This window comes from Pseudoalteromonas sp. J2K-J599 (assembly GCF_059295115.2).
In genome coordinates this window covers 1,499,459-1,960,831 of sequence record NZ_CM200271.1, presented here as the reverse complement: position 1 = coordinate 1,960,831, position 461,373 = coordinate 1,499,459, and the positions used below count along the sequence as shown (strand labels likewise).

Annotated in this window: 409 protein-coding genes, 1 tRNA gene, 6 pseudogenes and 1 riboswitch (1 of these 417 running past the window's edge); of the genes and pseudogenes, 195 read left to right on the top strand and 221 right to left on the bottom strand. The window is 38.7% G+C overall.

Annotated elements, in window-relative coordinates:
• The 9 genes from AC5NT5_RS08900 to AC5NT5_RS08860 form a co-directional block, all read left to right on the top strand.
• Window positions 1-614: the 3' portion of a WD40/YVTN/BNR-like repeat-containing protein gene (locus tag AC5NT5_RS08900; protein WP_494513008.1), read on the top strand. 382 nt of this gene lie to the left of the window's left edge; only the last 614 of its 996 coding nucleotides appear in the window; its start codon lies off the left edge, out of view; the stop codon is at window positions 612-614.
• Window positions 614-2,935 carry an efflux RND transporter permease subunit gene (locus tag AC5NT5_RS08895; protein WP_494513009.1) on the top strand — a complete coding sequence of 774 codons (2,322 nt, stop codon included), beginning with the start codon at window positions 614-616 and terminating at the stop codon, window positions 2,933-2,935. Before AC5NT5_RS08900 ends, AC5NT5_RS08895 begins: the two co-directional genes overlap by 1 nt.
• Window positions 2,936-3,143: 208 nt before the next feature.
• Complete coding sequence (locus tag AC5NT5_RS08890) at window positions 3,144-7,985, top strand: NAD-glutamate dehydrogenase (RefSeq protein ID WP_279167454.1); 4,842 nt, start codon at window positions 3,144-3,146, stop codon at window positions 7,983-7,985.
• 120 nt (window positions 7,986-8,105) lie between these two features.
• Entirely contained in the window at window positions 8,106-9,116 is a 1,011-nt protein-coding gene (gene pyrD, locus AC5NT5_RS08885) for a quinone-dependent dihydroorotate dehydrogenase (RefSeq protein WP_002961897.1), read from the top strand.
• Window positions 9,117-9,233: 117 nt separating this feature from the next.
• Window positions 9,234-9,764, top strand: coding sequence for a cell division protein ZapC (locus AC5NT5_RS08880; RefSeq protein ID WP_182681248.1), 531 nt, complete (start codon window positions 9,234-9,236; stop codon window positions 9,762-9,764).
• A gap of 91 nt (window positions 9,765-9,855) precedes the next feature.
• Entirely contained in the window at window positions 9,856-11,973 is a 2,118-nt protein-coding gene (gene rlmKL, locus AC5NT5_RS08875; RefSeq protein ID WP_182681249.1) for a bifunctional 23S rRNA (guanine(2069)-N(7))-methyltransferase RlmK/23S rRNA (guanine(2445)-N(2))-methyltransferase RlmL, read from the top strand.
• Window positions 11,966-12,205, top strand: a complete 240-nt coding sequence (locus tag AC5NT5_RS08870) for a glutaredoxin family protein (RefSeq protein ID WP_002961779.1) — start codon at window positions 11,966-11,968, stop codon at window positions 12,203-12,205. Before rlmKL ends, AC5NT5_RS08870 begins: the two co-directional genes overlap by 8 nt.
• 15 nt (window positions 12,206-12,220) lie before the next feature.
• A complete protein-coding gene (uup, locus tag AC5NT5_RS08865) occupies window positions 12,221-14,134 on the top strand; it encodes an ATP-binding cassette ATPase Uup (protein WP_002961781.1) in 1,914 nt (637 codons plus the stop codon).
• Between the two features lie 11 nt (window positions 14,135-14,145).
• Window positions 14,146-15,903 carry a DUF3466 family protein gene (locus AC5NT5_RS08860; RefSeq protein ID WP_182681250.1) on the top strand — a complete coding sequence of 586 codons (1,758 nt, stop codon included), beginning with the start codon at window positions 14,146-14,148 and terminating at the stop codon, window positions 15,901-15,903.
• Between the two features lie 102 nt (window positions 15,904-16,005).
• Here AC5NT5_RS08860 and AC5NT5_RS08855 read toward each other — a convergent pair whose 3' ends face one another.
• Window positions 16,006-16,512, bottom strand: a complete 507-nt coding sequence (locus AC5NT5_RS08855) for a DUF2062 domain-containing protein (RefSeq protein WP_024595571.1) — start codon at window positions 16,510-16,512, stop codon at window positions 16,006-16,008.
• Here AC5NT5_RS08855 and AC5NT5_RS08850 point away from each other — a divergent pair.
• Genes AC5NT5_RS08850 through tcdA form a run of 7 tightly spaced genes read left to right on the top strand, consistent with a single transcriptional unit; the run spans window position 16,492 to window position 23,953 of the window.
• Complete coding sequence (locus tag AC5NT5_RS08850; protein WP_494513010.1) at window positions 16,492-18,759, top strand: DNA internalization-related competence protein ComEC/Rec2; 2,268 nt, start codon at window positions 16,492-16,494, stop codon at window positions 18,757-18,759. The genes AC5NT5_RS08855 and AC5NT5_RS08850 overlap by 21 nt on opposite strands.
• A 60-nt stretch (window positions 18,760-18,819) precedes the next feature.
• A complete protein-coding gene (msbA, locus tag AC5NT5_RS08845; RefSeq protein WP_494513011.1) occupies window positions 18,820-20,565 on the top strand; it encodes a lipid A export permease/ATP-binding protein MsbA in 1,746 nt (581 codons plus the stop codon).
• On the top strand, window positions 20,562-21,542 hold the full coding sequence (gene lpxK / locus AC5NT5_RS08840) for a tetraacyldisaccharide 4'-kinase (RefSeq protein WP_494513012.1): 981 nt from the start codon (window positions 20,562-20,564) through the stop codon (window positions 21,540-21,542). Before msbA ends, lpxK begins: the two co-directional genes overlap by 4 nt.
• Window positions 21,532-21,729 (top strand): Trm112 family protein, encoded by a 198-nt coding sequence (locus tag AC5NT5_RS08835; protein ID WP_002961789.1) that lies wholly within the window; start codon window positions 21,532-21,534, stop codon window positions 21,727-21,729. The genes lpxK and AC5NT5_RS08835 overlap by 11 nt, the downstream gene beginning before the upstream one ends.
• Complete coding sequence (kdsB, locus tag AC5NT5_RS08830; protein WP_494513013.1) at window positions 21,717-22,478, top strand: 3-deoxy-manno-octulosonate cytidylyltransferase; 762 nt, start codon at window positions 21,717-21,719, stop codon at window positions 22,476-22,478. The genes AC5NT5_RS08835 and kdsB overlap by 13 nt, the downstream gene beginning before the upstream one ends.
• Window positions 22,475-23,155 carry a TIGR01621 family pseudouridine synthase gene (locus AC5NT5_RS08825; RefSeq protein ID WP_494513014.1) on the top strand — a complete coding sequence of 227 codons (681 nt, stop codon included), beginning with the start codon at window positions 22,475-22,477 and terminating at the stop codon, window positions 23,153-23,155. Before kdsB ends, AC5NT5_RS08825 begins: the two co-directional genes overlap by 4 nt.
• The gene (gene tcdA / locus AC5NT5_RS08820; RefSeq protein WP_002961793.1) at window positions 23,156-23,953 is read left to right on the top strand and encodes a tRNA cyclic N6-threonylcarbamoyladenosine(37) synthase TcdA; all 798 of its coding nucleotides are present in this window, start codon (window positions 23,156-23,158) and stop codon (window positions 23,951-23,953) included.
• 6 nt (window positions 23,954-23,959) lie between these two features.
• Here the strand turns inward: tcdA and AC5NT5_RS08815 are convergent, their stop codons facing one another.
• The 3 genes from AC5NT5_RS08815 to AC5NT5_RS08805 all read right to left on the bottom strand — a co-directional run bounded on the left by AC5NT5_RS08815 (window position 23,960) and on the right by AC5NT5_RS08805 (window position 27,037).
• Window positions 23,960-24,376 (bottom strand): SufE family protein, encoded by a 417-nt coding sequence (locus AC5NT5_RS08815; protein ID WP_165723481.1) that lies wholly within the window; start codon window positions 24,374-24,376, stop codon window positions 23,960-23,962.
• A 33-nt stretch (window positions 24,377-24,409) separates the two neighbouring features.
• Entirely contained in the window at window positions 24,410-25,636 is a 1,227-nt protein-coding gene (locus tag AC5NT5_RS08810) for a SufS family cysteine desulfurase (protein ID WP_491250919.1), read from the bottom strand.
• A 114-nt stretch (window positions 25,637-25,750) separates the two neighbouring features.
• On the bottom strand, window positions 25,751-27,037 hold the full coding sequence (locus tag AC5NT5_RS08805; protein WP_002961796.1) for a citrate synthase: 1,287 nt from the start codon (window positions 27,035-27,037) through the stop codon (window positions 25,751-25,753).
• Between the two features lie 420 nt (window positions 27,038-27,457).
• Here AC5NT5_RS08805 and sdhC point away from each other — a divergent pair, with 420 nt between their 5' ends.
• From sdhC to sucD, 8 genes are all read left to right on the top strand, one after another.
• Window positions 27,458-27,835, top strand: a complete 378-nt coding sequence (sdhC, locus tag AC5NT5_RS08800) for a succinate dehydrogenase, cytochrome b556 subunit (protein ID WP_122975019.1) — start codon at window positions 27,458-27,460, stop codon at window positions 27,833-27,835.
• A complete protein-coding gene (sdhD, locus tag AC5NT5_RS08795) occupies window positions 27,826-28,173 on the top strand; it encodes a succinate dehydrogenase, hydrophobic membrane anchor protein (protein WP_002961798.1) in 348 nt (115 codons plus the stop codon). Before sdhC ends, sdhD begins: the two co-directional genes overlap by 10 nt.
• Entirely contained in the window at window positions 28,174-29,946 is a 1,773-nt protein-coding gene (gene sdhA / locus AC5NT5_RS08790; RefSeq protein ID WP_494513015.1) for a succinate dehydrogenase flavoprotein subunit, read from the top strand.
• 10 nt (window positions 29,947-29,956) lie between these two features.
• Window positions 29,957-30,673, top strand: a complete 717-nt coding sequence (locus AC5NT5_RS08785; RefSeq protein ID WP_002961804.1) for a succinate dehydrogenase iron-sulfur subunit — start codon at window positions 29,957-29,959, stop codon at window positions 30,671-30,673.
• A gap of 91 nt (window positions 30,674-30,764) precedes the next feature.
• Window positions 30,765-33,584, top strand: coding sequence for a 2-oxoglutarate dehydrogenase E1 component (gene sucA, locus AC5NT5_RS08780; protein WP_033021680.1), 2,820 nt, complete (start codon window positions 30,765-30,767; stop codon window positions 33,582-33,584).
• A 3-nt stretch (window positions 33,585-33,587) separates the two neighbouring features.
• Window positions 33,588-35,105 (top strand): 2-oxoglutarate dehydrogenase complex dihydrolipoyllysine-residue succinyltransferase, encoded by a 1,518-nt coding sequence (gene odhB / locus AC5NT5_RS08775; protein WP_039487977.1) that lies wholly within the window; start codon window positions 33,588-33,590, stop codon window positions 35,103-35,105.
• 177 nt (window positions 35,106-35,282) lie between these two features.
• Window positions 35,283-36,449, top strand: coding sequence for an ADP-forming succinate--CoA ligase subunit beta (sucC, locus tag AC5NT5_RS08770; RefSeq protein ID WP_002961809.1), 1,167 nt, complete (start codon window positions 35,283-35,285; stop codon window positions 36,447-36,449).
• Window positions 36,449-37,321: a succinate--CoA ligase subunit alpha gene (gene sucD, locus AC5NT5_RS08765; protein WP_002961811.1), complete on the top strand. Its 873-nt coding sequence runs from the start codon at window positions 36,449-36,451 to the stop codon at window positions 37,319-37,321. The genes sucC and sucD overlap by 1 nt, the downstream gene beginning before the upstream one ends.
• A gap of 58 nt (window positions 37,322-37,379) precedes the next feature.
• Here sucD and AC5NT5_RS08760 read toward each other — a convergent pair whose 3' ends face one another.
• The gene (locus AC5NT5_RS08760) at window positions 37,380-38,450 is read right to left on the bottom strand and encodes a DUF3083 family protein (RefSeq protein WP_188160740.1); all 1,071 of its coding nucleotides are present in this window, start codon (window positions 38,448-38,450) and stop codon (window positions 37,380-37,382) included.
• A 218-nt stretch (window positions 38,451-38,668) separates the two neighbouring features.
• On the opposite strand from AC5NT5_RS08760, the gene glnS reads away from it, so the two are divergent.
• Window positions 38,669-40,327 carry a glutamine--tRNA ligase gene (glnS, locus tag AC5NT5_RS08755; RefSeq protein ID WP_024596870.1) on the top strand — a complete coding sequence of 553 codons (1,659 nt, stop codon included), beginning with the start codon at window positions 38,669-38,671 and terminating at the stop codon, window positions 40,325-40,327.
• Between the two features lie 273 nt (window positions 40,328-40,600).
• Here the strand turns inward: glnS and fur are convergent, their stop codons facing one another.
• The 5 genes from fur to AC5NT5_RS08730 form a co-directional block, all read right to left on the bottom strand.
• The gene (gene fur / locus AC5NT5_RS08750; RefSeq protein WP_002962922.1) at window positions 40,601-41,044 is read right to left on the bottom strand and encodes a ferric iron uptake transcriptional regulator; all 444 of its coding nucleotides are present in this window, start codon (window positions 41,042-41,044) and stop codon (window positions 40,601-40,603) included.
• A gap of 186 nt (window positions 41,045-41,230) precedes the next feature.
• The gene (gene fldA / locus AC5NT5_RS08745) at window positions 41,231-41,758 is read right to left on the bottom strand and encodes a flavodoxin FldA (protein ID WP_007586856.1); all 528 of its coding nucleotides are present in this window, start codon (window positions 41,756-41,758) and stop codon (window positions 41,231-41,233) included.
• A 14-nt stretch (window positions 41,759-41,772) separates the two neighbouring features.
• Entirely contained in the window at window positions 41,773-42,051 is a 279-nt protein-coding gene (gene ybfE / locus AC5NT5_RS08740; RefSeq protein ID WP_002962928.1) for a LexA regulated protein, read from the bottom strand.
• Between the two features lie 2 nt (window positions 42,052-42,053).
• Window positions 42,054-42,275 (bottom strand): DUF2788 domain-containing protein, encoded by a 222-nt coding sequence (locus AC5NT5_RS08735; RefSeq protein ID WP_002962930.1) that lies wholly within the window; start codon window positions 42,273-42,275, stop codon window positions 42,054-42,056.
• A gap of 95 nt (window positions 42,276-42,370) precedes the next feature.
• On the bottom strand, window positions 42,371-43,138 hold the full coding sequence (locus AC5NT5_RS08730) for an alpha/beta fold hydrolase (RefSeq protein WP_494513016.1): 768 nt from the start codon (window positions 43,136-43,138) through the stop codon (window positions 42,371-42,373).
• 219 nt (window positions 43,139-43,357) lie between these two features.
• Here AC5NT5_RS08730 and seqA point away from each other — a divergent pair, with 219 nt between their 5' ends.
• The 7 genes from seqA (at window position 43,358) to AC5NT5_RS08695 (ending at window position 51,341) form a co-directional block, all read left to right on the top strand.
• Window positions 43,358-43,954 (top strand): replication initiation negative regulator SeqA, encoded by a 597-nt coding sequence (gene seqA, locus AC5NT5_RS08725; protein WP_002962932.1) that lies wholly within the window; start codon window positions 43,358-43,360, stop codon window positions 43,952-43,954.
• A 9-nt stretch (window positions 43,955-43,963) separates the two neighbouring features.
• Window positions 43,964-45,601 (top strand): phosphoglucomutase (alpha-D-glucose-1,6-bisphosphate-dependent), encoded by a 1,638-nt coding sequence (pgm, locus tag AC5NT5_RS08720; protein ID WP_494513017.1) that lies wholly within the window; start codon window positions 43,964-43,966, stop codon window positions 45,599-45,601.
• Between the two features lie 120 nt (window positions 45,602-45,721).
• Window positions 45,722-46,774, top strand: a complete 1,053-nt coding sequence (gene astE / locus AC5NT5_RS08715) for a succinylglutamate desuccinylase (RefSeq protein WP_494513018.1) — start codon at window positions 45,722-45,724, stop codon at window positions 46,772-46,774.
• Between the two features lie 265 nt (window positions 46,775-47,039).
• On the top strand, window positions 47,040-48,254 hold the full coding sequence (locus AC5NT5_RS08710; RefSeq protein ID WP_494513019.1) for a thiamine pyrophosphate-dependent dehydrogenase E1 component subunit alpha: 1,215 nt from the start codon (window positions 47,040-47,042) through the stop codon (window positions 48,252-48,254).
• Entirely contained in the window at window positions 48,254-49,231 is a 978-nt protein-coding gene (locus tag AC5NT5_RS08705; RefSeq protein WP_165723475.1) for an alpha-ketoacid dehydrogenase subunit beta, read from the top strand. Before AC5NT5_RS08710 ends, AC5NT5_RS08705 begins: the two co-directional genes overlap by 1 nt.
• Before the next feature lie 8 nt (window positions 49,232-49,239).
• A complete protein-coding gene (locus AC5NT5_RS08700; RefSeq protein ID WP_182671605.1) occupies window positions 49,240-50,826 on the top strand; it encodes a dihydrolipoyllysine-residue acetyltransferase in 1,587 nt (528 codons plus the stop codon).
• 149 nt (window positions 50,827-50,975) lie between these two features.
• On the top strand, window positions 50,976-51,341 hold the full coding sequence (locus tag AC5NT5_RS08695; protein ID WP_290173357.1) for a DUF805 domain-containing protein: 366 nt from the start codon (window positions 50,976-50,978) through the stop codon (window positions 51,339-51,341).
• A 61-nt stretch (window positions 51,342-51,402) separates the two neighbouring features.
• Here the strand turns inward: AC5NT5_RS08695 and AC5NT5_RS08690 are convergent, their stop codons facing one another.
• Together AC5NT5_RS08690 and AC5NT5_RS08685 are read right to left on the bottom strand one after the other, a co-directional pair.
• Window positions 51,403-52,572, bottom strand: a complete 1,170-nt coding sequence (locus AC5NT5_RS08690) for a putative manganese transporter (protein WP_494513020.1) — start codon at window positions 52,570-52,572, stop codon at window positions 51,403-51,405.
• A 115-nt stretch (window positions 52,573-52,687) separates the two neighbouring features.
• Window positions 52,688-54,313, bottom strand: coding sequence for a M28 family metallopeptidase (locus AC5NT5_RS08685; RefSeq protein WP_494513021.1), 1,626 nt, complete (start codon window positions 54,311-54,313; stop codon window positions 52,688-52,690).
• A gap of 113 nt (window positions 54,314-54,426) precedes the next feature.
• On the opposite strand from AC5NT5_RS08685, the gene AC5NT5_RS08680 reads away from it, so the two are divergent.
• The 4 genes from AC5NT5_RS08680 to AC5NT5_RS08665 all read left to right on the top strand — a co-directional run bounded on the left by AC5NT5_RS08680 (window position 54,427) and on the right by AC5NT5_RS08665 (window position 60,563).
• Entirely contained in the window at window positions 54,427-55,239 is an 813-nt protein-coding gene (locus AC5NT5_RS08680; protein WP_154903068.1) for a DUF3025 domain-containing protein, read from the top strand.
• Window positions 55,236-56,024 (top strand): ABC transporter ATP-binding protein, encoded by a 789-nt coding sequence (locus AC5NT5_RS08675; RefSeq protein ID WP_494513022.1) that lies wholly within the window; start codon window positions 55,236-55,238, stop codon window positions 56,022-56,024. The genes AC5NT5_RS08680 and AC5NT5_RS08675 overlap by 4 nt, the downstream gene beginning before the upstream one ends.
• Entirely contained in the window at window positions 56,017-57,225 is a 1,209-nt protein-coding gene (locus AC5NT5_RS08670) for an ABC transporter permease (RefSeq protein ID WP_182671654.1), read from the top strand. The genes AC5NT5_RS08675 and AC5NT5_RS08670 overlap by 8 nt, the downstream gene beginning before the upstream one ends.
• A 326-nt stretch (window positions 57,226-57,551) precedes the next feature.
• A complete protein-coding gene (locus AC5NT5_RS08665) occupies window positions 57,552-60,563 on the top strand; it encodes an ATP-binding protein (RefSeq protein ID WP_370659489.1) in 3,012 nt (1,003 codons plus the stop codon).
• A 19-nt stretch (window positions 60,564-60,582) separates the two neighbouring features.
• On the opposite strand, the gene AC5NT5_RS08660 is transcribed toward AC5NT5_RS08665, so the two are convergent.
• From AC5NT5_RS08660 to AC5NT5_RS08635, 6 genes are all read right to left on the bottom strand, one after another.
• Window positions 60,583-61,428, bottom strand: coding sequence for a UDP-2,3-diacylglucosamine diphosphatase (locus tag AC5NT5_RS08660; protein ID WP_024596856.1), 846 nt, complete (start codon window positions 61,426-61,428; stop codon window positions 60,583-60,585).
• A gap of 217 nt (window positions 61,429-61,645) precedes the next feature.
• The gene (locus AC5NT5_RS08655) at window positions 61,646-63,370 is read right to left on the bottom strand and encodes a proline--tRNA ligase (protein WP_494513023.1); all 1,725 of its coding nucleotides are present in this window, start codon (window positions 63,368-63,370) and stop codon (window positions 61,646-61,648) included.
• An 89-nt stretch (window positions 63,371-63,459) separates the two neighbouring features.
• Window positions 63,460-64,164: a tRNA (N6-threonylcarbamoyladenosine(37)-N6)-methyltransferase TrmO gene (tsaA, locus tag AC5NT5_RS08650; RefSeq protein WP_494513024.1), complete on the bottom strand. Its 705-nt coding sequence runs from the start codon at window positions 64,162-64,164 to the stop codon at window positions 63,460-63,462.
• Between the two features lie 212 nt (window positions 64,165-64,376).
• Window positions 64,377-64,946 (bottom strand): outer membrane beta-barrel protein, encoded by a 570-nt coding sequence (locus AC5NT5_RS08645; RefSeq protein WP_002961225.1) that lies wholly within the window; start codon window positions 64,944-64,946, stop codon window positions 64,377-64,379.
• A 259-nt stretch (window positions 64,947-65,205) separates the two neighbouring features.
• Entirely contained in the window at window positions 65,206-65,670 is a 465-nt protein-coding gene (locus tag AC5NT5_RS08640; RefSeq protein WP_024596822.1) for an acyl-CoA thioesterase, read from the bottom strand.
• Window positions 65,671-65,802: 132 nt separating this feature from the next.
• Window positions 65,803-67,449: an electron transfer flavoprotein-ubiquinone oxidoreductase gene (locus tag AC5NT5_RS08635; protein WP_494513025.1), complete on the bottom strand. Its 1,647-nt coding sequence runs from the start codon at window positions 67,447-67,449 to the stop codon at window positions 65,803-65,805.
• 221 nt (window positions 67,450-67,670) lie between these two features.
• Between AC5NT5_RS08635 and AC5NT5_RS08630 the strand changes: the two genes are divergently transcribed.
• Complete coding sequence (locus AC5NT5_RS08630) at window positions 67,671-68,420, top strand: electron transfer flavoprotein subunit beta/FixA family protein (RefSeq protein ID WP_182711215.1); 750 nt, start codon at window positions 67,671-67,673, stop codon at window positions 68,418-68,420.
• Window positions 68,421-69,347 (top strand): electron transfer flavoprotein subunit alpha/FixB family protein, encoded by a 927-nt coding sequence (locus tag AC5NT5_RS08625; RefSeq protein WP_182752023.1) that lies wholly within the window; start codon window positions 68,421-68,423, stop codon window positions 69,345-69,347.
• A 139-nt stretch (window positions 69,348-69,486) separates the two neighbouring features.
• On the opposite strand, the gene asnS is transcribed toward AC5NT5_RS08625, so the two are convergent.
• On the bottom strand, window positions 69,487-70,884 hold the full coding sequence (asnS, locus tag AC5NT5_RS08620; protein ID WP_024596826.1) for an asparagine--tRNA ligase: 1,398 nt from the start codon (window positions 70,882-70,884) through the stop codon (window positions 69,487-69,489).
• Window positions 70,885-71,181: 297 nt separating this feature from the next.
• Here asnS and AC5NT5_RS08615 point away from each other — a divergent pair, with 297 nt between their 5' ends.
• Window positions 71,182-71,616 (top strand): ATP-binding protein, encoded by a 435-nt coding sequence (locus AC5NT5_RS08615; RefSeq protein WP_002961231.1) that lies wholly within the window; start codon window positions 71,182-71,184, stop codon window positions 71,614-71,616.
• A 4-nt stretch (window positions 71,617-71,620) separates the two neighbouring features.
• On the opposite strand, the gene AC5NT5_RS08610 is transcribed toward AC5NT5_RS08615, so the two are convergent.
• From AC5NT5_RS08610 to bioA, 6 genes are all read right to left on the bottom strand, one after another.
• A complete protein-coding gene (locus AC5NT5_RS08610; protein WP_024604311.1) occupies window positions 71,621-72,250 on the bottom strand; it encodes a Vat family streptogramin A O-acetyltransferase in 630 nt (209 codons plus the stop codon).
• Between the two features lie 35 nt (window positions 72,251-72,285).
• A complete protein-coding gene (locus AC5NT5_RS08605; protein ID WP_024604310.1) occupies window positions 72,286-73,302 on the bottom strand; it encodes an ABC transporter ATP-binding protein in 1,017 nt (338 codons plus the stop codon).
• A gap of 14 nt (window positions 73,303-73,316) precedes the next feature.
• A complete protein-coding gene (locus tag AC5NT5_RS08600; protein ID WP_024597048.1) occupies window positions 73,317-74,816 on the bottom strand; it encodes an ABC transporter permease in 1,500 nt (499 codons plus the stop codon).
• On the bottom strand, window positions 74,816-75,856 hold the full coding sequence (locus AC5NT5_RS08595) for an extracellular solute-binding protein (protein WP_096793161.1): 1,041 nt from the start codon (window positions 75,854-75,856) through the stop codon (window positions 74,816-74,818). Before AC5NT5_RS08595 ends, AC5NT5_RS08600 begins: the two co-directional genes overlap by 1 nt.
• The gene (locus AC5NT5_RS08590; RefSeq protein ID WP_154903076.1) at window positions 75,857-76,669 is read right to left on the bottom strand and encodes a hypothetical protein; all 813 of its coding nucleotides are present in this window, start codon (window positions 76,667-76,669) and stop codon (window positions 75,857-75,859) included. It abuts the gene before it with no gap.
• Between the two features lie 170 nt (window positions 76,670-76,839).
• On the bottom strand, window positions 76,840-78,141 hold the full coding sequence (bioA, locus tag AC5NT5_RS08585; RefSeq protein ID WP_494513026.1) for an adenosylmethionine--8-amino-7-oxononanoate transaminase: 1,302 nt from the start codon (window positions 78,139-78,141) through the stop codon (window positions 76,840-76,842).
• Window positions 78,142-78,235: 94 nt separating this feature from the next.
• On the opposite strand from bioA, the gene bioB reads away from it, so the two are divergent.
• The 8 genes from bioB (at window position 78,236) to AC5NT5_RS08545 (ending at window position 86,373) form a co-directional block, all read left to right on the top strand.
• Window positions 78,236-79,276, top strand: a complete 1,041-nt coding sequence (bioB, locus tag AC5NT5_RS08580; RefSeq protein ID WP_002961242.1) for a biotin synthase BioB — start codon at window positions 78,236-78,238, stop codon at window positions 79,274-79,276.
• Window positions 79,277-79,288: 12 nt separating this feature from the next.
• A complete protein-coding gene (locus tag AC5NT5_RS08575) occupies window positions 79,289-80,446 on the top strand; it encodes an aminotransferase class I/II-fold pyridoxal phosphate-dependent enzyme (protein ID WP_494513027.1) in 1,158 nt (385 codons plus the stop codon).
• A complete protein-coding gene (locus AC5NT5_RS08570) occupies window positions 80,443-81,321 on the top strand; it encodes a methyltransferase domain-containing protein (protein WP_494513028.1) in 879 nt (292 codons plus the stop codon). Before AC5NT5_RS08575 ends, AC5NT5_RS08570 begins: the two co-directional genes overlap by 4 nt.
• 66 nt (window positions 81,322-81,387) lie before the next feature.
• Complete coding sequence (bioD, locus tag AC5NT5_RS08565) at window positions 81,388-82,071, top strand: dethiobiotin synthase (protein WP_494513029.1); 684 nt, start codon at window positions 81,388-81,390, stop codon at window positions 82,069-82,071.
• Window positions 82,072-82,192: 121 nt separating this feature from the next.
• The gene (locus AC5NT5_RS08560; RefSeq protein ID WP_494513030.1) at window positions 82,193-83,776 is read left to right on the top strand and encodes an FAD-dependent oxidoreductase; all 1,584 of its coding nucleotides are present in this window, start codon (window positions 82,193-82,195) and stop codon (window positions 83,774-83,776) included.
• A gap of 212 nt (window positions 83,777-83,988) precedes the next feature.
• Window positions 83,989-84,852, top strand: a complete 864-nt coding sequence (htpX, locus tag AC5NT5_RS08555) for a protease HtpX (RefSeq protein WP_494513031.1) — start codon at window positions 83,989-83,991, stop codon at window positions 84,850-84,852.
• Window positions 84,853-85,179: 327 nt separating this feature from the next.
• The gene (locus tag AC5NT5_RS08550) at window positions 85,180-85,629 is read left to right on the top strand and encodes a hypothetical protein (RefSeq protein WP_494513032.1); all 450 of its coding nucleotides are present in this window, start codon (window positions 85,180-85,182) and stop codon (window positions 85,627-85,629) included.
• Window positions 85,630-85,830: 201 nt separating this feature from the next.
• Window positions 85,831-86,373, top strand: coding sequence for a hypothetical protein (locus AC5NT5_RS08545; RefSeq protein ID WP_494513033.1), 543 nt, complete (start codon window positions 85,831-85,833; stop codon window positions 86,371-86,373).
• Here AC5NT5_RS08545 and AC5NT5_RS08540 read toward each other — a convergent pair.
• The 3 genes from AC5NT5_RS08540 to gloA all read right to left on the bottom strand — a co-directional run bounded on the left by AC5NT5_RS08540 (window position 86,370) and on the right by gloA (window position 89,280).
• Window positions 86,370-87,968 (bottom strand): MASE1 domain-containing protein, encoded by a 1,599-nt coding sequence (locus AC5NT5_RS08540; protein WP_494513034.1) that lies wholly within the window; start codon window positions 87,966-87,968, stop codon window positions 86,370-86,372. The genes AC5NT5_RS08545 and AC5NT5_RS08540 overlap by 4 nt on opposite strands.
• A complete protein-coding gene (locus tag AC5NT5_RS08535) occupies window positions 87,955-88,584 on the bottom strand; it encodes a response regulator (protein WP_342879833.1) in 630 nt (209 codons plus the stop codon). Before AC5NT5_RS08535 ends, AC5NT5_RS08540 begins: the two co-directional genes overlap by 14 nt.
• 168 nt (window positions 88,585-88,752) lie before the next feature.
• A complete protein-coding gene (gene gloA / locus AC5NT5_RS08530) occupies window positions 88,753-89,280 on the bottom strand; it encodes a lactoylglutathione lyase (RefSeq protein WP_182671627.1) in 528 nt (175 codons plus the stop codon).
• A gap of 121 nt (window positions 89,281-89,401) precedes the next feature.
• Here gloA and AC5NT5_RS08525 point away from each other — a divergent pair, with 121 nt between their 5' ends.
• Together AC5NT5_RS08525 and AC5NT5_RS08520 are read left to right on the top strand one after the other, a co-directional pair.
• Window positions 89,402-89,842 (top strand): GNAT family N-acetyltransferase, encoded by a 441-nt coding sequence (locus AC5NT5_RS08525; RefSeq protein ID WP_494513035.1) that lies wholly within the window; start codon window positions 89,402-89,404, stop codon window positions 89,840-89,842.
• 91 nt (window positions 89,843-89,933) lie between these two features.
• On the top strand, window positions 89,934-90,443 hold the full coding sequence (locus tag AC5NT5_RS08520) for a DUF421 domain-containing protein (RefSeq protein ID WP_494513036.1): 510 nt from the start codon (window positions 89,934-89,936) through the stop codon (window positions 90,441-90,443).
• A gap of 71 nt (window positions 90,444-90,514) precedes the next feature.
• Here the strand turns inward: AC5NT5_RS08520 and AC5NT5_RS08515 are convergent, their stop codons facing one another.
• Window positions 90,515-91,135: a trimeric intracellular cation channel family protein gene (locus AC5NT5_RS08515; protein ID WP_002961255.1), complete on the bottom strand. Its 621-nt coding sequence runs from the start codon at window positions 91,133-91,135 to the stop codon at window positions 90,515-90,517.
• Window positions 91,136-91,527: 392 nt separating this feature from the next.
• Between AC5NT5_RS08515 and AC5NT5_RS08510 the strand changes: the two genes are divergently transcribed.
• The 3 genes from AC5NT5_RS08510 (at window position 91,528) to AC5NT5_RS08500 (ending at window position 93,219) form a co-directional block, all read left to right on the top strand.
• Window positions 91,528-92,235, top strand: coding sequence for a cold shock domain-containing protein (locus AC5NT5_RS08510; protein ID WP_494513037.1), 708 nt, complete (start codon window positions 91,528-91,530; stop codon window positions 92,233-92,235).
• A gap of 146 nt (window positions 92,236-92,381) precedes the next feature.
• Window positions 92,382-92,621 carry a hypothetical protein gene (locus AC5NT5_RS08505; protein WP_494513038.1) on the top strand — a complete coding sequence of 80 codons (240 nt, stop codon included), beginning with the start codon at window positions 92,382-92,384 and terminating at the stop codon, window positions 92,619-92,621.
• Window positions 92,622-92,775: 154 nt separating this feature from the next.
• The gene (locus AC5NT5_RS08500) at window positions 92,776-93,219 is read left to right on the top strand and encodes a hypothetical protein (protein ID WP_024598369.1); all 444 of its coding nucleotides are present in this window, start codon (window positions 92,776-92,778) and stop codon (window positions 93,217-93,219) included.
• A gap of 255 nt (window positions 93,220-93,474) precedes the next feature.
• Here AC5NT5_RS08500 and AC5NT5_RS08495 read toward each other — a convergent pair whose 3' ends face one another.
• Together AC5NT5_RS08495 and AC5NT5_RS08490 are read right to left on the bottom strand one after the other, a co-directional pair.
• Window positions 93,475-94,077: a thiamine biosynthesis protein ThiC gene (locus tag AC5NT5_RS08495; protein WP_494513039.1), complete on the bottom strand. Its 603-nt coding sequence runs from the start codon at window positions 94,075-94,077 to the stop codon at window positions 93,475-93,477.
• Window positions 94,078-94,416: 339 nt separating this feature from the next.
• The gene (locus AC5NT5_RS08490) at window positions 94,417-95,118 is read right to left on the bottom strand and encodes a metal-dependent hydrolase (protein ID WP_494513040.1); all 702 of its coding nucleotides are present in this window, start codon (window positions 95,116-95,118) and stop codon (window positions 94,417-94,419) included.
• 291 nt (window positions 95,119-95,409) lie between these two features.
• Here AC5NT5_RS08490 and AC5NT5_RS08485 point away from each other — a divergent pair, with 291 nt between their 5' ends.
• Together AC5NT5_RS08485 and AC5NT5_RS08480 are read left to right on the top strand one after the other, a co-directional pair.
• The gene (locus tag AC5NT5_RS08485) at window positions 95,410-95,784 is read left to right on the top strand and encodes a hypothetical protein (protein ID WP_494513041.1); all 375 of its coding nucleotides are present in this window, start codon (window positions 95,410-95,412) and stop codon (window positions 95,782-95,784) included.
• A 140-nt stretch (window positions 95,785-95,924) separates the two neighbouring features.
• On the top strand, window positions 95,925-96,293 hold the full coding sequence (locus tag AC5NT5_RS08480; RefSeq protein WP_494513042.1) for a hypothetical protein: 369 nt from the start codon (window positions 95,925-95,927) through the stop codon (window positions 96,291-96,293).
• Between the two features lie 282 nt (window positions 96,294-96,575).
• On the opposite strand, the gene AC5NT5_RS08475 is transcribed toward AC5NT5_RS08480, so the two are convergent.
• From AC5NT5_RS08475 to msrA (AC5NT5_RS08455), 5 genes and pseudogenes are all read right to left on the bottom strand, one after another.
• Complete coding sequence (locus tag AC5NT5_RS08475; RefSeq protein ID WP_494513043.1) at window positions 96,576-98,207, bottom strand: diguanylate cyclase domain-containing protein; 1,632 nt, start codon at window positions 98,205-98,207, stop codon at window positions 96,576-96,578.
• Window positions 98,200-98,640: a type 2 periplasmic-binding domain-containing protein gene (locus AC5NT5_RS08470; RefSeq protein ID WP_494513044.1), complete on the bottom strand. Its 441-nt coding sequence runs from the start codon at window positions 98,638-98,640 to the stop codon at window positions 98,200-98,202. Before AC5NT5_RS08470 ends, AC5NT5_RS08475 begins: the two co-directional genes overlap by 8 nt.
• Window positions 98,640-99,902 carry a hypothetical protein gene (locus tag AC5NT5_RS08465; RefSeq protein ID WP_494513045.1) on the bottom strand — a complete coding sequence of 421 codons (1,263 nt, stop codon included), beginning with the start codon at window positions 99,900-99,902 and terminating at the stop codon, window positions 98,640-98,642. Before AC5NT5_RS08465 ends, AC5NT5_RS08470 begins: the two co-directional genes overlap by 1 nt.
• Before the next feature lie 335 nt (window positions 99,903-100,237).
• A pseudogene (locus tag AC5NT5_RS08460) lies at window positions 100,238-100,771 on the bottom strand (2OG-Fe(II) oxygenase family protein); the annotation flags it as partial.
• A 29-nt stretch (window positions 100,772-100,800) separates the two neighbouring features.
• Entirely contained in the window at window positions 100,801-101,400 is a 600-nt protein-coding gene (gene msrA / locus AC5NT5_RS08455; protein WP_039487894.1) for a peptide-methionine (S)-S-oxide reductase MsrA, read from the bottom strand.
• Window positions 101,401-101,681: 281 nt separating this feature from the next.
• Between msrA (AC5NT5_RS08455) and AC5NT5_RS08450 the strand changes: the two genes are divergently transcribed.
• The gene (locus tag AC5NT5_RS08450; protein WP_494513046.1) at window positions 101,682-101,876 is read left to right on the top strand and encodes a CPXCG motif-containing cysteine-rich protein; all 195 of its coding nucleotides are present in this window, start codon (window positions 101,682-101,684) and stop codon (window positions 101,874-101,876) included.
• A gap of 58 nt (window positions 101,877-101,934) precedes the next feature.
• Here the strand turns inward: AC5NT5_RS08450 and AC5NT5_RS08445 are convergent, their stop codons facing one another.
• The gene (locus tag AC5NT5_RS08445; protein WP_002962626.1) at window positions 101,935-102,135 is read right to left on the bottom strand and encodes a hypothetical protein; all 201 of its coding nucleotides are present in this window, start codon (window positions 102,133-102,135) and stop codon (window positions 101,935-101,937) included.
• Window positions 102,136-102,242: 107 nt separating this feature from the next.
• Here AC5NT5_RS08445 and AC5NT5_RS08440 point away from each other — a divergent pair, with 107 nt between their 5' ends.
• The 3 genes from AC5NT5_RS08440 to AC5NT5_RS08430 all read left to right on the top strand — a co-directional run bounded on the left by AC5NT5_RS08440 (window position 102,243) and on the right by AC5NT5_RS08430 (window position 104,411).
• Complete coding sequence (locus AC5NT5_RS08440; protein ID WP_494513047.1) at window positions 102,243-102,725, top strand: GNAT family N-acetyltransferase; 483 nt, start codon at window positions 102,243-102,245, stop codon at window positions 102,723-102,725.
• A 162-nt stretch (window positions 102,726-102,887) separates the two neighbouring features.
• Window positions 102,888-103,499 (top strand): MarC family protein, encoded by a 612-nt coding sequence (locus AC5NT5_RS08435; RefSeq protein WP_039487889.1) that lies wholly within the window; start codon window positions 102,888-102,890, stop codon window positions 103,497-103,499.
• Window positions 103,500-103,529: 30 nt separating this feature from the next.
• Window positions 103,530-104,411: an alpha/beta hydrolase gene (locus tag AC5NT5_RS08430; RefSeq protein ID WP_494513048.1), complete on the top strand. Its 882-nt coding sequence runs from the start codon at window positions 103,530-103,532 to the stop codon at window positions 104,409-104,411.
• Between the two features lie 688 nt (window positions 104,412-105,099).
• Here AC5NT5_RS08430 and AC5NT5_RS08425 read toward each other — a convergent pair.
• Complete coding sequence (locus AC5NT5_RS08425; RefSeq protein WP_039487884.1) at window positions 105,100-106,308, bottom strand: porin; 1,209 nt, start codon at window positions 106,306-106,308, stop codon at window positions 105,100-105,102.
• Between the two features lie 637 nt (window positions 106,309-106,945).
• Here AC5NT5_RS08425 and AC5NT5_RS08420 point away from each other — a divergent pair.
• The 5 genes from AC5NT5_RS08420 to AC5NT5_RS08400 all read left to right on the top strand — a co-directional run bounded on the left by AC5NT5_RS08420 (window position 106,946) and on the right by AC5NT5_RS08400 (window position 114,226).
• Window positions 106,946-108,535, top strand: a complete 1,590-nt coding sequence (locus AC5NT5_RS08420; protein ID WP_076914937.1) for an ABC-F family ATPase — start codon at window positions 106,946-106,948, stop codon at window positions 108,533-108,535.
• Between the two features lie 151 nt (window positions 108,536-108,686).
• On the top strand, window positions 108,687-109,169 hold the full coding sequence (gene purE, locus AC5NT5_RS08415; RefSeq protein WP_002962540.1) for a 5-(carboxyamino)imidazole ribonucleotide mutase: 483 nt from the start codon (window positions 108,687-108,689) through the stop codon (window positions 109,167-109,169).
• Between the two features lie 2 nt (window positions 109,170-109,171).
• A complete protein-coding gene (locus tag AC5NT5_RS08410; RefSeq protein ID WP_494513049.1) occupies window positions 109,172-110,323 on the top strand; it encodes a 5-(carboxyamino)imidazole ribonucleotide synthase in 1,152 nt (383 codons plus the stop codon).
• A 112-nt stretch (window positions 110,324-110,435) separates the two neighbouring features.
• Window positions 110,436-111,599, top strand: a complete 1,164-nt coding sequence (locus AC5NT5_RS08405; protein WP_494513050.1) for an endonuclease/exonuclease/phosphatase family protein — start codon at window positions 110,436-110,438, stop codon at window positions 111,597-111,599.
• A gap of 122 nt (window positions 111,600-111,721) precedes the next feature.
• Complete coding sequence (locus AC5NT5_RS08400) at window positions 111,722-114,226, top strand: S9 family peptidase (protein ID WP_494513051.1); 2,505 nt, start codon at window positions 111,722-111,724, stop codon at window positions 114,224-114,226.
• Window positions 114,227-114,307: 81 nt separating this feature from the next.
• On the opposite strand, the gene rrtA is transcribed toward AC5NT5_RS08400, so the two are convergent.
• The gene (gene rrtA, locus AC5NT5_RS08395) at window positions 114,308-114,892 is read right to left on the bottom strand and encodes a rhombosortase (protein ID WP_182681292.1); all 585 of its coding nucleotides are present in this window, start codon (window positions 114,890-114,892) and stop codon (window positions 114,308-114,310) included.
• A 97-nt stretch (window positions 114,893-114,989) separates the two neighbouring features.
• On the opposite strand from rrtA, the gene ggt reads away from it, so the two are divergent.
• From ggt to AC5NT5_RS08380, 3 genes are all read left to right on the top strand, one after another.
• Complete coding sequence (gene ggt / locus AC5NT5_RS08390; protein ID WP_494513052.1) at window positions 114,990-116,768, top strand: gamma-glutamyltransferase; 1,779 nt, start codon at window positions 114,990-114,992, stop codon at window positions 116,766-116,768.
• Window positions 116,769-116,910: 142 nt separating this feature from the next.
• Window positions 116,911-118,605, top strand: a complete 1,695-nt coding sequence (locus tag AC5NT5_RS08385; protein ID WP_188160776.1) for an NAD-dependent malic enzyme — start codon at window positions 116,911-116,913, stop codon at window positions 118,603-118,605.
• 154 nt (window positions 118,606-118,759) lie between these two features.
• Window positions 118,760-119,485, top strand: a complete 726-nt coding sequence (locus AC5NT5_RS08380) for an SIMPL domain-containing protein (protein WP_494513053.1) — start codon at window positions 118,760-118,762, stop codon at window positions 119,483-119,485.
• Window positions 119,486-119,488: 3 nt separating this feature from the next.
• Here the strand turns inward: AC5NT5_RS08380 and AC5NT5_RS08375 are convergent, their stop codons facing one another.
• A complete protein-coding gene (locus AC5NT5_RS08375; protein ID WP_494513054.1) occupies window positions 119,489-120,841 on the bottom strand; it encodes a DUF2254 domain-containing protein in 1,353 nt (450 codons plus the stop codon).
• A 152-nt stretch (window positions 120,842-120,993) separates the two neighbouring features.
• Here AC5NT5_RS08375 and AC5NT5_RS08370 point away from each other — a divergent pair, with 152 nt between their 5' ends.
• The 6 genes and pseudogenes from AC5NT5_RS08370 (at window position 120,994) to AC5NT5_RS08345 (ending at window position 124,835) form a co-directional block, all read left to right on the top strand.
• On the top strand, window positions 120,994-121,365 hold the full coding sequence (locus AC5NT5_RS08370; RefSeq protein ID WP_002962524.1) for an MAPEG family protein: 372 nt from the start codon (window positions 120,994-120,996) through the stop codon (window positions 121,363-121,365).
• Between the two features lie 14 nt (window positions 121,366-121,379).
• A complete protein-coding gene (locus AC5NT5_RS08365) occupies window positions 121,380-122,012 on the top strand; it encodes a sulfotransferase (RefSeq protein WP_494513055.1) in 633 nt (210 codons plus the stop codon).
• Between the two features lie 47 nt (window positions 122,013-122,059).
• A complete protein-coding gene (locus tag AC5NT5_RS08360) occupies window positions 122,060-122,632 on the top strand; it encodes a MiaE family protein (RefSeq protein WP_002962521.1) in 573 nt (190 codons plus the stop codon).
• A 212-nt stretch (window positions 122,633-122,844) separates the two neighbouring features.
• Window positions 122,845-123,384, top strand: a complete 540-nt coding sequence (locus AC5NT5_RS08355) for a pilus assembly protein N-terminal domain-containing protein (RefSeq protein ID WP_494513056.1) — start codon at window positions 122,845-122,847, stop codon at window positions 123,382-123,384.
• 3 nt (window positions 123,385-123,387) lie between these two features.
• Window positions 123,388-123,813, top strand: coding sequence for a response regulator (locus AC5NT5_RS08350; RefSeq protein WP_010552799.1), 426 nt, complete (start codon window positions 123,388-123,390; stop codon window positions 123,811-123,813).
• Window positions 123,814-124,011: 198 nt separating this feature from the next.
• Window positions 124,012-124,835: pseudogene (locus AC5NT5_RS08345) on the top strand (alpha/beta fold hydrolase).
• Between the two features lie 489 nt (window positions 124,836-125,324).
• Here the strand turns inward: AC5NT5_RS08345 and AC5NT5_RS08340 are convergent.
• The 6 genes from AC5NT5_RS08340 to AC5NT5_RS08315 form a co-directional block, all read right to left on the bottom strand.
• Complete coding sequence (locus tag AC5NT5_RS08340; protein WP_002960874.1) at window positions 125,325-126,284, bottom strand: sugar-binding transcriptional regulator; 960 nt, start codon at window positions 126,282-126,284, stop codon at window positions 125,325-125,327.
• 248 nt (window positions 126,285-126,532) lie between these two features.
• Window positions 126,533-127,534 (bottom strand): ABC transporter ATP-binding protein, encoded by a 1,002-nt coding sequence (locus AC5NT5_RS08335; RefSeq protein WP_494513057.1) that lies wholly within the window; start codon window positions 127,532-127,534, stop codon window positions 126,533-126,535.
• 10 nt (window positions 127,535-127,544) lie between these two features.
• Window positions 127,545-128,375, bottom strand: a complete 831-nt coding sequence (locus tag AC5NT5_RS08330) for a carbohydrate ABC transporter permease (protein ID WP_024589367.1) — start codon at window positions 128,373-128,375, stop codon at window positions 127,545-127,547.
• Window positions 128,376-128,377: 2 nt separating this feature from the next.
• Complete coding sequence (locus AC5NT5_RS08325) at window positions 128,378-129,250, bottom strand: carbohydrate ABC transporter permease (RefSeq protein ID WP_002960879.1); 873 nt, start codon at window positions 129,248-129,250, stop codon at window positions 128,378-128,380.
• Window positions 129,251-129,396: 146 nt separating this feature from the next.
• Window positions 129,397-130,701 carry an ABC transporter substrate-binding protein gene (locus AC5NT5_RS08320; RefSeq protein WP_007377152.1) on the bottom strand — a complete coding sequence of 435 codons (1,305 nt, stop codon included), beginning with the start codon at window positions 130,699-130,701 and terminating at the stop codon, window positions 129,397-129,399.
• A gap of 152 nt (window positions 130,702-130,853) precedes the next feature.
• Entirely contained in the window at window positions 130,854-132,182 is a 1,329-nt protein-coding gene (locus tag AC5NT5_RS08315; protein WP_494513058.1) for a hypothetical protein, read from the bottom strand.
• A 529-nt stretch (window positions 132,183-132,711) separates the two neighbouring features.
• On the opposite strand from AC5NT5_RS08315, the gene AC5NT5_RS08310 reads away from it, so the two are divergent.
• Genes AC5NT5_RS08310 through AC5NT5_RS08290 form a run of 5 tightly spaced genes read left to right on the top strand, consistent with a single transcriptional unit; the run spans window position 132,712 to window position 138,308 of the window.
• Window positions 132,712-133,095 carry a response regulator gene (locus AC5NT5_RS08310; protein WP_002960883.1) on the top strand — a complete coding sequence of 128 codons (384 nt, stop codon included), beginning with the start codon at window positions 132,712-132,714 and terminating at the stop codon, window positions 133,093-133,095.
• Between the two features lie 13 nt (window positions 133,096-133,108).
• Window positions 133,109-134,014 (top strand): AAA family ATPase, encoded by a 906-nt coding sequence (locus AC5NT5_RS08305; protein WP_494513059.1) that lies wholly within the window; start codon window positions 133,109-133,111, stop codon window positions 134,012-134,014.
• Window positions 134,015-134,020: 6 nt separating this feature from the next.
• A complete protein-coding gene (locus tag AC5NT5_RS08300) occupies window positions 134,021-135,007 on the top strand; it encodes a DUF58 domain-containing protein (RefSeq protein WP_494513060.1) in 987 nt (328 codons plus the stop codon).
• A complete protein-coding gene (locus AC5NT5_RS08295; protein ID WP_494513061.1) occupies window positions 135,007-136,977 on the top strand; it encodes a transglutaminase TgpA family protein in 1,971 nt (656 codons plus the stop codon). Before AC5NT5_RS08300 ends, AC5NT5_RS08295 begins: the two co-directional genes overlap by 1 nt.
• Before the next feature lie 8 nt (window positions 136,978-136,985).
• Window positions 136,986-138,308, top strand: a complete 1,323-nt coding sequence (locus AC5NT5_RS08290) for a Na+/H+ antiporter family protein (RefSeq protein ID WP_182694104.1) — start codon at window positions 136,986-136,988, stop codon at window positions 138,306-138,308.
• Between the two features lie 271 nt (window positions 138,309-138,579).
• On the opposite strand, the gene AC5NT5_RS08285 is transcribed toward AC5NT5_RS08290, so the two are convergent.
• The 3 genes from AC5NT5_RS08285 to AC5NT5_RS08275 are packed head-to-tail and all read right to left on the bottom strand — an operon-like array spanning window position 138,580 to window position 140,685.
• Window positions 138,580-139,011 (bottom strand): acyl-CoA thioesterase, encoded by a 432-nt coding sequence (locus AC5NT5_RS08285; protein ID WP_002960891.1) that lies wholly within the window; start codon window positions 139,009-139,011, stop codon window positions 138,580-138,582.
• A 5-nt stretch (window positions 139,012-139,016) separates the two neighbouring features.
• Window positions 139,017-139,835, bottom strand: a complete 819-nt coding sequence (locus AC5NT5_RS08280; RefSeq protein WP_494513062.1) for a M23 family metallopeptidase — start codon at window positions 139,833-139,835, stop codon at window positions 139,017-139,019.
• A complete protein-coding gene (locus AC5NT5_RS08275) occupies window positions 139,828-140,685 on the bottom strand; it encodes a 6-carboxytetrahydropterin synthase (RefSeq protein ID WP_024595367.1) in 858 nt (285 codons plus the stop codon). The genes AC5NT5_RS08280 and AC5NT5_RS08275 overlap by 8 nt, the downstream gene beginning before the upstream one ends.
• 203 nt (window positions 140,686-140,888) lie before the next feature.
• Here AC5NT5_RS08275 and fabA point away from each other — a divergent pair, with 203 nt between their 5' ends.
• Window positions 140,889-141,404, top strand: coding sequence for a bifunctional 3-hydroxydecanoyl-ACP dehydratase/trans-2-decenoyl-ACP isomerase (gene fabA / locus AC5NT5_RS08270; RefSeq protein ID WP_002960896.1), 516 nt, complete (start codon window positions 140,889-140,891; stop codon window positions 141,402-141,404).
• A gap of 65 nt (window positions 141,405-141,469) precedes the next feature.
• Here fabA and rmf read toward each other — a convergent pair whose 3' ends face one another.
• Window positions 141,470-141,640 (bottom strand): ribosome modulation factor, encoded by a 171-nt coding sequence (gene rmf, locus AC5NT5_RS08265; RefSeq protein WP_002960897.1) that lies wholly within the window; start codon window positions 141,638-141,640, stop codon window positions 141,470-141,472.
• Window positions 141,641-142,049: 409 nt separating this feature from the next.
• Between rmf and acuR the strand changes: the two genes are divergently transcribed.
• From acuR to AC5NT5_RS08250, 3 genes are all read left to right on the top strand, one after another.
• Window positions 142,050-142,685 carry an acrylate utilization transcriptional regulator AcuR gene (gene acuR, locus AC5NT5_RS08260; RefSeq protein WP_007582758.1) on the top strand — a complete coding sequence of 212 codons (636 nt, stop codon included), beginning with the start codon at window positions 142,050-142,052 and terminating at the stop codon, window positions 142,683-142,685.
• Window positions 142,686-142,734: 49 nt separating this feature from the next.
• Complete coding sequence (acuI, locus tag AC5NT5_RS08255) at window positions 142,735-143,727, top strand: acrylyl-CoA reductase (NADPH) (protein WP_494513063.1); 993 nt, start codon at window positions 142,735-142,737, stop codon at window positions 143,725-143,727.
• A 72-nt stretch (window positions 143,728-143,799) separates the two neighbouring features.
• Window positions 143,800-144,216 (top strand): VF530 family protein, encoded by a 417-nt coding sequence (locus AC5NT5_RS08250; RefSeq protein ID WP_002960902.1) that lies wholly within the window; start codon window positions 143,800-143,802, stop codon window positions 144,214-144,216.
• Between the two features lie 97 nt (window positions 144,217-144,313).
• Here AC5NT5_RS08250 and AC5NT5_RS08245 read toward each other — a convergent pair whose 3' ends face one another.
• Window positions 144,314-144,745 (bottom strand): DUF3859 domain-containing protein, encoded by a 432-nt coding sequence (locus AC5NT5_RS08245; protein ID WP_335676383.1) that lies wholly within the window; start codon window positions 144,743-144,745, stop codon window positions 144,314-144,316.
• 206 nt (window positions 144,746-144,951) lie between these two features.
• On the opposite strand from AC5NT5_RS08245, the gene AC5NT5_RS08240 reads away from it, so the two are divergent.
• Together AC5NT5_RS08240 and AC5NT5_RS08235 are read left to right on the top strand one after the other, a co-directional pair.
• Window positions 144,952-145,956 carry a YHYH protein gene (locus AC5NT5_RS08240; protein WP_494513064.1) on the top strand — a complete coding sequence of 335 codons (1,005 nt, stop codon included), beginning with the start codon at window positions 144,952-144,954 and terminating at the stop codon, window positions 145,954-145,956.
• 13 nt (window positions 145,957-145,969) lie between these two features.
• Window positions 145,970-146,500 (top strand): hypothetical protein, encoded by a 531-nt coding sequence (locus AC5NT5_RS08235; RefSeq protein ID WP_154903142.1) that lies wholly within the window; start codon window positions 145,970-145,972, stop codon window positions 146,498-146,500.
• Window positions 146,501-146,606: 106 nt separating this feature from the next.
• Here the strand turns inward: AC5NT5_RS08235 and AC5NT5_RS08230 are convergent, their stop codons facing one another.
• Window positions 146,607-148,424, bottom strand: a complete 1,818-nt coding sequence (locus AC5NT5_RS08230; RefSeq protein ID WP_494513065.1) for a protein kinase domain-containing protein — start codon at window positions 148,422-148,424, stop codon at window positions 146,607-146,609.
• Window positions 148,425-148,649: 225 nt separating this feature from the next.
• Between AC5NT5_RS08230 and AC5NT5_RS08225 the strand changes: the two genes are divergently transcribed.
• Window positions 148,650-150,665 (top strand): TonB-dependent receptor, encoded by a 2,016-nt coding sequence (locus AC5NT5_RS08225; RefSeq protein ID WP_494513066.1) that lies wholly within the window; start codon window positions 148,650-148,652, stop codon window positions 150,663-150,665.
• Window positions 150,666-150,779: 114 nt separating this feature from the next.
• Here AC5NT5_RS08225 and AC5NT5_RS08220 read toward each other — a convergent pair whose 3' ends face one another.
• Window positions 150,780-151,133, bottom strand: a complete 354-nt coding sequence (locus AC5NT5_RS08220) for a hypothetical protein (RefSeq protein ID WP_494513067.1) — start codon at window positions 151,131-151,133, stop codon at window positions 150,780-150,782.
• 214 nt (window positions 151,134-151,347) lie between these two features.
• Window positions 151,348-152,007: an NADPH-dependent FMN reductase gene (locus tag AC5NT5_RS08215; protein WP_494513068.1), complete on the bottom strand. Its 660-nt coding sequence runs from the start codon at window positions 152,005-152,007 to the stop codon at window positions 151,348-151,350.
• 250 nt (window positions 152,008-152,257) lie between these two features.
• Here AC5NT5_RS08215 and AC5NT5_RS08210 point away from each other — a divergent pair, with 250 nt between their 5' ends.
• A complete protein-coding gene (locus tag AC5NT5_RS08210) occupies window positions 152,258-153,304 on the top strand; it encodes a YHYH protein (protein WP_494513069.1) in 1,047 nt (348 codons plus the stop codon).
• A gap of 12 nt (window positions 153,305-153,316) precedes the next feature.
• Window positions 153,317-153,637 (top strand): hypothetical protein, encoded by a 321-nt coding sequence (locus tag AC5NT5_RS08205; protein ID WP_182715461.1) that lies wholly within the window; start codon window positions 153,317-153,319, stop codon window positions 153,635-153,637.
• Between the two features lie 68 nt (window positions 153,638-153,705).
• On the opposite strand, the gene AC5NT5_RS08200 is transcribed toward AC5NT5_RS08205, so the two are convergent.
• The 5 genes from AC5NT5_RS08200 to AC5NT5_RS08180 all read right to left on the bottom strand — a co-directional run bounded on the left by AC5NT5_RS08200 (window position 153,706) and on the right by AC5NT5_RS08180 (window position 157,293).
• A complete protein-coding gene (locus AC5NT5_RS08200) occupies window positions 153,706-154,509 on the bottom strand; it encodes a hypothetical protein (protein WP_494513070.1) in 804 nt (267 codons plus the stop codon).
• 122 nt (window positions 154,510-154,631) lie between these two features.
• Window positions 154,632-155,075, bottom strand: a complete 444-nt coding sequence (locus AC5NT5_RS08195) for a hypothetical protein (protein WP_494513071.1) — start codon at window positions 155,073-155,075, stop codon at window positions 154,632-154,634.
• A gap of 11 nt (window positions 155,076-155,086) precedes the next feature.
• Complete coding sequence (locus AC5NT5_RS08190) at window positions 155,087-155,323, bottom strand: hypothetical protein (RefSeq protein WP_494513072.1); 237 nt, start codon at window positions 155,321-155,323, stop codon at window positions 155,087-155,089.
• Window positions 155,324-155,394: 71 nt separating this feature from the next.
• Window positions 155,395-156,408 carry a DUF5924 family protein gene (locus AC5NT5_RS08185; protein ID WP_494513073.1) on the bottom strand — a complete coding sequence of 338 codons (1,014 nt, stop codon included), beginning with the start codon at window positions 156,406-156,408 and terminating at the stop codon, window positions 155,395-155,397.
• 135 nt (window positions 156,409-156,543) lie between these two features.
• On the bottom strand, window positions 156,544-157,293 hold the full coding sequence (locus AC5NT5_RS08180) for a spermidine synthase (RefSeq protein ID WP_182715457.1): 750 nt from the start codon (window positions 157,291-157,293) through the stop codon (window positions 156,544-156,546).
• A gap of 621 nt (window positions 157,294-157,914) precedes the next feature.
• Here AC5NT5_RS08180 and AC5NT5_RS08175 point away from each other — a divergent pair.
• Complete coding sequence (locus tag AC5NT5_RS08175; RefSeq protein ID WP_182715456.1) at window positions 157,915-158,892, top strand: DUF1852 domain-containing protein; 978 nt, start codon at window positions 157,915-157,917, stop codon at window positions 158,890-158,892.
• Between the two features lie 78 nt (window positions 158,893-158,970).
• Entirely contained in the window at window positions 158,971-160,005 is a 1,035-nt protein-coding gene (locus tag AC5NT5_RS08170) for a methionine synthase (protein WP_494513074.1), read from the top strand.
• 113 nt (window positions 160,006-160,118) lie between these two features.
• On the opposite strand, the gene AC5NT5_RS08165 is transcribed toward AC5NT5_RS08170, so the two are convergent.
• The 6 genes and pseudogenes from AC5NT5_RS08165 to AC5NT5_RS08140 form a co-directional block, all read right to left on the bottom strand.
• Complete coding sequence (locus AC5NT5_RS08165; protein ID WP_494513075.1) at window positions 160,119-160,544, bottom strand: aspartyl protease family protein; 426 nt, start codon at window positions 160,542-160,544, stop codon at window positions 160,119-160,121.
• 109 nt (window positions 160,545-160,653) lie between these two features.
• Window positions 160,654-161,226, bottom strand: coding sequence for a hypothetical protein (locus tag AC5NT5_RS08160; RefSeq protein ID WP_494513076.1), 573 nt, complete (start codon window positions 161,224-161,226; stop codon window positions 160,654-160,656).
• A gap of 43 nt (window positions 161,227-161,269) precedes the next feature.
• Window positions 161,270-161,668, bottom strand: a complete 399-nt coding sequence (locus tag AC5NT5_RS08155; protein WP_494513077.1) for a hypothetical protein — start codon at window positions 161,666-161,668, stop codon at window positions 161,270-161,272.
• A 192-nt stretch (window positions 161,669-161,860) separates the two neighbouring features.
• Window positions 161,861-163,018, bottom strand: a complete 1,158-nt coding sequence (locus AC5NT5_RS08150; RefSeq protein ID WP_494513078.1) for a DUF547 domain-containing protein — start codon at window positions 163,016-163,018, stop codon at window positions 161,861-161,863.
• A 249-nt stretch (window positions 163,019-163,267) separates the two neighbouring features.
• Window positions 163,268-163,545 (bottom strand): annotated as a pseudogene (locus AC5NT5_RS08145) (hypothetical protein); the annotation flags it as partial.
• A gap of 148 nt (window positions 163,546-163,693) precedes the next feature.
• The gene (locus tag AC5NT5_RS08140) at window positions 163,694-163,915 is read right to left on the bottom strand and encodes a hypothetical protein (RefSeq protein ID WP_494513079.1); all 222 of its coding nucleotides are present in this window, start codon (window positions 163,913-163,915) and stop codon (window positions 163,694-163,696) included.
• Window positions 163,916-164,307: 392 nt separating this feature from the next.
• Between AC5NT5_RS08140 and AC5NT5_RS08135 the strand changes: the two are divergent.
• A pseudogene (locus tag AC5NT5_RS08135) lies at window positions 164,308-164,529 on the top strand (IS982 family transposase); the annotation flags it as partial.
• A 39-nt stretch (window positions 164,530-164,568) separates the two neighbouring features.
• Window positions 164,569-165,189: pseudogene (locus tag AC5NT5_RS08130) on the top strand (transposase); the annotation flags it as partial.
• A 32-nt stretch (window positions 165,190-165,221) separates the two neighbouring features.
• Here AC5NT5_RS08130 and AC5NT5_RS08125 read toward each other — a convergent pair.
• Window positions 165,222-165,695, bottom strand: coding sequence for a hypothetical protein (locus AC5NT5_RS08125; RefSeq protein WP_494513080.1), 474 nt, complete (start codon window positions 165,693-165,695; stop codon window positions 165,222-165,224).
• A 233-nt stretch (window positions 165,696-165,928) separates the two neighbouring features.
• Here AC5NT5_RS08125 and AC5NT5_RS08120 point away from each other — a divergent pair, with 233 nt between their 5' ends.
• Window positions 165,929-166,855 carry an integron integrase gene (locus tag AC5NT5_RS08120; protein WP_494513081.1) on the top strand — a complete coding sequence of 309 codons (927 nt, stop codon included), beginning with the start codon at window positions 165,929-165,931 and terminating at the stop codon, window positions 166,853-166,855.
• 289 nt (window positions 166,856-167,144) lie between these two features.
• Here AC5NT5_RS08120 and AC5NT5_RS08115 read toward each other — a convergent pair whose 3' ends face one another.
• The 7 genes from AC5NT5_RS08115 to AC5NT5_RS08085 form a co-directional block, all read right to left on the bottom strand.
• Window positions 167,145-167,915: an SDR family oxidoreductase gene (locus AC5NT5_RS08115; RefSeq protein WP_494513082.1), complete on the bottom strand. Its 771-nt coding sequence runs from the start codon at window positions 167,913-167,915 to the stop codon at window positions 167,145-167,147.
• A gap of 9 nt (window positions 167,916-167,924) precedes the next feature.
• Window positions 167,925-168,824: a 3-hydroxyisobutyrate dehydrogenase gene (gene mmsB / locus AC5NT5_RS08110; RefSeq protein ID WP_494513083.1), complete on the bottom strand. Its 900-nt coding sequence runs from the start codon at window positions 168,822-168,824 to the stop codon at window positions 167,925-167,927.
• 10 nt (window positions 168,825-168,834) lie between these two features.
• Window positions 168,835-169,986, bottom strand: a complete 1,152-nt coding sequence (locus tag AC5NT5_RS08105; protein ID WP_494513084.1) for an enoyl-CoA hydratase/isomerase family protein — start codon at window positions 169,984-169,986, stop codon at window positions 168,835-168,837.
• Window positions 169,986-170,777 carry an enoyl-CoA hydratase gene (locus AC5NT5_RS08100; protein ID WP_494513085.1) on the bottom strand — a complete coding sequence of 264 codons (792 nt, stop codon included), beginning with the start codon at window positions 170,775-170,777 and terminating at the stop codon, window positions 169,986-169,988. The genes AC5NT5_RS08105 and AC5NT5_RS08100 overlap by 1 nt, the downstream gene beginning before the upstream one ends.
• 10 nt (window positions 170,778-170,787) lie before the next feature.
• Window positions 170,788-171,945 carry an acyl-CoA dehydrogenase family protein gene (locus AC5NT5_RS08095; RefSeq protein ID WP_002961869.1) on the bottom strand — a complete coding sequence of 386 codons (1,158 nt, stop codon included), beginning with the start codon at window positions 171,943-171,945 and terminating at the stop codon, window positions 170,788-170,790.
• Between the two features lie 175 nt (window positions 171,946-172,120).
• On the bottom strand, window positions 172,121-173,611 hold the full coding sequence (locus AC5NT5_RS08090; protein ID WP_494513086.1) for a CoA-acylating methylmalonate-semialdehyde dehydrogenase: 1,491 nt from the start codon (window positions 173,609-173,611) through the stop codon (window positions 172,121-172,123).
• Window positions 173,612-173,736: 125 nt separating this feature from the next.
• The gene (locus AC5NT5_RS08085; RefSeq protein WP_494513087.1) at window positions 173,737-174,918 is read right to left on the bottom strand and encodes a thiolase family protein; all 1,182 of its coding nucleotides are present in this window, start codon (window positions 174,916-174,918) and stop codon (window positions 173,737-173,739) included.
• 330 nt (window positions 174,919-175,248) lie between these two features.
• Here AC5NT5_RS08085 and AC5NT5_RS08080 point away from each other — a divergent pair, with 330 nt between their 5' ends.
• The 9 genes from AC5NT5_RS08080 (at window position 175,249) to AC5NT5_RS08040 (ending at window position 185,055) form a co-directional block, all read left to right on the top strand.
• Window positions 175,249-175,683, top strand: coding sequence for a MerR family transcriptional regulator (locus tag AC5NT5_RS08080; protein WP_165723432.1), 435 nt, complete (start codon window positions 175,249-175,251; stop codon window positions 175,681-175,683).
• A 56-nt stretch (window positions 175,684-175,739) separates the two neighbouring features.
• Window positions 175,740-176,915, top strand: coding sequence for an isovaleryl-CoA dehydrogenase (locus tag AC5NT5_RS08075; protein WP_494513088.1), 1,176 nt, complete (start codon window positions 175,740-175,742; stop codon window positions 176,913-176,915).
• Between the two features lie 10 nt (window positions 176,916-176,925).
• Window positions 176,926-178,533: a carboxyl transferase domain-containing protein gene (locus tag AC5NT5_RS08070; protein WP_494513089.1), complete on the top strand. Its 1,608-nt coding sequence runs from the start codon at window positions 176,926-176,928 to the stop codon at window positions 178,531-178,533.
• 12 nt (window positions 178,534-178,545) lie between these two features.
• Entirely contained in the window at window positions 178,546-179,316 is a 771-nt protein-coding gene (locus AC5NT5_RS08065) for an enoyl-CoA hydratase/isomerase family protein (RefSeq protein ID WP_182695017.1), read from the top strand.
• An 8-nt stretch (window positions 179,317-179,324) separates the two neighbouring features.
• Window positions 179,325-181,313 (top strand): acetyl/propionyl/methylcrotonyl-CoA carboxylase subunit alpha, encoded by a 1,989-nt coding sequence (locus AC5NT5_RS08060; protein ID WP_494513090.1) that lies wholly within the window; start codon window positions 179,325-179,327, stop codon window positions 181,311-181,313.
• Window positions 181,313-182,209: a hydroxymethylglutaryl-CoA lyase gene (locus tag AC5NT5_RS08055; protein ID WP_182711287.1), complete on the top strand. Its 897-nt coding sequence runs from the start codon at window positions 181,313-181,315 to the stop codon at window positions 182,207-182,209. Before AC5NT5_RS08060 ends, AC5NT5_RS08055 begins: the two co-directional genes overlap by 1 nt.
• Before the next feature lie 261 nt (window positions 182,210-182,470).
• Window positions 182,471-183,169 carry a CoA transferase subunit A gene (locus AC5NT5_RS08050; protein WP_008135270.1) on the top strand — a complete coding sequence of 233 codons (699 nt, stop codon included), beginning with the start codon at window positions 182,471-182,473 and terminating at the stop codon, window positions 183,167-183,169.
• A 14-nt stretch (window positions 183,170-183,183) separates the two neighbouring features.
• Complete coding sequence (locus AC5NT5_RS08045) at window positions 183,184-183,840, top strand: CoA transferase subunit B (protein WP_002961879.1); 657 nt, start codon at window positions 183,184-183,186, stop codon at window positions 183,838-183,840.
• A 333-nt stretch (window positions 183,841-184,173) separates the two neighbouring features.
• Entirely contained in the window at window positions 184,174-185,055 is an 882-nt protein-coding gene (locus tag AC5NT5_RS08040; RefSeq protein WP_494513091.1) for a LysR family transcriptional regulator, read from the top strand.
• Between the two features lie 875 nt (window positions 185,056-185,930).
• On the opposite strand, the gene AC5NT5_RS08035 is transcribed toward AC5NT5_RS08040, so the two are convergent.
• Together AC5NT5_RS08035 and msrA (AC5NT5_RS08030) are read right to left on the bottom strand one after the other, a co-directional pair.
• The gene (locus AC5NT5_RS08035) at window positions 185,931-186,707 is read right to left on the bottom strand and encodes a transporter substrate-binding domain-containing protein (RefSeq protein ID WP_494513092.1); all 777 of its coding nucleotides are present in this window, start codon (window positions 186,705-186,707) and stop codon (window positions 185,931-185,933) included.
• A 132-nt stretch (window positions 186,708-186,839) separates the two neighbouring features.
• The gene (gene msrA / locus AC5NT5_RS08030; protein ID WP_182720861.1) at window positions 186,840-188,129 is read right to left on the bottom strand and encodes a peptide-methionine (S)-S-oxide reductase MsrA; all 1,290 of its coding nucleotides are present in this window, start codon (window positions 188,127-188,129) and stop codon (window positions 186,840-186,842) included.
• Window positions 188,130-188,377: 248 nt separating this feature from the next.
• Here msrA (AC5NT5_RS08030) and pxpB point away from each other — a divergent pair, with 248 nt between their 5' ends.
• The 6 genes and pseudogenes from pxpB (at window position 188,378) to AC5NT5_RS08000 (ending at window position 193,640) form a co-directional block, all read left to right on the top strand.
• Window positions 188,378-189,043, top strand: a complete 666-nt coding sequence (gene pxpB, locus AC5NT5_RS08025) for a 5-oxoprolinase subunit PxpB (protein ID WP_494513093.1) — start codon at window positions 188,378-188,380, stop codon at window positions 189,041-189,043.
• Window positions 189,036-189,965, top strand: coding sequence for a 5-oxoprolinase subunit C family protein (locus AC5NT5_RS08020; protein WP_494513094.1), 930 nt, complete (start codon window positions 189,036-189,038; stop codon window positions 189,963-189,965). Before pxpB ends, AC5NT5_RS08020 begins: the two co-directional genes overlap by 8 nt.
• Before the next feature lie 49 nt (window positions 189,966-190,014).
• Window positions 190,015-190,293, top strand: a pseudogene (locus AC5NT5_RS08015) (5-oxoproline transporter, DUF979 family subunit); the annotation flags it as partial.
• Window positions 190,286-190,954 carry a pyroglutamyl-peptidase I gene (gene pcp / locus AC5NT5_RS08010; protein ID WP_182769646.1) on the top strand — a complete coding sequence of 223 codons (669 nt, stop codon included), beginning with the start codon at window positions 190,286-190,288 and terminating at the stop codon, window positions 190,952-190,954. The pseudogene AC5NT5_RS08015 and the gene pcp, both read left to right, overlap by 8 nt.
• A gap of 153 nt (window positions 190,955-191,107) precedes the next feature.
• Complete coding sequence (gene asnB / locus AC5NT5_RS08005) at window positions 191,108-192,781, top strand: asparagine synthase B (protein WP_494513095.1); 1,674 nt, start codon at window positions 191,108-191,110, stop codon at window positions 192,779-192,781.
• Complete coding sequence (locus AC5NT5_RS08000) at window positions 192,765-193,640, top strand: PhzF family phenazine biosynthesis protein (protein WP_494513096.1); 876 nt, start codon at window positions 192,765-192,767, stop codon at window positions 193,638-193,640. Before asnB ends, AC5NT5_RS08000 begins: the two co-directional genes overlap by 17 nt.
• A gap of 282 nt (window positions 193,641-193,922) precedes the next feature.
• Here the strand turns inward: AC5NT5_RS08000 and egtD are convergent, their stop codons facing one another.
• Entirely contained in the window at window positions 193,923-194,897 is a 975-nt protein-coding gene (gene egtD, locus AC5NT5_RS07995) for an L-histidine N(alpha)-methyltransferase (protein ID WP_494513097.1), read from the bottom strand.
• Window positions 194,894-196,165: an ergothioneine biosynthesis protein EgtB gene (egtB, locus tag AC5NT5_RS07990; protein WP_494513098.1), complete on the bottom strand. Its 1,272-nt coding sequence runs from the start codon at window positions 196,163-196,165 to the stop codon at window positions 194,894-194,896. The genes egtD and egtB overlap by 4 nt, the downstream gene beginning before the upstream one ends.
• A gap of 892 nt (window positions 196,166-197,057) precedes the next feature.
• Here egtB and AC5NT5_RS07985 point away from each other — a divergent pair.
• Window positions 197,058-198,638 (top strand): BCCT family transporter, encoded by a 1,581-nt coding sequence (locus AC5NT5_RS07985; RefSeq protein WP_002961195.1) that lies wholly within the window; start codon window positions 197,058-197,060, stop codon window positions 198,636-198,638.
• Between the two features lie 80 nt (window positions 198,639-198,718).
• Here AC5NT5_RS07985 and AC5NT5_RS07980 read toward each other — a convergent pair whose 3' ends face one another.
• From AC5NT5_RS07980 to trhO, 3 genes are all read right to left on the bottom strand, one after another.
• Window positions 198,719-199,429 (bottom strand): 3'-5' exonuclease, encoded by a 711-nt coding sequence (locus AC5NT5_RS07980; protein ID WP_182693286.1) that lies wholly within the window; start codon window positions 199,427-199,429, stop codon window positions 198,719-198,721.
• Between the two features lie 3 nt (window positions 199,430-199,432).
• Window positions 199,433-201,328 (bottom strand): DUF294 nucleotidyltransferase-like domain-containing protein, encoded by a 1,896-nt coding sequence (locus tag AC5NT5_RS07975; RefSeq protein ID WP_494513099.1) that lies wholly within the window; start codon window positions 201,326-201,328, stop codon window positions 199,433-199,435.
• 148 nt (window positions 201,329-201,476) lie between these two features.
• Window positions 201,477-202,484 carry an oxygen-dependent tRNA uridine(34) hydroxylase TrhO gene (gene trhO / locus AC5NT5_RS07970; RefSeq protein ID WP_002961191.1) on the bottom strand — a complete coding sequence of 336 codons (1,008 nt, stop codon included), beginning with the start codon at window positions 202,482-202,484 and terminating at the stop codon, window positions 201,477-201,479.
• Window positions 202,485-202,692: 208 nt separating this feature from the next.
• On the opposite strand from trhO, the gene AC5NT5_RS07965 reads away from it, so the two are divergent.
• On the top strand, window positions 202,693-204,021 hold the full coding sequence (locus tag AC5NT5_RS07965) for a DEAD/DEAH box helicase (RefSeq protein ID WP_494513100.1): 1,329 nt from the start codon (window positions 202,693-202,695) through the stop codon (window positions 204,019-204,021).
• Window positions 204,022-204,023: 2 nt separating this feature from the next.
• Window positions 204,024-204,857: a CvfB family protein gene (locus AC5NT5_RS07960; RefSeq protein WP_494513101.1), complete on the top strand. Its 834-nt coding sequence runs from the start codon at window positions 204,024-204,026 to the stop codon at window positions 204,855-204,857.
• 39 nt (window positions 204,858-204,896) lie between these two features.
• On the opposite strand, the gene AC5NT5_RS07955 is transcribed toward AC5NT5_RS07960, so the two are convergent.
• From AC5NT5_RS07955 to gyrA, 10 genes are all read right to left on the bottom strand, one after another.
• Window positions 204,897-205,271, bottom strand: coding sequence for a hypothetical protein (locus AC5NT5_RS07955; RefSeq protein WP_039489775.1), 375 nt, complete (start codon window positions 205,269-205,271; stop codon window positions 204,897-204,899).
• Window positions 205,272-205,364: 93 nt separating this feature from the next.
• The gene (pyrF, locus tag AC5NT5_RS07950) at window positions 205,365-206,069 is read right to left on the bottom strand and encodes an orotidine-5'-phosphate decarboxylase (protein WP_002961184.1); all 705 of its coding nucleotides are present in this window, start codon (window positions 206,067-206,069) and stop codon (window positions 205,365-205,367) included.
• A 44-nt stretch (window positions 206,070-206,113) separates the two neighbouring features.
• A complete protein-coding gene (lapB, locus tag AC5NT5_RS07945) occupies window positions 206,114-207,250 on the bottom strand; it encodes a lipopolysaccharide assembly protein LapB (protein ID WP_494513102.1) in 1,137 nt (378 codons plus the stop codon).
• A 2-nt stretch (window positions 207,251-207,252) separates the two neighbouring features.
• The gene (locus AC5NT5_RS07940) at window positions 207,253-207,534 is read right to left on the bottom strand and encodes a lipopolysaccharide assembly protein LapA domain-containing protein (protein WP_039489780.1); all 282 of its coding nucleotides are present in this window, start codon (window positions 207,532-207,534) and stop codon (window positions 207,253-207,255) included.
• A 21-nt stretch (window positions 207,535-207,555) separates the two neighbouring features.
• The gene (gene ihfB, locus AC5NT5_RS07935) at window positions 207,556-207,843 is read right to left on the bottom strand and encodes an integration host factor subunit beta (protein WP_002961178.1); all 288 of its coding nucleotides are present in this window, start codon (window positions 207,841-207,843) and stop codon (window positions 207,556-207,558) included.
• A gap of 67 nt (window positions 207,844-207,910) precedes the next feature.
• A complete protein-coding gene (gene rpsA, locus AC5NT5_RS07930; protein WP_002961176.1) occupies window positions 207,911-209,578 on the bottom strand; it encodes a 30S ribosomal protein S1 in 1,668 nt (555 codons plus the stop codon).
• A gap of 95 nt (window positions 209,579-209,673) precedes the next feature.
• Window positions 209,674-210,384, bottom strand: a complete 711-nt coding sequence (cmk, locus tag AC5NT5_RS07925; protein ID WP_494513103.1) for a (d)CMP kinase — start codon at window positions 210,382-210,384, stop codon at window positions 209,674-209,676.
• Window positions 210,385-210,490: 106 nt separating this feature from the next.
• Entirely contained in the window at window positions 210,491-211,768 is a 1,278-nt protein-coding gene (gene aroA / locus AC5NT5_RS07920; RefSeq protein WP_182672604.1) for a 3-phosphoshikimate 1-carboxyvinyltransferase, read from the bottom strand.
• Window positions 211,768-212,850, bottom strand: coding sequence for a 3-phosphoserine/phosphohydroxythreonine transaminase (serC, locus tag AC5NT5_RS07915; RefSeq protein ID WP_494513104.1), 1,083 nt, complete (start codon window positions 212,848-212,850; stop codon window positions 211,768-211,770). The genes aroA and serC overlap by 1 nt, the downstream gene beginning before the upstream one ends.
• A gap of 158 nt (window positions 212,851-213,008) precedes the next feature.
• On the bottom strand, window positions 213,009-215,708 hold the full coding sequence (gene gyrA / locus AC5NT5_RS07910; protein ID WP_002961163.1) for a DNA topoisomerase (ATP-hydrolyzing) subunit A: 2,700 nt from the start codon (window positions 215,706-215,708) through the stop codon (window positions 213,009-213,011).
• A gap of 176 nt (window positions 215,709-215,884) precedes the next feature.
• On the opposite strand from gyrA, the gene ubiG reads away from it, so the two are divergent.
• From ubiG to yfaE, 5 genes are all read left to right on the top strand, one after another.
• On the top strand, window positions 215,885-216,595 hold the full coding sequence (gene ubiG / locus AC5NT5_RS07905; protein ID WP_024597262.1) for a bifunctional 2-polyprenyl-6-hydroxyphenol methylase/3-demethylubiquinol 3-O-methyltransferase UbiG: 711 nt from the start codon (window positions 215,885-215,887) through the stop codon (window positions 216,593-216,595).
• A complete protein-coding gene (locus AC5NT5_RS07900; RefSeq protein WP_182715356.1) occupies window positions 216,595-217,275 on the top strand; it encodes an HAD family hydrolase in 681 nt (226 codons plus the stop codon). The genes ubiG and AC5NT5_RS07900 overlap by 1 nt, the downstream gene beginning before the upstream one ends.
• A 408-nt stretch (window positions 217,276-217,683) precedes the next feature.
• Entirely contained in the window at window positions 217,684-219,966 is a 2,283-nt protein-coding gene (gene nrdA, locus AC5NT5_RS07895; protein ID WP_494513105.1) for a class 1a ribonucleoside-diphosphate reductase subunit alpha, read from the top strand.
• 65 nt (window positions 219,967-220,031) lie between these two features.
• Entirely contained in the window at window positions 220,032-221,162 is a 1,131-nt protein-coding gene (gene nrdB / locus AC5NT5_RS07890; protein WP_002961159.1) for a class Ia ribonucleoside-diphosphate reductase subunit beta, read from the top strand.
• Window positions 221,162-221,434 carry a class I ribonucleotide reductase maintenance protein YfaE gene (gene yfaE, locus AC5NT5_RS07885; RefSeq protein ID WP_039489790.1) on the top strand — a complete coding sequence of 91 codons (273 nt, stop codon included), beginning with the start codon at window positions 221,162-221,164 and terminating at the stop codon, window positions 221,432-221,434. The genes nrdB and yfaE overlap by 1 nt, the downstream gene beginning before the upstream one ends.
• 35 nt (window positions 221,435-221,469) lie before the next feature.
• Here the strand turns inward: yfaE and AC5NT5_RS07880 are convergent, their stop codons facing one another.
• Together AC5NT5_RS07880 and AC5NT5_RS07875 are read right to left on the bottom strand one after the other, a co-directional pair.
• Entirely contained in the window at window positions 221,470-222,057 is a 588-nt protein-coding gene (locus AC5NT5_RS07880) for a DUF1287 domain-containing protein (RefSeq protein WP_182748935.1), read from the bottom strand.
• 27 nt (window positions 222,058-222,084) lie between these two features.
• Window positions 222,085-222,558, bottom strand: a complete 474-nt coding sequence (locus tag AC5NT5_RS07875) for a hypothetical protein (RefSeq protein ID WP_335675870.1) — start codon at window positions 222,556-222,558, stop codon at window positions 222,085-222,087.
• Between the two features lie 293 nt (window positions 222,559-222,851).
• Here AC5NT5_RS07875 and AC5NT5_RS07870 point away from each other — a divergent pair, with 293 nt between their 5' ends.
• From AC5NT5_RS07870 to AC5NT5_RS07850, 5 genes are all read left to right on the top strand, one after another.
• On the top strand, window positions 222,852-223,076 hold the full coding sequence (locus AC5NT5_RS07870; protein ID WP_259395033.1) for a hypothetical protein: 225 nt from the start codon (window positions 222,852-222,854) through the stop codon (window positions 223,074-223,076).
• Between the two features lie 241 nt (window positions 223,077-223,317).
• Window positions 223,318-223,665 (top strand): hypothetical protein, encoded by a 348-nt coding sequence (locus tag AC5NT5_RS07865; RefSeq protein ID WP_494513106.1) that lies wholly within the window; start codon window positions 223,318-223,320, stop codon window positions 223,663-223,665.
• A 164-nt stretch (window positions 223,666-223,829) separates the two neighbouring features.
• The gene (locus tag AC5NT5_RS07860; protein WP_259395032.1) at window positions 223,830-224,189 is read left to right on the top strand and encodes an alpha/beta fold hydrolase; all 360 of its coding nucleotides are present in this window, start codon (window positions 223,830-223,832) and stop codon (window positions 224,187-224,189) included.
• A 96-nt stretch (window positions 224,190-224,285) separates the two neighbouring features.
• A complete protein-coding gene (locus AC5NT5_RS07855) occupies window positions 224,286-224,684 on the top strand; it encodes a hypothetical protein (protein ID WP_494513107.1) in 399 nt (132 codons plus the stop codon).
• A complete protein-coding gene (locus AC5NT5_RS07850) occupies window positions 224,657-224,818 on the top strand; it encodes an alpha/beta fold hydrolase (protein ID WP_494513108.1) in 162 nt (53 codons plus the stop codon). The genes AC5NT5_RS07855 and AC5NT5_RS07850 overlap by 28 nt, the downstream gene beginning before the upstream one ends.
• Before the next feature lie 137 nt (window positions 224,819-224,955).
• On the opposite strand, the gene AC5NT5_RS07845 is transcribed toward AC5NT5_RS07850, so the two are convergent.
• Both AC5NT5_RS07845 and AC5NT5_RS07840 read right to left on the bottom strand, forming a co-directional pair.
• On the bottom strand, window positions 224,956-225,384 hold the full coding sequence (locus tag AC5NT5_RS07845; RefSeq protein WP_002961147.1) for a hypothetical protein: 429 nt from the start codon (window positions 225,382-225,384) through the stop codon (window positions 224,956-224,958).
• 199 nt (window positions 225,385-225,583) lie between these two features.
• Entirely contained in the window at window positions 225,584-225,763 is a 180-nt protein-coding gene (locus AC5NT5_RS07840; RefSeq protein ID WP_002961145.1) for a hypothetical protein, read from the bottom strand.
• Between the two features lie 280 nt (window positions 225,764-226,043).
• Between AC5NT5_RS07840 and AC5NT5_RS07835 the strand changes: the two genes are divergently transcribed.
• A complete protein-coding gene (locus AC5NT5_RS07835; RefSeq protein WP_494513109.1) occupies window positions 226,044-226,433 on the top strand; it encodes a YkgJ family cysteine cluster protein in 390 nt (129 codons plus the stop codon).
• A 215-nt stretch (window positions 226,434-226,648) separates the two neighbouring features.
• Window positions 226,649-229,018, top strand: coding sequence for a TonB-dependent receptor (locus tag AC5NT5_RS07830; protein WP_494513110.1), 2,370 nt, complete (start codon window positions 226,649-226,651; stop codon window positions 229,016-229,018).
• Window positions 229,019-229,363: 345 nt separating this feature from the next.
• On the opposite strand, the gene bamJ is transcribed toward AC5NT5_RS07830, so the two are convergent.
• From bamJ to AC5NT5_RS07795, 7 genes are all read right to left on the bottom strand, one after another.
• Window positions 229,364-229,984, bottom strand: coding sequence for a BamJ family beta-barrel-assembly machinery protein (gene bamJ, locus AC5NT5_RS07825; protein WP_002962890.1), 621 nt, complete (start codon window positions 229,982-229,984; stop codon window positions 229,364-229,366).
• Window positions 229,985-230,053: 69 nt separating this feature from the next.
• A complete protein-coding gene (locus AC5NT5_RS07820; RefSeq protein WP_024597253.1) occupies window positions 230,054-230,440 on the bottom strand; it encodes a hypothetical protein in 387 nt (128 codons plus the stop codon).
• A gap of 53 nt (window positions 230,441-230,493) precedes the next feature.
• A tRNA-Ser gene (locus AC5NT5_RS07815) sits at window positions 230,494-230,584 on the bottom strand.
• A 144-nt stretch (window positions 230,585-230,728) separates the two neighbouring features.
• Entirely contained in the window at window positions 230,729-231,106 is a 378-nt protein-coding gene (locus AC5NT5_RS07810) for a hypothetical protein (RefSeq protein ID WP_002962892.1), read from the bottom strand.
• 203 nt (window positions 231,107-231,309) lie between these two features.
• Window positions 231,310-231,858 (bottom strand): NAD(P)H nitroreductase, encoded by a 549-nt coding sequence (locus AC5NT5_RS07805; protein ID WP_138489000.1) that lies wholly within the window; start codon window positions 231,856-231,858, stop codon window positions 231,310-231,312.
• A 129-nt stretch (window positions 231,859-231,987) separates the two neighbouring features.
• A complete protein-coding gene (locus AC5NT5_RS07800) occupies window positions 231,988-232,671 on the bottom strand; it encodes an HvfX family Cu-binding RiPP maturation protein (protein ID WP_494513111.1) in 684 nt (227 codons plus the stop codon).
• A 93-nt stretch (window positions 232,672-232,764) separates the two neighbouring features.
• Window positions 232,765-234,726: an oxidoreductase gene (locus AC5NT5_RS07795; RefSeq protein ID WP_494513112.1), complete on the bottom strand. Its 1,962-nt coding sequence runs from the start codon at window positions 234,724-234,726 to the stop codon at window positions 232,765-232,767.
• 219 nt (window positions 234,727-234,945) lie between these two features.
• Between AC5NT5_RS07795 and sppA the strand changes: the two genes are divergently transcribed.
• Window positions 234,946-236,811, top strand: coding sequence for a signal peptide peptidase SppA (gene sppA / locus AC5NT5_RS07790; RefSeq protein WP_182694995.1), 1,866 nt, complete (start codon window positions 234,946-234,948; stop codon window positions 236,809-236,811).
• Between the two features lie 82 nt (window positions 236,812-236,893).
• The gene (ansA, locus tag AC5NT5_RS07785; RefSeq protein ID WP_494513113.1) at window positions 236,894-237,904 is read left to right on the top strand and encodes an asparaginase; all 1,011 of its coding nucleotides are present in this window, start codon (window positions 236,894-236,896) and stop codon (window positions 237,902-237,904) included.
• Between the two features lie 68 nt (window positions 237,905-237,972).
• Here ansA and gnd read toward each other — a convergent pair whose 3' ends face one another.
• Window positions 237,973-239,346, bottom strand: coding sequence for an NADP-dependent phosphogluconate dehydrogenase (gene gnd / locus AC5NT5_RS07780; protein WP_494513114.1), 1,374 nt, complete (start codon window positions 239,344-239,346; stop codon window positions 237,973-237,975).
• A gap of 377 nt (window positions 239,347-239,723) precedes the next feature.
• Between gnd and pyk the strand changes: the two genes are divergently transcribed.
• Complete coding sequence (pyk, locus tag AC5NT5_RS07775) at window positions 239,724-241,160, top strand: pyruvate kinase (protein WP_494513115.1); 1,437 nt, start codon at window positions 239,724-239,726, stop codon at window positions 241,158-241,160.
• 276 nt (window positions 241,161-241,436) lie between these two features.
• Here the strand turns inward: pyk and AC5NT5_RS07770 are convergent, their stop codons facing one another.
• The 10 genes from AC5NT5_RS07770 to thrS form a co-directional block, all read right to left on the bottom strand.
• Entirely contained in the window at window positions 241,437-242,261 is an 825-nt protein-coding gene (locus AC5NT5_RS07770; RefSeq protein WP_024596642.1) for a LytR/AlgR family response regulator transcription factor, read from the bottom strand.
• Window positions 242,254-243,330 carry a sensor histidine kinase gene (locus tag AC5NT5_RS07765; RefSeq protein WP_024596641.1) on the bottom strand — a complete coding sequence of 359 codons (1,077 nt, stop codon included), beginning with the start codon at window positions 243,328-243,330 and terminating at the stop codon, window positions 242,254-242,256. Before AC5NT5_RS07765 ends, AC5NT5_RS07770 begins: the two co-directional genes overlap by 8 nt.
• 249 nt (window positions 243,331-243,579) lie before the next feature.
• The gene (locus AC5NT5_RS07760) at window positions 243,580-245,136 is read right to left on the bottom strand and encodes a SulP family inorganic anion transporter (protein ID WP_494513116.1); all 1,557 of its coding nucleotides are present in this window, start codon (window positions 245,134-245,136) and stop codon (window positions 243,580-243,582) included.
• A 129-nt stretch (window positions 245,137-245,265) separates the two neighbouring features.
• Window positions 245,266-245,724, bottom strand: a complete 459-nt coding sequence (locus AC5NT5_RS07755; protein WP_494513117.1) for an Lrp/AsnC family transcriptional regulator — start codon at window positions 245,722-245,724, stop codon at window positions 245,266-245,268.
• Between the two features lie 106 nt (window positions 245,725-245,830).
• Window positions 245,831-246,472 carry an MBL fold metallo-hydrolase gene (locus AC5NT5_RS07750; RefSeq protein WP_494513118.1) on the bottom strand — a complete coding sequence of 214 codons (642 nt, stop codon included), beginning with the start codon at window positions 246,470-246,472 and terminating at the stop codon, window positions 245,831-245,833.
• A gap of 1 nt (window position 246,473) precedes the next feature.
• A complete protein-coding gene (locus tag AC5NT5_RS07745; protein WP_371543372.1) occupies window positions 246,474-248,291 on the bottom strand; it encodes a M14 family metallopeptidase in 1,818 nt (605 codons plus the stop codon).
• Window positions 248,292-248,732: 441 nt separating this feature from the next.
• Entirely contained in the window at window positions 248,733-249,092 is a 360-nt protein-coding gene (gene rplT / locus AC5NT5_RS07740) for a 50S ribosomal protein L20 (protein ID WP_002960711.1), read from the bottom strand.
• Between the two features lie 15 nt (window positions 249,093-249,107).
• Window positions 249,108-249,308: a 50S ribosomal protein L35 gene (gene rpmI, locus AC5NT5_RS07735; protein WP_002960713.1), complete on the bottom strand. Its 201-nt coding sequence runs from the start codon at window positions 249,306-249,308 to the stop codon at window positions 249,108-249,110.
• 211 nt (window positions 249,309-249,519) lie between these two features.
• Window positions 249,520-250,080 carry a translation initiation factor IF-3 gene (infC, locus tag AC5NT5_RS07730; RefSeq protein WP_002960714.1) on the bottom strand — a complete coding sequence of 187 codons (561 nt, stop codon included), beginning with the start codon at window positions 250,078-250,080 and terminating at the stop codon, window positions 249,520-249,522.
• A gap of 59 nt (window positions 250,081-250,139) precedes the next feature.
• Window positions 250,140-252,050, bottom strand: coding sequence for a threonine--tRNA ligase (thrS, locus tag AC5NT5_RS07725; RefSeq protein ID WP_024595638.1), 1,911 nt, complete (start codon window positions 252,048-252,050; stop codon window positions 250,140-250,142).
• Window positions 252,051-252,404: 354 nt separating this feature from the next.
• Here thrS and AC5NT5_RS07720 point away from each other — a divergent pair, with 354 nt between their 5' ends.
• Both AC5NT5_RS07720 and AC5NT5_RS07715 read left to right on the top strand, forming a co-directional pair.
• On the top strand, window positions 252,405-252,851 hold the full coding sequence (locus tag AC5NT5_RS07720; RefSeq protein WP_024595637.1) for a DUF3010 family protein: 447 nt from the start codon (window positions 252,405-252,407) through the stop codon (window positions 252,849-252,851).
• Between the two features lie 185 nt (window positions 252,852-253,036).
• The gene (locus AC5NT5_RS07715) at window positions 253,037-254,770 is read left to right on the top strand and encodes an AMP-binding protein (protein ID WP_494513119.1); all 1,734 of its coding nucleotides are present in this window, start codon (window positions 253,037-253,039) and stop codon (window positions 254,768-254,770) included.
• Window positions 254,771-254,912: 142 nt separating this feature from the next.
• Here the strand turns inward: AC5NT5_RS07715 and hflX are convergent, their stop codons facing one another.
• The 6 genes from hflX to AC5NT5_RS07685 all read right to left on the bottom strand — a co-directional run bounded on the left by hflX (window position 254,913) and on the right by AC5NT5_RS07685 (window position 261,340).
• Window positions 254,913-256,262: a GTPase HflX gene (hflX, locus tag AC5NT5_RS07710; RefSeq protein ID WP_494513120.1), complete on the bottom strand. Its 1,350-nt coding sequence runs from the start codon at window positions 256,260-256,262 to the stop codon at window positions 254,913-254,915.
• A 327-nt stretch (window positions 256,263-256,589) separates the two neighbouring features.
• Window positions 256,590-257,060, bottom strand: a complete 471-nt coding sequence (locus AC5NT5_RS07705; RefSeq protein ID WP_182694991.1) for a YehS family protein — start codon at window positions 257,058-257,060, stop codon at window positions 256,590-256,592.
• A gap of 117 nt (window positions 257,061-257,177) precedes the next feature.
• A complete protein-coding gene (locus AC5NT5_RS07700; protein WP_494513121.1) occupies window positions 257,178-258,422 on the bottom strand; it encodes a lipoprotein-releasing ABC transporter permease subunit in 1,245 nt (414 codons plus the stop codon).
• Window positions 258,412-259,110 carry a lipoprotein-releasing ABC transporter ATP-binding protein LolD gene (lolD, locus tag AC5NT5_RS07695; RefSeq protein WP_182195546.1) on the bottom strand — a complete coding sequence of 233 codons (699 nt, stop codon included), beginning with the start codon at window positions 259,108-259,110 and terminating at the stop codon, window positions 258,412-258,414. Before lolD ends, AC5NT5_RS07700 begins: the two co-directional genes overlap by 11 nt.
• A complete protein-coding gene (locus tag AC5NT5_RS07690) occupies window positions 259,103-260,320 on the bottom strand; it encodes a lipoprotein-releasing ABC transporter permease subunit (protein ID WP_494513122.1) in 1,218 nt (405 codons plus the stop codon). The genes lolD and AC5NT5_RS07690 overlap by 8 nt, the downstream gene beginning before the upstream one ends.
• A 147-nt stretch (window positions 260,321-260,467) precedes the next feature.
• A complete protein-coding gene (locus AC5NT5_RS07685) occupies window positions 260,468-261,340 on the bottom strand; it encodes a LysR family transcriptional regulator (protein WP_182694990.1) in 873 nt (290 codons plus the stop codon).
• A gap of 134 nt (window positions 261,341-261,474) precedes the next feature.
• Here AC5NT5_RS07685 and AC5NT5_RS07680 point away from each other — a divergent pair, with 134 nt between their 5' ends.
• On the top strand, window positions 261,475-262,596 hold the full coding sequence (locus tag AC5NT5_RS07680) for an S-(hydroxymethyl)glutathione dehydrogenase/class III alcohol dehydrogenase (protein WP_494513123.1): 1,122 nt from the start codon (window positions 261,475-261,477) through the stop codon (window positions 262,594-262,596).
• A gap of 72 nt (window positions 262,597-262,668) precedes the next feature.
• Complete coding sequence (fghA, locus tag AC5NT5_RS07675; protein WP_096792995.1) at window positions 262,669-263,511, top strand: S-formylglutathione hydrolase; 843 nt, start codon at window positions 262,669-262,671, stop codon at window positions 263,509-263,511.
• Here fghA and AC5NT5_RS07670 read toward each other — a convergent pair.
• The gene (locus AC5NT5_RS07670) at window positions 263,465-263,839 is read right to left on the bottom strand and encodes a hypothetical protein (protein WP_494513124.1); all 375 of its coding nucleotides are present in this window, start codon (window positions 263,837-263,839) and stop codon (window positions 263,465-263,467) included. The genes fghA and AC5NT5_RS07670 overlap by 47 nt on opposite strands.
• Before the next feature lie 513 nt (window positions 263,840-264,352).
• Here AC5NT5_RS07670 and AC5NT5_RS07665 point away from each other — a divergent pair.
• Both AC5NT5_RS07665 and AC5NT5_RS07660 read left to right on the top strand, forming a co-directional pair.
• A complete protein-coding gene (locus tag AC5NT5_RS07665; protein ID WP_002960738.1) occupies window positions 264,353-264,769 on the top strand; it encodes an MgtC/SapB family protein in 417 nt (138 codons plus the stop codon).
• Between the two features lie 149 nt (window positions 264,770-264,918).
• A complete protein-coding gene (locus AC5NT5_RS07660; protein ID WP_494513125.1) occupies window positions 264,919-266,103 on the top strand; it encodes an acetyltransferase domain-containing protein in 1,185 nt (394 codons plus the stop codon).
• 77 nt (window positions 266,104-266,180) lie between these two features.
• Here the strand turns inward: AC5NT5_RS07660 and AC5NT5_RS07655 are convergent, their stop codons facing one another.
• Window positions 266,181-268,088, bottom strand: a complete 1,908-nt coding sequence (locus AC5NT5_RS07655; protein ID WP_494513126.1) for a beta-ketoacyl synthase — start codon at window positions 268,086-268,088, stop codon at window positions 266,181-266,183.
• Window positions 268,089-268,214: 126 nt separating this feature from the next.
• Between AC5NT5_RS07655 and AC5NT5_RS07650 the strand changes: the two genes are divergently transcribed.
• Window positions 268,215-269,225 carry a GlxA family transcriptional regulator gene (locus AC5NT5_RS07650; protein WP_138488986.1) on the top strand — a complete coding sequence of 337 codons (1,011 nt, stop codon included), beginning with the start codon at window positions 268,215-268,217 and terminating at the stop codon, window positions 269,223-269,225.
• Window positions 269,226-269,313: 88 nt separating this feature from the next.
• On the top strand, window positions 269,314-270,540 hold the full coding sequence (locus AC5NT5_RS07645; RefSeq protein ID WP_182715340.1) for a sensor domain-containing phosphodiesterase: 1,227 nt from the start codon (window positions 269,314-269,316) through the stop codon (window positions 270,538-270,540).
• 16 nt (window positions 270,541-270,556) lie between these two features.
• Here AC5NT5_RS07645 and AC5NT5_RS07640 read toward each other — a convergent pair whose 3' ends face one another.
• Genes AC5NT5_RS07640 through AC5NT5_RS07630 form a run of 3 tightly spaced genes read right to left on the bottom strand, consistent with a single transcriptional unit; the run spans window position 270,557 to window position 273,589 of the window.
• Window positions 270,557-271,069, bottom strand: coding sequence for an MgtC/SapB family protein (locus AC5NT5_RS07640; protein WP_002960746.1), 513 nt, complete (start codon window positions 271,067-271,069; stop codon window positions 270,557-270,559).
• An 8-nt stretch (window positions 271,070-271,077) separates the two neighbouring features.
• On the bottom strand, window positions 271,078-272,190 hold the full coding sequence (locus AC5NT5_RS07635) for a GNAT family N-acetyltransferase/peptidase C39 family protein (protein ID WP_182694986.1): 1,113 nt from the start codon (window positions 272,188-272,190) through the stop codon (window positions 271,078-271,080).
• A 4-nt stretch (window positions 272,191-272,194) separates the two neighbouring features.
• Entirely contained in the window at window positions 272,195-273,589 is a 1,395-nt protein-coding gene (locus AC5NT5_RS07630) for a RimK family ATP-grasp domain-containing protein (RefSeq protein WP_182694985.1), read from the bottom strand.
• A 293-nt stretch (window positions 273,590-273,882) separates the two neighbouring features.
• Here AC5NT5_RS07630 and AC5NT5_RS07625 point away from each other — a divergent pair, with 293 nt between their 5' ends.
• Window positions 273,883-274,221, top strand: a complete 339-nt coding sequence (locus AC5NT5_RS07625) for a zinc ribbon domain-containing protein YjdM (protein WP_494513127.1) — start codon at window positions 273,883-273,885, stop codon at window positions 274,219-274,221.
• A gap of 272 nt (window positions 274,222-274,493) precedes the next feature.
• Here the strand turns inward: AC5NT5_RS07625 and AC5NT5_RS07620 are convergent, their stop codons facing one another.
• From AC5NT5_RS07620 to AC5NT5_RS07590, 7 genes are all read right to left on the bottom strand, one after another.
• The gene (locus AC5NT5_RS07620; RefSeq protein WP_007582647.1) at window positions 274,494-274,703 is read right to left on the bottom strand and encodes a zinc ribbon domain-containing protein; all 210 of its coding nucleotides are present in this window, start codon (window positions 274,701-274,703) and stop codon (window positions 274,494-274,496) included.
• A 198-nt stretch (window positions 274,704-274,901) separates the two neighbouring features.
• Window positions 274,902-275,219 (bottom strand): type II toxin-antitoxin system RelE/ParE family toxin, encoded by a 318-nt coding sequence (locus tag AC5NT5_RS07615; protein WP_494513128.1) that lies wholly within the window; start codon window positions 275,217-275,219, stop codon window positions 274,902-274,904.
• Window positions 275,207-275,464, bottom strand: coding sequence for a type II toxin-antitoxin system Phd/YefM family antitoxin (locus AC5NT5_RS07610; RefSeq protein WP_494513129.1), 258 nt, complete (start codon window positions 275,462-275,464; stop codon window positions 275,207-275,209). The genes AC5NT5_RS07615 and AC5NT5_RS07610 overlap by 13 nt, the downstream gene beginning before the upstream one ends.
• Window positions 275,465-275,780: 316 nt before the next feature.
• On the bottom strand, window positions 275,781-276,257 hold the full coding sequence (locus AC5NT5_RS07605) for a GreA/GreB family elongation factor (protein ID WP_007582643.1): 477 nt from the start codon (window positions 276,255-276,257) through the stop codon (window positions 275,781-275,783).
• A 181-nt stretch (window positions 276,258-276,438) separates the two neighbouring features.
• On the bottom strand, window positions 276,439-277,383 hold the full coding sequence (gene secF / locus AC5NT5_RS07600; protein WP_494513130.1) for a protein translocase subunit SecF: 945 nt from the start codon (window positions 277,381-277,383) through the stop codon (window positions 276,439-276,441).
• A complete protein-coding gene (gene secD / locus AC5NT5_RS07595; protein ID WP_494513131.1) occupies window positions 277,376-279,214 on the bottom strand; it encodes a protein translocase subunit SecD in 1,839 nt (612 codons plus the stop codon). The genes secF and secD overlap by 8 nt, the downstream gene beginning before the upstream one ends.
• Before the next feature lie 108 nt (window positions 279,215-279,322).
• A complete protein-coding gene (locus AC5NT5_RS07590) occupies window positions 279,323-279,778 on the bottom strand; it encodes a hypothetical protein (protein WP_494513132.1) in 456 nt (151 codons plus the stop codon).
• 101 nt (window positions 279,779-279,879) lie between these two features.
• Between AC5NT5_RS07590 and AC5NT5_RS07585 the strand changes: the two genes are divergently transcribed.
• From AC5NT5_RS07585 to AC5NT5_RS07570, 4 genes are all read left to right on the top strand, one after another.
• Entirely contained in the window at window positions 279,880-281,658 is a 1,779-nt protein-coding gene (locus AC5NT5_RS07585; RefSeq protein ID WP_494513133.1) for an ABCB family ABC transporter ATP-binding protein/permease, read from the top strand.
• Window positions 281,659-281,898: 240 nt separating this feature from the next.
• Entirely contained in the window at window positions 281,899-283,977 is a 2,079-nt protein-coding gene (locus tag AC5NT5_RS07580; protein WP_494513134.1) for a M13 family metallopeptidase, read from the top strand.
• 258 nt (window positions 283,978-284,235) lie between these two features.
• Window positions 284,236-284,949, top strand: coding sequence for a YebC/PmpR family DNA-binding transcriptional regulator (locus tag AC5NT5_RS07575; protein ID WP_002959761.1), 714 nt, complete (start codon window positions 284,236-284,238; stop codon window positions 284,947-284,949).
• A gap of 41 nt (window positions 284,950-284,990) precedes the next feature.
• The gene (locus tag AC5NT5_RS07570; protein ID WP_494513135.1) at window positions 284,991-286,313 is read left to right on the top strand and encodes a leucine-rich repeat domain-containing protein; all 1,323 of its coding nucleotides are present in this window, start codon (window positions 284,991-284,993) and stop codon (window positions 286,311-286,313) included.
• Window positions 286,314-286,392: 79 nt separating this feature from the next.
• Here the strand turns inward: AC5NT5_RS07570 and AC5NT5_RS07565 are convergent, their stop codons facing one another.
• The 6 genes from AC5NT5_RS07565 to glk form a co-directional block, all read right to left on the bottom strand.
• A complete protein-coding gene (locus AC5NT5_RS07565) occupies window positions 286,393-287,517 on the bottom strand; it encodes a sterol desaturase family protein (protein WP_494513136.1) in 1,125 nt (374 codons plus the stop codon).
• Between the two features lie 205 nt (window positions 287,518-287,722).
• On the bottom strand, window positions 287,723-288,727 hold the full coding sequence (gene gap / locus AC5NT5_RS07560; RefSeq protein WP_494513137.1) for a type I glyceraldehyde-3-phosphate dehydrogenase: 1,005 nt from the start codon (window positions 288,725-288,727) through the stop codon (window positions 287,723-287,725).
• 9 nt (window positions 288,728-288,736) lie between these two features.
• On the bottom strand, window positions 288,737-289,357 hold the full coding sequence (gene eda, locus AC5NT5_RS07555) for a bifunctional 4-hydroxy-2-oxoglutarate aldolase/2-dehydro-3-deoxy-phosphogluconate aldolase (protein WP_002959756.1): 621 nt from the start codon (window positions 289,355-289,357) through the stop codon (window positions 288,737-288,739).
• 33 nt (window positions 289,358-289,390) lie between these two features.
• The gene (gene edd, locus AC5NT5_RS07550) at window positions 289,391-291,241 is read right to left on the bottom strand and encodes a phosphogluconate dehydratase (protein WP_182751924.1); all 1,851 of its coding nucleotides are present in this window, start codon (window positions 291,239-291,241) and stop codon (window positions 289,391-289,393) included.
• Window positions 291,242-291,575: 334 nt separating this feature from the next.
• On the bottom strand, window positions 291,576-292,589 hold the full coding sequence (locus AC5NT5_RS07545; protein ID WP_002959752.1) for a LacI family DNA-binding transcriptional regulator: 1,014 nt from the start codon (window positions 292,587-292,589) through the stop codon (window positions 291,576-291,578).
• Window positions 292,590-292,627: 38 nt separating this feature from the next.
• Window positions 292,628-293,620, bottom strand: coding sequence for a glucokinase (gene glk / locus AC5NT5_RS07540; RefSeq protein ID WP_182681373.1), 993 nt, complete (start codon window positions 293,618-293,620; stop codon window positions 292,628-292,630).
• Between the two features lie 290 nt (window positions 293,621-293,910).
• Here glk and AC5NT5_RS07535 point away from each other — a divergent pair, with 290 nt between their 5' ends.
• From AC5NT5_RS07535 to AC5NT5_RS07525, 3 genes are all read left to right on the top strand, one after another.
• Window positions 293,911-294,927: a LacI family DNA-binding transcriptional regulator gene (locus tag AC5NT5_RS07535; protein ID WP_024596123.1), complete on the top strand. Its 1,017-nt coding sequence runs from the start codon at window positions 293,911-293,913 to the stop codon at window positions 294,925-294,927.
• A 274-nt stretch (window positions 294,928-295,201) separates the two neighbouring features.
• Window positions 295,202-298,387, top strand: a complete 3,186-nt coding sequence (locus tag AC5NT5_RS07530) for a TonB-dependent receptor (protein WP_182681374.1) — start codon at window positions 295,202-295,204, stop codon at window positions 298,385-298,387.
• A gap of 72 nt (window positions 298,388-298,459) precedes the next feature.
• Window positions 298,460-300,367 (top strand): alpha/beta hydrolase family protein, encoded by a 1,908-nt coding sequence (locus AC5NT5_RS07525; protein WP_182672685.1) that lies wholly within the window; start codon window positions 298,460-298,462, stop codon window positions 300,365-300,367.
• Window positions 300,368-300,617: 250 nt separating this feature from the next.
• Here the strand turns inward: AC5NT5_RS07525 and AC5NT5_RS07520 are convergent, their stop codons facing one another.
• The 6 genes from AC5NT5_RS07520 to AC5NT5_RS07495 form a co-directional block, all read right to left on the bottom strand.
• On the bottom strand, window positions 300,618-303,032 hold the full coding sequence (locus AC5NT5_RS07520) for a glycoside hydrolase family 15 protein (RefSeq protein WP_494513138.1): 2,415 nt from the start codon (window positions 303,030-303,032) through the stop codon (window positions 300,618-300,620).
• A 9-nt stretch (window positions 303,033-303,041) separates the two neighbouring features.
• A complete protein-coding gene (locus AC5NT5_RS07515) occupies window positions 303,042-304,541 on the bottom strand; it encodes an MFS transporter (RefSeq protein WP_182755425.1) in 1,500 nt (499 codons plus the stop codon).
• The gene (locus tag AC5NT5_RS07510; RefSeq protein ID WP_494513139.1) at window positions 304,534-306,393 is read right to left on the bottom strand and encodes an alpha-amylase family protein; all 1,860 of its coding nucleotides are present in this window, start codon (window positions 306,391-306,393) and stop codon (window positions 304,534-304,536) included. The genes AC5NT5_RS07515 and AC5NT5_RS07510 overlap by 8 nt, the downstream gene beginning before the upstream one ends.
• A gap of 89 nt (window positions 306,394-306,482) precedes the next feature.
• On the bottom strand, window positions 306,483-308,339 hold the full coding sequence (locus AC5NT5_RS07505; protein ID WP_494513140.1) for a glycoside hydrolase family 13 protein: 1,857 nt from the start codon (window positions 308,337-308,339) through the stop codon (window positions 306,483-306,485).
• A complete protein-coding gene (locus AC5NT5_RS07500) occupies window positions 308,339-309,832 on the bottom strand; it encodes a tryptophan halogenase family protein (protein ID WP_494513141.1) in 1,494 nt (497 codons plus the stop codon). The genes AC5NT5_RS07505 and AC5NT5_RS07500 overlap by 1 nt, the downstream gene beginning before the upstream one ends.
• Window positions 309,833-309,935: 103 nt before the next feature.
• Complete coding sequence (locus tag AC5NT5_RS07495) at window positions 309,936-312,728, bottom strand: TonB-dependent receptor (protein WP_182672690.1); 2,793 nt, start codon at window positions 312,726-312,728, stop codon at window positions 309,936-309,938.
• Window positions 312,729-313,390: 662 nt separating this feature from the next.
• Between AC5NT5_RS07495 and AC5NT5_RS07490 the strand changes: the two genes are divergently transcribed.
• Both AC5NT5_RS07490 and AC5NT5_RS07485 read left to right on the top strand, forming a co-directional pair.
• A complete protein-coding gene (locus tag AC5NT5_RS07490; protein ID WP_494513142.1) occupies window positions 313,391-315,013 on the top strand; it encodes an alpha-glucosidase family protein in 1,623 nt (540 codons plus the stop codon).
• Window positions 315,014-315,524: 511 nt separating this feature from the next.
• Window positions 315,525-315,767, top strand: coding sequence for a hypothetical protein (locus AC5NT5_RS07485; protein ID WP_002959734.1), 243 nt, complete (start codon window positions 315,525-315,527; stop codon window positions 315,765-315,767).
• A gap of 358 nt (window positions 315,768-316,125) precedes the next feature.
• Here AC5NT5_RS07485 and topA read toward each other — a convergent pair whose 3' ends face one another.
• Entirely contained in the window at window positions 316,126-318,834 is a 2,709-nt protein-coding gene (gene topA / locus AC5NT5_RS07480) for a type I DNA topoisomerase (RefSeq protein WP_494513143.1), read from the bottom strand.
• A gap of 247 nt (window positions 318,835-319,081) precedes the next feature.
• Complete coding sequence (locus AC5NT5_RS07475) at window positions 319,082-322,405, bottom strand: hypothetical protein (RefSeq protein ID WP_494513144.1); 3,324 nt, start codon at window positions 322,403-322,405, stop codon at window positions 319,082-319,084.
• Between the two features lie 193 nt (window positions 322,406-322,598).
• Between AC5NT5_RS07475 and AC5NT5_RS07470 the strand changes: the two genes are divergently transcribed.
• Window positions 322,599-323,933 carry a dicarboxylate/amino acid:cation symporter gene (locus AC5NT5_RS07470; protein WP_024606768.1) on the top strand — a complete coding sequence of 445 codons (1,335 nt, stop codon included), beginning with the start codon at window positions 322,599-322,601 and terminating at the stop codon, window positions 323,931-323,933.
• 97 nt (window positions 323,934-324,030) lie between these two features.
• Here the strand turns inward: AC5NT5_RS07470 and sohB are convergent, their stop codons facing one another.
• Together sohB and AC5NT5_RS07460 are read right to left on the bottom strand one after the other, a co-directional pair.
• Window positions 324,031-325,047 (bottom strand): protease SohB, encoded by a 1,017-nt coding sequence (gene sohB, locus AC5NT5_RS07465; protein WP_494513145.1) that lies wholly within the window; start codon window positions 325,045-325,047, stop codon window positions 324,031-324,033.
• Between the two features lie 100 nt (window positions 325,048-325,147).
• A complete protein-coding gene (locus AC5NT5_RS07460; protein ID WP_494513146.1) occupies window positions 325,148-327,577 on the bottom strand; it encodes a VolA/Pla-1 family phospholipase in 2,430 nt (809 codons plus the stop codon).
• 206 nt (window positions 327,578-327,783) lie between these two features.
• Here AC5NT5_RS07460 and AC5NT5_RS07455 point away from each other — a divergent pair, with 206 nt between their 5' ends.
• On the top strand, window positions 327,784-328,530 hold the full coding sequence (locus AC5NT5_RS07455; protein WP_002959717.1) for a YciK family oxidoreductase: 747 nt from the start codon (window positions 327,784-327,786) through the stop codon (window positions 328,528-328,530).
• Between the two features lie 54 nt (window positions 328,531-328,584).
• Here the strand turns inward: AC5NT5_RS07455 and AC5NT5_RS07450 are convergent.
• From AC5NT5_RS07450 to AC5NT5_RS07430, 5 genes are all read right to left on the bottom strand, one after another.
• Window positions 328,585-329,825, bottom strand: a protein-coding gene (locus AC5NT5_RS07450) for an IS3 family transposase (RefSeq protein WP_494513147.1) whose coding sequence is annotated in 2 segments (ribosomal slippage) — window positions 328,585-329,468 and window positions 329,468-329,825 — 1,242 coding nt in all. Because the reading frame shifts where the segments join, the coding sequence is not laid out codon by codon here.
• A gap of 98 nt (window positions 329,826-329,923) precedes the next feature.
• Window positions 329,924-330,796 (bottom strand): 23S rRNA pseudouridine(2605) synthase RluB, encoded by an 873-nt coding sequence (rluB, locus tag AC5NT5_RS07445; RefSeq protein ID WP_024595359.1) that lies wholly within the window; start codon window positions 330,794-330,796, stop codon window positions 329,924-329,926.
• Window positions 330,793-331,383, bottom strand: a complete 591-nt coding sequence (gene scpB / locus AC5NT5_RS07440; protein WP_002959713.1) for an SMC-Scp complex subunit ScpB — start codon at window positions 331,381-331,383, stop codon at window positions 330,793-330,795. The genes rluB and scpB overlap by 4 nt, the downstream gene beginning before the upstream one ends.
• A 151-nt stretch (window positions 331,384-331,534) precedes the next feature.
• A complete protein-coding gene (locus AC5NT5_RS07435; protein ID WP_002959711.1) occupies window positions 331,535-332,056 on the bottom strand; it encodes an EF-hand domain-containing protein in 522 nt (173 codons plus the stop codon).
• Window positions 332,057-332,283: 227 nt separating this feature from the next.
• Window positions 332,284-332,715: a hypothetical protein gene (locus tag AC5NT5_RS07430; protein ID WP_007582577.1), complete on the bottom strand. Its 432-nt coding sequence runs from the start codon at window positions 332,713-332,715 to the stop codon at window positions 332,284-332,286.
• Between the two features lie 240 nt (window positions 332,716-332,955).
• Between AC5NT5_RS07430 and xthA the strand changes: the two genes are divergently transcribed.
• The 3 genes from xthA to AC5NT5_RS07415 are packed head-to-tail and all read left to right on the top strand — an operon-like array spanning window position 332,956 to window position 335,227.
• Complete coding sequence (xthA, locus tag AC5NT5_RS07425) at window positions 332,956-333,762, top strand: exodeoxyribonuclease III (RefSeq protein ID WP_494513148.1); 807 nt, start codon at window positions 332,956-332,958, stop codon at window positions 333,760-333,762.
• A gap of 5 nt (window positions 333,763-333,767) precedes the next feature.
• Window positions 333,768-334,415 (top strand): energy-coupling factor ABC transporter permease, encoded by a 648-nt coding sequence (locus AC5NT5_RS07420; protein ID WP_494513149.1) that lies wholly within the window; start codon window positions 333,768-333,770, stop codon window positions 334,413-334,415.
• Window positions 334,412-335,227: a putative RNA methyltransferase gene (locus tag AC5NT5_RS07415; protein WP_494513150.1), complete on the top strand. Its 816-nt coding sequence runs from the start codon at window positions 334,412-334,414 to the stop codon at window positions 335,225-335,227. The genes AC5NT5_RS07420 and AC5NT5_RS07415 overlap by 4 nt, the downstream gene beginning before the upstream one ends.
• Here the strand turns inward: AC5NT5_RS07415 and yfbV are convergent.
• Entirely contained in the window at window positions 335,224-335,670 is a 447-nt protein-coding gene (gene yfbV, locus AC5NT5_RS07410; protein ID WP_024596543.1) for a terminus macrodomain insulation protein YfbV, read from the bottom strand. The genes AC5NT5_RS07415 and yfbV overlap by 4 nt on opposite strands.
• A gap of 283 nt (window positions 335,671-335,953) precedes the next feature.
• Here yfbV and AC5NT5_RS07405 point away from each other — a divergent pair, with 283 nt between their 5' ends.
• The 7 genes from AC5NT5_RS07405 to AC5NT5_RS07375 all read left to right on the top strand — a co-directional run bounded on the left by AC5NT5_RS07405 (window position 335,954) and on the right by AC5NT5_RS07375 (window position 342,621).
• Complete coding sequence (locus tag AC5NT5_RS07405; RefSeq protein WP_188160855.1) at window positions 335,954-337,168, top strand: acetate kinase; 1,215 nt, start codon at window positions 335,954-335,956, stop codon at window positions 337,166-337,168.
• Window position 337,169: 1 nt separating this feature from the next.
• Window positions 337,170-339,329 (top strand): phosphate acetyltransferase, encoded by a 2,160-nt coding sequence (gene pta / locus AC5NT5_RS07400; RefSeq protein ID WP_002959697.1) that lies wholly within the window; start codon window positions 337,170-337,172, stop codon window positions 339,327-339,329.
• Between the two features lie 227 nt (window positions 339,330-339,556).
• Window positions 339,557-339,943 (top strand): ACT domain-containing protein, encoded by a 387-nt coding sequence (locus AC5NT5_RS07395; protein ID WP_002959696.1) that lies wholly within the window; start codon window positions 339,557-339,559, stop codon window positions 339,941-339,943.
• Window positions 339,944-339,946: 3 nt separating this feature from the next.
• Window positions 339,947-340,444 (top strand): PTS glucose transporter subunit IIA, encoded by a 498-nt coding sequence (locus AC5NT5_RS07390; RefSeq protein ID WP_002959694.1) that lies wholly within the window; start codon window positions 339,947-339,949, stop codon window positions 340,442-340,444.
• Window positions 340,445-340,448: 4 nt separating this feature from the next.
• Complete coding sequence (locus tag AC5NT5_RS07385) at window positions 340,449-340,796, top strand: ArsC family reductase (protein WP_002959693.1); 348 nt, start codon at window positions 340,449-340,451, stop codon at window positions 340,794-340,796.
• Window positions 340,793-341,923 (top strand): succinyl-diaminopimelate desuccinylase, encoded by a 1,131-nt coding sequence (gene dapE / locus AC5NT5_RS07380; RefSeq protein ID WP_188160857.1) that lies wholly within the window; start codon window positions 340,793-340,795, stop codon window positions 341,921-341,923. Before AC5NT5_RS07385 ends, dapE begins: the two co-directional genes overlap by 4 nt.
• The gene (locus AC5NT5_RS07375; RefSeq protein ID WP_024595106.1) at window positions 341,923-342,621 is read left to right on the top strand and encodes a M15 family metallopeptidase; all 699 of its coding nucleotides are present in this window, start codon (window positions 341,923-341,925) and stop codon (window positions 342,619-342,621) included. The genes dapE and AC5NT5_RS07375 overlap by 1 nt, the downstream gene beginning before the upstream one ends.
• Before the next feature lie 6 nt (window positions 342,622-342,627).
• Here AC5NT5_RS07375 and AC5NT5_RS07370 read toward each other — a convergent pair whose 3' ends face one another.
• From AC5NT5_RS07370 to bufA2, 4 genes are all read right to left on the bottom strand, one after another.
• Complete coding sequence (locus tag AC5NT5_RS07370) at window positions 342,628-343,497, bottom strand: DMT family transporter (protein ID WP_494513151.1); 870 nt, start codon at window positions 343,495-343,497, stop codon at window positions 342,628-342,630.
• A gap of 41 nt (window positions 343,498-343,538) precedes the next feature.
• A complete protein-coding gene (locus tag AC5NT5_RS07365) occupies window positions 343,539-344,312 on the bottom strand; it encodes an HvfC/BufC N-terminal domain-containing protein (protein ID WP_182681392.1) in 774 nt (257 codons plus the stop codon).
• Window positions 344,309-345,139, bottom strand: a complete 831-nt coding sequence (gene bufB / locus AC5NT5_RS07360; RefSeq protein WP_494513152.1) for an MNIO family bufferin maturase — start codon at window positions 345,137-345,139, stop codon at window positions 344,309-344,311. Before bufB ends, AC5NT5_RS07365 begins: the two co-directional genes overlap by 4 nt.
• Before the next feature lie 71 nt (window positions 345,140-345,210).
• A complete protein-coding gene (bufA2, locus tag AC5NT5_RS07355; protein WP_182724280.1) occupies window positions 345,211-345,669 on the bottom strand; it encodes a BufA2 family periplasmic bufferin-type metallophore in 459 nt (152 codons plus the stop codon).
• Window positions 345,670-345,893: 224 nt separating this feature from the next.
• On the opposite strand from bufA2, the gene AC5NT5_RS07350 reads away from it, so the two are divergent.
• The 4 genes from AC5NT5_RS07350 to AC5NT5_RS07335 are packed head-to-tail and all read left to right on the top strand — an operon-like array spanning window position 345,894 to window position 348,847.
• The gene (locus AC5NT5_RS07350) at window positions 345,894-347,258 is read left to right on the top strand and encodes a COG3014 family protein (protein ID WP_494513153.1); all 1,365 of its coding nucleotides are present in this window, start codon (window positions 345,894-345,896) and stop codon (window positions 347,256-347,258) included.
• Between the two features lie 8 nt (window positions 347,259-347,266).
• Window positions 347,267-347,692, top strand: coding sequence for a YcfL family putative periplasmic lipoprotein (locus tag AC5NT5_RS07345; RefSeq protein WP_494513154.1), 426 nt, complete (start codon window positions 347,267-347,269; stop codon window positions 347,690-347,692).
• A gap of 11 nt (window positions 347,693-347,703) precedes the next feature.
• Window positions 347,704-348,324 carry a penicillin-binding protein activator LpoB gene (gene lpoB, locus AC5NT5_RS07340; protein ID WP_002959677.1) on the top strand — a complete coding sequence of 207 codons (621 nt, stop codon included), beginning with the start codon at window positions 347,704-347,706 and terminating at the stop codon, window positions 348,322-348,324.
• A gap of 55 nt (window positions 348,325-348,379) precedes the next feature.
• The gene (locus AC5NT5_RS07335) at window positions 348,380-348,847 is read left to right on the top strand and encodes an outer membrane lipoprotein (protein WP_182674225.1); all 468 of its coding nucleotides are present in this window, start codon (window positions 348,380-348,382) and stop codon (window positions 348,845-348,847) included.
• 66 nt (window positions 348,848-348,913) lie between these two features.
• On the opposite strand, the gene AC5NT5_RS07330 is transcribed toward AC5NT5_RS07335, so the two are convergent.
• Together AC5NT5_RS07330 and AC5NT5_RS07325 are read right to left on the bottom strand one after the other, a co-directional pair.
• Window positions 348,914-350,131, bottom strand: coding sequence for a pyridoxal phosphate-dependent aminotransferase (locus AC5NT5_RS07330; protein WP_024597609.1), 1,218 nt, complete (start codon window positions 350,129-350,131; stop codon window positions 348,914-348,916).
• Window positions 350,132-350,236: 105 nt separating this feature from the next.
• Window positions 350,237-350,581, bottom strand: a complete 345-nt coding sequence (locus AC5NT5_RS07325; protein ID WP_002959674.1) for an Hpt domain-containing protein — start codon at window positions 350,579-350,581, stop codon at window positions 350,237-350,239.
• A 137-nt stretch (window positions 350,582-350,718) separates the two neighbouring features.
• On the opposite strand from AC5NT5_RS07325, the gene AC5NT5_RS07320 reads away from it, so the two are divergent.
• Window positions 350,719-351,315 carry a tRNA-uridine aminocarboxypropyltransferase gene (locus AC5NT5_RS07320; RefSeq protein WP_182674227.1) on the top strand — a complete coding sequence of 199 codons (597 nt, stop codon included), beginning with the start codon at window positions 350,719-350,721 and terminating at the stop codon, window positions 351,313-351,315.
• A gap of 24 nt (window positions 351,316-351,339) precedes the next feature.
• Window positions 351,340-352,125, top strand: coding sequence for a CLCA_X family protein (locus tag AC5NT5_RS07315; RefSeq protein WP_494513230.1), 786 nt, complete (start codon window positions 351,340-351,342; stop codon window positions 352,123-352,125).
• A gap of 16 nt (window positions 352,126-352,141) precedes the next feature.
• Here AC5NT5_RS07315 and dcd read toward each other — a convergent pair whose 3' ends face one another.
• Together dcd and apbC are read right to left on the bottom strand one after the other, a co-directional pair.
• The gene (gene dcd / locus AC5NT5_RS07310) at window positions 352,142-352,726 is read right to left on the bottom strand and encodes a dCTP deaminase (RefSeq protein WP_002959670.1); all 585 of its coding nucleotides are present in this window, start codon (window positions 352,724-352,726) and stop codon (window positions 352,142-352,144) included.
• A gap of 6 nt (window positions 352,727-352,732) precedes the next feature.
• Complete coding sequence (gene apbC, locus AC5NT5_RS07305; RefSeq protein ID WP_494513155.1) at window positions 352,733-353,809, bottom strand: iron-sulfur cluster carrier protein ApbC; 1,077 nt, start codon at window positions 353,807-353,809, stop codon at window positions 352,733-352,735.
• A gap of 187 nt (window positions 353,810-353,996) precedes the next feature.
• Here apbC and metG point away from each other — a divergent pair, with 187 nt between their 5' ends.
• Window positions 353,997-356,018 (top strand): methionine--tRNA ligase, encoded by a 2,022-nt coding sequence (gene metG / locus AC5NT5_RS07300; RefSeq protein WP_494513156.1) that lies wholly within the window; start codon window positions 353,997-353,999, stop codon window positions 356,016-356,018.
• Between the two features lie 130 nt (window positions 356,019-356,148).
• The gene (locus tag AC5NT5_RS07295; RefSeq protein WP_494513157.1) at window positions 356,149-356,796 is read left to right on the top strand and encodes a bifunctional 4-hydroxy-2-oxoglutarate aldolase/2-dehydro-3-deoxy-phosphogluconate aldolase; all 648 of its coding nucleotides are present in this window, start codon (window positions 356,149-356,151) and stop codon (window positions 356,794-356,796) included.
• Between the two features lie 36 nt (window positions 356,797-356,832).
• On the opposite strand, the gene lepB is transcribed toward AC5NT5_RS07295, so the two are convergent.
• Window positions 356,833-357,483, bottom strand: coding sequence for a signal peptidase I (lepB, locus tag AC5NT5_RS07290; RefSeq protein ID WP_024597614.1), 651 nt, complete (start codon window positions 357,481-357,483; stop codon window positions 356,833-356,835).
• A gap of 184 nt (window positions 357,484-357,667) precedes the next feature.
• On the opposite strand from lepB, the gene AC5NT5_RS07285 reads away from it, so the two are divergent.
• Entirely contained in the window at window positions 357,668-358,168 is a 501-nt protein-coding gene (locus AC5NT5_RS07285; RefSeq protein WP_494513158.1) for a fasciclin domain-containing protein, read from the top strand.
• A gap of 81 nt (window positions 358,169-358,249) precedes the next feature.
• On the opposite strand, the gene AC5NT5_RS07280 is transcribed toward AC5NT5_RS07285, so the two are convergent.
• The 3 genes from AC5NT5_RS07280 to aceK (AC5NT5_RS07270) form a co-directional block, all read right to left on the bottom strand.
• Complete coding sequence (locus AC5NT5_RS07280; protein ID WP_007582532.1) at window positions 358,250-358,501, bottom strand: DUF2999 family protein; 252 nt, start codon at window positions 358,499-358,501, stop codon at window positions 358,250-358,252.
• Window positions 358,502-358,563: 62 nt separating this feature from the next.
• On the bottom strand, window positions 358,564-359,526 hold the full coding sequence (locus AC5NT5_RS07275) for a zinc-binding dehydrogenase (protein ID WP_024595341.1): 963 nt from the start codon (window positions 359,524-359,526) through the stop codon (window positions 358,564-358,566).
• A 64-nt stretch (window positions 359,527-359,590) separates the two neighbouring features.
• Window positions 359,591-361,363, bottom strand: coding sequence for a bifunctional isocitrate dehydrogenase kinase/phosphatase (gene aceK / locus AC5NT5_RS07270; protein ID WP_494513159.1), 1,773 nt, complete (start codon window positions 361,361-361,363; stop codon window positions 359,591-359,593).
• 117 nt (window positions 361,364-361,480) lie between these two features.
• Here aceK (AC5NT5_RS07270) and AC5NT5_RS07265 point away from each other — a divergent pair, with 117 nt between their 5' ends.
• The 6 genes from AC5NT5_RS07265 to AC5NT5_RS07240 all read left to right on the top strand — a co-directional run bounded on the left by AC5NT5_RS07265 (window position 361,481) and on the right by AC5NT5_RS07240 (window position 365,126).
• Window positions 361,481-362,428: a LysR family transcriptional regulator gene (locus tag AC5NT5_RS07265; protein ID WP_024595339.1), complete on the top strand. Its 948-nt coding sequence runs from the start codon at window positions 361,481-361,483 to the stop codon at window positions 362,426-362,428.
• Window positions 362,429-362,733: 305 nt separating this feature from the next.
• The gene (locus tag AC5NT5_RS07260; RefSeq protein WP_188160873.1) at window positions 362,734-363,066 is read left to right on the top strand and encodes a hypothetical protein; all 333 of its coding nucleotides are present in this window, start codon (window positions 362,734-362,736) and stop codon (window positions 363,064-363,066) included.
• 86 nt (window positions 363,067-363,152) lie between these two features.
• The gene (locus tag AC5NT5_RS07255) at window positions 363,153-363,602 is read left to right on the top strand and encodes a hypothetical protein (RefSeq protein WP_494513160.1); all 450 of its coding nucleotides are present in this window, start codon (window positions 363,153-363,155) and stop codon (window positions 363,600-363,602) included.
• Window positions 363,586-364,035 carry a GNAT family N-acetyltransferase gene (locus AC5NT5_RS07250; protein ID WP_494513161.1) on the top strand — a complete coding sequence of 150 codons (450 nt, stop codon included), beginning with the start codon at window positions 363,586-363,588 and terminating at the stop codon, window positions 364,033-364,035. Before AC5NT5_RS07255 ends, AC5NT5_RS07250 begins: the two co-directional genes overlap by 17 nt.
• A gap of 29 nt (window positions 364,036-364,064) precedes the next feature.
• Window positions 364,065-364,271 (top strand): hypothetical protein, encoded by a 207-nt coding sequence (locus AC5NT5_RS07245; RefSeq protein WP_007375422.1) that lies wholly within the window; start codon window positions 364,065-364,067, stop codon window positions 364,269-364,271.
• Window positions 364,272-364,694: 423 nt separating this feature from the next.
• On the top strand, window positions 364,695-365,126 hold the full coding sequence (locus AC5NT5_RS07240; RefSeq protein WP_494513162.1) for a hypothetical protein: 432 nt from the start codon (window positions 364,695-364,697) through the stop codon (window positions 365,124-365,126).
• A 12-nt stretch (window positions 365,127-365,138) separates the two neighbouring features.
• On the opposite strand, the gene icd is transcribed toward AC5NT5_RS07240, so the two are convergent.
• Complete coding sequence (icd, locus tag AC5NT5_RS07235; RefSeq protein ID WP_138488944.1) at window positions 365,139-366,407, bottom strand: NADP-dependent isocitrate dehydrogenase; 1,269 nt, start codon at window positions 366,405-366,407, stop codon at window positions 365,139-365,141.
• Between the two features lie 188 nt (window positions 366,408-366,595).
• Between icd and AC5NT5_RS07230 the strand changes: the two genes are divergently transcribed.
• Window positions 366,596-367,399 (top strand): M61 family metallopeptidase, encoded by an 804-nt coding sequence (locus AC5NT5_RS07230; protein WP_494513163.1) that lies wholly within the window; start codon window positions 366,596-366,598, stop codon window positions 367,397-367,399.
• Here the strand turns inward: AC5NT5_RS07230 and AC5NT5_RS07225 are convergent.
• Window positions 367,396-367,947, bottom strand: a complete 552-nt coding sequence (locus AC5NT5_RS07225) for a hypothetical protein (protein ID WP_494513164.1) — start codon at window positions 367,945-367,947, stop codon at window positions 367,396-367,398. The two genes, AC5NT5_RS07230 and AC5NT5_RS07225, sit on opposite strands and share 4 nt — an antisense overlap.
• Window positions 367,948-368,318: 371 nt before the next feature.
• Here AC5NT5_RS07225 and AC5NT5_RS07220 point away from each other — a divergent pair, with 371 nt between their 5' ends.
• Together AC5NT5_RS07220 and AC5NT5_RS07215 are read left to right on the top strand one after the other, a co-directional pair.
• Entirely contained in the window at window positions 368,319-368,486 is a 168-nt protein-coding gene (locus tag AC5NT5_RS07220; protein WP_002961566.1) for a hypothetical protein, read from the top strand.
• Between the two features lie 139 nt (window positions 368,487-368,625).
• Window positions 368,626-369,468 (top strand): hypothetical protein, encoded by an 843-nt coding sequence (locus tag AC5NT5_RS07215; RefSeq protein ID WP_494513165.1) that lies wholly within the window; start codon window positions 368,626-368,628, stop codon window positions 369,466-369,468.
• A gap of 84 nt (window positions 369,469-369,552) precedes the next feature.
• On the opposite strand, the gene AC5NT5_RS07210 is transcribed toward AC5NT5_RS07215, so the two are convergent.
• The 5 genes from AC5NT5_RS07210 to rnm form a co-directional block, all read right to left on the bottom strand.
• Window positions 369,553-370,134 carry a YceI family protein gene (locus AC5NT5_RS07210; protein ID WP_039489966.1) on the bottom strand — a complete coding sequence of 194 codons (582 nt, stop codon included), beginning with the start codon at window positions 370,132-370,134 and terminating at the stop codon, window positions 369,553-369,555.
• Between the two features lies 1 nt (window position 370,135).
• Window positions 370,136-370,687, bottom strand: a complete 552-nt coding sequence (locus AC5NT5_RS07205) for a cytochrome b (RefSeq protein ID WP_494513166.1) — start codon at window positions 370,685-370,687, stop codon at window positions 370,136-370,138.
• Window positions 370,688-370,833: 146 nt separating this feature from the next.
• Window positions 370,834-371,670: a segregation and condensation protein A gene (locus tag AC5NT5_RS07200; RefSeq protein ID WP_039489969.1), complete on the bottom strand. Its 837-nt coding sequence runs from the start codon at window positions 371,668-371,670 to the stop codon at window positions 370,834-370,836.
• 6 nt (window positions 371,671-371,676) lie between these two features.
• Window positions 371,677-372,297 carry an L-threonylcarbamoyladenylate synthase gene (locus AC5NT5_RS07195; protein ID WP_002961576.1) on the bottom strand — a complete coding sequence of 207 codons (621 nt, stop codon included), beginning with the start codon at window positions 372,295-372,297 and terminating at the stop codon, window positions 371,677-371,679.
• Entirely contained in the window at window positions 372,294-373,148 is an 855-nt protein-coding gene (rnm, locus tag AC5NT5_RS07190; RefSeq protein WP_138488940.1) for an RNase RNM, read from the bottom strand. The genes AC5NT5_RS07195 and rnm overlap by 4 nt, the downstream gene beginning before the upstream one ends.
• A 464-nt stretch (window positions 373,149-373,612) precedes the next feature.
• Between rnm and AC5NT5_RS07185 the strand changes: the two genes are divergently transcribed.
• The 6 genes from AC5NT5_RS07185 to trpA are packed head-to-tail and all read left to right on the top strand — an operon-like array spanning window position 373,613 to window position 380,201.
• Window positions 373,613-375,181 carry an anthranilate synthase component 1 gene (locus AC5NT5_RS07185; protein WP_182736529.1) on the top strand — a complete coding sequence of 523 codons (1,569 nt, stop codon included), beginning with the start codon at window positions 373,613-373,615 and terminating at the stop codon, window positions 375,179-375,181.
• Between the two features lies 1 nt (window position 375,182).
• On the top strand, window positions 375,183-375,785 hold the full coding sequence (locus AC5NT5_RS07180) for an aminodeoxychorismate/anthranilate synthase component II (protein ID WP_182194407.1): 603 nt from the start codon (window positions 375,183-375,185) through the stop codon (window positions 375,783-375,785).
• Window positions 375,786-375,796: 11 nt separating this feature from the next.
• A complete protein-coding gene (gene trpD / locus AC5NT5_RS07175; protein ID WP_002961580.1) occupies window positions 375,797-376,834 on the top strand; it encodes an anthranilate phosphoribosyltransferase in 1,038 nt (345 codons plus the stop codon).
• Complete coding sequence (trpCF, locus tag AC5NT5_RS07170) at window positions 376,827-378,191, top strand: bifunctional indole-3-glycerol-phosphate synthase TrpC/phosphoribosylanthranilate isomerase TrpF (protein ID WP_494513167.1); 1,365 nt, start codon at window positions 376,827-376,829, stop codon at window positions 378,189-378,191. The genes trpD and trpCF overlap by 8 nt, the downstream gene beginning before the upstream one ends.
• A gap of 7 nt (window positions 378,192-378,198) precedes the next feature.
• Window positions 378,199-379,383, top strand: a complete 1,185-nt coding sequence (trpB, locus tag AC5NT5_RS07165) for a tryptophan synthase subunit beta (protein WP_002961582.1) — start codon at window positions 378,199-378,201, stop codon at window positions 379,381-379,383.
• The gene (gene trpA / locus AC5NT5_RS07160) at window positions 379,380-380,201 is read left to right on the top strand and encodes a tryptophan synthase subunit alpha (protein ID WP_024595006.1); all 822 of its coding nucleotides are present in this window, start codon (window positions 379,380-379,382) and stop codon (window positions 380,199-380,201) included. The genes trpB and trpA overlap by 4 nt, the downstream gene beginning before the upstream one ends.
• A 64-nt stretch (window positions 380,202-380,265) precedes the next feature.
• Here the strand turns inward: trpA and AC5NT5_RS07155 are convergent, their stop codons facing one another.
• Both AC5NT5_RS07155 and AC5NT5_RS07150 read right to left on the bottom strand, forming a co-directional pair.
• Complete coding sequence (locus AC5NT5_RS07155) at window positions 380,266-380,844, bottom strand: type 1 glutamine amidotransferase domain-containing protein (protein WP_024595007.1); 579 nt, start codon at window positions 380,842-380,844, stop codon at window positions 380,266-380,268.
• A gap of 358 nt (window positions 380,845-381,202) precedes the next feature.
• Window positions 381,203-381,472, bottom strand: coding sequence for an HU family DNA-binding protein (locus tag AC5NT5_RS07150; RefSeq protein WP_007375441.1), 270 nt, complete (start codon window positions 381,470-381,472; stop codon window positions 381,203-381,205).
• Between the two features lie 191 nt (window positions 381,473-381,663).
• On the opposite strand from AC5NT5_RS07150, the gene AC5NT5_RS07145 reads away from it, so the two are divergent.
• A complete protein-coding gene (locus AC5NT5_RS07145) occupies window positions 381,664-382,239 on the top strand; it encodes an inner membrane-spanning protein YciB (protein ID WP_494513168.1) in 576 nt (191 codons plus the stop codon).
• Window positions 382,240-382,316: 77 nt separating this feature from the next.
• Window positions 382,317-382,958, top strand: a complete 642-nt coding sequence (locus AC5NT5_RS07140) for a CPBP family intramembrane glutamic endopeptidase (protein WP_002961594.1) — start codon at window positions 382,317-382,319, stop codon at window positions 382,956-382,958.
• A 134-nt stretch (window positions 382,959-383,092) separates the two neighbouring features.
• Here the strand turns inward: AC5NT5_RS07140 and AC5NT5_RS07135 are convergent, their stop codons facing one another.
• The 8 genes from AC5NT5_RS07135 to AC5NT5_RS07100 all read right to left on the bottom strand — a co-directional run bounded on the left by AC5NT5_RS07135 (window position 383,093) and on the right by AC5NT5_RS07100 (window position 396,828).
• Entirely contained in the window at window positions 383,093-384,973 is a 1,881-nt protein-coding gene (locus tag AC5NT5_RS07135; RefSeq protein ID WP_494513169.1) for a hypothetical protein, read from the bottom strand.
• A gap of 9 nt (window positions 384,974-384,982) precedes the next feature.
• Window positions 384,983-386,074, bottom strand: a complete 1,092-nt coding sequence (locus tag AC5NT5_RS07130) for a hypothetical protein (protein ID WP_165721479.1) — start codon at window positions 386,072-386,074, stop codon at window positions 384,983-384,985.
• A 62-nt stretch (window positions 386,075-386,136) separates the two neighbouring features.
• Entirely contained in the window at window positions 386,137-389,169 is a 3,033-nt protein-coding gene (locus tag AC5NT5_RS07125) for a hypothetical protein (protein ID WP_494513170.1), read from the bottom strand.
• A 501-nt stretch (window positions 389,170-389,670) separates the two neighbouring features.
• Complete coding sequence (prpF, locus tag AC5NT5_RS07120) at window positions 389,671-390,837, bottom strand: 2-methylaconitate cis-trans isomerase PrpF (RefSeq protein WP_494513171.1); 1,167 nt, start codon at window positions 390,835-390,837, stop codon at window positions 389,671-389,673.
• A gap of 11 nt (window positions 390,838-390,848) precedes the next feature.
• Window positions 390,849-393,458, bottom strand: coding sequence for a Fe/S-dependent 2-methylisocitrate dehydratase AcnD (gene acnD, locus AC5NT5_RS07115; RefSeq protein WP_494513172.1), 2,610 nt, complete (start codon window positions 393,456-393,458; stop codon window positions 390,849-390,851).
• A gap of 130 nt (window positions 393,459-393,588) precedes the next feature.
• On the bottom strand, window positions 393,589-394,713 hold the full coding sequence (prpC, locus tag AC5NT5_RS07110) for a bifunctional 2-methylcitrate synthase/citrate synthase (protein ID WP_494513173.1): 1,125 nt from the start codon (window positions 394,711-394,713) through the stop codon (window positions 393,589-393,591).
• Between the two features lie 305 nt (window positions 394,714-395,018).
• Window positions 395,019-395,897: a methylisocitrate lyase gene (gene prpB, locus AC5NT5_RS07105; RefSeq protein ID WP_494513174.1), complete on the bottom strand. Its 879-nt coding sequence runs from the start codon at window positions 395,895-395,897 to the stop codon at window positions 395,019-395,021.
• Between the two features lie 244 nt (window positions 395,898-396,141).
• On the bottom strand, window positions 396,142-396,828 hold the full coding sequence (locus tag AC5NT5_RS07100) for a GntR family transcriptional regulator (protein ID WP_007582477.1): 687 nt from the start codon (window positions 396,826-396,828) through the stop codon (window positions 396,142-396,144).
• Window positions 396,829-397,093: 265 nt separating this feature from the next.
• On the opposite strand from AC5NT5_RS07100, the gene rsmF reads away from it, so the two are divergent.
• Complete coding sequence (gene rsmF, locus AC5NT5_RS07095) at window positions 397,094-398,545, top strand: 16S rRNA (cytosine(1407)-C(5))-methyltransferase RsmF (RefSeq protein ID WP_494513175.1); 1,452 nt, start codon at window positions 397,094-397,096, stop codon at window positions 398,543-398,545.
• 1,132 nt (window positions 398,546-399,677) lie between these two features.
• On the opposite strand, the gene AC5NT5_RS07090 is transcribed toward rsmF, so the two are convergent.
• From AC5NT5_RS07090 to galU, 18 genes are all read right to left on the bottom strand, one after another.
• Window positions 399,678-400,379, bottom strand: a complete 702-nt coding sequence (locus AC5NT5_RS07090; protein WP_494513176.1) for a VpsP family polysaccharide biosynthesis protein — start codon at window positions 400,377-400,379, stop codon at window positions 399,678-399,680.
• The gene (locus tag AC5NT5_RS07085; RefSeq protein WP_494513177.1) at window positions 400,372-401,100 is read right to left on the bottom strand and encodes a tyrosine-protein phosphatase; all 729 of its coding nucleotides are present in this window, start codon (window positions 401,098-401,100) and stop codon (window positions 400,372-400,374) included. The genes AC5NT5_RS07090 and AC5NT5_RS07085 overlap by 8 nt, the downstream gene beginning before the upstream one ends.
• 14 nt (window positions 401,101-401,114) lie before the next feature.
• A complete protein-coding gene (locus tag AC5NT5_RS07080) occupies window positions 401,115-403,322 on the bottom strand; it encodes a GumC family protein (protein ID WP_494513178.1) in 2,208 nt (735 codons plus the stop codon).
• 23 nt (window positions 403,323-403,345) lie between these two features.
• Entirely contained in the window at window positions 403,346-403,864 is a 519-nt protein-coding gene (locus AC5NT5_RS07075) for a polysaccharide biosynthesis/export family protein (protein ID WP_494513179.1), read from the bottom strand.
• Complete coding sequence (locus AC5NT5_RS07070; protein WP_494513180.1) at window positions 403,864-405,078, bottom strand: outer membrane beta-barrel protein; 1,215 nt, start codon at window positions 405,076-405,078, stop codon at window positions 403,864-403,866. The genes AC5NT5_RS07075 and AC5NT5_RS07070 overlap by 1 nt, the downstream gene beginning before the upstream one ends.
• Window positions 405,062-406,465: an undecaprenyl-phosphate glucose phosphotransferase gene (locus tag AC5NT5_RS07065; protein WP_494513181.1), complete on the bottom strand. Its 1,404-nt coding sequence runs from the start codon at window positions 406,463-406,465 to the stop codon at window positions 405,062-405,064. The genes AC5NT5_RS07070 and AC5NT5_RS07065 overlap by 17 nt, the downstream gene beginning before the upstream one ends.
• 223 nt (window positions 406,466-406,688) lie before the next feature.
• Window positions 406,689-407,090: a 3-phosphoshikimate 1-carboxyvinyltransferase gene (locus tag AC5NT5_RS07060; RefSeq protein ID WP_182672264.1), complete on the bottom strand. Its 402-nt coding sequence runs from the start codon at window positions 407,088-407,090 to the stop codon at window positions 406,689-406,691.
• A 16-nt stretch (window positions 407,091-407,106) separates the two neighbouring features.
• Window positions 407,107-408,528, bottom strand: a complete 1,422-nt coding sequence (locus AC5NT5_RS07055) for a phosphomannomutase (RefSeq protein ID WP_494513182.1) — start codon at window positions 408,526-408,528, stop codon at window positions 407,107-407,109.
• 33 nt (window positions 408,529-408,561) lie between these two features.
• The gene (locus tag AC5NT5_RS07050) at window positions 408,562-409,968 is read right to left on the bottom strand and encodes a mannose-1-phosphate guanylyltransferase/mannose-6-phosphate isomerase (protein ID WP_494513183.1); all 1,407 of its coding nucleotides are present in this window, start codon (window positions 409,966-409,968) and stop codon (window positions 408,562-408,564) included.
• A gap of 1 nt (window position 409,969) precedes the next feature.
• Entirely contained in the window at window positions 409,970-411,427 is a 1,458-nt protein-coding gene (locus tag AC5NT5_RS07045; RefSeq protein ID WP_494513184.1) for an oligosaccharide flippase family protein, read from the bottom strand.
• Window positions 411,428-411,430: 3 nt separating this feature from the next.
• Window positions 411,431-412,435, bottom strand: coding sequence for a glycosyltransferase (locus tag AC5NT5_RS07040; RefSeq protein ID WP_494513185.1), 1,005 nt, complete (start codon window positions 412,433-412,435; stop codon window positions 411,431-411,433).
• 6 nt (window positions 412,436-412,441) lie between these two features.
• Window positions 412,442-413,485, bottom strand: coding sequence for a glycosyltransferase family 4 protein (locus tag AC5NT5_RS07035; protein WP_494513186.1), 1,044 nt, complete (start codon window positions 413,483-413,485; stop codon window positions 412,442-412,444).
• An 18-nt stretch (window positions 413,486-413,503) separates the two neighbouring features.
• Complete coding sequence (locus AC5NT5_RS07030; protein ID WP_494513187.1) at window positions 413,504-414,640, bottom strand: glycosyltransferase; 1,137 nt, start codon at window positions 414,638-414,640, stop codon at window positions 413,504-413,506.
• A gap of 48 nt (window positions 414,641-414,688) precedes the next feature.
• A complete protein-coding gene (locus AC5NT5_RS07025; RefSeq protein WP_494513188.1) occupies window positions 414,689-415,741 on the bottom strand; it encodes an acyltransferase family protein in 1,053 nt (350 codons plus the stop codon).
• A complete protein-coding gene (locus AC5NT5_RS07020) occupies window positions 415,738-416,994 on the bottom strand; it encodes an O-antigen ligase family protein (RefSeq protein ID WP_494513189.1) in 1,257 nt (418 codons plus the stop codon). The genes AC5NT5_RS07025 and AC5NT5_RS07020 overlap by 4 nt, the downstream gene beginning before the upstream one ends.
• Window positions 416,991-417,950, bottom strand: coding sequence for an acyltransferase family protein (locus tag AC5NT5_RS07015; protein ID WP_494513190.1), 960 nt, complete (start codon window positions 417,948-417,950; stop codon window positions 416,991-416,993). The genes AC5NT5_RS07020 and AC5NT5_RS07015 overlap by 4 nt, the downstream gene beginning before the upstream one ends.
• Before the next feature lie 54 nt (window positions 417,951-418,004).
• On the bottom strand, window positions 418,005-419,033 hold the full coding sequence (locus tag AC5NT5_RS07010; RefSeq protein ID WP_494513191.1) for a glycosyltransferase: 1,029 nt from the start codon (window positions 419,031-419,033) through the stop codon (window positions 418,005-418,007).
• 48 nt (window positions 419,034-419,081) lie between these two features.
• Entirely contained in the window at window positions 419,082-419,972 is an 891-nt protein-coding gene (gene galU, locus AC5NT5_RS07005) for a UTP--glucose-1-phosphate uridylyltransferase GalU (protein WP_494513192.1), read from the bottom strand.
• A gap of 295 nt (window positions 419,973-420,267) precedes the next feature.
• Between galU and AC5NT5_RS07000 the strand changes: the two genes are divergently transcribed.
• The 5 genes from AC5NT5_RS07000 (at window position 420,268) to AC5NT5_RS06980 (ending at window position 425,885) form a co-directional block, all read left to right on the top strand.
• On the top strand, window positions 420,268-420,963 hold the full coding sequence (locus tag AC5NT5_RS07000) for a transglutaminase-like cysteine peptidase (RefSeq protein ID WP_494513193.1): 696 nt from the start codon (window positions 420,268-420,270) through the stop codon (window positions 420,961-420,963).
• The gene (locus AC5NT5_RS06995) at window positions 420,947-422,950 is read left to right on the top strand and encodes a bifunctional diguanylate cyclase/phosphodiesterase (RefSeq protein ID WP_494513194.1); all 2,004 of its coding nucleotides are present in this window, start codon (window positions 420,947-420,949) and stop codon (window positions 422,948-422,950) included. Before AC5NT5_RS07000 ends, AC5NT5_RS06995 begins: the two co-directional genes overlap by 17 nt.
• A 21-nt stretch (window positions 422,951-422,971) precedes the next feature.
• Entirely contained in the window at window positions 422,972-423,481 is a 510-nt protein-coding gene (locus AC5NT5_RS06990) for a hypothetical protein (RefSeq protein WP_182779866.1), read from the top strand.
• Window positions 423,482-423,581: 100 nt separating this feature from the next.
• The gene (locus AC5NT5_RS06985) at window positions 423,582-424,898 is read left to right on the top strand and encodes an O-antigen ligase family protein (RefSeq protein ID WP_494513195.1); all 1,317 of its coding nucleotides are present in this window, start codon (window positions 423,582-423,584) and stop codon (window positions 424,896-424,898) included.
• Window positions 424,899-425,513: 615 nt separating this feature from the next.
• Entirely contained in the window at window positions 425,514-425,885 is a 372-nt protein-coding gene (locus tag AC5NT5_RS06980) for a GxxExxY protein (protein WP_494513196.1), read from the top strand.
• Window positions 425,886-426,837: 952 nt separating this feature from the next.
• Here AC5NT5_RS06980 and AC5NT5_RS06975 read toward each other — a convergent pair.
• The 14 genes from AC5NT5_RS06975 to yceD all read right to left on the bottom strand — a co-directional run bounded on the left by AC5NT5_RS06975 (window position 426,838) and on the right by yceD (window position 438,773).
• The gene (locus AC5NT5_RS06975) at window positions 426,838-428,697 is read right to left on the bottom strand and encodes an alkaline phosphatase D family protein (RefSeq protein ID WP_494513197.1); all 1,860 of its coding nucleotides are present in this window, start codon (window positions 428,695-428,697) and stop codon (window positions 426,838-426,840) included.
• 4 nt (window positions 428,698-428,701) lie between these two features.
• A complete protein-coding gene (locus AC5NT5_RS06970) occupies window positions 428,702-429,481 on the bottom strand; it encodes a TatD family hydrolase (protein WP_007585741.1) in 780 nt (259 codons plus the stop codon).
• A 114-nt stretch (window positions 429,482-429,595) separates the two neighbouring features.
• The gene (locus tag AC5NT5_RS06965; RefSeq protein WP_002962367.1) at window positions 429,596-429,922 is read right to left on the bottom strand and encodes a PilZ domain-containing protein; all 327 of its coding nucleotides are present in this window, start codon (window positions 429,920-429,922) and stop codon (window positions 429,596-429,598) included.
• An 11-nt stretch (window positions 429,923-429,933) separates the two neighbouring features.
• Complete coding sequence (locus AC5NT5_RS06960) at window positions 429,934-430,848, bottom strand: DNA polymerase III subunit delta' (protein ID WP_182711382.1); 915 nt, start codon at window positions 430,846-430,848, stop codon at window positions 429,934-429,936.
• Window position 430,849: 1 nt separating this feature from the next.
• Window positions 430,850-431,476 (bottom strand): dTMP kinase, encoded by a 627-nt coding sequence (gene tmk, locus AC5NT5_RS06955; RefSeq protein ID WP_007585737.1) that lies wholly within the window; start codon window positions 431,474-431,476, stop codon window positions 430,850-430,852.
• A 6-nt stretch (window positions 431,477-431,482) separates the two neighbouring features.
• Window positions 431,483-432,469, bottom strand: coding sequence for an endolytic transglycosylase MltG (mltG, locus tag AC5NT5_RS06950; RefSeq protein ID WP_182672283.1), 987 nt, complete (start codon window positions 432,467-432,469; stop codon window positions 431,483-431,485).
• Complete coding sequence (gene pabC / locus AC5NT5_RS06945) at window positions 432,463-433,278, bottom strand: aminodeoxychorismate lyase (protein WP_182672284.1); 816 nt, start codon at window positions 433,276-433,278, stop codon at window positions 432,463-432,465. Before pabC ends, mltG begins: the two co-directional genes overlap by 7 nt.
• Before the next feature lie 59 nt (window positions 433,279-433,337).
• Window positions 433,338-434,576 carry a beta-ketoacyl-ACP synthase II gene (gene fabF, locus AC5NT5_RS06940; RefSeq protein ID WP_002962376.1) on the bottom strand — a complete coding sequence of 413 codons (1,239 nt, stop codon included), beginning with the start codon at window positions 434,574-434,576 and terminating at the stop codon, window positions 433,338-433,340.
• Between the two features lie 215 nt (window positions 434,577-434,791).
• The gene (gene acpP / locus AC5NT5_RS06935; RefSeq protein ID WP_002962377.1) at window positions 434,792-435,028 is read right to left on the bottom strand and encodes an acyl carrier protein; all 237 of its coding nucleotides are present in this window, start codon (window positions 435,026-435,028) and stop codon (window positions 434,792-434,794) included.
• Between the two features lie 250 nt (window positions 435,029-435,278).
• Window positions 435,279-436,025 (bottom strand): 3-oxoacyl-ACP reductase FabG, encoded by a 747-nt coding sequence (gene fabG, locus AC5NT5_RS06930; RefSeq protein WP_002962378.1) that lies wholly within the window; start codon window positions 436,023-436,025, stop codon window positions 435,279-435,281.
• An 11-nt stretch (window positions 436,026-436,036) separates the two neighbouring features.
• A complete protein-coding gene (fabD, locus tag AC5NT5_RS06925) occupies window positions 436,037-436,963 on the bottom strand; it encodes an ACP S-malonyltransferase (protein ID WP_002962379.1) in 927 nt (308 codons plus the stop codon).
• Window positions 436,964-437,015: 52 nt separating this feature from the next.
• The gene (gene plsX, locus AC5NT5_RS06920) at window positions 437,016-438,056 is read right to left on the bottom strand and encodes a phosphate acyltransferase PlsX (RefSeq protein WP_182711385.1); all 1,041 of its coding nucleotides are present in this window, start codon (window positions 438,054-438,056) and stop codon (window positions 437,016-437,018) included.
• Window positions 438,057-438,068: 12 nt separating this feature from the next.
• The gene (gene rpmF, locus AC5NT5_RS06915; protein ID WP_002962381.1) at window positions 438,069-438,239 is read right to left on the bottom strand and encodes a 50S ribosomal protein L32; all 171 of its coding nucleotides are present in this window, start codon (window positions 438,237-438,239) and stop codon (window positions 438,069-438,071) included.
• A 9-nt stretch (window positions 438,240-438,248) separates the two neighbouring features.
• Window positions 438,249-438,773: a 23S rRNA accumulation protein YceD gene (gene yceD, locus AC5NT5_RS06910; RefSeq protein WP_007375269.1), complete on the bottom strand. Its 525-nt coding sequence runs from the start codon at window positions 438,771-438,773 to the stop codon at window positions 438,249-438,251.
• A 131-nt stretch (window positions 438,774-438,904) separates the two neighbouring features.
• Between yceD and AC5NT5_RS06905 the strand changes: the two genes are divergently transcribed.
• Window positions 438,905-439,504 carry a Maf family protein gene (locus tag AC5NT5_RS06905; RefSeq protein ID WP_154903353.1) on the top strand — a complete coding sequence of 200 codons (600 nt, stop codon included), beginning with the start codon at window positions 438,905-438,907 and terminating at the stop codon, window positions 439,502-439,504.
• Window positions 439,505-439,513: 9 nt separating this feature from the next.
• Here the strand turns inward: AC5NT5_RS06905 and AC5NT5_RS06900 are convergent, their stop codons facing one another.
• Both AC5NT5_RS06900 and rluC read right to left on the bottom strand, forming a co-directional pair.
• Window positions 439,514-440,176, bottom strand: coding sequence for an HAD-IA family hydrolase (locus AC5NT5_RS06900; protein ID WP_494513198.1), 663 nt, complete (start codon window positions 440,174-440,176; stop codon window positions 439,514-439,516).
• Window positions 440,173-441,132 carry a 23S rRNA pseudouridine(955/2504/2580) synthase RluC gene (rluC, locus tag AC5NT5_RS06895; protein WP_024596136.1) on the bottom strand — a complete coding sequence of 320 codons (960 nt, stop codon included), beginning with the start codon at window positions 441,130-441,132 and terminating at the stop codon, window positions 440,173-440,175. The genes AC5NT5_RS06900 and rluC overlap by 4 nt, the downstream gene beginning before the upstream one ends.
• Before the next feature lie 772 nt (window positions 441,133-441,904).
• On the opposite strand from rluC, the gene rne reads away from it, so the two are divergent.
• A complete protein-coding gene (gene rne / locus AC5NT5_RS06890) occupies window positions 441,905-445,234 on the top strand; it encodes a ribonuclease E (RefSeq protein ID WP_494513199.1) in 3,330 nt (1,109 codons plus the stop codon).
• Between the two features lie 897 nt (window positions 445,235-446,131).
• On the opposite strand, the gene yejK is transcribed toward rne, so the two are convergent.
• The gene (gene yejK, locus AC5NT5_RS06885) at window positions 446,132-447,148 is read right to left on the bottom strand and encodes a nucleoid-associated protein YejK (protein ID WP_182692863.1); all 1,017 of its coding nucleotides are present in this window, start codon (window positions 447,146-447,148) and stop codon (window positions 446,132-446,134) included.
• A 62-nt stretch (window positions 447,149-447,210) separates the two neighbouring features.
• Between yejK and AC5NT5_RS06880 the strand changes: the two genes are divergently transcribed.
• From AC5NT5_RS06880 to AC5NT5_RS06855, 6 genes are all read left to right on the top strand, one after another.
• Window positions 447,211-447,423: a YejL family protein gene (locus AC5NT5_RS06880; protein ID WP_002961475.1), complete on the top strand. Its 213-nt coding sequence runs from the start codon at window positions 447,211-447,213 to the stop codon at window positions 447,421-447,423.
• 5 nt (window positions 447,424-447,428) lie between these two features.
• A complete protein-coding gene (locus AC5NT5_RS06875; RefSeq protein ID WP_494513200.1) occupies window positions 447,429-448,925 on the top strand; it encodes a DUF3413 domain-containing protein in 1,497 nt (498 codons plus the stop codon).
• Between the two features lie 86 nt (window positions 448,926-449,011).
• Window positions 449,012-449,491, top strand: a complete 480-nt coding sequence (locus AC5NT5_RS06870) for a DUF4124 domain-containing protein (protein WP_494513201.1) — start codon at window positions 449,012-449,014, stop codon at window positions 449,489-449,491.
• Between the two features lie 103 nt (window positions 449,492-449,594).
• Window positions 449,595-451,313: a bifunctional isocitrate dehydrogenase kinase/phosphatase gene (gene aceK, locus AC5NT5_RS06865; RefSeq protein ID WP_165745011.1), complete on the top strand. Its 1,719-nt coding sequence runs from the start codon at window positions 449,595-449,597 to the stop codon at window positions 451,311-451,313.
• A gap of 19 nt (window positions 451,314-451,332) precedes the next feature.
• Window positions 451,333-452,271 (top strand): LysR family transcriptional regulator, encoded by a 939-nt coding sequence (locus AC5NT5_RS06860; protein ID WP_002961484.1) that lies wholly within the window; start codon window positions 451,333-451,335, stop codon window positions 452,269-452,271.
• 177 nt (window positions 452,272-452,448) lie between these two features.
• The gene (locus AC5NT5_RS06855) at window positions 452,449-452,892 is read left to right on the top strand and encodes a ferritin-like domain-containing protein (RefSeq protein ID WP_182671745.1); all 444 of its coding nucleotides are present in this window, start codon (window positions 452,449-452,451) and stop codon (window positions 452,890-452,892) included.
• 46 nt (window positions 452,893-452,938) lie between these two features.
• Here the strand turns inward: AC5NT5_RS06855 and AC5NT5_RS06850 are convergent, their stop codons facing one another.
• The 4 genes from AC5NT5_RS06850 to AC5NT5_RS06835 form a co-directional block, all read right to left on the bottom strand.
• Window positions 452,939-454,669, bottom strand: a complete 1,731-nt coding sequence (locus tag AC5NT5_RS06850; RefSeq protein ID WP_518528058.1) for a hypothetical protein — start codon at window positions 454,667-454,669, stop codon at window positions 452,939-452,941.
• Window positions 454,670-454,727: 58 nt separating this feature from the next.
• Window positions 454,728-454,811: riboswitch (cyclic di-GMP riboswitch) on the bottom strand.
• Window positions 454,812-455,003: 192 nt separating this feature from the next.
• On the bottom strand, window positions 455,004-458,039 hold the full coding sequence (locus tag AC5NT5_RS06845) for a TonB-dependent receptor plug domain-containing protein (RefSeq protein WP_494513203.1): 3,036 nt from the start codon (window positions 458,037-458,039) through the stop codon (window positions 455,004-455,006).
• Window positions 458,040-458,048: 9 nt separating this feature from the next.
• On the bottom strand, window positions 458,049-459,128 hold the full coding sequence (locus AC5NT5_RS06840; protein WP_024603563.1) for a FecR family protein: 1,080 nt from the start codon (window positions 459,126-459,128) through the stop codon (window positions 458,049-458,051).
• Window positions 459,125-459,691, bottom strand: a complete 567-nt coding sequence (locus tag AC5NT5_RS06835; RefSeq protein ID WP_024597233.1) for an RNA polymerase sigma factor — start codon at window positions 459,689-459,691, stop codon at window positions 459,125-459,127. The genes AC5NT5_RS06840 and AC5NT5_RS06835 overlap by 4 nt, the downstream gene beginning before the upstream one ends.
• 273 nt (window positions 459,692-459,964) lie before the next feature.
• Here AC5NT5_RS06835 and AC5NT5_RS06830 point away from each other — a divergent pair, with 273 nt between their 5' ends.
• Window positions 459,965-460,480, top strand: coding sequence for a DUF2937 family protein (locus tag AC5NT5_RS06830; protein ID WP_371544971.1), 516 nt, complete (start codon window positions 459,965-459,967; stop codon window positions 460,478-460,480).
• Here AC5NT5_RS06830 and AC5NT5_RS06825 read toward each other — a convergent pair.
• Window positions 460,460-461,347, bottom strand: a complete 888-nt coding sequence (locus AC5NT5_RS06825; RefSeq protein ID WP_165723944.1) for a LysR family transcriptional regulator — start codon at window positions 461,345-461,347, stop codon at window positions 460,460-460,462. The genes AC5NT5_RS06830 and AC5NT5_RS06825 overlap by 21 nt on opposite strands.
• Between the last annotated feature and the right edge of the window lie 26 nt (window positions 461,348-461,373).

The following is a 461,373-nucleotide window of genomic DNA, read 5'->3' as shown; positions in this document are numbered from 1 at the left end:
AAGGTTTTGCAGTGGGCGCATATGGCATGTTTTATCAAACTACAGACGGTGGTCAACATTGGCAAAAACGCTTTTTAGATTCGCTACTTTTTAGTGATGATCGTGATTACTTAAACGATTTAAAAGAAAATGACCCACAAGGATACGAAGCGGAAACTGCTTCTATTTTACCGCACTTTAATCGCATAGAAAAAACAGACAATGGATTAATGCTCGTTGGTGAAATGGGTTTAATGGCCAGAAGCATTGACGATGGTCAAACTTGGCAAAGAATAGAAGAAGTTTATCCCGGTTCATTCTTTGCAGTTGCCTCTGATAGCACACAAGAAATTGTGGCGGGGCTACGAGGTAATGTTTTTGCAAAGCAAAGTGGCGAAAAGCAGTGGCAGCATTTTGAAAATGTTAAAACAGCGACGATTAACAACATCATTAATTATAATAACAAACAATGGCTCATGCTCGCTAATAGTGGCGTTATTTTTCATCTTCAAGATGGGTTACTCACCCATGAGCAGCTTGCTGACGGTAAAGCGATTCTTGATGGTGTAATTTTAGATAACAGATTGATCATGGCTACAGAAGATGGCATTAAAGTGAAGGAGTTAACCCCTTAATGCATAAGTTACTCGATTTTATTGAAAAGGCGATTTTTAGACATCGCTTAATTATGCTTATAAGTTTTGCACTTATAACCTGTTTACTTGTATTTAAAGCGACTCAAATTCAACTTGATGCATCGTTTAATAAAAATATCCCGTTAAATCACGATTACATGAAGGTATACACTAAACATGAAAAACAGTTTGGTGGTGCAAACAGTATTTTAATTTCAGTATGTGACGAGAGCGGAGATATATTTAATCCAGAATTTTTTACTCAATTAAAAGCGGTTCACGATCAGCTTTATTTTATTCCTGGTGTAAATCGTCCTTTAGTGAATTCTATATTTTCACCTAGTGCTCGCTTTGTAGAAGTAGTAGAGGATGGTTTTGCCGGTGGTCCAATTATTCCTGCAAACTTTAAAGCAGATACGCGTGGATTAGGTGTAGTAAAGGAAAACATTGAAAAAGCAAAAGTTGTAGGGCGTATGATTGCCAGCGATTACTCGTGTGCAATGGTAACGGCTCAACTTTTAGAAACAGATCCTCAAACACAACAAAAATTAGACACATTAGCTTTTGCACAAAAGCTAGAAAGTGATTTAAGAGAGCCTTTAAGTACAGACAAAGTAAGTATTCATATTATTGGCTTTGCAAAAATGGCTGGTGATATAGCTGAAGGCGCAAAAGGGGTAGTCGTATTTTTTGCCATTGCTATCGCCTTTACCTTTATTATGGTTTGGCTATTTTGTGGCAGCTTAAAGCTAACTATTTTGCCTATCGCGTGTTCTATTATTGCCGTTATTTGGCAATTAGGCCTGCTTTCAAGTTTAGGGTTTGGACTAGACCCTATGTCTATTTTGGTGCCGTTTTTAGTCTTTGCTATTGGTGTAAGCCATGGTGTGCAGATGATTAATGCGATTGGCAAAAAAGTAGGTGAAGGAAAAAGTACGCGAATTTGTTGTCAGTCAAGTTTCAGGGCTTTATTAATACCAGGTGGTATTGCACTGCTTTCAGACACCGTAGGCTTTTTAACGTTACTTACTATTGATATTGGTATTATCCGCGAACTTGCTATTACAGCGAGTTTAGGTGTGGCAGTAATTATATTTACAAATTTAATTTTGCTGCCAGTTTGGGCGTCGTACATGAACTTTGAAAACAGTGTACATATTCAATCTGGTGATGCTGAGAAGCCTAATATACTTGATAAGATCAGAGACATTTTAGTAAAAGCAACCGATCCTAAAATCGCTAAAATGATTATCGGTTTTACTCTTGTTTTATTTGCTCTAGGCTACTGGCAAGCAGATAAAATGCGTATAGGTGACTTACACGCAGGCGCACCATCTCTGCATCAAGATGCCCGTTACAACCAAGACACGTTTTTAATATCAGATAAGTACACTATCTCATCTGATATTTTAAAAGTAATTGTAGAGGCGTATCCTGCAGCATGTACTGAGCATGATGTGATGGAGCGTATAAGCCGTTTTCAATACAAAGTTGAGAATGTGGCCGGTGTGCAGTCTGCTGTAAGTTTGAGCTCTGTAGCTCAATCGGTTAACGCGGGCTACAACGAAGGCAATTTAAAATGGCAGAGTTTGCCAAGAAATTCAGCAAGCTTAGTACAGTCAACGTCTCGAGTTGAAACTAGTACAGGTTTACTTAACGGTGATTGTTCTGTTATGCCAGTGATTATATTCTTAGATGATCATAAAGCACAAACTATCGATACCGTAATTAAGAGTGTTAAGCAATTTGCACAAGAAGAGGGCACTGATAAATTAGCATTTAAATTAGCGTCAGGACCTGTGGGCGTAATGGCAGCGACTAATGAGTCTGTATCAGAAGCACAAATACCAATGATGCTTTACGTTTATGGTGCCGTTATTATTTTATGTTTAATGAGCTTTAGAAGCGTAAAAGCAACAGTAGCCGTGGTATTACCGCTTTATATTGTATCAACCCTTGCCCAAGCACTTATGGTACAGCTGAAAATAGGCTTAACTGTTTCTACTTTACCTGTAATTGCATTAGGTGTAGGTATTGGTGTTGATTACGGTATTTATATACTGTCGTCGATGATGGGGCAGCTTAAGCAAAACGTACCGCTTAGTGTTGCTTATCGAAATGCGCTTGTTGAGCGTGGCAGTGCGGTTCTATTTACTGGTATTACATTAGCTATTGGTGTGAGCACTTGGATATTCTCAGATCTTAAATTCCAAGTTGATATGGGTATACTATTAACCTTCATGTTTTTAGTGAATATGTTAGGTGCAGTGTTGTTATTACCTGCAATTGGTAGCCTTCTCTGGACTGACCAGAAAAAATAATGTGAATACTTTTGCTCCTAAATGGCCAGTAATGGCCATTTATATCTATATTTTGTGAATAGATGACCAAATAGCTGAAATGCTTAAAATGTTTTCATCGAAAAGGCTGTTTATTAGCTGTAAAAGGGTTAGAATTTAACTGACTCCACGCTAATAATACGCTGTACAAATATTCTGCTTTTAGCAGTAATAGATTAAGGAACATACAATGACACGAAATGAAGGCCAAGCCTCGGTTATCCTAGATAATGTCTGTAAGCTGATCCAGAAAAAAGTTCGCGCTGATAATGTGTTACTCGTTGAGAAATTCGCCAAAGCCTTGTACAGCAATATGTCTAAAGAGGATTTGGCAAACCGCAACGATAGTGACCTATATGGCGCAGCATTAAGCCTTTGGAACTCGCTAGAAAAAAATACTACTGACGATGCAGTTATCCGCGTTTTCAATCCAGAAGTGGCAAAAGATGGCTGGCAGTCATCACATACAATCGTTGAAATTATCACTAAAGATATGCCGTTCTTAGTTGATTCTGTTCGTATGGCCATGACTCGTGAAAATATCGCCTCTCACTTATTACTTCACTGCCCATTAAAAATTAAGCGTGATGAAAACGCTAAAATTTCTGGATTATCAAATTTAAAAGCAGAGCAAGAATCTTCATCTACTAAAACAGTATTTTTTATTGAAATTGACCGTCAAACAGATTCTTCTGTGATTGAGTCTTTCAAAAAAGAATTAGAGTCTGTGCTTGTTGATGTATCAGTTGCTGTTGATGATTGGCAACCAATTCGTAAAAAATTGATTGCAGTGACTAAAGAATTACCTAAACGTCATCATAATAAAAGTAAAGATGAAGTTTCAGAAACAACTGAGTTTTTAGATTGGTTAGCTAAAGATAATTTTACCCTAATGGGTTACCGTGAATATGAGTTAAGCCCAGTTCAAGGTGATTACCAACTAAAAGGTAAAATGGATACAAGCCTAGGCTTGATGAAAAACTCGACTGAAGAACACACTCGCTTATTATCAGAATTACCTGAAGTTGCACGTCAAGAAGCTCGTAGCAGCAACCTACTGATTTTAACAAAAACTAACTCTGTTTCTCGTGTCCATCGTCCAGCTTACATTGATTATGTTGGCATTAAGCGTTTTGACGATGAAGGCAATGTAATTGGTGAAGACCGCTTTATCGGTTTATTCTCATCAAGCTTTTACAATAACAGTGCTACTGATGTGCCTGTGTTAAAAAGTAAAATTAATCGCATTATGGAAATGTGTGATTTTGCTAAAGGTACTCACGCTTACAAAGCTGTTTTAAATATTTTAGAAACCTACCCACGTGATGAGCTAGTTCAAGCGCGCGAAGGTGAGCTACTTGAAGTTGCTATGGGTGTGTTACAAGTACAAGAGCGCGATATGTGTCGCTTGTTTGTACGTAAAGATGCGTATGGTCGTTTTTTATCTTGTATGGTTTATGTACCTCGCGAGCGTTATAACACGGCTCTTCGTCGTGAAACGCAAGATATATTAGCTAATGCATTTAATTCTGACGATAAAGTCGAATTTACTACTTATTTCTCTGAGTCAACACTGGCGCGTACTCATTACACCGTCCGTGTGACCGACAACAAGATCGAATATAACGTGAAAGACATCGAAAACAATTTAGTAGAAGCAGCACGTACGTGGGAAGATAAACTTCAATCTGCTCTTTTAGAGTCTGCGGGTGAAGCGCGTGGTAACGATTTAAATCGTAAATACTGTAACGCGTTTGCACGCTCATACAAAGATGAAGTGCTTCCAAGTGCTGCGGTTGTTGATATTGAAAAGTTAGAACTACTTAGCGATGAAAACAAACTAGAAATGCTGTTTTACCGTCCTCAAGAAGAAGCAAACAGCAATATTGTACGATTAAGCTTATTCCACAAAGATGAGCCGATTCACTTATCTGATGTTATGCCAATGCTTGAAAACTTTGGCCTTCGTGTTGTTGGTGAAACACCATACTCAGTTAAAACTAGCGATGGTCGTATCAACTGGATCATGGACTTCTCGATGCTTATTGACAGCAAAGGGATGGCGGATTTTGATAAAATTTCAGCACGTTTTCGCGCTGCATTAACAAATGTTTGGGGCAACCGCCTTGAAAACGATGGTTTTAACCGTTTAGTGTTAATGGGTGGCCTAACAGGCCGCGAAGCATCTATTTTACGTGCATACGCTAAATATATGCGTCAAATTGGTGTAACGTTCTCACAAAGTTACATAGAAAGTACATTTGCAAATTATCCAAATATCGCAGCGCAAATTGTTAACTTGTTTGCTAAAAAATTCTCAGTTAAAAGCCCTGCAAGTGCCAAAACACTTGAAAAGCTAAGCACGCAAATTTATTTAGAGCTTGAAAATGTAGCAAACCTTGATGATGACCGTATTATACGTTTATACGTAGATATGATTGCTGCGACGCTGCGTACTAACTATTTCCAAAAAGACGATGCCGGACAGTTTAAGTCTTATGTGTCGTTTAAAATACAACCTAGCTTAATTCCTGATGTACCACTTCCTTTACCTGCGTTTGAAATTTTTGTTTATTCTCCGCGTGTAGAAGGAGTGCATTTACGTTACGGTAAAGTAGCGCGTGGTGGTCTGCGTTGGTCTGACCGTCGTGAAGATTTTCGTACTGAAGTACTTGGCTTAGTTAAAGCACAACAAGTTAAAAATACAGTAATCGTACCTGTTGGTTCTAAAGGTGGCTTTGTATGTAAACAACTACCGACTGAGCGCGAAGCGTTTATTAAAGAAGGCCAAGAGTGTTACAAAATCTTTATCCGTGGTCTTTTAGATATTACTGATAATATTGAGCGTGGTGAAATAGTACCAGCGCGCGATGTTGTTCGTCACGATGAAGATGATGCTTACCTAGTAGTTGCAGCGGATAAAGGAACAGCTACTTTTTCTGATATCGCAAATGGCATTGCTAACGAATACAATTTCTGGCTAGGTGATGCATTCGCATCTGGTGGCTCGGTTGGTTATGACCATAAGAAAATGGGTATTACAGCGAAGGGTGCATGGGAGTCAGTTAAACGACATTTCCGTGAAATGGATATTGATTGTCAAACTACCGACTTTACAGTAGTAGCAATTGGCGATATGGCAGGTGATGTATTTGGTAATGGTATGCTGTTATCTAAGCATATTCGTCTACAAGTTGCCTTTAACCATATGCACATTTTTGTTGATCCTAACCCAGATGCTGCAACTTCTTATCCAGAGCGCGAACGTTTATTTAATATGCCGCGTTCATCTTGGGAAGATTACAATAAAGAGTTAATTTCTGCCGGTGGCGGTGTGTTCTCTCGTGCAGCAAAATCAATTACGCTTAGCCCAGAAATGAAAAAAATGTTGGGCACTAAAAAAGCTAGTATGACACCAAATGAGTTAATGAAAGCCTCATTAATGATGGAGTTTGATTTACTGTGGAATGGCGGTATTGGTACATACATTAAACACTCTAAAGAAACTGATGCCGATGTAGGGGATCGTGCAAACGATGCACTACGTATCAACGGTCGAGATTTAGGCGCTAAAATAATAGGTGAGGGCGGTAATTTAGGTGCAACGCAATTAGGTCGTGTTGAATTTGCAGCTAAGGGTGGTCGTGTTAATACTGACTTTATTGATAACGTAGGGGGTGTTGCCTGTTCAGATAACGAAGTTAACATTAAGATATTACTTAATGGCTTAGTTGCTGAAGGTGATTTAACACGTAAACAACGTGATGAGCTACTTTATTCAATGACAGATGAAGTATCTGAATTAGTATTAAAAGACTGTTACCGTCAAACACATACTATTTCAATTACGCAGTCTAAAGGTACTTCAACACTCAAAGAAAAGATTCGCTTTATTCATGCGCTTGAAAAAGAAGGCAAGTTAAACCGTGCTATCGAATTTATTCCAAGTGATGAAGAATTGGCAGAACGCGCTGCTGCAGGTAAAGACTTAACTCGTCCTGAACTTTCAGTGCTAGTGTCTTACGCAAAAATGGTATTAAAAGAGTCTTTAGTAAGTGATGAAATTACTGAAAACCCTTACTATCGTCAATTGCTTGTTAAGTCATTCCCACGACCATTGCGTGAGAAGTTTAACGATGCGATGAACAACCACCCACTTCGTAAAGAAATTATTGCAACTAAACTTGCAAACAGTATCGTTAACGATATGGGTTTAAACTTTATGGTCCGTATGCATGAAGAAACCGGTGCTAATGAAGCTGAAATAGCAATGTGTTATTCAATTGCTAGCGAAATCTTTGAAATGCGTGAAACATGGTCTTCTATTAGTGCACTTGATAATAAAATACCAGCAGCTGTTCAAACTGAAATGCTTTACCAACTTCGTCGTACTGTGCGCCGTGCAACGCGTTGGTTCTTACGTCACCGTAATAAGTCACAAACGATTGAACAAGGAATTGAATTCTTTGCGCCAACATTCAAAGATTTAAGCGATAACTTAAATACATATATGATTGAAAAAGAAAATGATCGTATTGTAATTGAGGCCAATAAGTTAATTGACGCGGGCGTTCCAACAGATATAGCTAATCGTATTGTTTCTTTATCAAGCTTATTCTCTGTGATGGATTTAGCAGAAGTTGCGAATAGTTCAGGTAAGAGTATTTCGATGGTGTCCAATACTTACTTTAAACTAGGTGCAAGAATGGGTCTGCATTGGTTCTTAGAGCAAATAACTAAGCAACCAGTAGCAAATCATTGGCAAGCACTTGCTCGCTCGTCTTATCGAGAAGAGCTTGATTGGCAGCAACGTACGTTATCTGAAGTTGTATTAAATAGCTTTGAAGGTGATGAGAGCGATGTTGATAGTCAAATAGACGAGTGGATGGATAGCCAAGATTTATTACTTCAACGCTGGAAACAAATGCTGGCTGAGTTTAAAACATCACAAAGCCACGACTTTGCTAAGTTCTCGGTAGCACTTCGTGAACTTATGTTGTTAAGCCACAATTGTGATACATCAGGAAAATAATTTAGCTTTAATCAGTTAATTGTTTAGTAAATAAATAACTGATTGTTAAAATTGTTATACAATACCTCAGCCTTGTCTGAGGTATTTTTTTGTCTAAAATTTAAAAAGAGGATTATATTGATGTTTTATGATTTAGCTCGCCGTTTTATGTTTACCCGTGATGCGGAGTGGGCGCATGAGTTTGCACTTAATAATCTTCGTCGTTTTACCAATACACCTTTAAATTTAGCTTGGTCGCAAAATATTTCTGATAAGCCAGTCGATTTTTTGGGTCTGAAATTTAAAAACCCTGTAGGGCTAGCAGCTGGCCTTGATAAAAATGCGGAATGTATTGATGCATTTAGCCAAATGGGCTTTGGTTTTATTGAAGTTGGCACTATTACGCCGCGTGCTCAAGCGGGTAATGATAAACCTCGTATTTTTAGGTTGCCAGAATCAAACGCTATTATTAACCGCATGGGTTTTAATAATAAAGGCGTTGATAACTTAGTCGCAAATGTAAAAGCAGCAAAATACAGTGGCATACTCGGTATTAATATTGGTAAAAATAAAGATACGCCAAATGAACAAGGTAAAGATGACTATATTCATTGTATGCGTAAAGTATTTGAACATGCCTCATATATTACGGTAAATATTTCATCACCAAATACACCTGGCTTGCGTGATTTGCAATATGGCGCTGCACTTGATGATTTACTGCAAAGTCTTAAAAACGAACAGTTAGATTTAGTTGCAAAGCACAATAAACAAGTGCCTATGCTTGTAAAAATTGCACCGGATCTAGATCAAATACAAATAGAGCAAGTAAGTGAATCACTTTTAAATAATAAAATCGATGGTGTAATTGCCACCAATACCACGCTTGAGCGAGCTGCAGTTATGGGCCAGCAATATGCAGAAGAAGCCGGCGGTTTATCAGGTCACCCTGTTAGAATGCGTTCTACAGAGGTAGTGAGTGAATTGAAACGCTTAACACAAGGTAAATTACCAATCATCGGAGTAGGCGGAATAGATGATGCGCAATCTGCAAAAGAAAAGTTCGATGCAGGCGCAAATTTAGTCCAGGTTTATACTGGGTTCATCTACAAAGGTCCACAATTGGTAAAGTCGATCGTTAACGGCTTATAAGGATCAGTTATCTAAGCTTTTGATCGTTCGATAAATGTTCTAAGCAAGCATTTTAAAAGTGGTCAAAAGCAGTTATACTGTGAGCAATAATTATTCAACATACCCAAGGAGGAGTAAATGTTACAAGCATCAAAGCAATGGCAGTGGATTACTTGTCCTAATAAAAATCGTTTGTTACTTGATTTAAATGACGACATGCAATTATGTACGCCCTATAAGTTAAGACAACTCACCGATTCTGTTTTTAAAAATCCACGTTTTAGTTTAGAAGATGCTGCATTTTATGAACAAGTTTATAACTATTTAGATGGGTTTGAATTGTGGTCTGCTGCTCAAATTTGTCAAATATCGTTAAATGCAACTGCTGTTAAGTATCACTTAAAACCCGTTTTATCAAAAAGCTGGTTTTTTGAAGAGTACACTGGAACAGAGCCTAGTGTCGAAGCAATAGTTAAATTAGTATCTAAAGCGCAGACTGGCGATTTTTTAATTGTAGAGCATTGCCCTGATGCATCTATTTGCTTAAATTTAAGCGAAACCTTTAAATTAGACGAAAATTTATCTTTAGCGCAATTTGAAGTAATCCGTATTTTGAATAATCGAGTACACCCCATCCTAAATCAGCAATATCAAAGTCAAACCGCCTAACCAAATTTAAGCCTTAAGCGTGTCTTTATGGCGTGTTTGTCGCCCAACCTATGTTATAATCCTGCGCAATTAGCTATTAAGGGTTATTACTTTGCAATTTATCGCACTTACTTCTATCGGAATCGAAAATTTATTGGTTGATGAACTAACAGAACTTGGCGCAACTGTGTCTAAGCAAACTGTTGGTTCTGTTCGTTTTGAGGCTGACTCATTACTGGCGCAAAAGGTTTGTTTATCAAGTCGTTTTGCAACGCGTGTGCTTATGCTTATTGAAGAAAAAGAAGGCGTAGATGACAAGAATAGCCTGTATAATTTTGCTCGCTCGCAACCTTGGCAAGAGTGGTTTGGACCAACTCAAACATTCGCTGTCGACTTCAACGGTACCAATGACTCATTAAAAAACACACAATTTTCGGGTCTTGTAATAAAAGATGCGATTGTTGACTACTTTAATGATTTATACGAGCAGCGTCCTAACGTTGATAAGCAAGATGCAAATGTGCGTGTTGTTGCACGATTAAATCGTTACGGCGTTTCTATGTATATTGATTATTCGGGCCCTCGTTTGTCTGAACGTGGTTACCGTCAAGGTCAAGGTAAAGCACCAATTAAAGAACATTTAGCTGCTGCATTAATTAAACGAAGTGGTTGGCTTGATAATGTAAAACAACCTTTGTTCGATCCATGTTGTGGTGCAGGTACTATTTTAATCGAAGCGGCTGGCATGGCACGAAACGAAGCACCGGGATTATTTCGTGAAGGCTTTGCTTTTGAGCGTTTACCCAGTTTTAGAGCCGCTAAGTATAAAGAACTTAAAGAAGAGTTACTTGCTAACATTACCGATCCTAAATTGTGGTTAATTGGCCACGATTACGATGAACAAGTTTTAAATAAAGCGATTGATAATGCCAAACGTGCTGAGCTTGATGATGTTATTAAGTTTAAGCAAAGTGATGCAACTAAACTTACTGCTGTTGCAAAGTTACCGGGTGTTGTAATTTCAAACTTACCTTACGGTGAGCGTATTGGCTCTATGGCTGAGCTTGTTGATTTACACCGTAATTTAGGTGTTGGCTTTAAAAAGCACTTTAATCATTGGAAACTTGCCTTACTAGGTATGGACGAGAGCTTATTTAAACTTTTAAAACTCGTGCGCCTTAAGCGTTATAAGTTTAAAAATGGCCCACTTGATGTTGAACTTAACTTATATCAATTAGATGATAAGCAAGTAAGTTTGACCACCGATGATAAAAAAGCACTTAATTTTGAGGGCTCTACGTCATTCGCAAATAGATTGAAAAAGAATAAGCAAGGCTTAAAAAACTGGCTTAAACAAAATAAAGTAGACGCTTATCGTGTTTATGAAGCGGATATCCCTGAGTACAATGTTGCTGTAGATATTTACGGTGATTCTGCGGTTATTTTTGAATATGCAGCGCCTAAAGAAATTGATGAAAAAACATCAGAAAAACGCCTGCAAGACGTAATAACGTTGACTTCGCAACAACTTGATATCTCACCTGAAAATATTGCTGTAAAAGTGCGTAAAAAGCAAAAGGGCGAAGAGCAGTATACGGCCATGTCTAAACAAAACCGAACTATGGTAGTTGAAGAGTTTGGTGCTAAGTTTAAAGTTAATTTATTTGACTACTTAGACACAGGTTTGTTTTTAGATCACCGTTTAATGCGTCGTTATATTCAAGAAAATGCGAAAGATAAGCGCTTTTTAAACTTGTTTGCATACACAGGTACTGCCTCTGTGCATGCCGCACTTGGTGGCGCTAAAGCAATTACAACAGTTGATTTATCTAAAACCTATTTAAAATGGGGCCAAGATAACTTCGATTTAAACAATATCAGTAATACACGTTACCGTTTTGAACAAGCAGATTGTTTAAAATGGTTAGAGCATGCGACAGCACAATATGATTTGATATTTTTAGACCCTCCAACGTTCTCAAACTCAAAACGTATGAAAGACGCATTTGATGTGCAAAGTGATCACATTAAATTATTAACGTGGGTAAAAAAGATCTTAAGTCCATCAGGTACTTTGATTTTCTCTAATAACAAACGTGGTTTTGTAATGGATGAAGTTGGCCTGATTGGTTTAGGTTTAAAAGCCGTTAATATCTCAGATAAAACGCTATCACCAGACTTCAAACGTAATAAAAAAATCCATAATAGCTGGCTAATTACGCATGGCTAAATGGATTTTATATCATACTGATGGTTGCCACTTGTGCGAACAGGCTGAGCAACTTATCACTGATGTACTAAATGACAACAGTGAGTTATTACTAATCGATATTATGACTGATGAGCAGCTTATTGCTGAGTATCAAATTACTATTCCTGTATTAAAAAGTGAAAAAGGCGAGAAATTATATTGGCCTTTTACTTTACACTCTGTGCGCGAATTTTTAGCACAAGCAGAATAAGAGCAAATAAGAACTATGGACTTAATAAGAATTTTAAAAGCACAACTTGCTTTTGGTACACATGCTTTGCTTAACAAAGCAGACGCTGTTATAGAAAGTGGCGAAAGAGTGTGTGTAGTTGGTCGAAATGGCGCGGGCAAGTCAACGTTATTAAAAGTACTCGATGGACAAGTTGTTTTAGATGATGGTGAAATAAATCAGCTTGGTGGTATTCGAATTTCTCGTTTAGAGCAAGATCCACCAAAAGGTGCAAGCGGAACTGTATTTGATTACGTGGCACAGGGTATGCCAGAAATCGCTAACCTACTCATTGATTTTCATCATGTTAGCAACGAACTGCAAACACAATGTACTGATAAGTTATTAAATAAACTTGAACGTTTATCAAACCAACTTGAAGCCGCTGATGGTTGGCGTTTTGATAGCCGAATTCAATTAGTTTTGACACAATTAGAATTAACACCAGAGGCTAAGCTTGAGTCTCTTTCTGGTGGCTGGTTACGTAAAGTAGCACTTGCGCGTGCACTTGTAAGTGAGCCTGACTTATTATTACTAGATGAGCCAACAAACCATTTAGATATGGCAAGTGTAATGTGGCTTGAACAGTTTTTAAAAGAATTTAAAGGCGGCATTGTATTTATATCGCATGACCGTGCGTTTATTCGCGCTGTCGCTACGCGTATTTTAGATTTAGATCGCGGTAAACTTATTTCGTACCCAGGTGATTACGCGACTTATCTAGAGCAAAAAGCGCATGATTTAAAAGTAGAAGAAGCGCAAAATGCATTGTTTGATAAGCGTTTAGCTGAAGAAGAAACGTGGATTCGCCAAGGTGTTAAAGCGCGAAGAACGCGTAACGAAGGGCGTGTTCGAGAGCTAAAACAGCTACGTAATGAGCGCAAGCAACGTGTTGATCAAGTTGGAAAAACTGACTTTAATATTGAAACAGCTGATCGCTCAGGTAAGTTGGTATTTGAAGCTAAGAACCTTTGCCATGCATTTAAAGACAAAGTTATTGCTGATGATTTTTCGACACTTGTAATGCGTGGCGACAGAATTGGCTTAGTAGGCCCAAATGGTATTGGTAAAACAACACTATTAAAACTAATGTTTGGTGATTTAGAACCAGATAGTGGTATTACTAAGCAAGGTGTTAATTTAGAGTTTGCTTACTTTGACCAATACCGTGAAAAACTTGACGAAGAAGCAACTGTTCAAGATAACGTTGCCGAAGGTAAACAAGAAGTGATGATGGGCGGTCGTTCACGCCATGTTTTAGGCTACCTGCAAGATTTTTTATTCCCACCAGCTCGCGCTCGAACCCCGGTTAAAGCACTCTCTGGTGGTGAAAAAAATAGACTGCTATTAGCTAAACTGTTTTTAAAACCATCTAATATACTTGTTCTCGATGAGCCAACGAATGACTTGGACATTGAAACGTTAGAGTTACTAGAGGACATTATTAATCAATATCAAGGTACAGTCCTGATTGTAAGCCATGACCGAGAATTTATTGATAATACATGTTCTAGTGTATGGGCATTTGAAGGCAATGGTAAAGTAACAGATATCGTCGGTGGTTATAGCGACTATGAAGCTTATGTAGGTTACTTAGCTGAACAAGAAAAAAAAATTCAGCAACAACCAGTAAAAAAAGTTGAAAAAGTAGCCGCTCCAGCTGCAAAACCAGCAGCTAAGACAAATAAACTCTCTTACAAATTAAAACTTGAATTAGAGCAACTACCGAATAAAATGGAAAAACTAGAAGCTGAAATTGAAGCTCAACAAGCTGTAGTAAGTGACGCAAACTTTTTTAAACAAGAGAGTGATGTAACAACTAAAGCATTGAACCATTTAGCACAACTTGAGTCTGACCTTGAAGCTGCCCTTGAGCGCTGGGAAGAACTTGAAGAATTACAGAATCAGTAGTAAGGACTAAAATGAAATATAAATTACTCGCTGCCAGTATTTTAGCGACATTAAGCACTTCAGCAACAAGTGCGACGTACCAGTTAAGTGAATTAGGGACTCTTGAAGACGCTAAATATTCTTATGTAACAGATGTAAGCGAAAGCGGGCATATTATTGGTTTCGCAAATGGTTTATACAATTTACCTATTGATACCAGCTATATAGATTTTACTGAAAATGTTATTGAAAGTGCTTACGACAGCACAGAAGCAGCATATGAATTAAGTGATAAAGAAATTACTTTCACACTTGATGACATTGAAAATAATGATGCCGTAAGCACTAATCCTGATGCTCATGCTTTTATGGTAAGTTTTTTGGCAAATTCGAATTTAGGAATTCCGTCTAACTTTGAATATCAAAAAATGAGTTCTTTAGTTGGGATTAAATTTAACGAATCAGAGATTACTGAACAACCGATTTTTGATATAGCTTCTGTTGATTATGATGGATTAACTCGTTCTACTGTCAATCTTTTAAATGCAGTAAGTGAAGATGGCGTTACAGTCGGTTGGGGAAGCGCTCCATACGATAAAGTATCTTTTACACCTGATGGTGAAGATGATGCAGAAACGTGGTTTACTCATGAATTTATAGAACGTGGAATTGTAATAAGCGCTGATGGCAGTGTAAGTGTTGAGTTAGAGCCTGAGTTTAATGAATACGGTGGCACAAGCCGCGCTAACGATATTGTTAAAACTAACAGTGGTTATACCGTTGTAGGTAATATGTCTACAAGCATTCCAGATGACAGACAAGATAATATTGACGATAACTGTGATAATGAAGACGAACCTACGTCAGTATGTATCAACTTGTTAAATTCAAATATTTCACGAGGCTTATTTAATAAGCGCGCTGTTAAATGGGAACTTGATGAATCACTTAATATCACATCTGTTGAAGAGCTTGGTATGGCACTGACACCTGACGAAGGTGAAGCGGAAGATGATGCATTTACAAGTACTGCTTTAGCAGTGAACAGCAACGGGACAATTGTAGGTTCATCGAATACACGTTATTACAAAAATGACGATACAATTCTTACAATGCCAGTTTATTTTAAAGACGGTTCGGTTGTTGATTTTATTAATCAAGAAGATGACTGGCAGTCTGGTAAATCAATTGCTATTAATGATAACGATGTAATTACAGGTTATGCAACTAAACGTATTGAAGGTACTCTTCGTAATAAATTCTTTTACCATGATATAGCAACGGGTAGTACGGTTTTCCCTAATGATTACTTTTCAAGCTCAAGTTCTTACGGTAACGATATAAACAACCAAGGTTATATTGTAGGTGAAGGGGAAGTGGGTGTTTCTGATAGCTCGCGACTCAAAGAGGCATTTATTTACAAAATTGGTGAAGACAAAATCACTAATCTAAACGATTTACTGCCTTGTTATGACACCGACGGTGAAACTGATTACGCTTATACTATGGTTGAAGCGACTGCTATCAACGAAAATAATGAAATATTTGGTACTGCGACTAAAACAGTTGAAAAGCTAGATTCATTAGGCGGTGTAGTAACTGATATTAATGGTGAAATTGAATATGAGAGTATTGCAATAGCAGTTAAACTAACGCCAATTGCAAATGGTGAAGTAGAAAGCTGTGCTCCAGTAGAAGCTGAAGTTTATGAGCGTAACTCTGCTAGCTTCCCTTGGTATACATTATTGTTATTACCACTGGTTGGCTTAAGGCGTGTATTTCGCTTTTAAAGTTTATTGATTATAAAAAAACCAACTTGATAAAGTTGGTTTTTTTTCGTCTATAATATTTTATTAGATTAGGATTGCAGCGATTATTTAGCTTTAACGCCACTAATTATTTCGTGATAACCATGCTTTTTTCACAGAGCGGCGCCAAATAATATCGATACCAAAATATCCTATAATTGATGCAATAGAAGCACATACTAATGAACCTAATAAAAATGCAGGACCAATTGTTTCTATACTTTCTAAAAACCAAGACCAACTTGCTTCAAATACAAAGTGTTGTTCTGGCTGATTAAGTATTAACGTACCCACTAAGTATGAGCCATAAAAGATAGGTGGCATGGTTAATGGATTCGTAAGCCATACTAAAGCAACTGATATGGGTAAATTAACCCTAAATAATATAGCACCTGCTGCGGCTAAAACCATTTGAAAAGGAACAGGGATGAAAGCAAAAAATAACCCGACCGCGAAGGCCCCTCGAGCTGAACGTCTATTTAAATGCCAAAGATTTGCGTCTTGCAAAAGTCGTCCAAATATTTTTAGTGATTTATGATGTCTAATTTTATTTGGATCAGGTAAAAATCTTTGGATCGTTTTTTTAGCCATTTAAAGCAACCATTTACATCAGTGTGGATAAGTCTTGGGTTTGTAATTGGCTGTGTAGCAACCGTGTTTTATTATCAAACTCTCGAATTTACAGTCTTCACAATTTTCATTGTAATAGTGAGCGCTTATTTTAAGCCGTTTTTAAACGTATTGTTAGGCTTTATTTGTGCAATTTGCTTTGTTGGTATGCATTTCTACCTTTTTTATAGTTTTGAAATACCAAAATCGAACGAAAAGTATGCACTTGATTCTACATTAGTTGTTGAAGAGGTTATTTCTGATAAAAAACCTCAGTATATCAAAGCCAAAATAGTGGCATTAGACGGGAGTAGTTTTTCGAGTTTTAGAGCACCCAAAGCAATGCTCAGTGTTAATTCTGCACAGCCTTTTACAGTCGGCGATGAATTCTCTGCATTAATCCATTTAAAATATTTTCGCAGTAATAAAAATTTTAATGTGTTTGATAATGAACGTTATGCATTTATAAATAGAATATTATTTAAAGGCAAAGTGCTCAATAAAGAGCTTAATATAATACACAGCGATAAACAAAGCATCGTACTAGATTATCAAAACTTCATTAAAAATACCTATACAAATACAAGATTGCAGTGGCTCTATTATGCATTACTCAGTGGTGATAAATCGTTGATGAGCTATACAGATAAACAATTAATGCAATCACTTGGGTTAAGTCACTTACTGGCTATATCAGGCTTACATATTGGTTTGATTTTTAGCTTTGGTTACTTATTCATTCGATTTATCTGTACGAAAATAAACTTTTCAATTGGTCAATCATTTAACCTTACACTTTACTACAGTTCGTTCGGTTTTATAGCTGCATTAGTTTACGTATATTTAAGTGACTTTTTAGTATCAGCAACGCGAGCGCTAATTATGCTGGGTTGTTATTTGTTACTTTATTTTCTTGCTAAACAGCCGCTGCGTTGGCGTAGTATTTTATTTGCCTTGGTTATAGTGCTTGCTGTTAACCCATTTAATTTACTTAATCCAGGTCTGTATTTTTCATTTTTAGCGGTCGCTATAATTTTTACTGTTATTAATAAATTACCAATATTAAATACACGAATAAAAAACAAAATTATTGCGTTATTTGTTATTCAAGTAGCATTGTTTATCGGTTTATTACCACTTTCACTTTATTTTTTTAATGGCGTAAGTATTGCGGGACTAGTGATTAACTTAATTGCGATACCGTTTCTTTCCATCATTATTTTGCCATTTTTGATTGTTTTTACATTACTGAGTACTTTTATAGATATAGGTAATTTAATACATTTGTTTGATACAGGGTTATATGCGTTATTTAAATTACTTTATGAAATACCCGAGCCGTTAAGATGGCTGACAACAGGACGAATCGAGTTAATATTCGTCATTTTTACCTATATTACTATGTTGATGATTTACTTCCTCCCCTATAAGTTGCTTTCTTTCATTCCTTTAACAGTACTTTTATTGAATAACCTTCTAAAAGAAAAGCCCAACTGGCAGCTTCATGTGTTTGATGTTGGGCATGGTCTCATGGCATTAATTGAAAAAGATAACCAAGTGCTTATCTATGATTTTGGTCCAAGTTATTTTAATCGTTTTAGTCGTACGCGAAGTATCTTATTGCCTTATATAAAAGCAAATAATTTCACAGTAAAAACAGCGATTCTAAGTCATGAAGACAGCGATCACGCTGGAGGAATACAGCATTTTATTGAAGCTGGATTTGGGGAAACATTAAAGCAATTTCATCCTGAAAATACACTTAATGTGTGTGAAGTTCAAAATGTTGATTTTGTTGGTTTAAGAGTAGAAAGCTTTAGCACTAGAGGGTATGGGAATGAAAACGACGATTCATGCGTTGTTAGAGTATCGAGTAATACTCATAGTGTGTTATTTACAGGTGATATATCAAAATCCCGTGAAGCTTCTTTATTAGCGAATAATACACCGTTGAAAAGTACAGTCATGTTAAGCCCGCATCATGGCAGTGATACATCCTCAAGTGTTAATTTTATTAGTGATGTAGCTCCTAAAGTTGTGATTCATTCAAGTGCTTATAAAGGACAGTGGGAATTTCCCAAGCCAGTTGTTGTCGAGCGTTACAAAGCAATAAGCGCCGAGCAATTTACAACAGGCGTTGATGGACAAATTAGTATTAAATTCTACTCAAACAATTTGGTCATAGAAACAGCAAGAGGGCAGGAAAGTTATTGGTTTATCAAAGATTGACGTTTAGTTTTATCTCATCGAAGGATACAATACAGGGAGTTACTGTATTTAGAGAGTGTTATGGATCAAAGTACTGCACAAATTTATAAACGTCTTGTCTCGTATGTTGGCGCATACAAAAGCGTCGCTTTTATCGCAATTGTTGGGATGATAGGCTATTCAGCAATGGATGCTTTATTCATTCAATTAATGAAGCCGTTTATTGATCAAGGTTTAAACCAACGAAATACAGAAGTTTTAAAGTACGCTCCTTTTGTAGTTATCGCGTTAGTACTGGGGCGTGGTGTTTTTAACTTTATGTCTTCGTACTGTTTAAGTTATGTGGGCTCTCAAGTTGTACGCTCTTTACGCCAAGAGTTATTTGAGCACATATTGCATTTACCCGTTTCTTTTCATGACAAAAACTCAACAGGCGATTTAATTTCAAAAATCACTTTTGACACAGAGCAAGTTCAACAAGCAATTACTAAAGCGTTACTTATTGTTGTACGTGAAGGAGCCTTTGTTGTCTTTTTACTTGGTGTAATGTTTTATACCAGTTGGAAGCTCTCACTTATATTTTTAGTCATCATCCCTCTCGTTGCCATTATTGTAGCGGTTGTATCGAAACGTTTTCGCCATATTTCTAAAAGTATCCAATCAGCTATGGGGCAGGTTACACGTAGCTCTGAACAAATGCTTAGCGGACATAAAGTTATTCATGGATTTGGCGGACAAGACCAAGAAATAAACCATTTCTCAAAGATTAATAATCATAATCGCCAGCAGCGCATTAAAATGGATGCGACAAAAGCTTTAAGTGTATCAATTATTCAAATATTAGCAGCCAGTGCCATGGCTGTTATTTTATGGGCTGTATCTCTTCCATCAATGATTGATACGATTACCTCAGGTGACTTCATGGCATTAATTGCCTCAATGATGATGTTATTGCGACCGCTAAAACAACTCGCCAATGTTAATAGTGATATGCAGCGTGGTATCTCTGCCGCGCAAAGTATTTTTTTAGTTTTAGATGAAGAAATGGAAAAAGATACTGGCACCGTTTCAGTCGATAAAGTTAAAGGGTTAATTGAAGTTAAAAATGTAACCTTTAAGTACCCAACAAAAGATGAAGCCGTATTAAATGATTTGTCGCTAACGATTAAAGCGGGTGAGAGTATTGCCTTAGTAGGGCGCTCAGGCTCTGGTAAATCAACAATTTCTAATTTATTACCACGCTACTATGACTTAGAGTTACCGAGTGAAATATTACTTGATAGTATAGCCCTGCAGGATTATAAATTAACAGATTTGCGTCGCCAATTTGCTTTAGTGTCTCAACAAGTCGTGTTATTTAACGATACGATTGCTAACAATATTTGTTATGGCATAAAGCATGATGTGTCTGAGGAAGAATTAGAGCAAGTTGCTAAACAAGCGCATGTTTGGGAGTTTATTAAAGACCTGCCAGAGCAATTAAACACCATGGTAGGTGAAAATGGTGTAATGCTCTCCGGCGGTCAACGCCAGCGTATAGCGATAGCACGGGCAATATTAAAAGACGCACCTATTTTGATTTTAGACGAAGCAACATCAGCACTTGATACCGAATCTGAAAAGCTTATTCAGCAAGCATTAGAAACGCTAATGAAAGATAAAACCTCAATTGTTATTGCGCATCGCTTATCTACTATCGAAAACAGTGACCGAATCTATGTTATTGATAACGGTCGTGTAATAGAAAGTGGCGATCACAATAGCTTATTAGCAAATGACGGTACTTATTCAGCCCTTTGCAAAATGCAGTTTGGTGATCAGGCGTGAGTAAAATAGAACAAAGCTGGTATAAACCATTTGGTCTAATTACTTTGCTGTTATTACCATTAAGTGCTTTGTTTTGGGTTGTATCTTCATTTCGAAAATACTTATACAGCGCTAAAATACTTAAACCTTTTGAGTGCAAAACGCCTGTAATTGTAGTTGGCAATATAAGTGTTGGTGGTAATGGTAAAACGCCTTTTGTTTTGTGGCTGTATGGTCATTTAACACAGCAAGGTTTATCAGTAGGAATTATTAGTAGAGGATATGGCGGGCAATCAGAAAATTACCCACTGTTAGTTACTGAGCTTGTAGATGCTCAGCAGGCTGGAGATGAGCCCGTACTTTTATACCATCGTTTAAAGTGCCCAATAGCGGTTGGGCCTAATAGACAACACAATATAGATTTATTAGAAAATAATTATACACTCGATGTTATTATTTCTGATGATGGAATGCAGCATTATAAAATGCCTCGTAGCATTGAGTGTTGTATTGTTGATAGTGAGCGTCGTTTTGGTAATGGCTTTGTTATGCCAGCAGGGCCACTTCGTGAAACAACTAAACGTTTGCAAAGTGTCGATATAGTAATTGAAAATGGTGGTGAGGCTAATAATAGCTACGCATTACAAGTAAGTAATCTTCGCTTGGTTAATTCAAGCGATTATGCAAAAAGTAACGTAAGTGAAGCACATGCAATAAGTGCAATTGGGAACCCTAAACGGTTTGAAAACTCACTAGAAGCACAAGATATTACGTTATTATCGACTCATCATTTTAGAGATCATTATGCTTATACAGTAGATGATTTTGCTCAATTTGGTGATGATTGCATTATAATGACCGAAAAAGATGCCGTTAAATGTAAGTCCTTTGCAAAGCCTAATTGGTATTATTTACCAGTAGATGCACAACCTACCGATAGCGTAATAAACAAATTAAATTCAATATTAAAAGAAAAAGGAATACTCAATGGCCTTTGATACAAAATTACTCGAGATAATTGCGTGCCCTGTTTGTAAGGGAAAATTACGCTTTGACAGAGAAAACAACGAACTAATTAGCACAGCAGCTAAGCTTGCTTATCCTGTTCAAGATGATATTCCAGTATTACTTGAAAATGAAGCACGTGAGTTATCTTTAGAAGAGGTTGAAAAGTGGAATTCGTAGTTGTAATTCCTGCTCGTTTTGCATCGACCCGACTACCAGGTAAACCGCTTGCTGATATTTGTGGCAAGCCAATGGTTCAACACGTTTACGAAAAAGCATGTTTATCAGGTGCTAGTAAAGTAGTTATAGCAACCGATCATCAAAAAGTATTTGATGCAGTAAGTATGTTTACTAATGATGTAGTAATGACGCGTGAAGATCACCAGTCGGGTACTGAACGATTAGCTGAAGTGGTTGATTTGCTTAAACTTGATAGCAATACAATTGTGGTTAATGTACAAGGCGATGAGCCATTACTTGCACCAGAAAACGTATCTCAAGTTGCTGCACTATTAAGTGATTCAACAGCACCAATGGCAACGTTAAGTGTTGCTATTGAAGAACGTGATGAAGTATTTAATCCTAATGCCGTTAAAGTGGTTAGCGATATAAATAAAAATGCCCTGTATTTCTCTCGTGCAAGTATACCGTTTGATAGAAATACGATGATGGAAGATAGCACTGCCCTTAATTTAGCCCCGTTTCAACGCCATGTAGGTATTTATGCGTACAGAGCGGGTTTTATTAAGCAATATATAGTGCTGAGTGTATCACCACTAGAATTACTTGAATCACTTGAGCAGTTACGTGTTTTGTATCACGGTTATAAAATTAAAATAGAACAAGCTCAAATAGCCCCTCATGCAGGTGTAGATACGCCTGATGACTTAGCTAAAGTGATAGCGCATATTAAAAGTAAAAACGTGTGAGTGAGCAAGTAAGTAAGATATTAAAAGTTGTTTATACACATAACGATTTTTATATTTTAGAAAAGCCAGCGGGTCTTAATTTTCATTCTGAAGAAGGGCCTGGTTTTGTTGTGTTAGCCGAACAACAATTATCGCAAAAGCTTTATGCCGTTCATCGTTTAGATAAAGTGACATCAGGGCTGATTATTTTAGCGCGAAACAAATCCGCTGCAGCCACCTTTACTGTTATGTTTACTGAGCATGCAATTGCTAAATTTTATTTAGCGATTAGTGATGCTAAACCAAAAAAGAAGCAGGGGTGGATAAAAGGCGATATGGCTAAGTCTCGCCGTGGCTCGTTTAAGTTACTAACGAGTACACTTAACCCTGCAATCACCCGATTCTATTCTCTGAGTTATAAGCCAGGGTTTAGAGGGTATATTTTAAAGCCTTACTCTGGTAAAACACATCAACTAAGAGTGGCACTAAAAAGTGTGGGTGCAGCTATTTTAGGCGATGCAATGTATTCAGGCTCGCTATCAAATCGTACCTATTTACATGCATATGCATTGAGCTTTTTTTGGCAAAGTGAACAAATACAGCTAACTTTATCACCCGATAATGGTGATGAGTATTTGGCGTTAATTAAACATCAAGATTTTCAAGCATGGCAATCGCCATGGCAACTGGATTGGTAAATGAGCGAAAAAGTTACAGATATACGTTTTGGTGGTATTAAACGTTTATATGGTCATCAACAGTTTGATTGGCTTCAAGAAGCACATTTTTGTGTAGTAGGTATTGGTGGTGTAGGAAGCTGGACAGCAGAAGCACTTGCGCGTACTGGTGTTGGTAAAATAACACTTATAGATTTGGATGATATTTGCGCCACTAACGTAAATAGGCAAATTCATGCGTTAACGGGCACTATTGGTCAAGCTAAAGTCGATGCAATGAAAGCGCGCTGCGAGCTTATTAACCCAGAATGCCAAATTAGTGTAATAGATGACTTTATTACGCTTGATAATATTCAAGAGCATATTCAAGGTTTTGATTATGTAATTGATTGTATTGATGCAGTTAAAGAAAAAGCAGCATTAATTGCTCACTGTAAACGTAATAAACTACCTATAATTACAACTGGTGGTGCTGGCGGGCAAACAGATCCTAGCCAAATAACTTTTGGTGATGTAGCTAAAACTACGCAAGACCCATTACTTGCAAAGGTGCGCTATATTTTGCGCAAGCAATATAATTTTAGTAATAATCCTAAACGTAAGTTTAATATTGATTGTGTTTACTCAACAGAGCAATTGGTTTACCCAGGAAGCGATGGCAGCGTATGTCATGCTAAGCAAAGTGCTGATGGCACAATGAATATGGACTGTAATAATGGTTTTGGCTCTGTGACTATGATCACAGGAAGCTTTGGTTTTTTTGTTGCTGCAAAAGCGGTGCGTAAATATCTAGATAAAAAACAACGCTCACAAGCTTAGTTTTCGTTAACTAAGCTTGTGTTGTGCCATGGTTTGTATCTTATCAACCATGGCTTTAATACCATTACCACGTGATGCGCTTAAGTGGCTTATAAGGCCGAGCTTTTCAAATTCTTCATACGCATTTTTATTCACTACCTGTTCTGGTGTAAGCCCGTTGTAAAGCGCTAAAATAATGGCTAATAATCCTTTTACTATACGAGTATCAGAGTCACCTATTACAACAAGTGTATTTTCGGTTAAGTCAAATTCAACGAACATCCATACTTTGCTTTCACAGCCTGGTACAAGTGCATCATCAGTTTTCAAAACATCAGCTAAAGCCGGTAACGTTTTTCCTAAAAGCATTATCTCACGATATTTTTGCTGCCAAGCGGTCGCATTTTTTATAGATTCTGTGACTTTTTTAAACGTATTTGTCATGAGTTATCCTAATTAATTCTATTAAACTGGCGTTCAATCTAATAAAGCGATACTTTTTTTAAGTGAATCAATGAATATATCTACATCTTTGTAGGTATTATAAAAAGAAAAACTTGCTCTTAACGTTCCATTAAGCCCTAAATGTGTCATTAATGGTTGTGTACAATGGTGTCCGCTTCTGACTGCAACCCCATATCCGTCAAGTAAAGTTGCCAAATCATAAGGATGTTCATCTTTAAAATTAAAACAGAGTGTGCCAATATTGTCAGATAGGTTGCTGAATATGGTAATGCCATCCACCTTTACCAATTTTTGTGCCGCGTAACTAAACAATTCTTGTTCATATTGCTGTATTTGCACGTGATCTAATTCATTTAAATAGTCTAATGCGGCACCAAAGCCTAAAACTCCAGAAATATTTGGTGTGCCAGTTTCAAATTTTGCAGGCGCAGGGCGATAAGTGCTATGAGTTAAGTAAACTTTATCGATCATTTCACCGCCGGATTGGTAAATATCTAGCGTATTTAGCTCTTCATATTGGCCATAAAGTACACCTAAGCCTGTTGGACCGAGCATTTTATGGCTTGAGCAAACATAAAAGTCACAGTTTAATTCACGTAAATCGGGTTTTAAATGCAGTGCACCTTGGGCTCCGTCCACTAAAACAAGCGAATTCACCTCTTTTGCAGCTACAATTAGTGGCTTTAAATCAGTGATATTACCCAGTGTGTTCGATGCTTGTGTAATAGCTAATAAGGCAGGTTTTGTTTCTTTTATAAATTCACAGCATTGTTGGGTGTTTAGCGTGCCGTTATTATTTAGCGGCAGAGAGACTAATTTAGCTCCCGTCTGTTGGCTTACTAGTTGCCAAGGCACTATGTTTGCGTGATGCTCAAGCGGAGATATTATTATGGTATGACTTTCATCTAAACGCTTTTTTAAGCCGTTAGCGACCAAATTTATGGCTTCTGTAGCACCTTTAGTCCATACAATCTCTTTACTTAAGACATTAAAAAACCTTGCAGTTTTATCCCGGACTTGTTCATAAGAATAAGTGGCTTGCTCGCTAAGTGTATGGCGTCCACGGTGTACATTTGCATTTTGAGACGTATAAAACTCAGTAATTGTATCTATAACTGATTGAGGCTTTTGTGAGGTTGCTGCTGAGTCTAAATAAACAAGCGGGCAGCCGTTTATTGTTTGATTTAATGTCGGGAAGTCTTTTCTAATTTTATTTATATCAAACTTTAAAGTAGGCATAGCTCATCTACATAGTGTTTTTAAGGCAGGGATTGTAATCGGTTTATGATAATTCTCAAGTGTTGTTAATAAAAAAGGCCGCAAAATGCGGCCTTTTAAACTAACCAGCGCTAATTAACGCTTGTCAGTTGATACGTAGTCACGTTGAGTGTAACCAGTATACATTTGGCGAGGACGGCTGATCTTATGACCAGGTTGAGATAGCATCTCATCCCAGTGAGTGATCCAACCAACAGTACGTGCCATTGCAAAAATTACAGTGAACATGCTTGTTGGAATACCAATCGCTTTTAAGATAATACCAGAGTAGAAATCTACGTTAGGGTATAGTTTCTTCTCTACAAAGTACGGGTCTTCAAGGGCAATTTGCTCAAGCTTCATAGCAATATCAAGAAGTGGATCTTGGATATTTAGCTCAGCTAAAACTTCATGACACGTTTGACGCATTACTGTAGCGCGTGGGTCGAAGTTTTTGTAAACGCGGTGACCAAAGCCCATAAGGCGGAATGGGTCAGCTTTGTCTTTAGCTTTAGCAACGTATTCATCAATACGGTCCACAGAGCCAATCTCTTCTAACATGTTTAAACATGCTTCGTTAGCGCCGCCGTGAGCAGGTCCCCATAAAGAAGCAATACCAGCTGCAATACATGCATACGGGTTAGCACCTGATGAACCAGCAAGACGAACTGTTGAAGTCGATGCATTTTGCTCATGATCTGCATGAAGCATAAAGATTTTATCCATAGCTTTAGCAGTTACAGGGTTAACTTTATATTCTTCAGCAGGTACAGAGAACATCATGTGTAAGAAGTTTTCTGCGTAGCTTAAATCGTTACGTGGGTATACAAACGGTTGGCCGATGTTTGTTTTATAAGCCATTGCAGCAATAGTTGGTAACTTAGCAACTAGCTTAACTGCGCTTGTTTTACGTTGTTCTGCATCAGTAATATCAAGGTCTTCATGATAAAAAGATGATAACGCCCCCACTACGCCACAAAGCATTGCCATTGGGTGAGCGTCAAAGCGGAAACCTTGGAAAAAGTTAGCAATCTTCTCGTCAAGCATAGTGCTTGTAGTGATTTCATTCTTAAAAACTTCATATTGTTCTTTAGAAGGTAACTCACCATTTAAAAGTAAGTAGCAAAGCTCAATATAGTTAGAATCTTCAGCTAATTGCTCAATTGGGTAACCACGGTGAAGTAGTACACCTTTACCACCATCAATATAGGTGATTGCAGATTCACAAGAACCAGTCGACATGAAACCTGGGTCATAAGTAAAGTGACCATGTGAACCTAACGTACGTACGTCGATTACATCTTGGCCAGCAGTGCCTTGATAAATTGGAAGTTCGATTGGATCTAGTCCATCAATATGGACTGTGGCTTTTTTATCTGCCATCGCTATGTATCTCCTATTAAGATATCTATTCTGATTTTTAGATTTTAAAGTTCTGAAATCTGTTTTAAGCACATCTTCGCATTTTAACGTGAAAGAGGGGGTTAAAGTCAATTTTTATAAACATTATGCATATATGTATAATAAATATTCGGTATTAATTAAATATAATACTATTGGCTAATTCGCAAACATCTCTAAATAAACAAGAATTGTAAAAAGTCCTGTGGGTATATATACTAACGGTGGTTTTAAACCGTATTGTATTTGGGTAAACATATTCTTAACAGCTTAAAATTTACTGTTTTGTGAACTTTAACTATTTTGATACGTTTATTCTGATAGTTCCATCAGTAATATTTGGTGGGTTTTTAGAAAAACAAGTAGATGAGCTCCACTGTGAGCAAAGATGGGCAAGTAACTGTGAAAAAGCAAAGACCTGTAAATCTAGATCTAACAACTATATCTATGCCGGCAACGGCTAAAGCTTCAATTTTTCACCGCGTCACCGGTGTTGCATTGTTTTTTGCTTTAACGTTTGTCATTTGGGCTTGGTCTGAGTCTCTCTCTTCAGCTGAAGGTTTTGAATTCGTCAAGGGTCTGTTTAACGGATTCATTGCCAAATTTATAGCTTGGGGCACTGTTTCTGTATTAGGTTATCACCTTATTGGTGGCATCCGTCATATGATTATGGATATGGGACATTGGGAAGAACTTGAATCAGGTAACCTCAGCGCTAAAGTATCAATGGCTCTTGGTGTTGTGTTTGCCGTATTGGCAGGGGTGTGGATATGGTTTTAAATCAAGCAACTCTAAAACGTGATGGTGTACAAGATTTCGTATCTTTACGTACCACGGCATTAATAATCAGCGCGTACGCGATTTTTATTATCGGCTATTTTTTAGCGACGCCAGAAGTCACTTTCGAAGCCTGGACAGGCCTCTTCTCTAACCTAGCAATGAAAGGGTTTACTTTAATTACCCTTATTTGCATTATGGTTCATACCCGCATTGGCCTTTGGCAAGTTCTTACAGACTATGTTAAGTGTTCGAAGTTGCGTGCTGTTTTAGGTTTTGTTTTAAACCTAATGGCCGTTGCTTACGTAGCTATTGGTCTAATCGTATTATGGGGTGTTTAAGTGAAATATTCTGTTCGTGAATTTGACGCCGTAGTAATTGGTGCAGGTGGTGCTGGTATGCGCGCTGCTTTAGCAATTACAGAATCTGGCAAAACGTGTGCATTAATATCTAAAGTATTTCCAACGCGCTCACACACTGTATCTGCTCAAGGTGGTATTACAGTAGCGCTTGGTAATTCACACGAAGACAACTGGGAATGGCATATGTACGATACCGTTAAGGGTTCCGATTTTATCGGTGACCAAGACGCTATTGAATACATGTGTCAAACTGGCCCAGAAGCTATTACTGAATTAGAAAACATGGGACTACCATTTTCTCGTTTTGAAAATGGCCGTGTTTACCAACGTCCTTTCGGTGGTCAATCGAAAAACTTTGGTGGTGAACAAGCCGCACGTACTGCTGCTGCAGCTGACCGTACTGGTCATGCTTTACTTCATCTTCTATATCAACAAAACGTTAAAAACAAAACAAATGTATTCTCTGAGTGGTATGCACTTGACTTAGTTAAAAACGACAATGGCTATGTAGTAGGGTGTACAGCAATTGAGATTGAAACAGGTGAAATCACTTTCTTCAAATCTAAAGCAGTTGTATTAGCCACTGGTGGTGCAGGTCGTATATTCGCATCAACAACAAATGCTCACATTAACACCGGTGACGGTGTTGGTATGGCAACACGCGCTGGTATTTCTATGCAAGACATGGAAATGTGGCAGTTCCACCCAACGGGTATTGCAGGTGCTGGTACGCTAGTAACTGAAGGTTGTCGTGGTGAAGGCGGTTATCTTTTAAATAAAGATGGCGAGCGCTTCATGGAACGTTACGCACCAAATGCAAAAGACTTAGCGTCTCGCGATGTTGTTGCGCGTTCAATGATGACTGAAATCCGTGAAGGTCGTGGTTGTGATGGTCCTTGGGGTCCTCATATCAAGCTGAAACTTGACCATTTAGGTGAAGAAACGCTTAACCTACGTCTTCCTGGCGTATGTGACCTAGCTAAAACATTCGCTCACGTTGATCCAGCTAAAGAGCCAATTCCAGTAATTCCTACTTGTCATTATATGATGGGTGGTGTTCCTACTAACGTAAATGGACAAGCACTACAAATCGATGCTCAAGGCAACGAAAAAGTAGTTGAAGGTTTATTTGCTGTTGGTGAGATTGCATGTGTATCTGTACACGGTGCAAACCGCCTAGGTGGTAACTCATTACTAGATTTAGTTGTATTTGGTCGTGCTGCTGGTAACTTCTTAGGTAAATACCTTAAAGATGTTGAAGTATCAAAAGCGGCTTCAGAGTCAGATCTAGAAGCGTCTCTTGCACGTTACAACCGTTGGGAAAATTCAACGGCTGGCCAAGGTGAAGATCCAGTTCAAATCAAAAAAGACCTACAGCAATGTATGCAGCTTAACTTCTCGGTATTCCGTGAAGGCGATTCAATGGCTTCAGGTCTTCAAGAACTTAAAGAAATTCGTGAACGTCTGCAACATGCTCGTCTTGATGATAAATCATCAGACTTCAATACGCAGCGTATCGAATGTCTTGAACTAGATAACTTAATGGAAACAGCTTACTCAACTGCAGTAGCTGCAAACTTCCGTACAGAAAGCCGTGGTGCACATTCTCGCTTTGACTACCCAGATCGTGATGACGAAAACTGGTTATGTCACTCAGTATTCAATCCTGTAACGGATGAAATGAGTAAGCGTGATGTAAACTATGCGCCTAAAACGCGTGAAGCTTTCCCACCTAAAGCACGTGTTTACTAGGAGATAGACGATGGCACAAGTACAATTTTCAGTTTATCGTTATAATCCAGATGTTGACAACGCTCCTCGTATGCAAGAATACACCTTGCAAACAGAGGAAGGTCACGACATGATGGTGTTAGATGCACTTATTCTTTTAAAAGAACAAGATCCTACACTATCTTTTCGTCGTTCATGCCGTGAAGGTGTGTGTGGATCTGATGGTGTTAACATGAATGGTAAAAATGGTTTAGCATGTATTACTCCTTTATCTACGCTACAAAAAAATGGCAAAGGTAAAATTGTAGTACGTCCATTACCAGGCTTACCTGTGGTTCGTGACCTTGTTATTGACATGAGTCAGTTCTACACTCAGTACGAAAAAGTTAAACCTTATTTAATTAATGATCAGCCTGCAGCAGGCGAGCGTCTTCAATCTATTGAAGAACGTGATAAATTAGATGGGCTATATGAGTGTATTTTGTGTGCATGTTGTTCGACATCGTGTCCTTCGTTCTGGTGGAATCCAGACAAGTTCATTGGTCCAGCAGGCCTTCTTCACGCTTACCGTTTCTTAGCTGATAGCCGAGATACAGCAACTGAAGAACGTTTAGCGGATTTAGACGATGCGTTCAGTGTGTTCCGTTGCCACAGTATCATGAACTGTGTTAGCGTTTGTCCTAAGGGTCTTAACCCGACTAAAGCAATTGGGCAAATCAAATCTATGTTATTAAACCGAGCGGTTTGATTACTTAGTAAACGTAAGATGGCTAATACAGATTATTAGCCATCTTGTTATGATAACTATTAATTTCTGCGCTAAAGAAAAGGGCTTATAAATGCACGAAGGTGTGATGAAGGCATGGCTAGAATCTTCACATTTAAACGGCGGCAACGTTGCTTATGTAGAAGAGCTTTATGAAGCGTATTTAGACGATGCGACTTCTGTGCCAGATGAATGGCGAGAAGTGTTCGAACAATTACCTAAAGTTGATGGTGTGGATGTTGAAGTAAAACATTCAGAAGTTCGAACGCAGTTTGCACAGCTTGCAAAAAACAAGCATAGAGAAGTAGTGGTAGCAGAGGGTAGTGGCGGTGACCTTAAACAGGTTAAAGTTCTACAACTTATTAATGCTTTCCGTTTTCGTGGACACCAAAATGCAAACCTAGATCCATTAGGTATTTGGCAACGAGAGCGTGTACGAGATTTAGAGCTAGAGTACCACGACTTATCTTCAAGTGATTTTGACCGCGAGTTTAACGTAGGATCGTTTGCCGTAGGCCGCGATACTATGCCTTTAGGTGAACTATACCAAGCACTAAAAACTACATATTGTGGTTCAATTGGCGCTGAGTATATGCACATCACATCAACAGAGGAAAAGCGTTGGTTACAACAGCGTTTAGAATCTGTCCAGTCTAGGCCAAAATTCGAAAAAGACGAAAAGCTGCGTATCCTAAAAGGATTAACTGCTGCTGACGGACTTGAAAAATATTTAGGGGCTAAGTTCCCAGGTGCTAAGCGTTTCTCACTTGAAGGTGGCGATGCGTTAGTTCCAATGTTAAAAGAGCTTATTCACCGCGCTGGTGAAAGCGGCCAACAAGAAGCTGTTATTGGTATGGCTCACCGTGGTCGTTTAAATGTTCTTGTAAATGTACTTGGTAAAAATCCATCAGAGTTATTTGATGAGTTTGCTGGTAAACATAAAGAAACATTAAGTTCTGGCGATGTTAAATACCACATGGGTTATTCATCTGACTTTGCTACTAAAGGTGGCAATGTTCATATGGCGCTTGCGTTTAACCCGTCTCATCTTGAAATTGTAAACCCAGTTGTTATGGGCTCAGTACGTGCTCGTCTTGACCGCTTAGGTGACAGTTCTGGTATTAAAGCTTTACCAATTACAATTCATGGTGATTCTGCGGTTACAGGCCAAGGTGTTGTACAAGAAACGTTTAACTTATCACAAACTAACGCGTTTAGTTGTGGTGGTAGTATTCGTATTGTTGTAAATAACCAAGTTGGTTTTACTACATCTAAACAAGACGATGTACGCTCTACAGATTACTGTACTGACATTGCTAAAATGGTTCAGTCACCTATCTTCCATGTTAACTCTGATGACCCTGAAGCAGTTGCATTTGTTACTCAAATTGCACTTGATTTCAGAAACCAGTTTAAACGTGACGTAGTAATCGATTTAGTTTGTTACCGTCGCCATGGTCACAATGAAGCTGATGAGCCGAATGCAACTCAGCCTGTTATGTACCAAAAAATTAAAAAGCACCCAGTTCCACGTTTAATATACGCAGACCAACTTATAGCTGAAGGCTCTTTTTCTGAACAAGAAATAAAAGCACTTGCTGATGAGTACCGTAATGCATTAGACGAAGGCAACTGTGTTGTTTCAGAAATACAACCAGAGACATCGCATTCTTCAGATTGGGCAAAGTATGTTGGCCATGAATGGGATGTTGATTACGATGCCAGCGTACCTGTTGAAGAGCTCAAAGCACTCGGTGAGAAAATCGCTTCTTACCCAGAGCAATATAAAGCACAGTCACGCGTTAAAAAGATTTACGATGATCGTAAATTAATGGCTTCTGGTGAGAAACCTCTAGATTGGGGTATGGCAGAAACACTTGCTTATGCAACAATTGCAACTGAAGGCACTGACATTCGTTTAACTGGTCAGGATTCAGGGCGTGGAACATTCTTCCATCGTCATGCTGTTGTTCACAGTCAATCAGACGGCGCTACTTATACACCTCTACAGCACTTAAGCGAAGATCAAGGTACTTTTGAGGTATTTGACTCTGTTTTATCTGAAGAAGCTGTTGTTGCTTTTGAATACGGTTATGCAACTGCAGAGCCTACTTCATTAGTGCTTTGGGAAGCACAGTTTGGTGATTTCGCCAACGGTGCCCAAGTTGTATTTGACCAATTCTTAAGTTCTGGTGAGCAAAAATGGGGCCGTTTATGTGGTCTTACAATTTTGTTACCACATGGCTATGAAGGACAAGGTCCAGAGCATAGTTCAGCTCGCTTAGAGCGTTTCCTACAACTATGTGCTGATCACAACATGCAAGTATGTGTTCCATCTACTCCTGCACAAGTTTACGCTATGCTTCGTCGTCAATCAGTTCGACCACTACGTCGTCCGTTGATTGTTATGACGCCTAAGTCGTTGCTTCGTCATCCTCTTGCAACTTCATCGCTTGAAGAGCTATCGCATGGTGTTTTCCATAATATGATCGACGAAGTTGATGATATTAACCCTGAGAAAGTTGAACGCGTTGTATTTTGTAGTGGTAAAGTTTATTACGAACTATTACAAGAACGTCGTAAGCTAGAGCAAGATAATATTGCTATTGTTCGTGTTGAGCAGTTATATCCGTTCCCACATGACGAAATGCAAACAATTATGGAGCGTTACCAACACGTAACTGATTTTGTATGGTGTCAAGAAGAGCCACAAAACCAAGGTGCATGGTACTGTTCACAACATCACTTTATTGATGCAATCCCACAAGGTGCTAAATTAAAATATGCAGGACGTAAAGCGTCTGCATCACCAGCGTGTGGTTACATGTCAGTACATACTAAAGAACAACAAGCGCTCGTTGCCGACGCGCTTACTATAGAAAATAAAGGATAAGCAATGAGCACAGAAATTAAAGTTCCTGTTCTTCCTGAGTCGGTTGCAGATGCTACCGTTGCTACATGGCATGTAAGTGTTGGCGACAAAGTAACTCGCGATCAAAACTTAGTAGACATTGAAACAGATAAAGTGGTTTTAGAAGTTGTTGCACAGCATGACGGTGTAATTACAGAAATATCACAAGAAGAAGGTGCAACCGTACTTGGCGATCAAGTTATGGGTTTACTTGGTGATGCTGATGCAGCGCCAGCAAGTGAAGGTTCATCTAAAGAAGAATCAGCACCAGCTAAATCAGAAGACGCGCCTGCGGCGCAATCAGCACCAGCATCAGAAGGTAAAGAAGTGGACATTAAAGTACCTGTACTTCCAGAATCAGTTGCAGACGCAACAATTGCTACATGGCATGTACAACCAGGTGACGCAGTAACACGCGACCAAAACTTGGTAGATATTGAAACAGATAAAGTTGTTCTTGAAGTAGTCGCTCAAGAAGATGGCATCATGGGTGATATCATTCACAACGAAGGCGATACTGTACTAGGCGAGCAAGTAATTGGTTCGGTTAAAGCAGGCGGTGCACCAGCGGCTCCAGCTGCAAAAGCAGACGAAACGCCAGCAGCAGATTCTAGCGAAAGTTCAGATGTGTTAACACCATCAGTTCGTCGTTTAATTGCTGAGAAAGGCTTAGACGCTTCTAAAATTAACGGCACGGGTAAAAATGGCCGCGTAACTAAAGAAGACGTTGATACGTTCTTAAAAGCACCAGCGCCAGCGGCTAAAAAAGCAGAAGCTTCTGCTCCTGCAGCACCGATGGGCGATCGTACTCAAAAACGTGTTCCTATGACTCGTTTACGTAAAACGATTGCTACACGTCTTCTTGAAGCTAAAAATTCAACTGCAATGTTAACAACATTCAACGAAGTGAACATGGAACCAATCATGAGCCTTCGTAAGCAGTACCAAGAAGTATTTGAAAAGCGTCATGGTATTCGTTTAGGCTTCATGTCTTTCTACGTGAAAGCGGTAACTGAAGCACTTAAACGCTTCCCAGATGTTAATGCATCAATTGATGGTGACGATATTGTTTACCATAACTATTTTGATATCAGCATTGCAGTATCTACTCCACGTGGTTTAGTTACTCCAGTACTTAAAGATTGTGACAAACTATCTGTTGCTGAAATCGAAAAGGGTATTCGTGAATTAGCACTTAAAGGTCGTGATGGTAAGCTAACGCTTGCAGATATGACCGGTGGTAATTTCACCATCACTAATGGCGGCGTATTTGGTTCATTACTATCTACACCTATCATTAACTTGCCACAGTCTTCAATTTTGGGTATGCATAAAATCCAAGACCGTCCGATGGCCGTAAATGGTAAAGTAGAAATACTTCCTATGATGTATTTAGCACTTTCTTATGACCACCGTATCATTGATGGTAAAGAATCTGTTGGTTTCTTAGTGACTATTAAAGAGTTACTTGAAGATCCAACTCGCTTATTGCTAGATGTTTAATCTAGTTGTATGAAATGTAAGCTGTGAATGAACATTCACAGCTTTTTTTTTGCGCCTTTGGTCTTACTGGGGTTTTCATGTTAAGCCTTGGGATCTATACTAGGTGCGCAATTTGGGATAGTTGTTTATTTGAAAAAATATTCAGCTCTTTTAGTATAAAAAATTGGATAAAGCATCATGAATTTGCATGAGTATCAGGCAAAACAACTTTTTGCCGAATATGGTTTACCAGTTTCTCAGGGTTTCGCTTGCGATACACCTGAAGAAGCTGCAGCAGCTGCTGAAAAAATCGGCGGTGATATGTGGGTTGTTAAAACTCAGGTTCACGCAGGTGGACGTGGTAAAGCTGGCGGTGTAAAGCTAGTAAAAACTATCGACGAAGTAAAAGCGTTTGCAGCTAACTGGTTGGGTAAAAACCTAGTTACTTACCAAACAGACGAGAAAGGCCAGCCAGTAGCTAAAATTTTAGTTGAAAGCTGTACTGACATTGCTAACGAATTGTACCTAGGTGCAGTAGTTGACCGTGCATCTCGCAAAGTAGTTTTCATGGCGTCTACTGAAGGCGGCGTTGAAATTGAAACTGTTGCAGAAGAAACACCAGAGCTTATCCACAAAGCTGAAATTGATCCATTAGTGGGTCCTCAAGCTTACCAAGCACGTGAACTAGGCTTCAAATTGGGTCTTAACCCAGTACAAATGAAGCAGTTTGTTAAGATCTTTATGGGTCTTGGTAACATGTTTACTGATTTTGATTTCGCACTACTTGAAATCAACCCGTTAGTAATTACAGACGAAGGTAACCTTCACTGTCTTGACGGAAAAATTGGTATTGATGGTAATGCACTTTACCGTCAGCCTAAAATTCGTGAGTTCCACGATCCATCTCAAGAAGATGCACGTGAAGCACACGCAGCAAGCTTCGAGCTTAACTACGTTGCTCTAGATGGCAATGTTGGTTGTATGGTTAACGGTGCAGGCCTAGCAATGGGTACTATGGACATCGTAAACCTACACGGCGGCAAACCGGCTAACTTCCTAGATGTTGGCGGCGGCGCGACTAAAGAACGTGTTTCTGAAGCATTCAAAATCATCCTTTCTGACGATAATGTTAAAGCTGTTTTAGTAAACATCTTTGGCGGTATTGTACGTTGTGACATGATTGCTGAAGGTATCATTGGCGCAGTTAAAGAAGTTGGCGTAAATGTACCTGTAGTTGTACGTTTAGAAGGTACTAATGCTGAATTAGGTCGTGAAGTTCTTAAGAACTCAGGTCTAGATATCATTGCTGCTGAATCACTAACAGACGCTGCTGAGAAAGTTGTTGCTGCTGCGGAGGGCAAATAATGTCTGTATTAATCAATAAAGATACAAAAGTTATCTGTCAAGGTTTCACTGGAGGCCAAGGTACTTTCCACTCAGAGCAAGCGCTTGAGTACGGTACACAAATGGTTGGTGGTGTAAGCCCAGGTAAAGGCGGTCAAACGCACCTTGGTCTTCCTGTATTCAACACAGTTCGTGATGCTGTTCAAGAAACTGGCGCAACTGCTTCAGTTATCTACGTACCAGCTCCTTTCTGTAAAGATGCAATCTTAGAAGCTATCGATGCTGGCATCGAGCTGATTGTTTGTATCACTGAAGGTATCCCTACGCTTGATATGGTTGACGTTAAAGTTAAACTAGATCAAACAGGTACTCGTATGATTGGTCCTAACTGTCCAGGTGTTATTACTCCTGGTGAGACTAAGATTGGTATCATGCCTGGTCACATCCACAAACCTGGTAAAGTAGGTATTGTTTCTCGCTCTGGTACTTTAACGTACGAAGCGGTTAAGCAAACTACTGATGCTGGTTTTGGTCAGTCTACGTGTGTTGGTATTGGTGGTGATCCAATCCCAGGTACTAACTTTATCGACGTTCTAGAAATGTTTGAAAAAGATCCACAAACTGAAGCAATCGTAATGATTGGTGAAATTGGTGGTACTGCAGAAGAAGAAGCTGCAGAGTACATCAAAGCTAACGTAACTAAACCTGTAGTATCTTACATTGCTGGTGTTACTGCACCAGAAGGTAAGCGTATGGGTCACGCTGGCGCAATCATCGCAGGCGGTAAAGGTACTGCTGATGAGAAATTTGCTGCATTAGAAGCTGCGGGCGTAAAAACTGTACGTTCACTTGCTGAAATCGGTAAAGCACTTAAAGAGAAAACAGGCTGGTAATTGCTTGCTTCCTCTGAAAAGGCCCGCTTATGCGGGCCTTTTTGTTATTGAGGTAAATTTAGAACGGATAACTAATATGCTGAAAAAAGCGTACAGTCAAATCTTGTCGTTGTTTATTAATAGCCAGCTCGTTACATAATGCATGAATTGTTTTCTCTACTTGGTTCATAAAGCGGCCATAACCAATTTCATGTTTATCCTGCTGCGTTGCGACAATAACAAAATGTATTGTTTCTACTAATTTTGTTGCTTCATAAAAATACTTAATTTGATTTTCATTTGATTCAACATCAAAACTCAACTTTTGTAACTCTGCATTACCTTCATTTTTATCTATTTTACTGTTTCGGACAATGGGTATTGCGCCATTAGCTACCATTGCACCGTGTGTTAGTTTGTTTTGTTCACATGCGCGTTTAAAACTATCTGCAAAGTAATCATAAAACTTTTCCACATCGTTATTGTTCACCATTGTTTGAAACTGTGTTTTGATGGCCCGAGAAACCGCAATGGTAAATGTTGCGTAAGTCATTTCAGCATAGTCACTAGGAATATTACATTGCCTTGATTGATAACGAGGGTAGAGGCTTCTGAGTTTATATCCATAACTCTCTTTATTTCCCTTATCTTTAGCAAATAAATCGTAAGTTAGATGTTGGTGATCGCGAAGTTTAAATTGGGGCTGATTTATAAATAACTGTTCTTGGAGTAAGTTTAATACTTTTTGCACTCTATTGTGAAACAAAGCTGAGTTTGCACGTAAGTCTTCACCCGTGGCTAAAAACAAGAAACGTATTTTCTTACTTTTTATATCTGGTGAGTAATAAATTTTATGTGCTTCGTGATAACGAGGATTATAAAAAAACAATATCTGCTTGTCGGTTTCTAGTTGATATGACTCATCATGAAAGCGTACAACCGGTAGTTTATCGTTTGCTAATAAATGTACATTATGTAGTTCATACTCATCACAACATGCAAATAATTGACGCGCAATACGCTCATAGCAACAGTTTATAGTGCTAAAGCTATTATAAAATGCTTCATTAGGTATTATTTCAGCCAATAAATAGTGGTTAGCGCGTGCATTAGTTGGAATATATACACGGTGTTGATTAAGTGGCGCCATCTTAGAATCCTTATAAAGTAGGTTATTTAGCTACTATAATTGGCTTTGATGACCTAAATGTTGCGTTAAAACAAATTTTATTCATAAACAATTGAACAAGTGGATTAAAGTTAATCAATATCTAAAATAAACCTTAATCTATTGCTGTATGTTAGTGTATGTTTTTGTAATAATGCATTAGTTTTGTTATTACGTAATATTTAGAGGATCACACTCCTATGGCGGAAATTGAGAATCGCCCAAGTAACTTTATTAGAACCCGAATTGATGAAGACTTAGCAAGTGGCAAACATGCGACAACGCATACACGTTTTCCACCTGAACCAAATGGTTTTTTACATATTGGCCATGCCAAATCAATTTGTTTGAATTTTGGTATCGCAAAAGACTACAACGGTTTATGTAACCTACGTTTTGACGATACAAACCCTGAAAAGGAAGACATTAACTACGTCAACTCTATTAAAGAGGATGTACAGTGGTTAGGCTTTAATTGGGATGGCGACATAAAGTATTCTTCTAACTATTTTGATACTTTATATGGTTACGCAGTAGAGCTTATTGAAAAAGGCTTAGCGTACGTTTGTTTTTTAACTGCAGACGAAGCAAGACAGTACCGCGGTACATTAAAAGAGCCAGGTAAAAACAGTCCTTATAGAGATACTTCAGTTGAAGAAAATCTAGCGTTATTTGAAAAAATGCGCGCTGGCGAATTCAAAGAAGGTGAATGTGTACTGCGTGCTAAAATTGATATGGCAAGTTCATTTATGGTGCTTCGCGATCCAATTATTTACCGTGTACGTTTTGCTCATCATCATCAAACAGCTGACAAGTGGTGCATTTACCCAATGTATGACTTCACTCACTGTATTTCTGATGCGCTTGAAGGTATTACACATTCATTATGTACATTAGAGTTTCAAGATAACCGTCGTTTATACGACTGGGTACTTGATAACATTAGTTTAGAATGTCACCCACAGCAAATTGAGTTTTCGCGCTTAAATCTTGAATACACTATTATGTCAAAGCGTAAGCTAAATGATCTAGTAGTAAATAACTATGTAGAAGGGTGGGATGACCCTCGTATGCCTACTATTGCAGGTTTACGTCGTCGTGGTTATACACCAGGTTCAATCCGTGAATTTTGTTTGCGTATTGGTGTAACAAAACAAGAGAATATGGTTGAAATGGGCATGCTTGAAGCCTGTATCCGTGAAGACTTAAACGAAAATGCACCACGTGCAATGGCTGTACTCGATCCTGTTAAAATCGTTATTGAAAACTACGATGCAGATAAAGTTGAAACTTTATCAGTGGCTAATCACCCAAATAAAGAAGAAATGGGGCGTCGTGATGTTCCATTTACTCGTGAAATCTATATTGAACGAGAAGACTTTAAAGAAGAAGCGAATAACAAATTCAAACGTTTAGTACTTGATAAAGAAGTACGCTTACGTGGTGCTTATGTTATTAAAGCGCAGCGTGTTGAAAAAGACGAAAATGGCGAAATCACAACTATCTTCTGTACTTACGACAGCGAAACACTTGGTAAAAACCCAAGTGATGGTCGTAAAGTAAAAGGTGTTATTCATTGGGTTTCAGCACCAGAGTCTATTAGTGCAGAAGTTCGTTTATACGACCGCTTGTTTAGCGTACCAAATCCAGCAGCTGCAGAGGAATTTGAAACTACGCTAAACCCAGAGTCACTGGTTGTTTTACCTAATGCTAAATTAGAACCATCGCTTGCTAATTCACAAGCAGAGCAGGGCTTTCAGTTTGAGCGTACAGGTTATTTCTCTCGTGATTCTAAATCAGAGAACGTTGTATTTAATCAAACCGTGGGTCTTCGCGATTCATGGTCTAAAACTCAATAAGTAATACCAATTCGCTTAATTAAGTGATCTATTTTGAGGCTGGAAAAACGTGTTGATAGCTAGGCAAAAAATTCGCTATTTAGTTGTTCTAAATGAGCATTTTTTAACGCAGGTACCGACACGTTTAGCCCCGCAAAATGATTAAGTATTATTGCGGATTGGTATAATACTTAAAATATACCCAGGATTTACTGGGTATATTCAATATTATCGTCTTTTAGGCATAAAAAAACCTGCTGTTAGCAGGTTTTTTTATTGCTTATAAAAGCGGTATTAGCTGTTAGCGTCGCTAAATTCTTTACACGCTGCTTTATCATTACACTCACCGTATAAATACAAAGAATGGTTTGTAAGAGTAATACCATTTTCTTCAGCAATTTCTAGTTGACGACGCTCAATCATGTCATCTTCAAACTCTACTACTTTGCCACATTTCAAACATACTAAATGATCGTGGTGAGTGCTTCCTGAAAGTTCAAATACTGATTTTCCGCCTTCAAAGTGATGACGGCTTACAATACCCGCATCATCAAATTGGTTAAGTACGCGGTATACAGTTGCTAGACCAATTTCTTCACCTAGATCCAAAAGAATTTTGTAAACATCTTCAGCACTGATGTGTTGGTTATCTGGAGATTGTAAAATCTCTAATATTTTAATACGCGGTAAAGTTACTTTTAAACCGGCTTTTTTAAGTTCCAAGTTATGATCAGTCATTAAATCTGTCTCAATTTTATTTGGTTATACTAGACATCTTGCAAAGATGTACACGACACATTAGCAACAAACAGGATAACGTGCCTAAGCGTTAAGTGCAAAGAACAATTGATTTATATTGCCTCTAAAGCTTAAAACGCTAACTGTTTGATAATTATTTAAACAGCTAGCGATATATGCAGTAAATTAGTCAGCTAATTCACTTAAACACATTTCTTCATATACTTGAGCAGACCATGCTTTAACACGTTGTTCTGTAAGCTCTGGTTGACGGTCTTCGTCGATACCCAAACCTACAAAGTGCTTATCATCAGCCATTCCTTTAGATGCTTCAAAGTCATAGCTTTCACTTGGCCAATGGCCCACAACAATAGCGCCACGTTCAGTAACAATATCGTTGATCATGCCCATTGCATCTAAAAAGTACTCAGCGTAATCTTCTTGGTCACCACAACCAAAAATAGCAACAAGTTTACCTTCAAAGTCTACTTCCTCAAGTTCTGGGAAAAAGTCATCCCAGTCACATTGAGCTTCACCGTAGTACCAAGTAGGGATACCGAATAAGATTAAATCAAATTCAGCAATCTCTTCTTTAGAGCTTTTTGCAATATCATGAACAGCCACTAGCTTTTTACCCAATTCTTTTTGGATCATTTTTGCTACGTGTTCTGTGTTACCTGTGTCACTTCCGAAAAAAATGCCTACACTTGCCATGGATTTAAAACCTTTTATGTATCAATAGCCAATCTTTCTTGTAAAATCGTTTCAATCAGCGCACTGCGGCTAATATTTTGTGCATCTGCCATATCACTCAATGCTTGATATAACTGCGATGAAACTTTAAATTCAACACGCTTTAAACCACGTGCTTTATCTCTTTTTATTTGATTACGTTTATTTACCTTTAACTGCATATCCCGAGAAAGGGGATTGGTTTTAGGTCTGCCTGGGCGTTTTTCGTATTCAAATAAATCGAGTGTAGTTCTATCTGTTTCTGACTTCGCCATGCTTAACCTACACCTGCGCCTTGCCAAAATACTTGAATAAGCCCTTTAGCAATAAAGCCTGAACAACCTAAAAAGAGCACGCCCCAAACAATGTATTGTCCGAACTTTGGTACATTGCCACTTTTTAGTACGTCTTTAATTGCCATGCCGATGAATATGAAAATACCGGCTAAGCCAAAATACAACCCTAGGGTATCAAATTCGTTAATTAACTGACTGACCATCAACGTATAACCTTTAAATTAAACGGCGCGTACTATAGCATATAAATATTCATATATTTAGTGCGCTGAATCAAAAACACGCGATTAAAATTGCTTTAAACCGCAGTTAAAAAGTCATTTATCGCTTTATTAACAGCAAGAGGCTTTTGAGCATGAAGCCAATGACCTGCGCCATGAATAATTTTAGCCTTGGTGTTTTTAAAGCGTGCTGTAATTGCAGTACGATGCTCGGGCAATATATAGTCAGAATCATTACCTTTAATGAAAAGAGTATCGCATAAACAAGAATTGTTTTCATTAACATTGGATGTGATTGTCGAATATTTTTCATCAAGCACATTTAGGTTAAATCGCCATGCAAAATGACCTTCTTCATTTTTAGCGAGGCTTTTAAGTAAAAATTGTCGAACCCCCAGCTCTTCTATATAAGGCTGCATAATTGCATCAGCTTGCTTTCTATCATCTATTGATTGCGTTGAAACTGCTTTTAATGCTTGTAATATTTTTGTGTGGCGAGCAGGGTAACTAACAGGTGCGATATCAAGTACAACCAATTTATTTACCAGTTCAGAGTGTGTCAGTGCTAATTCCATTGCGACTTTCCCACCCATAGAATGCCCAACTAAATGAGCTTTATCTATGTTTAAATGTGCTAATAACTCAACAATATCTTGAGCCATTGCAGGGTAGTTCATTTCATCACTATGAGGAGAAAGCCCGTGGTTGCGTAAATCAACGTTAATAACATTAAAGTGTTCACTTAATGGTTTTGCGATTACATTTAGGTTTTCTAATGATCCAAAAAGTCCGTGGATCAAGATAACATTAGGGCCTTGCCCTTGTTGCTTGTAATTTAACTGCATACACGCCTCCTGAAAATTTCGCCATAGTTTGCCGAGCATTGCTCTAAAAAGCAAAAAATACAGCGACTATTTATTAAATTGGGCTTTTGTTTGTTAAATCAACAACAATCAAGTAAATATTAATATGTTTACGGGAGTGCTTGTTGTAACTCGCATTTCTGATTGGTTTGGGTATAATCACACGGGAGAAAAAATGTGACCCGTAATGACAGGAAGAACATGAAACAAATCGACATAGACGACGAGTTATATCAGTATATTGCAAGCAATACGCAAAGTATTGGTGAAAGTGCATCCACTATTTTACGTCGTTTATTAAATCTGAGCGGCGAAAAAATTCAAACCGCAAACGTAGAACTAACTCAAAATAATCAAACTGCGACTACGTCTACCGCCACATTAAAAAGCTCAGAGCTACCTGCTGCTGAGACTTCAAAAAAACAAACGCCTGTAGCTCACGCACCCGTGAAGCAAAAAAGCGATAATGTTTTTAATGTATTAAATAAAGAAGAGCTGGCAATGCAAAAGGGTGTTGTTGGGCGCTTTTTGTTTATTTTAAGTGCATTTTACCGCACACATAAAACTGATTTTTCGGCTGTGCTAGATATAAAAGGGCGTGACCGTGTTTACTTTGCTACTAGTAAAGAAGCCTTAGTAAATAGCGGTAGTAGTATGAACCCTAAAAACATAACTGATAGTGAATATTGGGTTATGACAAATTCTAATACAACGCGTAAAAAAATGATGCTTCATGAAGTTGCTCTTTGCCTTGGATATAGTGCAGAGCAAGCTGAAAAAATTCGCGATTACCTGTAAGGAAATATAATGGCTATTCACTCAGGCGCAGGCAAAACTGCTCCACAATCAGCACTGGTTAACGTACCTAAATTAGTATCTGCGTATTACTTAAACGAACCTGATCTTGAACAAAATCCAGAGCATTGTGTTGCTTTTGGTACATCAGGCCACCGTGGTTGTTCTTACGATGTTAAATTTAACGAGTCACACATTTTAGCGATTACTCAGGCTATTTGTGATTATAGAAAACAAAATGATATTTTTGGTCCGTTATTTTTAGGTAAAGACACACACGCACTGAGTGAGGCTGCATTTAATTCAGCTATTGAAGTTTTAGTTGCTAACGAAGTGCAAGTGATAACGCAAGAAAACGGTGACTTTACACCAACGCCAGTTATTAGCCACGCCATAGTTAGCCATAACAAGCTACACCCAAATGAGCTTGCAGACGGGATTGTTGTTACGCCTTCGCATAACCCTCCTGAAGATGGTGGCTTTAAATACAACCCACCTAATGGCGGTCCTGCTGATACCGACGTTACTAAATGGATTGAAGACAGAGCAAATCAACTTTTATTAGAAGACTTGGTTGAAGTTGAGTTATTCCCATTCGCTAAAGCTTCACGTTCAGGCTTTATTCGCTACGAAGATTTAATGACTCCTTATATTGATGATTTAGCAAATATCGTTAATTTAAAAGCCATTAGCGATGCAGGTATCAAAATTGGTATTGATCCACTAGGTGGTTCAGGTATTAATTTTTGGCCTGTTATTGCTAAAAAATATAATTTAGATTTAACCGTTGTTAATGATGTTGTTGACCCACGTTTTGCTTTTATGCCACTTGATAAAGATGGCAAAATTCGTATGGATTGTTCATCACCTTATTCAATGGCGAACCTTATTGCATTAAAAGATGACTTTGATGTGTCTATTGGTAACGACCCTGACTACGATCGCCACGGTATTGTAACGCCAGATGGTTTAATGAATCCAAACCACTTTTTAGCTGTGGCAATCGATTACTTACTTAAACACCGTGATTGGAATGAAACAGTAGAGATTGGTAAAACATTGGTTTCTAGCTCTATGATCGATAAAGTAGCAGCGCGCAATAATCGTAAAGTAAAAGAAGTACCCGTAGGCTTTAAATGGTTTGTTGAAGGCTTAAGCAAAGGCAAGCTTGCATTTGGTGGCGAAGAAAGCGCAGGTGCTGCATTTTTACGTTTTGATGGCTCTGTATGGTGTACAGATAAAGACGGCTTTATTATGGGACTACTTGCTGCAGAAATACTTGCAGTAACAGGTAAAACTCCATCAGCGCTTTATAAAGAACTAGAACAAGAGTTTGGCTCTCCAATTTATAAACGCCTTGATGCACCGGCCTCAAGCGGTCAAAAGTCACGTTTAAAAGCATTGAGTGCTTTTGATGTTAAAGCAGATACACTTGCTGGCGAACCTATTTTGCAAAAACTGACTCATGCACCAGGTAACGATGCGGCAATTGGTGGTTTAAAAGTGGTCACTGAAAATGGCTGGTTTGCAGCGCGTCCATCAGGTACTGAAGATATTTATAAAATATACCTTGAATCATTTAAAGGTGAAGAGCATTTAGCGTTACTTGAAAAAGAAGCTAAAAAGTTAGTCGATTCTGTGATCAGCTAACACTGCTTAAACTATTTTAAAACGGCTGATTTAATCAGCCGTTTTTGTTTCTATACCTCAACCTTGTGCATATATATGCATAAGAGTTTACTCTCACATTATTTTTAAAGGGCTTATTACATGTCAGCCAATCCATCTTACTTAAATGAATTAAAACAAACTGGCGATTTTTTAACGCTTAGCCGTAATAACGAATGGTATTTAGATGCAGGTGAGTTTGTTTTAGATAATGGGACTTGTGTAAATATACACGATACCGGTGTAATTGAGTTTCAACCTGCTGTTAAAACAAGCAAAGATGTAATTTATTCAAGCGCTGTACACGGTAACGAAACTGCGCCAATTGAAATTTGTGATGCGCTCATTAAACAAATTATAAAAGGTGAGCTAGTCCTTAAGCAGCGTGTTTTATTTATTTATGGTAATCCACAATCAATTAATATTGGCCTGCGTTTTGTAGAAGAAAACTTAAATAGATTATTTAATGGTTACCATACAGTTGAAGGTGTACCAATGAATAATGAACGAAACCGCGCTGCAAAGCTTGAGCAATACGTAAGTGACTTTTATGCCCGTGGCCAGCAAGGCAGTAGCCGATGTCATTACGACTTACACACTGCAATTAGAGGCTCTAAAAACGAAAAATTTGCTGTGTATCCATTTTTACATGGTAAGCCATGGAAAAAGTCACAGTTACAATTTTTATTGAGCTGTGGTGTAAATACCGTACTTATGATGAAATCACCCGCAACAACGTTTAGCTATTATTCGTCGTTTGTTCATGGTGCAGACTCGTTTACGGTAGAGCTGGGTCAGGTTAAGCCATTTGGCCAAAATGATATGGCCCGCTTTGAAAAAACCAAGCAAACATTAACTGCATTAATTAGCCAAAATGAAGTTAAATACCCTGATTTTAATGCAAGTGAGTTTGAGTTATTTGCAGTGCACCGCACAATTAATAGAACAAAGGATGATTTTAGTTTCCCTTTTTCTGATGATGCTGAGAACTTTACTGGCTTTGCGAAAGGTGAACTACTTGCAACCGACGGTGATACAGCGATTTACGCTGACGTTGAAGGTGAGGCTATTATATTTCCAAATGCGAGCGTAGCATTAGGCCAAAGAGCACTGCTTACTGTTATTCCAATGGATATTGATAGCAATTTCGTCTAATTAAACTCATCAGACCACTACTGGCTTCAAGTTAACTATATGATTACTATTAATTAAAGTAACCGTATCGTTAACTTGCCACTTATTTAACCTGTATTTGCTTTTGTTTCGTCCCAGATGTGTTGAATAACACTTTACGTTAACGTAAAGTGTTGGCAGCTTTAATTAAAGATAGTGCAGATGTTGCAAAGTTTAACCAGCAACAATCACCCACAATAATAATTTAAAGGGGCACTGTTTTACCGACAACAAAAGAAGGTAGGTTATGAGTAATCCAAATAACGTATCGCTGAATATTAACCACGAGCTTGAATTTATTGATGGCCAAGCACTTAATATTCCAACCCTTAGTATTTTAACTGAGGACGGCGACATTCATCCTAGTGCAACCGCACCTGATATTTCAAAACATACCGCTATTAAGTTATATGAAACAATGCGTTTTATACGTTTGTTAGATGAACGTATGCAAGGCGCGCAGCGCCAAGGTCGTGTTAGTTTTTATATGCAATGCCTAGGCGAAGAAGCCGCAGTTACAGCCTCTGCTGCTGCACTTGATCAAGATGATATGATCATGGCTCAATATCGTGAACAAGCTGCACTACATTATCGTGGTTTTACGCTTGATCAATTTATGAACCAAATGTTCTCAAATGAATTGGATTTAGGTAAAGGTCGCCAAATGCCAATCCATTATGGTTCTAAAGCGCTAAACTACATGACGATTTCATCGCCACTGGGTACGCAAATACCACAGGCAACAGGTTATGCATATGGTCAAAAAATAAAGCATATCGACGCTAAAACAGGTGAGCTTGCAAGCACAATCGATAACGTGACTATTTGTTACTTTGGTGAAGGTGCTGCATCAGAAGGTGACTTTCATGCGGGCTTAAATATGGCGGCTGTTCACAAAGCACCGGTTATATTTTTTGCACGTAATAACGGCTATGCCATATCTACCCCTGCTGATGAACAGTTTAAAGGCGATGGTATTGCGTCGCGTGGTGTGGGTTATGGCATTAAAACAATTCGTGTTGATGGCACAGATGCACTTGCTGTGTATGCGGCGACTAAAAAAGCACGCGAAATAGCCTCAACACAAGGTGAGCCTGTACTCATTGAATCGATTGCTTATCGTTTGGGTGCGCACTCGACGTCAGACGATCCCAGTGGTTATCGCTCTAAAGATGAAGAAGCAAATAATCAAATCTGTCCTATTGATAAATTTAGAAAATGGTTGGTCAAGCAAGATTGGTTAAACGAAGAGGTCGATATAAAAGCAAAAGAGTCGATTCGTGAAGAAATTTTAGCAGCGCTTAAGCGTGCTGAAGTTGTTGCCAAGCCTGCTTTAAAAGAATTGGTATCTGACGTTTACGATACTCCAATTCCGTTATTGCAACGACAGTACGAGCAATTAAAAGAACATATAAAACAGCACCCAGATGCTTACCCAGTAACTGCAGGGAGAATTAAGTAATGGCTAAAATGAACATGCTCCACGCAATTAACTCTGCCCTCGATATTACGATGAACGAACACCCTCAAGCCTGTATTTTTGGCGAAGATGTTGGTTACTTCGGTGGTGTATTTAGAGCAACATCAGGTTTGCAAGAAAAGTACGGTAAGCATCGCGTTTTTAATACGCCTTTAACCGAACAAGGTATTTTAGGTTTCGCTAATGGCTTAGCGGCTTTTGGTGCGCCTGCATTAGCAGAAATTCAATTTGCTGATTATATATTCCCAGCGTTCGATCAAATAGTAAATGAAGCCGCTAAATTTCGTTATCGCAGTGGTAATGAATTTAATGTTGGTAACTTAACTATTCGTACGCCTTATGGCGGTGGTATTGCTGGTGGCTTATATCACTCGCAATCACCCGAAGCTTATTTTGCACATACACCGGGCTTAAAAGTGGTTGTACCGCGTAACCCTTATCAAGCTAAGGGGTTATTACGTGCCTCTATTAAAGATGATAACCCTGTCATATTTTTTGAGCCTAAGCGTTTATATCGTGCATCAACAGGCGAAGTGCCAGAAGAAGATTATAGTATTGAATTAGGCACGGCTGAAGTAGTACAAGAGGGTACCGATATTACGCTTTTAGCGTGGGGTGCTCAAATGGAGATTATTGAAGAGGCAGCACAGCAAGCAAGCGAGCAAGGTATAAGCTGTGAAGTTATTGACCTTCGTAGTATTTTACCATGGGATGTTGAAACGATTGCTAAATCGGTTATTAAAACCGGTCGTTTAATCGTAAGCCATGAAGCGCCTATAACTAATGGCTTTGGTGCCGAAATAGCAGCAACAATACAACAAGAGTGTTTCTTGCATTTAGAGTCGCCAATTTTACGTGTATGTGGTCTAGATACACCATACCCGTTGGCACTTGAAAAAGAATACGTACCGGATGCACTAAAAGTGTTGGCTGCAATTAAACAATCAATGGATTTTTAGGGGTTACCATGGCGAAAGATTTTATATTACCCGATATTGGTGAAGGCATTGTTGAATGCGAAGTTGTTGAGTGGCTAGTTCAAGAAGGCGAAACCGTATCTGAGGATCAGCCAATTTGTGATGTGATGACAGACAAAGCATTAGTACAAATTCCGGCAGTGCATGATGGTATTATTACAAAGCTATATTATCAAAAAGGTGAAATTGCTAAAGTACATGCGCCTTTATTTGCTATGGATGTAACTGGTGATAGTACTAGTAATGAAGTAGTAGAAGAGCCAGTTCAAGCTGAAAATCAAACTAATAACAATGCATCTGATGTAGTTGAGGACTTTATACTCCCTGATATTGGTGAAGGTATTGTTGAGTGTGAGATTGTTGATTGGTTAGTCGCAGAAGGCGATGAAATAGAAGAAGACCAAGCGGTTTGTGATGTAATGACCGACAAAGCATTAGTACAAATTCCGGCAAAATATACAGGCACAGTAAAAAAACTATATTACCAAAAAGGTGAAATAGCAAAAGTACATAGCCCGTTGTTTCAAATGACAATTGCAGGCAGTGCAGTAAAGCCAAATGTTGATATAAACCAAGCGGTCGTAAAGGCTCAAACTAATGCCGTCGCTGAAAAAGTTGCCTCTGTTAAAACTCAGCAAGCTGCAAAGGTTATCAATCAAAAAGCGGTTGCGTCGCCTGCAGTTCGTCGTAAAGCACGTGAGCTAGATGTTGATTTAACGTGCGTACCAGGTAGTGGAAAAAATGGACGTATTTACAAGCAAGATATTGAAGAGTTTGTAAAAGGCGAAGTGCCAAATACTATTGATACTTCACCGCTTAATAGTGATGCTTCTCAAAGTGCTGTACAAAACCAAACACAGAATCAAAGCGGTGGCGTACGAGTAGAGCAAATTAAAGGCATTAAAGCGGCCATGGCCAAGCAAATGGTGGCATCGGTTTCAACTATTCCGCACTTTACGTTTAGTGATGAAATAGACTTAACACAGCTTATAGCTTTGCGCAGCTCCTTAAAAGAGCAGTACAAAGCACAAGGCGTAAAGCTCACCATGATGCCATTTTTTGTAAAAGCACTCTCGCTAGCAATGAAAGAGTACCCTGTACTTAATTCAAAAGTGAATGATGATTGCTCAGAGCTTACCTATTATAACGATCATAATATTGGTATAGCGGTTGATTCAAAAATTGGCTTGTTAGTGCCTAATATTAAATCGTGCCAGAGTAAGAGTATTGTTGATGTGGCTAATGATTTAACACGCTTAACTCACTCAGCGCGAGAAGGGCGTGTTGCACCTGATGATTTAAAAGGTGGGACAATTAGTATCTCTAACATTGGTGCGATTGGTGGCACTATTGCGACCCCTATAATTAATAAACCAGAAGTAGCTATTGTTGCATTGGGTAAACTGCAGCACTTACCGCGTTTTGATGAAAGTGGCCAAGTTGTGAGTAAAGCGATAATGCAAGTGAGTTGGTCTGGCGATCATCGTGTTATTGATGGCGGCACTATTGCACGCTTTAATAACCTATGGAAATCGTACTTAGAAAATCCTTCGGCAATGATGATGGCAATGAGTTAATAGCTAAACTGCTAATATGTAATAAAAACCAGCAATTTGCTGGTTTTTTGTTTTAAATGAGTCTGTTTTTATTTAAGATACAAGTGTTACTAAAAAGTAATAAAGTTAACCCCGTTAGGGAATATAAAAAATAACACTAAGGAAATTTCATGGAACATTATATGAACGCGTTGCGTAGCTACGCAGATTTTTCAGGCCGTAATCGTCGTAAAGCATTTTGGATGTTTATGCTAATTAATATTATTTTTTCGCTTTTAACAAGTGTTATAGATGGTATTACAAACACAATGTTCGTAAGCTCAATATATAGCTTAGCTTTATTGATCCCTCAATTGAGTGCGGGTGCACGTCGTTTACACGACACTGGTCGTTCAGGCTGGTGGCAGTTACTTTGGTTAGTGCCAGTAATTGGTTGGATTGTTTTAATTGTTTTTCTTGCACAAAACTCACATGAAGGTGAGAACGATTATGGACCAAATCCAAAAGAACTAGCTGCAGAGCCAGCAGCCGTATAAATAAAATAAGTTAACATCCTAAAAGCTCAGCAATAGCTGAGCTTTTTTGTTTATGGTAATTTTAACTTAAAAAGTAAAGGCCATAGCCAACGGCCAAAGCAGGAATAGATGTATACACAGTCGCAATTACAGCCGCTTTAGGTGCCATTGCAATTGCAGGAAATAACGCATCACCATCGTTAGATATTGCATTAGCAGTTAATGCGCTAAATGGAATAATACCTTGAATATATAACGTAGTAACAATTATTTGCGGACCACAACCGGGTAAAAAACCAATCACCACTGCAATAAGTGGCGCCAAATAAGCATAATGTGCAAACCAGTTTTTTAAATCAAGCCCTGCAATATTTACTAAAATCTCAAATAACATAAACGATGCCACTACCCATGCGGTCACAAAGTGTGTGTCTTGAAGTACTTTAATAATTTTAGAAGGTGGAGTACATTCATCGTCTTCTGAGGTTACTTCTTTATAGCTTTCACCTTTAGAAGAATACGCCCATATAGTTACAGTAAATAACGCCATTGCAGCACCAAAAATACTAATACTTGTGCCTGTGTATTTTCCAAATTGATCAAAGTCGACATTAAATGCAATTAAAAAAGCAATAATGAGGCTTGGAATAATAGCGAACATCCAAACGGGTTTGCTTATTTTAATTATACGAATTGGCAATACTTTAACTTGGTGTTTTTGTTCTTGTTTGGTTGGGCGTAAAAAGTCTTTTGCATGAAGGGCATTTACTATAACACCACAAAGCGTGCCTACGACTAAGCCAATGGCCATTATGGTTAAACCTTCAGTAGGGCGAGTGGCAAGGAGCAAAAATGCGGCATCTCCCATTGTAGCTGTTAAAACAGCAACGATAGCCCCAAAACTAGCTTGGCCTTTCGTAAATTGGGTAACCACTATTATTGCACCACCACATCCAGGAAGGGCCCCTAAAACGGCAGCAAAAAATATTTCTAATACCGGCGATTTAGCACTTAAATAACTAAGCTCTAATTGAGGTAAATGCTCTATGGCGTAGTAATAAATTAATAATGTAGCAGCAACAAATACGCTAACTTGAAAAAAAGCATCGCTCAGTGCCGTTATTGTAATTTCACGAAGTGATGGCAGTGCTAAACATACCAATAAAAAAAGTGGTAATAATAAACGTTTATTTTGGCTAACAAAGCGTTTAGAAGCGGGCGTAATAAATCCTATTTGAGAGAGTAAAATCATACAGTGTTACCAATTAAATAAACTAATTAACACTGTATAATTTAATGATAATCAATATCATTTGCATCTATTTAAATCGATTACTCTCTTTGAGTTTTTCGATGTTAAACCAATGCTACTTACGTTGAAATTCTGAGTTTGCATTCCACGTTGGCCATTGCTCTTGCTCAGAAATATCAAAACCTACTTTATAAAACAATTGTAAGTCTTGAACAGCACCCGATAAATCCCATTCGTCACGGTAACGATCACATGGTTGATGATAACAACCGCGAAGTACCAAACTCATGCGTTTACGGTAATTAGCTGTTTCTTCGTCAGCTGCTACTGTGCCACCGCCTGCGTACATGGCTGGAATGCCCATATTAGCAAATGCAAAGTGATCAGAGCGGTAATAGCCACCAGATGATGGTTTAGGATCGCCTGATATTGTTCTGCCTTGCTCTTTAGCTGCAGTTGCTAAAAACTCATCCATTTGTGACTTACCAATACCAACCACATTCATGTCTTTTACTTTGCCTAATAAATTTAAGCTATCCATGTTTATGTTAGCGACTGTTTTATTAGCTGCAATCACAGGGTTAGCTGCATAGTATTTAGAACCTAGTAAGCCTTGCTCTTCAGCAGTTACCGCTAAAAATGTCATTGAGCGGCTAGGGTGCTTAGGTAATTTAGTAAAGGCTTCAGCTACTTCAATAAGCCCAGCGGTACCCGTTGCGTTGTCGTGAGCACCGTTGTAAATTTGATCGCCTTTACGTGTTTTATCTGTACCTAAGTGATCCCAATGCGCTGAGTAAATAACATGCTCATCTGGTTGCTCGCTTCCTGGTAACGTAGCGATAAAGTTATACGACACTGATTTTTTAATCGTATTTTTAACATTAACAGAAGCAGTTAAATCGCCCATATCAACATGGTAAGCACCTTTAGCTGCGTTTTCTTTCGCAGTATCGAAATCTAATCCTGCTTTAGTAAAAAGCTCTTTTGCTACGTCAGTTGTAACCCAGCCTTCAACGGCTACGCGGTCCATATTGTTGTTTTCTTTTTGAAAACCAAACTGCTCACCGCTCCAAGAGTTTTCAACTACTGACCATGGGTATGACGCAGGTGCTGTTTCATGAATAATAATTGCGCCAGCTGCACCTTGTCGACTTGCTTCTTCATATTTGTATGTCCAACGACCGTAATAAGTCATTGCGTCGCCAGTAAATAAAGCAGGGTCTTTTGTTGCAAAGCCCGGATCGTTAACCAGCATTACAACCGTTTTGCCCTTAACGTCTAACCCTTCGTAGTCATTCCAATTGTATTCAGGTGCATTAACGCCGTAGCCCACAAAAACAAGTTCAGAATTTTCTATGCCTTCTTGTGCGCTAATGCGGCTGCTACCCATAACCATATCTTTTTTATATTGATAGTCTTTACCACCAATACTAAGCACCATATTCGAATCAGCTTCTAAAGAAACCAATGGCACTTCTTGTAAGTAACTGTCGCCATTACCTGGTTTTAAACCTAAAGCTTTAAACTGCGCAGTTAAATAATCAAGCGTTAGCTTTTCGCCAGGTGATGAAGGAGCACGGCCAGCAAACTCATCCGATGCGAGTACTTTTACATGTTTAGCCAGTTCATCAGCTTGAATACTGTTATAACCATTTGTTACTTCAGTAGGGGTAATACTTGTTGTTGCGCAACCTGCTAAAACAGCAGTAGCGAGGAGTGTGAGAGAGAAATAATGTTTCATGTCAGATCTTTTTTTGTTTTAAGTTCTGATTAGTATATTAACTTCTATTAAGCAGAACCAGTTTTTGCGGTAAACTTCTCGTAAATTATAGGCATAAATTGTTAAAGGTTTAAATGAAGCGTTTTACTCCCCCCGAGCAGTGGCAAATCAGTAGTTTAGAAACAGGTGCATTTGCGCATTTACGTGAGCTATTTAAAGTTAACGAACTAACAGATTGGCCGGCGCCGCAGTGGTTTTCTCCATTTTTAACTGCTATTAATGAGAATAATATTCCTATTACTTTTGAAGATGATGCAAAGGTAGACTTTGGCGATCGGTATTACGAGCAAGTAATTTTTGAAACGGGTGTTGTACCTACACGCAGTGAAAATTGGCATGACTTATTTGGTGGGTTTATATGGTGTTTATTTCCAAAAACCAAAGCGTTAATAAACCATAGACATGTGCAAGATATTGCTGAGCATGGACTGCAACAGCGTACTAAGCATCGTAATGCACTAACGCTTTTTGATGAGTGTGGTGTTGTATTAGCTATAAGTGAGAGTAAATGGCAGCGGTGGCTTTGCGAACACCAATGGAAAACTGCATTCGTTGAACACAAACATGAGTGGGGTAAAACAATAAAACCTTTTATGTTTGGTCATGCTAATTATGAAATGCTAACAAAGCCTTATATAGGTTTGACGGGTAAAGCGTTATTTGTTTGTGTACCTAATGAAATATTTTGTAAAGATTTAGTAACTCAATACCAGTACCTTGACCAAGCCCTTTATGAGATGATTAATACAGATAACTGCTTAGCCGATAACAAAAAGCTTTCACCACTGCCTTTATTAGGTGTTCCAGGCTGGCATGACGAAAACAAAGACGACTCTTTTTACAACAATACAGATTATTTTAGAGCGAAACGAAGGATGCGAACATGATAGAAGTTGCTGGGCTTAAAAAGAAATTTAAGCTAACTAAAGATCACAAAAAAAATAAAATAGACGACATCGATCCTCGTGAAGATAAAGACTACTTTCACTCAGTACGAGACGTTAGTTTTAGTTGCGCTAAAGGTGAGGTACTTGGATTGCTCGGCCCAAATGGTGCGGGAAAAACGACGACATTGAGAATGATTTCAACCGCGTTAAAGCCCGATGAAGGCTCAATAACGATTGCTGGAAACGATATTGTAAAAAAACCGCTACTGGGCCGTAAGTCTATTGGATTTTTATCAGGCTCTACGGGGTTGTATGGCCGCTTAACTGTAAAAGAAAACATAGAGTATTTTGCAAAGCTTCATGGCATGAACAAAAGCGATATAGCATCGCGTTGTGATGAGCTATTTACATTGCTAGATATGCATAAATTTGTAGATAAACGGGCAGAAAACCTTTCAACAGGTATGAAGCAAAAAGCAAATATAGCGCGTGCAGTTGTTCATCGCCCAGCAGTTGTGGTACTTGATGAGCCAACAACGGGCCTTGATATAATGACAACACAAACAGTTATTAAATTTATCAAAGGTTTAAAGACGCAAGGGACGCCTGTTATTTTCTCAACCCATCATCTAGATGAAGTTGCACTTTTATGTGACCGTGTCGCTGTAATTAACGAAGGTATTAGCTGTTTTGACGGAACAGTAGAAGAGTTTAAACAAGCAGGCAATAGTGATGAGCTTAACCAAGCGTTTATGAATATATTAACGGAGAAACATGATGTTTGAGGTTTTTAAAAAGGAATTAAGAGAGTTATTACGCGATAAAAAAACGCTATTATTTGTAGTCGCGCTCCCTGTTGCTATATTTCCGTTATTGTTTGCCGTAATGGCATTTATAAGCTCGCAAGCTGCAATGGACGCTGAGCAAAAAGTAAATACTTACGCGATTATCAACGGTGAATACGCACAAGAATTTACTGACAAAGTGTTTTATCACAAAAGTTTTGAGCTTTATAAAGGGGATAAAACCTTTAACAATATTGATGAGCTTAAAGCAGGTGTAATCGCTGGCGATATTGATATGGGTATTTATTTACCAAGTCATGCTGTGCAAACATTGGACGATGGAAAACAAAGCCAGTGGCAGGTTGTTTTTAACGATTCAAAATCTATCAACTTTTTATTCGAACGCGTTAAAGAGCTCGCAAAAGAATACAGTGACGTGCTGCAAACTCAAAAGCTAATCAGTTTTGGTATTGAAGAGTCTGTTAAAAAATCTATTCTTAATCCAATTGAAGTCATAAAAGTAGATACCGCCGATAAACGTGAAAACCTTGGCGAAAAAATTGGCGGTTTTTTACCTTACCTACTTATTCCATTAGTATTGATGGGGGCAACTTATCCCGCTATTGATTTAGGCGCTGGCGAAAAAGAACGCGGCACACTAGAAACACTCCTACTTACACCTATTACGCGTACAGAGCTGGTGCTTGGTAAATTTATAACCTTGTTAACTACATCCATTGCCTCCACAACCATAACCGTCTTAAGTATGGGCTGTTGGATAGCATTGGCGCTCGCATTTGCCGATCTTGATTTTATTAAAGCCGCGTTTAGTACATTAGCAGTTACCGATTTACTAATGATATTTGTACTATTGTTACCTGTTGCAGCTATATTTTCGGCCTTAGCTCTGGCTATATCTATCTATGCTCGCACGTTTAAAGAAGCGCAAAATTATATGGCACCACTTAGTATGGGCGTATTTTTCCCGATTATTATTTCAATCATGCCAAATATGGAACTCACTGCTAAAACAGCATTCATTCCTGTTACAAACGTAGCATTAGCAATTAAAGAAATAGTAAAAGGGACTGTTGATTACACATTTGTAGGCTTAATATTTTTAGCCACTGCAATCATTGCTGCTGGACTATTGGCATTTTGTGTTAAGTGGTTTAACAGAGAAGATGTGCTATTTAGATAATTATATAGATTTAGCACTCTGAAGATATATAAAAGGTAGCATTGGCTACCTTTTATATTTTAAAGGAATGATTGGTTGAAACAACTATTTTATAATCTGTGTAAGTCGATATGGGTACTCTCATTCATTTATAATTCATATAGAGAGAGTGTTCTAAATAAAACTAATGATTTAGTCTTTTTATTATAAAAATTATAACGATAACTGATTAGTTTGAGGGTCCAATTCTCACTTTAATACTCTATACTAATAACAATAAAAATTTATGGTGATGGTAAATGTTAAAAAGAAATATTTTTTTGAACGTGACAAAAAATAATAAACTAATGCTCGTTGCAACAATAATATTTGTTCTTATAGCTGTACCATCTCTGTATTTGTTCGATCAAAAAGTAAGAAGTGATGTGTATAATTCAGCTCAAATAGAATTAAAGCGTGAACTCGAAACAAAGAGCTATTCATTAAAAAAACATCTTAAAGACAGTGTTACCGCCATTCGTTTTTTAGATGCTACACCACCAATACAAGGCATTACCCGCGCTAAAGAAAATAAACTAATTGATCCTGTTCTTGGTACGCCAATAGATGTTTGGCAAGAGCGCTTAGCAAGTATTTTTACTGGTTTTATGCAGACCGATGACAGTATTTTGCAAGCTCGCTATATTATGCTCGAAGATGGTGGGCAAGAGATTGTTAGAGTTGACCGAAATCAACTTGGAGAGATTAATCGACTGCAAGGTCTGCAATTACAAAAAAAAGGTCAACGCGATTACATAATCAAAGCAAGCATGCTTGATAAGAAAAGTGTTTATATTTCTCCAATTAACTACAACCGTGAAAATGGACAGATACAAGAACCTTATATAAGCACTTTTCGTGTTGCTAAGCCTGTTTTTGATGAAAATAATAAAATATTTGCAATATTAGTTACTAATTACTTTGCGGATAAATTACTTGAAGATTTAACAGTTGAATCTCCACAAGGGACGCAGGTTTACCTTATGAATAATGAAGGTGAATTTTTATATCATCCAAACCCTCAACTTCGATTCAGTTTTGAATTTAATAAAACTAAAACATGGTCTGAAGAATTCTCCACTGCAACTACCATGACAGAGCAAGGCACTTTACCAATAAGTAATTATCCAGTGGCTTACACTTTAAAAAAACGAATTTCGTTTGAGGGTGATATAGCCATGCTACCTTTAGAGCTTGGTGTAAGTGTTGATACAAAAACATTGTTTGCAAAGGTGAATGAGAGACGTCAAAACTTTATTGCAATGTTAGTGGTATTTTTTAGCGTATTTTTAGTTATTGCTTTTTTATACCAACGTTTTATAAACCGTAAGCTATTAATTAATTCTCTAAAAGAGCAAAACAATAAAGTAATAGAAAATTCTTTGGATGCTATTTTTACAATTGAGCAAAACGGCGAAATTGTTCACTTTAATAATACCGCTAAAGAGGTTTTTGGTAGTTCAATTTCAGGCACTAATCCTGATTTTGTCTCGCTGTTTAATTTAAACGACGCAGACACTAATTGTATACAAGAGACTATTACAAACGGTTCAAAAATGCCGTTTGAAGCTATCTACACAGATGGTTATGGCAACAAACAATATTTTTCGATTACGCTTAGCAGTATTTTTGACGTATATAATAACCGTTATCAGGTAGCGGCTATTTTAAGAAATATTAGCTCATTAAAAAATACGCAATCAGAGCTCGAAGCGTTAAACAGTACTCTGGAGCTAAAGGTTTCACAAAGGACCATTGAACTAGAACGTGCAATTGACCAAGCATTAGCAGCAAGCCAAGCAAAAAGTGACTTTGTAGCAAATATCTCTCACGAAATACGCACACCAATGAATGGCGTACTAGGGATGCTTGAAATGCTCAAAGAAGATGGCTTAACCGATCAACAATACCATTATTTAAAACTAGCAAATAGCAGTGCTAATTCATTGATGAATCTGATTAACGATATTCTTGATTTTTCTAAAATAGAAGCAGGTAAGCTTGATATTGATAACCATACATTTGATGTTGTTACTGTATGTAGCGATATGATTAGCTCTTTAGCTTTACAGGGCCAACGCAAAGGTCTTGAAGTATTTTTAGATACTAAAGATGTAGTAGACAGAATGGTTATTGGCGACAGCCATCGACTTAAACAAATTTTAATTAACTTAGTTAATAATGCGTTTAAATTTACCCACCGAGGTGAAGTAAGTTTAACTGTTGGCTCTAAGTACATAACTGACTCAAAGTTATTAATGAGCTTTACAATAAAAGATACCGGAATTGGTATAGCGACTGAAAACATAGACAAACTATTTGAAGTATTTACGCAAGAAGATTCAAGCACGACCCGCCACTTTGGTGGTACAGGCTTAGGTTTATCTATATGTAAAAAACTTGCTCAGTTAATGGGTGGTAATATTACGGTTATAAGCAAAAAGGGCGTGGGTAGTACCTTTACCGCAACGGTTGAGCTACACGTTGCACAAGAGAAAAAATTAAACACAGGTATAGAGCTTGCTACAAGTATTAACGTAGCGGCATTAATAGCGCGCGATAACGTTTATAAAAACGTATGCGACTTATTGTTATTAACCTGCAAAGTAAAAGCAGAAAACATTGTACGACTTGACTACTTTAGTGAGCACAAAGAGTTTGAAGCTGATTTATTATTAATTGATGATGAGCATCCTCAAATTGATCCGTTAATTGATTACTGTAAACAGTTTAATAAAAAGTATGTTTTAATTTTACGAGATATGGTTACAGATAAGCCAATCAAAACGGTATTACCTGAAGGCAGCCATATTTTAAATAAACCACTCACTCAAGATCAATTCAGCTATAAATTGGCCAGCTTATTTGGTGCTAGTAGTGACTGTATCATAGCGCCACCAAAAGGCTTGGAAGAGGAACAAGTAGAGCCTGACCTATCTGCGTATCATGTATTATTAGTTGACGATAATATGATAAACATTGAAGTAGCTAAGGCGATATTAAAGCGTACTAAAGTAAAAATCACTTGTGCGTCAGACGGTATAGAAGCCTTAGAAGCACTGAGAGAAAACGAAGAGCAAGCTTTTGATGTTATATTAATGGATTGCCAAATGCCCAATTTAAATGGCTACGATACCACAAGTGAAATTAGAAATAGTAAGGCAGGGGTAGATTATACTCACATACCGATTATCGCTATGACAGCGAGTGCGATGGAAGGTGATAGAGAGCGTTGTTTAGCTGCTGGAATGAACGACTACATTACTAAACCAATTAAACCACAAACTTTAAAAGACAAGCTAATTACTTGGTTAAGTTAATCGTTTTGAAAATCAGCTGCTAAGCAGCTGATTTTTTTGGTTTGGTATTTGTTGACGTATTTAAAGGCGTGTTAAGAATAGCTATGTCTGCGCTATCGAGTATAAATTGTGTATCTGACCAATGTAGTAATTCTATCTTTCCATCTTGCTGCTCTACAAGCGCAGTACAGCTCTCAATCCAATCACCATCGTTACAGTACATAATACCGTCATCCACTTTAATTTTGGGATGGTGAATGTGTCCACAAATAATACCGTCTACGTTTTGTTTTTTAGCTTCATGAACTGCGGCATCTTCAAAGGCACTAATCGCTTCTCGAGCTTTGTGTACCCGAGCTTTTATCCACGATGCAAGCGAGTAGTAGTTACCACCAAATATTTTACGTATACGATTGGTCCAGCGATTTAAAAATAATAAAAAGTCGTATCCTGCATCCCCCGCAATACTAACAAGTTTGTTATAACGAGTCGCTGAATCAAAGTCGTCGCCGTGTATAAGTAAAAACCGTTTATTAGCTTTAGTGGTGTGAATAAACTGCTGGTGGATTTCAACACCAAATAATGTTTGATTTATATAGTTTCTAAACGCTTCATCATGATTACCGGGAATATAAATGACACGTGTACCGCTAGCTGCTTTTGTTTGTATGCAGTTTAATACTTCATAATGAGAAGGGTGCCAATAAAACTGTCGCTTCATTGACCATAAATCAATAATATCACCAACTAAATAAAGTGTGTCAGATTCTACCGAGTTTAAAAAATCAAGTAAGTAATCAGCTTTACAATCTTTGTAACCTAAATGAACATCAGATATCCAAATGGCTGGATAATGTTGTTTTTTACGCAGTTGATTGTTTGTCATGCCCGTCATCCATAGTGTAATAATTAAACACTGTAGATAAATCTAATGACACTTATGAGACACTTTAGCGAAGCCTCCATGACAATTTATACCAAGGCACGTAATTAAAAGATTTCTATAAAGCTAGGAAAGGTGAGTCATTGAGCAGCTATTATTACGCATAAAAAAGGCCGCATTTTAAATGCGGCCTTTTAGTCTATTTTGAGCGTGCGTGTTATTAACCTTTAACAGCCGCTTTAATTGCATCAATTGCTGTATCAATATCAATCATTAGCTTTTCACCGGTGCGGCGGTTTTTAAGCTCAACTTTATTCTCGTCAAGGTTACGCTCACCAATTACAAGCGTGTAAGGTACACCAATTAGCTCCATGTCATTAAACATAACACCAGGGCGTTCTTTACGGTCATCAAATAACACATCAAGACCTGCATCTTTTAAACCCTGGTAAAGGTTATTTGCAATATCAGGAATACGATGCGATTTGTGCATGTTCATTGGAACAATTGCTAAATCGAATGGCGCGATTGATTGTGGCCAAATGATCCCGTATTGATCGTTGTTTTGTTCAATAGCAGCTGCAACAATACGTGAAACACCAATACCGTAACAACCCATGGTCATGGTTTGGTTTTTACCACCTTCGTTTAATACTCCCGCTTTCATTGCTTCTGAGTATTTAGTGCCAAGTTGGAATATATGACCTACTTCAATACCGCGTTTTATTTGTAAAACGCCTTGGCCACATGGGCTCATATCGCCTTCAACAATATTACGAATATCAGCAACTTCGTAATCAGTTACGTCACGATCCCAGTTAATACCACTGTAATGCTCGTCGTCTTTATTAGCACCGGCAACAAAATCAGCAAGGATATTAGCGGCTCTATCAACAATAATAGGCATAGATAAGCCGACCGGGCCTAAGGAACCAGGTTTTGCACCAATAGCAGCAACAATATCTGCCTCTGTTGCCATTTCAAGCGGAGAGTCTACTAATGGGTGCTTTTCAGCTTTTAATTCATTTAAATCATGATCGCCACGAAGTACAAGCGCCACTAAACCACGTGCATCGTTTTCATCAGGTGCACCGTAAACAATTAAGGTTTTAACACCGCGATGAGGTTTTACACCGTAGTGCTTTTTAAGCTCATTAATTGTTTTAGCGTCAGGAGTAGGGAATGCTTTTAACTCTTTACTTGCTTCTGGGCGTGGATCGTTTGGCGCTAGTGCTTCTGCTTTTTCAATATTAGCTGCGTAATCACTGCCATCACTAAATGCAATTGCATCTTCGCCCGACTCAGCAAGTACATGAAACTCGTGAGATAAGCTACCACCAATAGACCCAGTATCAGCAAGTACAGGGCGGTAATCAAGGCCTAAACGCTCAAAAATGTTACAGTATGCTTTGTGCATCGCTTGATAAGTCGCATCTAAACACTCTTCACTTAAGTGAAAAGAGTAGGCATCTTTCATTGTAAATTCACGAGCTCGCATAACACCAAAGCGAGGGCGACGTTCGTCGCGTACTTTAGTTTGTACTTGATATAAAGTAACAGGTAACTGCTTGTAGCTGCTTATTTCTTTACGTACGAAATCAGTTATTACTTCTTCGTGTGTTGGACCAAGTGCAAACGTACGGTTATGACGGTCTGTGAAGCGCATAAGCTCAGGACCAAATTCATTCCAACGGCCAGACTCTTCCCACAAATCAGCGGGTTGAATAACAGGCATTAGCATTTCAATAGCACCTGCTTTGTCCATCTCTTCACGTACAATGTTTTCTACTTTACGTAGCACACGTAAACCAGAGGGTAACCAAGTGTATAAACCCGAAGCGACGCGACGGATCATACCGGCTCTAAGCATTAACTGATGCGATACGATTTCAGCATCTGATGGCGTTTCTTTAAGTGTTGCGAGTATATATTGGCTTGTACGCATGTTTTTTCCGAAATAGAGTAATTATGTTCTTTTAATAGAACTTAAGTTTAACAGCGGATGCTTTTACACTAAAGCGCTAAGTGAGTTATTTAGTTTTTTTCTATGTTTGTTACTACGTTATGCTCGCCATTGACTTGCCAGCGAATATTATAATTGTACAAAGTCATACCATAGCTTTGCTCGCCGTCTTTTTGTTTTTTATAGGCAGGGCGGGGATCTTGTTTTAAAACATTAGCTATAAAATCATGTAAATCTGGGTATTGTGTTTGCGCATTAACAAACTCAATTGCCTGAGGGCTAAATTCAACCGTCATTTGTGTTTCTGGGCGTGTATCTGCAAAGCCAGCACTGGCGTCAAGCATTGCATCTGAATAGGGTAAGTACGGTTTAATATCGATAATGGGGGTGCCATCAAGTAAATCAATGCCAGCGAGTAATAAACTAAGTTGTCCGTTTTTATATTCAATACCATCAAGTTTTACTGCGCTCATACCAATCGCGTTTGGTCTAAATGTAGCGCGGGTAGCAAATACACCTTTTCGCTCATTCCCACCTAAACGAGGTGGGCGAACCATAGCAGAATAACCTTTATCGGCCGTTTCATGAAAACGAAATAACAACCAAATATGAGTAAATTCATCTAAACCACGTACAAACTCTTCGCGATTAAAATCAGGTGCAAAAATAAGTTTTGCCTTGGCTTGTGGCACTAAACGAGGCTGCCTAGGTATAGCAAACTTTTGTTTATAAGGAGACTCAATGTGGCCAATAGCCGAAATGGTATAATCGCTCATAGTACTCGGGTACAAATAAAATAGAGCGCTATTCTACCTGCATTTAGTATTTATGGCATTAGTGTAAGTAAGTTTATTGCTTATAGACCAAGCGGTTCAAAATCATTTATTAGACTGAGTGGTTTATATTTTGTATTAATGTATTTAAAAAGGACCTAAAACAAAAAAGGGCAAGCTCATAAGCTTACCCTTTCAAACATGTTAAAGATTAATTAAAACATGTATTGAACTGATACAGATGCTACATCCATGTCTGGATCAATATCGTCATCAAGTTTGTAGCGTTCGTACTCTAAACGAAACTGTACATTTGTTGTAAGTGCGTATTCAATACCCGCACCGTAAAATGCATCACCACCATCTGTAGACGCTGTTACGCCACCTACTGGTAAATCTTGTGTGTAATCTGCATCCCACTCAAGCCAACCGCCTTTTGCATATACAGAAAAGCTTTCTGTTATTGGGTAGCCCAAACGTGCGGCAAGCGATACGCCATCAATTTCAGCTTTGCTGTCTATATCACTTACTTCATCAAAGTTTTGATAAGCAAGTTCTAAGCTTAGGTATTCGTTAAACTGAGTACCAATATAGCCTTTAAGCATTTGTGCATCGTCGTCAAAGTCAGTGTCGTTGTCACTGTCTTCAAATTCAAAAGAATATTGACCGTAACCGATACCAGTATAAATACGTGGAGAATCGAAATCAGAAATGTCAGCGTGTGCTGCAGAGTTAAAACCCAGTGTTGCTAGTGCAATAGCTGAAAGAGAAAGTGTTTTAATCATTGAATAGCTCCTTTACAAAAAATAATCAAATGCTTGATTTCATTAATCAAACTTCAATTATCTACTTGCAGCGAGCGTGCCAATATTAAAATGGATTAAAAACACGCCATAATTGGTTCTTTTGTATTGGTTTTTACATTGTTTAGCGTGTTTTATAATCAAAGTGAACTTTTGCGTAATCGTGTACTCTAAAATAAGTTGTATGTTTTACAAAGTATAATGAGTTTTTTACATAGCCTTACTCTATTTAAATTACTAATTAGACTTTATGAAGCAAGTTTTCTGTTTCAATTGCTATTTCTTTCATTTTTATAGCGTAATTTTCTAATTTAATGTCTTCATCGGTCACTGCTTTAAACGAAGGCACTTCTATTGGGTAGCCCGTTTCATCCATTGCAATAAAGCTGATAACACAATGGTTTGTTTCAACCATATTTTGCGTTTTTGGATCGCCACACCTAACTTGAATAAATATTTGCATGCTACTTCTACCCGTATGGGCAATTTTAGCTTCTACTTCGACTATTTGACCCACTAAAATAGGGCGTCTAAATTTAACACCCGCAACCGAAACAGTTACGCAGTAATGACCACTCCAACCTGCAGCGCACGCATAACCTGCTTGGTCAATCCACTTCATGACGGCCCCACCATGAACTTTACCACCAAAATTCACATCAGTAGGCTCTGCTAAAAAACGAAAAATAACTTTTGACGACGGCATAAATAACACTCTTATTATTAAAACTACTATTAGCATAACGTAAAAAAGGGGCCGAAGCCCCTGCAATTTAGGATATGTTTATAATTTATATGTAAAAAACGTAGTTATATAGCTATACAGCGCATAATTTAGTTACATATTAGGATAGTTTGGCCCACCTGCACCTTCAGGTGTTACCCATGTAATGTTTTGGCTTGGGTCTTTAATATCGCAGGTTTTACAGTGCACACAGTTTTGGGCATTAATAACAAACTCTTTATTGCCTGCAATTTCTTGTACTTCGTAAACGCCTGCTGGGCAATAACGTTGTGCGGGTTCATCAAATTTGACTAAATTTACATTAATAGGAATTGACGCATCTTTAAGCTTTAAATGACACGGCTGTGATTCTTCGTGGTTAGTATTTGATAAAAACACACTTGAGAGTTTATCAAAGCTAAGGTGTCCATCTGGTTTTGGATATGCAATTTTGTCAGCGGCGTTAGCATCAACAAGGGTAGAGTGATCGGGCGTATTATCTTTAAACGTAAAGGGTAAACCGCCATTAAAGATGTTTTGATCAAGCGTATTGTACGCACCACCTAAAAATTTACCGAGTTTGTGCATAGCAGGGCCAAAGTTACGAGATTGATATAACTCTTTATATGCCCACGATTGCTCAAACGCAGTTTGATAATGAGTTAAATCGGTATTTGCTAACTCATTTTGCAATGCTTCAAAAATAACCTCAGCGGCAATCATTCCTGATTTCATTGCGGTGTGGTTACCTTTAATTTTTGCAAAATTAAGAGTGCCTGCATCACACCCAACAAGTAAACCACCAGCAAAATGCATTTTTGGTAATGAGTGCAAGCCACCTTTAGCAATAGCACGCGCACCGTAAGCAATACGTTCAGCGCCTTCAAGTACGTTTTTAAATACAGGATGGTGCTTCATTCGCTGAAACTCATCAAACGGGCTCAAATGTGGGTTTGAGTAATTTAAATCAACAATTAAACCAACAACAACTTGATTGTTTTTACTGTGATACATAAATGCACCACCATTAGTATCGCCGCTAAGTGGCCAACCTGTACCATGAACTACTTTGCCTAGCTCATGTTTACTTTCATCTATTTGCCAGATTTCTTTAAAGCCTAAACCATAATGTTGTGGCGATGAATCTGCATCAAGTGCAAACTCATTGATTAGTTCTTTACCTAAATGACCTCGACAACCTTCAGCAAAAATAGTGTATTTTGCACGAAGCTCCATGCCTGGCATGTAACCGTCTTTTTCATTACCATCTTTGTCTACACCCATATCACCAGTAATAATGCCTTTTACTGCTTCATCTTCAATTATTAAAGAGTGTGCGCTAAATCCTGGAAATATCTCTACGCCTAAGCTTTCAGCTTGCTCTGCAAGCCATCGACATACATTGCCCATAGATACAATGTAGTTACCATCATTATGAAATGTTTTTGGTGTAGCAAAGTGGGGAATTGATGTCGCTTTTTGCTCGTTATTAAACCAATAAATTTCATCATTAGTTACTTTGGTTGTAACCGGTGCGCCAAGATCTTGCCAATTAGGTAGTAGTTCATCCAAAGCTCTGGTTTCAAAAACAGCACCAGAGAGTACATGTGCACCTACTTCAGAACCTTTTTCGACTACGCAAATCATGCACTCTTGTTGTTTTTCTTGTGCTAATTGCGCGAGTTTAATTGCACTTGAAAGCCCAGCAGGGCCTGCACCAACAATTACTACATCAAATTCCATGGTTTCACGTTCGACCATAATAACCTCTTTATCTATGACGGACTTATTTGAATGTTTACTACGCATTTAAATAAGGTGTACAGCCTATTTATAACTTTGCAAATTAAACGTTACAGACTGTGAATAGTTAAAGGTTATTTTAGGTTGACGTTTACGTCAACAGGAAGTAGTCTAATTTCATAAAATAAATAGGTTGACGTGCACGTTACCTTGTAGGTTTAAATAATTATGGAGTTCCTATGAAAGTTCTCGTACCAATAAAAAGAGTGATTGATTACAACGTAAAAGCACGCGTTAAAAGTGATAACAGCGACGTTGATTTAACCAACGTTAAAATGGCAATGAACCCGTTTTGTGAGATTGCTATAGAAGAAGCAATTCGCCTTAAAGAAGCCGGTACCGCCACTGAAGTGGTTGCCGTAACTATTGGTCCAAAAGCATCACAAGAACAATTACGCACAGCATTAGCATTGGGCGCTGACAAAGCCATTCACATCGAAACCGATGAAAAGCTCGAGTCACTTCATATTGCAAAACTACTCGCTAAAATTGTAGAGCAAGAAACGCCTGAACTTGTCATTTTAGGTAAGCAGTCAATTGACTCAGATAATAATCAAACAGGTCAAATGCTTGCTGCATTAACTAATCGCGGGCAGGGTACATTTGCATCAAAAGTTGCTATTGAAAATGGCAAAGTAAACGTAACTCGCGAAGTTGATGGCGGGCTGCAAACGGTAGCACTTAATTTACCGGCGGTTGTTACAACTGATTTACGCTTAAATGAGCCTCGCTATGCATCACTGCCAAATATTATGAAAGCCAAACGTAAGCCGCTTGAAGTAATAGCAGCAGATTCGCTTGGTGTTGATTTAACACCGCGTATGCAATTAATAAGTGTAGAAGAGCCTGCTAAACGCACCGCAGGAATTATTGTAGAAGACGTAGCGCAGCTTGTAGAAAAATTAAAAACAGAGGCAAAGGTGATTTAAATGAAAACACTCGTAATTGCAGAGCACGACAACGGTGCCTTAAAACCAGAAACCTCAAAAACTATTAACGCTGCAGTAAAAATGGGTTTTCCTATTGATGTACTAATTGCAGGTAACAACTTAAGCGCAATGAGCTCACAAGTGGCCAGCATTGATGGCGTAGCTAATGTTTTAGTTGCTGATAATAGCGTTTATGAACATCAGTTAGCTGAGAGCATGAGCGATTTAGTTTTATCAATTAGCGACAACTACAGCCACATTGTTGCAAGTGCTACTACAACGGGCAAAAACTTTGTGCCACGTGTTGCTGCGCTATTAGATGTTGCGCAAATTTCTGAAATTATCGCAGTAGTGGACGCCGATACATTTAAACGTCCAATTTATGCAGGTAATGCAATCGCCACGGTTAAATCACTCGACAGTAAAAAAGTAATTACCGTGCGTGCCAGTAGCTTTGATTTACAAGGTGAGCAATCAGCTGTTGCTATAACAAGTATTGATACAGTATCAGATTCGCAATTAAGCAGCTTTGTAAGTGTAGAGCAAACTGAATCAGAACGCCCTGAGCTTACAGCTGCTAGTGTGGTCATATCGGGTGGTCGCGGTATGCAAAACGGCGAAAACTTTGCATTACTTAATGGTATTGCCGATAAACTAGGTGCAGCTATTGGTGCATCGCGTGCAGCAGTTGATGCAGGCTTTGTACCTAACGACATGCAAGTAGGGCAAACAGGTAAAATTGTAGCGCCTAATTTATACATTGCAGTAGGTATTAGCGGTGCTATTCAGCATTTAGCGGGGATGAAAGACTCAAAAGTAATCGTCGCGATTAATAAAGACCCAGACGCACCTATTTTTCAGGTAGCTGACTACGGTTTAGTGGCTGATTTGTTTGAAGTACTGCCACAGTTAGAAAGTGCTTTATAGCCTTTAAATAAACAAACTTATTCTGGTTGAAAGCCGTGGTGCTCTTTGAGTGCTGCGGCTTTTTTATTCGGTAAATTAAAGACACAAAAAAACCAGCCAATTGGCTGGTTTTTAGTATTTATAAACATCTTACTAAATATTAGTAAGTTGCGCTGCCTTTAGTACGAGGGAAGGCAATAACGTCACGTACGTTGCCCATACCTGTTACATAAGCAACTAAGCGTTCAAAGCCTAAACCAAAGCCTGAATGCGGCACGCTACCGTATTTACGTAAGTCGCGGTACCAGCTGTAATCTTCTTTGTTTAAGCCCATTTCTTCTAAGCGTGCATCAAGTACATCAAGGCGTTCCTCACGTTGTGAACCGCCAATGATCTCACCAATACCAGGTGCTACAACGTCCATTGCGGCAACGGTTTTACCGTCTTCGTTTTGGCGCATGTAGAATGCTTTAATATCACGTGGGTAGTTTTTAATAACTACCGGTGCTTTAAAGTGCTCTTCAGCTAAGTAACGCTCGTGCTCAGACTGTAAATCTACACCCCATTCAACAGCGTACTCAAACTTTTTGCCACAGTTTTTAAGGATTTCTACAGCGTCTGTGTAGTCAACTTGTGCAAAGTCTTTATCTACAAACTCTTCTAAACGCGTAATTGCGGTTTTTTCTACACGTTGTGCAAAAAATTCCATGTCATCACGGCGCTCTTCAAGTACGGCTTTAAACACATACTTAAGCATGTTTTCAGCAAGTTTTGCTATATCTTCTAAATCAGCAAACGCTACTTCAGGTTCTACCATCCAAAATTCTGCAAGGTGGCGAGATGTATTTGAATTCTCTGCGCGGAATGTAGGGCCAAATGTATAAATTTTTGACATTGCAGACGCGTAAGTTTCGCCATTTAACTGACCAGATACAGTAAGGAATGCTTCTTTACCGAAGAAATCTTCGCTGTAATCAACTTCGCCTTTGTCTGTAAGTGGTAAGTTTTGCATATCAAGCGTTGATACACGGAACATTTCGCCAGCACCTTCACAGTCACTTGCCGTAATGATTGGCGTGCTGATCCAGTAAAAGCCTTGCTCGTGGTAAAAACGGTGAATAGCTTGTGCTAAACAGTTACGTACACGAGTTACCGCGCCAATCATATTTGTACGAGGGCGAAGGTGAGCGTGCTCACGTAAGTACTCAATGCTGTGGCGCTTTGCCGACATTGGGTATGAATCTGGGTTTTCTACCCAACCTAACACAGTCACTGAGTTAGCTTGAATTTCGTAAGATTGACCTTGGCCAGCAGATTGAACTAAAACACCAGTAACCGACACAGAACAACCGGCTGTTAAGCTAGTAACTTCATCATAATTATTCAGTGAATTAGGAACTACCGCTTGAATAGGATCAAAACACGAACCGTCATGAACGGCTAAAAATGAAATTCCTGCTTTTGAATCGCGGCGAGTACGGATCCAGCCTTTAATTGTTACTTGGCTGTCTACCGCAACATTGCCTTTTAATAGCTCTGAAATCGCTAAATGGCTCATCTTCACTCCAATGATATAAGTTGCCTAACTATTTTATTTTAACTGTGCGCAACACGCGGGCATAAATTGCACATAAACGGCGCTGCACTTGAACCCTGTATCTTACCTAGTAAAGTTAAATAAAAAAACTATTGTGGGCAACTCTTTAAAAGTTTTTATGCATGCGGTTTATTTTTAAACAGTTTTTAGAGTTTAATTGCCACTATTATGATTTGTTGCTCTGAAATTTAATGATTTTGTGGCATTATTAAAGTCCAAACTAAATTAATATTTATTCACCCTTAAAAAATCGATGCTATGAAACAAGTTTTTATTTTACGAGGACTACCAGGAAGTGGTAAGTCTTACTACGCGCAAAGCCTTGCTGACGAATTAGGTGGAGCCGACGAAAGTCAGTATCTAATTTGCTCAACTGATGATTACTTTAATAATGAGCAGGGCGAATATCATTTCGATAAATTTAAGTTACCACAATTTCATAATTTAAATTTGGCGCGCTTTATAAATGCACTTGCTCAAGGCATTCCATTGGTGATTGTAGATAACACCAATATTAAAAAGTGGGAATTTATAGCTTACTCTCAAGCTGCCGTTGCTTTAGGTTATCAAGTAAAAGAAGTGATAGTGGGTGAAGTAAAAGACAAAGCTATGCAGCACCTATACGCTAAACGAAACTCACATAATGTGCCGCTAAAAACTATAAGTAAAATGGCCTACATGTTTGAGTGGTAATCACTTAGAGATTAGATAAGGCTTTTATATCGCATTGTGTAATGGCATCTAAATGAGCAGTGATTTTTTCATTGCTCCAATCCCACCAAGCTATATCTAGCAGCGTATTAATTGTTTTATCGTCAAATCTGGTTTTTATCACTTTAGCGGGATTTCCACCTACAACGCTATAAGCAGGTACATCGCAGGTAACAACTGATTTACTGGCAATAATAGCGCCGCTGCCAATTTTTACCCCAGGCATAATTGTAGCGTTATAACCAATCCAAACATCATGACCAATTTCTGTATTGCCTTTAAAGGGTAAATCATTTGATTTTGGTACAAATTTTTCCCAGCCATTACCAAATATAAAAAATGGATAAGTAGAAAATCCAGAAGTTTGATGGTTAGCGCCATTCATTATAAAAGTAACGTCTTTAGCTATCGCACAAAACTTACCTATGATCAGACGATCCCCAATAAAATCGAAATGGTAAAGCACATTTTTTTCAAAATTCTCAGGGCCATCAGGATCGTCATAATATGTATAATCGCCTACTTCAATATTGATAGAAGTAATATAGTTTTTTAAAAAACCTACTTGAGGAAAACCTTCCATTGGTGAAGGATTATTGGGGTTTGGTCCGTTCATGGGGTTTCCTCTTAATTTTGAGTTAGGTATAGATATTAATCTATAGATTTATAAACCGCTAATGGGTGCGAGGTGCTTAGTGATACATGCACTTCGTCGCCTGGGTTTACCACAACTTCATGGCTTACTCTGCTAGTTACAACCGTAGAGCACGCAAGTTTTACAGCGCACAAGCGGCTGCCACCTTCAAAGCGTACCCAAATTACTTCGCCGTTATTGCCAACACTGCTTTGTACAAGTAACACATCGTCTGGTCGAAGTAGTACATCAACGTCGCCACTTTCACAGTCAACGCCATGAGCGGGCGCATTACCAATTGAGGTAGTGGCTTGTCCTTGGCTAAATTGGCCGCTAATAAAGCTGGCTTCACCTAAAAAGCGTGCCACAAAGCGATTATTTGGCGTGCTAAAGCAGCGCTCTGGAGTGTCAATTTGCTGAATTTTGCCGCCTTTTAGCACACCAACACGATCGCCAACTGAGAGTGCTTCTTCTTGGTCGTGTGTTACCCAAATCGCCGGTACGCCAGCGGCTTTAAGTGCGTTTCTAATATCCCAACGAAGCATGTCTTTAAGAGCGGCATCTAAGTTTGAAAGCGGCTCATCAAGTAATACAAAGTCAGGTTGGTGGGCAAGGGTACGCGCAAGTGCAACGCGCTGCTTTTGTCCGCCAGAAAGCGTTGCTGGTTTTTTGTCTCTAAAATCGCTCAACCCAAGTAGGTTTATCCAATACTCAGCAGGGGCTGTATCTTTTAATCTAAAGCAAATGTTTTGCTGTACGGTTAAGTGCGGAAATAACGCAAAATCTTGAAATACCATGCCTACACTGCGTTTTTCAGGAGGTATTGTTAATTTGGGAGTAGCGCGCCATTTCCCCGTGTTTATTTCGCCTTCGCTAATAGGTATAAGGCCAGCAAGGGCTTGTAAAATTGTACTTTTACCACAACCTGTTGGCCCTACAAGCATAAGGATTTCGTTTTCACCCAGCGAAAAGTTTAAATCGCTTACTACGCGGTTACTGCCATAATCTATAGACAACTGACTTACAGATAGCATTGTTTCTTAAATCCTCAATGTTCAAACTGGTTGCGTTTTTCGCCAGACATCATAATAGCTAACCCGCAGGCAGATATCACTACTAACAATAACCCTGGAATCGCGGCGCGACCAAAATAGCCCGCTTCGTATACACGCCATAAATAAGTAGAGAGGGTTTCAAACCCTGTAGGACCAAGTAATAGCGTGGCTTCGAGTTCACGCATTGACTCTAAAAACACCAGTGCTGCACCGGCAATAATACCGCGCATAGTTAAAGGCAGTGTTATGCGAGTAAATACTTCACGTGGGCTTGCACCTAATACGCGCGCAGACTTCACTAAGCTTGGATCTAAGTGTTCGGTGCTTGTTCTAACAGAGCCTACAGCAAGTGGTAAAAATCGCAGCATGTAAGCAATAATAAGCAATCCCAGTGTTTGATATAAAAACGGCAACTGCAAACCACCGTAAACAAGCGCTGTGCCCATTACTATACCCGGAATACCAAAACCAAAGTAAGTAACACGCTCCATTATACGACCCGCTTTTCCACTCAGTGCAGCATGTGCAACGGGGATCGCAACGATAACGGCTACAATTGCCGCAATACCCGATGCATACGTAGAGTTCCATGCAATATTAAAATCAAATGAGCTAAAACCATCGCGAGCTAACCAAAGCGAAAATATAGCCAAAGGCAAGCCAATAGCAAGCAGTAAAACAGGTGCAAACGTAACAAACATGGCACTTAATTGTACTTTACTTGGAAATAAAATTAACGGGCGACCATGGCGCTCAGGTGCTGTTTTTATTTGTGATTCAACTAAAAGTAAAAAACCGACAATAACCATCAGCTGAAGTGAAAGCATTGCAGCGCGTCCTAACGCAAAGGCATTGTATTCAACGTAAATTACGCGGGTAAACGTATCTAAGCGCATCATTGCCGGCGTGCCAAAGTCTGATAACGTATAAAGCGCGACTAACAATGAGCCTGCTGCAATACCGTTAACTACGCGCGGTAATATAACTTTAAATATACTTTGCGTCATCGACATGCCCAGCGTTCGTGCGGCATTAACCATGCTTGCGTCAAGGCTCAGTAGGGATGAGCGAGTTGTCATCATTACAAACGGGAAGGTATAAAGCGTCATTACAATGGCGGCACCTGTTAGGCCATACATTGATGGTGTTTCTATTCCTGTTAAGGTGTTTATTTCGCCACCGGGACCAAAAGCAGCATAAAGTGTAAATGCGCCAATATAACTGGGAATTGCCAGTGGGGCTGCAAATACAACCAGCCAGAGCTTTTTAAATGGTAAATGCACATACGCGCTAATAAACGCCAGTGGCACACCAATTAAAATAGACCCAAGTACCGTTAAACCCATTAACGATAAGGTGTTACCTAAAATTTGCAGGTTGTGGGTGTCAAACACTGAGCTCGCATCGCTTGCAAGCACAATTAATACATAAACAGGGGTAAGCGCAACAAGCGCTGCAAGCAGCGCCATTGGATAAGAGGCAGGTATTTTCATTACAATACGCCGCTGCTTCGCATCAAATCTATAGTAGGGCGTAAATCAGCTAGCTGTGTTAAATCTACTTTAGGTGGAGAAATATTAGCAAGTGACGGTAAACCCTCAGGTTGGGTAATACCATTTACTAACGGAATTTCGTACGCTTCACTGGCTAAGTAACCTTGTACTTCTTTACTTAGTAAGTAACGCATAAAGTTAGTTGCAAGCGGATCGTCGTTAAGCGCTAATACACCCGATGCATTAACTAAACAGCCCGCATCATTTTGTGTAAATGCTAAATCTAGCTTGGCATCAGGTTTACCTGATTTTAAACGCAAAGTGTAATAGTGATTAGCAAAACCAATATCAACTTCACCGCGTTCAACGCCCATAACAACACCTAGCTCGCCGGCGTATGTTTTAGCACGTTTTTGAATCTTTTTAAGCCACTTAGCGGTTTTGTCATCGCCTTCTAAGATTCGCATTGCGGTTACAAACGATTGAAAAGAAGCGTAGGCGGGCGCCCAGCCAATACTTAAATCGCTGTCGGCAATTTCCATAATACTTGTTGGAATTTGATCTTTAGTCAAACGCGACGTGTTATATGGCAATGTACGAATACGGCCAGTTACAGGTGCCCACTCTTTATATCTAAATTGTGGTTGTAACTGAGCAGATAAATCACCTGGGATAGGTTGTGCAAGGCCAGCATCGGTTACTAAACCAATTGCGCCTGAATCAACTGCCCAAAATAAATCAGCGCGGCGAACGCCAGCTTTAGCTTCTGCAACAATGGTATTTGCTAAAGCAGCAGTAGGACCTCGGCGTATACCGAGTTTAAAGTCTGGATTTTTTTTCTGGATTGCTTGTAATACGTTTTCATACAAACCACCTTCGCCTCGGCCTAAATAAAGCGTTAACTCGCCTTTAAGCTTTGGTAAATCGTCAACAGAAACAGGGTTTGCTATATCAGCGGCTAGCGCACGAGAAAGAGGCAGTGGCAATGAGCCAACCACCCCTAACGCGGCTAGGCCTTGAATAAAGGTCCTACGCTTCACTTAAAATACATCCTTACGTGCTTTTTCGGCTTTTTCTATTAAAACCTTAGCGCGGTCTAATTTTGTTTGCATATCACTGATCACATCGCGTACTTCGTCTACGCTTTTGCTGTTTGTAATGGCTTGTGGCAGTGTTACGTTAAAGTCTTTTTCCAGCACTTCAACTAGTTTTGCATCTTGTTCAATAAGAGTTCCTTCAACGCCTTCAAACAGGTGCAGATAAGTATCGTGAACAATTTCAGTTGCTTCGTCTCGTAAACGCTCAGCAAATTTAGCTACTACACGGTCTAATTTGTGCTTAATTTCATCAATTGTGGCACTTTGTGTCATTTGAGTTGTAGCGGTTGCTTTTACTGTGTCTAACAAGCCTTTTTGCTGGAATTTTGCAGCAAGCTTAACAGCCCCAAGGCCTTGCCACAAGGCTATGTTCATCGCTTTTTGTTGTTTACGAACTTCCTCAGCAGGCTCTTTATTATCAATGGCCATTTTTACGCCATAAAGGCCCTGCCAAATAGAAGCGTATACTGGTACAAAGTTAGTTTCTATTGCGCTGTGAAACTTAACTGATTCCCAATATTCAATTAAATCATCAGTTTTTACAGATTTTGCGCCTTTAGTATCGTAGTCGCTTACCATGGTATCAACTTTGCCTACCATCCATTCTACTTCTTCTGCGTAACTTTTAAGGTTAGCTTGAAGATGATTAACATGTTCGCCAATAGGGCCGTTAGCTAATACTGGTTGAGCCATAAACGCCGAGGCTAGTAAAAGGCTTGCACCTAAAGTTTTGGCTGGTTTAAATAGTAATTTCATAGCAAAGAAGTCCAAAAGGTAATTGTAAATGATAGACATTATCATATAGCTAATGGTTAACGAGATCAATAACTACAAACTCGCTTAATAGATAAAAACACTAAATGTAGCGGTAGGTTACAGCAAATAGCGCTATAACCAGTATTAGGATTAGTTATTGAGACCGACTATTAAGCGTAATGCTTGCCTTTAATGGCATTATAAATGGCATCACACAGTGTTTTTATACTGGTATCGTCACTTATATACGGTGGCATAAGGTAAATTAGTTTACCGAATGGACGTATCCATACGCCTTGCTTTACAAAATAAGCCTGAATTTTAGCAACATCAACATTGCCCGCAGCCTCGTTTAATTCAACAACGCCTATTGCTCCTAAGGTACGCACATTGGCAACCGCATTTAGTTTACTGCATTTATTAAGTTGTTGTAGCTGTGTGTTTATTTGCTTTATTCGTTGTTGCCAGTTTTGTTCAAGCAATAAATCAATACTTGCGCAGGCTGCTGCACAGGCAAGCGGGTTACCCATAAAAGTAGGGCCGTGCATTAAAACACCGGCTTCACCTTCGCTTATGCCAATGGCTATTTTATCGCTAGTGATAGTGGCCGAGAGCGTCATTGAACCGCCAGTTAATGCTTTACCAATACACATTATATCGGGCTCTATATTGGCGTGCTCTACAGCAAATAATTTACCTGTACGGCCAAAGCCAGTGGCAATTTCGTCGCAAATTAGCAGTACATTATATTGGGTGCACAATTTACGTACGCAGGCTAAATAATCAGGGTGATAAAAGTTCATACCACCTGCGTTTTGTACAATAGGCTCAATGATAAAGGCGGCTACTTGGCTGTGGTTTGCTTTAAAGTATTCTTCAAGCTCTTGGGCTTCAGTTTGGTTAAACTCGAACCCAAATTGACTAACCGGTGCTGGCACAAATACGTGTTCAGGTAAAAAGCCTGAATATAAACTATGCATTGAGTTAACTGGGTCGCATACGCTCATGGCTGCAAAGGTGTCGCCATGGTAGCCCTTGTAAGGCGTCATTAATTTTTGTTTTGTTGTAATGCCTTGGCTTAACCAATACTGCAGCGCCATTTTAATCGCTACTTCAACACTTACTGAGCCGCTGTCGGCTAAAAACACTTTAGTTAAACTAGGCGGCGTTATATTTAGTATTTTTTTGCACAGCTCTACCCCGCTGTTATGCGTAATACCGCCAAACATAATGTGGCTCATATTATTAATTTGCTCAATCATGGCGTTATTTATAACAGGGTGGTTATAGCCATGTATTGCGCTCCACCACGAGGCCATGCCATCGATTAATTGCTCGCCAGTTTCGAGGTGAATAATATTGTGATTAGCATGTGTAACAGGGTATACCGGAATTGGCTTAGTCATCGATGTATATGGGTGCCAAATGTGCTCACGATCAAAATCAAGGTCAATCGCATTCTTTTTAATCATATGTAAACTTTAACTTGGTTGGCTTCGTTGACAATGGTACTTCAACTCGTAGACTAAGCCAATATCACCGTTATGAAAAAAATAAGAGAGTATTATGGAACTTGCACCTGTTCGTCACGATTGGACCCACGCTGAAGTTAAAGCATTATTTGAAATGCCATTTAACGATTTACTGTTTAAAGCCGCATCGGTTCACCGTGCTAACTTCAACCCAAATGAAGTGCAAATTTCTACGCTGTTATCCATTAAAACAGGCGCTTGCCCAGAAGACTGTAAGTACTGCCCGCAGTCGGGGCATTACCGAACAGATTTAGAACGCGAGCGCTTAATAGAAGTAGAAAAAGTAGTAGAGCAAGCACGCCTTGCAAAACAAAAAGGCGCTACCCGTTTTTGTATGGGGGCTGCATGGTCAGATCCAAAAGACAGAGATATGCCATACATTTCGCAAATGGTTAAAGAAGTAAAAGAGCTAGGGTTAGAAACCTGTATGACGCTGGGTAAACTCACAAACGAAAAAGCTCATGAACTTAGAGACGCAGGGCTTGATTACTACAATCATAACCTTGATACGTCACCTGAGTATTACGAGCAAATTATATCAACCCGTACTTTTCAAGATAGATTAAATACCATTGACCACGTACGCGATGCTGGTATGAAAGTATGCTCGGGCGGAATAGTCGGTATGGGCGAGCAAGCAAGCGACCGCTTTGGACTACTTATGCAACTAGCTAATTTGCCACAACAGCCAGAAAGCGTGCCTATTAATATGCTGGTTAAAGTTAAAGGCACACCGCTTGAAAACGTAGACGATTTAGATCACTTTGAATTTATACGTACCATAGCAACAGCGCGCATTATGATGCCACATAGCTATGTGCGTTTATCGGCAGGGCGCAACGCCATGAACGAGCAAATGCAATCGATGTGCTTTTTTGCAGGCGCTAACTCAATATTTTATGGTGATAAACTACTTACCACCGAAAACCCAGACGCTGATGCCGACATGAACCTAATTAAAAAATTAGGCATGAACCCAGAAAAACGTCACGACTATTCAGACGAAGCAGTTGAAGCCTCGCTTTCATCGCAAGTAGCCGACAAAGCAACCTCTGAATTGTTTTACGAAGCGTAGGCTTTTATATCTATGCCTTTTGATTTTATAAATACGCATCTGCAGGCTCGCCAGCAAGATGCGTTACTTCGTAAACGCCACGTAGTACAACACGCTACAGCGCGCACCATAACGGTTAATAATAAAACCTATCTTAATTTTGCCAGTAACGATTACTTAGGTTTTGGTGATGTGGCTGTTAATCTTAATCTTAATGACTCCCACGCATTAGGCAGTCACAGCTCAGCATTGGTTACAGGTTATCAGGCGCAGCAAAAAGCGCTTGAACAATACTTGTGTGAGCAATTTGGTTATGGCGCAGGGATGCTATTTAACTCAGGGTTTAGTGCTAATAGCAGCGTAATTAAAGCGTTGTTTCAAGATAAAGCGGCTGCACAAAACAGCGCTATTTTTCAAGATAAGTTAAATCATGCAAGTTTGATTGACGGGGCTATGCACTCAAACGCGGCATTAGTGCGTTTTAATCACAACGACATGAACCATTTACGTTCACGGCTCGAAAAATCAAAAGCGCAAAACAAGCTAATTATAAGCGAAGGTGTGTTTTCGATGGATGGCGATACCGCGCCTCTTAAAGAATTACTCGCACTTGCAAAACAGCACAACGCATGGCTAATGATTGACGACGCACACGGCTTTGGTGCATTAGGTAAAACCGGTTTGGGTAGTTGCGAAGCGTTTATTACTCAAACGCTGCCAGATATATTAGTTATTACCTTTGGTAAAGCAGTGGCTAGTAGTGGCGCCTGTGTATTAGGCAGTAAACAGTTTATTGACTACATGCTGCAATTTAATCGCGATTACACGTATTCAACTGCTATGTCGCCGCTTATGGCAAGCCACACACTTGCGCGTATTAAAAGCATAAAAACAGCTGATGATAAACGCGATAAGCTAAATGCCAATATTGCGTTATTTAAGCAACTCGCTAAAACCCATAATATTGCTTTAATGGAATCAAACACAGCCATACAGCCCATTGTATTAGGTTGTGCTGAGCAAACGTTACAAGCGGCCGATAAACTTAAACAACAGGGTATTTGGCTCACTGCAATTAGACCGCCGACGGTTGCACATAACACCTCACGTTTACGCGTTACTTTAACCGCCGCACATACCGAGCAGGACATAACGCACTTAGTTAAGCATTTAATAGGTGCAATAGTATGACTGCTCAGCCAGTATTAAAAACAGACCTAGTGCAAACACAACCTGTAAAACCGTGCCTAGTAAGTAGCGATTCAAATAAAGAATTAAATAAAGAGCCAAATCGAGAGCTAAACAAGGAGCTTAAAAAGTCTACTCAAAGTAAGTTCTCAAAGGCGGCGGCGAGTTATAACGCCCATGCAAATGTACAAAAACATGCTGCGAGCGATCTATTTGCATTCATAAAACCAGGCATTAATAAAAATAAGCTTTGTGTTGATTTAGGCGCAGGCCCGCTTATTAATACACATACCTTACAAAGTATGTTTGCAAGCGTTATTGCCATGGATTTGAGCTTAAACATGCTGCAAAGTAGTGATTTAACCACACCCAAAATATGCGCCGATATGGATAACTTACCGCTGCAAGCAAACAGTGTTGATGTTATTTACAGTAACTTTGCAGTGCAGTGGTCTGCTAATCTTTCAGCTTTAATGCAGTCACTTTACAACATATTAAAACCAGGCGGGCTGGCGTACATAAGCACTGTGGTAGAGGGCTCACTTAACGAAATAAAAACAGCCTTTGCCGCGCTTGATTCTAACAGCCATATAAATACCTTTAATAGTGAACTGTTTATAAACCAATCAGTCCAAAAGGCAGGCTTTACTATTAATAGTGCTAAAAAACGTATTTACACCGATGAATACACAACACCTTTAAAAGCTATTGCCTCAATTAAAGCTATCGGCGCAACAACGCAAAATCATACCAATACGCGCCAAGGGTTACTTACTAAATCGGCGCTACAAAAAGTATGCAGTGCATATCCACTTATAAATAACAAAGCATGTGTGTCTTATCATGTGGTGCTGTTATCATTAAAAAAAAGCCATTAGAAAAAAGCGATTAATTGCTTAAATTAAAACTTAAACCAAAGTTAGATTCAGATCATAAGGCAAAGCATGAAAGAATTTTTTATAACAGGCACCGACACCGATGCCGGAAAAACCCACGTTACCAGTTTGCTACTAAAGTTACTTGCCCAACATAAAAAACAAGCCATTGGCTTTAAACCCCTTGCTGCTGGCTGCGAAATGGCATTCGATCAACTAGTAAACGCCGATGCCCTTATACTAATGGAAAGCGCAACAGTGAGCGCTAAATACGACGTAGTAAATCCGTTTGCGTTTGCACCACCTATTGCGCCGCACATAGCAGCGGAGAAAGTTGGGGTGAGTATTACTATTGATAAACTAAGTGATGCTTATAAAAACGTAAAACAACAGGGCGCTGACATTATACTTACCGAAGGTGCTGGTGGTTGGGCATTACCTATTAATAAAAACGATTATTTATACGACTGGGTTAAAGCAGAGCAACTGCCGGTAATACTCGTTGTTGGCATGAAGCTAGGTTGCTTAAATCATGCGTTACTAACCGCTGCGCATATGCAAAGTATGGGAATAAACTGCGTTGGCTGGATTGCAAACCAAGTAGATAAAAACATGGACGAGTACCAAGCAAACCTTGATTCACTTAAAGCACGTTTACCGTTTCCAATACTTGCTATAAGCCCCTACAGCGAGCAAACTCCTAAGTTACAAATATACAAAAGCTTGCTTAGTGCGTTATCTATAAACACTTAAGTGGTTTTAAAAAAGTTACTTTTTTAGGTAAATCTTGAAATAGTCAGCCTTAGTACACATATAAACGTTTATAAATACATAGCTTGCTTTAAGACAATGTTACTAAGGACATAACGACTATATGACGCACCCATTTATTGAAAACTACGCCCCAGATGCGCACGTAAGCGCTGAGCCAAAAGCACTAAACTATGGCTTACCTAAAAAACGCGTAGGTATAATAGGTGGAGGCACAGCTGGCGCCACAATAGCCATTAGACTTGCTGCGTTAGGGCTAGAAACTTATGTGCTTGAAAAGAAAAAGTCGTTAATTGATGGCCCACCAATGTGCCATTTGCATGCGGGTGGCAACTTATATCGTGAAATACCCGACGAAGACTGCATAGATTTACTCAAGCAATGTATAGATATTGCGCGCCTTTATCCCCATACCATCGATGTTCGCCCCACAGTATTTGCAGTGCCTAAGCGCGATGACGAAGCACCGGAAGATTTATTTCCGCGTTTAAATAAATTAGTAAAAGCCTACAGCGAGCTTGTTGAGCAAGATAGCGCTAACAAAGTATTAGGCGAGCCAGAGCATTATTATCAGTTATATAGTTATGAGCAAATGCTAAAGCTTGCTAAGCAAAAACAAGTAGCCAAGCCCACGTCGTTAGATGAGTGGATGATACCCGTGGCTAAGCATTTAGATTTAGATAAGCTAAAGTTTCCGCTTATTGTTGCACAAGAATATGGCTGGAATATATTTCGTTTATCGGCCAGTGCACAACTTGCCCTTGCACAGTACAAACACGCTCATGTTTTAACAAGCACCAGTGTTAAAAACGTATCGCCAGTTATAAATACCAATAATGATAAGCAAACACTTAAGTGGCACATTGAATACCAATCAGAGCCAAGCCTTGATGAACAACCTGATACTCAAACCAATACACAAGCCGATACGCAAACCATTGAGGTAGATTACCTAATTAATGCGTGTGGTTTTCAAACCGGTATTATTGACGACCTGGTTGGTGTAGATGTAAAACGCATGGTTGAATTTAAAGCCTCTTACATTACTCATTGGCAAGGTGCTGGTGGGCAAATACCCGAAATAATTATTTATGGTAACCGTGGTACGCCAGAAGGTATGGCACAGCTAACCCCTTACCCTAACGGATACTTTCAAATACATGGCATGACAAACAACATTACATTGTTTAATGATGGCTTAGCTGATGCCACGCCAATGAGCGCACAACCTAAACTTCCCAATAAATACCTGCATTATATTAAAGATGGCTGGGATGAAGCTGCATTGCAAACACGTACCCAAACAGCAATTGATTATGTAGCCGAGTTTGTCCCTGCGTTTAAAACTGCTAATAAACAAAATAATGCCTTATATGGCGGGCAACAAATTCCGGGTGAGGACGACACCTTGCGCGTAGCCGATGTAAGTTTATATTCGCATATTAGTTACGCACGGGCTGAAAATGTAAAAGCATCGTCAACGTTAATAGCGGCAGATCAGATAGTGGGTGAATTTATAAAATTGGGAATAATAAGCAGCGATCCTGCTGTAAATCATCACCGCAGTACCCACCAATGGTCGTACCTTAAACATAATAGCAGCGAAAAAATTGACGAAGTTGCACGCATACTGGCACACGAGCGTGGTTTTCCGATTGATATGGCAGAGCTAAATAACAGCTTGTAATAAGCTGATCTATAAAGAAACTTTAGTCTTAAATTTGCTATAAAACCCTTCTTAAAAAAATTATCAATAAACACATAAATAACACTTGTGTTATGACATAGTTTGTCACAGAATAGCGCTAACGTTATGACATAGTGTGTCATAACGCAGTGATTGCTTTAACCTAATATAATTTTATGTTCGGTGATTAAACCTATTTTTGTGAGGACAATATGAAACGTATATTTTTGTTTTTATTAACTAACCTAGCGGTTATGTTGGTATTAGGTGTAGTGCTTTCAATAATAATGAGTGCGCTGGGCTTAAGCCATCGTAGCCTTGGCGGAACTTTACTTATAGCCACAGTATTTGGTTTTGGTGGATCGTTTATTTCGTTATTTATGTCGAAATGGATCGCTAAAAAATCAACAGGCGCGCACGTAATTACGCAGCCACGAAACGAAACCGAACATTGGCTTGTACAAACGGTATCTGCGCAAGCACAAAAAGCAGGTATTAAAATGCCAGAAGTGGCTATTTACGACAGCCCAGAAATGAACGCATTTGCAACGGGCCCAAGTAAAAACAACTCGTTAGTGGCAGTAAGCACAGGCTTAATGCACAACATGACCAAAGATCAGGCCGAAGCCGTACTTGCCCACGAAGTATCGCACGTGGCTAACGGCGACATGGTAACGCTTACGCTAATACAAGGCGTGGTAAATACCTTTGTAATATTTGCCGCAAAAGTACTGGCAGGCATTGTAGATAACTTTATTAATAGTGATGAAGAAGAGGGCGGTAGTAGCTGGACATACTTCTTATTCGATATGTTATTCCAAGTATTATTTGGCGTGCTAGCAAGCATAGTGGTTGCAAGTTACAGCCGTAAACGTGAATTTGCAGCCGACAGCGGCGCAGCAAAATTGGTTGGTGCTGATAAAATGCGTTCCGCCCTTGAGCGATTAAAGCAAAACCATCCTTCGCAATTAGAAGGCTCTATGATGGCCTTTGGTATTGCAAGTGGCAAAGGTGTTGCTGAATTGTTTTCATCGCACCCACCGCTTGATGCGCGAATCGACGCACTACGCAAGTAACGATTTAAGTAACTATGTAAGTTAGTAAATATTCTAAGCCAGCTTAACCGCTGGCTTTTTTATGTTTACGTTAAAATGCTAAAACCGCGATTACTGTGTTTATATACAGTGTGTTGTGTTGCATTATAAAATCGTTACTTTTTTAAGCTATATGTGTTTACGGGGTTCTTTAGCATGAGTAAACTAAAATACCTTAAAGTCAGCAATGTTGCTGGTTTTAATACTTAACATTTAATACTTATCAAGGACGTTTATTGTAGTGGAAAAGGTGCAACACACTAAAGAATGCATTATGTGCTTTAGCACTATAGATTCACGGGCTAAAAAATGCCCGCAATGCACCCACTTCAAGCTAAATATTCTAACTTAGAAAACAATCCCATTATTATTGGTGCATTAGCACTTAGTATTGTTGGTATTTTTGGGTTTATTTTTTATCAAAATATTTATGTAGCAGGGCTTGAAGATCAAGCACAAAAAAACTTAATCGCTAATGTAAGCCAAATTAATACTAAAAATGAAAACGATGCATTGTATGTTGCATGCATAGGGCAGGTAAAAAACGAGTCGGACTTCACCTTTAAAAATATAAAGTTTAAGGTCGATTTTTCAACCGAGCAAAACACGCTAGTCGATACGCTATCAATAACCCACGAAGACCTAATTATACTTCCTAATGATTCAACAAACTTTAGAGTAAGAGGTATTGCGCAAAAACAAGCGGCCAGTTATAACAATTGCCAAGTAACAATAACCGATGCTTGGACTTATAAATAAGCTATAAATCACTTACAAATTAATTATTAGCAGTTAGCTAAACCACTCGCTTTTTTGTAAGTAATATTAGTTATTGACTTGCAAGCCACTAAATCCAAAATTTATATAAGCCATTTTCCTAGAGCGATTAAGAATATGGATGATTTATTACTTAAGTAATCGTTTATACACTCCTTGCAACTTGCAAGTGAGGGATCGAAAATGAACTTGATTGATGAAAGTACAAAGGATTTTGGAAGCATGAGCGTGTTGCTTCACAGTTTAGGAATTGATTGCTACCGCATTGAGTGGAATAGCAGAATGACCGGAGCCTCAATAAGCTTAATTCGTGTTAAAAAAAACGAATATATAGTTGTGCGAAAATGGGCAACCGCCCGCAATATAGATGACGTATCAGCAGAGTTTGATCGGGCTAACCAAGCACTAATTCATTTTTTAAATAATGTAGATGTAATTAAAAGTAAAAACGAAAGTATTGTTGCCGCTAAAGAGCATTGCATAAACTTATTTACCTCAGCTGAGGGCTTAAAACCAATTAGCCATCCGAGCTTACCTACGCCACGCTTACAAGAAGCCATAGGCAAAGAAGTCATTGTAAAATCAAGTTTAGGCAACTACCTAATATCAAAAGGAATGCTATTACAGCTATTAGGTAATCAAGCCGAGATCCAAGTTAATCCCGACCACCTTGACGAAGGCCAATTAAGGCAAAAATTTTATACCAAACAAGTTCATGTTTGCTAGTTAATTGCGCTATCAAAACTCAAAGGCAGCTTTACTTTAATGGTAAAGCCATTTTGTTTAAACACCTTAAAAGTTCCGCCTAATGCCGTAGTGCGCTCATCTATAAATGCTAAACCGTAGTGACCTGAGTTATCTGTTGGGGTTACTAAAGTCCCGTTATCGCTAATTGTTAACTCAATAAATTCGTCGCTGTTTATTATATTTATAACCAGTTTGCTAGCATTGCTGTGCTTCATACAATTGGTTACTGCTTCTTGGCAAATTCGGTAAATAGCTATTTCGTGATCTTTTGAAAGGCTATTATCTAACTTAAATTGTGGCTGATACTTAATATTTTCCTTGTGCAGTAAGCTTTTTAGTCGCCCTTGTGTTATTGCCTTTTCTAAACCGAGTTCATCTAACTCACGCGGGCGAAGATAATGCATTAATTGATAAACAGAGTCATACATCGAATTAGCATTGTTTTTTAATGTAGTCACAAACGATTGGGTATCTTCGTTACTAAGGTGCGACAAAATAGCTAAATCTGTTTTTAATGCTGTTAGGTTTTGCCCTAATTCGTCATGCAACTCTTGCGAAAGATGCTTTCGCTCGTCTTCTTGCACCGACACCATTTTGGCAGCAAGCGCCGTGTTTTGAGTTAGCTGCTCTTTAAGCTCTTTATTGGTTTGCTTTAACTCGTTGTTTTTACGTTTAAGCTCAGTAATTGCAGCGCCTAAAACCATACTGGTAATTGCGTTTGCTAAAATAAATAACTGGCTAATGTAGGTATTGCTAGGCTCGTGCGTAATGCTTGCTTCAACAATTATTAACGCGTTAATTAGCGCTGCACTGCTCACAGCCCCTAACGAGCCATACTTATACGAAAACCAAATTATAGGTAATAATGATGCAAGCCGTAATAGCGGGTAGGTATCTGGGCGAACCGCATAGACAAAAAATACAATTAATATAAAACACACTAAAGTGGCTACTAGGCCAAATAATTTAGTGAGCCTGACTGTGTTAAAACTGTATTTAGAATCGTAAATTAACATAATAAAAGGGGCAATTAACAACGAGCCAGTAATATCGCCCAAGCACATGTTTAACTGATACTGCAGTAGCTCTTTTGCAACCAATACATTTGTAAATTCAAATGCACTGGCAAACAAAAACCACTTTATAGATGTACTCGCAACACAAAGCAGTATTAACGAAAGTATACCTAGGCTGTCGTTAATGCTTGGCGGCCAACGGCTATTTTTAAACACATAAACAAGCGCTATAAAGCAAAGTTCCTGCCAAAAGCCATGAAATAAATCAAACTCCCAAACCCCACTGTATGTTAAACCAAGCTGTGCAGCTAAAGCGCGTGACACAACCCATAAGGTGAGCCAATAGCGTGTTGGAGTGAGTAAGTAAAACGCAATTTTTACGCCTGCGGGAATAAATATCGCGCTGCTCTCGGGTACGGTTTCAAGGTTTTGGCTAACCCAAAAAGCGGCGAGTGAAGCAATAAAGTAAATTAGCCCCACCAATAACTGTTTAGCTACCTCTTTGTATGCGGTAGTAAAACTAGCATTAGATAAAGAAGAAACGTTAGGTAAGTTCATCTAACTGTATTACTCCCGCATCAATTGCAATTTTTAGCAGTTCAAACGAGGTCGTAACATTAAGTTTGCTGTATATGTTTGCTTTGTGTACATGCGCTGTTTTAGGCATTATTTCGAGTATTTGCGCCACTTGTTTAGCGTTTAATCCCTTAGAAAATAACGGAAGGGCTTCAAGCTCTCTGTTAGTAAGCACCGTTAATGCTAAATTTTCGCTACTCATCGAAAAATTTACGTCTTCACTAATGTACCTTTTACCTAAAGCGACCGCTTTAACTGCATCTATTAGCTCATCAGAGGCAGAGCGCTTAGACACATAACCCAAAGCACCTAATCGCAAAGCATTGCTTACATAAGGTTCGTGGTCGTGCATGGAGGCAACAATACTTTTAATATGCGGGAAAGACCCTTCAAGGTACGACAAAAAAGAAAGGCCGGTTTCAGCGCCGTTAAGCGATATATCAACAATAAATATATCAGGTTGTTCAAGCTCTACAGCCAGCTTGGCTTCGGTCACGCTGCAGGCTTCAATAATTACTTTCCAATCTGGTTGTAGCTCTAAAAGCTTTTTAAAGCTGTCTCTTACTAATTGATGATCTTCTATGATGCCAATGAGCATTTAAATCTCCTTTTATGCTTAAAATACAGCGGGGCGGGTAACTAATTACCTAAAACGTTTTAAATGGGTTACCTCACTTAAAAGCAAGGTAACAAAACCAGTGGTTCTAAATTGGTAATTAGTTGCTGGTGGAGATTACAACTAAGATCTTTTTACAGCAGCTTATTATTACTGAGAAAGAATAATATCAGTAATACCTTCGGCAGATAGTATTTCAATCCAGTAGCCGTCAGGGTCTTTAATAAAGGCTAAGCCTTTCATTGAGCCATCATCTGGTTTTTTAACAAACTCAACATCGTATTTTGCAAAGCGCTCACAGGCTTCGTAAACATCCGGTACGCTAATACCAATATGCCCAAATCCTTTAGGTTCTTGGTTACCACTGTGGTATCCCTCAAAGCTGTCGTCGGTTTCGGTGCCCCAGTTATGGGTAAGCTCAATTAGCGCAGGGCGACGAAACACCCATTCTGCTTTAGTTTTATCATCACCTTGTGGTAATTCTTGCTCGTAGCCTAAAAAGTAAAGCGTAAACTTCATACCAGGAAAATCATACTTACCTAACAGCTTCATACCTAATACATTTTGGTAAAATTCAAGCGACGGCTTTGGATCTTTAATACGTAACATAGTTTGTTGCATAACAAAGCCTTGAGTGGCCTGTTCAACTTGTTCTGGAGATTCGTTATAGTTAGACATGGTGATCCTTTCAAAAATGATAAAACGTAAATGAAGATATAATGCTTAAACCATCATAATCAACCGTAGTTTAAATTTAAACTGTCTAGGTCAATTCATATAATAAAAAACAATGACTTTTATGGCTATAACAATAACCACAGCCACAATTGATGATGTAACCGCAGTGAGTGAATATGTCCCTGAACTGCTAACAACCATTGATAGTGACACTTTACGTAACCGTTTAGAAAACAAAAAAGCATTGATATTAGTAGCACATAAAGAAGATACATTAGTTGGTTTTAAAATTGGCTATGAGCTATCTAATACACAATTTTATAGTTGGCTTGGTGGAGTGCATTTTAACTATCGTAGATTAGGTATTGCTAAAAAATTACTTGTTCAACAAGAAAAGTGGGCTTATGAACAAGGCTTTACCAATATACATGTTAAATCGATGAATCGGTTTCCTCAAATGCTAACTATGCTCATCACTAATGGTTATCACGTTTGTGGCTACGTTGATAAACAAAGCACTGAGCTAAGTAAAATTAAGTTTGTAAAACAACTAACAAAGTAAATGCAGGCACTTTATTCATCGTTATTTAACTTAGCGCCATGTAGTGTTATAAGTAAAAGCTAATTACCACCTTTAATAGCAAGGAACCATTATGTTTTACGGTGATATTCAGGGATTATTACGTGTACTTACAATAGGCGTACTGGGTTATATTGCACTGGTGTTTTGGCTGCGTATATCGGGTAAACGTACGCTTTCAAAGTGGAACGTGTTCGACTTTGTAGTCACCATTGCGCTGGGCTCTATATTGGCGTCGGTGGTTATTTCAAAAAGTGTTCCGCTGTTTGAGGGCATACTTGCCTTTGTAGTATTAATAGGGCTGCAATATATTATTACGTGGCTTAGTGTGAGCTCGTCAAAATTTGCAGCGCTTATAAAAGCAGAGCCCACGCTTTTAATGAGTGATGGTGAATACTGCACGGCTGCACTTAAATCGCAGCGCGTAACAAAATCAGAAATTCGCGCCGCTATTCGTGGCGCTGGTATACTAGCCATAGAAGATGTAGCCGCAGTCGTGCTAGAAACCGACGGCAGTTTTAGCGTACTTAAGCAAAATAACAGCGGGTTAAAAACCGCGTTAAGTGATGTAAGCGGGCATTAAATTAATACGCTAATAGTTATATTAACTAAGGCAGTTATATTACCTGCCTTATTTTGTATTAAAGTTTATTTTTATTTAGCGTGCTGCTCTAATAAACTAAAGGTAGGTAAGCGCCATTTAAAGCGTATTGATGCCATACGTATTAAGTAGCCTGCAACAAGGCTTACAATAATGCTTATGTTGTCGTCAATATTATAATGGTGTAGCGCTAAGTATAAACAGGCAACAAGTAACGATACACTCGCGTATAGCTCGTTATGTAATACAAGCGGCGCTTGGCGACATATTAAATCACGCAGTAAGCCACCAAAAACACCCGTTACAACCGCAGCCACTACACAAATACCGTAATGCAGCCCCATATTTAGCCCCACTTGGCAGCCAATAATACTAAAGGCAGCTAAACCCAGGGCATCTAGGCGCATAAATATGCCTTTAAATTTAACCACCCATTTAGCAAGCCACGTAGTAACAATACCGGCAATACAGGTAATTAATAAATACTCTGGGTGTTGTACCCACGTAAGCGGGTAATTGCCTAGTAATATATCTCGTACGCTACCACCGCCAATTGCCGTGGCACTGGCTACTAGCACTACGCCAAACCAATCCATTTTCATTCGGCCTGCGCTAAGTGCGCCGGTCATGGCTTCTGCGGTAATACCAATAATATAAACAATCGTTAATAGCATGAGATAATCACTTAAAATACGTGCGTAAAAATAAGGTGTGGATTGTATAGATAAATTAAGTAAATAACGAATGAAAAATCGTACTAAAAACGGTTAATTTAGATAGAAATAACTAATGACAAAACCTTGTGTAAACAAGCTGTTAAGCTAGTGGGTGAGTGCGTAATGGTTGATGTGGATTAAAGGACATTTGGCCGCAAATTATAAATAAAACAGGTTGAGGTTTAGTTGTTTTTAGCACGTTTATTTTGAGTTTATTTTATTAGATAAAGCCTAAAAATTAACGCAATATGAATATTTGGTTGCATGGTTTTAATTTAGGAACGTATAATAACAAGTGTTAACTAAATGGAATTTGCGTAAAACGCAGCTTAAGCAAAATAGGCGGATAAATGCACAAAGGATTGTTAAAGTCGTGGAAAACCGACAAAGGTTTTGGTTTTATTAAATCAGACACTCTAGAACACGACACATTTATACACATATCAGCGCTCAAACACATGAGCCGCAAGCCTAAAGTGGGCGACACCATTTACTTTGAAGTTGCAACACAGCCCGATGGTAAAACCAAAGCAATCAATTGCCGCATTGAAGGCGTTGCAGAGCTTAAAGCCCCTTACCAAAAACACACACAACAGCCGTACCGCATTGCTAAATCTAAAAAATTATTAGCCGTAGATGTTATATATAAGTTATCTGCTCCATGTACATTGTTGTTTATTATATTTTCTTATTTATATTCAGTAAAACCAGTGTTTGATAAACATGAGGAGCTTCAAAATAAGAGCTCACAGCTAGAAAATTTAACCGTTCAGGTAGCCAATCTTAAGAACGAAGTAAAATTAAATCAAACTAATCTAGAGATATCCAACAAAGAATTAGATGCAACAAGTAAAAAATTAAATTCCAATAATAATGATTTGAATAAATTATCAAAACAATACGATGAAGTAAGTAAATCTCTAAATCAGAAATCAAATAAACTTAAAAGTGTCGAATTAAAAGCTAATGAATTAACAGAAAAACTAACTGAAAAAAATGAACAGTTAGCTGTATTGAACAACGTTATTGATGAAAAATCTGAGAATTTAAAAAAATAACGTTGTCTCTAAACTCATCTGAATCAGCCGCTATCACTTTTTATATTAATACAGTAGTCTCTGAAATATCTAATGAAGGAATGCGGCATTCTGTTTCTAATCTTTATAGCGACAATAAGAATAAATATAATTTGAGAAAGGAGTTGATGGATATTGTGAAAAGTAAAAAAACAAATGATTATGAAAAATATAGTCAAAAGTACTATGAGCAATTGGCAATCAAAGAAATTGAAGAATTTTCTCAAACTAAAGTTAAAGAAAATGAAAGTGATTATTCTAAAGTCTTTGGACTATTGACTTATGTGTCGAATAAAAAATATCTGAAAAAAGTAAAGCTAATATACGAAAATATGGGACAGCCTTTACCTGATAAATATAAGCAATGATCGTAATGTCACTATAACAAGAACATAAAATTAGAACAAATGCAGCGGGCAATGTTTCGTTCCTCAACAAAGTTTAGCCAATCAATTAATAAGACACCCATCTTAAATTTCAGCTTAGTCAGCAGTGCAGAGCAAGTTTTCGGAGTATTAAAAAATGGACTTTGTTATATGCTTAATTTTATTTTTATTGTTCTATATTTTAGTCAATTATATCCAAAGCATTATTGGGTATTACCCTAAACTAGCTAGAGAATATAAAACGGATTTAATTATTTCTGATTCCTCACTTTTAAAATCAAGCAGTATGTACTTGACGAATGTGGCAGATATTTCTCGTGAGAAAAACAGTGAATATCGGACTTGGCTAAATATCAAATCATTTCAGCAAGGTATATTTATAAGCCAAAAACGGATGTTGATTCTACTATTTCCCAGGAGTTTTTTAATACCATGGGAGCAAATTAGTTTAATAAAAGAAAAAACTAATTTTCTTAAAAATCAATATCTTTATAAAGTCGAATGTAAAAAAGAACCAGTTTATATCATTACGAAATTCGATTTATTAAAAAGCGTAAGTAACAAGAATTTACGAGAATAAATGAAGTCAAATCTTGACTTCACACATCAAAACTTAAATTAGTCGAATAGCCTTGATATAAGCTATTTTACCCTCTAAAAGCGAAGCGCCTCATATCCTCTTTGTGAGTTAGTCTTTAGATTACTAAGAGGGAACAAACTAGGAATGCGCTAAGCGTATACATTAAACGCAAAACATCGGCGAATTAGCATCTCTAATACACGCCGATGTTTATAACTTATTTAAATGAGCACATTATTTGTAAGCCATTAAACCTTAGTCTTGTTTACGGTTAAGACTAATCAAACATATTGCTAAAAGTAATGTTGCAATCATACCCGAAGCGCCAGCAACAGCTGATGGAAGGAAACCATCACGACCAAAGGTGATTAAAATACCATTGGCAAGCATTGCAACACCGCCTGCTAGGGCAGTAAGCCCTCCAATTGCTTTGCCACCTTTAGCTATAAAAGACAGGCCAAAAACAAGTGCTGCTAACCCTAATAATACTTTAGCTGCGTAGTAAATCATGAATGATAGAGACACCACGCCACCAATTAAAGGTTGTGCGCCTTCTACTGTGCCTGCAACTTTACCAAATGTAGAAAACAAAGTAAGTCCAACGCTTACCTGCACTATGTTAAGTACTGCACTAAACGCGATAGCCGACCAGCCTAGTTGTGCGTTTTTTGCTTGCACCATAGCTGTGCCTGCAAAGGCAACAAGTAAAGTAAATACCAGTGCTTCTAGCCCCCAAGCCACCTGCCTTGAAAAACTAATTTCAGCACTGTAAAGGGCTGAATAAATACCCTGTGATATTGCCAATACCAACAATAACGATGCTGTAATTAGGGTGGTGCGTTTATGTGTAAATTCCATTATGGACCTCTTTTGATTTTATATTTGACGCTTTCAACAGCTGTTGCGGATTTGAATGTATCAAACTGCTTAGTATTTGTATTAAATAGCGTTTATCGTTGTAGGTATAAGACAGGCAAAGCGAGTAAATTATTTCACTTAAACCTATAAAAGTATTAATTAATAACAAACAGGCTCAGGCTATTGCTTTTAATTAAACCTAACTTTGCAAAGCCGCTTTGGTTTAGCCATGCATGTATCTAAAAGCGCAGTGCCTCATGCCCTCTTAGTAAATCAACATTTGATTACCAAGAGGGCACACATTTGAGTATGTGGTTAAACGGCTTATTACTTACTTTGTTAAGATAAAAACCTAAAATGAGACCAGTCACTTAACGCTATGATTGTTTGCTTGGTAGGGGGCGCAACATAAATTAAACCTGCGATGGCAATGATTGATGCCAGCGTAATTAGTTTATTATCGAAGTCAGCTATTTTTAAAGCGGTGCCAAAAGATCGTTTAATTGTGACATTACTTAAATCTACACTGTAAATCTCATCTAGCAATAAATGAATTAATCCGCCGAGTAAAATAAACCCACCCGTTAACCAGGCAAAGACGGCTGCTTGTGTAGTTGATTGGTCATTCAGTTTCCATGTTATTTGAGTTGTTAATAGCGCGCATAACAGTATAAATAGTAAAGAGTGGCAACTACCTCTGTGTACTGTGATCCATTCAAAAATAGGTCTAATAATGTATTTCATAAATCCGTAAACCAATAACGGCACTACGATTAACTCGATAAAGCTAATTTCAATAATGAGCTCGGTGGTTATGTAATGCAGTACCAGTAATACAGCGCTGAGAGCGAATAAGTTAAAAATAGTATCGAGTGATGTTGAGTTATCTGAATCTATGTCGGGCAATAAGCCGCCAATAGAGCCTAAAAACCAAAGCCAGAGTGCGCCCTTTAATTCAATATGGCCTGCAGATAATAAGGTGGCTGAGGCTAAGCCTGTGATGATTACGGCAGTATTAAGATGAGTATTGAAGTTTGCCATTGTATCTCTTTATGGGAAAAAGTAGGGCATTCTATCAATTGAAAAGTTTATTGTTCAATATTCTTTTTAATTAGATTTTGTATTACTTTGATTAATATTAATAGGCCATCTAAAATTTTTATATTATATAAAATAAAAATACGCATTTGCTAATGAGGAAGTTAAGTTGTATGTAATAGAATTATCGAAAAATGCGTCAATAAATCGACATATCCCCGTATGTAGTTTGAAGTTGACTTTAAAATATATTTTATTTATATGATGTATCTAACCTACTAAAAGGAATTACTAGTGCATAGAATATTCATAGTCCTAGCGTTACTGTTAAGTTTTTCAAGTTCAGCATTTGAAAATGTTATATTTAATAAATACTACTTTCCAATTAACGATAGTTGGGAAACGATGAGAATCTTAGAGAATGATGAAGGTTTTGCTTTGATCAACAGTCAAATGCAAACTTTGAGCATAAGAAAATTTGATAACAATGAGCCCTTCATCACTCTAGAAGATGGAAGCACAGTTCCTCTAGTTGAAATACATATAGATAGTCTAACAAATTCAAATTTGGACAAAGAAAGTAAAATTTATCAAGAAATTAAAAGCAGTTTTTCAAAAGTAAAAAAATTAAAAATAAATCTTATTCCTTTTCTTTATATGCCGAAGTAAAGCCAGATTTAGTTGACACACAAATCGCCTATCTATATTCAAAAGAAAATGAAATTTTTATTGGGATTACATCAACAATCCCTGAGAAAGATTTTTTAAATTTTTTAAAATCAATCCACGAAAAAAAATAAGGAAGTTAAATGTCTAACACCATCGAGCAACTAGATAAAGAAGACCAAGAAAACCTACAATTCATATTACAAAAAATGTTTCCTGAAAGTAGTGCCTTTAAAGAAAATAAGCATTCGATTGAGACTTTACGGGTCTATATGCAAGCTCTTAAAGCGAATACGTTTTGTAATAAAGCAATGACAGAACTTACTACTGAATTAGCTACAGCTACAGTAAAGCATGTATACAGAGGTAAGTTTAAAAAGGTCGTCAACAAGGTTCTAAAAGAAATAAAAGGTCACTATAAAGAAAATAACCTTAACTTTTTTATTTGCAATCAGGTAGTAAAATATAAATATAAGTCTCCTTTAGTTAATTCCCTTCAAGGCTATTTCTAATATATAGGTCTTCTTATTATAGTTAAAATAATACACATGTAAGGCTACGTGTTAGTTGCCTTTATAAATTTATTTACTACAGGTTTTTGGCAGTTGTTTGTTTTAGTGTTAGCTTGTTTTTTATTTTATCGATTATCTATCTTAGTATCTATGCTCACTTCCCAATCGCTTATTTGGGTCTTGTTATTTACTTTGGTTTAGCAGGGTACTTTTATAATAAAGACTATTTGAAAGCCATAAAAACATTATAGCATTTACTATGTAGTTACTAATTCATGCCATCTAATTTTTTATATCGTCATAAAAGGCAACTTTCCCTCGGCCTGTTTCTTTTACGTGATAAAGAGTTTTATCACCGTTGTGCATTAATTGATGTAGTTCATTACCATCATATGGGGCTATTGCAATTCCTATGCTTGCACCTACTGCGCATGTTTTATTTTGCGCAATATTAATATCGTATTTTAACTCATTGAGTAAGGCGTTCGCTTTTTGTTGTGTTGGCGTTTTATCGTAGGTTTTAATTTGCTGCGCAACAATAAATTCGTCACCGCCTAGGCGGATACACATGTCGTTTTTTTCGTGAAAAAGTGTTTTAAATCTGTGTGCTATTTCAATTAGCACTTTGTCGCCGGCTTCGTGGCCGTAGGTGTCGTTAATGGGTTTAAACTTATCTAAATCAATCATCATAAGCACTAAATGTTCATTGTGTTTAATACATTCACGTAGTGCTTTTTTAAGGCGTTTTTCACCGGCGCGTCGGTTTAATAAGCCAGTGAGTGGGTCGTGATCGGCTTCAAAGCGGGTTTGCTGTTCGCGTTCTGCGCGCTCGGTTACATCGTGTAAAATTACTTCTACTAGCTGCTCTTGTTTGGGGTTTCGTTTGGTATCTCTTTGGTCTGTTAACCTTACAAATAAACAATGAAACCATACCGTTTTATAGCCAACTTTACACTCTACATCTAAGGTGGTTTGTGGTGGGTTTTTAGCAGAGCGAATATCTGCCAGTAGGCTTTGTAATTCGTCTACATTGCTAAGTAACTCAGGAAAATGCAAGGTTGGTAATTCTTCTTCACCAGGTACGGTAAAGTAATGCTTAAATGCAGGGTTAAAGGTGGTGATAATGTTTTTGTCATCGAGTAAACAAATACCTGCGCTGGCTTGTTCAAAAATAAGTCTAAATTTAGCTTCTAGCTCTTGAGTTTTTTTACGCAGTGTTTGCTCATTACTAATAGTTAAATGTAGCTCGTGCATTAAGGCATTTATACCTTGGGTTAAACGGCTTATTTCGTCCCGCTTGCCTTGCTTGAAGGTTAGCATTTTAAGGGTTTCTGGCTCGCTTGGATTTATTTTAGCAAAGCTGTCGGTTAGGTTTTGAATAGGCTGTGTAAGCCAACGCTGAACTACCAGCGATACAAAAAATGCGATAACAATGGATTGAATCAGCATTAAGATAAATTCTTTTATAAGCGCTGACTGTGCTTGTTGTTCAATAAAGTTATCATCAGGATATATGGCGAGTACACCTATAAAAGTGTCTTCTATAAAAGGGTGAACTAATTTAATTAAAACAGCTTCATTTTTTTTGTTAGTAGATCCTTTTGCTATAAATAAATCCATCTCTCCTTTAGGGTTTACTTCTCCTTCTAGGCTTGCGCCTTGCACTAAGTCATTACTGAGTAGGCCGTTAATAATTTCTTGGCTTAATTCTCTGTCGTTTAGGTAGGCTGCTATGGCGGCTGTTTTTTCCATTGTTTGCGCTAACTGTTGAACGAGTAAGTAATTTGTATTTTTTTTCTCTTTAAAGCCTGAGTAATAAGAGAGCATAGACGAGACTAAAGACACAACAATAGCAACTAACGCAATTGATATAGCGACGCGTATGTAGAGTTTTTGGCTAATAATTTTAATCAAATGTGTATACCACTTTTACTTCATCTGTAACTTGCGATAGCGGAATGTAGCCAATTGCAAATTGTGATGCTGCTATTTTGTTTATTGCGTCTTCTACCGATGTTGAAGGAGTGGGTGGCTTTGCACGCCCTGAAAATAAAAGCCTTGCCCAATAAGCATTAATTTTTTGCTCATTTTTGTTGACCAGCTTTAAGTAAAAGTCGTTTTTTAATGTTGATTGCGCGGGCAAATCAAGTGGCTTAGAGGTTTCACCATCAGGAAACGTTAAATACCGGCCCATGTAAATATCAATAATTTCTCGTTTTGATAATGCGTTAATCGCATTGCTCTTATTAACCACGACTACAAACTCTGTTGATTTAGCATAAAAGCTCATAAAAAGCAGGCACAAAGGCAGCAATGCAGTTATAAAAAAGTTGCGAGAGCTCATCATTAAAACACCATACTAGCATTTAGACTAAGTATATGTACTTTGTGGCCCTCATCAACATCTGAAGGGTTGCTAAGACTCCATAAGCCAGCGCCTTGAGGCTTAATATCAAAGCGGTCTAACTGGGCTTTTAATGCTATGCGCTCAGACAGTTGCCATTTTACGCCTACGTTAATTGAGTGTTGGTGAACATTGGTAACTTTAACAGCAGACTGACTGGCAACTGCGAGTTGTTGTATAGGCACTGAAAATTGCTCAGGAGTGCTTGGCGGAAAAGCAGGATCGTTTACTTTTATTACGTCATGTCGGTGTTTAGCCGCTGTAAAACCTGTATAAAATATTGCGTTATCTACACGGTAACCTGCACTAATGTAGCCACTAAGAACTGACGGAGCAACTATCCAATCGGATTCTGAAATACCCATCTCAGATTGGATTAGCCAATTGTTGTGATCGTAAGTAAGCCCAAACGCGGCGTATTCTATACTGTTGCCTTTGGTGTTAAATTTGTTTGATATTTTTTGCGCTTGCGGCCATATACTTTGTGGTATTGAGTTGAGTGCGGCTAAATACTCATCTAAAGAGGTTAACTTATAATCCCCAAAGTCTGACTTTGATAATGAAAAACGCATAGTCCATGCATCTAAAGAGTAGGTTGCGCTAAAAGTTGTTAAGTTATCAAAATCAATAAAAAAGTCGTCATTATAGGCTTGTAGCTTGGCTGTTGTACTACCATAAGCAAGTTTTAAACGTAAAAAACCGTCGTTAATTGCTTTGCTGTATTCCACATCTACACCATCGAAATTTCCTGCAATGTTTGCAAACGAGTAGTACGAATGAGGCGGGCGCACCCATAAATAGGCATATCCTACGTAAGGGTATTCCGATAGTAAGTAAAGGTCGCTATTTAACCTGCCTGCACGAATAGCCCAATGACGGGTAGGGCGATAGCGCACAAAGGCGAGCTCTAAAAAATTATCAAAGCTTTTAAAGGCATGATCTTGAATAACTACTTGAAACACAGAGTCCCAATTTTTTGAGAGTGATATATTAGCCTGCCCACCTAAAATTGAATCTCGCGTTGCTGAAAAACCAGATTCGTTGACATTTGAATAACTCGATGCAAAGCCAATATCTGAATCGTCCGTGTAGCTGAGTGTTAAGGATGCAAAACCACTAAATTGCACGTCTATGTCGTTTGCATAGGTTTTATTAGCAGCAGAAATTGCCAATATTGCTATGGCAATTGTACCTCGGAACAACATGTTAGCTCGTATTTTTATAATGTAGATAGTAAAAAGATAGCACAATTTATTAAATTACCAACTTAAGCATTACAGTGGCTTATCAATTAAATACAAAAAAATATGAGACCCCCCCTAAATTTTGTACTTTGTTAAGCGAAGTACTGGGACATAAGAAAATCAAGGCGGAAAATTTGTGTTATCTATTGTTATAAGTGGCGACAATATAGATTATGAATAGGGCGGTTTTTTGATATTACTAAACTTAAAACGTGTTGGTTACTGGATGAGCTTTATTTTTATAAGGCTGCTTAAATTAGGCAGCCATTTGTATTTAAAACTTTAAAAGCGCTGACTTAAAACGGGGCATAGCCATCATTTGGTTTATTTGGGTTAGTCCAGCGCTGTTTAGCATCAACAGGAATGCGTGGTGCACCTTGTGCTGGTAATCTACCGCGCTCCCCATACAACCACAATACAAAGTTAGTTCGCTCGCCACTGGTAATAGGCTTGGAAGCGTGTGCAATATTGCCTCGATGTAACATGGCAGTACCAGGCTTAAAGGTAAGTGATTTAATGTCACCTGTGTACGGGTGATAAAAGTCCACTTGTGACCCTGTAAACTCTTCGCCTGGTAAATTTAGGTTAATGTTAAGCGTTACAGCTGATGCGTCGGTATGTGGGCGAATTGATGAATCTGTATTTGGCTCATAATAAATTGAAAAGCCAAATGTTTGTGTATCAAACCCCATAACTTCCGGGAACAGCATACGTGAAATAGGGCGCATATAAGTGTTTAGTATTTCGTTATAAAATGCTTGAAAGCTTGGCGCGGCTAAATAACCTTCTGATCAGCTATCAAGCATGGCACCACGGCGATTTAACACTATTTTACAGTGGTTCACCTGATTAAACGCGATTAATGGGTTGCTCTGTCGCCCCAAATTTCTTCTAGGCGGCTGTCGCGACCACAACGCCAACGATAGGTGTTGTATCGGATTGGATTGTTTTTGTAATAATCTTGATGAAAGCTTTCCCTCCCTTTTATAGGGTAAAAGGTGCTTGCGTTTAGTATAGGTGTAACCACAGTTTGATTAGGGAACTCGGCAACTACTGCTGCTTTTGTTTTTTCGGCTAATTTACGTTGTTCGTCGTTTTGTACAAATATAGCGCTTAAGTAACTAGGGCCTTTATCGCAAAATTGGCCTTTGGCATCAAAGGGATCAATATTAACCCAGTAATGATCAAGTATACCTTGATAGCTTACTATGGCCGGATCGTAAGTAATTTCTACAGCCTCGTAATGGCCTTTATGATTACCATTGTATGTCGGGTTTTTAAGTTTACCGCCAGTAAAGCCCGATATTACATCGGTTACGCCTTCTAGCTTTTCAAAGTCACTTTCCATACACCAAAAACAACCTCCAGCTAGAACGGCTTTTTCGGTTTTAGCTGCATGGGAAAATGTACTAAACAAAATAACGGCAGATGTTAATGCAAGCGTAAGTGATTTTTTCATAAAATTATCCATCTGTAGTGTGAGTTTATAAATACTTATAAAGTTAGACCCGCTAAGTCCTAATACAATTTCATTGTAGAGGGCTGGCCAACTTATCTATGGTGAAAAATATTGTACTTTGACAAGTTTTATAGGGATAAGGCTAGTAACAAGATCACTATTTAAGTTAGTAGCACGGTTTAATTGGGTTAGCCAAGTATGCGTTATTTAATGGGGTGTTGAATTATGCTTACGTGTTCATTAAAGTGACAACATTCGTGATATAAATTAGCAGGTGATAAATGAACCAGTTAACAGAAACATCAATAAGCTGCCCTTATTGTGGAGAAAGTATAGAAGTATTACTTGATGTAGCAGATATTGATGAGCAATACATAGAAGACTGCCAAGTATGCTGTAAGCCTATTTCGTTTGTGGTATTTGAAAATGATGACGAGCTAAACGTTAATGTTTACAGCGAAGACGATGCATTTTAACTCGTTAATTAGATAGTAGGCTGCAAAATTGCAGCCTTTTTACTGTGTATGTGTTTGGTTAGCTATTTTGCTCACGCGCTAATTGGTTAGGAAGAAGTTCTTCTACTATTTCGCGTGCTGGAAGCGTATAGCGTGTGCCGTCAAACATTACTGAGGTAAACTCGTTAATATTAGTAATGCCTGTTAAGGTCCAGCCTTCGCCGCGCTTTGGGCAATATACTGTGGTAGTGGGTTGTATTACTTTAAAATCGTCACTCATTACGTTCTCTTACTCTTTTTGCTTTAAAGATAATGCTTGTTAAAGGGGTATGGTAAGTTAATAATGCGTGCCCATAAAGAGCTAATTTAACTAACCACTTAAATAAAATGTTTAACACCACAAAGCTTGAGCGCGTTACGCTACGTTTAGTTACCCACAAACACGCAGCGTGTTTATTTAATATTTTAAATCACCCGCACGTGTCAGAATTTAACGACTACGAAACACCACTTAGCAAAACGCAAATCAAGCAATTAATACAAGATGATATTAGTGCATATTACGAAGGTGAAGTAATTCGAGTTGCAATTGAACATAATATATCTGGAAGGTTAATGGGAACTTGTGGGCTTTATAATTTAACCCCGTGTAAAAGTAGTGCGTTTATAGGATTTGAGCTGCATCCTGACTTTTGGGATAAGGGCGTAATGTTTGAAGTGGTGACCGGTTTTATTGAAACCCTAGTTAAGCATATTCCGCTTAAACATTTGTCTGCTGAGGTGAGTGCACATAATGCACGTTCCCATAATTTACTTATGAAGCTAGGCTTTAGTTTAAGAGAAAATTCTATTTGGCATAAATCACTTTAACTCAATACGGCAATTATAAGTGCTTACCTTTTTTCAATCCTCAATCCTTAAAGCTCAGTAAATAAAATACAAAAAATAGCGGCTTTCTATTATAGTTAAGCGTAAGCAAATGAATTTGTTACCCGTGTTTTATTAAACATTTACGCTTAACAAGGATTTTATATGCTAGAAAAACTCTCTCAAGATGCGCTTGTAATTTGGGCGACCATTGACCCTATAGGCACTATGGCGCTGTTTGCCGCGCTTACTTCTCATTTAACTGATCAACAACGTCGTAAAACTGCATTTAAAACGGTGCTTTATGCCGGGGGCGTATTATTGGGTTCTATTTTAATAGGGCAACTAATACTTAATGCGATGGGAATTAGGTTGGTGTCGTTTCAGTTAGGGGGCGGAATTATATTATTTTTGTTTGGCCTGCAAATGATTTTTGGAAACGATTCTAACAAAGCCAAACAAGACCCCGATCACGATATAGCCGTGTTTCCGCTTGCTATACCGGCAACGGCGACTCCTGGCGCTATTTTGGCGGTAATACTACTTACCGATAACCACATACACCCAATTACTACTCAAATAGGCACAGCGCTTGTTACAATTGGTGTGTTGGGTATTACATTAATACTGTTGCTGCTTTCGGGTAAAATTATTAAGCTAATTGGTACTGGCGGCGCGTCTATTTTAACGCGAGTGATGGGCATGATTTTAGCCGCGTTTTCGGTTGAGCTTATTATGACCGCGCTGGAAATAAAGCAATGGGTTAAGCTCGATTAAATAACTCCTACACATTGAAAGGAATGCCGTATGGCAATAAAAATAACAAAACACTATATTATCAATTTAAGTTTAGCCGTAGTCATTTTTGCTATTGGTATTTTAGCTATACGCTATTACAACCATTATGTATCGGCCTATACAGATGTAACAATTAACTCAAGCGTGCTTAATGAGTCGCGCAAAGTGTTTATAAGATTGCCCGCTAATTATAATCCTAAAAAAGCGTATCCGTTAATTATTAAAACCGATGGTAACTTTAATTTAGATACATGGGATAAAGCACTTACAAAACAAGCTAAGAGCGAAAAAGGGGATAAGGCTATATTGGTGTCTATTCCTAATTTATTTTTTACAGATACACGTAATCGCGATTTAGTGCCTCCTTATGCCCGCCAAGATGTAAATACACAAGCGCGTCCAGAGCATGAAACACTTATTGAACCAAATGGTGAAGCCGATAAGTTTTTAGCGTTTATTGAAACTGAGTTACTCCCTTATTTATCAGCAAAATATAAGCTTAGTAATAACCGTGTATTAAGTGGTTTTTCGGCAGGTGGTAGCTTTGTGCTTTATACACTGCATACAAAACCTGAACTGTTTAATGGCTATTTTGCTTTTAGCCCTGCGGCTTGGTATGACGATATGACCATAGTTAAAAATGTAGAAGCGTTTTTAAGTGCCCAAGATAACAAAGTGAAGTCGTCTACATATTTATATCTTTCGGTGGGCGGGGCAGAGCATCCGCTAATGTTAAAAGCGTTTAGTAATTTAGAGACCGTTTTAACAGCCAACCCTAACAATAACCTTGTGTGGCAAAGTGCTATAAACAAAGGTGCTGAGCATTCAGATAATCCATCAATTAGTGTGGCTAAGGCATTAGCTGGTTATAGTACGTTTATTAAAAGGTAGGTTAGATAGATTCAAGCGCCAACTGTATGTATGTACAGTTGGCGCCATTTTATGTATTTAGAATGCTCAATCAGCTTTATAGTACTTTACTTAGTTTAATATTATTAACGACTTACAAAGAGATGTAGGTTTAAATTATTTTTGCACAGTAATTACATATACTGTTTTTATATACAGTTCACAGCTATTGAATTAGAATACCGTCAGTACCCATGAGCATATACACATCTTTTTATACTCTTAATGCAGTTAATATAAATTGGCTGGTGGCTTTACAGCAAAAGAACACATCATACTAAATATTGCCATAAAGCAAAACTTAGCAATAGAGTCAAATTAAAAAAAGTAATCAAAGAGGTAGTCAAAATAATAAAGCCTGCGATAACTACATCCACTAAAAATATAAATGCCGAGTGTGGACTATGAGTGATTAATTAAAGTTTTCCTCGCTCATTGTAATGAGCAGCAAAATGGTAAACGTAAAAAATAAGGGCATCGTGAATGGTGCTATTACAAATTAAAAAAGCAGATACCAATGCGGCCGTTAAAGCCTTTTTTGAAATAGCCTTAAATGCAAAATTGAGTATTCAAAAAAGTATGGCGGAATAAAAAAAAGCCCAGTTAAAAAAGTTAAAAGGGCTAAAAGGGTTGTGCTTAGGGAAGTTGTAGTCGTTTTATAAACTTATATTTAAAACTTATATCTAAAACCAAATGCTATACCGTCATCTTCCGACTGCTCCATTTGTGCTTGTTGCTCTTTGTTATCGCTTTCAAAGTCGCTAAAGTCTTTACGCGCTTCTACGTAAGCAATAGTGTCTTCGTCAATTAAGTAGTGAAGGCCAATAACAGCAAACTGACGCTTAAACACATCTTCTGGGTCGGCGTTAAAGTTTGGCTGAATTACGTAATCATCACCGGCATCAAACACGTTGTAGGCAATAAAAGGGCGAAAATCGTTATCAAAGCGGTAAGATGCAAATGTTTCTACACCGATTGCGTCTTTAATTAAGCGACCAATGTTATCTGTGTCGTGGTTTTTGTTTTTATTTACGTTGGCTGCAACGTATAGGCCGGGCTCATCTATGTTGCCCCACATAATACCTGCACCATAAATTAAATCTTCAACATTACGAGTAGAACCATCGCCAAACGTTAAATCAAACTCACCACGGTTAACACCTGCTGTAAGTGTTAGCATGTCAGTTGGGGTATAAGTTACAGACGCACCAAATGTGTAATTAAATTCAACTTCTTGGGCTGCACTATCGCCAGAGTTCCAAAGTGCTTCACATTCTTCTTCTGAAATGTCGGTTACGTCACAGGTATAAAATTCGCTGTTTTTAAGCTGCGCTTGTACTGCAAAACTAAAATCGTTATAGCTATTGCGGTACTGCACTAATTTATCTCCACGACCAGTGCCATTAACAGCGCCATCGTCTTTGTTATAGGTGTAAACACCAGCCGCATTACCATCCCATACAAAGCTATTATTTGTGCCGTAAACTACGTCGTACCATGCACCCCATTGTTTACCAATGGTAAGTTGGCCATATTTTTCGTGCGAAAGCCCTGCGTAACCTAAACGGTTATACAAAAACTCATCCTGGATAGACTCAAAACGATTGTTATAAATAATATCGCTGCTGCCAACAGGGTTTACACCCCATTCTACGAGTGCGAGTGCGGTCCAGTCTTTCTTAAGCTTTCGGGTAAATCCAAAGTTAATGCGCGAGGTACCGTTAACAACTTCGGTTTCGTTTTGTGTATTAATTACACGCACATCAAGATATCCACCAACTTCAACAGTATTTTTGTCATCTTTGTATAATTCTACTGCCGAAACAGCGGGTGCGAATACAATACTTGCGCTAATAAGCGTCGCTAATTTTTTGCTCATCTTGTGTGTTGCCCTGTGTAAATTGGTCAATTTTTTACGTAGGTAAAAATTCAGATTTGAAGACTAACAAAGCAATAAACGGCTCAAAAGTGAAAAATACTCAATAAAAGTAATCGTTAAACTTAACGAATATTCACTAAAGGTTAATTTTGTTTTTCATGTGTTGCAAAAGTTTATGTTTTTAATGATTTGATAGGTAAATAGGATGAGGAATTAGCGATGTGTAAAAATTGTAATTTGAATTAATTTCATCTTGGTTAAAAAGTAGTAACTAGTGTAAAAGCTCTAAAAGTACTTTATTTTCATAAATATAACTTTTTATTATTATAGGGTGAACAAAAATGAGTTAAGTAGACACACAAACACGTTAAAAGTGTTTTTACTCTAATTTGTATCGTAATTTCTAATCTCTTATGCCTGTTTGTAAAACATACTTTATGGATTTTAATTAGAATAAGTTGAATAAAAATTAACGAAACCATTAAATCTAATCCGTTATTTTTACTACTAACTACATAGCCATAATAAATGGCTAAAACGCAGTGGTTTGCTTTTAAACTTTCATAGAAAAACAGGCCATTTTGGTTTAAACTGCGCGCAATTTAAATACATCATTACTCCTTTGGAGGGTAGCGCTATTATTAGTACAGCTAATGTCACCATGCAATTTGGTGCTAAACCATTATTTGAAAATATCTCAGCAAAATTTGGCGATGGTAACCGTTACGGTTTAATCGGTGCAAATGGTTGTGGTAAATCAACATTTATGAAAATTTTAAGTGGTGAGCTTGAAGCGTCTTCAGGTAATGTAAGTACTGATCCTAACGAACGCGTTGCTAAACTTAATCAAGATCAGTTTGCCTACGAAGAATACTCAGTAATCGATACCGTGATTATGGGCCACAAAGAGCTGTGGGAAATCAAACAAGAACGTGATCGTATTTACTCTTTACCTGAAATGAGTGAAGAGGACGGTATGAAAGTAGCCGATCTTGAAACTGAATTTGCTGAAATGGATGGTTACTCTGCTGAATCTAAAGCAGGTGAGCTTTTATTAGGTGTAGGTATTGGCACTGACCAACACTTTGGCCCAATGTCAGAAATTGCACCGGGTTTTAAGCTGCGCGTGCTACTTGCACAGGTGTTGTTTTCAGACCCAGACATTATGCTACTTGATGAGCCTACTAATAACTTGGATATTTACACCATCAAGTGGTTAGAAGACGTGTTAAATCAGCGCGACTGTACCATGATAATCATCTCGCATGACCGTCACTTTTTAAACTCTGTTTGTACACACATGGCCGACATTGACTACGGCGAGCTTCGTATTTACCCAGGTAATTATGACGAATACATGTTTGCAGCAACGCAAGCACGTGAGCAATTACTTAACGAAAACGCGAAAAAGAAAAACCAAATTGCTGAACTTCAACAGTTTGTATCTCGTTTCTCTGCTAACGCATCTAAAGCTAAGCAAGCAACATCGCGTGCTAAACGTATCGACAAAATCCAATTAGACGAAGTTAAAGCATCTTCACGCCAAACGCCGTTTATCCGTTTTGATCAAGAAAAGCAGTTATTCAGAAACGCACTTGAAATGACAAACCTAACACAAGGTTTTGACGACAATACGTTGTTTTCTGGACTTGAAGGTTTAGTAGAAGTTGGCGAACGTATTGCTATTATTGGTGAAAATGGTGTTGGTAAAACAACATTACTTAATACATTAGCAGGGCGCTTAGCCCCTAAAGCTGGTGAGTTTAAGTTCTCTGAAAACGCGAACATTGGTTACTACGCGCAAGATCACGCTGATGAGTTTGCAACCGACATGAACTTGTTTCAGTGGATGGAGCAATGGCAACAAGAAGGCGACGACGAGCAAGTGGTTCGTAGCTTCTTAGGCCGTATGTTATTCTCTCAAAACGATATTAAAAAATCAGTTAAAGTAATTTCAGGTGGTGAGCAAGGCCGCATGTTGTTTGGTAAAATTATGATGCATAAACCAAACATATTGTTAATGGATGAGCCAACTAACCACATGGATATGGAATCTATCGAGGCGCTTAACTTAGCCCTTGAAGCTTACGAGGGTACATTGATGTTTGTTTCCCACGACCGTCAGTTTGTATCATCTGTTGCAACCCGTATTTGGGAAATTAAAGACGGTAAAGTTATCGACTTTAGAGGCAACTACGCAGAATACCTAGCGAGTAAAGAAGCTTAATTAGCTATTTACCCGTTAACTCTAAAAAGCCATGTTTAAACATGGCTTTTTTTGTTTTTGTGAGTCGCAATTAAACTTGGTTTGGGTATAATACCCGCCTAAAACCGGACATAAGTCCGCTATTTTTAAAATACATTACTGAGGAGTATTTATGACTGTTGGCATTATTATGGGTTCAAAATCAGATTGGCCAACCATGGAACATGCAGCACTTATGCTAGAGCATTTTGGCATTAAGTACGAAACCAAAGTCGTGTCTGCACACCGCACTCCTCAATTACTTGCTGATTACGCAAGTTCAGCCGCAGAACGTGGTATTAAAGTTATTATTGCTGGTGCTGGCGGCGCAGCGCATTTACCTGGTATGGCGGCTGCTTTTACGTCGCTTCCTGTACTTGGCGTACCTGTAAAATCAAAAGCATTAAATGGTGTTGATTCACTTTTATCTATTTGCCAAATGCCTAAAGGCGTTGCAGTAGGTACGCTTGCAATTGGTGAGCCGGGCGCAGCAAACGCGGGTTTATTAGCTGCACAAATTTTAGGATGTCAAAATCCAGAAATTTTTGCAAAAATTGAAGCGTTTCGTAAAGCTCAAACCGACACTATATTAGCTAATCCAAACCCTGCAGAGTAATAATGAATATTTTAATATTAGGTGCAGGGCAACTTGCACGTATGATGAGCCTTGCAGGATCGCCGCTTAATTTAAACGTTGTTTCGTACGATGTAGGCAGTAAACAAATTATGCACCCGCTAACCGGTGACATTTATAACACGTCGCTTGAGCAAGCAATATCAAACGCTGATGCCATTACTGCCGAGTTTGAGCACATTCCTGATGATGTTTTAACCCTTTGCTGTATCAGTAATAAGTTTTACCCAGGAAAAGCCGCTATTAAAACCGGTGGCGATCGCTCGCTTGAAAAGGCATTGCTTGATAAAACAAACGTAACTTGTGCGCCGTACCAATTAATTACGGAAAAAGCGCATTTAGAACTTGCCGTTAAAACTCTAGGTAAACCACTTGTAATTAAAACATGCCAAGCGGGTTACGACGGAAAAGGCCAATGGCGTTTAAAATCTGATGATCAAATAGACGAAATTTGGTCACAAATGGCTGATTTTATTGCATCAGGCACCGAACTTGCGCCACATACGATTATTGCTGAAAAAATGATTCCGTTTGATCGTGAAGTATCTATTATTGGTGCACGCGACAAACACGGTAATGTTGCTATTTATCCGCTAACAGAAAACGAGCACACAAATGGTGTATTAACGCTTTCTATTGCCGGTAAAAATAATCAAAGTGTTGAAGCTCAAGCAAACGATGCATTTACAAAAATAGCAAACGAGCTTAACTACGTTGGCGTATTAGCAATTGAGTTTTTTGATGTAAGAGGCACGTTACTCGTTAACGAAATTGCACCGCGTGTACATAACTCAGGCCACTGGACGCAACAAGGCTGCCATTGCTCACAGTTTGAAAACCACATGCGTGCTGTTGCAGGTTTGCCGCTTGGTAATACAGAGCTTAAACACATTACCGCGATGATAAACGTATTAGGCCAACCAAGTATTCCAAGTGAAGTATTAAAAACGGTTGATGTAACGAGCCATTGGTACGGTAAAACAGCTAAGCCAGGTCGGAAAATGGGCCATATTAATGTATCAGCTGTTAATATGAGTGAGCTTGCAGACAAACTTGGTGAACTTACAGAGTACCTACCAGAGCAAGATTATCCTGGTATTTTAAAAGCAGCTGCCAATTTAGTGCTCAGTGAATAGTTATCATACCTTTATATAAATACCGGCTTAAGCCGGTATTTTTTTGTCATAAAAATGGGCTTTGAATATGTAATACTGTTAAAGTCTAATTTTAAATTTGTGAAGTAAAACAATGAAACTAAAAACAATATCTGGCGTGCTAGCCATTACTGCATTATTTAGCTTAAATACATTTGCATCGGAATCTCTTCGTGTTGCAACTTTTAATGTAAGTATGGATGCAACTAATCACACGCCTAAAGGTGAGCAAGTTAAAAGTGATGCTTTAGTTAATGCACTTAAAGCTAACCACCAGCAAATTAAGAACATAGCGGAAATTATTCAGCGTGTTCGCCCTGATATTATTTTACTTAACGAATTTGATTACATCCCAAAAGAGCAAGGCATTGAATACTTTAATCAGCATTATTTAAATGTAGGTCAGCAAAAACAAGCCGCTATTAACTACCCTTACTCTTATATTGCACCAGTAAATACAGGCCTAGCTACCGAGTTTGATTTAGATAACGATGGCAAAAAAAATGGCGTGATGGGCGATGCACAAGGCTTTGGCTTTTTTGAAGGGCATTATGGTATGGCTATTTTGTCAAAATACCCAATTAATTTTGATAAAGTAAGAACCCTTCAAACCTTTAAATATAAAGACATGCCAAATGCACAAATGCCTGTAATGCCTAAAACAGGTGAAAACTGGTATAACGCACAAGAATGGCAAGCACTTAGGCTCAGTTCTAAATCGTTTTGGGATTTACCTATTAGCGTAAATGATAAAACAATTCATGTTATTGCATCTCACCCAACACCGCCTGTATTTGACGGTGAAGAGGATAGAAACGGCAAGCGTAACCACGATGAAGTAAGGTTAATAGCCGATTACGTTTCAAATGCTAAGTATATTTACGACGATAAAGGCGAAAAAGGCGGTTTAAAAGCTCGCTCTCGTTTTGTTATTTTAGGCGATTTAAATGCAGCCCCTGAGGGGGACAAAGCCCGTACAAATACCACCGACCAATTACTTAAAAACCCACTTATCAATGCAAGCTTTGTTCCAAAAAGTGAAGGTGCTAAAGAGCAGTATGATGTGCCTTATGCACAAAATTACAGTGCTAATTGGCAAGCCCGTGTTGATTACGTTTTACCGTCAAACTATGGCTTAAAAATTAAGAACGGTGGGGTGTTTTGGCCAACTAAAACCAGTAATGAATATCGTTTAATTAAAGATAGAAACGCATCGAGCGATCACCGCATGGTGTGGCTTGATTTAGTAATTGAATAACGTCTATTACAATTAGTAACTGAGCTTTACCCTGTTTAATGGCTATTTGTCTTAAATAATTGCAATAACTTGAGTGCTTCTGCTTAAATACGGCCTAATTATAATAACCGTATAGAAGCACTATGATTTTTAATTTTTCTTCATCTAAAACGTTAGTGGCCTTAGCTGTTGCCTCAAGTGTTATGCTTGTAGGCTGTAGCGCTACCGCTAACACCTCTTCAACACAGCAAAGTGCTTTACCAGCAAGTAAGGTTGCTGCGGTTGTGAACACGCCAGCTGATATCGGCTCACAAAAAATAACGCTAGAACAAGCCATGGCCGACCCTGATTGGATGGGCAATCAGCCAGAGAACGCTTACTGGGCTAGCGATTCGGCCACTATTATTTATGCTCAAAAAGAGCAAGGTAATACACTACGCAATTTATTTAGCCAATCTATTACTAGCCAAACAGCAGAGCAGGTAGCTCTTAATAAACTTCATACTGTGGGTTCTAATAAAGCCGTTTATTCTAAAAATAAAACAATGGCGGCTTACACATTTAAAGGCAATGTGTTTGTTAAAAACCTAAAAACCGGTGAACTTAAGCAAATTACAGCTACATCAGCAAACGAGTCTAAACCACAATTTTTAAATAATGGCGATTTAGTTTACCGCCAAGGCAATGTGTTTTTTAAAGTTGATTTAAAAACAGGCTTAACGAGCGAGCTTGCTAACTTAAAACTTACTGATGAGCCAAAAGGGATTGAAGAGCCAAGCACGTATATTGCTAAAGAGCAGCATAAATTGATTAAGTTTGTGGCGCTTCAACAAAAAAATAAAAAAGATAAGCAAGCACGCAGTGAGCAAATTAATGAACAAAACGATTCAATTGCTAGCACGGCTTACTACTTAGGTGACGGTAATAAAGTTGCAGAGGCTCAGCTTTCGCCAAATGGTGATGCGTTATTAGTCGTTGTACAAAAGCAAACTGATTGGCGCGGTGATGACGATATTATGCCAAATTACATCACTAATGATGCAACCATTGAGCCTAAAAAAGCACGCCGCCGTGTTGCAGATGCTAAAGAAGAAACCTCAAAGCTTGTCTACATCAATTTAACTAACAAAGAGCAAACTTCACTTAGCTTTAATACTTTACCGGGCTTTGACGAAGATGTTTTAGCCGCAGTGAAAAAAGAAAATTATGCACGTGATGGTAAAACATATAAGTCTAAAAAGGCGCCTCGTGGCATTAACCTTATTATGGACTGGGGTTTTGAGCAAAGCCCAATAGTATGGAACGATGACGGCTCGCAAGTGGCTATCATGCTCGAAGCATGGGACAACAAAGACCGTTGGCTTGCTACTGTTGATTTTAAAAACAACAAACTTGTGTCGCAACATCGCCTACATGACGATGCATGGATTGCTTATGCGTTTAACGACTTTGGGTGGTTACATAACTCGAACACGCTTTATTACCTATCGGAAGAGTCGGGTTACAGCCAACTTTATAAAAAGCCAGTCAATGGAAGTGCAACTGCGCTTACACAAGGCCAATTTGAGGTTTCCAACTTAACGCTTACAAGTGACGACAGCGCAATTTATTACAAAGCGAATGTTGAACACCCAGGTCTGTACGAAATTTACCGTGTTAACCCGCAAACAGGTAATAGCGAGCAAGTTACTGATTTAAACGGCATGACCGATTACACGTTGAGCCCAGATGAAACTAAGTTACTCCTTAAGCACTCTACAATAACGATGCCTAATGAGCTTTATGTAGCAGACGCTAAAGCCAATACAAAAGCAACGCGATTAACGCATACTGTGTCGGATGAGTTTTTAGCTAAAAAGCTAACTGCACCTAAAATTGTTGCCGTGCCATCTAGCCATACCGAACAACCAATATACGCAAAAGTCTACTACCCAGCTGATTACGTTGAAGGTGAAGTAGGTAAAAATCGCAAAGCAGTTATTTTTAACCACGGCGCGGGTTACTTACAAAACTCACATATGGGATTTTCGGTTTATTTTCGTGAATTTATGTTTCATTCATTGCTCGCTGATGAAGGTTACATAGTAATGGATATGGATTACCGCGCATCTAAAGGTTACGGGCGTGATTGGCGCACCGCAATTTATCGTCAAATGGGAACGCCTGAAACACAAGATTTAGCCGATGGCGTTAAATGGATGGCGCAAAATGCCAACGTTGATACCAAAGCAGTCGGCACTTATGGTGGCTCTTACGGCGGCTTTATGACCTTTATGGCATTGTTTACCGCGCCTGAGTTGTTTCAATCGGGTGCGGCACTTAGACCTGTTACCGATTGGGCACATTACAATACAGGTTATACAGCTAATATATTAAACCATCCTGATGTTGACCCGATTGCGTATGAGCGCAGCTCGCCAATTTATTACGCTGAGGGCTTAAACAAACGTTTATTAATTAATGCCCCAATGGTTGACGATAACGTGTTTTTTCAAGACTCAGTGCGTTTAGTACAGCGCTTAATAGAGCTTGAAAAACAAAACTTTGAAACAGCTATATTCCCTGTTGAACCGCATGGCTTTGTACAGCCTTCAAGCTGGTTAGACGAATACCGCCGTATTCATAAATTATTTAAAGAAACGCTTTAAGCTTTAATTATAAAAACAAAAACGCCGCATTGGTTTAGTTAACTAATGCGACGTTTTTATTGGGTTAAACAAAATCTAACTTTATTTTTTCTTTTTAAAGAGCTCTATAACCAGTGGTATGGCAAGCAGAGTCCCGCCAATTACACCAATTAAATGTGCATCAATAGCCACAGTGGAGTTAATAAGCTTTCCTATATCAGCATTAGGGCCGCTAAATTGCTCAAACGCTATTTTAATCCATACGCCTATAAATAATAAATAACCCGACTTAAGCCCTACGGTTATATCTTTAACTGCGCCCCAAATAATTACACCATGCAGTAGAGCACTTAATCCGGTGTAAATATGTATGTTTGGACAAAACCAATAAACACCGAGTCCACACCACAGTGCTAGCGAAATTACATTAAAAGCGTAGCGAGTAGGGGATGTGTATTCGCCATGTAGTAACCATATTAGTAAAACACCACTGGCATTTAATCCCAAATGAGCCCAATTAGCATGAACAAATTGGCTAGAAAAAATTCGCCACAGTTCGCCATCATCAATTAGGCTTCGGTTAAATTCAAGTAAACTATTTAAATCAAATGCAGCAAAAATGGTACTAAAAAGCAGCAAAATAATAGGCGGTAATATATAACGAGGTTGAATAGGTAAATTAAGCATTTTGTTATATTTTTTTAGTCAAAATTTTTGCATATTGTGCCCGTTTAACTTTAAGATGCCAAATACAACTACGTAATTAAGTGTTTTTAGTATTTTTATGCATTTTAAACTTAACTCATTATTTGCCATTGGACTGTGCGCAGTATCACTGCCTTCATTTGCACAGCAAACAACTCAAATTGAAACTCGCGAACCTGAAGCTGCTACCGGATTAATCCATAAAAAAGTAGTGCAAGGTGATAAATACATGGTAGCTGCGGCAAATCCATATGCCTCAAAAGCCGCTCAACAAATTTTAGCCCAAGGCGGCAGTGCCGTAGATGCTGCGATTGCTACTCAACTAGTGCTTACTTTAGTTGAACCGCAATCCTCAGGTATTGGCGGTGGTACATTTATGATGTATTACAACAAAGCTAACAATAAATTGACTAGTTTTGATGGCCGCGAAACTGCACCTGCAAATGCAGACGAAACGCTGTTTTTAGATAAACACGGTAAAGCCGTTAAATGGATTGAAGCCGTAGTAGGTGGACGCTCTGTTGGTGTACCCGGTATTTTACATGCCTTTGCAAGCGCACATAAACAATACGGTACATTACCGTGGGAAGCGCTTTTTAAACCGGCTATTGAACTTGCAGAACAAGGATTTGTAGTTTCGCCGCGTTTACATGGCTTATTAGCCCGACAGTTAAACCCTGGCGTGTTGAGCATGCCAATTATTAACGAATACTTTTACCCAAATGGTAAATTAATTGAAGTGGGTAGTGTTAAAAAGAATCAACCACTTGCTGATTTGTACAAAGACATTGCAAAGCAGGGCATTGATGCATTTTACAAAGGCGAAAATGCAAAACAAATGGTTAATGCGGTACAACACTCTAAAATTGCCCCTGGTAAATTAAGTGTGCAAGATTTAGCAGATTATAAAAGTAAAGAGCGCGATGCGGTATGTATTCAATACCGTGCTTATAACGTGTGTTCTATGGCACCACCAAGTAGTGGCGGCGTAGCAGTACTGCAAATGCTTGGCTTGCTTGAACATAAAGATATGAGTGCACTTAAGCCAAATGGCGAAAAGGCGATTCATTACTTTAGCCAAGCTTCGCGTATTGCATTTGCCGATCGCGATATGTACATGGGCGATCCCGATTTTACTCAAGTACCTACACAAGAGCTCTTAAACAAAGATTATATTGCCTCACGCGCTAAATTAATTACCGAAACAGACCAAAAAGCCGTAGCAGGTAATCCTGTAGGGTACTTAAGTTATGCAATGGATGATTCATACGAGTTACCTTCTACCTCACATGTATCTATCGTAGATAGTAAAGGTAATGCCGTTTCGATGACAAGTTCAATTGAAATGGCGTTTGGCTCTACGGTTATGGTTAATGGCTTTATTTTAAATAACCAACTAACTGACTTTTCGTTATCGCCACGTAAAAACGGCAAGCTTGTAGCAAACCGTGTAGAGGCTGGTAAACGCCCGCGTAGCTCTATGTCACCGGTAATGGTATTTAATAAAGATGGTAGCTTACGCTTAATCGTAGGCTCACCTGGTGGTAGCCGTATCATCGATTACGTTGCACAAGTTGTTGTGGGTGTTATTGACTGGAATTTATCAGCGCAAGACGCCATTAACTTACCGCGTACAACAAATCGTAACGATTACACCAGCCTTGAAAAAGGGACAACCATTGAAGCCATTGCGCCTGCGCTTACTAAACGCGGCCACAATGTACGTATTATTGATTTAAACTCAGGCTTACACGCAGTTGAAGTTAAAAATAATACCTTATATGGTGGCGCTGATCCGCGCCGTGAAGGTGTTGCGTTATCTGATTTAACTGATAATAACGCCACTATCAAATTTTAAATTATGTATAATATGCATGCGGGCAGTGAAGCCCGCATGTATTTTCTCTCAATGGTCTGACTAGCTTAATTGTCGTTGCAATTAAACCTCTAACACTGATAATGACAGATCATAACTTAAGAATCCGTTAAAGCCTGGAAATATGACAACTAATACTGATCCTAACTACTTATATATTCATCATTCTGGCCCTGGCCTAATTGAAACACCGCTATTAAATAAAGGCAGCGCCTTTAGTAAAAAAGAACGCGAAAATTTCAATCTTGCTGGTTTACTTCCTCCTCGCTTTGAAACAATAGAAGAGCAAGTTGAGCGTTGTTATCAGCAGTATTCTAGCTTTACCGACAACCTTAATAAGCATATTTACTTACGTGCGATTCAAGATAACAACGAAACACTTTACTACCGTTTAGTGCGTGACCACCTTGAAGAAATGATGCCAATCATTTACACACCGACAGTGGGCGATGCTTGTGAAAAATTCTCAGACATTTACCGCAGCGCACGTGGTTTATTTATTTCGTATGAAGATCGTTACCAAATTGACGACATTTTACGCAACGCTACCAAAGGTAAAGTAAAAGTTATTGTTGTAACCGATGGCGAGCGTATTTTAGGCCTAGGCGATCAGGGTATTGGTGGCATGGGTATCCCAATTGGTAAATTGTCACTTTACACAGCGTGTGGTGGTATAAGCCCAGCATATACATTGCCTGTAATGCTTGATGTGGGTACTAATAACGAAAAACTTTTAAACGATCCTATGTACATGGGCGCACGCCATAAGCGTATTGCTCAAGACGAATACGATGAGTTTTTAGATTTATTCATTAAAGCGGTTAAACGTCGCTGGCCAAATGTATTACTTCAGTTTGAAGATTTTGCACAGCCAAATGCAATGCCATTACTTAAGCGCTACCGCAATGAAATTTGTAGCTTTAACGATGACATTCAAGGTACTGCGGCTGTAACAGTCGGTTCTTTACTTGCTGCGTGTCGCGTCAAAAATTCAACCCTAAGCCAGCAAAAAGTAGTGTTTGTCGGTGCAGGCTCTGCTGGTTGTGGTATTGCTGAGCAAATTATTAGCCAAATGGTTTTTGAAGGTATTTCAGAAGCACAAGCGCGTAGCCAAGTATTTATGGTTGACCGTTTTGGTTTGCTTAGTGAGGGTATGGAAGGCTTACGCGATTTCCAACAAGCACTTGCACAACCTACAGGCTCGTTAAGTGATTGGACGTACAGCGGCGAGTACGCATCACTGCTTGATGTTATGCACTGTGCTGAGCCTGACATTTTGATTGGTGTTTCTGGTCAACCTGGCTTATTTACAGAACAAGTAATACGCGCTATGCATGCCGGTTGTGAACAGCCAATTATTTTCCCATTAAGTAATCCATCTAAGCAAGTAGAAGCGAATCCTGCTGATGTGATTAAGTGGACTGACGGTAAAGCACTTGTTGCCACAGGTAGCCCATTTGATCCTGTTGAGTACAATGGCGAGACGTTCCCAATCCCACAATGTAACAACAGTTATATTTTCCCGGGTATTGGTTTAGGTGTTATTGCCGCTAAAGCGACACGCATTACAGATGCAATGTTAAGTGTATCTAGCGAAATGCTTGCAGAGTCGTCGCCGCGTGCAAACACAGGTAAAGGTAGTTTATTACCAGCCTTGACTGAAATTGAAACGCTAAGTAAACGTATTGCATTTGCCATCGCTAAAAAGGCAATCGAAGAAGGCGTTGCTCTTGAGATTACGGATGATGCATTATGGGCAGCAATCGACAAAAATTACTGGTTACCAAAATACCGTAACTATAAACGTTGTAGTGTTTAATTAGGTTTATAAGTAATTAAAAGTAAATGGCGTAATAGCATTAGTTACAACGCTTAACAAAAAACAGGCAATTGCCTGTTTTTTTGTGCTTGTTCATATTTAATTAACCACGTACGGTGTTTACTTGCTTTTACATAATTAAAGGATCGACTTAATGAAAACACTGACTTTTGTTTTAGGTAGTGCACTGGCTTTAAACGTACTTAGCTTTGATGCACTTGCGGCAGCGACTCCCGATGCTCCTCATATTTATGTTAAGGGCGAAGCGACTCTTACTACAATGCCAGATTACGTACAGCTTAGTGTAGGTATTACCGAAGTTGATAAAGACTTAATTGCTGCTAAAAATAAAACCGACTTAACTATCGCCAAGGCAATTAAGCTCGTAAAAGAGATTGGTGTTAAAGAGGGAGATATAAACGCAGGGCAAATTTCAATAAACCGTGATAGCCAATACAACCGCACTACCGGTAATCAAGAATTTAAAGGCTTTAAGGTTTCTCGTACGTTAACAGTAAAACTCAGCGATATAAATAAATACCCTGAGTTACTACAAAGCTTAGTTAACAACGGTATTAACGAAATTAATCAAACGCAATTTTTAGCAAGCAACTACAACGAGCTGCATAAAAAAGCGCAAAAGTTAGCAATTAAAGACGCACGTGACGCAGCAAAAGAGTTTAGTGACGAATATGGCGTTGACTTAAAAGGATTATACAGCGCGTCACTAAGTCCACTCAATGTGCAGTCGCAGCCTTATATGCGCGCAGAAAAAGTAATGATGGCTGATAGCGCACCAAGTAACTATGTACCTGATGCCTACCATGCTGGAGAGGTTAAAGTAACAGCGTCAAGCTACGCTGTTTACTACATAGATTAAACTTTATTTTTGGTGGTGCTCAAAACGTGCCACCAACTTCTCACCTTGCTCTTGGCTGATACGCGCTATAGAGTTGAGCATATTAGTCACTTCGCGTCTGTCGTATTCATTAGTTACATGTTCATTGATGTCATCAACAATCGCATTTAAATAATTAAATAAACTGTTTCGTGCATCGGTATCTTTATGGGCTACAAACAAAATATTTTTGAATGCCTCAAGCACGTTTGTCATTACGTATGCATCGCCTTTGGCGTAATTACGCAGCGGTGTAAAGTTGTCATGTAATAACTCATCAAAGCTTGTTTCATGAAGGTACAACAATGGGGCATTATCACTGTGCTTAAACGAGTAGTTAATATCGTTAATTGAAAGTCGTTGAATAAGTAAAATACTTAGCATGTCAATTGATTTAACTGCAGTACCGGGATCGTTTATTCCTGGGCTCATTGCCTTAACTGCAATTTCTGATATTTGCGTTAATCCATAACGGTAATGATCGCTAATGTACTCTTCTATATAAAAAATAAAGCAGTCGAGAATTTTATTAATCAGCTCTTCATCGTTTGCTATCTCTTTATTACATTTTAAAAACGGGTAACCTTTAACTGTAAAATAGCCTTGGTTAACAGATATATACACCTTTATATCTTGCTCTGCCAAAATGGCACACAGCTTATCGGTTTGCACGCCTTTATAATATCCTTCTGTTTTACTGCTAACCGAATGCCACTTGCTAAAGTCTGGAAAGTCCTCAACTGGGTTCTCTTGTTGTCTTTGTATTATTGTTTTAATTTCGTTTTTAGTTTGGCTAAACAAGCCATTTAACACGTTATCAACTTGAATAGCACGTGAGATTGAGTGTATAAAAAATACAAACAAACCTAATGAAATCAATCCAAAAACAAGTGCAAACAACACACCTATTGAAGGAATTGCCGTACTGCCACCATCAAGCTTATTAATATTTATAAGCATAATAATAGAGTAAATTATGCTGCCTAAATAAAACCCCAAAACCATTTGGTGTGATTTGCGCGTAATAAGCCCAGGCACTACGCGGGGCGATAAACTCGCGCTGGCTGAATTTAAAACCACCATTACCATCGAAAAACTAAACACAGTAAGCGAAATAATACTGCCAGCTAAAGTGCTTAAAATAGTACGCGCGTTTTCGGCGCTATCAACAAGTACAACCGATATAAACGATTTTAGCTGTTCAATAGGGGCTAAATATTCAACCGACATAGTTATAATGGCAAATACTAAAAAGCCCACTGAAAGCATCGAAGGGTAAAAGCCAATACTGTTAATCATTTCACGGTAACTGTCGGCTACTTTGCGAGGTACAAACATAAAATCCTTATGTATTTTCTACTAACTTAATACCTCTAGCTTAGCATAGGCAATTATTAAACTTCTGATAATGCTGCTCAAATTTATGTGTTATTATCACGCCCACAATAATAGAGCGCATATTTATGCGATAAAAATAACAGGAAAACGCCGTGATCATTTCAACTTATGCTGCATTACTCGCATTCTTTTACATTTATTTAAGCTTTAACGTAATAAAAGTGCGCCGTGCGGAGCAAATATCACTTGGTGATAACGGTAATGCAACGCTACAACGTGCTGTGCGTGCCCACGCAAATTTTATGGAATACGTGCCATTTGCTTTAATTTTGCTTTTTTTGGCAGAGTACCAAGGGCTTGCTAGCCATTACTGCCATATATTAGGTGGTGCGTTATTAGTAGGGCGTGTGTTTCAAAATTTAGGCATCGTAGAAAAAAGCCTTAAATATCGCCAAATTGGTACTATTACTACATTTTTAGTCATGATTATCAGCGCCTTTGTATTACTAGTAACACGCGGCTAATTAAAGAAAAGTTAATGAGCAAAATATTTATAATAGGTTTACCACGTACCGGCACAACCAGTGTGTGCCATGCATTTTTAGAGCTTGGTATTACAACAGCGCATACCGCGTATACTAATGCCTGTTTTGAAAATGCCAGCGCGATTGCCGACACTCCCATATTTAACGATTTTAAAGCGCTTGATATTCATTATCCTGACTCTAAGTTTATTTATTTAGAGCGCGAACTTGGTTCATGGCTGCCATCAATAAAGCAGCTTTTAACGCGTATGCACACTAATTTAACGCGCGGCGACGGGGGCTTTAATATTCATATAAAACGCTGTTATTTAAACACATTTAGTGAGCTTTCGCTTAATAATATTAGCGACGACAGTTACTTAGCTCACTGCTATGAAACACATTTTAATGATGCTCAAACGTACTTTAATAACCGCGACAACGATTTTTTATCCATTGATATAGCAAAGCCCGATAGCTACAAAAAACTATGCGATTTTTTAGCATTAAAAAGTGACAAAGCTGATTTTGAAAAAATGAATATGGGCGGTAAAGTCACCGCATGGAACGATATTAAACACCCGCTTAAAGTGGAATCTACCGCTAAAGGGCGCATAGATAAATTACTGCCTTACAAGATTTTTTAAAACAAATACGTTAAAATCCCCGAATTATTATATAAGTTGTACAGAACATGTTTGAATTAAAATACCACACCCCATTTGAATGGACCGAAGTTGTCCTTGCTGACTTTAATACTTTTTTACAAGATCATGCCGCTGCAGAAAAAAAAGCATCGGGTATGGCTATGTCTATGCTTTCGCATTACCCAGACAAACGTAAATTAGTAAAAGCCATGACTGACTTAGCATTAGAAGAATTAATACACTTTAAACAAGTGCTTAAGTTACTTTTAGAGCGCGATGTAAACTTAGGTGACGACAAAAAAGATCCGTACATAAAACAAATTCGTGCACTGTTTAGACATGGTCGTGATGGTTTTTTAATGGACCGATTACTGGTTGGCGGTGTAATTGAAGCACGTGGACACGAACGTTTTTCTTTGGTTGCACAAGCACTTCCTGAGGGTAAAGAAAAAGACTTTTATGTTGCGATTGCCAAGTCAGAAGAAAAACATAAAAACTTATTTGTAGAACTTGCTTACGAATACTTTGATAAAGAAGAAGTTGATACTCGCCTAGAAGAGTTACTTATAGCTGAAGCTAAAATCTGCGAAAGCATCCCGTTTACAGCTGCTTTGCATTAATTATAACTAGCGCAGAGCCTATTTTATTCGCTTTGCGCCACCTACCTCTACTCTCATTTCTTGGTTAAACCCTTCATGAATTATTGATTTGCAATTTGCGAATCAAAATAATAAAACACACTTTCACACATCTTAATGCATTGATAATAAAGCTAAAAGCGTTTGGTCTCATACTTGCTACCTATACATTAAGCAAATTGAGGGAAAGGCTTATGTTAAAATTTACTTTTATACTATTACTAATATCTTTTAGCGCCGTAGACAGTGAAAGTCATTTAGATTATATAGAAAATGCAAATGGTGAACGGGTACAAAAAGTATCACACTTAGTTAAATGGACACATACTCGCTTTGTGTTTACCCGTGATATTTCGCGTATAGCACTTGGCCACGAAACAACGCTTGATGTGAACGTGGTTAATGGTCGCGAGCTACTAATTTTAGCTAAAAAGTTGGGCCGTACATCTATGATGGTGTGGTACGACGATAAAAGCTCGGAAACATTTTTACTTGGTGTTACCGAAGACTATAGCGTACTGAAAAATGCCTTAAACGATATTCACCCTGACGTGCAGCTAACTATAGCCCCCGATCGCCATGCTGTTGTATTACGCGGTGAAGTACCTACTATAAATTATCGTCATGCCGCTTACGAGGCTGCAAAAAACTACCTATACGCCAGTAGCTCACAAGCATCACAACCCGTTAGTCGTTATAAATTAGCGTATATTAGTGGAACAGTAATGAGGTAAAACATGAAAAACACTATTGAAAATATGGCTGAAGTTATCGAGTTTAAAGTAACGCCAATAAATAAAACTAAACGACTGCTTTTAGTAGATGATGACTTGCTAATAGAAATAGTAATTAGAAAAATGCTTAACGAAGAAAATATTTTAATAGATTTCGCATCAAGTGCTATAGAGGCGCTACTTATGGTTTCTCAAAATATTTACGATATTATTTTAATGGATATAGTAATGCCGCAATTTACAGGCACCGACGCAATGCTAAAAATAAGAAAGCATGCTGACGCATCAGCAACAAAAATTATCGCTCATACATTTAGTGAAAACGAAAATAGTGATAACAAGTATGTGAAGCTTGGGTTTAACGGCCTGTTATTGAAGCCAGTTAAGCAAAGTGTATTAATAGAAAATATTAGATATTTTTTGGAATGATAAATTTAAACAATAGGGCGGTTAACTATTTTTTATTTAGCCTAGAGCCCAAGTATTACAAGGGTTTGACTTTAAATTATTATAATTTTTGAATAACTAAAAAATACTCATCTTGGGATGGAATTTGCTTTATAAGGTTATATTCCAATTTTATAGTTCACGAAATATTATAATTTTTAAAGTTAACGAGGAGCAAGCATGAGCAAAACACAGTGCGTTACAGTAGAAGGTCATCAAATTGCTTATCAAGAAATGGGACAAGGTACACTTTTATTATTGATACACGGTATTCCGACTAATAAATTTTTATGGCGAAATGTGATGCCAAACTTGCATCAAAATATCGGGTAATAGCACCAGATTTACTTAACTTTGGTGAATCAGATATGCCAAGTAACACTGATGTATCTATAAATGGGCAATGTAGAATAATGTGTAAGTTTATAGAAGAGCTCGGTATTTCTAAAGTTAATATTGCTACACATGATATTGGTGGTGGTGTTGCTCAATTAATGGCTGTAAATCATCCGGATAAAGTAAACGGGTTGGTTTTACTTGATAGTGTATGTTTTGATTCTTGGCCAATACCAGAATTTGAACCTTTACTAGAACCAGGCGTAGAAGAAAAAACATCTGTAGATGAATTTGTTGATACATTAAGAGATTTCATGCCCAAAGGTGTTTACGACTCGAACGTAATGACTGAAGAGTTGATGAAAATATACTTAACACCATGGAGTAATGAAAAAGGAAAAGCCGCTTTATTTAGTAACATGCGCAGGCTCAATAAAGAATATACCGAAGCTATTACAGGCGATCTTAAAAGCTTACCTCATGAAACACTCATAATATGGGGTAAAGAAGACAAGTTTCAAAAGCCAAAGTATGCACCAATGTTAGAAGAAGCAATTCCAAATTCGTCATTGGTTTGGATAGATAAAGCCGCACATTGGGTTATTGATGAACATCCAGATAAAGTGTCTGAGCTTATTAATGATTTTATGAATGATAAATTATTCTAGTGAATTACTAGGATGATTTAAATCTATTAATTTAAATCTATTAATTTAAATCTATTAATTTAAATCTATTAATTTAAATCTATTAATTTAAATCTATTAATTTCAATATGTTAAGTTTGATTGTGTAAAGTAGCTAATAGGCAATCATTGTAATACCGCTTGATTATATTAATAACTAAGCGGTATTTTTATATGTTCAATAAGCTAATACCGTAAATGGGTAAGGCACTAACTATTAAGATAAGTAGGTTAATGCTTATTAAATAGTCAAAATATCGCGTTTATACGTTAATTAATGAAGGTGAGTAACTTAGTTATGTATTTATTTATGCTATTTAACATAATATAAATTATAGGTAGTTAATGTATATATAGAAAGAGCGCTTAAATGCGCCCTTGCTATGTCCAATACTAGACGGTATCGGACATTAAGTGTTTTTATTACAATAACTAGTATTACTAATACAGATACTTTATTTATCAATTTGTTTAATCAATACTAAGTAAACGCTCAGCTGTATATTCGTTAGTAATTAATCCACTGATCATGTTTGACCTTACTGCGCCCAAAATGGCTAACACTTTTTCTTCGCCAGCAGCTATCGCATAAATCTGTTTGTTAGCATTTGTTTTTAATGGCGTACTTGCTACGCGCTGATTAACTGTGCAATCTAAAAGCTTACCGTTTTTATCAAACACCCAACTAATCATTTCACCAACGGCACCAAGATCTTGTAACTCTTTAAGTTCTTGCGCATCAATAAAACCATCTATATGTAATGGCGATTTTTCACCTAAGCTACCAATACCCACAAATGTTACATCGGCATCTTTAGCGAGTTTTAAATTACCGGTAATATTTTGTTGTGCATGTAACTGTTCTTTTTCTTCAATACTTCTTGGTAAAACTGGCAATGGCATTGGGTAATGTTTTGCATTGGTGTGTTCGGCCATTCTTACTACAACATCATAAGGTGAAGCCGATCCATCCAAAGCCATATTACCTAGCATTGCTACAATTTTATGTTGCGGACAATCAACAGTTCTTAGCTCATCTACACATGAACGTAAAACTCGACCGGTTCCCATAGCAAGTACTTTGGGTTGTTCTGATTTTAAATGACGTTCTATTTCAGCCGCGCCAGCTTGAGCCAAACCAAGCGTGGACGATGGTTCAGATGGATCGCTCGGTACAACTTCACACGAATCTAACCCAAAACGGCTTTTTAATTTTTCAGCTAAATCCATACATTTGGCAATCGGGTGGTCAAGTCTAACTTTAATTAATCCTTGGCTCACAGATAATGCGACCATTCTTTGTGCAGATTGACGAGATATATTTAGCTTTTTAGCAATTTCATCTTGTGTGTTACCGCCAACATAATATAACCACCCTGCTCTGGCTGCATCATCTAGCTTTCTAATTTCTGTATTTGATAGCTTTACCACGTAAACCTCTTAAAATATAAGGAAAACTAAATCCTTATTTTCATTACATAATTTTAATTATATGTGCTGCTATATAAATTATTTTATTAATTTTGGAATATCTATTTATCAATAACGTTTTTGTTATTTATAATTGTAAATATACCATTCCTTAATAAAAAATATCTAGGTTTCATAGGATTATGTAATTAGAATTTAGTTAATAGCACCTTTATAAAGGTGCTATTTAAGGTAATTAAAAATTGGCTTTAGCGAATAGTTAAACCGTTATTATCAAACTTTAATACTTTATCTGCCGGTGCGCTTAGGTAAATACTGTCGCCATATTTTAATGGGCAATCACCATCCGCTTTTACTGTTACGGTCCCTTTGCCTTCAATATTTATATGTAAAAAGCTCTCCGATCCTAAATGCTCAATTACACCTACAGTTCCAGTCCAAGTACCTTGCTCAGTAGAGAGTGTTATATGCTCTGGTCGTATACCAATACAGCTAACATTCGCATCTTCATTTTGTGGAGCATCTATAAAATTCATTTTTGGCGAACCAATAAAACCAGCTACAAATTTGTTTACAGGGTTTTTATAAAGCTCTAAAGGTGTGCCTACTTGTTCAATAATACCGGCATTAAACACCGCGATTCTATCTGCCATTGTCATGGCTTCAACCTGATCGTGTGTAACATAAATCATTGTTGTAGCTAAACTTTTATGTAATTCAGATATTTCTAAACGCATATTTACACGTAGTGACGCATCAAGATTTGAAAGTGGTTCGTCAAATAAAAATGCCGAAGGCTGACGAACAATTGCGCGCCCTATCGCTACACGCTGGCGCTGACCGCCCGATAATTGCCCAGGCTTTCGGTCTAAATAATCGGTCAAATTAAGAATTTTAGCGGCGTTAGCAATTTTACTTTCGATTTCTGCAGGGCTAACCTTGGCTCTTTTTAAAGGAAAAGCAATATTGTTACGCACTGTCATATGCGGATATAACGCATAGGATTGAAACACCATTGCTAAGCCTCTTTTTGCAGGCGGTGTTGTTGTAGCGTCAATGCCATCAATTTCTATATTACCACTGGTGGTATCTTCAAGACCTGCGATCATACGAAGTAATGTAGATTTACCACAGCCAGATGGACCGACAAAAACGATGAACTCACCGTCTTCAATTTCTAAGTCGAGCGGTTTAATTACGTTTACTTCATCAAAGTTTTTAGTGACTTGTTTTAGTGTGATGCTGCCCATGTGTATTCTCCTATTTTACTGCGCCGAAACTTAATCCACGCACTAATTGTTTTTGACTAAACCAACCAAGTATTAAAATTGGCACAATGGCCATGGCAGATGCTGCCGATAACTTAGCGTAAAATAACCCCTCAGGGCTTGAGTAACTGGCAATAAATGCCGTTAAAGGTGCAGCATTTGCAGCGGTTAAAATAAGTGTCCAAAACGCTTCGTTCCACGACAAAATAACATTGAGTAATAGCGTTGAGGCTATACCCGGTAAGGCTATTGGCAATAAAACATGGAATATTTCTTCACCAATTGTTGCGCCATCCATACGTGAAGCTTCAAGTATTTCGTTTGGTATTTCTCTAAAGTAGGTGTAAAGCATCCATACCATTATTGGTAAGTTAATGAGTGTCATTACAATCACTAAACCTAATTTTGTATCGAGTAACGCAAAGTCACGAAACAATAAATAAATCGGAATAAGTACGCCTACTGGCGGTAACATTTTGGTTGAAAGCATCCACATTAATAAATGCTTTGTTTTTTTAGTTTGTACAAAAGCCATAGACCACGCAGCAGGTACCGCAATTAATAACCCTAGTAAACTTGAACCTAGCGATATAACCACAGAATTCCAAAAATGGGTAAAGTATGGTGAACGCGACAGTACATCTCGGTAATTTTCGAGTGTCCAATCGAATGCATATAAGCTTGGGCTTGCTGAAATTGCTTCGGCTTCCGTTTTAAAACTGGTGATTAACGTCCATAAAATTGGAAAGAAAATCATGCCGCTTATTGTCCATGCAGCAATGGTATAAATTAGTTTGGAACGACGGCTATCTTTTATAGTCATAATTAACCCTCCAAGTTTTTGCCAATTAAGCGCATTAAAAATATAGCGACTATATTTGCAATAATAACTGCAACTATGCCCCCTGCCGAACCGCCACCTACATCAAATTGAAGTAGTGATTGCGTGTAAATTAAGTACGTTATATTGGTCGACGAATAACCAGGACCACCGCTGGTTGTAACTAATATTTCGGCAAAGATTGACAGTAAAAATATAGTTTCGATTAAAATAACAGCGGTTACAGCGCGCGATAAGTGCGGTAAAACGATGTAAAAAAACTTACTAAATGGCCCAGCTCCGTCTAAATCAGCCGCTTCTAATTGTTCACGATCTAATGATTGTATTGCTGTTAGCAGTATTAATGCTGCAAATGGTAACCACTGCCAAGACACAATTATGATGATTGAAAATAACGGCATTTGAGCAAAAAAGTCGATAGGTTCAAAGCCAAGCCAAATCGCGAAATGTGCAAATAAGCCATTAACTGGGTTCATTAGCATGTTTTTCCATACCAATGCCGACACAGTTGGCATTACAAAAAATGGGGCTAGTACCATAATGCGGACGTAGTTTCGTCCCCATATTGCTTGGTCTAGTAAAATAGCTAAGCCAATACCACCACAAATAGTGATAAGTAAAACCCCAGTTACTAGGTAAAGCGTGTTAAAAAATGATTCAAAAAAAGCCGGATCAGTTAGGAAAAATTCATAGTTTAAAAAGCCTACAAACTCTTTATCCCCTGGAACGAGTAAGTTGTAATCAATAAATGAAAAATACAGTGTCATACACAGCGGAACTATCATCCAAGCAAGTAATAAAATTACACTAGGAAGAAGCATAAACCGAGCAAGCGTGCGCGAGTTAGTTGTTGCCATAAAGGTGACCTTAAAAAAGCCAATTCTATTTACTTGTTAACTATCAAGTGAAAATCAGAAACCCTTGATAGTGTTTATAACTAACAAGTAAATAGAATTGACATAAAATATTGGGTAAGTTTGAGTACTTACCCGCCCATTACATGCTATTTAGGATAGCGAGCTTTACGCATTGTTCGCTCAACAAGGTGCTGAGACGTACTAAGCGCTTGCTTAACGGTCATTTGGCCAGTTAATGCTGCTGAGAATTGTTGCCCAACAGCTGTACCAATTCCTTGAAACTCAGGGATAGCAACAAACTGAATACCTACATAAGGCACCGGTTTAACGGTTGGATTTTTAGGATCTGCAGATTGAATAGAATCTAAGGTAATTTGCGCAAACGGTGCTGCGTCCATGTACTTTTGATTACTGTAAAGTGATTTACGTGTACCTGGCGGTACTTTTGCCCAACCTTTTTTGTCGGCTACAAGTTGAGTGTATTCTTTAGATGTTGCCCAGCTAATAAATTTCATTGCGGCATCTGGTTTTTTGCTGCTTGCCGGCACGGCTAAAGTCCAAGACCATAACCAGTTACCGCGTTTACCTAGACCGTTATCTGGCGCAAGTGCAAACCCGACTTTATCGGCAACTTCTGAGTCTTTTTTGTTAGTAACAAATGCGCCTGCAACGGTTGCATCAATCCAAATACCACACTTTCCGGTTTGAAATAGTGCAAGATTTTCATTAAAACCGTTTGCAGATGAACCAGCAGGGCCAGATTCTTTCATCACATCTACATAATACTGAAGGGTATTTTCCCACTCTGGGGTATTAAACTGTGGCTTCCAATTTTCATCAAACCAACGCGCACCAAACGAATTAGCCATTGATGTAATAAGCGCAACGTTTTCGCCCCAACCTGCTTTACCACGTAGACAAAGGCCATAAACACCTTCTTTTTTATCTGTCATCGCTTTAGCAGCTTTGCGTATAAAGTCCCATGTTGGGGCTTTAGGCATTGTCAGCCCCGCTTTTTCCATTAAATCAGTGCGGTACATAACCATTGAACTTTCACCATAAAATGGTGCAGCATAAAGCTTGTCGTTAATCGTTAAACCACTTCGAATTGCTGGGATTAAATCGTCTAAATCGTAGTTTTCACCTAAATTATCTAACTCTTTTAACCAATTTTGTTTGCCCCAAATTGGTACTTCATAAGTACCTATGGTCATAACATCGTATTGTCCGCCTTTTGTTGCTACATCGGTAGTGACACGTTGGCGAAGAATGTTTTCCTCTAGAGTGACCCATTTTAGATCTATATCAGGGTTTTGGCTGGTAAAGTCACTGCTTAATTCTTTCATGGTGATCATGTCACCATTGTTAACAGTCGCTATTGTAATTGTTTCTTTTGCCGCAGCGCCCATGCTTATAAAGCCACACGCGAGCATAATTAATTTATTTTTCATCGGGTATTCCCCATACACGTTATGTTTTAACAAGTGCTATTAAATTTCAATCTATTGCCAATTCTATTTATGGCAGTTTTAACGCATAAAACTGCCCGCAAAGTGCCTTTTTAGGTCCTTTGTTTAAATAGTTAGACTAGTTGGATAATGCTTTAAAATTTAACAGATATTTCAGAAGTGAAGCCGTCAAATCCTTTACCGATTTGGCCGCCCGAATTAACACCTTCTTCTTGGTTAACATACTCAACTTTTAAAAGCGTTTTATCGTTAAACCAGTAACCTGCGGCTACTTGAATACGCTCTACTGTGTTGTCTGTTTGTTCAATTAAGTCGGAAGTGTTTTCGGCTTCTGCATAACGAGCCGCTACATATAGCTTTTTAGGGATGATATATTGTTGTGCTTCAAACACGAAGTACTCAACCGATGAGTCGCCTTCTATTACACTGTTTGAATCAAAAGTAGTGCCGTTTTCATCTGCTATGCCGTTTGTACCAAAGTAGGTAATACCGGCAACTGCATTACCAGCGGCATCTGCAAACGTGTAGTCATCAGACGATTTACCAACCATAAAAATTAAGCTAGTTTCGTCAGATGGTTGATAAGCTAAGTTAAGCTGGATGATTGATTGCTCAAGCCCTGGCATTGCGCCAACATGAGTGTCACGCTCGTTTGAAGGTGACGCCGAGAAGTTATAGTTTTCACCATCGCCAAAGCGATAGTTTGTTGTGGTTACACCATCAAGACTTGCTACGCCATTTTCAAAACGTAACTGGTCGCCTTGATTCGCTTTTAATAAGTTTAAGCCTGCTTTAAAGCCACCTTCAAATTCTAAAGTACCTTGAAGTCGGTAGTTATAACCTCTGTCTTCTTGAAATGCTTCACCGAAACTTGAAGTCGTAATGTGACCTGTAACATTATAAGCACGTACTACACCACTATCGAAAGTTTCGCTGTAACTTAGCAGTGCACCGTTTTCTGCAGTTGCGTAATCGGTAATACCATTACCAATAAGTGCATTACTTTGGTTATCTGCGCCATCTTGAAAACCTTTAAATTGAAAAGGCGATCCACCAATGTTACCTAAACGCAGTGTTAAATTTGCGTTTTCTTTTGGTGTGCCATAAAGACCTAGTAAGTCAAATTCAACACCTGCAAAATCGTTGTGAAATGAAAAGTCACGATCTTCACCACCAAAGTCATTAGGCTCTTCTGCAATATCTATATCGGCAGTGATGAACTCGTTAATATGAAATTTAAGCATTAGATTAGCTCTAATACGGCCAAATCCTGATTCTTGTTCTTCATCTTCTGGACGAAATGCACCATCTTTAGCCTGAATTGACTGAAAGTTTTGCATTAGTAAAAAGTCTACGTCAACGCGATCTAAATATTCAGAAATATCAGCCTGTGCTGGAGCCGATGTAGCCATAGCTGCCGCTATGAGAGAAATTGCAAATTTAGTCTTTTTATTATTCAACATAATAAGCTCTTTATTTAGTGTGGTGTGTGATGCCAACTTTATTAAATTGCATTTTCATTTAATGAAATTGGTATTAATTCAGTGTGTATAGATGAGGCTGACTGAGCAAAACATTAAGTTATTAATGAAACTGCATTTGTGAGCATAAGCTCATCTGCTGGGCATAATCACAGAATGAATTTAGAAGGTCAACGATTTTTTATTACAAAACGTTTACAAAAAATCGAATTCATATGTAAATATTTTTGAATCAATAAGTTAAGTAGCAAATTTGTTACATCAAATTTTGATGGAATGTTGTATTGGATTAAGGAATTTCTTATGAATACGTCATTATTGTTCATTACAATTAATGAAAATATAAGTTAGTAGAAGATATGAGAGCAGATAATCATTTAAAAATACGTTGTTGGGCAAACCTATAAACAGTTTATTTATTGGTGTTTTTTAAGTAACGTTCTTGAGCTTATGATGGGGTTAGCTTAGTATTAAAGCACTTAGATGTATTCAAAATAGAAGTAACCTACATATGGAATTTGTTCGCCCGCTAGAGCCCATCCTCATTATTGATGACGTTAAGGAAATTCGTGATTATCTAAACCAAATTTTAACTGACTTAGGGTTTGAAGATATATTAGAAAGTGCTGATTTTAGCTCTGCCAAACCTATTATGGACAATAAACCGCCAGGCGTTATATTTGTAGATGTAGATTTACCAGACTCTAATGGTGCAGAGATATTGGAATACATTAATAGTGCTTACCCGCACACTCATGTTGTTATGTGTTCGGGCCACAATAGTCTCGAAAACGTACAAAACACGTGGGAAATGGGCGCTAAAGGTTTTATTGCAAAACCTTTTAATACAAAAAAAGTAGACACTGTAATGAAGCGTCTAGAAATAATAGAATAATAATAAGGTTAGCATGCATAGTACTGTTACTGCGATTATAGAAGATCTTTCGAGTGTTATATTTGGTAAACAACAACAAATAAAACTGGCACTTACATGCTTATTTAGCGAAGGGCATTTACTCATTGAAGATTTGCCTGGCATGGGAAAAACCACTCTTTCTCATGCATTGTCAGCTGTGTTAGGTTTATCGTATCAGCGTATACAGTTTACCAGTGATCTTCTCCCTGCTGATATTCTGGGTACTAATGTATTTAACTCTACCGAGCACAGTTTTACGTTTCATAAAGGCCCTATTTTTAGCCAAGTTGTTTTAGCTGATGAAATAAACCGCGCAGGGCCTAAAACACAAAGTGCGTTGCTTGAAGCAATGGAAGAGCAACAAGTGACAGTTGATGGAAAAAAATATACGCTGCCAAATCCATTTTTTGTGATAGCAACACAAAACCCGCTTTATCAATCAGGTACCTACCCGTTACCTGAGTCGCAATTAGACCGATTTTTAATGCGCATTAGCTTAGGTTTTCCTCCTAAAGAAGCCGAAAAACGCTTAATTTTGAATATGCAAAAACGAGATTACAACCAATTACCTAAGCGTATTAACCAACAAGAGTTAGCGGCAATTCAAACTCAGATAAGCCAAATTTCTTTAAGTAGCCCGGTTATTGACTACATTATAGAGCTTGTTAATTACACACGCACAAGCAACGCTTTTGCTTCATCGTTATCACCTCGTGCTAGTATGGCTCTGGCTAAAGCGGCTAGGTCGTGGGCCTTTATTGATGGTCGTGATTTTGTAATGCCAGAAGATGTTCAAGCCGTATTTGTAAGTGTGTGTCAGCATCGATTAGGTTTGCATAATGAGTCAGGTGTAGCACAAGTAAACGATATTTTAAAAAACGTATTAGTTCCGGTATAAACTTTTATGCCAAAAAAAACAGCTAAGCGCCCTTCTTTATTTAAGTCATTTAAGCAAAGTGTATTTAATAAGTTATTAAAAAATAAACATTTAAAAAACTCAATTACACTTGAACACAGAACAATTTATGTATTGCCATCATCCCTTGGTTGGTACTTTATAGTTGTAGCTATTTTAAACTTTGTGATGGGCATTAATTATCAAAATAATTTAATTTTAATAATGTCTTATCTTATGTTTGTGGTAATGATTATTGCTGTATTAATGGGCTACAGTAACGCTAAAGGCTTAACAGTTAAATTTAAAGATGCATTTAACAGCTACGCTCCTCAAAAACCGAGTATTGTATTTGAATTACAAAGCCCTTCAGTAACCCAATCTATTAATTTAACATATCAAGGTAGTGAGCAAACTCACAAACATACCGGCCAAGTTGATAGTAAACCTCAGGTACTCACACTTAACTTACCCTACAGCTCACGCGGTAAGTACTCAGTGCAACGTATTAAAATAGCGAGTAACTATCCCTTTGGTTTGATAACTGTTTGGAGCTACATTCAATTACAAGAAAAAGTATTTGTGTACCCGTCACTTGAACAGGTTCACTCTGATGCGCATGTTTCTATGCTTGATGAGCAAGCCGATAAAGGTATTTCTACACAATCTGGTAGCGAAGAGTTTGAGTCTCTTATCCCACATTTACCTGAGATGGGCTTGCAAAGAGTGTCGTGGAAGCATTACGCAAAAACACAGCTGTTGTTAGTTAAAGAGTTTGTAGACTTTAAAACAGCGAATGCGCTCTTTGATTTTACGTTAATGAATGGAGATACAGAGCAGCGCTTAAGCCAGTTATGCTTTTTAGTGTGTGAAGCAACCGAGAAAAACACCCCTTTTATGTTAAAGCTACCGAATAAAACAATAAATACAAATACCGGACAGCAACATAAGCAGCAATGCTTAGAATTCTTATGCTCATTTAATGGTGATGTGTAATGGACATACTTAAAAACGAAAAAGTAATAAATTATTCGCTGTCTTTTATATATGCATGTTTGATTGTATTTTTTGTATCACATTTACCGCTTGTTTTTGTTGGTGTACTTTCACTTATTTGTGCATGGAACTTTTACATAACGCTGAGTAATAAACCAAAGCCAAATGCTTGGCTGGCAAATATACTCGCAGGTGTGTCACTGGGTTTAATGCTCTACACAGTAGGCATGTCGGATACGGTTATTTTATTTGTGGCCATGCTGCTACTTGCTAGTTTATTTAAACTGCTACAGGCTAAAACCAAAAAACACTATCATGTAATTACAACGCTTACGTTTTTTTCACTCTCATCTGTGTATTTATTTAACCAAAGCATTTTAACGACTTTAACTGTTAGTAGTTTATACATATTAAACTTTGCAGTACTTGGCCTACTCGAGTCCAAACATAATTTAAAAATCGCCTCTAAGCAAAGTGGTAAATTGCTACTTTTAGCGCTTCCTTTAGCTATATTTTTACTGCTTTTTTTACCAAAAATGCCCGCCTTTTGGCAGCTTCCTGGACCTAAGCTTGCTAAAACAGGGCTTTCTGAACAAGTCGATCCATTCGATATTGCTAAGCTTTCAAATTCTGACGAGCTTGTATTTAGAGCTAAATTTAACGAAGAAAAACCTGTAGCACCTTATTATTGGCGAGCAATAGTCCATGATGAGTTTAATGGTAATGCGTGGCTTACGTCTGACTTTTTAAAATATAATAATGTAAAAACAAATACGCAGAGCGAAAATGATGAGCAACTTATTGCAAGCTACTCAGTTATTACAGAGCCTGCGACACAAAAATGGCTCTATGGTTTAGCGTATTCCAGTAGTAACTCACCAAATGTTGAAGGTAATTCACTAGGTTTATTGCGTAAAAAAAGTCGCCAAGCTAAAAACTTACAATACGATGTAAATAGCTTTAACTTCACAGCTTTACCGCTTGGCGAATTTGAAGAAAAACGCTACAAATACCTCGCTTATAAAAAGAATATAAAAACATCATTACTTGCTAAAAACTTAAAGCAAAATACACACTCTGATCGCGATTTTTATAACCGCTTATTACAATACTTTGCAGGTACGGGATTTACTTACACGTTAACACCCACGCCTATGAGCGGTGATAATACAATTGACCAATTTTTATTTGAAAACCAACGTGGCTTTTGTGGCCACTATGCCAGTGCCGCTTCGTACATTTTTAGAACCGCAGGTATACCCGCTCGACTAGTAAGTGGCTATTTAGGTGGCGAATTAAATCAAGATAATAATACGCTCACTGTTCGCCAATACGACGCACACGCATGGGTAGAAGTATATTTACAAAACGAAGGTTGGGTTATTTTTGATGCAACCGCTGTTGTAGCTCCGGAGCGTTTAAATGGCTCGCTTTCGCAAAACGAAGAGCTGAATGACGAATTTAAAAGTAATCTTGATTTTGGTTTAGTGAGTTTAAGTAATTTCCCCGCTATTAATTGGTTAAGGTTGGAACTTGAAAACCTCGATTATCAATGGTCTAGCTGGGTACTTGGTTTTGACGAAGAAAAACAAAATGATTTTTTAAAATCGATTTTTGGTAGTAAAAACATTTGGCTTGTACCATTAATGGTTTTACTAACAGCTGGTTTTTGTTTTATAGGTTATTTTATTTATTTAAACTTGCCAAAACGCCCGTCTAAATTAGCGCCTATGGTTAAAGAGTTTTATGAAGTAAAAGCATGGGCTAAAAAACAAAAAATAAATACACCCGATAATTTAACACCGAGTCAGCAGTTAGACTTTTTTGCTGATCAACTTCCTCGTTCTGCACAATCTATAAACACTTTTAGGCAGTTATTTAACCAAGTACGCTATGGTAAAAAACCTTTTACGAAAGAGCGTAAAACTCAGGCTAAAGATCTGATAAAATTAATTAAAATTTCCAAATAGAGAATACTATGAATGCTGTTGTTATAGGCGTTATTTTAATGCTCGGGCTATCTCTTGCTCGCGTTAACGTCATTGTTGCCATGATCATAAGCGCGTTAGTTGCAGGTCTTACTGCAGGCTTGGGCATAAAAGAAAGTGTTGATGCGTTTAATTCTGGCCTTTCAGCTGGAGCTGAAATTGCACTAAGCTATGCTATGCTCGGCGCGTTTGCCGTTGCTATTTCTAAGTCGGGTTTAACACGTATTCTCGCTGATAAGCTACTTGCTAAAGTAAATGCAAAAGGCAGCGGTAATGAAACATTTTTAAGTTACTTCATTTTATTAATTATTTTAGGTTGTGCAATTTCTTCGCAAAACTTAGTCCCTGTACACATAGCGTTTATTCCTATTTTGATCCCACCGTTACTCGTTGTTTTTAATCAGCTAAGATTAGACAGGCGTGCTATAGCGTGTATTTTAACATTTGGATTAGCAACGTCTTACATGGTGCTTCCTTATGGTTTTGGCGGTATTTACTTATATTCTATTTTGCACAAAAACCTAGTTGATAACGGCCTAGACATTGTAAATACCCAAGTCCCTGTGGCGATGATAATTCCTGCATTAGGTATGTTTATTGGGTTACTTATTGCGGTATTTATTACCTACAAAAAACGCCGCGAATACACCGAGCTCCCATTAACAACTGTGAGTAAATCTGCTGAGGTAGAAAATCCTAAAAAAGTAATGATTGTGGGGCTTTTTGCAGTACTTGCCTCACTTGTTGCACAAAATCTAAGTGGCTCAATGATTTTAGGTGGCTTAGTAGGTGTAATGATATTTAGTGTTTTTGGTGTAGTTAAGTGGGAAGAAAACGGCGACGTATTTAGTAAAGGCGTTGCGATGATGGCCATGATTGGCTTTATTATGATATCGGCACAAGGTTTTGCATCGGTTATGCAAGCCACTGGCGATGTAGCAAGCTTAGTACACAGCGCAGCCGCCCTTTTTGATGGTAATAAACCTTTGGCCGCCGGTGTTATTTTGTTAGTCGGGTTATTAATTACAATGGGAATTGGCAGTTCGTTTTCAACAGTGCCTATTATTGCAACTTTGTTTGTTCCTTTGTGTTTAGATCTTGGGTTTTCTGTTATGGCTACCGCTGCGCTTGTTGGTACTGCGGGCGCTTTAGGTGATGCAGGCTCTCCTGCTTCAGACTCAACGCTTGGCCCAACATCGGGTTTAAATGCCGATGGCCAGCACGACCACATTAGAGACTCTGTTATTCCAACGTTTATTCACTTTAACATACCGCTGCTGATATTTGGCTGGATTGCAGCAATGGTACTTTAAAAAGTATTTATGTAAGTATTAATAAATGTAATTAAAAGCTAAATATAACCAAAAAGGTATGTTAAAAGCATACCTTTTTAGTATCCAAATCCAACAACTCTCACCCCTATCAATTCCCTTCAGTTTGACTACTTTTTTAGTTAATACACACTCTGTTGTTGAGGTTATACTTTATGAATATTTTGTATGATGTGTTCTTACAAGGGATTTATATAAGCACCAATTAAGGTGCTTATATAAATTTGCTTTAGCGCATATTCAAAGCTTTAAGTTAATCAAAACCATAAATCATTTTGTCGCATACTACCGGAGTCGGTCTGTGGTTATCATCAACTGCAACAAAGGTAAAGCTGCCACTAATGGCTGAATGCTTATCGTCTTTGTGCATAGTTTCTAATAATATATCTACGTCAACTTTTAAGCTGGTGTTACCTACATGCACTACTTTAGCTATTAACTCTGCAAAAGTACCTGCTGGTATGGCTTCTTTAAAGTCGACTCTATCAGAAGATATAGTTACCAAAGGCTTACGACAAAAACGAGTCGCTGCTATAAATGCCACTTCATCCATCCACGCCAGTGCATCACCACCAAATAAAGTATTGTGATGATTAGTACGCCCTGGAAACACGGTTTTAGTTACCGATGTGGTTGAGTCTTCAATACGCTGAGCAATTATTGCATCGCGATTTACGTCAGTCATAATCTCTACTTTTTGTTTGCTAATGTATCTTGCATTAGTAATGCAGGATCAAGGCGTTCGCCTTTCCAGTTAAAACGCCAATCTAGGTGAGGACCCGTTACACGCCCTGTTGCACCAATTTCAGCCACTTTGTTACCTTGCTCAATTTTATCACCCACTTTTACATCAAGCTTACTTAAGTGAATGTAAGTTGAGGTAATACCATGGCCATGATCAATAATTAATGTTCCGCCAGAGTAGTATAAATCAGGTTCAGCAAATACCACGGTACCACTAATAGGCGCGTAAACAGGAGAGCCCGTTTTATTCGCGATATCTAAGCCAAAGTGCGGACGACGAGGCTCGCCATTAAAATAGCGCTGACTACCGTAAACACCCGATATGCGCCCTTCTGCAGGCTTTAACACAGGGTCTAAAAAGTACAATAAATCAGAGTCTACTTCTCTGGCTTTTCGCACAGCAACTGCTTCACGGCTTATACGCGCACTAACTTCTTTTGGCGGAGAGACATATTTTTTAGCTACACCGATAATTTTATCAATTTTATATTCGCGCTTTGTGATAGCTATTGGCTGTGAATGCGATTTACCATTGTTATCTACCCATTTTAAAGTATGAGTAGTTTCAGCGTCACGACCAAAACCAAATACAAAATCACCCTTTGGTGAAAGTTTTAAGCTTTTGCCATCTAAGCTTACTGATTTACCGTTTTCTAGCTTTCCAGTAACTAAACCGCCTTGTGTTAAATGTCCTTTTAACTCAAGCGCCATAGCACTAAAGCTAGCAGAGGCAACAAGCGCTGTTGCTAAAAGTGTTTTAAACATAACTAATCGATCCTTTTCCAACACCTTCATAAGCCGTTACTTTCACTGCTTTTTCTGGGTATTGGGCTTTAATTTGGCCAGCTACATGTTCAGCAATACATTCTACAGTGGTATCTACTGGCAAAATGTCGCAACGAGACTCGCTTATAGCCATTTCAAAATAGCCTTGTGCCGATGTATAAGCAAAACATACATCACCCGCTTTGGCTGTTATGTGTTTTAAATCAGCAGCGTTAATTTGATCTTCACTGGTGGCTAAGTAAATATCTTCCCACTTTTGTGACCATTCTTTTTGCAAGCGCGGCATAGAAATACCATCTAGGCTAATACCAATTTGAGAACGATGCCCATGAATAATACGCTGGCAATTACCGTCATGCTTTTTAAGGCCATGGCTGTAATGATAGTAAAAACTTTGGCTGTGTTCAGGCTTAAGAGACAGCTCAATTTTTTCAATGTTATCTGGTAGCTTCGGTAAAATAGTCGCAATTAAAAATTCGGTAACCGATTCAACAGTTACTTCATCTGCGTTAATCATGCAATAAGCTTGATGAGGAGCGCTCATAGCTAAGTGATTATTTTCACCAAATGTACAGTCGAGTGTTTTATGCTCGTCAAATTCAGATACAGTACCATTAAGCCCTGTAGGAATTGCTAAACGGTGATCAATACACTCATCTATAATGCCTTTAATTTGCTTTTTAACTAAACCAAAGTCTAAAACCATAGACTCTTCGTTAAGTTTACCGTGCAAAGTTAAATCAACAATCCAGCTCTCGCCAACGGCGCCGCGTTTGTTACATAAGTAAGAAAAATCAATCACAGTTAGTGAGTTAACAAAAAGGATCATAAACTTCCTTTAGACTGGTTATAAGACAGCGTTAATTATAATGATTTCTGATTGTAATTGCGCGGTTTTATAGTGCAAAAACCAATCGCGTTGATTGATTGATGATTTAATATGCAATATTTTGATTTTTTAACTGCTCCGAGTTGTTTAGCGTACAAGTGTACGCTAAAGTACTTGGCAATTTCTAAGCGAAGATAAGTGTTATGGAACCTAAAAATAGCTATACAAAAGAAGAGTTGATCCTGTGTGGTCAAGGTGAAATGTTTGGTGAAGGCAACTGCCGCTTACCAAGTGACAACATGTTAATGATGGACCGCATTACCTCTATTACTGCTGATGGCGGTATTCATGGGAAAGGCGAAATTGTTGCTGAGCTTGATATTGACCCTAGCCTGTGGTTTTTCGATTGTCATTTTAAAGGCGACCCAGTAATGCCAGGTTGTTTAGGCTTAGATGCTATGTGGCAACTAGTTGGTTTTTACTTAGGTTGGTCTGGTGGCCCTGGTCTTGGCCGTGCGCTAGGTGTGGGTGAAGTTAAATTTACTGGCCAAATTTTACCAACTAATAAAAAAGTAACTTACCGCCTTGTAATGAAACGCGTAATTAAACGTAAATTGTTCATGGGCGTTGCAGATGGCACTGTAGAAGTAGATGGTCGAGTAATTTACGAAGCAAAAGATTTAAAAGTGGGCTTGTTCCAAGACACTAGCGCGTTTTAATTTTTAAATGCGTACAAAAAGGCCTCCAACATGGAGGCCTTTTTGCTTAAATTCGATTATTGATTTTAGGTTTTGTACATGTTGCGGTTTTCAATCGCTTCACGCCAACCTCCTAACCACTCTGATTTGGGATCTACTTGTTGATAAGGGCATAGCTCTTTTGAGCGACCTGCTAAACCTGCTTTAAAACCTTGAGAATGAGCTCTTTCTAAACGATCTCTTTTCTGTCTCTTCATCGGTAATATCCTCACCTTTTTATTTGTATATTGTGTAGCATTAGTGAAATCTACATTTAATGAATAGTTAATAAAAATGTAAAATTCAAATCGTAAAAGCAATTAAATTGTTTGACTTTAACTAAGCTGCTGATGCAAAAATGAATTAACATTTAAAAAAGTAAGTGGTCATACAACATTTAATTTGACCGGTTTTATGCTAAATAAAATGCGACTCAATAATCGCTAAAAAGCACTTATGTGCTTTATTTGTGACCGACTAATATTGACTAAGTTCCAAACAAAAATGTAATCGTGACGCTTTTATTTCATTAATCTTAAATTAGTAGCCTGCCCCTAACTTGAAGTATTTTTAAACAATTTAAATTTATGCTTGATTATTTAAAGTCGATCGGTCTAATATATGTACATGAACAAAAATACATCAACACCAATACGCCGTGGTCGCCCACCTAAAATAGCCAGAGAGAACGCCGATACCAAAGCGTTACTTATTCGCACGGGTCTAGAAACCCTAACTGAGTTTGGCTTTAGCGCCACGGGGCTCGATACTATTTTAAAAAAAGCGGCTGTACCTAAAGGCTCTTTTTATCATTACTTTAAAAGTAAAGAAGCCTACGGTATTGCGTTAGTTGATGCATACGACAGTTACTTTATTGCAAAGCTTACCCATTACCTACAGCAAGAAGATGTTCCCCCACTTGAGCGAATCGTTAATTTTACTCAAAGCGCAATTAAAGGGATGAAAAAATACGATTACAAACGTGGCTGTTTAGTAGGTAACTTAAATCAAGAGCTTAACCATTTAAGTGATGAGTTTAAAACCAGATTAATGCAAAGCTACACCGCTTGGCAAAACCATGTAGAGGTTTGCTTAAACCAAGCTAAGCAACAAGGCACTATTGCAAGCCATGTAAATACAAAATTGATGAGTGAGTACTTTTGGATTGGCTGGGAAGGTGCGGTTATGCGCGCCAAGCTCACAAAATCAAATACCCCACTTACTTTATATACAGAAATGTTTTTACGCGCATTACTAACCTAATGCGTTTTTATTTACCAATTAAAAGACGATCGGTCTAAAAGGATATCCTATGAATAACCCAATTAAAGCCATTGTTATTAATAAAGAAGATAATAACTACAGCGCCTCATTATCGACTATCGAAAGCAGTTATTTACCAAACGAAAACGTTTCTATCGACGTGCTATACAGCACACTTAACTATAAAGATGGTTTAGCAATTACGGGTAAAGGCCCTGTTGTACGCAGTTTTCCTATGGTGCCAGGTATCGATTTAGTGGGTACGGTTACAAATTCCACCAGCGATGAATTTAAAAATGGCGATAACGTAATATTAAATGGCTTTGGTGTAGGCGAAAAACATTGGGGCGGGCTTGCTCAAAAAGCGGCACTTAATAGCGATTGGCTAATCCCCTTGCCTGCAGGTATTTCTCCAAAACAAGCGATGCAAATAGGTACAGCCGGTTATACCGCTATGCTAAGTGTTATAGCTCTTGAAAAACAAGGAATAAACCCTGAATCTGGCGAAATACTTGTAACAGGTGCCAATGGTGGCGTAGGCAGCTTTGCTATTTATTTATTAAACCAGCTTGGCTACAACGTAACAGCAGCTACGGGTCGATTAGATCAAAGTGAATATTTAAAAGAGTTAGGTGCTAAACAGGTAATTGACAGAAACGAGCTTTCAAATCCTGGTAAGCCTTTGCAAAAAGAGCGCTTTGCAGCGGCAATAGATTCAGTAGGTAGCCATACACTTGCTAATATTTGTGCATCATTAAAGTATGGGGGTGTAGTAACCGCCTGCGGACTTGCCCAAGGCATGGATTTACCTGCCTCAGTTGCCCCATTTATATTACGTGGTGTGTCATTAATAGGCATTGATAGCGTAATGCGCCCTAAAGCCGACAGAATTGAAGGGTGGGATCGTTTAGCAAAATTAGTAAACGCTGATTATTTAGACAAAATTTCGACAGAAATATCACTAGAACACGTAATTGATAACGCAGAGCGACTAATGCAAGGCAAAATTCGCGGTCGTGTTGTAGTTAATTGTCAAAGTTAAGCTATTTACTCTGTTAAAGCCTCGTTATTAAATTTATAATGCAATTTGTATTTTAATAACGAGGCAACACCTATGAGCAACCAAGAACTTTTCAGTAATAATCCACTGCAAGGCGTTAAATTAGAACAAGTGGTTGAAGAGCTGGTTGAACAATACGGGTGGGAGCTCCTACACGCTTATTTACAACTTAACTGCTTTAAAAACAATCCTGATATAAAGTCAGCGGTTAAATTTTTACGTAAAACACAATGGGCACAAGAAAAAGTAGATAACTTTTACCTTTATCGCCTAAAAAACTTACCTAGACCTGATGATGTGCAATACGAATTACCGCCACGTGATCGCGTGATCCCAGCTGATCATAAACCTGGTGAGCCATGTGAGTTAAGTTTTAGTGATGCAAAACGTATTATGGAAAAAAAAGCATCAAAGCAACGTGCTCGTGATCGCAAACAACGCTCTAATTCTAGTAACCCTTGGGGTAACTAAACACGCTAATTTAATTTTGTAGAGCTATTTTAAATGGCTCTACAACTCTCTTTTATTAATTTTTATTACATCCACACCATATAGCTAAAAATAGAAATCAATAGCCTCGGTTTTTCCAAAAATCTGTTTCAGTACGCTCTAGCTCTAATGCCACCTTAAAAGTTCTATCAGCAATAATTTTCCCATTTAGCTCAATCGTCATACGCCAATCACCCAATTTATTCTCTATTGGCAACCAAAGCGTGTCGCCTAAATAAAAGTTCCAATCACTGTTTTTAACGTATACATCGCCTTCAAAGGGGTCCATTACATCACCGTGACTGTCTGGAATATCTGGATGATATATACAATAGTGAAGCTTTTCGCCTTTACCCTTTTTAATATTTACGATTAAGCCAAACTCAACATCTACCTCAGCTATTACATTTGTTGTAAATTGCTCTATTTGTGGCAGTGCTTTACTTTCGCTATCCCACTTAGAGTAAATACCGTGACTTTGTAACGTCACTACAGGTTTTGTTTTAGCCATTAAGGTAACCTTTTATATTAGCTATTTTTGCATTAGTTTAACTTTTTGAATTTTTAAAATAAAACACAATTCAATAAAGTTAAATCTCAACTTAGCTTTAATACTTTGTCTATTTACATCATTGCTAATTTGTCATCATTGTTTACACACTATTTGCACAATTGCTGATTATTGTTTGAGTAACTTAATTGTTCAGGTAAGCAGCAATGAAACTACACGCACTTAATAATAAAAACTCAAATAGGGTAAATGCTATAAAACTAAGCACCTTGGCTCTAGTTGTTTTATCGTTAGTTGCTTGTGGAGGTGAAGAAGGCATAGTTGATACCTCAACAACTACAGATTCATCATCAACCACCTCAGATAACGGTACAGGTACGAGTAGCTCAACCCAAGGCGTGTTTTGTGAATATAGCTACAGTGAATATAACGAGTCAGTATCAGTACAGGCCACCAGCGTGGCAGATTGGTCATGCACAGGAACTACACGCGACATAGTCGCTAATGGCATACCTGATCACGAAGTAGGTACATTCCCTAATGCCGATAACCCAAATACTATTTCTGAACAATCAGTAAATGAAAGCTACACACTTGAGCCTGTAGAAACAACACAAGCAACCATGCTTGGTGGCCCTCGTGGAATGATAGGTGTTGTACTTAACGGCATTAAAATAGACGCCGGCACAGGCGGAAGTTGCGATGATTCAGCCACCGATTGTGATTTAGGCGACAACAGCGGTAATTGGAATATAGAAGCTTTAAGCCAAGACACGTTTAGTTTTGGAACAGACGACAACAATGCACACGTACAACCCGATGGCACATATCATTATCATGGTATGCCTGAAGGCTTTGTAACACTGCGAGGTGGCAATAGCTCCACTATGACTCTAATAGGCTGGGCAGCAGATGGCTTTCCTATATATGCACGTTACGGCTATGCAGACTCAAATGATGCAACTTCAGCGCTAACCGTAATGACCGGTAGCTACCAACACATAACATCTGTAAGCGCAAACCGCCCTTCTACCGATATATATCCCTTAGGTACATTTGCACAAGATTGGGAATACGTAGCAGGCTCTGGTGATTTAGATGAATGTAATGGCCGCGTTGGCGTAACACCTGAGTTTCCTGATGGGATATACCACTACTACGCAACAGACACTTACCCGTTTTTTCAACGCTGCGTTAAAGGCGAAGTTTAATTAGGAGTAAGTTATGCCTTATATAAAAAATTATCTGTTAAGTGTGACCACATTGGGCTTATTGAGCACATCAACATTAGCAAACGCGCATTTAATGGTTGCAGAGCACGGTACGCTGAATTTTGTTGATAATAACGTGTTTATTGTACTTTCAATCCCTATGCCGGCTTTTAAAGGGGTTGATGAAAACAAGGATGGCAAAGTGTCAATAATTGAGTTTAACGCTCATAAAAAGCTAATAACTAAACGAGTTAAAAAGAACGTTTATTTAGCGGATCATCAGTATAAATTTACTATTGACGGACTTTTGCTAAACCCAGAAGCGTCGCATAAACATAAAAGCGACAATATAGACCAAGTAACCATTACTGGGCGCTACTCTTTGCCTAGTAAACTAACCAAAGTTAACTTTAACGTTAAGCTATTTAGTAACAATGAGCACAAGCAGCATTATCAAATTACAGCGACTAATAAAACGCAAAAGCTAACTCATCAATTTGAGCTAACACCAACGTCGCCTTTTAGTAAGGTGTTTAATAATTAGTAATACTTACCTAAATAATTAAGTGGCAAAGAGTACAAGTTAAACAAATTTGTGCTCTTTTTTATCTTTGTCTTCTTATTTAATACTCTTTAGTGAAGGGTTCTTTCTATAAAGATACAAGCTTGGGATTTTTAGGAAAGTAATGCTCTTGTTGCTGCTCACATAAACTAAACTCACGGGTGTTTTTATATGGCAACTTCATAAAGCCCGCAACACCCACGTCCGTAATATTTACCGCGTATTGCATTAGTTTATTTAGCAAACGTTTAAACTCAACCTCTTTGCTCGAATCGAGTAAGCGGTAGTAATGGTGAATCTTCATTCTGTCGGGCAGTGCTTCAAAAATAATACACCCCGTATGATGAATTTGGTTAAGCTCAAATACGCATTTAATAACTTTTTTAGGTAGCTGTAGTTGCTCATCAGGGTCTTTACCGTCTTCAAAGTATGAATGCGGGCGGGTTATGTCGTTTGCTTTCATGCTTACAACTTCGTATTCAAGCTCTGGTAGGCTATCAAACTTAAATGCCCCCGTGCCATCTCGCTCTAGTTGAATAGTTTTACGAGCATCAAACAAACAGCACTTAAATAGCCCTTTTTGATTAATCGCTTGCGCAAGCATAACCGTATTATTAATCGCATCACTAAACGCATCACCCAATGATTCGTCATGCATAATTAAAGATGATTCAACAAACATTGACTCATCCTTCCAATGAAAACTAAGCCCACCTACTACAGGGTACTTAGCTAATCGGCTTATTGATGCTAAAAATGCTTTTTCGGTATCGCCTGTATCAAATAAAAACTCTTTATAATAGCGGTCAAGTTGCGCGTCGTTTATATCTAGTAATTGCTGGTTATGATCGGCTTGGCGTAAAAACTGTTTTCGTGAACTATATACCACCGTGTCGGGCTGCTCGTCGTTGCCATACCAAAAAGGAATATCTGCTTTTCTTTGTTTTTTATCAAGCTCAGGTAAATACATTTTGGCCATAGTTGTAATGTTACGCATAAAGTAATCACCAGCACCATCACGTATGGCCTTACTTTTTGACAGCATGCCATCAATCACCTTAGCCAGCTCTTTTGGGAGCCCTAAGCTGCTTGCTGGGATAGCTTGTGCACCAAAGCGGCACGACTGCGCCGACGCTAACGCATACAACGTAGCGGCTACACCTTGTTCGTCAAATCGTGGGGATGATTGCTCTCCCGACATTTGCGCTTCACCAATAAAGTACACATCGCCCATACGGGCATTCGTTGTGCTTAAATCGCCCGACATTAAATCCATAAAGTTACTGGCAACAGGGTTACCGTCACTATCGAGCTGTGCATACACAGAGCTGCCCCAATCCACTAACGAAAGCGCATCTGTGTTTGCACCCCAAACAAGGTTTGAAGGTTTTATATCGCCATGCACTATAGGTTGTGGGCTAACGCCGTTTTTGTGACTACGTAAATCAATTAATACATTACGTAACCTAACAGCTAGCGCCATTATTTGCGCGGCACTAAAGCGCCCTGTTTTAAGCGATACTTTTTCAAGGTCCTCTCCAATGGCGCGAGCCATCATTAAAATCCCTTGTTTTTTAATTCGCTCAAATGCATAAAAGGTAGGCACTAAGGGGTTATTAATTTGCGAAAGCATATACGCTTCGTCTTCTAGACGGTCGCGTACACTTTGGGCAAGTGTAATACGCGAAAACTTAAATACCCAAGGTAAGCCGTTATCGTCATCACCTGCAAACACAAAACCAAAAGCACCCGAGCCAATCATTTCAACGTTTTTGTAGCCCAGCAGTGTTAGCTGCTTAATACAAATATTAAGCCATTGGCGGTGTTTTTTAGCATCGCGGTGCGAAAGCAAATAAACAGATTGCTCTTCGTTGATATAAAAATTGCGGATTTCTTTGGCTTTCAATACGGGCTCTCTGTCTTGTTAGTGTTATACAGTCATTTAAAGCACTCGATTATTAGTTTTATGTAATAAGATTACAATAGCGTGCGGCGTAGTTTTTAAGTTACCCATCTTTACTCACCCCTAAATAATTACAAATAACCAACAAATGTTGCATCCAATAAATTATCTAAGCCGTATTTAACATAGCTGCATTAATAACAAATACATTAGATAGGGATTTTAGTCATGAGAACATTAGCAATTTTAGCGCTAGGCACTTTGTATAGTGGTTATAGCTATGCAAACATTGAAAAATTAACCGTTTATGGTCACAGAGATGGGCTAATTGGTGAGTCAATCAGCGCATCTAGCGGTATTATTGGTCAAGGTGAAATTCAGCATCGCCCAATGTTAAGAAGCGCCGAAATGTTAGAGTTAATCCCAGGTATGGCGGTCACTCAACATAGCGGCTCTGGTAAAGCTAATCAGTACTTTATTAGGGGGTTTAATTTAGATCACGGCACCGACTTTGCCACCAGCATAGATGGCATGCCAATTAATATGCGCAGCCATGGCCACGGACAAGGTTACACCGACCTAAACTTTATAATCCCTGAGTCTATTTCAACTATTAACTATCAAAAAGGCTCATATAGCGCAACCCAAGGTGACTTTTCAACCGCTGGTAGTGCTCAATTTCAACTTGCTGATAACCTAAAACATCACCAAGTTGAACTCAGTATAGGAGAAGATAATTATAGACGCGCTGTTGTACTGGGATCTACTAACATTGCAACAGGCAAGCTCATTGCAGCGGCAGAATGGCAAGGCTATGACGGCCCATGGGATGATATAAACGAAGATGTAAATAAAAAGAATGCCCTACTGCGCTATGTTGGTAAAGCTTTTAATGGTGACTTATCAATAAGTGCCATGGCATACGACAATACATGGAATTCAGCAGATCAAATTCCACAGCGCGCTATATCACAAATTTTAATTACTCAATTAGGCTCTCTTGACACCACACTTGGCGGTAGCTCTAGCCGTTATAGCTTATCGAGTAACTGGCAGGGCGAGCATACAAAAGCCAGCGCTTATGTAATTAATTACGATTTAAACCTGTATTCTAATTTTAGTTATTTTTTAAATGATCCAATTAATGGCGATCAGTTTAATCAGCAAGATAGCCGAAATATTTATGGAACAGATATAAGCTACCAGTTTGAAACCAAAACATCAGATATAAACATACAACATACCGTAGGTATTGAGCTTCGCCACGACGACATAGATAACGTAGGGCTTTATAACACACAAGCAAGAGAGCGACTTAGTACGGTTAGGCAAGATGAACTAAAGCAAACGAGCTACTCAAGCTTTTGGGAGTCTAAACTTTTACTTACTCCAAAACTTGAAGCAACCGTTGGCGTTAGGTACGACTATTTTGATACAAACGTGACTAGTATTACCGCCGTAAATTCAGGAAAAGCAAAGGATGATTTAGTAAGTTTTAAAGGGAGTTTAAATTACCGTTTTACAAATTTAGTAGCTGCATATGCTAATTGGGGACAATCTTTTCATTCAAATGATGCGCGCGGATCTACTATTAATATTGACCCTGTTACCGGTGAGCAAGCAGAGCAAGTTGACTTATTAGTTAAAAGTGAAGGCGCTGAAATAGGCGTCCGATTTGCTGATGAGCAAAAGTTTAATCTATCAGCTGCACTTTGGTGGCTAACACTCGACTCAGAGCTTTTATTTGTTGGCGATGCGGGTAACACAGAACCAAGTGATGCATCTAAGCGTTACGGATTAGAAATAAGCGCTTATTATTGGATTAACGACAGCTTTAGTATCGACGCAGAAACCTCGTTCACGCATTCACGTTTAGATATTAATGACAATAATCATTATATAGAAGGTGCTGTTCCTGTTGTTGCAAGTACAGGTTTAAATTGGCACTTAAGTGAGCAATGGCAGTCATCAGTTAGAGTTCGCCATATTGGCAAACGTACATTAACTAGCGATGGTGACGAGCGTTCGGAGCCTTTAACAGTAGTAAATAGCGCAATTAGCTATGAGCAGACTCACTGGAAAGTAAACTTTGAATTTCTTAACTTATTTAATAGCACCGACCACGATATAGATTACTATTATGCATCGCGTTTACCTGGCGAATCAGCACAAGGCGTTGAAGATAACCACTTTCATCCAATAGAGCCAAGAACAGCGCGACTAACATTAAGCTTGTTATTTTAGTATTCATTGAGATTTACAGTGGCACTGTATATAAAAACAGTGCCACTGTAAAACATACCCTTAGCCAATAAGTATCTTAGTAATTAATCCGATGCCTCAACAAGCTGGCTGATGTTACTCAACAATGCGAAGTTGATTTATTGAGTTAACAGCAACATGTGTTTGATAGTAATATTTATTGGTTTTTCTGCCTTTACTTAAAAAATCGATAGTTACCCGCTTCGCTTCACCTGTTACTTCAATTGTTTTACCAATAAAAAATGTGTTGGCTGATCGTCCGTATTTTTCTGTGAGTTTAGCAGCTACGTTTGAATCAATTGAAATTGTAATAGCACGTCGATCACGATAGTCAGCTTCGGTATTTAAAAATACGTCACCGTACTGAGAGCCTGTAGTTTTAATATAAAACTTAAATGTACCGCTAACACCTTGTGGCGCGCTCTGCTCCGATAGAGCTATTAAATTCATATTAGCAGTAGTCCCTTCGCCTAGCGCCGGTAAGTTTTGTACAGAGCTGCAAGCACTAAGTGTTAATACACTTAAAAGAGTAAGGTATTTCAAGATATAACATCGTTTTTTATAAGTAGATGTTAATAGTAACATTTATATATTTTAAGTTTCTATAAAAGAAACAAATTTAGCCCAATCAAGGGCTAAATTTGTTATATTTTAAAAGTATTCGTTATGGGGCATTTCGCTGCGATGGATTTGATTTAAAGCTTTTTAGCATCTGCTCAGGATCTTCAACGCCACTTTGATTTTTAGCCGCTTGCGCCCACCAAACCAATTGCCCAAAAGTACGGTGAAAATAATTAAACCACGATGACTGCTCTTCACCAACTTGCACAGATCCATTATCATTAAATACTTCTTGTGCTTTTGGTACGTGGATCATTGCTGATACAGGTAAGCAGCCAAGCTCTGATAAAAACGAGCGCATACTTATTGCCGCTCTGAGTCCACCCCATTGCCCAGCAGAATAAGTAACAATAGCACTGGGTTTGTACGAAAAGAGTGAGCTACCAAAGTGATTAAGTAAGTCAGCGAGAGCTGGGCTCATACTGTGATTATATTCAGGGCTAACCATTACATATCCATCAGCCGCTTTAATTTTATCAGCTAAAGTATTTAGCATTGAAGGCGCCTTACCTTGAGCATAGGCAAAATGCGGTTTAAAAACTTGTTCACTTGGGTAATCAAGTGGATCTATAAGCTCAAACTCATGTTCAGAGAATTGCTCGTTTAAGCACTCCATGCAGGCTTTAGATATTCTCTCTCCTAAGCGAGCTGGTTTTGGTGGCGTGCTGTTACGCACTGTCCCTAAAAACACTAAAAACTTCATATGTAACCCTCATATGTATTGAATAACAGCTAAACACTAACACTTTTAGCTATTGTGTATTACACATATCCGTTTTCTATTAATTTAAAACACTAATAATTAAATTTAAAACTGCGCTTTAGCAACCACACACTGTTAAAGGTTTTTTATCATGTGCTTATTTTGTCGTTCTCCATACTTTTTGCACATTTAGCCAGTAATATGCCACAGTATAAGTACACCAAAACCTATACTGAAAAGGATACAAGTAATGGGCTCAAATAATTACAGCGCGTTTGCAATCATTGTTACCGCAACAGTTTTAACTCTAAGTGGCTGCGACGACTCACCAACTAATAAAAATACTAAGCAAGTCAGTAGCTCTCTTAGTGAAGTACAAAAAACGAATCAAACAATAAATTTATCTATGTTTAAAAAAGGGGCCTTTTTATCTGAGCCTAACATTGTTGATTGCGAAACGGCGCAAGGAACTAAAACTAAGTGTTATGAGTTAATTACATCAGGCGCACCCGCAGGTAGAGAGCCTGGTCCATTTTGCCCGCGCACATCGACCGATGGCGCTGATGTAACTGGCAGTTGGTTTAGTAAAGAAGGTACTGGTGATTTAGTTGATTTAACAGGCCAATTTGTCCTAAAGCTTGATGAATACTACGGCGATGAAAAGTGGATACTTTACGACACTAAAACAAATGAAATTAGATATACAGCTACAAAAAAGTCTTGCGCTGGTGCTGCTCGCCCTGATGTTGAAGAGCAATATAAACAAAATTGTATTGAGTGTGAACTTTCGTATTTAGAAGATAATTTTTCATTAACGTATTTAATTCCTGTTACACCTATTCCAGCATCTGATACTGGCCGATTAAGAACAGTAGGTATAGCACTAGACGGTACTGAGCTATCAGGGCCTGCTCCAATTAATGCAATTTTAGAGAGCTATACCATTGCGGCATTTGATGATTGTGGTGGCCATATAAATTTACACCAAGGTTATCACTATCACTCTACCACTGGTTGTACTGACTCAGCTGCTACAGAAGGTGGACATGCACCTCTTATAGGTTATGCAATAGACGGTTATGGTATTTATGCAATGCGTGATACAAGCGGTAAAGAAGAGTCACTTGATGAATGCCGAGGTAATACAGATGAAGTAAGAGGTTATCACTACCACGCAGCCAGTCCTAGTGAGAATATGTTTATAGGGTGCCTACATGGAGAATCAGTTAGGCCTGCAGGTGGGCCACCAGGTGATCACAACGGTCCACCGCCAGGCCATGATCTTGAAAAACATTAAAAAGGAGTTGTTATGTTTATAAAAAGTAGTTGTTTAAGCGTGTTTGGTATGGCTTTACTTGCAGCACCCACATTTTTAAATGCTCATGCAGGGCCGTTAAATGGTGTTGCAGTTAAAGCTTGCGCAGATAAAGTAAAATCTCAATCATGCAAATACGAAGGCGGCCATAACGATTTATATATTGGCAGCTGCCAGTATATGGCTGATGATTTAATGTGTGTACGAAGCCAACCGATTCAAAAAATTGATAATGGAATTTCCGCCCCTATAAAAAGCCACACTCACGAAAAAGAAAAGAGTGATTTAAAAACCAACGTTAATAAAGCTATGTAAATTTAGGGCTAATTTTTATTGATAAACTCTTAATAAGCAGCACAACCATTTTATTGTGCTGCTAACTTTTAACGATATAGATAGCTCAGACCAATACCACTCCAAAACACGTTTTTTAAGGTTTGATCACCCACAAAGCGCTCAGCATTTTTATTAATTGCCATGGTGTAGCTAGTATATGCGTATACTTCAAGCTGCTTAATAACTTGATACGATACGTTAGCTGTAAGTTTAAGGTTGTTAATACCATTATGGCCATCACTTACATAACCTGCATTAAACCCTAGCCCCGTTTGAAAATCGATATTAACAGCTTCATTTATCCCGTAGCCTTTGTTTATCGCAAGCTCTATAAATGTGCCTTGAGAATCAAACGAATAATATGCGCTGCTAGTGAGCTGAAATTTATTATCGTAAAAATACGAAAAATCTAAGCTAACCTCATTGTCGTGAGCATTAGAGGTATTTTCACGCGATCTTAAATGGTTGTAACCCATAAACATATCAACGGTATTAAATAACTGAGTTGCGTAAATAGCATTTAAGTTAAACTCGGTATAATCGCTATCAACACCCGTTGCAACCCACGGAATAATAGCTATTTCATTATAATTGAATTCAGTTGCGATTGAGGCAATACCTTTACCCGCTAAATTGTCACGGCCCTCACTTACATATCGACTTTCCCAAAGTGGATGCACATGAAAATCAAAACCGTCATCAACATAAGCCGTACTTGCCTCATCTAGCTTAATATTTCCGCCAACACCTAATTCAGGCTCAAGTGCATGAACGTCTTGGGCCTGCATTTTAGCTAAAAGAGATGCACAAATAAGAGCTGCAAGCAAAGTACTCAATAACGTTTTATTCATTTATAGATACCTAAAACCAAAATATATGCGCGTAAAAAATAGTCGCACATAGTATTTCGCAATATAAAAATAAGCTATCAGTATTTAATAATTTGAATTTAAAAGATCAGGAAATCTAGCATTCATAGATTTTTTATTCGCCACCATTTAAGGGTACCAAATAAGTAGAATGACCCATAAATGCAGCAGATTATCGAGCTTATAATCCAAAATTGAATAGAATTCTGATGAACGATTTGGCTTGAAGTTAAAAAAGGAATGATTAAACCCGCAATACCTCGTATTAAATACATTGCGGTTATTAATACGAGCGCAGTTTTTAAAAGTGGCAGTTTTAAAATGACGCCCGCACCAGAGAGCGCATAAAAGCCCCAAATAGCAATAATAACTGAAATAGCTAAAGTTACATAAGTAGGATACATACTACCCTGCTCTGCCATTTGAGCCATTTGCTCACCAGCACCCAAAAGGCGATACCAGTCAGGCCCTCCAAAAACACAGGCTACATGTAAAAGTGATGCTATAAAGCTTAAAATGCCTGCTGTAAATAATGTATTATTATTCATGTAATTATAATTTAATGACTCATGTAGGCAACAAAGCCAATTAATAGCACGTAAAGGCTAAACCCGAGCACACAAATTAAATAAACATTTTTAGCTTTATTCGCCTTAAACGATACGTAATCGGTAATATCGCTTTTAAACTTACCAAAGGTGACTATTTTTAAAATAGTACAACCTGTTGAGTAAATAAAAAAACCTAAAATAGTCTCTACCATTAACCAAATAAACAGATCAAATGCAAAACTCATAACGTTCATCCAATAAACACTGTAAAAATAGCCTATCAAATATTTATTAGATTACAAACCTATTACCATCATTAAGGTGTAACAGTAAATTTCGTTAAACCTATTAACTGACCTGATTCGGTGACTACTTTTACTTGCCACTTACCAACAGAGTCTTTAGGAAAGTTTACTTTGTGTGTCCACGCTCTGTAACCGAGTTCTCTCCCACCGTTTATATTTAACGTGATCCGATCAACTTCTTTTTTATTATGAAGCCACACATGAAATATTTTTTCGTTTAAGCCTCTTGGTGCTTTAACAGCAGTCCAACTATATAAACCTTGGTGGTGCAGCGTATAAGAATCTAAGTGTTTAATACTCCCTACTGGCTTTTTATGCAGTAAATCAACTTCATGAGCTAACGTAATATCGGTTAATCGCAGCGCTGCAGGAGGCACATAGCTTCTTAATTGCCACACTGCTGTGCTTAAAGCACATAAAATCAATACAAGAATAGGAAAACGCCACCAGCGAGCATTAGGCATTAAATTGTTTAAACTCGGAAGAGTAACCACTACAGCCGTTACAAGGGCTGCAGCTAAACTTTGGCTCGTTGTAAGGTTTAACAAAATAGGTAAGGTAACAAGTAAAACAACGAATAAAGCAAAGTTATGAAACACACTAAATAACGTACGGTTTTTAGCAAGCTTCTTATAATAAAAGGGGTCGATTACCGATATAACCGCACATAACACAATGAGGGAGGTAAAAAACGCTTGAGGATGGTCCCACTGCGTAACCGCTAAAAAAAACGGCAAAGCAAAAAATAGACTTTCTTGTTGCACCATTTGTAGAGCAAAACGCATTACATTAGGAGATACAGCCACACCAAATTTTTCTTCTACTTTGTCTCGTAGCCAATTATCAATAATTAGCCACAACCAACTAATAAGTAAAAATATCGCAATAACTTGCGAAAAAGACTCTTTTCTATCTACAAGTACAAAGCTAGCAACGCCCGACAAAAACGCCAACACAGCCAATAATCCAGGCCGCTTTTGCATCGCGCTTATAAATTTAGCGATTATATTTTTACAGTAATCCATGTATGAGTGTTTCCGTACGAGTACGTACTTTATTATTTTTATTCAGAGTATGATTAGTTTAACCAAGTTTAAATGAACAACAGATAGATGAATGGATTTAAACGCCCCATTTAACAGTACATCAAACTAACCATTTTAATTAAATAAAAGCCCGGCATAGCGCGTCATTGGTACGTTTATTAATTTTTGTAACGCGTGAGCCTTAGCAAGTAATTCATCCTCACTAAGTGCAGGCATTCTATTGTTAAAAGCGAGCACAATTTTATTACCGCCTTCAATAATAAAACTAAGAATCTTTCCTGCAAATTCTTTCTCAAGTAGTTGATCAAACGCTTCCCTCTGCCCAATTTTGGTATGGCAAATATTAAGTACTAAAACACCATCAAAAGTGAGCGCATTTTTACAATCGCGTAAGTAGGATGATTGCACCTGATCTGACTCCATCCCATCTGAGCTATATAAATCAGAAAAAATAACATCCGTTTTTATCTGCGTGTTTTTCATGTAGTTTGCCGCATCATCAATATGAATAAACAAACGTTCTGACACGGGAACTTCAAAATATTTTATAGCCATATCAGCAACGGCTTTACGATATTCAACGGTATGTATAGTCAGCGCGGGAAACGCATGATAAAGACTTTTTGCGATAGAGCCCGCCCCAAGTCCCATTATCATCGCGGTTTTTAAATGCGGAATAAAAAAAAGCGCAGCCATCATAGCTTGCGTATAAGCTAAGCTTAACCCATTAATATTATTTAATTTAATACAGCTTTGATAAATTTTTCCGTCAAAGCTGAGAATAAGATTCTTTTTTGTTTGATATACATAAACAGGGCCATGCTCATCAATAGTTGATGCAATACAAGTGCCTTTGATATCCACGAATACTCAATAGGTGAGGTGATGAAAAACGAGTATAACTTACTTAACGTACTGCCATGGCTATTAATATGATTTATAGCCTTTTATTAATTTACAGGCATTTATATACGTACTCAGAAAAGTCGGTTTATCTTTTGAGATTAGATTAGCTAAGGTATCTACTTATATAGCTAGCTGGAACTTACCCGTGACGACATTTATTATAAACAGCGATGCAATATGCTAAAAACCAACTAATACACTGATATAGCTACAAAAAAACTCTTTGAATATTCCTCATGTTTAACATGAATAAAGTACACATCAACACAAAGGAAGTCTAAACGGCTAAACATCCATCCTTTATTTTTATCGATTTATGCCTTTTTTTCGTCAATTACTACGTAATCGCATCTAACAATAATGTGTAATGAATATGACTCATGTTTTATGTGAAATTAAACCGTTTTTCTTCATATGCCAATCCACGTATAAATTACTCATCCCTTAGCGCTAAACACTATTACTAACAACTTAAAGCTGCTGAATACCTAAACCAGCTAAGCCAGCTAAGTAAGTTGCAAGGTTAATAAAGCGCAAAGCATCAATCAGGTTTAAATTATAAAATTGGATATAAACACGATGAAAAAAGATTTTACATTTAATATAAAGAGCGTTTCACTCGACGAAAATTATCATCCATCAACTAATACGCGTATCACAACCAACTTTGCTAATTTAGCCAGAGGTGAATACCGCAAAGCAAACTTGCGTAACGCCTTAAACATGATTAACAACCGTTTTAATGCCCTAGCCCATTGGGATAACACCAAAGGTGAGCGTTATGCTGTTGAGCTTGAAATTGTCTCTGTTGAGATAGGTATTGAAGACGGCGGCGAAAGCTTCCCATCAATCGAAATATTAAAAACAAATATTGTTGATCATAAAACTAATAAGCGCATTGAAGGCATTGTAGGAAACAACTTTTCATCGTATGTGCGCGACTACGATTTTAGCGTACTTCTACAAGAGCACAATAAAGGCAAGCCTCAATTTAGTATTCCTGATGACTTTGGGGTTTTACATGGCAAGCTATTTCAGTCATTTGTAAATTCGGATACATATAAACAAAACTTTAAAAAACCACCGGTTATATGCCTAAGTGTGTCAGATAACAAAACCTACAACCGCACTGAAAACCAACACCCGGTACTTGGCGTTGAATACGAACCAAATGAATCGTCTTTAACTGAGCAATACTTCAAAAAAATGGGCTTACAGGTACGTTATTTTATGCCACCAAATAGTGCCGCGCCTTTAGCATTGTTTTTCTTTGGTGATTTACTTAATGATTACAGCAATCTTGAGCTTATAAGCACCATTAGTACGATGGAAACGTTTCAAAAAATCTACAGACCAGAGATTTATAATGCCAACGCAACAGCGGGTAAATCATATAAACCAAACTTAAAAAACTTGGACCACTCACTAACGCAAATTGTGTATGACCGAGAAGAGCGCGGCAAGTTAGCAAACGAGCAAGGCAAGTTTGCGCAAGAGCATTTTATCAAGCCGTACCAAAGAGTTCTTGAGCAATTCTCTACTAGCTATCTGTTATAACAACTAATAGTAACAAGCAGTAATAACGCGCTTAACAATACGTTTAATAATTAACTAAAATATACGGCATTATTTATTATGAAAAAATTACTACCTACATCTACCGCTGGCAGTTTACCTAAGCCTTTATGGCTTGCAGAGCCAGAAACACTTTGGTCACCTTGGAAATTACAAGGTGATGAATTAACCCAAGGTAAGCACGACGCCCTACGCTTGTCATTATTCGACCAACAACAAGCAGGTATTGATATTGTTAGCGATGGTGAGCAAACAAGGCAGCATTTTGTAACTACATTTATAGAGCACCTAAACGGTGTTGACTTTGAAAAACGTAAAACAGTAAAAATTCGTGACCGATACGACGCAAGCGTGCCTACAGTTGTTGGCCCTGTTAGCCGTCAAAAGTCTGTGTTTGTTGAAGACGCTAAATTCTTACGCAAGCAAACCAAACAACCTATTAAATGGGCATTGCCAGGCCCAATGACAATGATAGACACGCTTTACGACGATCATTATAAAAGCCGCGAAAAACTAGCGTGGGAATTTGCCATAATTCTAAATCAAGAAGCAAAAGAGTTAGAAGCCGCAGGCGTTAATATTATTCAATTTGACGAGCCCGCGTTTAATGTATTTTTTGATGAAGTAAACGACTGGGGAATTGCCTGTTTAGAGCGCGCAATTGAAGGGCTCAAATGCGAAACAGCCGTGCATATTTGCTATGGCTACGGCATTAAAGCCAATACAGATTGGAAAAAAACACTAGGAAGTGAATGGCGACAGTACGAAGAAGCATTCCCTAAACTTCAGCAATCTAAAATCGATATTATTTCACTAGAGTGCCATAACTCGCATGTACCAATGGATTTACTAGAACTCATTCGCGGTAAAAAAGTAATGGTAGGCGCAATTGATGTAGCAAATCATACTATCGAAACGCCAGAAGAAGTAGCTAATACGCTACGTAAAGCACTGCAATTTGTAGATGCCGACAAACTCTACCCATGTACAAACTGCGGCATGGCTCCACTACCTCACCATATAGCCAGAGGTAAACTAAATGCCTTGAGCGCTGGGGCTGAGATTATAAGAAAAGAGTTATTAGAAAAGAACTAGAAAAGTAGCTTTGAAATATAAGTTGTAAACAATAACAGCTGTCGCATCATGTCATATTAAAATCCATAAACATGGTGCGTTAGATAAAATTTAAAGTACAAAGTTTAGGTTAGTTATTTAATTTTTTTATTAAAAAGCTCCAACCTATTTTTTGAAAAATCGATAACTGCTTGGTATTGAGTAAAAAAGGAAGAGCCTAACAAGCCATGTACTCCCTTTTCACCACCCGCGACCTGAACATGGTCAAGATTAAGTGAAACAAAGTCAGGACTTTCAAACAAGGCATTTCCAAACTCAATTGAATCAACTTCTATATCTCCCATAGCGTGATCCGAAGTGCCTAAGCCTGCCGCATTCTCAATATTGAGTTTTTCTTCAATGCCTAACTCACTTAGGCATCCCCTGTCTAAAACAGATGTCCCAGCGCCAGTATCTAAAATAAAACGTAACAATTTACCGTTAATTTTAGCTTCAACAATTTGGTGGCCTGTTTCTGATATTTCAAACTCAATTACAATTTTGCCCTCAGATAAATTCATATACGTTCCTTGTTATAAAGTTTTTAAAATCTTACTTACTATTTTCAGCTACCCACAATTAATAGCCAAATTTTACTAGTCGCCCACCTCAGGGCGTTTTGTTATATGGCTATTTTCTATCTAGCCAACATTTTTCAAACACTACTTGGTTCGAATTAGAAACAATTAACTTATGAACAAAACTCAAGTCATCCAAGGGAGCAGGATCATTGCCTACTATGTAAGTAACGCTTGATGAATTTACCCAATTACCATTAATACTAACTGACGCCTCATTTTTTAATAGTAATCCCTCGAATAGCCCTTGATATCCAGCCATAACATGAATAGCTTTACTCAACTCTCGTCCTTGCAAGCCATCTGTTGCAATTAAGAGGTTTGAGTGGTCTATAAGTTTGTTTTTTGGCAATTTAGATAAGCTTTCAAGTATGTAAGCTTTAGCGTCTTTTAAATATGCCTTATGGTTTGCCATATTATTTTTAACAAAGTCTATTGCTTTTGATACAGGTAAAATTACCTTTGAATAATTAGTTTTGTAGAAAATGGCTGGAAGCTCATAAGATTCGGGATGCACTAATTCAGATTCCCATTTAACTGGGTATTGGGTTGACTCACAAGGATCAAATTCTGCTTTCACAAAACCAGAAACTAAAATAACCGCTAAAACTAAAATTTTCTGCATACTTTCCCTAGCTATAGTCCTACTTAGTTGGCTTGTTATGTGTTTATACCACTTTGTTTTTATTGGAAAAGCTACTGAAAAAATAAACTATACCATACCAAGAAATACAACCAACAACATATACAACTATTTCGCGAAAACTGTAATAAGGTATAGCTCCGCTCCTTAAGTCACCTATTGCGCCAATAAATAAACCAACTGAAATTAATGAACCGATGGCTAAACTTATGGAAGTATTGAGGAGCTTAGAAAATAAAAATGTAATACATGCTGAAAAGAAACCTAAATAAATGACTATATGAAGCTCAATATAGTAAATGAGTTCAAGTTCATGCTTTTCACCTGCAAAGGGATAAAGTGGTTGTGGCGGTGCTAGAAAATAACCTAATAGCGCTCCTAGTAAAGTAGCTACAGGGATTAATAAAACTTTAAATTTACTCATAGTTTGAAAAACACATAACGAGCCTGTAGATTAACTCGTTTTTAAATTTGTTTTTATTGATAAACAAACCATAGCTGAGTTCCTATTTTGGTTCAATCTATTAGTGTTTTTCATGAAATTTAGGATGGGTGTCTAGTTTATTTTGTTTGTTTTTTTGCTCATCATACTGAGCTACTGTTCATATTGTAAATTTTAGTTTTCATCTTGTAATTCTAGGTCTGTTATCGTTACGGATGTCTCACCGTAATTCTTAGCTCTTACTTTCATTAACTCCTTTAACCTGGTTATTTCTCTAGCTGAAAGTCTGAACTTTCCACCTGTGTTCGCGTCTTTAGTGACTTTATCGGTCAACGCATAATTTCTTGACATTCCTATTGATGCTGCTGAGTTAGTAGACATGCCCCCACCAAAGACTCTTTTACTTCCAAATAGATCAGCAATTGCCCAATTATTTATAATGGGTTCAATTTTATCCGACTTATTTATTATTTCTTGGGTTGTTTTATCAGCAAATTGCAACAGATGAAGTTTGAGGTCATTGCTAAAATTAGGAAAATAATCAGCATTTCTCGCATAATAACTAGAGACCTCTAAACTATTTAGAGAATCAATTTTTGTACCTCTATTCGAATTGACAAAATCTGTTGCATTATTTTTTAATAGCTTATATACATTTTTACCTGAAAAGGCTTTTTTATTGATATTTGGGCTGCCGATATACCCTTGATATAATCCATAAATAATTAAAGGTTCTTTACTATAGTTTTTATCTAAAATCCCATACTGTATGTCACTGAGACTCAACTGAAGACTACCAATATTCACTAGCTTTTTATCCAATAGTGAGTCAGGACCAGTTAATATTTTTTCTAAACTAACTATTGGATACCGCTTAACAATTTCGTTAATTAAAGTAATGTTATAAAGATTAAGCCAATAGGCCAATTGCTCTTGTTTTGAATATAAATTAAGGTTGTTTTTCTCGGGCAATGATTCTAAATATTTTTTAACATCATTGACTAAACTTTTTTGTTTAGAAGATTTTATCAACTCATATGTGAATCTGTTACTTTCATTATGGGTAGCACTGGGGAAAACATTTCTTAACCTAGTACCTATCGGAGGTTTGTCAAGTTTAGCATTTATTCTTCTGGATGGTCCCATATCAAGAACATTCGATTCTAATAGTATGTTCACAGGTTCAAAGTTTATTGTTAACTTAGATTTAGGTGAATAACCGCTAAATTGAGGGTAGGCTTTATCCTCAGCGTGAAGATATTTTGGGGCGCTTAAAAGCAACAACAAACAACTAAACTTGATCAATAAACTAACTAATTTAAATAAACTCATAAAAAATCCTTATTTTGAGTAGAATAGCCCACATTCTTCATGAGCAACATAACGAGTCTCTAGATTAACTCGTTTTTTATGTATTTTTATTGATAAACAAACCATAGCTGAGTTCCTATTTTCGTTCAATTGATTACTGTAATTTTACGCAGAATATAAAAAAGTGTTTGATATTGTTTTAATTGGCGTTTTGGAAGGGGTTGCGGCTGGTTGAGTAGCTTTAATTTAGGGTAAAAGGGCCTCCCTTTCTCAATGCATCGTCTTTTGCAACTGTATTTTATGAACAAGGCAATACAGTTTCCACACAATAAAGTAAAGGCATTCATTTTCATCTGACCTCGTAAGGTCAGTTTGTTCATCCCTTTATTCACGATAATATTTCGCTTTTTACTTAAAGGAAAGCCGGTTCTATACAGCCGAGTCGTTTGCCATTATTTAATAAACAGCTATTGTCGTCCGATTCGGCTATCTATTTTTACTTTCATTTTGTCTACATAGCTCAGCTTTTTGCGTGATTCATTATTTATAATAATGCACTCTTCATACTGTTTTTGTTGGCTTTTTTCCTAATGATTAGGATAGGTGTCATCCTAATCATTATTTTCCTCAAAGTGATGAGGAGGTGTCCACTAAAACGGGTCAGGAGCATTGTCCTTGTTTAACAGCTTGTTATAACTAATTACCACTTCTAAGCTGTTCTTTTAAGTTAAGGTTTTCATTTTTCAATATTTCAACTTGCTGCTTGTAAGATGCAACTTCACTCTTTAAGCTAGAAACATCAGACTGTATCCCATCTAGTTTTTCTACAATTTCTATGGAACGTGTATTCCCCAAAAAGAGAACAATTAACGCTATTACGAATAACGTGCCACCAGTTAACTTTACTTTTGATTCCATCCACTACAGCTCCTTTGATTATAACAATTTTGTCTACGACATTTGTCGTTTTATAAACCGACAAATGTCCATATATTACTGTGCATTTATCTTAATCATCAAATAAACACCTGTAAACAATTAGTTAACTGGAAATTATTTTTAATCAATGCACAAATACACGAAATGGTGGAGATCAGTAATATTGGACAAAACAACAAGCACTGTCTATATATACAGTTAACTTTTACTAGGGCGTGTTGATCTTTGCTGGGTGAATTTGCAGCAGTATGTTTGGTTTTGAGGCAAGGCGGAGCCTATGTAACCTGAGCTGCACATAAGAAATGGAACTAAATGCCCTTGCAGTGATCAGATCCTTCGACCAAGAAACATAAGATTACCGAGGCAAGGGCATGAATAACTTAGATGCAATTTACGTAGATGTCGATGATTTTTGTTTATTGTTTGAACCTCAATGGCTTAAACACCTAATAGAATCAGGTGAAAAGCAACGCATTAAGCCATCTCGACTATCCTCTAGCGAAGTGATGACTATATTAATTGCTTTTCATCAATCAGGTTATCGCGACTTTAAAACTTACTACACCAAATTTGTTTGTCAGTATTGGCAAAATTAAGGATGGGTGTCACTGTTATTTTTTTACTGTTATTTTTTTACCACGGTCAATAATGCACGATTAGACAGTATTAAAAATTCAATGCCATTAACTCTGGATGAAGGCGTCATTGTGCCTAATCAAATGCTCGTTGAAGTGCTTATTACGCAATTTAAAGTGTTATTAAAAGGTATTGAAAAGCTCGATAAAGCAATAAAATCGGCTTATAAAGCCCAGCAAGATAAAAAGATATTTGATAGCTTACCCGGTGCAGATCCACAACTCGCCCCACGTTTACTTGTTGCTTTTGGGGGTAATCGTGCGCGTTATAATGATGCTGCAGAACTTCAAAAGTACGCGGGTATAGCGCCTGTTATTGAGCGCAGTGGCCAAAAAATGTGGACTCATTGGCGTTATAGTTGCCCCACTTTTTTAAGGCAAACATTTGTAGAATGGGCAGGCTTTTCTATTCGTTATTCGTTTTGGGCTAAAGCGTATTATGAGCAACAAAAAGCCAAGGGTAAGCCGCATAACAGCATAATTAGATCACTGGCATTTAAATGGATAAGGATTGTATTTAGGTGTTGGAAAACGAATACACCCTACGATGAATCGACGTATTTAGCGGCCTTAAAACGCAGAGGCTCACCACTTTTAAAATTTGCAGTTAATAGCTAAATTTTACTAGTCGTCCACCTCAGGGCGTGTTGTTAGAGGGCTATATCGTACACTAAAACTAGATTTAATTTGCCATCCTCGTATTTTGTTGAGATATGTAACCAATTATAGCCTTCTGTTATTGTTATTATTTCTGGTGCTGAATTACGCTCCTTAACACTAAGAAGAGCGTTATATATTGTGTTTGCCGCTAGAGGTGCAACCTCAATAATTGGCTTAACTAATTCTAAAGCTATTGGAATAGTTTTATGTTTAGGAAAAATATCGACCTCAAAACTGTAGCTTAAACCAAAGTGATGACAGCCACTTTGTTCAATTTTTACTTTTTGCCCTGAATCTAAAACAAAAGTTTCAATTAAAATTCGATCTTGTAACTTTGACAGCAAATAATTATTAGTAAGTGTTTTATTTTTTACTACAGGCTCAGGTAAAGCACGAGTGCACTCTTCCGCAAAGCAGTTCAAAGAGAAAAAGCTTAGAAGTATGAAAGATATCAGCTTAGTCATCGAGCCCTCTAACAACTTTGTCTACGACATTTGTCGTTTTATAAACCGACAAATGTCCATATATTACAGTGCATTTATCTTAACCATCAAATAAACAACTGTAAACAATTAGTTAACTGGAAATTATTTTTAATCAATGCACAAATACACCGAAATGGTGGAGATCAGTAATATTGGACAAAACAACAAGTACTGTCTATATACACAGTTAATTTTTACTAGAGATTCATATCATGAAATCACCTTTTTTAACTATGATAGCCGAACAAATGTATCTAAAGCGTTGTGCTAAAAGTACTATTAAAGCGTATTTATACTGGATAGCTTCGTTTATTCGATTTAACTCTATGAGGCACCCAACAACGATGGGAGATAATGAGGTCGAACTTTTTTTAAATTACTTAGTCAATCAACAAAATGTTGCTCCTAACACTCAAACACAAGCCTTAAATGCGTTGAGCTTTTTATTTAAAGAAGTGATTAAAAAGCCACTTTCATTATCATTAAGTTTTATTAAGAGCAAACGAGCAACTAAACTACCGGTAGTTTTAACGCAGCAAGAAATAAATAATTTTTTTAAAGTGTGCTCTGCAAAGCATTATTTACCCTGTGGATTACTTTATGGCAGTGGTATGCGATTAATGGAGGTACTGCGTTTACGGGTACACGATATTGACTTTGACTATAACTGCATTCGAATTTGGGATGGCAAAGGAGGCAAAAATCGTGTTGTAACCCTTGCCGTAGAGCTCACACCGCAATTACGTTCTCAAATACAATTAGTTGATAGTTACCTGCAATTAGATCTGAAAAACCCTTTATATTGCGGTGCGTACATGCCGCATTTGTTACGTAAAAAATATCCAAATCATAATAAGCAGCTGGGCTGGCAACATTTATTTTCATCACATAAATTAAGCATTGATCCTGAGAGTAAGCAATTAAGACGTCATCATATTGATGAAAAGCAATTACAACGCGCTGTTAAACAGGCTGCTGACGATGCAAAAATTAGGAAACACGTTACACCACATACCTTACGCCATTCATTTGCAACGCACCTATTACAAAGTGGCGCTGATATTCGTACGGTTCAGGCACAATTAGGCCATAGTGATGTGCGAACAACCCAAATATATACTCATGTTTTACAGCAATGAGCCAATGGTGTTATTAGCCCTTTTTCAAGATTATAAATATCTCAGTAACAAGGCAAAAATTTAGTTATATTGTTTGTCTATATGAGAAGTTTTTAACGCAGTTAATGAGTTATTTAGAACGCTAAAATGTTCTACGTTTTAATTCAACGGGTATCCTACTCATGTTTTACAAGAAATTTCCAACGCCGTTATCAGCCCTTTTTCAAGTTTAGAAATCTCCCCGATTTAAAACAAAAAAGCACAACCCACAAGCGCCATGCTTTTTAAATCAATCTTAATCCCGCTTGTTTTACAAACGAATGCCGCCGTCTATTTCAACCACGCGGCCGGTAAAAAAGTCGTTTTCGATTATGTATTGTGCGGTATGGGCAATTTCGTCGCTTTCGCCTAAGCGCCCTACTGGCGTTACTGCAAGCATACGTTGTTTGGCTTCGGGCTTCATGGCGTCGGTCATGGCGGTACTTATTACACCTGGTGCAATAGCGCCTACACGTATACCAAAACGGCCAAGTTCTTTAGCCCATGTGGTGGTAAGTGCCACTACGCCTGCTTTTGATGCCGCGTAATTTGTTTGGCCTATATTACCTGCGCGCGCTACGCTCGACATATTAACGATTACGCCGCCTTTGCCTGATTCAATCATGTGGCTTGCAGCTTCCCGCCCTGCTAAAAACACACCCGTCAGGTTTACATCAATCACGGATTGAAATTGCTCAAGAGACATTTTTTTAACGACTTTGCCGTCTTTAGCCTTTATAAACATGCCGTCGCGTAAAATACCGGCGTTGTTTATAAGCACGCCAATATGGCCAAAATCGCTGTTAATGGTATTAAATACGTTTTCTACTTCGCTCTCATTTGTTACGTTTGCGGCGTAGCCTTTTATGTTGCTGGTTACACCTTCAAGCTGTGTTAGTTTTTCGCATGCGGTGTTTAATAAGTCTTGTGCCATATCTATTAAAGCAATGTTAGCACCCATAAGTGCAAACTTTTGCGCCATTGCAAAGCCTAAACCTTGTGCGCCACCGGTTATGACTACCGTGTTATTTTTAATTTCCACTCGTTGCTCCTACTTAGAAAACAGTTTAAAAATGGCACTAAAGTCATCACTACCCGCATCTTGGTGCTGTAGCATAGTGTATAAATTTTTAGCCATTGAACCCATAGGGGTTGATGAATTACTTTGCTGCGCGGCTTCCATAGCAAGGCCTAAATCTTTAGCCATTAAATCGACCATAAAGCCAGGTTTGTAATCGTTACTTGCAGGGGCTGCATCCATTACACCTGGGCAAGGGTTGTAAAGTTCAAGCGTCCAGTTACGGCCCGAACTTGCGGTCATAATGTCGCTAAGTACTTTAGGATCGAGGCCGTTGTTAATACCCATTTGCAGTGCTTCGCTGGTACCTGCCATTAAAATGCTAAGTAGCATGTTATTACATATTTTTGCTACTTGCCCTGCGCCAATATCGCCTGCATGAAATATGTTTTTACCCATATCACTAAGCACTGTATTTGCTTTATCGAACGCTGCTTTTTCGCCACCTACAATAAAGGTAAGAGTGCCAGCAGTTGCGCCTGCAACGCCGCCCGATACCGGTGCATCCACGAAGCTTATGCCCTGCTCGCCAAGTTTACTGCCTACAATACGTGCTGATTCTGCATCTATTGTTGAGCAATCAATTACTAATGTATTGTTGCTCAGCACGTTAATTAAACCGCTGTCGTCGTTATTACCCAAATACAGCGACTTAACATGTTTGCCCGCAGGTAACATACTAATAAGTACGTCAGCATTAGTTGCACACTGCTTTGCATCAACAGTTGCTTTTGCGCCTTTACTTGCAAGCTCATTTACGACCGACTGGTTTAAATCAAACACGCTAACAATATGGCCTGCTTTAATTAAGTTAGCCGCCATTGGGCCGCCCATATTACCTAAGCCGATAAAACCAATATTTAGTTTAGTCATCGTCTTTCCTTTATTTGTGTGATGGCGTGTCTAAGCCATTGAGAGGGTGTTTTTCGCCAAAGCGGTTAGCAAAAAAACTGTCGATTATTGTTTGTGGTACATCACTTAGTGTTTTGTACTGCCAATTAGGCGCGCCGTCTTTATCTATTAATAACGCCCTTACACCTTCTTGAAATTCACCTACTTCGCCAGCGCGAACCGACATACCCAGCTCCATTTTAAAACACGCTAATAAGCTTTTGCCTTTACTTGTTTTTAATTGCTCACTAACGAGTGCGCAGCTTAGTGGGCATCCGTGTTTTAGTGACTTTTGGGCGCGTTGTAGCCATTTATCGTCAGTGGTTAGCCCTAAAATATAATCAACTTGCTCCTGCAAGGTTGTAAATTCACCCAGCTTTTGAATCGTTTTTAAATTAGCTTTTATATTGCCTTTTGGCATACGCGCAGATTGGTTGTCTAAATCGGTTAATAACTTAGTTAAACGCTCATGATTTAAACTTGCGGTTTTGCCCCACTTTGCAGTTAAAATTTGCGTAAGCATGGAATCATATTTAGTGCTGTCGATAAAGTGATCGGCAAGTGATACAAAACGCGCGTCGTCGCAGTTAATTGATGCCGACGTTAACCCTAAAAATAGCCCCACGTTTTGTGGCATTTTATGTAAAAAGTAACTGCCGCCTACATCTGGGTATAAACCTATGGTTTGCTCTGGCATGGCAATGCGAGATGTTTCGGTTACGACGCGATGGCTAGCACCGGCCATTAGCCCTAAACCGCCGCCCATCACTATACCGTTACCCCAAACAAGGATTGGTTTATCAAAGGTATGAATAAGGTAATCAAGCTTGTACTCAAGCGTAAAAAACTCTTCAACTAAGCTTGTTGGTTTACCTTGCGCCATTGCATGATGAAGGCTTACAACATCGCCGCCTGCACAAAATGCTTTATCGCCTGCGCCTTTTAACAACACCATTGCAATAGCATCATCGTCTTGCCAAGCTCGCAATTGCGGCTCAAGTAATTTGATCATCTCAAAATTAAGTGCATTTAAGGCTTTTGGCGCATTGAGTGTAATAAGCCCAATTAAACTGCCGTTTTCTGCGGTTGCGGTTTCAAATACCACGGGCTCATCGGCGATATTTAATAATGTTAAAGCACTCATTAGCCATTTACCCAGTTAGCGCGGCGTTTTTCTAAAAAGGCATTTACGCCCTCTTGTTGATCTTCGGTATCAAATAAACCAACAAATAACTCGCGCTCAAGAGGCAATACACTTGCCATTGGTTGATGGCGCCCTTTTTGAATCAATGTTTTACACGCTGCAACTGAGGTAGGGCTTTGATCGGCTACTTGGTTGGCCAGTTTTAATGCGGCCGCAAAGCTTTCACCCTGTGGTACTACTTCTTCTACTAAGCCAATTTGCAGAGCTTTATCAGCTTTTAGGCGCTCGCCGCATAAAATCATGCGTTTTGCCCAGCCTTCGCCAACTAGCCATGCTAAATTTTGTGTGCCACCCGCACACGGTAACAACCCAACTTTAGCCTCAGGGAGCGCCATTTGTGCTTGCTCTTCAGCTATACGTATATCGCACGCAAGCGCCACTTCTAGCCCGCCGCCCATTGCATAGCCGTTTATGGCCGCAACCGACACGCCTCTAAAATTAGTCAATGCTTCAAATGCTTCACCAAATACCCGCGACATATCAGCGGCTACGCCTTTATCGCCACCAGCAAATACATTTAGGTCGGCACCCGCGCTAAAAAACTTCTCGCCTTCACCAGTCAGTACTAATGAATAAATATTTTTATTGTTATTAAGCGCATTAACGGTATTTTTTAAATCAACTAGGGTGTCTTTTGTCCAGGTGTTTGCTGGCGGGTTAGACATAGTTAAAATAGCAACATGACCTTCGGTTGTAAGTTCAATACTCGGATTAGATTTAGATTCTGACATACATTGCTCCTTATAAAACGTCGCTTGCAGACTCAGCCAAAATACGGCGCGCTATAATCACACGCATAATTTCGTTAGTGCCCTCTAAAATTTGATGAACGCGTACATCACGTACATGGCGCTCAAGCGGGTATTCTTTTATATAACCGTAACCACCATGAATTTGCAGTGCGTCGTTACACACAGTAAAGCCAACATCGGTAGCAAAACGTTTAGCCATGGCGCAGTAAGTGGTTTTTTCAACGTCGTTATTATCAAGTTTAAATGCAGCAAGCCTTACCATTTGGCGCGCAGCTACAAGTTCGGTGTTCATATCGGCAATTTTAAATTGCAATGCTTGAAACGCAGCCAATGGTTTACCAAATTGTGTACGTTCTTTTAAATATTCACGGGCTGTATTAAGCGCCGCTTGCGCTGTACCAATTGAACATGTGGCAATGTTAATTCGGCCGCCATCAAGGCCTTGCATCGCAAATTTAAAGCCTTCGCCTTCTGCGCCTAACAAGTTATGCGCAGGAATGCGTACATCTTCAAAGCTAATTAGGCGTGTTGGTTGTGCGTTCCAACCCATTTTTTCCTCAGCTTTGCCGTATTCAACGCCTTTTGCGTCGGCAGGCACTACAAATGCCGAAATACCCGCAGCGCCTTCGCCGCCTGTACGTGCCATTACAACTAGCACTTCAGTTTCGCCAGCGCCCGATATAAACATTTTTGAGCCGTTAATAACGTACTCATCGCCCTCAAGCACGGCTTTTGTTTTAAGTGATGCGGCGTCTGAGCCCGACCCTGGCTCAGTTAAACAATAAGAGGCAAGTAACTCGCCCATTACTAATTGCTCAACGTATTTGTCTTTTACGGCATCGGTACCAAAACTTGCTACCATCCAGGTGGCCATATTATGAATGGTCAACATGGCCGTTGTTGCGGTACAACCCATAGCAAGTTGTTCAAAAATAATGCTCGAATCTAAACGTGATAAACCAAGGCCGCCTGCTTCCTCTGGCGTGTATAAACCACAAAAACCAAGCTCGCCCGCTGCTTTAATCGTGTCTTTAGGAAAGATATGTTCGCGATCCCATTTTGCTGCATGGGGCGCAAGTTCTGACTCGGCAAATTGGCGTGCTGTTTGAGCAAAGGCTTGTTGATCTTCTGATAAGTTAAAGTCCATGGTAGAGACCTCTTTAGTTGTGTGTTTGTTGTTGTGTGTTTGTTGCGTTTCGCTTTCCCGTTACAGGGATAGTTTGTGACGAGCGGCGAAGGCTTATGTGTGTTGTGTGTGAAGTAGCCTTCGCGCCCATCTTTTTTATTAATTATTCTTTTATTTACTCATTTTTTAATTACGATTATTTTAAGTTAATACTCATGTTTGGGCCCGACGCAATGTCGTCTTCAAACCAACGTGATGTAATTGTTTTAGTTTCTGTGTAAAAGCGAATACCTTGCTTACCGTACGTGTGAGTATCGCCGTAAAACGAGCCTTTCCAACCAGTGAACGAAAAGAACGGAAGTGGCACCGGAATTGGCACATTAATACCTACTTGGCCTACTTCAATTTCGTGTTGGAATTTACGAGCCACTGCGCCGCTTGACGTGAATAACGAGGTACCGTTACCGTAAGGGCTGTCGTTAATAAGGGCGATTGCCTCTTCAAGCGTGTCTACAAACATACACGCTAGTACTGGACCAAATATTTCTTCTTTGTATAAATCCATTTCTTTGGTTACGTCAGTAAATAACGTTGGGCCAACCCAGTTACCTTGCTCATACCCTTCAACCGTAAAGTCAGAACCATCAATTAAACAGGTAGCGCCTTGCTCTTTACCACCGGCAATGAGTGATAAAATACGTGCTTTTGCTGCTTTTGATGTTTGCGGCCCGTATGCCGCGTTTGCATCATCCCACACGCCTGGGCGTACATTTTCAAAGCCTGCTTTAATTTCATCTACCCACTCACTTGCTTGACCTACAAATACAGCAACCGAAATACCCATACAACGCTGGCCAGCAGCACCTACTGATGCGCCTACTAAGTTATTTACAACGTGCGATTTACTTGCATCAGGCATAATAACCATGTGGTTTTTAGCGCCAACACACGCTTGCACGCGTTTAAGATTTTGTGTGCCTTTAGAATAAATATAAGCACCTACACCACACGAGCCTACAAACGAAATAGCACGCACTGCTTTATCTTCTAGTAAGCGGTCTACTTGTGGTTTTGTACCATGAACAACCTGTAATACGCCTTTTGGTGCGCCGGCTTCAATAAATAGCTCAGCTAAGCGCATTGGTGTAAGTGGATCTTGCTCTGACGGTTTTAAAATAAAGGTGTTACCACACACAATAGCCAGCGGGAACATCCAAAGTGGGATCATTGCAGGAAAGTTAAATGGTGTTACGCCCGCACATACGCCAAGTGGCTGCATGTAAGAATACGTATCGATTTTACGCGCTACGTTTTCCATTGTTTCACCCATCATTAATGATGGTGCGTTTGCTGCTTGTTCTACTACTTCAATACCGCGCCAAACATCGCCTTTTGCATCTTCAAATGTTTTACCCAATTCATGGCAAATAATGGTAGCAAGCTCATCATGATGTTCTTTTAATAGCGCCGCGTACTTCATCATAATGCGAGCACGTTCAGTAATAGGTACGTCTTTCCATGTTTTAAACGTCTCAGAAGCTGAGGCAATTGCCGCGTCCATTTCTGATTCTGTGGTACATGGCACTTGTGCAAGTACTTCTTGAGTTGCTGGGTTTATAACATCGATAAGCTCTTTTGATGCTGATTGAATAAATTCGCCATTAATAAGTAGTGGTACTTGGTGCATGATTAAATCCTAGTGTGTGAGTTGTGTGTTCTCTTTTAAAATTGGTAGCGCCGCTTTGTTAGTATTATTAGTGCAGCGCTTTTATAGTTATTCGTACAGCTTTCTTATAACTATTAAATACCTAGTTAATACGCTTCCACGGCCATAGCAACCGCTTCACCGCCACCAATACATAAAGACGCAATGCCTTTTTTAAGACCTCGGTTTTTAAGGGCATGAATCAGCGTTACTAAAATACGCGCGCCGCTTGCACCAATTGGGTGGCCAAGTGCACATGCACCGCCGTTAACGTTTACTTTACTTTCATCAAGTTTTAACTCGTTAATAGCCAGCATGGTTACCATGGCAAATGCTTCGTTAATTTCCCAAAGATCAACGTCGTTTACAGCCCAACCTGCTTTTTCAAGCACGCTGTTCATAGCCCCTACTGGCGCTACTGTAAATTCACTTGGTTTTTGAGAATGCGTGCTGTGCGCCACAATTTTACAAAGCGGTGTTAACCCTTGCTCTTTTGCTTTTGATTCGCTCATCAATATAAGCGCTGCGCCACCATCTGAAATTGACGATGAATTAGCGGCTGTAATAGTGCCGTCTTTTTTAAAAGCTGCACGTAAGGTAGGAATTTTTTCTGGGCGGGCGTTACCTGGTTGCTCGTCAATCGATACTGTTACATCGCCTTTGCGTGTTTGCATTGTATGGGGTGCAACTTCGTTATCAAAGCTACCATTTTGTATCGCGGCTTTAGCTTTACTTAATGAGCCTAATGCAAACGTATCCATTTGCTCGCGACCAATGCCGTATTCGTCGGCGGTGTCTTGTGCAAAACAACCCATTGCTTTGTTGTCGTAAGCATCTTCAAGGCCATCGCTCATCATGTGATCTTTTATTTCACCGTGCCCCATACGCATTCCGCCACGCGCTTTTGGTATAAAGTACGGTGTGTTTGTCATGCTCTCCATGCCACCAGCAATAGCAGATTGAATAGAGCCCGCTTTAATTAAATCGTTTGCAAGCATGGCCGCTTTTAAACCAGAGCCACATACTTTGTTAATTGTTGTAGCGCCAGTGCTAAGTGCAAGGCCAGCTTTTAACATTGCTTGGCGTGCGGGTGCTTGTCCAAGGCCTGCTGGTAATACGCAGCCCATAATTACTTCGTCTATTGCATCATTAGCTAAACCAGTTTGTGCAAGTGCACTTGCAATGGCGGTTGCGCCAAGCTCGGTAGACTGCGCATCACTTAACGCTCCCATAAAACCACCCATTGGGGTGCGTTTTGCTGCTACAATTACCACTGATTCTAAAGTCATAACTAACTCCATTGTATTTATATGCAAATAGTTGTTAGTATATTTGCTCTATTAATTTAGTATTCATTTATTATTTAATACCCTTACACAATACTAACGTTTACGCCAACGTCAACTAAAAACAGCTTAATTTTTAGTTTTATAAGTGTAATGATTATTTTCCATCGGTTAGGCTACACTGATAAAATAAAAATAACCCATTGAATATTAATAATATAAATCAATGCCTCGCTCAAAAATCTCTTTATAAATAGTTTCAAAACACACCAAGCTTTACCTTTACGTAAACTTCACTTATATTGGAGTTATTCGAATGAGGTAAATACAATTATGAAACCAGATAATCAAACAAACTTTGCAAGCTCAGCCAAAATGCCGGCCAGTAATGAACAAACATTTAGCATTAGCGAACTCGCTAAAGAATTTGACATTACAACCCGCTCTATTCGCTTTTACGAAGACCAAGGGTTAATAACGCCTGATCGTAATGGTCAAACCCGTATTTATTCAAAACGCGATAAAGTGCGTTTAAAACTAATATTACGTGGTAAGCGCCTTGGCTTTACATTGGCCGAAACCGGTCGTTTGTTTGAACTGTACGACGCAGATAAATCAAGCGCTAAGCAGTTGGTTACTATGCTTGACCTTATATCAGAAAAAAAAGCAGACCTATCTCAACAAATGGACGACATTAAAGTTGTTCTTATGGAGTTGGTGACGGCCGAGCGCCGCTGTAGAGACACGCTTAATAAAATAGACGAGTAAGTTTATTTTTAAAATAAAAACACACTGACAACACACACGTCACACAGGAATGAATCATGAGCACTATTTCACTATATAAAGAAATGAACTTTGGCCTTGGCGAAACCGCCGATATGATCCGCGACCACGTAAACAGTTTTGCGAGTCAGGAGATTGCCCCGCTTGCTGAAAAAACGGACTTAGATAACGCTTTTCCAAATCAACTTTGGACTCAAATGGGCGAAATGGGCGTACTAGGTATGACCGTATCTGAAGAACTTGGCGGCGCCGGTTTAGGTTACTTAGAACATGTTATTGCTATGGAAGAAATAAGCCGTGCCAGTGCCTCTATAGGTTTAAGCTATGGTGCGCATTCAAACTTGTGTGTTAATCAAATTAACCGTAACGGCACACAAGCTCAAAAAGAAAAATACTTACCAAAGCTTATTAGTGGTGAGCACATTGGTGCCCTTGCAATGAGCGAGCCTAATGCGGGCTCTGACGTTGTATCGATGAAACTCAAAGCCGAAAAAAAAGGAGATAAGTACATTTTAAACGGTAATAAAATGTGGATCACCAATGGCCCAGACGCACACACACTCGTTATTTACGCTAAAACAGATTTAAACGCTGGCGCTAAAGGCATTACCGCATTTATTGTTGAAAGTGACTTTCCTGGTTTTTCAACAGCACAAAAGCTCGACAAACTGGGTATGCGCGGCTCAAATACCTGTGAGCTAGTATTTGAAAACTGCGAAGTACCCGAGGAAAACATTTTAGGTAACTTAAACGAAGGCGTTAAAGTACTTATGAGTGGTCTTGATTACGAACGCGTAGTACTTGCAGCGGGCCCGCTTGGCATAATGCAAGCGTGTATGGACATAGTGGTACCGTACATTCATGAGCGTAAACAGTTTGATACCCCTATTGGTCAATTTCAGTTAATTCAAGGCAAAATAGCCGACATGTATACACAAATGAATGCTGCGCGCTCATACGTATACACGGTAGCTAAAGCGTGTGACCGAGGCGAAACCACCCGTAAAGATGCCGCCGGTGCCATTTTATACGCCGCAGAGCTTGCAACTAAAATGGCGCTAGATGCAATTCAAATTTTAGGTGGTAATGGCTACATAAACGAATACGCAACGGGTCGTCTTCTTCGTGACGCTAAATTATACGAAATTGGTGCAGGTACATCCGAAATTCGTCGCATGCTTATTGGCCGCGAACTTTTCACAGAAAGCCGTTAAGGATTAAACCATGACTATTTTAAAATCGAGCGTTAATCCTCACGACCCAACGTTTGTGCAAAACCATAAAAATATGTCAGCGCTGGTGGATGATTTACGCAGTAAAGTAGCAACAATTAGCCAAGGCGGAGGCGCTGCATTAAAAGAGCGCCACGAAGGCCGTGGTAAATTATTTGTACGCGACCGCATAAATACATTAATTGACGAAGGCTCACCGTTTTTAGAAATTTCGCAATTTGCTGCCTTTGGTGTGTACGAACAAGCAATACCTTGTGCAGGCGTTGTAGCCGGTATTGGCCGTGTTAAAGGCGTTGAATGCATGATTATTGCAAACGATGCCACGGTTAAAGGCGGTACATATTTTCCGCTTACCGTTAAAAAGCATTTACGCGCACAAGATATCGCCGAGCGTTGCCACTTACCATGTATTTATTTGGTGGATTCGGGCGGTGCAAATCTGCCAGAGCAAGATGATGTATTTCCAGATAAGCTGCATTTTGGTCGTATTTTTTACAATCAAGCCCGTATGTCGGGTAAAGGCATTCCACAAATTGCTGTAGTAATGGGCTTATGTACCGCAGGTGGTGCGTACGTACCTGCAATGGCAGATGAAAGTATTATTGTAAAAGATCAAGGCACTATATTTTTAGCAGGTCCGCCCCTTGTAAAAGCAGCAACCGGCGAAGAAGTAACAGCCGAAGAGTTAGGCGGCGCCGATGTGCACTGTAAAATTTCGGGTGTTGCCGATCACTACGCTGAAAACGACGCCCATGCGCTGTCTATTGCGCGCCAATGTATTGAGCGTATTAATTATACACGCCCTACGGCCCCTCTTCTAGATGATGTAAAACCACCCCGTTACGATATAAACGAGCTTTACGGCATTGTGGGCACCGACCTTAAAAAGCCATTTGATGTACGCGAAGTAATAGCGCGCACAGTGGATGATTCATCATTTGATGAATTTAAACGTTACTTTGGTGAAACGCTGGTCACCGGTTTTGCCAGTATTTACGGCAATCCTGTTGGCATAGTGGCTAATAACGGTATTTTATTTAGTGAGTCGGCGCAAAAAGGCGCGCACTTTATTCAACTGTGTGCTCAGCGCAATATTCCTTTAGTATTTTTACAAAATATTACCGGCTTTATGGTGGGTAAAAAATACGAAGCCGAAGGTATTGCTAAGCACGGCGCTAAAATGGTGATGGCGGTTTCGTGTGCTGATGTGCCTAAATTCACTGTACTTATTGGCGGCTCTTACGGCGCAGGTAACTACGGTATGTGTGGCCGCGCATTTGAACCAACCATGATGTGGATGTGGCCTAATGCTCGTATTTCGGTAATGGGCGGCGAGCAAGCTGCGGGTGTAATGGCGCAAGTTAAACAAGATGGTTTAGCACGTAAAGGCCAATGCATGAGCGAGCAAGAAATCAGTGATTTTAAAAAGCCAATTATTGATCAATACGAAGAGCAAGGTCATCCGTATTACGCAAGTGCACGCTTGTGGGATGACGGCATTATAGACCCTGCCGATACGCGTAATGTATTAGGGCTTGCGTTAACAGCTGCGAATAACGCACCAAAACGTGATTCGAAATTTGGCGTATTTAGAATGTAACCGGAGCGCAAAATGTCAGTAACACTACAAATTACAAAATCTAATGTGGCTGTACTTGTGTTAAGTCGCCCAGAAAAAAGAAACGCATTTAACAGCGAAGTAATACATGAGCTGATCCAGTGTATTGAACATGCAAATACGCTTGATATTCGTGCTTTGGTTTTAAAAACAGAGGGTCAACACTTTTCAGCAGGCGCCGATTTAGCCTGGATGAAATCAATGGCTGATAACAATTACACCGATAACCTAGCTGATTCAATGCAATTAGCTAAATTAATGCAGGTATTGGCAAGCTCCCCGCATCCTACAATTTGTGCTGTGCAAGGTGCCGCTTTTGGTGGTGCTCTGGGCTTAATAGCCTGTTGCGACATAGCCCTTAGTAAAGACGATGCACAATTTTGTTTAAGTGAAGTAAAACTGGGTCTTATTCCGGCGGTTATTAGTCCATACGTTATTAAAGCTATTGGTGAGCGCGCTGCTCGCAGGTACTTTTTAACGGCTGAAGTGTTTGATGCACATACTGCTAAGCAACTTGGCTTAATTCATCAAGTAACCGGTAATTTAGACTGTGCGCTCGATAATATGCTGCAAACACTGATTGATAACGGACCTGTTGCAGTAAAAGCCGCAAAAGCATTAATTAACGATGTAGCAAATAAACCAATAACCGATGAACTCATTGAGCTTACCGCAGAGCGTATTGCAAAAATTCGCGTATCTGAAGAAGGTCAAGAAGGGCTAAGTGCTTTTTTTGATAAACGCCCACCCGCTTGGCAACTGTAGGATTGATTATGAACACACAACGATTACAAAAAATACTGATTGCCAATCGTGGAGAAATTGCGTGCCGTGTAATGCGCAGCGCAAAACAAATGGGCTTAACCACGGTCGCGGTTTACTCTGATGCAGACAAACATGCCCAGCACGTAAAAATGGCTGACGAGGCTTACCATATTGGTGCCGCGCCAAGTAAAGATTCGTATTTAGTAGCAGACAAAATTTTACAAGTTGCCAAAGACTGCGGCGCTGACTGTATTCACCCAGGCTATGGTTTTTTATCTGAGAACAGCGAATTTGCTAAAGCCTGCGAAGCTAATAACATTGCTTTTATAGGGCCACCAGCAAGTAGCATTGAAGCAATGGGGTCTAAAACCCGCGCTAAAGAAATAATGGCAGCTGCTAATGTACCGTTAGTGCCTGGTTATTACGGTGATAAACAAGACCCTGCTTTTTTACAAAGTGAAGCTGAAAAAATTGGCTACCCTGTACTCATTAAAGCGGCCTTTGGTGGCGGTGGTAAAGGCATGCGCGTTGTACAAAAAGCAAAAGACTTTATGAGCGCACTACAAGGTGCGCAACGTGAAGCGATTGCCGGTTTTGGTAACGACTTAGTGTTATTAGAGCGCTATGTAAACCAACCTCGCCATGTAGAAGTGCAAGTATTTGCAGATAACTACGGTAACTGTGTTTATTTAGGCGATCGTGATTGTTCTTTGCAACGTCGTCATCAAAAAGTAATTGAAGAAGCCCCTGCTCCGGGTTTATCTGACGCACTACGCAAAGAAATGGGCGAAGCCGCTGTACGTTGTGCACTGGCTATAAATTATAGAGGCGCAGGTACGGTTGAGTTTTTACTTTGTGGCGATGAATTTTTCTTTATGGAAATGAATACGCGCCTTCAAGTAGAGCACCCAGTGACCGAAATGGTAACCGGTGTAGATTTAGTCAATTGGCAAATTAATATTGCGGGTGGGCAAACATTGCCAATGACACAAAGTAATATTCAATTGCAGGGTCATAGCTTTGAAGCGCGTATATACGCAGAAGATCCAGCCAACGACTTTATTCCGTGCTCGGGCACTATTGAAGCACTACACACACCCCTTAACAGTGAATTTGTACGCATTGATACAGGCATTGCACAAGGCGACGAAATTAGCCCGTTTTACGATCCGATGATTGCAAAACTTATTGTGCATGACGACAATCGCGAACAAGCACTGAGCCGCTTACAACAAGCCCTTGAGCAATTTCATTTAGCAGGTTTTAGCACTAACATTGGCTTTTTACATAATTTAGCAAGCCACCCTACGTTTAAACAAGGTGCGCCAAGCACACACTTTATTGCTGAGCAGGGTGATTCGTTAGTTGCGGTTAACGAATCGTTATTACAAGCAAGTCAGCTTATTGGTGCTTTTGCGTATTTAGAATCGTTAACTAATACCCAAAATACGCAAAGCAGTGCAAGCCCGTGGCAACAGCTGAGTGGTTTTACACTCAATGCACCACAAGTAATTAAAGTCCCTTTTGCCGATTTACAGCTAAGCGCTATAAAAACAGCAGCGGGTTATAGTATTACGCATAACGAGCATGTATTTAAACTACAAGGCACATTAAATAATAATCTGTGCAGTGTATTTATCAACGGTAAAAAACATAGCGCGCACGTAACTACGGTAGGCAATAGTGTGACAGTGATGAATAAAGCACTGCAAACTAAGCTTGAACTAGTTGATAAACATTATATTAGTTCGCACGAAAGTGAAGCACTGCCACTTGCAGCGCCGCTTAATGGCACAGTAGTTAAGCACTTAATCGACATTGGTAGCACAATTACCAAAGGCGATGCGGTTGTTATTATCGAAGCCATGAAAATGGAATACACGCTAAACGCACCGCATGACGGCATTTTAAAAAGCTACTGTTTTGGTGAAGGCGAATTAGTAACGCATGGAGCCTTACTTGCTATTGTCGAAGATACAACTGAGGAAGGTGCATAATGAGTGCCTTTCCAAGTAAAGTACGTATTGTTGAAGTTGGCGCGCGAGACGGCCTACAAAACGAAAAAACAGTAAGCACAGCCGATAAAGTAGCGCTTATTAACGCCCTAAGTGCTGCAGGTTTAAAAGATATTGAAGCGGGCGCGTTTGTCTCCCCTAAGTGGGTGCCACAAATGGCAGACTCAGCGGATGTAATATCAGCCCTTGATTTACCCAATGTAAATTTAAGCGCCCTTACCCCTAACTTAAAAGGTGCACAAGCAGCGCACGCTGTTGGCATTAAAGAGTTTGCTATATTTACCGCTGCAAGTGAGTCGTTTTGTCAAAAAAATATCAACTGCTCAATTGAGCAAAGTATTGAACGTTTTAGCGAAGTAATGGCGTTTGCTAAAGCTAATAATATTCGCGTACGTGGTTATGTAAGCTGTGTACTCGGTTGCCCCTATGAGGGTGATATTGACCCGCAAGCAGTACTAAGTGTATCGCAAAAGCTATTAGATTTAGGCTGTTACGAAGTAAGCCTTGGCGATACCATAGGTGTTGGCACCGCAAAAAAAGTAACGCAATTAATCGAGTTACTTTTAACGCACATTGATAAAGCCAAGTTGGCCGTGCATTTTCATGATACATACGGCCAAGCGCTCACAAATATTTACGCAGCTTTAAGCCTAGGTATTGCAACGGTTGACGCGGCAGTCGCGGGCCTTGGTGGCTGTCCTTATGCTAAGGGGGCGTCAGGAAATGTTGCCACCGAAGATGTAGTTTACTTACTGCAAGGGCTTGGCATTGAACACTCAATTGATTTACAAAGGTTAAGTGACGCTGGCTGGGAAATAACCAAAGCACTTGGTAAGCAACCTGTGAGCAAAGTATCTGTGGCACTGCACACAAAATAACCTGAGCTCTGGATAATAAATCTATCTCGAGCAGCTATTTTCAGCACTAACTGCGTTGAATTTACTTGCAATAGGCCAGCTATTGACGCGTAAATTCGCCTTGTTTTCACTGAAAATCTCTGGCTAGAGAAAATAAATTTAAATATCACCCTGATTCATATGTTAGTAAATCTATTAACCAGAGTTCAGGTTAAATAGCTATCTTATGAAATGATGATTAAAGATAGTTAACAACAAATAGCACACAATGAGGAGAGACTCATGGCCGGTTTTGATAAGGTAGTTTCTAGTTACGAAGCTGCAATGGAAGGATTAAAAGACGGCGATACCATTATCGCCGGTGGTTTTGGTTTATGTGGTATTCCTGAGGGCTTAATTAAACAAATTAAGCACATGCAAACAAAAAACTTAACCGTAGTATCTAATAACTGTGGTGTTGATGACTTTGGTTTAGGTATTTTATTACAAGACAAACAAATTAAAAAAGTAGTTGCCTCATACGTTGGCGAAAACGCCCTATTCGAGCAGCAGTTATTAAGTGGCGAAATTGATGTAGAGCTTACGCCTCAAGGTACATTAGCTGAAAAAATGCGTGCTGGTGGCGCGGGTATACCTGCATTTTACACCGCTACCGGTTACGGTACTCCTGTGGCTGAGGGTAAAGATGTAAAAGAGTTTAATGGTCGCCCGTATATTTTAGAAGAATCTATAACGGGTGAATTTGCTATTGTTAAAGCGTGGAAAGCCGACCGCTTTGGTAATTTAGTGTTTAGACACACCGCCATGAACTTTAATCCAATGGCGGCAACAGCTGGTAAAATTACCGTTGCCGAAGTAGAAGAAATTGTAGAGCCGGGCGAGCTTGAACCAAGCCAAATTCATACCCCGGGTATTTTTGTAAATCGCGTTATTAAAGGCAGCTTTGAAAAACGCATTGAACGTGTAACAACACGAGATTAAGCAGGAGCAAAATTATGGCATTATCACGTGAACAAGTTGCAATGCGCGTTGCACAAGAACTACAAGACGGTTACTACGTAAATTTGGGCATAGGAATTCCGACACTCGTCGCAAACTATGTACCAGATGATATTGAAGTTATGTTACAGTCCGAAAATGGCCTTTTAGGCATGGGCCCGTACCCAACTAAAGCAGAGCTAGACGCCGATATGATTAACGCGGGTAAAGAAACCGTGACAGCAGCCACAGGTGCAGCCATATTTAATAGTGCAGATAGTTTTGCCATGATACGGGGTGGTCATGTAGACTTAACCGTTCTGGGTGCATTTGAAGTTGACCAGAACGGCAACATCGCATCGTGGATGATCCCTAAAAAGCTGATTAAAGGCATGGGTGGCGCGATGGATTTAGTCGCTGGCGCGAAAAATATTATTGTTACTATGACCCATGCAAGTAAGCATGGTGACTCTAAACTATTAGAAGCCTGCTCTTTACCGCTTACTGGCGTTAATTGCGTAAAAAAAATAGTAACAGATTTAGCCGTATTAGAAGTTAAAGACGGCGCATTTCATCTATTAGAACGTGCTCCGGGCGTTACTGTTGATGAAATCATTAGTAAAACAGCAGGTAAATTACTTGTTGACGGTGAAGTTCCAGAAATGGTTTTTTAGGCTTTAGCTTAAAATAACGCTTTACCCTGTACCGACCTCATTCCCAGTGCCAATGGCGCTGAGTTACCCAAAATCCCTCTTACGAGGGATTTTTTTTATCTTTTGTCATTATTTTTACCGTCATTCATACATCTGTAGTAAATTTTATCTATAATACAAATATAAACTAAATGTAAGCGCTTAGATTCTTTGCACTATTTTGTGGATAGCCTGCACCCTTTTTGTGAACTAGCGTTAATTTTATTTTTAACCTATTGATATTTAAAAATTAAATAGTTGGTTCAAATTTTGCCTAAGTAAGGCGTCTCAATAAATTAAATAATTCTGGAAAACATGCAAACTCCTATTCGTGGCCTTCGCTCTTTTTGCTTTGCCGCAAGAAGCCTAAGTTTTAAGCATGCAGCTAATGAGCTGTACTTAACGCCGTCTGCGGTAAGCCATCAAATAAAACAACTTGAAGAACAACTTGGTATTGAGCTTTTTCAACGTAAAACTCGTTCAATTAGCTTAACCACAGCGGGTAAAAACTTTTTTGATGCTGTGTCTCCTATCATCACAATGTTAGAGAGCACCATTAATGAGTTTAGTCAGATGCAGCAAAATACAAATTTGACGATTACCCTGCCTGAATTTTTTGCCAGCGAACTACTCATGCCTAAATTAAGTGAGTGGACCTCAGAACACCCTAATATAAACCTGCAAATGGACACGCTTAAAACACGCAAAGAATTAACGCGTCATAGCGATTTATCTATTGTATTGTCCTCTGGTAAACCTACTGAAGGGTTAGCGACTGAGTTGTTTAACCTTGAATATATTCCTGCATGTAATAAAAAATTGCTCGATCAGTGGAGGGACGATCATCGTCAAGCCCTTAACCAAGTTCCGCTAATCTTGCACAAAGCTCGCCCTTGGGCTTGGCATCAGTGGGCCGAAAAAGCAGGGATTGATGATTTTTCTCCTTCGCAGATTATTCAAATAGATAGCATGTTTGGTGTAGCGCGTGCAGCGCAGCAAGGCATGGGCATTGCACTTATTCCACTGCCTATTAGCCAAAGCTGGCTAGATGAGCAATGGCTTTACAAGTTATTCGAACAGCCTTTAACAACTAAAGATAAATACTATTTAGTGCAGCACGAATCAAACAAGCCTAATCACCCCCTTGATTTATTTGCGAAGTGGGTTGTAAATACGTTTAGAAAAATCCAAGAATAATCCCTATTAGACGAGTTCAGTAATACAACCTACTCTATGTTGTATTACTGAACTCGTCTAAACCTCTCTGCAAATTTAAATAATTTTTTAATTAAATACATAAACTTAGCACCATGCATTAGACTAAAGTCTATAGTTTAATTTTTTTCACTCATTGGTTTCGTTTTTATCGTTTGTCGAAAATAAAGTTAAATATTAGAGTTACTCCATCAACTCAAAACAACTTACATTAAATTGTTTTTAAGAGTAATAAATGCAACCTTTTGAGTTTTAGTAACTCATAAGTAGCAGTAAAAAATCTTTATATTGTGTGTGAAGATGTTGTCAGTGTGAAAAGCGGTTCAAGTTAGGTGGTGACTTAGCTTGAACTGTTTTTATTCTTGGCTCAAACCACATGATATGTAATACAAAGCTACCAAAGTGTAGCAAACAGAATCTTTATATTGTGTGTGAAGATGTTGTCAGTGTGAAAAATGGTTCAAGTTAGGTGCTGACTTAGCTTGAACTGTTTTTATTCTTGGCTCAAACCATACGATATGTAATACAAAGCTACTTAAGTGTAGCAAACAGAATCTTTATATTGTGTGTGAAGATGTTGTCAGTGTGAAAAATGGTTCAAGTTAGGTGGTGACTTAGCTTGAACTGTTTTTATTCTTGGCTCAAACCACATGATATGTAAAACAAAGCTACTTAAGCGTAGCAAACAGAATCTTTATATTGTGTGTGAAGATGTTGTCAGTGTGAAAAATGGTTCAAGTTAGGTGGTGACTTAGCTTGAACTGTTTTTATTATTAAGCACATACATAATATATGTTATATACAGGTTAATAACCTTTAAAAAGCCCCGTAAGTTATAACTTACGGGGCTTTTTTAGTTAATTTTTTATTTGATATTCTTTTTTCAGTTCCTGTATTTGCACTTTATGTGAAAGCAAGAATGTATCAAATTTCTTAATCACGTCAGGGTAGTCAATCGACGATAATAAAAAGGCTTGTAAATCTACCGGTAGTTCGTTTTGAAAATAAACGGGTCGGGTTAATTTAAAGTATTTAACGATATTATAATTTAATACATCGTTAGATATGTAAACGCACTCTACTCGCTCTTTTAAAAGCAACTCTATCAATTCCCTTACATTAGCGGTTTCAATTAACTCAACGTTTTCGTTGTTCATTAATGGTTTAAAGCTTTGAGGCGTAAACCCTCTCACTGTTGCAAAACTAACGCATTCATCAATAGTGATATTTTTATTTAAACTCGCAATACCCGTTTTAGTCACAACGGTTGGCTGCGAATAAATAATTTCATTTAAATCACCAAAGGAAGCTTTATAACTTGGTTTCCATTGAGGATTATCTGGGTATTTAAAATCAACATGATGGTGGTCAATAAATTCTTTATAGAGGCGATTAATTGGTAATGTGTAGAACTCAAATTTGAAATCGTGCTGTTGAGCAAACAAGGTAAGTAATTTTTGACTAAAGCCATAATAGTCAATGTTATCAGCCCCACTACCGTCAAAGTACGGAAGGTATTCTATATTTTCAACACCCACTACATAATGAGTGGCTGATTTAGCGTTGGTCATTAAGAACAGAAAAATAAAAGGTAGATAAATTGACTGCTTAGCTATTTTTGATAATAGATTCATTAATAACCTAAAGAATATATTGACAATTAGCTGCACGCTTTAATTTTAACAAATTTGCAAAGATTATGATAAGCCTATTTTGTTTTATGCAAAAAAAAGCCTGATTAAAATCAGGCTTAGCAAAGAAAGGGTTTAGCTTTTATCTCTCGGTACAAAATCAAGGACTGTTGCATTAATACAGTAACGATCGCGACCTCTTGGACCTTCACCTGGAAATAAATGCCCTAAGTGTATGCCTGTACTTTTAGAGCGAAGCTCAATGCGTGTCATGCCCCAGCTGCTATCGTCGTGCTGTGTTACGTTGTTTTTTACAGGATGAGTAAACGACAACCAACCAGTACCTGAGTTAAACCTATCGCTTGTATCAAATAGTGGCTCGCCACTTAATTTATCAACAAAAGTACCGTCAGGTGTGTTTTTAAACTCTTTGTACTCTTTACAGTAAGGTCTATCTGTTCGTGCATCAAATGCAACTTTATAAGCATCACTGTTGCCTAATTTAAAAGCGCCTAATGCTTTATAAAACTCTTCAGGCGTTGCGTAACCTTGACGGCCATATACCTCAATACCATTTTCTAAAAACAAAATGGTCGGTGTTGCCCACGTGGCTGACTTAATAGTTAAATCATCAAGTTGGTCAGCATGGCGAAACGACATTGGTATTGTCCCTTTGTAATCATTTGCGACTGTTTTTTTAAACTTTTCACAGTATGGGCAGTACTCACGTGAATCTAAGACTACGATTTGTTTTCCTGATAATAAAGCCGTGTTATCTACTTTTTCTACAGGTGTTTTATTAAAAACAACACCGGTAGAGTGATCGGGACAATAGCCATTAGGGTTCTTTTCTAAATAATTTTGATGATACTCTTCTGCCGATACAAAACCTTGAAGCGGTTTAATAACTGTTTCAATTTTGCCATAGCTCGCATCAGTTAAAAGCTGCTGATATTGCGATTTAACTTGCTCAGCTACTTTAGCTTGCGCATCAGTGGTCGTTAATACAATTGAGCGGTATTGCGTACCAATGTCGTTACCTTGGCGATTTTTTTGCGTAGGGTCGTGACTTTCAAAATAGTTTTTTAAGAGATCTTCTGCTGAAATTATATTGCTGTTATACATAACTTGTACAACTTCAGCATAATTGTTCTCGTCAAAACGACGAGACTGATCAGTAATATTTCTGTAGGTAGCTTTAAAGCCATTGCCGTCAGCGTACCCCGATTCAGCATCAATAACGCCATTAAGCGCTTCGTAGCGTTTTTCGGCTCCCCAAAAACAACCCGATCCAAGTACAATGGTTTCTACATGCATGGTGGCTTCTACATTACTGTGCTCAACCTTTTCCATAGATAAAGCAAAGCTGCCTGCGCTAAATATAATAGCAGCGCCTGATAAATATAATAAATGCTGGTGTTTCATAAAGTACCTCTTAAACAAGTGCGTGCTAACTAAGACCTCCTTATCCTAATTTTCATTTCAACCTAATTACTTATTTAGTACGAAGCGTATTAAGTTTTGGTCTTCAATAAGTTAAATACGATTAATTGAATATAAAACTACTCTTAAAGTAAGTTGGGCAATAAACATAACCACTTAGTCGCAATGGTGTAAATAAATTAATAAAACTGTGTTACGTTTAAATTATGTTGTACAAATAGGTTTATTTAATGAAGCCAGATCCTCATATTTATGCATTAACAAACAGTAGTTTACTGTTTGATGCATCGCATTTAGACGCTACAAATATACTCTCTATTCAAAAGAAAATTTGGGCTCTAGCTAGCCACTGTAAAAGCACTGATGAATTTAGCGATTTGGTGCCGGCCATGAACTCGCTCACTCTTTATTTAAAATCAGATAAACACTTAAATAAGTGGTTACGAGTGCTACCTTCGCTGTGGAATGATATTAAAACGAGTACTTTTAAGGGGCAGCATCACTTAATCAAAACCACATACAAGGGTGAGGACATTAATTACGTGGCTCGCTATCATAATTTAAGTGCCGATGAAGTTATTAATATTCATAGTAAAACCAAGTACCACGTTTTATTTTTAGGCTTTCAGCCCGGTTTTGCTTACCTACATGGCTTAAATGAGCAATTACATACACCAAGACGTGATGAGCCACGCATTAAAGTTCCTAGAGGCTCTGTTGCTATAGGTGCTGCACAAACCGGCATTTACCCCGCAGATACCCCAGGTGGTTGGCATATAATAGGTCATACAGATACTGCTTTGTTTGATTCGACCTCTGAGCAACCTTGTTTAATTCAACCAGGCGATACGCTTGAATTTGTTCCGCACGTTAATAAAGGAGCAAATCATGATTAAAGTACTTAAAAGTGGTGTATTACTTACAATTCAAGATTTTGGCCGTGAGGGCTACCGCCATTTAGGTGTAAGCAAAGCGGGTAGCTTAGACCCTATTGCACAAATAATTGCTAATAGATTACTTAACAATAACGACAATGATGCTGTTTTAGAAATAACCGTTGGTTTGTGCGAGCTGGAATTTAGGTGCGACACAGTAATTGCGCTTCATGGTGCCGATTTGCAAGCAACCCTTGACGGACAAGCAATTCACCCTGGTTGGACATACGCAGTAAAAAACAAACAAGTACTGAGCTTTGCTACTGGTAGAGCAGGCTTGAGAGCTTATTTGGCGGTGAAACACGGTATACGAAGTACTGAAATTATGGGCTCTAAATCTACAGATTTAAATGCGTGTTTTGGTGGTATTCAAGGTAGAGCTCTCGCCACTGGTGATGAAATACCTATTACTCCTTATTATGGAAAGTTTATAAAAGTAGGCGCAATTGCACCTCCTAAGCGTAAACTTATACGATTACACCCAAGCCCCCATGCTAATTTATTAGGCGAGCCTTTACTTAACAACTTTGTATCTACCACATTTAAAATTAGTAGTAACAGCAACCGAATGGGCGTAAGGCTTGAGCATACTAAGAATAGCTTGGTGCATTCGCACTCTTTGCCATCACTAGGGGTGAGTCCTGGGAGTATTCAACTACCACCAAGTGGAGAGCCAATTGTGTTACTAAATGATGGCCAAACTACAGGGGGCTACCCTCTGCTAGGGACTGTTATTGAAGCCGACTTACGTCAATTTGCACAGTTTAGACCTTTAGATACTGTTGAGTTTAAATATGTAACGTTTGAAGAAGCAGCAAAGGCGAAGCAGAAACTTGACGGACACCTACATCAATTGAGCCTTGCACTTAAAAATACATTATAAAAATATTCTAAAATAAATAGGAAAACTATGTTCGACTTAAATTTTTGGCCCTGATAATCGTTTTATGCTGGTTGTTTTGTATTGTGTAGGTATGGCATTTTTAATTGGAGGTTATGGGCGCAAGCCCTGCTCCATTAGTTGCGCTCGGCATGTATAGCGGCTATTGCAGTATGTTAATGACGCCTATGGCAGCAAATTTAATATTCTTCCTGCAGCTCTTTTAGACTTAAAAAATAAGTACTATGTAATTAAGGTTCAAATTCAGACGGCAGTTACCTTACTCGCCGTTAATATTATTTTAATGTATAGCTTGGTGTGTAATGACTAAATCAACTTCTTCTATGGCGTGTGTATTAATAACCGGCTTTGCGCCTTTTGGTAGCGAAACTATCAATCCTTCTTGGCAAGCAGTGCAAAAACTTGATGAAACTATCATCATGAAACACAAAATATGTACACTAGAACTTGCCTGTGAGTTTAATACGTCTATTAGTCAGCTTATAAATGCCATTGAGTCACATAATCCGGCGGTTGTTTTATGTATAGGCCAAGCCGGTGGGCGCAGCGAAATATCAATTGAGCGTATTGCAATAAACGTTGACGATGCACGTATTAAAGACAATGCAGGTAAGCAGCCTGTCGATACACCAATAGAAAAAAATGGCCCTGATGCCTATTTCACAAATTTACCAATAAAGCGTATGTTACAAGCACTGCACAACAGCAATATACCTGCTGCCATTTCCAATACGGCAGGTACGTATGTATGCAATCATGTTATGTATGGCCTTATGCATTATATAAATGATCATTGCGCTGTAATGAAAGGTGGCTTTGTGCATATTCCTTATTTACCAAGCCAAGCTGTGCACCACAATGGCGCACCAAGCATGTGTGAAGACACTGTTATTAACGCGCTAAAAGTGATGATTGCACAAGCTTTGAACAATAATAACGACGTAAAAATAGCAGCAGGCACTACGCATTAACCACTTTGGTGCGGTTACATATAACTTGGTGCATAAATTATTCTTAATTAATTATAAAAGCTATGTGACTTGAGTAATTTTTTCTGATAAAACAAGGTTTCGCAGCACAGCAAATTGGCTTTGCTGCACACATAATAGGAATGAGGAGTTACTATGTGTTCAATTTTTGGGGTATTAGATATTAAATCTGATCCCGCTCAATTGCGTACCCAAGCAATTGAAATGTCAAAGCTGCTTAGACACCGTGGCCCAGATTGGTCTGGTGTATATGCATCTGAAAAAGCTATTTTAGTACATGAGCGTTTAGCTATTGTTGGTGTATCAAGCGGTGCACAGCCTTTATACAATCCTGAAAAAACAAATATTTTAGCGGTTAATGGCGAGATTTATAATCATAAAGAACTTGCAGCAGAGCTAGATGTTGATTTTACTTTTCAAACTCAATCAGACTGTGAAGTTATTTTAGCGCTTTATAAACAAAAAGGATCTGACTTTCTAGATGATCTAAATGGCATTTTTGCATTTTGTTTATACGATGAAGAAAATGACGCTTACTTAATTGGCCGTGACCATATTGGTATTATCCCGCTTTACACTGGTCACGACGAGCACGGTAACTTTTACGTTGCTTCAGAGCTAAAAGCACTCTCTCCAATTTGTAAGCATATTGAAGAATTTCCACCAGGGCATTACCTGTACAGCAAAGATGGTAAAATGACGCCTTATTACAAGCGTGATTGGGAAACATTTGATGCAGTTAAAGATAACAGCGCACAAGCGCAAGACGTTAAAGATGCATTAGAAGCGGCCGTTAAACGCCAGCTAATGTGTGATGTACCATACGGTGTATTACTTTCTGGTGGTTTGGACTCATCGGTTATCTCTGCTATTACCCAGCGTTTTGCTGCCAAACGTATTGAAGATAACGATGAAAGCGATGCATGGTGGCCTAAGTTGCATTCTTTTTCAGTAGGCCTTGAGGGTTCACCTGATTTAGCCGCTGCCCAAAAAGTAGCTGACATGATTGGTACTATTCACCACCCTATCATTTTTACCATTCAAGAAGGTATTGATGCTCTGCGTGAAGTGATTTACCACATTGAAACGTATGATGTAACAACGATTCGTGCCTCTACACCTATGTACTTAATGGCTCGCCAAATTAAAGCAATGGGCATTAAAATGGTGTTATCTGGCGAAGGTGCTGATGAGCTATTTGGTGGTTACTTATACTTCCATAAAGCCCCTAACGCACAAGAGTTTCATGAAGAGCTAAACCGTAAAGTATCAAAACTGCATATGTTTGATTGTTTACGTGCTAATAAATCAATGGCAGCATGGGGCGTTGAAGCACGTGTACCGTTCCTTGATAAAGAATTTGTTGATGTTGCTATGCGTATCAACCCTGAAGCCAAAATGTGTAAAGATGGCAAAATTGAAAAACACATTTTACGTGAAGGTTTTGATGGCTACTTGCCTGATGAAGTTTTATGGCGCCAAAAAGAGCAATTTTCAGACGGTGTTGGTTACAGTTGGATTGATACGTTAAAAGAGTTTGTAAATGAGCAAGTGAGCGATCAAGAGCTTGCAAATGCTAAATTTAAATACCCTATTAATACGCCAGATTCAAAAGAAGCTTACTACTACCGTACTATTTTCGAATCGCACTTTCCTGGTGATGCATCAGCTAAATGTGTACCACATGGTAAATCGGTAGCGTGTTCGACTCCTGAAGCACTTGCATGGGACGCATCGTTCCAAAACAATGCAGATCCATCAGGTCGTGCCGCGGGCGTTCATAACGACGCGTATGCAAGCAAAGGATAACACTCTTTGTTTAACGAAGCGTAAGCCCAAATGGCTTACGCTTCGCTGTATAAAACTCACTTCCACCGAATCTGTTTTTTATAGCCCTGCAAATAACTTAAAAGGCTCAAGTGCTTTAATTGTTATTTATAAAATTGGGTTAACATCAAAAACAATGCAATATATTGCATCACAATCAAATCACCCTGCTACCGTATTTTTAAATCAAAATGAGATAACTAAACGCCATTGTAATATTCGCTGGTTTAACCAAACAAGTGAAATTAAACGCTGTGGGCATGGTACTTTAGCGGCCGCTAATTTTTTAATAAAGTATTTTGGTTATTGCCCTGAAGTATTTATATCAATGAGTAATGAGCGTTTTACTATAAGAGTAAAAAAACAACGCGCCCAGTTGTTACTAAAAAGTATAGAGCCTAAAAAAAGCGAATTAGCTAAAGGTGAGTTACAAAGTGTGTTTTCATTAGCAATAAAAGTAGCCTACAGTACTGGCGAAAATAACGGTTATACGGTTGTGTTATTTAATGAAGAATTTAGTAAAGAGTTTAGTAAAGACGCTGAAAAAGACGATTTAAAAAGCTTACACGTTGATTTTAAAGCGTTGAGTAAACTCCACAAAAATGCAGTTATAGCGCTTAGTATAAAAAATATAGACAAAAAAAATGCTATAGCGCATTTTAGATACTTTGCACCCCAGTTTGGAATAAATGAGGACAGTGCAACGGGCTCTGCGGTGTCTATTATTGCCCCCCTTCTATTTAGACTGCGTGGTTTAAATAAAGCTAAACTTATACAGCAATCAAATCATGGCGCATTGCTAAACTATGAGTTTAGCAATGCTAAAGTTGTCATTTACTAGGGCGTGTTGACCTTTGCGAATTGAAATTTGTTCAATCTAGGGGCGATTAAATCGCGGCGCGAGGTTTGTAACCTAGTGGGCTAAGTAAAAATCGAGCAACAAATAGTTTATCGCCCCTAGGCAGTACCCGAAGGGCAGCATATGTTTGGCATTTATGCTGCGTTATCGCCTATTGATGTGGAATAACCACACTTCATAGGCTCTGCCTTGCCTAAAACCAAACATATTGCTGCAAATTCAACTATCAAAGATCAACACGCCCTAAACATATTAAGTAAACGTTTATAGCGGTCGTAATAAGCATAATGCAAAATAGTTACTATCGTCTTGCCATGTTTGCTCTAACTTTAAATTAGCTTGCGCGGCAAGCTGCTTAAACGATTCGAGCGTGTACTTGTGAGAGTTTTCTGTATGGATACTTTCGCCTTCAATAAAGTCTATTTGCTGATCATTTATAATCACGCTTTGATTACAGTTACTTACTAAATGCATTTCAATGCGGCTATGTTGCTCGTTAAAGCGTGACTCGTGGCTAAAGTTATCTATATTAAATGTCCCGTTTAGCTCGTTATTAATACGTTGTAGTAAATTTTTATTAAATGCGGCGGTGACTCCCGCTTTATCGTTATATGCATTGAGTAGCACTTGGCGCTCTTTTACTAAATCAATCCCAATTAATACATAACCGTTTACACCACATAAGCGATGGAAATTATTCATAATTTCTATAGCTTTAACTGGGGCAAAATTACCAAGAGTAGAGCCTGGAAAATACACCAAATTGGTTTGACTATCTAAAGCAGTGTCTTTGGTTAGCTGTTTAACCATTTGGCTATGTGTAAAGTCTCCTAGTAATGGCGAAATTGCCAAATCTGGGAATAATGGCAACAAATGTGCAAGTGAATAACTGAGCATTTCCTCAGAAATTTCAAACGGTACGAAGGTTTTTACATTTGCCATGTGCGCTAATAAATACGCGACCTTTTTACCCGAACCACACCCAGGCTCAATAATAGAGAGGTTTTCAGGTAGCATTTGAGCAATCGACTGCGAGTATTGCTCTAAAATAGACAACTCCGTACGTGTAACATAATACTCTTGTAAGGATGTTATTTGCTCGAATAATGCAGCACCTTTATCATCGTAAAAATACTTACACGGAAGCGTTTTTTGTTGTTGAGTTAATCCGCTTATCACGTCGTTTAAAAATTCAGTGTCGGTTATGTTACTTTGTTTAATCGCTGTTACTTGGCTCATACTATATCCTTAGCTAGTCTTATCCCGCTGCACATCCACGCTTGATGTGGGTAATAAAAATTTCGGTATGTTTGTCGTAAATGGTCTTGAGGGGTAAACACACACCCGCCCCGTAACACCATTTGGTTATTCATAAATTTACCATTGTATTCCCCTGCTACTCCTTCAATAGGCTTAAAACCGGGGTATGGCAAATATGCACTGTTTGTCCATTGCCAACATGAATCCGTTAACTGGTTTATTTCAGTATCATCTTTTGTTTGTTGTGGTGTTAGATAGTTATTATTAGTGTCTGTTGAAGGTGTATTTTTAGCTGCATATTCCCACTCGAACTCTGTAGGCAAGCGAGCCTTTACAAAATTAGCGTAGGCGCTGGCCTCAAAATAACTAACATGGCTGATGGGAGCACTTAAATTTAAAGGCTGCAATCCATAGTGTGTAAACTCAAACCATTCGTTATTTATGTAATGCCAATATAATGGATGCGTTAAACGAGTGTTTTGAATATGCGCCCAACCGTCGCTTAACCAATATTGTGGATTGCTATATCCACCGGCATTTATAAAGTCTAAATATTCACCATTAGTGACCAATCTATTAGCAAAACTGAATGGATGAATTAGTACTTGGTGTTTGGGGCACTCGTTATCATATGAAAATTCATCGTCGGCATTTGTGCCAATATTAATAATGGCTTGTTCAAAATTGATAAAATTAAGGGGTTTAATATCAGCTGATTTTTTTTGGCTATTTAAAAGCGATGTTTTATATTGAGGAAATAATGGATTTACTGAAAAGTTATATTTGATGTCCATAAGCATTAGTTCTTGATGCTGTTGCTCGTGGTGTAACCCAAGTTCAATAATATCTTTAATGTGCGGGTTAACGTCAGTCTTAAGTAATTCAATCACGCGGCTATCTACATGTTCTCTGTAAGCTAGCACTTCGTCTAAACCTGGCCTAGATAAGCTTCCTCTGTTTGCCCGTTTAAATTGCTCTCCAATCCCATTGTAGTAAGAATTAAAAAGCATTTTATAGTGAGGGTTAAACACTGCGTACTGTTTACAATGAACACTAAGTAAAAATGTTTCAAAAAACCACGTGGTATGCGCTAAATGCCATTTAGTAGGACTGGCATCAGCCATAGCTTGTAATTGGCAATCTTCTACAGTGAGTGGCTCAATAATAGCTAGGCTTTCGTCTCTAACGCTGCAAAAGCGTTTAACAAGTACATTTTGATTGGTATCGTTTGTAACGCTTTCACGCATAATAGTATTAATCCTTTGCCTATCTATTTATAAAATATAGCTTAGGGCATGCTGAGCTTTTTGGATTGAAATTTGTTCAATCTAGGGGCGATTAAATCGCGGCACGAGGTTTGTAACCTAGTGGGCTAAGTAAAAACCGAGTAACAAAGAGTTAATCGTCCCTAGAAAGAACCCAAAGGGCAGTGTATGTTTGGTATTTATGCTGCGTTATCGCCTATTTATGGGGAATGACCACACTACATAGGCTCTGCCTTGCCTAAAAACCAAACACTGCTGCAAATTCAATCGCCAAAATTCAACATGCCCTAATGTTGTGTTAAATCATATTCATATTACAACTTGATTAAAGATGCTTATCGGCTTATAAATTTATAATAGCCTTGAAGAGAAATTTGCTCTTTGCTAGCCTGTCTTTGATTATTCTTACGTGCATGCAAGCATGAAAAATAACGCATAAGCTGTTACCGAACCGCTAAGCTATAAATCTAGGAGCGATTAAATCGCGACTAGACTTAACAAATTTCAATCCTTAAAGACTAACAAGTCCTAATATTTAAGCATTAATTAAGCTACTTAAAAATGATCTTTTTTTACTTAATCAAGTAAATTAATACTTTTAATAGCAAACTAAATTTTAACGTTCACTGAATTTTTAAATTTAGGGCTTTTAAATGAAAGAATCATGAATTTGGCCATATAAACAGCGTTTTAAATACAAATTCATTTACATTTAATATTTAACTCATACACTACTAGCTGTATGATCACGCTTCAAATTAGTTAGTCTTCAAATAATTACGGTATTACTTTTTACTTAATATTTAAAGACTAATGTAATTCGATATGACGCCGAATTTATTTTGGCTTGTTAGGACAACTAAAGAGGTATTGCATGAAGGAAAATCATGACAAATATAGTATTGACAACACGGATTACACCGTAGGTCAGGACAACGTACAAAAGTGGGGGTTTGATATTCACAACCCTGTTTTTGGAACTAGTGCGGGCCTGATTGTCATCTTTTTAATCGCCATACTTGTTACCGACCCACAAACTGCAAAAACAGCGCTTGATAGTATCAAGACCGATATTATTAATAATTTTGATGCCCTATTTATGTGGGCTGCTAACTTCTTTGTACTCTTTTGTTTAGCACTTATTGTTTCTCCTTACGGTAATATTCGCCTTGGTGGTGATGACGCTAAACCTTCTCACTCTCGCGTTTCATGGCTTGCTATGTTATTTGCTGCGGGTATGGGTATAGGCCTTATGTTTTGGGGCGTTGCTGAACCAGTTGCTTACTTTACTGGTTGGTACGAAACACCGCTTAATGTAGCCGCTAATACACCAGAAGCTGCAAAATTAGCAATGGGCGCAACTATGTTTCATTGGGGTCTTCACCCTTGGGCTATTTACGCTGTTGTTGGTTTATCTCTTGCATTTTTTACCTATAACAAAGGTTTACCGCTTTCAATTCGTTCTATTTTTTACCCTATATTAGGTGATAGAGCTTGGGGTTGGCCTGGCCATATCATTGATATCTTAGCTGTACTTGCTACGTTATTTGGCCTTGCAACATCTTTAGGTTTAGGTGCGCAACAAGCTTCTGCAGGTATTAACCATGTATTTGGTACAGAAGGTGGCATTGGCTCTCAAATTCTAGTTATTGCGGGTGTAACACTTTTAGCCATTGTCTCTGTGGTTCGTGGTATTGACGGTGGTGTGAAACTGCTAAGTAATGTAAATATGCTAATTGCGTTTTCATTATTATTGTTTGTATGTTTAGTAGGCTTTGCTGTAGCAATGGGTAATGTACCCACTACCGTGATGGGCTATGTAGAAAATATTATTCCATTGAGTAATCCTCACGGTCGTGAAGACGAAACATGGATGCATGGTTGGACTGTGTTTTACTGGGCTTGGTGGATTTCCTGGTCACCGTTTGTAGGTATGTTTATCGCGCGTGTATCACGTGGTCGTACAATTCGTGAATTCTTAATTGCGGTTTTACTTATTCCTACTCTAGTTACTGTTTTATGGATGTCTATTTACGGTGGTATTGCGATTGATCAAGTAGTTAATGGTGTTGGTGCGTTAGGCACTAATGGTTTAACTGATGTACCTTTAGCTATGTTCCAAATGCTTGATGAATTACCTTTATCTAATATTTTATCGTTTATTGCAATTTTATTAGTGTTGGTATTTTTCATTACGTCATCTGACTCTGGTTCATTAGTAATTGATTCAATTACAGCTGGCGGTAAAATTGATGCACCGGTACCACAACGTATATTTTGGGCATCGGTTGAGGGCGCAATTGCAGCTGCTTTACTTTGGATTGGTGGCACACAAGCAATTGAAGCACTACAAGCAGGCGCTGTCTCCACAGGCTTGCCATTTACTATTGTATTATTATTTATGTGTTTAAGTTTAGTTTTAGGTTTACGAACTGAGCCTCGCCCAGTTAAATAATACTTTTAGTAAGTAACACTTTTAATTAGTAACGAAAACGCCGCAATTTTTGCGGCGTTTTTTTGTTTGGTCATTAAAAGCTAGAACCACAGCTCTGAGATTGGAGTATCTACACGATAATGATAACTCAGTTGCGCTTGTAAAAGTTCTGCTGTAGCAAGTGCATCCGTTAACGCATTGTGATTTTGATATGCTGGTAGGGAATAACGCGCACGGCAATCTGTTAGCCTAAGAGAACCTAATTTTGTGTTAAACAATCGCCCTAATAAACCCTGCCTTGCTTTTAGTGCTCTTTTTTCTATTTCCATTGTATCAACAAGTGCAAACTCAATACCTTCTTTAAGCCTTAACAATAACGCATTATTTAAAAAGTGACGTTCTATTGCGGCATAATGCACCACGACAACTTTACCACTGAGCGCTTCAAGTAAAGGCTCTATAATTTGATTAAAGTCGGGGGCGTCGTCCACCTCAGAGTGCGTTATTCCATGTATTAAAATAGACTCTTCATGAAGGTTGCGCCTAGGCTGCACAACCCAATGCCGACTGTGCTTACAATAAATGCGCTCTAAATTGAACGGCACTAAACCAACACTCACTATATCGTCGTTTTGGCTATTTAAGCCTGTTGTTTCAAAATCCATTGCTACAAAAGGTACGTCTTTTATTGCAGCTTTGTTTTGATTATAAGCACCCGCATAAAAGTGTTTTAAGAGTTTATTTTTGGTGCTATTGGCAAGCTCGTTATACCTAGCTTGCCAATCAATTGCTTTATGATTACGCGGATTCATAGGCTACTTCACACCAGAGTTTGCTGTGTAGCTAAATTTTAAATAGCTTTGTGCTTTTTCTAAAATGGCGAATGCCTCTTTTAAGTTTCGTTGCTCGAACGGAGAAAGTAAATGTGGATCTAAGTCGTTATCGGGCTCTTCGCCCTTCTCTATTTGCCACGCTTGATGGCGAATTCGCATCATGGCAATATACTCAAGTGCATCACGTAAATCTTGCGCTTTACCCTGTGGTAAAAGTTTCGCTTCAATAATGTCTTCTAGTCGCTCAAACGAATTTTGTTTACGTGAACCAATTGCCAATGCGTGAACGCGAATAACATCAGAAAGAGGTGCAGTCCCTCTTCGCTTTAAGTTCATTGAACGCTTATGTTGGCCATTATGCTCCATAACAAAGCCTTTAAAGAAACCTAGTGGAGGTGTTCTATTTCTAGCATTTGCTGCCATATTAGCTAAAAATACGCGATTTACTTTACTCTGTTTTGCTATAAATATTTTAAGCTCGTCGGCCCACTTGGTTTTACCCCACACACCGTCTAAGTCAAAAAATATAGAACTATTAAGCAATGCTTGTGGTTTTGGCTGCGCGATCCAATCTGCAAATTGATCGAACCACTGTGAGCGAGTTTTACGCCATTTTTTAAACGACGCCATAATTTCTCCATCACAGTAGGTGTAACCACACTGCGCTAAACCATCACACACAAAATCGGCAATATTTTGAAAATACGCGTTATGTTTTTCGTCGTCATAACTGTCATCTAAAATAAGCGCGTTGTCTTGATCGGTTACAATAAGTTGCTCGTCTCGAGCCATTGAGCCCAGAGCAATAAAACAGTAAGGCACAGGAGGTGGCCCAAACTTTTCTTCTGCTAATACAAGTAGTCTTTGTTTAAATGTACGCCCTATAACAGCCATGGCTGTACCAACCATGTGTGAGTTTGCATCTTCATTCACCATACGAACAAACACATTGGGCAATTGGCGTGCATAATGCGCCAAATCCTCTATTGTTTGTTGAGCCAGTATGCCACGTACAAGTAATAAGCTGCTTTGGGATTCATAACGCAAAATGTCAGAGAGGGAGATAACTCCTATTGGGCGTCTTTTTTGTACTACTGGCAAATGATGTAAGTTATCTCTAAGCATGGCCAATACAGCTTCGAAAATATAGTCATTAGCATCTAATAGTACTAAGTTAGTGGACATAATGTCTTTTGCTTGCGTGTTAAAGGCAAGCCCTTTAGCCACTACTTTAGTGCGTAAATCCCTATCGGTTATTATACCAACTACTTGTCCATCATCTTCTTCTGGGTCATCATTTATGGGTTTATTTACATCGGTTACCAACACTGACGATACCGCCTCTTCGGTCATTAATTTAGCGATATCTTGTATCGTAGAGGTTGCATCTACGGTGACTACATCTCTGTGAATTAATGATTTTACCTTCGCGGTTGTCAGGTCATTGCCATCGGCTTGTTCGACAATAGCTTGATGCAAACGCACGTTACCGTCTGTTTCGAAGTAATCAGCAAACGCATCAAACTCATCACAGTAACGATTAAATAGCTCGACATTTATGCAATATACTAACGTATCTTCAAGAGCAGTTGCAGGAAAACGTACCTTACGGTTCATCAATAAACCCATTTGACCAAATATACCAGCGGTAGCCAAACGATTATACAGCTCGCCATTTCGGCGGTACATTTCTACAGAGCCACTTCTAATTACATACAAATCAGAAATGTCTTGTCCAAAACTCAAGATATCTGTTTTTGCTCTAAAATAAGCCACTTCTACTTGTTGAGCTAGCTCATTAAGCGCTTTTTGAGATAAGTCATCAAAAGGAGGATGTTGTGCTAAAAATTGTGCGATTTCAACTTGTTCGGCTTGCATAAATCCCTTCCTGTATGCGCATTAAAATGACTAAATCTGTTTTGCAGATTAACACTATCATCGGGGTGTGAAAACAATTACTGTACAAATTTAGGCACAAAAAAAGAGCCTAAATAGACTCTTTAAGTGTAATACTTATTGTATAAATTTATTTACCGCGCTGAGCGTCTTTTTGGGCTTTTTTAGCTTCTTTACGTTGCTGTAAAACAGCTTGTGCTTCATTACCAATATGGCCCTCACCACGCGCTTGCGCTAATTCTATTTGCTTTTGGCGCTCTGCAAAACGTGCGCGTTGTTCGTCCGTAACTTCTTCAATACAATGATGACAAGAGACGCCTTCCATGTATTCAGGCTTTAACTTTTCGTCTTCTGTAATTGGCATACGACACGCGTGGCATTGATCATAAGAGCCTTTTTGTAGATCATGATCAACCGCAACGCGATTATCAAATACAAAACACTCGCCTTCCCACATGGTTTCTTCTTTTGGCACTTCTTCTAGGTATTTTAAGATACCGCCTTCAAGGTGATAAACTTCATCAAAACCTTGCTCTTTCATGTAGGCTGTCGATTTTTCGCAGCGGATACCACCTGTACAAAACATCGCCACTTTTTTGTGTTTTTCAGGGTCTAAGTTTTCTTTTGCCCACTGTGGAAATTCGCGAAAGGTTTTAGTATTTGGATCGACCGCATTTTGAAATGTACCAATTTCAATTTCGTAATCATTACGTGTATCAATTAAAATTACTTCAGGGTCAGATATAAGTGCGTTCCACTCATTTGGCTTTACATAGCTACCCACAACTTTGAGCGGATCTACGCCTTCAACGCCCATCGTTACAATTTCTTTTTTTAGTTTTACTTTAGTACGGTAAAACGGACATTCATCGTCGTAAGATTCTTTTGTAACGATGTTTTTTAAATTTGGTTGCTCATCTAGCCATGCTAATAAGTTGTCTATCCCTTCACGTTTTGCAGAAACAGTGCCGTTTATACCTTCGGCAGCGAGCAATAAAGTACCGCGTACTTCATTTGCTTCCATAACTTCTAGTAATGGCTTACGGATAGCTTCAAATTCAGGTAAACCTACAAACTTATACAGCGCACATACTACAAAGTGATCGCCCGTTACATTATCTTTATGAACAACAGTCATTATATTTCCTATTTTGCCTTGTTAGCCAATATTGGCGTTTACCGAATCGTAAATCCGGCGCATATGGGGCGCGTATTTTACGCTTTTTTAGTTTAATTGCAAAAAATAGCGCTATAGATTGGTTTTTACTGTTAGCGACCTAGCTCTGTAAGCTATAATGCGCTAATAAATTTATAGAATTAATTTGCTCATTTTGGAGAAACACACATTGCAGTTTACTGATCTTGGGATTGATACACGCCTTGAAACACAATTAGCACATCAAGGGATCACCCAGCCCACCGATATTCAAGCGCATGCAGTGCCTACCGCACTTGCAGGGCATGACATTTTCGCTCAGTCTAAAACTGGGTCGGGCAAAACCTTGGCGTTTTTATTACCTGCTGTACAAAGGGTTATGAAACAAAAAGCACTCAGCAAACGCGATCCTCGTGTACTTATTGTTGCTCCTACGCGTGAGCTTGCTACGCAAGTATTTACTCAGCTACGTTTATTAATTGCAGGCACAGCCATTAAGGCCGTAAAAATACTTGGTGGCGAAAACTTTAATGACCAAATAAAAGCTCTTAGAAACGACCCACAATTCGTAATTGCTACACCAGGGCGTTTAGCTGATCACATTACAAAACGTTCATTACAATTGAGTGGACTAGAACTGCTTATTTTTGATGAAGCCGATCGTATTTTAGATTTAGGCTTTACCGAGCAGTTGAAAATGATTAACGAGCAAGCTAATCACCGATTACGCCAAACGTTATTGTTTTCTGCAACACTTGACCATGCACAAGTAGATGCACTATCACGTAACCTATTAAAAAAACCAAAGCAAATTACGCTAAGTGCAGCAAATGAGCAGCATAGTGATATTAAACAAACGTTATACCTTGCCGATCACCTTGATCATAAAGAAGCGTTATTAGAGCATTTTTTAAACCAAGATGATGTTGGTCAATGTATTATCTTCACAGCAACGCGTTCTGACACGAGCCGTTTGAGTGAAGCCCTTAATGCTAAAGGCTTCAAATCTGTAGCGCTTGCTGGTGATTTAACGCAAAACAAACGTTTAGATATCATGGATTCGTTTAGTCGCGAAAACTTTAAAATATTGATCACCACCGACGTTGCATCTCGTGGTTTAGATTTATTAAGCGTAACGCACGTTATTAACTTTGATTTACCAAAACACGCTGAAGAGTATGTACACCGCATAGGTCGTACAGGACGTGCTGGCTTTAAAGGAAATGCAATTTCATTAGTTGGCCCAAAAGATTGGGCAAGTTATTTAGCTATTAAAGCATTTTTAAATGACGAATTAAAATTTGCGAGCGTAGAGAGCCTAAAAGCTAAGTTTAAAGGTTTAAAAGAGAAAAAACCTGAGGCAGCGTGGGACAAATCTAAAGAAAAAGCCGCCGCTGTTAAAAAGCCTGCATTTAAGCGCAAAGCTAAACCTAAAAAGCCTACAGCACCAATTAAAGCACCGATGAACATTGATGGCGATACACCAATGCGCCGTAAAAAAAAGCCTGAGCAGGAATAATTATGAGTTACCTAGGAACCACACAAACATTATTTGTAAAAGAAGTGAGTAACGAAGGTGCTTACTTAGACGGCCATGATTTAGGTGAAGTATTTTTACCAAAACAAGAAATAAAACATGAGCTTGAAGCGGGCGATAGTATTAGTGTATTTATCTTTTTAGACAATGCTAATTTAGCCACAGCAACAATAAAGAAACCACATGCTCAAGTAGGCGAGTATGCCCTACTACGCGTTAAAGAAATAAATAGTATTGGGGCATTTTTAGATTGGGGGCTTGAGAAAGATGTGCTTGCACCTTTTAATGAACAAAAGCCACGCATGCAAGAAGGCCATTCTTATTTAGTACGCCTGTATCTTGATAATGCAAGCCAACGTATTTGTGCCTCAAACAACTTTAATCGTTTCCTATCAAAAGATGATCCGCAATATACTCACTTACAAGAAGTGGATTTAATTGTTGCTGGCAAAACAGATATTGGCTACAAAGTATTAATTGAAGAGTCGCACTTCGGTGTTGTTTTTTACAATATGGTATTTAAAAGCTTATTTGTGGGTCAAAAGCTTAAAGGCTATATTCAAAAAGTACGTGACGACGGAAAAATTGACGTTGTACTAGAAAAGCCAGGTATGGGAAAAGTAAGTGACCTTGGTGAAACTATTATGCAAAAGCTTAAAAACGAAGGCGGTGTTATTCCACTTGGTGATAAGTCTGATCCTGAAGCAATAAAGAAGATGTTTTCTACAAGTAAGGCTAATTATAAAAAAGCAATTGGTGGCTTATTTAAACAAGAGTTAATAGATATTGAAGCGAAATCCATTCGCTTAAGATCTTAATTATAATTGGCTGTAATTACTAATATTACCTGTTTGTAATTAACCTAAAATATATTTATAAGGCAATGTACATTGCGTATATTGCCTTGAATAATCAAGCACTTCAACTTCCGACTCAAGATTGAGCGGTGCCAAACGAAAAACCTTTTTTTCACATTCTGTTTTTTTATCATCAAGCTTTGATATACATTCACTAACGCTTACATGCTGAGATATGAGTGTATCTTCATTTTTGTAACACAGATGATGAGCATAATCTTGCATTGTTTTTTTAAAATCAAACATATCGACTGGGTACGTTGGAATTATATCTGTAACGGTTGTTACACCATCGTATGCTTTATTAGAAAAAACGTACTTATTTACTGAAAAACCCGCAATAACAATTATTATAGAACCAAAAAATAACTTCAAAACAAACCCCTACTACATTTTGATTTTATTAATGTAACATAAAACTCACATAAGGTAAGGGGTTTTAGCACTATATGACTGCTTATTGTTAAATTAAGCTATAGAGTTATTAACATCACTAAGCACTTTTACAGGATTATCTGCTTGAGTAATCGGTCTGCCTATAACTAAATAGTCACTTCCTGAATCTATAGCTTGCTTAGGAGTCATTATACGCTTTTGATCACCCGCATCACTCCCTTCAGGGCGTATACCAGGCGTAACAAGCTTAAAGCTATCACCTAACTCTGTTTTTAAAGCTTTTGCTTCTTGTGCAGAGCACACGACACCATCAAGCCCAGCTTCCTTTGCAAGCTTAGCTAAATAGATAACTTGCTCTTGAGCTGATTTATCAACACCTAAACGCTTAAGTTCTGTTTCATCCATACTTGTTAATACAGTCACAGCTATAAGTAATGGGGCTTTGTCACCAAATTGCTCTAGAGCCGATTTAGCTTTGCTCATCATTTCAAAGCCACCAGAAGCATGAACGTTTACCATCCACACCCCCATTTTAGCAGCTGCAGTAACCGCTTTAGCTACTGTATTAGGAATATCATGAAACTTTAAATCTAAGAAAACATCAAAACCTAAATCAATTAACTCTTTAACAAATGCAGGTCCAAAATAGGTAAACATTTCTTTGCCGACCTTGAGACGGCAAGTATCAGGAGAAAGTTGTTTAACAAAGTTTAAAGCAACTTCTTGATCATCGTAATCTAATGCAATAAGAATTTTTTTTGAGTGTTCGAAAGACATAACTATCCTAGTGAATGGCAGTAAAGTTATTAATTATGGGGTTATTAAAATCCGTCTAAGCCTCGACTTGGAACAATGGTTTCCCAATGCTTACAAGAAGGGCAGTTCCAATATATGGTGTAGCTTGTAAAACCACAATGCTGGCATTGGAAATCTGGTTTTGTAGCAATATAAGAGGTTACAAGCTTATCAATTTCGTTAAGTACTTCTTTAGTATTTTTATTTTGGTCACCCATTAATTGCAGTAAAAAACTAAAACCACGAATAGTAGGTTGACGTTTTAAGCTATCAGTTAAAAATTCAAAGGCTTGCTTGGTGTGACCTTGCTCAAGTAATGCTTGGCAATGCTTTATTTTAATTAATACACCGCCCTTCTCTAACAAGTCACTGACTAACTCGTGAAATTGATGCGTCAAATTCAATTGTTTATAACTGTGTGCCAGCTCATCAATAAACAACGGAGCAAACAAGGTAAATTGAGAGACAAGTTCACGCCAGTAATAAATAGCTTTAACGTAATCTTCTTTTGCGTAAGCAACTAACCCTAACTCGTAAAGCGGACGCACGGCTTTATAATTTAAGCTAATCGCTTTTCTCATTAATTGGGATGTATTGTCACTTAAAGCTGACTCACAATAAAAATTAGCAATTGCTTTAAATTGCTGTTCTTTTGAAAATAGTTCGCTATGGGCTTCAAACATGTTGATGCCTTTTTCCCACTCACGGGTTTGCGAATATAAAGTGATAATAGGGTCCAGCGCTTCTACATGCCCTGCTTTAACTAACCAAACTAAGTGCTCTTCCGCACTATCTAGTAGTCCGGCCATTATATAATCTTCGGCTAGTTCTAAACGGCTAGTTGCAGCTTGTTGTTCATTTAAGCTTGGGTGTTTTAATAGAAGTTCGTGAATTTTTATTGCGCGGTCTAATTCACCTCTACGGCGAAACATGGTGGCAAGTGTAGAATAGTGTTCAACAGAGTCGGCTGAAACTTCAAGTAAGTTGATTAAATGCTCTAAGCCTTGATCTTCTTCTCTATCGAGTAGAAATTTTAAGCCTTTGCTATATTCAGAAGTGATCTGACGATTAAGTTGATGAGCTTGGTTTTTAGCACTGTTTTTACCCATAATCCAACCGTAACCAGCAGCAACAGGTAATAGTAAAAACAAAAGCTCAATCATAGTTAGGTGTCTTTATTCGCGGCAAGCTTTTTTTTATCTTTTTCAGGCGCTAATTGCTTTTTTAAGCGGTAGTTTTGCCACTTTAATTGCGAAAACAATTTAAAGCTAATAAAACAACCAATCAAAACACCTAATAAAAAGCAGATACTTATTATTACAGCTAAAGGTAGTGTATTACTGGCTATAATGTAATTTACTTGTACTAACTGTGGGTTTTGTGACCCTAATACAAATGCACTGATAAGGCATAGTGCAACCAGAATAATTTTTAATACCTTGAACAAGTAACTACTCCACTAAGTTAACTAGGCAATGCTTTCATTCACGCGGTCGCGTAATTCTTTGCCTGGTTTAAAATGAGGTACATGCTTTCCTTCAAGCTCAACTGTATCACCAGTCTTAGGATTACGACCTGTGCGAGGAGCGCGGAAATGCAAAGAGAAACTACCAAAACCTCTGATCTCAATACGATCTGAAGTAGATAATGAGCCGGCCATTTGTTCAAGAATTTCTTTTACAGCATTCTCAACATCTTTCACTGGAACGTGTGCGTGTTGTTCCGCAAGTATTTCTATCAATTCTGACTTAGTCATAGCGTTTCCTTAAAAAGAGATATAGGAAGGGCAAAAAATGCCCTTCCAACTAAAAACTAATTATATATTAGTCTTTTTGTGCATTTGCGAAAGCAGCTGCCATTGCGTTTTCAAACACTGGCTCTTCTTTCTTAAGCTTCTCTAGTACTTCTTTCTCTTCTGCTTCGAAAAGAGCTTTTACAGATAAGCTTAAAGTGCGGTTCTTACGATCAACACCAACGTATTTAACTTCAATCTCGTCGCCTACAGAAACAACAGTAGTTGCATCTTCAACGCGCTCTTGAGCGATATCAGCTACACGGATGTAACCTTCAACGCCTTCGATAAGTTCAACAGTTGCGCCTTTCGCATCAACTTCAGTCACTTTACCTTTAACAATAGCACCTTTTTTGTTTGCATCAAGGTAGTTATTGAATGGGTCAGCTTCGATTTGCTTAACACCTAGAGAGATACGTTCACGCTCTGGGTCAACTTGCAATACGATAGCAGTGATTTCGTCGCCTTTCTTGAATTCACGTACAGCTTCTTCGCCAGGTGTATTCCAAGAAATGTCTGAAAGGTGTACAAGACCGTCAATACCACCGTCAAGACCGATAAAGATACCGAAGTCAGTGATTGATTTGATCTTACCAGTAACTTGATCGCCTTTGTTTTGTAGACGAGCAAATTCCTGCCAAGGATTAGCAATACATTGCTTAAGACCAAGAGAAATACGACGACGTTCTTCGTCAATTTCTAAAACCATAACTTCAACAGTGTCGCCAAGGCTTACAACTTTTGAAGGATGGATGTTCTTGTTAGTCCAATCCATTTCAGAAACGTGTACTAAACCTTCAACGCCTTCTTCGATTTCCACGAAACAGCCGTAATCTGTAAGGTTAGTAACACGACCAGAAAGTTTAGAACCTTCTGGGTAACGACCAGCGATAGCTGCCCATGGATCTTCACCAAGCTGTTTAAGGCCTAGAGAAACACGAGTTTTATCTTTGTCGAATTTTAGAACTTTAACTGCGATTTCGTCGCCAACATTAACGATTTCTGAAGGGTGCTTAACACGCTTCCAAGCCATATCAGTAATGTGTAGTAGACCATCAACACCACCAAGGTCAACGAATGCACCGTAGTCAGTAAGGTTCTTAACGATACCTTTAACTTCTTGGCCTTCAACAAGGTTAGCAAGAAGCTCTTCACGTTCTTGTGAGTTTTCAGATTCGATAACTGCACGACGTGAAACAACAACGTTGTTACGTTTTTGGTCAAGCTTGATTACTTTAAATTCAAGCTCTTTGCCTTCAAGGTGAGTTGTGTCACGTACCGGACGAACATCAACAAGTGAACCAGGTAGGAAAGCACGGATTGAATCAACTTCAACTGTGAAACCGCCTTTAACTTTACCGTTGATAACACCAGTAACAGTCTCTTGCTCTTCACATGCTTTCTCAAGACGGATCCATGCTTCGTGACGCTTAGCTTTCTCACGAGAAAGGATAGTTTCACCGAAACCGTCTTCAATTGCATCTAGTGCAACATCTACTTCGTCGCCTACAGCAACTTCTAGTTCACCAGCAGCATTTTTGAACTGCTCTGCAGGGATAGCACTTTCTGATTTAAGACCAGCATCTACAAGTACAATGTTATTCTCGATAGAGATTACTGTACCTTTAACGATAGAGCCTTGCTCTGCTTCAAAACCCTTTAAGCTTTCTTCAAATAACTGCGCAAAATTTTCTGACATACGAATATACGTCTCATATATTAATACCAATAAGCAACCATGCTGCATGGGGTTGTTAAAATAGCACTGGCATCCTGCTGGCGCATAAAATGTGTTTAGCTTCGTTTAGGAAGCTTACCTTCAGAGATAGCAATATCCAATAAAGTTATTACCTTATCAAACACTTGCTGTGCATTAAGATCGCTAGTATCGATCTCAATAGCATCCTCTGCAGGTACAAGCGGAGCAACGGTGCGATTCATATCGCGCTCGTCACGAGCTTGAATGTCCTGTAATAGACCACTTAGTGTAACACCAAGGCCGCGCGTATTCAACTCAACAAAGCGTCTACGAGCACGCTCTTGTGCACTGGCTGTTAAATATATTTTTAACGGCGCATCTTGAAAAACCACAGTGCCCATATCACGGCCATCGGCAATTAAGCCATTTTCAGTGCGAAATGCACGCTGGCGACGTAATAACGCTTCACGAACGCGAGGTAATGCTGCAACTTTTGAAGCCGCAGCGCCTACTTCTTCATTACGAATAGTAGTGGTTACATCTTCGCCTTCTAAAATAACTTTTCCTGCATTAGTTTGGCTATCTACCAAAAACTGCACATCTAAATTTGCAGCAAGCGGGACAAGCCCTTCTTCATTGTCTAATGCAATTTGGTGATGAAGTGCAGCTAAAGATAAAACACGATAAATCGCACCGCTATCTAATACATCCCACCCTAACTTGTCGGCTAACAAGCGACAAACAGTTCCTTTACCTGAACCACTTGGGCCATCAACGGTGATCACGGGCATTAATAACGCCTGCATTTAAAACCTCCTGCAATGCACACCTAAATAAACCGCGACATTATACGTCAGTTATTAAAATATATCTGCTATTAGTGTGTAACTTTTGTAATTACTTCTAATTAGCTTATTCACTGACTGACGCTAAAACATTGAAAAATGTAGGAAATGTTTTATAGGTACACTTTGGATCATTAATTGTTATTGGCTTTCCACCAACGGCAACCATTGCAAAACACATGGCTATACGGTGATCGTCGTAAGTATCAACAGCAACATCATTAAATGTTTCAGGTGGGGTGATCTCTATAAAATCTTCACCTTCTACAACCTGTGCGCCTACTTTACGAAGCTCAGTTGCCATTGCATATAAACGGTCTGTCTCTTTTACTCGCCAGTTATAAATGTTACGAATGGCTGTTGGGCCTTTGGCAAAAAGAGCAACAGTTGCAAGAGTCATAGCTGCATCAGGAATTGCATTGGCGTCAATATCCACACCTTTTAGTTCGCCTTTGCGAACAACTAAACGCTCATCATACCAATCAATTTTTGCGCCTACTTGCTCCATTACTTTGGCAAAGCCTATATCACCTTGCACCGATTTGGCACCCACGCCCTTAATTTCAATCTCACCGCCTGCAATTGCAGCCGCAGCAACAAAGTAAGAGGCAGAAGATGCATCGCCTTCAACCATTATGCGATCTAATGATTGATACTGTTGACCACCTTTAACTTTAAAAGTTGCATAATCACTGTGCTCAACATTAACTCCAAAACGTGCCATTACATCAAGTGTAATATCAATATAAGGTTTAGAGACTAAAGTACCTTTAATAGTTATTGTTGTATCACCGTTAAATAATGGCGCTGCCATTAATAGAGCGGTTAAAAATTGACTTGAAATACTGCCGTCAATTTCAACCTCACCGCCTTTTATTTGGCCACCGACAATTTTAAGTGGTGGGTAGTCTTTGTGCTTTGTATACGTAACATCACCACCCAATGCTTGCAGCGCGTCAACCAAGTGCCCTATCGGGCGCTCTTCCATACGTGGCTCGCCTATTAGCTCGTATTCACCAGCAACGCCAGCAAGTACTGCCGTTAAAGGTCTATAAGCAGTACCCGCATTACCTAAAAACAATGGCTCAGTCGGTGTATTAAACACACCACTAACACCCTCTACGGTGGCTACAGTGCGGTCATCATTTAAAGTTACATTTACACCTAATAACTTTAAGGCGCCCAGCATATGGCGTATATCGTCACTATCAAGTAAGTTTTCTACAACGGTAGTACCGCTTGCAAGTGCTGCTAATAATAAAATTCTGTTCGATAGACTCTTTGAACCTGGTAGGGTTACTGTGCCATTTACTCTAGAAATAGGTTCTAAACGAAGCTGCTCCATTAGCTGTACTCCTTTGCAAAAGCAGCCATAAAGTCTACAAGTGCTTGAACACCTTCAATAGGCATTGCGTTATAAATACTTGCGCGCATACCGCCCACAATTCTGTGGCCTTCAAGAGCAAGTAACCCTGCATCTTTAGACTGAGCAACAAACTTATCATTTAAGCTTTCATCATTAAGCCAAAACGGAACATTCATACGTGAACGGCAATGTTTAGCTACTTTATTGGTATAAAAGCTCGATTCATCAATAAAGTCATAAAGTAGCTGCGCTTTAGCAATATTTTGAACTTCCATCGCTTTTACGCCACCATTACTTTCAAGCCATTGAAATACTTCAGCAGCTAAATACCAAGCAAATGTAGGAGGCGTGTTAAACATGCTGCCTTGTTTTGCTTCTAATGCGTAATCTAAAATGCCTGGCTTAGGTAAGCCTTCACGCTCAAGTAATGTTTTACGAACAATAACGATTGATATGCCCGACGGGCCGATATTTTTTTGCGCACCAGCGTAAATTAAATCAAATTTATTAACGTCTATTTCGCGTGATAAAATAGTTGACGACATATCAGCAACGATCGGTGCAGTTGGGTGGCTTGGTACATCAAAAATTTCTAAGCCGTCAACCGTTTCGTTAGGGCAATAGTGAATGTAAGATGCATCTTCTGGTAACACCCAATCAGCAACCTGTTTAATAGAAAACTCGCCATTGGCATCATTACGCACATCAATAGAGGTTGCTTGAGTAAACTTGTTGGCCTCGTCTGTTGCACTTTTTGACCACACGCCGTTTTCGCAATAAACCGCAGCTTTGCCTTCTTGGTGTAAATTTAATGGCACAGCACTAAACTGACCACGACCACCACCATGCATAAACAGCACTTCAAATTCATCACTGATATTCATTAGGCGACGAAGGCTGGCTTCACATTTAGCTGTAAGGGCTAAAAACTCTTTGCTACGATGGCTTATTTCCATCACAGACACACCTAAATCTTGCCAATCTAGAAACTCTTTTTGTGCTTTTTTCATAACCGCTTGCGGAAGCATAGCTGGCCCCGCACAAAAATTATATTTACTCATTACCTTTGCCTCATTCCAGTAATTTAACTACTAAGCATGAATGCTCAATACCCACCCACTAAACCTTTGAGTTTTAGTGAATGAATATAACTTCACACCCTATTAATTTTTTTCAACAACATTAAAAAAAGCGGCCAAGGCCGCTTTTTCAATATCAATTATTCTGAAGGAGGATTATCATCCGCTACTTCATCAATAACCGTATCTACAGTTTCAACGTCTTCAATATCAATCAAGTCACTTTCTGTAACTTCAATCTCTTCTATACGTTGTAAACCAACTACTTGCTCTTCGTCAATAGTTCTGATCAAAATAACACCTTGGGTGTTACGTCCAACCGTAGAAACTTCATTAACGCGAGTACGTACTAAGGTACCACGATTTGAAATAATCATGATTTCGTCGTTATCATCAACTTGTACAGCGCCAACAACAGCACCGTTACGCTCACTCACCTTGATAGATACAACACCCTGTGTTGCACGGCTCTTAGATGGGTAATCTTCTAGTTGTGTACGCTTACCGTAACCATTTTCAGTTACCGTTAAAATAGCACCGTCAGTTTTTGGTACAATTAACGATACTACGCGTTGATCATCGGCCATTTTAATACCACGAACACCTGTAGCGGTACGACCCATTGGGCGAACGCCTTTGAAACGAATCTCAGGGTTACCTTCTTCGTCTAATACTGGGTTACCGTTTTCATCAACAACTGTTGTTTCTTCAGCTTCTTTAAAGCGTACAACTTTACCTGCATCAGTGAACAACATAATTTCGTTGCTACCATCGGTAATATCAACCCCAATCAGGCTATCGCCATCATTTAAGTTAACAGCAATAATACCGCTTGCACGTTGACGACTGTAAGCCGTTAATGGTGTTTTCTTAACTGTACCAAATGCTGTTGCCATAAAGATGTATTTATCTTCTGCGTACTCGCGTACTGGCAATATAGCAGTAATACGTTCATCAGCTTCAAGTGGTAACAAGTTAACAATTGGCTTACCGCGCGCTGCACGACTCGCTAGTGGTAACTGATATACTTTAAGCCAATATAAACGACCGGCCGTAGAGAAACACAATATAGTATCGTGTGTATTTGCAACTAATAGACGCTCGATGAAATCTTCATCTTTCATCTTCGTTGCTGACTTACCTTTACCACCACGACGCTGTGCTTCGTAATCAGACAATGCTTGATACTTCACATAACCTTCGTGAGAAAGCGTTACGACTACGTTTTCTTCGGTAATTAAGTCTTCAAGGCTGATATCGTGAGCAGCTGCATTAATTTCAGTGCGACGCTCATCACCATATTGCTCTTTAATTTCAACTAGCTCGTCACGAATAACTTCCATCAAACGCTCAGGAGTTGCCAAAATATAAAGTAGTTCAGCAATTAATTCTAATAACGCTTGGTATTCGGTCAAGATTTTTTCGTGTTCAAGACCTGTTAGCTTATGTAAACGCAAATCAAGAATTGCTTGAGCTTGTTGCTCAGAGATATAATATTGACCATCGCGAATACCAAGTTCGCTCGCTAACCAATCTGGACGAGCAACATTGTCTTCACCTGCTTTTTCAAGCATACCTTGTACATTACCTAATTCCCACGGACGCGCTGTTAAAGCAATTTTAGCTTCAGCAGGTGTAGGGGATTTACGAATAAGTTCGATAATTGGGTCAATGTTTGCAAGCGCAATCGCTAAGCCTTCAAGCGTGTGTGCACGGTCACGGGCTTTACGTAAATCAAATACTGTACGACGAGTTACTACTTCACGACGGTGAATAATAAACTCTTCTAACATTTCTTTTAAATTGAAACATTTAGGTTGGTTATTAATTAGCGCAACCATATTCATACCAAACACAGTTTGTAACTGAGTTTGTGAATACAAGTTGTTTAAAATAACTTCGCCTACGTCACCACGTTTAATTTCAATAACGATACGCATACCGTCTTTATCTGATTCATCACGTAGCGCACTAATACCTTCAATTTTCTTATCTTTAACCAGCTCAGCAATTTTTTCAATTAAACGAGCTTTATTAACTTGATAAGGAATTTCGTGAACGATGATTGTTTCACGGCCTGTTTTTTCATCGGTTTCGATGTCGGCGCGTGCACGCATGTACACTTTACCACGGCCAGTTAAGTAGGCTTGTTCAATACCCTTCTTACCGTTGATAATTGCAGCCGTTGGGAAATCAGGACCAGGAATATAATCCATTAACTCTAAAATAGTTAAATCTGGATTTTGAATAAGTGCCAAACAACCATTTACAACTTCAGTTAAGTTATGTGGTGGTATATTTGTAGCCATACCTACTGCAATACCTGACGAACCATTCACTAATAAATTAGGAACTTTCGTTGGTAAAACATCAGGGATGAACTCAGTGCCATCGTAGTTAGGAACGAAATCAACCGTTTCTTTTTCAAGATCGGCTAATAACTCATGCGACATTTTAGCCATACGTACTTCTGTATAACGCATTGCCGCTGCTGAATCACCATCAACCGAACCGAAGTTACCTTGGCCATCTACTAGCATATAACGCAGTGAGAATGGCTGAGCCATACGAACTATCGTGTCATAAACTGCACTGTCGCCGTGTGGGTGGTATTTACCGATTACGTCACCGACCACACGGGCCGATTTTTTGTAAGGCTTGTTCCAGTCATTACTAAGCTCGTTCATTGCAAACAAAACGCGGCGATGAACAGGTTTTAAGCCGTCACGTACGTCTGGTAATGCACGTCCTACAATTACGCTCATTGCGTAATCTAAGTAGGAGTTTTTTAACTCGTCTTCAATATTGACTGGCAGAATTTCATTGGCGAGATCAGTCATTTGATATCACATTCCTTCAGTATCAGCTCTCAACAACCCGGTATTGGGTATTAAGAGTATTGTTATTATTTCTAACAGCCATGCTATCACAATTAATTTTAATTTACAGGCGCAAAACTTTGCGATTTATCAATTTAGCCCTATATAATGGCCTCAGATTGACGAGGAAGTATTTTATGACCGAACATCAAAATGTAGATCACGCAGAAATAGCAAAATTTGAAGCCATCGCCGAGCGTTGGTGGGACCTAGACGGAGAATTCAAACCTCTTCACGAAATTAACCCGTTACGTTTAGACTTTATAGCAAACAAAACGCAAGGCTTATTCGATAAAGAAACACTCGATGTTGGCTGTGGTGGCGGTATTTTAAGCCAAAGCATGGCGCGCATGGGCGCAAAAGTAACTGGCATCGATATGGGGCAAGAGCCTTTAACTGTTGCTAAGTTGCACAGTTTAGAAACTGGCGTAAATGTAGATTACATAAAAGTGCCAGCAGAAGAGTTTGCATCGCAACACCCAGAGCGCTTTGATGTAATAACCTGTATGGAAATGCTTGAGCACGTTCCCGACCCAGCATCTATCATTCATGCCGTAGCTGCACTTGCCAAACCAGGCGCAGACGTGTTTTTTTCAACCCTGAACAAAACACCTAAAGCATATTTATACGCTATTGTTGGTGCTGAAAAGCTTTTAAAAATGGTGCCTGAAGGTACACACGACCATAAAAAGTTTATAAAACCTGCACAGCTTATTACATGGGCAGAGCAAGCGGGTTTAAAAGTTCGTGCAAGTACAGGCCTTTCTTATAACCCACTATCAAAGCAATATACGCTCAATAGTGACGTTAGCGTAAATTACATACTGTACTTCGAGAAGTTAGCTTAATGGCTAACTCTCAAGCCCCCCTCCCCCTTATTGAGTACGATGCATTTTTATTTGATTTAGACGGCACTCTACTCGACACCGCTGATGATTTAGGTGCGGCTTTAAATGCAGTTCTCATTAATAATAAAATAGAGCCTGTTAGTAGTGATGTATACCGTCCTGCGGCATCTAACGGCGCAGGCGCATTATTAGAGGCTGGTTTTAAAGAGTTATGGGACACACAACCTCAAAGCGAGCTTATTAAGCAATTAGTTGACGAATACGCTGCAAACATAGCAAATCACACACATTGCTTCAGCGGTGTTGAATCGTTGCTTATTGCCCTTGATCAGAAAAAGATCAAATGGGGGATCATGACTAACAAACCAGGGTTTTTAACTGATCCTTTAGTGGCAGCAATTCCCGCATTGAAAAATGCTAGTGTAGTAATAAGTGGCGACACCTTAGCTGAAGCTAAGCCATCCCCTTTACCGCTGCTACACTGTGCAAAGCTTATGGGAGTGCAACCAAAACGCTGTTTGTACATTGGTGATGCACAGCGAGACATACAAGCAGGCAAAGCCGCAGGTATGCGCACAGCAACGGCACTTTGGGGTTACATACCAAGTATTGATGAAGCCAACAGCTGGAATGCTGATTTTAACTGGCAAAGCCCAATTGATGGTTTTAACCATATATAGTGCCATGTTAATTAATAAACACTATATATTGTGATTGTGTTAGTTTTTACGCAAAGCTTGCTGATAAAAAAAGCAGTCAAAATTTATTTTTAAAATGCGTAAATTTAGCAGATCATTAGTTGATTTTTGCATATTTCAACTTAAATGATTGTTCGAAGGTGAGTATCTACTAACACAAATACGTTATCCCGAAGTTATCCACAAATAGGGGCAATTATGTCCCTTGCAAAACAACTCAGACCACACTATCTTGTGATCTCTAAATTGAACAACACCAGATATTGTGGCCAAATGTTATTCAATTAAATTCACAAATATGGCGAAACTTATAATAAATGAGTATATACCTTGCCCCGGCGAGGTATAAAGCATTGGTCAAAATACATAATTCCCAAGGAATACAGGCAAATGAACCAACAGTTATCTGTAAGCAAACGTGACGGGCGTAAAGAGCCTCTTGATCTGGATAAGATCCATCGCGTTATTGAGTGGGCCGCCGAAGGTTTAAACAACGTTTCGGTTTCGCAAGTTGAATTAAAGTCGCACATTCAGTTTTACGACGGTATTCGTACTAAAGACATTCACGAAACCATCATTAAAGCAGCAGCGGATCAGATTTCAAAAGAATCGCCTGATTACCAATACTTAGCTGCACGTTTAGCTGTATTCCATTTACGTAAAAAAGCGTACGGTCAATTTGAGCCACCACGTTTATTTGACCACGTAACAAAAATGGTTGCCGATAAACGCTATGATGCTCATTTACTAGTAGATTACACAGAGCAAGAGTTAGATGAGCTTGATGCATACCTTGATCATTCTCGCGATCTTAACTTTAGCTACGCAGCTGTAAAACAGCTTGAAGGCAAGTATCTCGTTCAAAACCGTGTATCGGGTGAAATATACGAAAGTGCACAGTTTTTATATATTTTAGTAGCAGCAAGCTTATTTTCAGACTACCCAAGTGAAACACGCGTTTCTTACATTAAACGTTTTTACGATGCAGTATCTTTATTTAAAATATCTCTACCAACGCCAATTATGTCGGGTGTACGTACGCCTACTCGCCAGTTTAGCTCGTGTGTATTGATTGAATGTGGCGACAGCCTTGATTCAATCAATGCAACGTCGTCAGCTATTGTTAAATACGTTTCACAACGTGCGGGAATTGGTATTAATGCAGGTCGAATTCGTGCGCTAGGTAGCCATATTCGTAACGGCGAAGCGTATCACACAGGTTGTATCCCTTTTTATAAGCACTTTCAAACAGCGGTTAAAAGTTGTTCACAAGGTGGTGTACGTGGCGGCGCAGCAACATTATTCTACCCGCTTTGGCATTTAGAAGTAGAGAACCTACTTGTACTTAAAAATAACCGTGGTGTAGATGACAACCGCGTTCGCCACCTTGATTACGGCGTACAGTTTAATAAACTAATGTACTCTCGTTTAATTAAAGATGACTACATTACATTATTTAGCCCATCAGATGTGCCTGGCCTTTACGATGCATTTTTTGAAGACCAAGCTGAGTTTGACGCACTTTACGTACAATACGAACAAGACGAGTCTATTCGTAAAAAACGTATTAAAGCCATTGAGCTTTTCTCTATGTTTGCGCAAGAGCGTGCAAGTACTGGTCGTATTTATTTACAAAATGTGGATCACTGTAATACACACAGCCCATTTATTTCTAAAGTTGCGCCAATTCGCCAATCTAACTTATGTTTAGAAATTGCATTGCCAACTAAGCCACTTAATAACGTAAATGACGAAGAAGGCGAAATCGCCCTTTGTACACTTTCTGCGTTTAACCTAGGTGCAATAGAGTCACTTGATGAGCTTGAAGAGCTAGCTGAACTTGCAGTACGCGCACTTGATAACTTACTTGATTTCCAAGACTACCCTGTACCGGCTGCTAAAAATGCAACTATGGGTCGTCGTACACTAGGAATAGGCGTAATTAACTACGCATACTACCTAGCTAAAAACGGTAAGCGTTATTCTGATGGCAGCGCTAATGCATTAACGCATAAAACCTTTGAAGCTATTCAATATTACTTGATGAAAGCATCAAACGAGCTTGCTAAAGAACGTGGCGCATGTCCTAAGTTTAACGAGACAACGTATTCACAAGGTATTATGCCAACAGATACGTACAAACGTGATTTAGATAAAATTTGTGATGAGCCACTTCATCTTGATTGGGATACACTACGTGCAAGTATTAAAGAGCACGGTATGCGTAACTCAACACTAAGTGCATTAATGCCATCAGAAACATCGTCGCAAATCTCTAACGCAACTAACGGTATTGAGCCACCACGTGGACATATTAGCGTTAAAGCAAGTAAAGACGGTATTTTAAAACAAGTTGTTCCTGAGTATGAGCGTTTAAAAGATCAGTACGAGCTACTATGGGACATTCCATCAAACGATGGTTATCTACAACTTGTTGGCATAATGCAAAAATTTGTTGACCAAACAATTTCTGCAAATACAAATTATGATCCAAACAAGTTCGAAGGCGGTAAAGTACCTATGCAAGTCTTATTAAAAGACTTACTAAGCGCGTACAAACTAGGTGTTAAAACCTTGTATTACCACAATACTCGCGACGGCGCCTCAGATTCACAAGAAGATGCTCCAGAAGTGGAAGATGACGATTGTGAAGGCGGCGCGTGTAAAATATAACTGCTGATTTTTATTTTAAGCGGGCATTTAGCCCGCTTTTTCTGATAGTTTTTTGAGTGATAAACATGTCTTATACTACTTTTAGCCGAAACCATAATAACCAAATGCAAGAGCCAATGTTTTTTGGCCAAACTGTAAACGTATCTCGTTACGACCAACAAAAATACCCAATTTTTGAAAAGTTAATTGAAAAGCAACTGTCTTTCTTTTGGCGTCCTGAGGAAGTAGATGTAAGTAAAGACCGTTTAGACTTTCAAGCATTACCAGATCACGAAAAGCATATATTTTTAAGCAACTTAAAATACCAAACACTGCTTGATAGTGTACAAGGACGTTCGCCAAACGTGGCTCTACTTCCAATTGTATCGCTACCAGAGCTTGAAACATGGATAGAAACGTGGGCGTTCAGTGAAACAATTCACAGCCGCTCATACACGCATATTATCCGTAACGTAACACAAGCACCTGAGCTTATTTTTGATGACATTGTTAGCAACGATAAAATTAGCGAACGTGCTGATGCCGTAACTAAATACTACGATGACTTAATTAACTCTGTATCGCTTTACAACTTATACGGTGAAGGCAAACACGAGATTAACGGTAAAACAGTTATCATTAATTTATTTGAGCTTAAAAAGAAACTTTACCTGGCTATGATGTCGGTAAATATTCTTGAAGCGATTCGCTTTTACGTAAGCTTTGCATGTTCGTTTGCATTTGCTGAGCGCGAGCTAATGGAAGGTAACGCTAAAATCATCAAGCTAATTGCACGCGATGAAGCACTTCACCTTTCTGGTACTCAGCATATTTTAAACATCATGCAAGATGGTAAGGACGATCCAGAAATGGCGATTGTTGCTGCCCAGTGCCGCGACGAAGCAATTAAAATGTTTGTTGATGCTGCAGAGCAAGAAAAAGAGTGGGCCGAATACTTATTTAAAGATGGTTCGATGATTGGCTTAAATAAGCATATTTTATGTCAGTACGTTGAATACATTACCAATGCACGTATGACTGCGATTGGCTTGCCAGCACAGTTTGAAAATAACAGTAACCCTATCCCGTGGATAAACTCGTGGTTAGTGTCTGATAACGTGCAAGTAGCACCACAAGAAGCAGAAATAAGCTCATACCTTGTTGGTCAGATAGACTCTCAAGTTGATGCATCAGAATTTGGTGATTTTGATTTATAATGAGTGACAAGTCTACTGCAAGCATAACGCTTGCAGAAAACAGCCAGTGTATAGAATTTATCGCTGGCTGCCCTTCTCTTCTACACTGCTTAGAATCCATGAAAATAGACGTCGCATTCCAATGCCGTGAAGGCTATTGCGGCGCTTGTAGAGCAACTTTAGTGTCAGGCAGTGTTGAGTATAACGAAGAGCCACTTGCGTTTGTACGCGAAGGCGAAATACTGTTGTGCTGCTGTAAACCCAATGGCAATGTAAGTATTGATCTGAAATAAAAATCAATACTTACATCCATCGTTTATTAAACTTATCAATAGTGTGGAACGAACCGGTAATGTCCGGTAATTTTATAATCAAAAAGCATATCGCTTTTTTGCGGACCACGCCCTATATTATGCACAATAAGTGGGTTACCCGTATCTTGAGATAACTCATTAATCACCATACCTATATGAGGTAAATTACCTGGTAACATCCACGTTACTATATCGCCGGTTTTATAATCACTCACTTTGTTGGATTTACTCAATACGTTGGCATGGCGCTCAAAGTAAGCTTGTAAATTTGGAACACGTCGGTGATCTATATTTTTATCAGGCTTAGTTAAGCCCCAAATACGTTTAGATGGATACAGCGCAAAGTTTTTTTGCATGTCTTCATGCACGAGTTTCTGTAAATCAACACCTAACTTTCTGTAACTTCTAATTATTACATCGGTGCACACACCTATATTTTTAGGTACATCCCCACCAGGGTAGCCAATAGAGCGATAAGCGCCGTCGTAAGTCACATCATGAGTTGTACGCTCAAGCAGAGCTGAAACAATATCTTCTTCAAACGATGCTGCATTACTATTAATACACGCTAAAGTAAGTAAACACCCAATAATTCTGTACATATAAACTCCTTTAAACCTAAAATTGAGTTACAGCGTTTGGGCTACGTGCCTAAGCACGTCTATTTTATTGCCTTTACTTGCAAATTGCGTATCCAGCGCATATGCCATTTTTTCAAGCGGAGCGTCGTTATATCCTAAATGTTGGATTTCGCTAATGTAACGCATCATAAACGCGTCTGGACCAAGTTTAAGCCACTGCGCTACATGCACAAGCTCATGAAAATGAACCCTCAAATCTTTTGCAACCTCAGGAAGTAGATAATAGGTATTTTTATACGTGATACCTGCTGCATCCATATCTACAAAATCGCCTAAACCCATTTCTCGCAGACCCGCAAAGTCTGGCTTTGGTATTTGGTCTACAACAACGTAATACGCGTTTTTTAAAAACTCGGCAGGATAAAACCCATAAAATTCATTACTGAATTTATCACAACTCACTTTTTGACTACTGTATTTTAAATTTGTAGCGTCAATCCAATTTTCTATTTGTTCTAGCACAGCTCCTCTCCTAAAGTACAAATGCAACACACCATGTGTAAACCTTAATCTAATATTGTAGTAAATTTTTTAACCAGCACTTTTAGTATTAACACCTCGCAACTAGCGAAGAAAATAGAACACATAGAATATCTAAACACAAAGCTCTAAATCAAAATTATCATATAAGCATAACCGGTCTATAAACAGTAAAAACCTTTTTTATACTTTTTAAAGTGTTATTATTTGTAACTAAAACAGTAACACTTAGAATCATGTATAATTTTACTAATACACTCTTTCGCATGAAAATAATGCGTTTCAGTCCCATTGTCTTACTGAGCATATTAAGTAATACAGTAAATGCTGAAAATATAAAACCGTTCACATCAGATGGCTGTAGTGCTTTTCCGGACGGCACCACAAAAGATAAAAAGTTGTGGCTTGCATGTTGTAAAGCGCACGACTACGCCTACTGGCAAGGTGGCACTTATTGGCAACGTTTAGAAGCAGATAAAGCCTTGCAACAGTGTTATTGAAGCCGGCGAAACGAGTGAGTATAGCGAACATTATGCTTGCTGGAGTTCGATTTGGTGGCAGCCCTTATATACCATCGACTTTCAGATGGGGCTATGGTTGGCCCTACCCTAGGTTATATCAAGCATTAACAACTGATGAAATTAAGCAAATTGCTGCTTTAAAAACGGTATTAATCCAAACCAATTAACACATTGTGAAAAACTGGGTTATGCAAATAATATCAAAAGGAATTGAATCACTATGCTTATACTGCTAAGTATCATTTTAACTTTGTTTCCAACGGTAATATCTTATTTTGTTTCACGTAATTACGCTAAAAAGGCTAAAGCGACTAATAAAGGTGCTTACATCAGAGCAGTGCTTTGGCTTAGTGTTTTCTCGTGGACACTATTTGCTGCTGTTGGGCACGGTGCAATCACCTTCCCCTTACCTTCAACGTTTGCGGTCGTGTTATATGTGTTTCTATATGACGAACGCGGTATCTATTTCCATCCTCACATATTTTTAAGCCCAACGATTCCAATAGCCGTTTATTTAATAAGCTATTTCAAATACAAAAAAGCGGTCAATAAAGAGCTAACGCCCTAGCCCACTGTTGGCTCATCAGTATCTTGTAAGGTCCAAAGCTGCACTTACTCCTGCTGTACACTTCTTTGCTGTGAAACTACAACGTTATTATCTGAATATAAATGTGTAAATAATAGGTCTGGTAAATAAATAAAGCGTCATTACCAAAAATAACGAGTTTACTAATGCACCTAGATATACAAAAAAGCCTTAAAGTAAAACCTGCTCACATCGTCTCATTTATTGTGTTTTTATTTGTTTCAATATCTACGTTTACCGCTCAAGTATATGCCGCTGATGCAGTATGGCCTTCAAAAACCACTTACAAATATGCAAATGTAAACGGTAAAAAGATATTTTACCGAGAAGCTGGCGCGCAGCATAAGCAAACCATTGTACTTTTACATGGGTATCCGTCGTCTTCACACAGCTACCGAGAATTGATCCCACTCTTATCAGGTCGTTATCATGTGATTGCACCTGATTATTTAGGCTCTGGTTATAGCGCACGCCCAAACCCAAAAACTCAAAAATATACTTTTTAATTTCTAGCTCAATACGTTGAAGGATTACTAACAACACTTAAAGTAAAGCGCTACAGCCTTTATATACACGACTTTGGAGCTCCTGTGGGCTTTAGAATGTTCTTAAATAACCCAAATAAACTTGATGCACTTATTGTACAAAATGGTAATGCGTATTTAGAGGGGCTAACCCTACCGAGGCAAGCCTTTTTTAAAGCCGCGAATGAGGACAAATCACAAGCGCAGAGTGATAAAATTTATTCGTTCACGTCTAATAAAGCCATTATTAATAAGCAATATTTACGAGACGTACAAAGTAACCCAGAAGTAATGAGCCCTAATAGCTGGACGCACGATCTTCACTTTTTACAAACTAAATCCGATAGAGTAATTCAAGTACAATTGCTACAAGATTACTACAATAACCTTCTCGACTACCCTAAATGGCAAGCTTATTTACGCAAGTACCAACCAGCAACATTAATTGTATGGGTAAAAACGACCCTGCGTTTATAGCCGCAGGCGCTAAAGCATATTTAAAAGATGTACCGAACGCTGAAATACATTTACTCGATTCAGGACACTTTAGTGTTGAAGAAAAACCAGTTGAGATTGCAAAGTACATTGTGAACTTTATGGGTAAGCTATAAATAGCAGAAATAAAAAACGCTGAGGGTATAAACCATCAGCGTTTCATTAAATTGTACTAACTTAAGCTAAATCCAAAGAAATAGTATTTAATATGGGTAACTGTCAGATCAAGTCTGAGCTAGTAAATTTTAAGTATTTAACCTTCTTCTTCAATAAGTGACTCTAGTAGATCGTGTATTTCAGCTTTAAGCTCTTTATCTTCAATTTTATTAGCACTAACCTTAGCATTTTGAAGATTTTTAATAGCCTCGTCTTTTTGACCAAGTTCTAGCTGCAGTGTAGCCATTGAAAAAGAAACTGATGACATGTGATCTTTGTTATTAATCGCAACAGACTTTTCTAATGCTTTTTCATAAGTCGTGATTGCCTCTTCTAGCTCTTCGGTAAAATCAGCCAAAGTTTCCCATTGTACTGGGTGATCTTTTGAGGTATTTTCGTTTTCAATACAAATCGCTTTTAATTGAGCAAATAAAGATTCAAATTTTTCTCGGTTATTTTTGTTAGCCGCCGCCATTAAATCTTCTGCTAGGTCATGTACCGCTTTATATATTTTTGTATTCATCATCACTGGTTATCCTTTAGTGCAACTAAACTAATTTACTGACTCAATTTAGCTAAAATGTATCATTACAGTCATTATAAAATGTATTTAAACAACTGATTTATTTAATTTGGTGTATAGCGTAATAATACATTAATAATGAACATCGCGTAGGCGTTAAACACACTGTAATTAAACTTTATCGCAATTACTCTTAGTAACCTCACACACTGAATAAACTTGCAACCCAATCCAACGTAAAGATGGTCGTAAACACTTTAAGTGCAATGACAACTATAAATAATAAGATGATTGCCGCTTTGGCTTTGCTACTTTTGAGGTTGTTCCAATATAATAACTTTGCATTAAATTCTGTTTTTAACTTAGTAACAGCTTCTTTCATAATTACATCCTACTTAGGGATCCCGCTCAGCAACATTTAATAACTACACAGCTGCCCAAGCAGGTTTCATAATATTTTTCGCCACCTTAGAGTAAAGCATTAAATAAAGCCTGTACTATATAAAATGTAACAAGGGGTTTTAACTTAAGTTATTGTATCTAACTTTTTTACACACCCAAAAAGCAAACAATGGGGCAATTCAGTAGAGCGTTAATAATAAATTTGGTGCTACACTAATAGCTAACTTAAATGTGTTAACAGCCAACTAAATTAGCAAATTATGAAAGAGTGCAACCAGTGTGGTAAATGCTGTATTAAATATGGTGGCGGCGACTTAAGCGCAACGAAAGAAGAAATAGATTTATGGGAGCTCTTTAACCCCGAAATTTATGAGTACGTTAAAAACAACGAAATTTGGTTTGACCCAAAAACAGGCTTAAGACTTCAAGTGTGCCCATTTTTAGAAATTGCGCTTAAAAAGGAGCCTCTCGCTAAAAATATGTATACCTGCAGTATTTACCTTGATCGTCCAGAAGACTGCCGTCACTACCCTAGCCTTATTTCAGAGATGATCCGCGACGAATGCGAAATGATTGAATCTATAGATATAACAAACCAGACAAGAGCGCAGCATAAACTAGATTTGATAATGATAGATAGCCGCTCTTAAATACCCAGATAAACCTGCAGCGCTATGAGTCTCGCACTTAAATAAATAAGTATTTCTATTAACATACCTATTATTATAATTTTTATAAAATTGGTTTAATCGTCATTTTTAGATCATTCATCGCAAAATACAAAGTTATACTATAACATTGTTGATTCACTGATTTTGCGGTGTTATATTATATCACAACATAATAACCGCGAACCAATATATCCATGACAAAGTTAACATTAATCTCCTCTGCTATTTTTTCTGTTTTATGTTCTCAATCAGCTTTGGCTGCCACTGTTACTGGCAAAGTAATGGATGATAAAAATCAACCAATTAAAAATGCCTCAATTCATGTGCATGGTAAAAACCAAAGCGTTAAAAGTAATGATTTAGGCGAATTTGCTATAGAAATCGATGCAAATAGCCAATTACATATTAGTAAAGACAACTACGTAGACTCTCGTATTGCTGTTAGCGAATCTTCAAACAACCTGTCTGTGTCACTTAAACCAACATCAGTTGAGACAGTGGTTGTTTATGCCTCTGCACTTCATAAAAATAGCCTCGAGATCATATCGCCAGTAAGCGTGCTCTCAGGTGATGAATTAAGAAATAAATCTAAACCAACTCTTGGTGAAACGCTAAAAGGTTTACCAGGCGTAAATGCAAGTTACTTTGGCCCTGTATCATCAAGCCCAATTATTCGTGGTTTAGATGGCCCTCGCGTTAAAATCACACAAAACGGATTAGATGCCAGCGATGCATCACGTATTGGCCCAGACCATGCGACATCAAGCGATAGCCTAGCAGCAGAACAAATTGAAGTATTACGTGGCCCAAGTACCCTACTTTATGGCTCTGGTGCAATTGGCGGTGTTGTAAACGTGGTTGATAACCGCATTCCTACAGACAATATCGACGAGCTTACGGGTGCTGCTGAATACAGCCACGATACAGTGTCAAACTCAAACACAGTAGCTGCAAAACTAGAAACAGGTAATGAAGGCTTTAACTTTCATTTTGATGGCACTAAGCGCAGTGGCGATGATTACCAAACACCTACCTTCACTATTGCCGACGATGATGGCGATGTAGAAACAGAGAATTCTGTAGAAAATACTTTTATTGATAGCGAAACACTTAACTTTGGTACTAGCTATGTTGGCGATCATTTAACGATTGGTTTTTCGTACGGTAGCATTGATACCGATTACGGTATTCCTGGGCATGAGCATCATCACGATCACGAAGGTGAAACTGAAGAAGAGCATGCAGAACATGAAGACGAAGCAGCTGAAGAGCCGGTTTATGCACATTTAGAGCAAGATCGCTGGCAAGGGCTTGTAAGTTACGCCCTTCATAATAACTGGATTGAAACCATCAACCTACGTGTTGGCTACACAGATTACTCGCACAGCGAAATTGAAGATGGCGAAATTGGTACTACTTTTAAAAATAAAACGACTGAAGCACGTTTAAATGTGGAGCATAAGTTTGCTGATTGGCACGGAATGATGGGCTATCACTACAGCGATTCTGACTACGATGCAATTGGTGAAGAAGCCTTTACACCCGCAAGTGTAACTACAACTAACGCATTATATTTACTAGAAGAGCGTGAATTTGGCGACATTACAATTGAACTTGGCGCACGTGTTGAAGATTACAAAATTGAAAGCCAAATCACGGCACACGAGCATAGCCACGATGAAGTAGAAATAGATCACAGCGACGAAGAAACCATTGGGTATAATGAAAGTTTTACCAATTTAAGTGCCTCTGCTGGTGCTATTTGGCAATACAAGCCAGGTCATAGTATCGCTACAAGTATTTCTCATTCAGAACGAGCACCGCTTTCGGCAGAACTTTTATCTAACGGTTTACACATTGCAACTGGCACGTACGAGCTAGGCCTTGGTTACAATATTGAAGATAATGAAGCGCATTTTGAGCCAGAAAATATCAAGCAGGAAACTTCAACAAACTTAGATTTAAGCTTTAGACGCTTTAGCGGTGATTTTGGTTACACCGTTAACTTTTTCTATAACGATATCAAAAACTTTTATTTTCAAGAAAATACGGGTTTAGTTTACGATGAAGAAGATGGTTTAGAATCAGCTATTGGTGCACATGACGATGCTGTTGCCGTTTATCAGTTTACAAGTAAAGACGCTGAGCTTTATGGAATTGAGTTTGATGCACATTACCAAATAACACCAAGCGCTATGGTAAAAGTATTTGGCGACTCGACTCGCGCTAAATTAAAAGACGATGAAGGTAATTTACCGCGTATTCCAGCTAATAAGTTAGGTTCTGAATTGCAATACACTTTAGGTGATTTACAGTTGACACTTACTGGCACGCATTACTTTGATCAAAGTGATATAACTGCCTTTGAAACTCAAACTGATGGCTATACGTTATTTGATGCACAAGCTAATTACCAATTAGGTTTAGGCAGTGTCGATGCACAGCTGTATATAAACGTTGATAACATTACTGATGAGTTAGGTTTTGTACATAGCTCATTTATTAAAGATAAAGCCCCACTACCAGGCAGAAACTTCCGCTTTGGTGTTCGTGGCTATTTTTAATAATTAAAAGTAGTTTTAGTTTATAAACCGCATTTTATTAATGCGGTTTTTTATTTTTAGAATATATAATATCGATCGGCAATAATACTTGATCAATTCAAGGGATTAAACTTTGCACTAACTGCGTAAAAATTATGATATACGACTGCATGGATGCAAAAGGTAGAGCAATGCAGGAGCAATTAGTTAAAAAAGCTTTTGCCTTGTTATCAACACTATTTTCTTAGCGTAAAGTAGATCACTTAATTAATCGAATTGGTATAAACACTTAGATTACAGACACAAAAAAGCCGTATTCAGATTGAATACGGCTTTTTAAACTCTTAATTTTAAAATTTATTTAAATTAAGAAATGATTTCGTGTAGTTCAACATCAAATACAAGCGTTGAGAAAGGTGCGATTGCAGCACCTGCGCCACGTTCACCATAAGCAAGCTCATGAGGAACGTAGATACGCCATTTAGTACCTACAGGCATCATTTGTAATGCTTCAGTCCAGCCTTTGATCACGCCACCAACTGGAAATTCAGCTGGTTGACCGCGCTCGTATGAGCTATCAAACACAGTACCGTTAATTAGTGTACCGTGGTAATCAACACGTACTGTAGACTCAGCTGTTGGCTTTTCGCCTTCGCCAGTCGCTAGTACTTCATATTGAAGACCAGACTCAGTTACTGTGATTTCAGGACGTTTTGCGTTTTCTTCTAAGAATGCAATACCTTCGGCAGAAAGTACTTTAGATTCTTCTTCACGACGAGCTTGGATCTCTTCGTTAATCTTTTCAAATGCAGCTTGAATCTCAGGGATCTCAACTTGAAATGCGCTACCAGCGTACGCATCTTTCATGCCTTCAAATACTGAATTTAGGTTTAAGCCTTCAAAAGGATTTGACTTAAGTTGCTCACCCATTTGTAAGCCAATACCGTAACTTGCTTTTTCAGCATCTGTAGTAAAATTATCTGACATAATGTGTTTTTCACGTTTTGTTAGTTAAAAGACACGTATATGCTATCACAAAATAAACCCCGTTTGGGGCTAGTTTTTGCTGAGTTTTAGCTTAATTAGGCCAACAATATAACTACAAAGCGGTAAAGTGAATAAAATTCCAACAAGTAAAGGAATAGCTAATAATCCAGATTCACCAGACAATAAAAATGGCACTGCAACTAAGCCTACTAAACCAATAAAAGCAGAGCCAATTACTGGCCAATGTTTATCATATTTAGTAATAAGATGGGCAGCCAAAATATTAAAACCAAGACCATAAGCAAAAGCGGTAATTAATGGATATTCTGGTTGTGCGTCGACCGCCATTTTTGCCAACAAGCTAATAGCACTTTGATAGCAGTAACCAAATACCACCCATAATAAAAGATGTTTTATTAATAGCTGTGAGGTTGATAGGTTTGTTGCTTTAGTCATTAATTAGACTCCACAAAGCAAAAAACCGCCTATAAGGCGGTTTTTTTAAATAATGGTGGAGAGATAGGGATTTGAACCCTAGATGGGCTATAAACCCATGCCGGTTTTCAAGACCGGTGCATTCGACCACTCTGCCATCTCTCCGTACGGCGCGAATAATATGGTTAAACGTGCTACTTGTAAAGAGCTAAATATAAATTAATCGTAAATAATAATTAAACGATTAAAAACAAGTCACATTGCTCTTTTGTTACGCTATTTACTGCAACACGCTTATTAATTCAATACTCAGTAATATTGTTTAGGCCTGCGAGCAATCCAAGAACAAATCAAACAAGCCAATAAACTCAATGCCGTGAATGTTACACTTTGAAAAATTAAGTCAAACCGATTTAAATCATCACTTGGCACTATTACAAACATAAAAGCGGGGAGTACACTTAGCGCTAAAACATAACAACACACTTTAAATGCCCGTCCAAAGTCAAAACGTTTAGACTGTTGCATCCACAAAGTTAACAGTATTAGCATACCTATTGCAGAGCCTGCTATAAAATGCGCTGCATTTGTACTCATTGCAACATACAAGGTTACAAAAGCACCAACAATTCCCCAAATTGACCACGCAAGCCAGTTTTCTTTTTCCTGTAAAAATAAATTTCCCATTGTTTTCGTCTTCTTTATCGTTATTTTTATTAAGACTTTCCATAATGTATCAAAAAACAACCGATTAAAAAACAAACTGAAGAAGAATTATTAACTTTTGTGCTTCCAAGCGCTTCTCACAGCCAAACCACTAACTCTTTTATATTACTCTTAGTAACCTTAATGAATTATGACTATGCAAATTGCATAAAGTTCATACTATTTCACAAATTACTAAAATAATGTTCTGGTTTATGGCGAGGTGACTTTTTACACTCAACTTGAGGAGTACCTATGTATAAGTACCCTACAATTTCATCTTGCTCATGTAAGTTAAGCGCTTTTTTGACTGCTCTACTTTGTGCAAAGTAACCTGTGCGCCAAACACCACCTAAACCTTGAGCAAATGCAGCTTGTTGCATTGCTAATACACTGCAGCCTGCACTTTGTACCTGCTCGATACGAGGAACTTTTGGGTGTTCTTGATATTTAGCAATTGCTATTACAATCATAGGCGCACGAAGGGGAAGCTCTTTAGCACGGTTAATTACTTTTTCTGTCTGTTGCTCTGCCACTGCACTTTGATGGTAAATTTCACCCAGTTTATTGCGTGCATCACCTTGAGCAATGATGAACTGCCACGGTGCTATACAGCCATGATCAGGAACACGTAATGCTGCTTGCTTAATTATGTCGAGCTGCTCAGGCGTAGGGCCCGGCTCTGTTAGTTTAGAGTCTGATTGGCGAGTAAGTAAAAGCTCGATAGCGTTCATAACGATTCCTCAAAATTCAAAACGATAGAGTAACATTTAAAACCTTAAATAATAAATACCGAGAAATTAAAATGCAAAACGGCCGCAAAGGGTCAACTATGCAGCCGTTAATAAAATACATTTAATGCGCTATTTTTTTATAACGTTTCGCTTTAACCAGTAATCAAAACTAACAAAACGCCCACCGCCCATAAAAAATAAACTTAAGAGCATAGCAAAATAAATTGCCGAAAATTCTATGCCATTATTTAAAATAGATGGTTTACCTTTTTCGTATAGGTAATCAGGAAAGCCGTGCTCTTCAACTAAGTCTCGAATTTTTCCTATCCTGTCTTGTACTTCTAATGAGTTTTCGAGGCTTTCTTTTGCACCTGGGATAGATAACCAATCAAGTACTTGCGCAGCACTTGTTTCTGGATTAGTCGGCGCTATTGCAAACCACCCGTTATGCCAATGTACTGAAGTAGCCGCTACAACCATTGTGAACATAAGCGGGATACTGACTAAGCGAGTTAAAAGGCCAAATAATAACAACCAACCACCTAAAAATTCACTCCATCCAGCTAAGAAGGCTAGTAAATCAGGAAACGGTAAGCCTAAACCCCATTCACTATTACCAAACCATTGAACGACATCAGGCGATGCTAAAAAGTTATTTAGAAAGCCTTCTGCTTCAGTACTTATAGCAAGTTTGTTATAACCTGCGATGATCATAACGGGAGCTAAAATTAAGCGAAATAGTAAAGCAGGTAAACCATCTAAAAACGATAGTTTACCCAATATTGTGTTATAAAAACTGATTAGTTTATTCATGCGTATCCTGTGTGTTCAATGTTTATTAAGTTATAGACTATAAACAAAAAAGACCGTATAGATTGATAAACTATTTCAATTTATTTACAAAGGTTAAATACTTCTCGCCACTTGTAGAGCTTCAAAAATAGCGCGTTTAGCATCAATTGCAGCAGCCAATTTAGCTCCGCCTATAACATGCACTTTTGCGTTATCTGTGTAACCTTCTAGCACTTCGCTATTAGAAACCTGACCAATACACGCAATAACAGTATCTACCGGCAGTACTTGAACTTCTCCAGCAACATTAATTGTTAACCCATTCTTATCAAAACTTTGATATTGGCAGTCAGCAATTTGTTTAACACCATGCTGTTTAGCAACTTGGCGATGTATCCAACCAGTGGTTTTACCAAGCTCACTACCAAAACGACCCGAACTGCGTTTTAACATATACAATTGGCGCTCGTCTTTATGAGGTTGTGCATCACACTCAATCCCCCATTGCGTTTTAAACTCGCTAATAGATTGTGATTTATGTTCACTTAAAAAAGCAACCATATCAAAACCAATACCGCCAGCACCTAAAATAGCGATTGATTTGCCCAGTTCTACTTCGCCGCGTATGACTTCGTCATAAGTAAACACACGCTTATCATCACTACATTTAATAGAGGCTTCACGCGGCCTAACGCCTGTTGCAAAAACAATATCATCATAATCTTTAAGCATTGAATCGTCGTAAGCTTTACTAAGCTCCACAGTTACTTTTAATCGCTCGAGCTCATTAGTGAAGTAAGTAAGTGTATGGTTAAAGTCTTCTTTACCCGGTATTTGCATGGCTAAATTAAATTGACCGCCCATTTGCGATTTTTGATCAATTAACGTGACGTTATGCCCTTTTTGAGCCAAGTAACAACTTGCTGATAAACCAGCAGGACCTGCACCGACAACTAATACATTTTTAGCTTTAGCTGCTTGCTCTAGCGGGTAATCTAGCTCAAATGCAGCTTGTGGATTAACTAAACACGTAGCACGTTTATTTTTAAATACGTGATCTAGACAACCCTGGTTACAGCCAATACAAATATTGATTTGTTTAGATTGATTGTTTACGTACTTATTAAAAAGCTCAGGATCAGCTAATAATGGACGTGCCATCGAAATTAAATCAGCCTCGCCTGCATTTAAAATATCGTTAGCAATTTCTGGAGTATTAATTCGGTTAACAGCAATCACAGGGACATTAACTACGTCTTTTAAACGCTTTGATGCTTCTTTAAATGCACCCGGTGGCACCATACTCGCAATAGTCGGTACACGCGCTTCGTGCCAACCAATACCAGTGTTAAATATATCAACACCCGCTTTTTCAAGTTCGGTAGCCTGAATAACAACTTCCTCTGGTGTTGAACCGTTTGGAATCAAATCAATGACCGACAATCTAAAAATAATTAAGAATTTTTCAGATACTTTTGCTCTTACAGCTTTAACTATTTCAAGTGCAAGTCGCATTCTATTTTCTAAGCTGCCACCAAACTCATCATCGCGTTTATTGGTATGAGGCGCCATAAACTCATTAATCAAATACCCTTCAGAACCCATGACTTCTACGCCATCGTAGCCGGCTTTTTCAGCCATATAGGCAGAATGCGCAAAGTCTTTAATTGTTTTTTTAATCGAGCCAAGCGACATCGCTTTAGGTTTATAAGGATTAATAGGTGCTTTTATTGCACTTGGTGCTTGATTGAAAGGATGGTATGCATAACGTCCAGCATGTAATAATTGCAAACAAATTTTTCCACCGTGTTTATGCACAGCATCTGTGTAAGCGCGATGCTTGAACACATCATAATAACTATTAAATGAGGAAGAAATAGGTGTTAGCTTGCCACGTAAATTAGGGCTGTATCCGCCTGTAATTAACATCGCGGTGCCACCTTTTGCACGTGCTTCATAAAATGCACGTAAGCGTTTGCGGTTATGCCAGCCCTCTTCAAGGCCTGTATGCATTGAGCCCATAACCAAGCGGTTACGTAATTGTGTGTGTTTTAGTTGTAATTGTTGTTCTAACATCTTGTGCCCCGTTAACTGGTCTAACCTGTATACATTAGCTAATTCTGCTTTAATGGCAAGTAATAAGCAATATGTGCATGCATTTAATTAAAAATAGCAGTAAAAACTTACGTTTATATAGGTTCATAAACACTTCGTTACGATTTAGCAGTTAAATTTATTTTTATTCTAGGCTAAGATGGAACTAATGTATTAACTGTACCAAATTAAGGAGCTATTTTGATAGCAAAGGTATTTAAAGGTATTTGGGCTGGAATTAATTTTTCTCGTCGCTTAATACTAAACATTTTGTTTTTATTACTGGTAATTGTTTTCTTTGTGTCACTCTCAAGTGACGATGATCAAATAATAGTTGAAAATGGCTCTGTACTCAGGCTTAATTTAAATGGCCCTATTGTTGAAGAGAAAACATATATAGACCCAGTTGAAGCCGCAATTAGTGATGCAACTTCTGGTTCTGAAGCACCAAGCGAAATATTACTCGACGATATTGTTGAAGTAATAAACGAAGCGACTAAAGACGATCGTATCTCGGTGATATTGCTTGATTTACAAGAGATGCCTAAAGCACATTTAAATAAACTTAAGCAAATTACAAAGGCTATTGATGCCTTCAAGCAAGCTGGCAAAAAAGTAATTGCATCGGGTTATTACTATACTCAAGCACAATACTATATTGCATCGCATGCTGACGAAATAGCTATGCACCCATACGGCAGCGTAGGTATTGAAGGTTATGGCATGTACCCGCTTTACTTTAAAGATGCACTTGAAAAGCTTGAAGTAACGCAGCATATTTTCCGTGTTGGTACATTTAAGTCAGCAGTAGAACCTTTTATTCGTAACGACATGTCCGATGCAGCTAAAGAAGCTAACCGCGTTTGGTTAGGCGCTCTTTGGAGCGAATACAAACAAGATGTTGCCGCTGTTCGCCCGTTTGATGAGTCAAATTTTGACGAAACAATGGACGTATATCTAGAAAAAATGAAAGCTGCCGATGGCGATGCAGGTAAATATGCACTTGATCACCAGTGGGTTGACTCTTTAAAAACAAATCAGCAAGTTCGTAAACAATTAATTGATTTAGTAGGCACACAAGAAGATGGTAAGACATTTAAGCAAGTTTCATTTCGTGAATACTTAAGCTTAATTAAACCGCCTATTGAAATTGATAACCCTATTACCGAAAAAGTAGCGGTAGTTGTTGCTAAAGGTACGATTGTTGATGGTGAGCGTAAAGCAGGCGAAATTGGGGGTGACTCTACAGCTGCCCTACTTCGTAAAGCACGCCTAGATGATAAAGTTAAAGCGGTTGTACTACGTATAGACTCTGGTGGCGGTAGTATGTTTGCCTCTGAAGTTATTCGTGCTGAAGTATTAGCCCTTAAGGCTGCTGGTAAACCTGTTATTGCTTCAATGAGTTCTGTGGCTGCATCAGGTGGTTATTGGATTGCCTCTGCTGCAAACGAAATTTGGGCAGCACCAAGTACAATTACAGGCTCAATTGGTGTATTTGGTACGTTTATGACATTTGAGAAAACCTTATCGAAAATTGGTGTATATTCAGATGGCGTTGCAACAACCGAAATGGCTGGCTTTTCTATCACTCGTCCACTAAATGAAAAGATGGGTCAAGTAATTCAAATGAACGTTGAGGAAGCATACGGTCGCTTTTTAAATGTTGTTGCTGATGCGCGTAATATGACGCCTGAGCAGGTTGACAAAATTGCCCAAGGCCGCGTATGGATTGCATCTCAAGCACTTGAACTAGGTTTGGTTGATAAGCTAGGCGACAAACAAGGTGCGATTGAAGCCGCTGCTGCACTTGCCAAGCTTAATCATTATGAAGTTAAAACTATTAAACAAGATTTAAGCTCGCAAGAAAAAATGATTCAAAACATTTTTGGTAATGCGTCTATTAAATCTATGCTTGGTTTGCAAACACAAAAAACATCTGTGTTAGCAACACAAGCTAATTTACGAAGTGTTATTAACCAATTAAGTACTGAAGTTGAAAACCTTAAAGATTACAACGATCCACAAGGTGTATACGCACGCTGTTTAGTGTGTAACGTTGCACAATAAAAGTGCATAGCTTCACCTAATCAGCTGTATTTAAAGCTGCTTAACGTTATACTAGGCCCAGTTTTTTTACTGGGCTTTTTTTATGAAACGTAAACGCATTTATATCGCTTATACTGGCGGTACTATAGGTATGAAAAAATCGAGTCGAGGCTATATTCCGGCTGAAGGTTTTTTAACAGAAACCGTAGTGAATAACGCAGAATTTAATCGTGATGAAATGCCTTTGTTTGATATTCACGAATACTGCCCTCTTATAGATTCTTCAGACATGTCACCAGAGCATTGGCAACTCATTGCTAATGATATCAAAGATAAATACCAAGATTATGATGGTTTTGTGGTGCTCCATGGCACTGATACTATGGCGTATACAGCCTCAGCGCTGTCATTTATGTTCGAAAATTTGACTAAACCTGTGATTGTAACTGGCTCACAAATTCCGCTCTCACAATTACGTTCTGATGGCCAAGTAAACTTACTTAATGCCATGTATTTAGCTGCAAATTATCCTATTGCTGAAGTAAGTCTCTTTTTTAATAACCAACTGTTTAGAGGTAATAGAGCAACTAAAGCACACGCGGATGGGTTTAATGCTTTTGCCTCGCCGAATCTAGACCCCTTAGCGTTATCAGGTATTAATATTCAACTTATTAAAGGTCAGCTTAGCCCATATGTTGAAAATGAGCTGCAAGTTACACCTATTACACCTCAACCTATCGGGGTGCTTTATTTGTATCCTGGCATTAGCGAAGAGGTAGTTAAAAGCTTGGTCAATGGCAATATCAAATCACTGGTGCTACTGAGTTTTGGTGTAGGTAATGCACCACAAGATCCGAGCTTTTTGTCAATACTCGAAGAAGCAAGTAAACGTGGCGTCGTAATTGTTAACTTAACTCAGTGTTTAAAAGGTCATGTAAACATGGGTGGCTATGCAACAGGTAATGCGCTATTAAATATTGGTGTAATAAGTGGGTACGATATGACCCTTGAAGCATGTTTAACTAAGTTACATTATTTATTTAGCCAAAAGCTTGAAGTCGAAACGATTCGTCATTTAATGCAAGATAACTTACGAGGTGAGTTGAGCCGTTAATTTTTACAAGCTAAAAATACAAAAGGCACGCTAAATAGCGTGCCTTTATCGTTTCAAGCAACTGTTTTTTATCTAACTTTAGCGTCTATATCTACTAAATCAGTTAAATGACACATTTCACCACTGTGGGTTTTTATGCCGTGCTCACCAAAGTAATCACGCTGGGCTTGAACTAAATGCCCATTACTCGGTGTAGTTAATGTTGCTAAATACGTTTGTGTAGCTCCCAATACAGGGAATGCTAAACCAGTCATTATTGCTTGACCGGTGATTTTGCGCAAAGAGTTGGACTCTTTTTCAAGAGTGTCAATAAATTCAACACCTTGTGCAACGCTATCAAGGTAGTCAGCACGGATTATACAACCAGCGCGCCACGTTTGAAGCGTTTTAGATAAATCTACTTTCCACTGATGAGTACGTGATGCACCTTTGATTAGCGCTAGACCTTGACGATACGCAAGTAAGCTTGCAAGTAAGAACGCGTCTTTTAGCTCTTCTAAATCAATTTCAACATTGCTCGTTGATTTAGATGCATATGTCATCTCTTGTGCAGCCGTTGTGTTACATGCATTAGTTAAATGACGAGCTTGAACAGCAGCAACAAGTGAAGGGACAGCAATACCAAGTTCGAGTGCATTTTGCGCAGTCCAAAGACCAGTACCTTTAGCGCCAACTTTATTATCAATTAAGTCCGCAAGCGGTACATTATTATGATTTTCAAGTGACAATATATGGCTAGAAATAGACAGTAAATAACTATTTAATTGACCTTCTGACCAGTCATTAAATATCTCAGCTACTTCTTTTGGAGAACGATTAGTACCTAAACGAAGTAATTGGTACACTTCTGCAATAAGTTGCATCAGTGCGTATTCAATACCGTTGTGAACCATTTTTACAAAATGACCACTTGCTGATTGGCCAACACGTGCAAAACATGAATCGCCATTATAGCTAGCAGCTACTTTTTCAAACCATGGCTCAATACGTTCCCAACCACCTTCAGAACCACTTGCCATCATTGCAGGACCATGGCGAGCGCCTTCTGCACCGCCAGAAATTCCCATAGTGGCAAATTCAAATTTATTTTGGTATTTGAGTTTACGCGTTATACCGTCTTTATAATTACTATTGCCGCAATCGACTATCATATCGTTACAATTAACGCCGGCCTCTACAAGTTCATTACAAACTGTATCAACTAACTCACCAGCTGGAACAAGTAATAAAATAGAACGAGGTGCCTCTAAACGCCTTACCATGTCACTTAAATCAGAGACAATGTGAAGCCTATCAGCCATGCCTTGTGATTTGGCACAACTTAGTAACTCTTCACCCGCATGTGGGTTTTTATCATAAGCGACTAGCGTTATCCCTTTTTCAATCAAGTTTAGGGCAAGATTTTTTCCCATAACGCCTAACCCTACTAATGCAACTTGCATCTAGTGTCCTCCTCGGTAACAACTATTTGGTTAGAAAATTCAGTGTATAAATTAAATAATACCGCGTGCATTATACTCATACAGTCATAAAATACTAACTATGAGCCCATACAACATGCTTTTTTATTACAGATAAATAAGCTACGTAATTATATCAAACATCAATGCTCTCGGGGTGACTAAAAGCAACGCTAATTGAAATTAAGATCATTGACGCATTCTGACACCGGTGTCATAATGATGACACAATAGTTTTGTATAAAATAGTGGCAAACCTTTGAAGTTTGCACATAATTAAAATATTTTAATCTAATATAGATATTTTAATTCAACAAAATAACGTCAACATGCTTTCACCAAGCAAACAGGAGAAATTGATGCTAAGACGCACGAAAATAGTCGCTACCCTTGGACCTGCTACCGATAGAGATAACAACTTAGAAAAAATTATTATCGCTGGGGCTAATGTAGTACGTTTAAACTTCTCACATGGTGTTGCCCAAGATCATAAAGACCGTGCGCAAGCTGTACGCGATATTGCAAAAAAATTAGGCAAGCATATTGCTATTCTTGCTGACCTTCAAGGCCCTAAAATCCGCGTTTCTACTTTTAAAGAAGGTAAAGTAACGCTTTCTGTGGGTGCAAAGTTCACTCTTGATGCAAAAATGGAAAAAGGCGAAGGCGATGTTAACTCTGTAGGTATTGATTATAAAGAATTACCTAACGACGTTAGCCCTAACGACTTACTACTCCTAAATGACGGCCTTATTCAACTAACTGTTGATGAAGTAGCTGGGCACTTAGTACATTGTACTGTAACTGTTGGCGGTGTTTTATCTAACAATAAAGGTATTAACCGTTTAGGTGGTGGCTTAACTGCTCCAGCATTTACTGAAAAAGATAAAGAAGATTTAATAACTGCCGCTGAAATTGACGTAGATTACATTGCCGTATCATTCCCACGTAGTGGCGACGATATGCGCTACGTACGCTCACTTGCTGAAGCTGCTGGTTCAAAAGCACAACTACTTGCAAAAATTGAACGTGCTGAAGCCGTTGAAACACAAGAAGCTGTTGATGACATCATTCTAGCGTCTGACGCTGTAATGGTTGCCCGTGGAGATTTAGGTGTTGAAATTGGTGATGCAGCTCTTATGGGCAAGCAAAAACTAATTATTCGTCGTGCTCGTTCATTAAACCGTACTGTAGTTACAGCAACGCAAATGATGGAATCGATGATCGATAACCCTATGCCTACACGTGCAGAAGTTATGGATGTTGCAAATGCTGTTCTTGATGGAACAGATGCTGTAATGCTTTCAGCTGAAACAGCTGCTGGTGATTACCCTGAAGAAACTGTTGCAACTATGGCACGTGTTTGTTTAGGAGCTGAATCTCAAAAAGAAACGCATGTTTCTAAACATCGTTTGGATAGTCGTTTTTCTAACAATGCAGAATCTATCGCACTTTCTGCTATGTATGCAGCTAATCACTTAGATTCTGTTAAAGCTATCATCACGCTTACTGAATCTGGTAGTACGGCTAAATTAATGTCACGTATCAGCTCTGGCTTACTAATCTACTCGCTTTCACGCCATGCGAGTACATTAGGTCAAACAGCACTTTATCGTGGTGTTTACCCAGTATTTTTTGATTCTACAAAAACTGAAAAAGACGGTATGGTAAAAGCGGCACTTGATACTTTAGTTTCTCAAGGTTCTTTACAGTCTGGCGATACAGTAATTATTACTCACGGTGACTCAATGGAAACTGTGGGCGCAACTAACACAATGAAAATTGTAACTGTCGCATAATTAATACCAATTCGCTTAATTAAGTGATCTATTTTGAGGATAGAAAAACGTGTTGATAGCAATTCAAAAAATCGCTATTTAGTTGTTCTCGGCAATTGCTCCTGCATTGCTCTACCTTCTGCATCCATGCAGTCGTAAATGAGAATTTTTTAACACAGGTAGCGACACGTAAGCCCCGCAAAATAACTAAGTATTGTTGCGGATTGGTATAATTACTAAATATAAAAAATGCGAGCTTAGCTCGCATTTTTTGTACCTGTAATAAAAGCGTTGGCTTTAACTTGCTAATGCCGCTTTAACCTTATCTCGATAGCTACGGCTCACTTTTAATTCTTGTCCGTTTTCAAGTACTAATAAATACTCGCCACTTACTTGTGTAACCAGCTTACTAATTTGTTTTGTGTTTACTATCGCACTGCGGTGTACACGCACAAATAACTGAGGGTCTAGCTCTTGCTCAAGCTCTTTCATTGTTTTACGAAGTATATGCGTTTGTCCATCTTCACAATGTAAACACATATAGTCACCTGCAGCATCAACCCATTGGATAGTCGCTACAGGTACCCGTATAATTTCACCCTGCTCTTTTACTGCAAGCGATTCTGGGTAACGTCTATCTGTTAAGGTATCGCCAGTGGCTAATTTTTTTAATATTTCTTCGCAATTATTACCAGTAATACCGGCTACAAAACTCGCTAGTTTTTTCTTATGGGCGTTGTCTTGCTGCGTTTTTAAATAAGTATGCACTTTTTCTACCGCCTGTTTTAATCTGTTATCATCAACGGGTTTTAAAATGTAATCGAGAGCATGAATTTCAAATGCTTTTACAGCAAACTGATCAAAAGCAGTTACAAATACAATAGCAGGTAGTACTTTTGTACTTTCGCTAAGCGCTCTTGCCACCTCAAAGCCATTCATACCTGGCATCTGAATATCTAAAAAAACCAAATCGATTTTCTCGCTTTGGCACATTTCAATTGCATCAGCGCCTGAACTACACAATTTAATTACTTCAATATCAGAATATTCTTCAAGTCTTACCGCTAAACCTTTTCGCGCTAACGGTTCATCATCAACAATGAGTGTTTTTATTTTAGTCATTTTTCACAGCCTTCTCAAAAGGTACTCGCAGATTAACTTTTAATCCACTTGGCGTATTATGTGATAATACAAACGAATAATTATTTTCATACAACGTTTTTAATCTATCTTTGGTGTTAGCAACACCTACACCTTGAGCGTTAACTAATTGGCCATCAAGTATTTCAGTGCCTGGGCCGTTGTCACCCACTTCTAGTAATAATTCATTCGCAAATACTTGTGCTTTAATATCAATTACACCACCTTCTGTCAGATGGGCAATGGCATATTTAATCGCGTTTTCTATAATTGGTTGCAAAATTAAGCTCGGTACTAAAGCCTCTTTTGCTTGCTCGCTAATATCTACATTTACTTTCAATCGCTCATCAAAACGGACGCGCTCTATTTCTAAATAAAGCATGAGAGCATGTAGCTCTTGCTCAAGCGGTACTTTTTTAATTGGATCGGTATTAAGTGTGTAACGTAAAAAGTCACTTAACCTTGCTACCATTAAGTTAGCATCTTTGTTTTCTTTAACCAAAATTAAAGTAGAAATAGCGTTAAGTGTATTGAATAGAAAATGGGGGTTGAGCTGATACCTGAGCATTTTTAGTTGCGCTTCGTGTGCCATCGTTGTGGCCTTTAACGCTTTTTGTCGCTCACTTTGTAATAACTGATAATATTTAACGCCAAAGTACAAACCACTCCAACATAAAATAATATAAACCGAATCTAAACCTTGCTGCAGGTAATAAAACCACTCCTCTGGTCTATAACCATGGCGGTATATTTCCCATAGATTGAATTTTTGAACGACAGCCCATAGAGTGCCCGTTATATAAGAGGCACCAAATACTACAATCATTAACACCCAGGGCGAGGCATTCCAAATTTTACGGTAAATATACCTAAGCGGCACTGTCATCAAACAACCAGCGTAAGCATTCAATAAAATAACAAATACATATATATCACGCATTTCAAATACTTTAGAGCCGATATAATTTACTAACGCGTAACCAATCCAGCCCGCGATTTGCAAAAGCCAAAAAAAACGTTGCCTGTTATCGACTAAAGATTGCCAGTTCAAAATAGATGTTTACTCCGTATGGTTAAAGCTAATTCCATAAAATAGGCGTTTGTTATTTTTATTATTTTTACCTATGTAGGGCTAATTTTCACAAAATTAGGTAGTCTTATTATATAGATTTATGAGTTTGCATAGCACTACAGCTTGCCTTGCTTTTTAAGAGTCTTACCGCAAACAAATAGTCGAGACACTAAAAAAGCGAAAGGTTATCCGCCTTCCGCTTTTTAAATATCAATAGCCTTGTGTAAATTAAGCTAGTTTATCTGATGCTACTTTGTAGGTTGGATCTTCAATCACATTCACTTCAACTAAATCTCGTGCTTTATGAAGCAACTGCGTACAGTCTTTACTTAAGTGACGTAAATGAAGTTGTTTACCTGCTTTTGTGTATTTGTCAGCAAGTGTATCAATTGCTTCTATTGCACTGTGGTCAGATACGCGGCTGTGTTTAAATTCAACAATCACATTTTTAGGATCATTTTTAACATCAAATAACTCTGAAAAGTTTTTAACTGAGCCGAAAAATAACGGCCCGTGCAGCTCATATACTTTTGCACCTTTTTCATCAATATAGTTTGTTGTGTAAATGTGTTTTGCGTGCTGCCAAGCAAATACTAATGCCGATACAATAACACCTACGCATACTGCAATAGCTAAATCGGTAATAACTGTTACTCCCGACACAAGCACAATAACAAAAGCGTCAGATAGCGGTACACGCTTCATCATCTTAAAGCTTGCCCATTCAAATGTGCCAAGCACAACCATAAACATAACACCTACTAAGGCAGCAAGTGGGATCATTTCTATTAAGCTCGATGCGAAAATAATAAAGGCTAGTAACATTAATGCCGCGCTTATACCTGATAAACGTGAGCGACCACCTGAATTAATGTTGATCATTGATTGGCCAATCATTGCACAACCGCCCATCGCACCAAAAAAGCCACACGTTACGTTTGCTGCGCCTTGGCCTATACATTCTTTGTTAGAATGGCCACGAGTTTCAGTAATTTCGTCTATTAAGCTAAGTGTTAATAATGATTCAATTAAACCAATAGCGGCTAAAATAAGTGCATAAGGAAAAATAATTTGTAGCGTTTCGAAAGTAAACGGTACCATAGGAATATGAAATTCAGGTAAGCCGCCAGCGATTGTTGCTGTTTCGTCTCCAGTCATTCCTTTTAAGAAATCTAATACTGTATGCGCTTCTAAATCAAATCCAATCACTAATCCAGTTACAGTTACAATAGCAACTAGAGATGAAGGCACTGCTGTAGTCAATTTTGGCAAAAAATGGATTATTGCCATGGTTAATGCAACTAAGCCAAGCATGATAAATAATGGATTACCTGTCATCCATTCTTGTCCGCCCATACCATCTGGCACTTTAAACTGCCCTAGCTGAGCTAAAAATATAACAATTGCTAACCCGTTTACAAAACCAAGCATTACCGGATGAGGAACCATACGGATAAACTTACCGAGCTTAAATACACCCGCGAGAATTTGCAGTATTCCCATCAGCAACACAGTTGCAAATAGATACTCAACACCCTGATCAAGCACTAAACTTACCATGACAACAGCTAGTGCACCGGTTGCACCTGAAATCATACCAGGGCGACCACCAAAAATAGCCGTAATTAAACCAACGATAAACGCGGCATATAGACCAACCAAAGGTTCTACATTTGCAACAAAGGCAAACGCAACTGCTTCTGGGACTAAGGCTAACGCCACAGTTAATCCAGATAGAATATCGTTTTTAGCAGAGCTAGGCGCCCTACTGAGTAAGTTAAACATTGAGGTCCTCAAATGGTGTAATGGGTATCAAAAAAAGCGCTAAATTCTACCAAATTAGCGCTCCGTTAACAATTATCATTATGTGGTTAAACTAAACTAAAAATGGTTTAGCTTTTAAAAGAAGTGCTTTTACAAAGGAAGGGAAGTACTGCGTTTTACACATGTCATTGTTACATTAGAATGTACTTCTTGGACGTATTCTAAGCTTAGTAAATTATCGCGCACAAAATGCTCATACCCTTCTATGCCTTGTGAAATTATGCGTAGCATAAAGTCCATGGTACCAGCCATAGTGTAACACTCTGTTACCTCGTCGTAGCTCATGATCAGATTTTCAAACTCAGCAAGATTCTTTTTACCGTGATTTGATAAACGCACATGTGCATATACAAGCATATCAAAGCCAAGTTTTTTCTCATCTAAAAGAGCCACTTTGCTTTTTATATAACCATCTTGCTCTAGCTTAGCGATTCGACGCCAGCATGGAGATTGAGACAAGCCTACTTTATCTGCAATTTCTGCGGTTGATAAACTAGCATCTTGTTGTAAAAGTGCCAATATTTGGCGATCTACGTGATTTAGAGACATTTTATTTCTTATTTATCAAATAAACTGGTTAAATTATACAACCATTTTAAAACTCAGTCTGCTTATTTTTAATGTTTATGCAGTTTGTAAACTTAAAATAAGCAACTTAACCAAACTTACCACTTATAAAAGGATTTGTTTTCTTTTCAAACCCCACCGTAGTGTCGCTACCATGTCCTGCCAATATTTTAGTATTATCAGGTAAGGTTAAAATATGCGTCTTAATCGAGTCTATAAGTTGTTCACTGTTCCCCTTAGGAAAGTCAGTGCGCCCTACTGAGCCTTTAAAAATAACGTCACCGACAATAACGCACTCATAGTCTGGTTGGTAAAACACTATATGACCGGGTGTATGCCCCGGGCAATGTTTCACTAAAAAGCTAAGTTTACCTACGCTCACGGTGTCATTATGGTTTAGCCAAATATCCGGATAAAACGGTTCAATGGGTTTAAATCCAAACATCTGTGCTTGCATAGGTAAGTTTTCAAACCAAAAGTACTCATCTTTTTGTGGACCAATAATTTGTACGTTAAATTGATTTCGTAAAATATCAGCCCCACCCACATGATCTAAATGCCCGTGCGTTAACCAAATAGCACTTAATGCTAGTTTATGCTCATTAAGGACCGTTATTATTTTATCAGTGTCGCCACCTGGGTCGATAACCACAGCGTGTTTAGTTTCGCTACACCAAATAATACGGCTGTTTTGTGCAAAGGCAGTGACAGGTATAGTTATGATTTCCATATTAAATTTCTTTACTTTTTTGATCTGGAATAACAACTTCTTCTTCGAATGACATAAGTATTGGATACTTTAAGTACGCTTGATCATAAAATGGACTTTGTTCATATAACCAGTTTAATCGAGCTTCTGCGTCACTCGCGAATGATTTATCTTTAAGTTTTTCATCAAACTTAAGCGCAAGCTTTGGGTTATCTTTTAGCATTTGGCGTGCATACGGAATTAGCGCATAGTTTTCCATGTACTCGGTACGCTGAAAAATAGTATTAAACTCACCCCACGCAAAAAATGAATCAGGAGCTTCTGGGTGCAATAAATGCACAGCAAGCTCACCTGCTTTTTGTTGAGTATTGACTTGATACCAACCATCTAAATCTACATTTATAGCAGGGACGTAATCAAAAGTTGCTGATACTCTAAAACGCCCTTCAAATGGTGCTTTATCAAACGTGTATTCAGCCACCTTTGCAACTTTCAAAGGCTGTGTGTTTGCCCCTTCAAGTTTATTAATAGAGACACCATGTAACTTTAGTTTCTCAATAATGTTGCTATATACAGGCGGAATAAAAAAAGCTTTAGGTACTTCAACTGTATGCTGTACATCTTTTTGCCAATAAATAGGTAAGTCAGTATATGTATGTGCTTTACCCAAATATTTCACTTCATTTTGACCCGAAAGTGAATTCATGCTTGATGAATATTCAATGCCTTTAAACTGCGCAATCGTATCAGCTTGCTTGGCATAGCCACGCTTTACTATTAGCTGTTTAGGAACAAATTCTTGTTCTTTCTTTACTGCATTAGCTAATTCATGACTGTGCTTTGATAGCGCAGTAATAGCACCATCTAAAAATACATAAGTTCCCAATACACGTTGCTTGTAAGGCTTCAATGAATGATTTTCGACTAAAATAGTCGGCAATGACTTTAAATCCCCCCAACCATTTGAAAAACGTGGCGTAGCAACCCAGCCCGCTAACCCTTTTTTAAAGTCGCGCTTGTCCATAACAAAAACAAGTGGTCCTGGGATGTGTCCTTGCTTCGCTAGCGTATCGTCAATGAGAGGTTTAAAAAACTGGTTTAATGTATCTGATACCGCAGGCGATTCGCTCGAAAATACCGGATTGTAACCATAAGTCACATCGTATTGGTAATCTGCGCCGTCGGTAACGTGTACATCAATGTATAAATTTGGGTTGTAGTCGTTAATAACCTTTAAAACACTTCTAACTTCTGGGGTATCTAATTTAGTAAAATCACGATTTAAATTAAGGTTATTAGCATTTGTTCTAAAGCCCATTTTTGCAGGGCCCCGTTGATTAATGCGATTGAACGCACTGCTACGTTCGTGGCCATCTACATTTAAAATAGGAATAAATAATATGTTTACCTTTTTTAAAATGTCACGGCGCTTACCCGTCGCTATATCTCTGAGTAACATGAACATGGCATCTTTACCGTCTATTTCACCAGAATGTATTCCTGCCTGGATAAAAATAGTTGGCTTAGTGCTATTAGCCATTTGCCTTGCTTCAAAAAAACCTTGCTCGCTGGCAATTAGCATTTTTATTGCACGCTTACTATTACTATAGCCAATGGTTTGAGATTGAAACTGAGTAGGGTTTGCAGCAACTAACCTATCTACAAATGCCATTGTATTTGCATAATCGGGCGACGCTTCACCTGCAGATAACTCAAAGTCAGTAGTTAACGGCCCTTGTTTTTGTAAAAGCTCTACGCTTTTCCCCTGCCACTCAATGAGTGGAGGTAAGTGTGCGTCATACGCCACACTTGCAGATAAAATGAGTAAACTTGCAAACATAAAATTCTCTAACAAACGCCTTAATTATATAAATTATATCAACTAAATTTTTTATAATGAGGAAACTGCGGTGATTCAACAAAAAAATGCAGCCAAATACATTTCACTCATTCACACCTGTGTTTTTAGGCTTTATAACCTTATTAAGTATTATACCAATGTGCAATAATACTTAATCATTTTGCGGGGCTAAACATGTCGCTACCTGCGTTAAAAAACTCTCATTTATGACTGCATGGATGCAGAAGGTAGAGCAATGCAGGAGCAATTGCCGAGAACAACTAAATAGCGAATTTTTTACCTAGCTATCAACACGTTTTTCCGCCCTCAAAATAGATCATTTAATTAAGCGAATTAGTATTACTCATTGGGTTAAGTTACTAAATTACAGGCACAAAAAAAGGAGCCATAGGCTCCTTTTTAATACTTATATAAAAAAGCTTAAGCGGCTAGGCCTTCTTTTGCTTTTTCTACAAGCGCTGCGAATGCAACTTGGTCGTAAACAGCGATATCTGCAAGGATCTTACGATCGATTTCTACAGAAGTCTTTTTAAGACCATTGATAAAACGGCTGTAAGACAGACCATTTTGACGTGAAGCAGCATTGATACGTGCAATCCATAATTGACGGAAAGTACGTTTCTTCGCACGACGGTCACGGTAAGCGTATTGACCCGCTTTAGTAACAGCCTGGAAAGCTACGCGGTAAACACGTGAACGTGCTCCGTAGTAACCTTTTGCTTGTTTTAAAACTTTTTTGTGACGTGCACGTGCGACAACGCCGCGTTTAACTCTTGCCATTTCTAAAAACCCCTATTAAGCGAACGGTAACATACGTGAAACTAGACCATGGTCATTTTTATGAACCATCATCTTAGGACGTAGGTGTAACTTACGCTTAGAAGTTTTCTTAGTCAGAATATGACGAAGATGCGCTTGTTTACGCTTGAAACCGCCAGAAGCAGTCTTTTTGAAACGCTTAGCAGCGCCACTGTGACTTTTTAGCTTATAAGCCATTGCAATAACTCCAATTGTATTGCTTTTAAATTAGTAAGCAGGCGTGAGATATATTTCTATAGCTCCACTTTTAGGCCTAACTTACTGCCATGTTCCGGTGAAGACCCAACATAAATGCCGCAATCTTGCTTTAAGACCGGTTAACTCAGGTGAATATTCGCATATTGCTTGCAGACCTGAGCTAATTTCGGTGCGTATTATCGCTTAAAAATTATTTTTTAGCAACAGGCGCCATCATCATAACCATTTGGCGGCCTTCAACACGATTTGGGAAAGACTCAACTACTGCAAGCTCTTCTAAATCGGCTTTGATACGGTTTAATAATTCTATACCAATTTCTTGGTGAGCCATTTCACGACCACGAAAGCGGATAGTAATCTTAGCTTTATCACCAGCTTCTAAGAACTTACGTAAGTTGCGAAGCTTAACCTGATAATCACCTTCATCCGTACCAGGACGGAATTTGATTTCTTTTATCTGGATTTGCTTTTGCTTCTTCTTCTGCTCTTTTAGTTCTTTGCTTTTTTCAAAGATGAACTTACCGTAGTCCATGATTCTACAAACAGGCGGCTCAGCGTTTGGACTGATCTCAACAAGATCAACACCCGCTGCATCGGCCATAGTTTGCGCGTCTTGTAATGACTGAATTCCAGCTTGTTCGCCTTCAATGTCAATTAAACGAACTTCTTGCGCTGTAATTTCTTCGTTAATACGATTTTTTTGAGCTGTTTGTTGCCCTTTCTTGCCGCCTCTAATAGTACGTTCCTCCAAGAATATCAATAATATAAGCGTGTAAATGGCTGTTTGTTAATGCCTTACACGCTCGATTTTTACTGTCGATTTTTAATTTCTTCACTAATTTTAGCTACAAAATCATCAACATTAAATTTGCCAAGGTCTTCACCTGTGCGAGTACGCACTGCTACTTCTTGCTGTTCAACTTCTTTATCGCCAACAACAAGTAAATATGGAATACGCTTCAGTGTATGCTCACGGATTTTAAAGCCAATCTTCTCATTTCTCAAGTCAGCAGCGGCTCTAATTCCAAGTTTATTTAATTTTTGTACAACTTCTTTAACATAAGGAGCCTGTTTATCGGTAATATTCATAATTACCACTTGCTTTGGTGCAAGCCACGTCGGGAATAAACCAGCGTACTCTTCAGTTAAAATGCCAATAAAGCGTTCAATAGAACCTAAAATAGCACGATGTATCATTACAGGTGTACGACGCTCGTTATTTTCTGCTACATAAGTAGCACCTAAACGACCCGGTAATGCAAAGTCTAATTGCACTGTACCACACTGCCACGCTCTGTCTAAACAATCGTACAAAGTAAATTCAATCTTAGGACCGTAAAACGCGCCTTCGCCCGGAAGATAATCAAATTCAATATCGTTTAGCTTAAGTGCATCAGCTAAAGCAAGCTCTGCTTTATCCCACATATGGTCTTCACCAATGCGTTGTTCTGGGCGAGTAGATAGCTTAACTACAATCTTCTCAAATCCGAATGTTTCATATGTATCATAAACCATCTTAATACACGCTGACACTTCGTCCATTATCTGCTCTTCAGTACAGAAAATGTGAGCGTCATCTTGTGTAAAGCCACGTACACGCATTAAACCGTGTAGTGCACCTGATGGTTCATTACGGTGACAACAACCAAATTCAGCCATACGAAGTGGTAAATCACGGTACGATTTTAAACCTTGGTTAAAGATTTGCACGTGACCAGGGCAGTTCATTGGTTTAATTGCGTATTCACGTTTTTCAGACTCAGTGGTAAACATTGCTTCTGAATATTTTTCCCAGTGACCTGATTTTTCCCAAAGTGAACGGTCCATCATCATTGGACCTTTTACTTCTTCGTACTCATATTCGCGTAATTTTTCACGTACGAATTCTTCAAGCTCGCGGTAAATGCTCCAACCATCGTTGTGCCAAAATACCATGCCTGGCGCTTCTTCTTGCCAATGCCATAAATCAAGCGCTTTACCAATACGACGGTGATCGCGTTTTTCAGCTTCTTCAAGGCGCTTTAAATACGCTTTAAGTTGCTTTTTATCGCCCCACGCGGTGCCGTAAATGCGTTGTAGCATTTTGTTTTCTGAATCACCACGCCAATATGCACCCGCCACTTTCATTATTTTAAAGTTTTGGCAAAATTTCATGTTAGGAACGTGAGGTCCACGACACATGTCTACATATTCTTCGTGATGATATAACCCAGGACGGTCATCTTTAGCGATGTTTTCGTCCAAAATTTCTATTTTGTATGTTTCGCCACGCGCTTCAAATGTATCGCGTGCTTCTTGCCAGCTTACTGTTTTTTTCACTACGTCGTAGTTGGTTTTTGCAAGTTGCAGCATACGCTTTTCAATTGCTTCAAGATCATCTTGTGATAGTGAGTGTTCCATATCGATATCGTAGTAAAAACCGTTATCAATGGTAGGACCAATTGCCATTTTTGCGTCTGGGAAAAGTTGCTTAACTGCATGACCGATTAAGTGAGCACAAGAGTGACGAATGATTTCAAGGCCGTCATCGTCTTTAGCGGTAATGATCTCAAGACGAGAGTCATCACTAATTAAATCACATGCATCAACACGGTCGCCATTTACACGGCCCGCAATGGTCGCTTTAGCTAAACCAGGACCAATGTCGTTTGCAACATCAAGCGTGCTTACAGGGTTTTCAAAACTACGTTGACTTCCGTCTGGAAGAGTAATAACTGGCATTATAAATCCTTGCTACAGTGGTGACACCTACAATGTATCACGTGTATTTTTAATAAATTAAATGAGAATGACTCGACAACGCTTTTACGAATAAGCATTGACTAATATATGTAGATGAGGAGTCTATTCAACTACAAAGATATATTGTCGCGTGCCGCGCATTTAATTACAAGTTTAAAGGGGTGAAATCGCCCCGTTTTATCCACAAAATGTAGCTTTTAAAGCAAAAAAATCATTTTATTAAAATATAAAAGCATCAATGCATTAATTACGCGCCTACAGCTATACCCACACTCGCATTTTAATGTGCGTTGCGTATAATACTGCGTAATTAAGTTATTTTAGAGAATAGACATGAGAACATGTGGTGTAGAAATTACCGGTAGTGATGTACTACTTTGTATTTTAAGTAAAGATAATGACGTATTTGATATTCGCGATGTGCGCCAAACACGCTTTACCTTAGGTAACGGTAACGACACTGAAGTAATGCGTAAATTTCAATTCGATTTTGCAAAACTAATGCAAGATTACCAAATTGATTCTGTTGCAATTCGTGAGCGTCAGCCTAAAGGTAAATTTGCTGGCAGTGCAAAAGGCTTTAAAATGGAAACTGCAATTCAATTAATCAACAACTTAGATGTACGTTTATTTACTACAACGGAAGTTAAAGAGCAGTTAAAACGCAACCCCATCCCTATTGATTTTGAAGAAACAGGCCTTAAAAAATACCAAGAAAATGCTTTTGTAAACGCTTACGTTTATATCATGAAAAAAACATACCGCAGCGACGAAATGTAAACTCATTACTCGTTTAAAAACGCGTACTTACATTGTAAGACGCGTTTTTTTGTGTCTAAAAAGTAGTATTAGCTTTTATTAATCTAATAATACATTAGTCTAACCACACTTCTCTTTGTCGACAATATGTGTTTATTTTAACTTTGTAGTTTACATAACTCACACACATTTTCATGGAGAGAGCAATGTACACACACACTACCCCGGTAAAAGAAGTAGAACAAATAAATCACTTGCCGTTATCTCAAAGCTACTTTAAAGGTATACAAAGCACACCTTTAACAAATTCAACTATAGGCGATTACTTTGACTTCATTGTCGACAAAAGCCCAGAGGCGTTAGCTGTTGTAGTTCATCACCAAGGTATTAGATTAACGTATAAAGAATTTCAAAAAGAAGTTAATCAGCTTGCTATGGGGTTACTTGCCCTTGGCGTAAAACCAGGTGAGCGCGTTGGTATTTGGTCTCCTAATAATATTGAGTGGTGCTTAACCCAATTTGCAACGGCAAAAATTGGCGCAATAATGGTGTGCATCAACCCGGCCTATCGTCCTAACGAATTACAATATGCTTTAAATAGTGTTGAATGCTCTACTCTAATCACAGCATCAAATTTTAAAGGCAGTGATTACTTAGAAATGCTTAATTGTTTAGCGCCAGAACTTGCAACTTGCGATAAAGACACACTTAATTTAAAAGCACTACCCACTCTTAAAAATATAATCCGCATTGGCGATGAAGCATCTCCTGGTATGCACTCTTTTAATGATGTTATTAACTTGCCAACAGCAGCTCATGAGCTTGAATTAAAAGCAATAGGTGAAAACTTAAATGCTGATCAAGACATCAATATACAATTTACATCAGGCACAACAGGCAACCCAAAAGGCGCAACGCTCACTCATAAAAATATTTTAAATAATGCGCTATTCGTCGCCGAATCTATGCACTTTACGAGCGATGACAAGTTATGTATCCCTATCCCGTTATATCATTGCTTTGCAATGGTATTGGGTAGCTTATTGTGTGTTAGTAAAGGTGCAGCAGCCATTTATCCTAGTGATTCGTTCGATGCAAAAACCACGCTTGATGTAGTTCAACAAGAAGGATGTACAGCGCTGCACGGTGTACCTACTATGTTTATTAGTGAGCTTGAGCTGAGTAATTTTAACGATTATGATCTAAGTACTTTACGCACGGGTGTAATGGCAGGCTCTACATGCCCAGAGCAAGTAATGCGCAAAGTACAAACACAAATGAACATGCATCAAGTACTGATTGCTTACGGGCAAACGGAGTGCAGCCCCATAAACAACATTACCGAAACAGACTCTTCAATTGAGCGGCAAGTAACGACAGTTGGTCGCGCCCTTGCCCATACCGAGGTTAAAATAATTGACGAGCTGGGTAACATTCAAAAAATTGGTCAACCTGGCGAAGTGTGTAGTAAAGGTGCAGGCATAATGCGCTGCTATTGGAATGACGAAGCTAAAACAAAAGCCACTATAGATGACGAAGGTTGGCTGCACTCTGGCGATTTAGGTGTCATGGATACAGAAGGGTTTGTCACGATTGTTGGGCGTATAAAAGATATGATTATTCGCGGCGGCGAAAACATTTACCCTCGAGAAATAGAAGAAGTACTTTACACTTACCCGGGCATTCAAGATGCTGCCATATTTGGTATAACCGATGAAAAGTATGGCGAAGAAGTATGCGCTTGGATCCAACCAAAAGAAGATGCTGTACTTGATGAGCAAGCAATTCGTGAGTTTTTAAAAGACAAACTAGCCTACTTTAAAATGCCACGACATATCCGTTTTGTAGAAAACTACCCAATGACAGTAACAGGTAAACTGCAAAAATTTAAAATGCGCGAGCAAATGCAAGAAGAGCTAAGCGACAACGCTTTTTCCTAGTTTCGTCTTTAAGTAACTGAGGCTCTGGGTAGGGAATTTATCTCAGAGCTATGTTCAGAGCTAGCAGCGTTAAATTTACGTATGTTAGGACTAATACTAAAAAGCACAGCCAATTGGCTGTGCTTTTTATGTACTGAATTTATTATAAATTCAACATTCTCTTTTTTAAACGTTCTAAATCAATCGCACTCGAGCGCACTGTTAATTTAATATGGCTGTATTCATATTCTTCTTTAACAACACTCATACTCGATCGGATTTCGCCCACAATACCTTTAGCTGTGTACGGTATAACAATCTCTTCTTCAATCATGTCCTCTTGAGCAATGCCAATAATGTATTTGTGCAGTTTACTAATATCATCTGGATTACGTGTAGAGGTCATCATCGCATCAGGAAACTCATCCATTAGCGACTGCTGTTGATCAGTACTTAATTGGTCTGACTTATTCAGTACTAATAATTTTTTGCTACCTTCTACCCCAACTTCTGCCAGTACTTTATGTACTACTTCAAGTTGTGAGCGAAAAGAAGGATCTGAAGCATCTACAACATATAACAGTAACGACGCATCATGTGCCTCAGCGAGCGTTGAATGAAATGAAGCAACCAAATCATGAGGTAATTTTTTAATAAAACCAACCGTATCTGAAACCAATATACGAGGCTGGGTAATCGGATACAGCGCGCGAACAGTGGTATCTAGCGTTGCAAAAAGTTTGTTTTCGCCTTCCACATCACTACCTGTAATTGCGCGCATCATTGATGACTTGCCCGCATTGGTATAACCAATTAAAGCCACTGAGAATAGCTCAGAGCGCTGCGTACGTCTGTCCATCATTACATCTTGAACACTAACAAGTTCGCGCTTTAATTCTGCTAACTGATCGCGCACCTTACGGCGATTTAGCTCAAGTGTGGTTTCACCCGCACCTTTACCCATTTGGCGTTCTTTATCACCTGTTGATGTTTCACGAAGCCGTGGCGCGACATAATTAAGGCGAGCAATTTCAACTTGTAATTTTGCTGTTTTAGTACGCGCATGACGGCTAAATATTTCAATGATAATACCAGTGCGATCAAATACTTCTACACCTAATTGGTTCTCAACATTACGCAGTTGAGAAGGCGTTAAATCGCAGTCAAATACCACTACATCGGCACATGCAAACTCTAAATCGTTTGATGGAAATTCTGAGGATATTTCGGTTAAAGGGTCTTCATCGAGTAAATCATCTTCTTGCTCGTTTTCAACCATCCCTTTATTGCCGGTAAGGTATGCTATTTCAGCTAGTTTTCCTGAGCCCAGTACATTAACTTTTTGAGTTGAGCTTTGCTTTTGCGATTGTGTACCTACTACTTTAAAGCCTAACGTAGTTACCAAACGAGCAAGCTCTGCAAGCGATTCTGTTGCTTCGTCGCCTTTAAATTGTGGTGTGCTAATAGAAATAAGTAACGCATTAGGAAGTGATGGTTTTGCAGTTAGTTGCATAATTTTTTATATGTTAATGCACCTAAAGTGCAAACCTAATTTTCATTCGAAAGTAACTTGATCCTACGCTGTTATGACCGAGCTTTACAGCGTTATAGCTTACGAATGCAATTATTATCTTTATTTTGCCAAAATTAGCGTTAATCTGTGAACTATTTGTGCGGGGGCAATATAATTTTTACACGCAAGTAAACCAATAAGTAACTTGGTGTTGTTATAAATGTATTTAATTATTAAGTATTGGGGTTTACCATTGATAATAGGCTTTATGTAGCATTGCACATACACAAGCCCATTAACTAAAAGCTAATTAGCTAAAACCAGTTACTAAGCAGACTCTTCTGGACGATGCTGCTTTTGTACGCCGGTTAAAAACAAACGTAATATTTGATCGTTACAAACACGGTAATGTTTGTTATCTACTTTACGAGAAAATGCGCTTAACTCATGCTTACTTAAATCAAAATCAACAAGTGCAAGTGTTGCTATAACATCTTCTGCTTTCATATTTAAAGCAATACGTAGCTTCATAAAGATAATATTGTTGTTTAGCTTTTTCTCTGGCTCTGGTTGCTCACCTTCGCGTTTGCCACGTTGGGTATTAATAAACCCATTTAAAAAGCTTGCAAACTCAGTATCACTTATTGGGGTAAAAGCCTCTTCACCTTCTTTAGTTAACCATGCAATTACTTGCTCTTTGGTGACCGTATGCTCTGCTGATGCAAAAACATTGACCATAGCAGTATCAGTTAAGTTAAAAGTGTAGCGAATGCGGCGTAAAATATCGTTATTAGTCAAAGTAAATCCCAAAGTGAGGTATAGCAACCAAGCAGTTATTGCTTAATTTTATATAAGCACCTAGTTTAACAGGTTTACTAATACCACCCTATTAATTTTTATCTGAGCTTCTTATACCTAGTTACCAAGCACCTTGGCAGGATCTACGCGCGTTGCTTGCCATGCAGGATAAATAGTGGCAAGTATCGCAAGCACAAACGTAACAATCACTGTAATACCAATGTCTTCAAGTACTAATTTACTTGGTAAAAACTCTATAAAATAAACGCCCTCAAGTGGATTGGCTCCAAATAATTGGCTTATCCACGTAAAAAGCTCACTTATATTAAGCGCTAATACCACACCAATTAGTGTTCCTAGTGCCACGCCTACAAATGCTTGCATTAAGCCTTGCATTACAAAGGTGGCTAAAATAGTACTGTCTTTCGCGCCCATGGTTTTTAAAATTGCGATATTGCCTTGTTTTTCGCGTACTTCCATCACCAAGGACGATACAATATTAAAACTGGCTACCGCTATAATTAAAAACACCACAATATAAACAATGGTACGCACCATTTGAATATCTTGATAAAGGCTGCCTTGGGTTCTAAACCAACTAGAAATATACACGTAGTCGTCAATAGTTTGGCCCACTCTTAGCGCTATTTGATGCGCCGAAAACACATCATCAACACTTAAACGCAGCCCTGTTACTTGGGTTTCATCGTAACCCAATGTTTGCTGTGCTTTGTTAAGATGTATAAATGCAGCGGTACTATCAATCGGTCCGCCCATTTCTATAACACCTGCAAGGTTAAGTGTTACGCGTTTAGGCGCTAATAATGATTGACCTTTTTGACTAATTTGCGGAATAAGTAATGTAATGTTATCGCCTACTTTGGCGTCTAACTGTTTTACTATTTGTTTACCTAAAATTACATCGTCAAGGCCTAGCTGGCTGACTAATTTACCACTGGTAAACTGATTTACCGCCGATACATTACTCTCGAGCGCTGGCTCAACACCTCGAATTTCTATCGCTTTTAGCTGGCTTTTATATTGCGCCATCCCATTCACTGCAATAAATGGCGCAGCCCCTGTTACATGCGGTTGTGTTTGTAAATCCTCAACTTTTTGCGACCAATTCGCGATGGGTCTACTTGGTGCTACATATTCAACCTGTGGCACAACACTTAGTAATCTATGTACTAGTTGCTGCTCAAAACCATTAATTACCGACAGCGCCACAATTAAAACCGCGACACCTAATAAAATACCAATAGTCGAGGCTTTAGCGATAAAACTAACAAAGCCGTTTTTTTCATCTTTGTGGCCTGAATAGGCTCTAAAACGTTTACTTAAAAATGCACTAAGCAACATGCTGCGACTCTTTAATAGCTAGTTTTCCATCGTCTAAATAAGCTATTTTGCCCAGCTTATCGGCAAGTTCTAAATCGTGTGTAACTACCACAAAACTGGTGTTTAAGCTTTGGTTAAGCTCATTAATTAAATCGTAAATTTTAATCGCATTTTGTTTATCTAAATTACCGGTTGGTTCATCAGCAAGCACAAGCGCAGGTTTTGTAACCAATGCACGGGCAATTGCCACGCGTTGGCGCTCTCCACCAGAAAGCGCAGACGGTTTATGCGAGCTGCGATGTGCAAGGCCTACTTTTTCGAGCATATCGAGCGCTTGAGCTTTGGCTTCTTTTGCACTCAAGCCTTTAATTAATAATGGCATAGCCACGTTTTCAACTGCGCTAAACTCCATTAATAAGTGATGAAATTGATAGATAAAGCCCAAATTTTTGTTTCTAAATGCGGCTTGCTCTGTTCGCGAAAGTTTTGCAACTTCTTGGTTTTTAATTTTAGCGCTACCTGAGCTTGCAGTATCTAATGTGCCAAGTATGTGTAAAAGCGTACTTTTACCAGAGCCAGAACTCCCTACAATAGCGAGCATTTCACCTTGCTGCAGCGCTAAATCAACACCTTTTAATACTTCAACTTGGTTGCTTCCATCTTGATAAACTTTACTTAAATTTTCACAACTAATTACTAAATCATTCATAACGTAATACCTCTGCTGGTTTTACTTTTGCGGCTTTACACGCAGGATATAAGGTAGCTAAAAAGCTCATAGCAATACTGGCAAACGCTATTATTACTAAACTCAAAATATCAAATTTTACCGGAAGCTCTATACCCGCCAATAAGTTTAAGCCCACTAATGCAAGTAGCTCATTTATATATAAACTAAATATTACACCTAAAAATGCGCCTATTGCGGTACCAATTACGCCGTTATATAAGCCTTGCACCATAAACACTTTTTGCACTTGCGAAGGTGTTAAACCTAACGTTTGTAGTATGGCTACCTCACCTTGTTTTTCGCTTACCATCATGGTCAGTGCTGATACAATATTAAACACAGCGACCAATACAATGAGGGCAAGCAACATAGACATAATGCGTTTTTCCATAGCAACGGCTGCAAATAGAGTGCCTTGGGTACTGCGCCAATCACTGTAATTGTGATCTTTTAAAATACGTTGGCTTGCTTCAATAAACTCATCTAGTTCGAAAGGTTCGTGCAATGAAACACTTAAATTTGGGGCAGTGTTTTTATCCAGCTTTAACACCCGCTGTAGTGAAGCGCCACTCGTAAACGCAAGTGCCATATCTATCTCAGATCCGGTTTCGTATATTGCGGCAACTTTAAATAAACGCTGGCTGGGTACTCGCCCAAGAGGTGTATACGTTGAAGCATTAGGCATAATAACGCGAAGCTTATCACCCACGCTAACGCCTAATTTACGACTCAAATAACGACTTATAGCAATGTTGTAATTTTTGTTTAATACAGTTTTCCAATCGCCTTGCACTATTTTATCGGTAATTTTATACAAAGAACCACTATCGTTATAAAGGCCTTGTAGTAAAACGCCGTGCAAGTCTTTATTTGTTTGCAAAATAGCTTCGCCGTGGCGATATAAGCTTACATGATCAACATAAGGAGATTGTTCGAGGTCGGTTTTAAGGGTGCCCATTTGGGTGGCAGTGTTTTTACCTGCGCTAACTTCAACATGCGGAATAAGTCCGAGCATATTGGTTTTGAGGCTATTTTCAAACCCGTTCATTACACTGCTTACCGTAAATAATGCCATTAATCCAATAGCGATACCGGCAATAGAAAAAAACGAAATAAACGATATAAACGCATTTCCTTTAGATGAGCGACTATATCTAAGCCCTATAAATAAGCTAACCGGTTGAAACATATTATTTTTAACACTTATCGTAAAAGTATTGAGCAATAGTAGCACGAAAAAAGTGCCTTTGGGTATGGCGTAAAATGTAAGAAATAATTTAAAAATCTGATACTTGGCTATATTTACAGCAATACATGCTTAACCATTAATTCGCGGTTAAGCTTTCAGCCCTTTAACTAAATAATCGAGCAATACCCGTACATTAGTGGCCACAAACTGCCTTGGTGGATATACGCCCCATACCCCTTCTTGCTGTGGTTGATAGGGTGTTAAAATAGGCACCAATTGCCCTGAGTTAATTTCGTTTTCAATGTAGTAGTCTGGGAGCTGTACAATACCAAGCCCCTTTTTTGCGCCATCCACCAGCGCCCAACCACTATTACACTGTAGCCGCCCCGCTATTTTAATGTGTTTATCGCGCCCATTTTCGTTTACGCGCCAGTAGCTACTATTCCCAATTAAACATTCATGGCTGTTTAGCTCGCCTAAAGTGTGCGGCTCACCAAATCGCGTTAAATACTGTGGTGCCGCGCACATAATAAAACGCCGCGCACTTAACCTACGCGCTTTTAAGCTCGAATCTTTTAAATGCCCTAACCTTATGGCTAAATCAAATCCGCCCTCTAATAAGTTTTCTTGCTCGTTACTTAGTGTGGCAACAACTTCTACCTCGGGATGCTCCTTCATAAAATTATGCACTATGGGCATAATAAAGCTCTCTCCGTACATAACTGGTGCTGTGAGCTTTATTTTACCTTTAGGCGTACTTTGTTGCTGAGCAAGGCCTTGAGTTGCCTCGTCCATAGCGTGTTGTAAGTGCTTTATTTGATGTAAGTAAACTTCACCTTCTTTAGTTAAAACCACTTTACGAGTAGTACGAGTTAAAAGCTGGGTATTTAAACGTTGCTCAAGCGCCGTAACATGGCGGCTAATATGCGCAACCGAAAGCCCAAGCATTTTTGCAGCCGCAGTAAAGCTGCCCTCTTCACCAACCGCTATAAACTCATCAATTCCATCCCAACGTGCCATTATTACCATACTGTAAAAGTGTTTTAATAAAATTGAGATTATCATTATTTGAGAAACAAATACAATAAACCCATCACCCAAGCAAATTGGGTCTACAATTATTTTTTAATAGCCAGTTAAAGGAAATAAAACACATGTCTGAATTTATTAAATCAAAAGCTGCCATTGCTTGGGGTCCTAATCAACCACTTAGTGTTGAAGAAGTTGATGTGATGATGCCTAAAAAAGGCGAAGTTATGGTAAAAATTACCGCTACAGGTGTGTGTCATACTGATGCATTTACATTATCAGGACAAGATCCTGAAGGCATATTTCCTGCTATTTTAGGTCACGAAGGCGCTGGTGTTGTCTATGCAGTTGGCGAAGGCGTAACCAGTGTTGAAGTGGGGGATCATGTTATTCCTTTATACACTGCAGAATGTGGCGTATGTAAAATGTGTACTTCAGGTAAAACTAACCTGTGTTCAGCCGTGCGCGAAACACAAGGTAAAGGCCTAATGCCAGACGGCACTACACGCTTTTTTAAAGATGGCCAACCAATTTATCACTACATGGGTACATCAACGTTCTCTGAGTACACTGTATTGCCAGAAATCTCACTTGCTAAAGTAAATAAAGAAGCATCACTAGAAGAGATTTGCTTACTAGGCTGTGGTGTAACAACGGGCATGGGCGCAGTTACCAACACAGCTAAAGTAAAGCCTGGCGACACTGTTGCTATATTTGGCTTAGGCGGTATTGGTTTGTCTGCGATTATTGGCGCAAAAATGGCTGGTGCAGGTCGTATTATCGGTGTTGATATAAACACCACTAAATTCGATTTAGCTACAAAACTAGGTGCTACTGATTTAATTAACCCAAAAGATTTCGACAAGCCAATTCAAGAAGTTATTGTTGAAATGACAGATGGCGGCGTTGACTACTCGTTTGAATGTATTGGTAGTGTTGACGTAATGCGCTCAGCGCTTGAGTGTTGCCACAAAGGTTGGGGTGAGTCGGTAATTATTGGTGTGGCAGGTGCAGGCCAAGAAATATCAACCCGTCCGTTTCAGCTGGTAACTGGGCGTGTATGGCGTGGTAGTGCATTTGGTGGCGTTAAAGGCCGTTCACAACTCCCTGAAATTGTTGAGCGTTACATGGCAGGTGAATTTGCTCTTAGCGACTTTATTACTCACACAATGAGCCTTGAAGATATTAACGAAGCGTTTGATTTAATGCACGAAGGCAAAAGTATTCGTACAGTCATTCATTACTAATAAACTGCATTCGTAAAATAGCTTATTAATAAGCCGTAATACTTTTAAGTTTACGGCTTTTAAGGATTAAGTATGTTAGAAAATATCTCAAGTGTAAAAGTGTCTGGCGGTTGGCATAAGCAATATACTCACAGCTCGCAAAGTACACATTGCACTATGCGCTTTGCCGTATTTTTACCACCTGGCGCAAGTGAAGCAAATAAAGTACCGGTACTTTATTGGTTATCGGGATTAACCTGTACCGACGAAAATTTTATGCAAAAAGCCGGTGCATTTAAAAAAGCAGCAGAGCTGGGTATTGCTATTGTAGCGCCTGACACTAGCCCGCGTGGCGAAAACGTACCCAATGAAGACAGCTACGACTTTGCACAAGGCGCAGGCTTTTACGTAAATGCCACGCAAGCTCCTTACAACACCCATTTTAATATGTACGATTATGTTGTTAGTGAATTACCAGCATTGATAGAGCAACATTTTCCGGTAACAAGTACAAAAGCAATTAGTGGTCACTCTATGGGCGGGCACGGTGCATTAATGGTCGCACTTAAAAACCCGACTGCTTTTGTAAGTGCCTCGGCTTTTAGCCCTATTGTAAATCCGATTGAATGCCCTTGGGGTGTCAAAGCATTTACTGGTTATTTAGGAAATGATAAAGCGCTTTGGAAGCAATACGACAGCTGCGAGCTGATGAAAAACGCAGAGCAAGCTCATTACTTACCCATGTTAGTGAGTCAAGGTGATGCCGATGGTTTTTTACAAGAGCAACTTAAGCCAGAAAACTTAGTCGCTATTGCTGATAAAAAAAGCTACCCGCTTACACTTGAAATGCAAGCAGGCTACGATCATAGCTACTTTTTTATAAGCAGCTTTATTGACCAACACTTATTATTTCATCATCAGTTTTTAACTGCTTAGCCTCATTAGTGTGTAGAGATGACTTTTCTACCTCTACACACTCTTTTAGACTTTTAGTGACCTGCCTACATACTTGCGTAGTAGTGCTTTCCCCTTTAACTAGGCTAACAAGAGCCGAATCTATCTTTAATCCCATATCAGTAAAGTTAAATCCGTTTTTATCTGTAGGTACTGGCTCTAGTGGGTTTTTATAAGGTGTTGACTGCGCCGGGCTAATACTATTTTTATCATTACGCGCCTGAGATTGTGCTTGCCCATCAATAATAACGCCCGCAACTGTACAGCCAGAAAGGCAATAAAAAAACAAAAGTACAATAATTGTTTTCATCATTCATCCTTAACAAAATATTACCTAAATTGTATACGTTTTTTATTGTAACTCTGTAAAAAAATGTAAGTATTACTACCTAAAATCATTTATAAACTTTCTTGTAACACCCACCAGCTGCAATATAAAAAATGGCGACCCTAAATAACCTAAAATTTTATTAATGGTAGGTTGTAAGTGTTCTGTGAGAAGTTCAGGAAATAAAAAAGCAAAAACAGATAACCCAGCGCAAAATAGTAACGCTGTTTTTTCAAGTATAGTGGGTGTGATTAATGTTTTATTTAAAGGCAAAAGGTTCACATATGTGTCTTTTAGGTATGATAAAAGAATACGGGGCTTTAAAACTCAGATCAAATTAACTATCGCGTAAAATAGTAATAAAAACATGTAAAAGTTTCCTCAATAATTTTTATTAAACTCAGCTTCCTACAATAAACCATTGATTATTAGTTATTTATGCAATGGCCCACTGTTTGCTTATTATTAACAAAATTAACCCGCATAGGCTCAATAATGGAAATTGATTTACAGTGGAATGAAATCATCGATAACTTAATACATTTAGGTATTGCATACCTACTTGCGCTACCTATGGCTTACGACAGAGAGCGTAGCCATGATGGTGCAGGCCTTCGTACCTTTCCTCTTGTTGCTGTTGCATCGTGTGGGTATGCATTAATAGCGATGTCGGTTTTAGATGGCGCAGAAGCTCAATCTAAAATGTTGCAAGGCATCATTACTGGCATTGGTTTTATTGGCGGTGGCGCAATTTTGAAAAATAACAAATCAACCTCCGGTACAGCAACCGCAGCCAGTATTTGGAATATGGGCTTAATTGGTATAGCTGTAGCCTATAGCCGTTACGAAATAGCCATTTTGCTCGCCATTATTAATTTTATAACGCTAAGGTATGTAAAAAAGTTTAAGTGATAATTAGCTGTATCATTACAAGTAATGCGAGCAAATATTGGTCGTATTACTTGTGTATAATCACTGGCAAAATATAAATACACGATTTCAATTTGATACAATATAACATATAATAAATACAGTTTTAAATCACTCTATATAGCTCTCTTATGTCGCTACCTTCAACCGATAACCGCTTACATCATATTGATATATTACGGGGCATTATAATTATATTTATGGTTATTGACCATGGTATGTATTATTGCCTTAATTACTCAGTTACCGATCCGATGACCATTCCAGGGACTGATCCCGTTACCTTTTTTACGCGTTTTGTTTCTCACTATTGCGCACCACTCTTCGTATTCTTAGCAGGTCTATCTGCGGCTATAACAGAGCATAAATATGTATCCACTAAAGCATTTTCACAAAGCTTGATTATTCGTGGTTTAGTGCTAATTTTGTTTGAATTTACTATTGTTTCGTGGTCTTGGAGCTTTAACCCACTATACCCAATGCTATACGCACAAGTTATTTGGGCTATCGGCTGGGGCTTTGTTATTTTAGGACTGCTGCGTTTCCTGGGCATTTATGCCATTTTTGTAGCAGGCTTATTACTCGTGTTTGGGCATAATTTATTTGATGGAACAAGCTTTGAGCCTAATACATTTGCACATACTGCTTGGTCTATTGCACATCAAAAAAATGTACTTGATCTCCCTTTTGATTTTCAAATTAGAACAACCTACCCAGTTGCCCCTATTGTTGGCTTAATGGCATTGGCATATTGCGCTGGTGTTTATTACAAAGCGCAACAATACAGTAAAAAAGTGATGAATCACGCATTGTTATTAGGGGTTACTTGCCTTGCGCTTTATGGCATTTTACGTGGGTTTAACTTATACGGTGACATGTCACAGTTTGCTATACATACAAACTCATTACTCACTGTTATGTCGTTTCTAAACCCAACAAAGTATCCGCTTTCGCTGCAGTTTATGTTACTTACTGTTGGCCTTGGGCTTATTTCTTTAAAGGCATTAAGTGGTTTAAAAACCGATTTTTCGCATAACTTTTTACAAGTACTGGGTAAAACAAGTATGTTTTCATACCTTGTGCATTTGTATTTATTACATGCTATTGCTTGGTTACTTATACCTATTCTTGGCTTTAATTTTAGCGATATGACCTACGCAGATACGCTCGTTGGTTTGCCTGAAGGTTATGGCATGAGTTACACAGCAACACTTTTATTTATAGTCGTTGTAATAGGGCTAACAACCCTACTCGCTAAGCGATACATTGTTTGGAAGCGAAGCCACAAACATAGCTTAATTGCTAAATATATATAGCGTTTATACAAGTTAGCACAAAGTAATAGACATTAAAAAAGGCGCTTAAAAAGCGCCTTGCTAACAAGTATGTGTGCTTAAAACATATCTTGATAGGAGTTTGTTGTGCTAAACGTAATTGCTTTTTCAAAGCCTGGTAACTTAATACTTTGCTCGTCTATTACAATGTCGTTGTCGTCAATAAGTCCGTCGCCAAAGCGATAAATAAGCTCGTACTGCCCTAAATCTGCTTGCGTTTGATACGTTTTCTGCGAAGCGCTAACCACACTATTTTTCTGTGTGTAACTAGTCATAACATCATCGCCATGGCGCTTAGCAAGCATTTGCATTGTTACTTTTGGTGAAAGTACAGTAGCTGTTGCATTGTTTCCGCCAAAGCCTTTTGAATTTATAAAAGCAATATCCATATCAGCGCATTCGTAATGGCTATTACGAATATCAAGATGGTCGCTATAAACATCATCAGCCACTTTATCAATTGTGGTAATACCTGGCATAATATTGTGGCTAAATACACCCGAAGCAATCGCTAACTGATCGCCACTTGCAGGGGCAATAGTATGGCCAACGTATGCTTTTGGTGCTGTCACTTTCCAATTATCAATAGCGAACGTTTGTGCCACTTTATGATATATAAGTGACTCTGTTACACGATTTTGCGGAGTACTCGAACCATGCGCTAAAATAAAGCTACGTTCTTGCAGTGCTTCTTTACCTAATAAGCTGCTAGCAAGTGCGGCTGATTTTGCCATTGTAATATAGTTACCAGGTCCAGGTGATGTAATCGACTTCTTAACGCCATCTGCATTTACAAACACATCCGGTACACAGCCCATAATATCAGCGCCCAACTCAAGGGCTAAAGCATCATCCATTAAAATTGCAACTTGCGCGCCTTCACCTAATGTAAAGCCGCAGTTATCACCAAATGGTCGGCTACTATTACGGTAATCTGGTTCTTCATCATTTGATAAGTTATCTAAACGACGTAGCCCTTCAACATTTGCAAGTGCACTCATATTACCAAAGCCTTCAACCACTTCGGGTGTAATAGCACACTCAACGCTTGCAACAACTGCAACCCGCGTACGTCCTGCTTGTATGTCGTTAACCGCCGCACGTAAGTTATATAAAAACGTTGCACATGCGCCCGAGGTCGAAAACGTAGTACCTACATTGCCCGTAACATAGGCATTAATAAAATCGGTAGACATTGTATTTAAGCCCAGTGCTAACTGCTTAGTGCTAACACGGTCGCCTTGTTGGCGCGCCTTTACTAAACCACCTAGGCCTTTGTCGTCCATTTGGCCAATTACCGATGCTGAATAGGTACCAATTTTATCTGGCTCTACGCTATTCATAATATGCTGCCAATCAAGCCCAGTTGATTTAATCGCATCTGTAGCTGCAAAAATAGTGGCTTGCAAACCACGAGGCTGATAGCGGCTGTTATACATAACTGATGGATCAAACCCAGTCGGAAATTGCCCAGCAGATTTAATTGGGTTATCGCGTGTTGAGTCATGCTTTACGTCTAAGTCGGCTGCAATAGTTACTTTAACTTTTTTGCCTTCAAGCTCTTCAACTTGCCAGCTAGCTGGAATAGGTGCAGGTAAGTCGCGAGCACGCGTTTCAAACACAATTGCGTTATCGCTTGATGCGGTTAGTGTCATTTTTTGCTGCCACGGTGTTGCGTCGGCATCAAAGTGTTCTTTTTCAATTTTACGAATAAGTGTACCAGCAATAATTTGCTCACCAAAGCGTGCTTCTATGTCGCTTTGCTCAACATTATTACCTTGTGTATCTTGTAATTGGCCGTTTACAACGCTTACTAGATTCATCAGTGTGGCGAGGCCTAAAAATGTTTCACTGCGATCTTGAGCATTTAAACTATCTAACACGATACGGCGATAACCTTGATGAAAAGAAGTACGGCCAGCGGCGTTAATGCCACCCATGCCTACTATAACGGGTAATGCTGTCATAATTTACCTTTTAGAAACGTGTTATAAGGAGAAGAGGCAGTTTAAATGGATTATGCACCACACATTGTGCTTTAATAGCCAAATATTCAGCACAAAAGGCCAAAATGTACTGGTCGGAGCATTTATATGACTGATAAACACACTAATCCACCTCTAAACATTGCTATAGCGGTATATCCGCATTTATTAGTGACTAGTTTAACGCTGCCTATAGAAATGCTAAGAGCCGGCGAGGCCTTTGCTAAAGGGCATCTTGATAAGCAAAGCTTTAGGCCACTTGCTATAAATTTAGTGGCTAAAAGTGCTGAATCTATACCCACCCGTGCAGGCCTTGCTATAAATCCTGATTGCATAACAACTAACGCGCCCTACAGCGATTTGATTATAGTGCCGGGTATTTGGCGAAACCCACGCCCAGTGGTGCGAACAAATCAAGAAATAGTTGATTGGCTAAGTGAAAGCTTTAGCGCAGGCAGCCATATAATTGGTGTCGGTACTGGCAACTGTTTATTAGCTGAGGCTGGCTTACTTGATGGCCACCCTGCTACCACCCATTGGCATTACGCCAAACAATTTAGCCATGACTACCCGCAGGTGCGCTTAAAGCCCGACTTTTTTATAACCCAATCAGAGCGCATGTATACCGTAGCAAGCCTTAATGCCCTTGCAGATGTTATCGTACATATTATCAGCCAGTACTACACAAAAGCCGCCGCGCAGCATGTAGAGCGTAATTTTTCGCACGAAATACGCAAACCCTACGAAGATCAACGCTATTTAGAAGGTGCAGTAGACCGCCACCCCGATGAGCTAATTGCGCAAATTCAATTTTGGCTAAAAACGAATTTAGCCACCGAGCTAAACTTGCAAGAAGTCGCTGCCCAATTTAGCTTAAGCTATCGTACTTTTACCCGCCGCTTTAGAGCCGCAACGAACCAAAGCCCTATTGAGTATTGGCAACAATTACGCGTAGAAGGTGCGAAAGAGTTATTAGCATCATCAAATTTATCAATTCAAGAAGTGGCTTTAGAGGTGGGATATAACGACCAAGGGCATTTAACCCGCGTGTTTAAAAAAGTATTAAGCCAAACACCCAGTGGCTACAGAAAAGTAGTTAGGAGAAAGTTGTTTGGCTAACCAGCGACGACACTCTAAATTGGCATTTTTTTATACATAAATTATACTCTTATCAATAATATAATTTACGCCATACCAAGGTAACTGCATGAGAGATAAACTTAGTAAGCACCTTTTTGATCCACAAAGCGATGCTTCTATTGAATCAAAGTTATTAAAGTTACTTTCACTTGTACGAAAACATTTAAGTATGGAAGTCGCGTTTATTTCAAAATTCACCAATACTGAGCGCGTTTTTAAAGTGGTAGATAACCAAACTACAAATACATGCGTATCAGTAGGTAATTCAGATCCAATTTGCGAAACTTACTGTAAAAAAATATCTGATAACGAGCTAGAACAAATAATCCCTAATACTCTTGAGCACCCAATAACCCGCAACATGCCAGTCACAGAAAAGCTAAATATTGGCTCTTATATTGGTGTACCCATTATTTTATCCACCGGAAAAGTTTATGGAACTTTTTGCTGTTATAAAACCGTATTAGACAATGCCCTGAACGACAAAGATTTGTCATTTCTTAGGCTCATTTCTGAAATAGCTACTGAGTTAATCGAAAAAAAAGTTCAGTCTGACATTTTAAATAATGAGTCAAAGTCGCTTATTGAAAATATTATAAAAACAAACGATATTACGATTTATTTTCAGCCCATATTTAATTTATCAACCAACCAACTTTCGGGTTATGAATCTCTGTCACGCTTTTTTATTGAACCCTATAAAACACCTGATATTTGGTTTAAAGATGCTGAAAAACTGGGTTTAGGAGAAGCATTAGAAATACTTGCTATACAAAATACATTACATTGCTTAGATCAATTTGATGAAAAAGCTTATATCACTATAAATACTTCACCTCAGCATATTTTATCAGGCTCAATAGACAAAGTATTACAAAGCATCGATTGTAATAGAATAATTTTAGAAGTGACTGAACATTCACCTATTTTAGACTACCAAGCGATGCGAACTGCACTTCAACCATTAAGAAGCAAAGGCGTAAGATTAGCTATAGATGATGTTGGAGCTGGCTATTCGTCTTTTCAACATATTTTAGAATTAGAGGCAGATATCATTAAGTTAGATATAAGCCTTACTCAAAATATAAATAAAGACAGTAGAAAGTTTTTATTAGCTAAAGCACTATGCGGATTTGCCAAAGCTATTAATTGCTCAATTGTAGCTGAGGGTATAGAAAATCAAGATGAATTAAACACACTAAGAAAACTAGGCGTTGATAACGTACAAGGCTATTTTATTGGGCGCCCAGCTCCTATTGAAGATGCCATCCAATATCAAACAATTACGCTATAATTAATAAACGCCACTTTTAGTGGCGTTCTGATTCGTTAAATTCTTTTCGATAATAGCGCTTTTGATAGTTTTTTACTTTAGTGTGTACGCCTTTGCTTAAGCTTTTAAATTTAGCCTCAAGTACGTCTACACCGTATAAAATACCGACCACCAGCACCGAGAGTTTTATTGCAGCCCCAAGGTTTTCTGTCGCTATCATCACGCCTATTGATGCAAGCACCCAAATGGTTGCAGCAGAGGTTACGCCAACTACCGCACCATCTTTTGCGAGCATAACGCCTGCCCCTAAAAAGCCAATACCTGTAATTATTTGACCAACTACACGAGAATGATCTATTACATCCCCTTGTAAATTAAACGCAGTGGATAAAAACAAATACGTACCCAACGTTATTAGGGCTGATGTACGAATACCTACAGGCTTGCCGCGCAATTGGCGCTCTATTCCAATAATAGCACCACAAAAAGCCGCAGTACCAATAGCTGCCCATGAATACGGGGCTACATCAATTAAATCTAAAAAAGTCACTGTTAACCTTATATTTTATTAGCTATAGCCACCGCCGTTCTTAAACGTTGGCTACCAAACGCTGACATTTTGCTAAAATCACTTCGTGCAATAGGTACATATTGGCAATCTATTGCGAGCTGTTTATCGTTACCGGGCTCACAAAACGGATCGTGAACATACACGCAGTGCTCATCAAGGTGCGTAACACACACCCAGTGTGGCGATTTTTTACCATCAAAACTGTATGTACTAATTAATAACAGCACACTAAAGCCTTTACTTAACCACTGCTCAATATGCTCAAGCTCTACATCTTTATACGTAAGCGGTATATTTGCTTGTGCAATACCATCTACAAATTGTTGATGCACGGTGGCAAGTACCACTTTTTTGTTTTCGTTACGTACGCCATCTAAAAACAAAGGCTCTGTGGTATTAACCATTACCTCGCTTTTAAAACCACGCTTATTAGCCCCAAGTGCCAAACCAAACGGATGGCAACCACCATGACCCGATGTCATAAAAATTGTGGTACCTTCACGCCAAAGTGCCAGCTCATGTGATTGGGTAAGCTCAGTTGTTGGCTCAAGTGCGCCCATTGCCATTAATAGTGCAGCAGGTCCGCACGTAAACTCAGTAGTTTGCTGATACCACGGCGTTAAACGCGCCACTTTTAACTCACTCGTTTGTCGAATGTTTTTTTGCATTCGTAGTGCGTCACTGTGGTCATCGTAATAATCGCTATATTGACCAAACACTCTGTAACCTAAGCTTTTATAAAGCCCTATCGCACCTTCGTTATTTACAGCCACTTCTAAACGAAGGTAAATACGCCCTCGCTCATACGTTTCTTTTTCAAGGCTAGTAAGCAATGTCTTTGCAACGCCCTTACCTTGCATTGTGGGTTTTACAGCAAGCGAATATAAACGCGCTAAACGAGTCCCTTTATGGCACCACACTAATCCATATCCACATACTTGCTCGCCATTTTGGGCAACGAGTAAAATACCGTGTTTTGCACTAAGCCAGCGTTTTAAACTACGCGGACTTAATTTATCGTTATTAAAGCAAGCGTTTTCAACGTCAATCAGTGCATTTAAATCACTACTAAGCGCCTTTCGAATAACAAGGTTGCTCATGTTATTACCCACGGCCTCGTGCTTCTAAGCGTTGTTTAAACTCATCCATAATGATCATGTATAGCTCGTCGCCTAAATAGCCGTCTTCTACCTTGTGATCAATACTTGGGTTGTCGTTTACTTCAAGTACATATGCTTTGCCTTGATGCTCTTTAACATCTACGCCATATAAACCCCTACCCACTGTTTTACATGCTTTTAATGCTGCATCTAACACCGCTTTTGGTAACTCAAAGGTTGGTAGAGTTTCAAAGCCGCCAGAGAAAAACCGTTTAGCGTCGTGGTTATAAATTTGCCAATGGTTACGCGCCATTAAATAGCGGCATGCATAAATTGCACGGCCATTTAACACACCCACTCGCCAATCATATTCGGTATACATGTACTCTTGTGCAAGCACTAATGCGCTATATTCAAACAGCTCTGTAAGCTTAGCGGCAAGCTCATCACGGTTTGAAACTTTAAACACACCTTTTGAGAACGACCCTTCAGGCATTTTTAAAACAAGCGGATACGTAAACGCTTCTTCTAATTGCTCAAGCGTTTCATTTGCTTGATCAGCCACTACAACCGTTTTTAAACTTGGCACTTTTTGATAATTAAATGCATCGTGTAAATACACTTTATTACAACAACGTAAAATAGACTCAGCATCGTCAATAACCACTAAACCCAGGCTTTGCGCTTTGCTTGCAAGGCGATACGTTGGGTGGTCAATCGCTGTAGTTTGGCGAATAAATAACGCATCAAACTGGGCAATGTTATCAATTTCGTCAAAGCTTAATGCTTGTGCATAAATACCGTGTTTAGCAGCTGCTTTAATAAAACGTGCAATGGCGTCTTTGTCACTCGGTGGTACTTTTTCGTTATGATCAACAAGTATTGCCATGTCCCATCTAAAACGACGTTGCACAGAACTAATACGCCACTGCGTTTTAGTAAAGTTATCTAGCTTGGCTACAAATTCGCTGTACTGCTGCTCGCTTAAAGACGACATCGAGCCTTGTTGCAATAATCCTTGTTCATCAACAAATAAAATAGGCGCTGGGTATTGTTTAAATACCGACTTTGCCGCTTTTGATTGTAAATCGTTTTGGGCATTACCAAAGTAAAGTGTGCCATCTATTTGGCCCACATTTAACATAGGAGCTTGGCCACTACGAAGAGCATTAATGGTTTTTACACTGGGTAAAACTTGGTGCTTGCGCGCCTCTGCAAGTAATGAGCAATAGTAACCTTTGCTCAAGTATTGGCTTGAGTCGCACAGATTAATAATGCGTGTTTTTGGTTCGTTATGTTTTGGGTAATCACGTAAGTAGGTATTAAACGTAATTACATTTTCGAACGATTGAGCAAGCGTTTGCTCGTTGTTATCAACCACAATTAAGGTTTTAAACACGACTTTTCCTAGTTAAGTCAAAATATAAAAAGCATGCTTAGTAAAATACTAAGCATTATAAATAGAAACACCCATCGTACTAAGTGGGCATTGCGCGAATCACTTAATATGATGGGTGCTTTAACAGGTACCTACTGTACGAGTTAGCGCTTAAATTGCTTAAGCGACATGTGCTTTATATGCCCTTTTTTAAAAACGCACAAACGAGATATTTTTAGCGTGAAGATGAAAAATATTGATTAACTAATAATGCAGATTAAAATACGCAAAACAACACCTTATGAGAGTTAGAAATGTCGCTGCCTGCTTGCTCAAAATGTCAATGTGAATATGTTTACGAAGACCAACAACTGCTTATTTGCCCCGAGTGCGCCCATGAGTGGAACCCAAATACTACAAATGATGAAGACGCAATTTTAGTAAAAGATGCCAACGACACTTTACTTAATGATGGCGATAAAGTGACCGTAGCCAAAGATTTAAAAATTAAAGGCAGCTCGCAAGTAATTAAAATTGGCACCAAAGCGGTCGTTAGAAGAGTGCTTGATAAAAAAGATCACGAGCTTGATTGTAAAGTAGAAGGCATTGGCGAAATGATGGTAACAGCGAAGTTTGTAAAAAAAGCTACCTAAAATTGGATATTTAAAATATAGGATGTTAGATGAAAAATCATAAAAATAAATTCATCCAAGCCTTATGGTCTGTTATTGAAGCCTATTATTAGTGCGTGTAATAGATTTTGTTTAACTGCTATTAGTTGGTGTATTTCTAAAGGTCCACCTACATTTAATAAGGCCAATTATCGCTTAGGTATATTTAAGCATTTAACCTCCTCACCTTAATGAGGAGGTATCTCTTGAACTGATCAGTTTACATTTCAGTTAAAGTGCTTTTTAAGCTTTGATTACCCAGTAAAGAAATCAAATACATTACCAAGTGTTGATGATGAACCTTTATAAAATTCAGTAAAACTACATCGACTGCATGTCACAGCGGTGTACTTTTTATTTTGAACATCAAAAATTCTTGACCAAAAGCCACCCGAAACTCTTATTTCACCGGTATCAAATTCGTTATTATTACACTTAGAGCAAGACCAATTGTTATGTCTCATATTTCAACCTCCATATTATTTATGTACGGTATATTAAACACTTAAGGAACGTGTGTAGCAATTTTTTTAATAAACAAACTATAATTTAGTTCTTATATTGGTTAAGTTGGAATTTTGATAGATGTTTGGATGGCTTTTTAATAATTGCTTTTTATAATAATTAGTATAGGGGTCATACTAATTTCACTCAGGGATTACCTACTTGTTAGCTGTATATTGCGTTAGCAACAAAAATTTTCGTAAGTCTCGTTCTTGTCTCATTACGTGCAAAATATATACTTTATTGTTATCTTTTTTGTAAAATATACGACAAGGATTCACGACCAGTTCAAGATAATTTAGGTTAGCTAACTCAATTGGTTTTTTACCTGATTCAGGAAAGAGTTCGAGACGTTCAACTTTTTCAAATATTTTGGAAACCAATGTTTTCGCTGACTGCAAATTGCTTAATGCGATATATTCAGCGATATCGTTAAGATCATCCAAAGCTGGATTAGTCCAAATTATTTCAGCCATTTATTCATTTTATCTTTAGCTTCAACATTCGACATGGTTTCACTACGACTTATTGCCTGCTCTCCTTTTGCAAGAGACTCAAGAATTTGCATACGCTTTTGCATAAATTCATAATCATCAACATCTACTAAGTATGCAGATGGTTGTCCATGTTCAGTTATCAACACAGGTTCTTTAGAGGAATGAAGTTCAGATAATATCTTCGTTGCTTGACGCTTCAATGTTGTTACTAGTTCTACTCTCATAATAATCCCCAAACAAATGTATCACTATAGTAGCACCGAGTAGCCAACTTGGGAAATACAACAAACGAGGCTGTAAAACCACTAAAATCAATTAAAAAGGGAGCACCTAACGTCAACCCTGCTCATTTTTAAACTATTAGGTACTTCTCATTATATGCCTTTGTGCAAATTGAAATACACACCACGTCAGGTATTAAAGCATAGCTGTAGGTTGGATAAATGGCGCAGCCATGCCATCCGACAATTAATTTATAAAATCGTTTATTACTTTGGTATGGCTCTGCCAGTAAACGTTTCTCTTTTAAAAACGAAAGCTTTATAAAATCTCTACCACCACGTATTCGTGGGCTTTACCTGCAATTGTTAATGTAATTTCATCATCAATCTGTTTATTTAGTAACTGCTTACCCATTGGTGCGCCGGGTGTTACAACAGCAATTGCGTGCTGTTTAACGTTTACTGTTAAACCACCAGCTGCAGGGCCTAAATAAAACCATTTTTGGGCTGCGTTATCATCTTCTAAACATACCAGCGAACCGATAGCTATTTTGTCGGTTGGTTTTTCATTAAAGGCAGGCTCAAACAATTCTATGCTTTTATAGCAATCGTTTACGCGCTGGGCTTGGCCTTGTGCTAAATAAGCGGCTTCGAGCCCTAGAGTATCGTATTTATTTTCGGCTATGTTTTCTTCATGTGTGGCGGTGTCGTGCGCAGTTTTTGCCGCTACTTTTGCTGTTGTAAGCTGCGCTTCTAGCGCAAAGCGAAGATGTTCGATAACGTGGGTTTTATTCATGGGGATTAGTACAATACAGGCTGTAAAAATAAGGCAGCTAGTTTAACATTTTTGCGGGGCTTAAAACCATTGTTTTAAACCCCGCAAGTTTGGTGGGAATACTAGCGGGGCTTAAATTAGCATTAAACAAGCAAAGAGCGGTTGGTTGAAGCTACTCTTTGCTTGTGCTTTATTAAAAACCTTATGGCATATCTAATAATGTTTGCGTGTGGGCATCTACTTTAACTTCGTAGTTTTTAGCGCTTAAGCCCAATAGCTCTGGCAGGGTTGCCGCTATACAAATAGACGAGAACGTACCCACTACAATGCCAGTAAATAATGCAATAGCAAAGCCTTGCAGTGGTGCACCTGCAAGTAACCAAACGCTGGCAACCGTTGCAAGTGTGGTACCCGACGTTATTAAGGTGCGCGTTAGTGTGCTTTTAATCGCATTATTAATAATAGTCGCAGGGCTAAGTATATTGTTTGATTGAACACGTAAAAGCTCACGCACTCTATCCCCTACTATTATTGAGTCGTTAAGTGAGTAACCAATAATAGCCAGTAAACTTGCCAGTACGGTTAGGTTAAATTCAATTTGTAATAGTGAAAATAACCCAAGTACGAGTATTAAATCGTGCACTAGCGCAACCACAGACCCTACCGCTAATCGCCATTCAAAACGCACTGCAAGGTAAATCATTACTGCAATCATTGCAGCAAACATGGCTAAACAACCCTGATCAAATAACTCATCGCCCACTTGTGAGCCAATATAGGCCGACGATAAAACCTTTGCGTTTATATCATCGTTTTGTGTTACAGCGCTTTGCCAATCAGGGCTATTAGCTGTTGTTGATGTAGTTGATGCACTTGGCGCTTCTCTTAATTGAAAATGACTATTACCTTGCGCGGTTAGCTCAAACTCACCGTTGTGATTTTTAGCAATAAACGATTGAAGCTCTTTTAGTTCAACACTTTGACTGGTTGTAAACTCAGTCAAATAACCGCCGGTAAAATCTAGGCCAAAATTTAAACCTTTTTGCGTAAGCGTAAATACGGATAGCAGCACTAAAATGGCACTTAAAAGCATACCCATAAAGCGTAAACGAGTGCCCTTTTCACCTTTCAAAAAAGTGTTAAGCATGTGCTTTTACTCCTACTCTTTTACCCATTTTTAAATACAACGTTTGGCTTAATATTTTTGATACGTACACACCTGTAAATACAGACGTTAAAAGCCCCAGTGCGAGTGTAATGGCAAAACCTTTAACGGGCCCATAGCCTATGCCGTATAAAATAAGTGCGGTGATCATGGTGGTTATATTGGCATCAAATATTGTATTTGCGGCTTGTTTATAACCCTCTTGAATAGCTTGATATGGTGCACGGCCTTGGCGACGTTCTTCTTTAATGCGTTCAAATATTATTACGTTAGTGTCTACCGCCATACCTATGGTTAGCACCAAGCCTGCAATACCCGGCAGCGTTAACACAACCCCTGGTAATAATGACATTAAGCCCACAAGCGACGTTAAATTTAATATAAGTGCTACGTTTGCAATAAGGCCTAAACGGCGATACCAAAGCGCCATAAATGCAAGGGTAATACCCATGCCTAACATAAGCGCGGCTAAGCCATTACTAATATTTTCGCTGCCGAGGCTTGGCCCTATTGTTTGTTCGTGCACAATTGTAACGGGCGCTGTAAGCGAGCCTGCACGTAGTAACAATGCCAGATCGGCTGCCGCTTGCTGGCTTTTCATATTGGTAATACTAAAACGCGAACTTAAATGCTGAGCAATATTGGCAACATTAATAACTTCGCTTTTTTTAACTACTTCGCCTTTAGCGTTTTGAGAATACTCAGAGTAAACCGTCGCCATTGGCTTACCAATATTGGCTTTTGAAAATGCCGACATTGCATCCCCGCCTTGGCCGTCTAGGCTAAGTTGTACCAGTGGTTTACCCCAATCGTCGCGGCCTATGTTTGCATTATTAATATGATCGCCTGTAAAAATTGGCACAGGATCGAGCTTTATCGTTCCGCCCGATTGCATATTAAATGTTTGCCCGCCAATTTCTTTTAATTGATAAAAACCAAGCGATGCTGTTGCACCAATAATACGCTTAGCTTCGGTTGGATCTTGCACGCCAGGAAGCTCTATACGAATGCGATGTTTGCCTTGTTGCTGTGTTACCGCTTCGGTAATGCCTAACTCTTCAATACGTGAACGAAGGGTTGTAAGTGTTTGGCCCATTACTTCTTTATCAAAGCTGCTGCGACCTTGCTCTGAATAACTAAATTTGGCAGTTTTAACGCTGCCGTTATTGCTTGTTACAACGGCTAAATTAGCAAATCGGCTTTTTAGCTCTTCAATAACAGGGGTTAACTTGTCGGTTGCATTAGGCAATGCGTTTATTTCAAACCCGTGCTGAGTTTGCTGCGCTTTTACGCCATGTGCTTTTTGTTTAATAATGATTGATTTAGCTTGTTGATACGCACTGACTAATTGCTCATCAACGGCTTTATCTAAATCTACGTCTAGTACAAATAGCACACCGCCATTTAAATCAAGGCCCAGCTTTATTGGTGATAAACCAAAATTTTGTAACCATGTAGGGCTGGTTGCATGCTCAACAATTTTAACTTGCGTGTTTGGGTACTGCGCTTTTATAGCCGCTTGTGCCTGAGCGCTTTTAGTTGGCTCGTTTAAAAGTACATTAATAGTCGATTGCTTATCTAAACCCTGCTCAACCTCAAGTCCTTGGTTATTTAAAAAAGTAACTAGCGTTTTAGTGCTCGGTAAAGATTGTGTTTCGCTGTGCGGCGTATTACTTACGTGCAACCACGATTTATTTGGATATAGGTTTGGTAATGCGCTAATAGCTAATAAAACCAGTACTATTAGCATGGCTATATAGCTTAATTTGAACTTAGCCGTGGACGGCTTTTTATCTTTTTTAAAACTTAACATGTTGAATCCTTATTGCCAGCAAAGCTAGCAACGTACTTTCTAAAAGCACAATTAATCTGCAGGCTAAAACTTTAAAAGTTAAAACCTAATAAAATTAAATAAGGAAAATTAAGCGTGGTAGGTAGTTACGGCAGTGTAGAGTAAGTTAACGTCTTTCCAGCCACTTAAGCGCGACTTTTTACTATTAGTTACAAGCGTATACCAAGGTTGTATACGGTTAACGGCTCTCGGTCGTAAAAATATATGCCTAACAAGATTTTGAGCAAAAAATTCAAAAACCACATCGTATTCAGGCTCACTTTGCACAGTATGCAAAAACAATGATGAATTATTGGCAGTTAATCTTGGTTGGTGCGCGTTAAAATCGGTCTGATGCGTTTTTTTATGTTGCGAAGTATCTACAGACTTACTAATAGGCTGTATTTTAGTTAAATCGGTAATATCAGTAGGCGAAACCTGCGTGCTAATATTTAAATTTTGTGAGGCGCCCATAGCATTGCTCTGCACACTAAAAAGTGCAGCAAGTAGCAAAAAGGCAGTTAAAAACACTCTAAATTTAAACATTCACGTTTTAAAACTAAAATAGGGGATGCGTAGTATATAAGGGCAAGCATTTAAAATACAATGCTTATTAATTAAGTATTTAGTTTTAACAGAGATCACTAATGCGCCCCAGACAAAGCACCGAAAAACGACCAGACGCCATGAATTTACGCCAAAGTGTAAAAACACTGTGGCCCTACCTCACAAAATTTAAAGGCCGTGTTTTTATTGCACTTATGGCGCTTATAGGCGCAAAAGGTGCCACTTTGTTGATGCCGTGGGCGCTTAAAGAAATTATAGACTCGGTAGATAAGTCAATTAACCCACTTTTAGTTATCCCCGCTTTATTGTTATTGATGTACGGTGCACTGCGTTTTGCTAGCGTATTTTTAGGTGAGATAAGAGATGCTGTATTTTCTCGCGTAACCGAGCACGCTATTCGTGATATTGGTTTAAAAGTATTTAAGCATTTGCACTCACTTGAGCTGGCTTTTCATTTAGATAGGCAAACTGGCGGTATTAGCCGCGATATAGAACGCGGTACAAGTGGGTTAAGCTTTTTAATGCGTTTTTTAATGTTTAACATTGTGCCTACTTTATTTGAAATACTGACTGTTGCGATTATTTTTGGCACGTTGTTTTCTGTTTGGTTTGCGCTGATTACATTATTGGCAGTTGCTATTTATATTACCTTTACTGTGGTTGTTACCCAGTGGAGAAACCGCTTTATTCGCGAAGCAAATGCTGCCGACAATCAAAGTAATACCCGCGCAGTAGACAGCTTGCTTAATTATGAAACTGTAAAGTATTTTAATAATGAGCAGTTTGAAGCAAAAACGTACGACACCTTTTTAGCAAACTGGGAAAAAGCCCGTTTAAAAAATAGAATGTCGCTGCTCGCCCTCAACTCAGGCCAAGCACTTATTATCGCTTGTGCTATTACCGCTTTAATGTGGTTGGGCTCAACCGAGGTAGTTGCAGGTACGCTTTCTATTGGTGAGCTTGTGATGATTAACGCGTATATGATTCAATTGTTTTTACCGCTTAACTTTTTAGGTTTTGTGTACCGCGAAATAAGACGCGCGCTAACCGACCTTGAAAACATGCTTGGACTACTTAACAAAAAACCACAAATAACCGATGCACTTAATGCTAAAGAGCTCAATATTAGCCAAGGTGAAATAACATTTAACAATGTAAGTTTTAGTTACGATGCGCATCGCCCTATTCTTAATAATCTTAGCTTTAATGTTAAAGCAGGCAGCAAAGTAGCCATTGTTGGTGCCAGTGGTGCAGGTAAAAGTTCATTAGCGCGACTGCTCTATCGTTTTTATAATGTAAGCGCCGGTGAAATTAGTATTGATAATCAAGCTATAAACTCAGTAACACTTAATAGTTTACGAAAAGCCATTGCAATAGTCCCGCAGGACACCGTGCTGTTTAACACCACGATTCGTGAAAATATCGCTTACGGCAGACCATCAGCAAGCGATGCTGAAATTGATGAAGCCATTGCTATGGCGCATTTAAAAGACTTTATAGGCACACTTGATAAAGGCGATAAAACACTGGTTGGCGAGCGCGGTTTAAAAGTATCCGGCGGCGAAAAACAGCGTATTGCCATTGCCCGCGCCATTTTGAAAAAGTCCCCTATTTTAATTTTTGATGAAGCAACATCTGCACTCGACTCTCATTCTGAGCAAGCAATTCTCGCAGCAATGCGTGAAGTTGCCAGTAACCATACGAGTATTGTTATTGCTCATCGGTTATCTACTATTACCGATGCAGACACCATTATTGTGCTCAAAGCCGGACAAATTATTGAGCAAGGTAAGCACGATGAGTTACTTACTCTCGCCGGAGAATACGCCCGTATGTGGGAACTACAGCATAAAAAATAAATAGTGTGTAACCCCTCTTAGCTCGGATACCTTCAAGTATTCGAGCTAAATAAAGCGTTTATAGAACCTATTAGCCTTTCTCTTTACTCCTATATTAGTTTTATCGAGCACTGTGGTGATTCACCTCAAAAGATTTGTTTGTCTGATTAATATCAATAACAATCGATAAGTTAAATATTCGTAACAATAAAAATAATTCACTGCTGCTTTAATTCAATCAGTGATACTCAGGAGTAAGTAATGAAAAAGAGTTTAATTGCCGCAGCATTAGCTGCCACATTTATTACCGGTTGTTCAGAGCCGCAAACAACAAAAACACACGAGCAACAACCTAAAGTAGTCACTGCAGCAGTGACAGAAAAAGCAGAGTTAGGTAGTTTTGGTGTTGATCTAACAGCTCGTAACGAAGCCGTTAAACCAGGCGATGACTTTTTTATGTATGCCAGCGGCACGTGGTATGACAACTACGAAATGCCTGCAGATAAAACCCGCTATGGTGCATTTTCTGGATTAGCTGAGCGAAGCGAAGACGATGTTAAAGCTATTATTGAAGAAATAGCAGCACGCAAAGACTTAAACGCAGAAGAAAAACTCGTTGCTGATTTTTACAATGCGTATATGGATACCGAAACACTTAATAAACTCGGTGTAGCGCCTATTAAGCCATTGTTAAGTGAAATTAGTGATATAGCGTCAACTGACGATTTAGCTGAGATGTTTGGTAAGTCTTGGTTAACCGGTAATAAAGCCCCTTTTGGCGGCGGCATGTGGTTTAATCGCCTAGACCCTAATAAATATGAAATGTCACTAGGTGCTGGTGGTTTAGGTCTGCCCGATCGCTCTTACTACCTTGAAGACGCTGAGCGATTTGTTAAAACCCGTACAGCTTATGTTGCTCACATTGCTGACATGCTTGAGTTTGCAGGAGTAGAAAATACCGCTGAGCGTGCTCAAGCAATTGTTGATCTTGAAACCAAAATTGCACAAGGTCATTGGCCTCGAGAAAAGCGCCGTAATCGCGATTTAACGCTAAACCAAATTGAACGCGCCGATTTAAGCACTGCTTATCCTGGTTTTAACTGGGATTTATATTTTGCGCAAACAGGTTATAAAGTACCTCAGTTAAATGTCTCTCAACCTGAACCTATAAAAGCGATGATTGAGCTAATCAATCAAGAAGATATTGCAGTATGGAAAGACTACCTAACATATCATGCTATTAGCGGTAACGCAGGTTTACTATCAGAAGACGTATTTAATACTAACTTTGCTTTTTTTGGTAAAGAACTAAACGGACAACAAGAGCCTCGCCCTCGTTGGAAACGTGCAATAAGTGAAATGTCAGGCACAAGTTCGCTTGGTTTTGCTATTGGTAAAATATACGTAGCACGTTACTTTCCTGAGTCGTCAAAACAACAAATGTCAGAGCTGGTTGAAAACCTTCGTACAGCCCTTGGTGAACGTATTGATAACCTAGAGTGGATGGGCGATGAAACTAAAGTAAATGCGCGCGCTAAACTGGCTGCATTTGTACCAAAAATTGGTTATCCCGATGTTTGGCAGTCTTATGATGGTTTAAGCATTACTAAAAACGATTTAATCGGTAATGTGAAAAACATGCGTGAATTTTTTCATGCAGAAAGTGTTGAAAAAGAGCTACAAAAAACAGACCGTAACCGCTGGGGCATGACGCCACAACGCGTAAACGCTTACTACAATAGCTCGTTTAATGAAATTGTATTTCCGGCTGCGATATTACAACCGCCGTTTTTCGATCCAAATGCCGATCCGGCTGTAAACTATGGCGGTATTGGCGCTGTAATTGGTCACGAAATGGGTCATGGGTTTGACGATCAAGGTTCAAAATCAGACGAAAACGGTGTGCAACGTAATTGGTGGACTGATGCTGACCGCGCTGCATTTGACAAAAAAGCCGACCAACTGGCTGCGCAGTACAGTAAATACGAGCCAATCGAAGGTAACTTTGTTAATGGTCGAAATAGCCTTGGTGAAAACATTGGTGATGTAGGTGGGTTATCAATGGCTTATCGCGCGTACAAGCTCAGTTTAAATGGTAAAGAAGCGCCTGTTATTGACGGCGTTACTGGCGATCAGCGTTTCTTCCTTGCGTGGGCACAAGTATGGAAAGAAAAACGTACTGAGCAAAGCATGCTTAACCAGCTTCGTGGTGGCACACATGCCCCAGGTCGCTTTAGAGCACAAGCGCCGCGTAACCACGATGCATGGTACAAAGCGTTTGATGTAAAACCAGGCGATGAGTTATACCTTCCTGAAGATGAACGTGTACGTATTTGGTAAGTAACACTTACTTTTTATTACTTAGTAAGGCAACCTGTTATACAGGTTGCTTTTTTATTGAATTAAATTTACACATAATAGATATAATTCCAACGTCTAGAACCCTCGATGATCCCATTAATAAAATACAGTTTACATGGCTTTTAAACTTTACCGTTTTAATCTGTTTTAATACTTACTAGCCCTTGAATGCATTTACCTTTAGAATACGCATTATAATTTTATTCTATTATTTACATATATTAAGGCGAAACGCAGATGGGAAGAGCTTACCAAAACAAAAAAGATTCAATGGCTAAGACTGCGGGTGCTAAAACTAAAGTTTATTCTAAGTACGGCAAAGAAATTTATATTTGTGCAAAAAACGGCGGTGTAGATCCAGATGGTAACTTATCATTACGTCGTTTAATTGAACGCGCTAAAAAAGACCAAGTACCAGCACACGTTATTGACCGCGCAATCGACAAAGCAAAAGGCGGCGGCGGTGAAGACTACGCAGCAACACGTTACGAAGGTTACGGCCCTGGTAACTGTATGATTATTGTTGACTGTTTAACAGACAACAACAAGCGTACCTTTGCTGATGTACGTGTTTGTTTTACCAAAGCAAATGCTAAAATTGGCGCTCAAAACTCTGTTTCACATTTATTTGATCACCTTGCTATTTTTGTATTTGACGGTGATGACGACGAAGCAGTACTTGAAGCTCTTATGATGGCTGATGTTGATGTAACTGATGTAGAAGTTGATGACGGTAAAGTTACTGTTTTTGCTCCTCACACAGAGTACAACAATACACGTACAGCGCTTGAAGAAATGGGCGTGACTGAATTTGACGAAGACCTAATTAGCTTTGTGCCACAAATTGAAACGCCGATTGAAGGCGAAGACGTTGAAGTTATGGAACGCTTTTTAGCAATGTTAGAAGATTGCGACGACGTACAAAACGTTTACCATAACGCGCAATTCTAAAGAACAATTTAGTAAGTTAGAACGACTTTAAGCCAACAGCTATGTTGGCTTTTTCATTTTTAGAACATGGTATTAATATGAACTCCCTTAAAGAGCTTAAAAGTGGCAAACTTGTTGGTGCTACTCGCCTGCAATTGGTAGAAGAGCTAACGACATTTCCTGAAGAAATCTTTAGCTTAGCTGACACGCTTGAAGTTCTCGATTTATCAAATAATAACTTATCAACACTACCTGATGAATTTGCCTGTTTAACACACCTGAAGCGTGTGTTTTTATCGTTTAATCAGTTTAAGCATATTCCTAAAGTACTCGCTAAATGCCCTGCTTTAATTATGGTCGCGTTTAAAGGTAACCAAATTTCTGAATTTGCTTTAAACAGCCTGCCAAAAAATATTGAGTGGCTAATACTCACCGATAATACGTTAAGCGAATTACCTGAAGATTTTGGTAATTACACCCAGCTTAAAAAGCTTGCGCTTGCAGGCAATCAACTTAAGCAACTGCCAAGTAGCATGGCGCGGTGTAGAAACCTTGAGCTTGTTAGGCTCTCTGCTAATAACTTAACACACGTAGACGACTGGCTTTTTGAATTACCAAAACTTGCTTGGCTTGCGTTTGCCGGTAACGATTTTAATAAAGCTCAGTGCCTTACAAAAAGTTGCTTAGAAAATAAGCCTCTTAACGATTACACACTTAGTCATGTTATTGGCCAAGGTGCATCGGGCGTTATTCATTTAGCACAAGCAGCTGATAGCGCTGTAGCGATTAAATTATTTAAAGGCGCAATTACTAGCGACGGCTATCCGCTTGATGAAGTAAATTGCTGCTTACAAGCAGGCGATCACGCTAATTTAATTAAAGTACTTGCCTACATTGAGCAAAGTGATCAGCTAGGTTTAGTAATGGAGCTAATAGATAAAAGCTTTGCTAATTTAGGCCTGCCTCCAAGCCTTGAAACCTGTACGCGTGATACCTTTAATAATGATTGCCATTACTCAACTCACGCTATTTTAAAAATTGCACAGCAAATGGTAAGTACCTTACATCACTTGCATATTTGTAAAGTAAGTCACGGCGACGTGTATGCGCATAACACCATGATAAACAAAGATGCTGATGTATTATTTGGTGATTTTGGTGCAGCCACAAACTTAGCCATGTTAAGTGATTATCAACAAAAGCAAATCGAGTTAATTGAAGTACGTGCATTAGGGTGTTTAATTGAAGACTTATTAGGCACGGTAACTGGCGCTGATAGGCATAGTGAGCTCTTTGTTAAAATGTCCGATATGGCAAAATGTGCCATGCAACCTACACTAAATCAAAGACCTACATTTACTGAGTTTTTAGCAGAGCTAAAATAAATTTAATATTAATAATATAAGCGAGCAAAATGTAACACCTTGCTCGCTTTTATTTTATGTTTATTCGGATTTTCCGAACTTATTTAGTGCGCTTAAACGGGTAAACCTGTTGTTTAAGCATACCTACGGGCATGTAATCCCCGACTACACCATACGCTTGTGGCCACTCTTTTTGTCCTTTAACAGCAGTACCAAACACATAATCTAAAAACGAAAAATGTGCAGCGTAATTTCGGTCAATCGCGGCTTTATCTGACGCATGGTGCCAATGGTGAAACTGCGGTGTAACCATAAAATATTTTAGCCAACCAAATTTCACACGTACATTTGCATGGTTAAACACAGCCTGCAAACCCACAATTATTACGTACAAACTAATTATTTGCTGTGAAAAACCAAGCACAAATATAGGCGTGAGCACTAAGCTGCGCGTTACGAGTATTTCAAGAATATGCTGGCGAGAGCCCGCTAACCAATCCATTTCTTTAGCACTGTGATGTACGCCATGAAAGCGCCATAATAAAGGGACTTCGTGATAAGCACGATGCACCCAATACTGCATTAAATCAGCCACGAGTATTATTAAAAACAACTGCACTATAAAGGGTGTTTGCTCTATATAACCTTGTACTGTAGATGATACAGCCCAGCCAAAGCCATAATGCACAAAGTGGTTAGTAACGAGTAATACAAAACCAATAATTAAATGATTTACAAAAAAGTGGTTTAAATCGCTTCGCCATTCGCTACGTAATATTTTTTGCTCTTTTCGATGAGGTAATAACTTTTCAATCACAATAAATATAAGTGTTGAGCCGAGTAAATCTAAAATAAACCAATCAAGCCCTATATAAGGTGTATCAGAAGCAAATTCGTTTACTTCAACGTTTGGTCCGCCAAACATAATAGCGAGTAAAATAAAAAACCACGCTGTAGCCCCTAAACGCTTATTGGTATTACGTACAAAGTTAAGTAACCCTAAACTGCCCGAGACCAATAATGATGCAAACATAATCTGACGTAAAAAGTCGACGCTGTAGCTTTTTCTCAGCTCTGGTGTGGTTAAATATTCAGGAAAGTGAAATGCTAATACGCCTAAGCAACTCAGTATTGCTAAAAAGCAGGCTATGTAGCCACTTATGTTGCCCTCACCTATCTGAAGATGATTTGTGCGAAATACTTTTCGCGATAGAGCTCTGATCATTTTTATTATTCCTTGCGTCGTTGAGTTGATTAAATACAACGAAATTCCATTGATTTACACACCCACATATTAACAAAATTTAGGGTATAAAAAATACAAATAGTTCCCTTCTAATTTTGAATTGCAAATATACAGATAAACTAAACGCAAAAAAGCCACGCAATGCGTGGCTTGGTTGGATAAAGCTAAACTTTTACAAGGTCAATTATAAGTACTGACCTAATGCTTTAACTTGGTCTAACATGCGGTTTGAGAAACCCCACTCATTGTCGTACCAAGCCATTACTTTAACTAGTTTGCCATTGGCTTTAGTTTGCGTTGCATCAAAGATTGACGACGCTGGGTTATGGTTAAAGTCGATAGAAACAAGCGGAAGCTCGTTATATTCTAAAATACTCTTCATTGAACCCGTTGATGCTTCTTTCATGATTGCATTAATTTCTTCTGCAGTCGTATCACGCTTAGTGATAAACGTAAAATCAACTAAAGAAACATTAATTGTAGGTACACGTACCGACATACCATCTAATTTACCAGCAAGTTCTGGTAATACTAAACCAACAGCTGCCGCAGCACCTGTTTTAGTTGGGATCATAGATTGAGTTGCACTACGCGCACGGTATAAATCTGGGTGGTAAACGTCAGATAAGTTTTGATCGTTGGTGTAAGCGTGAATAGTCGTCATGCTACCTTGCTCAATACCTACTGTGTCGTTAATTGCTTTTGCAATTGGCGCTAAACAGTTAGTAGTACAAGAAGCGTTAGAAATGATATTGCTGTCAGCATTAATTACGCCGCTGTTTACACCATGCACTACTGTTGCATCTAAACCAGTACCTGGAGCAGATACGATTACTTTTTTAGCGCCTGCAGTAATGTGCTTAGCGGCGTCATCACGTTTAGTGAAAAAACCAGTACATTCTAAAACGATATCTACGTTTAGCTCTTTCCACGGTAAGTTTGCAGGGTCACGCTCTTGCGTTAACGTAATTACGTCATCCCCAATTAGCATAGTGTTGTTTTCAAGTGTTACTTTTTTTGAAAATTGACCATGAACAGAGTCATATTGCGTTAAATGTGCATTTACGTTAGCTGGTGCTAAATCGTTAATTGCTACAATTTTAATTTCGCTGTTTTGGGCTGACTCATAAAGTGCACGTAAAACATTTCTACCGATACGGCCGTAACCGTTAATTGCTACATTAATCATTTTAGACTCCTATTTAAGTTCACTTGCTTGGCGAGCAAGCGCTTCAATTGCTTGCCAGTCTTTATTTTCAATTAGTTGTTTATCTAGCATCCACGTACCACCAACACAAATAACGTTGTTAAGCGCTAAATAATTAGGAGCAGTTGCTAGGCTAATGCCGCCAGTTGGGCAAAAAGTAATATGTGGTAATGGGCCACCGATTGATTTAAGCATAGCTGTTCCGCCTGCAGCTTCTGCTGGGAAGAATTTTAAATACTTAAAACCATGCGACGCAAGTTGCATAACTTCACTTGCAGTTGCAGCGCCTGGTAAAAATGGTATATCTGATGTTTTAGCTAAAGCAATAAGCTCATCACTAACACCTGGACTCACCATAAAATCAGCACCAGCGGCAACCGAAAGATCAAAACTTGCCTTATCTACTACCGTACCAGTACCTACATAGGCTTCAGGTACTTCTGCTTTCATTAGCTTTACAGCTTCTGCAGCAATGGGTGTACGTAGTGTTATTTCTAAGGCTTTTAAGCCACCGTTGTATAAAGCTCTTGCAAGTGGTGCTGCATCTTCTAATTTTTCGATTACAACCACTGGCACTACGGGTGCCGATGCTAAGATTTTTTCAATACTCATTACTTGTTCCTCATTACCCAGTATGGCTAATATTTATTCAAGTCCAAAAGCACTCGCGCCTAAATCGGCACTGCTTACGATATTTCTAAATCCAGTAAATAATTCACGACCTGTACCAAATGTTGCACTTGGCAGGCTAAGTTCTGCTTCACGCTTAGCAAGCTCTTCGTCGCTAACGTGTACTTTTAAGATTCCGTTTGGCGCATCAAGCGTCACTAAATCGCCTTCTCGGATTTTAGCAATAATGCCGCCTTCTACTGCCTCTGGTGCTAAGTGAATAGCAGCAGGTACTTTACCTGATGCACCCGACATACGACCGTCAGTAACAATGGCTACTTTAAAGCCTTCATCTTGAAGCGTTGCCATTACTGGCGTTAACTTGTGTAGCTCTGGCATACCTTTCGCTTTAGGGCCTTGCTCTTTTAGAACGGCAATAAAGTCTTGGTTTAATTCGCCACGAGTGTATGCATCTTGAAGAGCACTTTGTGAGCTAAATACTTTTGCAGGAGCAGTAACGGTTTGATGTTCTTCAGCAACCGCTGACACTTTGATAACAGCTTTACCTAAGTTGCCAGTTAGAAGTTGCAGACCACCTTGCTTACTAAATGGGTTACTCACTGGACGAAGTACTTCTTCATCGTGCGAGTTTGCTGGGCAATCTACCCATTTAACTTTAGTTGGGCCGGTTGAGTCGCTCATGATCAAGCTATCGTCTTTATCTAAACGAGGCTCTGTCATGTATGGTGCTAAACCATCGCCTAGCATTGTTTTAACGTCTGTATGTAAGTAACCAGCGCTTGCTAGTTCTCGCATTAAGAAACCCATACCGCCAGCTGCTTGGAAGTGGTTTACATCAGCTGATCCGTTAGGGTAAATACGTGTAAGAAGTGGTACAACTTCTGATAAGTCAGACATATCTTTCCACGTAACCTGAATGCCGGCAGCTTTTGCTATCGCAACAATATGGATAGCATGGTTAGTAGAACCACCTGTAGAAAGCAGACCCACTAAACCATTTATAATCGTTTTTTCGCTGATCACATCGGCTAAACACGGGCTTTCTTTATCATCTATAAGCTGCTTAAGCATTGTCTCTACAGCATTACCTGTAAGGCCATCGCGAAGCTCAGTGTAAGGGTTAATAAACGAGCTACCTGGAAGGTGTAAGCCCATTATTTCCATCAACATTTGGTTTGAATTGGCAGTACCGTAGAACGTACATGTACCAGCGCTGTGATAAGACGCACTTTCAGCTTCGAGTAAGTCTTCGCGGCTCACTAAACCTTGTGCAAACTTTTGGCGAATACGTGCTTTTTCTTTATTCGGAATACCTGATTGCATTGGACCTGCTGGTAAAAAGAACACAGGTAAATGACCAAACGACAATGCACCAATTAATAAACCCGGGACGATTTTGTCACAAACACCTAAACAAAAAACGCCATCAAACACATCGTGCGAAAGGGAAATTGCCGTAGACATAGCAATTACATCGCGAGAAAAAAGTGAAAGTTCCATGCCGTCACGCCCTTGCGTAACACCATCACACATTGCAGGCACGCCACCAGCAACTTGAGCTGTAGCATCGTATTTTGTTGCAATGTCTTTAATTAAATCTGGGTAGTCTTTGTATGGCACATGAGCCGATAACATATCGTTATATGAGTTGATAATAGCAAGATTTGGTTGCTCATCAGCCTTTAAGCGCGCTTTGTCATCACTGCTACATGCAGCCATAACATGGGCTATATTTCCGCAACCTAAACCGGCACGAACTCTTGTTTGTTTTTTTGCGTGCGAAATGCGATCTAAATAATCTTGACGGGTATTTTTACTGCGTTCGATAACGCGCTGGGTAACTTCTTGAATACGAGGATGTAACATAATTTAACTCATCTCTATTAGTTAGAGGATAAAGGCTCAGTAGCAACTACAGACTCCACGTAAATAACTGTACTGAGCATCTTTGATTTACCCGTTCAAAGGTACGCTACCAGGGAGCCTCTCACAACAACCCTGACACCGGTGTCACTGTATTAACGCACAGCAATGACACCGGTGTCAACCCCGGGTAACAAAAATAGTTTAATATTTTAACATGACCGAATAATGACCTAATTGATTTTTAGGCACAAACCATGTTTTAGCAAGTTCAGAGTAAAAAAGCCCGAATAAGCGTCACTCATATTCGGGCTACTGTGAAAGTGTTTTAAACTCACTATTTTATTGCTGAGGTAGACTCGCGTGTAATCAAGCGCGACTCAAGCGTTACCTGATACGGCTGCTCTTGTGGTTGAGCTATGTGTGAAATAAGTTGCGTTACGGCTTGTTTAGTCATTTCTTCAACCGGCTGTGCAATCGTTGTTAACCCAGGCCAAATATGACGTGCAATGGGCGCATTATCAAACCCAGCTATTGAAATGTCATCAGGCACTTTTAATTGGCGCTGAGTTGCTAATTTAAGTACGGCAGCCGCCATGTAATCGTTTGATGCAAATACAGCGGTTGGCCTAGGGGATAAATCTAATATGCTGCGTGCACTATCTACACCTGAGTGATAACTAAAGTTACCCTCCTCGACTAAGCGCTCATCAAATTCTATACCATGGCTTGCAAGTGAACGCCTGTAACCTTTAAAACGTTGTTGCGTGGCACTGTGATCCGGGTGCCCTTTAATAAAGGCTATAGATTTATGACCGAGGTTAATTAAATGCTCGGTAATCTCAAATGCGCCTTGCTCGTCGTTACTACGCACTGAAATTGAATCATCTTGTAGTAAAGCTGAAGCAACTCTTGCATAAGGAATTTTTTTAGATTTTAAAAAAGAAGCAAGCTCAGCAAAATCACCAAAAGGAGGTGTTAGCACAATGCCATCTAATCGAGAAGTCTGTAGTAATTGCTCAATATTATTTATAAGTGCTTCACCACGAAACTCACAAGGGTGTATCAATAAATTATAGTTGTTTTCTTTACACGCTTCTAAGGCGCCCGTTTGCACTCGGGTAATATAACTTTTACTTGGGTTGTCGTATAAACAGCCAATAATAAAGCTACGATTTTGAGCAAGACCTCGTGCAATTGGATTTGGGGTGTAATCAAGCTCTTTAAATACCGCAAGCACCTTTTCTCGGGTGGCGGCACTTACATTAGGCTCATTGTTTAACACGCGTGAGACGGTTTTTTTAGAAACCCCTGCATGGCTTGCTACACTATTTATGGTTACTTTTTTCATCTGTCCATTATCCAAATACAACCTGTAAGACCAAAGCCCTATTTGCTATCGTGTAAACACGCAGCAGCGCCAATAAGCGGTATGTTGTCTTGTGTTACGAGTGTTACAGGGATTTGTCCTGCGTACTGCGACATAATACCCTTTTGCGAAAATCGTTCAACAAAACGACTCTCAAGAAGTCTCGCTTGCATACGAGGTAGTATTCCACCGCCAATAAATAATCCACCTAACGCGCCATAAACAACCGCTAAATCACCGGCAACACTGCCAATCCAATCACAAAACTGGTTTAAGGTTGCATCACACACATCACATTCACCACTATTTGCAAGGCTGCTAATCTGTGCGGCATCTAAATTTTTAGCTGTTACACCCTTAACCGCAGACATTGCTTTGTATAAATGCGTTATGCCAGGACCTGAAAAAACTGTTTCGATAGAAACATGGGGATGATCTTTACGTAACTCATTTAATAATAAAGTATCGAGTTCATTAACAGGTGCAAGTGATATATGCCCTCCTTCTGAACTTAGCACTGCGGTAGATTGAGACGTTCTAACTAAGCACGCGGCACCAAAACCAGTACCTGGACCTATAACACCAATGTTTGCGTTATCATCAGCTTGACCTGATTTAACAATGACGTTTTGTTTAGGATCTAAGTAAGGTGCAGCGTAAGCAAAGGCAGCAAAATCATTAATGACTTCAAGTTGCTGTAAATCGAAATGAGTTTTAAATTCACTGACGCTAAAATGCCAACCTAGATTGGTTAAATGCACTTGCCCAGCTTTTATTGGCCCTGCAACGGCTAAACATGCGCGTTTGGGTGAAATATGCGGGACTGTTTGTAAGTATTGCTCAAGCGCACTTTCAAGAGAACCAAAATTGGCACTAGGAAAAATATTAATGTGCTCTATTATAAATTGGTTAGTCTGTTCATTAAAAGCAGTTATTAAAGCAAAGCGGGCATTAGTGCCGCCGACATCAGCAACTAAGATGGGATCAAATTGGGCAGAAGCGTTTGGGCTCATAGTATTATCTCTTTTGTTAAGCGACTCATGCTTATTATTTTACAATGGTGTACCATTGTTATTTATACTTTGAGCTATCACCTCAAAGTAGCTATCACAGTAAAAAATGCTGCCTATAAAGATATAGACAGCGAATACGTTTTGACAACAAAATGATAAAACACTGACATTATGACACCGGTGTCAGGAATTTATCAATAAAAATATACGTTAATTCACAAAAAGCTTGAAATTATTCATCAATAAACGAAAATGACACAATTATTTATCAAATTAATTAAGTTGTAACAATGAAAGGTAAAGCCACCTCATTTGATATTGCCCACTATGCAGGGGTATCTCAATCGACTGTATCTCGCGCTTTACGTAACAGCCACCTTGTTAATGAAGAAACACGCAAGCGTGTTTTCGATATAGCCAAAAAGCTTAATTATAAAGTTGATAAAAATGCGAGTAACCTTCGCACTCAACAAAGCAGCACGCTTGCATTATTGTTGTTTGAAGATCCCACTTCTGACGAGTCCCAAATAAATCCTTTCTTTTTAGCCATGCTTGGCAGTATTACCCGTGCTTGCGCTAAAGAAGGTTACGATTTATTAGTTTCATTTCAATCGGCCAGTGCTGATTGGCAAGCAGACTACGAAGACAGCCACAGAGCTGATGGCATTATTTTACTCGGGTATGGCGATTACATTGATTACCAACCAAAATTTAACACCTTACTTGAACAAAACACTAAGTTTGTTTGCTGGGGTGCAACGGTAGATAACCGTCCCGATTTAACTGTTTGTTGTGATAACTACGGTGGCGGTAAGCTCGCCGCTGAGCACTTTATTGCGCATAGCAGAACTGATTGCGCTTTTATTGGTGATGCTTCTGATCACAGCCCCGAATTTTTTAGTCGTTTTCAGGGTTTTAAAGATGAGCTATTGGCTAACAACGTTAAAATAAATGAACGTAAAATGGCTAATGCTATATCTACTGAAGAATCAGGTTATCACGCCACACGCTCACTAATTGCTAATAATATTAAATTTAACGCCTTATTTGCTGCAAGTGACTTAATTGCTATAGGGGCTATACGCGCACTTAAAGAAGCAAATATTAACGTGCCGAAAGATGTTGCGGTAGTCGGCTTTGATAATATAGCCATTGCAAGTTATGTAAACCCACCACTAACTACAATAGAGCAAAACACCACTATTGCTGGGCAAATGTTAGTAGAGAACCTATTAAAACTGATACGTGGTGAAGAAGTTCAAAGCACCCTGTTGCCTCCTATTCTCATTCCTAGAAAGTCAAGCTGAGCCTTCTCTTTCCATGTATATGCCGACTACATCCATTCACATTCGTTTACAAATAAGAAAACCATTTAAAAACAGACAATTAAAAAAAAATTAGCGAAAAAAATCACTTTTAAGGCCCAAAACTGACTGTTTCAGCACCTATTGCGTAGTTACTCACCATTAACCGCATTTACTATTTAGTTTCAATAATGTAAATTTATTGTGATGCTATATTTCACTTTGTTTAATTTATGATTTATAGCTTAAATAACAATAATATCTCAGGGATTTACATATGTTTAAAACTAAAGCACTATCAAATGCAATAAGATATTCTTTATTGCTAGGATCTGTAGCCTTAGCGCCTAACGCGCTAGCCCAGGAAAATGACTTAAACTCAGACGTTGAACTAGAAGAAGAAGCGCCAGAGCGAATTGTTGTAACAGGTTCGCGTATAAGAAAAGCCGAATTTTCAAATGCATCGCCAATTCAAATTATCAACGGTGACTTATCTCGTGAAATGGGTTTATTCGATGCAGGTTCAATGCTCCAGTCAACCAGCCAAGCGGCTGGTGCTCAAATAGATAATACATTTGGTGGTTTTGTACTAGATAACGGTCCAGGCGCTGCAACAATCGGATTTCGTGGTTTAGGTGCTGAGCGTACTCTTGTACTTATCAACGGTCGAAGAATGGCTCCCGCAGGTGTAGGTGGTGCGCCAACTTCACCTGATTTGAACTTGATACCAGGTGTAATGATTGAGCGTGTAGAGAATTTATTTGATGGCGCATCAACCGTTTATGGTTCTGATGCGGTAGCGGGTGTAGCTAACGTAATATTAAAAAAAGATGTTGAAGGCTTTATTTTTGATGCATCTTACCGTCAACCTAAAGGTGAAGGCGGTGAAGAAACTGTACTTTCGGGTATGTGGGGCAAAACCATGGATAATGGTTTTATCACCGTTGGTGTTGAATATTCAGAACAGAAATCTCAATCTTTAGCTGGCAACCCTTTTGTTAAAGGGTGTGAAGAGCGTATTTGGGAAGCTGAAGATGGCAGTATCGTAACCCGAAACAGTGGCTATGGTCCTGTAGCAAGCGGTGAAGATTCATGTGACATTTTCCCTCTAACAAACCGTATTAGCGTACCATCTTTCTTTGGTAGTGTTTATTATACACCTGACTTTACAAACACTGGTATTCCAAACTTCAGTGAATCAACTGTACCATCAAGTCTTGAAGGATTTTTACCTTCATGGGTAGCGGGCGATTTTGATGGCGATGGTATCAATGATGGTGTATTTGTAGATGGTAACGGCGATGGTTTCCGTGACGTTGATTTCCAAGACCCTCTATACGCTTTCCAACAATCTGATTACTACAAAAGCGGTGATTACAGAAGTAAAAATGAACGTATTTCACTAATGCTTAATGGTGAATATAACTTCCAAGATGATAACGATACAACTTTCTACTACGAAGGTTTATACGCTAGTCGTAAATCACCAATTTTTAGCCCAGGTGCACAGATATTCCAACAAGTAGCGGCATCAAACCCATATAACCCTTGTGGAACAAACGGTATTGACTGTTTTGGCGTGTTAGGTGTGGGCCCTGGTGGACCAGAAGCCGTTCAGCCAATCATCAATATTCGTGGTGACCGTGATCAAACTGAGGTTGAAGTTTCACAATATCGCTTAGTTACTGGTGTTACTGGTAATCTTGGTATGTTTGAAAACATCGGCTTAGACAATTGGTACTACGACGCATCTGTATCGTACAGCGCATCAAAAGGTACTGACCACCGTGTTGGTATTGATGAAGAGCGCTTAATTAACTCATTAGAAACCGCTGTTCTTAATGATGATGGTACTGTTACCTGTGGTACCGGTTCTGATGGATGTGTTCCTGTTAATTTATTTGCAGATAGTATTTATCAAGAAGGTGGCGGTACGCTTTCACCTGAAGAAGCTGCTTACTTATTTATCGACCGCGATATCGAAACTAAAGTAAACCAGTTTGTTTTCAATGCATTCATGGGTGGTGATTTCTTCGCATTACCATGGAACAACGAAACTGTTGCAGGTATCGTTGGGGTTGAATATCGTCGTGATGAAATTGAATCAAATCCAAATGCTGCTGCATCTCAAGGCTTACTATGGGGCTATTTTGCTGACCAAGGCGCTGATGGCTCACGTAACTTAAAGGAAATATTCACAGAAGTTGAATTCCCTTTACTTAAAGGTGTTAAAGGCGCTGAAGAACTTACATTTACAGCTTCTGGCCGTGTTTCTGAAGAATCTTTCTACGATGCAGAATCAACTTATAGTCTTAAAACAATTTACCGTCCTGTTGAGTGGTTTACTCTACGTGCAACAAAAGGTACTTCGTACAGAGCACCTAACCTACGCGAGCGTTTCTTAAACGGTACGTCTGGTTTTAATACAGTTGCCGATCCATGTGTTGTTCCAGAAGATGCTCGTAATATCGACCCATTGAACCCAGGTTCAGCAGCTACATATAATGCAGCTGAAGAAACACGTGATACAGCTGTACTAAACGCTTGTCAAGCATCAGGTATTGATCCAACTACTCTTGGTTTAGGTCAAAATGGAACTGACTCATACACTGCAGCTTACAGCGCTGAGATTGAAACTGGCGGTACAACTGAGCTTAGTCCTGAAACATCAGTGGCTAAAACATATGGTTTTATCTTTGAACAACCGTTCACTGATGCATTTGATTTAACAATGTCATTAACTCGTTTTGATATTGAAGTAACGAATAGTATTGCAGAACCAAGCGCTGGTTACAGTATTGGTCAGTGTTATTCTGCTGATGGTAATGATGCTTTCTGTAGCCGTATCGGGCGTGATGAAAATGGTCAAATTGATTTAGTTGATGCTAGCTTTATCAATATTGGTTTAATCTCATCTAAAGGTTTTGATTACAATATCTACTTTGAAACAGATACAGTAATCGCAGAAGAAAACCTAGGTATTACACTAGATCTTCAAGCTACTCGCATGACAGAACAAGTTTTTGACGTGCTTGGTACTATTGATGACAATATGGGCGAACCAGATTCTCCAGAATGGCGTGGTACCGCTCGCTTACAACTTAAATACTCTGATTTTAGATTTAACTGGGAAACGCGTTTCATCGGTAAAGGTCGTGAAGATGAGGATGATTTAGGAGAATTTGAAGAAGGCACTGCAGGTTGTCGTGGTTTAACTGACGCAAACGGTGAAGCACTTAAATGTCGCCCAGTTGGTTTCACCGATGACTACTTTGTACATAACATCGGTATGACCTGGTCTAACGATGCTTATAAAGTGAACTTTGGTGTTCGTAACGTGTTTAATGAAGCTCCTCCTAAAGTAGATCCAAGTGGTTCTTTTTCAAACACTAATATCCCTCTAGGTGTTGGTTATGACACTTCAGGTCGTAGCCCATACATCAGTTTTACAGCTTCTTTTTAATTAGAATTGGCTGAGTAAATATTCAATCCAGATGGCCTAAAATTTTAGGCCATTTTTTTTGAGGGAATAAAAATGAAATTTAAAAAAAGAATATTAGTAGGATTAACCCTACTAGGCCTATCTTCTTTTGCTAATAGCGAAACTGAAGATGCGGCACAAGTAAGCAGTATTGATGCTTTCTCAATGTCATCTGCTATACGCAGTGTTGTAGCATCACCTGATGGTAAGAAGCTTGCTATTTTAAGAGCGACTACTAAAAATGGTGACTATATAATTGAGATAAGAGATCCAAATAACCTAGATGCAGAGCCTGTAAGATTAGGCGCTGATAAAATGCTGATATCTTCAATCGTATGGTTAAACGATGAAAAACTTGGCGTTATGTTTAGGCAAATATTAGAAGATGGAAGTCGCAAATACTGGGTTAATAAGTTTGCAATAACCGATGCAGATGGTAAAGGCGACTGGCTATTACCATTTAAGAAAAAACGAAATGTTCAATTTAATATAATAAATATACTTCCTGACAAAAAAGATGAAGTATTAGTAGAGGTTGATATTAATAATAACTACATTCCAGATGTAGTGCGCTTTAATATTAATACTGGACGAAGCGTTACTGTAATGCGCGGAAATGAAAAAGTATCAGGCTCATTCGTTTCTGATTACGACGGTGAAATAAGAATAGCCCAAGGTTGGAATAAGTCTGATAACGCAATCGATTATTATGCCCGAGATAAAGGTAATGATGATTGGAAAGTAATTAAGCAAGTTAGTCCTAAAAAGCGTGAAAACTTTGAGATTTTAGGGTTTGCGAAAGGTAACCCTAACGAAGTTTATGTTAATGCCAACTTAGGCGAAAATACGACTGGCATTTATATTTATAATATTAAAACAGGTCAGTATTCTGAACGTCAATTTGGTCTTAAGTCTGTAGATACCGATGGTGTAATACTTGATACCGACGGCACCTTACAAGGCTTTCGCTATACAACTAAGCAACCTAAGTTTTATTTCACAGATCCTAACCTGCAAGCACTTAACGAATCTGTTGCGTCTTTATTTAAAGGTAAATTTGTACAAATCATCAGTAGCTCTGATAACGATAATGTATTAGTAGTGAGAGTATCTGCTGACGATAACCCTGGCAGCTATTACATTGTTACTAATAAACAGAAGTTAACTAAGATTGGTGATCGCCTTCCGTTTATTGATAAAAGCAAATTGGGATCCGTTAAATATATCTCCTATAAAGCAAGAGATGGACGTAAAATAAAAGCATACGTAACTATTCCTGCAACTAAAGGTCCTTACCCCGCAATAGTACTCCCTCACGGTGGTCCTTGGGTTCGTGACTCTGTTGTATTTGATGACTGGGCACAGTTACTCGCCTATCATGGTTACGTAGTTATTCAACCAAACTACCGAGGTTCTACAGGTTACGGTTTGGAGCATTGGGTAGCCGGTGATAATAACTGGGGCTTGAAAAAACAAGATGATTTAGACGACGCCGCACAATATTTAATAGATAAAGGTTTAGCAACAAAAGATAAGCTTGCTTTATTTGGTTGGAGTTATGGTGGTTATGCTGCATTTGCTGCATCTATGCGTGAAAACAACATATATAAATGTGTTGTTGCCGGTGCGGGTGTAAGTGATTTGAGTCGTATCAATGCAACTCTTAACGAAAATCGCTTTTTAAGTATCTTACAACGCCCTACTATTACTGGTGTCTCTCCTGTAGAGCAAGTAAATAAAGTAAATATTCCTATACTGGTTGTACATGGCGATATCGACAGTCGTGTTCCAGTAAAACACAGTAGAGACTTTGTATCTGAGCTTGAAAAGTACAAAAAAGACTTTAAATATATTGAGCTAGAAGATGCTGATCACTTTTCTGATACGCTTTTCTACGATCATAAAAAAGAGTTTTATACAGAGTTGTTATCTTGGTTTGATAATAAATGTGGCCTCAAATAATGTAATAAAAGGGTGGCATTCATTTCATATGAAGAGCACCCTTCATATCAAATCGCCTAATTAGGTGATCTATTTTGAGGTAAGAAAATCGTACTGATAACAAGATAAAAATTTCGTTATCTAGTTATTACCAACAAATAATTAAGTATTATTGCTGATTCATGTTAGTTTAAATACAGAATAACTGAATAGTAAAAAAGGCTTCTAAATTTATTTAGAAGCCTTTTTAATAACTGCAGCTTGCTTTATATTAGTCTTTAAGTGACTCGCCAACCACTGGATAATAATCCCATACTTGTTTATCACTGAGTGAGCGTACAAGCTTAATGTATTCTGCATGTGTCCATGCAAGTGGCGTTGCTGAGTTTGTGCCCTCGCCTAGCTCATAACCTGCTTTATTTACACCAACGCCATCCCATACTTGCTCTGGTAGCATTAGCCCTTTATTGGCAAATTGCTCCAAACCTTTAACATAACTATTTTTAATTTGCGCTTGTTTAGCATCATCAAAGGCGTTGTTTGCGTTAGCTGCTGCTATTTCATAGTGGCCACGTTCACCTGTGAAAAATGGCCATACACGACCACGTTGGCCTGGTGTATTACTGCCACCCTCGGCATAGTTTGTGCCCGTTACTTCATCTTCGCCGTAGCCATCATTACCATAGCGGCGGTAGCCTGCAAATGTGCCGCTGCCGTCGTCAAAGCTAAAGCTGTATTTAACTTGTAGGTTATCTTCTAGTGTTTCGTCATCGTACTCAGGTAGTGTTTTAACGATGCTTTCATCATTTGCACCGCGTACGCCATAGCGTACTAGCTCTAAAAAACCGCCATCTAAAATTTGCTTTTTATTAAACCCTTCGCGGCCATTATTAGCGTTAATTTTAGTGTTTGAGTTTGCATCGGTATCTTGGCCTATACGAATAAAGTATTCGCCATCGCTATTCTCGCCCTTTAAGTTACCTTTAGTGGTAAACATTTGCGATTCAATATCGCTGCTGTATTTTTTAGCTGTATCTAAGTAGCGCTTTGCGTTTGTATCATCGCCACTTAGTGTTGCAATATCACTGGCTGTAATAAGGCCAGCTACTATTGCTGCAGTAGTCGAAGGCGAATAACCGCTTTGCTCTTCCCAACGCTCTTGTTGGGTTGCCGGTGGTGTAATTTGCGTGTCGTTCCATAAAATTTTAGCAAGGCCGCCATCAACCAAAAAATCAGCAGCTGGTTTTAACATTTTGCCGTACCAGCTTTTTAGTTCTTCATCACTAAGTACATTGGCTTTATGTAACTTCCAGGCAAGCATGATAGGCATAGCTGTTTGGTCAAGCTGTACGCCGACCCATTCAAGCTCACCATCTACGTGCGTTTTTTGCAAAAACCAGCCTGTATCGCCGTTATTTGCCGGTGTTTTGCTGTTTACTTGTACTTTTTCAAGGTATTCGAATGCTGTTTTTGCGGTGGCGGTATCGCCGAGCGCCATAAATGCCATGGCTACTTGGTAAAAATCGCGCACCCATACCGCTTTATAGCCAGTAGAGCCCTCTTTAGCCGAAACCGTTTCGCCCCATGGATTAGATAGAGAAGCAATTAATGCCCCTGCGTGTGTTTTATCTTCTTGTGCTTTTAAAACCATGGCGCTTGTGTATAAAAGCTTTCCGTTATCGGCTGTTTGTTCAACCATGGTATTAAGCGGTTTTAGACTTTGTAAGTAATCTTCCCAGCCTAGCGCTTCACCTTTACCGTTATAATGTTCAAGCACCGCTTGGTACCCTTTTGCTAAGCTTTTTTCGCCTTGCTTTATACTTTGCTGCTGCGTTTTGCCAAAGCTAAGGGCTAAATCAAAGGTAGTATTTGCACTTATCTCGCCAAGCTCTGCAAGCATGCTTACATTACCTGCTGTATCGCCGGTATTTGTGTATTGTGTATTTATAGATTGCGTAGTTTTAAGTGTGTTAATACCATCGCTTTCACCTGTAAACCCTACCGTTTTTGCTTTAAATGGTGATGAGGATTGAAGTGATAAATAGTTATCGTCTTCCCATGCGACAAGCCCTTGCTCTGTTGTTTTAGCAAAGTCACCTAGCCCGTTATTATTAATATACGGATTAACAGACACATATGCTTTTAGCCCTTCAAGCTCAGTGTTAAATACACTGCGTACAAATAATGTTTGCCCATCTGGGTCAGTAAAAATGTGTTTTTCTAGGCTAAAGCGCCCTTGTTTATCAGTGCTAATTACTTTATAAGCCAGAGAAAGTGGGCGACCTTGTGCATCTTTATGTAAGTAATCAATGGTGACATCTAAATCATCAGCTTCACTAACGGTAAAGTCTTTACCTGTTACTATAAATTGCATGTCTTTTATTTGAGCTTGGTGAATAAGCCCAAACATGGTTTCGGTGATCATACCTTTAGCAATTGAAAACCACACCTTAGATACATCGCCCGTTGCAGCTGAATCACTGTATTGGCCGTTTTGGTATTGCTCGTACGATGTACCAATACCGGTTTTACCCGCATAAGCCCAAAAAGGCTCTGTGCCTGGGGCGCCTGGTGCCGATTTAACCTGTGCTGTGGTACTTTCGTTAGTTGTGCTTGTGTTTTGAGCGCCGCAAGCGGTTAAACCTAACGTTAAAAGTGAGGCGGTTATAAGGTTATATTTTTTCATTGTGTGTCCTTAATTTGAATTTTTAACGCGCATTACCGCAACGGCAGCGACAACGAACGAGGCTGCACCAATTAACAATGCGTAAATAGGCTGATTAGAAAATACGTGGCGTAAAATGAGCCCTAAAATGCTGGCGGCAAGTAACTGAGGTATAACTATAAAAAAATTAAAAATACCCATGTAAACGCCCATTTTATTACTTGGCAGTGCGTTACTTAGCATGGCGTAAGGCAGCGATAAAATAGACGCCCACGCAAACCCCACCCCAATCATAGGTATAAGTAACATCTTAGGGTCTTGAATAAACATAAAGCTGCCAAGGCCTAATGCGCCCAGCAATAAATTAAAACAATGCGCGCCTTTTAAGCCCATTTTTTTAACTAAAAACGGAATACACATAGCGGCAATAGCTGCAAAGCCATTGTAGGCGGCAAATAAAATACCCACCCAGTCTGCACCATCGTTAAATGCTTTAGAGGTTGCATCGCTACTACCATAATGAAAGCTTGTTACCGCGGCGGTGGTATAAATCCACATGGCAAATAAAGTAAACCAGCTAAAAAACTGCACCCATGCAAGCTGCTTCATGGCTTCTGGCATTGTAAATACATCTTGTACTACTTGGTAAAAACCACCTTGAGTTTTGTTAGCACTTTTAAGCGCTGCTGCAATCCACTGCACAATACCAAACGCTAATAAACCACCAGCTAATAGGTATAATTCTTTTTCAAGCGATAAGCCCATTACTAATGCAAGGGTTGCTAAACCCAGCACTACAAAAATAATGGCGCCTTTATTAAAGTTAATATCAACCAGTTTGCTTGTAGTAGGTTGAGCGCTTTGCTTTTCAAACTCAGCTAATTGCTCTGGGCTGTACTCTTTTGTACGTGCAACGGTCCAAAGCACTGCAACAAGTAGCACCACCCCACCCCAATAAAATGAGTATTTAACAGACTCTGGAATTTGCCCAGGCGCTGCAGTATTACTTACATCAAACCAGTTGGTCATCATCCATGGTAATGCTGAGGCTAGTACCGCACCAATACCAATAAAAAAGCTTTGTAACCCGTAACCTGTAGCGCGTTGTTTTTCTGGCAAGTTATCGCCAACAAGTGCTCTAAACGGTTCCATGGTTACATTGATTGACGCATCCATTATCCATAACATACCAGCGGCAATCCAAAGCGTAGGAGAATGCGGCATAATAAATAATGAAAGCGTTGTTAACACTGCGCCTATAAAAAAGAACGGACGGCGACGACCAAAGCGCCCCCACGTTTTATCGCTCCAGTAACCAATAATAGGCTGTACGATTAAGCCAGTAAGCGGGGCTGCAACCCATAAAATGGGAATATCATCAACTTGTGCGCCTAATGTTTGAAATATTCGGCTCACGTTACCGTTTTGCAGAGCAAAACCAAACTGTATGCCTAAAAAGCCAAAACACATGTTCCATATTTGCCAAAAACTTAAATTTGGCTTATCGGTATTATTATTTTGATTATTCATTATTAGCCTTATTTGTTAATACTGCGCTGCTAAATGCATCAAGTGTGAGTTTAAATGTAGCGCCTTGCGGGTGAGCTTTAAGCTGGGTGGTGTGATTTTCAAGTAAATCATTTAATAGCGTATTTTCACTCATTGCACCTAATTGTGCCTTTGATAAATTAACCGTAACTATTTGTGGCTGCTCGCTAAAGTTACTTAACACATGCACACTTTGCTGGCCTAAAGAGCGGGTAAAACCTACAACTCGCTCACTTCCTGTAACGCTAAGCTCAGTCATTTCACCGCCTACTACAGCAGGTAAACTATTAAGTGACATAATGGCTTTGTAGTAGTCACGAAGTGCTACTTGCTCTTGTGTTAAATTAGCACCGTCAAACTTGCCATTATTCATCCACGCTTGGTGCGCTGACACGCCAATGTAATCAAAAATACTGGTGCGTGTAGCTGTGCCAAATCCTGCATTTTCTGAGCCATTTTCCCCCACATCTTGGCCAAAATATAATAACGTGGGTGCGCGACTAATTAGATTAGAAACTACTAAAGCAGGTTTACCCCACTGGGCATTACCTGCAAAGTCTGGACTTGCGATACGTTGTTCATCATGATTTTCTAAAAAGTGCAGCATGTGTGCTTCAATATCAGTAACTTGGCTTTGGGCAGCAAAAATAGTATTAGCAGCTTGCTTACCCTGCATAATGGCTTTTAGTGTGTCGTAAAAGCCTACTTTGTCATACAAGTAATCCATTTTCCCTTGGTGAATATACGCACGGTACATTAGCGGGTTATACACTTCGGCTAATAAAAAGGCGTCGCTTTTTTGCATTTTTATCGACGAATTTAAAAAACTCCAAAATTCTACAGGCACCATTTCGGCCATGTCGTATCTAAAGCCATCAACGCCTTTGTCTAACCAAAATAGCGCTATGTCTCTAAATTTGTACCAGCTGTTAGGGAGCTCTTTACCTTGCCAAAACGCATAATGAGCACGGTAATCCTTGTCTTTATAGTCGTTTGGCAGCTGAGCAAAATCGTAGCTACCATCTGGCTTTACGCCATAATTTACTTTTACTGTTTCGTACCAATCGTTTATGTCGGGTTTTGGTGTACGGGCACCATTACCCGTCCATTTAGCGGGCGTTTCATCAAAAAAGCCATCCGATAATGGGTGTTCATTACCCCCTAAAACTTTATACTCTGGCGATGTTGGCACCTGAAAAGACTGCCCTGGTACGTAGTAAAAGTTATTATTTTTATCGTACGCTTTAGTGGTGTCGTCTTGTGCGCCAAAGTCTTTAACGCCTTTAGGCTTTCCAAGTGATTGATAATTACGGGCAACATGGTTAGGCACTATATCAATAATGACTTTCATACCGTGGCTATGTGTACGTTCAATAAGCTGGCTAAACTCTCCCATGCGGTTCGTCACATTAACGGCTAAGTCGGGGTTAACATCGTAGTAATCCTTAATTGCGTACGGTGAACCTGCACGGCCCTTTACTACATCGGGGTCATCTTGCGAAATGCCGTAGTCGGTATAATCGCCTACTAACGCATGGTGTAACACACCGGTATACCAAACGTGCGTGGTACCTAGCTCTTTAATGCCTTTTAGGGCTGCATCGTTAAAGTCGGCAAATTTACCTACACCATTTTGCTCTTTAGTGCCCCATGGCACATTGGCAGTTTCGGTATTACCAAACAAACGGGTAAATACTTGATATACAACCGGCTTGGTAAGCTCATTTTGTGTGTGTGCGGGTGTTTGCTGTTGTTCAGGTTTGTTATTTTCTGAACACCCTGTAGCAATAAGTGCACTACAAAGTACTGCGGGTACATAAACTGATTTTTTCATTGTGTGTCTTTTTTGTCAGTATTGTTATTAACTTTATACTAAAGATTACTGCAGCAACCATACAGTTGCTGCATACGTATTCAGGTAAACTATTGAGAGGTATTTATAATTAATACCGTTACACTCATTGCCGGTAAAGCAACTGTATTACCCAACACCTGTGTTTTGTGGGTGAATAAGTTAAGTGCTTTGGTATTTTTTGGTATTACTTCCTGCATATACTCAATATTCTTAGTTAGCTCTTTTGTGTTTTTATTCATAAATACCAACACAGTTTGCTCGTCGCTAATACGCGCGTAACTATACACGCCTTGTTGAGGCGTAAAGTGCACAAGTTTTCCTTTATCAAGTGCTGGGCTGCTTTTTCTAAAATTAAGCAAGGTACTAATTGTTTTGTGCATGTCTTTTTGCTGTTTTGTTAGCCCCTCGCCCGTAAAGGCGTTCCGAGTTTGGCCTTTAAATCCACCCGGGAAGTCTATTCTAATATCGCCATGATCTTTACTTGGGGTGTTATCTAATAGCACTTCCGTACCGTAATACATTTGCGCTATACCACGTGTGGTTAAAAATAACGTCATCGCCATTTTTGTTTTGGCTACGTCTTGGCCAAGTTCAGTATAAACACGGCTCATATCGTGGTTATCGGCAAATACCATAATGTTATCTGTATCTGGGTATAAAAAGTCATTAGCTAACGATTCATATACTTTAACCCAACCGGTATTCCAGCTTTCTTCTTCATTTAGCGCTTGAATTACCGACTCTTGCAAAGAAAAGTCCATCACGCTTGGTAAGCATGATGTATAACCATCTTGGTTATGTTTGCCACGTTGCCAGTAAGAGGCAATAGCAGGGTTAGACGTCCACTCTTCTCCAACAATATTAAAATTTGGGTACTCTTGCATTATGGCTTTTGTCCAATCACTCAAAAATGCTTTATCTGAATATGAGTAGGTATCAACTCGAATTCCGCTTAAATCAGCGTATTCTATCCACCAAATCGCATTTTGAATTAAATACTCGCTTAACAGTGGTTGGCGCTGATTTAAATCAGGCATGGTTTCTACAAACCAGCCATCGTTAAACTGGCGCTTGTCGTATTCACTGGCGTGTGGGTCTTGTATGGTTTGGCGCGCATGGCTGGTGGCGTTTTTACCTTTTTTAAACTCACCGTTAAAGTTAATCCAATCTTTAGTTGGCTTATCTTTAACCCAAATATGCTCAGAGCCAAAATGGTTAAGAACCATATCCATTACCAGGCCTATGCCCTGCTCTTTTGCTTTTACCGAGAGCGTTTTATATAACTGGTTTGAGCCCATACGTGGGTCAACATTATAAAAATCTGTAATTGCATAGCCATGGTAAGAATAATCTGGCATGTTGTTTTCAAGTACTGGCGTTAACCAAAGCTGTGTTACGCCTAAATCGTTTAAATATGGAAGTGCGTTTATAACGCCTTGTATATCACCACCGTGGCGCCCGCCCTTTATACTAGGATCAGCGGCTTCTAACATGCTAGGAACGTTATCGTTTTGTTTATCACCATTAGCAAAGCGATCGGGGTTAATTAAATAAAGGGTATCGGCTGATGTAAACCCTTGACGCTGAGCACTGTTTTTATTACGTTCAAGAAGTGGAAACTCAAAGTTATTGCTCGTTTCGCTGCTATTAAACTCAAGCGTTCCGGCTTTAGCGGCGTCGGTAATGGTAATATTTAAAAATACATAATTTGGGTTATCGGTACGGGTTATTTTATTTAACTTAACGCCGTTATATTTAGCTAATTTAATTTTCTCGTTTGCAATATTTTGCTCATGCACCATGATGGTTATGGTGTTTTTGTTCATGCCAACCCACCAATTAGCAGGCTCAACGTTAAGTGCGTAGCTAATGGTTGGTAAAGTACAGGCACTTACAAGTAAAAGTGTGTTTAAAAATCGCATCATCAGGCCTTTTTAATTTTTGCTAAAAAATCTTTATGAGTGGGTAATTGATCTACTGTTGAGGTAATAAGCGTTTTTAATGTAGAAAATAAGTCGTTTAGTTGTTCACTGCTTAATGAGTCAACAATACTGTTGTAATCATCGGGGATGAGACCTTGGCCAATAAATACCTGTTGCCAAGCAACTTCGGCAAATAGTTCATCGTTTTCGCGCACCACTTTGCCGGTTTGCTTAAATAATTTGAGCTTGTGGGCCAATGAGTGAGGAATGTCCATTTGCTTGCATTGTCGCCAAAAAGCAGAACCGTCTCGCTCAGTTAGCTTATAATGCAAAATTATAAAATCACGAATGTGCTCTATTTCTATCACGCTTTGCTTATTAAATTCAGTAACTAAAGCTTCGCTTATGCCATGATGTGGAAACAGCTTTATTAAACGGGTTACTGCACTTTGTATTAAATGAATACTGGTTGACTCTAACGGCTCTAAAAAGCCACTAGCAAGACCAACCGACACCACATTTTTATGCCACTGCTTTAAGCGCCGTCCTGTTTTAAATTTTATAACACGTGGCGCCGTAATGGGCTCAGCGGGTAAATTATTTAATAATAACTGCGTTGCTGCATCGTCAGGTAAGTAACGGCTACAGTACACCAAGCCATTACCTATTCGGCTTTGCAGCGGTATTTGCCACTGCCAGCCTGCGCTGTGCGCAATTGAACGCGTATAAGGTTTTAGCGAATCAGTACCTTGAGATTGCACTGCAACGGCGCTGTCGCATGGTAAATAATGAGACCAATCTACAAAACCTGTGTTAAGGGTTTGCTCTATAAGTAAGGCGCGCTGCCCTGTAGCGTCTATAAAAAGGTCGCCATTTATCTGCTGTGTGTTATCAAGGGTTAATGATTTTATATTCCCTGATAGAGGGCATTGTTCAACCTGCTCTATTTTGGCATCAATATGCTCAACACCGCGTGATGTTGCGAGCTTTTTTAAAAACTCAGCATATAGCGTTGCGTCAAAGTGGTACGCATAACTTACGCCAGGTAATTGCGTGTTAGGTATAGTATTTAATGGTGCAAATTTATGCTGTTTAGCTGCTTGGTAATTTAATGAAAAATCCCATAGGCTATCTTCAGAGCCTGTAATTTTTCCTTTTACCCAAAAATTGTAAAAATCGCAAAAAGGGAAGTCTTTTCCAAATGAGCCAAAAGCATGCATGTAGCTATGAGAGGTGGTTTTCCAATTTTCGAACTCAATTCCTAGTTTTATAGATGCATTAGTAGCGTTTATAAACTCTTGCTCGTTTATACCCAGCGCGTTGTTAAGTTGAATAATAGGCGGAATTGTTGCTTCACCCACGCCTATAGTGCCAATAGTACTTGACTCAATAAGGGTTATTTTGATTACTTTACCTAACACTTTATTAAGCAAGGCGGCTGTTATCCACCCTGCTGTGCCCCCGCCTGCGATTACGACGTGTTTTATTGGTTTCATATTATTGTCCACGTTTACAGTTTAAAGCTTGTTAAGTTTGATAAGGTAGCTATAAAAAAGCCCTTGTAAAACAAATTACAAGGGCTCCTACACACAACCTTTATTATAGCTGGTAGCTAAAGCCTAACAAGTAAGTGCGACCGTAATCTTGGTAGTCGCGAACTTGTAGCGCGTTATCGCCAGAAAGCGATGTGAACGGCTCTTCTGTTAAGTTTTGAACTTGGAACTGAATTGATAAACCTTCAAGGCTCTCAACCCCAGCTTCAGAGAAGTCATAACCTGCCTGAATATCCCAAATTGTTTCGCCGATAATATTCACTTGCTCTGTATTAAAGCCTAATCCGTAAACATCACCTTTGAAGTCACTACGCTTACGCATGCTGGTTCGTAATTGCATGCCATTCATCTCGTAGTAAACCGTTAAGCTTTGAATTTTATCTGATAGACCCGGTAGTTCGTACTCATTGCCATTTCCATCTTCAATATCAGATTCAATACCTGTATGGCTTGCAATTAAGCCAAAGCCTTCAAGAGACGGGTGGAAAATTTTAAATGGTAACGCTAGAGATAGCTCGTAACCGTATAGGTCACCGCCGCCGCCATTTACTTTACCACTGCCAGTACCTTCTGACGTAGCTGGGACTTCACCTGTTGATGGGTCCGCAACACCCGACATATCAATCGCGTAAGTACCGTCAAAAATCCACTGGGTTAAGTCTTTATAGAAAAATGCAGCAGAGAAGTAACCTTCATCACTAAAGTAGTTTTCATAAGATAAATCGTAGCCTGTTGCTTCTTTAGGTTCTAGATTAGGGTTACCACCCGATACAGACCAAAAGTTACCGTTTTCATCCGGTGTATCATTATATGATGCATTAACAGAGGCATTCATTTCATCTATACGCGCACGTGAGATTGTTTTAGCTGCGCCAAAACGTATTGTTTGCTGCTCATCAATCGCAAGTGATAAATTTAAGCTTGGTAAAACGTGAGAATAATCGTGACCAATATCTGTAGGTGAAGTAATGACTAGACCAGTATTCCCATCTACACCAAAAGCATTACCTTGAGAGGATTGATCTGTATGAACATAGCGCACCCCAACATTACCAGTTAATGGAAGACCACTTACTTCTGCATTAATATTAGCTTGTGCAAATGCTGAGGTGATTTCTTCTTTTACTGTCCACGACTTAGTTGCATGAGTTGAGCTAGTTAAACTTTCGTCAAGGGTTTCATAGTAACCATCATTAACTAAACCATTTACATCGTAGGCTATCATGTCGCCTAGACCAATGAAGTCAAGGCCAACACTGCCTAAACGGTATTGCTCAGGTACACTAAGCATTCCTGGGTTTTCAAGAGAAAAATCAGTTAAAGTCAAGAAGTAACCTTGCGAAGATTTAGACTTTTCACGCTCTTTGTAACCTAAGCCAAATTCAATTGAACTAATGTATTCGTTTTCTAGTACTTTAGACGCTGCAAGTTTTAATGTAACTAATTCATCTTCAATAGTTGGAGCATTAATAAAACCGTCTTGAGCTTGGTTTTCATACTCTGTGCCAGTTAATCCATATGCATCATTTAGTGCAGAGCTTGCACCCCACGAAAGCGGCCCACCTAATTGAATTAGATCATAATCGCTGTAATCTAAGTCATGTGAAAAAGTAGCGCCAGTATTGCCACCATTAAAAGCATAACCTAAGTTATCTGCAACACCACGAGAATCACCACGCCCTGTACCTGAGTAGCTTTCTATACTCCAAATTTTACGGTCCACTTGCGAGTAGCTTGCGTCAAATTCTACTGACCATGAATCATCAATATCGTATTTAGTGTTAAAGCCAAATGCAGTTAGTTCAGCATCACGCTCTTGGTAATCGTTACGCACAACAACACGTTGGCCTTGTGTTACAGCACTTGTTATAAATCCACTTTCTGCATCTACAGTAGCACTACTTGCATCAATACTACCTTGACCCCAAGCAAAAGGAACTTCAATGCCGCGTAAAATTTGCTCATCTGTAAAGTCTACATACAACGCATCAAACGTCATATTTAGTTTATCTGTAGGCGCTGCTTCTAGAACAAGCATTGCTGAATCACGTTCAAGTGTTGATGAACGAACATATGGTTTAGCACCGCCTAAAATTGAATACGAGTTACCATCTTCAGCAGTAAATTCAGGGTAGCCCCATGAATTCCAACGTTTTTCTTGGTTTGGCGAGCTCATGGTGTTTAGTGCAAATGCAATACCAATGGTGTCATCAGCAAACTGGTCGATGTATGAGAAAGTGCCACGGTAACCGTCGTCGTTGCCGTCAGGGTTTAATTTATCAAAGCTTGTTTGCTCATACTGTCCATTTACTTGAACAACACGTTCACCTTTACTTAGTGGGCGAACTGTTTGCATGTTAATTATGCCCGCAATACCTTCTGCATCTAAATTTGCACTAGGTGTTTTATAAACAGTTACACCGCTCATAATTTCTGATGGGTAAAGGTCAAATTCTACGCCGCGGTTATCACTAATAGATACTTGCTCGCGGCCATTAAATGTGGTGCCACTTTCGTTTTCACCAAAACCACGAATTGATACTCTACTTGCGCGACCATCTAGGCGTTGCGCCGTTAAACCTGGTAAGCGTGCAATAGACTCAGCAATAGATGAATCAGGTAGCTTACCTATATCTTCTGCTGAAATAGACTCAACGACTTGAGTAGAAAAACGCTTTGTGTTGATTGATTCTACAACACTGCCACGAAAGCCTTTTACTTCGATAACCTCAACGTCATCATTTTTTACTGTATCTTCTTGTGCTGCTACAGAGGCAAAGCTTGCTAATCCTGCAGTAGCCATTGCCAACGTTAATATACTTGGTTTGAACATAGACATGATGTTTTCCCGTTACCCATATTGTGATACTCGCTTCTTTATTTGAGTGATAGTCAAACAGGCGAGCTAATTTTGTTGTCAGGATGAATATTAACGCCAGCTTTATTTTATTAACAACTTTATGCATACGTATTCAACAGTTATAGCACGACTTCAGATTAATAAAAACCTTGCCAAGAAAACATTAAACAATTGATTTTGTTATAAATAAAATCATTTAAAATGACGCAATCAACATTACATGTAAAATCTACTGTATCAAAAACTAAAAGTTAACAGTGCGCAATGTAAACAAAGTGAAACTAATTAGTATCGCTATTCAAAATAAGAAATATTAGACACAATTCAAATGTTTAATTGGTCAGACCATTAAATTGAAAACATAAAATATATTTTCTCTTGTATGACAAACCGTTATGTTTAATAAAAGTCAGAAAGTAAGTGAGCACCATAATTGGTAAAAACCCAACACATAAATAAAACACCTTTAAACTAGCTATAAGTACTTATTTTTAATAATTTAATTGCGTTAATTTTAGTGCATACGTATGCAGACTTTTTACAGTGTACAAGGCTTCACGTATGCTTTTTGCAAATAACGTGATTAATTGTAATCACAAATAAAAATAGTCTAAATACTGTGTGGAATGACGGAGAAAAGCATGACCCAAAAGCAGTGGTATAAAGGTGCGGTTATTTATCAAGTTTATCCGCGTAGCTTTCAAGATAGCAACAACGATGGCATTGGTGATTTAAGAGGGATTATTAATCGTATTGATTACATTAAAAGCTTAGGCGTTGATGCTATTTGGATTTCACCTTTTTTCAAATCGCCAATGAAAGACTTTGGCTATGATATTAGCGACTATCGTGACATTGACCCGCTTTTTGGTGACCTAAATGATTTTGATGAGCTAATAAGCGAAGCCCACACTCGTAATATTAAAATAATTATTGATCAGGTGTTAAGCCATACATCAGATCAACACCAATGGTTTACTGATAGCCGTGAAAATCAAAATAACAGTAAAGCCGACTGGTATGTTTGGGCTGACGCAAAAGATGATGGGACAGCCCCAAACAACTGGCTATCTATTTTTGGTGGTGGTGCTTGGCAGTGGGAGCCTCGTCGCGGGCAATACTACCTACATAATTTTTTAACCGAACAACCGGATCTTAACTTTCATAACCCAGATGTTCGAAAAGCTGTGCTTGATAATGTTGAGTTTTGGCTTAAAAAAGGCGTTGACGGTTTTAGGCTTGATGCAATTAATTTTTGCTATCACGACGCGCAATTACGTGATAATCCGGCTAAACCAAAAGATAAGCGCCAGGGGCGTGGTTTTAGTGAAGATAATCCGTATGCATTTCAGTACCATTACTACAATAATACTCAGCCTGAAAATATTGAGTTTATGCAAGATATTCGCACATTACTTAATAAATACCCAGGTACTGTATCGCTTGGCGAAATCTCATCAGAAGATTCATTAGCTACAATGGCGCAGTACACCCAAGGTGGCGACAAACTGCACATGGGTTATAGCTTTGAACTATTAACAAATGATTACTCAAGTGAATATATTAGAACTACGGTTGAAACTCTAGAACAACGTATGACTGAAGGCTGGCCATGCTGGGCATTTAGTAATCATGATGTAGAGCGCGTAGCGAGCCGCTGGAGCGAAAATGGCGAAGTAAACCCTCAACAATGTAAAATGCTAACCGCCCTATTAGCTTCTCTTCGTGGCAGCGTGTGTATGTATCAAGGTGAAGAGCTAGGTCTAGGTGAAGCAAGTGTGGCATTTGAAGATTTACAAGACCCATACGGCATTACATTTTGGCCTAATTTTAAAGGGCGTGATGGCTGTAGAACACCAATGCCTTGGGATCTAGCTGATTCATCTCATGCAGGTTTTAGTGAAGTAAAACCTTGGCTACCCGTTGATAATGCACATAAGCAGCAATCAGTAGCTATACAAACAGATGATAACAACTCAATTTTAAATGCCTACCGTGAGTTTATGGCATGGCGAAAAGGTCAAACAGTTTTACTTGAGGGTGATATTGAATTTATTGAAACGCCAGAGCCTGTGCTTGCTTTTTATAGAACGCTTGGAAAGCAAAGAATGCTTTGTATGTTCAATCTCAGCGCTAAGCAAACAAGTATTGATATGCCAACATCAATCGTTAAAGAATACACCGAGCTTAGCCACCACAGCGCAAAGTTAGACCAAGGCACCACAACGCTTGAGCCTTACGCATGTTTTTACGCTCAGTGTTAATGACTCAAAAGTTGCGTTTAATGTTTACCTAAGTGCGTTACACACGAAAAAGCCCAAGCTATTCACTTGGGCTTTTTTGTATTTAACGCATTCTAGTGACTTTTAGTTTCACCATTTAGACATTCAGTTAAAGCAAATAATACGGCTGATATTACAAACTTAAAATATCCTCATAGTAGAAATAAACAATGACGCTTATGCATTTCATTTTTGAACCTAAGAAATCAATTTTCCCTAAAACAATCTAAATGTTATTAATATAAAGCGTAGAATCAGGTTTTCGTAGCTACTAAATATATTACTCCGGCTAATAATGCTGTACTTACTAAAGTTAAAAAACTGACAAGTAAATTACTCATCCTCACGATAAAAAAATTTCGTTATCTTTTATTTCAATTTCGATTAAAAATCAGTATACCAACAGAGTTGTTCTGGATTGGGCACTACTGATTTATACCTAACTTTAAACTGGATAAATCAGTCATCACACCATTTTTTTAGGAATAAACGAATGAAAAAAGCATTGCTAGCATTAATCGTAGCACCACTATTTGCAGTATCTGCGACTTACGCGGTTGCAGACGATGCGCCAACAGCTTCAGCCGAAATGATAAAAGAATACACAGAAATGTGTGTTAACTGGGCTAAAGATGATGACGTAAGCAATGAAGAGCTAAATGCCTACGTATTAAAATGCGTAAATGATGAGCTTGAATCTGAAGGCTATAAAAAAGTATCTTCTGTTAAGATTTAATTATACCAATTACATTTAATTAGTGATCAATTATAGCGCTAAGAATATAGCTCAATAGCTAAGCGAAAAAAGCATGACATATATTTGTTCTCGGCAGCTGCTCCCTGCAATGCCTACTTTCTGCATCTACGCAGTCATATATGAATAGCTTTTAACGCAGTAACTGAGTTATTTAATATGCTAAAATGACCATGTTTTTAATCAAATTGGTAACACGCTTAGGTGAATGTACTGCTAATAAAGCCGTTGCGAAAGCATTCAACTAAGCACAAAAAAACCGGAATAGACACAAGCTGTGCATTCCGGTTTTTTTATGACTTTTTAAATCTACAAAAGCTATGAATAAGCAATAACGAGCTTATTCATCTTCTTTTTTAGCTTTCGCTTTAGGCTTAGCTTTAGCTGGTGCCTTTTTTGCAGCTGCTTTCTTTTTAGGCGCTGCTTTTTTCTTCGCTTCTTCTGTCCATTTACCTGCTTCATAATGAGCAGTCCAGCCGGTAGCTTTACCGTCAACTTCAGTCATAACATACTGAGATTTATTTTTACGGCTATAGCGTACAACAGCAAGATTACCATCAGGATCTTTAGCTGGTGCATCTGCTAAATAATAAAACTTAGGCGAAATGCGGTCTCTAAAACGTTTTAGTTCTTCAACCTTAGGTGCACGTGTTTCACGTGACTTAGGAAAAGTATTTGCGGCTAAAAATATACCCGCAGCGCCATCACGTAAAACAAAATACGCATCTGACTTTTCACACTCTAATTCAGTAATGTGAACAGGATCTTCTTTTGGTGGCGCAGCCTCGCCATTTTTAAGTAACTTACGTGTGTTCTTACACTCGTCGTTGTTACAGCCAAAGTACTTACCAAAGCGACCCGATTTAAGCTCCATGTCAGAACCGCATTTATCACATTCGATAATTGGTCCGTCGTAGCCTTTAATTTTAAAGGTACCTTCTTCAACTATATGCCCTTTACATGCTGGGTTATTACCACACACATGTAGTTTACGGGTTTCGTCAATTAGGTATGAGTCCATTGCAGTTTCACAAATAGGACAACGCTTCATCTGCATTAATTTTTCGGTTTCTACGTCTTCGACATCAGCAGCAACCGCTTCATCGCCCGACACTAAGTTCATTGTTGTAGTACAACGCTCTTTTGGCGGAAGGCTGTAACCAGTACACCCTAAGAAAACACCGGTTGAAGCCGTACGTATGCCCATTTTGCGGCTACATGTAGGACATTCTATATCGGTTTCAACCATCTCATTAAGACGCATGCCGCCATTCTCTGGCTCGTCTTTAGCGACATTTAATTGCGTTGAAAAATCAGCATAAAACTTATCTAAAACTTGAGTCCATACACGCTCGCCTTCAGCAATGTCATCTAAACGACCTTCCATTTTGGCTGTAAAATCAAAGTTCATTAAATCAGTGAAGTTTTCAACTAAGCGGTCAGTGACAATTTCACCCATTTTTTCAGCAAAGAAACGGCGATTTTCTACACGTACATAACCACGATCTTGAATTGTTGATATAATCGACGCATAAGTAGATGGACGACCAATACCACGCTTTTCAAGCTCTTTTACTAAACTAGCTTCACTAAAGCGAGCTGGCGGCTTAGTAAAATGCTGCTTAGGATCAAGTTCTATTAAAGTAAGTATTTCACCTTCTTTAACAGCTGGCAGTGATTGATCTTCTTCGTTCTTTTTACGCACCGCAGGTTGTACTTTTGTCCAACCATCAAAGCGAAGCACGCGGCCTTTTGCTTTGAGCTGGAAATCGTTAGCTGCGACAGTCAGTGTTGTTAAGTCGTATTCAGCAGGTACCATTTGACACGCTACAAACTGACGCCAAATTAGCTCATACAGCTTTTTAGCATCGGCATCTACGCCTTCGATATGACCAGACAACACTGTAACGCTTGAAGGACGAATTGCCTCATGCGCTTCTTGTGCATTGCCTTTAGAGCTATAGTTAATTGGATCTTTTGGTAAATATTTAGCACCAAACTCGTTCGTTACATACTCACGACACATTTCAACCGCATCTTTTGAAAGATTGGTTGAATCGGTACGCATATAAGTAATATAACCGCCTTCATACAAACGCTGAGCGAGCATCATAGTCTTTTTAACGCCATAACCTAGGCGTGTACTTGCCGCTTGTTGCATGGTTGAAGTAATTAATGGCGCACTTGGGCGACTTTTACTTGGCTTTTCTTCAACGCTAATTACTTTATATTCTGCATTCTCAAGGCTTTTAACAGCTGCGCTAGCCTGAGCTTCATTTACAGGCTTAAATGCCTTTCCTGCTTGTTTGGTTACTTCTAAACGTAACTCAGACTCAGTATTCTTAACATCAGCGTGAATATCCCAAAACTCTTCAGGGATAAATGCCTTAATTTCACGTTCACGCTCAACTAATAAGCGTACCGCCACAGACTGAACTCGTCCTGCAGATAGACCACGTGCCACTTTAGCCCACAACAACGGTGACACCATAAAGCCTACAACACGGTCTAAAAAGCGTCGTGTTTGCTGAGCGTAAACCATGTCAGTATTAAGCTCACCTGGCGTTTCGAAGGCTTGTTGTATTGCGTTTTTGGTAATCTCGTTAAAAACTACACGCTTATACTTTTCAGGTTCACCGCCAATGATTTCTTGAAGGTGCCAAGCAATTGCTTCCCCTTCTCTATCCAAATCCGTTGCGAGGTATATTTGATCTGCATTTTCAGCCAGCTTTTGTAATTCTTGAACAACTTTCTCTTTACCTGGCAGGATTTCATAATGCGGCTCCCAACCTTGCTCAGGATCAATACCCATACGCGCGACCAGGTTAGTATAATCTCGTTGCTTTTTATACGCTGCTTTCTCTTCAGGTTCCATTTTGCGAACTTCTGCTGGCGTTTTAGTTGCCGGCACTTTAGCTTTACTCGAACCTGAAGTAGGTAAATCACGTACATGCCCAATACTGGACTTTACGATGAAGTCATTACCTAAATATTTATTAATTGTTTTAGCCTTAGCAGGTGACTCTACAATTACTAGCGATTTGCCCATAGTTGCCTATTTCTAACCAAATATTAAAAATGTGTTTTGCCGACATAAGCGGCGCGAATATTTATAGGTATATCTACAAACACTAGTTGTTACAAGCTTTTAATACAAACTTTTCAGTATTTACTGAATAAACGAACAATTTTTGTCGTTAAATTAAACAAACAGGTGTTTTTAGATTAATTGATGTGGAATATATAGAACAGAAACAAAAATGCCAACCTAAAGGTTGGCATTTTTAAATAAAGCCTTATTTACTATCGTAAATTTCGATTCCTTTGGAGACTGTTTTAGTCCCACCAGCCTGAGTAGTAAACTCAAATGTTATTGAAAGTACCCCATCAAATTTATCATTACCATCCGCTTCACGAGAAATACGAACATCTGAATACATTGGTTTATCCGTATTCGTACTTGGAATGATAGCGTTATTTTCGATAATAGATAAGTCGCCATTTGTAGATGATATTGACACTGTTGTACCTGCAGGTAACGGATTGCCAAACTCATCTGTATAGTGAATACGAATAGTAATACCAGCTAAACCAACTTCTAATTGTTCAGGATCAGTTTCATCAGGGTCAGTTTCATCATACGCAGGATTATCAGCAAGCACATTTGATAGATCAACTGCTGATATATCACAACGTTCAGATACATCGGATGGCTCAAGTACTGCTACAACTGAAACAGAGCAATCTGCAGGAACATAAACAGGGTACGGCGCATCAAGAATATCCGTTGTTTTCAGCACAGAAAAACGAACATATGGATTATCTCCAGACATAACCAATTCAATTTTTTTACGCACTTCAATTAACTCACGAGAACACTCACCTGCATTTTCAGCGGCTTCGCTACATAATAAACCATTATATTTACCATCAGCAAAGTCATAAATACCGTCATTATCTAGGTCTCGCCATGTTTCATTATGACCACCTCGTGAAATTAACTCAGAACATTCATCCGTAGACGGGTCATAATTTGAAGCATCTGCATCACTACAGTTTGCTTTATCAAAGGCAGCATTTTCATTGTGATCTATAAATGCTTCAGGTAAATCGTAACTAGTATAATATTCACCAATATCAAACAAGCCATTGGTACGTTTAACATCATCAGTGGTTTGCTCATCTACAAAGTTTTCTTGCCCTTTAGTAACAGCGAGAATACTTACACGCCCTCCCATAACAACACCATCAGCACTATTTTTAGCGCGTGTGATACCATTTATACAAGGAGCTGCAATACCAAAATATGGGTCACAATTTATAATACCTGTTTTTGGATTAATACCTTCAGTAGTTGTTACGTCCCCATCAATATCGCCAATTCGGTTACCCCATTTGTAATCATAAAATGGACGGTCTCCCTGAGAGCGCCAGGTTACAACACAGGTAGCATCGTCAGTTTTACACGTAACTTCATTGCTAGATGAGCCAATGACACCCGCTTCAGCTAAAATAGTTGCTTCTACACCGTCACCGTTATAATTATTAAATTGGTCACCAAAATATACCGTAATATCATTTAAAACACCGTTATAATTAAGTGAGTTAGTATTAAACGTATTTGGGCTTGCATCAAAACTGTTTTGGTCTGTTACGCCCGAAGCCAGTGTTAATTGAGCCGATACAGAACTTATCTGCTCGCTCAATGGTACTAAAGTAAGTGTTCCGTCTGGACAAATTTCATTGTTAGGTTCTGATGCACACAGTTCTACATCATCAACCCAACATGTTAAGTCATCACCTTCAGGTAAGTTATTAACATCTTCTTTAGAAATAAAACACGCTTTTACAACTAATGGACCAGGCACTATGCCAGATTCAACCGTTGTTTGAACAAAGCCTTCATTATTTGTATCACTTGTTCTAAGTGACAGTTTAGCTGCGCCCACTGAATCTGTTAACTTAAAATCTATACGTTGTTGCGTGGATGCAAGGCCATCTGCATCTATTAGCTTAAATCTAACGATCGATTGAGTCGGGGCGCCGCCTTCACCTGGTGGTAATGCAATAAATGTCTCACTCACATCAACAAACTGTATTGATTGTACCGCTGATGTTTCCACAGGAATAATCGAAGTAGCAGTAAAGTTTTTACCACCTGTCTCAACCGTGATATTAATGTCATCGTCAATACTACAACCTGTAGCTCGGTATGTTGATGTTGCGATACCACTTGATGATTTTACTGATGCATCAATTACTGAGTCGCCACTAATTACACAAGTTGAGCTGAATTCAACATCCGTTGGAGTTAAGTATAAATTACCGTCTTCATCTAAAAGTGTTACTTCAATAACGGTACTACCACCTGCTTTTAAAGGAATAACATTTCCTGAAGTATCTTTATTAAGCCCGTTATCAACCTCTAGGGTTAAATCAGCAATACCTACAGCAAAATTAGTTGAATTAGTTTCACCTACAGACGTTACAGTCACAGTACCTGCGCCACCAGTATTTCCAGGCTGTAATTTTAGTAAAGCAATACCAAAGTTATCGGTAAGAGCTGTCCCAGATGAAGGAAGAACAGAACCTAAATTTGTTGAAATATTAACAAGCGAATTTTTACTACCTTCACCACTTTGCTCATCAATGACTTCAACAAATAATTCACCTAGTTCTGATGAAGAGATAGTATTAGCTACCGTACAACCCGATGATGCTTGTGTAGGGTCAAGTTTTACACTTGAACGATTATCGTCCCAGCCTGCATTACAACCGGTTAAAAGCTTTACTGATATAGAGAATTGTGCCAAATCAACTGGTGCAGAATCACCTGATGAATAAAATACAGCCGTATTACTCACTTCTGTTGAGTTCGTAGGATTATAAGTTGCAACCACTTGACCTGCGCCTTTGAAACTACCACTAGAGAGGGTTACTTTTGCCTCACCCGCTGAGTTTGTAATTGCAGTTCCTAAGTCTGGCGTTATTTTACCTGTGAAGTTTGTAGTAAAAGTAACAAGCTGCTCGCTAAGTGCAACTCCATCATTTTTTAAAATTGCTGTTACCGTGCCTAAATTGTCAGTTGTAACCGGGTTTGTATCTGAATACTTAGCACCATTTTCATCTACAATATTTACTGTTAGAGTTGTTGACCCACTAACACCAGTATCATCACCCTGCCCACCGCTTGACTGAAAAGCAAAAGTACTTGTATAAGATTCACCATCGACCGTATAAGTAGCGGTTACTTCTCCAGCACCGGCTTGAGCACCTGCTGTAAGCTCAACAGTTGCAATGCCATCGTTCTGGGTTAATGCACTCGATGGAGACAGTTCACCAATATCGTCTTCTAATGTAAACGTGATGCGCTTACCAGCAACAATTTCGCCATCTTGAGTAAGAATTGCGCGTAAATCTAAAGAGGAGGTAGCTGTGACAGAATTTGACTCTGTTGCGTCTGTTTGAGAATACCCCTTTAATGAAACCGAGTATGTAGCAGCCTCTGTAGTGGAATCACCATCACTAATAGAGCCGTCTTTTTCAAGTGACCCACCGCCACCACAGGCTGTGAGTAAAAAACTTAGCAATGAAATGCCGAGCAGTCGCATTAAAGGCATGAACCTCTCCCTAGCGTTGTTATTATAATCAAAATTAATTTTCACTTAATATTAACCTATAACTTAGTCTAAAATCTCAGTTTTTTATTACTTTTTTGCGCAAAATAATTTTAAATAAATACTAATTTTTTCTGTAGTAAATATTTCCTTGCTGGTAGTCTATGGCAAATTTATAAAATGTAGATCAGGGAATATGTCAAAAATCCGTTCAATGAGTTTAACCACTCGCATCATGATTGGTATGGCGCTTGGGGTTGCAGTAGGTTTTATATTTCAGGCTATATTAGCTGGTGAAGACGATTATCTAATACCACTTGGGTTATTCTCTTTGCCAATTAAAGCCTTTTTTGTTGATGGTATTTTCCATGTTGGTGGCCAAATATTTATTGCCAGCTTAAAAATGTTAGTTGTGCCTCTTGTTTTTGTATCGCTTGTTTGTGGTACCTGTAGCTTAAGTGACCCTAAAAAACTAGGCCGCCTAGGTGGTAAATCTATTGGTTTATATTTATTAACTACGGCTATTGCTATAACGGTAGCTATTACACTTGCCTTATTATTTAGCCCTGGTGAAGGTATAAGCTTGCCATCTAATGCAACTTATGATGCTAAAGAAGCGCCTACCCTTGCACGTGTAATTATAGATATGTTTCCTACTAACCCATTTGAAGCAATGGCCAAAGGTAATATGCTTCAAGTTATTGTGTTTGCACTATTATTTGGTGTAGCAATGGCATTAAGTGGTAAAACAGGCAAACGCGTAGCAAGTGTTTTTGAAGATTTAAACACAGTAATCTTAAAACTAGTTACGCTGTTAATGAACATTGCACCTTATGGCGTGTTCTTTTTAATGGCAAAACTATTTACAACAATTGAGCTTAACTTAATTGTTAGCCTAGCCAAATACTTTGGCGTTGTAGTGCTTGCACTGTTATTACATGCTTTTGTAAACTACACATTGCTTTTAAAAATATTAACGGGCTTAAACCCGCTTATTTTCTTAGCAAAAATGAAGCACACATGCTTATTTGCATTTAGTACCTCGAGCTCAAGCGCAACTATGCCTATTACACTTGAAACTGCTACTAAAAAACTAGGTGCTAATAACTCGGTTGCCTCATTTACTATCCCACTGGGTGCTACCATTAACATGGATGGCACTGCTATTATGCAAGGTGTGGCTACCGTATTCATTGCACAAGTGTTTAGTGTCGATTTAACAATTTCTGATTATCTAATGGTTATATTAACAGCAACACTTGCCTCTGTAGGTACAGCAGGCGTACCTGGTGTTGGTTTAATTATGCTGGCCATGGTACTTAACCAAGTTGGCTTACCTGTAGAAGGGATTGCAATTATTATCGGTGTAGACCGCTTGCTAGATATGACACGTACAGCAGTTAATGTAACCGGTGATTGTATGGTTACCTGTGTTGTGGCTAAATCGGAAGGGGAACTTGATGAGAGCATCTTTAACGACCCTAATGCAGCTAAAGACTTAGAAGATTATCATAAATCTATTGACTCTTAAGCTACATTTATACAGCTATAAAAAAACCTTGATGCAATACATCAAGGTTTTTTTTCGAGTAAAAATAATTAAACTAAATCGTAAGAAAGATTCTAATCTAAGGATTTAGGGATTTAAATTTAGAGAGTAAGTTTATTCCCACTTTATTTACACCACTACTCAGGCCAAGAGCTAGCTTATCGCTTAATCCCTTTTTAATTTTGTATTTAATCTTATAAATTTGGCGCTCATGTTGCTGCTCCAGCAATGCATCATCACTTGTCTTTATAACATCTACCAAACCTTTATCAATCGCTTGCGTTGCAAACCAATGCTCGCCTGTCGCAACTAAGTTTATATCTAAGCTTGGGCGCTGAGTGCTTACAAACGTTTTAAATAAATTATGTGTTTGTTCAATTTCTTCACGAAACTTTTCACGGGCCTTATCTGTGTTTTCACCAAATAAAGTAAGCGTACGCTTAAACTCACCTGCAGTTATTTGCTCAAATTCAACATCATTTTTCTTTAATATTTTATTAAAGTTTGGTATTTGAGCTATCACACCAATAGATCCAACTATGGCAAAAGGGGCTGCCAGTATCTCATCGGCTACACACGCCATCATGTAACCACCGCTCGCTGCTACTTTATCAATTGCAACACTCAAAGGAATACCGGCATTTTTAATACGCTGTAGCTGAGATGCAGCAAGTCCGTAGCCATGCACTACTCCGCCGCCACTTTCTAAACGAATAAGTACTTTGTCTTTACTTGGGTTAGCAATAGAGATAATGGCTGTTATTTCTTCTCGTAAGCTTTCTACTTCGTGAGCGTCCATACTACCTACAAAGTCAATTACATATAAACGAGGTTTAGGCTCATCTTTATCTGCTTTTTTACTTTGCGATTTAAGCTGTTTTTGGTGCGTTTTAAACTCTTTTTTACCCAGCGTATTTTGTAGAAAACTTTCTTTAAGATCGACTAATTGCTCTGATATGTCGTCAATTTGTATTTCACCTTTTTTGGCTTTAGGCTTAACTGCAGCGCCAACTATTAGCATTAGAATAACTGCTATAGCGATAACAAAAGTAATTGTTTTAGCAAAAAACAAACCGTATTCGTATAAAAATTCCAACTGGTTTCTCCATTTATAAATTTCAGCTAATTTAGCATGCTTTAAAGCAAAAAAAAGCCACTTTTCAGTGGCTTTTAAAGGTTAATTATTTTACTGGTTATTAATCAGTCACAACCTCAGGGTTGGAAACTAATAACATTCGACCGCGAGCAGCTAAGTAAGTAGCTACTTGCAACTGCATTTCTGTATTAGCGGCAGCACTGTCTTCAACAGTTGCAGCTTGTGCAGCATCTTGAGCTGGCGTTAATATAGAACCATGATGCCCTTTAGTAAATTTAACTAAGTAGCTTGTTGGTGTTTCACTCAATGCTTGCGAAGTACTTACTGCTTCAAGACCCATCAAGTTAGCTAATGGGATTGTGCCAGAAATAGGATTATTAGCTGCCATTGGTGGTATCACTTGGTCTGGCTTGTTATCAACACCATCGCCCACAACAACATTAGTATAAACAGGAGTGCCTAATGCTTTCACAGTGGCTGCGTAATTAGTTGGATCGCCACTATCAAGTGCTGTTTGCGCCGCAAATGCAAATTGAGTAAACACTCCTTGAATATTAGTAAGCTTACTTGTTTCACCAGCTGTAGTTAACGAAGCTACATACTCGTTATAACCACAGGTTAAATATGCTTCCATATCTGGCAATACTGCACCACAGTTAGACACTGCATCAACTTGTAAATACGCGTTAAACTCATCAGCTTCTGTTGTACCTGCTTGTGAAAGTACTGAACCTTGAATAAATGGACCAAATGCAGCTGATTCTAGTAAGAAGCTAGCTATACCGCCGCCGCCGCTTGCAAGTGCTACTGTGTTTACATTAAATAATGGATCAACGGTTGGCGCTAATGGGTTATTAGCTTGTGCAATAAATGCAGGGGCTACAATAGAGCCTAATGAATGACCAATGTAAGTTACATCTTGCGCATTAATCGTTGCATCATTAATAAAGTTTAGACCTAAACGTAAACCTAATAAATCAGCCGCTGATTGACGTAAGCTATCACGCGCAACAAGTAATGAACTTAAATTCATGTAACTAAGCACAGAACCCGTTGTTGCATTAAAATCGTCTGTTCCATCACCATCAACATCTATTCCACGCTCACCATGTCTTGGATGGTCAATAGCAACTGTTGCAAAGCCTTGAATAGAAAGCTGCGCCGTTAAAGCAAGCATACTTTCTTTTTGTGTTGTAATACCGTGTTGCATAATAACAACTGGCCATCCGCTATCAGGCATTGCGATAGGATCTAATTGTAACTGCGCACGTACACCATTAATTATTGGTAAAATAGGCTTAGTAACTTGCACTGGCACATTTGCCATGCTTTGTACTTTTGGAATGGAATTATATTTTGTTAAATGACGTGTGCTATCTAGTCCTAAGTCACGTAATTGCCCGTCACTTAATGCAGAACATAAACCATCATTTTCACTAATAGGATCTGTCGGAAATGCATCACCAGCAACGGCCTTGTAACCGATTATTGCCACCGCGTTATCACACATACCTTGCCAATATGTATCACTTAAATCACTAATATCAGTACCCGTTGGTGTACCTAAATACATCGGTAGCATAATGCTACCTTTTTGATATTGCACACCAGAGAAAGCAGCAGACACTTCTACACCCTGAGAAGCAAATACCTGTTGTACATTTACCATCGGTTGTTCAGGAACTTGAAGCGCAGGCGTTGGCATCGCAGGCTGTTGCAAACTTGCAGCTAGCAATTTTTTAATTGTCCCAAGTACTGGCCCCGCAGACTGAATAGTCATTGCGCTAGAAAAAATAATATCTTCTTTTGTTATATTTCCTGAACTTACAACTACATTTTCGTAACTGTTAACAGCGCCCTGCAAACCAAGTTGGGCTTCTGTAATTAATGGCGCTTCTTGCTTAACCAGCCCATAAGTAGAAGAAGGCTCAATAGAACGTCCTAATGAATCTTTAAGACCAGTCGTTAGTACATTGATGTATGAGCTACCTGCCGTAAATGGTTTTAAAGGAATAATTGCAACGGCATCACCAGAAGCTTGAGTAACAAAATCAACACCAAAAGTAAGCTCACCGACCAATTTACAAGCTGTACCGGCAGCAACAACTGAACATTCTGCGTCAGTTAAACTTGCACCCATTACTACTTCAAAAATGCGAACTGTACCTGGTGTCCCAGCAGACGTTTCATCTAAGCTAACATTTGGCGGAAATGTTAAATCGATTTTATAAGGAACCTGCGAAGACCAACCATCAAGTGCACCTAATGCAAGCTGAGGGTCAGCATAAGCTGCTCGAGAAATAGACACATTGTCGTCATCTAATTCTCCAGGAATATTAAGTGTACCGTCTTGGGTTCCACTCATTAATAAATCATTAGGTACCGATAAGATACCTGCAGCAGGGTCAAATGTAACCGTTGCTGTTGGAATAACGGTTGCTGTGTCGTTCTTAACATCTTCTAACGTTTCTCCACCGCCACAACCTGCCAAGGCAGCTGTAACAGAGAGTGAAAGTAGCATTTTTTTCATATTGTTGGCTCCGCACATATTTTATTTTTATAGTGTGTTTAATCAGTGTATTAAGTTAAAACAATGTAATCAGGTTATTAATGAGACATTAGACCAGTTAAACTTAACGTAAAGTTTCTATTTTCGCCACCTAATTTTACAATAAATTCGATTACTTCACGTTTCGCTATGTTAAAATCAAAAAAAATAGATGAATGGGTACTTTTATGCACACATATCAAGCGGCTGAAAACGCACTTAAAGATAAAATTATTTTAATAACAGGCGCCGGTGATGGTATTGGCCGAGTAGCAGCAATTACGTATGCAAAATACGGCGCTACAGTTATCTTATTAGGAAAAACAACTAATAAACTTGAATGTGTTTACGATGAAATTGTTAATGCAGGTTACCCTAAACCTGCAATTGTGCCCATGGACTTAAAAGGTGCAACTAAACAAAACTATCGTGACCTTGCTGCAACAATAGAATATCAATTTGGCCGCCTTGATGGCTTGCTCAATAATGCAGGTATTTTAGGGTCACTTGGTCCACTTGAACATTTTTGCTCATCTACGTTCGAAAACATAATGAAAGTAAACGTGACCGCGCAAGCGATGATCACTAAAGCGCTTTTTCCTGTTCTTCGTAAGTCTGATAATGCATCGATAGTATTTACGTCATCAGGTGTAGGCCGCAAAGGCCGTGAGTTTTGGGGGCCATACGCCATCTCAAAATTTGCAGTAGAAGGCATGATGCAAACATGGGCATGTGAAGTAGGCAAAACGAATATTCGTATAAACTGTATTAATCCAGGCGCTACTCGCACTTCTATGCGCGCTGCTGCATACCCAGGAGAAGATAGAGACGCGCTTGCTACACCAGAAGATTTAATGCCAACCTACTTATACTTGATGAGCGATGATTCTAGTAAAGTGAATGGCGAATCGTTAGATGCTCAAGTAAAAAAGTAATTTAGAGTTTAAAAAATTTAAACAACTGTCCCGTCCTAAAATACGTTGACGGTTTTAAATGAAGGCCAGTAGCTTTTGCTCCTGGTCTTTTTTATGCACTTGGTTTGGTGTTTTCATTCCTAAACTTAAATGCGGCCTCAATTCATTGTATATCAATATCGATTCATCGACGAGCTGCTTTAGCTCTTCTAGGTTTTGGCATTTATAGAGTAAGAATTCCTGCTTCAATATGCCGTTAATACGCTCCGCCAGTGCATTCTGATAGCAGTCATAGCCATCGGTCATTGATGGAATAATGCCATTTTCATTAAGCTTTACTTGATATACCCGCGAGCAATACTGCAACCCTCTATCTGAATGATGAATCGTACTACATTGATACTGACGATTATTGATGGTCATATCTAATGCCTTAACCACATCTGTCGCCTTCATTTCATCACTGAGTTCATATCCCATAATTTTTCGACTATACGCATCAGTTACTAGCGATAGATAGTGAACACCTTGCGCTGATTGAACGTAGGTTATATCACTTACAAATACCTCTTCTGGCTTCGATGGCTGCCTATCTTTAAGTAAGTTAGGATGCTTTTTCATCCAATGTTTACTAAACGTAGTTTTTGTATAACTACGCTTAGGCTTAACCAATAAATGTTCATTTTTCAGGTAACTAAAGAAAGTGTCTCGACCTAAACTTATGCCTTGCTCTATGAACTTGGGTTTAAGTAGAAAGTATAATTTTCTTCCGCCTAAACGCGGCATAAAGCGCCGTATTTCCAATACCATCGCTTTAACTGGTGCGAGTTCAATCGCACGCAATTTAGCTCTGCTCTCTCGTTGATATATCGCTTGTCTCGTTATACCAAGCAGCTTGCAAGCACGTTCTAAGCTAACTATTTTTTGCTTTTGAAGGCTTCTTGCTCCTTGGCAATATACTTTTTTCGAAGGCTTGTCCCATGCTCCGCATCAAGAATATTAACCACTTCATTGAGTAACAGGTTACGTAAATGCTCATCTTCAAGCTCTCGTTCGAGGCGTTTGATTTTTTGAGCGGGACTTTCTTTGGCTTTAGGTGATGTAGGCATAGTTATCTTAGGTGATTGAGTCCAATCCATCTTACCGTGTTTTCTTAACCAAGTAAGCACGGTTGAACGACCTTGTATGCCATAAATTTTTTGGGCTTGTTTATAAGTCATATCGCCTTTTTCTACAGCGTGAACAACTTGTAATTTAAAGCCTAATGAATAATCTCGTTGTGTTCGTTTGAGCGGTGTATTATTTGACTTGGTCATAATAAATCCTAAATGTGTAAACACATTTCAGGACGAGACAAACACATTAAAAAAGCCGCAATTAGCGGCTTTTTTGTGTTCAATAAATAACTAATTTATTATTTACGTTTAGTAGGCTTAACACGTTGATTGTGTTTTTTAACTGCTTTGCGGATCTGGTTGATTTTAGCGCGTTTATCTTTGCGTTTTTCAGGCATAACAGAAAGCTTAGTTTGTGTCTCGCGCCCTAATTTAACGGTTTTGCGTAAGTAGTTTACTGTTTCTAAATCATACTCCATCCAACCACCTTGTGGCACGCGCTTATCAAGCTCTAGTTTACCGTAACGAATACGAATAAGACGAGATACTTCCGCATCTTGAGACTGCCATAAACGACGTACTTCACGGTTACGTCCTTCATTTAACGTTACGTTAAACCAGCGGTTAACGCCTTCGCCACCCATAGGGGTTACAGTCGTGAATTTGGCTGGACCATCTTCAAGCTCAACACCACGTAGTAAGTTTTTAACCGTTTCATTGGTTACTTCACCAAATACACGCGCAGAGTATTCACGCTCTACTTCATAGCTTGGGTGCATCAAGCGGTTAGCTAATTCACCATCATTAGTAAAAAGCATCAAACCCGAAGTATTAACGTCTAATCGGCCAACGGCAATCCAACGCTCACCATCAATACGAGGAAGTCGGTCAAATACTGTACGACGCCCTTCAGGATCTTTACGTGTGCTTAACTCACCTTCGGGTTTGTTATACATAATCACACGACAGATTCTATCTGCTTTTTCTTCAATCTTTACAGTGTGCCCGTCTACACGAATTAAATCAGTTTCTTCAACACGGTCACCTAACTTTGCCACTTTACCGTTTACACTAACGCGGTTTGCATCAATGTATTTTTCCATTTCACGGCGTGAGCCTACGCCTGCACGGGCTAAGACTTTTTGTAACTTTTCACCTTGTATAATACTCATTCGGATGGTTCTCTCACAGAAGGATCGCTCAATAACTGGTTAATTTTACTTTGCTGCTCTGTTGGCAGCGCAGGTAAGTTTTCAAGTCCAGTTAACGAAAAATAATCTAAAAATTGTTTAGTAGTTGCATATAAAGCCGGCTTACCCGGAACCTCTTTATGCCCTACCACTTTAACCCACTCTCTTTCGAGTAGGGTTTTAATAATATTCGAACCCGTAGTAACACCCCTTACTTGCTCAATTTCACCGCGCGTAATGGGCTGCCTATATGCAATAAGTGATAATGTTTCCAGTAAAGCACGCGAGTATTTTGGTGCGCGTTCTTGCCACAAGTTATTTAACCAAGGGCTTAAACTACTACATGCCTGAAACCGATACCCACTACCAACTTCAACTAAGCGAATACCACGAGTTTGAAAATGTTCTTGTATTGTATCTATTGCGTCGTTTATTCGCGCCATAGAAATAGCTAAATCTATTAATACAGTATCTTTAAGGTGGCGTTTACTCACAGGCTTATCTGCAACAAAAATAGCTGCTTCAATGATCTCAACTAGTTGTTCATCACTAATTCGCCGACCCGCCATACACACTCTTAACAAATAAAAATACACAGCCATCTATTATGACAGAACAACGCCAAACTAGGAAAATATATCTACTAAATAACTAGATTTTAAACACAAAAAAGCCAGTGATTATCACTGGCTTCTAATTTACTCTTTAAAACAACAAATATTAGCTGTGTTTAATGGCTTCTAATGCATCATCTTCAGCTACTGCGTTACCGTATTTTTTAATGTAACCCATAAACTCGCTTTTGCTAATGCGCTTATCTTGGTTTTTATCCATGTAACCAAAGTGATTTGAAATATCATCATCGTTACCTTCAACTACCGAGATATATCCATTACTGTCGTTATCTAAGCTTGAAAAGCTACTTTCAATTTTATCAAATTTAGCGATTTCAGCTTTAAATGCCGACTCACTTACTTCAGAATCAGTGGCTACTTTACCATTGTTTAACTTCATGTAAGTGTTGAATTCTTTGCGGCTAATTTCATTATCCATATTGGTATCAATATTTGAAAAATGGCCCCAAATGCTATCGTCATCAGCTTCAACTTTTGAGATGTAGCCATCGCTGTCATTATCTAAACTTGCAAAGTCACTGTCTATTCTTTCAAGACCTTGATTAGATGAACAAGCCGCTAGGCTTAATGATGCTAAAATAGTGGCTGCTAATGTTAACTTTTTCATAAGACGTATCCTTCGTAATTAATTAAATGTCACTTTAACTAATACAAATCCAATGCCAATAATAGTTAACTTATAAGAATCAACAACTTAATCTTGATTGGTGCATTTATTGAACAGTTTCAATAAGTTAAGCTTGCAAGCTTTGCAAACAACCTTGTAATTTTTGCAAAAAAATACCCGGTAAAAAACCAGGTATCTCAATTTTAGTTATATAGTTCAGCTAATAATTAGATTGCTGCGTTTTGGTAGCGTTTAACAAACTCAGTAACGTTTTGACCATTACATTTTAATGAGTTTAAGTTACCAATTTTTTGACGAACAGGTGCTAAACCTTGTTTTAAAGCCGTCATACATAATTGAGTTTCTTGTTGAGCGTCTTTTGCAAATACTTCTACTTTCTCAACTGATGCGTTGCTTAATGTCGTTTTTTTAGCAATATCGCGAATATCTTCACCATTACATAAAATGCTTTTAGAAAAACGAGATAAGTAAACGCCGTGCTGAGCAGCTTCTTTACGAGCAACACTAAAGCCTTCGTTTGCGCTTAGTACACATAACTTAGATTCAATTTTATTATCTTGACTGAAGTAAGTATTGCTTTGTGCTGAAGCAGTTGCAGATGCTAATAAAGCAGTAGCTAAAAGTAGTTGAGTTTTCATGAGAGATCCTATTTGAACGAGCTAAACAAGTGAATTTCGCGCATTATATATTCAATAAAGTTAAGTTCAATTGAATTTTTTATTTATTTAAAAAATTAATGCTGCATTTACAATGTTTAAACTTTACCCACCAATTGATCAACATTTGCGCAGCTATTTTCTCATTTCAGTCATGTTATGTACGCGTATTTACTGATACAATTTAAGCTATTAAATAGAACCAATTTCAAGGTAAATTTTATGAAAGTGATTTCTTTCAATATCAATGGTCTGCGTGCTCGTCTTCATCAATTACAAGCAATTATCGACAAACATCAACCAGACGTTATTGGCTTGCAAGAGATTAAAGTTCATGACGAAGCATTCCCACTAGAAGATGTACAAAAAATGGGATATCACGTCTACTTTCATGGCCAAAAAGCCCATTATGGCGTAGCTATGTTATGCAAAAAAGAGCCTAAATCGGTCTTAAAAGGCTTTGCTACCGATACAGAGGAATCGCAAAAACGCATGATAAGCGTCACTGTTGAACAAGATAACGGTCGCGACCTTACAGTCATGAATGGCTATTTCCCACAAGGTGATAATATTAATCACGAAACTAAATTCCCTTATAAACGACAATTTTATAAAGATTTAATGACACACCTTGAAACCAACCACACACCCGATCAAGACGTCATTGTTATGGGCGATATAAACATATCACCTACTGACTTAGATATTGGTATTGGCGACGTAAATGCAAAGCGTTGGTTAAAAACGGGTAAATGTTCTTTTCAACCGGTAGAGCGTGAATGGCTTGCAACATTACTTAATTGGGGCTTTAAAGACACCTTTAGAGAACAAAACCCAGAAACAGACGACCAATATTCGTGGTTTGACTATCGCTCTAAAGGGTTTGTAGATAACCGAGGACTTCGAATAGATGTAGTACTTGCGACTAATGAGCTCGCAGCACGCTGTATAGATACTGGTATTGATTACGAACTGCGCGGTATTGAAAAACCCTCAGATCATGCCCCTATATGGTCAACATTTAAGTAATTACTATGCTCAGCATAACAATACAAGGGCTACTTTGGGCCCTTGTAATTATTATTGCCCTACTAAGCTTTGATAAAAAAACATACAAAACATTGCTTAATACGCCAGCCCGTCAAACTGGAGTTTTTGCGTGTGCGTTAGTGTTTGCAGTGCTTTGGCGAATAAAGGCAGGAATTTTAACGGGCCTTGATTTACACATACTAGGTGTTACCGCCGCTACATTAATTTTAGGCTGGCGATTAACGATTTTAAGTAGCCTACTTGCCACAGCCCTACTAGCTGTATTTGGTCAAATTGAACTTGAACTGTTACCAGTACAACTGCTTATTAGTGCGTTTATTCCTATTTTACTAAGCTACCTTGGCTTTATAATTAGTTACCAGTATTTACCTCGTCATTTTTTTGTTTATATATTTGTTTGTGCGTTTATAACTGCAGGGTTTATAGCCTGTATAAAAATAAGCCTAGGTGCCCTATTTTACTTAGCTATAGGGCAATACAATTGGCAAGAACTTGCAGATAACTACGTTTATTTAAGTGCCATAATTTGGTTTCCTGAAGCAATGCTCAACGGCATGGCTATAACAATTATGATCACCTATCGCCCGCATTGGGTAAAAACTTTTTACGATAAGGACTACCTAGACTCATGAGTCTACAATATCAATGCCCGCTATGTAACCTCGCACTTTTGAAAGCTGATTCAACACTTCGTTGTGCTAATAACCACAGCTTTGATTTTGCCAAAGAAGGGTATGTTAATTTACTTCCAGTACAACAAAAAAATTCAAAACAACCGGGTGACTCCCTTGAAATGGTACAAGCTAGACGCGCATTTTTAGAGCGTGGATACTACCGCTTTTTACAACAAAATCTTAGCGATTTAGTCGGTCGAATAAGTGCGAATACGGTTATAGATTTAGGATGCGGTGAAGGGTTTTATACCCAAGCAATAGCAAGTAAAACAGACGCAGTTGTATACGGTGTCGATATTTCAAAATCTGCCGTGAAATATGCTTCAAAGCGCTACCCTAATTGCCATTTTAGTGTTGCATCAATTAGCCAAGCGCCTTTTAAAAGTCAATTTGCTGATGTACTTATTAGCGTATTTGCACCTTTGTTTGAGGAAGAGATTGAACGTCTTGCTAATAAAAACGCAACATTAGTGGTAGCAAGCCCAGGCCCTTATCATTTAAAAGAGCTAAAATCGTATATATATTCAGAAGTAAACGAACATACTGAAATAGCCACGCCAAAAGGGTTTCAAAAATCAGAACAGGCTCTTTTAACAGAGCATGTAGCGCTTAGCTTTACTGATATTAAAAACTTAATAATGATGACGCCATTTGCATGGAAATTTAGACCCGAGCACTGGACAGCACTCGAAGAAAAGGGTGAACACAATGTCACCTTATCATTTTATATTACTCAGTTTACCAAAATAGATGATGGTATAACCCGCTAAAACTGCTCTTTAGTAAATGCTCTATCCATTTTTTCAAACATATCTTTAAGTAAGTTAGCAAGCTCCATATAACGGGGCTTGTTCTCACTTAACTGCGTTTGATATCCATTAGCCGCCATTTTAGTGTACAGCTCGTTGTACCATTTTTGCATTGCAGGATCTAAAGGCGTTTGCGCTCGTTTACCTAACCAAAATAAACCTTGTAAAGGTAGCGATATAAAAAATAATGCACTCGCAATAGCTTGCGGTAAAAAATCAGATCCTAAGTAATTAAGCTGAAAAAACAACGTTAACATGGCCAAGATTGGCATTACTGTAATGGCAAGCTCAGTCGCTCTAATCACTCTAAACTCTAAAAACAAAGGCGCAAGCTCTTTACGCATTGGCCATTTTTTACCATACAAACGGCCTGTTTGTAGTTGTGACATCACACTTTTTTGCATCATGACTCCTCACAGATACTGCTTTTAAATACAATAGAAAACGAGCTATACCCAAAGTGTAACACAAAATGAGGGAGTTACACTTTCTCAGTAAAAGAGCTTAAATTTCCCCTTTAATGGCGAACAATCCTAACTTAAACATCATAAATAAGGTAAAATATTTAACATTGAGTTAACCACTTTGCAGTTGAACATTTAATTGTTTTAGCTTTATTTAATACCGTAAGTGTAACTATCACGTATTAACGTTCACTTACTAAATTTGTTTATGGAAATTGAATCTATGCCAACAACCTCCCCTGAATCCCAACATGTTTTAGTTTTAAACTGTGGTAGCTCTAGTTTAAAGTTTGCCATTATTGATGCAAACGACGGTCACGAAATTATATCAGGCCTTGCTGAACGCTTGGGCGCCAAAGCCCCCTCCATTAAATACAAATTTAATGGAACTAAGACGGTTATCGACTTAGCGGCTAATCAAGCACATGCTGAGGCTATAAATACGCTTGTAAGCTTAATAAAGGATCATAACCTTGATGAGCACCTTATTGCTGTTGGGCACCGTGTTGTTCATGGCGGAGAGCATTTCACAAAGTCAGTCTTAATTGATGAAGACGTAATTAACGGTATTACTAAAGCGTCTTCTTTAGCGCCGCTACATGGTCATGCGAACTTGTTAGGTATTTCATCTGCACAAGCTTCATTTATAGGTTTACCGCAAGTAGCAGTATTTGACACAGCATTTCATCAAACTATGGATGAAGTTGCCTACCTTTATGCCCTACCCTATAAGCTTTATACAGACTACGGTGTAAGACGCTATGGTATGCATGGCACAAGTCATTACTATGTAGCAGGACAAACAGCTAAATTATTAAATCAGCCTATAGAGAAGAGTAATTTCATTAGTGCGCATTTAGGTAATGGCTGCTCTGTTACTGCAATAAAAAATGGTAAAAGTGTTGATACTAGTATGGGTTTAACGCCATTGGCAGGTATTGTTATGGGTACTCGCAGTGGAGATATTGACCCCGGTTTATTTAATTTTTTAACTACACAGCTTAGTTACAACGCTCAGCAAATAGATAATTTATTAAACCAAGAAAGCGGCCTACTAGGTATTAGCGAACTCTCTAACGATTGTCGAACGATTGAAGAAGCCGCTATTGCCGGACATAAACAAGCACGTTTAGCGCTGGATATTTTTTGCTACCGACTAGGCAAACAAATTGCAGCCTACATGGTACCATTACAACGTTTAGATGCACTTATATTTACTGGCGGCATTGGCGAAAACTCCGATATCATACGTGAAAATGTCATTAATCAATTAGCTTTTTTAGGGTTCAGTTGTGACCAGAAGAGCAATCTTGATGCACGTTTTGGTAATCAAGGTATTATTAGTTCAGCCAATACTTCACCCAAAGTGGTAGTAATGCCGACCAACGAAGAGTGGGTTATTGCACTTGATGCCGCTAACATCGTAAAGGAGCTTTAATATGGCACGTCGTATTATGTTAATTCCTGTGTCTACCGGTGTGGGTTTAACGTCGGTATCAGTTGGTTTAGTTCGCGCTCTTGAGCAAAAAACAGTTAAAGTTAACTTTTTTAAACCCATCGCTCAGCCTCGTTCAGGCGAAACTGGTCCTGAAAAATCAACACAAATAGTCACTCAAGGTTCACCTATTAACCCACCCACCCCTTTTGCTCTTGATTATGCTGAGCAAATGATTGGCGACGGTAAAGGTGATGATCTACTAGAGGAAATTGTTGAACGCTTTGAAAGTAAAATAAACGACGATGAAGTAGCTATTATTGAAGGTATGGTGCCTACTCGTCGCCAACCTTATGCTGGGCGTGTAAACCGCGAAATTGCGCAAACACTCGGCGCTGAAATTGTATTTGTACTTACCCCTGGTAATTACACCATTACTCAAATAGAAGACCGTCTAGAAATTGCAGCAGGTAATTACGGTGGAATCGATCATCCTCGTGTACTGGGCTGTATTTTTAATAAAGTAAATGCGCCACTTGATGAAGAGGGCCGTGCACGCGCCGATTTAGTCGACGCTTACAAACCCGAAGAGCTTGAAAACGAGTTAAATCGTTTAGCGTCTTTACCTATTTTTAAAAAGAATCCGTTTATGTTGCTTGGCGCAATCCCGTGGGATTTTGACTTAGTAGCGCCACGCGTAAAAGACTTAAGCGCGTATTTGAAAGCAACAATAATTAACGAAGGCGATATGCTTCATCGTCGCCTGCGTCGTATCACTTTTTGTGCTCGTACGGTTTCTAATATTTTAAATTATTTTACGCCAGGGGCTTTATTAGTAACACCGGGCGATCGCTCAGACATACTTGTTGCTGCGTGTTTATCTGCTATGAACGGCACTAAACTTGGCGCTATATTACTCACCGGTGGCTTTGAGCCAGAGCCACGCATTATGGCTTTGTGTGAACAAGCCATGCAAACCGGTTTACCAATACTCGCAACCGATGCCGACACATGGCGCACATCACTATTACTGCATAACTTTAATATGGAAGTACCAAATGATGATGACCAACGCATTGAAAAAGTAAAAGATCACAATGCAGAGCATATCAATTCAAGCTGGCTCGATACTCTAGCTCAAAGTGTAGGCAAAACGCGTAAGTTATCACCACCTGCATTTCGTTATTTATTAACCGATAAAGCACGTAAAGCAGATAAAACCGTAGTATTACCAGAAGGGAATGAACCTCGTACAATTAAAGCGGCTGCTATTTGTGGTCAACGTGGCATTGCTAAAACTATATTGCTTGGCGATCGCGAAGAAATAATGCGTATTGCACAGCAGCAAGGTATTGAGCTAAACGAACATGTAAGTATCATCGAGCCAAAAAGTATTATAAATGATTATATTGCGCCTATGGTCGAAATTCGTAAAAGCAAAGGCCTAACTGCCGTTGTAGCACAAGAGCAACTACAAGATAACGTCGTACTTGGCACAATGATGCTTGAGCAAGGTAAAGTAGATGGTTTAGTATCGGGCGCGGTAAATACCACTGCCAATACAATTCGCCCGCCCCTGCAGCTAATTAAAACAGCGCCAGGATCATCACTGGTATCTTCCGTATTTTTTATGCTGCTACCTGATCAAGTGTTAGTTTACGGTGACTGTGCAATTAACCCCGACCCTAATGCTGAACAACTTGCTGACATAGCGATTCAATCTGCCGACTCTGCAGCTGCATTTGGCATAGAGCCACGTGTAGCCATGATAAGCTACAGCACGGGTACGTCAGGTACGGGTGCCGATGTTGAAAAGGTACGTGAAGCCACAAAAATAGCAAAGCAAAAACGTCCTGATTTAATTATCGACGGCCCACTACAATACGATGCCGCTATAATGGAAAATGTAGCACTTAAAAAAGCACCTAACAGCCCTGTAGCTGGTAAAGCGACTGTATTTATATTCCCAGATTTAAATACAGGTAATACAACATATAAAGCAGTACAACGCAGTGCCGACTTAATAAGTATCGGCCCTATGCTTCAAGGTATGCGCAAACCCGTAAACGACTTGAGCCGTGGTGCATTGGTCGATGATATTGTGTATACAATCGCTTTAACTGCAATTCAGGCAGCCCAAGCAGAAGCGCTAATAGCACATTAAACACAACGTGTGCTTTTTATAGCCTAGCTATTATTTATTTAATAATTAAGTAGTTAGGCTATTTATACCCTGCAACCCCCATACTTATCCACAGAAATTGTGGGTAAGTTTTTAATCTCTATTAAAACCCACTTCCAAATGCTCATTTTAGTCACGCTTACACCTTTAACTTAAAGGCAATAATCTATACTATAAAGCTATCAATAATGCTGTATCGCAGGCGTTTAATGTCAAAACAAACATTACAATTACACAGCACGGTTTTATCTATTCACAGTTTAGATGTTGACGCCGATATACCTGCGGCGCTACTCAAGCTTCCTTTATTTTTTATATCTAAAACCCAGGATGAACTATCTATTGTTTGCCCTAGTAGCTTTGAAATAGAGAGTTTAGATACCGAATCTGATTGGCAAGCACTTGAGGTGGTTGGCCCACTTGGTTTTTCGCTGACCGGAATAATGGCTAATATATCGGGTGTATTAGCACGCGCTAAAATTTCTATTTTTTCAATCTCAACCTACGATACCGATTATATTTTAGTAAAAAAGCAAACGGCCTCACTAGCACTTAACGCCTTAAAAAAAGATGGTTACAACGTGGTGGCCCAATAGCATATGAAAGCACAAACAATTGAATATCTAGCACTCAATAAAACGCCCCGCAGTGCCATCCTTATTACAAGCCCATTTACAGGTAAAGTAATACCGCTTCAAGAACACCCCGAACCTATTTTTAGGTTTGGTATTCTCGGTCCTGGTATTACTGTAAAGCTCAGTAGCCACAAAATTTTAGCGCCGTTTGATGGCACGTTATTACAAGTAAAAAACGCAGGTACTGAGTTTATTTTACAGGCTAAAAATGGTTTAAAAGTTTTAATCAACTTAACTATTACCGGTTCGCAATCAATTACACATACTCATATTGCACAATTAAATGGTAGTGAAATAAGTAAAGGCCAGCGCCTCGCTTATTTTGATTTACGCGAACTAGAAACGCCTATGCTGGCCAGTTTAATCTTACTTAACGGCCATAATCTCGGCACATTTCATTACTCACATTCGCATGTAAATGCGGATGTAGATACCTTATTAACTATTATTAAGAAGAACTAAATTTATGATCACTCTATACGGTATTAGCAATTGCGACACGATAAAAAAAGCAAAAAAATACTTAGCCGACAACAACATCGAATTTACGTTTCATGATTACCGCAAAGATGGCGTAAATGAGCAAATGGTAAGTGATTTTGCAGATAAACTCGATTGGGAACAGCTTGTTAATAAACGTGGCACAACTTATCGCGCATTAACTGATGAGCAAAAACAGAGTTTGACTAAAGAAAGTGCTATCCCATTGTTAGTTGAACAACCTGCCATGATCAAACGCCCAGTACTTATTAACAATGGCAGTTACCATTTAGGTTTTAAAGCAGCTCAATACGATGAGATATTTAAATCATGAAAGATGATGTAATTGCACTTGCCCAAGCACTAATACAACGTGAGTCAGTAACGCCCGAGGATGCTGGCTGCCAACAGATGATGAACGACCGCCTTGCTGCGGTTGGTTTTAATATAGAGTCATTATTTTTTACCGACACATTAAATACATGGGCTCGAAAAGGCACACAATCACCGCATTTTTGTTTTGCAGGCCACACTGATGTTGTGCCAACAGGCCCAGAGAAAAATTGGCAACACCCGCCGTTTTCAGGATTAATAAAAGACGGTTTATTACATGGGCGCGGCGCTGCCGATATGAAAGGCTCGTTAGCTGCAATGCTTGTTGCAACCGAGCGGTTTGTTACTAAGCACCCAGATCATAAAGGCTCAATTTCTTTTTTAATCACCTCTGACGAAGAAGGCCCGTTTATAAACGGGACTACCCGTGTAATTGATACGCTAGAGGCGCGCGGTGAAAAAATTGATATGTGCCTAGTAGGCGAGCCTTCATCACGAGATGTATTAGGTGATGTTGTTAAAAATGGCCGCAGAGGTTCACTTACCGCTTTTTTAACCGTTAAGGGTGTACAAGGGCATGTCGCCTATCCACATTTAGCACAAAACCCAATTCACCTAGCAACCCCTGCCCTTACAGAGCTTAGCAAAACGGTGTGGGATAACGGAAATGAATACTTCCCTGCTACCAGCTTTCAAATTTCAAATATTAATGGCGGCACAGGTGCAGGTAATGTGATCCCGGGTGAGCTAGAAGTACAGTTTAACTTTAGATTTAGCACGCAAGTAACACATGAGCAATTACAACAACGTGTAAATGACATACTGCAAAAGCATAACTTAAATTATGAATTAAGCTGGATAGTAAATGGCTTGCCTTTTATTACCGAGCACGGTCCACTTGTTGATGCCACAGTAAAAGCGATTAAATCAGTAACCGGTTTAACCACAAACCTAGAAACTACCGGCGGCACATCAGATGGTCGCTTTATTGCACAAACAGGTGCTAAAGTAATTGAACTTGGCCCACGTAACGAAACTATTCATAAAGTAGATGAATGCGTAAGTACCGATGATTTAATAGCCCTTACCGACATTTACGAGCAAATACTAGAGCAACTTTTAGCATAATGGATGTAACTAAACCAACATCGATAATGTGTATCACAGGGCAAAGTGATACACATTTAACTGACATACAAAATCATCGCTTGCACAGCGCTATTATTAGCGACTTTTTAGCGCTGCAAAGTGCAGCTCAAAAAGCGGGATTTGATCTTACTATTGCCTCAAGTTTTCGCGACTTTGAACGCCAATCAATTATTTGGAATAATAAGTTTTTAGGTATTCGACCTGTTTATAATAAACAGCAAAAGGTTGTAAATTTAACTAAATTAAATGATGTAGATAAATGCATAGCAATAATGCTCTACTCTGCACTACCTGGCGCAAGCAGACACCATTTAGGGACTGACTTAGATGTGTTTGATAAAGCTGCGGTGAGTGATGATTATAAGCTACAGCTAACACCTGATGAATACCTGCAAGGTGGGCCGTTTGCACCTTTAAGTAATTGGCTTGATACTAACTTAGTTAAATTTGGTTTTTATCGCCCTTACCAGCATGATTTAGGTGGCGTAGCACCTGAGCTTTGGCATATAAGCCATATTAAGCAATCACAATTATTAGTGAATAAACTTAGCGAGCAAGTACTTTTTGAATGCATAAAAAACAGTGAACTACAGGGTAAGCAGGCAATACTTGATAACTTACCTGCTATTTATAAACGCTTTGTAACAAACGTAAGCCCACACCTAAAAGAAGGTTAGGTTTTATTAAGCCTTCTTTTTATTTAAAATAAACACCAGCACGGCCCCTAATATTAACGAGCTTGCTACTATAAACTCCACTGTTACCTGCTCTGATAAAAACATAACACCAGCAATGGCAGCAAGTACCGGCACACAAAGTTGCACAACCGCAGCTTGGGTACTTTTAAGTAGTGGCATTGCTACATACCAAACACTATAACCAACTCCAGACGCTATTGCCCCCGAGGCACACGCAAGTAATACCCCTTCAATACTCATATTTTTTAAATAACTCATACCTACAAGTAATAAAACAGGGATAGCAACTAAGCTTCTTATAAAGTTAAACCCAGTAGTACGCAGTGGCGATACGCACACTTTACCGCGAATACTGTAAATACCCCATGCCACACCACTGAGTGCCATAAGTGATGCACCTAATAATGAAGGCACCGCTGCAGATGGCAGCATTAAATATACAAAACCAGATAACGCCACTATAAATGCACACCACTGGAGTACGCTTAATTGCTCTTTTTGATAAATACCCCAGCCAATCATAGTAAGTTGCACAGCAGAAAATAAAATTAGTGCACCGGTACCGGTATCTAGCTCTACGTAGGCAATCGAAAAACAAAGCGCGTAAACAAGCAGGCTAATACTGCTTCGCCAGCTTCCTCTGTCACTTAAAATAGCGGGATTGAATGTGCCTTTACCTTTTAAATTATGGGTATAAATAGCCATTATAATGCCCAAACATGCAGCCCCGCTAAGTAAGCGAATAACAGTAAAGTTCCAAGCATCTATATAACCTTCTGCTAAGGCCATTCTGCAAAATAGAGAATTTGCGGCAAACGCAATTAAAGCAATTAATGTGTATATGGTGGCTTTCAAAAAAATTCCTTCGCAACGAAAAATAATTATATTGTTTTAACTCACTCGCTAATTAACCAACCACGTTCAAGCCATTGATTAATTTTAGTAATTAAAAACCCAGCGATTTTCTCACCCGGGAGTTCATTTAAACAGGATTGACATAACTGTGCAAAGGGTGTGTTTTGTTTTAATAAACTCAGTAAGCGGTATTCTTGTGCATCAACGCTTAAATATTGTGTGCGCCTTTGAGCATCACGTGCTACAACCCAAAAGCGAGGTTCTGAGACTCTTGGCTCTGGCGGTGTTTGCTTTTGTTTTATTGCCTGCCAACTTTCAACCGCCAACGTATTAAACACAACTAACTGTACACTTGGATGTAATTTTAATAGTAAAGTTGGCCATTGCTGAGGTTCAATACTTTCAAGCTCTGATACATTGAGTAATGTTTTATCGCTTGCATCAAAAGTACTTAGTAATAGTCGTTCAAATTTGGCTATATCTGCAAGTATGGGGTAATCACTAAAAGGAGTATTAGCGGCTAAATAATCTGGTAGTTTCTCTGCAAAAATTCGTAGTGACGTATGAGTTGAAGGATATAAAGCTAAATAACCATCAACCATCATCTCAAATAAATCATCACCTAAGTAAATACCCAACTGTTCGTGATCTTGCTCAATCACGGCTCTTAAGCGAATTTTATAAGCGCTTTGATAAATAGAGAGTCGCTGTTGTGTATTTAACTGCCCTTGCTGCGCAATTTGCTCGCTAATATCCGAACTTTCTCCTTGCAGTAAATTCATAAACTGTTGTTGCAGCTTTGCTAAATCACTCATGATCTTATATCCCAAAACGGTTTCACTAGCGTTTTAGCATGCTCAAGCTCAGTAATTAAATCATCAAGGGAGCCAATATTATCATCGCGTTCAATCATGGTACTTACCGGATTTAATGTTTTTGCATACTGAGCATATAAGTCCCATACCGCATCGGGAACATCTTCATCGTGAGTATCTATAATATGCGTACCAAAGTCTTGATGTCCTGCTAAGTGAATTTGCGCAATAGCAGTACTCGGAATAGCCGATAAATAATCCATTGCATTAAAGTCGTGATTTCGTGCACTTACATAAACATTATTTACATCCATTAAAAACTTACAGCCTGTTTGCTTATGTAATTGCGCTAAGAATTCCCACTCACTCATTTGTGAATCGTTATAGGTTAAGTAGCTCGATACATTTTCGAAAATCATTTCGCGCCCCAGGTAATCTTGAACTTGTGAAATTTTATTTGCTAAATGATCAAGTGCCTCTGAGGTGTAAGGCATTGGTAGTAAATCGTGACTATTAACACCGCCCACTTGGGTGAAACATAAATGATCAGACACCCACTGCGGCTCAACCCTCGCAATTGTGTTTTTTAACTGATTTAAGTAGTCCTTATTAATAGGGTCAATACTACCAATCGACATTGATACCCCATGCATAACAATCGGATAATCTGCTCTTATTTTATTTAAATAATGCCAAGGTTTTCCACCGGCTACAAAATAGTTTTCTGAGATAATTTCAAACCAGTCTACAGCTGGTTTCTCTGCAATAATTTGCTCAAAATGCGGGGCTCTCAGTCCTAAACCAAAACCTAAAAAACGATTTTTCATAAACTTCCTTAATAAGCCTGAATAAAAAAACACATCGTTCAGGCTTATTTTATGCGTTCGATAAGTTGGTATTAGCTACCTACAGAACCACCAATATCACCACATGCTTTTGCAGGCATTGATACAAAACCGGTGCCTTTACATGATGCATGTCCAGCACAAGCATTATTAGCAGTCTTACAATCGTTATGACCGCCACACACATTTACATCGTTACAATGTACTAAATCTGCTTTAGCTACACTGCCAACCCATTTATCTTTTACTGTACCGCCAACGTCAGCACATGATTTTGCAGGCATTGCTACAAAACCAGTCCCTTTACATGACGCTTGACCTGCACATGCATTCTCAGCTGTTTTACAATCGTTATGGCCACCACATACATTCGCATCATAACAATGAACTAAATCAGTTGTTGCGCCATTATTAGCAACTGCACTTGATGTTGCCGTTTCTGCCTCTGTTGCATTACAACCAACTAAACCTGCTACCATTACAGCCATTGCTGCACCTGTAAACTTTTTCATTTTTTAATTCCTCTGAGTGATATAACTCTTAGCAAGACCGCTAAAGCGAAAATACTATTTCAGTGGAGTTGATAATAAACCAAAAAAATTCACACTTTGTTCACTAGTGTCACTTTATATTTCTTTATTAGCAGGCAGTTTACTCTACGATTTTTTACAATATTTCACACATTTAGCTAAAAATAGTATGTTAATGTATACAGGTAAATTAAGAGGAGTGCTCAGTGCGCCGCAGTATAATTTTAAGCTTTTGTTTTATTTTAAGTGGGTGTAGCACAATGGGTTTTAATGACCTGTTTAATGACTATGCCACGCAAATGACACCAATAAGAAATGCGATCGAGAAAAATAATATCGAAGAAGCGCAATCCCTTATTGCTAATAATAGCACCTTGCACAGCAGCTACTTACTCAACCAACTTGAGCAAGCTCGTTTAAACGACTTAGCTAATACACCAGATGATGCACAAAGTAAATTTGAGAACGTGTATACGCAAATGCAAAAAAAACGTGAAGCCGCCAAAATACAAGTTAGTGCGGGCCTTGAACAAAGTAACGCTTTATTTACCAACGACTCAGCAATAACTTATGTGCCACCCGCTTACGAAATGAGCATGCTTCATAGTTATAAAGCACTTAACTACGTGTATAAAAATGATGTTGAAGGCGCATTGGTCGAAATTCGCCGAGCTAATAAAGTACAACTTGATGCGCTTAGCGAGAATGAAGCAGAAGTAGACTCAACCGTTAAAGAAGCTCAGCAACACTACCCAAGCATGAGCAATGTAACCAGAAACATAAAAAATGGCTTTCAAAATGCCTACACATTTTACTTATCTGCTTTGCTTTACCAAAGTGCTAAACAATACGACGACGCCTATATCGATTATAAAAAAGCATTGGCTATACAACCTAACAATATTTATTTACAGCAAGATGTAATGCGCCTTGCTAAAAAACAAGGGTTTGACCAAGATCTAAATGAATTTAAAAAACGCTTTGGCGATACGCCCACTATTTCTTCATCACAAGGCGAAGTAATTGTTTTATTTGAACAAGGATTAGTACCAAAACAAGATGAATTTAAACTGCGCTTGCCAATTTATTCATCACGTGGCGATGCACGCTTTTACAGCTTGGCGATGCCGGTATATAAAGATAATGCCTATGTGCGCCGCCTTAACAATATAAATATAGATGCACAAAGCTTAGAGCTGAGCCCATTAGTACACATTGAAGCACTTGCAGCTAAAACTCTAGAAGATCAAATACCTGCAAAAGTCGCTCGCCAAGTACTTAGATTAGTAGCTAAAGAGAAAGTGCGGGCAGAACTTGCTCGCAGTGCCGGTGATGTAGGTAACATACTTGCTAATATTTATAATTTGGCGTCTGAGCAAGCTGATACACGCAGCTGGCTTACACTTCCAAATCAAATAAGTGTCGCAAGGCAAAGCCTAAATACAGGTGAGCATTCTGTGCATATAGGCACACAAGCACCTATAAATTTTACCATTAGTAAGCAAAGGTTAACGTTAATTTACTTAACCTCTATTAATAACTACTTTAATTATCACGTAGTTCAACTTTAGGAGCCATCATGAAATACATAGCGCCATTATTAGCAGCCTTAATGCTCAATGCATGTTCCAGCCAACCGGTTACATCGGGTATTTCTGTTGAACAAAATAAAAACCAGTTTAATGAGCAATTACGTGTAGATAACCCAGAGCTTGGTAAAAAACTGGCCATTACTGATGTGAAAACACGTCAAACCAACCAGTTAACCGATGTAGTAGTGACACTTTCGAGCCAGTATAAAAAATCACAATATTTGCAGTATCAGTTTAATTGGTTTGATAAAGACGGCTTTGTAATTAAAGGCAACCATTCACCTTGGCAAGCACTCACCTTATTTGGTTTTGCAAAAACACAATTACCGGGCTTAGCACCGAGCTCTGATGCGGTTACCTTTTCTTTAGCAGTAAGAGAAGTGTCTACCGAATCACAAGAATTTAAAGATTAAAGGAAACAACCATGATCATCAGTAACAAATTTAAAACAGTATCAACTTACGCTTTAGTTGGCCTCAGCGCTTTAGTATTAAGTGGCTGTGCTAATAAAGCCGTAGTAAGTTATGGCGATGCACAAGCAGTAGAAACAACCGATATTAATTTTGGCTCTACCGATTTACAAAAAGTAGCGAGCCAAATGACCGATTCATTACTCAGCTCACCCGTTGTTGGCACAATGACCGCTAATAAACGCCCTGTAGTATTTGTTGAGCGTATTAAAAACAAAACTAGTGAGCACATTGATACTGAATCAATCACCGATTCAATCTCAACGCAAATGCTACGCAGTGGTAAGTTCCGTTTTGTAGATATGACGCGTGTTGAGTCAGTACGTGAGCAATTAACATTTCAAAACGAAGATGCCCTTGTTAACCCTGCAACAGCCGTTGCATTTGGTAAACAAATTGGCGCGCAATATATGTTATACGGAAATTTATCGAGCATAGTTAAATCAAATGCCGACAAATCAGACGTATACTATAAATTTACGATGCGTTTAATGGATATGGAAAGCGGCCTAGTTGAATGGGCTGACGAAACTGAAATTCGTAAAACTAAAGAAAAATCGACATTTGGTTGGTAGTTACTAAGCCTTTACGGGCTAATAAGCCCATAAAGGCTACCAATAGGAGATTATTATGAAAGCTATAATATTAATAATGTGTGCCCTACTTAGTGTGAGCGCGCCAACTTTTGCTCAATATGAGCGCAATAAAGCAGTCCCTGTGCAGCAAGTTTTATTTGGTGACGTAAAATCGGTACGCAATATTACCGAACAAGAAATCATTCAAGACAAAAACAACGGCTGGGAAACCTTCGGCGGTGCATTACTCGGTGGTGTTGTAGGCAACCAGTTTGGTGGCGGTAGCGGCCGCACAGTAGCAACAATATTAGGCTCAGTAATTGGCGGCAGTGTTGCACATAATAGGCAGCAGCAAAGTCATTATCAGCAAAATCATTTTGTAGAGTTATTAATACAAGTTGAAAACGGCGACCAGTTTATGGTTGTTCAAGATCAAGACCAATCAATGCGCTTTAGCAAAGGCGATAACGTAAGATTAGTGTACTTGAACGACAACACGGTGCGTGTAGATAAAGCGTACTAGCCAATATATTCATGAATAATGTAAAAAACGAGCCAAATTTGGCTCGTTTTTTTATTTTTTAAATAACTATACTTGGCGATAGTCTTTAAAAAAACGCTTCATTTTTAACATCGCATCCGATAAATCATCTTTGCTTGGTAAAAATACCAATCTAAAATGATCCGGCTCGGGCCAATTAAACGCCCTGCCATGTACAAGTAATATTTTTTCGGCTTTTAGCAAATCGTACATCATCTTTTCATCATCTTTAACGTTAAAAAGTGCTGTATCTACTTTGGCAAACGCATAGAGCGCGCCTTTAGGTTTTTTACAACTAATGCCTTCAATAGCGTTTAACCCGCGCCATGCTATATCGCGCTGCTCGTATAAGCGCCCACCTGGGTTAATTAAATTATCAATTGATTGCACGCCGCCCAACGCTTGTTGAATTGCATATTGCGCAGGTACATTGGCGCACAAACGCATAGATGAAAGTATTTCAAGGCCTTTGCGTAAATCATCCATTACCGAGGTACGACCGCTTAGAACCATCCACCCCATTCTTAGCCCCGCTGCACGGTAGGTTTTTGCTAAACCATTGAAAGTAATGATTGGTACATCATCACACAGTGAGCCGATTGAAGTATGCGTTATACCATCGTATAAAATCTTTTCGTAAATCTCATCGCTCAATAACAGCAGTTTATGTTCACGCGCTATATCAATTAATTGCATTAACAAATCATCACTGTAAACCGCACCTGTCGGATTATTAGGATTAATTAATACCAAAGCTTTAGTTTTAGACGTTATTTTGCTTTTTATATCTGCAATATCCGGAAACCAATCTTGCTCTTCATCACATAAATAATGCACCGGATTACCACCCGATAATGTGACAGAAGCAGTCCAAAGTGGATAATCTGGAGCTGGAATAAGCACTTCATCGCCATTATTTAATAGCGCTTGGGTGATCATCTGTATAAGTTCGCTTACGCCATTACCAATATAGATACTATCTACATCTAAATTATGTAATCCACGTTGTTGGTAGTGCTGATAAATAGCCACGCGGGCTGAATAGAGGCCTTTAGAGTCACAGTAACCTTGGGCTGAATATAAGTTGCGGATAATATCGCGGTGCATATCTTCTGGCATATCAAAACCAAAAGCAGCTGGATTACCTATATTCAATTTTAATACTTTTTGACCTTCGTCTTCCATTTTTTTAGCTTGTGCTAAAACCGGCCCACGAATGTCATAACATACACCTTCTAATTTGTGACTCTTTTTAATATCAGACATTTTTACCTCGACTAGTGAATCTTTAGACTAACCTAGTAAAGGCGTAAAATGCCAGTCAATTTAGGTGCTTAATACTGAAATAAATTCACGTTTCAGCTTCAATAATTAACGAGATGCTAACCATTCATTTAGCTTAGCTTGAGAGCCTGTTACTTGAGCCATTAAGCTATTAGATGCGTCGATAGCTTCAGCTAAGTTATCTAGGTTTAAATTTTGTTCAATAACACGCGATACTTCAGCAAGGCTTGAAGCTCCAAACTGCGCCGCATTCGATTTTAAGCTATGGGAGTGGCGAATAGCTGCTTCTTTATCTTTACCAATGGTTGCTAACACTTCTGAGCCCAAACGTTCAAACTCTGAGCAGCAAAAATCAAGTGTATCAGCAAACTGCTCACCCAATAACGATTCCATACTCTCTAATGCTGATGTATCAATATTTATTTCTGTCATATTTTAAGCCCTTAAAACAATCCATGTAAGTTACAGTTTAATAGTACTACTTTATATTGATGCGTAAAAAAAACCAACTTAATTACCTTATAAATGTATAATTGCGAGGATCATACTGGCAACAAAAAGTTTATTAAATGGCACGCACACTTTGTAAACATTGTAACTTTTCAATAAACACCTGTATTTGCAGCGCAATTACAAATATAAACAACAAAGTTACGGTTATTATTCTACAGCACCCGAGTGAAGAAAAAATAGCAAAAAATACCGCTAAACTACTCAATTTATGCCTAACTGATTGCCAAATAATCAAAGGCGAAAATAATGATGACTTTTCCATACTAAAAACACTGCCAGTAAGCTCAACTGTTTTACTCTACCCTAACGAACACGCTGTAAATTTAGACGATAACACTGAGCAGCCAAGTGTAAAAAGCATCACTCATTTAATCGTGGTTGATGGTACATGGAAAAAAGCCTACAAAATTTTGCAACTCACCACATTACTAAATAAATTTAAAACGGTCAGTTTTAAACAGCTACCTAAAAATCGTTATGCTATTCGTAAAGCCCCTCGGGCCGACAGCCTATCCACACTTGAAGCTGTAGCGCATAGTTTGTTTTTAATAGAGCAGCTAAATCCCGCACCACTTTATAATGCGCTTAATGAATTAATACAAAAACAAACCCAACACATGCCCGAGCACGTAAAAGCACGTTACTTAGATTAAACTCGTTACTATATGAAACTTGCAATGCGTAACTACCCTAACAGACTAAAACGTGGCTTTACTCGCCAAGGACCCGACTATCGCTTTGACGACCAAGTCGACTTTAGCGATATAAGAGATACCTTCGGCTTTAGGTCAATGGTCGTTGGTAAATGGGTAACTAAAGAAGAGCGCTACATTAGCGCCAATTTAATTTACGATGCACTGGCCGACCTTGCACAAATACTGCATTTACCACCTAAAGCAATTGGCCTGCGCGGGAAGCTTAACTTTGCATTTGGCCATGGTGGTCAAAAAGGCGTGCAAGCGCATTATAATGCAGCCTCTCAAACACTTGCTCTTGCAAAAAATGCAGGCGGTGGTGCACTTGCTCATGAATGGTTCCATGCGTTTGACCATCATATAAGCGAGCACTTATTTGCAACAAAATCACAATTTGGCTTTGCCTCAAAATTGTGGCTTTCAAACACGCCTAATTTATCGCATCCACTTAATAATGCTTTGAACAGTTTTTATAAACATGTATTTTTAGATGAAGATGGTATTGATGCAAATAACTTTGTACAAGCGTGTATAGAACACGATAAAGCCCACAATATGAATTATATGAGCATGCCAGAAGAGCTTGCAGCACGGTGTTTTGAAGCCTGTATTGAAGGCCACACATATATAAAAAATAGCTTTTTGGTGGGAGGCTTAAAAAGTAGTAATTTAATATACCCAAATAGTGAGCATATTAATAAAGCAAATGAAGCGCTTAACCACTATTTTGAACTACTGGGTTATGCGCTTCATAAAATAGACGAGTAATGCCTATATTTGGTGATTATTTATCGTCACTAATACGACTTGCTACTGCGCTGCTTTGATCTTTATATTTTGCATCTTTACGAATATTGTATGGGTTTTCACACGGCCCCGATAACATTTCAAAGCTCATAGCCCCAATTTTCATCAGCGGACGTAGTGCCAGTGGCAATTTACCTGAGTTGTAAAACTCTAAAACAATATTACCGCTCCAGCCTGGGTCTATTCGGTGCGCTGTTACATGCACCATTAAACCCAAACGCGCAAGCGATGAGCGTCCATCTAACCAACCTACTATATCTGCTGGCAACGTAACTTTTTCATGGGTAATAGCTAGTGCAAGTTCACCTGGGTGTAAAAAGAATGCTTCACCTTCATCAAGCACTATTTCTTCACTCATGATTGATTCCATGGCCTTATTTAACTGATCTTTTGGACCACTTAAATCGACGTATGCTGCATTATGCGCATTAAACGTTCTAAATTTATTACCCAAGCGTAAATCGGCAGTCACGCCTGAAATCATCTCGCTCGTTGGTGCAGGCTCAATAACTATGCGGCCATCGCTTAAGTATTCTTTAATATGTGTGTCTGAAAGTCTCATTATTTATTAATCTTCCGTAATCACAATTTCAATTGCATTGTGATGCTGTTGATAATAAAGCGTGCTGGCTATTAGCCTTGCTGCTGCGCTGTATGTTTTGCTTATTGCGGCATCGTTATCGCTTGCAATAAGTTTACCTTGCTCAGAATACTCGCGTATATCTATTGCAAGTGGAATATGGCTAAGTACAGGCACGCCGTGCTTATGCGCCAGCTTTTGGGCGCCGTCTTTACCAAATACGTGGTTAGCTTCACCACAGTGAGTGCAAATGTAGTGGCTCATATTTTCGATTAAGCCAAGCACCGGTACGTTTACTTTATTAAACATAGCAATGCCTTTTTGCGCATCGGCTAGCGCTAAGTCTTGCGGTGTAGTGACAATAACAGTGCCGCTAGCGGGTACTTTTTGGCTCATTGTAAGCTGAATATCACCGGTGCCCGGTGGCATATCAACAATTAAGTAGTCAAGCTCGCCCCAATCGGTTTCATTAAGTAACTGGCTCAGCGCGCCTGACGCCATTGGTCCACGCCATACCGTGGCATCATCGCTTGGAACTAAAAAGCCAATTGACTGCGCTTTAATGCCATTTGCATTAAAAGGCTGTAGCTGTTTGTTATCTTTAGTGACGGGCTCTGCGCCCACTAATCCTAAAAGCATTGGGATAGATGGGCCATAAATGTCAGCATCTAAAATACCCACCTTTGCGCCTTCATTTTTAAGCGCGCCTGCCAAGTTAACAGCAGTAGTCGACTTACCTACTCCACCTTTGCCTGAGGCAATAAGTACAATATGTTTAATCGCTTTAAACTTAGCCGCCTCTTTAATGATAACCTTGGCGCTAATTGTTACAGGCACATTTAAGCTTTCACTTACGTGTTGCTCAACTAAAGGCATTTCTGATTGCCCAGCAAATGGCAGAGTTAATTTGATTTGTAGTGATTTATCGTCATTTTGAGTAATAGTATCAATGAAGCTTTCATCAATACCGACGGCAAAAGCAGCACTACGATATGCCGCTAAGGCAATTATAATCGGTTGTTTTTGCACCGATTTAGAAGAGAATAGTTTCGACAGTCCAAACATAGCAATTAAATAGCGTTTCTTTGATGAAAAGTGCCACGGAATTATGTAACATTCAGGGCATTAACACCAGTCAATTAATAAAAATCCATAAGCTGTGCGCACTCTAAGCAGATAGCTTGTAGATAAATTAATGATAATTGCCGTTTGTATAATAAAAACGGCGTTTTATCCTCAATTCGGAATGATTATGACGCAGCGAAAGATCCTGATTACCAGCGCATTACCTTATGCAAATGGCCCAACTCACCTAGGTCATTTATTGGAATATATTCAAACTGATATTTGGTCACGTTTTCAAAAACTACAAGGCCACGAAGCTTATTATGTTTGCGCAGACGATGCCCACGGCACGCCAATTATGCTTAATGCGCAAAAGCAAGGGATCACGCCTGAAGAAATGGTAAAACAAGTGAGCATAGAGCGCCAACGCGACTTTGCTGACTTTAATATCAAATTTGATAACTACCACAGCACCCACAGCCAAGAAAACAAAGAATTAAGCGAACTTATTTATAACCGCCTAAACGATGCCGGTCATATTAAAAAGCACACTATTTCGCAATTATTCGATCCAGAAAAAGGTATTTTCTTACCAGACCGCTTTGTAACAGGTACTTGCCCAACGTGTAAGTCTGAAAACCAAAACGGCGATAGCTGTGATTCGTGTGGTGCTACATACAGCCCTACCGAACTTATTAACCCGCGTTCTGTAATGTCAGGTGCTGAGCCTGTACTTAAAGATTCTGAGCATTACTTTTTTGACCTGCCAGCATTTGAAGACATGCTAAAAGAGTGGTTACACTCGGGAACTATTCAACAAGAAATGGCTAACAAGCTAGACGAATGGTTTACCGATGGCTTGCAACAATGGGATATTAGCCGTGACGCACCTTATTTTGGTTTTGAAATCCCAAATGCACCAGGCAAATATTTTTACGTTTGGTTAGATGCACCTATTGGTTACATGGCGAGTTTTAAAAACCTATGTGACGAAAAAGGCCTCGACTTTGATGCGTTTTGGGCTGAAGGTTCAGACGCAGAGCTTTATCACTTTATTGGTAAAGACATTATCTACTTCCACAGCTTATTTTGGCCAGCAATGCTAGAAGGCGCTAATTTTAGAAAGCCAACTAACGTATTCGCTCATGGTTTTGTAACTGTAAATGGCGAAAAAATGTCTAAATCAAAGGGTACGTTTATTAAAGCGCGTACTTATTTAGATAACTTAAACCCAGAATACTTACGTTACTACTACGCAGCAAAATTAAGCAGCGGTATTGTTGATCTGGATTTAAACCTAGAAGACTTTGCACAGCGCGTAAATTCAGACCTAGTAGGTAAAGTAGTTAACATAGCGAGCCGTTGTGCTGGCTTTATTACTAAAAAGTTTGATGGCAAGCTAAGCAGTACTATCATGCAACCAGAGCTGTTAGCAGAGTTTCAAGCGGCTGCACCGAGCATTACAACACACTATGAGAACCGCGATTACAGCCGCGCAATTCGCGAAATAATGGCGCTTGCCGACAAAGCAAACCAATTTATTGATGGCGCAGCACCTTGGGTATTAATTAAAGACGAAACTAAGCAAAAAGAAGCACACGAAGTGTGTTCTCTTGGTCTTAACTTGTTCCGCGTTTTAATTACTTACTTAAAACCCGTGCTACCAGGAATGGCAGACAACGTACAAGCGTTTTTAAATGACGACCTTGCATGGGACGGCGTTCAAAATGCACTCGTAAGCCACCCTATCAATAAATTTAAACCGTTAATGCAACGTGTTGAAATGGATAAAGTGAACAAAATGGTTGAAGAATCTAAAGAAAGCTTAGCACCAAAAGTAACAATTGACCCTAACAGCCCACTTGCAAAAGAGCCAATTAGCGACGAGGTTGAGTTCGATGATTTTGCAAAAGTAGACCTACGCGTAGCTAAAATTGCTAAAGCAGAGCACGTAGAAGGCGCAGATAAACTACTTAAGCTAACACTTGATTTAGGCGGCGAAACTCGCCAAGTGTTTGCGGGTATTAAATCAGCTTACGCACCTGAGGATATCGAAGGCAAGCTAACCGTTATGGTTGCTAACCTTAAGCCTCGTAAAATGCGCTTTGGTATGTCTGAAGGCATGGTATTAGCAGCAGGTCCTGGCGGAAAAGAAATTTATATTCTTAACCCAGATGACGGCTCAGAGCCTGGTATGCGCGTAATGTAATATTACTCATACAATAAAAAAACCGCTGATATGTCAGCGGTTTTTTTATGGGCAAAAGTAATGTTTAGTCGTATATTAAGCCTAGCCGTTTATACAAACGCCTTTGCATAAAATAAAGTGAATTGTAATTATGACCCAAATTTTAGATACCAACAGAACAAAAGTAAGTAGCCAAATAAAGCAACACAAGTTAGTCGCCATATTGCGCTTAAAACAACAAACGGATGTAGCTCCATTAATTGATTGTTTAGTAAATGCGGGCATAAACGCATTAGAGATCACTTCAAACACACCTGGCTTTGAGCAAGAAATAGCAAAAGCGCGTGCAGCGCATAAAAACGCACTTATTGGTGCAGGTACAATAATAAATACCACCCTTGCCCAGCAAGCTATTCATGCTGGCGCGCAGTTTATCGTAACGCCAAATACCAACAAATCGGTTGTCGAACTCGCCCACCAGCACGGGTTACCCGTACTAATGGGCGCGCTAACACCTACCGATGTAGCAAATGCAATTGAATATAACGCTGATATTATTAAAGTATTTCCTGCTGGCAGTATGGGCGTTGGTTACTTTAAAGCATTAGCAGGCCCATTTTCAGAGGCGCAATTAATGCCTGTTGGCGGTGTTAATTTAGATAACTTATCACAATGGTTTGAAGCAGGCGCTTGCGGCGCTGCAGTCAGTGGCGATTTTTGTAAGGTATTAAATACCGAACAAGAACGTAGTGACCTTACCAAGCTTGTAAAAAACTATATAAGTAAACTGCCTAAATAGGCAGTTATACTTTAACTATAAAATTAATCATCTTTTTTAATTGAGCTTTTTTAATACGCGGTCTTTTCTTGGTAGATAATAGTTATCGTAATCAAGTGAGACTATAACGCGCTCTGCTTTTCCTAATAACTCATTACGCGGAATTAAACCTATTACACGCGAGTCAGCGCTATTGTCGCGGTTATCGCCCATTGCTAAATAATAATCATCAGGAATTGTAATTGCATCAAAGCCCGATAAACGTGAAGGAATATTTGCCACTCTTATCGAATGCGCTAATCCGTTTAAATCTTCGATTTTATCAAGCGAGTCTATGTTGCTTTGCTGATCTGCATAATTAAGTTTTTTACCATTAATAATGAGCTCATTATTTTCAAGCGCAACGGTGTCTCCTGGCACACCAATTACACGTTTAATTAAACGGTTATCGGCAGCTTGTGAGTCAAAAACAATAATATCACCGGTTTGTGGGTCCGCTAGTTTAAGTAGTTTTATATGCGTAAATGGGACACGAATATCGTAGGCCATTTTATCGGTAAGTATTCTGTCACCTTCTTGAATTGTTGGCTTCATAGAGCCTGTTGGCACTTCGTACCAATCGGCTACAGCGCTTCTAAATACGCTCATCAGTGCAATAAATACGATAAGAGAGCGGTTATTTTTCCAAAACTTATAAACTAATTTCATGCCTATTCCCTTCAATTGAACAAGTCTTTAATTAAGTAACTGTTTATATGACTTTGCTAATTAGCTGCAGTTCAATCAATGATGTAACAAAAGATGTTGGCTACTAATTTTAATTGATCGATTAAATTTAGAGCGTCGTAACATTTAACGAAACCAACGGGTATTAACTTAAAGGAAAAATAAAATGTTTAAGAAAATTACTACTGCATTATTGTTTACAACTGCAAGCCTTGGATTTACTACAATGGCTTATGCTGATCATCATGGTATGAAAAAAGACGTTGTTGAAGTAGCCGTTGAAAATGGTTCGTTCACTACTCTTGTTGCTGCTGTTAAAGCCGCAGGTTTAGTTGAAACACTGCAAGGTAAAGGACCCTTTACTATTTTTGCACCAACAGATGCTGCATTTTCTAAATTACCTGAAGGCACTGTAGAAATGTTACTCAAGCCTGAAAACAAAGATAAGCTAACGGCGGTATTAACTTATCACGTAGTGTCTGGAAAAGTGATGGCAGCCGATGTAATGAAGGTAGATAGTGCGAAAACACTACAAAGCCAATCAGTTATGGTTAAAGCCGACAGCATGGGTGTAATGATAAATGACGCTAAAGTTGTAAAAGCTGATGTAAAAGCAAGCAACGGCGTAATTCATGTTATCGACACAGTACTACTTCCAAAAGAGTAGTCATAAAAGAATGAGCCAACTAAAAAAGCATAAGTAGATACTTATGCTTTTTTATTTATTTTTGTTTCATGACATAACAAATTATTGATTTAGTTTTTCTTTCGCTTCTTTTACTTTTTCAAAATCTAAACCAAGTTCGTCAGTCGCTTCTTTAATAAGGTGCGGTTGAGTCATTACGACTGCCATAAGTTGCTGTAGTTTTTCTGGCGGAATACCAAGCTCTTGAACAAGCGCCATTGCCATCATTGGGTTTTGAGTAAACGCTTCAAACAATGCTTTTACTTTTTCGTCGCTTACATTGTGCTCTTTAAGTATTGCTAGTATTGGATTCATTATTAAACCTTAAGTGTTTTTTATAGAGCTTAGTATATGGGCTAAACCCTAAAATTAAAGAGTTACTCTACAAGTAAAACCACTTTTCCTGCGTTTTCATTACGCTCTAAAATAGCATGGGCTTCGTTTGCGTCGCTCCAAGGCAATGTTTTATACAGGTTAAAGTCGTACTTTTTAGTGGCAATATCATTGTAAAAACGCGCTACAAAGTCGTCGCGCACCTGGCGTTTAAACTCAATACTGCGATTTCTAAGCGTTGAGGCATGAAACGAAATACGCTTTTGTAAAAGCGCGGCAAAATCAACTTCAGCAAAACGTCCATCTAAAAATGCAAGCATCACAATTTGGCAATCCATGGCTGCAATAGCGGCATTTTTATTTAAGTAACTACCCGAAACAGGATCTACAATTGCATTTGCTGTTAACTCATTTGCTTTCATATATTCTACAAAGTCAGTGGTTTTGTAGTTAATTGCATGATCGGCACCAAGCTCTTTTGCGTGTTGGCATTTGTCATCCGTACCGGCAGTAATAACTACGGTAGCACCTGCGCTTTTAGCCATTTGAATTGCTGCACCGCCCACACCACTAGCACCTGCATGAATAAGCGCTGTTTGCCCTTTTTGTAATTTACCAAGCTCAAATAACGCGCCAAATGCCGTTAAATACACTTCGCTTATTGCGGCGCCCTCAGCCATTGTTACATCATCGGGTAATTCCATAAGCTGTTTTGCATCAACTGCTACATATTCGCTATAAGCACCACCTGAGCACAACGTAAAAATACGCTTGTTTAGCCAGCTTTTATCTACATCTTTTCCAAGTTCAGTAACTGTACCCGCACATTCTAAACCTAAAATCGGGCTATCTCCCGCAGGGGCCGGGTATTTACCTTGGCGCTGCATACTGTCTGCACGGTTTACACCTATTGCTGCAACTTTAACAAGTACTTCATGGCTCTTTAAAACCGGCTTTTCGGTTTCACTAAATGCAAGATTGCCATCTTCATGAGAAATATATTTCATTGTTGCTCCAAGCTTAAAAACTGTAATAACATATAGATGGGGATGAACACAGATTCAAACAACCTCAAAAGCGCCAACTTTGTTTATAAGGATAAACATCGGGTAGATAACCATTATGTACTTGTTGCTGACAACTCTGCCAAAACGTCGCTAAAAACAAGTTACTGTGCTCATTATTAAAATAGTTAAACGCAATATCGTTGGCACTAAAAAACACCTTAAATTGGCTCGGAAATATATCGTTTTCAGCTATATCAAAATACGAGTTACTACTTAGCTCTTCGAGTGCATTTTGGGTTTGTGGAACGTCTCTAAAGTTGCAATCGGTTAGTGGGCAAATTTCGTCAAAGTCGTAAAACACCACTCGCCCCCAACGCGTTACGCCAAAGTTTTTCATTAGCATGTCGCCCGGAAATATATTAGCGCCCGCTAACTCTTTAATTGCTTTACCGTAGTCATGCATTACTCGTTCTAGGGTTTTGTTATCGCATTGGTTAATATATAAATTAAGCGGGGTCATTTTACGCTCAACATACACGTGCTTTAAAATGAGTGCCTTGCCAGATATAACTATGCTGCTGCCAATTTGGCTTTTCATCTGCTCAAGCAATTCATCACTAAAACGGCTTAAATCAAACGCTAAATATCTAAATTCGTGTGTGTCTACCAAACGCCCAACCCTATCGGCTTGTTTTACAAAGTTATACTTGTCTATCACTTGTGCTTTGGTAGCTGTTTTTGGCGCACTAAATTTGTCTTTAATTACTTTATAAACGTAATCTAGCCCTTCAATAGTAAATACCAGCATTACCATGCCCGGTGTCCCTGGCGCTTTAACATACTTGAAGTTGGCTGGGCTATTTTTAGTCGTATCAACCTTGTGCCGATAAAACTCAGTTTTGGCGTGCTTTATAAAACCAATGGCGTTAAATAACTCAAAGCGTTGTTTGTGTGGCATTAACACACTTAAGTAATCTACATAACGAGCGGGTTTATCGGTATCAACCATAAAATAGGTGCGTGCAAAACCAAATAATAAACTTAATTGATCGGCGCCCATCATTACAGCATCAAGCTTTAGTCCCTCATCGGTATTTAAAATAGCGATAGCAAAAGGCATATTGTCGCCATTTTTAGCAATGCAGCGCCCAATTAAATAACAGGCTTTGTTTCTAAAAAATAATGAGTTGGCGTATTCAATATACCCATCGTTTAAATTTATAAGTTCGTACACCTGTTTGCATTGCTGCTTAGCGCCTTGCATTAACGTACTTTGTAATGTGGCTACATCGCGTTCTAAATGACTAAACGGCACTCTAAATACTTGATTAGTGATAAGCGTTTTAACGGCGTTATTAAACCCATTATGTAGCGATACCCTGCTCACTAAGCTTTCATAAGAGCGCGGCTCACTACGGTACTTTGCTTTTAATACAAACAAATGCACAGTACGAATTTTTTTATCGTCCCAAATTGCCCCAAACGTTGAATTAAAAAAAGTATGCGCAATAGGTTTATTTTCGTGATTTTGTACCATATCGCCGTAAATATTTTTAGCTAACTGCCACGTTTGCGGGCAAGTAAGTTCAGCATAAGCAATAACTCTTACGGCTTCACTCACGTTTTTTACTTCGCGCTCATACACTTGTAAACGTTCACGCATAGCACTTTGCACACTATGGTACTGTCGTTGTTCAAAACGGCTTTGTGCACCCAATGTAATATTTAAAAATTGCGAAAACATCGCCTCAAATCCAGCAAAAACAGATCGTGCAAGCTTACTGGCAATAACGTTTTGCAGCGTATTATTAGATTGATGTGTTAGCCTAGTTTGCATAAATACAGCACTTATATTGATGCCAGTTATGGCGGTTATTTTTTATTAATTGTTTACACCTTAACAAGTAGGCTTTAATTTAGATAATTAATACAGCATATAATTTAAATTAATCATATGAATATAAGAAATGTCGATCTTAACCTTCTCGTTTATTTAAATGTGTTAATAGATGAAAAAAGTGTGTCAAAAGCTGCCAATAAACTCGCGCTTACGCAACCTGCTATGAGTAATGCGCTAAAACGTTTGCGCGATTTATTTGATGACCCGCTACTTGTTCGTGCTGCAGGCTCTATGACGCCAACGGCAAAGGCACTTGCGTTAAAGCCTGAAGTTGAGGCGCTCTTAAAAATGGCCGAAGCTATTACGCAGCCTAGTGAGCAATTTAACCCTACAACGGCTGAAGTTACGTTTAGAATAATGGCAAACGACTACATAGAGTCGACCTTAATAGCCCCTTTTATAACTGCGCAGCTTAGTAAAAATCCCGGTATTAATTTTGATGTATTAAGTCCAAGCGACGTAAACCTGCAAGACATGGAAAAAGGCACTATAGATTTAGCAATAAATCGCTTTAATGGTTTGCCACGCTCGTTTCATCAAGCCAGTGTATGGCGAGATAACTACTGTTGTTTAACGCATCCTAAAAATACATTTTTACAACAATCAGGGTTAGACGACTACTTAAAAAAAGAGCATATTTGGGTAAATCGTGCCGGCTGGGGGCCTGAAGCCGCTGTTACTAATAAATCAGGAAAGCAAAAATTAGGCTGGGTAGATGAAGCGCTTTGGCAACTAGAACAAACCCGTAAAATACGTGTTTTTACTCGCCACTATATGGTTGCAAGCCTGCTTTGCCAATCAGAGCAACTTATTGCCACCCTACCGCGCAGGCAAGCTAAGTTATTAACCTCTCATACTGATTTGGTAATCAGTCCTGTACCATTTCAAATAGTGCCTATTGAAGTAAAAATGATATGGAGCCCACTGCTGCACCATGCACCAGCGCACCAATGGTTAAGGCGTGAGTTATTAGCGTTTGCTAAAACGATTGCAGATAGGTAATTAAGAGCAAACCTTAATTAGTACTCAAGAGCCTAATGCGAGTGCCTGTGCTATGTACTGAATCATCTAATTTTGAGCTAATAGCTTGGTTAGCATTTTAAATACATTGAGTTAAAAACTACCTAATCAAAAAGCTAGAACTCAAATACAATGTTCGCTCAAGAATTGAATCAAAATAAGTACTGCGTTATTGTTAATTAGTAATATAAAGTCAATAACTTTAGATACTCGTTATCAACAATCTAAGACATATTAAAAAATGGAATTTTATGTACCAATACCTATATTTGAAGTGTTCACTTATAATGAGCAAGGTCACCAAAATTAGCTTTCTTCCTTTCTCTAAAGTTGAAACTGATAATTTAAAAACCCTATTATTTACTGCGCGATTTTTTGTTTATATAGCTCTTGCATACTTTTTGAATGGGTTCGGTACTTTTTTATATGATGTTCATGAAATTGTTAATTTATACAACTTTGAACAAACTTGGAGGGTCATATTTACAAATATTCATCAGGCTCTACTATTGAAAAAATTATTATGGGAGATGTTATTTAGCGCTGCTATATTAGCGACTGGAGGTATATTGGCTGCAATAGTTTCATTCGAGTTTAAATATGAAAGTAAAAGTGACTAATCTCAAGTCTTTGCTACATTAAAATTAACTTAATCGGATTATAAAAATACTATTCAATAACAACAACTTAAAGCCTTGCTCTGTAAATGTTATTTAAGAGCCTTTTAAGGAAGATTATTATAAATATTGATTACTCTACTTATTCACTTAGTGAATTAAACGAAGCACTTGAAAGTATTGATGCGCATAAATATCCCGAAAACTACAAACGCCTTAAAGATGAATTAGCTAAACCAAATCGTACTGAGCCCAAAGCTACGCAACAAATAGTAATAGCTGAAAATAGCACTAAGAAAACAAGTAAAGCGCTCCTGTGTATTGTTTTAGGTTTGTTTATCCTTTTACGCAGCTATTTTAATTACGAAAGCGGTGTCATTTATAAGAGATACAATGAGCCGGCAGTGGCATCTTTAGAAAATAACCCGAAAAAGTTTTATTTATTTCTTTATTTCACAATTGGTGCCGGAGGTTTTATTACGGCATATGGTATTCATACTTTATTTTCTAAAAAAGAAGACAATGATAAAAAAACTTAATAATAAGAATAACGATACTGCAAATATAATTTTTGCTGTCTTTCAAAATTCCTATGCTATAGAGGCTAAACTGATCGGCGCGCATAACTTTCCTCCTTTAGCGCGTAATATTAAAGGTATAAAAAAATCAGAAACAACCTTTTATGGCTACAGCGAAAATGAATGTTTAGCAGCCGTTATAGAAGTAGATACAAACAACGAGTATTTAGATATTTGTAGTTTAACCGTTGATCCTAGTCATTTTAAAAAAGGTATCGCAAGTAAGCTAATAAGTTATGTTTTAGCAATGGATGATTTTTCTCATGCAATAGTGGAGACTGCGGTTGCTAATACTCCTGCAATAAATTTATATAAAAAGCATGGCTTCGTGGAATTTAAAAGATGGACTCCTTCACATGGTATTGAAAAGCTGGCTATGTCGATCATAATTTAAATCAGTATTTCAAAATAGGTAATTTACAAATGGATAGTGCATCAATAATTGCGTGGAGTGTTTTGTTTGGCGGCATAGGTATTGGCTACCTTACTTACGGGCGAAGAAAAAAAGCCGTAGTACCACTTTGTATTGGTTTGTCGCTATTGGTATTTCCGTATTTTATGAGCAGTGTTAGCATGCTGTTGATTGTAGGCGCTATTTTAGTGGCTATTCCCTACTTTATTAAAATTTAACATTACTACTGTTATTGCAATTATTATGGCTAAATAAAATACACTAGAAAATAAAAAAGCGCCGTGGTATTCAACTTTGGGAAAATACCATGGCGCTTTTGGAAATCGTCGATATAGGAGTCTACCTACAGTGTAAGATTAGCAAGCTTAGTACCAACTTCATAAAACAATTAAAATTCAATAAAAACAATAAACTAAGCATCCACCTTAACTCATCAACTAACCCCCTTGTTCCAGTTTTGTGCACGTTTTTACCGCTCTGCACCAAATTAATTAGTATAATTTAGGTATGTTTTCTATTTTTTATTTAGTTTTAAAACTTACTATTGATGAAATCAATGTCAGTTATTGAAAACAACAATTTCATTAATAATACACTTAGCGCTAGAGTGAAGTTAAGCCAACAAACTAAGAGTAATAATTATGACAACATCAAGCTTCACACAACAAGACGGGTTATTTATTGATGCTAACTTACATCAGTTTATTGAAGAGCAGTTATGCGCAAAAACTAACACCACTGAAACTTACCAAGCATTAGCTACTTTAATTGATGAGTTTGGTTGTAAATGCCGTAAAACAAAGCACCAACCAAATGATGTATTAGAAGTGGATACATTGCTAAACGCATACCAACTTAAAAACCACCCACTTTGCCACGTTGATGCGCAAACGACAGAAGCCGTTTTAGACGAATATTGCTGCCAGGTTCCTGCAATTATTGTTGTTGCGTTAATGGATACGCTCAGTGGTACGCAGTGCGATGAACCTCAAGCACATGAGATTTACCATCGTGCAGCGCAGTTAACCAACCGCCCTTGCATGCACAGAGTAAAAACTGCCTCAGCAGCTTAATAATGAATGTGTTTAAAAGTGCTCGATAACCTTCTTTGCAAAGCCAGTACAAGTTAAGGTTGTCGAGTTATGAATACTTGAGTTATCGCTCTGCTCTTGCGCTAAATCAAAGGTTACTTCACCGCTTTTAAATGTTTGCTCTAACGCATTTTCTATTAGTAATGCGGCCTCGTCCCATCCCATAAACTTAAGCATTAATACCGCACTTAAAATACTACTGCTGGGGTTTGCTTTATTTTGCCCTGCTATACGTTCAAACGTGCCGTGTGTAGGCTCAAAAAATGCGACATCGTTATTTAAATTTGCAGCAGGCATTATGCCAACACCGCCAACTTGTGCGCTCAGCATATCCGCTAAAAAGTCACCATTTTGATTAGTCGTCACCACTACATCAAATTGCTCTGGGTGCATTAAACATTGCTGCAGCATGTTGTCGGCTATAACTTCTTTAATAATTAGAGGTGCTTGATTTACTCGCTCTATTTGCAGCCAACGCCCATTTTCATGTGCAGTGGCATTAAATTCGCTTTGTGCAAGTGCATACCCCCAACGCTTAAATGCCCCATCGGTAAATTTAAGTACATTGCCTTTATGCACTAGCGTTAATGATTCACTATCGTTTTTAAGTGCATAGTTAATGGCAAAGCGCATTAGTCGCTCAGAGCCTTCTTTAGATATATTTTTAATACCAATACCGCATTCTTGTGAAAACCTTAGGCGGGTTACGCCCATTTCCTCACATAAAAAATCGAGCATTTTTTCACTTTCTACACTGCCTGCTTGCCACTCAATACCTGAGTACACGTCTTCGCTGCTATCACGAAGCACTGTTATGTTTGTTAAAAAAGGATTTTTTAAAGGAGAAGGAAGTGCGCTAAAGCCTTTTATAGTGCGCATATTTACAAACAAATCCATTTCTTGCCTGAGTGCAACATTAAGCGATCGAAAGCCACCACCCAGTGGTGTGGTTAACGGCCCTTTTATGGCAATTTTGCAGGCACGTACCGCGTTAATTGTTTCTTGCGGGAACCAGTCACCGTCATACAGCTTTGCGGCCTGCTCGCCATTATAAACTTGCATCCAATGAATTTTCCGTGCACTTTTATAACAATGCTCAATTGCACTATCAACAACGTGGCGCATCACCGGCATAACATCCAGACCCACGCCATCGCCATCAATAAAAGCAATGATAGGTTCTAACGGTATTTGCCAATGTCCTTGTGCATCAATAGTGATATTTTGGCCGTGCTCAGGAACTTGAATATGCTGATACGTCATGGCTAAAACCTAACTTAAAATTACGATTAATTGATTAAACCATGCTTAGCTAGAGGTGTCTGTATTTGTACTTTTATAGTTACTATCATTTTAAAAAATAAAGAATTAGGCGTGATTATTTATCCATTTAGTTGGTCTTGTATGTTAACCCTGGCGTACCAGTTATTAAATTACAGTGGAGCATTTTAATGAAATTCTTTTTTGTACTGCTACTATCAATCAGCTCTTTTAACGTATTAGCCGTTGAAGTAGTCATACATAACCTTAGCTCGCTCTCAAGTAATGCTCAAAACACAGTATCTGCATGGGTTAATCAAAGTGTTGAAAAAACACAAAATACACTGGGGCCTTTAAAGCAAACCACTTTGCCTATTTATTTAAAACCGCAATACTTTGCTTTTGAGCCTGTACCTTGTGCTACAGTTAAGCGCAATAACCCCGATGGGATTGAACTACATATAGATCGCTACGCCAGTTTAAATGCATTCACTAAAGATTGGACGCTATACCATGAACTTTCGCATTTATATTTGCCGCTACTTCCCTACTCCGGTTTTTGGCTAAGCGAGGGTTTTGCCAGTTATATGCAAAACGTAATAATGCGTGACAGCGGTATAATCACCCAGCCACAGTTTGTACAACGTTTAAATGCAGGATTTGATCGTGCCCGCCTGCAAACCAAAACTAAAACACAGCCACTTAATGAGCTCTCTGCCGATATGTGGAAACAACGCGCCCAGCAACGTGTTTATTGGACAGGTGCAGCTTTTTTTGCACAGGCCGACCTTAAGCTACAAAAACAAGGTTTATCTGTCGCGGGTATAATAAAACAGTATCAAACATGCTGTAGACCCGCTCGTTCTAGTGCTAAAACCTTTATAAAAGAGTTAGATAAGTTATCCAGCAGCAGCATTTTTACAACGCTGTATGCAAAATATAATACTCGTACTGATTTTCCTGATATTAATAAAAAGCAGCTAAACACGCTTTAACGGCTGCTCTGTTTTATATAGCTACTATATTCAACCAGCCCTTGCGCATTAAAATTGGTTGAGTACTCGTTCATAAAACCATGCAAAAAATTGGTTTTATAGCACTTAACACTCGCTTTGGTGCTTAAAGCTTTAATAACTTCATCAACATTAAAGTGACTCTCACTTTCTGGGAATATCAATTCACAGGGTACATTTGCATCTAACGCTAAATAATTACGAATTTGCGACGGATAAAAGCCAATTAACTTTTTAAGGTGTGTATTGCCTGTTAATAACTGTGCCCGCCATGCTGCACTTGCCCCTGCGCTAAACGCAATACATGTGGTCGGCACTTTTAAACTCTCAAAGCATTCTAGAAGTTTGTCCGTGTATTTGTCATGGCCACACTGCTGTATAAAATTATTATAACTATCTTGTTCACTTTCAATAGCTTGAATCTTGTTATTGTATGGGTCAACAATCACTAAATTTGAACTAATTGCCTGTGATAACTTACTTAAAGCAGGGGTTAAACCATAAACATCACTCACTATTAGGTAATTCATACTTATCCTTTGGTAACTAAAAATGGGCTTTGTAAGCAGTTGATAAGATTTATTATAAATATTTTTATAATAAATAGCTTGCACACAATTTATATATAAGTTACCTTCCCTCTCTGGTTTAAAGAAACCGCCGCGGTTAACCATTTACCCTGATCCAGTAAGCCCCGCAAAACGTATATTTGAAAGCTAAGTTATTGTACGGCGAGAACCCCTTGAATAATACCGAGATGATTTTTTACTATCATCGCAAAAGTGTCATAAAGATCGTCAACACTGTAATGAAGCTAAACACAACATCGTTAATTTATTGACTGCAATTTGCTATACAAATATAGCGCAGAATAAATAACAAGAATAAAGTGAGTTTTATTATGTCTTATAAATATAACGGGTCTATGATCCAAATAGCACATCCAGTGCAATCAATTTCAGTAAACAAACATCGTGTAATCTTCAGTGATACACAAGGTTTAAAAAATGCGTTATTTCAAAAAGCGAGTGATGCACGCCAGTTTGTTAAGTGGCTAAAAGCTAACTAAGCAACATATAACTTTAATTGCCATTCTATTATTGCAATTATTGATAAGATATTATGCCAGCCTTGTTGCTGGCATTTTACTTTTTAGCCCTTTATTGGTTACAATAGTTTTACAATAATAATTACTGGTAGCTGTTGTAATGCTCCGTATATTTTTAACTTTCTTACTTTTTTTCTGTCTGAGCTCAATATGCAATGCTAGAACCATAAACTGGCTAGCGCACGATTTTGCACCCTATTATATTTTAAATGGTCAATATCAACACCAAGGCCGTGACGAAAGCATAATTTCTTTACTTGAAAAACAACTTCCTAATATTACCTTTAACCGCATGCTTATCCCCTCAGGTAAAGTAATTCAAGAGCTGTCTAATACTTCAAATAATGTTTGTGCGTTATCGCTTTATAAAAATGATTACAGAAAAGAGCATATTTATTTCACAGACGAAAGCTCAACAACGGGCCTCTCGCCTTCAATAGCAATGCATAAAAAGCTCGCCAAAGCGCTAAATATAGCGGAATCTAAAGAAGTATCACTACTCAATTTAATACAAGATAAAAAACTAACTCTTGGAGTTTCTATGAGCCGCTCTTATGGCCAAGAGATAGATACATTAATAAACAGTACACCCAACATTGATTTAGTAATTAGACCCACACGCGATAGCCTAGCGAGCCTCACATATATGCTTAACCTAAAACGAATTGATATTTTGCTGGGTTACCCAAGCGAGCATTACTATTTAGCTAAATCAATGCACTTTGAAGAAAACTTAACGCAGCGTCCATTAACCGAATCCCCAGCGCTCAGCTATGGCTTTATTGGTTGTACTAAAAACGAGCAAGGCGCAAAAGACATCGCTATTCTTAATGAGCAGCTTAAAGTTATTAAAAAAACGCAGGCTTATAACGATTTACTTATGCGCTGGTTGCCTGAGGATTTAAGGCCTCTATTAAAATCGCGCATTAACAGCGCAAAATAAGTAAATTCAAAGTCGCTTAATTTGAGTTTCTGTTAAGCAAAAAAAACGCCACAGTAAGTGGCGTTTTTATATTCAATAACTGTATTACTTACGAACGCCTTCTATTGATAAAATAATATCAACATGAGTAGATGCAGGCCCTAAGTTGTAATCAATACCGTAGTCGGTAAGTTTAAGGCTGGTTTCGCCTTCAAAACCTACGCGGTATCCACCCCACGGATCTTTCCCTTCGCCCACTTTATCTATTTCAAAGGTAATAGTTTTAGTTACGCCATGCAGCGTAAATTCGCCGGTTACGTCGGCCTCTTCACCATCTTCATCAAATTTAATGCTGGTGCTTTTAAATGTCGCTTTTGGGTATTTATCCACATTTAAAAAATCTTTACCATGTAGGTGCTTATCACGCTCTGCATGGTTAGAATCAAGGCTTGTGGTGTCAATATTTACCATAATTTTTGATGCATCAGGATTTTTAGCATCGTAACTAAATGTGCCGTCAAAAGTATTAAAACGACCATATAACCAGCTGTAACCTAAGTGTTTAATTTTAAAGTTAACAGATGCGTGCCCGCCTTTCGTATCAATTACATAATCAGCTGCATTAGCGGCTGTTGCCGATAACATCATTGCAGCCGAAACGGCTGTGCTTACTAATAATTTTTTCATTTTAATCATCCTTTAATGGTTTGATCATTCTGATTAAGGTTTTATCTTTATCGATAAAGTGATGTTTTAACGCCCCTAGTGCATGAAGTACTGCAAACCCGATTAATGTGCACGCGCCATAATAATGTACTTTTCCTGCAATATCGGCTTGGTCATCAAATGCAAAATCAAGCGCTGATACGTTAAATAAGGTAAACACTTCTATTGGACGTCCGTCTGCGGTTGATATTAAATACCCTGCAACAACTATAACGGCCAAAATAATATACATAGCAATATGCGCAGTATGTGCTAATTGGTTCATGCCTTTACTTTCACCTAATGATTTAGGTTGTGTAGATAAAGCACGCCATAAAGTTCTAAATAAAAATACGGCCACAAGTGTAATACCAATGCTTTTATGTAAATCGAGCGAGCCTTTATACCAGCTATCATAATAAGTAAGCTCAACCATATATAAACCTAAACCAAACAGGCCAAAAATAGTCAACGCCATGAGCCAATGTAAAATAATGGCGACAAGTCCGTAAGATGAAGGTGTATTTTTAAACATGTGTAACGTCCTATAATGCTATGACGTTACAATATAGTGCATAGCCGTAAATGAAAATAACATTTACAAACACTTTACGTGCGTATACGCACAGAACTTTGATAATTAAAGTCAGTTTTTAAAAGTTGAGGATTAAACAGATAAGTTTATAGGGTGGATTGCTCGCTCAAGCTGACATAAATTAAGCTCTCTGGGCTTACTTGCAAACAAGTAACAAGTCCTTCTTTAATGAGCTCAAGCATGGCTATAAAACTAACCACCACACCACTACGCCCTTCATCAGGCGTAAAAAGCGCATTAAATACCACTGCTGAATTTGCTTTCGATAGCTGTTGTAATATTTGGCTCATTCTCTCTCGGGTTGAGAGTACTTCAGCAGTAATTTGATGATGTTCAAACGTTTTTGCTCGCGCCATAACATCACTCAACGCCAGCATTAAGTCTTTAAGTTCAATATCAGGGAGGTTATGACTTGTGTCTTCATTTATTGGCATAGCGGCATGCGCTATAAAAATATCACGCCCAACACGGGGGATATCATCGAGGTTTTCGGCGGCTTTTTTAAATAACTCATATTCTTGCAGGCGTTTAATAAGCTCAGCGCGAGGGTCTTCTTCCTCTTCAAGCTCTTCGTGAACAGGGAGTAATAAGCGCGACTTAATTTGTGCAAGTAACGCAGCCATTACTAAATATTCACCGGCAAGTTCGAGTTGAAACTCGGTCATCATTTCAACGTAACTTACATACTGCTCTGTAATACTAAAAATAGAAAGATCGAGCACATCAAGCTTATGCTTTTTAATTAAATAAAGCAGTAAATCGAGCGGGCCTTCAAAGGTTTCTAATATTATTTCGAGCGCATCGGGCGGAATATATAAGTCTTCTGGTTTATCTACAACCGCTTTACCATGCAAAAAAGCCAGTGGCAGCTTCTGCTGCACTGGCTTTTCACTACTTTTTGTATCAGCAGTACTTTCGCTCACTTGTTATTACTCAAACGGGCTTGTATCACCACAGCCAACACGCAATATTTTAACTTCATCTTCCGACAAGTCGATTACTGTGGTTGCTTGCTCGGCTAAATGGCCACCGTGAATAATTAAATCAACGTGTTTATCTAATCGCTCTAATATTTCATCCGGATCAGATTCAGTAAACTGCTGCCCGGGTAAAATTAAAGAACACGACATTAATGGCTCGCCAAGTTCGGCAAGTAACGCACAAGCAATTGGGTGTTCAATTACACGCATGCCAATGGTTTTTTTCTTGTCGTTTAATAAACGCTTAGGGACTTCTTTTGTGCCTTTAAAAATAAAGGTATAAGGCCCTGGCGTATTATTTTTAATTAATCTAAATAGCTGGTTATCTACACGTGCATAAGTAGATAGCTCCGATAAATCACGGCAAACTAGCGTAAAATTATCGTTTTTTTCAATACCACGAATACGCTCTATGCGCTCTTTGGCTTGCTTATTACCAATGTTACAGCCAATGGCATAGCCCGAATCTGTTGGGTAAACAACAACACCGCCTTGTTTAATAATATCAACGGCTTGACTAATCAATCTTGGTTGCGGGTTATCAGGATGAATATGGAATAATTGACTCATGTTAATGCCCCTTCTTGTCCTTCCCAAACTTGCCAAACACCTTGGCAGTCTTTCGGTAAGTATAAATTTTTGCCAAGCTCTAAATAGCTTGTCGGAAAATGAAAATCAGACCCTTGCGAGCAAAGTAGTTCGTACTCACGGCTGAGTTCACCTAAAAATTGACGTTCGCTTGGCGCCTGTTGAGGTTGTGCAACTTCCATTGCGTCTCCTCCTACACTTTTAAATTCTACTAATAATTTGCGTAGCCACTTGTTTGACATTTGATAGCTACTTGGGTGCGCAAGTACAGCAACACCACCAGCAGCATGTATTGCCTCTACAGCGGTTTGCATGGTGCACCAGCAACTAGGTACATAGCCTGTTTTGCCGCGCCCTAAGTACTTTTTAAATACACCTGGGAAATTTTTAGCTACACCGCGCTCAATAAGAGCGCGTGCAAAATGTGCGCGCGTAATTTGCGCGTCTTTTGCCAGCTCTTTAGCTTGCTCGTAAATGCCATCAAAGCCATTTTTTGCAAGGCGTGCGCCAATTTCTAGTGCACGCTCTTCTCGCTTTTGCTGCTGAGCCGTTAATAAAGAAGTAAGGTCAATATTATTAATATCAATATTTAAACCTACAATATGAATTTCGAAGCTTTCCCATTTGGTAGACACTTCGGTACCCGTTATTAATGAAAGCGGTAAGTTTTCTGCTTCAATAAATTGCTGAGCAGGCTTAATAGCCGCCACAGTGTCATGATCGGTAATAGCAAACACATCAATATTTTTATCAACAGCGCGATGCAATAATTCTTCAACCGTTAAACGCCCGTCTGAATGTGTAGTATGGCTATGTAAATCGTATTTTATCAAAAGAAAACTGCTTAAAATTAAGGGTTACTGGTGTTTATGTAAGTATAACAACTTTTTTGACTAAATTGTTTTAAATAAACACTTGACACAAAAGCATAAGATACGTTTTACTGTAGCCACTTTCAGACACATTAAGAATTAACAATAATGATCAATTCAAACTTAAACACTATTTGGTGGTGGCACTCGTAATTTTCGGGTGATGAATTGTCGTGTCTAGCAAAAATTCAAAACCCGCAACTATGCGGGTTTTTTTATAACTAAATTTTACGAAACATATACGTTAAAAATATTTAATAAATTTTGAGGCAGAAAAACATGAATAACGTTCTTACTCTTACACATCGTTGGTGGTGGCGCCTGATATAGCGGGACGGTAATGATCTGTTTGTAATTTAGATATCGTTATTCAAACCCCGCATTGCAAAAGCACTGCGGGGTTTAATTTTTTGAGGGAATGAGGTTTGATTTTTAGTCATATAACTACCACACCAGGCGAAGTAACAAGCATTACGCAAGTACGCGACTATATTAGTAGCCCTCTTGCATTATACGCGGCACTTGATAAGCCTAACTCACTACTGCTTGAATCAGCTGAGATTGATTCTAAAGACAGTGTAAAAAGTTTAATTTTAGTTGATAGCGCCCTGCGCATTGTATGTAAGGGTAAAACGGTAACTGTTAGCGCACAATCAAATAACGGCAAGCAATTATTAAGCTACTTACAAGCAAATGTTAAGAGCTGTGATTCACAATTAAACGACACAACGCTTACACTTAACTACCAAGACACCAGCAGCGATATAGACGAAGCAAGTAAGCTTGTTGCCGATAACGCTTTCAGCGCTCTTCGTACCTGTATTAACAGTATTCAAAGCACTACCGAAAATCCGTTTTCGGTATTTTTAGGCGGTGTGTTTGCCTACGACATGGTGGCAAACTTTGAGCAATTAAGTGATGTACCTGATGGCGAAAACACCTGCCCAGATTACGTATTTTATTTAGCTGAAACGTTAGTTGTTATTGATCATCAAAAGCAAACAACTGAGCTCATTGGTAATGTATTTAATGGCCCAGACGTACACGCTAACTGCTTTGAAGTAGGTAAAGAGCTTGAGCGGTTAAATACGCTGTGCGATAACGCAGCAGAATTTAGTGCGGATATGCAAAGTGGCGAATGTGAAGTAAGCGTTGATATAAGCGACGAAACGTATTGCGAGCAAGTTGTTAAGCTTAAAAAGAACATTGTAGATGGTGATATTTTTCAGGTAGTGCCGTCGCGTACATTTTCACTACCTTGCCCTGATTCTTTACATGCGTATAGTCAGCTTAAAAAGCAAAACCCAAGCCCTTACATGTTTTATATGCGCGATGAAGACTTTGCATTATTTGGCGCGTCTCCTGAGTCGGCCCTTAAGTACGACGTAAGTAATCAGCAAGTAGAAGTTTACCCAATTGCTGGTACTCGAGCGCGCGGCAAATTTGCTAACGGGCAAATAAACCCCGACTTAGACAGCCGCATTGAGCTGGAACTAAGAAACGATCAAAAAGAGCGCGCCGAGCATTTAATGCTTGTCGATTTAGCCCGTAACGACGTAGCCCGCATTAGTGTTGCAGGTACTCGTTTTGCCAAAGAGTTATTAAAAGTAGACCGCTATTCACAGGTAATGCATTTAGTTTCGCGCGTTGTTGGCACACTAAAACCAGAACTTGATGCACTGCACGCTTACCAAGCGTGTATGAACATGGGCACCCTTGTTGGTGCACCAAAAGTACGTGCTGCTGAGCTTGTTCGTCAAACTGAAGGTAAGCGCCGTGGCAGTTATGGCGGCGCTGTAGGTTACTTAACCGGTGATGGCGCAATGGATAGCTGTATTGTTATTCGCTCTGCTTTTGTTAAAAATAACATAGCCTACGTGCAAGCAGGTGCAGGTGTAGTGTTTGACTCAGATCCTATTTCAGAAGCAAACGAAACTCGCGCTAAAGCACAAGCGGTTATCACCGCCATAAAATCTACGTATAAGGCGGTATAAAATGAGTAAAGCGAATCCTATTAAAATCTATTTTTTAGATAACTTTGACTCATTTACATATAACTTAGTTGATGAGCTTACGATGCTTGGCTGCGAACTTGTTGTATACAGAAACAACATTAGCGCTGAGGTTATTTTTAATAAAATGCGCCAAGAGCAAGGCCAAGTACTCTTAGTACTTTCCCCAGGTCCTGGAACACCAAGCGATGCAGGCTGTTTAATGGAGCTTATTGAGCTCTCTAAAGGCCACTTCCCAATGCTAGGCATTTGTTTAGGCCAACAAGCGTTAACACAAAGCTATGGCGGAGTAATCGGTCACGCGGGTGAAACAGTACATGGTAAGTCTTCAATTATTAATTTAGGCGAACATCCTGTATTTGATGGTATGGGCAATACAATGCCTGTAGCACGTTACCATTCATTAATGGCAACAAAAGTGCCTGGTAATATAAAGGTTATTGCCCAGTATGAAGATATCCCTATGGCTATTTATCATCATGATGACAATGCATTGGGTTATCAATTTCATCCAGAATCAATACTGACGCCAAACGGCGCAATGCTACTTCAGCAAAGTGTCGCTTACTTAACACGCGCCAAATAAAAGAGGACATTATGAGTACACAACCAGAACAACCCATAAATGTTCAACACGCGATTGAACAACTAATTACAGGGCAATCATTAAGCTACGCAGACGCCAAAGCACTGTTTGATGAAATAATGCAAGGTAACATGAGCGAGATTGAGCTAACCGCCCTACTAATAAGCCTTAAAATTAAAGGCGAAGTAAGCGATGAAATAGCAGGTGCTGCAGCCTCAATGCGCGAAAACGCTGTTGCTTTTACTACCAGCAGTACACAACTTGCTGATAGCTGTGGCACTGGCGGTGATGGCTCAAACACAATTAATATAAGCACAACAGCAGCCATAGTTGCCGCTGCTGCCGGTATTAACATGGTAAAACATGGTAATCGCAGTGTATCGAGTAATTCAGGCTCTGCCGACTTACTAAAAGCGCTGGGAATTAATATAGATATGAGCCCAGAGCAGGCAGCAAAATGCCTTGAGCAAACCAATTTTACCTTTTTGTTTGCACCGCACTATCACAGTGGCGTACGCCATGCGATGGGCGTGCGTACAGCGCTTAAAACACGCACTATTTTTAATATTTTAGGCCCGCTTGCTAACCCAGCAGCACCTGATGTGCAATTGTTAGGTGTGTACAACGAAGCGTTATGTATGCCAATGGCACAAACACTTAAAACCCTTGGCACAAAGCGCGCTATGATTGTTCACGGCTCGGGCACTGACGAAATAGCTCTACACGGTCCAACAACGGTAGTTGAGCTGAATAATGGCGAGCTTACACAGTACACACTAAACCCAAGCGACTTTGACCTTGCAAACTATTCACTTGAACAACTCGCTGGTGAAGGCCCACAATACAACGCAAATGCTAGCCTTGCCATCTTACAAGGCAAAGGCACAGATGCACATAATGCTGCCATTGTGGTTAACGTAGCTGCCCTTTTATACCTAACAGGTAAAGCAGAAACGTTAAAAGAAGGGGCAAAGCAAGTACAAACATTATTAAGTTCAGGGCAAGCCATGAACACACTAAATGCAATTATTGAGGTAAGTAATGGCTAATGTATTAGACAAAATTGTTGCTGATAAAAAATTAGAACTAATTGAGCGTAAAGCCGCACGCCCGCTTGAAAGCTTTAAACACCTTGCAGTGCCTACAAGCCGTAGTTTTTACAAAGCATTAGCCGCCCCAGGCACACAGTTTATTTTAGAGTGTAAAAAAGCATCGCCTTCAAAAGGGCTAATTAGAGAGCCATTTGATTTAACCGAAATCACATCGGTTTATAAAAAATACGCTACCTGCATGAGCGTGTTAACTGATGCTAAATATTTTCAAGGCAGTTTTGACTATCTTGAATTTGTGCGCAGCCAAGTAGAACAACCGCTTATCTGTAAAGACTTTTTTATAGATGAGTACCAAGTGTATATGGCGCGTATTTATGGCGGTGACGCTATATTACTGATGCTTTCAGTACTCGATGACGAAAGCTATAAAGCACTGCACGCAGTTGCCGATTCTCTGAATATGTCGGTATTAACCGAAGTAAGTAATGAAGAAGAAGTACACCGTGCACTTGCGCTTGATGCACAAATTATTGGTATTAATAACCGTGATTTACGCGATTTAAGCACCGATTTAGCCACTACCGAAAAGCTACGCAAACTGATTCCGGCTGATAAAGTGGTTATTTCGGAGTCGGGTATTTACACCCATCAAGACGTAAAACGCTTAGCCCCATTATGTGATGGCTTTTTAATTGGCAGCTCACTTATGGGCGAGCGTGATTTAGAGCAAGCATGTCGCCGTGTTATTTTAGGTGACAATAAAGTATGTGGTTTAACACGTACCAAAGATGCACAAGCGGCATATCAAAACGGTGCTATTTACGGTGGTTTAATTTTTCATCCTAAATCGCCACGCTATGTTGATTTAGATTGCGCAAAAGAGCTTAGCCAAAGTGCCCCGCTTAATTTTGTGGGTGTGTTTGTAGATGCCCCAATTGATCAAGTTGCTCAATACGCAAGTGTGCTAAAATTGGCGGCAGTTCAATTACATGGTCAAGAAAGTGACGATTACATCGCTCAATTGCGTACACAGTTACCTACCGGCTGCGAGATTTGGAAAGCCCAAGCAATAAAAGATGCATTGCCAACGCCTGTAAATGGCGTTGACCGACAACTTTACGATACACACAGCGATACACAAGCTGGCGGTACAGGTAAAGCATTTGATTGGTCGGTGCTTCATGATGCAACCACACCGTTTATGCTCGCTGGAGGCTTAAATCCAGACAATATTAAAGATGCGCTTTTTAAAGGTGCCTTAGGCCTTGATTTAAACTCAGGCGTTGAAGAATCTGCGGGTAAAAAGTGCCCTAACAAATTACATAATGCTTTTACAAGCATCAGAAATTATTGAGGTTAAAATGCAAAATCCAGCTTATTTTGGCGAGTTTGGCGGTATGTTTGTACCCGAGTTACTTGTCCCTGCGCTTAAGCAGTTAGAAAACGAATTTAACAAAGCACAAAAAGATCCTGAGTTTCAGGCTGAGCTAAGTAAATTATTAAACGAGTATGCGGGTCGTCCTACCCCACTTACTTTAACGCGCAATTTAGTTAAAAACCCAAAAGTAAAACTGTATCTAAAGCGTGAAGACTTATTACACGGCGGCGCACATAAAACCAACCAAGTACTTGGCCAAGCGTTACTTACTAAGCGCATGGGTAAAAAACAAGTAATTGCTGAAACAGGCGCAGGCCAACACGGCGTTGCAACCGCGCTTGCATGTGCATTACTGGGTTTAAAATGTCGAATTTATATGGGCGCAAAAGACGTTGAACGTCAGCAACCAAACGTATTTAGAATGAAGTTAATGGGCGCAGAGGTTATTCCGGTAACAGCGGGTTCTGGCACATTAAAAGATGCAGTAAATGAAGCCCTGCGTGACTGGTCAGCTAATTATCAAGACGCGCACTACCTACTAGGCACAGCTGCGGGTCCTCACCCATTCCCAACAATTGTACGTGAGTATCAAAAAGTTATTGGTGAAGAAGCTAAACAACAAGTACTTAAAGCCGAAGGTCGTTTACCTGACGCTGTAATTGCCTGTGTTGGTGGTGGTTCAAACGCAATTGGTATGTTCACCGACTTTATTGACGAGCCAGGCGTTAAATTAATTGGTGTTGAGCCTGCTGGGAAAGGGCTTGATACAAATGAGCACGGTGCAACAATTTGTAAAGGCACTAAAGGTATATTACACGGTACTTACACGTACATTATGCAAAACGACGATGGCCAAATTGAAGAGTCTTACTCTGTATCAGCGGGTCTTGATTACCCTGCGGTTGGTCCTCAGCACGCATTTTTACACGAAACCGGTCGAGCGCAATACGTGGGTATCACAGATACAGAAGCGCTTGATGCGTTTCAATCACTTGCTAAAAACGAAGGGATCATTCCGGCGCTTGAATCAAGCCATGCGCTTGCTTATGCACTTAAGTATGCAGAAGAGCAAACCGAGGAAAGCGTTTTAGTTATTAATTTAAGTGGTCGTGGCGATAAAGATTTAGCACACGTTCACAATGTACTATCTGAAAGAGGTCAGCTATGAGCCAAGTAAAAACGGATCGTTACGGCAAAATGTTTGCAGCGCTTAACGAGAAAAAACAAGGTGCGTTTGTACCATTTGTAACAATTGGCGACCCAGGTAAAGAGCAAAGTGTTGCGATTATTAAAAGCCTAATTGACGGCGGCGCTGATGCACTTGAGCTTGGTATTCCGTTTTCTGATCCGATTGCGGATGGCCCTGTAATTCAAAAAGCTAATATTCGCGCACTTGATGTGCACATTAACACGCAAGATTGCTTTGATGTTATTAAAGAGATACGCGAGTATAACGCCGATATTCCAATTGGATTATTGCTTTACTCAAACCTTGTTTTTAAGCGCGGTATAGAAGCATTTTATAAAGATGCAAAAGCGGTAGGTGTAGACTCTATTTTAGTGGCTGACGTGCCTCTGCATGAATCTAAAATATTTAGAAAGTCAGCAATGGATAACGGTGTAGACCCAATTTTTATTGCAACTCCTAATGCAGATGATGACACACTTCGCCAATGCGCCTCTTACGGTCGTGGTTATACGTATTTACTATCGCGCGCAGGTGTTACCGGTACCGATACTAAAGCACAAATGCCAGCGGGTAATATTGTTACTAAATTAAAAGAATACCATGCAGCTCCTGCTCTTTTAGGATTTGGTATTTCAACGCCAGATGATGTAAAAGCGGCACTTAATGCAGGCGCAGCAGGTGCTATTTCAGGCTCTGCTGTAGTTAAAATTATTGAAGCTAACCTTAACGATTTAGACGCAATGACAACGCAGTTAAAAGCATTTGTTAGTGAAATGAAAGCGGCAACCGCATTATAAAAAGTGTAAATTTAGGCATTAAAAAAGGGCATTTAAATGCCCTTTTTTGTTTTTGAAAAACAAATTAGTGAGCTTGGTGTTTACCCTCTAAAATCTCTTCAATAAACTTAGCATTAAATGCTTCTAAATCAGCTGGGCTTCGGCTTGTTACCAAACCTTGGTCTACACATACTTCTTGATCAACCCAATTAGCACCTGCATTAATTAAATCGCTTTTAATACTAGGAAAAGAAGTAATAGTGCGGTCGCGCAATTTATTAATTTCAGCTAACAACCACGGTGCGTGGCAAATAGCAGCAACGGGTTTGTTTTTTTCTGCGCCAAAAAAGCCATCAATAAATGCTTTAGCATCTTTATCTTGGCGTAAACTGTCTGGATTAAATAAACCACCAGGAAGCATAAGCGCGTCATAATCAGCAGGATCCGCGTTTGTAACTAGTTTATCTACTGTTACTTTATCGCCCCACTTGTCTTCATCCCAGCCAGTAATTTGGCCTTCTTTAATTGATACTATTTCGATGTTTGCACCAGCATCAAGTAATGCGCTGCGTGGAGATAAAAGCTCACTTTGCTCAAATCCATCAGTGGCTAAAATTGCGATTTTTTTGCCTTGTAAACGTGTGCTTGTTTGTAATGTACTCATTGAGATCTCCTTATTTTCTTAAAAGGTATATTTAAAATACACAATCAAAAAAGCACGATGCGTGCCGATAACAAGTAATTGAAAATAAAGGAGTTAATTTAAGTGGAATTTATAATGCCATGTAAATCATTTAGAAGGGATGAAAAAACTACATAGATCAGACATAGCTTTGCTACTTGGTGATTTAAATACAGAAGCTTCGCTTCTCGCGTGAGCAAGCCCAACGCCTACAACTAACGCTCGCCATTATGTTTATTTTGTAGACGCACAACTTGTTGGCGTGATGGGTAAAGCCCATAATTTTATGTTTAATAGCTCCTAGCAAAGCTCAGTCAACGACCAAGCTAAGTAATGCTATTTAAAGCAGATCTTTTAACGCCTTAGCAGGTTTAAAAACCGCTTTATTTGCGCCTTCTATTTCAATTGCAGCCCCTGTTTGTGGGTTACGCCCAGTACGCGCTGGGTAATAACTTAGTGCAAAGGTACCAAAGCCATTAATTTGAACTTGATCGCCCTCAGAAAGCGATTTAGTAATGACTTTTTGCAAGCTTGAAAGTGCCGCTTGAGAATCTTTTTTTGTTAATTCACTTTTGTGTGCAATGGCAGCAACGAGTTCTGCTTTATTCATTTTAGGCTCCTAAATACACGCCAAATCAGTGTTGGTTAAGCGTGGGAATATGATGATATGAAAAATACCAAACCAAATTGGTAATAAAGCCACGCAGGCTAAGGGTTACAGTGCAACAAGTCAACCTTGTAGTTGCTAAGCTTTATGTGGTAAAAAGCCTTTGACTCTTTTTTGTATAATTTAGGTAGTATATGCACGCATTAATTGAATACATTCCACTCATACTGTTTTTTGCAGTGTTTAAACTCGTCGATATTTATTGGGCTACCGGTTTATTAATGGCCACTACGCTTATTCAAGTTGCTTATAGCTACTTTAAACATGGCAATGTGCCTACTCGTCATTGGATATTTTTTAGCATTGCTGCCGTGTTTGGTACGCTAACGCTGGTACTTCATGATGAGCAATACATTAAATGGAAAGCAACACTGATATATGCAGGTTTAAGTTTAACGTTACTTGTTAGCCGTTATGTACTTAATAAAAATCTCGTTAAAAAAGCGCTTAGCTCAATCCTCGAAAACGCTAATGATACAAAGCAAGCCATTGTTGTCCCAGAACCGTTATGGGATAAGCTTAATTTAATGTGGGTTGTAATTACTGCTGGCATCGCAGCACTAAACATTTATATTGCATATAATTTTTCGCTCGACTTTTGGGTTAACTTTAAAGTGTTTGGTTTAATGGGTATTACTTTTGTAAGCATTTTTGCCACCATTATTGCCTTGTACAAATACCTCCCTAATGAAGAAGAACCAGTAAAGTAATTTATAGATAACTAATATCGTCATAAAAGTGTCGTCTTAGCTTGTTAGCTTATTAAAAAAAGCAAGTTGAGACGACCTTGAACGCTAACCAATACCGCTGGTTTGAATTTACCCTCATTTTTATATTACTGCCCTTGTTGGGTTTTGGATTACGCGAGCATTTAGCTAATTGGCTTATCCCTGCGCTTATTATACTTATGAGTGTGTGTTGTATGTTGCTACTAGGCGATCCCCATTTTAAACGGTTTAGACTCACAAGCCTTGGGCAATTTTCTGCTGTTAAAAGGCGTGTGTTTAGCTTCTTTTTTTTAGGTGCGCTGTTCTCAGGCATGTTTTACGGGATTATTCATCAAGGCAACTGGTTTACCCTTCCCCGTAACTCGTTTAATGATTGGCTTTTACTGTTGGTGCTGTATCCAATACTGTCGGTTATTCCTCAAGAATTAATATTCCGAACGTATTTTTTTCATCGTTATAAACGCATCATGCCAAAAAAAGCAGTGCGTATTGTAGTCAGTGCGAGTGTATTTGCGCTGGCGCATATTGTGTATGCAAATTGGATTGCAGTAGCCTTAGCCTTTTTGGGCGGTTTACTGTTTGCGTATACCTACGCACAAAGCCGCTCAACGGTCGTGTGTGTTATTGAACACAGCTTATGGGGGCTATGGATGTTTACACTTGGGATTGGCAGCTACCTCGATTCAGGCGCATTTAACTAATATAACAAACATTAAAAAATCCGATACTAGAAAACTAATACCGGATTTCGAATAGTTATAAAAACACTTCACTCATCGCAAAAAGCGCTGAGCTGTAAGGCATATGCTGAGTTTTTAATTATTTAATCTAATGGTTAAAATAACGACTCAAACTCACCATTTGGAAATAAAACACCAGGAATACCACGTACCGCAGTAACATCAGCTAGTTTAGTATCACCAAAATATAAACCGCCACTGTAATTACGGCCCTTTTGCTTTACATCTAACCAACGTCCATTTTCGCCTTTCGCTATTAGATTAATGTTGCCACTAACATCACGAATACGTAAATCTAACGCGCGATTTTGTATGCTAACAAATATATCTGTAGAGGTAAGTTCTGATAGGTTTTCCACATCGCCTACGTACGCAAATTTAAAATCGCTTGCACCACTCAATGGAAAATCTAATTCAAAAGTAAATGCTAAATCGTCATTATCTTCACCAACAAAAGGCGAAGCCTCTACTGCTGTGATATGAAATGCAGTGTTTTGAATGTCGCTTACGTAATCACCATTAAAATCAAAAGTAGATAACGTGGTTGACTCCTCACCTAGTGAATTAACAAAACGGTTTAAATTTACTGATAAATCACCTTCGAGTTTACCCGCTGCTTTATTGATAATTACGTTGGTGGTTACCTGTGTAATACCCGTATCGGCTTCTGGGTTTAATTCACTTTGAGCATCTATGCCATCAAACTCAATCAGCAACTCACTTACATCCACACTTAATACCGTAGTACCATTTGTGACCGTTGCGCTCATTACACCTTCGATTTTATTACCTAATACACCACTTACTCTGAAAGTTGGAATTGATAAATCAATTGTTATAGGTAACTCATCATATGTGCCAGTTATAGCCCAAGTATAAGGTGATTGGCTGTAATCAATATCTAAGTCACGAAGTTTATACTGTCCTGATGGTGTAGAGCCATCAGCTAGTGGTGAATAATTTGTAATAACTTCGTTTAAAGCATTAGTAAGTGCATCAAGGGTTCTTTGTGTGTCTTCATCAAACGCATCCTCAAGCTCAGCAAATTTTACGTCTAATTCATCTGAATAGCTTTTTTCTTGAAGTCTTGCAGCACCTATAATATTTCGTGTATCAACAAGTAACTCTCTTGAATCTAAGCTTTGAACTTCTGTTGAGCGAGCCTGCCAATTTGTAAATGTAGTTACACTTGCGATCGTTTGCTTAACTTGACCTGCAACGTTTGGTAGTAATCCATTACCTTGGTCGCTAAATAAGTTATCTGTAACATACTGCGCTGCTAAATCGCTATAATCTTCCCATGCCTGTTGGTCAGTCTCTGAGTTAGTAAATGCATTAAAAGCACTTTCAACACTAAACGTACTATCAGCAACACCAGCTAAAATTGCTGCGTAAGTAAATGCATTAGTAACCATTTCCGCTTCAACACTTGCATTTAAATTGCTGTGCGTTAAATGATAAAAAGGTGTGGCTGATAAACTAGCTTGCGTAGCACTAAAGCCTTCATCTGTAATTGCTTTACTCAATGGCGATAAATAAACTGTATTTACACCCGGTGCACTAAATGCATCTGCTTTGTAATTAAGAGTAACGGCTGTCAATTCTTGGTAGTCTATTAAACGGTTTGCGTTTAAGTCATTTACATCACCACGGACTGTTCTGCCACACCCTGTAAAGCGCGGACAAGGTAGAGCCATATCACTCGGTATAAACTCAAAACTATTAAAAGTAAGTGGAGTTACACTTACACTCAAAGTATTAATGTTTTCGACTTCAATTGATTCTTGCACCACCCCATCGCTATCTAAAACATTAAGCGTGCCCTGTGGTGATTGCCAATTAGATACATAAAAACTCACAGAAGAAGATGTAGCAATTTCACTCACTGCAACAGATTCTGAACTGTCACTGTCTGATGAAGAACCACAACCTACTAATGCAATAGCTACCCCTAAAGGTATAATTTGTTTTAACATCTTCATTCCTTAAAACTTAATGTTCACGTACCAATTCACATTCGCATAATAGGCTTTATCTAAATCTAAGCTATCAGTTTGTAAATTAAGACCAAAATATTCGTTTTCTATACCAACTAAAAATGCTTCACTTTTTGTCTCGTAGCCTGCCTGTACTTTCCAATGATCCCAAAAGTGTATACGGCCTTTTAATTGGCTGAACGTGTCTTTGTCGTAACGTTTTAAAGTTAACTGAGTCGAAAATCGGTCGTTTATTCTGTAATCGGCAAATGCTTGTAGTCGCATTTCCATTTCTAAATCATGAGATACCGTATTTCCAAATGCAGATGTTTTTAATGAAACTGTTGGCTGAGTAATAATATCGCCGTTGTCATCTTCGCTAAATGGAATTTCAGTAGTTTGACCTTTTACAGAGCCGCTGTCTTCGTACTCTGTTTTATAGAGTAAATCTTTTACGCTAAAACCAACTTGAAGCTCATCATTTACTTGCCAATCAGCAAAAATATCGAGGCTATAGCCAAGCCCTTCAGGTTTTTCTGAAGGTGAAAACTTTTTAAATAATATGTCTTTTGAAAAGTTGTAATCAACAGTTACAGCGCCTTCAACTTCATCACTATAAATTTCACCATTTACAGTGGCATCTTGATAGTGTGAGCTGGCAAAAACAGAAAGTTTAGGTGTTATTGTTAATGCATTTTTATCTAAAAATTTAAAATCATAAGATACAAATACACCGTTAGACGTTGCTTGTTTAGCATCAAGGTAATATGTATAAAATCTATCTTCAAACTCTAGATCATTTTTTTCGGTATGAGTATATTTGGCTGTATCAGGATCAAAGTTAAGAACATAGTCGTAACGACTTTGTAAACCTACCTTAAAATTACCGTAGCCAACACCTACTTCAAATATATTATAGGTAAATGCACTGTCACCCGATTTTAATGGAGCATCAAAATCATCTACAAAAGCTTGTACTGGTTGTGCTTCAGTATAAATTTCTGCGTCAAAATGAGTAAATATTTGAAATTGGTTATCTGCGGAAGCAAGAGGAGAAATAAAAGCTGTTGAAAATCCTAACAAGAGAATTTTTTTTTTCATAATTTAATCGCTTTCTATAAAAAAAGGGAAAAGCACTGCTTTCCCCTTTTATAGTTTAAATATTACTTAGATGAATCAATTAAATCAACATCAGTATAATCAACTACGTCACCATCAATGTAAGTAATTGAAAGACCGTTTGTTGTTTTAGTTGCAGTACCAAAAGACATCATCATCTCATTGTACATAGCCATAACGTCACCAGTGTAACCTGCACTTTCATTACCAGTAATAGACAATGTATAACCCATTGCATTATTTACAGTAATATCTAGAGCACTTGTCTCTTCCATATCACTATCAATAAATGTAGCCATTACTTTAAAGTCTACATCACCAGAAACACCTTCTAATGTAATAGAACCTGAATCTGTTGCATCATCAGCTGTAATGCTTAACACGCCATCAAAGCCTGAATCGCCATCAACAATTTCAACATGGTTCGACATCTCAGTCATTATGATTTCTGCATCATCTACATTTTCAGCCGTCACTGCGCCATCAAAAGTAAATACTAAACATGAATCAATTTGAGTTGAATCAATTGTACCAGCGGCAAATTCAACACAATCTGTAAGTGCTTGTGTTTGTGTATCAGCAGTTACAAGCTTAACTGAAGCGTCATTTTCACCTACTAGCGTAGCACCCCAAGCAACAACAAGCTGATTGTCTTGATAAGATGCAGCTGCGCTGATCATCTCACCTGTAGTCGCATTGCTAAGCATTAGCGTAAGATCATCTAAATTATAAGCATAATCCCAATCAGCATTACGAGTTGAAGTACCTGTACCTGAGTTATTACCCATTTCAGCTAATTCATCAATTACGTCGGCAAGAACGTCTGCTGCATCGATAACCGCTTGACCGCCAGTGTTAGTAAGCACAGTCATAGTCGATAATGACTCTGATGTAGCTTTAACAGAAGTTAGTACTTCAAGTTTAGCAACCGCCGCTTCAGCAACAAGTTGTAGGTTATAAGCTGTTACAAATTGCTCGCTAGCTAGTTCACCTTGAGCTACAGCAGCTGTTTGCATAGCTGTAAGCGCATCAATCATTGCTTGTGCGCCTTCGCCTTCAAGGTCTAGGTAAGCATTAGCAGCAACTAGTGCTTGCTCAATAGCAATTTCAAGTGCATCAACAGCAGCAGCAAAATCAGACGCAGCAGTAACAGCAGTCATAGCAAGCTCAAGAGCTTCAGTTGCGTTTGCGGCTGTATCTACCATTGCACCTTCTGCGTTAGCAAGTGCGCTTGTAGAAGCTGCTTCAGCTGTGTCTGCTGCTGATTTTTTCTCATCAGCAACGTCTGCAGTGTCTTCAGCAACTAGTTTTGCAGCAGCAAGAGCAATATCAAACGTTTCAATCGCTGCTTCTGCTTCCGCTACTAGTGCAGCTAATGCAGCGTCGTATGCAACGGTGTCAGTTACAGCAACACCTGCATCTGTTTGTAAAGACGTTGCAGAATCAAGAATCTGTTGGTAATCAGAGCTTTGAGTAACTAACGCTTTTGCAGCAGTTACATAACCTTGTGATTTAACAAAAATAGAACCCGCTTTAGCTGTTAAACCAGCAGTAGCAGCTTCATTTTTCAGTAATGTTACAGCGCTTACAAATGCAGCTGCGTTATCAGCTGTAAGAGCATCGCCACCCATTGCTTGAACATCAGCAAGTGAACTTTGAGCTGTTTCAATATCCATTTCTAATGCAGTAAGTGCAGTCTGTGAAGCTGTAACTTCTACTGTTAAAGCAGCTGCTAGAGCTGTATAAAAATCATCTCCAACTGTACACTCTGCACCAGTACAACTAATTACTTCTAGTGCTTTTTTAACTTTTACTGCAGCGGCTGCAAGGCCGGCATCAGTTGCTGCACCATTTTTAACAGCTTTGTCTTTAGCTGCTTTTGCTTTTTTAGCAATACCTACTGAATTAGCGGCAAACGCATCAATTTGTGCTTGTGTTGCATTAGGGTTGTTAATAGAGAATGCCGCTTTTAAAGCGTTTTCAATTGCAGTTTCATCACCCGTTGCTACAGCAACAAAAATGTTTGCAGTATTTGTAATTGCTGTTTGTAACATTGTAGCTATTGCAGCAATGCCAGCGTCAGTATTACCTTTAAACTGGCCTGATTTAATACCAGCTTTAATGCTGCTCATTACATCACCAATTGAAGGTAAACCTTGAATTGAAGATGAAAGCTGTGCAATTGCTAAAATACCGTCAGTAAGTTCTTCTTCGCCATCAACATTGCTTAAATCTACAGCGCCGCCGTTAGATAAATCGCCAATAATAGCAGAAAGTAAAAGTGCTGCGTCTTGACCCATTACTTGTACAACAGTGTTTAAGCTAGCTGTAGCAATAGCGTCTTCATCTACACTTGAACCTGAGTCAAGAAGAAGACCTGCCACTAACGATGTTAAAAAAGTAACATTAGCTTTATAAGAACCTATAACATTATCGTCGCCAGCTGCACCGCTCGCTCCAGATGTATCTGCTTCAACAGCTGGAATAAACTTAACAACAGAAAGCTCTAGGTCAGTTTTGTACCATTCGCCAAACTCAATATCAGTATCGCCATCATTTTCGTCGTCAACTTCTGGCGCTTCATCGTAAGTGCCACAACCTACGTAAGCATCACAACGTAAAAAGCTATCATCGCCTTCTTCAGACGTTTTAACAGTAATGTAAACAGGTCCAGTAAAATCATCATCTAGGTAGATGCTGTAACGACCGTTTTCATCAGTTAGCACTTCAGGGTTAGCGGCAATTTTACTTGCTTCTACCGCTGCATCTGCAGCATCTTGTGATAGTGCTTCTTCAGAAAAAGACTCAGCCTCTGCTGAAGCAGCTGAGCGAAATGCAACAGGAACGCTTTGACCAGATGCATCTAAAGTCATTACAGTTACTACTGCACTTTTCATTGAACCTTTAACTGCTTTACCTGTTACTTCAATGTTAAATTGTGCATCGCCCGTTGCAGTGAAAGATTCTACAGGTGTAACAGGAATATTTCTGTCGTTATCAGAACCACATGCTGTTAAGCCTAATGTAAGTGCAACTGAAGCTGCAATAGGTGTAAATTTGATCGTACGCTTTACCATTTATTTCTCCTTGATAGCCTGGAATGAGTATCAGAAATTAGTTTAGTTGATAGTGATTTATGTAAGCTTTTATATTCAAAAAGCATCAAAAAAGTACACAATCATAACTTTTGTTACTAGAACATTAAAAATACCATTAAGCTATATAGTTATGCTACATATTTATACGTTTTATAGAAGTATTTATCTTTATTCTATGAGCTACTTCTTTATCAGCATCTCTATTATTCAATAACCTATAGACACTCATAAAGAACCAGCACATATTGATACAATATATTCACTTTATTAAATGAATATTACATATAATCTAGTTTGTTAATTATATTCTTCAAGTAAATGCGGTGGATGAGAGCGAAAAAAGACGATAATTCGAAAAATTAATGAAAAAGGATTATTTCTAACGAGTGTGAGTAGGTTTTACTTTAGCTAAGCAAACGTTTATAAAATTTGTTTGCTTAACTAAAATAAATGTTTAGTTGCGCTTAACTTCACCAGTGATTAGTAAGGGACTCTTACAACCCCTTCCATTAATACACGTGCACTTCGGCTCATACTTGCTTTGGTAACTAGCCAGTTGCCAGCATTATTTTTAGCCTCAGCACCTACTTTTAGCGTGCCCGACGGGTGACCAAAGTTAACTTCACTCAATGCACCGCCACCAGCGGCTATATTTACGAGTGTGCCTTCAATTGCTGCGGCAGTGCCAATAGCTACAGCGGCTGTGCCCATCATGGCATGATGCAGTTTACCCATCGACATTGCGCGCACGAGTAAGTTAATGTTGGCAGCCTCAATAAATTTACCGCTAGATGCAGCGTAATCTAAAGGCGCTGCAACAAACGCAACCTTTGGTGTATGTTGGCGAGCTTGCGCTTCACTAATATTAGTGATTAAGCCCATTTTAACGGCGCCATAAGCGCGAATGGTTTCAAGCTTTTTAAGCGCTGCAACATCGTTATTTATATCGTCTTGCAGCTCTGTGCCGGTATAATTAATATCAGCGGCGTTAATAAATACAGTAGGAATACCTGCATTTATCATGGTTGCTTTTAGAGTACCAACACCTGGAACCTCTAAGTCATCAACTACGTTACCTGTTGGGAATAACGCGCCATCGCCATCAGCGGGGTCTATAAATTCAAGTTTTACTTCAGCTGCAGCAAATGTAACGCCATCGAGCTCAAAATCACCGGTTTCTTGTACTTCGCCATTGGTCATAGGGACATGCACTAATATGCTTTTATTAATATTAGCCTGCCACACACGCACAATAGCAACACCGTTATTAGGTACTCTGCTTTTATCGACCAAACCATTACTAATAGCAAAAGCCCCCACTGCTGACGTTAAGTTGCCGCAGTTACCGCTCCAATCTACAAAAGGTTTATCTATCGCCACTTGACCAAACAAGTAATCAACATCGTGGTCTGCTTGCTCACTTTTACTTAGGATTACGGTTTTACTGGTGCTTGATGTAGCGCCGCCCATTCCATCCGTTTGTTTGGCATACGGATCGGGGCTGCCAATAACACGCAGTAATAAATTATCGCGCGCCTCGCCTGCTACTTGAGCAGGCTTTGGCAAATCAGTTAAATTAAAAAACACACCTTTACTGGTGCCGCCACGCATATAGGTTGCAGGCACTTTAATTTGCGGTTTAAACATAGTGTTTGCCCTTATGCAGATTGCGTTGCTTCTAAAAAGTCTTGAGCAAAGCGTTGTAACACACCACCAGCCGCGTAAATAGAAAGCTCTTCTTGGGTATCGATACGGCACTTCATAGGCACAGTAAGCACTTCACCGTCTTTACGGGTAATACTTAAATTAACGGTAGCACCTGGTTTTAAATCGCCCGTTACATCGTACGTTTCACTGCCATCCAGCTTTAGGGTTTTACGCGTTGTGCCTGCTTTAAACTCAAGCGGTAAAACCCCCATACCAATTAAGTTAGTACGGTGAATACGCTCAAAGCCCTCAGCTGCGATTACTTCAACGCCTGCAAGCCTTACGCCTTTTGCAGCCCAATCGCGCGACGAACCTTGACCGTAATCGGCACCGGCTACGATAATAAGCGGCTGTTTACGCTCCATGTAGGCTTCGATTGCTTCCCACATACGGGTATTAGTGCCTTGTGGCTCTAGGCGAGCGTAAGAACCTTGCTTAACGTCGCCGTTTTCATCAAGCACCATTTCATTAAGTAGTTTTGGGTTTGCAAAGGTTGCGCGCTGCGCTGTTAAATGATCGCCCCGGTGCGTTGCGTACGAATTGTAATCTTCCTCTGGCACATTCATTTTGGTCAGGTATTCGCCAGCAGCACTACTTGGCATAATTGCGTTTGATGGCGATAAATGATCCGTTGTAATGTTATCGCCAAGTACAGCAAGCGCGCGCATACCGGTCATAGTGCGCTCACCCGCAAGTGCACCTTCCCAATAAGGAGGGCGACGAATGTAGGTGCTTTCTGGGCGCCAATCGTAAAGAGGATCGTTATCTTCACCGTAATCTACGGTTAAATTAAACATCGGCTCGTATACTTTTCTAAATTGCTCAGGCTTAACACTTTGCTTAATAACCGCATCAATCTCTTCATCTGATGGCCATAAATCTTTAAGCGTAATATCGTTGCCTTGTTGATCTTGCCCTAGTATCCCTTTTTCAATATCAAAGCGAATAGTACCTGCAATAGCGTACGCAACAACTAAAGGAGGTGACGCTAAAAATGCTTGCTTAGCATAAGGATGAATCCGCCCATCAAAGTTACGATTACCTGAAAGTACAGCCGTTGCGTATAAATCACGTTCAATTACTTCTTTTTGAATCTCAGGGTCAAGCGCCCCGCTCATACCGTTGCACGTTGTACACGCAAAACCAACAATGCCAAAGCCAAGTTGCTCAAGCTCTGTTAGTAGGTTTGCATCTTCAAGGTATGATTGCACTGCTTTTGAGCCTGGTGCTAATGAAGTTTTAACCCAAGGTTTGCGCATTAAACCCTTAGCATTTGCATTACGGGCAAGGAGTGCTGCAGCAATTACATTGCGTGGATTACTGGTATTGGTACAACTAGTAATAGCGGCAATAATACATGCGCCGTCTGGCATTAAGCCTTCTTCATTTTCAACAACGCCCGAAATACCTTCTTTAGCTAAATCGCTTGTCGATACACGGCGGTGCGGATTAGATGGACCCGCAATATTGCGCCCCACGCTTGATAAATCAAACTTAAGCACACGCTCATACTTTGCGGTTTTTAAGCTATCGCTCCAAAGACCTGCTGTTTTTGCGTAGTTTTCTACAAGGGCAATTTGTTCTTCTTCACGCCCTGTTAAACGCAAGTAATCTATTGTTTTATCATCGATATAAAACATGGCTGCAGTTGCGCCAAATTCAGGTGTCATGTTCGAAATGGTTGCTCTGTCACCAAGTGTAAGCGCGTCGGCACCTTCACCGTAAAACTCTAAATAAGTAGATACTACACGTTGTTCGCGTAAAAATTCAGTAATCGCTAGTACAATATCGGTTGCGGTAATACCTGGTTGGCGCTTACCTGTTAGCTCAACACCGACAATATCAGGCAAGCGAATATAAGAAGCACGGCCAAGCATAACGCTTTCAGCTTCAAGCCCGCCTACACCCACAGCAATAACACCCAGCGCATCAACATGAGGCGTGTGGCTGTCGGTACCAACTAGTGTATCTGGAAATGCAATGCCATCTCGGTTTTGAATAACCGGCGACATTTTTTCAAGGTTAATTTGATGCATAATGCCGTTACCCGGTGGAATAACATCAATATTTTTAAACGCAGTTTTTGTCCAGTTTATAAAGTGAAAACGGTCGTCATTTCGTCTATCTTCAATGGCGCGGTTTTTTTCAAATGCGTCAGGATCAAAACCGGCATGCTCTACCGCTAGTGAATGATCCACTATTAACTGCGTGGGTACCACAGGGTTCACTTTTGCCGGATCGCCGCCTTTGGCTGCAATTGCATCACGCAAACCTGCTAAATCAACAAGCGCTGTTTGCCCTAAAATATCGTGGCACACTACCCGCGCCGGATACCACGGAAAATCTAAATCTTGTTTGCGCTCAATTAGCTGATTAAGTGCATCGGTTAACATGGCAGGGTCGCATCGGCGTACTAAGTTTTCGGCAAATACACGTGATGTATAAGGTAGTGTGGCGTATGCACCTGGCTTAATTGCATCCACGGCTTCTTGCGTATCGTAATAGTCGACGTTTGAGCCAGGTAAAGGTTTACGGTATTGGGTGTTATTAATTATGGTCATGGTAAGGGTTCGCTAATTTGGTGACGGTGTTTGCTCACAGCTAGCGTGTTTAATAAAAAGTTTGAAAAAAACTACTCGCTAGTGGCTATGTGCAATAAAAAAGTGAGCACATGCGTGCTCACTCATTTTTTTAACGTGACTCTATTGGTGTGTAACTGCGTGCGTCAGGCCCTGTGTAATCGGCACTTGGGCGAATAATACGGTTGTTAGCGCGCTGCTCTTTTACATGTGCTGTCCAGCCCGTAACACGGCTCATTACAAATATTGGCGTAAATAATTTAGTTGGAATATCCATAAAGTGATAAGCAGACGCATGGAAAAAATCGGCATTACAAAACAGTTTTTTCTCGCGCCACATAATTTCTTCACAACGAACAGACACAGGGTAAAGCACGGTATCGCCCACCTCTGCCGCTAGTTTTTCAGACCACTTTTTAATAATTACATTACGCGGATCAGACTCGCGATAAATAGCATGACCAAAACCCATTATTTTGTCTTTACGTTCAAGCATGCCCATAATTTCTTTCTCAGCATGTTCAGCACTTGTAAAACCTTGAATCATGTCCATTGCCGCTTCGTTAGCACCACCATGTAATGGACCACGCAGCGTACCAATCGCACCAGTTACACAAGAGTGAATATCAGATAAAGTTGAAGCACACACACGCCCTGTAAAAGTAGAGGCGTTAAACTCGTGCTCTGCGTACAAAATTAGTGATACATTCATTACCTGTGCAAACAATTCACTAGGTGCTTTGTCATGTAACAGTGTTAAAAAATGTGCGCCAACTGAGTCGTCATCAGTTTGTGTTTCAATGCGTACGCCATCGTGTGTAAAGCGGTACCAGTAACAAATAATACTTGGGAACACAGCAACCATACGGTCGATTGCATCATTAGCTTGGCTAAAATCAAGCTCCATTTCAAGGTTACCCAACATTGAGCAACCCGTGCGCATTACATCCATTGGGTGCGCGTTTTTAGGAATATTTTCAAGCACGGTTTTAAGTGCATCTGGTAAGCCGCGTAAGCTCTTTAGTTTTGCTTTATATTCTGCCAATTCGCTTGTGTTTGGTAACTCACCACGTGAAAGTAAAAAAGACACTTCTTCAAACTGCGCTTTTTCGGCAAGTTCACTAATATCGTAACCACAATACGTTAAACCAGAACCACTTTGTCCAACAGTACACAATGCTGTTTGACCAGCCACTTGTCCGCGTAAACCTGCGCCGCCTAATGCTTTATCTACCATGATTTTCTCCTATCTTAAATTTGTGTGTGATTGTTGGGCGTATTGAACTTTGTAGATTGGAATTTGTTCAATCTAGGGGCGATTAAATCGCGGCGCGAGGTTTGTAACCTAGTGGACTAAGTAAAAACCGAGCAACAAAGAGATAATCGTCCCTAGAAAGAACCCGACGGGCAACGCATGTTTGGTATTTATGCTGCGTTATCGCCTATTTATGGGGAATAACCACACTGCATAGGCTCTGCCTTGCCTAAACACCAAACATACTGCTGCAAATTCAACCACTAAAGATTAATACGCCCAAATTATTATTTGTCAGATTTTGATGAAAAAAGGTTATCGAGTGTGTTCTCGTACGTGTGGTAATCTAAAAAGTCGTAAAGCTCAGAACGCGTTTGCATATTTTCAATTTGGCTTTGTTGCGAGCCTTCATTTAAAATTGCTGAATACACGTTTAATGCTGCTTTGTTCATGGCTCTAAATGCACTGAGTGGGTAAAGCACCATTTCAACGCCTACATCGCTTAGCTGCTCTTTTGTGTAAATAGGTGTTTGGCCAAACTCAGTAATGTTTGCCAAAATTGGAACGTTAATCGCTTTTGCAAATGCTTGGTAATCAGCAAGGTCGTGTACGGCTTCTGCAAAAATAGCGTCAGCACCTGCTTCAACACAGGCAGCTGCACGGTCTATCGCGGCGTTTAGACCTTCTTTTTGAAATGCATCGGTACGAGCCATAATATAAAAATCGCTATCGGTTTTTGCATCAACCGCCGCTTTAATGCGGTCAACCATTTCACCTTGGCTTACAATTTCTTTATTAGGGCGATGACCACAGCGTTTTTGCGCTACTTGGTCTTCTATATGAAAACCCGCCGCACCCGCTTTAGTCATTTCTTTTACTGTGCGTGCAATATTAAATGCCCCACCCCAACCGGTATCGGCATCCACAAGTAGGGGTAAATCGCTAGCACCAGTAATACGACGAATATCTTCAAGCACGTTATCAAGGCTTGTCATACCCAAATCAGGCATACCAAACGAGGCGTTTGCAACACCGGCACCTGAGAGGTAAATAGCTTGGTGGCCCATTTTTTCTGCCATCATCGCTGTGTATGCGTTAATAGTACCTACAACTTGTAGCGGGCGGTTATTGGCAATAGCCTGTTTAAATTTTAATCCTGCTGACATTACTTTCTCCTCACTTTGAACGGTTGCTACGTGGAGTAACTTATAGTTTTAATCTGTAATTGTGACTGTTTAACTGCTCTACTTAACTTTTAGAAGCTCATACCAATCATTATGGGTATGAGGTCTATTTAACGATAAGAAAATCGTTCTGTAACTAGGCAATAATTTTTATGTTTAGTGGTTCTAAATAAAAAATTTTTAACGACGTTACGGAGCGATTTAATCCGTTAAATTGTTCGAATACTCATATTGATTGGTATACATCAAATTTGGTTTGGATATTTGCTTGCGATGCGCTTATATGGCGCTTCATAAGCATTTCGGCCAATTCACCGTCGTGGTTTTCAATGGCGTTAATAATCGCTAAATGCTCATCAAATGCTTTTGATACACGCGGCCCCACCATGCCCATTTGTACACGGTACATGCGTATTAATTGATAGAGCTCATTACACAGTAGATGAATTAAATGCGCGTTTTTACTGCCTTGAATAATACGGTAATGAAAATCTAAATCGCCGGCTTCTTGGTAATAAGATTCGCCCTCTTTAACACGCTGTGTTTGTAGGTGCTGATTAAGTAATTGCTTTAAGCCTTTTACTTCTTCGGGTTCCATATTGTCGGCAGCAAGCCTACATGCCAAGCCTTCAAGCGAACTGCGAACTTGGTACACTTCAATCAAACGCTCTGCAGTAAGTGCTACTACTCGGCAACCTACGTTAGCTTTACGCTCAACAAGGTAGCAACTTTCTAAGCGATTTAACGCCTCTCTAAGCGTTGCACGGCTTACACCATAACGCTTGGCAAGCTCAGGCTCTGATATTTTACTGCCTTGAACTATACTACCTTCAACAATCTCACGGCGCATATCTACAAATACTTGATCTGATGCGGTAGTTATAGGCGCTTCGTTTAAAAATGTGTGTGTCATAAGTTATTTTTTAGATTGTCGACAATTAATGTGGTTACTATGGGCTTATTAAAAAATCATGTCAACCCTTAAACTTATCAAAATGGCTAAAAAACACACTCATTGTCGACACTATTAACCTAAAGTCACATAAAAATGGTTTTAAAATGGACTAAAACAATGAAGTGTCGACAGGACAATAAATCAGATGTTACGTTTTTAAGCACTGAAAATGCATTATATAAATGCTATTATCGCGCTTTATTTTTATAGTATGAGCTAATGCGTGAACGCCAACACTTTTATTCCTGAGCACTTTATTGATGACGTTAAAACCTATTTACCAGGGCATCTAAACTTAGATGACTTTTTAAATGCGTGTCGTAGGCCCCTCAGAAAATCTATCCGCGTTAATACATTAAAAATTAGCATTGAAGAATTTGTAAAACGTGCAACTGAAAAAAATTGGCTGCTAACCCCCATCCCTTGGTGCAGTGAAGGCTTTTGGTTAGAGCGCCCAAGCGTTGAAGAGCAAAACCTAGCCCTTGGTAATACCGACTTACACCTAAGCGGTGCTATGTACGTGCAAGAGGCAAGCTCAATGCTGCCCCCTATGGCATTGAAGCAAAGCATTGAACTCGCTGACTCTCAAAATAACACCGTGCTTGATATGGCATCAGCACCAGGCTCTAAAACATCGCAACTTGCAGCACTTATGGATAACCAAGGCGTGCTTGTTGCAAACGAGCTTTCGTCATCGCGCCTAAAAGTACTTAGCGCAACGCTCAAACGCATGGGAGTAGGCAACTGTGCGCTCTCGCATTTTGATGGCGTTATATTTGGCAACTACATGTTTGAATGCTTTGATAGCATATTACTAGACGCGCCATGCTCTGGAGAAGGCACGGTACGTAAAGACGCCGACGCACTAAAAAATTGGTCCATAGAATCAAACATACAAATAGCCCAAGTACAAAAAGACTTAATTAAAAGCGCATTTTACGCATTAAAGCCAGGTGGCACCTTAGTGTATTCAACCTGCACACTCACCCCGCTCGAAAATCAACAAGTGTGCGGTTATTTACTCAGTGAATTTGGCGACTATATAGCACCTGAGTCACTCAGTGATTTATTTGAAGGTGCAAGCAAAGCCACAACTAATGAGGGCTATTTACATGTATGGCCGCAAACCTTCGATAGCGAAGGCTTTTTTATTGCTAAATTTAAAAAGCACGCTAGTTGCAACAACCCAAATCAAACAGTAAAAAAAGGTGCATTCCCGTTCAACGAGTTTGATAAAAAGCAAAGTGCCGCGTTTATGCAATCACTTAAAAAGCATTTTGGGTTAACTAACCTGCCTGGCAACCTAATGCAGCGTGACAAAGAACTATGGCTATTTCCTGAGGGGTTTGAAGCCGTGCAAAATAAAATTAAGTACGCACGTTTAGGTATTCAAATTGGCATTATTCATAAAAATGGCGTAAGGCTAACCCATGAGTTTGCAACCGTATTTGGCAACGAGTGCAAAACGAATATTTACGCGTTAAATAACGAGCAAGCCAATGATTATTTTCAAGGTAAAGATATACGCTTAACTGAAGCAACTCAAACAATAGGTGAAGTAGTTTTAACGCTGTGTGGTTGCCCTATCGGGCTGGGTAAATGGCAAAAAAATAAGATCAAAAACTCACTACCACGCGATCTAGTGCAAAATACGCAGTTAATAAGCTGGGGTTAAACTAAAGTACAAATTACGCATAATTAATCTAATCCTTTGTTACCAAATGTAACCAGATGGCAAAATTAGTTATGCTTTATTGAACAGCTTTACTATAGTTTTAAGTACTTTCTTCTTCTCCCTAACGAACCAGAAAGTTTTTAGTTAACGCTAGACTCAATTTAGAGTCAATTTGTAGCCCAGAGGTTTTTAACCTCTGGGCAATTTTTTACGCCGTATAATAACAGTTCAGCTTTTACCAATAAAACAAGTATTCACAAAGAGGTTATGAGACGCTGCGCTTTTAGAGAAGTTATCTATCGATTCGTGAATAGCTTATTTGTTGTCTTCTCATTTACTCCTCATTCACTTCTCTTTGTGCAATTGGTTTATCACATTTAACTTTAACGTAATTAAGCTAAACGATTACAAGTAAGCACAAAACTCTTGTAGGGATACAATACGAGCTGCTTGCTGCCGTTTAAAGCAACGCTTTTACCAATAAAACAAGTATTCACAAAGAGGTTTTGAGACGCTGCGCTTTTAGAAAAGTGATAAATCAGTTAGTTGAATAGATCACTTGGTGTCTTCTCATTTACTCCTCATTCTCTTCTCTTTGTGCAATTGGTTTATCACATTTAACTTTAACGTGAACCCGCTTCACGATTATAAGTAAGCACAATTCTCTTCTAGAGATACAAGACGTGCTGCTTGCTGCCGTTTAAAGCAACGCTTTTACCAATATAACAAGTATTCACAAAGAGGTTTTGAGACGCTGCGCTTTTAGAAAAGTGATAAATCAGTTAGTTGAATAGATCACTTGGTGTCTTCTCATTTGCTCCTCATTCACTTCTCTTTGTGCAATTGGTTTTTCAGATTTAACTTTAACGTGAACCCGCTTCACGATTATAAGTAAGCACAATCCTCTTGTAGAGATACAAGACGTGCTGCTTGCAGGCGTTTAAAAACAACGAGTTTACCGAAAAAACATTCACAAAGAGGTTATGAGTCGCTGCGCTTTTAGAGAAGTGATAAATCAATTCGTGAATAGCTTACTTGGTGTCTACTCATTACTCCTCATTCTCTTCTCTTTGAGCAATTGGTTTTTACATTTTACTTTAACGTAAACAAACTTAACGCATTCGAAACCTACCTAGTTACAATGTTTTTTAAACATCCACCTTGTTCTAACGGCTTCAAAGTGGGGGCCAAATTTAAGCGATAGACATAAAATAGGCAAAGCATCAACTTGCTTAGCCACATCAAAAACTTGATAAAATTTATAACCATATTTAACGGCTAAATTTAGTTCAGCAACATACAATGCTTTATACTTTGGAGGGAGTTGCTGCCAGTTCATTAACGCTATTTGAATAATACCAAGCTGCACATCAAACTTGTACGGTCCGAATTTTTTAGCCTGCTGAATATACTCGTATACGCGCACTGTCGGACCTTCTTGGTAACTAACTACTTGTGCCAGTGCAATCCACGTTTCTGACCATGTTTGCCTTAACTCTAATGATTTTAATAAATCTTTTTCCGCTTGTTGATAAATCAAAAGCTTATTGTTATTTTTCTCGCTGGTTACTGATAGATTGTGCATTTTTATATAAGCACTTAACTGCCAGTAATGAGGCTGGAAAGGGTCTTGGCTTGTTGCGTATGTAATTGCCCTCTCTGCAAGCTCTAGCTCTCCAGAAGTAATTGTGTTTTCAGGCTGCTTTAAAATATTGAGTGCATTAAAATACCATGTATTTGCACGCATACTTTGTAAACTCTGATAACCTATAACTAATGTAGCAACTGCAAGTACTGCAATTTGTATGAGGCGGTTTGTATTTAAATTACTCATTAAACAACGACTCTGTTAGACGCTTAGGGTTGGTAAAAAACAAGTTATGTGCATCATTTTTGCCTATCAACTCGTTCACTATATGCTTAGCTTTACTCAAAATAGGCGGCCTACGCTTAACTGAATGAGCATCAGATGCAACATAGGTTACTAAACCCTTTTTTAGCATATCTATACTAATATTTTTAGCAGTTTCACCCCATGCACCTTCAATGCTTGAAGCGGTTAATTGAAACTCACAACCTAATTGCTTTAAACGCTCAATATAAAAAGGATTAGCTTGAATATCGCGATTACGCTCAGGGTGAGGAATAACTACTTTTATATTTTGTTTAGCTAGCCAATTTATAAACTTATCGTAGCCTTGGGGAACATGCGAATGCGGAAGTTCTAATAATAAATAATTTACTGAATTAAGCGTACCAATAAACGGGAGTTTATTACTAAGCACTAAACTCATTAGCTCTACATCAAGCCTAACTTCAGCGGCCACAGCTAGTTTAATACCAATATTATTTATAAATGCCTGTGCTTTTAAATTAGCAAGCTCGCTATACAATTGCGAAGCCGAATTATTAAATCGCCCAATATGTATATGTGGCGTGGCAACCATATGAGTTATTCCATCATTTTGCGCAATAGTTAATAGTGCTAAAGATTCATTTAAATCTTTAGCACCATCATCAATTCCTGGCAAAATATGGGAATGAATATCAATCATAGATTTGCATTTAACTATGCATTAGGTTGTTCAGGTTTTTGCGAGTAATCGTAATAATCGTAATAACCATGGCTATGCTCGTCTTTACTTTTACTCATATCTACTTGGTTAAGCACAATACCTGCAACATGAGCTTTAGATTCAAACAAGCGCTCAATACCTGCTTTAATAGGCTTAATTCGCGTAATATCCGACTTAACAACATAAATTACCGAGTCTGTACTTTGCGCAACAACTAACGCATCACTCACGGCTTGTGTTGGTGGTGTATCTATAATTATATGGTCATATTGAGCTTTCAAGCCATCAATTACTTCATTAAAGCGCGCGTTAGATAAAAGCTCTAACGGGTTACTAGGAATCTGACCACTTGGCATAATAGTTACGCCTGACTGCACATCAACATGTATACACTCACTTAACTGCTCTGTGCCTACAATTAAATTACTTAACCCTGGGTGAAATACTGGTATATCAAAGCGCTTTGCAATACTTGGTTTACGTAAATCTGCATCAATTAATAATACTTTACCCATTTGTGCAAGCGACATAGCTAAATTAGCTGAGGTCGTTGTTTTACCCTCACCCGGTGAGCTTGATGTAACTGCAATTACTTTATGATCACGCTCTAACTGAGTTAATAACAAGCTAGTTCTGAACGTACGTACTGATTCAGCAAAACGCCTGTAATTGTCATCAAGATATGCGTGAATCGGAAAAACACTATTTTTAGGTATTTTTACATGCGGTAATAAACCCAGCATGCGCTGTGCTAACTTACTTTCAACATCATTTTTGGTTTTAACAGTATCGTTAAGGGCGTCAAATATAAAGCTCATAATTACTGCAAAACCAAAACTAGCTATAAAAGCTAAAATAATAATAAGCTTTTTATTTGGTTTTGCTGGTTTGTTTGGTGCATAGGCACGATCCGTAAAGCGAGCAGCTGCAGAGCTAAAATCACTTGTTACTTCAGTTTCTTTAGAGCGAGATAAAAACGTATTAAATATATTTCGATTAGTCTCAACTTCGCGTTTTAGTTGGTTATATTGGGTTTCTTTTCGGGTAATATCTTGATATTCTGCACGTATTTTAACTAGGTCACGCTCAAGCGCACTAACAGTACGAGTAATGCGGTTTAGCTCTTTTTCAATGCCGGTAATAAGGCCCTTAATTTGCTTATTTAAATTGTTTTTTACCGTTGCAAGCTCAGCTTGAGCAGAGATCATGCGAGGGTGTTTAGGGCCATAAACCTCACCTAAGTCACTTAATTTACGCTCAACTAGTATCACCTCACGCTTAACATCCTGTATTACTTTATGCGAAGTGATTTCCGGCATACTGCCTAAAAGCTCTAAGTTATTATTTCCGTACTCACTTATTACACGGTTAATACTTTCAAGGTTGTTTTTTTCATTGCGTGCAACAATTAACTGCTGCGATATCTGTTCAAGCTCTTGCGTAGCAAGCCCTGCTATACCTTCAATATCAACAAGTTTTTGCTGCTCTCGGTAAGCTTGCAAGCGAACTTCTGAGTCATCTAGCTGAATTCGCAATTGCGATAAGCGTGTATTTAACCAACTGGAAGCTTGTTGTGTAATCCCCATTTTTGCACGCATTTGGCTATCTATATAAACTTCACCAACAGTGTTCGCTACAAGCGCTGCTAATTTAGGATCGCTTGACTCAAAACTTACTTGCACTAATTGCGTTTTACGAATAGGTGAAACAGAAAGGCGAGATTTAAATGCAGTTAGCAAGCCTAACATTTCACGGTCAGCTTGTTCATAAGGAGAATATATCGTTTCTTCTTTTTTATTTAAAAAAGGGAGTTGCTCTTTTATAGCTGTTTTAAGTTCACCTAACACTGACGGTTTTTCAATAAAATCTGTATGATCTTTTAAATTAAGTTTAGTAATTACTTCGCGGGCAATACTGTCGGACTTAATTACTTCAAACTGCGTCAGATAATATTCTTTTTTAGTCGAATCTAGTCCATATATTTCATCAAAACTCACTGCTTTAGTTTGCTCTGCCTCAATAAGTAAAGTTGCAGTAGCAATATATTTGGGTATTAACGTTAGTGCTACCATTATTGTCAATAAAGTAACAACGGTCGCAAAACTCAAAATACGCCATTTTGCGCGCCTAAGAACATTAAGATAAGCGCTAAAATCAATAATGTCTTCATTATTGACCTGAGTTTCATTTATTTGATTCATTAATTACTGCCTTGTAAACTACTTTAAAACAAGCGTTGTTCTATTTTTATGGTATCGCCCGCTGCAATTTGGCTATTTAAATTACCTTTTTGTTGCTGCTGTTTAGTTTGCTCTTTAAATATGTATATTTTGTCAATCGAGGCACGCTCAGTTAATCCACCCGCTAGTGCAATAGCTTGATTAACTGTCATAGCAGGCTGGTAAGGGTAAGCACCAGGCTCTTTAACTTCACCGTGAATATAGAAAGGGCGGTACTCAATAACCTGAACATATACATTGGGGTTTATTAAATATTCAGGCTTTAACCCTTGCGATATAACTTGTTCAACCTCTGATGTATTAAGCCCGGCAAGTTTTACTTTACCTAAAAATGGGTAATTAACCTCACCACTATTACCTAAAAGTGCAATAACCTCTAAATCAGGTTGGCCAAACACTTTTATTTCAACCTTATCGCCAGCACCTAAAATATAACTTTGTGCTGTTTGAGCAAAGCAAACGCTGCTTAAAACTAGCAGCGTTAAACTAAAAATAAACTTCATTAATTAGCCTTTAAAGCAAATGTAAAATTAACACCAACAATAACGCGGTCAAACTCTATTGCGCTTTGAGTAGAATCTTTATCAATAAAATCGACGTAAGTAGAAACCATACCAAAATTACTAGCAACGTAGTTTAAACCTAAACGAGCACTTTTAGATTTATCTTTACGGCCTACATCGCCAGTATATTGCTCGTCAGTATAATTAACACCAGCAAGCGAGCTTAAATAGTCACTCCAGTTATGGGTCCAATTAATACCGTATGTACTTTCTTTAATGTAATCGCCTTCTACTAATGGGTCTTTAGCTGAGCGACTTGTTGTAAATTGTACAGTAGAGTAGCTAAGTGGTTGCCAGTTAACACCCGCCTCCCAACTTAAACCGCTAAAATTTTCACGCTCATTAGCGCTAAAGTCTTTATTTTGATAACCTAATTTAAACGAGCCAGATGTAACCGCTGTTGCTTCCCACTCCATACCAAGTAGTATTTTTACATCATCACTATCACGTGAAATACCATTAGCTTGTAAAAAATCATAACGGTAGTTTTCTTGCTTAACCTCTAAAAATGTACGTGTAGAAGCTTGGGTGTTATAGTAGCCAGTTACACCAATTAACGATTTATCATAATCACGGTATTGCGATATTTCTCTAAAGTTTTGATATTTTTTACTAAAAAAACCAGCTTTTAAAGCAACTTGCGCTTTAGAACTTTGAGCTCCGTACTCGTAGTGCGCTAAAACATTTTGCTCCTGATATTTTACTAACTCATTAACAGCATCACCCAAGCCTTCGGTCAAGCCACTACCACGGGGCTCGTAAAGCCAATCGGCGTCACCGTTAATATCTAGACGATGTAGACTAGTAAACTCTTTATGTACACCGGCACCAAGATTAACTTGGGTAAAGTTATCAGCTGTATCTTTATTGTGTAAAGAACTGCTAGTTCCTAAGTCTAAGCTATAACTATCTGGGCCATTATCAATAACCGCTTTAACATTAGGAGTTATAGTCCAAATTAATCGCGACTCTTCATTATCGGGTGTGCTAAAAAAGTTATTATTACTACTAAGCCCGGTTTGTAACGTTGGTGTAAGTTCTGCGCCATCTTTAGTTATAAAACTACCTGGCTTTAAATTTGCAGCTGCGGGAGCTGCAAAACCTACACTTAACAAAGCAAAAATATGGGTAAATGTTTTAATATGCGTTTGCATTCTTAAATCCTTTAAAAATTGTCATAAAAATAATTTTTATATCAAACCATAACGACCAGTGCTTAATATAATGTAAGTCAAATTCCACACGTTTTTCCATTTTATCAAGAGTGTCGGTTTCGCCGCGCCAGCCATTAATTTGCGCCCAACCTGTAATGCCTGGCTTAGCTTTATGACGTAACATATAAAACTCAACCTTTTTACGATATTCCTCATTATGGGCAACCGCATGAGGCCGTGGCCCAACTATCGACATATCACCTTTTAAAACATTTATAAATTGTGGTAACTCATCAAGGCTTGTACGGCGTAAAAAACCACCTAAAGGTGTAATGCGCACATCATTTTTTGTAGCTTGTGTAACTACAGCACTGTTTTCGGTAACACTCATTGAACGGAATTTCCATACTTTAATTCTACGTCCATCAAGCCCGTACCTGTCTTGTTTAAAAATCACAGGACCTTTAGAAGTAAATTTAACAGCAAATGTAATGGCAATTAAAATAGGCGATATAAGCATTAAAATAATGGAGGCTACTATTATATCTTCAGTGCGTTTTATAAACTCACGCGCACCAATAAAGGGGGATTCAAACACGCTCAATGTGTCAACATTACCCACATGCTCTATCCGCGCGTGTATTAAGTTAGATATTAAAAAGTCAGGAATAATATGCACATCTACCGTTGTATCACCTAATTGGCGTAAAATATCAGCTATACGCTTATCAGCCTTCATTGGAAGAGCAATATATAAAACGCTAATTTCACCATTACGAGCAGCTTCTACCGCGTTTTGTATTCGTCCAGCTACATCGTGCTTGGTAGAATTTTCAAAAAGTCGTTCTGGTTGCCTGTCGTCATAAAAACCTAAGAAGTTAAAACCAAGTTCATCATTTTTAATTATTTCATTATACAAATTGACCGCTGATTCTGTTGCCCCAACAATTGCAACATTACGTAAATTCAGGCCTAACTTCCTTCGGCTTCTTTTAAATAGGTGTACTGCTAGACGCCAAACATACAAAAATACAATACTAAGCAAAAACCACAAACCCAAACCAATTCGAGAGAGCGATTCAGTAAACTTAAAACTAAACGATATAAACAGCAGTACAGCAAAGGCTACAAATAAAGCCCCCCAAGCACAAAGTACCATGGTTCTAAATTTACCTGCTCGCCAAGAGCGGTAAGCAGAGAATATTTCAGCGCAATATAAAAAACTCAAAGCAACGGTTAAAACTGAAACCATATAAATGGGCGAAAGCTCGAAGCTATAAAATAAAGCAGAACATTGAAAGGCTAAAAATAACGCAAAAATATCGAACAAACGATAAAAATTTGCATCAGACGAGCCATTTGGCTTAAACGTCCTTGAAGATGTCATACTATCGTATCCCTATAGATATCTTAAAAAGTGAATCAGCTTCACAAAACTACGCCACAAATGTTACAGCATCATACTAAAGTATTCAATATTGCTTATTGTATATATACAGCAATAATAAGCAAAAAACTTATAACTAGTGAGTAAGTTGCATAAAACAAACAAATATAAACTTACGTAAATTCCACAAACATTTGTAAACATAAACATAAATACCGTGCCTTTATTTAAACAACCCCCGAAACCAAGACCATACTCCAAAAGAATAATCACTAAATATATCAATACCTAACGCAGACTTGATCAAATAAACAATTAATAGTAAAACTGTAATTACAAACAAACAAAATATAGATATTGTGATAACTTGTGATAATGCCGCTATTTTCTGTTCTTGTTCGCTAAGCTCTCGCCTATTTCTACCTGCTAACAAAACAAAATAATACCTATATTTAAAAAATTTAATTACCCCTCTACAATCTATTGTATGTTTACCCCACTGCCTTGCACCAATAGCAACTTTTAAATGAGCTAACTGATCGTCAGAGAAGCTGGACTGCACATTTTCGGGCATCCGTTTTAATAAGCTTTGTATTGCAGGGTCTTTTTTAAGTGAAGAACTCATTCAGATTACTCTTTTATTAATGTATCTCGTTAATGAGTGTTTTAAACGAATTTAAAGTGGTCCTTGATAGTCCCCTTGCCCCCTTCAAGCTATCACTCTCAGTATAACAACGTAATTCTGGCGCATTACCAGAAGGACGCAAGTGTACAACATCACCGTTATTAAAGCTTAGCCTTAACCCATCAGTAGAATTTTTAGATTCTAATTTGAGGTGACTTAAACCTAAATCTGCTACGAGCTCATCAACCTCATATATACCTCGTTCAATAACGCTCTTACTTTTAGATTTTTCGATGGCTTTTAAGCGGTCGCTAAAAGTGAATCTATGCGGGAGAGACTCTACTAAACCTGAAAGGGCAAAGTTACCGGCCAAATTTAAAACTGCCAGTACGGGTAAGATGGCATCCCTTGTGGGTAGTTGTAATAGCTTTTTATTATCAATGATTATAGATGACGCTAATAAAAACCCCCCATTTGCCTCAAAACCAGCCACAGAATTAAAATTTTGTTTTAAGTTATCGAATTCCTCAATCACATAAGGAGACCCTATTTTAGTACGTATAACCTTTTTAAAATAACCACTTTTTTCTATACTAGTTATGCAGCTAACAGGTACAGCAAGCGCATCAATACCTAAACTCTTTGAAGCTAACAAACCTAATATATCACCTGTAAAATATTCTCCTGTTTCATCTGCAAGTAGCGGCCTATCACCATCACCGTCGGTAGAAAAAATAGCATCTAGATTATATTCTTCAGACCATTTTCTCGCTTGCTCTCGATCAGAGTCTGCGACGGCTTCTGTATCAATTGGAACAAACTCGTCACTAAAGCCAAGACATATAACTTCTGCCCCTAGCGCTTTAAACAAGTCGGGATATAAATCTCTGCCTGCACTTGAATGTTGGTATATTCCAATTCTTTTTGAATGTAATAAGTTAGCAGGAAATACATCTATATAACGCTTTAAATACAGGTTAAAGGCGCGCATATCAGAGATAGGTAAAGGCAATAAATCTATTTGATCAAAATGAGTACTAGACGAAATTATTGCAACCTCATCTTGTTTAGTTATTTCACCAGTTTTTGTATAAAATTTTAGACCGTTTCTATCAAAGGGGATATGACTACCTGTCACCATAATTGCAGGGAGGCAGGCAGCTTGCGCAGCGTAAGCTAACGCTGGGGTGGGTACAACACCGAAGTAATCAACTTCAACGTCTACAGATTTGGCTGCACTGATACAGGCTTTCGCCATCGCTGGGCTGCTCGGTCTGTTATCAATAGCAATAGCAATACGTTTAACACCGGCTTGGGTACTTAAAAACGCTAACGTAAATGCAAAACACACTTCGTGTGTAAAATTGCTTACAAGTCCCCTAGCACCTGATGTGCCAAATTCTATACCGCTTTGTTTAATAACAACCGAACTATCCATAGTACCCTCTATAATTAACTAAATTTTTATTTTTTAAGAACGACCGTATCGGTCTTCAAAACGCACTATGTCGTCTTCATCTAAATACGAACCTGACTGCACCTCTATAAGCTCGAGGTCTACTTTGCCAGGGTTTTCTAAGGCATGTACGGCTGTAATTGGTATATACACAGATTCGTTTTCAGTTAAGTACTGTTCTGTACCGTCCAAGTGTACTTTAGCCGTGCCCGACACCACAATCCAATGCTCTGCTCGATGATGATGCATTTGTACTGACAACTTAGCACCAGGCTTAACAGTAATACGCTTAACTTGGAAACGCTCTCCACTATCTACCGAGTCATACTTCCCCCAAGGGCGGTATACCTCACGATGAAACGTAACCTCTGATCGCTGCTCATTCTTTAACTGCTGAACAATGGCTTTTACTTTTTGCGACTCACTTTTGTGAGCGACCAATACTGCGTCCTTAGTACTTACAATCACTAGGTCTTTAACACCTACAGTTGCTATTAACTTATCATCACCAAGCACTAAAGTATTTTTAGTATCAACGGCCTTTACATCGCCGTTAAATGCATTTCCATTTTCATCTTTGTTTGAAACTTCCCATAAAGCAGCAAATCCACCAACATCACTCCAACCAGCGTCCATAGGTACAACTACTGCATCTTTAGTATGCTCCATTACTGCATAATCAATGGATTCATCAGGGCATGATTCAAATGCCACTTTATCTACACGAACGAAATCCATATCATCATTCTGCACCTGCATAGCAAGTTCACATGCCTTATATATCTCGGGTCTAAACGTCTTTAATTCATTTAAGTATTCACTAGCTTTAAATAAAAACATACCGCTATTCCAGTAATACTCACCACTTTCTATGTAAGTTTTAGCAGTAGCTAAATCCGGTTTTTCAACAAAACTGTCAACAACAAAACCTGTTTGGTGAGGCACTCCTCGTTTAATATAACCGTATCCTGTTTCAGGTTTATTACCAGTAATACCAAATGTAACGAGCTTACCTTGCTCAGCAAGTATTGATGCTTGCTCTACACTGGCCTGAAAAGCTGAAATATTTTCTATTACATGATCAGCAGCTAAAACAAGTAATAGAGGATCTTGGTTGTTTTCTAAAGCTTTTAGAGCAGCTAAGGCAATAGCAGGGGCGGTATTACGTCCTGTAGGCTCTAAAAAAATACCAGAATGTTTAACATTTATTTGTCTAAGTTGCTCTGCTGCAATAAATCGATGTTCCTCATTACAAATAAGCATCGCTGGAGTATGTTCGATCCCATCCAGACGATTTAAAGTTTGTTGAAGCATAGTGTGGTTAGACCCATCTAACGCTAGAAATTGTTTAGGATAATTTCCACGAGACAGGGGCCAAAGGCGTGTTCCAGAGCCGCCAGCCATAATTACAGGTAAAATCATCTTAGTCCTTTTTAGAAGGTCTTATTTCAAGTAGACCCAATTTAGTTAAAGTAAAAAATAATAGAGCAACGGCTGTTAAAGAAGCGGTGCCTACTATCAAGCAATTTAAAAATGCACTTGCATATGACATATCCAAACTGGTATCTAAAGTTGATGTAAAGAACAAATTTAAATAACAAGTCATTATAATTAAGCTTAGTAATAAAAACTGTATAATAGGATAACTCTTGAATAAGTATCTGTGTAGTACATAGAAACATTGGATGTAATTTATGGCGAATGATATTGCCAGAAAAGTACAAAGGTTTAGCAAGTCACCAGTCATGACACCAAATATAATAGCGCAGACATTAGTAATAGAGGAAAATAATCCACAGAAAAACATATGCTTAGTTGCACCGAAAGCTTGAAATATTCCACCGGTGCTGCTTAATACCATCTGCAGGGGTATTGTGACAGACAATACTTTTAAAATAGATACAGTGTTTTCCCATTGCGGGCCGAACAATATCAACACAATATCACTGGCAGCCCAAAACAACACCATAGAGGCAAATAGCCCCAAAGAGGCGAGTTTTATCGCAATTCTATAAAACTCGCTCATCACTACTAATGGTTTGTCTTTGTGCTCAGTTAAAATTGGTTGTAATGCGGGAGTAATCGCGAAAGTAAACAATTGCAAAGGATAGCGCATCACTTGATATGACTTTTCATAAAATCCTACCGCAACTGCTCCAAAATATTTTGCGATCAAAATAGTGTCTAAATTACGGGAGAAAAAGTTCATCACATTAAAAGCGAGTTGATACTTTGCTATCGCAAATAATCTATATATGGCTTTAACATCTTTACCGAACCGAGCTTTGCCCAGCATTGATTTTGTGGATGCTAGATGATAAAAACCAAATCTTATTATAGGAACGACCATCAGCTTACTTAGCAATCCTAATACACCGTAACCACTAAAATACATCGCTACTGCCACACCCAGAGATAATAATTCAGCCAAAATTTCCGCTCTAGCAATTAAGATAAATTGAGTATCTTTTTGTAAACTAGCAAGCGGCAACATTGATAACGCAGAAAAGAGGATATTGAGCGCTAAAACTAAATTAATTTGTTTTAAATTTTTTATCTCCAACCAATCCATAATAAATGGCGTAAGACAAAAGAATAAGATGGCACCAACGATCCCAATAATCAGGGTCGCTGAAAAAATCCCATCCCTCTGCCCCTGCGTAATATCCTTTGTGAAAATTATTGCTGGACCAAGCCCTGAAGTAGCAATCAATTGAAAAAATAAAATTAAAACAGTAACAGCAGCTAAAACTCCAAACATTTGCGGAGTATATAATCTAGAAAGAATAGCCAAAGAGACTATTTGAAAAATATATAAACTGTACTTCCCTGCTAAACTTTTTAATATAGCTTTGTTCAGTTTATTACTAAGATCACTCATAAACTATGACTTATCCCAATAGAGAATATTTTTTATATCATCTGCCATTTGATGATTTGTCGTGTCTACGGATTTAATAACTAGCTGACGAGCTATAAGCTCATCTAAGAGAATTTCTTTCATTTTATGCTCTGGAAACACAACATCGAATAGCTCGCTACCAATTTCATTTGCTATTTGTAATTGGTGATCATCTGAAAATTCATTGAAACGCGCCACTCTCGGCACAAAGATTACCTTTTTCTGGTAACTAAGCATTTGGTTTATACTCCCAATACCACAATGGCTAATAACCAAACTCGCTTGCTGAACTAATTTACTCATTTCATCTCTTGTAATCATATCGACCACTTGGCCATTTTTAGGCATATGAGTAAGCGAATTGTGACCCTTTTGAATAATCCATTTAACCTTATCGCTATTGTATAACGGTTGCTGATAAAGCATTTCGAGAAGACGGTCAAAGTCATATTGATTAGTACCAACAGTAACCAATATTACAGGCGGTGAGGTTTGCTCTTGCGTAATCAATTCATAACTATTTTCACATTTTATATCAAAACATTTACCGATATATTTAACATTATTTTTTTTAGCAATATCATGCCATTGACAAAAGAAGTCATCATATAAAGAATATTTATGTATTAGTTTCCCGGTATTTGAGAGCTCTACTACTCTTGAAAGGGTATCAACATATACAAACTTCAAAGGTAATATTTTACAAAGGAAAGCAAATGGCAACGCAATTGGTCCACCTGTGCTTATAATGGCTTTTGGACGCTCTCTTAAAATTACGTATAGCGCATAAAAAATATTATAAAAGTGAATAAAAAAATTGAATTGGGTATCCCAAATTTTGTAGATCTTTTTAATTCTTTCATTAGCAATGTTAACTTTGTTAGTTACGAGAGTTAGGTCATTACATTTACTCGTTAAACACATTGCCTGAGTTAAGTGACCTCCAGCTGAGGCTATAACTAGTATTTTTTCGTTCATTTTTGACATATTAATCTACTTAATTTGTTTGTATAGTTGAAACGTTTCTTCGCACATACGCACGGAGGTATACTTTTCAAGGTAAACTTTTCTAGAGTGTAAAGATAAACTTTCGAAACTAGTATTTTGAAGTCTTTTTATAGACTCAGGGATGCTTTGCTCATAATCTTGTAAGTTAAAAACAAATCCACTTCTGTTGTCTTCAATTAAATAAGGTAACGCCCCCCTGTTACTACACAGCACAGGTGTTCCGCTTCTTAGTGACTCAATAGCAACCAAGCCGAAACCCTCCCAACGACTTGGCATTATAACTGCGTCATAGTCTGAATATAACATTTCAAGTTCTTTTTGTGATTTCCAGCCTAGAAAAGTAACATTGTCTATGTCTAAGTCGTAATCAGAATCTTTTAAAACAGATTCCCCAACAATATCAAGACTCTTATCTATAAGTCCTTCCTTATATAGGTTAAGAAGAAGGTCTAAGCCTTTTTGTTCATCTAGTCTACCTACAAAAAGAAGTCGCCCGTTTCTAATTAGATTGATATCTACTGAAGTATCGGGAACGCCATTATTAATCAATACTAGCTTGCTTTTACCCAAAATTCGGCTTAGTTGGTCATATTCATATTCGGATATCGCAATCATTTTGTTCATATTATTAGAAAGGAACTTTTCAATAAATTGATATAGATGTTTTTTGAACCCGCTTACTCGATCTGAATCAAAGGAAATACCATGAGGCTGATAAACAATTTTAACTCTAAAGGGACTCAACGCGATTCTTCCGACTAAGCCTGCAAAAGAACTATGTAAATGTACAACGTCTGGTTTAAACTTTAGATAGCTTGAGATTATTGAAAATCCGAAACGTATCAAGCCAATTAAACTTCTTCCTCCATTGAATACGTAGGTATCTTTACAATCAACATATTCTGTGTGCGTTTTTTCAATCAACAGCGAAACTTTAGAACCGTTAAGCTTTTCTTGATGAGTAATAAGAGAGCTCAAGATTGTAGCCACACCACCTTTGGTATATTCAGCAACATGCAAAATTTTCAAGTAAATTCCTATTAAAATTTAATTAATGTTTTTCAATTTATGTAGATAAGTTTTTGCAATATGAGCTTTTTGAAATCGCTTTAACTCTCCACTTGAGGCCATATTTAGAGCGCTAGAAAGATACATATTTCTTTCATTTTCTAAATCAACTATTCCTTTCTCTATGCTTTTAATATTTTGATCACTTATTTTGATAGAGTTATTAAGGTTATCGAAATAGCCATCTATACCTGTCTCATTAACATACAAAAAAGGACATCCACAAGCCGCAGCCTCTACATAAACCATTCCGAAAGTCTCGTTTACTGATGGTAGTAAAAGCCCTCTACTATTTTGCAAAACTTTAGATATGCCTTCACTATCTAAAACACCTATAGTTTGGATACTACTCTCTAGCTTTAACTCAGTGATTAAGCGATTAACTGTTTGTTTATTTTTTTGATTACCTCCACCTATGATATCTAGTTTAATTTCATAGCCATTTCTGTTTAAGTTAGAAATAGCATGAATAAGTGGGACCACACCTTTTCTGTGATATTGATCAAAATTTAAAATCGTACAATAACGCTTTTTTTTTACATCCCTTGCAGGGCTCATTTTTTCTATATGGCAAATGTTTGGTAATTCAGTAGCACTATTTACCTTTATATTAAAAGCGTCTTCAATACTTTTTTTTGCCCACACGCTAACCCAAAATATATTTTCCGCGTCTAAAAATATCTTTTTAAACAATTTATTACAGTCTTTCAATCTGTTGATATTGTGAAGGTCGCTTCCTCCCCGAATCGAAACCGAGTAATTTAACTCCATTTTTTTGCTTAAATAAAATGCAAACATCCCTTCAGTTGTTAGTTTATGCGCGTGAATCTTATCAAAATTTGATTTTCTCAAATATCTATAAATAATATTGCACCAAAAAACTATTGAAAGCCTAGAAATAAATGGCAAAGGCAGTGACCAGTAAACTAATGAAATACCGTCCTCAAAGTTTTTAATTGAAATTTTAAATGGATTTGATGTCCGATTAATTGAAAGCACAAAGTGTTTAACACTTGGATCAATGATTTTTGCACTATCTATTAAATTAGAGACAGCTTTAGTCGCTGAATAAGGCCTACCATCAGGATAGTCTTGATGTATATGAAGTAAATTCATTTTATTTCCTAAAGATTACTGAGCCAGTGTATCGAACAGTTCATATATTTATTTAGCTCTTTTCATCAAGTCTCTTAGATAAATGGTAATGAGCATTAGTGATATCATAAGAATAAAAAATATTAACTCTACTATCGGTTTCTTCTCATCAAATAGGAATTCAGTCAAAGGAGATGATAAAAATAAATAATAATGAAGCACGTAAGCTAAAAGAGAATTCCTGCCTATAACGTCTATATAATCAAAAATATAATTTTTGATTAATTGAAAATTAGATATGTAAGAAACAAATATAGTTATAGCTATTGCCATCCCAGTGTAAAGTAGCATGTAAGAAAAGTGTGGTGGGCTTTTTAACTTAGCTGTAGCAAGTAAATATATTGGGTTGTCATTCATTGAAAAGAGTGCAATTGAAGCTAAGGCAATAGAAAAAAGTGAGAGCAAACCAAAATAGCTTAGCCTTTTCATTTGAGAATCGAGCTTTATGTATATACGAGAAAAAACCATTCCCAGCATAACCAAACCAAAGAAAGGAAAAAATGCATATACATCAAAGAACAATAAGCGAAACCACATATCATCTATTTCACTAGAGTAACTATCCCCAACGAAATAACCTATCGCATAAATTAATATGGCTAAAAATAAAAAGATACGTGTTTGAATTTTCTTTAAAAGCATTAAAAAAAGTGGTGCTAAAGAAATAGCTAAAAAGTAAAAGCTCAATATTTCACCCGAGGAAGAAAACCCTTTATACAAGAGAATATCTTTTACTGTACTTTGCATTTCTGGATATCTTATTGCTGTACTTAGAACAATTACTTCACGGGCCAAGAATACTAGTGCCAATTTTGGGAGTAGTTTTTTATATAACTTTTTTACGTCTTCATAGCTATTAAGTTTTTTGTAGTAACAGGTTGCAAATGTAAACCCAAATATCAGAATAAAGTATGGCGTTGCCACCCTTAAAAAAACCTTAGACAAATCCAAAACTTCACTTGAAATAAAACCTCTCGATTCTAGCCCACCAACATAGTGGACTAAAATCAAAAATAATATTGCAATTCCTCGGCATGTATCTAGCCAATTTAATCGCGTCATAGTTTAAACCCTTTTTTAACTTCACTGCTATATTTATAAGCAGAGTTAGTTACTCTACTCAAAGTAAAAATTGTAATAACAAACAACCAAACCATATTTTGATCTCGCAAGAAAGTAGCTTCCGTTATATTATTTATAAGCGGGATAATACAACACGCAATAAGGATTTTATCTTTAATCCCTAAGTATATATAAAAAAGACACATAGCAATTATTATTGATCCATAGAAACCAAATTGAACAAAAATATCAATAAAGCCATTGTGCGAAGAGTTAATTCTACTTAAGTAACTCCACCCATCATCGAACAAATAAGGAACAACACCTGTGTTAAAGTAAGAACTGTATCCGTACCCTGCTGGAATTTTATTAAAATAATTTAAATCGTGATACAGCGTCTCCCATATCATCCCTCGCCCGGTTATAGCCTCTGGAGATAGATATAGTCCTACGTGAGTATAATCTGAAAAAAAAGCGCTCAAACCTGGTATGAATATAAAAACAGAAGCTAATACAAAGAAAGTGATTGGGATTAGTAACCTACTAAAAACTTTTGAAGTATTGATAAAAAATAAAAAAACAAGAAAAGTTAAAATACTCGTTTTACTTTGTGTCAAGATAAGTAATATAAAAAAGACGCCGCAAAGTATGGTTAAGTATTTTTTTGAAGAGCTCGAACTTTTTAAACAAATTAGAAGAACGCCTAGTAAAACTAAAAGGTTTTGTCCTAAAACATTTTTTCCTCTGGCGAAGCCAGTAAGAGCCCCAACACGATCAAATCCAGTTCCATTAAGCACGCTATAACAAATTAAAGCAAAAATAAAGCAACTGACTAGCAAGATGCTATTTGTTAAGTTATTGTGGTAACAAACAAAATATATTGATAGTACTACCGTAAAGCTAAATATGAGTTGGAAAATAGACCTTTTTATTGTCAAGGAAGGGAAATCAGACCAAAACGATGTAATTAAGCAATAACTGCATATTGCTAAAAATATTAAAAGCAATTTGGATTTTGAAACTGTAAGAATCACATCTTTACGAGAATAAGTTCTTAAGACAAAAAAACCAAATAAGAATAGCCAAAACACTTGTTTCAGCACACTACTTTTGCTTCCATCCTCCACACTTACTGAATCATCCAACATTAACCCCAACTTAGGTGTTAAGTCGGGCGAAAAAAAACCAAAACAAAATAAAAATATGAATAAAAAACCATATTTTTCAATGAAAATTATTGTTTTATTTATCATGTTTGACCCAAAAATATTTTGCGCGTAACTTTATTTTGATTGAAGATAAATTGGCACATCATACAAAATGAAATTGATAGCAAAATGACAAGTAATTCGTTTGTGATTCCTATTTGATGCCTCAAGGTAATTTGCACCGCTTGATGGAGGTACATAATGGTCATAGAGGCAACACCGATATGAGAAAGTATTTTTAATTTTATTAAATCTGAATATTTTTTAAAAAACTCAAAAATAAATAAAACGAACACCATAGACATAACAAAAGTCAAAATTGGTAATCCATACTTAGATTCTTTTATATCTGTATAAAAAAGCTCTGGGTACGCCAAGTAAAGTATAAGTGATAGCATCGTTAAACCTGATAGCTTTTTAAATGAAATGCTCATTTTATACTTTGAATAAATGTGCCCAGCATAAAAAATTGGAAAACAATAAAGTACTGTATTCAGGGCGAAGATAAAGGGAAGGTTAGGAGCATAGAATGCTTGAGTATAAGCTAATATTAGAAATACCAAGGCAATAATCAAAGTGTATACAACTCTGATTTTAACTAAAAGAGAACCTATTAATAACGTAAAAAATAGACTTGTAACAAACCAAAAGACTGAAAACCAGCCAGTTAGATCAATTCCACCATAAAACACTTTAGTGAATATGTTATTAATTACTTTTATATCTCTATCTTTAACTATCTCAATAATCAGTAGCGATGAACTTAATAGAATAAAGTAAAAAGTGTAAGGCACTATTAAAGAGATAAATTTCTTACTGAAAACATTCCTAAATGTTGTACTTGTTTTATATAAATAACCGCTTAAGAAAAAGAATAAGGGAACATGAAACATATAAAGAAAGTCTCTAATAGGACCTGATAACACGTGGCCAGCTACTATCAATATGATGCCTACACCTTTAATTAAGTCTACCCATTTATATGAGGCATTTTCTTTCATAATACTTACTACTTACTACTGTTTATAATATAAGAAATACGAACTAAATTACTCTTACTTAATTAGCGTATTATAAAACTGAACATGTTTCTTTTTAATTTGAGCCCACTCACAAAGATTAGTATTTAAAATCTTAAGTTTGTCAGGCGACTTAACTAATGATCGTGAGATCTTCTCAAACGTTATTTCACCGGTATAACATTTGATACAGTCTTCATTTAATACTTCTTGATACTCTTTGAAGTTATCAGTGTAAGGCACTAGCACGCTGGTATTAAAGGTTACAGATAACAAGGCACTGCCAGAATTGAAAATATTTTTAAACGGCAGCACACATAAATCAGCTGCGTTATAATAAATTTGTATCTCTTCATCAGGAATAAATTTATTAACTACCACAATATTGTCAGTTTCTATTAAATTATTAATTTCATCAAAGTATTCCTTAGTATCGAACTTGCCAACAATCAACAGCTTATAGATATTTCCGTTGTTCTTATTAAACTCACTGATTAGCTTTTCTACATTTTTATAGGGTTTAATTTGACCAAAGAAAAGTATTACTTTAGAGTCAATTGGCAATCCTAAACTTTCGCGAGCATCCTCACAGCTTATCTCATTCTGATAAGCATTATCATATAACCCATGGTAAATTACGGCCTTGGGCAGACAACTTTTGAACCCGAACTTATCTATCGCTTTTTTCTCATTTGCACTAGATAAAGAAATAACCCCGTCGACAATTTTTAAGTAAAAAAACCAGAAAATAGAGTTTAACTTCGAGTATTTTACACTGTGTGGAGTTAAGTTATGGATAGTCCAAACTACTTTTTTACCCGCTAATTTTGCTATCGCTAAAACGATTAAAAATAAAGTTGAGTATAGTAATGCTTTTAAAAAATAGTTACTGTTTAAAAATAGCTCGGGCCAGTGAACATGGAGCACATCATAATTTAGCATTAGAGCTTTTTTAAAACTAAACTCTTCTACATCACAATCAATGCTATCTAGACCATCATAAAGCATATAATTGTAGGGATTAGATTTCTTATTTTTAAACGCAGGAAATGCTAGTAATTTCAAAATCTTACCTTTTTGTTAAAATTTATGTACTTTTAAGTTTGTTGAAAATTACTCTAATAGTTTTCTTATTTGAGACGTGAACTCTTCACCCATAAAGCTAGACTGCATTGCATATTCAACGTTAGCTAACATATAGCCCAACTTAGAACCACAATCATGCGATTTTCCTTTCAAATGGTATGCTTCAAGCGTTTCTTGGTGACGAAGCTGAAGTAGAGCATCTGTTAGCTGTATTTCACCACCTGCGCCAGGGGGCGTGTAATCAAGCAAGTCCCAAATAGCTGGCGATACAACGTAACGCCCTGTAATAGCTAAATTACTAGGAGCATCATCATTATCTGGTTTTTCAACCATGTTTTTGATGATTGCATTCTCGCCTGCGTTTATTTTTATACCGGCTAAATCTACTACACCATACTGATGCACTTGCTCTTTAGGTACAGGCTCAACCATAACTTGGTTGTGACCTGTTTTATCAAAGCGATCAATCATTTGGCTTAAGTTGTCGGTTTTTGAATTTGATTTATATTTATCAATAATTACGTCAGGTAACATTACTGCAAATGGGTTATTACCAACAATTGGGCGCGCTGCTAAAACAGCATGGCCTAAGCCTAGTGGTGCCGATTGGCGAACCGAAATTACGGTTACATCTTTTGGCACTATTGAGCGAACCTCTTCTAGCAGGCTACGTTTTACGCGTGCCTCTAATGTGGCTTCTAGCTCAAAGCTTGTATCAAAGTGGTTTTCTATTGAGTTTTTTGAAGCATGTGTAACAAGCACGATTTCTTTAATGCCAGCTGCTACAGCTTCGTCAACAACGTATTGAATTAAAGGTTTATCTACCAGAGGAAGCATTTCTTTAGGTATGGCTTTAGTGGCTGGTAACATGCGTGTACCAAGGCCAGCTACAGGTAATACTGCTTTTAAAACTTTCACTTTAATTCCTTTCATTATTTTGCTAAACAACAAAAAAAGGAATTACTAAGCTAAAATCCCTTTTCAAGCGCTTCACATGCCGTGTGAGATTGCTATTATACACAACACAATAATGCACTCAATAATTAAAGAGTGCTTTTTGATTGTTTTTTTATTAATACTATATTGCACCGCACTGGGTTGCATCGCACTATTTTAGTGCTCTCATACTTTTTAGTGATCTACCTTTCCAAAGCTACCAATACTATACTAGGCTTGTTTAGTTATTAGGGATCACAGACTTAAAGGAACATTTGTGCGTTTAGGGTTTTACATTTTATTATTAGTGTCTTTTTTTGTATGCGCACAAAATACGCTTTTGTATTTACGCAATAGCGATATAATTGCGCGCGCTCAAAAACAGTATGGTGATGAAGGACATAAACGCATTAAAAACTGGCTAAGTTTTATAGATGAATCGGCTGATAAAAGTGAATGGCAAAAAATCCATTTAGTGAATGACTTTTTTAATAAGCACATTAAATACAAAACCGATGATGAGCTTTGGCACCAAAAAGATTATTGGGCCACCCCACTTGAGAGTTTAGGCCTTGGTATGGGTGATTGTGAAGACTACGTAATTGCCAAATACTTTACGTTAATAGCACTGGGCGTACCCGAAGATAAAGTACGTTTAATGTATGTACGTCAAAAAACAGTTAATCAACCTCATATGGTACTTATTTATATTGAAACTCCTGATCAAATCCCCTTTGTTTTAGGCAATTTTAACACTAAACTACTACCCGCTAATAAGCGCCCTGACTTAACACCTATCTATAGTTTTAATGGCCAAGGTTTATGGTTAGCCAAATCAAAAGGGTTAGGTAATAAAGTAAAAAATAGCCGTGGTGTTTCTGCCTGGAACACCATGTTAGAGCGAATTGAACAAGGTGAGCTTGCGCCCGCCAAAAGTGATAAAGGAACACCGAGTTATGTCTCGACTTTTTAAAAATGGATTAAGTTTAAAAACCCAAGTATATGGCCTTATTATATTGATTTCGGTACTTTCTTTTTTTGTACGCGTAATTACTGACGTTGATACCACTCGCCAATACTTACAAACGCAAATGGGTAGCCACGCGCAAGATACAGCAACAAGCTTAGGGCTTTCTATATCGCCTTACCTTGAAGAAGACAGCTTAATGATTGCCCAAACCATGACAACCGCTATTTTCGACTCCGGCTATTACAAACAAATAAAATTTACTAACGCCGAGAATAAAATAGTTTTTGACCTAACAAGCCCAAAACGCGTTGAATCTGTGCCTAATTGGTTTATTACAGCAGTAAAGCTTAAAGCCCCTACTATGCTATCAGAATTAAACAATGGCTGGATTATGGCTGGAGTGCTTGAAGTAACAAGCCATGTTGGGCAATCGTATTTAACGCTATGGGAACATACTAAACGCAGCTTTTATGGTTCTTTATTATTATTGGTAGCGTCGCTTGCAGTAGCATATTTAATACTACGTGCAGTGTTTAGACCTTTAAAAGCAGTGGAAAACCAAGCACACTTGGTTACGCGTAAACGCTTTACATTAAACGACGAAATACCAGTTGCACGCGAGCTACGTACTGTAACTAAAGCCATTAACAATATGGTAATGAACCTACAAAGCACCTTTGACTCTTTAACAAAGCAAACACAAGCACTTACCGATGAAGTATATGTAGACTCACTCACAGGGCTAGGTAACCGCCGTTCGTTTGAGAACCACTTTAACTCAGTGGTTGACGCTATTACTAGCGACACTCCAATCACTGCCATGATGGTTACTCTCCCCTCACTTGCTAATATTAACCAAACTGTAAGTTACCAAGATGGTGACGAGCACGTACATGATGTAAGCGTTACTTTGCAAAATGTGTTTGGTGCTTTAACAAATTCTAAAATATTTAGACTTAACGGTAGTACTTTTATTGCTTTAGTCCCATTCGATATGCAATTTTTAAATCGAACACGCCTCGATATAAATGATGCTTTTAGTAAAAAGAAAAACAGCTTACACGTAAATGGTTTTGCTAACTTAGCGTTAGTAAATGTTGATAAAGGCTCATCTATTGGGAGTGTGCTTTCGGCGCTTGATACTGGTTGTACTATTGGCGATTCGGCTGTAAATAAAGTAGATAAAAATACTTTGTTTAGTGTTAAAGAGTGGCGTTCGCTTATTCAGTCAATTATTGCTACTGGTGAAGTTAGTTTTTCGGTGCAACCAGTTAAACGCACTAACTCACAAAACAAGCAGTGCTACTTTGAGGTGTTTGCTCATTTTACGCATGAAGGCGAAAAGGTTAATAATGGCCATTTATTTGCTATGGCCGAAAAGCTTAACTTAACCGAAGAGTTAGACAAAAAAATAATTCGTAACTTTGTAAACGTTAAAGAGCAACACCCAGACGATACATTTGCGTTAAATATTAGTAAGGCTTCGTTGTATTCAACTGACTTTATTGAATGGCTTACTCTTTATGCACACACTAAACCAATTATTAAAACAAACTTGATTTTTGAATTGCATGAAATTAGCTTACTTTACAACGTACATGTTGCCTCTTTACATATAGATACAATAAAAGATATTGGCATAAATGTGTGTGTTGAACACTTTGGTACTAGTTTAACCTCGTTTAGATACTTACAAGGGTTAGACATTGAATATATAAAAATAGATGGTAGCTATATTCAAGATTTATTAGATAACACCCAAAGCCAGTTTTTTATTCAAACAGTTAATAATATTTGTCATGGCTTTGGTATTAAAGTTTTAGCTTGTTTGATTGAAAAACCTGAAACCTTAAAGGTACTTGAAAGTTTAGGTTGCGATGGCGTGCAGGGTAATTTAATAATGCCGCCAACCAAAATAATAAAAACTAGTGATAATGGCGTAAATAAAGAGTTTACTTTTTGCACCGATGCGCTAAAATTTTGTAATTAATACTCTACCAAGGGACAAGAGATGAAATCATTTATATTAGCCAGCTTAATAGCAGGTGCATCTTCACTTACAGTTTTACCAAGTTATGCACAAACGGATACTGATGCAGTAGTACAAACTGAAGGCATGACTAACTTAGTCAACGTTTTAAATAGCGCAACTGCTGAAACAGCTCCAGATCAGCTAAAGGCAGATTTAGTAGCAGCTATTAATGGCGTATGTACAAATTGTACTGCTGCTCAAGTTGATTCTATGATGAATGTAGTTGTTGATGCTGTGGGTGCCGATAGCCCACTTATTGCTGATTTTTTAGCTGGACTTGTAGCTGCTGGCGTTGACAGCGATACTGTTACACTTGCTGCTATTACAGCTGGCGTTGATGCCACTGTTGCCTCTGAAGCAACAGCAGCTGGCCCAGGTGGCGCACCAGCTCCTGCTGCTCCGGTTATTGTTACTTTACCAACAACTGCAGTACCGCAAGGTGCCGGCGGCACTGGTGGCGATGCAGGTATATCTGAAGTCGGTAACTAACCGATAATAAAATAATAAAAACGCAGCCTTTTGGCTGCGTTTTACTTTATATGGCTTATTTTTTTAGCCCTTCTTTTAGGCTCTTAGTTTAGAGAACCCTGTGAATCGTTTTATATTTTTTTTACTCTGTGCAATTTTATTTTTGCTGCCCTTACCATTAGGTAGTTACCGCCCTTGGGCAATTTTAGCAATGGGGATATTAATTAGTGCTACCTTTTTCATCCATTTAGTTTTCAGCAGTATTGATAACAAGCACCATTTATACCCTCCTTTATATTCTTGGCCCATATTTACTGTACTCGGTATAGTTGCGGGCGTATGCGCAGTACAAATATTTACCGTAAGTGTTGACCCATTTCAAACTAAACAAATGCTTATTAAAACAAGTTTTATGATTTTATTTTGTTGGCTATTATTTATTTATTGTAATACTGAAAAGCGTATTAAAAATTTAATATATGCAATTATAAGTGCTGGTGTGTTTCAGGCTTTATACGCTACTTATTTAAATTTGTCGCCTGATATTATTAGCCCACTATTTGGTTATAAACATACCGACCGTGCTATTGGTACCTTTACCTACTCAAACTTTTTAGCAAATTTTTTAGCTTTATGTTTATGTTTGGGCATTGGTGTTTTGGTTAGCGAATTAAAACGCTCTACTAGCGATTATAAACAAACATTAAAACAAACGCTTCGGGCGTGGACTGAAATACTTTTAAGCTCAAAAATAATTTTACGTATTTCGTTAATTATTATTATTGTTGCGTTAATTTTAACCCGTAGCCGTATGGGTAACTCTGCATTTTTTATTGCATTAATGGTTGTTAGCTTACTCGCGTTTTTTATTTACAGGCAAAAACCTAAAGCGTTTAAACTACTTATAGTTAGTTTTTTTATAATCGATTTAATTATTATCGGCGCTATATTTGATGTAGAAAAAGTTAAACAGCGTATAAGCGAAACCAGTATTTCATCAGAAACCCGTGACGAAGTTGTACGTGATTCAATACCCCTCATTTTAGATAAGCCTTTATTGGGCTCTGGTGGTGGTACATTTTATACTGCGTTTCCGGCGTATCAGTCTGAGCCTTATTCTGGTTATTACGATAATGCCCATAACGATTACGTACAGTTTGCAGTAGAGCTGGGTATACCCACTACAGCCGCACTGGGCTCACTTATACTTTATTGTTTATGGCTATGTATAGCGACTATGCGAAAGCGTAAAACAGCGCTGTTTCAGGGCGTTGCTTTTGGCTGTGCCATTGCAATTATAGATATGCTGCTGCATTCATTGGTAGATTACTCTTTACAAGCGGGTGCAAACTCAATGTTGTTTATGACTATTTTATGCTTGGCAATATTGAGTAGTAAGTTACCTGCGTCTAAACGAAGCAGAAAAGAGCATGGTTAAATACAAAGCCAAGTAATTACCAACATAGAGTGATTGGAAGCTGCGCTTCTCACGCGAGCAAGCTCAGCGTCTACCGCCAAGGTTGAATTTACGGTTAACCTGTTAGCGTGACAAGCAAAGCCTTTAATAAGTAATTTATGCACTAAGAGGTTAAGAGGCGCTGCGCTTTTAGAGGAAGTAATAAAACCGATAATATATCCTGATTGGCATTCTGTTTTCTCATTTACTTCTCTTTCATTTCTCTTTGTGCAAATAGCTCTTTGTGCAAATAGATCTTTAGCTGGTTTTTACTGTAACAGCAGCGCATGTAATTAGTGATTTTTTCACAAAGAGGCTAAGAGGCGCTACGCTTTTAGAGGTAGTAATAAAGCAGAAACTATACTCTGATTGGCATTATGTTTTCTCATTTACTTCTCTTTCGTTTCTCTTTGTGCAAATAGTTCTTTAATTGATCTTATTAGTAAATAGCTCAACAAACGAGTGACAACTTAATAGTTTGCTTCATATAGCCTACAAGTATTCAATTTTGTTATTTTATTTGTACTACACTTAAGTCTTATTTTAGAACTCTTTCTTAGTTGATTAAATGCTTGTAAATTAAGCAAAAGGATACCTATGGATACTGATACATTAACAAAAACAGTAATAGGTTGCGCTATAGAAGTACACAGGAATTTAGGCCCAGGGTTATTAGAATCGAGTTACGAAACTTGCTTAATATATGAATTAAGTAAGATTGGCTTATCTGCTAAAAACCAAGTTGAGCTGCCGATATATTATAAAGATCAATATATAAATACAGGTTACCGGTTGGATATTTTATTACCTAATAAATTAATAATTGAACTAAAGGCGGTTGATAAGCTTCTTCCAATTCACTCTGCACAATTAATAACTTATATGAAACTTGCAGAAATAAGTACTGGTTTACTAATAAACTTCAATGTTCTAAAGCTAGTCGATGGTATAAAGCGCTTTAATGCATAAAAATTATTTACTTAGGTTTTAAGTCGTTATCCAAAGGGCTATAAGTAACTGTACATTAAATTTTTAAGCGATTTATTCACAAAGAGGTTATGAGGCGCTGCGCTTTTAGAGAAGAAAATAAACACCAAACGCAGTTTTTATTAGTATTATGTCTTCTCATTTACTCCTCTTTAGCTTCTCTTTGTGCAAATAGATCTTTAGCTGATTTTTATAAATAAATTGAATAATTTTAAGCATTGCTTTGTAACAGCAGCGCCTGTAATTAGTGATTTTTCACTAAGAGGTTAAGAGGCGCTACGCTTTTAGAGGAAGTAATAAAACCAAAAATATACCCTGAATGGCATTCTGCTTTCTCATTTACTCCTCTTTCGCTTCTCTTTGTGCAAATAGATCTTTAGCTGGTATTTACTATAACAGCAGCGCATGTAATTAGTGATTTTTTCACAAAGAGGTTAAGAGGCGCTACGCTTTTAGAGGCAGTAATAAAGCAGAAACTATATCCTGATTGGCATTCTGTCTTCTCATTTACTCCACTTTCGCTTCTCTTTGTGCAAATAGATCTTTAGCTGGTTTTTATAAATAAATTGAATAATTTTAAGCATTGCTTTGTAACAGCAGCGCCTGTAATTAGTGATTTTTTCACTAAGAGGTTAAGAGGCGCTACGCTTTTAGAGGAAGTAATAAAACCGAAACTATATCCTGATTGGCATTCTGTTTTTTCATTTACTCCTCTTTCGCTTCTCTTTGTGCAAATAGATCTTTAGCTGGTTTTTACTGTAACAGCAGCGCATGTAACTAGTGACTTTTTCACTAAGAGGGTATGAGGCGCTGCGCTTTTGGAGGAAGTAATAAAACCGAAAATATACCCTGATTGGTATTGTGTTTTCTCATTTACTCCTCTTTCGTTTCTCTTTGTGCAAATAGTTCTTTAATTTTAATTATTGATTAAAAATTACTGCTCTTCTAAATCGAACTCAGTTAAATGTCCTTCACCGTGTATAAGTTGATATCGGGCTAAATTCCCTTGCTCTAGTGTTATTAAACTAATAGCTGAGTCGCTTACTAAGTATTTTTGCCCTTCACCTTTGGTTTGGTGCTTATCTACTTCCATGTGCCAGCGTTTGGTAAAAAAGTTTAATGGGCTTTTTGGGCCGTATAAAATTGAGTCGAGCTTATCGAGTATGTTTATTAACTTACGCGGGAACTCGTTTTTAATACCACTGGCGGTAAGTTGCCAAATTCGATTGGGATGATCGCCAAAACGCTTTTGCACCGAAAAGCAAAATGAGTAATGTACATCACCCGATAAAATAAGCGTTTCGTTTGGGGTGTCGGTGCATCTAAAGGTATCGAGTAGCTTTTTGGCTGAGCCTTCGTGTGCCATCCAGTTTTCTACGTCAACCATGAGCGGTTGCCCGCAAATATTAAACATGGCTTGAATGGCTTCTATTGATTTAACACCAAATACGGGTGCTGGCGATACAATAATAACCTGATCGTGGCTTAGTAGGCTTTCTTCAAGCTCTGTGAGGCGCTCCCAATCAAGTAGGCCTGAAGGCTCGTTAAAGTTTTGCTCATTTCGCCAACGGTGCGTACGTGTATCTAGCACCACTACTTTTGGGGTTGTAGTTAACTCATAATGCCAAAAGCTAAAATCGTTTAGTGGTTTATCAAATGCTTTAAACTGCCATAAATTATTAGCAGTACGGCTTTGCTTAAAAGGTGTTAGTAGCTCGCCCGTTTTATTTAGTGCATCGTTCCCCATTCCTTGGAATAGCCAATAACTAATTAAGCCGTTATTAATGATTCGTTTACTACTTGGATTTTCATTTATAGCTTGCTCCCACCCAGCGGTGAGGTTCCAGTCATCGGTTACATCATGATCGTCAAACATCATTAATGTAGATACATTGGCAAACAATCGCTCTACTTCAGTTAAGCCTTTTGCATAATCAATCAATGCTGTTTTTTCAGCGTCAAAAATAGTTTTGTTTTGCTTGTTTTGACCTGAATACGTTGTGTTTTGTATATCAACGCATTGCCAAGCAGCAGCACTAAAATTTAATAAATACAGTGCAATGTATTCTTCAAAATGAATAAGGTGATTGTAGGCTTTTACGCTTGAAAAATGAGGTTCGTCTTTTTTTAGCCAGTAACCAACACCTAACTTTGAGCGTTTTTGCCAAGGTGTTTTTGGTAAAAACAAATGGCGATTATAAAGTTGCTCATTTATATCGCCCGGTAGCTCAATGGCAAGTGGTTGCTCTTTATAAATACCTAACGCTTTAATTAACTGATGAATAGCTAATAACATGGGGCCTGCTACATCATCGGCATAAACCTGGTCACCGCTCAGTAATAGCAACTGTGCGCCTTGATTATTATTACCGCGCTGAGTATTTTGCCAGTGACTTGCAGACACTAAGCTGTCTTTTGCTGGGTGATGTGCATTACGGCACGAGCCATGCAAAATATCACTCAGTTTATCGGGGATTAAAAATGCAGGCGTTGTTTGATTGCTATAGCACCAGGGCGATAAATCGATTGCTGCATCGTCAATTACAAGCTCATAGCTTAATAAGCTATCGACAGGAAGTTTGTTGTCTATTGGCTTTATAATAACGAAATGCAGGTATAAATGTTCACCCAAAGAAACAGTATGTTGATCGCTATAACACTCAACATTTAATAAGTTTATTTGGCAGTTTGCAGGCTTGGAGGTAGCAAACTGAATACAGACTCCAGTTTGCTCTGCACGGCGCACCATTGGCCCCATTAGTAAAATAGGAAGGTTTGCCGTGTGAGTAATCATGTATTTAGCCTTTAGCTGCTAATTTAAATAAAGAATAAAAGTTTTCGGTAGTCGCTTTAGCAAGTTCATTAAAGCTAATGCCTTTAAGTTCGCTAATGTAATAAGCTACATCTTCTACGTATGCTGGCTGGTTTGTTTGCCCACGGTACGGCACCGGTGCTAAATAAGGCGAGTCGGTTTCTATTAGTAATCTATCTAGCGGTATTTGCTTTACTACTTCTTTTAGCTCAATAGCATTTTTAAAGGTAACAATGCCCGAAATAGATATATAAAAGCCCATGTCTATGGCTTTTTTAGCCATATCCCAATCTTCGGTAAAGCAATGTAATACACCACCGCAGTTTTCGGCTTTGTGCTCACGCATTAAGTTAATTGTGTCGGCACGGGCATCACGAGTATGAATAATTAACGGCTTTTGTAATTCGTTTGCCACTTCAATATGCCCAACAAAGCTGGCTTGCTGCACTGCGTGAGTATCTTTTGAATAATAGTAATCAAGACCCGTTTCACCAATAGCGACAACTTTTTCGTGTGAAGCTAAGTCGATTAGTTGCTGTTTATTAAGGGCGTCTTTTTGATCAAGTGGATGTACACCGCATGAGGCTGAAACATCGTCGTAATGCTTAATTTTATCAAGCATGCTTGGAAACTGATCAAGCGTTACGCTTACACATAAAAAGTGCTCTATTTGCTTTGCACGCGCTTTATCAAGAACTTGGTCAAGGTTTAAGTCTAGTTTATCAAAATCAAGACGGTCTAAATGGCAATGAGAATCTACAATCACTATAAGGCCTGTATTATGTTCAGGGTTTAAATTTGTTCGTTTAATTTATTATGTTAGTAATTAAAAGAACCCAATATAGGGCGGCGTTAATCTCAATGAAAAACCGACCTATAACTACATGGTATATGTTTGATCGCCTGAGTTTAACATAGTCCCAAGCAGTTTTTCGATTTTAGCGTTTAGGTTTGTTTTATCGTCTAAAAAGCTAATACCAATACCTGGAGGATTAGAGCTTTGTGCTCCTTGTGGCGTGATCCACGACACTTTACCTGTCACTACGTCATCTTCTAAGGCATCGGGCAAAGTAACTCTAAGCGCTAATGAATGCCCTGCTTCGTAACGCATATTAGTGCGTACAAATAAGCCACCTTTTTTTAAGTAAGGCATATAACAACGGTATAACTCGTCTAAATCGTCTATGTCTACTAGTAGTTCTTGCATGATTAATCCTTTTAAGAATTTCGCAATGTGTATGCTAATCGTGATACAGCAAGCGGTAAATTAAGGCCAAGTACTTGTGTGTTATTTTGTAAAAACTCGCCTAATGCATTTTGCGCACTTTGATAAGCGTCAAAACTCATGCCTTGCAGTAATTGCTGCTTTAGTTGCACGCTTAAAAACAAAGTAAATATACGAACAAGTTCAGGCTGTTTATTTATTATATCGACTAACGCTTTAAAATTATGACTTTGTTTAAACTCAGTTGCAAACTTATACAGTGTATCAATATTTTTTAGCTGGTCTTGCTGTTGCCAATGCTTTACTTGCAGCGGTTGGTTATAAAAAAGTGCTAACCAACTATAGTTAGGAATATCTAATGTCTCTAGCCATTGCTGAGCAAGTGCTGTATTAGTTATTTTTACGTCACTTTTAGCGCATCGACTTAAAATAGTTGCAGGGAGCTGTTCTGGTTGGCTTGTGGTTAATATTAAAAAGCGGCTATTAGTTGGCTCTTCAAGTGTTTTTAATAATGCGTTAGCTGCTGCTGTGGTCATTTTTTCGCAATTTTCGATTATCGCGACTTTATTGCCATTTTGCGCTGCTGAGTGATTCATAAAATCACTAATACCACGAATATCATCTACACCAATACTTTGCCCATCAACTTGCGTTAAACGCTTGTCGGGGTGAGTGCCTGCCAGGTTAAGTAAACAGCTTTTACACTGTCCGCAAGGTTTTAGCATACTGTTTTGCGCAGCTACCTGCGTAGCTATATTTTGGCATAGCAAAGCATTCCCAAGCTCATCACTTAACTCAAACTTACCTACGCCAACAGGCCCACAAAATAATTGCGCATGATGAAAACGCTCTGCGCGATAACTTTTCGCTAAACGTGCTTGAGTATCATGTAGCCAAGGCAATGGCATATTATTTTAGGCCTTCAAAAAATGAATGCAGTACATTGGTTATATCGCGATGTACTTTATCAATACTTTGGTTTGCATCGACCGTTTTAATGGTGTTGTCGTCGTTAGCAAGTTCAACATAACGCATACGTGTACGCTGAAAAAACTCAATGGCTTCTTGTTCAATTCGGTCTAGCTCGCCACGTCCTTTTGCACGTTCAAGGCCTATCACTGGGTCAATATCAAGGTAAATAGTTAAATCAGGCTTTAAGCCCTTTAATACCATTGAAGAAAGCGAAGCTAATGTATTTGAGCTAATACCACGCCCACCACCTTGATACGCCTGTGACGATAAATCATGACGATCGGCAAGAACCCATTGGCCTTTATCAAGCGCTGGAGTAATAACATTGTGCATTAGCTGCGAGCGTGCTGCGTACATAATAAGCAACTCGGTTTCAAAGGCGATTTCTTCTTCATGCTCTGCTTTTACAAGCGTACGAAGCGATTCAGCCAGTGGCGTGCCGCCAGGTTCGCGGACATTAATAAAGTCTATTTTTTGTTTGTTTAAAAAGTCTTGGCATAACGAAATAGCGGTTGATTTACCCGCGCCTTCTAGCCCTTCTATTACTATAAATTTTGATTTCATAAAAACTTAATTCTTTTTATTTAATATATACGTTTTAACTGCCGCGTTATGCTGCTTTAACGTGGTTGAAAATTGGTGGCTACCATCGCCTTTTGATACAAAGTAAACGTATTCACTTTGCGGCGGATTAACTGCAGCTAAAATAGCGGCTTTAGATGGCATAGCAATCGGTGTTGGCGGTAAGCCATTAATACGATACGTATTGTAAGGCGTATAATCGCGCAAATCTTTACGTTTAATATCACCATCAAAGTCAGCGCCTAGCCCGTATATTACGGTAGGATCGGTTTGTAGGCGCATATTAGTGTTTAATCGGTTAACAAACGCTGATGCAATTAACGGACGCTCGCTGGCAAGGCCTGTTTCTTTTTCAATGATTGAAGCCATTATTAGTGCTTCGTATGCTGTTTTATAGGGTAAATTAGCGGCGCGCTGCTGCCAAGCATCATCTAATGTTTGCTGCATTTTTTGTGCTGCACGTTTTAATACACTGCTTGCAGTATCGTTATTATGATAATGGTAAGTGTCGGGGAATAACCAGCCTTCTAAGTGCGTGTCATTACCCAGTATTTGAGTACTTAGTTCGTCAGTTTTTAAATCGTTTTGTAAATTATCAGCTTTTTTAATAGCACTTAGTACTTCACGTAAGTTTTGACCTTCAATTATGGTAAAACTAAAACTAATTTGCTGACCTTGGTTAATTTTTTTTACGTTGTTAATAACGCTATCGGCTGTTAGCTCGTAAAGCCCCGCTTTTAAGTCGGTAAGTGTGGGATCTAATTTTGCAATTACCTGATAACGCCAACAACTTTCTACCCAGTTTTTAGCTTGCCATTGTTGGCATAACTTATTAAAGCCAGTGCCATGCTTAACTTCAAATTGTGTGTTTTGTGCTACCTTTAACGAGCTATTTATTGTTGCTTGTAATTGCTGGTAACCAACAGCAGTGGTTATAACAGCTAAAAAAAGTACCGATAAAATAACTTTTAACACTCAGCCTCCTTGGCTAATAATTTAGTTAGTAATGCGTGGCTGTCGTCTGTATTAAATACCTGTTGCTCAATACGTTTTACAGGTACTGCTCCCATTAAGCTATTACACACAAATACGGCGTCTGCTTGGGTTAAGTCTTCTACTTTCACGCGTTTAAATTCAACAGGCAATTTATCACATAACGATTGCAGATAAACGCCCTTTATTCCGCACTCATCAAGCAATGGCGTAAACACACGCTTATTTTCAATCGCAAAAATATTAGCTGCAGAAGCTTCAATTACATTGTTATTGTAATCAAGCACTAACACATCGTCGCAGTTTTGCGTTTGCATTGCTTTTTTAACTAGTACTTGCTCTAGCCGGTTTAGTGTTTTAAGACCCGCTAAATAAGGCTGTGCTGCTAATTTAATTGGGCTTATTTCGAGATTTACACCCTTTTTAACAAGCGCTTCGTAATTACTAGGGTAATCTAATATGCTCAATAAAATAGTAATATTACACTCACTTGGCAGCCCATAACCACGTCCGCCTTCGCCTCGCGTTACAAGTATTTTAAGCACGTTGAGTGGTGCAGCTTTTATATGCAAAGCAATTTGGTTTTCAAGGCGATTAAAATCTAGCTCAGGAAAACCCAAACGCTGTCCGCATTCAATCAAACGCGCTTTATGATGAGCCCAATACTGTACTTGCCCATTAACAACTTTAGCCGTTGTAAAAAAGCCGTCACCGTAATTTAAGCCTCTGTCACGCGTGCTTAAAGTGCTGTTTTGATCTACTGCTATTATTGTTTGCATTTTATTTGGCATATAAAAAAAGCCCAGTTAAACAACTGAGCTCTTATAATTTGATTCGTTGTTAAAAAAGATTATACCTTTTTAAATAGCAACGAGCCATTAGTACCACCAAAACCGAACGAGTTACACAGTGCAAAGTCTAACTTTGCATCACGTGCAGTGTGAGCAATATAATCTAAGTCACACCCTTCGTCTGGGTTATCAAGGTTGATAGTTGGCGACACTTTTTGATCTGTCAGTGATAAAATCGAAATAATCGATTCAACCGAGCCTGCAGCACCTAACAAGTGACCCATCATCGATTTAGACGAGCCTACCATTACATCTTTAGCTGCATTACCAAAAATAGATTTAACAGCGGCAGTTTCTGCTTTGTCGCCTGCATTTGTAGATGTACCGTGTGCGTTAATGTAACCAATTTGCTCAGCGTTTACTTGCGCATCATTTAGTGCGTTTTGCATTGCAAGGGCAGCACCGGCTCCATCTTCTGGTGGTGATGTCATGTGGTACGCATCGCCGCTCATACCAAAGCCTACTAGCTCAGCATAAATTTTAGCGCCACGCGCTTTTGCATGTTCGTACTCTTCAACTACAACAACACCTGCACCGTCAGAAAGCACAAAGCCATCGCGGTCTTTATCCCAAGGGCGAGAAGCCGCTTGTGGGTCGTCATTGCGGGTTGAAAGTGCACGTGCAGCATTAAAGCCACCCATACCAATTGGGGTACAGGCTTTTTCTGCACCGCCAGCAACCATTGCATCTGCATCACCGTAGGCAATCATGCGCGCGGCATGGCCAATATTATGCAAACCAGTAGTACAGGCAGTTACAATTGAAATATTTGGACCACGAAGTCCATGCATCATTGATAAGTGACCTGAGATCATATTAATAATGGTAGACGGCACATAAAATGGCGATAACTTGCGCGGACCACTATTTAATAACTTAATGTGGTTTTCTTCGATAAGCGTTAAGCCACCAATACCAGAGCCCACAGCTACACCTATACGTGTTGCGTTTTGCTCAGTAATTTCAAGGCCTGAATCTTTAAAGGCTTGAACACCCGCTGCAATGCCGTACTGAATAAACAAGTCCATTTTTTTAGTATCTTTCGCTGACATGTATGCAGTTGCATCAAAGTCATTTATTAAACCAGCGAATTTAGTACCAAATTTTGATGTATCAAAGTGGGTTATTGTTTGAATGCCACTTTTGCCATCTAATAAGCCTTGCCAGGTTGATTGAACATCATTACCTAGCGGCGTCAACATTCCTAAGCCAGTTACGACGACTCGACGTTTAGCCACGGTTTGCCTCCAATAAGGGATATTTACAAGGGGATGATCATACCCAAGCTACCTCAAAGTGCTAGTCCCAAAATAGATTAAAAACGCATAACACAATCAAAATTAATTTTTAGCTAAAATTGAGCATTGAGGCTTAAGTTTTGAATCACGAACTTTGAGGTGGTTTGGATATAAAAAATTAAAGGCAGCGGATGCTGCCTTTAACGTGCGATTAATTACTCAGCGTGTGCTGTTACGTAATCGATAGCAGTTTGTACTGTAGTGATCTTCTCAGCTTCTTCATCTGGTATCTCAGTATCAAACTCTTCTTCAAGAGCCATTACTAGTTCAACAGTATCAAGAGAATCTGCACCTAGGTCATCTACGAAAGAAGATTCATTTTTAACTTCTTCTTCTTTAACACCTAGTTGTTCAATGATAATTTTCTTTACGCGTTCTTGGATATCGCTCATTCTTCTTTCCTTTATTAAAAACGCCGATGCGTTATTTTCAGATTGCCGCGTAGTTTACGCGGCATAATTCTCTGATTCAATGATTTGACCATAAATAATTGTCTGGTCAAACCTCTGAGTGTGTGTTTTGTCTTTTATCGCTTATTTTCGCAGCGATTTCAAGTATGTTTAAAGCAAGTTCACAAATAATTCAATGTTTTTGAGGTAACTTACTTAACTTTATTAGGTAACAATGTGGGTACAATGGTTATTAAACCATGTACATCGCGCCATTTACATGCAAAGTTTCACCTGATACGTACGCAGCAGCGTCAGATGCTAAATAACATACCGCAGCTGCAATTTCGTCTGGTTGGCCTAAACGCCCTGCTGGAACATTTGCAAGTGTTGCTGCTTTTTGCTCATCAGTTAAATCATCAGTCATATCAGTTTGAATAAAACCAGGTGCCACTACGTTTACTGTAATACCACGTGATGCCACTTCGCGTGCAAGTGACTTAGAAAAACCAATGACGCCTGCTTTAGCCGCTGCATAGTTAGCTTGTCCTGCATTACCCATAGTGCCCACTACTGAGCCAATATTGATAATACGACCTTTCTTTTTCTTCATCATTGGACGAAGTACCGCTTTAGATAAACGGAAAATCGAGCTTAAGTTAGTGTCGATTATATCGTCCCATTCAGTCTCTTTCATACGCATTAATAGGTTGTCACGTGTGATACCTGCGTTATTAACAAGTACGTCAATATCGCCAAAATCAGCTTTTATTGCGGCAAGTGTCGCTTCAATAGATGCAGGATCCGTTACGTTTAATGCATAACCTTTACCATTGTCACCTAAGTACTCGCTGATTTTAGCAGCGCCTGACTCGCTTGTAGCTGTGCCTGCAACTTTTGCACCTTGCGCAACTAATGTTGTTGCAATTGCTTTACCAATACCACGGCTAGCGCCAGTAATTAGGACAATTTTGCCCTCTAAAGAAAATAAATTAGACATTTTATATACTCTTATTTAGCTGCAGCGATTGAAGCGGCATCGTTTACTGAGCCACAAACCATTGCTTTATCAATTCGTTTCGCAAGCCCTGTTAATACTTTACCAGGACCAAATTCGTAGCTTTGCGTTACATCTTGTGCAACCAAGGCTTGTACTGTTTCTGTCCAGCGAACTGGGCTGTATAGTTGACGTACTAGTGCATCTTTAATTGCATCAGCGGTCGATTCAGCTTTTACATCAACATTATTAATTACATCACACTTAGGTGTATTAAATGTTAAAGCGGCCAAGTCTACCGCTAGCTTATCAGCAGCTGGCTTCATTAGTTCACAATGTGAAGGTACGCTAACCGAAAGTGGTAATGCGCGTTTAGCACCAGCATCTTTACATGCTTGTGATGCTCTATCTACTGCCGCTTTATGCCCTGCAATAACAACTTGACCAGGAGAATTGTAGTTAACTGGAGATACAACCTCACCTTGCGCTGAGGCAGCACATGCCGCTTTTATTTCTTCATCGCCTAAGCCAATAATCGCAGCCATTGAACCTACGCCTGCAGGTACAGCTTCTTGCATGTATAAACCACGGTTTTCAACAAGCTTAACAGCTTCACTCAAGCTTACTACGTCGCTACATACTAGTGCTGAATATTCACCTAAGCTGTGCCCCGCCATAACAACGTCTGCATCTGGGTTTGCTGCAAGCCAATCACGGTAAATAGCAACACTTGCAGTTAATAATGCAGGTTGTGTACGATGAGTTTGATTTAATTTTTCTTCTGGGCCATTAAGAACTAGCTCTGCTAAGTCGTAACCCAGTGCATCTGATGCTTCTGCAAATGTTGCTTTAACAATGTCAGAACTCTCTAGTAGCTCTTGTAACATACCAACGCTTTGCGAGCCTTGACCTGGGAATAGAAGTGCAATTTTTTGTGCCATACTTTGCTCTTTTTAATTAAACAAATAAATAATGAAATACACGGCACATCAATTATTGATTAACCGCCGTGTCTTTAGAATGTGTTTTTTCGAAAATAGCGGCTATTTTATCAGGAAGTTGACGTTCAACCTCTTTTACCGCTTCATCAATTGCTGCTTGAAATGCTTTAGCTGACGCATTTCCATGACTTTTAACGACAATACCGCGCAATCCTACCAGAGAAGCACCGTTATACTGGTCGGGGTTCACCCTTTTATAGAGTTTTTTTATTATTGGACGCAATATAAACGCCATACATTTATACAAAAGGTGCTTTTCGAGCGCAGCTGTAAACTTATTCATAATAAGCTTGGCAATGCCTTCGCATGTTTTGAGCGCCACGTTACCCACAAACCCTTCGCATACAATAACATCAGCCTTGCCAGAAAAAATATCACTTCCTTCGCTGTAACCAATGTAATTAATATGTGGGCTTTGCTGCATTAATTGTGCAGCCTGTTTAATATCGTCGTGGCCTTTAATGTCCTCAGCGCCAATATTTAATAAGCTAACGCGAGGGTTATCGCAGCCAAGTGCTTGGCCAGCAACTACAGAGCCCATAATCCCAAACTGATACAGCATTTGCGCATCGCAGTGCACATTAGCACCTAAGTCGAGTAAATATACTGGGTTTTGGCTTTCTGTAGGAACAGATGAAATGAGTGCGGCACGTTTAACACCTGGCAGCATTTTTAATACATAGTGAGCCATAAAAAATAAAGCGCCGGTATTACCTGAGCTAACACACGCTTGTGCTTCGCCCGCTTTAACTAAATCAAGGGCAACACGCATAGATGAATCTTTTTTTGAACGTACAGCAATTGCAGGTTCGCAGGCGTTAGTGACTATTTCACTACAGTGACGAATTATGAGTCTTGGATGAGATAAAGAATCGAGGGATTCGAGTTCTTTAGATATAACGTCTTCATTGCCACATAAAATGAGACTTAAATTGGCATGAGCATTCACCGCATGAACGGCAGCAGGAATAGATGAACGGGGGCCGTAATCGCCCCCCATCATATCTAACGCTATGGTTAGATCTTTCAGCATATAAGTAATCTCTTATTTAGAAATTACTTGAACGCCTTTGTAGTAACCATCTGCAGTCACATGGTGACGACGATGAGTCTCACCAGATGTTTGATCTACAGTTAAAGTTGGACCACTGATCGCATCGTGTGAACGGCGCATGCCGCGTCTTGCACGAGACTTTTTGCTTTTTTGTACAGCCATAGTCTTCTCCTAAGAATCTTTCTTAAGTTGTTTCAAAATATCAAATGGATTAGGTTTATCATCTTCCGCCTTTAATACACCAAAGCTGGCAGGCTTTGCTGAATAACTGCATGAAGCTTCGTTGTGGGTAGCCACTAATGGAATTGCTAAAATTAGTTCGTCTTCAATTAAATCAAAAACGTTAACTTCACCATTTTCATCAAGTGCTACTTCGTCGTAGTCTTCAGGAAAAATATCTAACTCTGTATCTTCACCTACTGGTGAATATGCAAAGTCTTGAACCAAATCCAACCCTAAATCACCATTACAACGTTGACAAATGACAGTAACATGTGTGGACAAATTGCCTCTAATCACAGCGAAACCTTGATCATCGTTTTTGCAATGTATTTTTACCGCTATTTCACCTACTTCTTCCTGCACAACTTTCTCTAAACGAGTAAGTTTTTCAAGCGGTACAATTCCGTCATACTTTAAACGGTGCTGCGCTGCTTTGCCTGGATGAAGAGTGATGGGAATTTTCACCTTTTGCATAGGGGCTGCATCATATAGATAGTTAGTTTGTTAGTCAAAGTAAAAAACCATTTTTACTTGGTTTTTAACGTGTTTTACTCTCGGATCTGATTTATCCTAACTCAATCTGAATTATCGTAGGAAAACAGTCCATGAAGCTTCCACTCATTTTAGCGTCAAGCTCGCCTTTTAGGCAGTCTTTATTACAAAAATTTAATTTACCCTTTGATACGTTTTCACCCGACGTTGACGAATCAGCACTTGAATGCGAAACACCTACTGAACTGGTTAAGCGTTTAAGTGAGTTAAAAGCCTCAGCAGCTAATAAACACTTTAAAAAAGGGTTAGCAATTGGATCAGACCAAGTCGCTGTGTTTAACAATCAAATTTTAGGTAAACCGCACAATAAACAAAACGCTCTAAAACAACTAAATTTATTTAGCGGTAATACTGTAACATTTTTAACTGGGCTTTGTGTTTACGATATTGTAACTGGAACAAAAAAAACCTGCGTAGAACCTTTTAATGTGACGTTTAAAACCCTAAGTGATGCACAAATTAGTGCTTATTGCGACGCAGAGCAGCCTTATAACTGTGCTGGCAGCTTTAAAAGTGAAGGGTTGGGTATCTGTTTATTTGAAAAACTAAGCGGAGACGATCCTAATAGCTTAATTGGATTACCATTAATTAAACTCAGCCAATTACTGGCTGAGTTTGGTATTGATGTGCTTACCGCTCAAAACAAGCTCTAGTTAAATAAATTAGCCAAGCAAAACCTGTTGCAATTGCAGATAATTATCTACCGTTGCAACAGGGCTAAGCTTATTTAGCTGCTGTGCGTTATGTACACCCATTGTTACGCCAATTCTATCCATGCCTGCAGCTTTTGCCATTGTCATGTCTATTTGGGTATCACCAATCATTACAGCGTCTTGAGCGCTTATGCCAAGTTCTTCAAGTAATTGATACAGCATATTTGGAGAGGGCTTAGACAGTGCTTCGTCGCTTGTACGTGTTGCACTAAAAAAATGTCTAAGTTGGCTTTGATCAAGCAAACGCTCTAATCCATCTCGACCTTTACCTGTTGCAACCGCTAAAACAATGCCCTGCTCTTTTAAGGCACCTAAAACGCTGACAACATTATCAAATACAGGAGTTGGCGTGGTATCAACACTATATTGGTGTTTATACCCTTTAATTAGCGCTTGATGCTGCGCGACATTATCGGGAAATAAAACATCAATTGCTTTTTCAAGCGACATACCAATAATATTTTTAATTGCTAAATCACTTGGCGCCACTAAATTAAGTGACTCAGCACTACTACGAATACAGTTAACTATTTTAGTGACTGAATCCATAACGGTGCCATCCCAATCAAAAATGACGAGCTTATATTTTTTAATCGGCGTCACTGCAATCACTGTTTTGCGTCTCGTAATTTTAGTAATGTATTTTTAAGCGTTTTATCAAGGGGCGCTTCAATACGCATCGTTGTTTCGTTTTTAGGATGATAAAAACTTAAATCGTGTGCATGTAAGAATAAACGGTTTAACCCAACTTTACGCATAGATTCATCAAACCCCTGGTCACCGTATTTATCATCGCAGGCGATAGGATGACCTTTACATTGTGTATGAACACGAATTTGGTGCGTACGTCCTGTAACAGGAGATGCTTGTACAAGTGAGCAATCGTTAAAACGTTCAAGTACTTTAAAACGCGTATGCGAAGGCTTGCCCTCAGTGTTATCTACACGTACTACGCGTTCACCCGATTTAAGTGTATTTTTACGCAGCCCTTCGGTAACGTTTTTAGTTTTAGAGTCCCACTGCCCTTCTACAAGTGCCCAGTAATTTTTTTCCATGGTTTTTTCACGAAGCTGTTCATGCAATGCTGTTAACACCGAACGGCGCTTTGCAATAAGTAAACAGCCCGATGTATCACGGTCAAGCCTATGTACTAGCTCAAGATTGCGCTCTTCTGGGCGAAGCGCGCGCAGCGCTTCAATTAAACCATAACTTAAACCACTGCCACCATGAACAGCCATACCTGAAGGTTTATTTATGACGATAAGGTATTTATCTTCAAATAAAATATCGTTTTCTAGGCGAGTTACTTTGTCTAACTTTGATGGTACAAACTCTTCACGCTCAGCAACTCTGATAGGTGCAATACGCAGTACATCGTCAAGCTGTAGTTTATATACAGGCTTAATACGCTTTTTATTAACGCGTACCTCACCTTTGCGCAAAAGTTTATAAATAGCGCTTTTAGGCACCCCTTTTAAATGGGTAATAAGAAAGTTATCAATACGCTGACCTAAATGGTCTTCATTGATCGTGACATAAGTTACTTGTAAGTCGTTTTTTTCTGACATTGCCTAATCACTAATTTAAGTAAAATAATTTAGTTGCTAACACTGTAATAATAGTGGGATAATCAGCAGCGCAAATATTTAGTATTTGCAAATAACAACGGTGCTTTTTAACACATTAAAACATTCGTGATGCACATTCTGGGTAGCCGATCATACAGATCCGAGTTAAGTTTTCCAAAGCTTTTATGCCTCCTCAGTTAACACGTGCGATCAATTAACGGCAATGCGCGTAATATATTGCTGGTTAAGTTTGAACATGAAGCGATTTTTAATGTGCTAGAGAAAGCAATGAACAGATAATTTGTCTGATAGTGACGACGTAAAAAACGTCGTTCAGCACTAGCTCAATTATTGTAGTACCGTACAGCAGCTTATTTAGAATTAAAAAAATCTAATAAATAAGCGTTCATTAACATCGGCAGCGATTTTTGCTCTTAAAACGGATATTAGCGATACATCAGTCTGTATTGCTCACCAACTTAATGAGCCCTACGCGCCTAATATGAATGATATTTAGTAAGATTAATATGACAGGCCGACTTCTGGGTAAAACTTGTAAACGTAGCTGAAAAGCCGACAGTTTTAGCACCATTAAGAATTTAATAGCGGTAATAATCGCTATTGTTTGCCAGCATTTAAAATACTGCATACGAGATACAGAGCCGTTCCGTTAAAGACCCAGTCGTGAGGCTGCACATTCTAAAAATAGGGACAACTGAACAGGCGAGAAAAACATCGTCATGTCAGCGACATAAATAAGTAGAGTAACAATATGAAACGTATGCTAATCAATGCAACGCAGCAAGAAGAAATGCGCGTAGCACTGGTTGATGGCCAGCGCCTTTATGATTTAGATATCGAAAGCCCAGGTCACGAACAGAAAAAAGCCAATATTTATAAAGGCAAAATCACTCGCATTGAACCATCTCTTGAAGCAGCATTTGTTGATTACGGTGCTGACCGCCATGGTTTCCTTCCTTTAAAAGAAATTGCACGTACTTACTTCCCTGCAGGTTACACTTTTCATGGTCGCCCTAACATTCGCGACGTAATAAAAGAAGGTCAAGAAGTAATAGTACAAGTTGATAAAGAAGAACGCGGCCAAAAAGGCGCAGCGTTAACTACTTTTATCAGTGTTGCTGGTAGCTATTTAGTTCTTATGCCTAATAACCCTCGTGCTGGCGGTATTTCTCGTCGTATTGAAGGTGATGAGCGAACTGAACTTAAAGAAGCATTAGGTCGTTTAGAACTACCTAAAGGTATGGGCTTAATTGTTCGTACAGCGGGTGTTGGCAAGTCATTTGAAGAACTTAACTACGATTTAAAAGCACTATTAGTACATTGGGATGCAATTAAACAAGCAGCCGATAGTGCTAAAGCACCGTTTTTGATTCACCAAGAAAGCAACGTGATTTTCCGCGCAATACGCGATTATTTACGTCGTGACATTGGCGAAATTTTAATTGATAAACCACGTGTTTTTGAAGAAGCTAAAGCGCACATTGAGCGTTTTCGTCCTGACTTTATGAGCCGTGTTAAGCTTTATCAAGGTGACACGCCTTTATTTACACATTATCAAATTGAAAGCCAAATTGAGTCTGCATTCCAGCGAGAAGTACGTCTTCCTTCTGGTGGTTCAATCGTAATTGACCCTACTGAAGCACTGACATCTATAGATATCAACTCGTCTAAGGCAACTAAAGGCGGCGATATTGAAGAGACAGCACTTAATACAAACTTAGAAGCGGCCGATGAAATTGCACGTCAATTACGTCTTCGTGACCTAGGTGGTTTAATTGTAATCGACTTTATTGATATGACTCCTCCACGCCATCAACGTGAAGTAGAGAATCGTTTAAAAGATGCAGCGCGCCCAGACCGTGCTCGCGTTCAAATTGGTAAAATCTCACGCTTTGGTTTACTTGAAATGTCGCGCCAGCGTTTGCGTCCTTCATTAGGTGAAGCAAGCCAAGGCCCATGTCCACGTTGTAGTGGCCAAGGTACTATTCGTTCAAACGAATCAATAGCACTTTCAATTCTTCGCTTAATTGAAGAAGAAGCAATTAAAGACAATACAGCACAAGTAAATGCACAAGTGCCTGTTGCTGTTGCTGCTTATTTATTAAATGAGCAACGTCGTAGTGTTCATCGCATTGAAAAACATCATAAATGTGACGTAGTGATTATTCCAAATCAACATATGGAAACACCACATTATGAAGTTATGCGCTTACGTAAAGACGAAACACTTGAAACTGTAAGTTACGGACAAGTTGTTGCACCAGAGCCTGAAGTATTCGAGATGTCAAAATCTCCAAGTACGCCAGTCCGTGAAGAGCCGATGCTAAAAGGCGTGGTAATGCCTTCTACTCCTGCTCCACAAGCAGCGCCAGCTAAAGCCGTAGAGCCTACTGCGGTAGCACAAACTAAAACTGAAAGTGGCTTACTAGCTGCTATTGGTAATTGGTTTAAGTCGTTATTCACAAGTGAATCTGAAGAAGAGAAAAAAGAAGCTGTAGAAAAAGAGCAGCAAGAAACGCGCAATAATGCGCGTCGTGGTAACGATAATCGTCGTCGTAATAACAATCAACGTCGTCGTAATAATAACCCACGCACTAACAAGCCGCGCAATGAGCGTCCAGCCGCTGAAGAGGAAGCTAAAACTGACTCAGCAGCAAGCACCGAGACTCAAGAGAGAAGCGAGAACCGCAACAAGCGCCGTCGTAACCCTAACTCTCGTAAGCGCCCAGAGCATAAAAACCAAGAAAAAGATCAAGTTAAAACTGAAGCCCCTGCAAAGGCGGAAGTAGAAACTGATTCTAAGCCAGCACAAGCTGCAGAGCCTAAAGAGCAGAAGCCTAAAGTTCGCCGTCAACGTCGTAACATACGTAAAAAAGTACGTCTGCAAGATGAAAAAGCTGAGCAAGCTAACTCAACAGAGCAAGCACCTGAGCAAACGGCTGTAACTGAAACTCCACAAGTTCAAGAGCAAGCTCCTGCTGTAGAAAAGCAAAAGCAAACTCCGGCAGAAAAAACAGCTCACATTAAAGAAGAGAAAGTTGATGTTGTTGATTCTAACGATGAAACAGCAACTACTGAAGACGAACAAGAGCAAACACGTACACGTTCACGTCGTTCTCCTCGTCATCTTCGTGCATCTGGTCAACGTCGTCGTCGCCCTGAAGGTGAAGCAGAAGTTAAATCTGATGAAGCCCCTGCATTTATTCCAGTTGCTGATCAAGCTGCTGCAGAATACGAAGCAGAACTTAAAGCTAAATCAGAAGAAACACCGGTAGATGCGTCGCAACAAGTTGAACAAGCCGTTGCGGTTGAAGACTTAGCAAAGGTGGAAGCTGTAGAAGAGCCAGTAAAAGCTAAAGAACCGGCTAAAGCTGAAACGCCAGTAGTAACTGAAGAGCCTGCTAAAATTGAAACACCAGTAGCAACTGAAGAGCCTGCTAAAGTTGAAACACCAGTAGCAACTGAAGAGCCTGCTAAAGCTGAAACGCCAGTAGCAACTGAAGAGCCTGCTAAAGTTGAAACACCAGTAGCCACTGAAGAGCCAGCTAAAGTTGAAACACCAGCAGCAACTGAAGAGCCAGCTAAAGTTGAAACGCCAGTAGCAACTGAAGAGCCAGCTAAAGTTGAAACGCCAGTAGCAACTGAAGAGCCAGCTAAAGTTGAAACGCCAGTAGTAACTGAAGAGCCTGCTAAAGTTGAAACATCAGTAGTAACTGAAGAGCCTGCTAAAGTTGAAACGCCAGTAGCAACTGAAGAGCCAGCTAAAGTTGAAACGCCAGTAGTAACTGAAGAGCCTGCTAAAGTTGAAACATCAGTAGTAACTGAAGAGCCTGCTAAAGTTGAAGCAAAAGTGAAAACTGAAAAATCAGCACCGCATGTTAAAACAGCGGTTACTCAAGGGTCAGCAAGTGCGCCAATGGCACAACCGACTCCTGTAGCTGATAGCGAAGTGAAACATACGTCTGTAGCAATGGCTCACGATAAACGTGAACTAGTTCCAGACAGTGGTTTACGTGCAGGTTCAATCAAACCTGCTGGTCGTGCAAGCTCTGCAATGACTAAAACAATGAGTGTTGATTAATAACTAACATTCATTAAAAAGCCCCGCTATTTAATAAATAGCGGGGCTTTTTTGTTCATATGATTTGAATAATTATTAAAGTTTCTTCACGCCCACAATAAGCGATTTATTCACAAAGAGGTAAAGAGACGCTGCGCTTTTAGAGGTAGTAAAAAGGCTAAGTCTTGTTAATAAAGCACGACTTGTGTTTTCTCATTTACTCCTCTTTCACTTCTCTTTGTGCAATAGATCTTTAAGTGGTGTTTTATTAGCAAAGAAATTAAATAAACAGAAGCGTTGCTTCTCGCGTAAGCAAGCTTCACGACTTCAGCCGAAATTTAACACCGTGAATAAAATTAACCTGTAGACGCACAACTTGTTGGCGTGACGGGCACAAAGCCCGTAAAAAGTAATTTTTTCACAAAGAGGTTAAGAGACGCTGCGCTTTTAGAGGTAGTAATAAGGCTAAGCCTGTCAATAAAGCATGACTTGTGTTTTCTCATTTACTCCTCTTTCACTTCTCTTTGTGCAATAGATCTTTTAGTGGTTTTGTTAGCAAAGAAATTAAATAAACAGAAGCGTTGCTTCTCGCGTAAGCAAGCTTCACTACTACAGCCAAATTTAACACCGTGAATAAAATTAACCTGTAGACGCACAACTTGTTGGCGTGACGGGCACAAAGCCCGTAAAAAGTAATTTTTTCACAAAGAGGTTAAGAGATGCTGCGCTTTTAGAGGTAGTAATAAGGCTAAGCCTGTCAATAAAGCATGACTTGTGTTTTCTCATTTACTCCTCTTTCACTTCTCTATGTGAAATAAATCTTTAAGGTTTTTTTTCCGATGCAACGAATTTATATACCGATACAAAAAAGCGCGATATAAATACCGCGCTCTTAAATCTGCTTTTTACTTGTGAAATTTACTCGCTTTCACTTTCCATAAAACGTTGTAACTGATCTTTTAAGTTTGGCGGAATACCTTTAATTACAAGCGTGTCAGTTGCCTCGTTGTAAGTTACGCGCTCACCTAAGTGTTTACGTTCAAAGCTTACACTCACACCACCACCAAGACCTGAGAACTTAACCATGCTGGTTACGGTTTTCTTATCAACAGGGAAAGTTTCTTCTAAGTCATAGCTTTGTTCTTTACAAAAACTATCAAACGGGCTGTCATCGCCTTTTGTAAGCGTTGCAGATAGCTCTCTTACGCTGGCATCTTCACCAGTTGTCACACAGTCATTACAGTAGTCAAAAACTTGTTTACGTAAATCGTCTTTTTCTGATTTATCAAATTGTTGCTCAGATAAATAATCCTCTACTGCGCTAAGCATTACTTGGCTTTGCTGTTTTGAATCAATACCCTCTTCACAACCTAAAAAGTCTAAGAAAAAGTCAGCAACTTTACGTCCAGCTCGCCCTTTTATAAATGAAATATAACGGTTGTCGTCAGCTTGTGTATCCCACGCTGTTAAATCGATACGAGCAGCAAGTTGCATGCGTGATATGTCTAAATGACGAGAAGCGGCTAAATCAAGCTCTGAGGTCATAGAATAATGCTCTTTGATGTTAATCATCGCAATTAGCATGTAATCAGTTGCAACGTACTGGTAATGACAAAATACTAAATAGCCTGTTTCACTAAATGCATATTTATCAAGCTCTTCTTTTAAAACCGTTGAGGCTTGCTCGGTCATATGCCAAAAGCCTAACTCATCATTACGGTAACTTTGCATTGCAGATGCTACAACACTGTTTTTGTCACCACTGAAAGCACAATAACCTTTACCAGGTTTACCATTGTATGCATGATGTAATTGTTCGATAAAAACGGCTACTTTATCGTTAATTACCATCTCATCATTTCGAAGGTGAATTTGCGTATCGTCGTCTTTTTTGTCTACATAGTGAACGACTAATTTTTTAACGTCTGTTGTCATCTTTGTTTTTCACGCCTCTAGTGTTAAAATACGAGAATATAACTATTTTATTGAACCAACTAATGCCAATCTTATCAAAATACTCTAATGAAGAAGTAGAACAAATCGTCGATCAGCTTATTGATGTGCTAACTAAACACAATGCGCCGGTTGATTTAAGTCTTATGTGTTTAGGAAATTCTATCACGCATATCTTAAAAGAGCATGTACCAACAGGGAAAAGACAAGCTGTAACCGAGAACTTTGCAAAAGCGCTCGCGCAGTCGGTTAAATAAAATTTATGAATTTATCGCAGCACAATCAATTTTCATCAAAAGCGAGTCAGCTGCTAAGTTGGGGGCATTGGTTTACCTTTGCCAATATCGGCTTAGCCCTGCTTATTAGCTTAAGCTATTTATTTGCAGACTCGCCACCTACAAGCTTTTTAGGCATTACCTATATGCTAGTTACTTGGCTAAGCCACACTAGTTTTATAGCCTTTTTAGCGTTTGTGCTGACGGTATTTCCGCTTAGTTTAGTATTCCCCTACCCACGACACATTCGCGGCATGGCCGCTGTTATAGCCACTGTAGGCGCATCATTGCTTACTCTTGATGCTTATGTGTATGTTAATTTAGGTTATCACCTAAGTATATCTGCCTTACCTGAAATCATTTCATTGTTGTGGCATCGTTTAACAAGCTCTCCTGCTTTAACAACCATTTTAGCCATTGGTATTGTTGTTGTTATTTTAGGCTTTCAGCTACTTGTTAGTAATTACACATGGCACCACCTTGAGCGTTTAAAGCAATATAAATTTGCACGTTACGCAATTTCTTTCTTAATCGTGTGTTTTTCGCTTAGCCACAGTATTCATATTTGGGCTGACGCCAATTTAAACTTTGACGTAACAAAACAAGATAATGTTTTGCCACTTTCATACCCTACTACCGCTAAAAGCTTGTTAGCTAAAAATGATCTGCTAGATATAGAAAGCTACGAGCAAGCACACAACGTAAAAATTAATAACCAAAATATTAGTTATCAAATGCCAAGCCCGCTTGAAAAATGCGAGGACTACACACAAGCCAATGTAGATATATTTGTATTTGAAACTCAACAACAACTCGAAAAGTTTGTTGCCGAGAATAAAAACATGCACAAAACAGAGCAGTTTTTACAGCCAACAAATCATGACGATACGTTATTTAGCTTAGTGTATGGTTTACCCGCTTTTTATAAAGCAGCAATTTTAACCGAGCAGACACTCCCAGTTTGGCAAAGTCAGCGCCGTAGCATTGAAGTAACTGGCATTGAAGAACTAAGCTTTATTAATGATCAAGCACATAGCTCTAGTGCTATTCGAGTAATTAAAGCGAGTGATACCCCTACTGTTCGAGATGATGAAACACAGGTTTTTGCTTTTAGTCTTGCCAATAACAAGCAAGAAGTAGTAACCACCTCAACTTTATACAGCTCTGACAAACGTATTTCTAAGGTAGATGGGCTAATTCAACCTAGCGATTTAATTGCAACAAGCGTTGGGCAATATTTAAATTGTAAAGCTATTGCCAAGCAAACAATGCTAGGCGTTAATCTATACAAGAAAAAAGACGATATGGGCGTGAACTACTCTCAGGGTGTTGTTATAGCCTATAAAAAAGATAGGATTACCTTAATAGATTCAGATGGTAACTTTAAAAACATTTCCGCCGCTGAAGGTTTTTCTATTGAACAAGGTTTAGATATACCATTTTTAGTACAGAGTATTAAAAAGCTCAAAACCTTTACCCAATAACAGTTATCCTAACCTAGCTTGATATACCACCAAGCTAGGTTATAGTTTTATATTGTTGTTAGATATAAAAACCAAGGATGACATGTATGTTTAAAACTTCTCATTATATTCTCCATTCTAGCTTTTTACTTATCAGTTTTTTTAGCTTTAGCGATACCACTTACTACAAATGTGTAACAGAAAAAGGCACTGTCTTTTCTCAACTCCCCTGTGACGACGAAGCAACGACTTATAAAGTTAACACAACGGGTAATCAGTATTCTGGTCCTAAGGTTGACTACACTAAACAACTAAACGAACTTGAGCGTGAAAGGCTTCTATCTGGCTTACAGGCAGAGCTTCGCAGTAATAACCATAAACTAACAATACTTGATCGTAATAAAGAGCGTGCTGAATACAAACAACAAGAGCGGTTAAATCATATCTTAGCCATTGATGATAAAAAGCGTATTACTAAAGACATTGCTAAAAAACTAAAAATAATTAATAAAACATATAAGAAAAACGTATCGGCTGTGACTAAACAAATTAAAATTCTCGAAAAAAAGATAGCTCAATTCCAATAAGTTACTCTTAGTTAGTAAGTAACATTTATCTTGGTTTTAAACTTAAAATAACATACCCTTAACACAATAGAGTATAAACTCTAGGGACTTTTAAGGAGTGCAAATGCAACCTCGCCATATTGCTGAATTAATTTTAACGGGTTTTAAAAGGCACTATCAGTTATTTCAAAAAACAACAGCCAAAGCCCCTCTTGCCTTTGCAAAAAAAGATTGGCAAGCAATTAATGATATCAGCCGTTTGCGTATCAGCTATTATGATGATCGTGTTAACGAAACCACGCAAGCGTTAAAAAAAGAAACCCCAACCGAACAACTCGATGAAAGCCTATGGCTTGAGGTTAAAAAGATATATCAGCATTTTTTATGTTTTCATCCCCAAGCAGAGCTCGCCGAAACTTTTTATAACTCTGTATTTTGCCGGCTGTACCATAGGCGCTATTTTCATAATGACTTTATATTTGTAGAAGCAACCTTAAAAGATGCTCCTTCAGTGCCTGTAGAAGCAGAATATAGAACATACTTTCCTGTAGTTGATGGCCTCAAACCAACAATAAAACGCATTATTAGTCATTTTGATTTTAAGGCCCCATTTGTAAATTTAGAGCGTGATATCCGCCTCCTTGTTAAAGCTTTTTATAAACAAGCCCCCGATACACATCACCAACCTTGGCAAATGCGCTTTGATATTTTACACACACCTTTTTATCGTAATAAAGCAGCCTATATTGTTGGTCGTGTTGTTTCAAAAAGTGGGGTTCAGCCCTTCATAATCGCTGTATTACACGATGAAGATAACGGATTATATTTAGATGCACTTTTAACTAAGTCATCTCAAATGCGTGTTATTTTTGGCTTTGCCCGCGCCTACTTTATGGTAGAGACTCACGCACCTTCAGCACTTGTTCGGTTTTTAAATCAACTTATGCCAAACAAAACACTTGCTGAGCTCTATAACGCAGTGGGTTTTCATAAGCAGGGTAAAACTGAGTTTTACCGAGAGTTTTTAAATCATTTATCTCACTCTAGTGATGAGTTTACAATTGCACCGGGGACTCCCGGTATGGTGATGATGGTATTTACCCTCCCCTCATTTGGCTATGTTTTTAAAGTAATAAAAGACAAATTTGGTGAGAGTAAACCCTTTGGCCGTGATACCGTATTAAAGCGTTATCAACTGGTAAAAAATCATGATCGCGTTGGCAGAATGGCCGATACCATAGAGTATTCTAACGTCGTATTTCCTTTAGCGCGTTTTGATAGTAATTTACTTGCGCAATTACATAAAACAATTGGCTCATCAATGATAATTGAGGGCGATTGGTTGATCATCAAGCATTTGTATATTGAACGGCGCATGACACCTCTTAACTTGTTTTTAGAAAATGCTGATGAAGAAAGTGTCGCCGACGCGATTGAAGAATATGGGCAAGCCCTAAAAGAAATGATTGCTGTTAATATATTCCCTGGTGATATGCTCTTAAAAAACTTTGGTGTAAGTAAGCACAAACGTATTATTTTTTACGATTACGATGAAGTTCAATACCTAACCGATATGAACTTTAGAGCATTACCAAAAGCAAAGAGCTATGACGACTATTTAATGGATGAACAAAGTTACTCTGTTGCACCACAGGACGTATTTCCTGAGCAACTTTGTACATTTGTAATGCCAAACCCTATGTATAAAAAGTTTTTACTCAGCACTCATCCTGAGCTTATAGATGTTAGCTTTTGGAAGCAGGCACAACAAAATATAAAAAATGGTCAGGTAAGTCATATTTACCCATACCCGACAGCACAGCGCTTTATTCACCACTGGTAAGCGCTAAAGGACACACACAATGAATATAAGTAAAATAGATTTAAATTTACTCGTTTACCTCGATACATTGCTGCGAGAATGCAACGTAACACGCGCTGCTAATCAATTGAGTATAACGCAACCTGCAATGAGTAATGGCCTTAAACGTCTTCGTAACTTATTTAACGACCCTATTTTAGTTCGTACCAGCGATGGTATGGTGCCTACCGAGCGTGCTTTGGAGTTACAACCCGTTATTCGTGGCATATTAATGACCCTTGAAGAAACTCTAGCTCCTAATCGAGAATTTGAGGCAAGCCAAAGTAAGCGTGTGTTTAGAATAATGGCCAGTGATTACGCTGCAAGTACATTAGCACCAAAGCTTTTAAGTAAATTGCACGAAGAAGCCCCCGATACTACTTTAGATATACTCACACCAAGTGATGTCACCTTTCATGATGTAGAAAACGGTAAAGTAGATATGGCAATCAACCGTTTTGAAAACTTACCGCAGTCTTTTCATCATAAACGTATTTGGAAAGATAGTTTTTGCTGCTTAGTAAAAGCCGATAACCCTATAATTGAAAACTTTAGCCTCGACAGCTATTTAAAAGCACGCCATATATGGGTGAGTAAAACAGGTTTTGGTGTAGGTGTGGGCATGGACCCTAAAGATGTGCAAAAACTTGGCTGGGTTGACGAAGCACTTGCTCACTTTGGTAAGCATCGTAATATTGCCACTTTTACGCGTAACTACCATGTAGCAATTCATTTAGCTAAAGAGAAAAATTTGATTGCGACCCTTCCTTCAAAAGCCGCAAATATATATTTAGATGATCCGGGGCTTAAAATTTTAGAGCCACCATTTCCAATTCCTCCTTTTGAGCTTGATATGATTTGGAGCCCACTGTTACATCGCGATGCGAGTCACATTTGGTTACGTCAAAAAGTAGCTGAAGTAGCTGAAGAGCTAAAATAACTTTATTACACAATATAATGTAAAAATTGCTAGGTTAATTTTTTGCCTGTTAACTTAGCACCCTACTGAGATGAAATTAATTCAATAAAATCAAATAACTACATAACCATTGAAACGTGGAACATACATTGCTTTTATTAAATTGAACTATACATTCATTTAATTAAAGAGGTCATTATGAACACCCATCAAGGATCAGAAGTAAATCATATTACTGACATCATTCAAGTTATGAACAGCGGCATCGATTTTTATCAAAAAGCACAGGAAAAAATTGAAGACCCTGCTATTGGTGCACTTTTTCAGCGTATGATAGATGCCCGAAAAGTGAGTGTTGAGCGCTTGCAGCCATATGCAATTAATGAAAAAGGCGAACGCGAAGATGGCTCATCTTTCGCAGTTGAAGCACGACGTGCGTACACAGCCCTATTGACTACTTTCACCTCTCACAACGACAGCACGTATGTAAAAGAGCTTGAAGAGGTAGAAGATAAAACCCTTGAAGAAATTAAAGCAGCAATGGATAAACCGCAACCAGCTGACTGCGAAGCTGCACTGGCTAAAACATTATTAACAATGCAAAGCTGCCATGCAGAAATGAGCCGTATGCAAAAAAATTAAGTCAATTATAATATGGCTTAGTTATTTCAACTAAGCCATATTTAAATTAATTTTCTAAGGTCATAGCTAAAGCTGCATATTGCCTGAACCAAGTGATGTTGCTCACTGCATGCCTCATAATATTATTTGAACGATTTATGATTGAAGGTTCAAACTTAGATAATTCACGCCAATCATATGAGAATGCAATTTGTTCACCTTTACTGCTAATACCTTCTCCGGTTACAAATTGTGGAATAGGACCTGGACCAATGGCAATGCGTTCAACCGCTGTTTTAGCTAAGCAATTCATAATATCTAAGTTGTTAAAATACCCCTCTTCATCAGCTACAACAAATAAGCCAACATCAATATGTCCATGATTAATATCTTCATATTTCTCGTATGATGGACCTCGACGATCCCAATTATAATTCCATGTACACGTGCCATCATCTTGGTACTCTAAATTTTCAGTAAAAAAATCTATAATACCCATTATTTTTGATTTATAAAAATCAGGTCTATCACTCCATTTATCTAAATACAGCATCGCTGTTGCCATTGTCAGGTTATGATTATGGGCTAAAGGATTACTATATAAACCAGAATCACCATAGTTATCGTTGTAAAGGTTCACGTAGTAAAAACTTCCTTTAATCGAAGAGTTTTTACTAACGCTATACGAGCTGTCATGGCTGTCTACTATCTTTTGGGCGGCTAATATAGAAATGTCCGCAAAGTTATAATAATCAGATAATTTTTGAGTTTTTATTATATCAACTATACGCATAACACCGTTTAAAATCATACCATCCGTCAAAACAGTTATACTCGAATCAGAGAGTGATCTTTCCCAGCCGGGGGCAATTTCATCTCTTTCATTTAAGAATAATTTAGGTGCCCGCTTATAGCTATTTGTTGCTGAAAATCCATTTGTACTTCTCACCAAATCCGTATCACTAAGCATTTTGTTAGCTAACTCAATAGCCATATCTAAATACTTGAGCTTATTGGTTACATTATAGAAATGCAGATAAGTACGTAACCAATAATACCCATTCCAAGCATATTCATTGCCTGTATTAGACTCATTATTAATCATTGGATTGCCCGGATACTTTGCAAATATCAGTTCAGCTAAACTTGAAACATTATCTACATCAGAAACTTTAGGGTTAGGAACGTCTAAACCGCTTATTAAATCAGCAGATGTAATGTTATGTAATTCAAAGAATGAGTCCTGGTTTGCGGAGATAAGTTGCGGCTCCCCTCTGTCACTTATGCCAAAATTACGGCTATTTTCAATGTTATTCAGGTCTATTAAGCCTAGTCCCTGAAGAGCTCCCTCAGAAAATTTATTTGACCTCCTAAATAACCAATTAAATGATACATCAGTAGGAACAATAAAGTCTTTTTTAACTGAAACACTTTTTAATCCGTCTGAAGCTATTAGCTCTCCATTTTTTACTGTAACTTCTAAAAAACGTGTTTGATAAAAGTTTAACTTATTCCAGACGCCGGGGTATTTGTCTCCAAATTTCATTTGTATACTTGACTGATTAAATAGTAAAAATTCTTTTGTATTTGAGTTAGAAAGTAAATAGGTTTTCTTGGAAGGGTCATTGGGTGTTTCCCCAAGCCACACTACAATTTTGAATGGACCGGTGGGCTGCCAAACATCAAAGCTAGCAAAGCTATTGACGCCGTTAAACTTTATAGCGGTATCAGCAAAAACAGTTTTAATACTAAACGAAAATATTAGTAAAAGGGTAAGTATTAATTTGATCTTCATCATACTCACACGATCTCCAAGTGAGATGGCATGACGCTTTACTGCACACAATATATATGTATGAGGCGGTCCCGCTATCATAGGCTGAGCCCTTAGACCGGAGACTTTGCGTCTTCACCTTTCAGTGAATTTGCCGAAATTAATGTTAATAAACTTATCCGACATGTTTAAAAAACAATCAGAACAAGTGAAATTCTAACCCTTTAGTACTTAATGTCAACTAAAGAAAACCATAAATCATTAGTAAAAAGCAATTCACTTCTATATTAGTAAGTTACAAAACCAAAAAAAGGGCCTTACGGCCCTTTGAGTTAAATAACAAAAGGGAGGTTATTAATTAAAAACGGTATTCTGCACCTACGTAGTAGTAAGCACCGTTAAATCCAAATGGAGCCGAACGACGTGAGTAGTCAAACACACCTGAGCTACTTATTACTGTGTTGCCACTAGCATCCACAATAGTACCTGAGCGAGAGTTACCTATTTCATTTTTATCTGGGTAAACATCGAACAAGTTATTTGCACCAATATTTACTGATAAATCTTCAGTAACGAAGTAGTTAACTTTAACGTCAGTTAAAATTTCTGCACCATACGTTTGACGACCGCCATCTTCTACTGTGTATTCACCAAAACGATTAAGTGACAGGTTAACAGTCCAATCATCACGTTGATAAAGTGCACTTAAGTTAATACGGTCCTCTGGTTGCCACTCTTCTATAATAGAGATGTCTTCAGCTGAGAATATATCTTCTACTTTTACCGTCTCAAGGCTTGAGCCAGCAGGAGAAAATAACGATACAACATCTGTTTTGGTAAAGTTAGCTGCAAGTGTAAAATCAAGCGTGCCGCCTAAACCTTCAGTGTTCCACGTTGCTACAAAATCAACACCACGAGTTTCTGTATCAGCACCATTTAAGAAAAACTGCCCTACGCCAGCACCTGCACTATTTAGTGCTGCATCAAGGCTTGTAGATAACCCTTTACCTAAGCGATCACTAATTACAATACGGTCGTCAATATCAATCGAGTAGTAATCAACGGTTACATTAATATTATCGGTAACGTTATACACAATACCTAAACTACGGTTTTGTGATTTTTCTTCTTTAAGTTTTGGAATACCTAAACTTTGCGCAAGTGTTGAATCATTTCTAAATGTACCAACTTCTTCTGCAACTAAATTCCCATTAGTATCAACAACAAATTGTGTGCTTACGTTATTAAAGTAAAGCTGCTGCATTGAAGGCGCTCTAAATCCTGAGCTTAATGCACCACGTAATGAAATATCGTCGGTAATAGACCAGTTACCAGCAAGTTTAAAGTTTACTGTATCGCCAAAACCTTTGTAGTTATCGTAGCGAAGTGCACCAGATAAAATCACATCTTCAATTACATAAGATTCTGCATCTACATAAAATGAAATTACATCACGTGACTCATCCACTGAAGACGCAGGTGATGAACCACCAAAACCTTGTGAACCACCCGATGCATCTTCAGAGCCAACACCGCCACTTAAACCGCTGTAAATACTTACACCATTTAATGTGTCGTAATCGCGGTACGCATATTCATTACCTTCTAAAATACGGTATTCGTCAGTACGTATTTCAGCACCCATTGCTAACGAATAATCATCAAAGTTTTGCGTAAAATCAATATTGATTGTTTGCAGTGATAATTCCATGCCGTAAGCGTACGCTTCACGTGGAATAGTTGTACGAATATCAGCTGCACTTAAGCCTTGGTCATAACGTAAAAAGTTAGCGTATGAGGCATTGATAGTGTCACTTGTAGTGTAATCAATGCTGTTCTCACCATAGGTGTAAGATAAATCAAGGCTTGCATCGTTATCAAATTCAGTTTTATAACCAAAGTTGTACGAGATATCGTCGATAGTTGTGTTGATTTTTGGTAAGAAACCTAGCGGAATCGTCGCATCGTTATCTTGTAGAACTGGGTTACCACCTGCATTTGCATTATGACGGAAAAATGCAGCCGACTCATTTTCACGTGTTGAGTAAGTAATAAAGCCGTAAAGCTCGCCATCACCTAACTCGTAACCGGTATTAATTGTTAAACCAAACTGCTGAGAGTCAGCATCACCAATTCTAAAGGTATCACGATCGGCTGTCAGCTCACGCGGATCACCAGCAAGTAAAGTGCCGTCACTTAGTTCTGTACAACCATAAAACTGACAAGAGCCATGTAAACCGGCACGGTTAGTCGGTGCACGGTCACGGTAATTAATAGTTGTATTTAAATAACCGTCATCACCTAGCGCAAAGCCTTTATTAAAATCAAGGTTAATGGTTTCGCCATCGCCTTCAGAATATTGACCGTAGTTAATAGCCGCTTTGCCACCTTCGCTACCATCTTTGAGCACAATATTAATAACACCTGCAATTGCATCAGAACCATACTGAGCAGCAGCGCCATCACGTAATACTTCAATGCGTTTAATTGCAGAAGCTGGAATTGCATTCATGTCAGTACCTGCGGTACCACGCCCAACAGAGCCATTAATATGAATAATACTTGCTTGATGACGACGTTTGCCGTTAATTAACACCAATGTTTGATCGGGACCTAAACCGCGAAGTGTCGCAGGTCTTAAAGCATCAGTACCGTCACTAATTGCAGAGCTTGAAAAGTTAAATGAAGGGGCGATAGACTGTAGCATACGACCAACTTCTGTTTGGCCCGTATTTTCAAGCGCTTCTGCACTTAGGATATCTACTGGAACGGGTAAATCTTCAACTGAACGTCCTGCTACACGGCTACCGACAATAGCAATTTTTTCAATTTTTTCTTGAGCGACTTCTTCTGCTGCGTTTACACCTTGCGAATTTACTGCAAGTAAAGCTGGTAATACTGCTGCACTGACCGCTGAAAGCTTCATCATGTTGTTATCATTCCTGTTGATTTGTTTGAGTTTTATACTCAGTAAACCATTTTGATCAACAACCGCATCGAGCTCAGTCCCACCTAATAATGCCTCTAGAGCACCTAGCTGAGTGTAAAATCCATAAACTGAATTTGCGTCATACTGCTTTGCCAACTCATAAGAAAACACCACGGTTTGCTCTGTTTGTTTAGCATATTCAATTAAGGCTTTGTCTGCTCGCTGCGCTTTTATATCAAATTGCACCATTTGCCCAGTGGTTTGTGTTGCTGCTTGTACACTTAAACTAAAAATAGCCGGTGCAAGCACACTAAATCCACTCAATAAATGCGTTTGGTTACTGCGCAACTTATATAAACAGCTGACAAACAAAAATCCTCTATGGGTTTGTTTCTTTTTTTTAATGTTTTTTTTACGTTCAATCTTTATTGATGTAACTTTACCTAACATTAGTTTGATTTGCATAACGTCTACTTATGATTCTGTATGGTGTTTTAGCGTTACTACATGCTCACCTAAACGCTCATGATCAATCGAAAAGTTAGTTTGTAAACTTTCTAGTAAACCTTCAACGTCACCGGCTTTAAATACTCCAGCCACTTTAATACTGGCAAGCTCAGCTGATGAAAGCTCAAAACGTGTGGCTGTATAGCGGCTTACTTCATTTAAAGCATCGCTTAGCTCTTCTCCATTAAAAATAAGCATCCCGTTTTGCCATGCCAAATCGCGTTGTACGTCGTTCATTGAAAGCTGCGTAATTGGTTTTGTAACACTTTGCTCAATAACTGCTTTTTCGCCTGAGGTAACAATATTGGCATTAATTTGACGAATTTTTTTCGTGCTATTATCTGCAAGTTGATAATCTTTAAAGTCATTTGCATCAACCGCTACACTTGGATCAGTGATCATCACTTTGCCTTCAGTAACCACCAGTTCTAAATCTGATGAAGTATTGCGTTGTACATTAAATACCGTGCCTAACGCGGTAAAACTTTTATCACCAGCCATAACACTAAACGGACGCGTGGCATCTTTTGCTACATTAAAGCGCCCTTCTCCACGACTAAGTAATAACTGCCTGCGGCCTTTACTATAAGCAACTTCTAGTAAGCTATTAGTATTAAGCTGCACTATGGTGCCGTCTGGCAATACATACGTTGCTTGCTCGCCTACTTTTGTTTTGTAAATTTTAGTGTAATTAACTTTAGCAAGCTCTTGGTTGTAGCCATTTTCTAAGTTAATTAATAAGTAGCTGCATACCATTAACGCTGCAAACAAACTCGCTGCAATTGAGTAAGAAAACATCCACTTGTTTTTTGATGTTTTAGTATTGTTGCGCTGAGGAAATAAATGACTTAATTCGTTTAATACTGAAAGCTCATCCCAAAGCTGAGCAAGCTCGTATATAGAGTCTTGATGTGCAGTGCTTTGCATCATCCATAATTTAAATTGCTCTTTTTCATCATCAGTTAAACCACGATCAATCGCGCTTATCCAATCACATGACTTTTCTAAGATTAAATCTTTTGAATTAAATTGATGAACATTACTCATTCTGCGACCCTCTTAACTGATATAGGATGTGCTTGAGCTTTAAGGTTCGTTTGAGGGCTTTGCTCATGTTCACGCATGTATAACATGGTTTGTAACAATCCTTTGGCAATGTGTTTTTCAACAGTGCTTTGGCTTAACTGCATTTGGTCTGCTATCTCTTTTTGGCTCATACCGTAAACTTTTTTTAATATAAAGCATTTACGAATCGATGAGCTTAGTTGCTCAGTAGCTCTACAAAAAAGTAAAAAACGCTCTTTAGATGTGTATTCGTCTTCGAGCTTCATTGATTTGAGTAATACGGGCAATTCGTTATCGTTTTCTAACGAATCATTAAATTTATTGTCCCACTTAGCTATATGGTTGAGTGCTAGATGTTTTGCTGTTTTTAGCATATAACTGCGGGTAAACTGGATGTCTTGTTTTAAATCAGCTTCATAGCTTTTTACAAAAGTTTCTTGCACAATATCTTCTACATCGTCGGGTTGAACAATGCGCGATACAAAACGTTTGAGCTGTTTAGAAATATCAACAAATGTTGACGTGAACTTTACTTTTTTCGTCATCCTTAACATCCACCTGTTGTTATTTTTATTATTAGGGCGTGTTGGCCTTTCGTGGTTGAATTTGCAGCAGTACGTTTGGTATTTAGGCAAGGCAGAGCCTATGTAGTGTGGTTACTCCCCATAAATAAGTGATAACGCAGCATAAATGCCAAACATGCGCTGCCCTTTGGGTTCAATCCACAAAGGTTAACACGCCCCAATAGATTACGAGTTTTTGACATAAAAACAAGCTCAAATGTTAATTCTGGGTTATTTAAATGCATAGGAAGATAAATGAGTAAACTTTTAGATTATATACGACTTAGTTTCTTTGCATTCGGTTTACTACTTGGAGTGCAAATACCTGCATTTGTAAGTGACTTTGGCCAAGCATTATCAGCCCAGTTAATTGAAGCTAATAATGCCGTTGCGCCTTTTAAAAGCGATGCAGCTAAGTATTTCAATAATGATTTAACTAAGCTAATAAAACACTATCAAAATATTGATGATGAAATTGTGAACAAAGGGGCAAGTAATATCAGTACTCTTTACGAGCGACAGCAAGATTTACAGATAGCCGTAAATAGGTTTGAGAAATCTCCGTATATATTTACTATGATCAGTGGCATGAGCGATATAAAGCAACAAGTATGGCAACGCTTTGAAGGTCAAATCATTTTGAAAAAAGACTCTATTATAGCCGCCATTGTTGCAGCCATAATTATTGCCTTGCTTGCAGAGCTTACTGGTTATTTGTTTTTAATTGGAGTAAAACGCTCATTTAAACGCTTATTCGCAGCTCAAAAATAGTGATTTCATAAAATCATAAAATACATCGGTTTTGCGGGTTGTTAAACTATTTTGCGGACGTAAAAACCAAACCGGTGCATCATCTTGTGCCATTACCCCTGGCATAACTTCAACCAAAATACCGTTTTTAAGATCTTCATTAATCGCTATTTTTGATTTAATAGCAATACCATGACCTGCAATAGCAGCTTGTGTCATATTATCGGAGTTTGAAATAGTAAAACGGGTTTTAGCATTAAAGGTATGTATTTTTTTGTGTTCGTCATAAAGCTTTAACTGGCGTTGCCACGGCAGGCAAACCCAATAATGCTCACTCAATTGCGTTAAATTTTCAGGCATGCCGTACTTTTCTATATAGCTAGGGGCTGCACAAAGTATGCGACTATTGTTTACGATTTTACGAGAAAGTAATCCTGAGTCATTTAATTTTCCCACCCTAATTGCAACATCTTGCGCGTCATCAACTACATTTACAAAATGATCCGTTATTAAAAAATCAAGCTTTAGTTCAGGGTAAGCTTGCTCAAACTCATTGAGTTTAGGCATTACGTATTTTGAAAAAACCCAAGGCGGCATGGTCACGCGTAGTAAACCACTCACCGATGAGCTACGCGCGCCAATACTATGTTCAGCATCGTGTAGAGCTTCTATTATAGCCCCCACACGCGTATAAAATATTTCACCTGCGGGAGATAACCGTACTCGCCTGCTATCTCTAAAAACAAGTACTGTAGCAAGCTCACGCTCTAGTTTACTTAAGCGATGGCTCACCGTTGCAGGCGATAAACGCTGCTCGCGGGCAGCAGCAAGCACGCCCTTATTTTCAACAACAGCTATAAATGTTTCTAGGTCGCTTAAATTATACATAAAGATGCCATTGTGCACTTTTCAAT

Excerpts from the sequence above, each read along its gene's own strand:
- trpA (WP_024595006.1), top strand. The coding sequence starts at position 379,380 with ATGAGCCAAGTAAAAACGGATCGTTACGGCAAAATGTTTGCAGCGCTT.
- pyk (WP_494513115.1), top strand. The coding sequence starts at position 239,724 with ATGCTAAGACGCACGAAAATAGTCGCTACCCTTGGACCTGCTACCGAT.
- AC5NT5_RS07390 (WP_002959694.1), top strand. The coding sequence starts at position 339,947 with ATGAAAGCACAAACAATTGAATATCTAGCACTCAATAAAACGCCCCGC.
- gloA (WP_182671627.1), bottom strand. The coding sequence starts at position 89,280 with ATGTCTAACTATAACGAATCTCCAGAACAAGTTGAACAGGCCACTCAA.
- AC5NT5_RS07420 (WP_494513149.1), top strand. The coding sequence starts at position 333,768 with ATGCTCAGCATAACAATACAAGGGCTACTTTGGGCCCTTGTAATTATT.
- AC5NT5_RS07860 (WP_259395032.1), top strand. The coding sequence starts at position 223,830 with ATGCACCTAGATATACAAAAAAGCCTTAAAGTAAAACCTGCTCACATC.
- rne (WP_494513199.1), top strand. The coding sequence starts at position 441,905 with ATGAAACGTATGCTAATCAATGCAACGCAGCAAGAAGAAATGCGCGTA.
- AC5NT5_RS07415 (WP_494513150.1), top strand. The coding sequence starts at position 334,412 with ATGAGTCTACAATATCAATGCCCGCTATGTAACCTCGCACTTTTGAAA.
- AC5NT5_RS07625 (WP_494513127.1), top strand. The coding sequence starts at position 273,883 with ATGTCGCTGCCTGCTTGCTCAAAATGTCAATGTGAATATGTTTACGAA.
- AC5NT5_RS06855 (WP_182671745.1), top strand. The coding sequence starts at position 452,449 with ATGAACACCCATCAAGGATCAGAAGTAAATCATATTACTGACATCATT.
- AC5NT5_RS07375 (WP_024595106.1), top strand. The coding sequence starts at position 341,923 with ATGGATGTAACTAAACCAACATCGATAATGTGTATCACAGGGCAAAGT.
- AC5NT5_RS07525 (WP_182672685.1), top strand. The coding sequence starts at position 298,460 with ATGAAATTTAAAAAAAGAATATTAGTAGGATTAACCCTACTAGGCCTA.
- AC5NT5_RS08610 (WP_024604311.1), bottom strand. The coding sequence starts at position 72,250 with ATGAACGGACCAAACCCCAATAATCCTTCACCAATGGAAGGTTTTCCT.
- AC5NT5_RS08810 (WP_491250919.1), bottom strand. The coding sequence starts at position 25,636 with ATGCCTACTTTAAAGTTTGATATAAATAAAATTAGAAAAGACTTCCCG.
- AC5NT5_RS08640 (WP_024596822.1), bottom strand. The coding sequence starts at position 65,670 with ATGCCGTCGTCAAAAGTTATTTTTCGTTTTTTAGCAGAGCCTACTGAT.
- dapE (WP_188160857.1), top strand. The coding sequence starts at position 340,793 with ATGAAAGATGATGTAATTGCACTTGCCCAAGCACTAATACAACGTGAG.
- yfaE (WP_039489790.1), top strand. The coding sequence starts at position 221,162 with ATGAGTGACAAGTCTACTGCAAGCATAACGCTTGCAGAAAACAGCCAG.
- AC5NT5_RS08165 (WP_494513075.1), bottom strand. The coding sequence starts at position 160,544 with ATGAATTTATCTGAGGGCAAAATTGTAATTGAGTTTGAAATATCAGAA.
- AC5NT5_RS07620 (WP_007582647.1), bottom strand. The coding sequence starts at position 274,703 with ATGAGACATAACAATTGGTCTTGCTCTAAGTGTAATAATAACGAATTT.
- AC5NT5_RS07610 (WP_494513129.1), bottom strand. The coding sequence starts at position 275,464 with ATGAGAGTAGAACTAGTAACAACATTGAAGCGTCAAGCAACGAAGATA.
- AC5NT5_RS08590 (WP_154903076.1), bottom strand. The coding sequence starts at position 76,669 with ATGAAATTACTATTTAAACCAGCCAAAACTTTAGGTGCAAGCCTTTTA.
- AC5NT5_RS08250 (WP_002960902.1), top strand. The coding sequence starts at position 143,800 with ATGAGCAACCAAGAACTTTTCAGTAATAATCCACTGCAAGGCGTTAAA.
- pcp (WP_182769646.1), top strand. The coding sequence starts at position 190,286 with ATGACTAAATCAACTTCTTCTATGGCGTGTGTATTAATAACCGGCTTT.
- metG (WP_494513156.1), top strand. The coding sequence starts at position 353,997 with ATGACGCAGCGAAAGATCCTGATTACCAGCGCATTACCTTATGCAAAT.
- topA (WP_494513143.1), bottom strand. The coding sequence starts at position 318,834 with ATGGGCAAATCGCTAGTAATTGTAGAGTCACCTGCTAAGGCTAAAACA.
- AC5NT5_RS08095 (WP_002961869.1), bottom strand. The coding sequence starts at position 171,945 with ATGGACTTTAACTTATCAGAAGATCAACAAGCCTTTGCTCAAACAGCA.
- pxpB (WP_494513093.1), top strand. The coding sequence starts at position 188,378 with ATGAAGCCAGATCCTCATATTTATGCATTAACAAACAGTAGTTTACTG.
- AC5NT5_RS08160 (WP_494513076.1), bottom strand. The coding sequence starts at position 161,226 with ATGCAGAAAATTTTAGTTTTAGCGGTTATTTTAGTTTCTGGTTTTGTG.
- AC5NT5_RS07150 (WP_007375441.1), bottom strand. The coding sequence starts at position 381,472 with ATGAATAAAGCAGAACTCGTTGCTGCCATTGCACACAAAAGTGAATTA.
- AC5NT5_RS08065 (WP_182695017.1), top strand. The coding sequence starts at position 178,546 with ATGTCAGTAACACTACAAATTACAAAATCTAATGTGGCTGTACTTGTG.
- AC5NT5_RS08435 (WP_039487889.1), top strand. The coding sequence starts at position 102,888 with ATGCTAGAAAAACTCTCTCAAGATGCGCTTGTAATTTGGGCGACCATT.
- AC5NT5_RS08760 (WP_188160740.1), bottom strand. The coding sequence starts at position 38,450 with ATGGCGCCACTTAATCAACACCGTGTATATATTCCAACTAATGCACGC.
- AC5NT5_RS07855 (WP_494513107.1), top strand. The coding sequence starts at position 224,286 with ATGTTCTTAAATAACCCAAATAAACTTGATGCACTTATTGTACAAAAT.
- rplT (WP_002960711.1), bottom strand. The coding sequence starts at position 249,092 with ATGGCAAGAGTTAAACGCGGCGTTGTCGCACGTGCACGTCACAAAAAA.
- ggt (WP_494513052.1), top strand. The coding sequence starts at position 114,990 with ATGCATTTTAAACTTAACTCATTATTTGCCATTGGACTGTGCGCAGTA.
- bioB (WP_002961242.1), top strand. The coding sequence starts at position 78,236 with ATGGAACTTGCACCTGTTCGTCACGATTGGACCCACGCTGAAGTTAAA.
- AC5NT5_RS08550 (WP_494513032.1), top strand. The coding sequence starts at position 85,180 with ATGCCCGCAATGCACCCACTTCAAGCTAAATATTCTAACTTAGAAAAC.
- AC5NT5_RS07490 (WP_494513142.1), top strand. The coding sequence starts at position 313,391 with ATGACCCAAAAGCAGTGGTATAAAGGTGCGGTTATTTATCAAGTTTAT.
- AC5NT5_RS08400 (WP_494513051.1), top strand. The coding sequence starts at position 111,722 with ATGATTTTTAATTTTTCTTCATCTAAAACGTTAGTGGCCTTAGCTGTT.
- pgm (WP_494513017.1), top strand. The coding sequence starts at position 43,964 with ATGGCTATTCACTCAGGCGCAGGCAAAACTGCTCCACAATCAGCACTG.
- bufB (WP_494513152.1), bottom strand. The coding sequence starts at position 345,139 with ATGAAAAATCGTTTTTTAGGTTTTGGTTTAGGACTGAGAGCCCCGCAT.
- AC5NT5_RS07720 (WP_024595637.1), top strand. The coding sequence starts at position 252,405 with ATGAGAACATGTGGTGTAGAAATTACCGGTAGTGATGTACTACTTTGT.
- prpB (WP_494513174.1), bottom strand. The coding sequence starts at position 395,897 with ATGTCAGCAGGATTAAAATTTAAACAGGCTATTGCCAATAACCGCCCG.
- AC5NT5_RS08235 (WP_154903142.1), top strand. The coding sequence starts at position 145,970 with ATGCCTTATATAAAAAATTATCTGTTAAGTGTGACCACATTGGGCTTA.
- secD (WP_494513131.1), bottom strand. The coding sequence starts at position 279,214 with ATGTTAAGTTTTAAAAAAGATAAAAAGCCGTCCACGGCTAAGTTCAAA.
- AC5NT5_RS07500 (WP_494513141.1), bottom strand. The coding sequence starts at position 309,832 with ATGAAACCAATAAAACACGTCGTAATCGCAGGCGGGGGCACAGCAGGG.
- AC5NT5_RS07505 (WP_494513140.1), bottom strand. The coding sequence starts at position 308,339 with ATGATGCGATTTTTAAACACACTTTTACTTGTAAGTGCCTGTACTTTA.
- AC5NT5_RS08100 (WP_494513085.1), bottom strand. The coding sequence starts at position 170,777 with ATGTCAGAATCTAAATCTAATCCGAGTATTGAACTTACAACCGAAGGT.
- AC5NT5_RS08210 (WP_494513069.1), top strand. The coding sequence starts at position 152,258 with ATGGGCTCAAATAATTACAGCGCGTTTGCAATCATTGTTACCGCAACA.
- bufA2 (WP_182724280.1), bottom strand. The coding sequence starts at position 345,669 with ATGAAAAAGTTTACAGGTGCAGCAATGGCTGTAATGGTAGCAGGTTTA.
- AC5NT5_RS08855 (WP_024595571.1), bottom strand. The coding sequence starts at position 16,512 with ATGGCTAAAAAAACGATCCAAAGATTTTTACCTGATCCAAATAAAATT.
- AC5NT5_RS08730 (WP_494513016.1), bottom strand. The coding sequence starts at position 43,138 with ATGCAGTTAAATTACAAGCAACAAGGGCAAGGCCCTAATGTTATCTTG.
- AC5NT5_RS06825 (WP_165723944.1), bottom strand. The coding sequence starts at position 461,347 with ATGTATAATTTAAGCGACCTAGAAACATTTATAGCTGTTGTTGAAAAT.
- AC5NT5_RS08205 (WP_182715461.1), top strand. The coding sequence starts at position 153,317 with ATGTTTATAAAAAGTAGTTGTTTAAGCGTGTTTGGTATGGCTTTACTT.
- AC5NT5_RS08000 (WP_494513096.1), top strand. The coding sequence starts at position 192,765 with ATGCAAGCAAAGGATAACACTCTTTGTTTAACGAAGCGTAAGCCCAAA.
- AC5NT5_RS08090 (WP_494513086.1), bottom strand. The coding sequence starts at position 173,611 with ATGCACCAAGTACCACTACTTATTAATGGCGAATTTATTCAATCAGCA.
- sdhD (WP_002961798.1), top strand. The coding sequence starts at position 27,826 with ATGGTTTTAAATCAAGCAACTCTAAAACGTGATGGTGTACAAGATTTC.
- AC5NT5_RS08520 (WP_494513036.1), top strand. The coding sequence starts at position 89,934 with ATGTTTTACGGTGATATTCAGGGATTATTACGTGTACTTACAATAGGC.
- AC5NT5_RS08290 (WP_182694104.1), top strand. The coding sequence starts at position 136,986 with ATGAATGCTGTTGTTATAGGCGTTATTTTAATGCTCGGGCTATCTCTT.
- AC5NT5_RS08385 (WP_188160776.1), top strand. The coding sequence starts at position 116,911 with ATGACAACTAATACTGATCCTAACTACTTATATATTCATCATTCTGGC.
- AC5NT5_RS07020 (WP_494513189.1), bottom strand. The coding sequence starts at position 416,994 with ATGATAAATAAAACAATAATTTTCATTGAAAAATATGGTTTTTTATTC.
- bioD (WP_494513029.1), top strand. The coding sequence starts at position 81,388 with ATGAAAGAATTTTTTATAACAGGCACCGACACCGATGCCGGAAAAACC.
- AC5NT5_RS08480 (WP_494513042.1), top strand. The coding sequence starts at position 95,925 with ATGTCTAACACCATCGAGCAACTAGATAAAGAAGACCAAGAAAACCTA.
- AC5NT5_RS06975 (WP_494513197.1), bottom strand. The coding sequence starts at position 428,697 with ATGATTACTCACACGGCAAACCTTCCTATTTTACTAATGGGGCCAATG.
- AC5NT5_RS07520 (WP_494513138.1), bottom strand. The coding sequence starts at position 303,032 with ATGAAAAAATATAACCTTATAACCGCCTCACTTTTAACGTTAGGTTTA.
- secF (WP_494513130.1), bottom strand. The coding sequence starts at position 277,383 with ATGCTTAACACTTTTTTGAAAGGTGAAAAGGGCACTCGTTTACGCTTT.
- AC5NT5_RS08615 (WP_002961231.1), top strand. The coding sequence starts at position 71,182 with ATGAAACAAGTTTTTATTTTACGAGGACTACCAGGAAGTGGTAAGTCT.
- AC5NT5_RS08155 (WP_494513077.1), bottom strand. The coding sequence starts at position 161,668 with ATGAGTAAATTTAAAGTTTTATTAATCCCTGTAGCTACTTTACTAGGA.
- lpoB (WP_002959677.1), top strand. The coding sequence starts at position 347,704 with ATGATCATCAGTAACAAATTTAAAACAGTATCAACTTACGCTTTAGTT.
- AC5NT5_RS08505 (WP_494513038.1), top strand. The coding sequence starts at position 92,382 with ATGGATATTGTGAAAAGTAAAAAAACAAATGATTATGAAAAATATAGT.
- AC5NT5_RS08495 (WP_494513039.1), bottom strand. The coding sequence starts at position 94,077 with ATGGAATTTACACATAAACGCACCACCCTAATTACAGCATCGTTATTG.
- trhO (WP_002961191.1), bottom strand. The coding sequence starts at position 202,484 with ATGACTGTTGTTCATAAAGATAATGTAACGGGCGATCACTTTGTAGTA.
- aroA (WP_182672604.1), bottom strand. The coding sequence starts at position 211,768 with ATGGAGCAGCTTCGTTTAGAACCTATTTCTAGAGTAAATGGCACAGTA.
- cmk (WP_494513103.1), bottom strand. The coding sequence starts at position 210,384 with ATGCAGGCGTTATTAATGCCCGTGATCACCGTTGATGGCCCAAGTGGT.
- acuR (WP_007582758.1), top strand. The coding sequence starts at position 142,050 with ATGAACAAAAATACATCAACACCAATACGCCGTGGTCGCCCACCTAAA.
- AC5NT5_RS07135 (WP_494513169.1), bottom strand. The coding sequence starts at position 384,973 with ATGTTAAAACAAATTATACCTTTAGGGGTAGCTATTGCATTAGTAGGT.
- AC5NT5_RS08695 (WP_290173357.1), top strand. The coding sequence starts at position 50,976 with ATGGAACATTATATGAACGCGTTGCGTAGCTACGCAGATTTTTCAGGC.
- ybfE (WP_002962928.1), bottom strand. The coding sequence starts at position 42,051 with ATGGCGAAGTCAGAAACAGATAGAACTACACTCGATTTATTTGAATAC.
- AC5NT5_RS07800 (WP_494513111.1), bottom strand. The coding sequence starts at position 232,671 with ATGAATAAACTAATCAGTTTTTATAACACAATATTGGGTAAACTATCG.
- AC5NT5_RS08860 (WP_182681250.1), top strand. The coding sequence starts at position 14,146 with ATGAAATATAAATTACTCGCTGCCAGTATTTTAGCGACATTAAGCACT.
- AC5NT5_RS07405 (WP_188160855.1), top strand. The coding sequence starts at position 335,954 with ATGCCAACAACCTCCCCTGAATCCCAACATGTTTTAGTTTTAAACTGT.
- AC5NT5_RS07345 (WP_494513154.1), top strand. The coding sequence starts at position 347,267 with ATGAAATACATAGCGCCATTATTAGCAGCCTTAATGCTCAATGCATGT.
- AC5NT5_RS07195 (WP_002961576.1), bottom strand. The coding sequence starts at position 372,297 with ATGAGTCAATTATTCCATATTCATCCTGATAACCCGCAACCAAGATTG.
- AC5NT5_RS07385 (WP_002959693.1), top strand. The coding sequence starts at position 340,449 with ATGATCACTCTATACGGTATTAGCAATTGCGACACGATAAAAAAAGCA.
- asnB (WP_494513095.1), top strand. The coding sequence starts at position 191,108 with ATGTGTTCAATTTTTGGGGTATTAGATATTAAATCTGATCCCGCTCAA.
- msrA (WP_182720861.1), bottom strand. The coding sequence starts at position 188,129 with ATGAAACACCAGCATTTATTATATTTATCAGGCGCTGCTATTATATTT.
- sucA (WP_033021680.1), top strand. The coding sequence starts at position 30,765 with ATGCACGAAGGTGTGATGAAGGCATGGCTAGAATCTTCACATTTAAAC.
- AC5NT5_RS07485 (WP_002959734.1), top strand. The coding sequence starts at position 315,525 with ATGAAAAAAGCATTGCTAGCATTAATCGTAGCACCACTATTTGCAGTA.
- AC5NT5_RS08330 (WP_024589367.1), bottom strand. The coding sequence starts at position 128,375 with ATGACTATAAAAGATAGCCGTCGTTCCAAACTAATTTATACCATTGCT.
- AC5NT5_RS07280 (WP_007582532.1), bottom strand. The coding sequence starts at position 358,501 with ATGAATCCAATACTAGCAATACTTAAAGAGCACAATGTAAGCGACGAA.
- AC5NT5_RS07130 (WP_165721479.1), bottom strand. The coding sequence starts at position 386,074 with ATGAAAAAAAAAATTCTCTTGTTAGGATTTTCAACAGCTTTTATTTCT.
- AC5NT5_RS07330 (WP_024597609.1), bottom strand. The coding sequence starts at position 350,131 with ATGTCTGATATTAAAAAGAGTCACAAATTAGAAGGTGTATGTTATGAC.
- AC5NT5_RS07830 (WP_494513110.1), top strand. The coding sequence starts at position 226,649 with ATGACAAAGTTAACATTAATCTCCTCTGCTATTTTTTCTGTTTTATGT.
- AC5NT5_RS08035 (WP_494513092.1), bottom strand. The coding sequence starts at position 186,707 with ATGAATCTATTATCAAAAATAGCTAAGCAGTCAATTTATCTACCTTTT.
- AC5NT5_RS07750 (WP_494513118.1), bottom strand. The coding sequence starts at position 246,472 with ATGGAAATCATAACTATACCTGTCACTGCCTTTGCACAAAACAGCCGT.
- AC5NT5_RS07145 (WP_494513168.1), top strand. The coding sequence starts at position 381,664 with ATGCACGCATTAATTGAATACATTCCACTCATACTGTTTTTTGCAGTG.
- AC5NT5_RS07690 (WP_494513122.1), bottom strand. The coding sequence starts at position 260,320 with ATGTTTCAACCGGTTAGCTTATTTATAGGGCTTAGATATAGTCGCTCA.
- AC5NT5_RS07700 (WP_494513121.1), bottom strand. The coding sequence starts at position 258,422 with ATGTTGCTTAGTGCATTTTTAAGTAAACGTTTTAGAGCCTATTCAGGC.
- fabA (WP_002960896.1), top strand. The coding sequence starts at position 140,889 with ATGGAACCTAAAAATAGCTATACAAAAGAAGAGTTGATCCTGTGTGGT.
- acuI (WP_494513063.1), top strand. The coding sequence starts at position 142,735 with ATGAATAACCCAATTAAAGCCATTGTTATTAATAAAGAAGATAATAAC.
- AC5NT5_RS08285 (WP_002960891.1), bottom strand. The coding sequence starts at position 139,011 with ATGACTGACGTAAATCGCGATGCAATAATTGCTCAGCGTATTGAAGAC.
- AC5NT5_RS08540 (WP_494513034.1), bottom strand. The coding sequence starts at position 87,968 with ATGAACTTACCTAACGTTTCTTCTTTATCTAATGCTAGTTTTACTACC.
- AC5NT5_RS07715 (WP_494513119.1), top strand. The coding sequence starts at position 253,037 with ATGTACACACACACTACCCCGGTAAAAGAAGTAGAACAAATAAATCAC.
- AC5NT5_RS07460 (WP_494513146.1), bottom strand. The coding sequence starts at position 327,577 with ATGAAAAAAATGCTACTTTCACTCTCTGTTACAGCTGCCTTGGCAGGT.
- AC5NT5_RS07015 (WP_494513190.1), bottom strand. The coding sequence starts at position 417,950 with ATGAAAGAAAATGCCTCATATAAATGGGTAGACTTAATTAAAGGTGTA.
- rpmI (WP_002960713.1), bottom strand. The coding sequence starts at position 249,308 with ATGGCTTATAAGCTAAAAAGTCACAGTGGCGCTGCTAAGCGTTTCAAA.
- AC5NT5_RS08890 (WP_279167454.1), top strand. The coding sequence starts at position 3,144 with ATGACACGAAATGAAGGCCAAGCCTCGGTTATCCTAGATAATGTCTGT.
- AC5NT5_RS08320 (WP_007377152.1), bottom strand. The coding sequence starts at position 130,701 with ATGAAAAATAAATTAATTATGCTCGCGTGTGGCTTTATAAGCATGGGC.
- AC5NT5_RS07075 (WP_494513179.1), bottom strand. The coding sequence starts at position 403,864 with ATGAAGTTTATTTTTAGTTTAACGCTGCTAGTTTTAAGCAGCGTTTGC.
- AC5NT5_RS08020 (WP_494513094.1), top strand. The coding sequence starts at position 189,036 with ATGATTAAAGTACTTAAAAGTGGTGTATTACTTACAATTCAAGATTTT.
- AC5NT5_RS08190 (WP_494513072.1), bottom strand. The coding sequence starts at position 155,323 with ATGAGTTTTGCATTTGATCTGTTTATTTGGTTAATGGTAGAGACTATT.
- AC5NT5_RS07575 (WP_002959761.1), top strand. The coding sequence starts at position 284,236 with ATGGGAAGAGCTTACCAAAACAAAAAAGATTCAATGGCTAAGACTGCG.
- uup (WP_002961781.1), top strand. The coding sequence starts at position 12,221 with ATGGACTTAATAAGAATTTTAAAAGCACAACTTGCTTTTGGTACACAT.
- AC5NT5_RS08440 (WP_494513047.1), top strand. The coding sequence starts at position 102,243 with ATGTTTAACACCACAAAGCTTGAGCGCGTTACGCTACGTTTAGTTACC.
- ihfB (WP_002961178.1), bottom strand. The coding sequence starts at position 207,843 with ATGACTAAGTCAGAATTGATAGAAATACTTGCGGAACAACACGCACAC.
- AC5NT5_RS07040 (WP_494513185.1), bottom strand. The coding sequence starts at position 412,435 with ATGTCAAAAATGAACGAAAAAATACTAGTTATAGCCTCAGCTGGAGGT.
- AC5NT5_RS08690 (WP_494513020.1), bottom strand. The coding sequence starts at position 52,572 with ATGATTTTACTCTCTCAAATAGGATTTATTACGCCCGCTTCTAAACGC.
- astE (WP_494513018.1), top strand. The coding sequence starts at position 45,722 with ATGTCAGCCAATCCATCTTACTTAAATGAATTAAAACAAACTGGCGAT.
- pyrD (WP_002961897.1), top strand. The coding sequence starts at position 8,106 with ATGTTTTATGATTTAGCTCGCCGTTTTATGTTTACCCGTGATGCGGAG.
- sucD (WP_002961811.1), top strand. The coding sequence starts at position 36,449 with ATGTCTGTATTAATCAATAAAGATACAAAAGTTATCTGTCAAGGTTTC.
- AC5NT5_RS08050 (WP_008135270.1), top strand. The coding sequence starts at position 182,471 with ATGGCCGGTTTTGATAAGGTAGTTTCTAGTTACGAAGCTGCAATGGAA.
- AC5NT5_RS08500 (WP_024598369.1), top strand. The coding sequence starts at position 92,776 with ATGGACTTTGTTATATGCTTAATTTTATTTTTATTGTTCTATATTTTA.
- AC5NT5_RS08685 (WP_494513021.1), bottom strand. The coding sequence starts at position 54,313 with ATGAAACATTATTTCTCTCTCACACTCCTCGCTACTGCTGTTTTAGCA.
- AC5NT5_RS08315 (WP_494513058.1), bottom strand. The coding sequence starts at position 132,182 with ATGTTGAATAATAAAAAGACTAAATTTGCAATTTCTCTCATAGCGGCA.
- icd (WP_138488944.1), bottom strand. The coding sequence starts at position 366,407 with ATGACGTATCAGCATATTCAAGTTCCTGAGCACGGCCAAAATATCACT.
- AC5NT5_RS07495 (WP_182672690.1), bottom strand. The coding sequence starts at position 312,728 with ATGTCTATGTTCAAACCAAGTATATTAACGTTGGCAATGGCTACTGCA.
- tcdA (WP_002961793.1), top strand. The coding sequence starts at position 23,156 with ATGAGCGAAAAAGTTACAGATATACGTTTTGGTGGTATTAAACGTTTA.
- AC5NT5_RS08410 (WP_494513049.1), top strand. The coding sequence starts at position 109,172 with ATGAATATTTTAATATTAGGTGCAGGGCAACTTGCACGTATGATGAGC.
- AC5NT5_RS08335 (WP_494513057.1), bottom strand. The coding sequence starts at position 127,534 with ATGGGCAGCATCACACTAAAACAAGTCACTAAAAACTTTGATGAAGTA.
- AC5NT5_RS06860 (WP_002961484.1), top strand. The coding sequence starts at position 451,333 with ATGAATATAAGTAAAATAGATTTAAATTTACTCGTTTACCTCGATACA.
- mmsB (WP_494513083.1), bottom strand. The coding sequence starts at position 168,824 with ATGACTAAACTAAATATTGGTTTTATCGGCTTAGGTAATATGGGCGGC.
- AC5NT5_RS07870 (WP_259395033.1), top strand. The coding sequence starts at position 222,852 with ATGCGTTTCAGTCCCATTGTCTTACTGAGCATATTAAGTAATACAGTA.
- trpB (WP_002961582.1), top strand. The coding sequence starts at position 378,199 with ATGCAAAATCCAGCTTATTTTGGCGAGTTTGGCGGTATGTTTGTACCC.
- AC5NT5_RS08325 (WP_002960879.1), bottom strand. The coding sequence starts at position 129,250 with ATGGCAACAACTAACTCGCGCACGCTTGCTCGGTTTATGCTTCTTCCT.
- AC5NT5_RS08280 (WP_494513062.1), bottom strand. The coding sequence starts at position 139,835 with ATGTTTAAAACACTTTTAGCAACAGCGCTTGTTGCCTCTGCTAGCTTT.
- gnd (WP_494513114.1), bottom strand. The coding sequence starts at position 239,346 with ATGCAAGTTGCATTAGTAGGGTTAGGCGTTATGGGAAAAAATCTTGCC.
- AC5NT5_RS07745 (WP_371543372.1), bottom strand. The coding sequence starts at position 248,291 with ATGTTTGCAAGTTTACTCATTTTATCTGCAAGTGTGGCGTATGACGCA.
- AC5NT5_RS08075 (WP_494513088.1), top strand. The coding sequence starts at position 175,740 with ATGAGCACTATTTCACTATATAAAGAAATGAACTTTGGCCTTGGCGAA.
- AC5NT5_RS07655 (WP_494513126.1), bottom strand. The coding sequence starts at position 268,088 with ATGACAGCATTACCCGTTATAGTAGGCATGGGTGGCATTAACGCCGCT.
- AC5NT5_RS07880 (WP_182748935.1), bottom strand. The coding sequence starts at position 222,057 with ATGTACAGAATTATTGGGTGTTTACTTACTTTAGCGTGTATTAATAGT.
- AC5NT5_RS08170 (WP_494513074.1), top strand. The coding sequence starts at position 158,971 with ATGAAAAAATTACTACCTACATCTACCGCTGGCAGTTTACCTAAGCCT.
- AC5NT5_RS07275 (WP_024595341.1), bottom strand. The coding sequence starts at position 359,526 with ATGAAATATATTTCTCATGAAGATGGCAATCTTGCATTTAGTGAAACC.
- AC5NT5_RS07455 (WP_002959717.1), top strand. The coding sequence starts at position 327,784 with ATGCACACATATCAAGCGGCTGAAAACGCACTTAAAGATAAAATTATT.
- AC5NT5_RS06845 (WP_494513203.1), bottom strand. The coding sequence starts at position 458,039 with ATGCAAATCAAACTAATGTTAGGTAAAGTTACATCAATAAAGATTGAA.
- AC5NT5_RS07220 (WP_002961566.1), top strand. The coding sequence starts at position 368,319 with ATGTCTTATAAATATAACGGGTCTATGATCCAAATAGCACATCCAGTG.
- AC5NT5_RS08600 (WP_024597048.1), bottom strand. The coding sequence starts at position 74,816 with ATGAAAATACCTGCCTCTTATCCAATGGCGCTGCTTGCAGCGCTTGTT.
- AC5NT5_RS07225 (WP_494513164.1), bottom strand. The coding sequence starts at position 367,947 with ATGAATTACCTAATAGTGAGTGATGTTTATGGTTTAACCCCTGCTTTA.
- tmk (WP_007585737.1), bottom strand. The coding sequence starts at position 431,476 with ATGAAATCAAAATTTATAGTAATAGAAGGGCTAGAAGGCGCGGGTAAA.
- apbC (WP_494513155.1), bottom strand. The coding sequence starts at position 353,809 with ATGTTTGGACTGTCGAAACTATTCTCTTCTAAATCGGTGCAAAAACAA.
- AC5NT5_RS08405 (WP_494513050.1), top strand. The coding sequence starts at position 110,436 with ATGAAACTAAAAACAATATCTGGCGTGCTAGCCATTACTGCATTATTT.
- seqA (WP_002962932.1), top strand. The coding sequence starts at position 43,358 with ATGAAACAAATCGACATAGACGACGAGTTATATCAGTATATTGCAAGC.
- AC5NT5_RS08570 (WP_494513028.1), top strand. The coding sequence starts at position 80,443 with ATGACTGCTCAGCCAGTATTAAAAACAGACCTAGTGCAAACACAACCT.
- AC5NT5_RS07295 (WP_494513157.1), top strand. The coding sequence starts at position 356,149 with ATGACCCAAATTTTAGATACCAACAGAACAAAAGTAAGTAGCCAAATA.
- nrdB (WP_002961159.1), top strand. The coding sequence starts at position 220,032 with ATGTCTTATACTACTTTTAGCCGAAACCATAATAACCAAATGCAAGAG.
- AC5NT5_RS08055 (WP_182711287.1), top strand. The coding sequence starts at position 181,313 with ATGAGTGCCTTTCCAAGTAAAGTACGTATTGTTGAAGTTGGCGCGCGA.
- scpB (WP_002959713.1), bottom strand. The coding sequence starts at position 331,383 with ATGGCGGGTCGGCGAATTAGTGATGAACAACTAGTTGAGATCATTGAA.
- AC5NT5_RS08240 (WP_494513064.1), top strand. The coding sequence starts at position 144,952 with ATGAAACTACACGCACTTAATAATAAAAACTCAAATAGGGTAAATGCT.
- AC5NT5_RS07835 (WP_494513109.1), top strand. The coding sequence starts at position 226,044 with ATGAAAGAGTGCAACCAGTGTGGTAAATGCTGTATTAAATATGGTGGC.
- trpD (WP_002961580.1), top strand. The coding sequence starts at position 375,797 with ATGAGTACACAACCAGAACAACCCATAAATGTTCAACACGCGATTGAA.
- AC5NT5_RS08625 (WP_182752023.1), top strand. The coding sequence starts at position 68,421 with ATGAAAACACTCGTAATTGCAGAGCACGACAACGGTGCCTTAAAACCA.
- AC5NT5_RS08450 (WP_494513046.1), top strand. The coding sequence starts at position 101,682 with ATGAACCAGTTAACAGAAACATCAATAAGCTGCCCTTATTGTGGAGAA.
- AC5NT5_RS08535 (WP_342879833.1), bottom strand. The coding sequence starts at position 88,584 with ATGCTCATTGGCATCATAGAAGATCATCAATTAGTAAGAGACAGCTTT.
- AC5NT5_RS08150 (WP_494513078.1), bottom strand. The coding sequence starts at position 163,018 with ATGAGTTTATTTAAATTAGTTAGTTTATTGATCAAGTTTAGTTGTTTG.
- AC5NT5_RS08125 (WP_494513080.1), bottom strand. The coding sequence starts at position 165,695 with ATGACTAAGCTGATATCTTTCATACTTCTAAGCTTTTTCTCTTTGAAC.
- AC5NT5_RS08445 (WP_002962626.1), bottom strand. The coding sequence starts at position 102,135 with ATGAGTGACGATTTTAAAGTAATACAACCCACTACCACAGTATATTGC.
- AC5NT5_RS07900 (WP_182715356.1), top strand. The coding sequence starts at position 216,595 with ATGGCTAACTCTCAAGCCCCCCTCCCCCTTATTGAGTACGATGCATTT.
- acnD (WP_494513172.1), bottom strand. The coding sequence starts at position 393,458 with ATGACCATAATTAATAACACCCAATACCGTAAACCTTTACCTGGCTCA.
- AC5NT5_RS07255 (WP_494513160.1), top strand. The coding sequence starts at position 363,153 with ATGTTATTTAAGAGCCTTTTAAGGAAGATTATTATAAATATTGATTAC.
- AC5NT5_RS07365 (WP_182681392.1), bottom strand. The coding sequence starts at position 344,312 with ATGAGTGATTTAGCAAAGCTGCAACAACAGTTTATGAATTTACTGCAA.
- AC5NT5_RS07435 (WP_002959711.1), bottom strand. The coding sequence starts at position 332,056 with ATGAAAAAGTTAACATTAGCAGCCACTATTTTAGCATCATTAAGCCTA.
- AC5NT5_RS08085 (WP_494513087.1), bottom strand. The coding sequence starts at position 174,918 with ATGACTTTAGAATCAGTGGTAATTGTAGCAGCAAAACGCACCCCAATG.
- AC5NT5_RS08735 (WP_002962930.1), bottom strand. The coding sequence starts at position 42,275 with ATGGTCAGTCAGTTAATTAACGAATTTGATACCCTAGGGTTGTATTTT.
- AC5NT5_RS07770 (WP_024596642.1), bottom strand. The coding sequence starts at position 242,261 with ATGACTAAAATAAAAACACTCATTGTTGATGATGAACCGTTAGCGCGA.
- AC5NT5_RS08700 (WP_182671605.1), top strand. The coding sequence starts at position 49,240 with ATGGCGAAAGATTTTATATTACCCGATATTGGTGAAGGCATTGTTGAA.
- AC5NT5_RS08705 (WP_165723475.1), top strand. The coding sequence starts at position 48,254 with ATGGCTAAAATGAACATGCTCCACGCAATTAACTCTGCCCTCGATATT.
- AC5NT5_RS08560 (WP_494513030.1), top strand. The coding sequence starts at position 82,193 with ATGACGCACCCATTTATTGAAAACTACGCCCCAGATGCGCACGTAAGC.
- AC5NT5_RS08465 (WP_494513045.1), bottom strand. The coding sequence starts at position 99,902 with ATGTTGTTCCGAGGTACAATTGCCATAGCAATATTGGCAATTTCTGCT.
- acpP (WP_002962377.1), bottom strand. The coding sequence starts at position 435,028 with ATGAGCGATATCCAAGAACGCGTAAAGAAAATTATCATTGAACAACTA.
- AC5NT5_RS06995 (WP_494513194.1), top strand. The coding sequence starts at position 420,947 with ATGTCTCGACTTTTTAAAAATGGATTAAGTTTAAAAACCCAAGTATAT.
- AC5NT5_RS07155 (WP_024595007.1), bottom strand. The coding sequence starts at position 380,844 with ATGAGTACATTACAAACAAGCACACGTTTACAAGGCAAAAAAATCGCA.
- AC5NT5_RS07060 (WP_182672264.1), bottom strand. The coding sequence starts at position 407,090 with ATGAGTTCTTCACTTAAAAAAGACCCTGCAATACAAAGCTTATTAAAA.
- AC5NT5_RS07090 (WP_494513176.1), bottom strand. The coding sequence starts at position 400,379 with ATGAGTAATTTAAATACAAACCGCCTCATACAAATTGCAGTACTTGCA.
- egtB (WP_494513098.1), bottom strand. The coding sequence starts at position 196,165 with ATGCGTGAAAGCGTTACAAACGATACCAATCAAAATGTACTTGTTAAA.
- AC5NT5_RS07325 (WP_002959674.1), bottom strand. The coding sequence starts at position 350,581 with ATGACAGAAATAAATATTGATACATCAGCATTAGAGAGTATGGAATCG.
- AC5NT5_RS08655 (WP_494513023.1), bottom strand. The coding sequence starts at position 63,370 with ATGCGTACAAGCCAATATATACTCGCAACACTTAAAGAAACGCCATCA.
- AC5NT5_RS08545 (WP_494513033.1), top strand. The coding sequence starts at position 85,831 with ATGAACTTGATTGATGAAAGTACAAAGGATTTTGGAAGCATGAGCGTG.
- AC5NT5_RS07670 (WP_494513124.1), bottom strand. The coding sequence starts at position 263,839 with ATGAAAACAATTATTGTACTTTTGTTTTTTTATTGCCTTTCTGGCTGT.
- AC5NT5_RS07085 (WP_494513177.1), bottom strand. The coding sequence starts at position 401,100 with ATGATTGATATTCATTCCCATATTTTGCCAGGAATTGATGATGGTGCT.
- aceK (WP_165745011.1), top strand. The coding sequence starts at position 449,595 with ATGCAACCTCGCCATATTGCTGAATTAATTTTAACGGGTTTTAAAAGG.
- AC5NT5_RS07960 (WP_494513101.1), top strand. The coding sequence starts at position 204,024 with ATGAGTTACCTAGGAACCACACAAACATTATTTGTAAAAGAAGTGAGT.
- pta (WP_002959697.1), top strand. The coding sequence starts at position 337,170 with ATGGCACGTCGTATTATGTTAATTCCTGTGTCTACCGGTGTGGGTTTA.
- AC5NT5_RS08470 (WP_494513044.1), bottom strand. The coding sequence starts at position 98,640 with ATGATGAGCTCTCGCAACTTTTTTATAACTGCATTGCTGCCTTTGTGC.
- AC5NT5_RS07180 (WP_182194407.1), top strand. The coding sequence starts at position 375,183 with ATGAGTAAAGCGAATCCTATTAAAATCTATTTTTTAGATAACTTTGAC.
- AC5NT5_RS08195 (WP_494513071.1), bottom strand. The coding sequence starts at position 155,075 with ATGAATAATAATACATTATTTACAGCAGGCATTTTAAGCTTTATAGCA.
- trpCF (WP_494513167.1), top strand. The coding sequence starts at position 376,827 with ATGGCTAATGTATTAGACAAAATTGTTGCTGATAAAAAATTAGAACTA.
- AC5NT5_RS08710 (WP_494513019.1), top strand. The coding sequence starts at position 47,040 with ATGAGTAATCCAAATAACGTATCGCTGAATATTAACCACGAGCTTGAA.
- rpsA (WP_002961176.1), bottom strand. The coding sequence starts at position 209,578 with ATGTCAGAAAATTTTGCGCAGTTATTTGAAGAAAGCTTAAAGGGTTTT.
- rluC (WP_024596136.1), bottom strand. The coding sequence starts at position 441,132 with ATGTCAGAAAAAAACGACTTACAAGTAACTTATGTCACGATCAATGAA.
- pabC (WP_182672284.1), bottom strand. The coding sequence starts at position 433,278 with ATGCCAAATAAAATGCAAACAATAATAGCAGTAGATCAAAACAGCACT.
- AC5NT5_RS07570 (WP_494513135.1), top strand. The coding sequence starts at position 284,991 with ATGTTGGCTTTTTCATTTTTAGAACATGGTATTAATATGAACTCCCTT.
- AC5NT5_RS07845 (WP_002961147.1), bottom strand. The coding sequence starts at position 225,384 with ATGATGAATACAAAAATATATAAAGCGGTACATGACCTAGCAGAAGAT.
- AC5NT5_RS08365 (WP_494513055.1), top strand. The coding sequence starts at position 121,380 with ATGAGCAAAATATTTATAATAGGTTTACCACGTACCGGCACAACCAGT.
- AC5NT5_RS07045 (WP_494513184.1), bottom strand. The coding sequence starts at position 411,427 with ATGAGTGATCTTAGTAATAAACTGAACAAAGCTATATTAAAAAGTTTA.
- rluB (WP_024595359.1), bottom strand. The coding sequence starts at position 330,796 with ATGAGTATTATACAAGGTGAAAAGTTACAAAAAGTCTTAGCCCGTGCA.
- yfbV (WP_024596543.1), bottom strand. The coding sequence starts at position 335,670 with ATGCAAAAAAGTGTGATGTCACAACTACAAACAGGCCGTTTGTATGGT.
- AC5NT5_RS07475 (WP_494513144.1), bottom strand. The coding sequence starts at position 322,405 with ATGCCTTTAATGCGACTGCTCGGCATTTCATTGCTAAGTTTTTTACTC.
- AC5NT5_RS07285 (WP_494513158.1), top strand. The coding sequence starts at position 357,668 with ATGTTTAAGAAAATTACTACTGCATTATTGTTTACAACTGCAAGCCTT.
- serC (WP_494513104.1), bottom strand. The coding sequence starts at position 212,850 with ATGAGTAAATATAATTTTTGTGCGGGGCCAGCTATGCTTCCGCAAGCG.
- AC5NT5_RS07240 (WP_494513162.1), top strand. The coding sequence starts at position 364,695 with ATGACAACATCAAGCTTCACACAACAAGACGGGTTATTTATTGATGCT.
- AC5NT5_RS08490 (WP_494513040.1), bottom strand. The coding sequence starts at position 95,118 with ATGGCAAACTTCAATACTCATCTTAATACTGCCGTAATCATCACAGGC.
- AC5NT5_RS08805 (WP_002961796.1), bottom strand. The coding sequence starts at position 27,037 with ATGGCAGATAAAAAAGCCACAGTCCATATTGATGGACTAGATCCAATC.
- AC5NT5_RS06875 (WP_494513200.1), top strand. The coding sequence starts at position 447,429 with ATGAATTTATCGCAGCACAATCAATTTTCATCAAAAGCGAGTCAGCTG.
- AC5NT5_RS08510 (WP_494513037.1), top strand. The coding sequence starts at position 91,528 with ATGCACAAAGGATTGTTAAAGTCGTGGAAAACCGACAAAGGTTTTGGT.
- AC5NT5_RS08360 (WP_002962521.1), top strand. The coding sequence starts at position 122,060 with ATGTTTGAATTAAAATACCACACCCCATTTGAATGGACCGAAGTTGTC.
- AC5NT5_RS07605 (WP_007582643.1), bottom strand. The coding sequence starts at position 276,257 with ATGAATAAAACCCACGTTATCGAACATCTTCGCTTTGCGCTAGAAGCG.
- dcd (WP_002959670.1), bottom strand. The coding sequence starts at position 352,726 with ATGAGACTTTCAGACACACATATTAAAGAATACTTAAGCGATGGCCGC.
- AC5NT5_RS07590 (WP_494513132.1), bottom strand. The coding sequence starts at position 279,778 with ATGTTTAAATTTAGAGTGTTTTTAACTGCCTTTTTGCTACTTGCTGCA.
- AC5NT5_RS06870 (WP_494513201.1), top strand. The coding sequence starts at position 449,012 with ATGTTTAAAACTTCTCATTATATTCTCCATTCTAGCTTTTTACTTATC.
- AC5NT5_RS08200 (WP_494513070.1), bottom strand. The coding sequence starts at position 154,509 with ATGAATAAAACGTTATTGAGTACTTTGCTTGCAGCTCTTATTTGTGCA.
- asnS (WP_024596826.1), bottom strand. The coding sequence starts at position 70,884 with ATGAGCCATTTAGCGATTTCAGAGCTATTAAAAGGCAATGTTGCGGTA.
- prpF (WP_494513171.1), bottom strand. The coding sequence starts at position 390,837 with ATGTTTAAACCGCAAATTAAAGTGCCTGCAACCTATATGCGTGGCGGC.
- msbA (WP_494513011.1), top strand. The coding sequence starts at position 18,820 with ATGGATCAAAGTACTGCACAAATTTATAAACGTCTTGTCTCGTATGTT.
- AC5NT5_RS07205 (WP_494513166.1), bottom strand. The coding sequence starts at position 370,687 with ATGTTTAAAAATACACCTTCATCTTACGGACTTGTCGCCATTATTTTA.
- AC5NT5_RS07395 (WP_002959696.1), top strand. The coding sequence starts at position 339,557 with ATGTCAAAACAAACATTACAATTACACAGCACGGTTTTATCTATTCAC.
- AC5NT5_RS08425 (WP_039487884.1), bottom strand. The coding sequence starts at position 106,308 with ATGAGCAAAAAATTAGCGACGCTTATTAGCGCAAGTATTGTATTCGCA.
- AC5NT5_RS06990 (WP_182779866.1), top strand. The coding sequence starts at position 422,972 with ATGAAATCATTTATATTAGCCAGCTTAATAGCAGGTGCATCTTCACTT.
- fabD (WP_002962379.1), bottom strand. The coding sequence starts at position 436,963 with ATGGCACAAAAAATTGCACTTCTATTCCCAGGTCAAGGCTCGCAAAGC.
- AC5NT5_RS08835 (WP_002961789.1), top strand. The coding sequence starts at position 21,532 with ATGGCCTTTGATACAAAATTACTCGAGATAATTGCGTGCCCTGTTTGT.
- AC5NT5_RS07685 (WP_182694990.1), bottom strand. The coding sequence starts at position 261,340 with ATGGCACGTTGGGATGGAATTGATGAGTTTATAGCGGTTGGTGAAGAG.
- AC5NT5_RS08220 (WP_494513067.1), bottom strand. The coding sequence starts at position 151,133 with ATGAATTTAATAGCTCTATCGGAGCAGAGCGCGCCACAAGGTGTTAGC.
- glk (WP_182681373.1), bottom strand. The coding sequence starts at position 293,620 with ATGAGCCCAAACGCTTCTGCCCAATTTGATCCCATCTTAGTTGCTGAT.
- sucC (WP_002961809.1), top strand. The coding sequence starts at position 35,283 with ATGAATTTGCATGAGTATCAGGCAAAACAACTTTTTGCCGAATATGGT.
- odhB (WP_039487977.1), top strand. The coding sequence starts at position 33,588 with ATGAGCACAGAAATTAAAGTTCCTGTTCTTCCTGAGTCGGTTGCAGAT.
- AC5NT5_RS07510 (WP_494513139.1), bottom strand. The coding sequence starts at position 306,393 with ATGAAAAAATCAGTTTATGTACCCGCAGTACTTTGTAGTGCACTTATT.
- AC5NT5_RS07125 (WP_494513170.1), bottom strand. The coding sequence starts at position 389,169 with ATGGTAAAGCGTACGATCAAATTTACACCTATTGCAGCTTCAGTTGCA.
- AC5NT5_RS08310 (WP_002960883.1), top strand. The coding sequence starts at position 132,712 with ATGGAATTTGTTCGCCCGCTAGAGCCCATCCTCATTATTGATGACGTT.
- lapB (WP_494513102.1), bottom strand. The coding sequence starts at position 207,250 with ATGATTGAGCTTTTGTTTTTACTATTACCTGTTGCTGCTGGTTACGGT.
- fur (WP_002962922.1), bottom strand. The coding sequence starts at position 41,044 with ATGACTGATCATAACTTGGAACTTAAAAAAGCCGGTTTAAAAGTAACT.
- yejK (WP_182692863.1), bottom strand. The coding sequence starts at position 447,148 with ATGACAACAGACGTTAAAAAATTAGTCGTTCACTATGTAGACAAAAAA.
- AC5NT5_RS08575 (WP_494513027.1), top strand. The coding sequence starts at position 79,289 with ATGCCTTTTGATTTTATAAATACGCATCTGCAGGCTCGCCAGCAAGAT.
- AC5NT5_RS07230 (WP_494513163.1), top strand. The coding sequence starts at position 366,596 with ATGAAATTCTTTTTTGTACTGCTACTATCAATCAGCTCTTTTAACGTA.
- egtD (WP_494513097.1), bottom strand. The coding sequence starts at position 194,897 with ATGAGCCAAGTAACAGCGATTAAACAAAGTAACATAACCGACACTGAA.
- fghA (WP_096792995.1), top strand. The coding sequence starts at position 262,669 with ATGTTAGAAAATATCTCAAGTGTAAAAGTGTCTGGCGGTTGGCATAAG.
- AC5NT5_RS07055 (WP_494513182.1), bottom strand. The coding sequence starts at position 408,528 with ATGGATAGTTCGGTTGTTATTAAACAAAGCGGTATAGAATTTGGCACA.
- AC5NT5_RS07470 (WP_024606768.1), top strand. The coding sequence starts at position 322,599 with ATGTCAAAAATCCGTTCAATGAGTTTAACCACTCGCATCATGATTGGT.
- AC5NT5_RS07335 (WP_182674225.1), top strand. The coding sequence starts at position 348,380 with ATGAAAGCTATAATATTAATAATGTGTGCCCTACTTAGTGTGAGCGCG.
- AC5NT5_RS07515 (WP_182755425.1), bottom strand. The coding sequence starts at position 304,541 with ATGAATAATCAAAATAATAATACCGATAAGCCAAATTTAAGTTTTTGG.
- AC5NT5_RS07065 (WP_494513181.1), bottom strand. The coding sequence starts at position 406,465 with ATGACATCTTCAAGGACGTTTAAGCCAAATGGCTCGTCTGATGCAAAT.
- fabG (WP_002962378.1), bottom strand. The coding sequence starts at position 436,025 with ATGTCTAATTTATTTTCTTTAGAGGGCAAAATTGTCCTAATTACTGGC.
- AC5NT5_RS08140 (WP_494513079.1), bottom strand. The coding sequence starts at position 163,915 with ATGGAATCAAAAGTAAAGTTAACTGGTGGCACGTTATTCGTAATAGCG.
- bioA (WP_494513026.1), bottom strand. The coding sequence starts at position 78,141 with ATGATTAAAAAGAATGCGATTGACCTTGATTTTGATCGTGAGCACATT.
- aceK (WP_494513159.1), bottom strand. The coding sequence starts at position 361,363 with ATGCAAACTAGGCTAACACATCAATCTAATAATACGCTGCAAAACGTT.
- msrA (WP_039487894.1), bottom strand. The coding sequence starts at position 101,400 with ATGAAAAAATCACTTACGCTTGCATTAACATCTGCCGTTATTTTGTTT.
- AC5NT5_RS07985 (WP_002961195.1), top strand. The coding sequence starts at position 197,058 with ATGAAGGAAAATCATGACAAATATAGTATTGACAACACGGATTACACC.
- AC5NT5_RS08060 (WP_494513090.1), top strand. The coding sequence starts at position 179,325 with ATGAACACACAACGATTACAAAAAATACTGATTGCCAATCGTGGAGAA.
- gyrA (WP_002961163.1), bottom strand. The coding sequence starts at position 215,708 with ATGACTGATCTCGCCAATGAAATTCTGCCAGTCAATATTGAAGACGAG.
- tsaA (WP_494513024.1), bottom strand. The coding sequence starts at position 64,164 with ATGAGCGATTATACCATTTCGGCTATTGGCCACATTGAGTCTCCTTAT.
- AC5NT5_RS08080 (WP_165723432.1), top strand. The coding sequence starts at position 175,249 with ATGAAACCAGATAATCAAACAAACTTTGCAAGCTCAGCCAAAATGCCG.
- AC5NT5_RS06905 (WP_154903353.1), top strand. The coding sequence starts at position 438,905 with ATGAAGCTTCCACTCATTTTAGCGTCAAGCTCGCCTTTTAGGCAGTCT.
- AC5NT5_RS08040 (WP_494513091.1), top strand. The coding sequence starts at position 184,174 with ATGCAAACTCCTATTCGTGGCCTTCGCTCTTTTTGCTTTGCCGCAAGA.
- AC5NT5_RS07820 (WP_024597253.1), bottom strand. The coding sequence starts at position 230,440 with ATGACTAAAGCAACAAACCTATCAACCTCACAGCTATTAATAAAACAT.
- prpC (WP_494513173.1), bottom strand. The coding sequence starts at position 394,713 with ATGGTAGATAAAGCATTAGGCGGCGCAGGTTTACGCGGACAAGTGGCT.
- AC5NT5_RS07100 (WP_007582477.1), bottom strand. The coding sequence starts at position 396,828 with ATGACACACACATTTTTAAACGAAGCGCCTATAACTACCGCATCAGAT.
- AC5NT5_RS07080 (WP_494513178.1), bottom strand. The coding sequence starts at position 403,322 with ATGAATCAAATAAATGAAACTCAGGTCAATAATGAAGACATTATTGAT.
- AC5NT5_RS08245 (WP_335676383.1), bottom strand. The coding sequence starts at position 144,745 with ATGGCTAAAACAAAACCTGTAGTGACGTTACAAAGTCACGGTATTTAC.
- AC5NT5_RS07535 (WP_024596123.1), top strand. The coding sequence starts at position 293,911 with ATGAAAGGTAAAGCCACCTCATTTGATATTGCCCACTATGCAGGGGTA.
- AC5NT5_RS07530 (WP_182681374.1), top strand. The coding sequence starts at position 295,202 with ATGTTTAAAACTAAAGCACTATCAAATGCAATAAGATATTCTTTATTG.
- AC5NT5_RS08785 (WP_002961804.1), top strand. The coding sequence starts at position 29,957 with ATGGCACAAGTACAATTTTCAGTTTATCGTTATAATCCAGATGTTGAC.
- AC5NT5_RS07850 (WP_494513108.1), top strand. The coding sequence starts at position 224,657 with ATGGGTAAAAACGACCCTGCGTTTATAGCCGCAGGCGCTAAAGCATAT.
- rmf (WP_002960897.1), bottom strand. The coding sequence starts at position 141,640 with ATGAAGAGACAGAAAAGAGATCGTTTAGAAAGAGCTCATTCTCAAGGT.
- AC5NT5_RS07260 (WP_188160873.1), top strand. The coding sequence starts at position 362,734 with ATGAGCAAGGTCACCAAAATTAGCTTTCTTCCTTTCTCTAAAGTTGAA.
- AC5NT5_RS07250 (WP_494513161.1), top strand. The coding sequence starts at position 363,586 with ATGATAAAAAAACTTAATAATAAGAATAACGATACTGCAAATATAATT.
- AC5NT5_RS07585 (WP_494513133.1), top strand. The coding sequence starts at position 279,880 with ATGCGCCCCAGACAAAGCACCGAAAAACGACCAGACGCCATGAATTTA.
- AC5NT5_RS08380 (WP_494513053.1), top strand. The coding sequence starts at position 118,760 with ATGAAAACACTGACTTTTGTTTTAGGTAGTGCACTGGCTTTAAACGTA.
- AC5NT5_RS07030 (WP_494513187.1), bottom strand. The coding sequence starts at position 414,640 with ATGAATTTACTTCATATACATCAAGACTATCCTGATGGTAGGCCTTAT.
- AC5NT5_RS06850 (WP_518528058.1), bottom strand. The coding sequence starts at position 454,669 with ATGATGAAGATCAAATTAATACTTACCCTTTTACTAATATTTTCGTTT.
- gap (WP_494513137.1), bottom strand. The coding sequence starts at position 288,727 with ATGATTAATGTAGCAATTAACGGTTACGGCCGTATCGGTAGAAATGTT.
- AC5NT5_RS08675 (WP_494513022.1), top strand. The coding sequence starts at position 55,236 with ATGATAGAAGTTGCTGGGCTTAAAAAGAAATTTAAGCTAACTAAAGAT.
- AC5NT5_RS07665 (WP_002960738.1), top strand. The coding sequence starts at position 264,353 with ATGGAAATTGATTTACAGTGGAATGAAATCATCGATAACTTAATACAT.
- rpmF (WP_002962381.1), bottom strand. The coding sequence starts at position 438,239 with ATGGCTGTACAAAAAAGCAAAAAGTCTCGTGCAAGACGCGGCATGCGC.
- pyrF (WP_002961184.1), bottom strand. The coding sequence starts at position 206,069 with ATGTCTTTCGAACACTCAAAAAAAATTCTTATTGCATTAGATTACGAT.
- AC5NT5_RS06880 (WP_002961475.1), top strand. The coding sequence starts at position 447,211 with ATGCCAATCTTATCAAAATACTCTAATGAAGAAGTAGAACAAATCGTC.
- AC5NT5_RS08635 (WP_494513025.1), bottom strand. The coding sequence starts at position 67,449 with ATGGTCGAACGTGAAACCATGGAATTTGATGTAGTAATTGTTGGTGCA.
- AC5NT5_RS07760 (WP_494513116.1), bottom strand. The coding sequence starts at position 245,136 with ATGTTTAACTTACTCAGTAGGGCGCCTAGCTCTGCTAAAAACGATATT.
- AC5NT5_RS07660 (WP_494513125.1), top strand. The coding sequence starts at position 264,919 with ATGTCGCTACCTTCAACCGATAACCGCTTACATCATATTGATATATTA.
- fldA (WP_007586856.1), bottom strand. The coding sequence starts at position 41,758 with ATGGCAAGTGTAGGCATTTTTTTCGGAAGTGACACAGGTAACACAGAA.
- AC5NT5_RS07795 (WP_494513112.1), bottom strand. The coding sequence starts at position 234,726 with ATGTTAGAACAACAATTACAACTAAAACACACACAATTACGTAACCGC.
- edd (WP_182751924.1), bottom strand. The coding sequence starts at position 291,241 with ATGTTACATCCTCGTATTCAAGAAGTTACCCAGCGCGTTATCGAACGC.
- AC5NT5_RS08175 (WP_182715456.1), top strand. The coding sequence starts at position 157,915 with ATGAAAAAAGATTTTACATTTAATATAAAGAGCGTTTCACTCGACGAA.
- AC5NT5_RS08680 (WP_154903068.1), top strand. The coding sequence starts at position 54,427 with ATGAAGCGTTTTACTCCCCCCGAGCAGTGGCAAATCAGTAGTTTAGAA.
- glnS (WP_024596870.1), top strand. The coding sequence starts at position 38,669 with ATGGCGGAAATTGAGAATCGCCCAAGTAACTTTATTAGAACCCGAATT.
- AC5NT5_RS08430 (WP_494513048.1), top strand. The coding sequence starts at position 103,530 with ATGGCAATAAAAATAACAAAACACTATATTATCAATTTAAGTTTAGCC.
- AC5NT5_RS08665 (WP_370659489.1), top strand. The coding sequence starts at position 57,552 with ATGCTCGTTGCAACAATAATATTTGTTCTTATAGCTGTACCATCTCTG.
- nrdA (WP_494513105.1), top strand. The coding sequence starts at position 217,684 with ATGAACCAACAGTTATCTGTAAGCAAACGTGACGGGCGTAAAGAGCCT.
- AC5NT5_RS07320 (WP_182674227.1), top strand. The coding sequence starts at position 350,719 with ATGGCACGCACACTTTGTAAACATTGTAACTTTTCAATAAACACCTGT.
- purE (WP_002962540.1), top strand. The coding sequence starts at position 108,687 with ATGACTGTTGGCATTATTATGGGTTCAAAATCAGATTGGCCAACCATG.
- AC5NT5_RS07580 (WP_494513134.1), top strand. The coding sequence starts at position 281,899 with ATGAAAAAGAGTTTAATTGCCGCAGCATTAGCTGCCACATTTATTACC.
- eda (WP_002959756.1), bottom strand. The coding sequence starts at position 289,357 with ATGAGTATTGAAAAAATCTTAGCATCGGCACCCGTAGTGCCAGTGGTT.
- AC5NT5_RS08895 (WP_494513009.1), top strand. The coding sequence starts at position 614 with ATGCATAAGTTACTCGATTTTATTGAAAAGGCGATTTTTAGACATCGC.
- AC5NT5_RS08670 (WP_182671654.1), top strand. The coding sequence starts at position 56,017 with ATGTTTGAGGTTTTTAAAAAGGAATTAAGAGAGTTATTACGCGATAAA.
- xthA (WP_494513148.1), top strand. The coding sequence starts at position 332,956 with ATGAAAGTGATTTCTTTCAATATCAATGGTCTGCGTGCTCGTCTTCAT.
- thrS (WP_024595638.1), bottom strand. The coding sequence starts at position 252,050 with ATGCCAGTTATTACTCTTCCAGACGGAAGTCAACGTAGTTTTGAAAAC.
- AC5NT5_RS07645 (WP_182715340.1), top strand. The coding sequence starts at position 269,314 with ATGAGAGATAAACTTAGTAAGCACCTTTTTGATCCACAAAGCGATGCT.
- AC5NT5_RS07430 (WP_007582577.1), bottom strand. The coding sequence starts at position 332,715 with ATGAAAACTCAACTACTTTTAGCTACTGCTTTATTAGCATCTGCAACT.
- AC5NT5_RS08880 (WP_182681248.1), top strand. The coding sequence starts at position 9,234 with ATGTTACAAGCATCAAAGCAATGGCAGTGGATTACTTGTCCTAATAAA.
- AC5NT5_RS08185 (WP_494513073.1), bottom strand. The coding sequence starts at position 156,408 with ATGGATTACTGTAAAAATATAATCGCTAAATTTATAAGCGCGATGCAA.
- AC5NT5_RS07050 (WP_494513183.1), bottom strand. The coding sequence starts at position 409,968 with ATGATTTTACCTGTAATTATGGCTGGCGGCTCTGGAACACGCCTTTGG.
- hflX (WP_494513120.1), bottom strand. The coding sequence starts at position 256,262 with ATGCAACTAACTGCAAAACCATCACTTCCTAATGCGTTACTTATTTCT.
- AC5NT5_RS07805 (WP_138489000.1), bottom strand. The coding sequence starts at position 231,858 with ATGAACGCTATCGAGCTTTTACTTACTCGCCAATCAGACTCTAAACTA.
- ansA (WP_494513113.1), top strand. The coding sequence starts at position 236,894 with ATGAAACGTAAACGCATTTATATCGCTTATACTGGCGGTACTATAGGT.
- AC5NT5_RS07615 (WP_494513128.1), bottom strand. The coding sequence starts at position 275,219 with ATGGCTGAAATAATTTGGACTAATCCAGCTTTGGATGATCTTAACGAT.
- AC5NT5_RS08275 (WP_024595367.1), bottom strand. The coding sequence starts at position 140,685 with ATGATCCTTTTTGTTAACTCACTAACTGTGATTGATTTTTCTTACTTA.
- AC5NT5_RS07210 (WP_039489966.1), bottom strand. The coding sequence starts at position 370,134 with ATGAAAAAATTATTAGTAAGCACAGCCGTTTCGGCTGCAATGATGTTA.
- AC5NT5_RS08215 (WP_494513068.1), bottom strand. The coding sequence starts at position 152,007 with ATGAAGTTTTTAGTGTTTTTAGGGACAGTGCGTAACAGCACGCCACCA.
- yceD (WP_007375269.1), bottom strand. The coding sequence starts at position 438,773 with ATGCAAAAGGTGAAAATTCCCATCACTCTTCATCCAGGCAAAGCAGCG.
- AC5NT5_RS08605 (WP_024604310.1), bottom strand. The coding sequence starts at position 73,302 with ATGCTATCTGTAAGTCAGTTGTCTATAGATTATGGCAGTAACCGCGTA.
- AC5NT5_RS08515 (WP_002961255.1), bottom strand. The coding sequence starts at position 91,135 with ATGCTATTAACGATTGTTTATATTATTGGTATTACCGCAGAAGCCATG.
- AC5NT5_RS08045 (WP_002961879.1), top strand. The coding sequence starts at position 183,184 with ATGGCATTATCACGTGAACAAGTTGCAATGCGCGTTGCACAAGAACTA.
- AC5NT5_RS07025 (WP_494513188.1), bottom strand. The coding sequence starts at position 415,741 with ATGACGCGATTAAATTGGCTAGATACATGCCGAGGAATTGCAATATTA.
- AC5NT5_RS07980 (WP_182693286.1), bottom strand. The coding sequence starts at position 199,429 with ATGAATCCGCGTAATCATAAAGCAATTGATTGGCAAGCTAGGTATAAC.
- AC5NT5_RS06965 (WP_002962367.1), bottom strand. The coding sequence starts at position 429,922 with ATGCAAGAACTACTAGTAGACATAGACGATTTAGACGAGTTATACCGT.
- AC5NT5_RS07810 (WP_002962892.1), bottom strand. The coding sequence starts at position 231,106 with ATGGGAAATTTATTTTTACAGGAAAAAGAAAACTGGCTTGCGTGGTCA.
- AC5NT5_RS07545 (WP_002959752.1), bottom strand. The coding sequence starts at position 292,589 with ATGAAAAAAGTAACCATAAATAGTGTAGCAAGCCATGCAGGGGTTTCT.
- AC5NT5_RS07840 (WP_002961145.1), bottom strand. The coding sequence starts at position 225,763 with ATGAAAGAAGCTGTTACTAAGTTAAAAACAGAATTTAATGCAAAGTTA.
- htpX (WP_494513031.1), top strand. The coding sequence starts at position 83,989 with ATGAAACGTATATTTTTGTTTTTATTAACTAACCTAGCGGTTATGTTG.
- AC5NT5_RS07070 (WP_494513180.1), bottom strand. The coding sequence starts at position 405,078 with ATGCAAACGCATATTAAAACATTTACCCATATTTTTGCTTTGTTAAGT.
- AC5NT5_RS07975 (WP_494513099.1), bottom strand. The coding sequence starts at position 201,328 with ATGCAAGCCGAACAAGTTGAAATCGCACAATTTTTAGCACAACATCCT.
- AC5NT5_RS07315 (WP_494513230.1), top strand. The coding sequence starts at position 351,340 with ATGCGTAACTACCCTAACAGACTAAAACGTGGCTTTACTCGCCAAGGA.
- AC5NT5_RS08525 (WP_494513035.1), top strand. The coding sequence starts at position 89,402 with ATGGCTATAACAATAACCACAGCCACAATTGATGATGTAACCGCAGTG.
- AC5NT5_RS07565 (WP_494513136.1), bottom strand. The coding sequence starts at position 287,517 with ATGATCAGAGCTCTATCGCGAAAAGTATTTCGCACAAATCATCTTCAG.
- AC5NT5_RS08305 (WP_494513059.1), top strand. The coding sequence starts at position 133,109 with ATGCATAGTACTGTTACTGCGATTATAGAAGATCTTTCGAGTGTTATA.
- AC5NT5_RS07755 (WP_494513117.1), bottom strand. The coding sequence starts at position 245,724 with ATGTCTCTAAATCACGTAGATCGCCAAATATTGGCACTTTTACAACAA.
- AC5NT5_RS08815 (WP_165723481.1), bottom strand. The coding sequence starts at position 24,376 with ATGACAAATACGTTTAAAAAAGTCACAGAATCTATAAAAAATGCGACC.
- lolD (WP_182195546.1), bottom strand. The coding sequence starts at position 259,110 with ATGAATGATTTAGTAATTAGTTGTGAAAATTTAAGTAAAGTTTATCAA.
- AC5NT5_RS08870 (WP_002961779.1), top strand. The coding sequence starts at position 11,966 with ATGGCTAAATGGATTTTATATCATACTGATGGTTGCCACTTGTGCGAA.
- AC5NT5_RS08225 (WP_494513066.1), top strand. The coding sequence starts at position 148,650 with ATGAGAACATTAGCAATTTTAGCGCTAGGCACTTTGTATAGTGGTTAT.
- AC5NT5_RS08645 (WP_002961225.1), bottom strand. The coding sequence starts at position 64,946 with ATGATTAAAACACTTTCTCTTTCAGCTATTGCACTAGCAACACTGGGT.
- AC5NT5_RS06835 (WP_024597233.1), bottom strand. The coding sequence starts at position 459,691 with ATGACGAAAAAAGTAAAGTTCACGTCAACATTTGTTGATATTTCTAAA.
- AC5NT5_RS08660 (WP_024596856.1), bottom strand. The coding sequence starts at position 61,428 with ATGACAAACAATCAACTGCGTAAAAAACAACATTATCCAGCCATTTGG.
- AC5NT5_RS07265 (WP_024595339.1), top strand. The coding sequence starts at position 361,481 with ATGAATATAAGAAATGTCGATCTTAACCTTCTCGTTTATTTAAATGTG.
- AC5NT5_RS08105 (WP_494513084.1), bottom strand. The coding sequence starts at position 169,986 with ATGAGTGCTTTAACATTATTAAATATCGCCGATGAGCCCGTGGTATTT.
- AC5NT5_RS06830 (WP_371544971.1), top strand. The coding sequence starts at position 459,965 with ATGAGTAAACTTTTAGATTATATACGACTTAGTTTCTTTGCATTCGGT.
- AC5NT5_RS08070 (WP_494513089.1), top strand. The coding sequence starts at position 176,926 with ATGACTATTTTAAAATCGAGCGTTAATCCTCACGACCCAACGTTTGTG.
- AC5NT5_RS08120 (WP_494513081.1), top strand. The coding sequence starts at position 165,929 with ATGAAATCACCTTTTTTAACTATGATAGCCGAACAAATGTATCTAAAG.
- AC5NT5_RS06980 (WP_494513196.1), top strand. The coding sequence starts at position 425,514 with ATGGATACTGATACATTAACAAAAACAGTAATAGGTTGCGCTATAGAA.
- plsX (WP_182711385.1), bottom strand. The coding sequence starts at position 438,056 with ATGCTGAAAGATCTAACCATAGCGTTAGATATGATGGGGGGCGATTAC.
- AC5NT5_RS07650 (WP_138488986.1), top strand. The coding sequence starts at position 268,215 with ATGACTGATAAACACACTAATCCACCTCTAAACATTGCTATAGCGGTA.
- AC5NT5_RS06840 (WP_024603563.1), bottom strand. The coding sequence starts at position 459,128 with ATGAGTAATGTTCATCAATTTAATTCAAAAGATTTAATCTTAGAAAAG.
- AC5NT5_RS08295 (WP_494513061.1), top strand. The coding sequence starts at position 135,007 with ATGGACATACTTAAAAACGAAAAAGTAATAAATTATTCGCTGTCTTTT.
- AC5NT5_RS07215 (WP_494513165.1), top strand. The coding sequence starts at position 368,626 with ATGCTCCGTATATTTTTAACTTTCTTACTTTTTTTCTGTCTGAGCTCA.
- AC5NT5_RS07635 (WP_182694986.1), bottom strand. The coding sequence starts at position 272,190 with ATGAGCAACCTTGTTATTCGAAAGGCGCTTAGTAGTGATTTAAATGCA.
- AC5NT5_RS07245 (WP_007375422.1), top strand. The coding sequence starts at position 364,065 with ATGGATAGTGCATCAATAATTGCGTGGAGTGTTTTGTTTGGCGGCATA.
- bamJ (WP_002962890.1), bottom strand. The coding sequence starts at position 229,984 with ATGTCAGATAATTTTACTACAGATGCTGAAAAAGCAAGTTACGGTATT.
- rrtA (WP_182681292.1), bottom strand. The coding sequence starts at position 114,892 with ATGCTTAATTTACCTATTCAACCTCGTTATATATTACCGCCTATTATT.
- AC5NT5_RS08375 (WP_494513054.1), bottom strand. The coding sequence starts at position 120,841 with ATGTTTGTACCTCGCAAAGTAGCCGACAGTTACCGTGAAATGATTAAC.
- AC5NT5_RS08630 (WP_182711215.1), top strand. The coding sequence starts at position 67,671 with ATGAAAGTTCTCGTACCAATAAAAAGAGTGATTGATTACAACGTAAAA.
- AC5NT5_RS08355 (WP_494513056.1), top strand. The coding sequence starts at position 122,845 with ATGTTAAAATTTACTTTTATACTATTACTAATATCTTTTAGCGCCGTA.
- AC5NT5_RS07680 (WP_494513123.1), top strand. The coding sequence starts at position 261,475 with ATGTCTGAATTTATTAAATCAAAAGCTGCCATTGCTTGGGGTCCTAAT.
- lepB (WP_024597614.1), bottom strand. The coding sequence starts at position 357,483 with ATGAAATTAGTTTATAAGTTTTGGAAAAATAACCGCTCTCTTATCGTA.
- AC5NT5_RS08300 (WP_494513060.1), top strand. The coding sequence starts at position 134,021 with ATGCCAAAAAAAACAGCTAAGCGCCCTTCTTTATTTAAGTCATTTAAG.
- ubiG (WP_024597262.1), top strand. The coding sequence starts at position 215,885 with ATGACCGAACATCAAAATGTAGATCACGCAGAAATAGCAAAATTTGAA.
- AC5NT5_RS08350 (WP_010552799.1), top strand. The coding sequence starts at position 123,388 with ATGAAAAACACTATTGAAAATATGGCTGAAGTTATCGAGTTTAAAGTA.
- AC5NT5_RS06960 (WP_182711382.1), bottom strand. The coding sequence starts at position 430,848 with ATGCCATTGCCTTGGCTACATGATACTCAAGCACGTTTAGCGAAAAGT.
- AC5NT5_RS07865 (WP_494513106.1), top strand. The coding sequence starts at position 223,318 with ATGCTTATACTGCTAAGTATCATTTTAACTTTGTTTCCAACGGTAATA.